Raw genomic sequence first — 453,704 nt, forward strand, 5'->3', positions numbered from 1 at the left:
CCGGTCTTGCGGATTTCCGCGACCGTTGCGCCATGCGCCATCGCCTCGATCGCGAAGCGCTCCGGCGTCGCGTTCTTCATGACGGGCTTGCCGTCCTTCATCTCGACCACGCCCGGGAACATCAGGTGCGGGTTGGTGTATTCGTGATTGACGAAGAGCAGCCCATGCGCGGACGGGTCGGCCGCGCCCGTCATCGGCACATAGCCGACGAAATCGTTGTTGTAGCCGAACTGCTTGCTCTGAGCCTCGGCGCTCTGCTTCGCCGGATCGAAGGCCGGCGCACCGGCGGTCAGCGGGTCGCCCCAGCGCAGCAGCACCTGTGCCTCATAACCCTCCGCGACGTGATGATCGGCATCGACCCCGACCTCGACCTCCTTGAAGGCGAAGGCGGATTTCGCGCCTTGCGCCTGCGCTTCGGCGGCGCTCTCCAGCGCCAGCGTGCCGACCGTCGCCGAGATCGCCGAAACTGCGAGCGCGCCCTTGAGCAGCCCGCGCCGCGAGAAGCGCTGCGAGATCAACTCGCCCATAGTCGGGTTTTCGGTCGGATTCCGTGGCTCGGCATCCTCATGCTCCAGCATGCTGGCGCCGAAGGTGGATTCGTGATCGTCGTCGCGCATGATCGGCCTCGGTCGCTTCGGATTGGAATAATGCGCAGCTAGACCCGGCCATTGACAGCCGCATGACACCACCGTCCACCGACGGGCCATTTTCGTGCAAGCTCCACGCCCCAGGCTGCCCCCGGCCCCGCGCCCGCCACCCTTTCCGTGTCCCGCGTTTTCTGGTTCAACGCTGGCTTGCTTCCGTTCCAGCCGGCTTCCCGCACCATGTCGATCGTCTTCTCTGCCCTGGTCGCGGTCTTCGTCGGCTTCGCCGCTTCCGTCGCCGTCATCCTGCAGGCCGCGCAGGCGCTGGGCGCCACGCATGGCCAGACCATTTCCTGGATCGCCGCGCTCTGCCTCGCCACCGGCGCCTCCAGCCTCTTCCTGTCCTGGCGCTACCGCATGCCGATGATCTGCGCCTGGTCGACGCCGGGCGCGGCGCTGATCGCGGCCGTGACCGGCTTCGACATGGCCTCTGCCGTCGGCGCCTTCCTGGTCGCCGCCGTGCTGATGATGCTGACGGCCGCCTTCCGCCCGCTCGGCAAGCTGATCGAGCGCATCCCGATGCCGGTCGCGGCGGCCATGCTCGCCGGCGTCATCTTCCGCTTCGTCGTCGCGGTCTTCGACGAGATGCGGCTCTCGCCTGGCCTCGTGCTGCCGCTGCTCGCCGTCTTCCTCGTGGCGCGACTGCTCAACCCGTTCCTCGGCGTCATCGCCGCGCTGGTGGCCGGCATCGCGATCAGCTTTCTCGGCGGCCTCGCCCATTGGCCTGCCGGAGCAATGACGCTGAGCGGCCTCGAATTCGTCACGCCGCGCTTCGATATTCCCGCCATGCTCGGCATCGGCGTCCCGCTCTATCTCGTCACCATGGCCGCCCAGAACCTGCCGGGCTTCGCCGTGCTGCGCGCCGCCGGCTACAATCCGCCGACCGCACCCTCGCTATTCGTGACGGGCCTGACCTCGCTCCTGACCGCCCCTTTCGGCGCGCACATGACCAACATGGCCGCGATATCGGCCTCGATCTGCACCGGCGGCGATACCCATCCCGACCCGGCCCAGCGCTGGAAGGCGGGCGTGCTCTATGGATTCGCCTATTTCGTCGTCGCCGCCTGCACCGGCCTGCTGATCGCCCTGCTGCTGGCGCTGCCCAAGGCGCTGATCGTCGCCGTGGCGGGCCTGGGGCTCGTCGGCTCGCTGACAGGCGCGCTCGGGCAGGCCATGGCCTCCGACAAGGAGCGCTTCGCCGCCGTCGTTACCTTCGCCGTCGCCGCCTCCAGCCTTTCGCTTTTCGGCATCGGCTCGGCCTTCTGGAGCCTCGTTGCCGGTCTTGCGGTCTTGACATTGGACTTCGCTGCGGGCCGTTTGCGCAGCCGATCATGACCACACAATCATTCTCCACTCGCCTGATGCTCGTCACCCCTCCCGTCGCGGACGCGGAGGCCATGGCCTTTCGCCTGATGCAGGCCATGGCCGGCGGCGATATCGCCGCCGTGCTGCTGCGCCTCACCCCCGGCGATGACCGCAGCCGAATCGAGCGCGTCAAGCGCCTCGCCGGCCCCGTCCAGGCCAATAGTGTCGCGCTCGTCGTCGAGGACAATGCGCTCGTCGCCGCGCGCGGCGGCGCCGACGGCGTCCATCTCACCGGCGGCCCGGCCGCGGTTGCCGAGGCCCGCTCCAGCCTGAAGAGCGAGCGCATCATCGGCATCGGCGGCTTGCGCGCCCGCCATGACGCCATGGATGCCGGCGAGGCCGGCGTCGACTACGTGATGTTCGGCGAGCCCCGCCCGGATGGATCGCTGCCGCCGCTGGCAGCCGTGGTCGAACGCGCCGGCTGGTGGGCCGAGATCTTCGAGACACCCTGTGTCGCCTATGCGCCCGATCCCGAATCCATCCCCGCACTGGTCGAGACCGGCGCGGAATTCGTTGCGCTCGGCACCTGGGCCTTCGACGAAGGGCAGGATATCCGTGCCCTGGTCGAGCAGGCCAACCAGGCGATCGCCGCCTGCGCGGCGCGGAAGGCGGCGCGATGAAACGGCTGGCCGGGCTCGTCCTGCTCGCCGGCGCCCTGCTCGCGGCTCCGGTTGAGGCGGCGCCTGCGCCGGACATGGCCTATGGCGCCTATCAGACCGGCCATTACCGCCGCGCCTTGTCCGAGGCGCTGAAGCGCATCGAGGCCGACAACAACGATGCCGCGGCGATGACGCTTCTCGGCGAGCTCTATCGCCAGGGCCTCGGCGTCCCGCCGGACCAGAAGGTCGCGACGGAATGGTATGAGCGGGCCGAGGCGCGCGGCGACATCAACGCCGCCTTCGCACTCGCGACCCAGCTTCTCGACGAGAAGAGCGGCAAGCGCGATACGGCACGCGCCGGGGCCTTGCTGGAGAAGGCCGCCGCCGCCGGCCACCCCGCCGCCAACTACAATCTCTCCCTCGCCCTGCTCGCGGCCAACAAGGAGGCCGAGGACAAGCGCGCCGTCGCCAGCCTCGAGATCGCGGCGAAGGCACAGGTCGGCGATGCCATGTATGCGCTCGGCGTCCTCGCCAAGCAGGGGCGCGGCATGCCGGCCAGCGAAGAGGCCGCAGCCCGCTGGATGAAGCAGGCAGCCGCTGCGGGCAATGTCCCCGGCGAGGTCGAATACGCCATCATGCTGTTCAACGGCACCGGCATGGAGAAGAACGAGGCCGCCGCGGCCAGCCTGTTCCGGCGCGCCGCCTGGCAGGGCAACCCGATCGCCCAGAACCGCCTCGCCAAGCTCTACCAGTTCGGGCTCGGCATCGCGCCGGACACGATCGAGGCCGCCGCCTGGCATCTCGCCGCCCGCTCGCAGGGCCTCAAGGACGCCGCGCTCGACGACCTGTTCGAGCGCCTGAAGCCCGAGCAACAGGCCCGCGCCGCCCGCATGGCCGCCAGCCGGATCAGCAGCGCCGTCTTGACGGCGCCCTAAGACCCGCGCAAGTGACGGCTCGCTAAATTTTCGCCGGGCGCAAGGCTTGCGCCGCTGGCTCATCGCGTCGCGTCGGCGCGCAAGAGGTTTCCGATGATCCGTTCCCCCCTGATGACCGTTATGACCGACGCCGTGATGAAGGCGTCCCGCTCGCTGAAGCGCGACTTCGGCGAGGTCGAGAACCTGCAGGTGCTCGCCAAGGGCCCGGGCGATTTCGTCTCCAAGGCCGATCACAAGGCCGAGGAGATCCTGCGCGAGTCCCTCGAGAAGGCACGTCCCGGCTACGGCTTCGTCCTGGAGGAGAGCGGCGTCGTCCACGGCACCGACGAGAGCAACCGCTGGCATATCGACCCGCTCGACGGCACCCACAACTTCCTGCGCGGCATTCCGCACTGGAACATCTCGGTCGCGCTGGAGCGCGACAACCAGTTCATCGCCGGCGTGATCTACGACGCTGCCAAGGACGAGATGTTCATGGCCGAGAAGGGCAAGGGCGCCTTCGTCAACAACCGCCGCCTGCGCGTCTCCGGCCGCAACGAGCCCGCCGACATGCTGATCGGCACCGGTATTCCGCATATCGGCAAAGGGGGCCACGGCCAGTTCCTGCGCGAGCTCGCGGCCGTGATGCCGCGCTTCGCCAATGTCCGCCGCATGGGCTCGGCCGCGCTCGACATCGCCTATGTCGCCGCCGGCCGCATGGACGCCTATTGGGAGCGCGGCCTCAACACCTGGGATTTCGCGGCCGGCGCCGTGCTGATCCGTGAGGCGGGCGGCACCTTCGGCACGCTCGACGGCAAGCCGATAACGAGCGCCAAGGACGTCATCTGCGGCAACGAGGCCGGCGAGCGCGCGCTGAGCGCCGCGCTGAAAACCGCAGCAGCCTGAAACCTAAGCGCCACGAAACTGTTGCTCTTTCGTGCTTGATCCCGGCGGCGTGGGAGGCGACAGTCCTTCCCGCACTCCGAGGCGAACGGAAGACGACGCATGGCGACTGAGGATTTTGCGGCCGAGCCGGCAACGGCCGCACCGACGCGGGCGCAGGTCCGCTTCTCCAGACCGCTTCGTTACGTCGTCCGCGCGGTCCTCTTCCTCGCCCTGATCGGCTTCCTCGGCTACATCCTGCAGCGCGGGCTGGTCGACGCCTTCATGACCAACCCGGGGCTGAACGGCCTCATCCTGGGCGCCCTGCTCGTCGGCTGCCTGATCGCGCTGCGCGAACTCTGGCGCCTCCATAGCGAGGCGCGCGCCGCGACCAATCTCGCCGCCTCTCCCGCATCGGCCGAAGTCCGCCGCGGCCAGGTCATCGCTCCGCTGGGCACCGTGCTGCCGGCGCTGGAACGCGGCACGCTCGCCCCGGCTCAAGCGGCATCGACGCTCGAATCGATCGCGGTCAGGCTCGACGACGGCCGCGAAGTCCTGCGCTATCTCGGCGGCCTGCTCGTCTTCCTCGGCCTGCTCGGTACGTTCTGGGGCCTGCTCGACACGGTCGGCTCGGTCGGCGGCGTCATCAAGTCGCTGCGCACCGGCGCCGAAGCCGGCGTGCTCTTCGACGAATTGAAGGCCGGCCTCTCCGCCCCGCTCGCCGGCATGGGCCTGTCCTTCTCGTCCTCGCTCTTCGGCATCGCCGGCTCGCTGATCCTGGGCTTCCTCGACTTGCAGGTCGGGCAGGCGCAGCGCCGCTTCCGCAACGAGGTCGAGAGCTGGTTGGGCAGCCGCACCGGCACGCCCGAGGCGCCGGCTGCTCTGCTGGGTGCCGGCAACCCGCTGGCCGACCGCTTCGAGCAGCTCAGCGCCGCCATGGCCGACGGCGCCTCCAACAACCGCGCCGCGACCCAGGCCCTCTCCAATCTCGCCGAGGGCATCCAGGGCCTTGTCCAGCACATGCGCTCCGAGCAGCAGATGATCCGCGACTGGGTCGAGGCGCAGGCCGCGCGCGAGAAGGACTTGAAACGCCTGATCGACCGCCTCACTGCCGACCAGGTCACCGAGCCATGATGGCGCCTGACAGAGCAGGAGCCTGATCCATGGCCCTCTCCCGCGCCCATCGCCGCGAGGAAACGAATTTCTGGCCCGGCTTCGTCGATGCGCTCTCGACGATGCTGATCGGCATCGTCTTCCTGCTCACCGTCTTCGTGCTCGGCCAGTTCTTCCTGTCGCAGGAACTGACCGGCAAGGACACGGCACTGGAGCGGCTCAACAAGCAGATCTCGGAGCTGACCGACCTGCTCGCCCTGGAGCGTTCCTCCAACCGGCAGGCGCAGGAAAGCCTCCAGCTCATGCAGTCGACGCTCGCGCAGACGCAGGGCGACCGCACCCGTCTGCAGGGCCTGATCGACACGCAAGCCGGCAGCAATGCCGGTGCCCAGCTCGCCGAATCGCAGAGAGCGCTCGACGCCGAGAAGCAGCTTTCCGCCCGGGCCCAGGCCAGCGTCGATCTCGTCAACCAGCAGATCCAGGCCATGCGCCGCCAGCTTGCCGCGCTGGAAGAGGCGCTCGCCGCCTCCGAGGCCAAGGACAAGGATTCGCAGGCCCGCATTTCCGAGCTCGGCTCGCGCCTCAACGTCGCGCTGGCCCAGCGCGTGCAGGAACTCGCGCGTTATCGCTCGGACTTCTTCGGCCGCTTGCGGCAGGTGCTCGGCACGCGGCCCGACATCCGCGTCGTCGGCGACCGCTTCGTCTTCCAGTCCGAGGTCTTCTTCGATGCCGGCCAGGCCGTGCTGAAGCCCGAGGGCAAGGGCGAGCTCGACAAGCTCGCGACCATCCTGCTCGATCTCGGCAACGAGATGCCGCCGGACCTGCCCTGGATCCTGCGCGTCGATGGCCATACCGACAACCGCCCGATCAAGTCGGCCCAGTTCCCGTCGAACTGGTATCTCTCATCGGCTCGCGCCATCGCGGTCGTCGAGTACCTGATCTCGCGCGGCCTGCCGACCGACCGCGTCGCCGCGACCGGCTTCGGCGAATATCAACCGCTCGACGTCGCCAATAACGACGAAGCCTACCGCCGCAACCGCCGCATCGAGTTCAAGATCACGGAGCGGTGAGGCGGCCAAAGCGATACCAAGATGATCAGCCTGACAAATGGCTTTGAGCTGCCGAGCGTTTTTGACGGCCTGCCACGCATTCAAACTTCAATCGTCTCTGGAAACGTGCTCGCAGCGCTCTACAGCGATGCCTTGGGCCAGTTGCAGAGAGTGGACGGCGAATGGCATGTCGTGCCCGACCCGAGTGGCGATGCGCTAATCGTCCTTTTTGATCGGACCGGCCAAGCGACGCCCCTGCCGAGGTTTCGCATCCAGTCGTCCTGGGTCGCTTTTGCGATGAGGCCGCAAGGGGGCTGGGTGGTTGCGAGAACCAGTCGCGGTATCGGCACCGGAGATGTTCGCGACACGACCATCTACAACGACGAAGGTAAGATCATTCATCAGGTCGATGGCGGCGGCGCAATCGCTTTCCTTCAAATCGGCGAGGACGGGTCGTTCTGGGCCGGCCATGACGACGAGGATCGATCCGACGGCGCCAAGCTCGGCGGCATCTCATTTTTTACCGCTGATGGATCGGAAGCGCTTTATCACGATCTGACGGGCCCCATCCCGCATGAAGATGACGGGATGAGTTTCTGGTGCTGTTATGCGTTGAATGTCGCCGAAAGGGTAGCCTGGGCTCAGCACTACGATTCCATGCGCATTACGCGATTTGAGACCGATCGTAGCGCAAGATCGTGGATGACAGAGAACAACGGAGCGGTCGCTCTTGCCGTTGGTGACGGCTTGCTCGCGCACATCGGAAGATACGACGAGAATCAGTACAAGATCGGTGTGTTCCGGTTAAGGGAAACGCCAAGCTCCGAGCTTGTTGGGCGCATGGAATTCGATGTCGAGGGCAAGCGCCCCGAACATCTGCATTGGGTCGACGGCAAGAGCGATACCTTTCACATCGTCCATGACGACAAATGGTATCGCTTGGCGCTGGGCGATATTCTCACACACCTCTCAGCCTCTCGACAGGCAAGAAAAGCGGGAGAAACCTACGCCGTCTCCAGCCCGAACTGCAGCGCCGCCAGCCGCGCATAGAGCCCGCCGCGCGCCTTGAGCTCGGCATGGCTGCCCTCCTCGACGATGCGCCCATCCTCCATGACGAGGATGCGATCGGCCGAGAGGATGGTCGCCAGCCGATGCGCCACCACCAGCGTGGTCCGGCCCTGCATCAACCGGTCGAGCGCATCCTGCACCGCCCGCTCGCTTTCGGAATCGAGCGCCGAGGTGGCTTCGTCCAGCAGCAGGATCGGCGCATCCTTCAGGATCGCCCGCGCGATGGCGAGACGCTGGCGCTGCCCGCCGGAGAGCGTCACGCCGCGCTCGCCGACGACCGTCTCGTAACCCTCGGGCAAGGCGCGAATGAACTCGTCGGCCGCCGCGAGCTTTGCCGCGGACTCGACCTCCTCCTGCGATGCGCCGGGGCGGCCATAGGCGATGTTGTCGCGCACCGAGACGCCGAACACCGTCGGCTCCTGCGGCACCAGCGCGAAACGCTCGCGCCAGACGTCCGGATCGGCCTCAGGCCCGGCCACACCGTCGACGACGACGCGCCCGTCCTGCGGATCGTAGAAGCGCAGCGCCAGTTGCAGCACCGTGCTCTTGCCGGCGCCGGACGGGCCGACGAGCGCGATCCGCTCGCCCGGGCGAACCGAGAAGTCCAGGCTCGACAATGCCGGCCCGACACGGCCGGGATAGCTGAACGAGACGTTCTCGAAGGCGAGTTCCCCAAGCGAGGGCGCGGGCATGGGCTTGGGATGTGGTGGCGCGGCGATCGCGGGCTTCAGCGCCAGGATCTCGCCAAGCCGGCTGGAAGCGCCTGCGGCGGCGCTGATATCGCCATAGACTTCTGAGAGCTGGCCGAGCGAGCTGGCCGCCAGCACGGCGTAGAGGATGAACTGCGACAGCCGTCCGCCGCTCATCCGCCCATCGAACACCTCTGTCGCCCCGACCCAGAGCACGCAGACGACGCTGGCGCTGACCAGGAAGATCGCGACGCCCGAGAGCAGCGCGCGCGACGCCGTCGCCTCCCGCGAGGCGCCGTAAGCGTCATCGGAGGCCGCCTCGAACCGGGCCGAGGTCTGACGCGCGGCGCCGAAGGACTGCATCGTCCGGATGGCGCCAACCGCCTCGGCCGCGAACGCGGAAGCGTCGGCAAGCCGGTCCTGCGCCGCCCGCGAGCGCCGCCGGACCGAGCGCCCGGACAGGACCAGCGGAATCACGATCAGCGGGATGACGCCGATGACGATCGCCGAGAGTCGCGGGCTCGTCGCCACCATCATCCCGAGCGCCCCCAGCGCCATGATGGCGTTGCGCAGCGCGATCGAGGCGGTCGAGGCGAAGGTCGACTTGATCTGCGTGGTATCGGCGGTGAGCCGCGAGACGAGGTCGCCCGCCCGGCTCGAATCGAAGAAGGCCGGTTCCAGCCGGGTCAGGTGGCGGAAGACGTCGGCGCGCAGCGACGCGACGATGCGCTCGCCCACCGTCATCACCAGATAGAATCGCGCCGAGCTCGCGAGCGCCAGCACGCCGACGACGCCGATCAGCAGGATGAAATAGCTGTTAGCGAGCTGCCGCTCGCCGCCGGCAAAGCCGACATCGATGACGCGCCGGACTGCCAGCGGTAGCGCCAGTGTCGCCAGCGACGCGATGATCAGGGCAACGAGAGCCAGCGCGATCCGGCGCTTCTGCGCCCGCGCATAAGGCCAGAAGGTCGCGAGCGAGCGGAAATCGGGCCGGGCCTTCTTGTCGTTCTTGTCAGCTTCGGCCACGCACCGGAACTCCTGCTTCACGCGCACGCGTCGCGCACGCTCTTTCAACCAATCTCAATCTTGCCTCCGTGAAGCCGATCATGGCCGGATTGGCAAACGACGCAACGCCGCAGGGGAGCCCACGGGGACGTGTTGTGCTTGCGCTGAGGCGCTGGCTGCGATATGTGCACGCGACTTCACGACAGGCTCATCCGAATTCTTTCGACGGGCCGGGCAGGCTCGCCTGCTTGTCGATGCGCCCGTTTTTGTAGCTCCGAGGATTTCGTCATGGCCAAGGCCGGCATCCACCCCGATTATCACACCATCAAGGTCGTCATGACCGATGGCACCGAATATGCCACCCGCTCGACCTACGGCAAGGAAGGCGACACGCTGAACCTTGACATCGACCCCAAGACCCACCCGGCCTGGACCGGCGGCACCCAGCACATGCTGGATCGCGGCGGTCGCGTCTCGCGCTTCAACTCGCGCTTCAGCGGCATCGGCGCCATCGGCAAGAAGTGATGCTGCGGCGCTCCGGCGCCGCCGTCATTGATCTCGAACAAAAAACCCGGCCTCGCGGCCGGGTTTTTTATTTTGACATGGTCGTGTCGCGGCACCCGCAGGCGCCGCGCATCTGAGAGGTTCAGCGCCCGAAGCCGAGCCGCGCCTCGAGACTGGCAAGCTGGTTCAGCACGGGGTTGACGCTGGCGCGGACCCGCATCGTGCCAGACATCTGGCCTTCGAGATGGCGGATGCGCTCCTGCAGGCGGAAGGAATGCGCCATCAGGTCGCGCAGCCGCTCCGGCAGTTGTGCAACGACATGCTCGGCCGGCGGCGCCATCGGGTCGCCGATCTTGACCTTGTTATGCTCGGTGCGGGCCTGCTCGGCGGTGAGTTCGCCTTCAGCCACAGCCCGCTGCACGAGGAGCCAGGAGGCGATCTGCATCAGCCGCGTCGTCAGGCGCATGCTTTCGGTGGCATAGGTCAGCGAGGTCTCGCGCGGCAGCGCGGCGGCGTCCTTGCGCCCGTCCCCATCGAGATAGCTCGCCGTCTGCTCGACCAGCCCCATCCCCTCGCGAAACAGCAGCATGAAGGCATCGGAGCGCACGAAGCCCCGTGCGAAGGAAATCGCGCCCTCTTCCGTCTGCGGATCGAGCAACTGGGCGTCGTTCATTGGTGTCTCCCATCGGCACAAACCCGTGCGCCTCTGGAACGCGTCACGGATATGGTCACCGATGTCGCAAGGATAGCGCCGATCATGGTTTCCGGCGTCGGTAAGGTGCCGTTAACCTTAACGAGGCTAAACCGCTGTGGCGACAACAAGGCAGGCGGCTCCACAGGAGCGCATCAGACCAGCCGGTCCAAGGGAACGTGCGAGACAAAAAAAGAGCCGCCAAAGGCGGCTCGAAGGTCAACAGGGAGGCGTCAAACAGAGTGGGCAGGAGCCACTCGACATCCAGACAAACTGGATGATGCGATTCATACTTTGGAATCATTAACGCCCGGTAAACGGGCGTTTCTTTTTGACGCTTTTTCAGGCGGGCTTGCGGAAGAACGCGTCCGCCGCCGAGCGTGAGGCATCCTTGCGCGCCCGCGTCTCGGTCAGGCGTTCGATCTCGGCCTTGAGCGCGGCGATGCGCTCGTCGATCTCGGCCAGCGACAGCATCGACAGGTCCTGCCCGATCTCATGTACGCTCTTCGGTTTGGGACGGTCGTCCTCCGGGAATATCGACATGGCGGCCTCGCATCTGCTCAAACTGCGCGCGGCACGCTAGCTAAGTTTCGACCGCAGTCACGCTGCGACGCACCAATCGAGGACGAGACGCATGACCACCCTTCCCGAGACGATGACGGCGATCGGCATGACGGCGCCCGGCGGCCCCGAAGTCCTCAGGCCGGAAACGCGCCCGGTGCCGAAGCCCGGCCCCGGCCAGATCCTCGTCGCCATCGGCGCCGCCGGCGTCAACCGCCCCGACGTCCTGCAGCGGCAGGGCGGCTACAATCCCCCGCCCGGCGCCTCCGATATTCCCGGCCTCGAATTCGCCGGCACGGTCGTTGCGCAAGGCGAAGGCGCCAGCCGCTTTCCAGTAGGATCAACCGTCTGCGCCCTCGTCGCCGGCGGCGGCTATGCCGAATATGCGGTGGTCGACGAGACCAACGCCCTGCCCGCCCCCAAGGGACTGACGCTGACCGAGGCCGGCGCGATCCCTGAGACCTTCTTCACCGTCTGGACCAATGTCTTCCAGCGCGGCCGCCTGCAAGCCGGCGAGAACTTCCTCGTCCATGGCGGCTCGTCGGGCATCGGCACCACGGCGATCCAACTGGCCAAGGCCTTCGGCGCGACCGTCATCGCGACGGCCGGCTCCGACGACAAATGCGCCGCCTGCATCGAGCTCGGCGCCGACCACGCCATCAACTACCGCACCGAGGATTTCGTCGCGGCTGGCAAGGCCATGACCGGCGGGCGCGGCCCCGACCTGATCCTCGACATGGTCGGCGGCGACTATATCGACCGCAACTACGAGCTGGCCGCCGATCAGGGCCGCATCGTCCAGATCGCCTTCCTCAACGGGCCCAAGGCCACCGTCAATTTCAGCCGCCTGATGCTGAAGCGCCTGACGCATACCGGCTCGACCCTGCGCCCGCGCACGGTAGCCGAGAAAGCCGCCATCGCCGCCGAATTGCACGCCAAGGTCTGGCCGCTGCTGGAGGCCGGGCGCTGCAAGCCGCTGATCCACGCGACCTTCCCGCTGGCGCAGGCGGCCGAGGCCCATCGCCTGATGGAGTCGAGCACCCATATCGGCAAGATCGTTCTGACGGTGTGACCGTCTGCAATCACACGCTTTTCATGGACACCTGCCCCGCCCTCGCCTATAAGGCGCGCCATCCTGCTCATCGTCGATGATTTGGATGGCCGGCCGGGGAGGCCGGTCGGCGCATGAGAGCTATTGTCCGCGACCCTGCCTTTATGAGCCCCTGCGAGCGGCGGCGCGAAGGCGAAGAGGAGACCGTCCCCGTGTCACAAACCCCGCTGATGCCCAAGGCCACCGCGGTCTGGCTGGTCGAGAACACCTCGCTGACCTTCGAGCAGATCGCCGAGTTCTGCAAGCTTCACCCGCTCGAGGTGCGCGGCATCGCGGACGGCGAAGTCGCCGCCGGCATCAAGGGTCTCGACCCCATCACCTCCGGCCAGCTCACCCGCGAGGAGCTGGAGCGCGCCGCCAAGAACCCGAACCATCACCTCAAGCTCGCCGAGCGCAAGGTGAAGGTGCCGGAGATCAAGCGCACCAAGGGCCCGCGCTACACCCCGGTCTCGAAGCGCCAGGATCGTCCGAACGCCATCCTCTGGCTGCTGCGCAACCATCCCGAGCTCAAGGACGCGCAGGTCATCCGCCTGATCGGCACGACCAAGTCGACCATCGCGCAGATCCGCGACCGGACGCACTGGAACGCTCAGCAGCTCACCCCGATCGACCCGGTCAGCCTCGGCCTGTGCTCGCAGATCGATCTCGATTTCGAAGTCGGCCGTGCCTCCAAGGACCGCCCGGCCGCGCTGGCCGAGGCCGGCTCGACCCTGCTCACGGTGGAAGAAGCGATCGCTCCGGAGCCCGTGCGCAACGAGAGCCAGCCCTTCGCCGACATGAGCCGGCCGAAGCGCGAGGAAGAAGCGGCGATCGACGTCGACTCGGTCTTCGCCAAGCTGAAGCAGCTCAAGCGCCCGGCCGAGGACGAGGACGACGAGGGCTGAGGCTCTCCATAGCCGTCATGCTCGGGCTTGACCCGAGCATCTCGGAAACCAGCGCTCTCCTGTCCTGAGATTCTCGGGTCGAAGCTTCGCTTCGCCCGAGAATGATGGCCCGATCGGGGGCCCTACCCGATCCCCCTGCCCTTCAGCGCCGTGCCGATCTCGCCGAGCACCGCGATATCCTCGATCGTCGCCGGCACCGCGTAGTCCTCGCCATCGGCGATCTTCTTCATCGTCGCCCTGAGTATCTTGCCGGAGCGCGTCTTCGGCAATCGCGCGACCGTCAGCGCCAGCTTGAAGGCAGCGACCGGCCCGATGCGCTCACGCACCAGCGCGACCAGCTCCTTCTCGACCTGCTCGGGCGTCACCGTCGCGCCGGCCTTCAGCACCACGAAGCCGCAGGGCTGCTCGCCCTTGAGCGCGTCGCGGATGCCGACGACCGCGCATTCCGCCACGGCCGGATGCGCCGCCAGCACCTCCTCCATGCCGCCGGTCGAGAGCCGGTGACCGGCGACATTGATGATGTCGTCGGTGCGGCCCATGATGAAGACATAGCCGTCCGCGTCGATGAAGCCGGCATCCGAGGTGTTGTAATAGCCCGGATAGGTTGCGAGATACGCCTCCCTGAAGCGCGCATCATCGTTCCACAGGGTCGGCAGCGCGCCCGGCGGCAAGGGCAGCTTCAGCACGATCGCGCCCATCTTGCCCGCCTCGACCGGCCGGCCGCCCTCGTCGAGGCACTGCACGTCCCAACCCGGCAGCGGCACCGTCGGCGAGCCATGCTTCACCGGCAGCAAGCCCAGCCCCAGGGGATCGCCGACGATCGGCGAACCGCTCTCGGTCTGCCACCAATGGTCGATCACCGGGACCTTGAGCATGGCCTCGGCCCATTTCAGCGTCTCGGGATCAGCCCGCTCGCCAGCCAGGAACAGCGCCCTGAAACGTGAGAGATCATGCCCGGCGAGATATTTGCCTTCGGGGTCTTCCTTGCGGATCGCGCGGAAGGCGGTCGGCGCCGTGAACAGCACCTTGACGCCGTGTTCGGCGATCACGCGCCAGAAAGCGCCGGGATCGGGCGTGCCGACCGGCTTGCCCTCGTAGAGCACGCTGGTCGCGCCCTGGATCAGTGGCGCATAGACGATATAGCCGTGCCCGACGACCCAGCCGACATCGGAGGCGCAGAACATCACCTCGCCCGGCCCGACATCGAAGAGCTGGTCCATCGTCGCCTTGAGCACGACCATGTGCCCGCCATTGTCGCGGACCACGCCCTTGGGCCGGCCGGTCGTGCCGGAGGTGTAGAGGATGTAGAGCGGGTCCGTCGCGGCGACCTCGACGCACTCCGCCTTGCGCCCCGCGGCCTTCGCAGCAGCCACCAGCGTGCGCCAGTTCTTGTCGCGGGTGACATGCATCGAGGCATCGACTTGCGGCCGCTGCAGCACCACGCAGGCCTGCGGCTTGTGCCGGGCCATCTCGATCGCACCGTCGAGCAGCGGCTTGTATTCAACCACGCGCGTCGGCTCGATACCGCAGGTCGCGGTCAGGATGACCTTGGGCTCGGCATCATCGATGCGCGTCGCCAGCTCCTTGGCCGCGAAGCCGCCGAACACCACCGAATGCACCGCGCCGATCCGGGCACAGGCCAGCATCGCGAAGGCCGCCTCCGGCACCATCGGCATATAGATCAGGACGCGGTCGCCCTTGCCGACACCGAGGTCTTCGAGCACGGCAGCGAGCGTCGCGACCTCCTCCAGCATCTCAGCATAGGTGTAGCGCGCCTTCGTGCCGGTGACCGGGCTGTCATGGATCAGCGCGACCTGCTCGCCCCGGCCGTCGCGCACATGCCGGTCGAGCGCGTTGAAGCAGGTGTTGCAGGTCGCGTCCGGAAACCAGCGGCCATAGATGCCCGCAGTCGGGTCGAAAGCCCTCTCGGGCGGCTTGATCCAGTCGATCGCCCTGGCCATGTCGAGCCAATAGGCATCCGGATCGGCCTGCCAGCGGGCATAGGTCTCGCGATAGCCTTCGGCGCGGGCGGGCGCCGCATGGGAGCCATTCATCGGAAGCGTTCCTCTGCGCCGGGTTTCAGCCTAAAGCCCCGTGAGCGAGCCGGCGATGGCGGGGCTGGTTTTGCGCGGAACCCTGCGCTCTTCCCCGCGCCCAGCGCAAGCGCGCCGCCTTAAGACTTTCGCCGATCCCGATCTGCATTTCCCGGCCCTGCGACGCAGTATCACATGCCCTTCGACCTGCTCTTCTTCGCCGCCATGGTGCCGGCCGTCGTCCTGACCGGGCTGGCCAAGGGCGGCTTCTCCGGGATCGGCCTGCTCTCCCTGCCCCTGATGGCGCTGGTCGTCTCGCCAGTGACGGCGGCCGCGATCATGCTGCCGCTCCTGATCGCGCAGGATGTCGTCTCGGTCTGGTCCTACCGCCGCGATTTCGACCGCCGCAATCTCGCGACGCTGGCGCCCGGCGCCCTGCTCGGCATTCTCGTCGGCTATCTGCTGGCGGCGAAGGTTTCGGATGCCGCCGTCGTGCTCGCGGTCGGGCTGATCTCGGTCGGCTTCGCTTTGCGCCGCATGCTCAGCGACGGCAAGAAGCCGGCCGTGGCAACGCAGGCGAACTGGAGTGCCGGCAGCCTCTGGGGCTTCTTCTGCGGCTTCACCAGTATGGTCGCCCATGCCGGCGGCCCGCCCTTCCAGATCTATGTCATGCCGCAGAAGCTGAAGCCTGCCATTTTCGTCGGCACCGGCGCGGTCTTCTTCGCCGCGATGAACCTGGTCAAGCTCGTGCCCTATCTTGCGCTCGGCCAGCTCAACAGCCAGAATCTGCTAGCCTCCGCCGCGCTGCTGCCCTTCGCGGTCGCTGCGACCTTCGCCGGGGTCTGGCTGGTCCGGCGTGTCCCGCCCGAGCGCTTTTACGGCATCATCTACTGGCTCCTGCTACTGGTCGGCGCCAAGCTCGTCCATGACGGCCTGCGCGACTTGCACCTTCTCGGCTGAGCCGCATCCGCGCGATTGCGCCGCATCGGAAAAAGGGATGGATTACCTGGGAGCGCGCCAGCCGCTAAGGCTTTCGGTGCTTGCGAGGAAGACTCCCGATGACCCGTTCGGCCTATGACACCGATCTCGACCGCAACCCGGCGAACTACCAGCCGCTGACGCCGCTGGCCTTCATCGAACGCGCAGCCTCGGTCTTCCCCGACCGCACCGCGATCATTCACGGGCCGCTGCGTCGCTCCTATGCGCAGTTTTACGCCCGCGCGCGCCGCCTCGCCTCGGCCCTGGTGAAGCACGGCGTCAGTAAGAACGACACCGTCGCGGCCATGCTGCCGAACACGCCGGCCATGCTCGAATGCCATTACGGAGTGCCGATGGCCGGCGCCGTCCTCAACACGCTGAACACCCGCCTTGATGCCGCGATCATCGCCTTCTCGCTCGATCATGGCGCAGCGAAGGTGCTGATCACCGACCGCGAATTCTCCGGGACGATCAAGCAGGCGCTGGCACTCTGCAAAGCGAAGCCGATCGTCATCGACTATGACGATCCCGTCTATGACGGCCCCGGCGAGCGGCTGGGCCAGATGGAGTACGAGGAACTCGTCGCCTCCGGCGATCCCGATTTCGACTGGCTGATGCCGGGAGACGAGTGGGACGCCATCGCGCTCAACTATACCTCCGGCACCACCGGCGACCCCAAGGGCGTGGTCTATCACCATCGCGGCGCGAACCTGCTGGCGACCTCCAACGTCATCACCGGCAATATGGGCCGGCACCCGGTCTATCTCTGGACGCTGCCGATGTTCCACTGCAATGGGTGGTGCTTCCCCTGGACGATCTCGATCGTCGCCGGCACCCATGTCTGCCTGCGGCAGGTCCGCGCCAAGGCGATGTACGATGCGCTGGCAGACCATGGCGTCACCCATCTCTGCGGCGCGCCGATCGTGATGTCGACGCTGCTCAACGCCACGCCCGAGGAGCGCCGCGACTTCCCGCAGACGGTGTCCTTCTTCACCGCGGCCGCCCCGCCGCCCGAAGCCGTGCTCGCTGGCATGAAGCAGGCCGGTTTCGAGGTCACCCATCTCTACGGGCTGACCGAGTGCTACGGCCCCTCCGTCGTCAACGACTGGAATGACGACTGGAACGCGCTCTCAGCGGCCGAGCAGGCCGCCAAGAAAGCCCGCCAGGGCGTGCGCTATCCGGCACTCGAAGGGCTCGACGTGCTCGACCCCGAGACGATGCAGCCCGTCCCGCGCGACGGCCAGACCCTCGGCGAGGTCATGATGCGCGGCAATGTGGTGATGAAGGGCTATCTCGGCAACCGGAAATCGACCGAGGCCGCCTTCGCCGGGGGCTGGTTCCATACCGGCGATCTCGGCGTGCGCTATCCGGACGGCTACATCCAGCTCAAGGACCGCTCGAAGGACATCATCATCTCCGGAGGCGAGAACATCTCCTCGATCGAGGTCGAGGATGCGCTCTACAAGCACCCGGCCGTGCAGGCTGCCGCCGTGGTCGCCCGCCCCGACGAGAAATGGGGCGAGACGCCCTGCGCCTTCATCGAATTGAAGCCGGGCAAGACCGCGACGGAGGCCGAGATCATCGCCTGGTGCCGCGAGCATCTCGCCTCGTTCAAATGCCCGCGCACCATCGTCTTCGCCGAAGTGCCGAAGACCTCGACCGGCAAGATCCAGAAATTCCGCTTGCGCGAGATGGCGCGGGCGCTCTGAACCCGCACGTCACGCTCGGGTTTGCCCCGAGCATCTCGGAAACCGGTGCTTTCTCGTCCTCAGATTCTCGGGTCGAAGCGACGCTTCGCCCGAGAATGACGGAGACACCCAGCCGAAGACCGGATCCTCACGCCCCGGCGCGATCGAGCCGCCCATTCGGCGTGACGCGATCAACGGTTTCCGGCAGAACCTGAGACAACCGATCCAGCAACTCGTCACGCGACAGGCCCGTCCGCTGCGCGATCGCGTCGATCACCTGCGGGCCGAGCGCCTGTTCGAGATCGTTGGGTGCGACCTCCTGGTTGGGGCCGTTCTGCACCCAGGAATCGACCTTCTCGCCCTGCCCGGCCTGCCTGAACCGGTCGGCAAGCTCGCCGAGCCCGCCATTCAGCACGCTGCCGATGCCGCCGGCACCCAGCAATCCGCCAAGGCCACCGAGAAGTCCGCCGCCATCGCCCTGCGGCGCGGCCCCGGCCTGGCCGGGTTGCGAGGCCGGAACCTGCCCCGGTTCCGGCTGGCCGCGGCCGCCCAACCACTCCGCGATCTTGTCGCGATTCTGATAACCGGCGACCGCGACGAGCCCGAGAAGGGCGGTCAGGGACGGGAAACCGCTGCTGCTGTTGTCGTCACTCACGGCGCTCACTCCGTTTGGGAAAGGAAGGTCGAACTTAGACCGCGCGGTTGCGGCCGCTGATCGCACCCCAGACGACCAGCACGATGATGGCCCCGACGACCGCGCCGATCAGCCCGGCGCCCTGCCCTGGCGCGTACCAGCCGAGGGATTGGCCGAGATAGGTTGCGACGAAGGCGCCGATGATGCCGAGGATCGTCGTCAGCACGAAGCCCGCGGGCTCGTTCGAGCCGGGCATGATGAACTTGGCGATAACCCCGGCGACGAAACCGATGATGATGGTCCAGACTATGCCCATGGCAGCCCCCCCTCGCGATGCGCGCCCGGCTTCAACGGGTCATCGCGACAGAAGTTCCCGCCGATTTGTGTCATTCCGTTGACGACGCCCCGCCCTGGCCTTCCGCCAACGAAAAACCGGCCCTTTCGGGCCGGTTCATCCGCATCTTCATCGCATTCAACGGGCCACTCGGCCCGCCGGCTCAATGCAAGGTTCGCTCCGGAATGGTCATCCGTACGCGTTCGATCTCATCCTTCAGTTGCAACTTCTTCCGCTTCAGCTCTGCGAGGCTGAGGTCACTGGAAGACGGGCTCGCCACAGCCTGGGCGATAGCGTCCTCGAGTTGACGGTGCTTGCGCTCGAGTTCCGCAAGACGGGTCTGCAACGACATCTGGATCCTCCTGATGAGCAGTTGACGTACCAATCTGGCATAGAGCCGGCTTCACGTCTTCCCCATGCCGTCACACGGCATTCATGAGATTCTGTGATCGTGACCGGTCCGTTTCCGGAAAGCCGTGAATAGATGGCTTCCCTATGCTTGCGCCGCCTCGCCCGCACTTGCGGGACGCCGGGCGACACGCGCATAGTCGCCCCCGATCAAGGCGATGATGAGATGCCCATGGGATTCGAGCTCAGCCCGGAAGAGGTCGAGACCTTCACCTCCGAACTCGCGCGGCTGCGCGAGGAGCATCGCGATCTCGACAGCGCCATCGACGCGCTGGAGCGCGTGGGCTCGATCAATCAGGTCCAGGTCCAGCGCCTGAAGAAGCGCAAGCTCTACCTGAAGGACCGCATCACCCAGATCGAGGATGCGCTCACACCCGACATCATCGCCTGACGCCAGCGTTTTCCGGCACCTTGGCGCCGATTCGCCCTTGCTTACCCGGCGTCTACCGGTCTAGATCGCGCGCTTCCGGAGCCGAGCCCGAGCGCATTCCATGGCAGCCAGCAGCCCCCCCGTCGCCATCATCATGGGCAGCCAGTCCGACTGGGCGACGATGCGTCATGCGGCCGAGGCGCTCGAAGCGCTCGCCATCCCCTATGATGCCCGCATCGTCTCGGCCCATCGCACCCCGGACAGGCTCTTTGACTTCGCCAAGGGCGCCAAGGCCGAAGGCTTCAAGGTGGTCATTGCGGGGGCCGGCGGCGCGGCGCATCTGCCGGGCATGACGGCCTCGCTAACGCCGCTGCCGGTCTTCGGCGTCCCCGTCGAATCCAAGGCCCTGTCGGGGCAGGACAGCCTGCTCTCGATCGTGCAGATGCCGGCCGGCATCCCCGTCGGCACGCTCGCCATCGGCCGCGCCGGCGCCGTCAACGCAGCGCTCCTCGCCGCCGCGGTGCTCGCTCTCTCGGACAGCGCCCTCGCCGAGCGGCTCGACGCCTATCGCGCCCGCCAGAGCGCTGGCATCGCCGAGCGCCCCAACCGGGACGAGGCATGAGCGCGCCCGTTCCCACCGGCCTTGCGCCCGGCGCCATGCTCGGCATCCTCGGCGGCGGCCAGCTTGCCCGGATGATGGCGCTTGCCGCCGCCGATCTCGGCATCCGCTGCCATGTTTTCGCGCCCGAGACCGACAGCCCGGCCTTCGACGTTTCCGCCCGCCACACCGTCGCGGAATACGAGGACGAGGAGGCGCTCGCCCGCTTCGCCGACGCCGTCGACGTCGTCACCTACGAATTCGAGAACGTCCCGGCCGCGACCGCTGCCTTCCTCGCCGCGCGCGTGCCGCTCCATCCCGGTGCCCGCGCCCTGGCGGTGACGCAGGACCGGCTCAGCGAGAAGCGCTTCGTCTCCGGGCTCGGCCTCGCCGTCGCGCCGTTCCGCTCGGTCGACACGCTCGCCGATCTCGAAGCCGCCGCCGCCGAACTCGGCCGCCCCTCGGTGCTGAAGACCCGCCGCTTCGGCTATGACGGCAAGGGGCAGGTCAAGATCGCGCCGGGCAGCGATCTCGCCGAGGCACACGAGGCGATCGGGCGTTTCCCCGCGATCCTCGAGGGCTTCGTCTCCTTCGTGCGCGAGGTCTCGGTCGTCGCCGCGCGCGGGCTCGACGGCTCCTTCGCCGCCTTCGACGTCTGCGAGAACGAGCACCGCGACCATATCCTCGCCTATACCCGCATCCCTGCGAATCTCTCGGAAGGCGCGTCGCTGCAGGCGATCGATGCCGCCCGCCGCATCGGCGAGGCGCTCGGCTATGTCGGTGTCTTCACGGTGGAGCTGTTCGTGCTGGAGGCCGAGGGCGACCTCGCCGAGCGTGTAGTCGTCAATGAGATCGCCCCGCGCGTCCATAATTCCGGGCACTGGACCAGCGAAGGCGCCGAGACCTCGCAGTTCCACCAGCATGTCCGCGCCGTCTGCGGCTTCCCGCTCGGTTCGACCGCCCGGCGCGGCCGCGTCGAGATGGAGAATCTGATCGGCGCGAGCGCGTTGCGCTGGCGCGAATTGCTGGCCGAGCCCGGCGCGCATCTGCATCTCTACGGCAAGCGCGATGCCCGCCCGGGCCGTAAGATGGGCCATGTCACCCGTGTCACGGCCGAGCACGCTTGAACGACCGGATGGCGCCTATTCCTGAACTGCATGCGGCCCCGCATTTTCAAGGGTTCGCGGCGTGGACAGGCGAAATGAATTCTGCTATCGGCACCCATCTTCGCGCGGTGGGCTCTGCCTTACCGCCGGCCCCAATTTCTGGATCAACCCGCTAAGGACGGACGTTTCACGTGCAGGTTCTCGTTCGCGACAACAATGTCGATCAGGCGCTCCGCGCCCTCAAGAAGAAGATGCAGCGTGAGGGCATCTTCCGTGAGATGAAGCTTCGTGGCCATTACGAGAAGCCTTCCGAGAAGAAGGCGCGTGAGTCGGCCGAAGCCGTGCGCCGCGCCCGCAAGCTCCAGCGCAAGAAGCTCCAGCGCGAAGGCCTCCTGCCCGCGCCGGTGAAGCCCAAGCGCCCCTGAAACCCTTCGGGCGGCCCCAACGGGCCGCCAGGATAGGGCCGATAGCGTTTCGCGCCTGGAGCCCGCTCCGGGCGCGTTGTCTTTTCTACGGCGTTAACCAAGTTTTGGCGGGTTTCGGGCGTTTTCTCTGGCAAGGCGCTGTCGGTTGGGAGCGCGATCACGCCGCGACGGCCGCAAGGCCGGCATCCCCGAATTCGGGGCCTCGCGGCAGGCGAAGCACGAAACCGATGAGGCAGAGCATGATCCGAGGCAGTAACTGGTTGGCCGCAGCCGGCATGGCGCTGGCGCTCGCGGGGTGCGACACGGTCTCCAACCTCGGCTCACAGCCCGCCGTCGCCGAGCTCGACACGCGCGACAGCGCCGATGCCAGCGTCAATATCGGCTCGCTCAGCGAGGTCATCTCGCGCAATCCGAATGATCCCAACGCCTACAACACGCGTGGCGCGGCTTATGCCCGCGTCGGCCGCTTCTCGGATGCGATCTCGGATTTCACCAAGGCGATCCAGATCGACCCGAACCTCGCCTCCGCCTACACGAATCGCGGCCTGGCACTGCGCCAGAGTGGCCGGGCCGATTCGGCGCTCGCCGATTTCAACCGTGCCACCACCGCCAACCCGAACTATGCGCCGGCCTATATCGCGCGGGCCAACCTGCTGCGCCAGCAGGGCAACAGCCAGCAGGCGCTGGGCGATCTCAACACCGCGATCCGGCTCAACCCCGAATCGGCGGAAGCCTTCCATGCCCGCGGCCTCGTCTATCAGAAGGAAGGCCAGCACCAGCACGCCGTCACCGATTTCGACTCGGTGATCGACCGCAATCCCTATACCGCCCCGCCCTATATCGCGCGCGGCCAGAGCCTGAACGTCCTCGGCAAATACGATGCCGCGCAGGAGGACTTCACCGCCGCGCTCAATGTCGATAACCGCAATGCCGATGCCTGGGCCGGCCGCGGCTTTGCCTTCGAGAAGCTCGGCAAGAAGGCGGAAGCCTCGGAAGCCTATCAACGCGCGCTGGCGATCGACGGCAACAATGCCCAGGCCCGCGCCGGCTCCTCCCGGCTCGGCGGCGGTGGCGTCGGCGGCTTCTTCCGCAGCTGACGGGATCGGGGGCGCCGTCAGGGACGAGCGCCTGCTCCCTCCCCGATCGCACGGCTCTCCGCTCCCGCGATGCTCCCCGACGCGACCTCGGCCAGGAAACGCCGGATCTCCCCGATCGAGCCGTATCGCGGCAGGTCGGAATGCCGCCCGGCCGGAAAGCGCAGGAAGCGCTTGGGCGCGTTCGCGAGCTCATAGAGCTGCTGCCCCTGGGCGAAGGGAATGACCTGGTCGCGCTCGCCATGCAGCACCAGCAGCGGCGCCTTGACCCGGCCGATGACCGCATCCGAGTGGAACTGGTCCTTCATCAGCAGGCTGAGCGGCAGGTACGGATAGGTCCCTTGCGCCACCGACAGCGTCGAGCGGTAAGGCGCCTCCAGCACCACCGCCTGCAACGGCACTTCGGCGGCGAGCTTCAGCACGACGCCGGTGCCCAGCGACTCGCCGTAGCCGATCAGGTTGCCGGCCCCGAAGCGCGCGGCCGCAACCCCATAGGCCGCCCGCGCATCCTGCAGCAGCCCCTCCTCGCTCGGCGTACCCGAGGAGCCACCATAGCCGCGATAGCTGACGGCGAAGAGCCCGGTGCCATCCTCCGTGAGCCCGCGGAAGCGCTCGATCCGCCCTGGCCGCCCGAGATTGCCGGAATTGCCGTGGAAATAGAGCACGACCGGCTTGCCCGCGCGCGGCGGCACCACCCAGGCGACGAGCCGCTCGCCATCGGCCGTGGCGACGCTGACCTCCTCGGCGGCGGCCAATTCGGCCGAGGCGATGTCGGCTTTCGCCGGATCGCGCGGAAACACGAGCTCGCGCTGGCGCATGTAGAGCGTGCCGAGCACCGCCAGATAGGCCGTAAAGCCCACCAGCAACACCAGTTTCAGCAGACGCATGATCATCGCGCGGCACATGTTCCGAAAACGAAAGGGCCGGCGATAAAGCCGGCCCTTTACAGCAATCCGATGACGGGACGGTGCCCGCTCAGTGAGCCATCGCCTTGACGATCTCGTCGGTGACCTTCTTGGCGTCGCCGAAGAGCATCATGGTGTTGGGGCGGAAGAACAGCTCGTTCTCGACGCCGGCATAGCCCGCCGCCATGCCGCGCTTGATGAAGAGCACGGTCTTGGCCTTCTCGACGTCGAGGATCGGCATGCCGTAGATCGGCGAGGACTTGTCGGTCTTGGCGGCCGGGTTGGTGACGTCGTTAGCGCCGATGACGAAGGCGACGTCGGCCTGGCCGAATTCCGAGTTGATGTCCTCGAGCTCGAAGACCTCGTCATAGGGCACGTTGGCCTCGGCCAGCAGCACGTTCATATGGCCGGGCATGCGGCCCGCGACCGGATGGATGGCGTATTTGACCTCGACGCCTTCCTTCTTGAGCAGGTCGGCCATCTCGCGCAGCGTGTGCTGCGCCTGCGCCACCGCCATGCCGTAGCCCGGCACGATGATGACCTTGCCGGCGTTCTTCATGATGTAGGCGGCGTCGTCCGACGAGCCCTGCTTGACCGGACGGGCCTCGACCGCGCCGCCCGCGCCGGCTGCGGCATCGTCGCCGCCGAAGCCGCCGAGGATTACGGAGATGAAGCTCCGGTTCATCGCCTTGCACATGATGTAGGACAGGATCGCGCCCGACGAGCCGACCAGCGCGCCGGTGATGATCAGCGCCATGTTGCCGAGCGTGAAGCCGATGCCGGCGGCAGCCCAGCCGGAATAGGAGTTCAGCATCGAGACGACGACCGGCATGTCGGCGCCGCCGATCGGGATGATCAGCAGCACGCCGAGCACCAGCGAGACCGCGACGATCAGCCAGAAGACGGTGTGGCTCTCGCTCTTGATGAAGATCGCGAGCAGCACCACGAGCGCGATGCCGAGCCCGATATTGATGCCGTGGCGCTGCGGCAGCATGATCGGCTTGCCGCTCATGCGCCCGTCGAGCTTGAGGAAGGCGATGATCGAGCCGGTGAAGGTGATCGCGCCGATCGCGACGCCGAGCGCCATCTCGAACAGGCTGGCGCCCTTGATCGAGCCGACACGGCCGATGTTGAAAGCCTCAGGCGCATAGAGCGCGGCAGCCGCCACCAGCACGGCGGCGAGGCCGACCAGCGAGTGGAAGAAGGCGACGAGCTGCGGCATCTGCGTCATCTGCACGCGCTTGGCCATCACGGCGCCGATGCCGCCGCCGATCGCGATGCCGAGAAGCACGAGCAGCCAGCCGGAGAAGCCGGACGGCGGGAAGAACACCACGGTCGTGACGATGGCGATCGCCATGCCGATCATGCCGTAGCGGTTGCCCTGTCGCGAGGTCGTCGGGTGCGACAGGCCGCGCAGGGCCATGATGAAGAGGACGCCGGAGACGACGTAGAGCAGGGCTGAGAGGTTCGCGGCCATGGCGATCAGCCCTTCTTCTTGTACATCGCGAGCATGCGCTCGGTGACGAGGAAGCCGCCGAAGATATTCACCGAGGCGAGTATCAGCGCGAGGAAGCCGAAGACCTTGGCCCAGATCGGCCCGTCACCGAGCGCGGGCAGGGCTTCGACGCCGACGGCCAGCAAGGCGCCGACGACGATGACCGAGGAGATCGCGTTAGTGACCGACATCAGCGGCGTGTGCAGGGCCGGCGTCACCGACCAGACGACGTAGTAGCCGACGAAGACGGCGAGCACGAAGATCGCGAGGCGGAAGACCGTCGGGTCGACGCCGCCGGTCGCGATGCTGGCCGCGGCCGCGGCCTGGTCGGCATAGCGCTCCGCGAGTTCGGCTGCCTGTTTGGCGAGGGCCGCCGCGTTGCGCGCCTGTTCGAGAGCCTGTTCGGTGGAGGGAGTTGCCATGGTCGGAATTCCTTACGCTCAGGCCTTCGGCGCGAAATTCGGATGGATGACGGCGCCGTCCTTCGTCAGGGCGGTCGCCTTGACCAGCTCGTCGTCCCAGTTCACCGCTAGCTTCTTCTCGGCCTTGTCGATCAGCGTCTCGACGAAGGCGAAGAGGTTCTTGGCGTAGAGCGCCGACGAGGTCGCAGGCAGGCGGCCCGGCACGTTGAGATGGCCGACGATCTTGACGCCGTTATCCGTCGTCACGACCTCGCCCGCCTTGGCCAGTTCGCAATTGCCGCCGCGCTCGACCGCGAGGTCGACGATCACGGAACCGGGCTTCATGCTCTCGACCATCGCCGCCGTGATCAGCTTCGGCGCCGGACGGCCCGGGATCAGCGCGGTGGTGATGACGATGTCCTGCTTGGCGATGTGGCTGGCGGTGAGTTCCGCCTGCTTTGCCTGGTATTCCTTGGACATCTCCTTGGCGTAGCCGCCGGCGGTCTGCGCCTGCTTGAACTCCTCGTCCTCGACGGCGAGGAATTTTGCGCCGAGCGATTCGACCTGTTCCTTGGTGGCGGGACGCACGTCGGTCGCGGTCACGATGGCGCCCATGCGGCGCGCGGTGGCGATCGCCTGCAGGCCGGCGACGCCGACGCCCATGATGAAGATCTTCGCGGCCGGCACCGTGCCCGCCGCCGTCATCATCATCGGCAGCGCCCGGCCGTACTCGGCGGCGCCGTCGATCACGGCGCGATAGCCGGCGAGATTGGCCTGCGAGGACAGAACGTCCATCACCTGCGCACGGGTGATGCGCGGCATGAACTCCATCGCGAAGGCGGCGACATTGGCCTTGGCCAGGGCCTGGACCTGCGCCTCGTTGCCGTAAGGGTCCATCGTCGCGATGACGAGCGCACCGGCCGGCAGGCCAGCGATCTCACCCTCGGACGGGCGGCGCACCTTCAGCACGATCGCCGCGCCGGCGAGCGCTTCCGCCGCCGTTTTGGCGAGCGTTGCCCCTGCCGCCTCATACTCCGCATCGAGGATGCCGGAGGCTTTGCCTGCCCCGGTCTCGACCACGACCTCGGCACCGAGGCCCTTGAACTTGCGGACGGTCTCCGGCGTCGCTGCGACGCGGGTTTCCGCCCCTTGCGTTTCGGCTGGGACAGCAATGCGCATGGCGGGGGCAGGCCTTTCCGGCGTTATGGGGAGACGGTCAGAGCAGGAGCAGCGCGAGCAGCATCAGGACGAGCGCGACGAGCGGCGCACGCCAACCGACCGACGGGGCGGCGATACCAACGCCGGTCCCGAGGACGGCAAGCAGCGTGCCGATCAGCGCCGTGCCCCAGGCATGCTTCGTGCCACCGACGGCGAGCGCCGCGACGATGGCAAGGCAGGCGACCGTTCCGACCTCGGCGAAATGAATGAACCCGGTATAGGTCCGCTCGTGCTCGGGATAGTCCATCGCGGGAGCGTCGGCGTGATGGGCGTGGTCGGCCATGGTCTCGATCCTGAAAAAGACACAGTCTCTCTAAGCCTGTAGCGCACCCGCGACGCACGGGCAACGCGGCAGCGTGCTGCAACCGTGGAGCGTGGCGCGGCCACACCGCACTCATCCTCTTTAGCGGCGATATCGAAGCGATTCAATCGATTTAGATAGAAGGATATTCTCTCGTTGCCGCTGTTTTTGAAGCGATTAACGCCAGTCCGCATCGACGGCAGCGTCACCTCGCAAATCCGCCTATACTGGATCGTCGAACGGAGACACCGGTGGGCGATCCGACCAAGCAAGCTGCGAAAGATCACCTGACGGACCTCGGCCCTGCCCTGCGCGAGAAGGCGAAGCGCTGGTTCGCCGAGGCGCGTGAGCAGACGAAGCGCGATGACGAGGATATCGCGCGATGGCGCCACACCTCCGGTGGCGGTGACGGCGGAAGCGCGGGCTTCGGCGACGACTGTGGCGGAGGCGATGACGGCGGGGGTGGGGGCGACTGAGCGACGCGAGGCTAGGACTTCAAGCCCGCCGCGACCAAAGCCGCGCCCTGTCGCTCGGCAACGCGCTCAACCGAAAACCCCTCGATTTCCGCCTCGAACAACCGGTGGAAGTTCAATTCGGCGTCGAGATGCAGGAAGACGCCGCCGAGCCCGATCGCGGCGCGGTCCATGAACACGAACTCGCGCGGCACCGTCACCGGCCCGCGCGCCTTCAGGGCCTGATGCACCTGGAAGGCCTGCTTGCGCCCGTATTCGGCCGGACTGACATCCTCGGCGATCCGCCTCACCCGATCCTCCAGCAGCGGCCCGTAGATGAATCGCGCCCAGATGTTCAGGGTATCGACGAGCTCCTTGGTCAGGCCCTTGAAGCCCCAGGTCTGGTAGGCATGGACGACGCGGGCCTCCTCGCCGTCGCGCAGGCCCTTGTAGAGATCGACCACGCCGCCGACGAAGCTCTCCGGGAAGATCCGGATGCAGCCATAGTCGAGCAGGTTGATTCCCTGCGGCTCGCCGCCCTCCGAGAACACGGTGTAGTTCCCGAGATGCGGATCGCCGTGGATGACGCCGTGATGGCTGAACGGACGCCACCACGCCTTGAACATCGCGGTCGAGATCCGGTCGCGCACCGTCTGCCCGTCCTGCTTGTGCGAGAGGATCGGGCTGCCGTCGAGCCAATGCATCGTCAGCAGCCGCCGGGTCGACAATCCCGGCTCCAGCGCCGGCACGCGCACCTCCGGCGTATCCGACAGGATAGCCCGATAGAGCGCGGCATGCTTGGCCTCGCGCTTATAGTCGAGTTCCTCACGGACCCGGGCACCGATCTCCTTGGCGATCTCGGTCGTGTCGATCACCGCGCCCATGCGCCGGTGCAGCGAGAACAGCACCTCGAGCTGCGCGATATCGGCTTCCACCGCCGATTCCATGTCGGGATATTGCAGCTTGCAGGCGAGCGCCGCGCCGTCGAGCGTCGTCGCGCGATGCACTTGCCCCAGCGAGGCCGCTGCCGCCGGCTTCAAATCGAACTCGCCGAAGCGCTCGCGCCAGCTGGCGCCGAGCTCGGCCATCATCCGGCGCTTGACGAAAGCCGCGCCCATCGGTGGCGCCTGCGATTGCAGCTTCTGCAACTCGGCGGCGTATTCCGGCGGCACGACATCGGGAATGGTAGCGACGAGCTGCGCCACCTTCATGATCGGGCCCTTCAGGCCGCCCAGCGCCTTGGCCAGCGCCTCGGCATTGGTGGCGTCGCGCCCCTCGACGCCGAACAGCCGCGCCCCCGCGATCCGGGCCGCGACCCCGCCGACATTGGCGCCGACGCGGGCATAGCGCGCCGCACGGGCTGAGAATCGGTTGGCTTCGGCGTCGCGTTCGGACATGCGGATAGTGCTTTCGCTGTTCCTGCCCACCTCATGTAGGCACCGGCAGGCCCCACGCCAATGCGACAAGCCGCGCTAGGCTTCTTGCCCCGCCAGCAGGCAGATGCGCCGCGCCACCTCGTAGGAGGTCTCGAAAGCCGGCAGCGGCAGGAACTCGAAGCGCGAGTGGAAATTATGCGCGCCGGTGAAGAAATTCGGCGTCGGCAGGCCGCGCGCCGAGAGCGCCGCCCCGTCCGTGCCGCCGCGCATCGGGATCAGCTTCGGCGCGATCTGCAACTCTGCCAGCGCCGCCATCAGCAAGTCGACCGAGCGCCGGTCCTCGCCCAGGCTGTCGGCGATATTGCCGTAGACATCGTTGACCTCCGACGTGACGCGCCCGGTCGGATAGCGCCGGGCGATCTCCGCCGCGACCTCGCCGATCCGGCGCTTGCGTGCCGCAAAGGACGTCTTGTCGAAATCCCGGATATTAGCCCTGAGCACCGCCTCGGCCGGCGTGGCGACGAGTTCGAGAAACCAGGTGTAGCCCTCGCGGCCAGCCGTGTTCTCCGGCGTCTGCGCCCGGTCGAAAGCGGCCATATAGTCCTGCGCCATCAGGATCGGGTTCACCAGAACGCCCTTCGCCGACATCGGATGGGCGGTGACGCCGGTGAAGACGATCTCGGCCATGGCGGCGTTGAAATTCTCCCAGACGACCTCGCCGACTTCGCAGCTGTCGATCGTATAGGCGAAATCGCAGTCGAACCGGGCGAGATCAAGCGCCTTGGCGCCGCGCAGGCCGATCTCCTCGTCCGGCACGAAAGCGACGAGGATGTCGCCATGCTCGTCCTCGGGACGCAGCTCCGCCAGCAGCGTCATCACGATCGCGACCGCCGCCTTGTTGTCGGCGCCGAGCACGCTGGTGCCGTCGCTGAAGACGATCTCGCTGCCCATGTAGGGAGCGATCTCGGGATGCTCGGCGACGCGCAGCCAGATGTCCTTCTCCGCATTGAGGCAGAGATCCTCGCCCTCGAATCGCAGCACCTGCGCCTTGATCACCGGCGACAGTCCGACATCGACCGTATCGACATGGGCGATGAAGCCGATGCGCGGCGCGCCGGGCTTGGTGCCGCGTTTCAGCGCCGTCACCGTGGCATGGTCGTCGATGACGACATTCTCCAGCCCGAGCGCACGCAGCTCCTCCGCGAGCAGTTCGGCCAGAGCCTGCTGGCCCGGCGTGCTCGGCAGGCTCGTCGCCTTCATGTCGCTCTGGCTCTCGATCGCGACATAGCGCAGGAACCGTTCGAGCAGTTTGTCGCGCAGGCTCACAGCGCTTCTCCCTTCGCCTGTCGCGTCAGCCACCCCCGCACCTCGGCCGCGCTGGCAGGCTTCCCGCCGGCGGCCTCGACCAGGCGGACCGTGTCCGCGATCAATTCACGATTCGTCTTGTCGCAGCCGAAAGGCGCATCCTCCAGCCCGCCGCGGACATGGACGCCCCGCGCCACGGCCGGGCCGATGAGATCGCGGAGATCGACGCCGAGCCCGGCGATCATCACCGGTGCCTCCGGCGCATCCTCGGCCAGCAGCCTGAGATGCGCCTCCAGCGCCCATTCGCGCGGCGGAAAACCCCAGGCGAAGGCCTCCGAGAACATCAGCCGGTAGATCGGCATCGGCATGCCCGGATAGGCCTTGGCCAAAGCCGCGCCGAGCCTTGTGAAGCCGGGCTCGTAGGTCGCATAGCTCGGATGGACCTTGTGACGTTCAGCCACCGCCATCCCCTCGCGGATATGCTCGCCCGGATTCTGATAGATGAAGCCGGCCTCGCCTTGCGGGATGCCGGCGAAGGTCGTCCAGTTGCAGGAGCCGGGATCGAGCACGCCCCATTCGGCCAAGCCACGCTTCGCCAGCTCTTCGAGATGGGTGTAGCGGCCCGACCCGACCATGTCGCCGGCATAGCCCGAGCCGAGGATCGGGATCGTCGGATAGACGATGGCGTCGACCCTGGCCCGAATGCCCTCGATCGCCTGCGCATAGAGTTCCCAGTCGTCGCGCTGGCGCCCGGTCGCCATATCGTAGACATGCAGATGCACGATCGCCGCACCCGCCTCCACGGCCGCGATGCCATCCGCGACGATATCGGGAATGCTGATGGGAATGCCGGGCTGGCGCTCTTGGCCCCAGGGACCGTTGATCGCGGCCTCGACCCAGATCGGCTTGGTCATGCCGGCATGTCCTTCGGCCAGTTGTCGCGGATCCAGCGCGTCAGCCCGTCCTCGTCGACCTCGCCTGCCGCAAGTGCGAGGATCGCGGCGGCAGCATCCGCCTGCGACGGCGCGAAGGCGACGCCATTGAGGCGCAGAAACGTCATCATCGCGAGGAAGGCGACGCGCTTGTTGCCGTCGATGAAAGGATGATTGCGCGCGATCGCGAAGGCATAGGAGGCCGCTAGCGCTGCAAGATCGGTCTCGCCATAGGCGAAGCGATTGATCGGGCGCGCGAGCGCCGATTCGAGCAGGCCCGCGTCACGAATGCCGTCAGGCCCGCCGAAGAGGACGAGCTGCTCGGAATGGATGTCGCAGACCGACTCGAACGGAAGCCAGAGCGGCTCCGTCACTTGGCAAGCTCTCGCAACGTCCCGGCATAGTCCTTCATGGCCTTCCGTGCGATCGCCATCGCACGCGCATGAATATTGTCATGCCGCTGCAACTTGAGAGCTCCTTCAGGCTGCCGGACTAACTCGAGCTTGTCGCCCTCGCTGAACCCGAGTTGCGCCAGCAACTCCTTCGGCAGAATCAGTCCCAGAGAATTGCCGATCTTGCGAATCTGCAGGACAGTCGCCTCGGTCTCCTCGACCTTCTTCAGCTCGCTCATCGCCTCAACCCTCCATGTTCTACAAAATGTATAACATGGGACGGGCACCGCGGCGACTCCTCCCCTTCCGCCAGGATGCCCTTCTTCCCACACCGGATGCGTCTGCCCGCCGCTTGCCAGTTCCGGTCATCGCACGCCTAATCGGGCCTCTGCGAACAGGCCGAGGCCAGACATGCTCGAACGCGGCACCACCTATGACGACACGCTGCGACGCTTCGCCTGGCGCATCCCGGAGCGCTTCAATATCGGCACGGCCTGCTCGGATGCCCATGCGGACGGCTCAGGCAGACCGGCGCTGATCTTCGAGGAGGACGGGGGTAAGGTCGCGACGCTCTCCTTCGACGATCTCGCCCGCGCCTCGAACCGCTTCGCCAACCTCCTCGCCCATCACGGCATCGGGCCGGGCGAGCGCGTCGGCATCCTCCTGCCGCAATCGCCGCAGACCGCGATCGCTCATCTCGGTGCCTATAAGCTGGGCGCGATCGCCCTGCCGCTCTTCATCCTGTTCGGTCCCGAGGCGCTGGAGCATCGCCTCGGCCATAGCGGCGCCAGCGTGCTCGTCACCGACGCGGAGAATATCGGCAAGGTCGAGGCAATCCGCGACGCCCTGCCGAACCTGCGGAAGATCTTCGTCGTCGGCGACGCCGTCCATCTCGACTTCGAGGCGGAGATGGCGAAGGCCTCCGACCGCTTCGCCGCCGCCGACACGCGCGCCGATGATCCCGCCGTGATCATCTACACCTCCGGCACGACGGGTAAGCCGAAGGGCGCGCTGCATGCCCACCGCGTCCTGCTCGGCCATCTGCCGGGCGTTCAATTGCCGCAGGAATTCTTCCCGCAGCCGGGCGATGTGTTCTGGACGCCGGCCGACTGGGCCTGGATCGGCGGCCTGCTCGATGTGCTCCTGCCCAGCCTCTATTGCGGCGTGCCGGTACTCGCCTCCCGCGCTCGCAAATTCGATCCCGAAGCCGCCTTCGCGCTGATGGCACGGCACAAGGTCCGCAACGCCTTCCTGCCGCCGACCGCGCTCAAGCTGATGCGGCAGGTCGTCAATCCCAAGCGCTTCGGTTACGAGATGCGCTCGATCGGCACCGGCGGCGAGACGCTCGGCGCCGACATGCTCGACTGGAGCCGCGAGACCTTCGGCTTCCCGGTCAACGAGTTCTACGGCCAGACCGAGGCGAACCTCCTCGTCGCCAATTGCGCGAGCCTCTATCCCGTGAAGCCGGGCTCGATGGGCCGCGCCGTGCCCGGCCATCGCGTCACGGTGATCTCGCCCGAAGGCCAGGAACTGCCTGATGGCGAGCAGGGCCTGATCGCCGTCGCCAGACCCGACCCCGTGATGATGCTGGAATACTGGAACCAGCCCGAGGCCACGGCGGCGAAGTTCATCGGCGACTGGCTCGTCACCGGCGATAGCGGCTCCCGCGACGAGGAGGGCTATTTCTGGTTTCAGGGTCGCGACGACGACATCATCTCCTCGGGCTCCTACCGCATCGGGCCGGGCGATATCGAGGACTGCATCATCCGCCACCCGGCTGTGCTGATGGTCGCGGTGGTCGGCGTGCCCGATCCCGTCCGCACCGAGATCGTCAAGGCCTTCGTCCTGCCGAAGCCGGATGTCACGCCGACGGCCGAGCTGGCGAAGGAAATCCAGGCCTTCGTGCGCGACCGGCTGGCGGCCTACCAGTATCCGCGCGAGGTCGAGTTCGTAACGGAGCTGCCGCTGACCGCAACCGGCAAGATCATGCGCAAGGATCTGCGCAACCGGGAGATCGCGAAGCAGCGGGGCGGTTGACGCTTCGCGGCCTCAGCGCGCCTCCAGCACCAGCTCGAAGGTCATCAGCACCGGGTTGTCGCCGCGCTTCAGGCGCCCGCTCGCCAGCGCGCCGCTATAGTCGACCAGCGCGACATCGATTGCCGCCTCGAATCCGCCCGCACCACACACGATCCGCCCGTCCGTGATCGCAACCTCGGTCGCAAAATTCTCGACCACGCCGCCATCCCTGAACCGCGCGCCGATGGTCGAGCCGACGCCGCCATGGATCACCGCCTCGCGGATGCCGCGCTCTACGCAGAACGCTTCCAGCGTGCCGCAGAAATCGACATTCGGCTTCACGCGCAGCGCGAAGAACCGCCCTGCCCCGGCACCACCTGATCCGGCGGACACCGGCCCGAACAGCTTGAAATGCGTCTCGCTATCCGGCTCGGCCGTGAACACCGCGCCGTCGAGCCCGACCGCCTGCAGCGTGATCGTCTCGGCGACCATGGTCTCGTCCGGCAGGATATGCCCGCCGCTGCGCTTGCGGTCCCCTTCCACCCACAGCGCATGAGCATGGAAGAACGGCGCGCCATCGCGCTGGCCGAAGGTCATCGCGCCGACCTCGATCCGCGCGCCGCCTTCCGGCCGGAACGTCTCGCTGTAGAAGGCCGCATGCTCGGGCGTCTTCGACAGCGCCGGCATCACATAGGCGAAGGGCGAGAGCCGGAGCCCGTCGAGCTTCACCACGCCCGAGGCGAAACCCGCAGCCGCAAAACCGCTCCTGACCGCCTCCAGCAACAGCACACCGGCCGGCAGTGTCAGCGAGAAGGCGCGCCCGCCGCATTCCACCCACTGGATACGCTCGGGCGTGCCGGTGCCGGGCTGCTGGATGCGCCTCACGACGTCTTCCCCTTCAGGACATCGAGCTCGCCGCGCTTTTCCAGCTCGTCCTTGACGAGGCGCTTCGGCACCTTGCCATAGCCCGATTTCGGCAAGGCATCCCAGAACAGGAAGCGCTTCGGCATCTTGTAGCGGGCGATCTTCGGCCCGAGGAAATCCGCGATCTCGGCTTCGGTCGCGTTCTGGCCCGGCCGGTTGACGCAGACGGCAATGCCGATCTCGCCCCAGACCGGATCGGGCACGCCGAGCACGGCGACCTCGGCGATCGCGGGATGGGTCAGGATCTTCTCTTCGATCTCGCGCGGGTAGATGTTCGAGCCGCCGGAGATATACATGTCCGAGGCGCGGCCGGTGATGTAGACGAAGCCCTGTTCGTCCATATGGCCGAGATCGCCAGTGCGGAACCAGCCATTGCGGAAGGATTTCGCATTGGCTTCCGGGTTGTCGTAATAGCCGGCGAAGACGGCAGGCCCGATCACGCAGATCTCGCCCTGCACACCCGGCTCGACCTCTTTTCCCTCATCGTCCTGGATCTGCACCTGCATGCCCGTGCGCTCGAAACCGCAGGTGCCAATACGGGCATTCGGGCCGTCCTCGGCCTCGTGCAGGGCCGGCGGCAGCACGGTGATGTTGCCGGTGACCTCGCCCAGCCCGAAATACTGCACGATCACCTTGCCGAGCTTTTTCAGCGCCGCCTTCTGGTCCTCGCGATACATCGGCGCGCCCGCATAGATGATGTAGCGCAGGCTCGAATGATCATGCTGGTCGACGGCAGGATGCTCGACCAGCATCTTCAGGATCGTCGGCACGGTGAAGATGTTGCTGACGCGGTGCTTCGCGATCAGCCGGTAGGCCTCGTCGATATCGAAGCGCTCGGTCGGCAGCAGGATCGAGGTCGCGCCGCGCGCCGAGATCATTAGCTGGTGCACGCCCGCGCCATGCGAGAGCGGCGCCACGACCAGCGAGGCGTCGGCTTCGGTCGAGCCGGGCACGAGGTCGCAGAGATGGTTGGTGATGACGAAGCCCATCTGGCCATGCGTCAGCACCGCGGCCTTCGAGCGCCCGGTCGTGCCCGACGTGAAGAAGAACCAGCAGGGATCGTCATGCTCCACCGCGGCGTTCTCGACGCGCTCGCCGCGATGGCGCGCTATCACGGCGCCGACCTCGTCCTCGCCGACAGCGGCATCCCCGATCCGCCAGATGAACTCGGGCGCCGGGCTCGCGGCAGCAACCGCCGCCGCATGCTCCGGGAAATCGCCATGGCAGAGGAAGCCCTTCGCGCCGGAAGCCGTGGCGAGATAGGCGACCTCGTCGGGCAGCAGGCGGAAATTCGTCGGCACCCAGACGGCGCCCAGCCGGAAGGTCGCGAACATCGATATGAACATCGCGTCGCAGTTCTTGGAATGGACCAGCAGGCGGTCGCCCTTGCCGATACCGCGCGCCCGCAGGCCTGCCGCGAGAGCCGAGGCTTGCGCATCGATCTCGGCCCAGTCGAGGACCTTCTCGCCCCAGATGAAGGCGGGATGCGTAGGCAGGCGCCGTGCATTCTGCGTCGCGATATGGGCGAGGTTCATCACGCGCCGGGTCATCGGCACGACGCCCCCGGTCGGGGTTGTGGTTGCAGAGCTCATTTTGCGGCTCTCCCTGTCTCGATGGATCGCGGGGCGGCAGGCGCGGTCGGCCGCGCAGCCCCTTTGGATACGAACATCTGCTTGAGCAGCGCTTCCAGCCGCTCGGCCTCGCGGGCCAACGGCACCGCAACCTCCGCTTGCCGGCCGGGCGTCATCCGGCTGTCGATCGCCGCGATGGACAACGCGCCCGCGACGCGCCCGTCGGGATAACGGAAGGCCCGCCCGATGCCCCATGAGCTGGCGACGAGCCGGCCGGGATTGAGCGAAAAGCCGCGGGCGCGCGTCGCCGCGATATCGACCCGCAAAGCCTCGGGTGCGAAGCCTGGATAGCGCGCCAGCAGCGCCGCTTCATTGGCCGCAATCACCCGGTCCACATCGTCGTCAGGCAGCGCCGCCAGCATGGCGAGCGAGCCCGCGCCGACGCCGAGCGGATGCTGGTCGCCGGCCTGCAAGGCATGGGTGCGCACCGGATAGGTCCCCTCCTCCCGGTGCAGGCAGATCGCGTAATTCTCGCGCCGAACCGTGAGGAAGCTCGTATCCTGCGTCTCGGCCGAAAGCCGCCTCAGGCCGTCCATCGCGATCTCAAGCAGGCCGTGGCGACGCGCCGCCAGCACGCCGAGCACGAAGGCCTCTTCGCCCAGGCAATAGCGCCGCGTCAGCGGCTCCTGCTCGACGAGCCCCGCCCGCATCAAGGCCATGAGCAGGCGCCGCGTCGTCGGCTTGTTGAGGCCGCTGCCGGAGACGATCTCGCCGAGCGGCAAGCCTTCGGCCGGCTCCCGCCCGATCAGCGAGAGCAGCCCAAGAGCGCGGTCGACGCTCTGCGAGCCGGACAACCCGGCTTCCGGCACGGAATTCTGCGGCAAGCGCTCCTCCAGATGGTCCATGATATGGACCTTATTCTTATCTCCCAACCGTAGATGGGCGCTTTGCGGATTGCAATGCCGCCCCCCTCGTGTAATCTGCGGCCCGTCCCGCTGCCCGGCTATTCACAGTGTGGACCGCAATCGACGCCGACGACACACAAGATCGGCGCGAAGGGAGGAACGGAACGATGGCCCTAAGGGCTCCACACAGCACGGGTGCAGTGCGCCTGACGACCGGCATCTGAGGCCACCGCATGGTCGATGTCGTCGATACGCTGCATATCCCAGAGAACCTGAGCGAGAACGAGGGCGCGCGCCCCGGCTCCGCCATCATGCGCCCGGTCGAGATCGTCGCAGCGACACTCGTCGCCTTCATCATCGGCGTGCTGCTGCTCGGCGTGATCTCGCGCTACGTCTTCTCGCTGCCCTTCGTCTGGGTCGACGAGGTCGCCTCGATTTGCTTCATCTGGCTCGCCATGCTCGGCGCCGCCATCGCCGTCGATCGCAATGAGCATCTGCGCCTGACGCTTTTCGTCGGCATGATGCCGCCGCGTCTGCGCGAATTCGTCGAGACGCTGGCACTCATCGCCGTTGCCGCCTTCCTGGCGGCGATGGTCTACCCGGCCATCGATTACGCGGTGGAAGAGAGCTACGTCACCTCGGCCGCGCTCAACATTCCCGTCAGCTGGCGGGTCTCGGCGATTGCGGTCGGCATCGCGCTGATGCTGCTCTTGACGATCCGCTATGCCTTCAAGACCGGGCGTCTCGCGGATATCGCGGCCTCGGCTCTGATCATCGGCGGGTTCGGCCTCGCCTTCTGGCTGCTGGGGCCGACGCTGAAGACCCTCGGCTACTACAATATCCTGATCTTCCTGGTCTGCGTCGTCGCCGCCTGCCTCGTTGCCGGCGTTCCGATCGCCTTCTGCTTCGGGCTGGGTACGCTCGCCTTCCTCGCCTTCTCGACCAATGTCCCGATGATCGTGATGATCGGACGGATGGACGAGGGCATGTCGAGCCTCATCCTGCTCTCGGTACCGATCTTCGTGCTGCTCGGCTGCATCCTCGACGCCACCGGCATGGGCAAGGCGATCGTCGATTTCCTGGCCTCCCTGCTCGGCCATGTCCGCGCCGGCATGTCCTATGTCCTGCTCGGCTCGCTCTATCTCGTCTCGGGCATCTCGGGCTCCAAGGTCTCGGACATGGCGACGGTCGCGCCCGCGCTCTTCCCGGAGATGAAGCGCCGCGGCTACAAGCCCAAGGACCTGATCGCGCTGCTCTCCACCGGCGCGGCGATGGCAGACACCGTACCGCCCTCGATCGTGCTGATCGTGCTCGGCTCCGTCGCCGGCGTCTCGATCGCCGGCCTGTTCAATGCCGGCTTCGTCATCGCCGGCGTGCTGCTCGTCGCGCTCGCCGGCCTTGCCCGCTGGAAGGCGGCGGCGGAGGACATGAAGGGCGTGCGCCGCGCGCCACTCGCGGTGATCGGCAAGGTCGCGCTCGTCGCGGCCCCGGCGCTGGTCCTGCCCTTCATCATCCGTGCCGCGGTCGGCGGCGGCGTCGCGACCGCGACCGAGGTCTCGACCATCGCGGTGCTCTATGCGCTGGTCATCGGCATCGTGCTCTATGGCGGCATCAGCCCGCGCAAGTTCTACCAGATGCTGGTCGAGACGGCGGCGCTTTCCGGGGCGATCCTGGTCATTCTCGGCACGGCGCTCGCCATGGCCTGGGCGCTGACCCAGACCGGCTTCGCCCGCGACCTCGCGGTCTTCATGGCGAACCTGCCCGGCGGCTGGCTCTCCTTCATGGCGGTGACCATCGTCGTCTTCATGATCCTCGGCTGCGTGCTGGAAGGCCTGCCGGCGATCGTGCTGATGGCGCCATTGATGTTCCCGATCGCCAAGAATCTCGGCATCAACGACGTGCACTATTCGATGGTCGTGGTCACCGCGATGAATATCGGCCTGATGGCGCCGCCGATCGGCATCGGCTTCTACATCGCCTGCAAGATCGGCAACGTCTCGCCCGACGAGGCGATGGGCGCGATCTGGCCCTATCTCATCGCCCTGATCGTCGGCCTCATCGTCATCGCCCTCGTGCCCGGTCTCTCGACTTGGGTGCTGTGAAGCTCACAACAAGAAACCAGACAATCCCCGAGGAGAAACGCTCATGACCATTTCGCGCCGTACATTGCTCCAGGCTTCGGCCGCCGCCTCCGCGCTCGGTACCTTCCATATCGGCCGCGCCAATGCCCAGGCCGCCGAATTCACCTACAAATACGCCAACAACCTGCCCGTCGCGCACCCGCTGAACGCCCGCGCCAACGAGGCGGTGGCGAAGATCAAGCAAGAGACCAACGGCCGGGTCGACATCCAGATCTTCCCAAACAACCAGCTCGGCTCCGACACCGACATGCTGAGCCAGGTGCGCTCGGGCGGCGTCGAGTTCTTCACGCTCTCGCCGCTGATCCTCTCGACGCTCGTCGCCAACGCCTCTCTCTCCGGCATCGGCTTCGCCTTCCCGAACTACGACGCGGTCTGGAAGGCGATGGATGGCGAGCTCGGGACCTATGTCCGCGGCCAGATCGGCAAGGCCAATCTCGTCGTCATGGACAAGATCTGGGACAACGGCTTCCGCCAGATCACCTCGTCAAAGGGCCCGATCAACACGCCCGAGGATCTCAAGGGCTTCAAGATCCGCGTGCCGGTCTCGCCGCTCTGGACCTCGATGTTCACCGCCTTCCAGTCGGCCCCGGCCTCGATCAACTTCGCCGAGGTCTACACCGCGCTGCAGACCAAGGTCGTCGACGGCCAGGAGAACCCGCTCGCGATCATCGCGACGGCCAAGCTCTTCGAGGTGCAGAAGTACCTCTCGCTGACCAACCACATGTGGGACGGCTTCTGGTTCCTGGCCAACCGTCGCGCCTGGGAGCGCCTGCCGGAAGACCTGCGCGCCATCGTCGCCAAGAACATCAATGCCGCTGCGCTCCTGGAGCGCGAGGACGTCGCCAAGCTCAATGCCGGCCTGCAGGGCGAGCTCGCCTCGAAGGGCATGACCATCAACGAGACCAAGGCCGACGCCTTCCGCGATGCCCTGCGCAAGGCCGGCTTCTACGCCGAATGGAAGAAGAAGTACGGCGATGAGGCCTGGGCGATCCTGGAGAAGGCCGTCGGCAGCTCGCTGAGCTGATCGACAGCCACCCTCATCATCGGGCGCCGGACACGACCATAAGGCGCGGGGAACCCTCTCCTTACAGGAGAGGAAATCCCGCGCCCTTCTCGTCCCTCATCGAAAGAACACCACATGGCCGACCGGCTGAAGGGCAAGATCGCCATCGTCTTCGGCGCCGGCTCCTCCGGCCCCGGCTGGGGCAACGGCAAGGCCGCGGCCGTCGCTTATGCTCGCGAGGGCGCCGGCGTCGCCTGCATCGACCTCAACCGCGATGCCGCTGAAGAGACCGCCGCGATCATCGCCGGCGAGGGCGGCAAGGCTCTCGCCCTCGCCGCCAATGTCACCGACCTCGCCTCGGTCGAGGCCTGCGTCGCCGCGACCGTCCGGCATTTCGGCCGCATCGACATCCTCCACAACAATGTCGGCGTCACCCATATGGGCGGCCCGGTCGAATTGTCGGAGGAGCAGTTCAACGCCTCGCTCCAGCTCAATCTCGGCTCGGTCTATCGCTGTGCCAAGGCCGTCATTCCGGAGATGCTGAAGGCCGGCGGCGGCGCCATCGTCAACATCTCGTCTCTCGCCGCCATCCGCTGGACCGGCTACCCGTACTTCGCCTATTACGCGACGAAGGCGGCTGTGAACCAGGCGACGGTCGCGCTCGCGATGCAATACGCAAGGCAGGGCATCCGCGCGAACTGCATCATGCCCGGCCTGATCGACACCCCGCTGATCTACAAGCAGATCTCTTCGCAATACGCCTCGGTCGAGGAAATGGTCGCCGCCCGCGACGCGCAGGTTCCGATGGGCAAGATGGGCACCGCCTGGGACATCGCCAACGCCGCGATCTTCCTCGCTTCCGACGAGGCGAAGTTCGTCACGGGCGTCTGCCTGCCGGTCGATGGCGGCCAGAGCTGCACCGCCGGCTTGCCGGGGTAGTCCATTGTCGAGCGTTCATTCCTCCTTTGGAACGCTTGCTCCATTTCCGCTTCGCTGCCAGAACTGTCGCAACAGGGACGGCAACGGGAACCCAGGATGAGCGAAACCGCCGTTGCGGAGCTACCGCGCGACTTCGACGAGTTGCGCGCATCGATCCTCGCCCAGCGCGAGAGCCTGCCCAAGCGCATCGCCCAGATCGCGGCCTATGCCCTCGACAATCCCGACGAGATCGCTTTCGGCACCGCTGCTAGCATCGCGATCTCGGCCGGCGTCCAGCCCTCCACCCTGATCCGCTTCGCCCAGCATCTCGGCTTCGACGGCTTCACCAGCCTGCAAAGCGTCTTTCGCGAACGGCTGCGCGAGCGCAATTCGAGCTATGAGGAACGCCTCAACACGCTGCGGGTCGGCGACGGCACGGCGGCCGGCAATCACCGCATCCTCGACGGCTTCCTCACCGCCTCGCGCAAGTCGCTCGACGTGATGAGCCGCACCCTCGACGAGGCGACACTCGACCGCGCGATCGACGTGCTCGCTCGCGCCGAGACGATCTATATCCTCGCCCGGCGCCGCTCCTATCCGGTGGCGAGCTATCTCGCCTATGCGCTCGGCAAGCTCGAAGTCCGCAACCAGCTCGTCGAGTCGGCCGCCGGCCTCGATCCGGAGATCATCGCCTTCGCCACGCCGAAAGATGCCGTCCTCGTCATCAGCTTCTCGCCCTATGCGCCGGCCACGATCGAGGATGCGCGCGGCCTGGCCGAGCGCGGCGTGCCGCTCGTCGCGATCACCGACAGCGCCTTCTCCCCGCTCGCCAGCATCGCCAAGCTTTGGTTCGAAGTCGCCGAGGCGGATTTCGGCGGATTCCGCACGCTGGCCTCGACCATGGCGCTCTCGATGGCGCTGGCGGTTGGCGTCGGCGAGGCGCGCCGGGCCGGGCGTAGCAAGGGTCGACGCGGCGGAGCCGCCTAAAGCTTAGGGAATGTACATTCCGCATTGACGAGAAGCTGGAATTATTATTTCATTCCGGCAACAGGGCCGTTCGGCTCCAATGACCAGCGCAGCCGGGAGAAAGACATGACGGGACCGCTCGGCGGATCGACGCAGGCGCTCGACGTCATCACCATCGGCCGCGCCTCGGTCGATCTCTACGGCCAGCAGATCGGTTCGCGGCTGGAGGACGTCACCTCCTTCGCCAAATCGGTCGGCGGCTGCCCCGCCAATATCGCCATCGGCACAGCCCGGCTCGGCCTGCGCTCGGCCCTGCTCACCCGCGTCGGCAACGAGCAGTTCGGCCGCTTCCTGCGCGAGCAGCTTGCGCGCGAGGGCGTCAATCTCGACGGCCTCAAGACCGACCCGGAACGCCTGACCGCGCTCGCCATCCTCTCGGTCGAGAGCGACAAGTCCTTCCCGCTGCTGTTCTATCGCGAGAACTGCGCCGACATGGCGCTGGAGGAAGGCGATATCGACCCCGCCTTCATCGCGAAGGCCCGCGCCGTCGTCGTCACCGGAACGCATTTCGCCCGCCCCGGCCCGGAGGCTGCCCAGCGCAAGGCAATGAAGCTGATGCACGGCAAAGGCGGCAAGGTCGTGCTGGACATCGACTATCGCCCTAATCTCTGGGGCCTTGCCGGCCATGATGCCGGCGACAACCGCTACATCGCCTCGCAGGCCGTCTCCGAGCGGATGAAGACGGTCCTGCCCGGCTGCGACCTGATCATCGGCACCGAGGAAGAGGTCCTGATCGCCTCGGGCGAGAGCGAACTCCTGCCCGCACTGAAGACGATCCGCTCGCTGACGCCGGCCACCATCGTGCTCAAGCGCGGCCCGATGGGCTGCATCGTCTATGAAGGCCCGATCCCCGATGACCTCGAGGAAGGCATCATCGGCAAGGGCTTCCCGATCGAGGTCTACAATGTGCTCGGCGCCGGCGACGCCTTCATGTCCGGCTTCCTGCGTGGCTGGCTCGGCGGCGAAAGCTTCGCTACCGCCGCGACCTGGGCCAATGCCTGCGGCGCCTTCGCCGTCTCACGCCTGCTCTGCTCGCCGGAAAGCCCGACCTTCGAGGAGCTGCAATATTTCCTGAAAGAGGGCAGCCCGCATCGGGCGCTCCGCAAGGACGCCGACATCAACCACGTCCACTGGGCGACGACGCGCCGCCGCGACGTACCTTCGCTGATGGCGCTGGCCTGCGATCATCGCTCGCAACTCGAAGAACTCGCAGCGAAGCTCGGTGCCGAACCCGCCCGCATCCGCGACTTCAAAGTTCTGGCGGTCAAGGCCGCGGCGCGCGTCGCCGATGGCCGTCCGGGCTACGGCATGTTGCTCGACGAGAAGCATGGCCGCGAGGCGATGTTCGAATTCGCCCGCCATCCCTTCGCCTGGCTCGGCCGCCCGGTCGAGTTGCCGGGCTCGCGCCCGCTGCGCTTCGAGACGAGCCAGGATATAGGCTCGCTGCTGCCGGAATGGCCGGTCGATCACTGCATCAAGGCGCTCTGCTTCTATCACCCGGACGATTCCGAAGAGCTGAAGCGCGAGCAGCAGGAAAAGCTGCGCGGCCTGTTCGAAGCGGCGCGCAAGGTCGGCCGCGAACTGCTGATCGAGATCATCGCCAGCAAGAACGGCCCGCTCGGCGCTGACACGATCTCCCGTGCTCTGGAGGAAATCTACGCGCTCGGCATCAAGCCCGACTGGTGGAAGCTGGAGCCGCAATCCTCCCCCGCCGCCTGGGCCGCGATCGAGAAGTCCATCGCGAAGCATGATCCCTGGTGCCGCGGCGTCCTGCTGCTCGGGCTCGATGCGCCGGCGGAGGAGCTGGAGGCCGGCTTCGCCGCCACGGCTTCCGCCCCGATCGTCAAGGGTTTCGCCGTCGGCCGCACCATCTTCATGAGCGCGGCTGAAGGCTGGCTTTCCGGCAAGCTCGACGACGAGGCGGCGATCGCCGACATGGCCAAGCGCTTTGAGGCGCTGACCGGCCTCTGGCTTGCCACGCGCGGCCGGAAAGCGGCCTAGCGCATCGGCCCGAAAAGTGGGAACCGGTTTTCGGACCAAGCCGATGCTAAGAAGACTCCCGACCGGAGACAGATCATGAGCACCGTCCGCCTCACCATGGCGCAGGCGCTGACGCGCTTCCTCGCCGCGCAGATGACCGAGATCGACGGGCAGCGCCTGCCGATCTTCGGTGGCGTCTGGGCGATCTTCGGCCATGGCAATGTCGCAGGCCTCGGCGAGGCGCTCTGGCATGAGCGCGAGCGCCTGCCGACCTTCCGCGCCCATAACGAGCAGGCCATGGCCCATGCGGCGATCGCCTATGCCAAGGCCAACATGCGCCGCCGCTTCATGGCTGCGACGACCTCGATCGGCCCCGGCGCGACCAATCTCGTCACCGCTGCGGCGCTCGCCCATGTCAACCGCCTCCCGGTGCTGCTGCTGCCGGGCGATGTCTTCGCCAACCGGATCCCCGATCCGGTGCTCCAGCAGGTCGAGGATTTCGGCGACGGCACCGTCTCGGCCAATGACTGCTTCCGGCCGGTCTCACGTTATTTCGACCGCATCACCCGGCCGGAGCAGATCATCCCGGCGCTGACCCGCGCCATGCAGGTGCTGACCGATCCGGCCGAATGCGGCCCGGTCACGCTCGCGCTCTGCCAGGACGTCCAGGCCGAAGCCTATGACTACCCCGAGAGCTTCTTCACGGAGCGTCTCTGGACGCCGCGCCGTCCCCGCTCCGACCGCGACGAACTCAAGGCTGCTGCCGAGGCGCTGAAGGCGGCGAAGAAGCCGCTCATCGTCGCCGGTGGCGGGGTGCTCTATTCCGGTGCCAGCGACGAGCTCGCCCGCTTCTCGGCCGCGACCGGCATTCCCGTCTGCGAGACGCAAGGCGGCAAATCCACCCTGCCGGACGACAACTCGCTCAACATGGCCGCTGTCGGCGTCACCGGCACGGAGGCCGCCAACCGGCTAGCTGCCGAGGCCGACCTCGTTCTGGCGGTCGGCACCCGCCTGCAGGATTTCACCACCGGCTCCTGGGCGCTGTTCGGCGCTGAGCAGAAGGCGATCATCGGTCTCAACATCCAGTCATTCGACGCCGGCAAGCATCGCGCTTTGCCGGTTGTCGCCGATGCCCGCGAGGGCCTCGCCGAACTGGCGCAGGCCATCGGCAGCTGGAAGGCCCCCGAGAGCTGGACGGCCAAGGCCAAAGCCGGCAAGGCCGACTGGCTGAAGGAAGCCGGCAAGGCGACCGCCGCCAGCAATGCCGCCCTGCCCTCGGACGCGCAGGTCATCGGCGCGGTCCAGCGCTCGCTGGGTTCGGACGTCATCCTGCTTCATGCTGCCGGCGGCCTGCCCGGCGAATTGCACAAGCTTTGGCAGGCCGGTGCGCCCGGCTCCTACCATGCCGAATACGGCTTCTCCTGCATGGGCTACGAGATCGCCGGCGGCCTCGGCGCCAAGATGGCCCGGCCCGGCAAGGAGGTCGTCGTCATGGTCGGCGACGGCTCCTACCTGATGCTGAACTCCGAGATCGCGACCTCGGTGATGCTCGGCCTGAAGCTCACCATCGTCCTGCTCGACAATCGCGGCTATGGCTGCATCAATCGCCTGCAGATGGCCACCGGCAGCCAGAGCTTCAACAACCTGCTCAAGGACACCCGGCACGAGACGCTGCCGGAGATCGATTTCGTCCAGCACGCCGCCAGCATGGGCGCGATCGCCGTAAAGGCAGCCTCGATTGCGGAGCTGGAGACGGCGCTGGCGCAGGCCAAGGCCAACACCCGCACGACCGTCGTCGTCATCGACACCGATCCGCTGATCTCGACCGGTGCCGGCGGCGCCTGGTGGGATGTCGCGGTGCCCGAAGTGAGCCAGCGCGAGCAGGTTCGCACGGCGCGGGCGAATTACGACGAACGACGCAAGCGTCAGACCATCGGCAACTGAAGCCGTTCCCATAGGCAAGAAAGACCCGACACATGATCCGCATCGGCGCGAACCCCATCGGCTGGTCGAATGACGACATGCTGGAAATCGGCGGCGACATCCCGCTCGAAACCTGCCTGAACGAGGCCCGCGAGGCCGGCTTCACCGGCATGGAACTCGGCAACAAGTTTCCGCGCGAGGCCGGCAAGCTGAAGCCGATCCTCGACGCCCATGGCCACGCCCTGGTCTCCGGCTGGTACTCGACCGAGTTGCTCGTCCGCGACGTCGCCACCGAGATGGTGGCCGTGAAGGCCCATGCGACGCTGCTGCGCGACATGGGCTGCTCAGTGCTGATCGCCGCTGAGACCTCGAACGCGATCCATTCCGACATCGCCAAGCCGCTTTCGGCCCGGCCCGTGCTGCCGAAGAACCGCTGGGACGATTTCGGCACGCGCTACTCTAATTTCGCCGAGGCGGTGAAGGCCGAATACGGCCTCCAGCTCGTCTATCACCATCACATGGGCACGGTCGTGCAGACCGAAGCCGAGATCGACCGGTTCATGGGCGTCACCAGCCCGGCCGTCGGCCTGCTGCTCGATACCGGCCACGCCACCTGGGGCGGCGGCGACCCGGCCCGCATCATCAGACACTGGAAGGCCCGCATCCACCATGTCCACTGCAAGGACATCCGCGAGGCCGTGATGTGGCGCTCGAACCGCGAGGACTGGTCCTTCCTCGAATCGGTGCTCGCCGGCGTCTACACCGTGCCGGGCGACGGCCTGATCGACTATGTCCGCGTGCTGCGCGAGCTGCAGGGCTATTCCGGCTGGATCGTGGTCGAGGCCGAGCAGGACCCGAAGAAGGCGGAGCCCGCGACCTATGCCAAGCTCGGCCACGCCAATCTCAGCCGCTTCATCAAGGAAGCCGGGCTGGCCTGACAACAACCGTCATTTTCGGGCGCAGCGCAGCGCGGCCTGAGAATCTCCCGACAGAGATGCTCGGGTCGAGCCCGAGCATGACGAGCCATCAGATAGGAAGCAGCCGATGTCCCATCTCAAGGTCAAGCCGCAGGGCACGAGCGGCCGCGTCACCCATGTCACGCCGGAAAATGCCGGCTGGACCTATGTCGGCTTCGACCTGCACCGCCTGAAGCCGGGCGAGACCGTCTCGGCCAAGACCGGCACCCGCGAGACCTGCCTCGTCTTCGTCACCGGCAAGGGGAACGCGACAGCTGACGGCAAGCCCCTGGGCGAGCTCGGCCAGCGGATGAGCCCTTTCGAGGGCAAGCCCTGGTCGGTCTACCTTCCCGAAGGTTCCGACTGGTCCGTCACCGCCACCACCGATCTGGAGCTCGCGGTCTGCACGGCGCCCGGCCTCAAGGGCGGCCTGCCCGTCCGCGTCATCAGCCCGGACGATCTCGGCCAGGAGATCCGCGGCAAGGGCTCCAACACCCGCCACGTCACCAACATCCTGCCGGAGAACGAACCGGCGGATTCGCTGCTGGTGGTCGAGGTCATCACGCCGGCAGGCAATACCTCGAGCTATCCGCCGCACAAGCACGACCAGGACGACCTGCCGCGCGAATCCCATCTGGAAGAGACCTACTATCACCGCCTCAACCCGCCGCAGGGCTTCGGCTTCCAGCGCGTCTATACCGACGACCGCAGCCTGGACGAAGCCATGGCGATCGAGGACGGCGACGTCGTGCTGGTGCCCAAGGGCTATCACCCCTGCGCCACCTGCCACGGCTACGATCTCTATTATCTCAACGTCATGGCCGGCCCGAAGCGGACCTGGAAATTCCACAACGCCGCCGAGCATGAGTGGCTGCTGAAGGGCTGAGCCCCCGCTGTCGAGGCGCGGTTCGGCCGCACCTCAGGGCTTGCACTTGTAGACGGTACCGTTCGTCTCCGGCCCCTTCCACTTGATGTCGGCGACCTTGGTCACGACATGGGTCCCGCCCTGCTCCGCCGCGGCGATCTTCAGGCGCGTGATCACCGAATCGCGCGTCTTGTCGAGCGGCATGATCGACTGGGAGCTGTCCTGTCCGTCGATCTCGCCGAGCTTCGTGCAATTCTCCACAACGCTTTGCGCATCGGTGACGACGACGATGCTGCTGCGCGAAGTATGATAGGCGCAGGCGCCAAGCAGCAGGGCCGGCAAGAGCATGAAAAGGCGGGGCATCGTCAGGTCCGGACTGTGCTGATCGGGTCTGCACCCATGTTCAGCCGCTTCGATGCAAAAGCAAGCCCAGCCGTCGAGAAACCGTTCCGAAGCCACGGCCACCGCCGCAAGCTTCACCGGATTGTCGCGATTGCAGCGGAATTGTCGCGATTTGACGCTGCGAACTTTAACGCAAAGACCGCGTCATTCTTGACCTGCCGTCGCGGCTGCTCTTAAGTCGGATCAGGCCAATGGGAGGCTGAAAAGGATAGAATATGCGTAGCATTCTGATTGTTGGCGCGATGGCCGCTCTCCTCGCCGGTTGCCAGACCGCGCAGGAGTCGATGGCCGACGCCGAAGTGACTTGTGAGTCCCAGGGCTTCCGCCCCGGCACCCGCGCCTATCAGCAGTGCCGTTCGGCGAACTATGTCGAGAACCGTCGCGCCTCGAACGAGGCCGGTTCGGCCGTCGCGGCCGGCGTGGCCGCTGGCGTCATCGGCGGCGCCCTGATCGCTGCCGACAACCGCTCCTACTACCGTGGCGGCTACTACGGCCGTCGTGGCTACTGGTGGTGAGATAACGGGGCGCCTTCCTGAGGAAGATGCCCTTGGAATAGAGAAGCCCTCCGGCGCTTGGCGCCGGAGGGCTTTTTCATGGAATGGGCGGCCCGGTGCCGGGGCCGCGAACCTCGTCAGCGTCGGGCAGCGCGCTTGCGGGCCGGCGCGGCGGGGCGCTCGCTGCCCGAAGCCGAGGTCAGCAGCGAGCCGATGACATAGGCCGCGAGCCCCAGCCCGACCACGACCGCCATCGGTTCGCGCTCCGCCCGCTTCGCCAGCATGCGCCCGCCCCGATCGGCATAGGCGCGCGCCACCGCCGCATAATCGCCGGCACGGTCGGTATAGTCATCCGCGACGTCACGCTGCGAGCGCAGCCAGCTTCCGCCGGATTTCAGGGCGCGGTTACCGGCATCGGCCGCCTCGGAGCCGTAATCCTGGAGCCAGCCGCGCCAGCGCCCGTAATCCGGCTGATAGCGCTCCCAGCCTGATGAAGGCTGACTGCGCAGCGCCGCCCAGGCCACGAGTCCGATACCAGCGAGTCCAAGCCCGAGCGCGGCGAGCGGATGCCGCTCGACGCCCCGCACCACCGCCTGCCCGCTATCGCGGACGGCCTCGAGCGGCTCGGCCTCGTCCCAGGCTTCCTTGGCGCGCTCATAGCCGTCCTTGACCGTTTCGCTGGCCTTGTCGGCGAATTCCGCCGCCTTGCCGCGCAGGCTGCTGACGCTGGCGCCCACGGCCGCGCGCGCCTCGTCATCGGCCTTCGGAACGTCGGGCGGGAAGCTGTTGCTGCTGATCGCCATGGCGGTCTCTCCGTTTCTGAAAGGGGTCATGGCAGAGAACGAAGCGGAGGCGGCCGGGTTCCAGCCCGCGGCAAAACAACTGGGTCACGATTCTTCACCTGTTCGGCCATGACCGCGTCATGATTGGATGCGATTGACCGCGGAACAGGGGCATTCAACGAGAAGGAGAAGCGCATGCATGTTCAGCACCTCCAGATCGCTCACCCGTTCGTTCTCTCCGATCCTGAATGGATCGCGCTTGAGAGCATCGAGGAGGAAACCCGCCACTTCATCTTCGACGAGACGATGCTGCATTCCCTGCAGGATCGCGGCCTCGTCGAGTCGGACGGGACCATCTGGCGGGTCACCCAATGTGGCCAGAAGCGCCTGAGCAACCGCGACTGAGACAGATGAAAGCCCGGTGTGCCGGCAAAAGCGATCGACAATCAGGCCCGCCCTTTCGGCGGGCTTTTTCGTGCGGCGCTGGCAAAGCGCCCGCCACAGGGCCATATACCGGCTTCCTTCCCTTTCCGATGAGCTGACATGGGCAAGCCAGTTTCCATCACCATCTCACATGATCTCGGCCGGGACGCGGCGCTCGCACGCCTGCGCGGCGGCGTCGAGAAGATCCGCGACCGGCTTGGCATGGTCCGGATGCAGCTCGTCGAGGAACGTTGGGAGGGTGACGCCCTGCATTTCGGCGTCGGTGCGCTCGGCCATACCGTCCATGGCCGCGTCGAGGTCGAGGATCAGTTGATCCGCGTCGAGGTGACGCTGCCCTGGATGCTCGCGGTCTTCGCCGAGAAGCTCAAGATCGGCGTCGAGAAGCAGGGCCAGATCCTGCTGGAGAAGCCGAAGGCCTGAATCGCATCGCCTGCCACTCCCGGCGGGCGGAATTTTCGGCAGCGAAAGCCTGAAAAGTCGTACGCCCTTCGGTTGAAATCGCAGCCTCGAAACCCCATGCTCGGATAGTTCAAACAATCTTGATTTCTTGACCTTTCGGATCTGGGAGACCCATGCATCACGGCCCGCTGATCGCCATCATCGTTGCGGGCCTTGGCCTTGCCTTCGTCTTCGGGGCGCTTGCCCAAAAGCTGCGGATTTCCCCCCTCGTCGGCTATCTCATTGCCGGCGTCGCCGTCGGTCCGTTCACACCGGGTTTCGTCGCCGACCAGAACCTCGCCAATGAATTGGCCGAGATCGGCGTCATCCTGCTGATGTTCGGCGTTGGCCTGCATTTCTCCTTGAAGGACCTGCTCTCGGTAAAGGCGATCGCTGTGCCGGGCGCCGTCGTCCAGATCGGCATCGCGACGCTGCTCGGCCTTGGGCTCGGCACACTGCTCGGCTGGAACTGGTTCTCGGGCGCGGTCTTCGGCCTCGCCCTTTCGACCGCCTCGACCGTCGTCCTGCTGCGCTCGCTGCAGGAGCGCCGCCTCGTCCAGACCGAGCGTGGGCGCATCGCGGTCGGCTGGCTCATCGTCGAGGATATCGCGATGGTGCTGGCGCTGGTGCTGCTGCCGGTGCTGGCCGAGATCATCAACGGCACGCCCTCCGGCGGCAGCGCCCCGCTGGCGACCCGCTTCGATCTCGGCGTCTGGGGCGTGCTCGGCCTGACCTTCGCCAAGCTGATCGGCTTCCTCGCCTTCATGCTGCTGATCGGCCGGCGCGTCATCCCCTGGGTGCTGCACTGGGTCGCCCATACCGGCTCGCGCGAGCTGTTCCGGCTGGCGGTGCTCGCGGTCGCGCTCGGCGTCGCCTATTCGGCCGCGACGCTGTTCGGCGTCTCCTTCGCGCTCGGCGCCTTCTTCGCCGGCATGATCCTTTCGGAATCGCCGCTCTCGCAGCGTGCCGCCGAGGAAACCCTGCCGCTGCGCGACGCCTTCGCGGTGCTGTTCTTCGTCTCGGTCGGCATGCTCTTCGACCCCGGCATCATCCTGCGCGCGCCCGGCCCCCTGCTCGCGACGCTCGCCATCATCCTGATCGGCAAATCCGTCGCGGCCTGGCTGATCGTGCGCGCCTTCGGCCGTTCGCAGTCGGTCGCGCTGACCATCTCGGCCTCGCTTGCGCAGATCGGCGAGTTCTCCTTCATCCTCGCCGGCCTCGGGACGGCGCTCGGCATCCTGCCGGCACAGGGGCGCGACCTGATCCTCGCCGGCGCGATCCTGTCGATCCTGCTCAACCCGGTCGTCTTCGCCCTCGCCGAGCGCCTGGCACCGGAAGCCCCGGCCGCGAAGCCGAAGCCGGCCGCGACTCCGGAAGCCAACAAGCCCGAGGCCAAGACCCCGGAGCCTGAAGCCGAAGCCCCGCCGGAGCGCGACATCACCGCGACCAGCCTCGCCGACCATATCGTCATCGTCGGCTATGGTCGCGTCGGCAGCCTGCTCGGCGCCGGCCTGCTCTCGCAGGGCGCCAAGCTCCTCGTCATCGAGGACAATCCCGACGCGGTCGAGACGGCCAAGCGCGACGGCGCCGAACTTCTCGTCGGCAATGCCGCCGATCCCGAGGTCCTCTCCGCCGCCGGTGTCGGCCGGGCCGTGCGCCTCTTCGTCGCCATCCCCGGCAGTTTCGAGGCCGGACAGGTCTGCGAGCAGGCCCGCGCCGAGAACCCGGCCCTGCCGATCGTCGCGCGCGCCCATTCCGATGCCGAGGTGGCGCATCTCACCAAATGCGGGGCGACGCTGACGATCATGGGCGAGGCCGAGATCGCCCGCGCCATGCTCTCGCTCTGTCAGAACCTCAAGGATACCGCCAAACCAGTGCCTGCCGAGCCGGAGGCTGCGCCCGAAGCTGCGAAGCCCGAAACGGTAGCCGAATTGCCGGCTCCCAAGCCACCTACGGCCAAGCCGGCGGAAGACCCGCCGGCCGATCCCCCGGCTGCGGCATAAGAAAAGGGCGAGGCGCCAGGCGCCCCGCCCTTTCTCATATTCAATCGCTGATCGCGCTCAGTCGATGAGGTCGAAGCGCACGTCCTGCACGCCTTCGTAGAGCGTCTTGCGGCCGAGCGTGTAGAGGTTCTCCAGCCCCGAGGTCAGGGTGATGAAGTGGTTGCCCGAGAGCACGCCGGCCTTGCTGGCGAACTGCACGCCGCCATAGGCGAGCAGGATCTCGGTCTCGCTGACGCCGCCCGGATACAGGATGATGTGGCCGGGAGCCGGATAGGCCGTGTTGTTCTCGTAGCCGACGCCGAAATCGAGATCGCCGAGCGGCATCCAGACGCCCTCGCCGCTCCAGCGCACATGCACCATCTTGCTGATGAACGGCATCTGCTTCTTGAAGGCGGCGCAGGTCTTCGGCGCGGCTTCCAGCTCGAACTTGGCATCGAACTTGAACGGCCCGGCGGTGACGATCAGCTTGCTCATGAAATCCCCGTCTTCTTGGAAGCGTTTCGAACCTGCTGAATGACATCACGCCCGAGGCCCGCGCAAGAGCGCTCCCGGAACAAGTGAGACGCCGGAACGTGAAGGATGCGAGCGCGGAGCTGTCAGCTCGCACCGCACTTTCCTGAAAAGCAGGCCGTCATCCCGGACGCAGCGAAGCGGAGATCCGGGATCCATCGTAGAACGCGGCGCCCTTCGATGGATCCCGGGGCAAGCCCGGGATGACGGAGAGGCCCGGTGCAAGACTAGCGGGCCGGGCAGCCGCTCAGCCGATCGCTTCCCGCAAGTCGAGCGTGCCGGTCTTGCCGATCGCCTCGTAATTGCGCTTGAGCCAGCGCCTGCCGGCCGTGCGGCCCATGTCGCGCAGCTTGAGCAGGAAGGACCATTCCGCGTTCATGCGCGAGGATGAGGTCAGCTCCGCCAGCGGCGGCCCGCCGTCGATCCGGTGCATGAGCACGCGCTTGTATTCCTCACGCGGCAGCTTGCCGTCGTCGATCAGCCGGTTGACGAAATCGATCGCGCGAAGTTCGCGCAGCATCGAGGCGTTGAAGGTGATCTCGTTCAATCGGTCCTGGATCTCGCGTGCCTTGGTCGGCAGTTCACGCCGCTGGATCGGATTGATCTGGACGAGCAGGATGTCGTCGCAATGCGCCTGGTAGAACAGCGGGAACAGGGCGGGATTGCCCATGTAGCCGCCGTCCCAATAGGCTTCGCCGTCGATCTCCACCGCCTGGAACACCATCGGCAGGCAGGCCGAGGCCATCACATGATCCGGCGTCAGGTCCTTGCCGTCGAACACCGCGATCTTGCCGGTGCGGACATTGGTCGCGGCGATGAACAGTTTCACCGCGTCGCAGGCCCTGACCTTCGCGAAATCGATGAGGTCGGCGACCACGCCGCGCAGCGGATTGATGTTCAGCGGGTTGACGTCATAGGGGCTCGCTACTTTCGCGAACATCTCGAAGAACAGCATGCCCGGCGGCGTGCCGTTATTGTTGCCCCAGGCGCCGAGCATGGTGTCGAGCAGCGAGCGCTCCGAGCCACCATATTTGCCATCGACGCTGATCGCCCGCCAGAACGCCTCGAGCTTGGCGCGCGCGCCATCGATGCCGCCGTCGATCCAGCCCTCGGCCAGCACGACGGCGTTCATCGCGCCGGCGCTGGTGCCGGTCAGCGCCTCGATGCCGAGGCGCCCGTCTTCCAGGATGGCGTCGAGCACGCCCCAGGTGAAGGCGCCATGCGCGCCTCCGCCCTGCAGCGCCAGCGAAACCGTCTTCTCCGCCTTCGGCCCGACCAGTCCCTTGACCGGTTCGGCCTTGCGGGAAGGGCGCCCGCTCACGCCGCGGTCCAGCCGCCATCCATCGGCAGCGTCGTCCCGGTGATCGACTTGGCACCGTCCGTGCACAGGAAGACGGCGAGCGCCGCGACCTGCTCGACGGTGACGAATTCCTTGGTCGGCTGCGCCGCGAGCAGCACGTCGTTCATGACCTGCTCCTTGGTCATGTTGCGCGCCTTCATCGTGTCCGGGATCTGCTTCTCGACCAGCGGCGTCCAGACATAGCCCGGCGCAATCGCGTTGACGGTGATGCCCTGCGTCGCGACTTCGAGCGCGACCGTCTTGGTCAGTCCAGCGATGCCGTGCTTGGCCGCGACATAGGCCGACTTGAAGGGCGAGGCGACGAAGGCATGCGCCGAGGCCGTGTTGATGATGCGGCCCCAGCCCTTCTCCTTCATCTTCGGCAGCGCGGCGCGGATCGTATGGAAGGCCGAGGACAGGTTGATCGCGATGATCTGGTCCCATTTCTCGATCGGGAACTCCTCGATCGGCGAGACGAACTGGATGCCGGCATTGTTGATCAGGATATCGATCGCGCCGAAGACCTTCTCGCCCTCGGCGATGAAGCCGGCGATCTCGGCCGGCTTGGTCATGTCCGCGCCCGAGAACACCACCTTGATGCCGAATTCCTTTTGCAGATCGGTGCGCAGCTTTTCGGCATCGGCTGGGGGCATGATGCCGTTGATGACGAGGTTGGCACCCTCGGCAGCGAGCGCGCGGGCATAGGCGAGGCCGATGCCGGAAGTCGAGCCGGTGATCGCAGCGGTACGGTCTTTGAGGAACATGAGCGTCAAGGCTCCTGACAATCGGGGAGAAAATGCTTAGGTTCGGGCCGGACAGGGCAATGGAACGGCAGGATATCGCCGCACGTTGCCTGATGACCCTTCGCAACGCAACATGACGAAAATGCAGTCAGACGCGCATATGCATGACGACCATGTGCACCACACACATGACGGGCACGATTGCCGCCACGCCGAGGATCACCGCCGCCACGCGGCGGAGGCTCTCGCCCGGGCCGAACGGATCTGCCGCGAGCGGGGCCTGCGCCTGACGCCGATCCGGCGGCAGGCGCTGGAGGCGCTCCATGCCGACCATCGCCCCGTGGGTGCCTACGACCTGGCGGACCGGATCTCACCGGCCGGCGGGCGCCGGCTTGCGCCGATCTCGATCTATCGCGCGCTCGATTTCCTGGTCGAGCAGGGCTTCGTCCACCGGCTCTCCTCGAAGAACGCCTATATCGCCTGCCTGCACGGTCATGGCGCGAACGAGGTCGTCGCCTTCCTGATCTGCGAATCCTGCGGCGGCGTCGACGAGGATTCCTCGCCCGCGATGAAGAAAGCGGTGGCGGCGATCGCGGAAAACCGGCAATTCTCTCCGTCGCACCAGATGGTCGAGATCGTCGGACGCTGCGAGCATTGCCGCAATGCCGGATCATGATAGAGCAGCCGCATGAATGAGCGCGCCTTTTCCTATCTGACGCCGGAACGTGCGGGCCCGCTGGGCCGTCAGCTCACCGTCCCCGTCAAGGTCGGCCATGTCACGGTTGGCGGCGGCGCGCCCATCGTCGTGCAGTCGATGACCAATACCGACACCGCCGATATCGCGGCAACCGTCGCGCAGGTCGCAGCGCTCGCCCGCCAGGGCTCGGAGCTCGTCCGCATCACCGTCGATCGCGACGAGGCGGCGGCGGCGGTCCCGAAGATCCGCGAGCGGCTCGACCGTATCGGCGTCGACGTCCCGCTGGTCGGCGATTTCCACTATATCGGCCACAAGCTGCTGACCGACCATCCGGCCTGCGCCGAGGCGCTGGCGAAATACCGGATCAACCCCGGCAATGTCGGCTTCAAGGACAAGAAGGACAAGCAGTTCAGCCAGATCATCGAGCTCGCGATCAAGCACAGCAAGCCGGTGCGCATCGGCGCCAACTGGGGCTCGCTCGATCAGGAGCTGCTGACCGCGCTGATGGACGAGAATGCGCGCGCCGTGCGCCCGCTTGATGCCCGCGCCATCATGCGTGAGGCGATGGTCCAATCGGCCCTGCTCTCGGCCGAGCGCGCCGAGGAGCTCGGCCTCGCCCGCGAATTCATCATCCTCTCCGCCAAGGTCTCCGGCGTGCAGGACCTGATCACGGTCTACCGCATGCTCGCGAGCCGGGCGAACTACGCCATCCATCTCGGCCTGACCGAGGCCGGCATGGGCTCGAAGGGCATCGTCGCCTCCTCGGCCGCGCTCGGCATCCTCCTGCAGGAAGGCATCGGCGACACCATCCGCTATTCTCTGACGCCCGAGCCCGGCGGCGATCGCACGGTCGAGGTCAGGACGGCGCAGGAGCTGCTCCAGACCATGGGCTTCCGCGCCTTCGTGCCACTGGTGGCGGCCTGCCCCGGCTGCGGCCGCACCACCTCGACCGTGTTTCAGGAACTCGCCCAGGATATCCAGAGCTGGATCTCCACCTCCATGCCCGAATGGAAGACCCAGTATCCCGGCGTCGAGAACCTCAACGTCGCGGTGATGGGCTGCATCGTCAACGGCCCCGGCGAGTCCAAGCACGCCGATATCGGCATTTCGCTGCCCGGCACCGGCGAGGCGCCGACCGCGCCTGTCTTCGTCGACGGCAAGAAGGTCGCGACGCTCCGCGGCGCCGGTATCGCCGCCGAATTCAAGGCCATGGTCGCCACCTATGTCGAGCGGCGCTACGGCGTCGGTCTCGGCGCCACCGGCTGATCGCGCCTTTGCGCGCCGCCCGCAACGTGCTAGAGGCCCCGGCCTTTCGCTGCACCGCAGCATGCGCGGAGATCCCTGATGGGGCATGAGAACCCGAATCCTGCGACCGTCCGGCCGGAGGATTCACGCTTCGGCATGGATGCCGGCCATGGCGACAGTAGCGGTCATGGCAAGATGGGCTATGGGGCGCTCGCGCTCGGAGCGCTCGGCGTCGTCTACGGCGATATCGGCACCAGCCCGCTTTACGCGCTGCGCGAGACCATCCTCGCCGCGACGGGCGGCGATACCACCGCCGCGGTGCCGGCCTCCGTCGTCATCGGTGTGCTCTCGCTGATCCTCTGGTCGCTCGTCATCGTCGTCACGCTGAAATATGTCGTGCTGCTGATGCGCGCCGACAATAACGGTGAAGGCGGCATCCTCACCCTCGTCGCGCTCGCCCAGCGCAGCCTCGGCCGCGCCCGCAGTCATGTCGCCCTGCTGCTGGGCATGATCGGCGCCGGCCTGTTCTACGGCGATACGGTCATCACCCCAGCGATCTCCGTGCTCTCGGCGATCGAAGGCATCAAGCTCGTCACCCCGGTGCTCAACGATTACATCCTCTGGATCGCCTCGGTGATCCTGATCGGCCTGTTCGTGATGCAGAGCCACGGTACCCACCGCGTCGCGACCTTCTTCGGCCCGATCATGCTGGTCTGGTTCCTGACACTGGCCGGGCTCGGCATCTACCATATCGCCGACGATCTCAGCGTCTTCCGCTCGATCAACCCCTGGTACGCGCTGCTCTTCTTCCGCGACCATGCCGGCGTCTCGCTGGCCGTGCTCGGCTCGGTCTGTCTCGCAGTGACCGGCGCCGAGGCGCTCTATGCCGACATGGGCCATTTCGGCCGCGGCCCGATCCGCGGCGCCTGGCTCTACATCGTCTTCCCCGCCTTGTGGCTCAACTATCTCGGCCAGGGCGCGCTGATCCTCTCCGACCCCAGCGCGATCGACAATCCCTTCTACCGCCTCGCGCCGCAGGGCCTGCTGCTGCCCTTCGTCATCATGGCGACGGTCGCGACCATCATCGCCAGCCAGTCGGTCATCACCGGCGCCTTCTCGCTGACCCGGCAGGCGATCCAGCTCGGCCTGCTGCCGCGCATGGAGATCCGCCACACCTCCGAGCAGACCTCCGGCCAGATCTATGTGCCGCGCGTCAACCTGTTGCTGCTCGTCGTCGTGCTGATCCTGGTCTGGTCGTTCCGGACCTCGTCCAGCCTGTCGCATGCCTATGGCATCTCGGTCTTCGGCACGATGGTGGTCTCGTCGATGTTGGCCGCCATCGTCATCCGCCGCCACTGGGGCTGGAGCCCGCTGGCGACCGCAGCGCTCATCCTGCCCTTCCTCCTCGTCGACATGGCCTTCTTCTCGGCCAACATGCTGAAGCTGCTCCACGGCGGCTACGTGCCGGTTCTGCTCGCCATGGGCCTGACGCTGGTGATGTGGACCTGGATGCGCGGCACCAAGATCCTGTTCGACAAGACCCGCAAGACCGACGTGCCGCTGCTCGAGCTCGTCACCATGCTTTCGAAAAGCCCGCCCGCCCGCGTCAAGGGCATGGCCGTGTTCCTGACCAGCGACCCTGAGACGGCGCCGGCCTCGCTGCTGCACAACCTCAAGCACAACAAGGTCCTGCACGAGCGCAACGTCGTCCTGACCGTGCGCTCGGCGGACACGCCCCGCGTCGTCGAGGAGGAGCGGGTGCGCCTGGCCCGCATCACCGACGATTTCTGGCGGGTCGACATGGTCTACGGCTACATGGAAAGCCCGAACGTGCCGAAGGGCCTGGCCATGCTGCGCAAGCAGGGCTTCAAGTTCGACATCATGTCGACCTCGTTCTTCCTGTCGCGCCGCTCGATCAAGGCCTCGCCGCAATCGGGCATGCCGATGTGGCAGGACAATCTCTTCATCGGCCTGACCAAGAGCGCGACGGACGCGACAGACTTCTTCCAGATCCCGACCGGCCGCGTCGTCGAGGTCGGCACGCAGGTCACGGTCTGACGCGGATCGTGTCGTCATTCTGAGGCGATGCCAAGCAATCACCTCGGAGGAAACGAATAGCGCGCCGCAGAGACTGCTTGGCAAGTCGCTGCGGAGAGTCGAATGGCGGTGCTTTCGAGAACCGGAGCGGAGCGTACTACGGTACGTGAGCACCGGAAGCGCAGAAAGCGCCGTCAGTCGACCGCCGCAGTAGAATTGCCGAGTAGTCTCTCAATCGAGCCGTGCCGAAGCCGCTTCCTTCGGCACATGCTGCACCCGCTCGCGATAGAGCAGGTAGAGCCCGGACGAGATCACGATGCCGGCGCCGACGAAGGTCCAGCGGTCCGGCAGCTGGTCGAAGACGAGCCAGCCGAGCAGCAGCATCCAGATGATCTGCGAATAGATGAAGGGCGCCAGCACCGTCGCCGGCGCCAGCCGATGCGCCAGGATCAGCAGCCAGTGGCCGAAGCCGCCGAGCGCGCCGACCGCGATCATCAGCAGCCAGGGCAGCAGGGTCTGCGGCGTATCCCAGACCCAGGGCAAGAGCGGGATCGTCGCCAGCGTCCCCGCCGCGCCCGAATAGATCATCGTCGTTTCCGATGAATCATGGCCGGAGAGCATCCGGGTCGAGAGCGAGTAGAAGGCGTAGCACAGGCAGCCGAGCACAATCAGCAAGGCCGCCGGATGCATGCCGCCGATCCCCGGCCGCGTCACCACCAACACGCCGATGAAGCCGACGCCGATCGCTGCCAGCCGCCGCGGCCCCGGCCACTCGCCGAGCAGCGGCCCCGAGGCCAGCGCCACCAGCAGGGGCGTCGCGAACATGATCGAGATCGTCTCGGCGAGCTGGAGATAGCGCAGCGCCACGAAGTTCAGCGCGGTCGAGCCGAGCAGCAGCAGCGAGCGGCCCCATTGCAGCCAGGGGCGGCTGGTGCGCAACACACCGGGGCGCGTCCACGGATTGATGACGGCCAGCACCAGGATCATGCTGCCGGCATAGCGCGCGAACACCACCTGCAGCGGGTTCATCGACTGGCCCAGCCATTTCGCGCTGGTATCGAGCAGCGAGAACAGCAGCACGGCCGCGCACATCAGGCCGATCGCGGCCATGCGCGTGCGGCCCGTCTCGGAAGGCGCCACTGGAGGGGAGGACACAGAGTCTCGCCATGCTCTGGAGGAATGACGAGAGCAGATTGAACCGATTTAAGCAGTGCCGCCAGCACATTGGAGCATGCGCTCCATGCGGAAATCAGGCGTCGCTGTCGGCCTCGTCGAGATCGGTATCGGGATCGTCATTCTCGGCGCCGGCCTTGGAGAGGCCCTTGGCCGCCTTGCGCAGGAGCTTGCGCAACTGCTTGCGCTCCTTGCCGTCGAGCTTGTCGAGCAGCTCTTCCTCGACCTCGTTCCAGACCGCATCAAGCTCGGCCGCGGTGCTCTGGCCCGCTTCGGTCAGCGCGACCTGCACGAGCCGCCCGTCTCGATTGCCGCCCTCGCGGGTGACGAGGCCTTGCAGCGAGAGCCGCCCGATCGTCTTCGACACGGTCGGCGGCTTGACGCGCAGCAGCGCCGCGAGCTCACCCATCGTCATCGGGGCCGGCTGCAGCGCCTTCAGTGCCTGCTCCTGCCCCGGAAACAAACCCAGCCCGTTCAGCCTCTCGCCCATCCGCGAGCGATGCAGCCGCGCGGTGACGAGCAGGGCACGGCCGACACTCTTCTCGATTGCCTTGGTCATGGGGTCGATCCTTCGGGCCGATCCTTGGACGGATAAGCAAGACGCTTCGCCGGCTGCGTATTCGCGCGCGAACATGACAGACGGATGACATTGATATGTCAGAGCTACGAGAGCGTGAGTTTCGCCGCGACTTTTTTCAGGAAAGCGGCCCGGCTGGTCGGAGTCGAGAGATTCATCTCGTGATGGGCGAGATAGGTCGTGCGCGTCAACGGATGGCAGACCGCCCGCAACGCCCGGCAGACCGCCTTGCGCGGCGGGTCACCCATCAGGAAGGCGCGCCAGCGCGAACCGCCATAGCTGGTCACCGCAACGAGCCGGCGAATATTGTGCAGAGCCGGCTGTGCCTTGCCATCGACCATCTTGAACGAGACGCCGGGCAGGAAGACCCGGTCGAGGAAACCCTTGAGAATCGCGGGATAGCCGAAATTCCAGACCGGGAAGCACAGCACCAGCGCCTCGGCCCGCTTCACCCGCTCGACATAGGCAGCAACCGGCAATGTGTTGCTGGCGATGTCGTGATAGCCGCGCCGCTCCTCCCGGCTCAGCACCGGGTCGAAGCCATCGGCATAGAGATCGCAATCATCGACCTCGTGCCCCGCCGCCTTCAGGCTGGCGACGACCGTCTCATGGATGGCGGCGCCGAAGCTTTCCGGCACCGGATGGGCATAGAGGACGAGAACGCGCATCCTTAGCCGACCCCGGCCTCGCTGAGGCTGCGGAACAGGAAGGTCTTGCCCGAGCGGTAGTCGTAGGACGGGTCTTCCCAGGCGATCATCTTGCCGGGATTGAGCAGGCCTTGCGGATCGGCCTCGCGCTTGAAGGCGAGCTGCGTCTCGTCGGTCTGCTTCATGCCGCCCTCCTCCAGCGTGTAGCGATGCGGGTTGAAGATCGGCGCGCCCATCTCCTCGTGGATCGCCATGATCTCCTCCAGTCGTTCCTCCGTGGTGAAGCGCACCAGCGGCAGGCCGAAACAGGTGATCTTCCCGTCGAAGCGCACGAATTCGAGATGGCAGGTCACCTCGTCGCCGAAGCGGGCATGGATCTTGTCCACCAGATCGACCTGGTTGGGATAGGGATAGAGAACCTGCAGATAGGTGATCGCCGGATCGACGCGCAAAGCCCTGAGCGTCGTGTGGTTCCAGCCAAGCTCATAGGCCGGCGGCAGGCCCTTGGCGTCCTCGGGCGAGAGCCCGTCGGTGCGCAGCAAGAGCTCGGCGCCCTTGAAGCGCCGGGCATAGGCGCAAAGCGCGTCGACCGCGAAATCGGCGGCCATGACGATGACGAGATGACTGTCGCGCGGCAGGAACTTGCGATGGCGCAGGAAGTAGTCATGCGGGGCCGGAGCAGCGACGACGCAGAGGTTCTTCAGCGCCAGCCCGTCCTGCTCGCCGACCGCATTGGCGAATTCGGTCGCAGCCCGCAGGTCCTCGAAGCCGACGATGACATCGACCCAATTGTAGGCCGGGCCGAGCGGCATCTCGACCTCGGTGATGATGCCGTTGGTGCCATAGGCATGGGCGACCTTGTGCAGGTCCTCGCCCGAGAATTCGAGGATGCGCGGGCTTGCCTCCATCGTCGCGACCTTGAGCCGGATGATGTTGCCCCAGTCGCGCAAGCCGCCCCATTTGATCGAGCCGACGCCGCCCGAACCGCCAGCGATGAAGCCGCCGATCGAGGCCGTCTGGTAGGTCGAGGGATGCAGGCGCAGTTCCTGCCGCGAATGCGCCCGCGTCTCGTCGTCGATCCGGGCCATGATCGCGCCGGGCTCAGCGACATAGCGGCCGGCGGCGATCTCCTTGACCTTGTTGAAGCCGGAGAGATCGAGCAGCACGCCGCCCGAGAGCGGCATCGCCTGGCCGTAATTGCCGGTGCCGGTGCCGCGCGGCGTCACGGGAATGCCGAGTTCGTGGCAGGCGGCGAGCACCTGCACCACCTCCGCCTCGCTCGTCGGCGAGACCACGATATCGGCCACGACATGATCGAGCTGGCGCTTCAGGATCGGCGAATACCAGAAGAAGTCGCGGCTCTTCTGCTTGACCAGCGCCGGGTTCTCCTCGGTGCGGATGCCACCGATGCGGCTTTTCAGCGTGGCGATGTCGTAGCGTGCGGTCATGATGCTCTGCCCATCAGATGGTCGAGTTCGCGGTAATCCGGCAAGGTCCGGTCGATCGCTTGGCCGGAAACCAGCACGGTGCGGTCGGCCTGCGGCCGGGAGAAGAGTTCGGTCCAGTCGCGCGCCCGCGTCAGGATGAGATCGGCCGGTGCGCCCACAGTGATGACGCCGGCTTCGATGCCCATCGTCTCGGCCGGCGTACGCGCCACCGCATTGGCCCAGTCCAGCCCGGAATGGTCGAGCTGGAGAATGCGCGTGCCCTCACGCAGCACCTCGACGAGATCGAGATCGCCATAGGCGTAGAACGGGTCGCGCGTGTTGTCGGAAGCGATCATCACCGGCACGCCGGCCGCCTTCAATTCATGCAGCGCCGTGACCCCGCGCCAACGCGGCGTGCGACCGGGCTGGCGATCCTGCAGGTACATGTTGCACAGCGGCAGCGAGACCACGGCGATGCCGGCCTCGCGGACCTTGGCGATGATGCGCGCCTCGTCCTCCGGCGTCTGAAGCGCCAGGGAACAGCAATGCCCGCACAGGATGCGGCCGGTGAAGCGATGGCGCAGGGCCGCGTCCGCGATGTGCTCCAGCGAGCGTGCCGCCGGATCGTTGGTCTCGTCGACATGGAAATCGAGATCGAAGCCGTTCTCGATCGCCGCCCGGAACAGGATGTCGAGCGCCCGGTCGAGCTCGGGGATCATGTAGGTCACGCAGCCGAGCAGCCCGTCTCCATGCGCCTTCACGGCGGCGACGATCGCCTGCATATGCGCGGGGTCGAGCGCAGCGTCGGCTCCGAAGAGCGGTGAGGCCTGGAGCGCGATGCGCCCGGCCCATTCCGCCCGCAGTTCCGCATAGACCGGCCAGGAGATGCCGATCTGCTTGCCCAGCGAATCGAGATGCGTCCGCATCGCCGCCGTGCCATGCGCGAAGGCGCAGCGCAGCGAGAAATCCATGCGTGCCCGCACATCCTGAGCCGACCAGTTCGCCTCGCGATCGGCGCCGACGGTATTCAATGCTCCCGGAAAGGTGCCGTCCGGATTGGGACTGCGCGGCCAGATATGGCCCTTGTCGAGATGCACATGGCAATCGACGAGCCGCGGCAGCACGATGCCACCATCGAGGCTCAAAACAGCTCCGGCCCCAGCGACTGACGTTCCGGCAGGCTCGATCGCGGCCACGCGGCCATCGGCGATCGCAAGATCGACACGCGCCAGCCCATTGCGGTCAGCCGGGATATCGATGCCCTCGATCAGGCATAAGGGCACGCGCAGGTCTGTCAGGCGAAAGGCAGGCGCATCGGGCAGGCGGGCGAAACCGGTCGTCACGTTGTTTCGCCTCTGCTGCCTCTCAAGCTCCGGTTCGGAGATACCGGGCGGATGGAACAGCTGCAAGCCGCACCGACCCCTCCTCCCCTGCTGATGGCGTCGCAGCCGGGAAAGCCGTGCATTCGGGCTTGTTCCTGCGGGCCGGATCGCGCATGAGGGCGGCGTCATCAGCCAACATGAGGTCGGACCATGACCGGCGACGCCCGCATCATCGACGGCAAGGCCACCGCGGCCGCGCTCAGGGCCGAGATCGGCCGCGAGGTCGCGGCGATCAAGGCGGCGCGAGGTATCGTGCCCGGCCTCCATGTCGTCCTTGTCGGCGAGGACCCGGCCAGCAAGGTCTATGTCGCCTCGAAGGAGAAGCTCGCGGTCGAGATCGGCATGAACTCGGTCGCCCACCGGCTGCCGGCCGAGACGACCGAGGCCGAGCTTCTCGCCAAGCTTGCCGAGCTCAACGCCGATGATGCCGTCGACGGTATCCTCGTGCAGCTTCCGCTGCCGAAGCACATCAATACCGGCCGCATCATCGACGCCATCGACCCCGCCAAGGATGTCGACGGCCTGCACCCGATCAATGCCGGCCTGCTCGCCGGCGGCAAGAACGGCCTCGTGCCCTGCACGCCGCTGGGCTGCATGCTCTTGCTGAAGCAGGCCCTGCCTTCGCTGTCGGGCCTCGACGCCGTGGTGATCGGCCGCTCCGAGCTGGTCGGCCGTCCGGTCGCGCAGCTCCTGCTCCAGGCCGATTGCACCGTCACCATCGCCCATTCGCGCACGCGTGACCTGGCTGCCGCGGTGAAGCGCGCCGATATCGTCATCGCCGCCGTCGGCCGCCCGCGCATGGTCAAGGGCGACTGGATCAAGCCCGGCGCGACCGTGATCGATGTCGGCATCAACCGCCTGCCGGACGGCAAGCTGACCGGCGACGTCGATTTCGCGGAGGCCGTGCAGGTCGCGGGCGCGATCACCCCGGTCCCCGGCGGCGTCGGCCCGATGACCATCGCTTGCCTGCTCAAGAACACGCTGACGGCGTTCCACGCGCGGCGCGGCTGAGCTCAGCAGCCAGCGAGGCCGCTACAAGCGGTCCGATTTTTCCATCAGTTGGTCCTCGAATGAAAAAAGGAGCTGCAGGACTGCAGCTCCTTTTTTCATTCTTGCAGCAGGGCCGCACCAGAGGCACGGCCCGCCAGCCCGATCACATATGGATCTGGCGCTTCTCTACGGCCATCGCGGCTTCCTTCACGGCCTCGGCCAGCGTCGGATGCGCGTGGCAGGTGCGGGCGAGGTCTTCCGAGGAGCCGCCGAACTCCATCAGCACGGTCACTTCGGCGATCAGGTCGCCGGCATGCGGGCCGATGATGTGGCAGCCGAGCACGCGGTCGGTCTCGGCATCGGCCAGCACCTTCACGAAGCCGTCCGTGTGGCGCATGGCGCGGGCGCGGCCATTCGCCGTGAACGGGAACTTGCCGACCTTGTAGGCGACACCGGCCGCCTTGAGCTCTTCCTCGGTCTTGCCGATCGCGGCGACTTCCGGCGCGGTGTAGACGATGCCGGGGATGGCGTCGTAGTTCACATGGCCGTGCTTGCCGGCGATGATCTCGGCGACCGCGACGCCCTCGTCCTCGGCCTTGTGCGCCAGCATCGGCCCTCGCACCACGTCGCCGATCGCATAGATGCCGGCGACATTGGTCTTGAAATGATCGTCGATGACGACGCGGCCGCGCTCAGTCGCGACGCCGGCCTTGTCGAGGCCGAGGCCATCCGTGTTCGGACGGCGGCCGATCGCGACCAGCACGATATCGGCATTGAGCGTCTTGGCCTCGCCGCCGGCGGCGGGCTCGACGGTGACGGTCGCGCCCTTCTTGCCCGTCTCGACCTTGGTGACCTTGGATCCCAGCTGGAAGATGAAGCCCTGCTTCTCCAGGATGCGCTGGAACTGCTTGGCGACCTCGCCGTCCATGCCGGGCAGGATGCGGTCGAGGAACTCGACGACGGTGACCTTGGCGCCGAGGCGGCTCCAGACCGAGCCGATCTCGAGGCCGATCACGCCGGCGCCGACCACGACGAGTTCCTTCGGCACGGAGCCGATCTCGAGCGCGCCGGTCGAGGTCACCACCGTCTTCTCATCGACGGTCACGCCCGGCAGCGGCGCCGATTCCGAGCCCGTCGCGATGACGATGTTCTTGGTCTCGATCTCCTGCGTCTTCCCGTCCTCGGCGGTCACGACGACCTTGCCGGCGGCGGGGATCGAGGCGGTGCCGTGGAAGGCGTCGATCTTGTTCTTCTTCAGCAGGAAGCCGACGCCGGTGACGTTGGCGTCGATCGTCTCCTGCTTGTGGGCCATCATCGCCTTGAGGTCGAGCTTCGGCTTGCCGACGACGATGCCGAGCTTCTCGAAGGTGTGGCCGGCTTCCTCGAACATCTCGGAAGCGTGCAGCAGCGCCTTGGACGGGATGCAGCCGACATTGAGGCAGGTGCCGCCATGAGTCTTGCGCTTCTCGACCACCGCGACCTTGAGGCCGAGCTGGGCGGCGCGGATGGCGCAAACATAGCCGCCGGGGCCGGTTCCGATGACGACGAGATCGTAGGCCGCAGCCATGGTGATTTCCTTTCCTGTGTTCGAATGCGGCGGCGCTTCAGCGCCCGCCGGTCACGTTCAAGACGGTTCCGTTGGTGTAGGAGGCCTCATCCGAGAGCAGCCAGGCGATCGCCTGCGCCACCTCGCGCGCGGTGCCCTCGCGCTTCATCGGAAGCTGGTCGCGCAAGGCAGCGACGCGATCGGGCATGCCGCCGCTAGCATGGATCTCCGTATCGATGATGCCGGGCCGGACGGCATTGACCCGAATGCCCTCGGCGGCAACCTCGCGGGCCAAGCCAAGAGTGAAGATGTCGATGCCGGCTTTTGCTGCGGCGTAGTCGAGATATTGCCCCGCGCCGGCCAGCACCGCCGCGGCGGAGGACAGGTTGACGATGCCGCCGCCCTGCCCGCCATGGTGGGTCGACATCCGCTTCACCGCCTCGCGGGCGCAGAGGAAGCTGCCGGTCAGGTTGATCCGGAACATCCGGTCCAGCCGCGCGAGGTCCATCTCGTCGAGGCGCTGCGGGGCATCGATGACGCCGGCATTATTGACCAGTGCCGTCAGTTGCCCGAACTTGTCCGCTGCCGCGAAGATCGCTGCAACATCGGCCTCATTGCCGACATCGCCCTTGACCGCCACGGCCTGCCTGCCCTGCCGGAGCACGGCCGCGACCGTCTCGGCCGCAGCTTCGGCATTGGACTGGTAGTTGACGACGAGATCGTAGCCGCGCTCCGCGAGCAGGATCGCGGTCGCCCGGCCTATCCCGCGGCTGCCACCCGTGACGATCGCAACGCCCGACACGTCCCCTCCCGCGCAGTCAGAAATCGATCACGGCGGCACGGATGGCGCCGGCATAGACGCCGAGACCGGTTCCGATGTTGCCGAGATCGTGGGACATGGTTTGACTATCCCGGTTTCAGGCGCAGCGGCGCGAACGCGCCAGTGCCGTGGGCACGAGGGCCAGAAGCCCGATGATGTCGGCGATCATGATCTTGCTGATCGCCGGGCCGTAATTGCCGACGATAAGCGCGACAATGATGAAGCTGGCCATGCTTGCGGCTGCGACGAGCGCAGCCACATCGCGCAACTCCGAGAGGAGCGCGGCCGCAAGCAACAGCACACCGACGATGCCGAACAGGACCGCGCGATGCCGCAGCAGGATTTCGAGATCGGGATTGGCGATCTCGAAACCATAGAGCGCTTGCAACCGGCCGACCCCGGCGACACCGATAGTCGGCAACAGGTTTATGATGCCGGCGACGACAAGACCGATGACGACGAGTTTTGCCGGAACCGCCATTGCGGCATTCTCAGAGATCGAGGACGAGGCGCGCCGGGTCCTCCAGGCCTTCCTTGATGCGAACGAGGAAGGTCACGGCTTCCTTGCCGTCGATGATGCGGTGGTCGTAGCTGACCGCGAGATACATCATCGGGCGGATCTCGATCTTGCCGTTCACGACGACCGGACGCTCCTGGATCTTGTGCATGCCCAGGATCGCGGACTGCGGCGCGTTCAGGATCGGGGTCGACATCAGCGAGCCGTAGACGCCGCCATTCGAGATGGTGAAGGTGCCGCCCTGCATCTCCTCGATCGAGAGCTTGCCGTCGCGGGCCTTCTTGCCGAACTCGCCGATCTTCTTCTCGACGCCGGCGATCGAAAGCTCGTCCGCATCGCGCACGACCGGAACCACCAGGCCCTTCTCGGTGCCGACGGCGACGCCGATATGGTAATAGTTCTTGTAGATGATGTCGGTGCCGTCGATCTCGGCATTGACCGCCGGGATCTCCTTCAGCGCCTGCACGCAGGCCTTCACGAAGAAGCCCATGAAGCCGAGCTTCACGCCGTGCTTCTTCTCGAACACGTCCTTGTACTGGTTGCGCAGCGCCATCACGCCGGACATGTCGACCTCGTTGAAGGTCGTCAGCATCGCCGCGTTGGACTGGGCTTCCTTCAGGCGGCGCGCGATGGTCTGGCGCAGCTTGGTCATCTTGACGCGCTCTTCGCGGGCGCCGTCATCCGGCGCCGACGGGGCGCGGATGGCAACTGGCGCAGGCGCGGCGGCCGGGGCGGCAGCGCCACCGGTCGCGATCGCGGCGAGCATGTCGCCCTTGGTCACGCGGCCATCCTTGCCCGAGGCTGCGACCTTGGACGGGTCGACACCGCTCTCGGCGGCGAGGCGCGAGACGGCCGGGCCGGAATCGGCGGCCTTGGTCGCGGCGGCCTTCGGAGCCTCGGCGGCAGGAGCCGGAGTAGCGGCAGGCTTGGCCTCGGCCTTCGGAGCAGGCGCAGCGGCAGCAGCGCCGCCTTCGGCGATCGTACCGAGCAGGGCGCTGACGCCGACCGTGTCGCCTTCTTTGGCAACGATCTCGCCGAGCACGCCGGCGGCCGGCGCGTTGACTTCCAGCGTCACCTTGTCGGTCTCGAGCTCGACCAGGGGCTCGTCGGCCTTCACCGCCTCGCCCGGCTTCTTGAACCACTTGCCGATGGTGGCCTCGGAAACGGATTCGCCGAGGGTGGGTACGCGGATTTCGGTCGCCATGTCAGGCCTCTGTTGTCTCGTTCTCTGGCGGCAGGTTCGGCACCGGCTAGGGCGCCGATGCAGCAATGAAATCCGGCAGCGCGCTTAACGCGCCGCCGGGAAGGTCGTCAGGCCGCGAAGGCCTCGTCGAGGAAGGCGTTGAGCTGGGCGAGATGCTTGGACATCAGGCCGGTCGCGGTCGCGGCCGAAGCCGGGCGGCCGACATAGCGCGGACGCTTCGACTTCGAGCCGGCATGGCCGAGCACCCATTCCAGATAGGGCTCGACGAAGGTCCAGGAGCCCATGTTCTTCGGCTCTTCCTGGCACCACACCACGTCGGCGCCCTTGAAGCGCGCCAGCTCCTGCGCCAGCGTCTTCAGCGGGAACGGATAGAGCTGCTCGACGCGCATCAGGTAGACATCGTCGACGCCGCGCTTCTCGCGCTCCTCCAGCAGGTCGAAATAGACCTTGCCCGAGCAGAGCACGACGCGGCGGATCTTCGAGTCCTTGACCAGCTTGGTGGTCGACTTGCCGCGCTCGGCATCGTCGGCCAGCACGCGGTGGAAGGTCGAGCCCTCGGCGAGGTCGGCGAGGTCGGAGATGCAGCGCTTGTGGCGCAGCAACGACTTCGGCGTCATCAGGATCAGCGGCTTGCGGAAGTCGCGCTTCAGCTGGCGGCGCAGGATGTGGAAATAGCTCGCGGGCGTCGAGCAGTTCGCCACCTGCATGTTGTCCTCGGCGCACATCTGCAAGAAGCGCTCCAGGCGAGCGGAGGAGTGCTCCGGACCCTGGCCCTCATAGCCATGCGGCAGCAGGCAGACGAGGCCGGACATGCGCAGCCACTTGCGCTCGCCCGACGAGATGAACTGGTCGAACACGACCTGCGCGCCGTTGGCGAAGTCCCCGAACTGCGCTTCCCACATCGTGAGCGCATTCGGCTCCGACAGGGTGTAGCCGTATTCGAAGCCGAGCACGGCTTCTTCCGAGAGCATCGAGTTGATGACCTCGTAGCGCGACTGGTCCTCGCGGATATGATTGAGCGAGGTGTGGCGGGCTTCCGTCTCCTGATCGATCAGCACCGAATGGCGCTGCGAGAAGGTGCCGCGCTCGCAATCCTGGCCGGAGAGACGGACCGGATTGCCGTCGAGCAGGAGCGAGCCGAAGGCCAGCGATTCAGCCGTCGCCCAGTCGATGCCCTCGCCGGCCTCGACCGCCTTCTTGCGGTTATCGAGGAAGCGCTGGATCGTCTTGTGGACGTTGAAGCCGGCCGGAACCGCCGTGATCTTCTCGGTGATTTCCTTGAGCGTCTCCGCCGGCACGCCGGTGGCGCCGCGGCGCGGATCGTCCTCGTCGGCGCGGATCGCCTTCATGCCGGCCCAGCGACCGTCGAGCCAGTCCGCCTTGTTCGGCTTGAAGGCCTGGCCGGCGTCGAACTCGACCTCAAGGCGTGCCTTCCAGGCGGCGCGCATCTCGTCGAGCTCGCCGGCCGCGATCACGCCCTCAGCCTCCAGCTTGGCGCCGTAGAGCTCCAGCGTCGACTTGTGGCCGCGGATCTTGCGGTACATCAGCGGCTGGGTGAAGCCCGGCTCGTCGCCTTCGTTATGGCCGAAGCGGCGATAGCAGAACATGTCGATCACGACCGGCTTGTGGAACTTCTGCCGGAACTCGATCGCGACTTTGGCGGCGAAGACCACCGCCTCCGGATCGTCGCCGTTCACATGGAAAACCGGGGCCTCGACCATCTTCGCCACGTCGGACGGATAGGGCGAGGAGCGCGAATAGCGCGGATAGGTGGTGAAGCCGATCTGGTTGTTGATGATGAAATGCAGCGAGCCGCCGGTGCGGTGGCCCTTCAGCCCGGAGAGACCCAGGCATTCCGCCACGACGCCCTGGCCGGCGAAAGCCGCGTCGCCATGGATCAGCAGCGGCAGCACCTTCGAGCGCTCGACGATATCGCCGAACTGGTCCTGCTTGGCGCGCACCTTGCCGAGCACGACGGGATCGACGATCTCCAGATGCGACGGGTTGGCGGTCAGCGAGACGTGGACATTGTTGCCGTCGAACTCGCGATCGGCCGACGCACCGAGATGGTACTTCACGTCGCCCGAGCCCTCGACATCGTCAGGCGCGAAGGAGCCGCCCTTGAACTCGTGGAAGAGCGCGCGATGCGGCTTGCCCAGCACCTGGGTCAGCACGTTGAGGCGGCCGCGATGGGCCATGCCGAAGACGATATCGCGCACGCCGAGCGCGCCGCCACGCTTGATGATCTGCTCCAGCGCCGGAACCAGCGCCTCGCCGCCGTCCAGGCCGAAACGCTTGGTGCCGGTGAACTTGAGGTCGAGGAACTTCTCGAAGCCTTCGGCCTCGACGAGCTTGTTGACGATCGCGCGCTTGCCCTCGCGGGTGAAGGCGATTTCCTTGTCCGGCCCCTCGATGCGCTCCTGCAGCCAAGCCTTCTGCTCGGCGTCGGAGATATGCATGAACTCGATGCCGACCGTACCGCAATAGGTCCGCTGCAGCACCGCGACCATCTCGCGGATGGTTGCGAACTCCATGCCAAGCACGTTGTCGATGAAGATCTTGCGGTCGAGATCGGCGTCGGTGAAGCCGAAGGCGCCCGGCGACAGTTCCTCATGGTCGGTGCGGCTCTCGATGCCGAGCGGGTCGAGCTTGGCATGGAGATGGCCGCGCATCCGGTAGGCGCGGATCAGCATGATCGCGCGCACGGAATCGCGGGTCGCCTGCTGCACGTCGGCGGCGGAGAGCGCCGTGCCGGCGGCCTTGGCCTTGGCGCCGAGCTTGTCGGAGATCACCTTCTCGACGACGGCCCAGTTGCCGTCCAGCGCCGAGACCAGCTCGCCATTGGCGACGACCGGCCAGTTCGGCTTCTTCCAGGACGCGCCCTTGGCGTTCTGCAGGACGGATTCCTTGTCGTCCTTCAGCGCGCCGAAGAAGCTCTGCCACTGCTCGTCGACCGACTTGGGGTCGGCTTCGTAGCGGGCATAGAGATCCTCGATATAGGCGGCGTTGCCGCCATAGAGGAAGCCGGTCTGCGCGAGAGCCTCGTTGATGTCCTGGCGAGCCATGATGCTCCTGCCTTCCTTCGCCGCTTAAGCCATGTCCGAACCCTTGCCCGGACATCCTTTTAACTTGCCGTCATGCCCGGGCTTTACCCGGGCATCTCTTGCCGTTTTGCCGTAGCTTCCTCCGGGGCGAGATGGCCGGGTCAAGCCCGACCATGACGCGCCCTGAAGAGGCGTCTGGGCCTCAGCCCTTCAACACTTCGACCAAGGTCTTTCCAAGGCGCGCCGGCGAGGGCGAGACCCGGATACCGGCCGCTTCCATCGCGGCGATCTTGTCCTCGGCGCCGCCCTTGCCGCCCGAGATGATCGCGCCGGCATGGCCCATGCGGCGGCCGGGAGGGGCCGTGCGGCCGGCGATGAAGCCGACCATCGGCTTCTTGCGGCCGCGCTTGGCCTCGTCCTTGATGAACTGCGCCGCGTCCTCTTCGGCCGAGCCGCCGATCTCGCCGATCATGACGATCGACTCGGTCTTGTCGTCGGCCAGGAACATCTCGAGCATGTCGATGAACTCGGTGCCCTTGACCGGGTCGCCGCCGATGCCGACAGCCGTGGTCTGGCCGAGGCCCTCGTTCGTGGTCTGGAACACCGCCTCATAGGTCAGCGTGCCCGAGCGCGAGACGATGCCGACATTGCCCGGCTTGAAGATGTTCGCCGGCATGATGCCGATCTTCGACTGGCCGGCGGTGACGACACCGGGGCAGTTCGGCCCGATCAGGCGGGTCTTGGAGCCGATCAGCGAACGCTTGACGCGGACCATGTCGAGCACCGGGATGCCTTCGGTGATGCAGATGACGAGCGGGATCTCGGCATCAATCGCCTCGCAGATGGCATCGGCCGCGCCCGGAGGCGGCACGTAGACGACGGACGCCGTGGCGCCGGTCTTGGCCTTGGCCTCGTGCACGCTGTCGAAGACGGGCAGGCCGAGATGGAGCGAGCCGCCCTTACCCGGCGAGGTGCCGCCGACCATCTGCGTGCCATAGGCGATCGCCTGCTCGGAGTGGAAGGTGCCGTTCTTGCCGGTGAAGCCCTGGCAGATGACCTTGGTGTTCTTGTCGATCAGGATGGACATGTCTGCTCCTCAGGCCTTCTTGATCGCGGCGACGATCTTCTGCGCGGCGTCGTCGAGGTCGTCGGCGGGGATGACGTTGAGGCCGGAGTCGCGGATGATCTGCTTGCCTTCCTCGACATTCGTGCCTTCGAGGCGCACCACCAGCGGAACCTGAAGGCCGACCGCCTTCACCGCGGCGATGACACCACGCGCGATGACGTCGCACTTCATGATGCCGCCGAAGATGTTGACGAGGATGCCCTTCACCTTCGGGTCGGCGGTGATGATCTTGAACGCCGCCGTCACCTTCTCTTCGCTGGCGCCGCCGCCGACGTCGAGGAAGTTCGCCGGGCTCTCACCGTAGAGCTGGATGATGTCGAGCGTCGCCATCGCGAGGCCGGCGCCGTTGACCATGCAGCCGATCGTGCCGTCGAGCGCGATATAGGCGAGGTCGTACTTGGAGGCCTCGATCTCCTTCTCGTCCTCTTCCGTGGTGTCGCGGAGCGCAACGACCTCGGGATGACGGTAGAGCGAGTTCGAGTCGAACGAAACCTTCGCGTCCAGGCACTTGAGCTGGCCCTGGGTGGTCACGATCAGCGGGTTGATCTCCAGCATGTCCATGTCCTTGGCCACGAACGCGCTGTAGATCTGGCCGAGCACGGTGCCGGCCTGCTTGGCGAGGTCGCCCTGCAACCCGAGGATGCGCGCCATGGCGCGGCCGTGATGCGGCATGATGCCGGTCGCCGGGTCGACCGAGAAGGTCTCGATCTTCTCGGGCGTGTCATGGGCGACGGCCTCGATGTCCATGCCGCCTTCGGTCGAGATGACGAAGGCGATGCGCGAGGTCTCGCGGTCGACCAGCGCCGAGAGGTAGAACTCCTTCTCGATGTCCGAGCCGTCCTCGATATAGAGGCGGTTGACCTGCTTGCCGGTCTCGCCGGTCTGGATCGTGACCAGCGTGTTGCCGAGCATCTCCTTGGCGTGGGCCTCGACCTCGGCCACCGACTTGGCGAGGCGAACGCCGCCCTTGGCGTCGGCCGGCAGTTCCTTGAACTTGCCCTTGCCACGCCCGCCGGCGTGGATCTGCGACTTCACGACGTAAAGCGGCCCCGGCAGCTTCTTGGCGGCCTCGACCGCCTCCGCCACCGTCAGTGCCGGGAAACCGGCCGAAACGGGCGCGCCGAATTCCTTGAGGATGGCTTTGCCCTGGTATTCGTGGATGTTCATGTGCTCGGTTTCCCTGACAGCGACAACAATTGACGAAAGGGCGGCCGCGCGTCTCCGCGCCGCCGCCCTCGCTCTAGATCACGCGAGTGACGAGTCGATGTTCTTGCAGGCGTCGATCAGGCCCTGCACCGAAGCCACCGACTTCGCCAGCATCTCCTTCTCGGCGCCGTTGAGGCGGATCTTGACGACGCGCTCGACGCCCTTGGCGCCGATCACGACCGGCACGCCGACGAACATGTCCTTGACGCCGTACTGGCCCTTGAGAGCCGCAGCGGCCGGCAGCACGCGCTTCTGGTCCTTGAGATAGCTCTCGGCCATCGCGATCGCGGAAGCCGCCGGAGCGTAGAAGGCCGAGCCGGTCTTGAGCAGGTTGACGATCTCGCCGCCGCCCTTGCGGGTGCGCTCGACGATGGCGTCCAGCTTCTCCTGCGTGGTCCACTTCATCTTGACGAGGTCCGGCAGCGGAATGCCAGCGACGCCCGAATAACGGACCAGCGGCACCATGTCGTCGCCATGGCCGCCGAGCACGAAGGCCGAGACGTCCTTGACCGAGACCTGGAACTCTTCGGCGAGGAAGTGGCGGAAGCGGGCGCTATCGAGCACGCCGGCCATGCCGCAGATCATGTTGGGCTTCAGGCCCGAAAACTTCTGGAGCGCCCAGACCATCGCGTCGAGCGGGTTGGTGATGCAGATCACGAAGGCCTTCGGGGCATACTGCTTGATGCCCTCGCCGACCGACTTCATCACCTTGAGGTTGATGCCGATCAGGTCGTCGCGGCTCATGCCGGGCTTACGCGGCACGCCGGCGGTGACGATGATCACGTCGGCGCCCTTGATGTCCTCGTAGGAGTTCGTGCCCTTGTAGCCGGCGTCGAAGCCGTCGACCGGAGCGGACTCGGCGATGTCCAGGCCCTTGCCCTGCGGAATGCCCTCGGCGATGTCGAACAGGACGATATCGCCCAGTTCCTTGAGGCCGGCGAGGTGAGCGAGCGTGCCGCCGATCTGGCCGGAGCCGATGAGGGCGATCTTCTTACGGGCCATTGCCTAGTCCTTTGTTTCTGGCGCTACCATCGATCCGGCCACTGCCGGCTTCGACATTCAAAATGCCTTGGCGCTGCGACAGGCCGGGGACCCGGCCAAACCGTGCGTTCCTTTGGCCCAAACCGGCCTTTTGCCGCAACCCTCGCCGCAAAAGCGGCTTTTCTCGGGCATCGGGCGCCTCGCGCGACACCGCGCGAGAGCGGCTTATATTTTTCAATAACTTAGAAGAGAGGCACAACCGCACTCGGTTCCAAGCGGAACGAAATCTGGCAATTACAATTTACAGAAATTGTAATTGGTCACCAGATTATTCACACGATCCCGCTGCCGAGCACCCGCAGGATCACCCGGATCAGGGTCGAGAGCCGCGTATCGACCGAAGCCTGCGGCACATCCGCCTCCAGCGCCAGCGAGGCCGGATGGATGAAGCGGTTGGTGGCATCGATCACGAAGGCGATCGCCCGGTCGCGGTCGCGTGGCTCGAACACGCCGGTCGCCATGCCCTCGTCGACCACGCGCTCGAACAGGGCACGCACGCGGGTCCGGTTGCGCCGGCTGATCGCGTGCCGCTTGGCCACCGCCAGCGACAAGGCCGCGAAGAGATGCGGCTCCTCGGTCAAGAGGTCGCGATTGGCCTTGGCCAGCGCCAGGATCAGGCGCTCCAGCTTGTCGTCCGCAGGATCGGGCCCGTCCGCGACATCGGCGAGCCGGCGCTCCGTCGCCTTCAGCCAGACATCGACGACGGCGTCGATCAGCGCGCCCTTGGAGGGGAAGTAGCGGTAGACATTGGCATGGGTCATGCCCGCCTCTTCCGCCACGGCGACGACGGTGAAGCGCTTCAGCCCGAACTTGCGCAGATGCTCGCCGGCGACCGTGAGGATGCGGGTCTCGCTCGGCTCGCGCTGCGGCATCGTCAGGTCTCGACCAGGCCAGTGGTGTCGCCGCTCGCCGCGGAATCCGGCCGACCATGCGGCATCGCGAGATACTCCTCGGAGCGCATCTCGATCAGGCGCGAGACGGTGCGGTCGAACTCGAAGGCCTCGCGCCCCTTGCTCGCGCGATAGAGTTCATGCGGCTCGGCCGCCGCCGAGGCGACGAGCTTCACATGATGCTCATAGAGCGTATCGATCAGGATGATAAAGCGCTTGGCCTCGTTGCGCCGGTCGAAATCGAGGATCGGGATGTCGTCGAGCACCAGCGTGTGGAAGCGCTGCGCCAGTGCGATGTAGTCGGAGGCGCCATAGGCCTGCGCGCAGAGATCGACGAAGCCTGCCCGTGCGACGCTGCCGGCCGCCTCCGGCAGGACGAGGTCGTGGCCCTGGACGGTGAGCACCATGCGCGCACCCTGCGCCTTGCCCGACAACGCCTTGAAGGCGGCATCGAGCGCGGCCCTCGCCTTCTCGTCGGCCGGGACGTGATAGACCGGCGCGCCGCCGAGCTTCTCCAGCCGGAAATCAGTGCGCGCATCGAGCTTGAGCACCTCGACCTTGGTCTGCAGCAGCTCGATGAAAGGCAGGAACAGCGCCCGGTTGAGCCCGCCCTCATAGAGCCGCGATGGTTCGACATTCGAGGTCGCGACCACGACGACGCCGGCAGCGAACAGCGCCGTGAACAGCCGGCCCAGGATCATCGCATCGGCGATATCGGTGACGGTGAATTCGTCGAAGCAGAGCAGATAGGCCTCGTCCGCGAGATCCGCCGCGACCGGCGCGATCGGGTCGGAATCCTTGACCTCGCCGCTTTTGATCTTCTGGCGATAGGTGTTGATGCGGCCATGGACGTCGGCCAGGAACTCGTGGAAATGCACGCGGCGCTTGCGCTTCACCGGCGCCGCCTCGAAGAACATGTCCATCAGCATGGTCTTGCCGCGGCCGACCGAGCCCCAGACATAGAGCCCCTTCGGCGCCGCCGCCGTGTCGGGCTTGCGGCCGAAGAGCCAGCCGAGCGCGCTGCCCTTCCGGGCTAGCCGACGGGCGGCGAGCGTTTCGGTCAGCGCCTGGAGCTTCCTGACCACCGCGACCTGCGCGGGATCGCGCTCGATGGCGCCCGCCTCGACCAGGGCGGCGTAACGGTCGGTGATCGAGGCTGACATGACGGCGGGCGCTGGCGATCCGGATGAGACCTGACCGGGTTACGGCAGCGCAGCCGCCCCGGCAAGCCCGCCGGGATGTTTCCGGGGAGGAACGTCATTCTCGGGCGACGCATCGCGTCGACCCGAGAATCTCATGACCAAAGAGCGCTGGTTTCCGAGATGCTCGGGTCGAGCCCGAGCATGACGTGCAGATGCTCAGGCCGGGCTCACTTGCCCTGGTTGATGGTGACCGGCTTCACCGCGTTGTTGGCGAGGCCGTACTTCTCGATCAGCTTGTCATAGGTGCCGTTGGCCTGGAGCCGGTCGAGCGCGCCCTTGACCGCGTCGCGCAGCTGCGTGCCTTCCGCCGTCTTGGCGAAGGGGATGCCGGCCAGCGAATGGGTGAAGGGCTTGCCGAGCGGGATATAGGTGTTCGGCTCCAGCTTCTGGAAATGGCTCATCGTCTCGCTGCCCTGGACGCCGCCCTGCAGGCGCTGCGTCTTGAGCTGCGTGCGCGCGTCGACCGAGCCCTCGGTGCCGACCACGTTGATCGCCGGCTTGCCCTTGGCGACGCAGTTCGCCTCGCTCCACTCGCCGATCTGTCGCGGCCAGTTGGTCGAGCGGCTGGCGCCGACGCTCTTGCCGCAGAGATCCTCGGGGGTCTTGATCGTGTCCTTGAAGGCGGTGACCGTGTAGAACTGCGCGCCGGAATCCATGTAGTCGATGAAATCGGCGGTCTCGCGCCGGGCCGGCAGGTCGCTCATGCCCGCCATGACGGCATCGACGCGGCCGGTCTGCAGCGAGGGCAGCATCTGGGCGAAGGCGGTCTCCTGCCACTCGACCTTGACGCCGAGCTCCTTGGCGATGGCCTCGCCCAGCTCGATGTCGAAGCCGGCGAGCTGGTTGGTCGCGACATCCTTGAAGGCGATCGGCGGATAGTTCGGCTGGGTCGCGATCACGATCTTGCCGGCGGTCTTGACGCGCTCAGGCAGGGCCTGGGCCTGCGCGGCGAGCGCGGTGCCGGCGAGCAACGCGGCGGCGATGGTCAAACGAAGCATGTGGTCTCTCCCTCTCTTGAAACGAATACCCTCGCCGTCACTTCAGGACGGCGGCGATGAAGTCGCGCGTGCGCGCTTGGCTGGGCGAGACGAGCACGGTCTGCGGCGGGCCCTGCTCGACGATCTCGCCCTTGTCCATGAAGACGACGTCGCCGGCGACCTCGCGGGCGAAGCCGAGCTCGTGGGTGACCACGATCATGGTCATGCCGCTGGCCGCGAGATCGCGCATCACGTTGAGCACCTCGCCGACGAGTTCAGGGTCGAGCGCCGAGGTCGGCTCGTCGAACAGCATCAGCTTGGGCTTCATCGCCAGCGCGCGGGCGATGGCGACGCGCTGCTGCTGCCCGCCCGACAATTCGCTCGGATAGGAATCGCGCTTGTCGGCGAGGCCGACGCGCTCCAGCAGCGCCATCGCCTCGGCGATGATCTGCTTGCGCGGCTGCTTCAGCACCGTGAGCGGCCCCTCGATGATGTTCTGCAGCGCCGTCATGTGGTTGAACAGGTTGAAGCGCTGGAACACCATGCCGGTGGCGAGGCGCTGGCGCGCGATCTCGACATCGGTCAGTTCGTGCAATTCGTCGCCGACGCGGCGATAGCCGATCAGCTCGCCATCGACGCGGATCGCGCCCTGGTCGATCTTCTCGAGCTGGTTGATGCAGCGCAGCAGCGTCGACTTGCCCGAGCCCGACGGCCCGATGATGCACTGGACCGTGCCGGGCTCGATCGAGAGCGAGACGTTGTTCAGCGCCTTCAGGTCGCCGAAGAGCTTGCTGACATTGGCGATCGTGACGATCGCGCTGTCGGCCTTGGCCTGGGTCTCGACCGCGCTCATGCCGCGTCCTCCTGCACCGCCGCGCGTTTGACGCGCCGCCCTCCCCGCCCCTTCGAGAAATGGCGTTCGAGGAAATACTGTCCGACCTGCAAGATCGTGACCACGAGCAGGTACCAGCCGGCCGCGACGATCAGCAACTCGATGACGCGCGCATTGGCGTAGTAGATGGTCTGCGCGTTGCGCAGGATCTCGGCATACTGGATCACGCTGGCGACCGAGGTCAGCTTGACCATGCTGATCACCTCGTTGCCGACCGGCGGGATGATGACGCGCATCGCCTGCGGCAGCACGATTCGGCGCAGCGTCGTCAGCCGCGTCATGCCGATCGACTTGGCGGCCTCGGTCTGCCCGGTATCGACGGAGAGGATGCCGCCGCGCACCACCTCGGCGGTATAGGCGCCCTGGTTCATGCCGAGCCCGAGCAGCGTCGCCATGAACGGCCCGATGATGTCGATCGTGCGCCAGGAGAACAGGCCGGGAATGCCGATGGTCGGGAAGACCAGCGCCAGGTTGAACCAGATCAGGAGCTGAAGCAGCAGCGGCGTGCCGCGGAAGAACCAGATGTAGAACAGCGCGACGCTGCGCAGCACCGGGTTCGGCGACATGTACATGATCGCGAAGACGACCCCGAGCACGATGCCGAGCGTCATCGCGCAGGCCGTCATGATCAGCGTGTTGCCGAGGCCCGCGATAATCGCCGGCGCCGTGAAGAACTGCCGTACCACCGGCCAGGCGATGTCGCCCTCGACGAAGGCCATCACGATCCAGGCGAGGATCGCGAGGATGACGGCGGAAGCGAACCAGCGCCCGTAGAAGCGCCGTGGCACGATCCTGAGCTGCGAGACCGCCGCGAGATCGCGGCTGCTGATCGAAGATGTCGCGTCGCTCATCGCCCGCCCTCCCGGCTCCAGGTTTCGAGATCGGCGAGCTTGCCGCGGAAGCGTGAGATCTGCTCGCGCACCCGCTCCGGCGCCGTGCCGCCACGGCCGCTGCGCGCGGCGACCGCGGCATCGAGCGTCAACTGGTCGAGCACGCCGGCATCGAGCCGGGGATCGACAGCCCGGAGATCGACGGCATCGAGCGATTCAAGCTCGCGGCCCATCTCCTCGCAATAACGCACCAGCGCACCGGTGATCTCATGCGCCTCGGCGAAGGGCACGCCGTTGCGCGCCAGATGATCCGCGACTTCGGTCGCCAGCGCGAAGCCGGAGCCGGCCTGCGCCCGCATGATCGCGGGGTCGGCGCTCATGCTGGCGATCAGCCCGGCAAAGGCCGGCAGCACCTCTTCCAGCACGTCGACGGCGTCGAAACCCGTGCGCTTGTCCTCGGCGAGGTCGCGATTATAGGACAGCGGCAGCCCCTTCAGCGCGCCGAGCATGGTGACGAGGTCACCGGCCAGCCGCGCCGCCCGGCCGCGCGAGATCTCGGCGATATCCGGGTTCTTCTTCTGCGGCATGATCGAGGAGCCCGTCGCGAAGGCGTCGTCCAGCGTCACCCAGGCGAATTGCCGGGAGGTCCACAGCGTCACCTCCTCGGCGAGCCGCGACAGGTTCGTCGCCAGCATCGCCGCGACGAACAGGAACTCCGCGACATGGTCGCGCGCGCCGACCGCATCGACCGAATTCTCGAACGGCCCGTCATAGCCGAGCGCCTTGGCGCTGAGTTCCGGGTTCAACGTGATCGCCGAGCCCGCGAGCGCCGCCGCCCCGAGCGGGGACTGGCCCGAGCGCTTCTCCCAGTCGGTCAGGCGCGAGGCGTCGCGCATCAGCACCTGGCCATGCGCCATCAGCCAATGGCCGAAGGTGACGGGCTGGGCGCTCTGGAGATGGGTGAAGCCGGGGCAGACCGAGGCCGCATGCTCTTCGGCCTGGTCGGCGATCGCGGTGAGCAGCTCCGCCAGCATCCCGGCGAGCGTGCGCGACTTGCCCCGCAGATAGAGCTTGAGATTGTTCGCCGCCTGGTCGTTGCGCGAGCGCCCGGCGCGGAGCTTCGCCCCGGTCGGGCCGATGCGTTCGGTCAGGATGCGCTCGATGAAGGTATGGACGTCCTCGTCGTCCGGCCCGGGAGCGATCCGCCCCTCGACGGTGTCGCGGGCGATCCCGTCGAGCGCGGCCAGGATGGTCTCGAGTTCCTGGGCCGTCAGCAGGCCGGCGCGCCCGAGCTCGGCCGCATGGGCCTTGCCGCCCGCGACATCCTGCGGCACCAGCCGGGCATGCTCGCCAGCCGCACTCGACAGCTTCATCAGGCGCGGGTCCGGCTGCTTGCGGAAGCGGCCGCCCCAGAGACGGGTCGTCTGGTTCATGATGTCGTTCTCCCCTGCGGGAAGAATGGCCTCTTGACCGAGACACCGGCAAACGAAACGATCTCCGCCGCGATAGTCCAAAAAGGAATACCCCATGGCGGCCGGCCGGCCCCCTCCGTCATCGACCGCGCTCAGGGCCTTCGCCACCGTCGCAAGGCTCGGCTCGACCGCGCGTGCCGCCCAGTCGGTCAACCTGACCCAGAGCGCGGTCTCCAAGCAGATCCTCTCGCTGGAGCACCATCTCGGCGCCGTGCTGTTCGACCGCAGCCCTCTCGGGCTCAAGCTCACCGAGGCCGGAGCGATCTACCTGCCCTATGCCGAGGCGGCGCTGGAGCAGATGGAGCGCGGCGCGCGGCGTCTGGTGGAGCGCAACGCCATCGCCCGGCCGATCCGCCTGCATATGGTCGCGATCGCCGGCGAGCGCTGGCTGATGGCCCGCTTCCCTGCGTTTGCCGAGGCCCATCCCGGCGTCGACGTGCAGTTCACCAACTATGTCAGCGAGAGCGAGACCGAGGAGCCGGATATCGAGATCGCCCATGGCGTCGAGCCCTGGCCCGGCAAGGAGGCGCATTATCTCTTCGGCCGCGATGTCGCGCTGGTCGCCGCGCCCAGCCTGATCGAGCGCATGGGCGGTTTCCGCCGCGCCGCCGACATCCAGAAGGCGACCCTGCTCCAGCATTACCAGATGCCGACCTTCTGGGCCGAGTTCACCGAGGCGCATGACCTGCGCGGCGCGGTGCCCGAGCACACCGTGCGCTACGGCTATTATTCGGTGATCACCAGCGCCGCCGTCGCCGGCTTGGGCTTCGCGCTGGCGCCACGCTGCTATGTCGCCGACGAACTGGTTTCGGGTGCGCTGGTCAATCCGCTGGGCCTCGGCTTCACCAGCGCGATCGGCTGCTGGCTGACGCGCCCGCTCGACCAGCCGCCGCGCCCCGGGCTCGACGCCTTCATCGCTTGGCTGAAATCAGAAGCCGCCCAATTCGACGCCGCCACGCGAGCACCTGTCCAACCCGCCTGACCGGCTGGCGAAACCTCCTCTTCCTCCGTGCGTTGTCGTTGGCAAGGAGGAGCCATGCTGACCATTCTGCCCGCGCCGGATCATGTCGCAGCCTATCGTCTGATGCAGACGCTGACCGGGGAGGATGTCGACGCGATCATGGCCGATATCGACACGAAGCTCGCTCGCCACGAGAAGATCGGCGTGCTTGTCGATCTCTCCGACTTTACCGACCTGACGCTCACCGCCGCCTGGAAGGACGCGCGCTACAGCATCGGCAAGCTCTGGGAACTCAAGCGCTTCCCCAAGGAAGCCGTGATCACGAACAAGGGCTGGCTCGCCGGCTTCATCGATCTGCTCGATCCGGCGATCCCCTTCGTCAAGGTCCGCGCCTTCAAGCCCGAGGACTATGACAGGGCGCTGGCATGGGCCGGCGATATCGAGGGCGGCCCCGACGCCTGAGGTTTATGCAGCGCCGCCTCGCGCGAAGGTCTCGTCGAAGGCATAGCCGGCACCGCGCACCGTGCGCAGCGGGTCCTTCGCATCGCCCGGCGTGATCGCCTTGCGCAGCCGCCCGACATGGACGTCGACCGTGCGCTCGTCGATATAGACGTCGCGGCCCCAGACGGCATCGAGCAACTGGGCACGGGAATAGACCCGGCCCGGCGCCTGCATCAGGAACTCCAGCAAACGGAACTCGGTCGGGCCGAGATGGAGTTCGCTGCCCGCGCGGCGGACGCGCCGCGTCGTGCGGTCGAGTTCGAGATCGCCGGCCGCCAGCAGCCCCGCGACATGGCCGGGCTTCGCCCGGCGCAACAGCGCCTGGATGCGCGCGATCAGCTCCGGCAGCGAGAACGGCTTCACGACGTAATCGTCGGCACCGGTCGCAAGGCCACGCACTCGCTCGGTCTCCTCGCCGCGCGCCGTCAGCATGATGATCGGCACGCGCTCGGTGTCGCGCCGCGAGCGCAGGCGCCGGCAAAGCTCGATGCCGGACAGGCCCGGCAGCATCCAGTCGAGCAGGACGAGATCGGGCGTGTGATCGCGCAGATGCAATTCCGCATCGTCCCCGCGCGCGACGCTGTCGACCTCGAAGCCCTCGGCTTCGAGGTTGTAGCGCAGCAGCAGGGTCAGCGGCTCCTCGTCCTCGACGATCAGGATACGTGCGGCCATGTCGGCTTTGACCTTAGTTTCCCGTCACCGCTTCGACCTCGATATTGGTCGTGTCGAGCTTGGGGCGGTTCGCATCGAGCGAGTCGCCGGTGACGAGGTAGTGGATGGTCTCGGCGATATTGGTGGTGTGGTCGCCGATGCGCTCGATGTTCTTGGCGCAGAACAGGAGATGCGTGCAGAAGGTGATGTTGCGCGGATCCTCCATCATATAGGTCAGGAGTTCGCGGAACAGCGAGGTGTAGAGCGCGTCGATCTCGTCGTCGCGCTTCCAGACCTCGAGCGCCTTCTGCTCGTTGGTCGCGGCATAGGCGTCGAGCACGTCCTTGAGCTGGGCCTGCACGAGGCGGCTGATATGCTCGAGGCCGACGACCGCGCGATGCGGCGGCTGGAACTGCCCGGCGATCGCGACGGCGCGCTTGGCGATGTTCTTGGCGAGATCGCCGACCCGCTCGATATCGGAGGCGAGGCGGATCGCCGAGATCAGCTCGCGCAGGTCCTGCGCCAGCGGCTGGCGCCGGGCGATGGTGAGCACGGCCTTCTCCTCGACCTCGCGCTGGAGATTGTCGAGGCGCTGGTCGGCCGAGATGATCTTCTGGGCGAGCGCGGTATCGCGGCGAACGAGCGCCACCGTGGAATCGCCCAGCATGCGCTCGGCCATGCCGCCCATTTCGGCGAGGCTGCGGCGGATGCCTTCAAGGTCGGTGTCGTAGGAGCGGACGATGTGGTCGGTCATAGGGGTGTCCTCCTCGTCGCCGCTTAGCCGAAACGGCCGGTGACGTAGTCCTGGGTCTGCTTCTTGGCGGGGTTCATGAAGATCGTGTTGGTCGGCGCGAACTCTATGACCTCGCCGAGATACATGAAGGCCGTGTACTGCGAGATGCGCGCGGCCTGCTGCATGTTATGCGTGACGATGGCGATGGTGAAATCGCTCTTGAGCTGCTCCAGCAGGTCCTCGATCTTGCCGGTCGAGATCGGGTCGAGCGCCGAGGTCGGCTCGTCGAACAGGATCACTTCCGGCTTCTGCGCGATGGTGCGCGCGATGCACAGGCGCTGCTGCTGGCCGCCGGAGAGGCCCATGCCGGAGCTCTTCAGCTTGTCCTTGACCTCGTCCCAGAGCGCGGCGCGGCGCAGGGCGCCCTCGACGCGATCGTCGAGCTCCGACTTCGGCGGCTTCTCGTAGAGGCGGATGCCGAAGGCGACGTTGTCGTAGATCGACATCGGGAAGGGCGTCGGCTTCTGGAAGACCATGCCGACGCGCGAGCGCAACTCGTTCACGTCGACGTCGTTCGAGATGATGTTGCGGCCGTCGAGCATGATCTGCCCTTCCGCGCGCTGCTCCGGATAGAGCGAGTAGATGCGATTGAAGATGCGCAGCAGGGTCGACTTGCCGCAGCCCGACGGGCCGATCAGCGCCGTGACATGCCGGTCACGGAAATCGAGATTGATGTTCTTCAGCGCCTTGTGCTCGCCGTAGTAGAAATCGAGGTGCTTCACCGCGATCCGGACGGGCGCCTCGGCATCGAGCGACTGGGGGGAGAGTTCAAGGGTCGAAAGCATCGACTTAGGTCCTCAAGGTCGGTCGCGACCGGGTTGGTTTCAGGCTCACTTGCTGCCGGCGACGATACGCCGGGCAACGATCGAGAGCACGAGGATCGAGACGGTGATGATGAGCGAGCCGGCCCAGGCGAGCTGCTGCCAGTTCTCGTAAGGGGCGGAGGCGAACTGGTAGATCGTCACCGGCAGGTTGGAGACGCCGCCGACCAGCGTCGGCGAGAACCAGAAATTGTTGTTGAGCGCGGTGAAGAGCAGCGGCGCGGTCTCGCCGGCGATGCGGGCGAGCGCCAGCAGGATACCGGTGACCATGCCGGCCTTGGCCGCGCGCCAGGTCACCGAGGTGATGACGACGGAGGGCGGCGCGCCGAGCGCGGCGCCAGCCTCACGCAGCGGGCCGGGCACGAGGTTCAGCATGTCCTCGGTGGTGCGCACGATCACCGGGATCGCGATGATGCCGAGCGCGACACCGCCGGCCCAGCCGGAATAGCCGCGGAACGGCTCGACCAGGATGACGTAGACGAACAGGCCGATCAGGATCGACGGCGCCGAGAGCAGGATGTCGTTGATGAAGCGGATGAGGTTGGCGAGCTTCGAGCTGCGACCGTATTCGGCGAGCCAGGTCCCGGCGAGCACGCCGATCGGCGTGGCGATGGCGATGCCGAGGAAGGTCAGCACGAAGGAGCCGACGATGGCGTTGGCGAGGCCGCCCCCTTCGCTGCCGGGGCCGGGCGTGACCGCCGTGAAGGTCGCGACCGAGAGGCCGCCGATGCCCTTCACCACGAGCATGCCGAGGATCCAGAACAGCACGAAGATGGCGGTGAAGGTGAAGCCGGTGGCGATGATTTTCATCATCCGGTCGGCCGTGCGGCGGGTTTGGCGCACGCGGCCCCAGGGCTGATGCGGCAATTCGCGAGGCGTGGTCGTCATGGTCATGGAGATGAGCCTCAGTAGCGCTTGACGCGGGCGACCAGCAGCCGCGCGATGACGAGGACGACGAAGGTGACGAAGAACAGGATGCAGCCGAGCGCGATCAGCGCGTTGAGCTGCAGGCCCATCGCCTCGTTGAACTCGTTGGCGATGCGTGAGGCGATGGTCGAGCCGGGATCGAGGATCGAGGCCGAGAGCCGGTTGGCGTTGCCGACGACGAAGGTCACGGCCATCGTCTCGCCGAGCGCGCGGCCGAGCCCCAGCATGATCGCGCCGATGATCGAGACGCCAGCCTGCGGCACCAGCACATGGCGCACGACCTCCCAGGTCGTCGCGCCGATGCCATAGGCGCTCTCGCGCAGCACCGACGGGATCTGCTCCAGCATGTCGCGGGTGATCGAGGCGATGAAGGGCACGATCATGAAGGCGAGGATGATGCCGGCGGTGAAGATGCCGAGGCCCGAGGGCGAGCGCGAGTAAAGCACCGTGCCGACGATCGGCATGCCCTCGACGATGTTCGAGAGCGGGATCTGCACATAGGCCGCGAAGAGCGGCACGAAGACGAACAGGCCCCACATGCCGTAGATGATCGAGGGCACGGCGGCGAGCAGCTCGATCGCGGTCGAGACAGGCCTTTTGAACCAGGCCGGCGCGAGCTGCGTCAGGTAGACCGCGATGCCGAGCGAGAGCGGCACCCCGATCACCAGCGCGATCAGCGCCGTCGAGAGCGTGCCGACGATCGCCGGCCAGGCGCCGTACTGCTCGTTCTGCGTGTCCCAGACGCTGGAGGTCAGGAAGCCGAGGCCGAATTCGCGGAAGGCCGGCCAGCCGCCGATGATCATCGAGATCATGATGCCGGCGAGCAGCACCAGCACCAGCAGGGCCGCGCCGAAGCTGGCATTGCGGAAGAACAGGTCGAACCCGGCCTTCGGCGTTTTCCGCACGATCGGCGTCGCGCCGGGAATGCTCGTCATGTCGGTTGCTGCGGTCATCCGCGGAGGCTCCGGTGGCGTTGCCGGGATCGTCGGGAGACCCGCCCGATCCCAGCCCTCATCCTGAAGAGCATCCCGAGGGGGCTCCTCAGGATGAGGGCTTGAAGAGTGCGGCGAGGCGGGTCGAAACCCGCCTCGCCTGTTCGATCGCAGCGATCAGAAGATCGGCTTGCCGGCCGGATCGGTCACGCCCTTCCAGGCATTGCGGACCTGATCCTTCACGGTCGCCGGCAGGGCGACGTAGTCGAGCTCGCTGGCGAGCTTGTCGCCGGACTTGTAGGCCCAGTCGAAGAACTTCAGCGCGGCCTGCGTCTCTTCCGGCTTCTCCGGCTTGGCATAGACCAGGATGAAGGTCGCCGAGGTGATCGGCCAGGCATCCGCGCCCTTCTGGTTGTTCAGCGAGATGCCGAAGCCCGGCTGCTCGTTCCAGTTGGCGTTGGCGGCCGCGGCCTGGAAGGCCTTCTCTTCCGGCGCCGGGAAGTTGCCGTCGGCATTCTTCACCAGGGCGTGGGAGAGCTTGTTCTGCTTGGCATAGGCATACTCGACATAGCCGATCGAGTTGGCGACCTGCTTGACCGAGGCCGAAACGCCCTCGTTGCCCTTGCCGCCGATGCCGACCGGCCACTGGACCGACTGGTTGGCGCCGATCTTCGACTTCCAGTCAGCCGAGACCTTGGCGAGATAGTCGGTGAACACGAAGGTCGTGCCCGAGCCGTCCGAACGGTAGACCGGGTTGATGTTCGCGTCCGGCAGGGTGACGCCCGGGTTCAGCGCAACGATCTTGGCATCGTTCCACTTCTTGATGTCGCCCAGATAGATCTGGGCGATGAGTTCGCCCGAGAGCTTGAGCTTGCCCGGCTCGACGCCGGCGATGTTCACGGCCGGCACGACGCCGCCCATCACGGTCGGGAACTGGATCAGGCCGTCCTTGGTCAGGTCCTCGCCCTTGAGCGGGGCGTCGGTGGCGCCGAAGGCGACGGTCTTGGCCTTGATCTGGCGGATGCCGCCACCCGAGCCGATCGACTGGTAGTTCAGGCCGGTGCCGGTCTCCTTCTTGTAGGCCTCGGCCCACTTCGAATAGATCGGGAAGGGGAAGGTCGCGCCGGCGCCGGTGATGTCGGCAGCCTGGGCGGAACCGGCGATCCCGGCGGCAACGGCCGCGAGAACGAGAATCTTGCGCATGTGAGATGTCCTCATCTGGTCGCTATATGCAGCGGCCCTGTCAGAACACCCTCTGTATGACAGCCAAATGACAATCCGTCATGAAAGCTGTCATAGATGCCCGCATGCACCGTCTAGCCGTGGGCTCGCCCGGCCTCGAAACGTGGCAGGATCGCCTTGAAGGTCGCGCCCTCGCCCGGCTTGCTCTCGATCGTCAGGCGCCCGCGATGGCGCAGCACGATATGCTTCACGATGGCGAGACCCAGGCCCGTGCCGCCGGCTTCGCGGCTCGCGGCGGTATCGACCCGATAGAAACGCTCCGTCAGGCGCGGCAGATGCTCCGGCGCGATGCCCGGCCCGTCGTCGCGCACGCTGAAGCTGGCCTCGCCCTCGCCGGTCTCGACGGTGATCGCGACCTCGCCGCCGGGCTTGCCGTATTTGATCGCGTTCTCGACGAGGTTCTCCATCAGGCGCAGCAATTCGTCGCGGTCGCCCGGCACCTGCAAGGCCTCGCGCGGCGTCTTCAGCGCCAATGTGACATCGCGCTCCCTGGCCATCAGCGTCAGCGAGTCCACGATCTCGCGGGCGATGCCGGCAAGGTCGACCGGAGTATCCGGCGCGACATGGGCGCGTTGCTCGATCCGCGACAGCGAGAGCAGGTCGTCGACGAGCCGCGCCATGCGCAGGCCCTGCTCGCGCATGATGCCGAGAAAGCGCTCGCGCGCCCGCTCGTCGTTGCGCGCCGGCCCTTGCAGGGTTTCGACGAAGCCGAGCAGCGAGGCCAGTGGCGTGCGCAGTTCATGGCTGGCATTGGCGACGAAATCGACGCGCATGCGCTCGATCACGCGCTGCTCGCTCAGGTCCTGGAAGGTCAGCAGCGTCGCATGGCGCAGGCCGCTGTCTTTCAGCGCGGCGATATGGATGCGGAAGGTGCGCTCGACCGGCACACGCTCGACGAGCTCGACGGTCTTGCGCCCGCCTTCGACCGCGACCTGCTCGATCGCATCGTTGAGATCGGGGTCGCGCAGCACCAGCGCGAGAAGCTTCCCGACGGCAACGCCCGGGATCAGCGCCTGCATGGCCGGGCTCAGCGCCTGCGCCACGCCCTGCCCGTCGAGCAGAACGGCCGGCGCGCCGGACGCCTCGATCACGTCCCGCACCAGCGCGGCATTGGAAGCGGATAGGTCGACCATGGAAAGCCCGGAGACAGACGGCGGATGCCGACGGGGCCTCTTCCTGAGCGGAAGCGCGGCGGGCGTCAATTCCCTTCCGCGGCCTAGCCGGCTAGGCTGCTGCCGAAGCGGAGATATCATGATGGCCAAGAAGTTCTCAGGCTCGGACGTCAAGGAACCCATCGTCGTGCCGTCGGATGATCACGCCCGGCCGGCCAAGGCCCGCACCAAATCCCGCAAGGTGAAAGGCTTCGACATCGAGGCCGACAGCCTGCCGGAAGCCATCGTCGACGCCGCCTACCACAGTGGTAACTACCCCTACGGCAAGCGGATGAAGCGCAAGCGCTACGACCGCGAGATGGAGCCGCTGCAGATCGAACTGCAGAAGCTGATGCGCTGGGCCGCCAAGCATGGCGAGCGCATCGTCATCGTCTTCGAGGGGCGCGATGGCGCCGGCAAGGGCGGCACCATTGCCCGCTTCACCCAGCATCTCAATCCGCGCCAGGCCCGCATCGTCGCCCTGTCGAAACCCTCCGATACCGAGAGGGGTCAATGGTATTTCCAGCGCTATGCCGCGCAGATGCCGACAGCCGGCGAAATCGTGTTCTTCGACCGCTCCTGGTACAATCGTGCCGGCGTCGAGCGCGTCATGGGCTTCTGCAAGCCGGAGGAAACCGAGCATTTCCTTGACGAGGCGCCCGCCTTCGAGGGCATGCTCGCCCGCGACGGCGTCCGCCTGATCAAGCTCTTCCTGACGATCGGGCGCGAGATGCAGATGACGCGCCTGCACGCCCGCTGGCACGACCCGCTCAAGCGCTGGAAGCTCTCGCCGATCGATTTCGAGTCGATCCCGCGCTTCGACGACTATTCCCGCGCCTTCGACGAGATGCTCTCGCGCACCTCGACCGAGGCCGCGCCCTGGCATGTCGTGCGCAGCAACGACAAGCTTCGCGCCCGGCTCAACGCCATCCGCCACGTCCTGCGCCTGGTGCCCTACAAGGACAAGGACGAGGCGGCGATCGGCACGCTGGACGAGGAGATCGTCATTCCCGTGAGCCGCTACCTCGACAATGGCGGCGAGCCGGAGGGGCGGTAAACGAGGAACGCCCCCGCGCCAACAGTACCCGAGCGAACACTCTCAGCGCCCCATGATCAATTGCGGCAGCCAGGTCGTCAGCGGCGGCCAGAGCGTGATCGCGATCAGCACGGCGACAAGCGGCGCAAGCCAGGGCAGAATCGCTCGCGACATCGCCTCGAAGGAGATGTTCGCGACCTTCGACGTCACGAACAGCACCACCCCGACCGGCGGTGTGATCGTGCCGATCATCAGGTTGAGCACGAAGATCAGCCCGAACTGGATCGGATCGATGCCGAACTGCGCCGCCGCCGGCGTCAGGATCGGGATCAGGATCAGCATCGCCGCCAGCGCCTCCATGAAGCAGCCGACAAAGAGCAGCAGGAGGTTGACGATCAGCAGGTAGACGATCGGGCTGCCGGCGAATTCGACGAGAGCCGGCCCGACCACTTGCGGAATGCGCGAGATCGACAGGCACCAGCCGAGCGCCGCCGCCGCCATCACCAGCGCCAGCACGACGCCGGTGGTCTCGACCGTCTGGACCACGAGCTCCGGCAGGCTCTTCAGCGTGAAGCTGCGATAGACGAAGAGGCCTAGCACCAGCGCATAGGCGGTCGCGACCGCCGCCGCCTCGGTCGGCGTGAAGATGCCGCCCATCATGCCGCCGAACAGGATGACCGGCGTCATCAGCGCCCAATGTGCCTCCTTGTAGGCGACCCAGAGCTGGCGCGCGCCCGGAAACGGATGGCGCGGCAGGTCGCGCTTCCGGGCAATGTAGACGACCATCGCCATCAGCGCGCCGGCCATCAGGAGGCCCGGAATGATGCCGGCGATGAACAGCCCGCCGATCGAGACGTCGGCGGTGACGCCATAGATCACCATCGGCAGCGAAGGCGGGATGATCGGCCCGATCGTCGCGGAGGCAGCCGTGATCGCGGCGGCCGTCTCGGCATCGTAGCCCTCGTCCTGCATCGCCTTGATCTCGAGCGTGCCGACGCCGCCGGCATCGGCGACAGCCGAGCCTGACATGCCCGCGAAGATCACGCTGGCGAGGATATTGGCGTGGCAGAGCCCGCCGCGCATGAAGCCGACGCAGGCCGTGGCGAAACCGAAGATTCGGTCGGTGATCCCCGCCGAGTTCATGATGTTGCCCATCAGGATGAACAGCGGCGCCGCCAGCAGCGGGAAGGAATTGGCGGATTGCGCGATCTTCTGCGGCACGATGCCGAGCGGGAAGCCACCGAGGAAGGCGAAGGCGATGGCCGCCAGCCCCATCGAGACGAAGAGCGGCACGCCGATCATCAGCGCCAGAAACCAGACCGGCAGGATCTGCAGCATCAGCGTGGTCATAGCGCCTGCGCTCCCGGCTCCGCGACCGCGACCTTGCGCCCGGCGAGCACGTCGCCGACCTCCGCCAGCGCCTGCAGGATCAGCGCCAGCGCCGCGAAGGGCATGACGATGTAGAGCGCGGCGGATGAGATCGGCAGCGCGATCGATTCCACGTCCCAGGTCCGCTCGATCAGCGCCCAGGAATAGCGCAGCAGGACCCCGGCGAAGATGATCACCGCAACTTGCGTCGCGATCTCCAAGGCCGCTTGCGCCGGACGGGGCAGCTTCTCGGCGAAGACCATGATGCGGATATGCGAACGCCGCCGCCCCGCGATGATCCAGCCGACGAAGCCGGTCCAGACCAGCAGGTACTGCGCCAGTTCGTCCGACCAGGCGAGCGGCTGGTTGATCTGGCGGAAGAATACGCCAAGCACCACCACAGTAAGCAGCGAGAGCAGCAGCACGACAGCGGCCCAATACACCAGCCGGTCCGCCAATGCGGCGAGGGATTTCACGGAGACCATCGGCTTCCTTGATTCACATGGCCAGGCCGCCGTCATTCCGGCCGCGGCGAAGCTGAGAGCCGGAATGACGCGTTGAGAGCCTAAGCGAGCAACGCCCTAAAGCGCGGCGAGCGCATCCCAGGTGCCCTTGCCCCATTTGCTCTCGAACTGCTTCGGCAGGCTCGCCAGCACGGGCTTGGAGAAGCTCTCCAGATCAGGCTCGGTCACGGTCATGCCGGCCGCCTTCAGCGTCGCGACGAGGCTGCCCTCCTGGCTCGCCAGTTCCGCGTCCTGCCAGGCGACACCATCCGCAATCGCGGCTTCCACCACGCTGCGGTCGGCGTCTTTCAGCCCCTTCCAGAAATCGCTGTTCACGATGACGAGCCGCGGCGTGATGATGTGTCCGGTCAGGATCAGGTGCTTCTGCACCTCCTGCAGCTTGGCGCTGTGGATCGTTGGTAGCGGGTTCTCCTGCCCATCGACCGCCCCCTGGCTCAGCGCGAGGTAGAGTTCGTTGAAATTGACCGGCGTCGCCTTGGCGCCCCAGGCCTCGACCATGGCGCGGAAGGTATCGACCGGCGGCACGCGCAGCTTGAGCCCCGCGACATCCGCCGCGCTCTTCACCGCCTTGGAGCCGGTCGTGAGATGGCGCTTGCCGTAATAAGTCACGGCGGCCATGCGCATGCCGCGCTTCTTCTCGAGCTCGGCATTCATCTGCGTGAAGACCGGCGCCTTGGCCACCTTCGCCATATGGGCAGCGTCGCGCCAGAGATAGGGCGCTTCCACCACCGAAAGCTGCGGCAGGAAGGAGCCGAGCGCCGCGGCGCCGTCCGTCGTCATGGTCAGCGCGCCGGAAGCGACCGATTCCATCATGTCCTTGCCGGAGCCGAGCTGGCCGGCGGGGAAGGACTGGATGTCGACGCGGCCGGAGGTCTTCTCCTTCACCTGCTTGGCGATGCGCTCGACCATCTGCACCTGCGGATGCGTTGCCGGCAGCATCTCGCCCCAGCGCAGCACGATCGCCTGCGCCCTTGCGATCGCCGGCATGAACACGGCCGCGCCGGCCGCGGTGGAACCCTGGAGAAAGCTGCGTTTCGTCAGTTTCGTCATCGTCGTTTCCCTCCCGTGCGGCCGGTTTTCCGGCTCGTCGTCATGATGCGTTGCGTCTTGCGTCGTCGTCCCCGGTCGTCAGTACTGCATCGCCCGCGCACGGGCGTTGCCGATATGGATGCTCATTTCGTCCGCGGCGCGTTCCGGGTCGCGGCTCTCGATCGCGGCGATGATCTTGAGATGGTCCTGCATCACCGGCACCAGGATGTGGTTCTGGATGCGTGTCTCGTATTGACGGATCAGCCGGATCTTCAGCCAGGTCACACGGAAAGCCTGGCTGACGATGTCGTTGTCGAGATGGTCGATGATCGCCTCATGCATCAGGCGATCGACATCCTCGGCATCCTCGATCAGGCGTTCGTCGCCGCCGGCCTCGGCCCGCGCGATGATCACCTCATGCCGGGCGCGCTGCTCGGCGATCTCATCGTCCGCCGCGTTCTGCGTGTAGAGCGCCGTCGCCTCCTTCTCGAGGAAGAGCCGGAACTGGAAGGCATTGCGGATCAGGTTGAGGTCGACATGGGCGACCTGCATGCCGCGCTGCGGCACGGTCTTGATCAGCCCCTCCGCCTCCAGTCGCGGCACGAGCTCGCGGATGGCGCCGAGCGGAAAGCCCGTCATCGCGACGAGCTCGCGCTGGGTCACGAACTGGCCGGGCTTGATCTCGCGCGCCAGCAATCGCTCGGTGAAGGAGGCATAGGCGCGCTCCCTCAGCTTCAGCGGTTCGCCCTCGCGCGGTTCCGGCTCCGACTCGGTCACGATCCCTCCTTTGGCTCCTTCTCAGGCGGCCTTGGCCTGCCTGATCGAATCGAAGGCGGCGAAGAGCCGCTTGCGGGTCGCAGCGTCCAGCGCCTCCAGCGGCGGGCGCATCGCGCCATAGCCGTCGTCGCCATGGATATGGCCGACCAACGCCTTCACCGCCGCCAGCACCGGATGCGAGCAGATCTCGTCGACCAGCGCGTTCACCACCGGGCTGTCCTTGCCCTCGTAGACCATCGGCCGCAGCAGGCCGGGCACCAGATTGGCAAGGCCGCAGATCGTGCCCTGCGCGCCGTTGCGCACCGCCTTGGCAAGCTGGCGCTCGTCGCCGACGAGGATGGCGAGCTCGCCATGCGCCTTCAGCAGCGCTTCGGTATTGGCGTAGCTGCCCGAGGAATCCTTCACGCCGATGACGAGGCCCGGGAACGCGGTCTTGAGCCGCTGCACGAGGCCGACGCTGATATCGACCGCCGTCACCGACGGGATGTGATAGAGCACGACATTGCGGGCGGAGGCGCCGAGTTTCTCGAAGAACTGCGAGAACCAGACATAGAGCCCCTCGTCGCTGACGCCCTTGAAGTAGAAGGGCGGCGCGACCAGCAATCCCTTCGCCCCGGCATCGAGCGCGAGCTGTGCCTGCTCCACCGCTTCATGCATCGAGGCCGCGGCGATGCCGGCATAGATCTGCCTGGCCGGGTCGATCCCCGCTCCGATCAGTGCCCCCATCATCGCGGTCCTCGCCGGAAGCCCCAGCGCCGCGCCCTCGCCCGTCGTGCCGAACAGCGTGACGGAATCGCAGCCCTCGGCCAGCACATGGCGCGCGTGATGGACGAGGCGCGGCAGGTCGATGCTCCCGCCATCCCGCATCGGGGTGGTGATCGCGCAGGAGAGGCCGAAGCGGGTCTTGTCGGAGGCCATGGGGTGAGCTTTCAGGGCTGAACGTTGACTGACATGTTAGTATGAAGGCAGAGCCGCCCGCAAGCGGTTCCGGAAGCATGTGCTAGCCGTCCTTGAGGCCTCCGGCGGAGAGGCCGGCGACGATCTGGCGCTGGGCGATGACGGTGACGAGGAGCACAGGCAGCGTCACCAGCAGCGCCGCGGCGGCCAGCGGTCCCCACGAGATCTGCTCGAAGGTCAGCGAGTTGTAGACGGCCGAGGGCAGCGTCCGGCTGGCCTTGCCGCCAAGCACCACCGAGAAGATGAAATTGTTCCAGGAGAAGATGAAGGCGAGGATGCCGCCGACCACGATGCCGGGCTTGGCCAACGGCAGCGCGACATGGCGGAAAGCCTGCCAGGTAGTGGCGCCGTCGATGCGCGAGGCATCCTCCAGCTCCATCGGCACGTTCTCGAAATACCCGATCATGATCCAGACGATGATCGGGATGGTGATGACGAGATGGGTGATGACCAGCGCCGTAATGGAGCCCACCAATCCTGTGATCTGGAACAACAGGAAGAGCGGGATCAGGTAGGAGAGCGCCGGCGTCATCCGCGCGACCAGGATCAGCACCGCGAATTTATGCGCCTTACCGCGCGCGATGCCGTAGCCGGCGGGCACGCCGACCAGGAGCCCGAGCAGCACCGCCCCGCCCGTGACCAGGATCGAGTTCCAGAGATAAAGCCCGAAATTGTTCTGCGCGAAGACGTCGACATAGTTCTTCAGCGTCGGCGGGTTCGGGATGAAGACCGGCGGGAAGGCGGTATTGTCGAGCTCGTTCTTGAGCGACAGCGAGATCATCCAGAGGAAGACCAGCACGGCCGGCGAGACCAGCACGAAGACCGAGGCCCAGAAGCCGAACTTTTTGAGCGTGCGGTTCATCACGCGTTCCACTTCGACTTCTGCCGCGCATAGAGCAGCAGCAGCGAAAGCATGATGATGATGACGAAGAAGATCACCACCACGGCCGAGGCATAGCCGATCTTGTAGAACTGGAAGGCCTGCAGATAGAGGAAGATGTTCAGCGTCTCGGACGCCGTGCCCGGCCCGCCCTGCGTGATCACAAAGATCGTGTCGAAGGCCTTCAGCGCATCGATGGTGCGGATCACGATCGCCACCATGATGAAGGGCCAGACCAGCGGCAGCGTGATGTGCCGGAACATGTGCCAGTCATTGGCGCCGTCGATCAGCGCGGATTCGTAAGGTTCCCGCGGCAACCCGGCCAATCCGCCGAGCACGATCAGCATGACCAGCGGCGTCCAGTGCCAGACCTCGACCAGAACCAGGGTCGGGATCACCGTGGACGGTTCGTAGACCCAGCCCGAGGGCCCGATGCCGACGAGCGAGAGCAGATAGTTCAGCACGCCGAGCTGCGGGTGGAACATCATCGTCCAGACCAGCGCGACCGCGACCGGCGTCGCCATCATCGGCATGACGAAGATCGTGCGCAGCAGGCCTCGGAACGGGAACTCGCGATGGAAGACCAGCGCCGCCGCCGTGCCGAACACGATCGGCAGCACCACCGCCAGCACCGTGAAATAGGCCGTATGCCCCATCGATTCGATGAAGCGCTGATCCTTCATCAGCTCGGCGAAATTGCCGAGGCCGACGAATTCCACCCCGCCGCCGATCTTCCAGTCCTGCCCGGACATGTAGAGCGTGAACAGCCAGGGGAAGACGATCACCGCCCCGATGACCAGCACCGCCGGCAGCGAGAACAGCCAGTAGCGCGGCGTGAAATCCGCCGAAGCAGCCGCCGCGTTCGCTTGTGTCGTACTCGACATGCTGGCTGGCAGGGACGTGCTGGTCATGTGGTCTGGAACCGTCATGCTCGGGCCTGACCCGAGCATCTCTTCGAGGGTGCTTTGGCTACGTCATGGCCGGGTCAAGCCCGGCCATGACGCTTGTTGTTTTCAGCCCTGCTCGCTCTTGGCGAGCACCGGCGCGAAGGTCTCCGTCGCCTTCTTCAGCTCGGCCGCGACATCCGCCCCGCCGATCGCATTGGTCAGCGCCACCCCGAATACGTCGCGGAACTCGGTCACCGGCACGATCTGCGGCAGGCCGGCCCGCGCGACCTTGGCCGAGGCCAGCAGGCAGTCGAAATACTGCTTGCCGAACTTCGACTGCGCGATCGTCTCGGTGTCGAGATAGGCCGAGGACCGGCCCGGCGCGCCCGCGCCAGCCTTGAGCATGGCGATCTGGTTCTTCTTGTTTGTCATGAACTGCAGGTAGAGCCAGGCCGCCTCCTTCTTGGAGGAGCCGCGCGAGATGCCCATGCCGTCGGCGAACATGCCGGCATGGTGCGCCTTCGGCCCCGGCGGCGTCACGCCATAGCCGACCTTGCCGACGATGCGCGACTTGGTCGGGTCCTCCAGCGGCGTGGCGAAGCCGATGCCGTCGAGCCACATCGCGGCGCGGCCCTGCATGAAGGTGGTCTGGCACTCGTTCCAGTTGAAGCCGACCTGCCCGACCGGCCCGGTCTCCTTGTTGAGCTTGCGATAGAGATCGGCCGCCCAGATCGCCTCCGGCGTATCGGTCTGCAGCTTGCCGTCCGAGGAGGTCGTCTCCATGCCCTGCCCGAGCATCAGCGAGGTCCAGACCGGAACGTTCGCGTTCTTCAGGCCGCGCGAGACGAAGCCCGCGACGCCCTTGGCGGGATCGTGCAGCTTCTGCGCGACGGTGAACATCTCGTCCATCGTCTTGGGATAGGCCACGCCCTTCGCGTCGAAGAGCTCCTTGTTGTAGTAGACCATCCAGTAATCGACGAAGAACGGGATCGTATCGAGCGACCCGTCGGCCTGCCGCGCATAGGCGACCGGGCCGGCGCCGAAATCGGCGAAGTCGAAATCCGGCGCGGTCAGCGACGGGTTCTTGATGAAGGGCTCGAGGTTCTCGAACCACTTGCCCTTGGCCGCCATGCGCTTCTGCACATGCAGCGAGATGCCGCTGACGTCGAAGCTCGGCTTGCCCGAGGCGAACTCGATCACCGCCTTCTGGCGCTGCTGCTGCTCCGGCACCTGCTCGGCCGAGACCTTGATGCCGGTGAGTTCGGTGAACTCCTTCTCCGCCGCCTGCATCAGGTCGGAGCGCGGGTTCTTCACCAGCAGCACGTCGATCGACTGGCCGGAGAATTTCTTCCAGTCGAACGCCCCTTGCGCCTGCGCCTTGCGCAGCACGAAGGGCGAGGCGATCGCGGCAGCGCCACCGGCCAGCAGGACACGGCGGGTCGGCTTGAGAATGCTATCGGTCATCGGCGTCCTCCCCAAGACTTGAACACGGCCCGTTTCGGGCCTTTGATGGCGCGCGGAACATAAGGCGACGACCGCCTCCCGCATCCGTGATCGGGCTGGACGCTAATCTCCTTTCGGGCCGGTTGCAAGCTAACATGTTGGCGTGCACATAGTATCGCCACATCCTTCCTCCCCGCCGCCGAATCCCCTGCGAGAGCCGCCCGTGACGAGCCCGCCCCGCATCGATTCCCACCAGCATTTCTGGCGGCTCGCCCGTGGCGACTATGGCTGGCTGACGCCGGCACTGAAGCCGATCCACCGCGATTTCGAGCCCGCCGATCTCGCCCCGCATCTGGCGCAGCACGACATCGCCTCGACCATCCTCGTCCAGGCCGCCGCGACCGAGGCCGAGACGCATCACCTGCTCGCGCTCGCCGCGACCACCCCCTTCGTCGCGGGCGTCGTCGGCTGGACCGATTTCGAAGCGCCCGACGCCCCCGCCAGCATCGCCGCCCTCGCCGCCGACCCGCTGCTCGTCGGCTTGCGCCCCATGGTGCAAGACATCCCCGATCCCGACTGGCTCGCGAAACCCGCCCTCGCACCGGCCTTCGCGGCACTTAAACAGCACGGCCTCGTCTTCGACGCGCTGGTGAAGCCGCCGCAGATCCCCGCGCTCCTCAAGCTGCTGGAGCGCGAGACGGAACTGCCCGTCGTCATCGACCACGGCGCCAAGCCGGACCTCACCGGCTCCGATCTCTCCGCCTGGCGCGGCGGCATCGCGGCTTTGGCCGCGCGGCCGAACACGACCTGCAAGCTCTCCGGCCTCGTCACCGAAGCCGGACCCGGCTGGCGCGAGGCGACGCTGGCCCCGGCCGTCGCCCAGCTCCTCGCCTGTTTCGGGCCGGAGCGCCTGCTCTGGGGCAGCGACTGGCCGGTCGCGACGCTCGCCGCCGCGTACGACCAGTGGCTCGCCGCCGCCGAGCGCCTCACCGCGACGCTCACCGGGCCTGAGCGCGCCGCGATCTTCGGCGGCAACGCCGCCCGCATCTATCTGACGAAGAGGGGCCGCCGCCCATCATGCTGAAAAACCTCGACCCCGTCCTTTCCGCCGACCTGCTCTGGGTGCTCGCCGCGATGGGCCATGGCGACGACCTCGCGCTGGTCGATGCCAATCACCCGGCGCAAACCATCGCCAGCGCCACCACCAGCGGCCGCCTGATCCGCCTACCCGGCCTGACGATGCAGCGCACTGCGCGCGCCATCCTCTCGGTGCTGCCGATCGACGATTTCGAGCCTGAGCCGCTGCGACGCATGGAAGTCGTCGGCGATGCCGCCGCGATCCCCGAAGTCCAGCGCGCCGTGCAGGCCGAGATCGACAAGGCACTCGGCCGCCCCGCACCGCTGGCCGGCATCGAGCGCTTCGCCTTCTACGATCAGGCGCGGCGCGCCTTTGCCGTGGTGCAGGTCGGCGATCCCCGCCCCTATGGCTGCTTCCTGCTGCGCAAGGGCGTCATCGCCGGCGAGCCGGGCTAATCTCACGAACCCTTGGCGATAGCCTGCTTCAGGCGCGCGACGGCCTCCGTCGCGCCGGCCCGGACCGTGACCTCCAGCGTCGGCGCCTCGCGCTCGATCATCTCGATCAGCGTCTCCGGCGTGATCTCGGCCCGTTGCTGGGTGAGCTTCAGCACGGCATTGGCGATGATGTTCGGCCAGAACGCCGCCCCGCCCTTGGCCAGCCCCTTGGCCTTGCGGCCCTCGAATTCCTGGGCGAGCTGTTCGGGGGTCTTGCGGGCCATGGTCTCGTTACCTGTTTCGGATTGAGCCGCTGCCTATCACGAAATGCCGGCTCTGCCTGCCCTTCTCGAGTCGCACTGCCCTGCCCGCGCATCGGGTCCGCGACAATCGCATTTGCATCCGGCCGCGACGCCGGATCGCCCTGCGTCCTGTCGGACGCGAAGTGGCGATCCAGACTTTTGCTCCGGCATCGGATTCTTCCGAAAAGTGGATTCCCCTTTTCGGTCCGATGCACTAGCAGGAGCGGCGCCCGAGGCAGGCCGGTAATGCGGCTGCCCGTTCAGGACCAGACCATGCCCCGCCTCGCCTTGCTCGCCGCCGTCACCGGCATCCTCCTCGCCACCCCGTCCGCCGCCCGGATCACCGACCCGGAGCAGAGCTGCGCCGACTGGCTGAAATCCGGCGCCCACCGCAAGAGCGAATACGCCGCCAGCGTCGCGGAGAAGATCAGGGCCTTCTGCGCCGCCCACCCGAAGATGAAGGCCATCGACGCCGAAATGACGATGACGGGGGATTGAGGGGGGGCGCTCGGGCTCTCTTTCCCTCTTCTCGACCAAAAGCTCTCTCTTGCGTCATGCTCGGGCTTGACCCGAGCATCTCATGACACGAAGGCTCGGGAGCCTCTTCCTGCCGGAGATTCTCGGGTCTGCGCTTCGCTCCGCCCGAGAATGACGCATGGGTTTGCTCCGCCCGCACCGAGGCGCGGCGGCTTCATTGAGGGGCAGCGGAGCGCCGCGAGGCGCGAGGGTCTAGGGCCGCTTCCATTGAGCCAGGATGCGGCGCGGATGGATTGAGCCACCATCCGCACGCCCCGTGGCGCTCCGCTCGACGGCGTTCTTAAGTCTCCGGGCCGCGCTTATACGGCAGGGCGTTTCGCTGACCTGCGAGCCTCGACACCAGTTCGGCAGAAACGCTTGCGCGATCTCCTTTGTCTCGTGCAGCGGATGATCCCGAAAAGGGCTGAGCCGCCTTTCGGTCCGATGCCGGCCTTGTCGCGTCCTGGCCCCGCAGATGCGGTGCCGCCATGCCTTCCAGCGAGCTCCTCGCACAGGGGCCGTAGTACCCCCAGGGCGGTGCCCCGAAGCCTCCCGGGAGTGGGTCGTAACCCCACCCGCAGGCGCCGTCCCCGCCCCGCCAACGGCATACCTCCGGATGGCTGCCCCTCGGGGACGAGGTGGGGTGAGGATAGGCGCCGCGTGTGAGGGAGGGGATAAGATTTCATGGCGGAAGTGCAGGATCATCCTCTTCAGCAAGAAAGAGGTATCATCGCCCGTAAAATCACAAAGCGGCCTCCTCCTGCCAACGAAGATGCGTCCACCCCAAAGCGTCCACAAGGTAGACTGACATAAGCTTATAAATCAGCTTATTTGAGACAATTACGGTTCTAATCCCATCGGCATATGAGGCGACTTGGTAGGGAGGAAAGTGAAATTCGATTCCCTCACCAGAAAAGCTGAAGTTCCTAAAATGCGACCAATCTTCGGTGCCATTATTGATCCACTCATTATATAGGTCGCGATTTCCGTATTCGTCAGAAATCAAATCTATAGCCAACTGCGATCTAACGGCCCTCTGGATAACGCTGAAGGCGGCTTCTAATTCAACAAATATTTCCTGAATTTCGGATATTCGGGTAATTGGCTCCAATGTAAAATTGAAGCTTTCAATCCATTCCATTCCATGGGCCGCCCCAGCGTTATATGTATGCATAAAATAAGGCACGCATATTACATGATTGACGACAACAGGCTCACGGCAATGGGCGGAAAATACATTTGTTCGTCGATATCGACTTTGACCAAAATTATAATCAACAGAATTCTGTGAAAATTTTGATCTCCTGTTTCCCGAAGCTAATTCCGATATGCGCCCTCGAACCATATCTGTGATATCACCGACCTTTGGAATGTCAGACGAGCTCATCGAAAATATATTATACTCTATCTCATACCCGGGTAATCCATCCCAAGATTCCTTGAAGGTGTTGCTTACCCATCTAATTCGAGAATCCGATTGTACGTGCTGAGCATGTTGACCCAATTGAGAAATCTGCTGAGATATGGACTCTATTATCTTCTCTATAGAGCCACTTTCCCAAGCTTTTACCATATGTAAATGCCGGACAGATTCCGGAAATTCGGAAAGAGAATCAATCAAGACGGGTATTATATAAATATCGCTCGTTAGTTTTTCTTCCGCTTGCTCTAAAGCGATTTTAATTTCCCTTTGTGCATACCCGCGCCTATCAACCGATAATTCAGACATAAAAACTACAACGATAGCCGCCTTCCCTAAAGCGCGGCGAATTTCGAGATTCCAGTTTTGTCCCGCTCTAATACAGCGGTGATCCATCCAAACATTCAAGCCAGAATGCTCTAATCGATCGACAATAGGGTCGACTCTCTCGCGATCAGGACTGGCATAGCTAATGAAAATAAGTGGAGCGCCCTCATCCATATTTTTCAATAGCCCGTTCTCAGCCTCGAAACCTAACTTCAATAAGCATCGTCGACTTCGATGCCAAGCGCCCGGCGTGTGCTTTTGAGCACCTGTGAGTCAGCACTTGAACGAAGTCAGACCCACCATGATGTGCATCACAGCTACCGCTTGACTCCCCCTGCCTCCCATCCTAACCCCATCGACGGGACACGCCCCCCCAACGGGGCGCGCCCATCTGTAAGGATGGAGACATCGATGGCGAATACCGCACCGAACACGCGTCCGCGCGTGCCTAACTTCTCGTCCGGCCCCTGCGCCAAGCGCCCCGGCTGGGCCCTCAAGAACCTCTCCGACGCCCCGCTCGGCCGCTCGCACCGCGCCAAGATCGGCAAGGACAAGCTGAAAGCTGCGATCGACCTGACGCGCGAGGTGCTGCAGGTTCCCGCCGATTACCGCATCGGCATCGTGCCGGCCTCCGATACCGGCGCTGTCGAGATGGCGCTCTGGTCCTTGTTGGGCGCCCGCGGCGTCGACATGGTCAGTTGGGAGAGCTTCGGCGCCGGCTGGGTCACCGATGTCGTCAAGCAGCTCAAGCTTGCGGATGTCCGCACCTTCGACGCCCCCTATGGCGAATTGCCGAACCTGAAGAAGGTCGACACCAAGAACCGCGACGTCGTCTTCACCTGGAACGGTACCACCTCGGGCGTGCGCGTCGTCGACGCCAGCTGGATCGCTGACGATCGCGAGGGGCTGACCATCTGCGACGCCACCTCCGCCGCCTTCGCCCAGCGCCTCGACTGGCCAAAACTCGATGTCGTCACCTTCTCCTGGCAGAAGGTGCTCGGCGGCGAGGCCGCGCATGGCATGATCGTGCTCTCGCCGCGCGCCGTCGCCCGGCTCGAAAGCTACAAGCCGGCCTGGCCGCTGCCGAAAATCTTCCGCATGACCTCGGGCGGCAAGCTGATCGAGGGCATCTTCACCGGCGAGACCATCAACACCCCCTCCATGCTGGCGGTCGAGGACTATATCGACGCGCTGGAATGGGCCCGGAAGGTGGGCGGGCTCGACGGCTTGGTGAAGCGCGCCGACGGCAATGCCCGCGTCATCGCCAAGTTCGTGCGCGAGAACGACTGGATCGACTTCCTGGCCGTGAAGCCGAAGACGCGCTCCAATACGAGCGTGTGCCTGAAGTTCACCGACCCGACTGTTACCGCCCTGCCGGCGGACGCGCAGGCGGCCTTTGCCAAGCAGGTGGTCTCGATCATCGAGAAGGCCGGCGCCGGCTACGATCTCGGCCATTACCGCGACGCCCCTCCCGGCCTGCGCATCTGGTGCGGCGCGACCGTCCAGTCGCGCGACGTGAAAGCGCTGCTGCCCTGGATCGCCTATGCCTTCGCGGAGGCGAAGGCCGGGCTCGGCAAGAAGGCGGCCTGATCAAGCCGTCATGGTCGGGCTAGACCCGACCATCTCTTTCCAGAAGAGGCGCCACCCTGCGCCTCCGCGTCCCGAGATGGCCGGGTCAAGCCCGGCCATGACGCTCTCTCCCCATTCATGCGCCGGACCGCTCCTCGTGTAGCGCCGCGCCAGCCGGAGCCTCCCATGCCCGCCCCGAAAGTCCTGATTTCCGACGCCCTCTCCCCCGCCGCCGTCCAGATCTTCAAGGACCGTGGCATCGACGTGACCTTCGATCCGAACCTCGGCAAGGACAAGGACAAGCTCGCCGCGATCATCGGCGACTATGACGGCCTCGCCATCCGCTCGGCCACCAAGGCGACCGCCAAGCTGCTGGAGCAGGCGACGAACCTCAAGGTCATCGGCCGCGCCGGCATCGGCGTCGACAATGTCGAGATCCCCGCCGCGACCGCGCGCGGCGTGATCGTGATGAACACGCCTTTCGGCAACTCGATCACCACCGCCGAGCACGCCATCGCCATGATGTTCGCGCTCGCCCGCCAGATTCCCTCCGCCGATACCTCGACCCAGGCCGGCAAGTGGGAGAAGAACCGCTTCATGGGCGTCGAGATCACGGCCAAGACGCTCGGCCTGATCGGCGCCGGCAATATCGGCTCGATCGTCGCCGAGCGTGCCATCGGCCTGAAGATGCGCGTCATCGCCTATGACCCCTACCTGTCGCCGGAACGCGCCGTCGCGCTGGGAGTCGAGAAGGTCGAGCTGGAAGACCTGCTGAAGCGCGCCGACTTCATCACGCTGCATGTGCCCATGACCGAGAAGACCAAGAACATCCTCTCGGCCGAGGCGCTGGCTAAGACCAAGAAGGGCGTGCGCATCATCAACTGTGCCCGCGGCGGCCTCGTTGACGAGCAGGCGCTGGCCGATCTGATCAAGTCCGGCCATGTCGCGGGCGCGGCCTTCGACGTGTTCTCGGTCGAGCCGGCCGAGCAGAACCCGCTCTTCGGTTTGGACAACGTGGTCTGCACGCCGCATCTCGGCGCCTCCACCAACGAGGCGCAGGAGAATGTCGCCCTACAGGTCGCCGAGCAGATGAGCGACTACCTGCTCAAGGGCGCGATCACCAACGCGGTGAACTTCCCCTCGATCACGGCGGAAGAAGCCCCGCGCGTGAAGCCCTTCGTCGATCTCGCCGAGAAGCTCGGCTCCTTCCTCGGCCAGCTGACGGAAGCGCCGGTCAAGGGCATCCGCATCGAGTACGAAGGCGCGGTCGCCCATCTCAACCTCAAGGCGATCTCGGCTGCCGCGATCACCGGCGTGCTCAGGCCCTTCCTGCCCGAGATCAACATGGTCAACTCGGCCATGGTGGCGAAGGAGAAGGGCATCGTCGTCGAGGAACTGACCCGCGAGGTCGCCGGCAATCTCGAAAGCGTCATCCGTATCGTCGTCGAGGCCGAGGACATGCCGCGCCACGCCTCCGGCACGGTGTTCCAGGACGGCAAGCCGCGCATCGTCGAGATCCGCGACATCGCTGTCGATGCCGAGTTCGCGCCGCACATGCTCTACGTGCGCAATGCCGACAAGCCGGGCTTCATCGGCCAGTTCGGCTCGCTCCTGGGCCAAGCCGGCGTCAATGTCGCGACCTTCGCGCTCGGCCGCGACAAGCCCGGCGGCGACGCGATCTGCTATGTCTCGGTCGACGAGCCGATCTCGGACGAATTGCTGGCCAAGATCCACGAGATCCCGATGGTCAAGCGCGCGCGGCGGCTGAAGTTCTGATCGTGCTCAACCCGCTGAAGGCTCTCGTCGCCGCGCCTGCCGCGGCGGCGGAGCCTATCCATTTCGAGGTCCGCCGCGACGAGGCGGCGGGCCTCTGGTACGCGATCGATACCGGCGAGCTCGGCATCGTCACCGAGGCCGAGACGCTGGACGGCCTCCGCGAGCGGCTGACGCAGCTCCTGCCGGAATGCTTCGGCATCGAGAATTGCCCGGTCGAGCTGTCGCTCTGCGATGCGGAGAATGGCGAGCCGGCCTGAGTGCCGCCGCAACCTTGCCGCAATATCACGGCCCTGTGATCGCTCCATCGCAGAGGATCGCCCATGCCTGCCCTTGCCCGCCTCGCCGCCGTTGCCCTTGCCTGCCTGACGGCCGCCCCGGCCCTCGCCGACTGGGACCGCGACAAGCTCGACAAGGCGATCGAGGGCATCGAGCAGGCCTCGAAGGGCCGCCTCGGCGTCGCTCTGATGGACCTGCGCGACCGCAAGCTCTGGTCGCATCGCGGATCCGAGACCTTCCCGATGCAGAGCGTCTTCAAGCTGCCATTGGCAGTCGCGGTGCTGCAGCAGGTCGAGGCCGGCAGGTTCAAGCTCGACCAGCCGATCACGGTGACCCGCAAGGATTTCTCGCTGTTCCACAGCCCGCTGGTGAAAAGCTTCAAGGGCGAGCGCAACGACTATCCCCTGCGCGAATTGATCCGGCTCGCGGCGGGTGAGAGCGACAACACCGCCGCCGACCTGCTGATGCGCGAGATCGGCGGGCCGCAGGTCGTGACGAAGATGCTGCGCGATGGCGGCGTCCAGGGCATGTCGGTCGACCGCTACGAGCGCCTGTTCCAGCCGGAGATCTACGGGCTCAAGGGCTTCAGCTGGGATGACACGGTGGACGAGAAGGCCTTCCGCGCCGAGCTCAAGGCGATGCGGCCGCGCCTGCGCATCGCCGCCCTGTCGAATGCGCTCAAGGACAAGCGCGACGCCTCGACCCCGGAAGCGAGCGCGCAATTCCTCGAGGCCTTCGCCAAGGGCAACTGGCTGCGCGATCCCGCCCATACCGCCTTCATCGAGAAGATCGTGGCGGAATCGAAGGTCGGCACCGACCGGCTCAAGGCCGGCCTGCCGGCGGGCACGCGCTTCGCCCATCGCACCGGGCTCGGCCTCACCACGGACGGGATCAATCACGCCACCAACGATATCGGCGTCGCGACGCTGCCGGACGGCCGGCGCTTCGTCATCGTGACCTATCTCGCCGGCTCCCGCGCCGATGCCGACGAGCGCTCGGCGGCTTTGGCGGATGTGGCGCGGCTGGCGGTCTCGGCGCTGCGCTGAAAAGCGTTGCTGGCTTATACTTTATCTCGTCTTGCGCCTCAGGTTGCCCTCTTCCAGTCTAACGTTTGGGGGACAGCACATGGGCAGCTCGGTTTTCAGGGTGGGAGCCTCACAGCCGCCCCCCTTGTTCACGGACGATGGCCTCAACGACAATGCCATCGTCGGCATGTGGTATTGGGACGTGCTGAACGACCGCCTCTACGCCGACGCGCGCATGGCCGTGCTTTTCAACGTCGATCCGCTGGAGGCGATGCGCGGCACGCGATGTGATGCCTATGTCGACGGCATCCACCCGGACGACCGCGATGGCGTAGCGCAGGAGATCGAGCGCTGCGTCAGGGCGGCGATCGATTTCCACTACGAGTATCGGATTGTACCCGCCGCAGGCGAGCGACTGATCTCAGCCTTCGCCCGATGTCATCGGACAGAGGAAGGCTGCACCGGCCATTATGTCGGGATGGCCTTCGACGTCACGCAGCAGCGCAGTGCCGAATCCACCACGGCGACCTCCCGCGTCGCCGGTCACGTCCTGCAGGCCTATAGCATCGCCAAGCAGATCACCGACGAGGAACTCAAGCGGAAACTCAAGGATGTGCTGATGCGGCTCGGCATGAATCTCGCGGCCGAGGTCAAAGAGCGGTCGGTCTGATTACCGCCCCAGCCGCTCGGCGATGAAGATACCGCCGAGCACGAGGGCCAGCGCCAGCGCGTGATAGAGCCCGAAGGGCTCGCCGATGATCAGCACGGCGAGAATCGGCGCGAAGACCGGCACGAGATTGACGAAGACGCCGGCCCGGCCGGGCCCGATCAATTCGATCGCACGCATGAAGGAGAGCTGCGAGACGATCGACGGGAAGATCACCGTGAAGGCAAGGATCAGCCAGCCCTGCGGCGTCGGCATATAGGAGCGCCCGAGCGCGATCTCGGTCGCCAGCAGCGGCAGCGAGGCGAGGCAAGCGAAGCTCGCCATCGCCGTGAAGAAGACGAGCCCCGGCACGGCCGGCCGCTTGCGTACGCCGACGGTGAAGCCCGCATAGAGCACGCAGGCGATGATCATCAGCACATCGCCCGGCACGAAGCGGAAGGCCATGAGGATATGGATGTCGCCCCGGCTCGCCGTGACGGCGACGCCGAGCAGCGTCACCGCGACACCGATCGCCTGCATCGGGGTGATCTTCGTACGGAACACCAGGAAGGCACCCATCAGCACGAAGACCGGGATCGCGCCCTGCAAGATGCCGATATTGATCGCGCTGGTCGAATAGGCCGCGAGATACATCAGCGTGTTGAAGGTGGTGAAGCCGAGCGTGCCGAGCACCGCGATCAATCGCCAATGCGCGCGCAGCACCGGCCAGTGCTCGCGCAATTGATCGCGCAGCAGCAGGGGCATGATCGCGCAGACCGCCACCCAGCGCAGCGAGGTCAGCATCATCGGCGAGATGTTGCCGACGGCGAGCCGGCTTGCCACGGCGTTGCAGCCCCACATCAAGGTGGTCAACACCATCAGCAGGTAGGCATTGCCCCAGGCGCGTTGCAGCCAAGTCTGGGTAGGGTGCACGTTTCCGCCCTGTTGCGAGAAAGGGCTCATGCAATACCCTTGCGTGTACCCGGCTCATATGAGATCGGGCGCACACCTGCCCGTCGCCCTGCGCATCCCTGCGGAATACCCCGATGATCGAAACCAGCGCCCGCCCGCTCCGCCTGCTCTTCGTCGACGGCAATATGCGCGACACCCGCGAGGGGCTGCGCCAGTCCTATGGCATGGCCTATGGCGAGGCCTATGCCGCCGAGATCGCGGCGTTCGAGCCGGGCATCGTCTCCGATATCTGCCTGCCGGCCGACGAGGGTGCGAACCTCCCCGACGGCGAAGGGCTTGAATCCTATGACGGCATCTTCCTGACCGGCTCGGCCCTGCACATCTACGATACCGCCCCGCCCGTGACCCGCCAGATCGACCTGATGCGCGCGATCTATGCCAGCGGCACGCCCTGCTTCGGCTCCTGCTGGGGCATCCAGGTCGGCTCCGTCGCGGCCGGCGGCACCGTCACCGCCAATCCGAAGGGCCGCGAGACCGGCTTCGCCCGCCGGATCACGCCGACCGAGGCCGGCCGCAACCACGCCTTGCTCGCCAGCCGCCCGGCCGCCTTCGATGCGCCCGCGATCCATCTCGACACCATCGCGCTGCCGGCGCACGGCACGACGATCCTCGCCTCCAACGCCTACAGCCAGGTCCAGGCCGCCGAGATCAAGCATAATGGCGGCACCTTCTGGGGCGTGCAGTACCATCCCGAATTCTCGCTGAAGCAGATCGTCGCGATCCTCGATCGCCGGGTGCCGCTGATGATCAAGGAGGGCTTCCGCAAGGACGAGGCTTCCGCGAAAGCCTGGCTCGACGACATGCTGACGCTCGATGCCGAGCCCGACCGGCAGGACCTCGCCTGGGCGCATGGCCTCGACCGCGAGGTGCTCGACACCGAGCGCCGCGTCACCGAGTTGCGCAACTTCATGGAGCATCGCGTCAAGCCGCATGCCAGCACGCGCGGCCGCGCCTGATCCCCGCACAAGTTTCGCCTGCAAACCTTGCCATGACGCCGGGCGATCGCTAGATCAGCGGCCGCGAGGCCACGACCTCCCCCAACCTGGGACATGTGCCGGGACGACCCGGCAAACCATGGGGGACCCGCTATGGCGTGGCTCTATCTGTTTTCCGCCGGCCTTCTCGAGATCGTCTGGGCTTTCACCATGAAGCAGTCGGACGGCTTCACACGTCCGATGCCCACCGCGATCACCATCGTCACGATGATCGGCAGCTTCGCCCTGCTCTCTCTGGCGATGCGCTCGCTGCCGCTCGGCACGGCCTATACGATCTGGACCGGCATCGGCGCGGTCGGCGCCTTCCTCGTCGGCGTCACCGTGCTCGGCGAAGCGCTCACGCCGATGCGCATCGCCGCCGCGGTACTGATCGTCTCCGGCCTCGTCATGATGAAGCTCTCGGCGAGCTGACGGCCGGACTTGCCAAAATCGCCTGCTGCTTCTAGGCAGGCCGGGCCTCGGGACGACCCGCGGCCTTCGCACCTCACAGGGGACGGCCCCACGACGCGGAATGCTCCGCGCCGTCGCGCAACCCCGTGAGCGGAGGCCTTCGCCTTGGCCAATCCCAGTGACCAGTTCATCGTCAAGACTCTCATTCCGTTCCGTGTCGGCGGGGTCGATCTCGGCTTCACCAACGCGGCCCTGATGATGGTACTCGCCACCGCCGCGATCGCCGGCGGGCTGATCCTCGCGACGCGCTCGCGCGCCATCGTCCCCGGCCGCACGCAGGCGCTGGCCGAGATGCTCTACGAGTTCGTGGCGAAGACATTGACCGACGCGACCGGGCGCGAGGGGTTGCGTTTCCTGCCGCTGATCTTCTCGCTCTTCATGTTTGTCCTGGTGCTCAACCTGTTCGGCATGATCCCCGGCGCCTTCACGGTCACGAGCCATATCGTCGTGACCTTCGCGCTCGCCATGCTGGTGATGGCGACGGTCATCGGCTACGGCGTGCTGCGCCATGGCTTCGGCTTCCTGCGGCTTTTCGTGCCGTCGGACGTGCCGAAATGGCTCCTGCCCTTCATCACGCTGATCGAGATCGTCTCCTTCCTGTCGCGGCCGATCTCGCTGAGCCTGCGCCTCTTCGCCAACCTGCTCGGCGGCCATATCGCGCTCAAGGTTTTCGGCAGCTTCGTCGCGGCGCTGCTCGCGGCAGGTATGAGCTATTCCCTGCTCGCACCGCTGCCGCTGCTGATGACGGTCGCGCTCACCGCCTTCGAGTTCATGGTCGCGGTGTTGCAGGCCTATGTCTTCACCGTGCTCACCTGCATCTACCTGAACGACGCACTGCATCCCGGCCATTGATCAGCCGGGCCGCTCCTGCAAACGCAGGACGCATCGGGTGCCCGTCCCGCCTATCCGCATTCCGGCCCAATTCCGCCTTGGACGCGCCGAATTCGGCAGCGTCTATCACGGCGACGTGATTGCGATCTGGAGGGGATGATTTCGATGCGAAGCCATATTGCCGCCGCCCTGATTCTCGCGCCCGGCCTCGCCGCTGCGGCCGAGACCGAACTGACGAGCCGGATCGACCGCGTCACGGTCTTTCCGGACGGCGCTGTGGTGACGCGGCTCGGCAAGGCCGACCTGCTGCAGGGCGTCTCGCAGATCGTGCTGCGCGGCCTGCCGGCGACGATCGATCCCGCCTCGATACGTGTTGAAGGCAAGGGTGACGGTTCGTTCTCGGTCGGCGCGGTCGATGTCCGCGTCACGCCGGGCGATGCCAGGCCCGTTCTCGACACGGTGCTGGAGGAGAAGCTCAAGACGCTCCGCGACGAGAAGGAGAAGCTCTCCGGCCAGATCAGCGCGATCGAAGCGAAGCGCGACACGATCGAGCGCTTCGCGCAGGTCGGCCCCGACAAGCTCGGCCCCGACGGGAAGGCCCTGCCGGTTGCCGACTGGCCGGCGGTGTTCGAGGCGATCGGCACCGCGCTGGTCAAGGTTCAGGACGAGTTGCGCGGCACCCGCAACCGCCTCTCCGATGTCGAGGCCGAGATCGCGGCGCTGGAGCGCGCCCGTCCGCAGGCCGGCCGCCCCGGCGCGCCGAAGCGCGACGTCGCCATCTCCGTCGAGGCGCTGCAGCCGGTCGCGGCGGAGTTCACCGTGACCTATCGCGTCACCGGCGCGAACTGGACGCCGACCTACGAGGCGCGCCTGACCACGACCGGCGAGAAGCCGGAAATCGCCCTGACGCGCCGCGCCGAGATCCGCCAGCGCACCGGCGAGGCCTGGGACGATGTCGCGCTCGCGCTCTCGACCACGCGCTCAGCCGGGGGCACCCGCGCGCCGGACCTTACCCCGATGCAGGTCGCCTTCTTCGAGCCGCCGGTGGTCTATGAGAGCCGCCCGCGCCTCGGTGCCGCGCCCGCTCCCATGGCGGCCCGCGCCAAAGCCGAAGCCGAAGTGGCGGCGGACACGTTGGCCAAGCAGTCGCAGCGCTCCGCCGCGCCGAAGCCCGCCGAAATTCAGGTCGCGACGATTGAGGCCGGCGCCTATCAGGCGAATTTCCAGGTGCCCGGCCGCGCCACGATCCCGCAGGACGGCAGCTCCAAGACGGTGACGCTGACCCAGCGCAAGGCGGAAGCGACGCTCGCTGCCCGCACCGTGCCGGAGCTGGAACAGAAGGCCTATCTGGAGGCCGGCTTCACCCATGAGGAGGAGGCGCCACTGCTGGCCGGGCGCGTCGCGCTGCATCGCGACGGCACCTATGTCGGCATGGGCCAGTTCAACCTCGTCGCACCGGGTGACAAGGTCGAGCTCGGCTTCGGCGCCGACGACCGCATCAAGGTCTCGTTCGCGCCGGTGAAGCGCCGCGAGAACGAGCCGAGCTGGCTCGGCCAGACCCGCACCGATCTGCGCGAGTTCCGCACGGTGGTGAAGAGCTTGCACGCCAAGCCGGTCAGGATCACCGTGCTGGAGCGCATCCCCTTCTCGGAGAGCAGCGCGATCACGGTCGAGACCATCGCCGCCCAGACCACGCCACCGACCGAGAAGCAGGTCGGTGACCGCCGCGGTGTCGCCTCCTGGACCTTCGATCTGGCACCCGGTGCCGAGAAGGAGATCAAGCTCGCCTACCGCATCAAATGGCCGGGCGACCGCGAGCTCTCTTACGAGGAGCAGCCGCTGCCGGGGCGGTAGGCCGGCAGCCCTAGCCTCAGAGCCCCAAACCCATCTCGATCTCGCGCTTGCGGCCGAGATCGTTCATCCAGGTGCGGAACTTGGGTTGCGCCTCGATCTGGTGGGCGTAGTGCCGCCGCAGCGCCTGCGTGAGCCTGCCGCCGCGGCTGAGCTGCTCGTCGGCAAAGCCGATCATCACCGAATTCGGCCAGGCCTGTGGCCTGATCTCGCGCAGACGGGCGAACAGCGCATCCTCGTCCTCGGCCGCATCAGCCTGCGCCATCAGGGTCATCATCGCCGCCGTCGAGCGCGAGATGCCCATGTGGCAATGCACGAGGAGATGGCCCTTCACGCGGCCCGTCGCGGTCTCGCGCAGGCCCTCGCCGAAGTTGATGATCTCGCCGACATGCTCCGGCGTCGGCATGGTCTGGCCGGGCTTCGGATCGATGATGTCATGGAAGCGCAACGTGACGCGGTGGTGCTCGCCATAGGTCCCGAAAGCGTCGATCTCGGCCCGGTCGGGATCGATCACCGAGAGCACATGCGTCACCTCGCGGGCGCTGTTGCCGGGCAATTCCTCGATGCCGCAGATCGTCAGGGTCGAGATGGACAGGGTCTTCATGGCGCGCCTCCGCTACGGAGCCCGCCGCCTAGCGCTCTTGCGCCGGCTATACAACCACCGGAAATGACGGGCTGCCCTGCATGATCGCGGCCGGCCCCGAAGGGCCGGCCGCGATATTCCTGATCAGGCGGCCTTGGCCTGCCCGAGTTCCTGATCGACGACGCCGACCCAGTAGCGCACGCCGTCCGGGATGATCTCGTCGTTGAAGTCGTAGAGCGGCGTATGCAGGCCGACGAAGGAGCCGTCCGGGTTGACGCCGTTGCCGATGCGCATGAAGGCGCCCGGACGCACCAGCATCATCTCGGCGAAATCCTCGCCGCCCGTGCCGGGCCGGAGCTGGCCGTTGACCTTCTCGGCGCCCACCGCCGCCGTGGCTGCAGCAACGCCGACCCGCACCTGCTCGGCCTCGTTCACCAGCGGGCTGGTGCCGCGATGGTAATAGGCCTCCGCCTTGCAGCCCCAGGCCTGCGCGGTGGCTGCCGCAAGTTCGGCGATGCGCCGCTCGACGATGTCGCGCACTTCCATGGAGTAGGTCCGCGCCGTGCCGCCGATGACGAGTTCGGAGGGGATCACGTTCGAAGCGTTGACGTCGCCGCCATGGATGAAGCCGACACTGATCACCGCCGTGTCGAGCGGGGCGACGTTGCGGCCGATGATGCCCTGCAGGCCGAGCACGAAATGCGCCTGCGCGTAGGTGATGTCGGTCGAGCGATGCGGCTGCGAGCCGCCATGGCCGCCGACGCCGTGGAAGGTGACCTTCCAGAAATCCGCCGCCGCCAGGAACGGGCCGACCGTGGTGCCGAAGGTGCCGGGCGCCATGCCGGGCGTGTTGTGCAGGCCGTAGATCGCGTCGCAGGGGAAGCGCTCGAACAGCTTGTCGGCGAGCATCGCGTTGGCGCCGCCGCGGCCTTCCTCGGCCGGCTGGAAGATCAGGTTGACGGTGCCCTCGAAATCCCGGTTCTCGGCAAGGTAGCGCCCGGCCGCGAGCAGCATCGTGGTGTGCCCGTCATGGCCGCAAGCATGCATCCGGCCCGGATTCTTCGAGGAATAGGGCAGGTTCGTCGTCTCATCGAGCGCGAGGCAGTCCATGTCGGCGCGCAGGCCCACGGCACGGCCGGGCTTGTTGCCGCGGATCACGCCGACGACGCCGGTCTTGCCGACATTCTCGGTGACCTCGACGCCCCACTCACGAAGCTTGTCGGCGACGAGCTTGGCCGTACGGACTTCTTCGAGGCCGAGTTCGGGATGCTCATGGATGTCGCGGCGGATCGCGGTGAAGGCGGCGTGATGCTGGTCGAGCCAGGCGTCGAGCTTCGTCATGGTCGGTGAAATCCCCTCTCCTGTGGGCGGCACGCGGCATGGCCCCTCCAGTGCCGCCTGCTGACCCATAGCCCTTACGCCCGATTGTGGCAGCATCACTGCGCAGATGCTGCAGGGCGGCCATGCTCCGGCAGTTTATCCAGCCAAATCGAGGCCCTGGCTGCCGAAAAACTTGACCTGCGGGCCGTGTTGGCTCATGAGGGCTTGCAAGGACCTGCCCCGAAACCCCGGCCTTGCGCCGGGGTTTTGCATTTGCGCGGGCCGCTTGCACAAGGCAACGCGGTAACAGCAGGGACACCTCGCTCATGGCGAATGTTGTGGTGGTCGGCGCCCAGTGGGGCGACGAGGGCAAGGGCAAGATCGTCGACTGGCTCTCCAGCCAGGCCGATGTGGTCGTCAGGTTCCAGGGCGGCCATAACGCCGGCCATACGCTGGTCATCGACGGCGTCGTCTACAAGCTCTCGCTGCTGCCCTCCGGCATCGTCCGCCCCGGCAAGCTTTCGGTCATCGGCAACGGCGTCGTCGTCGATCCCTGGCACCTCGTCGAGGAGATCGGCAAGCTGCGCGCGCAAGGGGTGGCGATCACCCCGGACAACCTGCGCATCGCCGACAACGCGACGCTGATCCTGCCGCTGCACCGCGAGCTCGACCATTTCCGCGAGACCTCGAATGCCGGCATGAAGATCGGCACGACCAAGCGCGGCATCGGCCCGGCCTATGAGGACAAGGTCGGCCGTCGCGCCATCCGCGTCATCGACCTCAAGGACGAGGCGCTGCTCGAGGCCAAGATCGAGCGCCTGCTCGCCCATCACAACGCGCTGCGCCGCGGCCTCGGCATCGGCGAGGTCGATGCCGGCGAGCTGCTCGGCCAGCTCAAGGCGATCGCCGGCGAGGTGCTGCCTTATGCCACATCGGTCTGGGCGCTGCTCGATGCCGAGCGTCGCGCCGGCAAGCGCATCCTGTTCGAAGGTGCTCAAGGGGCCCTGCTCGACGTCGACCACGGCACCTATCCCTTCGTCACCTCCTCGAACATCGTCGCCGGCCAGGCCGCGACCGGGTCGGGCATGGGCCCCTCGGCGGTCGGCTATGTGCTTGGCATCGCCAAGGCCTACACCACCCGCGTCGGCGAAGGCCCCTTCCCGACCGAGCTTTTCGACGAGATCGGCGAATTGATCGGCACCAAGGGCAAGGAATTCGGCGTCGTCACCGGCCGCAAGCGCCGCTGCGGCTGGTTCGATGCCTGTCTCGTGCGCCAGACGGTCAAGACCTCCGGCATCGACGGCATCGCGCTGACCAAGCTCGACATCCTCGACGGCTTCAAGGAGATCAAGGTCTGCGTCGGCTACAAGCTCGACGGCCAGATCCTCGAGCATCTGCCGGCCGGCCAGAACGACCAGGCCCGCGTCGAGCCGATCTACGAGACCATCGAAGGCTGGGAAGGCTCCACCGCCAATGCCCGCTCCTGGGCGGACCTCCCGGCGCAGGCGATCAAGTATGTCCGCCGCATCGAGGAGCTGATCGGCGCCACCGTCGCCGTGCTCTCCACCAGCCCGGAGCGCGACGATACGATCCTCGTCCACAACCCTTTCGAGGGTTGACGGCGGGCTTCATCAGCGACAAGTGAGGCCAATGGCCGACTTCTATCCGATCCTGGCGCGTGCGGTCGCCGGGCTGCCCGAAACCTCCCCGGAGGCCCGGCGCGCCATCTACGACCGGGCGCGGGCTGCGCTCGTCGCGCAGTTGCGCGGGCTCGACCCGCCGCTGAGCGAGGCCGAGATCATGCGCGAGCGCCTGGCGCTCGACGAGGCGGTCGCCCGGATCGAGGCGGATTACGACGAGGCTCCTGCGCCGCCGCCGGCATCGGACGGCCCGGTGATCCGCACCATCGAGAGCCCGACGCTGCCGATCCGCCCGCCGACGCCGAAGAAGGCGCCGGAATTCGCGCCGCTCCCTGCCCCAGCAGGGCAGGATGACGGCGAGCCCTTGCCTGAGCCGGCCGAGTCGCAAGTGGCGCGCCCCCGGGTGCAGCCGCCGCGCGAGCGGCGCGTGAAGCCCGGCCATATCCGCTCCGCCGTCGTCGGCGGCGTCGTCGCGGTCGCGGTCGCGGCCATCGCCGCCACCGCCATCTATGTCCACAAGCTGCGGCCCCAGGACACTCCGCGCCCGAACAGCGATGCCGCTCAGCGGACCCAACCGGCCCAGCCCGACAATGCCGGCAAGATCGCCGAGCGCGCCGGCGAACCCGGCACGCCGCAGCAGAACCGGCCTACCGGCAACCAGCCGAACAACGCGCCCGGCACACCCGTGCCGCAGCCCGGCGGCGAGATCGCGGTCGCCCAGCGCGCCGTCCTCTTCATCGAGGTGCCCGAGACCCCGCAGCAGCCGCAGACCTCGACCGGTCGCGTGTTCTGGCGCCTCGACAGCGAGAGCGCCGGCCAGGGCCGTCCGATCGAAACCATCGTGCGCGCGACCGTCGAGATTCCCGATGTCGGCCTGAGCCTCGACTTCACCATCCGCCGCAACACCGATTCGGCCTTCCCGGCCTCGCACATCATCGGACTGCGCTTCACCAGCACCGGCGACCCGGCTTCCCAGACCGTCAAGGAAGTCGGCGTTCCCCAGTTCAAGAGCGTGGAAGGCGAGCGTGGCGCGCCGCTCTCGGCGATCAATTCGGCGCTGGGCGACAATCTCTTCGTGGCCGCGCTCTCGAATGTTCCGGTCGAGGTCGAGCGCAATATCGACCTCATCCTCAGCCGCAGCTGGATCGACGTGCCCGTGCGCTTCGCCTCCGGCCGGCGCGGCATCATCACCTTCGAGAAGGGCGTCTCCGGCAGCCAGACACTGGCCGACGCCTTCGGCCGCTGGCGGTAGAGGCGCGGCACGTCGGACGCACCCTTTTCCAGAGACGCGCGGATAGCGCGGGGAACCCTCTCCTGTAAGGAGAGGGCAGGGTGAGGTGTAGGCCGTTGGACGCTTAAACCGTGTCCTCACCGCAGCGGCGATCAAGGCGTGCATAATTGGTCGAGCGGCCGACACCTCACCCCTACCCCTCTCCTTACAGGAGAGGGGATCCCGCGCCCCTTTTTGATGTGACTACAGCCTCGTACTGACCAACCGCAACGCGGTGCCCTTACTAGCTCTTCCGCTCGGCCGCGAAGCGCGCCGCAGCCCGCAGCACATCCGCTTCGGCCCCGAAGCCTGACAACGCCGCCACCGCCTCGGCGCTCAGCCGGTCGCGCTCGCGCTTGGCGCCGTCCAGCCCGAGCGCGCCGACCAGCGTGCCCTTGCCCTTGTCCGCGTCCTTGGCCGTCGCCTTGCCCATCTGCTCGGCATCCGATTCGACGTCGAGGATGTCGTCGGCGACCTGGAAGGTCGCGCCCAAGGCCCGGCCATAGCGGCCGAGCGCCGCCAACGCCGCCGCATCGGCACCGCCGAGCCTTGCACCGATCTCGACGCTCGCCGCCAGCAACGCCCCGGTCTTCATCGCCTGGAGCCGGCGGATCTCGGCTTCAGGAAGCGCGCCGCGCACCGCCTCGAAGCGCCCTTCAGCGGCAAGGTCGAACATCTGGCCGCCGACCATGCCCCCACATCCGGAGGCTCGCGCGAGGCAGCTCACCAGGGCCGCGCGCACCGCACCGTCGGAATGCGTCGCCTCATCGGCCAGCACCTCGAAGGCGAGCGTCAGCAGGGCATCACCCGCCAGGATCGCCGTCGCCTCGTCGAAGGCCTTGTGCACCGTCGGCCGGCCGCGCCGCAGGTCGTCATCGTCCATTGCCGGCAGGTCGTCATGCACCAGCGAATAGCAGTGCAGCAGCTCGACCGCGGCGCCGGCGCGCTGTGCCTGCTCGGCGGGAACCCCGAGGAACCGCGCCGTCTCAACCGTCAGGAAAGGCCGCAGCCGTTTGCCGCCGGCCAGAGCGCCATGCCGCATCGCGGCGACGAGGCGGGGCGGGCGCGCGATCTCGCCGGGAGCCGCGACATCGGACAGCAGCGCCTCCAGCAGCGTCTCGATGGCGGCTGCATTCTGCGCCAGCCGGGCGTCGAGATCGCCAGGGCTTGCCGGAGGGAGGACGGAACTCATGCGCAGGTCTCGCGTTCGCTGCCGGAAGGGGGGCCTTGCCGGACGTTTGCCACACCGTCAAGCTGCGCCGCCTTGGGCTCGGGCCGTCATGGCCGGGCCGTCAAACGGGAGCGGGGGTGAAGCAAGGTGCTGGGTAGGGTTCTCGGCCTGTGCTTCCGGATCGCCCTCTGGCTGCTCCTCGCCCTCGCGGCGGCGATCCTGCTCTACCGATTCGTGCCCGTACCCTCGACGCTGATGCTCGGCCGCTGGCTGGTGCTCAAGCCCGTCGAGCGCGACTGGGTGCCGCTCGACCAGATTTCCCCACATCTCATCAGGGCCGTCATCGCCTCTGAGGACCAGCGCTTCTGCAGCCATCGCGGCGTCGACTGGGTCGAGCTGAACAAGGTGCTGGAGAACGAGGACGGGCCGAGCCGCGGCGCCTCGACGCTGACCATGCAGACCGCCAAGAACGTCTTCCTCTGGCCGGGCCGCTCCTACATCCGCAAGGGGCTGGAGATTCCGCTCGCCATGGCGATCGACCTCGCCTGGGGTAAGCCGCGCGTGATGGAGGTCTATCTCAATGTCGCCGAATGGGGCGAGGGCCTGTTCGGGGCGGAGGCCGCAGCGCAGCGCTATTTCAGCAAGCCGGCAGCCCGATTGACGCCGGCTGAAGCCGCGCGCCTTGCCGGCGCCCTGCCCAATCCGCTGCTGCGCAACCCGGCCAAGCCGAATCGCGCCCTGCAATCCGCTGCCGGCCGCAGCCTGCGCCAGCTCGGCCAGCTCGGATCGCTCGGGGATTGCGCCCTGCCCGGCTGATCGACAGGATATCAGCTGCCTGGGCCATGCCGGCGAAGAAATCCGGATTCGGCACTAGCAATCCTCGCCCTGACCGTGTAAGGCCAACGCCTCACGAGATTGATCCGTCGCCGTGGCGGATGCGTGGCCTTGGGCCAGCGTCCGGGCGGTGGCATGATGGAGAAGTACAATGGCCGTTCCGAAGAGAAAGACGTCGCCGTCGAAGCGTGGCATGCGCCGCTCGGCCGACGCCCTGAAGCAGCCCACCTATATCGAGGACAAGAACTCGGGTGAGCTGCGCCGTCCGCACCATGTCGACCTGAAGAGCGGTATGTATCGCGGCCGTCAGGTCCTGAAGGTCAAGACCGACGCCTGAGGCGTCGTCACGGACTTCCAAAAAGGCCGGCGCCTGCGCCGGCCTTTTTTATTTGCGCCGCCATCTGAACCCGCATCGGCCTCGACGCGACAATGACCTAACGTCATAGTCGTACCAGAAGGGGGCCGCGATGACCTGTCACCCAGCGCTCAACGGCCGAATCGTTGCCTGGCTGAGGCAGCGGCGGGTCGGCTCCCAGCACGGCAATGGCGAATGCTGGACGCTGGCTGAGGACGCATTGCTGGCGAACGGCGCCAGAAGCTCCCGCCAGCTCACACCGCATTTCTCGGCAAGCGCCGATTATGTCTGGGGCGACGACGAACCGAACCCGGCGTCCGTCACGGCCGGCGATATCCTTCAGCTTCACAACTACAGCGTCCAGAAGACGGCCCGCGTCATCGACTTCCTCAGCGGCCCGGGAGGAAGGGCGCGCCCGCCGCTCGTGCTGCGACTGGCCCATCACACGGCGATCGTCCTGCGTGTCATCGTCCCTGGAGCGCTGCTGGAGGTCATCGAGCAGAACGTCCCGCTGCCCGGCTCGACGCGGCCGGACAAGGTCGTCCAGATCAACCGCTTCGCGCTGGCTTCGTGTCAGGGGCGCGAGAGCGGCTATTCCGATGCCGGAGATCAGGAAACCGTCCTGACGAACTATGCCGTCCTGGGCGGGCGCATCCGCGCCTTCCATCCCCAGCCCTGACCATCGGGCCCCGGGAGCCCACGACGGCTCTCGGGCAGGAGCCGCGCCGTCGCCCGGTAGAAGCCGGCAGCCGCTTGCGGGCTCGCTCGTCCACGCCGGGCGAACGGCCCGATCTCGGCCCGGGCCGCAGCCGCCTGCAGGAGCACCAGCGCGGATGCGTTGGCATCGGCGGCGTTCCCTTCGCTCCAGCTTCCGGCCTCGGCCATGTCTCACTCCGGCACAGGTCAATCGTGACGGAGTTCTTGTTGCAAGGCGCCGGCCAGCCTTAACGCCGCGTTAATCTGAAATACCGCATCGTTTCGAAGCACTTCCCATCTCATGGACAGGGCGACGAAGCACCAGAACGGGGCTCCGCGGCCGTCCTCTAGAGGCCGACCGATGCCCTCCCCGTCGATCTTCAGCTTCCAGAACGGCAGCCCGGTTGATCCCCGCAGCATCCTCTCCTCGATCGGCGAAGTGGTTTATGGCTGGGATATCCAGAGCGACACGCTGAGTTGGGGCCCGAATGCGGCCGAAGTGCTCGGCGCGATTCCCGAGCAGGCCATGCAGCGCGGCCTCGCCTTCGCCGGCCTGGTCGAGCCCGGCAGCGGCCCGAGCCGCTACGACGCGATCTTCTGCTCCAGCGAGCATGACCGGGGCGAAGGCGTCATCTACCGCACCCGCTACGCGATCGATCTCGCCGGCCGCAAGATGTGGGCCGAGGATACCGGCCGCTGGTTCGCCGGCAGCGACGGCTATCCCGCGAGCGCGCGCGGCGTGCTCAGGCTCGAACGCGCCGCCCGGCCCGACGAGCTCGAGCAGTTCGGCAACGAGCTCTGCGACCGCCCGGCGCTGGTCGAGCGAATCGGCATGGCCCTGCAGGAACACCTCCCGGCGGAACGGCCGGTCGTCGTCCTCGTCGCCGCCATCGACGAACTTGCGCGCCTCAACGACGATTTCGGCCATGAGGCCACCGACGAGATCATCAGCACCGTCCATGAGCGCCTGCGCTCGGTGACGCGCCGGCGCGACCATCTCGTCCGCTATGCCGGCAACAGCTTCGCCATCCTCCTCGTCGGCTGCCCGCCGGAGCAGGTCGAGCAGGCGGCCCGCCGCTTCATCAAGGTGGTCGCGCAATCCGCGATCGAGACCAGCCACGGCATCGCGCTGGTGCGGCTGCGCGTCGGCGCAGCGAGCGCCCCCGAACTCGGCAGCCATGGCGGCACGCTGCTGGCCGCCGCCGAAGGTGCGCTGGCGAGCGCCCGCGCCGGGTCGATCGACACCGCCGTCACCGCCAAACCCCAGCCGCGCCGCAGCCCCGGCACCGAGCAGGCCGGCTTCGACGTACAGGCCATTGCGGCGCTGAACGACCGCCGCGTGCGGCTGGCCTTGCAGCCGATCGTCCGCACGGGCTCGCGCGAGGTCGCTTTCCACGAGGCGCTGCTGCGCGTCGGCCAGGGCGATACCGGGCTCTATTTCGCCTCGGCCGAGCTCATCCCGATGCTGGAGCGGCGCGGCCTCGTCCGGCTGTTCGACCAGCGCGTACTCGAACTCGCCATCGAGATGCTCGGCGCCGATCCCACGCTCAACCTCTCGGTCAACGTCTCGCCGCGCTCGTTGAACGACCCCGAATGGTTCGACGCCTTCATCGCCTGCACGTCGGCCGCGCGCGGCAAGGCCTCGCGCCTGATCGTCGAGATCACGGAAACGGCGACGATCGAAAGCCCCGCCCGCATCGCCAAATTGCTCGGGCGCATCAAGGACCAGGGCGCGCGGGTCGCGATCGACGATTTCGGCGCCGGCCACACCTCGCTCCGGCACCTGCGCGCCTTCCCGATCGACATCCTCAAGATCGACGGCGCCTTCACCCAGAACCTGCGCCGCTCGACCGACGACCGCTTCTATGTCCGCACGCTGGTCGAGCTCGCCGGCCATCTCGGCGTCGAGACGGTGGCGGAATGGGTCGATGACGAGATGCAGGCGAGCATGCTGCGCGACTGGGGCGTCACCTATCTGCAGGGTCATCTCGTGGGGCGCGCGGAGCTGCATGCTCCGGTGCAGCAGGCGAGCTACCGGAAGCGCGCGGCCGGTTGAGGGAGGCGCGCGGCGGTCATTCCGACATCTGGTCCGGGACCGCTTCCAGCCCGCTACTAACGTAACTGTTTTCTGGTTAGGGCGGCACGTAAGCGCTAGGCATCAACAACATGAGCCATGAACTCTATCGAATGACCGCCTCCTAGAGGAAGCAGAAATCCACTTCCGGCTGGATCGTCATCGCTACGACAGCGTCATGGTCGGTGCGACTGTCGTCGGTCAGCGGATTGGGATCGATGTGTTTTAAGATGGATATGTTGGGTACTCGCTGTTTCGAGGCAACGAGGATGCTGAGGATGACCTCCCCGCTTGGGACGCGCTGATCAGGGAACACGCTGATCCCTGAGATCGACATCCACTCCTGACTGATGCGGAAGTTGCCGGCCAAGGCCATCGTCAGCGAATGAATATCGTTTTGGTGCTTCAACATGGCGAGGCTGAGGACGCGAAGCTGATTGGTGTCTATCAGTCGCACCAGCTACCCATGAAACGAGAAACTCGTCGCCGTTCTCGCACCAGAAATTTTACGACGCCTTGAACATATACCGTCAGCTTCTGAAGCAGGCTCCGTCACAACGGCAGGAAGGCCTGAATAAAAATGGCCAAGGGAACGGCATATGGAAGCGGGCACGAGTGGCCGTCCGCGAGGCGCCTGAGGGGCAAATTTCGCCATGCGGCATTCGTGGCGCTCGCAGGCTTGTTGCCTCCGTTGCTTGGGCTGCCAGTCTTGTCATGGCAGGCTCGCCAGGCCATCGAGGCCGAGGCAGCCGACATTCATGAATTCGTCGCCACGCGCATCGCTGCCATTTTCACCCATGCGAATAACGCCGCAGGAGAAGTGACGAGCCTCGTCGGCAGTTCATGTGCGTCCGCCGGTCTCGGCCTGAGATTGGGCGTGACGGCCCATCCCTTCGTGCGTTCGCTGAACCTCGCAGAGAACGGCAGGATCTACTGCTCATCCCTCGAAGGCTCTGTCGACTATGCGGAGGAGGCAGAAGCCTACGCCGATGGGCGATTGCGATTGATGACCGGCAATCAGGTGACCCCGAGCCGGGCCTTGGTCGTCTACCGGCAGGCAACACAATCCGGCTCCGTTCTCGTCGGCATCGACGGACAGCACCTTTTCGATGTGCTGAGCCTGGGCGTCAGGGAATTCACGGTCCAGGTCGGCATCAATGGAAACTGGGTTGGGCCCAAGGGCGTGGTCACTGCGGCGTTCGAGGGTACCGGAGAAGCAGTCGCCAGTTTCATGGAGTCGACCGCCTATCCATTCACCGTCGGGGTCGCTTACGACAAGGGCCGCATCTGGCAGAATCTGGCGACGGAATATTGGCCGTCCTGGCTGCTGCTTGTGTTGCTGGGGGTGTTGTCCGGCTACGCGGTCCATCGCTTCGCGTCGCGGCACAGTTCCCTGACAGCCGAACTGCAGCGCGCGGTCGAGGCCGACGAGTTCGTCCCATTCTATCAACCCATTGTGCTTGCCGAATCCGGCAAGCTAGCCGGGGCCGAAGTGCTTGTTCGATGGATGCACCCAAGCGAGGGGCTCATCCCGCCGAACCAATTCATCCCGCTGGCCGAACGCACTGGTCTGATCGTGCCGATGACCTATCGTCTGATGGAGCAGGTTAAGCGCGATCTGAGCAGCCAGTTGTCGAGGCTTCCGGCTCGATTTCACATCGGCTTCAATATTTGCGCAGCCCACTGCAAGAGCATGGAGCTTCTCGAACGATGCCAGGCTTTCCTTGAGCCATTTCCCCCGGATTCCGTGGTTATGTTCGTCGAACTCACAGAGCGTGAGGCTATTCCGGCTACTCCTTTAACCGATGAATTGTTCATGCAACTCGACCGGATCGGCGTTCAAGTCGCCCTGGACGATTTCGGAACCGGAAACTCCAGCCTAGATTACCTGCAAAGGTTCACCGTCAATGCCCTGAAGATCGATCAAAGCTTCGTAGCGAAGGCTGGGGCGGAGTCGCTATCCAGTCAGATCCTGGACATCGTCGCCGATCTGGCAGGAAGGTTGAAGCTCGCCCTCATCGCGGAGGGCGTGGAAACGGCGGCGCAACGCGAATATCTCGAAAAGCTCGGCGTGGATTATATGCAGGGATATTTGTTTGGCCGGCCGGTTCCCTTCAACAATTTTGCCTCTGTACACTTGGATCAACCGGCCAAGCCAATCATTCCAGAACAAGTCGAATCGGCTTGAAATATACGCTTTCCGCATTGTTTCTCACGCCTATCAGCATAGCGTAAGCTGATCGGGCATCGGGTAAAATGGAACGTAATGGCTGCAAATTCCGCCTTCGCCCCAACTTAGACATTCGCGGCACCGACCACTCGCAGACAAAGAAGCCGCGCCCTCGGTACCCGGGAGCGCGGCCCCAAATCGTCAGGCTCGCCTCAACGCGAGCGCGACAGCTTGTCCAGCCGCTCGCGCATCTCGTTGAGCTCGCGCTTGAGATCGCCGATGTCGCCGCTGGCCGCTTCCGCCGCGGGCTTCGCGCCGGCCGCCGCTTCCTGCTTGGCCTGCGCCGCCGCGGTGAACGGGTTGAACAGCCGGAACGCGTCCTGGAAAATCTGCATGTTCGCCCGCGTCTGCGCCTGGATGGCGTCGAGCGCGTTGCCGCCGAAGGCCGAGCCCCCGAAGGCCTTGGTCATCTGCTCGCGGAACTTGCTCTGCTCCTGCGTGAGGTTCTCCATCGAGAACTCGAGGTAGCGCGGCACCAGAGCCTGCATGCTGTCGCCGTAGAAGCGGATGAGCTGGCGCAGGAACGCGATCGGCAGCAGGTTCTGCCCGTCCTTGGCCTCCTCGTCGAAGATGATCTGCGCCAGCACCGAGCGGGTGATGTCTTCCCCCGACTTCGCGTCATAGACGACGAAATCCTCGCCCGAGCGCACGAGCCCGGCGAGATCCTCCAGGGTGACATAGGAGCTGGTGCCCGTATGATAGAGACGCCGGTTGGCGTATTTCTTGATGACGGTCGGTTCTTTATCGCTGGCCATCGGTCCTGCTTGACGTTGATCCGCGGCCGCCGGTGGTTCCGGCGTGCTCTGCGAAACGGTCTCCCATGGGCAGACGATAGCCTGTCGGTGCTGCACCGCAAGCTCTTTGAGCGGGCGCTGCAAAAATCCGCCGAAGCCCCTGCAACCGCAGGGATACGCCCTCCCTTACGTCACCCGATTGACGACGCCCCGGTCGATTTCGCGTCTTGCCCGTCTTGACGGCGCCGCAGCAGGCTTCGAAGGTGGCGGGGAACGGTTGAGCCGGCGGGAGCGGCGCAACCGCAACAACAAAGCGAGGAACCCTCTCATGGCAGATTCGGATATCGTGATCGTCGGTGCGGCCCGCACGGCGGTCGGCGCCTTCAGCGGCGCTTTTGCCAACACTCCCGCCCATGATCTCGGCGCCGTCGCGATCAAGGAAGCGCTGAAGCGGGCCAAGGTCGAGGCGGCCGAGGTCGACGAGGTCGTGCTGGGCCAGGTGCTCGCCGCCGGCCAGGGCCAGAACCCGGCCCGTCAGGCGGCCATGGCCGCCGGCATCCCGCAGGAGAAGACCGCCTGGGGCCTCAACCAGCTCTGCGGCTCGGGCCTGCGCACGGTCGCCATCGGCCTGCAGCAGATCGCCAATGGCGATGCCAGCATCATCGTCGCCGGCGGCATGGAATCGATGTCGCTCGCCCCGCACGCCTCCTACATGCGTGCCGGCACCAAGATGGGCGACGTCAAGTTCGTCGACACCATGATCAAGGACGGCCTCTGGGACGCCTTCCACGGCTACCACATGGGCACGACCGCCGAGAACGTCGCGACCAAGTACCAGATCAGCCGCGAGGAGCAGGACCGCTTCGCCGTCGCCTCGCAGAACAAGGCCGAGGCCGCGCAGAAGGCCGGCCGGTTCAAGGACGAGATCGCACCGGTCACCATCTCGACCCGCAAGGGCGACATCGTCGTCGACAGCGACGAGTATCCGCGCCATGGCGCCACGATCGAGGCCATGGCCAAGCTGCGCCCCGCCTTCTCGAAGGACGGCACGGTGACCGCCGGCAATGCGTCCGGCCTCAATGACGGCGCCGCCGCGCTCGTCATCATGACCGCCAAGGAAGCGGCCCGCCGCGGCCTCACCCCGCTCGCCCGCATCGCCTCCTGGGCGACGGCCGGCGTCGATCCGCAGATCATGGGCACCGGCCCGATCCCCTCGACCCGCAAGGCGCTCGAGAAGGCCGGCTGGAAGGTCGGCGATCTCGATCTCGTCGAGGCCAACGAGGCCTTCGCGGCGCAGGCTCTGGCGGTCAACAAGGATCTCGGCTGGAACCCCGACATCGTCAACGTCAATGGCGGCGCGATCGCGATCGGCCACCCGATCGGTGCGTCCGGCGCCCGCGTGCTGGTGACGCTGCTGCACGAGATGGCCAAGCGCGACGCCAAGAAGGGCCTCGCCACGCTCTGCATCGGCGGCGGCATGGGCGTCGCCATGGCCGTGGAGCGCTGAGACAAGCGCCCCGCCGATGGCGAAGCGCACGACGCTCTACCGCTATCTCACCGGCCCCGATGACGCCTCCTTCTGTCATCGGGTCTCGGAAGCGCTGAGCCTCGGCTGGTCGCTCTACGGCCAGCCCACCCTGACCTTCGACACGGTCCAGGGCCGTGTCATCTGTGGCCAGGCCATCATCAAGGATGTGGACGCGGATTACGCGCCCACCCTGAAACTGTCTGAACAATAACGGCGGCAAGCCGAAGCATCGGACCGAAAAGCGGAGTGCACTTTTCGGGTCAATCCGATGCTGAAACAAAGAACTGGATCGCCAATTCGCGTCTGTAAGAACGCACAACGATCTGGACCGATCACGAAAAGGGAGACTGGCCTATGGCGAAGGTGGCATTGGTTACGGGGGGCTCGCGCGGTATCGGCGAGGCGATCTCGAAGGGTCTGAAGGCGGCTGGCTACAGCGTCGCCGCGAGCTATGCCGGCAATGACGAGGCGGCGGCCAGGTTCACCGCCGAGACCGGCATCAAGACCTATAAATGGGACGTCTCGGATTATGATTCCTGCGTCGCCGGCATCGCCAAGGTCGAGGCCGATCTCGGCCCGGTCGACATCCTGGTCAACAATGCCGGCATCACCCGCGACGGCATGTTCCACAAGATGACCAAGGAGCAGTGGGACGCGGTGATCAACACCAACCTCAACTCCCTGTTCAACATGACCCGCCCGGTCTGGGAAGGCATGCGCGCCCGCAAGTTCGGCCGCGTCATCTGCATCTCCTCGATCAACGGCCAGAAGGGCCAGATGGGCCAGGTGAACTACTCCGCCGCCAAGGCCGGCGATATCGGCTTCGTCAAGGCGCTGGCCCAGGAAGGCGCGCGCGCCGGCATCACGGTCAACGCGATCTGCCCCGGCTATATCGCGACCGAGATGGTCAAGGCGATCGACCCGGCCGTGATCGAGAAGTCGATCCTGCCGCATATCCCGGTCGGGCGCCTCGGCGAGCCCGAGGAGATCGCGCGCGCCGTGGTGTTCCTGGCCAGCGACGATGCCGGCTTCATCACCGGCTCGACCCTCTCCGCCAATGGCGGTCAGAACATGGCCTGATCGGGTCAGCCATACCCCATCGAGCATTTGGAACCGCCGCCCGGCAACGGGCGGCGGTTCTGCTTTCCGGTCAGGCCATGGCGGGGCGCGGCGTGCCGTCGGTCTCCGTCGCCTCGGGCGTCTGCGTGATCCCCGGATTGAGCGGGTCGATCACCTCGAAGGGCCGCTCGACCTTGTCCGGCGCCTCGCGCATCCGCATGCGCAGGCCGGCGAACCCCGCGAGCGCCAGCGCGATCGCCGCCATGAAATAGAGCAGCCCGTCGATGTCGAAGCGCGCCATGATGCCGGCGCCGACCAGAGGCCCGAGCGCCGAGCCGAAGCCGCTGACCAGGATCAAGCGCCCGCTGACCGCGACCACGCGGTCGGCCGGCATCCGGTCGAGAGCATGGGCGACGCAGACCGGATAGAGCGTCGACATGAAGCCGCCGAGCAGCGCCGCCACCGGCAGCACCGCGAGGAGCGAGCGCGGCATCGCCACCAGCAGGATCACCGCCGCCGCATAGCCGACCGCCAGCCCTGCCAGCACGAGGCGGCGGTCGTTGCGATCAGACAGCCGTCCGACCGGTACCTGGAAGGCAAGCCCGCCCAGCACCGCGACCAGCATGAACAGCGCGATCGTCTGCTGCGGCGCGCCGTTACTGAGCATCCAGGCCGGCACCAGCGCGTAGAAGGCACTGGTCACGATGCCGCTGACCACGCAGCCAACGACCGAGATCGGCGCCTGCCGGGAGAGCTCGCCGTAGCGCAACCCCGCCTCGGGCTTGAGGCCGGGCGCTTCCGCCCGCGTCGTGCTGACCATGACCAGCGCCAGCGCGAAGAGCGCGATGACGACCTGGAACGCCCCGGCCGCCTGGATCGTGAGCCCGGCGACGGCAAGTTGACCGATCGCCAACGCCAGGAAGGTCCCGACCATATAGGTCGAGAAGATGCGGCCACGCTGGTCCGGCATCGCCTTGGCGTTGAGCCAGCTCTCGGTCGTCACGAAAAGCCCGACGCAGCCGATGCCGATCACCACCCGGCAGGCAGCCCAGACCAGTGCGGAGGTCCAGAGCGGCATCAGCGCGGTCGCGACCACCACCAGCCCGGCAAAGGCCGTATAGGCGCGGATATGGCCGACGCGCTGGATCACGCCGCCGCTCGACACGGCGCCGATGGTGAAGCCGACGAAATAGGCGCTGAGCACGATGCCGGTCGCGGCCGGGCCGAAATCCTCGAGCGTCAGCCGCAAGGACAGGAAGGTATTGAAGAAGCCGTTCGCGAGCTGCACCAGGCTGGTCGCGGCGATCAGCGTTCCGATCTGAAGCAGCATCGGCCAATCCCTGCGCGGCGGCCGACCAAGGTCGACCCGATCGGCACAGGGCTAGCCGGCGAATGTGGGCTCAATGCGTCGAGCCTTGTCCGGAGCAGCGGCCCGCAGGCCGCCGCCGGAAGACGTCCGGCTCAGCTCTGCTGCCCGCTCTTCGGCAGCAGGAAGGTCAGGAGACCGAAGGCCGGCAGCCAGGCGCAAATCTTGAACACCTCGATGATGCCGATCTTGTCGGCGAGCAGGCCGATGCCGGCCGCCGCGACGCCGCCGAGCCCGAAGGACAGGCCGTAGAACAGCCCGCCGACAAGGCCGACCCGGTGCGGCACGAGATCGATCGCGTAGATCAGGATCGCCGAGAAGGCGCTCGACATGATGAAGGAGACGACGATGCTGAGCACGCCGGTCCAGAACAGGTCGGCATGGGGCAGCATCAAAGCGAAGGGCAGCGAGCCCAGGATCGACAGCCAGATCACCCGGTCGCGGCCGATCCGGTCACCGATCATGCCGCCGACGATCACGCCGATGGCGCCGACGACGAGATAGAGGAACAGCATGATCTGCGAGAGCTGGATCTCGATGCCGAAGCGCTCGATCAGGTAGAAGGTATAGTAGGAGGTGAAGGCGGCGGTGTAGCCGTTCTTCGAGATCAGCAGCATGACCAGCACGGCCATCGCCAGCAGCACGCGCCCGCGCGGCAGGCCATGGCTCGCCGTCTCGTCGACATGCGTCGACGACGATTTCTGCTCGCGCCGCATCGCCGAATAGCGCGCGCCAAGCCAGCCCATCACCAGCATTGCGACCAGCACGACGCCGGAGAACCAGGACAGGCTCTCCTGCCCGCGCGGCATCACCACCAGCGCCGCCAGCAGCGGGCCGACGGAATAGCCGATATGGCCGCCGACCTGGAACACGCCCTGCGCCAAGCCCTGACGGCCGGCCGCAGCATGGCGTGCCATCCGCGTCGCCTCCGGATGGAACACCGCCGAGCCCAGCCCGATCAGCCCCGCCCCGAACAGGACCATGGGGTAGCTATGGGCGAAGGAGAGCATCAACAGGCCCGCCAGCGTCGCGCACATGCCGGCGACCATCGCATAGGGCCAGGGCTTGCGATCGGTGACGAAGCCGAGCAGCGGCTGCAGCAGCGAGGAGGTTACCTGGAAGGCGAGCGTGATCAGGCCGATCTGCACGAAGTCGAGCTTGTAGTTCTCCTTGAACAGCGGATAGAGCGCCGGGATCATCGACTGGACGAGATCGTTCAGCAGATGCGCGACGCTGAGCGCTGCCAGAACCGGCATCAACGGGCGGCGAGTGACGGATTGCAGCGGGATTGTGGTCATAATGCAGGCAATGAGCCGCCTTTTGCGTGCGGTCAACGGGGCCGGGAGCATGACGCCCATGGCTGCAAGGCTGAGTTGCGGTGCAGCATCACGCTCATCCGCGCCGGCACCCATCGGCAAGCCCCGCGAAACCTGCTATCGCCGCGCGGACTTCATCCCCGGCTCCCACATGACCACCCGCTCCGCGACCCTCATCGGCTTCTGCGCCATCCTGCTCTGGTCGACGCTCGCGCTGTTCACGGCGATGTCGGGCCGCGTCCCGCCTTTCCAGCTCGTCGCCATGACCTTCGTCATCGGCGGCCTGCTGATCCTCGCGATCACGGCGCTGCGCGGGCAGCTCTCCCGCATCCGTCCGACACCGGCCTCCTTCGCGCTCGGGCTCTACGGCCCGTTCGGCGACACCGCGCTCTACTATGCCGCCGTGAAGACCGCCCCGGCGGCCGAGGCGAACCTGATCCATTACCTCTGGCCGCTGCTGATCGTGCTCTTCGCCGCGTTGCTGCCCGGCGGCGGCCTCAAGCCCCGCCATCTTGTTGGCGCGCTGATCGGGCTGGTGGCCACAGGCCTTCTCGTCTCGGGAGGCCTTGGAAGCGGCAGCGGGCTTGCGCTCGGCCATGTGCTGGCGGCGCTCGGCGCCTTCGTCTGGGCGAGCTATTCGGTGGCCTCGCGCCGCTTCGCCAATGTGCCCTCCGAAAGCCTCTGCGTGACCATGCTGGGCTGCGCCATCCCCGCGCTCGCCTGCCATTTCGCCTTCGAGACCACGCTCTGGTCGCTGACACCCGTGGAATGGGGCGGCGTGCTTGGCCTCGGCCTCGGCTCGATCGGGCTCGCCTTCGTCGTCTGGGATATCGGCATGAAGCAGGGCGACGTCGCCCTGCTCGGCGTCGCCTCCTATGCCGCGCCGGTGCTCTCGACGCTGATCCTCGTGCTGTTTGGCTATGCTCCGGCCAGCTGGCTGCTGGCGGCGTCCTGCGCGCTGATCGTGGTCGGGGCGCTGGTGGCGAGCGGCGGCGGGCGCAAAGCCTAGAGACGGAGCGTCATTCTCGGGCTTGACCCGAGAATCTCATGACGAGAGGGCTTTCGTTTCCGAGATGCTCGGGTCAGGCCCGAGCGTGACGGCCTCGATCCCACTCAATTCCGCCGCAGCAGCCGTTCCAGATAATCCAGCTCTTCCGCCGGCCTCAAGGGATCGCCAAGCCGCTTGCGCAGCTCCTCCAGGATGCGCCGCGCCCGCTGGGTCGCGCTCTCGTCAGCGCCGGGCACCTTGACCCGGCCATCGGCCCAATCGCGCTGGCGCTGCGGCCGGCCGAGCGGGTCCTCACTGCCGCGCTGCTGCGCCGAGGGACGGCCCGCAGGACGGCCATCCGGCTCGCCATAGGCCTGCCCTTCGCCTTCGCCCTCGCCGGGCTGGCCCTGCATCTGCTGGGCGAGGTTCTGCCCGCCCTTGCGCAGCGCTTCGAGCGCACGGCCCTGCGCATCGAGCGCGCCTTCGCCCTGTCCCTCGCCGAGCTGGCCTTCGGCCTCGCGCATCGCGTCCTCGGCCTCGTCGAGCTCGCCATTCTGCGGCGCGCCCATGCCGCGCATCCGGCGCTGCAGATCCTGCAACCGCTCGCGCAGGGCCTGCTGGCGCTGCGACAGGCCCTGACCCTGGCCCTGGCCGTTCTGGCCCTGCAGCCCCTCGCCGCCTTCGCCGTCCTCGCCCTGCTCGCCGGGCTGCTGCCCCGGCTGCTGGCCGCGCTGGCCCTGTTGGCCGCGTTGCCCTTGCTGCCCTTGTTGACCCTGCTGGCGCTGGCCCGGCCGCGCCTGTTGCTGGCCGGGGCGCTGCCCGCGCTGGGTCTGGCCCTGCCCCTGCTGGCGGCGCTGCTCGTCCTGGTAGGTCTCGTCACGCAGGTTCTGCTGGTCGCGCGTCATCCGGTCGAGATCGCCGAGCGCCTGGTTCATCTCGCGCTGGCGCGGGTCCTGCTGGCCGGGGCGCGCCATCTGGAGATTGTTGAGCATCCGATTGAGCTCTTCCATCAGGCGCTGCGCCTCGGCCATGTCGCCGCGCTTCGACAGTTCCTCGATGCGGTCGAGCATGTTCTGCAGGTCGCGCGGCGTCACCGTGCGGAAATTCTCCGGCAGGCGGGCCTGGTCGCGGTCGCCGTTCTGCTGTTGCTGGCGCATCATCTGCTCGGCGAGCTGGCGCATGAAATTATCCATGGCCCGGCGCATCTCGTCGGTGAGCTTCTTGATTTCCTCCTCGGAAGCGCCGCGCTCCAAGGCCTGCTGCAGGTTTTCCTGCGCCTGCCGGAGCGCGCGCTCGGCATCGGACATGTCGCCGTCCTCGAGCTGGAGCGCCATCGCCCACATCAGCTCGGAGACCTCGCGCAGGGCATCGTCGCCGGCGGCCCGGCGCAGGCGCTCGCTCAGCATGCGCATGCCCAGATAAACGCCCGGCTCCTTCATGAAGAGCGACGGCTCGATCATCAGCGCATCCATGGCGAGCTGCACCTTGGAGCGGTCCTCGACATCCATCACGAGCTTGCGGCGCTGCTCGACCAAGGCCTTCGCCAGAGGCTTGGTGAAGGTGCGCTGCGGCAGCACGACTTCGAGCGGCTCGCTGCGGCCCTCCTGACCGGCCTCGTCCTTGGCGATCAGCACCATCCTGACCTTGGCGCCGGCCCAGGGATGGGCGGAGAAATCGACCGTGCTCTTGTTCTCATCCTCGCCCGAAGCGGAAGACGGCACGGCGAGATTCTGCTTCGGCGGCTCGACCAGCGAGCGCCCGCCCTTGGCCACGTCCGGCCGCGAGACATTCACCTCGATCGAGGCGATGCCGTAATCGTCCTTGGCCTTGTAGGTGATGCCGAGCCCGCCCGACTGCGCGCCGGTGACCGGCTTCGGCGGATCGGTGAAGGCGATTGTCGGCGGCTGGTCGGCGATCGAGGTGATGGTGAGCGTGGTGCCCGGCGCGCCGCTGCCGGTGAGCTTCAGCGTGCCATTGCCGGCGAGCGTAAAGCGCTTCTCCAGCACGGCCTGCTGCGGCCCAACTGGCTGGGCCGGCTTCGCGGGCGCAGCCTTGGCCTCGGCATCCTTGCCTTCGCCTTCTTTGGCGTCGGGCTTGATCAGGTCGAGCCGCCCGGTCGTGGCGACATCCATGGTCGTCTTGCCGGCGATGCGCACGACAATCACCGATTTCTCGGGCGCGCTGAGATTCGGGCTCGTGAGCTTGGCGAAATCGATCAGGATCGGCGGCAGGCGCGTATAGGCGGGCGGATCGATCCAGGCGTCGATCCGGGTCGAGGCGGCGATGGCGGACGGCCCCTTCCAGTCGAAGGCGGCGGAGAGCCGCTGCGTGACCTCGGGACCGGCGACGAAGAAGCCGGTTATGGCGGCGAGCAGCGGCACGGCGCGCAGCGCCCGCCTGTCGTGGCCGGCCATGCGCGGCTGCGGCGGCTGAACCCGCAGGGAGGCGACCTGCCGGCTCTGGCGCTCGACATGCAGCTTCCACAGGGCCTGCGAGACCGGATCGGCCGAGCCAATCGCGAGGCTATCCTCCAGCGAGGAAGCCGGACGGTGGCCGTCGGCGAAAGAGCGGTCGAGCCGCGTCAGCGCGTCGCGATGCGTCGGCAGGACGAGGCGGGCGACATGCCAGAGGCTGGCGGCGAAGGCTCCAACAAAGGCGAGCACACCGACGATCCGCCCGTACCAGGGCAGATGCGTCCACAATCCGAACCAGGATACGGCGAGGAAGGCGAGGACGACGCCGAGCGGCAGCCAGAGCCGCGGCCACAGCCGCTCCCAGCCGAGCGACAGGCGCGAGGCCAGCGCGAGACGGCCGAGCCGCTGGCGGATGCCGTCGATCGTGTCGGGCGCCTTGCGGCGCTCTGCCTCGCTCATGCCATCGCTCCGGGCAGCCCCCATTTCCGTCTGAACTTGCCTGACTCAAGCAGGCTAGCACGGGAATGTGGCATTGCCAGCGCGAAGAGGCGCCAACGCACAGCGCTCCGCCTTTCGTGAACGGACGCACAGGCCGTCATGCTCGGGCTCGACCCGAGCACCTCGGAAACCAGTCCCCGCTGGTCATGAGATTCTCGGGTCAAGCCCGAGAATGACGCGCGAATTTACGCAAACCAGCCGGGCAGCTTGTCCGTGCCGATGAGCTCCTCATAGCTCTGGCGCGGCCGCGTCACGGCATATTGGTCGCCCTTGACCATGACTTCGGCGACCAGCAGGCGCTGGTTATAGGTCGAGGACATCGAGGCGCCGTAGGCGCCGGCCGTCATGAAGGCGATGAGGTCGTTCTGGCGCAATTGCGGCAGCTTGCGCCCGGTGGTGAAGGTGTCACCCGATTCGCAGATCGGCCCGACCACGTCATAGGCCAGCTCCGGCCCGCCGATCACGGGCTCCGTCACCGGCCAGATCTCGTGATAGGCCTCGTACATCGCCGGGCGGACGAGGTCGTTCATCGCCGCGTCGACGACGAGGAACTGCTTGGTGGGGCGCGGATTGAGATGCAGCACCCGTGTCAGCAGGATGCCGGCATTGCCGACGATCAGGCGGCCGGGCTCGAAGCCGAGCTCGACATCGAGCCCCTTCGTCACCTTGGCGACCATCTCGGCATAGGCCTCGATCAGGCCCGGCCCGTAATCGAAGGTCCGGGGGATGTCGTAGGGGATGCCGAGCCCGCCGCCGAGATCGAGCCGGTCGACGCGGTGCCCCTCGCCCTTCAGGTCCCCGACCAGCGCGACCATCTTGGTGTAGGCTGCCTCGAAGGCATCGATCTCGCCGATCTGGCTGCCGATATGGACGGCAAGGCCCATAATCCGCACGCCCGGCATGTTGGCCGCACGCGAGTAGAGCCGGCCGACCTCCTCGAAGGAGACGCCGAACTTGTTCTCGGACGACCCGGTCGTGATCTTGGCATGGCCGCCAGCGCCGATATCGGGATTGACCCGGAACACCGCCTCCTGCCGCTTGCCGAGCGAAGCGGCGACCTTGGAGAGCAGGTCGAGCTCGCTCTCGCTCTCGATATTGACCTGGTAGATGCCGGCCTCGACCGCGAAGCGCAATTCCTGCTCGCTCTTGCCGACGCCGGAGAACACGATCTTCTCAGGGGGAATGCCGGCGGCCAGCGCCTTGCGCACCTCGCCTTCGGAGACCGTGTCGATGCCGGCGCCGAGCGCGCCCAGCGTCTTGAGCACGCCGAGATTGCCGTTCGCCTTCATGGCGTAGAAGACATGGGTCTTACCGGCCGGCGCGATCGTCTTCATCGCCGCCTCGAACAGCTTGTAGTGCCGCTCGATCGTTGCGCTCGAATAGACATAGACCGGCGTGCCAACCTCGGCCGCGATCCGCTGGAGATCGACGCTCTCGGCATGAAGCGAGCCGTCGCGATAGGCGAAATGATGCATGGGATAAGCTCGCAGTCAGGCTAGGCAGGCGTCATCCTCGGGCGAAGCGAAGCAGCGACCCGAGCCTGACGCGGAATAGGGACGTGGCGACGGCGCAGGCCGTCACATCAGCGGGTCAAGGACGAAGGACCGGTTCGGCACGGTGATCGCCCGGTTGGCCTTGGCCGGCTTGGCCAGCACGGAGGCCGAGCCCAGGGAGGCCGGATCGTTCTCCTTGGCGCCGATCTGGTCGTCCGGCAGGTCGATGGCGCCCGTCGCATTGGGCGGCGCCTCCAGCGGCCCCTTGCGCCCGCAGGCGCCGAGCGCAACGGCCAGCAGACCGACGACCAGCAAGGTGCGGCCGAGTTTCAGGCGGGAATCAAGCACGAAAACGAACCCTCGGGGCGAAACGTGGCGGGACCTTAGCGGAGGATGCGGCGGAGCGCGAGAGTCTCCGCATGAGTCATTCTCGGGCAAGCGCAGCGCCGACCCGAGAATCCCTTGCAGGAGATGCTCGGGTCAAGCCCGAGCATGACGCCCTATTTGGAGAGCTGCTTCAGCCAGCGCCTGGCCTGCTTGCGGACATTGGCCGGAGCCGTGCCGCCATAGCTGACGCGGCTCTTCACCGACTGGTCGACGCCGAGCACGGCGAAGACGGCCTCGGTGATCTGCGGCTCCACCGCCTGCATCTCGGCAAGCGAGAGCTTTTCCAGCCCGACCTTCTTCTCCGAGGCAATGCCGACGAGGCGGCCGGTGACGTGATGTGCATCGCGGAACGGCATCTTCAGCACCCGCACCAGCCAGTCGGCGAGATCGGTCGCCGTGGCATAGCCGAGGCCGGCGGCCTTCTTCATCACCTTGAGATCGGGCTGCATGTCGCGGACCATGCCGGCGGTCGCGGCGAGGCAGAGCGACAGCGTCTGGAGCGCGTCGAACGTGCCTTCCTTGTCCTCCTGCATGTCCTTCGAATAGGTCAGCGGCAGACCCTTCATCATGGTCAGCAGGCCCTGCAGCGCGCCGAAGACACGGCCCGCCTTGCCGCGCACCAGCTCGGCCGCATCGGGGTTGCGCTTCTGCGGCATGATCGAGGAGCCCGTCGAGAAGGCGTCGGACAGGCGCACGAAGCCGAATTGCGGCGTCGACCACAGTACGATCTCCTCGGCGAAGCGCGAGAGATGCATCGCGCAGATCGAGGCCGCCGAGAGCGTCTCCAGCACGAAATCGCGGTCCGAGACCGAATCGAGCGAGTTCGCCGTCGGCCGGTCGAAGCCGAGCGCCTTCGCCGTCATGTGCCGGTCGATCGGGAAAGAGGTACCGGCGAGCGCGGCCGCACCGAGCGGACACTCGTTGAGGCGGGCGCGGGCATCGCGGATGCGGCTGCGGTCTCGGCCGAGCATCTCGACATAGGCGAGCAGGTGATGGCCGAAGGTGACCGGCTGCGCCGATTGCAGATGGGTGAAGCCCGGCATCACCGCGCCGGCGTAAGCTTCGGCCTTTTCGGCCATGGCGAGCTGGAGATCGGCCATCTGGCCGTCGATCTCGTCGAGCGTGTCGCGCACCCACAGCCGCATGTCGGTCGCGACCTGGTCGTTGCGCGAGCGGGCGGTGTGCAGGCGGCCGGCGGCGAGGCCGATCTTGTCCTTGAGGTTGGACTCGACGTTCATGTGGACGTCTTCGAGCGCCCGCGAGAACGTGAAGGCCCCGCTCTCGATCTCGCCCTCGACCTTTTTCAGGCCGGCGATGATCGTCGCGACATCTTCCTTCGTCAGGATGCCGGTCTCGGCCAGCATGGCCGCATGCGCCAGCGAGCCGCGGATATCCTGGCGCCAGAGCTTCTGGTCGAAATCGATGGAGGCATTGATCTCCTCCATGATGGCGTCGGGACCTGTGGCGAAACGCCCACCCCACATGCGATTGCTCACGACGGTCTTTCCTGCTTTTGAGGACGCATAATGACGTCTGGAAAAAAGATCGGACTGGCCCTCGGGGTCGTGGCGGCGCTCGGCCTCGCTGGCATAGCTGCGTTCTACTCCGTCGGGGGCGATGCCGGCAACGGATCATGCAGCGCGGCGCGCACGGCGGTCGCGCGCATGAAGCCGCTGGTCAAGGGCGAGGTCGCGGCGGTCGAACTGCGCGCCAATCCGCAACCGGCCCCCGCGCTCGCCTTCACCGGCCCCGACGGCCAGCCGACGACGCTGGCCGCGCTCAAGGGCAAGACGCTGCTGGTCAATCTCTGGGCGACCTGGTGCGCGCCCTGCCTGAAGGAAATGCCCTCGCTCGACGCGCTGCAGAAGGAGATGGGCGGGCCGGATTTCGCGGTCGTCGCGATCAATATCGACACGCGCAATCTCGACAAGCCGAAGGCCTGGCTCGCCGATAACCGGATCACCGCCCTGCCCTACTACGGCGATCCGCAGGCCGCGACCTTCCAGGTCCTGCGCGCCGCCCACAAGGTCGAGGGCATGCCGGTCAGCCTGATCGTCGACAAGGCCGGCTGCGAGCTCGGCATCATCCAGGGACCCGCCGACTGGGCAAGCGCCGATTCGAAGGCGCTGATGAAGGCCGCCATCGGCCGCTGATTGACGGCTTTGAACCTCGCGGGCTTATTGCGCGACGGTGGGAGGTAGCATCCGTCTTAAGCGAGGTCTTGAATCGTGAACATATCCACCTTCCGCGCGGCGCTTCTGCGCTGCCTCCTCGCCGTGTCTCTTCTGGGCGCCGGCCTCGGGCTTGCCCAGGCCCAGGACCGCAAGACCGTCACCGGCACCACCGTTTCGCTCGTCCCGCTCGCCGGCTTCACCCTCTCGACGACCTTCGCCGGGCTCGAAAGCGTGAGCACCAAGGCCTCGCTCCTCGTCGTCGAACTGCCGCCGCAGGCGCATGACCAGCTCGCCCCGCTCTTCAAGGACGTCGACAAGGCTAAGGCGAATTTCGCCCGCCAGAACATCACCGTCGACGACATCGAATCGATCGAGACCAGCGCCGGCCCCGCCCCGCTGATCACCGGCAGCCAGGAGGCGAACGGCACGAGCTACGACAAGTGGATCGTGCTGCTGAAGGGCGAGAAGACGGTGATGATCACCGTCCAGTCGCCGGATGGCGCCGATCTCGACCCCGACGACATCGTCGCGATGCTGAAGACGGTCTCGCTCGGCGCCCCGCCCAGCATCGCCGACAAGCTCAAGGCCCTGCCCTTCACGGTCGCAGCCGCCGAGCCGTTCCGGATTCTCGATACGCTCGGCGGCTCCGGCGTATTGATGACGGCGGGCCCGCTCGATACCGACCCCTCCGGCACGCAGCCGATCATCGTCGTCGCCTATCAGCTTTCCGCGCCGATCCCGGCCGACAAGCTGGAAGCGAGCGCCGAGGCCCTGCTCAAGCAGACCAAGAATCTCGAAGCTGCCACGATCGCGAAGCGCGAGCGCGTGACCTTCGCCGGATCGCCCGGCATGCTGCTGACCGGCACGGCCACGGATCGCGGCACCGAGAAGCGCTTCGCGCAGTACATGGCGGTCGGAGCAGACGGGCGCTTCGTCCGCCTCGTCGCGATCGCCCCGGCCAGCGCCTATGACGCCGTGAAGGCCGGCATCGAGAAGGTCGCGGCCAGCATCGCCTTCGCTGCGAAATAGGCCCGCCCTGTCGCGCGCCCAGCCCAATTGGATTGGCTGATGGCGCCGACAAGGGTAAGGCAGGGCATGACCTATACGATCGGCCTTGCCACCACCTTCCACGATCCCGCCATCGCGATCATCGGGCCCGATGGCGAGGTGCTCTTCGCCGAAGCGACCGAGCGCTACCTGCAATACAAGCGCGCTCCGAACTGCGAGCCGGATTCGGCGCCGCGCATGGAAGGGCTGCTCAAGCGCTACATCCCGAAAGACGCCGAGGTCCGCATCGCCACGAGCTGGGGCGAGGATTTCACCGGCTTCCTCGACCAGATGGCCCGCGCCGGCTCCTTCACGCTGGATGCGCTGCTCAAGCTCTCGCCCGAGCTCAACCGTTCGCTGGTGCCGGAACGGACCGAGCGCGCCCTGATCGCCTCGCTGCATCTTAGCCAGCAGCGCGCCGGCATGGGCGTACTGCTCGGGCTCGACCGCGCCTATGGCAAGGCCAACGTCACCGGCCTCAAGCGGTACGGGCATCATCTCAGCCACGCGGCCTATGCCTGCTGGTCCTCGCCCTTCGACAATGCCGCCTGCCTCGTCGTCGACGGCATGGGCGAGACCGGCGCCTCCGCGATCTTCGCGCTGGAGAGCGGCAAGCTGCGCGAAGTGAAGCGCCATCGTGGCCGGGAATCGATCGGCTTCTATTTCGGGCTCGTCACCGACCTTGCCGGCTTCGACCAGGCCAAGGGCGAGGAATGGAAGATCATGGGGCTCGCGCCCTATGGCAAGACCGACCCCGAACTGATGGCGCTGCTGCGCAAGCTCTATCAGATAGAGGGCCACAAGCTCTCCTTCGCCAAGGCCGATGTGGTGCAGGGCGTCGCCGCTGAGATTCTGGCCAAGCGCCCGGCGGATGCTCTCGACCAGGGCTGGGCCGATCTCGCCCGCTGCGGGCAGGACGTCTTCGCCGAGATGATGGAAGCGCTGCTGGCTGAGGCAGCTGCGCTCGTGCCAGCTGAAAACCTCGTCATGGCCGGCGGCTGCGCGCTGAACTCCTCCTTCAACGGCAGGATCGCCGGCCGCCACGGCTTCAAGACGGTCTTCGTGCCCTCCGCGCCGGCCGATGACGGCAACGCGATCGGCGCGGCCTGGCTCGCCCACGCGGAAGCCAATCCGGACTGGCGTGCGCCGAAGGGACCGCTGACACCCTATCTCGGCTCGACCGTCTCGACCGAGCCCTTCGAACGCATGCAGCTCTGGGAAAAGCGCCTGCGCAAGCTCGCTCCCGACGAGATCGCGCCGGTCACCGCCAAGCTTCTCACCGAAGGCAAGCTGATCGGCTGGGTGCAGGGCCGCGCCGAGTTCGGGCCGCGCGCGCTTGGCAACCGCTCGATCATCGCCGACCCGCGCCCGGCCGATGCCAAGGACATCCTCAACGCCAAGGTGAAGTACCGCGAGGCCTTCCGGCCCTTCGCGCCCTCGATCCTGGCCGAGCATGCCGCCGACTGGTTCGAGAACTACCAGGACGCGCCCTATATGGAGCGCACGCTCACCTGGAAGGAAGCGGTGCGCGACCGTGTCCCGGCCGTGGTCCATGAAGACGCGACCGGCCGTCTCCAGAGCATCACGGCGGAACGCAACCCGCGCTATCACGCGCTGATCTCGGCCTTCCATGATCTGACGGACGTGCCGGTGATCCTCAACACCTCCTTCAACATCATGGGCAAGCCGATCCTGCACACGGCGGAGGATGCGATCCTGATGTTCTATACGAGCGGGCTCGACGCGCTGGTGATCGAGGACTGGCTGCTGGTGAAGTAACCGACAGCCGACCGATCCGCCCCGTTGATCGGTGGGATCACGCGAAATCGCTGGTTTCAGGATTGGTTACGGTCATTCTTCCGGCCCATCGGAAGGAGACGACGCCATGCTGCAATTGCGCCCGAACTGCGAATGCTGCGACCGCGACCTGCCGCCGCAATCGCGCGACGCCCTGATCTGCACCTTCGAATGCACGTTCTGCAGCGACTGCGTCGAGACGCGCTTCGCCGGCACCTGCCCGAATTGCGGCGGCGACCTCGTACGCCGGCCGATCAGGCCGGAGCGGATGCTGGAGAAATACCCGGCCTCGACCGAACGCGTCCGCAAGCCGCACCCGCAATGCGCGGCGGCTTGAGGAAAGCCGTCAGTTCAGGAGCCTGATCGGGAAACCGGCGAGCCTCAGCTCGCCTGCTTCACCGCGATGCCCTTCTCTTCGAAGAGTTGCTGCAACTCGCCGGCCTGGAACATCTCGCGGGTGATGTCGCAGCCGCCGACGAACTCGCCCTTGACGTAGAGCTGCGGGATCGTCGGCCAGTTCGAATAGGCCTTGATGCCCTCGCGGATTTCCTGGTCCTCGAGCACGTTCACGCCCTTATAGGGCACGCCGATATAGCCAAGGATCTGCGCGACCTGGCCGGAGAAGCCGCACATCGGGAACTGCGGCGTGCCCTTCATGAAGAGCACCACGTCGTTGTTCTTCACTTCCGCTTCGATGCGGGCATTGACGTCGGACATCGTCTCGTCTCCTGAAGCGGGTTCAAGGCCCGCCGGATGGTCTCGTTCTAATCTTGGGGAACGCTGGTCGTCAGCGCAAGGGCGTGCAGCACGCCGCCCATATTCCCCTGGAGCGCGGCATAGACCATCTGGTGCTGCTGCACCCGGGTCTTGCCCTTGAAGGCGGCCGAGACGACGGTCGCGGCATAGTGGTCGCCGTCGCCGGCCAGATCCTTGATCTCGATCGCCGCATCCGGCAGCGCCGCCTTGATCATGCGCTCGATCTCGTGGGCATCCATCGCCATGGGTCGAACTCCTCAGGCCGCCTTGCCGGCCATGTAGGACGGCAACCAGTCTTCGTGGATCTTGCGGAGATCGGCGATCGCCAGAGCCGGCTCGCCCGGCAGGGCAAGAGCCGTGCCGCCCGTCTTGCCAATGGCGAGCGCCGGCACGCCGGCAGCCTTGGCAGCCGCGATCACAGCATCGGCCTCGGCAGCCTGAACCGTCAGGACATAGCGCGCCTGATCCTCGCCGAAGAGCGCGGCATGGGCGGGGCCAGCCGGCAGCGTCTCGATGGTGGCACCGATGCCCTTGGCCATCGCCATCTCGGCGAGCGCCACGGCAAGGCCGCCATCCGACAGGTCATGGCAGGTCGAAACCTTGCCGCCCGCGATCAGCCCGCGGACGAAATCGCCGTTGCGGCGCTCGATCGCGAGATCGACCGGCGGCGGGGCGCCCTCCTCGCGGCCGCAGATTGTCGCGAGATAGGCACTCTGGCCGAGCCAGCCCGCAGTCTCGCCGATCAGGATGATCGCCTCGCCCTCGGCCTTGAAGGCGACGGTCGCATGCTTCGTCACATCGGCCATGACGCCGACACCGCCGATGGTCGGGGTCGGCAGGATCGAGATGCCGTTGGTCTCGTTGTAGAGCGAGACGTTGCCGGAGACGACCGGGAAGTCGAGCCCCTTGCAGGCCTCGCCGATGCCGCGGATGCAGCCGACGAGCTGGCCCATGACCTCGGGCTTCTCGGGATTGCCGAAATTCAGGTTGTCGGTGATCGCGAGCGGCGTCGCACCCGTCGCGGTCAGGTTGCGCCAGGCTTCGGCAACCGCCTGCTTGCCGCCCTCGAACGGATCGGCCTCGCAATAGCGCGGGGTGACGTCGGCGGTCATGGCGAGGCCCCGCGGCCCGTCCTCGATGCGGATCACGCCGGCATCGCCGCCCGGCGTCACCGCGGAATTGCCGAGGATCAGCGTGTCGTACTGCTCCCAGATCCAGCGCTTGGAGGAGAGGTCCGGCGAGCCGATCAGCTTCTTCAAGGCTTCCGCGTTGCCGCAAGGCGGCGTCACGGTCTCGGCCGCGATGCGCTGCTGCGGCACGGTCTCGATCCAGGGCCGGTCATATTCCGGAGCCTCGTCGCCGAGTTCCTTGATCGGCAGGTCGGCCATGACCTCGCCCTGGTGCTTGATGACGAAGCGCAGCGTGTCGGTGGTGTGGCCGATGACCGCGAAGTCCAGGCCCCACTTCTTGAAGATCGCCTCGGCGGCGTCCTCATGGCCGGGCTTGATCACCATGAGCATGCGCTCCTGGCTCTCCGACAGCATCATCTCATAGGCGCTCATGCCCTCCTCGCGGCAGGGCACCTTGTCGAGGTCGAGCTCGACGCCGAGGTCGCCCTTTGCGCCCATCTCGACGGCCGAGCAGGTCAGGCCGGCGGCGCCCATGTCCTGGATCGCGTCGACATGGCCGGCGGCCATGATCTCGAGGCAGGCTTCGAGCAGGAGCTTCTCGGCGAAGGGGTCTCCGACCTGCACGGTCGGGCGCTTCTCCTCCGACTTGTCGTCGAATTCGGCCGAGGCCATGGTCGCGCCGTGGATGCCGTCGCGGCCGGTCTTCGATCCCAGATAGACGATCGCCTTACCGACGCCCGAAGCCTTGGCGTAGAAGATCTCGTCGGCCTTGGCGATGCCGACCGCCATGGCGTTGACGAGGATGTTGCCGTCATAGCGCGTATGGAAACCGGTGGCGCCGCCGACATTCGGCACGCCGAAGGAATTGCCGTAGCCGCCGATGCCGGCGACGACGCCCGAGACGAGATGGCGGGTCTTCGGATGATCAGGCGAGCCGAAGCGCAGCGCGTCGAGCACCGCGATCGGACGGGCGCCCATGGTGAAGACGTCGCGCAGGATGCCGCCGACGCCCGTCGTCGCGCCCTGATAGGGCTCGATGAAGGACGGATGGTTATGGCTCTCCATCTTGAAGACGATGGCCGTGCCCTCGCCGATATCGATGACGCCGGCATTCTCGCCCGGCCCCTGGATCACCCAGGGCGCCTTGGTCGGCAGCGTCTTCAGATGGATCTTGGACGACTTGTAGGAGCAGTGCTCGTTCCACATCGCCGAGACGATGCCGAGCTCGGTGATCGTCGGCTCGCGGCCGATCAGATGCAGGAAGCGCTGGTACTCGTCCGGCTTCAGGCCGTGCTCGGCGACGAGCTGCGGGGTGATCTTGATGTCGTTCGGAATCACGGGCTCAGGGTTCCTGACGGTCCGGCGATAGGGGTTGGCAGGGGCATAGCCTGCCTTAACGTGCGAGACAACATTCCCGGTGCGAACGGCGCTTTCAGCTCTGGATGGCGGCGAGTGCCGCCCTGAGCGGCGCCGGTATCGGCACGGGCTTCTGGCTCGCGCGCTCGACATAGACATGGGTGAATCGCCCTTGCGCTGCCGCTTGGTCGCCACCTTGCCGGAAGATGCCGATGCGATAGGTCACGGAGCTATTGCCGAGCCGCTCGACCGCGATCCCGGCCTCCACCGTCTCGGGAAAGGCGATGCTCTCGAAATAGGTGCAGCCGGTCTCGACCACGAGCCCGACGATCTCGCTGCCGGCAAGGTCGAGGAAGCCGCCCTCGATCAGCCAGGCATTCACCGCCGTGTCGAACCAGCCGTAATAGACGACATTATTGACGTGACCGTAGGCGTCATTGTCGTGCCAGCGCGTCGGGATGGCACGGAAGACACGGAAATCAGTGCGTGTCAGGCGCGGCTGGCGTTCGCTCACCCCTCGCCTCCCGGCTTATCGCCCGCCTTGATCTCCGGCACGCCGAGCGCATCGGCCAATCGCGCCTTGGCCGAGCCCGGCTTCAACGGCTTCTGCTGGCTCTCATGCGGCGCCCAGCCGGAAACCCAGACGAATTCGAAGGTCGCCGGCAAACGACCGTCCGGATCGGCGAAGTGCTCGGCATAGAGCGCAGCCGCGCGCAGCAAGGTTTCGCGCCGCGATGGCGTCTTGCGCCGGGCGACGAGCGCATTGGCCCAGCCCATGGCGCGCAGGTCGCGGAACAGCCCGAAGGCGTCGCGGTAGCGCACCGTGACGATCTCGCTGTCGATGACGGGCAAGGCGAAGCCGGCCCGCTGCAGGAGCCCTCCGAGATCGCGCAGGTCGGCGAAGGGCGCGACGCGCGGGCTGACCCCGCCCGTCGTCTCGCTCTCGGCTTCGAGCAACGCCTGCCGGAGTTCCTGCAGGGTTCGCCCGCCAAGCAGGCAGCCCATGAACAGACCGTCGGGCTTCAGCGCCCGCTTGATCTGGATGAGCGCGCCGGGCAGGTCGTTGACCCCGTGCAGCGCGAGCAGCGAGACGGCGAGATCGAGCGAGCCGGCGGCGAAGGGCAGGCTTTCGAGATCGCCGACGAGATCGGCCGGCGTGCCTTCCGCCTCAGCCATGCGCAGCAACCGCCCGGCCCGCCCGGCAAGCACGGGCGTGATAACGGGCAGCGCCGTACCGAGATCGGCAGCAACCGCGAACTCCCGCAGCACCGCGCCGAGTCGCTCCTCCAGATCGCCAGCCGCACGTTGCAGCAGGAAATCCGGGTAGTCACCGGCGAGCGCGCGCTTCAGCCGCGAACGGCCGAGCGCCCGGTCGAAGACGAGGCTCTGGTCACTCAACTTTGCACCGCCAACAAGACATGAGCCCTCATCCTTCGAGACGCCATTCCTAGTCGGAATGACATCTCACGACGAGGGCTGAGTTGAGCGGATCAGAGGCTGCTCAGCGGTCGAGCAGCTTCTCGATTTCCGCGCGCAGTTGCGGGCCGAGATCGCTGCGGTCGAGCGCATAGGCGACGTTCGCCGCGAGGAAGCCGATCTTCGAGCCGGCATCGTAGATCTCGCCATCGAAGCGCACCGCGAAGAACGGCTCCAGATGCGACAACGCGATCATCGAATCGGTCAGCTGGATCTCGCCGCCGGCGCCCTTTTCCTGGTTGGCGAGCAGGTTGAAGATCGTCGGCTGCAGGATGTAGCGGCCGGAAATATGCAGGTTGGACGGGGCCGTGCCCTTCGGCGGCTTCTCGACCATGCCGGTGATCTTGGAGACCTTGGCCTTGGCGTCCTGGACGCCGACGATGCCGTATTGATGGGTCTGGTCATCAGGCACGGGCGCGACGGCGATGTGGTTGCCGCCATGCTGGTCATAGGCGTCGATCATCTCGGCGAGACAGCCCTTGCCATGGCTGTAATGCAGCATGTCCGGCAGCAGCAGCGCGAAGGGCTCGTCGCCGACGAGTTCGCGCGCGCACCAGACGGCATGGCCAAGGCCGAGCGGCGCCTGCTGACGGGTGAAGCTGGTCGCGCCGGCAGCCGGCAGGTCATGCTTCAGCGCCTCCAGCTCTTTCGTCTTGTTGCGCTTGGCCAGCGTGTCGTCGAGCTCGTAGGCCATGTCGAAATGGTCCTCGATCACCGCCTTGTTGCGGCCGGTGACGAAGATGAAATGCTCGATGCCGGCGGCGCGCGCCTCGTCCACGACATGCTGCACGACCGGTCGGTCGACGATGGTGAGCATCTCCTTCGGGATCGCCTTGGTGGCGGGCAGGAAGCGGGTGCCGAGACCAGCGACGGGGAGGACGGCCTTGCGGATGCGTTTCGTCATGCAAAATCCATTGGGCGCGATAGCCTGCCGAAGCCAGGCGATGATGGGAACGGCCGTACAACTGTCATGGTTGCCGGCCATCAGGCGGTATTAGCTGACAGGCCTTGAGAAGCCGTCAACGGTTTTTCGATAGGTCCGGTTCCTGACGAAGATGAGGCAAGAGAGACGATGGCGGTATTGGTTTCCGGCGGCGCCGGCTACATCGGCAGCCACATGGTCCTGGAATTGCTGGATCGCGGCGAGAAGGTCGTGGTGCTCGACAACCTCTCGACCGGCTTCTGGTGGGCGGTGCCGCCCGAGGCGATCTTCGTCCAGGGCGATATCGGCAACCAGGAACTGGTCGAGGGCCTGATCGGCGAATATGACATCACGGAGATCGCGCATTTCGCCGCCAGGATCGTAGTTCCGGAATCGGTCACCGACCCTCTGGGCTATTATTTCAACAATACCGTGAAGACCCGCGCGCTGATCGAGAGCGCCGCGCGCAAGGGCGTGAAGCACGTCATCTTCTCCTCCACCGCCGCCGTCTATGGCGAGCCGCCAGTCTCGCCGGTGCCGGAAGAGATCGCGCTCAACCCGATCAACCCCTATGGCCGCTCCAAGCTGATGAGCGAGTGGATGCTGCAGGACGCGGCGAAGGCGCATGGCTTCTCTTATGTCGCGCTGCGCTATTTCAACGTCGCGGGCGCCGATCCGAAGGGCCGTTCCGGCCAGTCCTCGCCGAACGCGACCCATCTGATCAAGGTGGCAAGCCAGGCGGCACTCGGTCAGCGCGACGGCCTCACGGTTTTCGGCACCGATTATGCGACGCCGGACGGCACCTGCGTACGCGACTATATCCACGTCACTGATCTCGCCCGCGCCCATCTCGCCGCGCTCGACCATCTGCGCGGCGGCGGCGAGAGCCTGACGCTGAACTGCGGCTATGGCCGCGGCTATTCGGTGAAGGAGGTCGTCGAGGTCGTGAAGAAGGTCTCTGGGATCGATTTCCCGGTGGCGCTGGCCGAGCGCCGGGCCGGTGACCCGGCCTCGCTGATCGCCCGGGCCGACCGCATCCGCGCCGAGCTCGGCTGGCAGCCGGAGCATGACGATCTCGAGGAGATCGTCGGCCAGGCCCTCGCCTGGGAAGAGAAGCTCAGGACGAAGAACGCCTCGGCCTAAAAAACCACTCCCGAGCCCTCATCCTGAGGAGCCATTCCCTTGAGAATGGCGTCTCGAAGGATGCTTCAAGAGGCTCGGGAGATATCTGGACCATCCTTCGAGACGCCGCTTGCGCGGCTCCTCAGGATGAGGGCTGCAGGTTCGCAGACAGCCGGGCTGCTCAGGGCGCAGCCGGCTCCTCGGCCGGCTCGCGCACTTCGAGCACCGTCAGGCGCTTCACGTCGCCGGAGCGTGTCGTCCAGTCGATCGAGCGCTCGGCGGCCATGCCGATCAGCGCGACGCCGATCGGCGTCATCACCGAGATGCGGTTCTTCTCGATATCGGCATGTTCAGGCCAGACCAGCGTGATGGTGCTCTCGCGCTTGGTGGTTTCGTCGCGATAGACGATCTGGCTGCCGATGCGGGCGTGATCCGCCGAGACCCGGCTTCCCGGCAAGATGCGGGCGCGGTCGAGCTCATGGGTCAGCTCGGCGGCGAGATCGGGCATGGTGTTGGCCGCACCGGCCGCGATGCGGCTCAGCATGGCATGGTCCGCGGCCGTGACGGTGATGGCGGGACGCTTGGCAGTCATGGGAACAGTCTTTCATGGAAAAGGCGAGCGCCCGCCGGCGGATGAAAACCGCGCGGCACGAAAGGTCGAACTCGCAGGGAAATTGAGGAGATGAAGCGCCCCCGAACCGGCGGCGCGACGCGCGACAGGCCCGGGGCTAGAAGCCCGCGATGAGGTTGCCCGAGCGGTGCAGACCGCGGCGGAAAGGGGACGCGCTATTCATCCGCCGAGAATCTGACAATCGCCGGAGCTTGTCAAATCACGAACACGTCTCGCCGCCGCATGTTGCGATCGCGCCGTCTGCCGCGCCATAGCGTCGCTGATAGGCCCGAACGCCGCCCCGCTGGCGCTCCCTTAACCCTTGATTAATCTTGTTCGGGCGCTGTGAAGATGTTTCCATCCAGCATTCGCCGGGAGTGTCCATGCGCCTGTCCGTCATCGCAGCTTCGGCCCTGATCAGCCTGGCACCGGCGCTGGCCCAGACCACCGGCTCGATCAACGCATCCGGCGCCCATGCCCGCAGCAATGCGCAGGCGACCCCGGCCAGCGCCTCCTTCGACGTCTTCGTGCAGCGGCTCTGGCCGCAGGCACAGGCGCGCGGCATCTCGCGCACGACCTTCGACCTCGCCTTCCGCGGCGTGACGCCGGATTCGTCCATCGTCGCCCTGACCAAGAAGCAGGCCGAGTTCAGCGCTCCGATCTGGAATTACCTGGAGCACGCCGTCGGCGGCTCCCGCATCCAGCGCGGGCGCGAGGCCGCGGCCGAGAACGCCTCCGTCCTCGCCCAGGTCGAGGCGCGCTACGGCGTGCCCAAGGAGGTCGTCCTCGGCGTCTGGGGCATGGAAACCAACTACGGCTCATTCAAGGGCAGCAAGGACGTCATCCGCTCGCTGGCGACGCTGGCCTCGATCCGCTATCGCGGCGACTTCTTCCGGGACGAATTGCTGACCGCGCTCGAACTGATCGAGAAGGGCCATGTCGAGCGCAGCGAGCTGAAGGGTTCCTGGGCCGGCGCCATGGGCCACACCCAGTTCATGCCGTCGAGCTACATGAAATACGCGGTCGACTGGACCGGCGACGGCCATGCCGACATCTGGACCTCGTCGAGCGACGCCATCGCCTCCACCGCCAACTATCTCAAGGGCTATGGCTGGGTGCCGGGCCTGCCCTGGGGCATGGAAGTGACGCTGCCTGATGGCTTCGACCACCGCCTGGACAAGGCGAGCTTCTCCAGCTTCGCGTCTGCCGGCATCCGCCGTGCCGATGGCGGCCGCCTGCCCTCCTCCGGCGAAGGCCGCCTGTTCTATCCGGCCGGCCATACCGGCCCGGTGATGCTGCTGACCGCCAATTTCGACGTCATCAAGAAGTACAACTCGTCCGACGCCTATGCGATGGCCGTCGGCCATCTCGGCGACCGGATCGCCGGCCGCGCCGCCATTCAGGGCAACTGGCCGACCAAGGCGCCACGCCTCGACATGGCCGCGACCCGGGACCTCCAGAACCGCCTGAAGGCGCTCGGCCTGTACAATCACGACGCCGATGGCCGCATCGGCACCGGCACCCGCGAGGCCGTCCGCCGCTACCAGATCAGCGCGGGCGAGATCGCCGACGGCTACCCGACCCCGGCCCTCCTGACCAAGCTGCGCGGCAAGCGCTGACTCGTGGCCGCTCCCGGCCTATAATGCCGGGCGAAGGGGACCACTGGATCGGTCGATGCGCCTGCGTTCGCTTGCCATGGTTCTGGGTGCCGCCTGCCTGCTCCTCCTGACGGGCGGGCCGGTCTCCCTCGCCCAGCAGCAACCGCAACAGCAGCGCAGCCTGTTCCAGATGTTCTGGCAAATCCCGGCGCAGCCACGGACCGCGCCGCAGCCGCGCCAGCGCGTCGCGCCCGTTGCCCGCCGCCGCGATGCGCCCGTCGTCGTCCGCGACGATCCGGTCATTCCCAAGGTCGATGTCGCCCATCATGTCCTCGTGATGGGCGACTCGCTCGCGAACCTCCTCGCGAACGGGCTCGACGACGCCCTCAACAACCGCCCGGATGTCGAGGTGATCCACCGGGCCAAGCCCGATTCCGGGCTGGTCCGCAGCGATTTCTACGACTGGCCGAAAACCGCTTCCGAGCTTCTCGCCAGTGACCAGAAGATCAGCATCGGCGTCATCCTGCTCGGCCTCAACGACCGCCAGCCGCTGCGCGAGGGCGAGACCGTCCATGAGCCCCTGAGCCCGCGCTGGCTCGAACTCTACCGCGACCGGATCGACGCCATCGCCAATGCCTTCGCCGGCAAGCGCGTGCCCTTGATCTGGGTCGGCGCGCCGCCGATGCAGAACGGGCGGCTCTCAGCCGACATGATCACCTTCAACGATCTCTACCGCCAGCGCGTCGAGAAGGCGGGCGGGCAATATGTCGATCTCTGGGGCGGTTTCGTCGACGCCGAGAACCGCTATGCCGCGACCGGTCCCGACGTCTCCGGCCAGCCAATGCGCCTGCGGCTTAGCGACGGCATCCATTTCACCGCGGCCGGCGCCCGCAAGGCCGCCCATTTCGTCGATCTCGTCATCCGCCGGATGATCGAGGCCGCGCCTCAGAACAGCGTCATCGCCCTGCCCGTCTCGCCCGAGACCGGCGCCCCCAGCGCCCTCGAACTTCAGCCCGGCGGCGTCGAGCGCCTGATCGACCAGATGGTCGCCGGCGTGCCGACGATCGGTCTGCCCGCCGCCCTGCAGGCCCGCCCGCTCGCCGGGCCCATCCAGCCCCTCACCGGGCAGGCGGCGACCACCGAGCAGCCGCTTCTCGCCTCGATCACCGAGGCGCGCGGACGCGGCGATGCAGCCCTCCAGCTCGAACGCGTCTTCGGCCAGGGCATCGCGCCGGACCCGGTCTCCGGCCGGCTCGACGATTACCGCTGGCCGCGCTGATCACCCCGCCATCAGCTGGTCGAAGACCGGATCGGGATCGTCGACCTCGACCAGTTTCTTAGCTGTGATCACCCAGATTCGCGTCGCCACCGCCCGGACGAAGGCGCGGTCATGGCTGACCAGCAGGCAGGCCGTTTCCTGCTTGATCAATTCGCTCTCCAGCATGTCCTGCCCCTCGATATCGAGATGGTTGGTCGGCTCGTCGAGCAGGTAAAAATTCGGCTCGGCCAGACGCAGCAGCAGCATCGCGAGCCGCGCCCGCTGCCCGCCAGAGAGCCGCGCCGTCGGCGCGGTCTGCGCCTCGCTCGCGATTCCGGCGCCGGCGAGCACGGTGCGCGCCGTCTGGTCGCCGAGATCGCTGGAACGCTTCACCGCGTCCCAGGGCGTCCGCCAGGCGTCGAGCTGCGACAATGCCTGATCCGAGTAGCCGGCCTTCAGGGTCGCGGCGCCGCGGATTTCCGGATCGGAGCCATCGAGCGCCGCCCGCAATCGCGTGACGAAGCGCGTCTTGCCGCTGCCATTGGCCCCGAGCAGCGCGATCCGGTCGCCCTTCTCGATCCAGAGCGGGCCGGTGCGGAACAGCTGCCGCCCATCCGGCGTGGCGACCGCAGTTTCCTTGATGGAGACCAGCGCCTTGGCATGGGTGCCGCTGCTGGCGAGCCGGATCGTGCCGGCCGAGCGCTCCTTGTGCCCGGGCTTGGCCCGCTCTTCGAGCTTGTCGGCACGCTCCGACAATTGCTTGGTCTTGACCACCAGCAGGTCCGAGCCCGAATTGATGCCGATATTCTTCAGCTTGGCCGCCTGCTGGCGAAGCGCCCGAACCTTGCGCATCTCGTTCTCGAATTGCCGGTCCCGCGCCGCGTCGCGCTCCTCCAGCGCCTGCAGCGCTCGCGAATAGGGCAAGGCGAAATCGGCGCTCTCCGCCGGGCGCAGGAACAGGGTGCGCGTACTGACATCGTCGAGAAAGGCGCGGTCATGGCTCGCCGCGACCACGGCGCAGTCGCGCGGCAGGTTGGCAAGGAAGCGCTCCAGCAGGCCGATGCGTTCGAGGTCGAGATGGTTGGTCGGCTCGTCCAGCAACAGCAGATCGGGTTCGATGACCGCAGCCCGCGCCAGCAGCATCGTGCGCTGCCAGCCGCCGGAGAGCGTGCCCACAGCGCGGCTGCGCAGGCTTTCCTCGACCATGAGATCGTCGAGCAGCACGTCGACGCGCCAGCTCTCGGTCTCCGCCGCCTCGGGATCGAGCGCATCGCGCACGGCATCGTAGAGACTCAGTGGCAGCAGGCGCTCCGGCGGGTCCTGCGGCGCGAAGGCGGTGACGAGGCCGCGCGAGCGGGTCAGCGTTCCACCGCTCGCCTCCTCGCTGCCAGCCAGGATGCGCAGGAGCGAGGACTTGCCGCGCCCATTGGCGGCGACGAGACCGAGGCGGTCGCCCTTGGCGATAGCGAGGTCGAGGCCAACGAAGAGCGGCGCGCTGCGCGCGAGCGAGAGGTCTTTCAAGGTGATCAGGGACATCGGAATCTCATGAAGTCAGGCATGCGCGCACGAGCGCGCCAACAAAGGCTGACGATGAGACGGCGATGCGCTCCCGGTCAGCCCCGCGAGGTGAAGCGCGGGGCGCAGACAGGTCCGCGGGTGCGGCAATGGAAGCGGCGGCGCGGCGCCTGCTTCCCCTTCTGGTTCGATGTCATGGCGGCAATCATAGCCGAGTCGGCGCGGTTGAACAGGGCGCTTGCCGTGGTCGTCGCGGTTATGCGCCGTGAACGGTTCTAATCCCGCGCGATCTGACGGAGGAGGTCATGCAGATTGGGCGCCTCGGAAGCCCGCGCCTTCGCGAGCGCAGCCTCGACGGGCGCGGCGGATAGCCGGCTATACATCACATCGCGGGGAGCGAGCCCGAACTCCCGCCGGAAGGACCGGCTGAAGCTGGATGGCTCGGAAAAACCGAGTTCCTCGGCGATCGTCGCCACGGAGCGCCCTCCCGCATTCCGTGACAATTCGTTGAAACACCTCCTCAGGCGCCGCCGCTGGATGTAATGCGCCACGCCTCCTTCGCTCTCGAACAGGCGATAAAGCTGCGAGCGCGACATGCCGGCCTCCCGGCACAGGAAATCCGGCCCCAGGACGGGGTTGTTCAGGTGGAGGTCGACCAGCCGTCGCACGACCTCCTTGCGCGTCGCGGCAAGCGGAGCCTCGGCGATGACGCTGTGATCGGCCGATGGCGCCACGCAGGCGAGCAGCATCCCGCGAACCGCGGTTTGCAGCTCCTCCGGATCCGTGTTCGACAGGGCCGAGGCGGTGCGCGCCATCAGGGCAATGAACTCGCTCAGGAGCTGGCCCATCTGGCCGCCGAGAGGACGCCCCTCTGCCGCTTCGAAAACAGCCGACAATTCGGGAAAGCCGTCGCGTGGCAAATAGAGCTGCAAACGCTCGTCCGCGTCGCGCTGGCTGACGAGCGGACGCCCGAAGGAGGCGACATAGGGCGTGTTGGCCGGCACGTCGAGGACGCCTTGCCTGCCGGATTCGCCCAGAGTCCGCTGGTAACCGAAGGCGACACCCCAATGATCGATGGGGTTGCGCCGGACGAGGCTCGCGGTGCGCATCGCCCGCAGCTTCGGAGCACGCAGGCGGGTCAGCCCGAAGCCGCCGAGATCCCAGGTTTCGCTCGTCGCGGAGAAGCCCTGCCGGGGGTCATCGACCTCGATCTCGAAGACCGTGTCGAACCAGCTGCGCCAGGCGTCGAGCTGTTGCGCTTTCGGTAGGCCCTCGGTGGTGAAGATAACCGGTGTCATGGAACCGAGCCGGACCAGGGAGTGCAATCTGTCTTGCACTCCCATTCCACATTCCGGTCAAGTTAATTATTCGCACCTGCGAAGGATGCCGAACATTCAGGCAGATCCTGTCGCATGCCGAGCATGTCCCTCGATGCGAAGGCGCTCAGACCGGCAGGATCGTCGCGCCCATCAATTCCTTGTCGATGGCATGGGCCGCCTGGCGGCCTTCGCGGATCGCCCAGACCACCAGCGACTGGCCTCGGCGCATGTCGCCGGCGACGAAGACCTTGCCGACATTGGTCTTGTAGTCGCGGTCATTGGCAACGACGTTGGCGCGCTTGTCGGTCGCAGCGCCCGACTGCGCGATCATGCCTTCGATCACCGAGCCGGCGAAGCCGATGGCGAGGAAACAGAGATCGGCCTGGAGCACGAATTCACTGCCGGGGATGGGCTTCCGCTTCTCGTCGACGCGGGCGCATTTCACGCCGGTGAGCCGGCCGTTGCGGCCCTCAAGCCCGAGCGTCGCCGCCTGGAACTCGCGCTCGGCGCCCTCGGCTTGCGAGGACGAGGTGCGGAACTTGGTCGGCCAGTACGGCCAGACGGTGAGCTTGTCCTCGATCTCCGGCGCCATCGGCCGGATGTCGAGCTGCGTTACCGAGAGCGCGCCCTGCCGGAAGGCGGTGCCGACGCAATCCGAGGCCGTATCGCCGCCGCCGACCACGACGACATGCTTGCCGGCCGCGCTGATCGGCGCCTCGCTCGAGACATCCTCGCCGCCGACGCGCTTGTTCTGCTGGGTGAGGTACGGCATCGCGTAATGCACGCCGGCGAGATTGGTGTCCGGCAGGCCGGGATCGCGCGGCGCTTCCGCCCCGCCGGTCATCAGCACCGCGTCATGCTCGGCCATCAGCGTGGCGAAGGGCAGATTGACGCCGATATTGGCGTTGTAGTGGAAGGTCACGCCTTCCGCCTCCATCTGCTTCACCCGGCGGTCGATATGCTTCTTCTCCATCTTGAAGTCGGGGATGCCGTAGCGCAGCAGGCCGCCGGCCTTGGCCTCGCGCTCATAGAGATGGACATCGTGCCCGACGCGGGCGAGCTGTTGCGCCGCAGCCATGCCGGCGGGGCCGGAGCCGACGATGGCGATGCGCTTGCCGGTGCGCTTGGCCGGGATTTCCGGTGCGATCCAGCCCTCTTCCCAGCCCTTGTCGGCAATCGCCTGCTCGATCGTCTTGATCGTCACCGGCATGTTCTCGAGGTTGAGCGTGCAGGCTTCCTCGCAGGGCGCCGGGCAGATGCGGCCGGTGAATTCCGGGAAGTTGTTGGTGGAGTGGAGGTTGCGCAAGGCATCCTCCCAGCCGCCGGAATAGACCAGCTCGTTCCAGTCCGGGATCTGGTTATGGACCGGGCAACCCGTCGGCCCGTGGCAGAACGGAATGCCGCAATCCATGCAGCGCGCCGCCTGCTTCTTGATATCGCGCTCCTCCAAGGGGAGCGTGAACTCGCGGAAGTGGCGAATGCGATCGCCGGCGAGCTGATACTTCTGCTCCTGCCGGTCGAATTCGAGAAAGCCCGTGACCTTGCCCATGCCGTTTCTCTCGCCGTGTGCGCGGGGTGTCCCCGTGCGCGTGCCTTAACCTGATCGAGATGCCGGGGCCCTGAGGGCTCCGGCGGGGTGGCGTCTCGCTTATTCCGCAGCCTGCAAGGTGCGGGCCTGTTCCATCTCGCGCAGCGCGCGGCGGTACTCGACCGGCATCACCTTGACGAACCTGGTGCGGTAATCCGCCCAGTTGTCGAGGATGGTGCGGGCGCGCTCCGAGCCGGTGTAGTCGACATGGTTCGTCAGCATCTGCATCAGGCGCTCTTCATCGTGGCCCGACATGTTGGTCATGTCGATGCGGCCCTTGTGCTCGAGATCGCCGCCGTGATGGTGCAACCGCTCCATCAGGTCCTCTTCCTCCTCGACCGGTTCGAGATCGACCATCGAGAGGTTGCAGCGCGACTTGAAGGTGCCGTCCTCGTCCAGAACATAGGCGATGCCGCCCGACATGCCGGCCGCGAAATTGCGCCCGGTCTGGCCGATGACCGCGACGACGCCGCCGGTCATATACTCGCAGCCATGGTCGCCCGTGCCTTCCACCACCGCGATGGCGCCGGAATTGCGCACCGCGAAGCGCTCGCCCGCGACGCCCCGGAAATAGGCCTCGCCCGCGATCGCGCCGTAAAGCACGGTGTTGCCGACGATGATCGAGCGCTCGGCCACGGCCCTGGTCGCCGGATCGGGCTTCACGATGACCTTGCCGCCGGACAGGCCCTTGGCGACATAGTCGTTGGCCTGGCCAGTGAGTTCGACCGTGACACCCGCAGCCAGGAAGGCCGCGAAGCTCTGGCCTGAAGTGCCCTTGAGCTTCACCGTGATCGTGTCCTCCGGCAGGCCGGCATGGCCATACTTCTTCGCGACGGCGCCCGAGAGCATCGCGCCCGTACTGCGGTCGACATTGCCGACCGGCTTCTCGATCACGACCGGCGTGCCGGTCTCGATCGCATCCGCCGCCTCGGCCAGGAGTTGGCGGTCGAGCACGGTATCGATCGGGTGCTTCTGCAGCTCGACATGGCGGATCGCCACGCCCGGCAGATCGACCTTGTGGAAGAGCTTGGTGAAGTCGAGCCCGTTCGCCTTCCAGTGTTCGATCGCGTCGCGCTTATCGAGCAGGTCCGAACGCCCGACGATCTCCTCGATCTTGGTGAAGCCCATCTCCGCCATGATCTTGCGGACATCCTCGGCCACGAAGAAGAAGTAGTTCACGACATGCTCGGGCAGGCCCTTGAAGCGCTTGCGCAGCACCGGGTCCTGCGTCGCGACGCCGACCGGGCAGGTGTTGAGATGGCACTTGCGCATCATGATGCAGCCGGCCGCGATCAGCGGCGCGGTCGAGAAGCCGAACTCATCGGCGCCAAGCAGCGCGCCGATGATGACGTCGCGACCCGTGCGCAACCCGCCATCGACCTGAAGGGCCACGCGGCCGCGCAGATGGTTCAGCACCAGCGTCTGCTGGGTTTCGGCCAGCCCGATCTCCCAGGGCGAACCGGCATGCTTCAGCGAGGTCAGCGGGCTCGCGCCCGTGCCGCCCTCGAAGCCGGAAATGGTGATGTGGTCGGCGCGCGACTTGGCGACGCCGGCCGCAACCGTGCCGACACCGATCTCGGAGACGAGCTTCACCGAGACATCGGCTGAGGGATTGACGTTCTTCAGGTCGAAGATCAGCTGCGCCAGATCCTCGATCGAATAGATGTCGTGATGCGGCGGCGGCGAGATCAGGCCGACGCCCGGCGTCGAATGCCGGGTCCGGGCGATCTTGGCATCGACCTTGTGGCCGGGGAGCTGGCCGCCCTCGCCGGGCTTGGCACCCTGCGCCACCTTGATCTGCATCACGTCGGAGTTGACGAGATATTCGGTGGTGACGCCGAAGCGGCCGGACGCGATCTGCTTGATCGCCGAGCGCTTGGAGCGGCCATCCGGCATCGGCTTGAAGCGGATCGATTCCTCGCCGCCCTCGCCGGTGTTCGACTTGCCGCCGATCTGGTTCATCGCGATGGCGAGCGTCTCATGCGCCTCGCGCGAGATCGAGCCGAAGGACATCGCCCCGGTGGCGAAGCGCTTCACGATATCGGCGGCGGATTCGACGCTCTCCAGCGGCACCGGTGCGCGGCCGTTATCCACGGCCATCTTGACCTTGAACAGGCCGCGAATGGTGCTGAGACGCTCGGCGTCGTCGTTCACCTGGGCGGCGAACTCCTCGTAGCGATCCTGCGCATTGAGGCGCACCGCATGCTGCAGCGAGGCGACGACATCCGGCTTCCAGACATGGTCCTCGCCGCGGACGCGATACATGTACTCGCCACCGATATCGAGGCTGTTGCGGTAGAGCGGCGAGTCGCCGAAGGCATCGCGATGCCGGCGCAGGCTCTCCTCGGCGATCTCGTCGAGGCCGACGCCCTCGATAGCGGTGCCGGTGCCGAAGAAGAACTTGTCGACGAAGGCGCTCTTCAGGCCGACGGCGTCGAAGATCTGCGCGCCGCAATAGGACTGGTAGGTCGAGATGCCCATCTTGGACATCACCTTCAGCACGCCCTTGCCGACCGACTTGATGTAGCGCTTCACCACTTCGTCGGCATCGACCTCCTCGGGGAAGGCGCCCTGCGCATGCTGGTCGAGCAGGGTGTCGAAGGCGAGATAGGGGTTGATCGCTTCGGCGCCGTAGCCGGCGAGGCAGCAGAAATGATGAATCTCGCGCGGCTCGCCGGATTCGACGACGAGGCCGACCGAGGTGCGCAGGCCCTTGCGGATCAGGTGATGATGCACCGCCGCCGTCGCGAGCAGCGCCGGGATCGGGATGCGGTCCGGCCCGACCTGCCGGTCGGACAGGATGATGATGTTGTAGCCGCCATGGACCGCAGCCTCTGCACGCTCGCAGAGCCGCGCCACCGCGCCATCCATGCCCGCCGCGCCCTCGCGCGCCGGGTAGGTGAAGTCGATCGTCTTGGTGTCGAAGCGATCCTCGTAATGGCCGATGCAGCGGATCTTCTCGAGATCGTCATTGGTCAGGATCGGAGTGCGGACCTCCAGGCGCTTGCGCCGCGAGGTGCCTTCCAGATCGAGGATGTTGGGACGCGGCCCGATGAAGGAGAGGAGGCTCATCACCAGCTCCTCACGGATCGGGTCGATCGGCGGGTTCGTCACCTGCGCGAAGTTCTGCTTGAAATAGGTGTAGAGCAGCTTCGACTTGAGCGAGAGCGCCGAGATCGGCGTGTCCGTGCCCATCGAGCCCACGGCTTCCTGCCCGGTCACCGCCATCGGCGCCATCAGCAGGCGGACGTCTTCCGTGGTGTAGCCGAAGGATTGCTGGCGATCGAGCAGCGGCACGTCGGTGCGCGAGGCCCGCGCCTCGACCGGCGGCAGGTCCTCCAGCACGATCTGGGTGCGCTTCAGCCAGTCCTTGTAGGGATTGGCGAGGCAGAGCGAGGTCTTGATCTCGTCATCGCCGATGATGCGGCCTTGTTCGAGGTCGATCAGCAGCATCTTGCCGGGCTGGAGGCGCCACTTCTCGACGATCTTCTCCTCCGGGATCGGCAGCACGCCAAATTCGGAAGCCAGCACGACGAGGCCATCGTCGGTGACGAGATAGCGCGCGGGGCGCAGGCCGTTGCGATCGAGCGTCGCGCCGATCTGGCGTCCGTCGGTGAAGGCGATTGCGGCCGGCCCGTCCCAGGGCTCCATCAGCGCGGCATGGTACTCGTAGAAGGCACGCCGCGTGTCATCCATCAGCGGGTTGCCGGCCCAGGCCTCGGGCACCAGCATCATCATGGCGTGGGCCAGCGAATAGCCGCCCTGCACCAGGAATTCGAGCGCGTTGTCGAAGCAGGCGGTGTCCGACTGCCCCTCGTAGGAGATCGGCCAGAGCTTCGAGATATCCGAGCCGAACAGGTCGGAATCGACGCTCGCCTGCCGCGCCGCCATCCAGTTGACGTTGCCGCGCAGCGTGTTGATCTCGCCGTTATGGGCGACCATCCGGTAGGGATGGGCGAGGCGCCAGGACGGGAAGGTGTTGGTCGCGAAGCGCTGGTGGACCAGCGCCAGCGCGCTGATGAAGCGCTCGTCCTGCAGGTCCTTGAAGTAGGAGCCGAGCTGGTTCACCAGCACCATGCCCTTGTAGACGATGGTGCGGCAGGACATCGAGACGGGGTAATACTCCGCCGTCTTGCGCTCCTGATGCTTGTAGACCTTGTTCGAGACCGACTTGCGGAGGACATAGACCTGCCGCTCGAACTCGTCCTCGTCGGTGATGTCGTCGGGGCGGCCGACGAAGAGCTGGCGATGCACCGGCTCGGTCGCGAGCACGGCTTGGCCGAGATCGCTGTTGTCGACCGGCACGTCGCGCCAGCCGAGGAAGACGAGCCCCTCCTCCGCCACGGTCTGCGAGATGATCTCCTCGCACATCGCCCGGGCAGCCGGATCGCGCGGCATGAAGAACTGTCCGATCGCGTAATAGCCCAGCGCCGGCAGGGTGATGCCGAGCCGCGCGGTTTCCTCGCGGAAGAACTGGTCGGGGATCTGCACGAGGATGCCGCAGCCGTCGCCGAGCTTCGGATCGGCACCGACCGCACCGCGATGGTCGATATTGTGCAGGATCTGCAGGCCCTGCTGCACGATCGCATGGCTCTTGCGGTTCTTCATGTCGGCGATGAAGCCGACGCCGCAGGAGTCTTTCTCGTTATTGGGATCGTACAGGCCCTGACGCACCGGCATCGCCGGATCGCGCACGGCCGGAAAACGCTCGAAGCCCACTGCGCCGCTCGACTTGCTGGTCACGCTCATCGTCAAACCCCGCTTCCCAGAACCCCGCGAGCTTGCGCCGGCAGGGAGACCCGTCAGTCCTTGATCCCGACCGCAGCGCCCCTCGGAGCCGACAGAAGTCGGCAGCAAGGATGGGGCCAAGGCGGTCCGGCCGTCGTCTTCTTGGAGGCTTTGCTTGCGCTTTGTTTCCACCGCGCCCGCGTCCTCCGCAGGCGCCTCGGGCGTGCCTCGCCCGTTCGCGCCTGTCTTCAGGCCGTCGTTTTACGGACGGCGCGCGTACGATTGGCTTTGGCGTTGGTAGCCCGGCCCTTCGTCATGCTCCGCTCCATTGCGACGGCGCGACCTTGAGCTAGAGCAGCTTTTGGTCGGCGCGGTGAAAAATGGGACAGCAACACTGTCCTATTGCGATGAACTTGCCAGAATTCCAATCTAGGCACAAGCGCCGATTTCGCGCTGCAGCGAAATTTTATTGCAAAATCGAATCCTGACCAGACATTTCCGGAACGAAAGCCTGACTCAGGCAGTCCGGTTCTTGTTTTTGGGCATGACCCAAGGTCTTGCCCCGGCGCGGCGCGCAAGCCCCCTCTCCACCGACACCGCTTGGCAGGAAAGCGCCCTCCGCATAACCCTCAAGCCATGGATTTCTTCAGCGACAACACCGCCGCCGCCAGCCCCCGCGTCATGGCCGCGCTCGCTGCCGCCAATGCCGGCGCCGCCTCCCCCTATGGCAAGGACGACTGGACCCGGCGCGTCGAGGAGCGCTTCGCTGCGATCTTCGAGCGCGAGGTCGCGGTCTTCCTCGTGCTCACCGGCACGGCGGCGAACGCGCTGGCACTTGCCAGCATCGTCAAGCCTTGGGGCGCGATCCTCACCCATGAGGAGGCGCATGTCGTCGAGGACGAATGCGGTGCGCCGGAATTCTTCACCAACGGCGCCAAGCTGGTCGACCTGCCGGGCACCGGCGCCAAGCTGAAGCCGGAGACGGTGACGAAGGCGCTCTCGCATCTGCGCGCCGGCGATTTCCATCAGGTCCAGGCACAGGCGCTGACGATCACGCAGGCGACCGAATGCGGCACGATCTATACGCCGGCCGAGGTGCGCGCCCTGAAGGAGGCCGTCACGCCGCGCGGCCTCAAGCTCCACATGGACGGCGCCCGCTTCGCCAATGCGCTGGTCACGCTCGGCTGCACGCCGGCCGAGATCACCTGGAAGGCCGGCGTCGACGTGCTCTCTTTCGGCGGCACCAAGAACGGCGCGCTCGCGGCGGAAGCCGTGATCTTCTTCGACCCGGCAGAGGCCGAGGAGATGAAATGGCGGCGCAAGCGCGCCGGCCAGACCCTCTCCAAGGGCCGCGTCCTCGGCGCCCAGTTCGAAGGCCTGCTCGCCGACGACCATTGGCTCGATCTCGCCCGCCACGCCAATGCGCGCGCCAAGCGCCTGGCGGATTCGGTCGCGCAGGGCAGCCAGGCCCGCCTCGCCTGGCCGTGTCAGGCGAACGAGGTCTTCCTCGTCCTGCCGCCGGCCGTGCAGGAGCGCCTGAAGGCCGCCGGCATCGGCTATTACGACTGGTCGGCGCGGTCGCTCCCGCCGGAAACGCCGCTCAAGGAGGGTGAAATCGTCGGCCGTTTCGTTATGTCCTTCGCGACGGCGCCTGAAGACGTGGAACGCCTGATCGCTGCGATCACAGGGTGAGCGGGCGCATTTGCGCCCCGTTTCCAGCCGCATACCTGCCGCAATCCCTAACAAGACTAAGTGCTGAACAGTCAGTCGTTAAGGGAATTTGGCATGGCAGATCGTTCGACCGCACCGGGGCGCATCGCGCTGATGGGCCTGGTCGTGGCCGGCGCAATGGCCGGCATGGCGGGCGCCGCCAGCGCCCAGTACTATTATTATGACGGGTACGACCCCTACCCCGCCTATGGCTACGGCTATGGCTATCGTTACGACTATGGCTATGCCCCGCGCCCGCCGGCCGTCGTGCCGCGCGCGCCGGCTGCCGTCTCGCCCTATTCGGTCAACGGCATCGCCGCCCGCCGCTACGGGCTTGCCCGAATCGAGCGTTCGATCCGGCGCGACGACACCTATATCGTCGATGGGGTCGCGCCCAATGGCCAACGCCAGCGCCTGATCCTTGACGCCTATGCCGGCGAATTGATCCGCCGCATTCCCTTGCGTGGACAAGCCGCTCCCAGCGTCGCCCGCGCCGACCCGCGCGAGGAGCACGCCCCGCCGCGCCAGCGCCTCGTGCCCCAACCGCCTGAGCGCCCGGCCGAGTTCAAAGGCCCGGCCGAGGCCAGCGCCCCCGCGACCACCGTTCCGCCCTCGCCGGCCGCACCACCTGCGCCTGAGCCCGTCCAGCCGTCGGAAAAGCCCCCGGCCGAAGCGAGCGCGCCCGCAACGACATCGCCGCCCTCACCGGCCGCGCCGCCAGCGCCCGAACCGGTGAAGCCAGCGGAGACGGCACCTGCTCAGGCCAGCGCGCCGGCAATGGCCGCTCCGCCGCAACCCGCCAAGCCGGCGGAGCCCTCGCCGGGCGCGACCAATCCGGAGACCGGCGCCGACAAGCCGAAGCTCGTCAATCCCAGCGATGTCCGCAATACCGAGGGCATCGAGCGCAAGCCGCCGCTCTCGACCGCCGCCCCGGCGCCCGAGGCCTCGTCGATCCCGCCGGTCCAGAACATCGACTCCACGCCATCGACGCCGAAGCCCGAGACGCCGATCGCGCCGGTCGCTCCGATGAACTGATCGCCAACGAAAAAGGCCCCCGTTTCCGGGGGCCTTCCGCTTTCATCGAAAGCTTGACGCTGGTTACGCGGCCTGGGCGACCTTGGCCTCGAGGACCTTGGCCGAACCGCCATTGCCGATCGGAATCTGGCGCGGCTTCTTGGCCTCGGGGATCTCGCGCACGAGGTCAATATGAAGCAGGCCGTTCTCGAGGCTGGCGCCGGTCACCTGCACGTAATCGGCAAGCTGGAAACGGCGCTCGAAGGCGCGCGCGGCGATGCCCTGGTGCAGGACCTCGCGCTTCTCGGCGCCCTCGGCAGGCTGCTTCTCGCCCTTGACGGTCAGCGCGTTTTCCTTGGACTCGATGGAGAGGTCACCCTCACCGAAACCCGCGACCGCGATGGTGATGCGGTAGGCGTTCTCGGCGGTCCGCTCGATATTGTAAGGCGGGTAGCTCGGGGCCGTTTCGTTGCTCGAGGCCTGATCGAGGAGATTGAACAGGCGGTCGAAACCGACGGTCGAGCGATAGAGCGGGGAGAGGTCGAAATGACGCATGATATGTCCTCCGAAGAAGCGACAATGATGTCGGTCCGCCTCGCCTGAGCGCGGACCTCGGTTGCTTTCGCGCAGCCAGTTCCGGCCTGCGCAGACCTGATCTGGGGAGGCGTTTGGGCTTTTCAAGAGCCCATTTTTCCGACGCGAAATCAGCCCTCGAATTTCTTTTTCGGCGCACCGACATGTTTTCGCAGGATATCCGGTTCAGGATATCGAGCTTGTTGCAGCCGCGGTCCGAGGCCGCGGTGGCGATGCGGAGCACCTGATGGCCGAGGCCGCCTTTTTCGTCGATCCAGATTATCCCGTCCCCGGGCACGGCAAGACCTGGCTCGCGACGACGCGCGACGGTGCTGCCTTGCGCTTCGCCAGCTGGCGCCCGACCGTGAAGCCGGTGCGCGGCACCATCGTCGTCGTGCAGGGCCGGGCCGAGTTCATCGAGCGCTACAGCGAGACCGTCGCGGAGCTGCGCCGCCGAGGCTTCCATGTGCTGGCCTTCGACTGGCGTGGCCAGGGCGGCTCACAGCGTTTCGTCCGGCGCACGCGCAAGGGCCATGTCGGGCGCCTACGCCACTACGAGGCCGATCTCGCACTGGCGATGGCCGAGATGCAGGCGAAGCTGCCCCCGCCCTATTTCGTCCTCGCCCATTCGATGGGTGCCGCGCTGTGCCTCGACGCCGCCCGATCGAATGCCCTGCCGGTCGCCCGCATGGTCGCGCTCGCGCCGATGCTGGGCATCGCGATGATCGCGCATCCCGGCCGGGCAAAAATCCTGGCGAGCATGCTCTACTGGCTCGGCCTCGGCCGCGCCTTCGTGCCGGGCGGCGGCGATACCGCGATCGCGACGAAACCCTTCGAGGGCAATCGCCTGACCAGCGACCCCGCGCGCTATGCCCGCAACAGCGCGCTCTCGGCTGCGGCGCGCGAACTCAGCATCGGCGATCCCACCATCGCCTGGATCAGGACAGCCTTCCGCCTGATGGCGCGCCTCGGCACGCCCTCGGCCGCGCTCGAAGTGAAGGTGCCGACCCTGATCATCGCGGCGGGCCGCGACCCGGTCGTCTCGACGCCCGCGATCGAGCGCTTCGCGGCGCGGCTCAAGACCGGCTCGGCGCTGGTCCTGCCGACAGCGCGCCACGAGATCCTGATGGAGAACGACGCGATCCGCGCCCAGTTCTGGGCAGCCTTCGACGCCTTCATCCCCGGCGAGGACCAGTCCCTCGCCGACTCACCCGGCGAGCAGGGCCATGGCAGCCTCATGCAGCGCCTTGTTGCCGGCCGCGAGGATGCGCCCGCCCCCGGCAGCGCTGCCACCGTCCCATGAGGTGACGATGCCGCCGGCGCCCTCGATGATCGGGATCAGCGCGACGATGTCGTAAGGCTTGAGGCCGCTCTCGATCACGAGATCGACATGGCCGGCCGCGAGCATGCAATAGGCGTAGCAGTCGCAGCCATAGCGCGAGAGCCGGACCTCCTTCTCGACGCGGGCGAAGGCCTTCGCTTCCGCGCCCTTGAACAGGGCGGGCGTCGTCGTCATCAGCGTCGCGGTGGCGAGATCGGTGGTCGGGCGCGTCCGCAGCTTCTTCGGCCCGCCCGGTCCCTCATAGCGCGCCTCGCGCCCGTCGCCGGAATAGCGCTCGCCCGAGAAGGGCTGGTGCATCATCCCGTAGACCGGCACGCCGTTGCGCGTCAGCCCGATCAGTGTCCCCCAGACCGGGATGCCCGAGATGAAGGCGCGCGTACCGTCGATCGGATCGAGCACCCAGACATATTCCGCATCGGTGTTCTCGCTGCCGAATTCCTCGCCGAGCACCCCATGGACCGGGAACTGCCGCTTGATCATGTGGCGCATCACCGATTCGCCGGCGCGGTCACCCTCGGTCACGGGGTCGAACACCCCGCCCCGCGACTTGTCCTCCGTCGCATGCAGCGCGCGGAAGAAGGGCAGGATCGCCCGGCCCGACTGCGTCGCCAGATCCGCGACGAAGGCGCCGAAATCGACTGCGCTCATGAATAGGCACTCCATTTTGCTGCTTCGCAGCATCGACTCCGCGGATGGACCACTGAAGCTGAGGCTCGGACGCGGAAATATCCGAAAAACCCCGGCTTTTCGTTACGGCATCATGCGCCTATCGCATAACGCCATTGATTTCGCTGATTTTAGTTGCGTTTTGCAGCGCACTCTCATATTGTGCACTGCGAAGGGGAGATCACCTCAAACCTTCATTGCCCTCCTTGGGCGTTTCCTCCCTAGACTTGGGCCGCCACGCAAGTGTGCGGCCCTTTTTTCTTGGAAGTAGCCCCTGCCGCTACTCGGCTGCCTCGCGCCATTCGTCGAGCCAGCCGCTCCAGCGCGCGAAGCAATCCGCCATCACCGCCGCCATCGCCTGCTCGACTTCGCCGAAGCCCGCATGGGGCTCCAGCGTCGCCTCGTTCATGTAGAGCGCGCGGTTCACCTCGATCTGCAGCGCATGCACGCCGGCAGCCGGTGCGCCGTAATGCTCGGTGATGAAACCGCCGGCATAGGGCCGGTTGCGGGTGACGCTGAAGCCCAGCCGCGTGAAGGCCTGCTCGGCGATGTCGATGATGTAGCCGGAAGCGCTGGTGCCGAAGCGGTCGCCGAGGATGATGTCGGATTTCGCCAGCCCGTCGCGGTCGAGCCCCGCCGAGGGCATCGAATGCGCGTCGACGAGGATGCAGGTGCCGAACACGCCTTGCGTGCGCTGAACAAGGCTGCGCAGGCCGGCATGGTAGGGCCGGTACAGCCCGTCGATGCGGGCGAGCCCTTCCTGGACCGGAATCCGGCCGAAATAGATCTCCTGCCCGTCGCCGACGATCCGGGGGATGGTGCCGAGCCCGCCGGCCACACGCATCGAGCGGGTATTGGCGAAGGGTGGCACGCGGCCCTCGAACATGCGCGGATCGAGTTCGTAGGGCTCGCGGTTGACGTCGAGATAGGCGCGCGGAAACTCGGCAACCAGCAGCGGCGCGCCGAGCGCGACGCTCTGCGCGAAGAGCCGGTCGACATAGGCGTCCTCCGAGCGCCGGAGGCTGCGCAAGGGCAGGCGCGCCGCCTCGACGAAGCCGCGCGGATAGCAGCGCCCGGCATGCGGCACGTCGACCACCACCGGCACGACCTGGAGCGCCGGCTGGTACAGGCTGAACGGCCGCTCGATCTCGGCGACGACGTCGTCCGGCGCGGGCGGAAATGGGGTTGAGGACAGGCTCATCTCGCGATGACTGAAGCACACAAACCGGGGCGGTTGAAGCGATGTCGCAAACCTGCGGAAATTCGGCGTCGGATTCACGCCTTGTTTACCATGATGTTGCCTTATGGAGAGACATGGTTCCAACTGTGCGGCCGGGTGAGTACCCAACCGTTCCAGGCCCGGCCGCGAGTCGGGGCGCCAGACGTTTAGAAACACAGGCCTCAGGGACGACAGATCAGGCCCATGACGAAGATACTGCTCGCCGAAGACGACAACGATATGCGTCGCTTCCTGGTCAAGGCCCTGCAGAATGCGGGCTACGACGTCGCCTCCTTCGATAACGGCCTGTCGGCCTATAACCGCCTGCGCGAGGAGCCTTTCGAGCTCCTGCTGACGGATATCGTCATGCCTGAGATGGACGGCATCGAGCTGGCGCGCCGCGCCACCGAGCTCGACCCGGACATCAAGGTGATGTTCATCACCGGCTTCGCCGCCGTGGCGCTGAACCCCGATTCGCAGACGCCCAAGGATGCGAAGGTGCTCTCCAAACCCTTCCACCTGCGCGAGCTCGTCAACGAGGTCGAGAAGCTGCTGGCGGCCTGAGCGGCCTTTCGGCATCGCGCGAATGCGGATGCCAACAGCCTCGTGAGAATTTATGCGGCAAACGCCTTGCCACCCGCAAAGCGAGCCGCTATAGCCCCCTCACCTCGCAGCGTGATCGCGGCCCACACGGCCCGGACACGCTTCCGGAAGCCACCTCACGGCGGCGACGGGCGCGTAGCTCAGCGGGAGAGCACTACGTTGACATCGTAGGGGTCACAGGTTCGATCCCTGTCGCGCCCACCATATTCTTCCTTGTTTTGCAAGGACTTACGGCCACCCTCCGGGGTGGCCGTTTTGCTTTGGGAACGAAACTGGCAACGAAACGAACGCCGAAAGCCGGGCGATACGCGCGCGCCCTTCCGTCTCTCCAGACCGCATCGAGGTCGCACGGCGCGACCTCAGAACGGAGAGACACAATGATCGACATAGGCACCCTCACCCCGAACCGCGACGGCTTCATCGGCATCCTGAAAACGCTCGCGATCAACGCCGAGCTCGAACTGGTCCCCTTGGAGAGCGACCATGAACGAGGCCCGGATTTCCGCGTGATGCACCTCGGCCGCGAGGTCGGCGGCGCCTGGCGTCGGCAGTCCAAGATCGGCACGGCCTTCATCACGATGACGATTGCAGACCCCTCGTTGCCCTGCACGATCCGGGCCTGCATCTTCCAACCCCGCAAAGCCAAATCCACCGAGCGGCCACTCTGCTGGGATCGCTCCGAAAGCTCCGGCGACTGACCTCCGAACGGCACGCCGCCTCCCCCGGCGGGCGCGCGGGTTGCCGAAGCTGCCTGGCGAGGCCATCGTCACATACTGCTCACTTTGATGCGAAAGTGATCAACGCTGCTCGCCAGCACCTCGAGCCCGCCGCGCTTGAACATGGCTGCGGTCAGCGCAGGTTCTCAGTTTAGCCACCGCGTCGATCGGCGGACGGGAGCGCCTCCGCCGGTCAACAGATGCGGTGGATCAAGAAACAGTCGGCGTGGGGGCCTCGTTAGACCTCGGTCGCATGGTTCCGGAGGCGACCAACGGGTAAGCAGTAAGCGGACTGATCAAGCAGTGGGAAGAGTAAATTGGCATTATCTGCAGACGTCATGGAGCTTGTAGGCATTTTGAACGCGGAAGGGTTCGCGGTCTTGGCCGGCGAGCTTATGAGCGAGATTGGATCCGGCAGGGAACAACCTGGTCATGGCGCTGCCGTCTTTGCTCAAGATTTCCATGCGAGAGAGGTCGGCGATCAGCCACCAAGCCGATACCCGATCGAAGAGTCGCACCAGTTGGGATATGCGATCGACCTTTTGCAGCTTCGTCTGGTGGAGCCCGTCCTGCGTTTGGCAGAGGCCGAAAAGATAGCTGGCCAGATACAGGCCGCCCCCCCCCCGGATAGCACGGCGCACGTTCCTGCGATCCAGATCGAATTCGTACCTGTTCTAGAAGTGGATCCGCCTCGAATGGGACGTCTAGTTGATCCAGGCGAGCGAACTGACGCAATTAAGCTACAGAGAATTCTGACCCGGATCGCGGACGAGGCACGCTGAAGATGGCGCTCGATCCCGCGCTGGTGACGGAACTGCGCCAAATTCTTGCTCGCTTCCGAGCTTCCCACGGTATCTCGGCCGTTCCAACCGGCGCGGGCAAGGCGCTTGAAGCGTGGCTTCTGATGCGTCTGGCAATCAAGGCCCGCATGTCAGGCCGTTGGAACGTCACATTGCGACGCGCAGACGAGACTGCCTTGCCTAACGGGGCGCCGTTCGTCCTCCCAACGAGCCAATCAGGCATCCTAGCATCGAGCCCATCAGGGCCGTGCCATGTTCGTTTGGAGCGGGTGCGGGACAGTCTTCAATTGGAACTGCATGGCAGCCTTCAATGGAAAGGGCGAAGCGGCACGACGCATGAATGCGACGTGTCCGTGCTGCCGCAGTCGATCGCCGGCGCCTTACGAAGACACGGTGGCGGCCCGCCTAGAGGCCTGCCTGTCGCGGCTTATGAATGCAAAGATCGAACTAGCGCCGGTCAAACTGATGAGATGAGGCAAACGCTTGCGCGGTTGTTTGATTTGGCGCTCGTGACCCGTCCCCAGTCAGGGGTCAGCTGCCGGGTATTCGAGAATGCTTCGGGTGGATCGTCGTGGGGAGCTTGGAGCTCCACATACCGGTCATTCTTCGAAAAGGGCGCATTCGGCGTAGTGAGAGTCGGCGGGTTTTCCAGCGGCGCCGAGAGCCTTGGCGGGCATTATCACATCGAGAGGAACGGCGATGTGTACGGTCGGCCAGCCACGATCATTGAGATCGAAACGCGCTGGATGGGGCTTCTCAACGACATAGACCGGCTGTTGTAAGCAGTCCCCCCATCTCCGATCGCTGACCAGCGATCGAGTTTCCATTCTGGCGAGCTGGAGATCCCAGCCTCGCGTTGAGCCGCTCTTCTTGGATTTTACCTGCGCTCGTTGCGTTCAAGGGGAACAAGACATGGAACCCGAAGCGAGGCTTGCAGCGCCCGTCGGCCTAACTCGTAAAGAGCTTTACGAGCGAGTTTGGACTACGCCGATCAACCACTTGGCCGAAGATTTCGGCATGAACCACTACCAGCTCGCTCGCACAGCGAGGCGCGGATGGCCGTCTTCCACTTCATCGAAGGCTTCTACAACCCGTCACGCCGCCATTCGGCGCTGGGCTACCTCTCGCCCATCGAATACGAAAGGAAGCATCATGAGCTGACTTGACCCGCCCAAGCCGTGCACAGTCCACGGAAACGGGTCAACTCCACCGTTACTAACGCCAAAGAGGGTAGGGCACTCTGAAGTCCGACGATGTTTCTGACATGCTCATTCCGAGCGCTCGAGCATCTTTGCGGAAGCGCTTATGGTGTGGGGTGCTGCCGCTCATTCGCAACGGGTCCCGACGCCGTTGAATGTTGCGACGGTGTCGATGAGATGCTGTTCCGCAATCCCACTACTGGCAGGTTGCAGCTTTGCATGCCGCGAAACTGACGATTTGGACGTTATGGGCTGCTAGAGATTTGCGGAGGTTGACTTATAGTCATCTTGGCAAACTCGAGGGGAAAGAAGCTTATGACTCTGTGGCCGCTTTGGGTATCATTAGCTTTGGTGTTCATTTTGGGCCTGTTGCCCGTTTTCATACCAACGTGGAGAGTTGATCCATGGGGAGGAATTTCGGCCGCCGCCACTTTGATTACGGCTGGAGCGGCGATTTCCATCCCGCTGATCATTGACTCTAACGCTCGCGCTACTCGTACACTTGATCAATTGAATGATCTCGATCGAAAATTAGTCGAGGCATTGACCATTAAACAGAAGATTGATGCACAAAATAGTAAAATCAAACCTGAAACATTCGATCCGATATACATAAAAAGTGACCCTACGATCCAAGGCGCAGTTTATCGTATACTAAATGATTACGAATATGTGTGCCTCGGATCGAACAAGGGCTTATTCATTAGTGATGTAGTGAAGGCTTTACGGTGGGATGCACTGGCGTCTACATGGTTGGATTACCGGAAATTCATTGATCAGCATCGACAACAAGACGTTGATCGGCAGGGGCAGGCGTGGACGGAGTGCGATAAATGGCTAAAAGCGAATCCCCACCCCACCATTAAGTAGCTCCGGAAATCACTTAGCCATGGACTAGAGGGAGTTTTGACCAGCTCGCCGTTCACCGCGGCGACCGCCGCTCGACATGATCTGCCAGTCCCGCTTCGCGCCTGCGGCGGCCGGATAGAGCGTGCCTTGGCCGTAGCGCTGATTGGGGACATCCGGCGCGCCTATCAGCGCCGCCCGCTTTTCCCGGTCGACCCCGACCAACAGGCTCCGCATGGGTCATTGCAACAGATCGGTGAGGAGAACCGGCGTTTTCACGCTCGCCTCGCGAGATTGCCGCGCTAGCGGATCGGCTGGCTCGCCATCGTGCGATCGGAATCCGGCGTCGACCTTGCTGACCGCGTCCCCAGGATGTTGAGCAGATGGCGCGTCGATTGTGCGAGACAGTCGAGCCGAGTCACCAGCAAGGTGTCGCCAGCGGTCGGTTTTCGCGCCGCTGGCGGCTTCATGGAACACCGTCTCCGCGCCGCCGACCGACGCCCGCATCTACAGAGGTGGCAAACTCTCCATTATTGCATCTGTCCTCGCTGCGGACTCAACGCGTTCCAACGTGTTAATGGATACGTGAGGCCATCTCGCCCTGCCCGGATGCCCGTCCGGACGATTAATGAAATCCAAGATAACATTCTGAACGTATTGCAAAAAATATCGCAAGGCTCCGGTTTTAGAATCCTCTATCTCATAGATAAAAAACGTAGAATTCATTGCAGTAGTATCGGCTTGCCGAGTAATAAACGGCGTGTTTCCAATACTAGGATTAATCACTCTATTGATGCCGGAATGATCAGTAGTTGAATCCACCTCCAGTGTTGTTATTCGTTTGATCGTGCCTATGTTTTTTAGAACATCCTCTAGAGTTTGTCTCAATAATCGTGTTGTATTAACTGGCTCAAAACCGATAAATCCATTAATTGCAGGATTGCCCTTGAATGGGTTTTCATGGAAAAATCTATATGGAGCAAAATAGTCTATTAAAATTAGGCCTGTATTTGGATTTTTTATTGGATCCAGAGCGCGCTCACCGGGGTCAGATCCACCGCCGACCACTACACCGTTTGTTCGTGGAATAAACGATCCTCTTTTTTGCGAATCGGTGAGCGTATCCCACTCTGTTGTACTGGCCGATCCAACAGCAATGAAACTATTGCCATGAGGAATGCTTCCCATACGCGCTACAGACAATTCGGCGCCGGACTCATGAGAAATATTTTGATCTGTCATAAAAATCCATAGGCCTGGTTCATGGTGTATCCCATGGCCGTTAAATTTCTCCGATATGTCGGTCTTGCCTAAGGTCGATTCAGGCAAACCTCTGGCGCTCACAAGATAGGAGTCTTCATGCGACACTTGAGTAATAATTTGGCTGTAGCTTAAAGCAACGGCGGTCTGATCGGTCTGCTTTGTTGTACCGTCTGGCAGCCGTTCTCCGGTTCCTCTGTTTGGCACGCCAACATCGGCGACAATAAAATTCAATACCTCGTCATATTGATTCATCAGAAGTCGGTATCCATTTTCGGATTTCCCAAAAGGGAGGGAAATCATATTGAACCCATGCCCCTTAAGTTCTTGCGTATTTTTCCATGTTCCCGGTAGCCAACGCAGTGGCCCAAGGCGTGGATCGTCCTTATCAGCAAGATATATTTGCCGACCAGCAACCTTCATTTCTTCAATCAGATTTTGGTCTAACGCCATTGAAACCCCCCATTGAAACGTTTATCTGATGCAATGATAGATGAGCATTCCCTTGAGGTATCCGCAAGTAGACAATTCCGGAGATTGCGTTCGCTACTGATAAGCGCCGGTTCGACGCTGGCGCTGTTTGCCTGAGCCTCGTCGAACCGCTGCAGCAAGGGTCTGCTGGGTAGTAGGCTCCTCGCGTCGGCCGGCCCTCTGCCTCGCGGCTCTCGTCTCGTGCGGGCTGCGCTGAGTCTCGCCTCTAAGACACACTCAAGTCAGCACCCGCTCGACCTCGTCCAGAGTGATGTCGTCGGCGCGGCGATCATAGAGCTGGGTCGTGCGGGTTTCCTAGCGATCGCCGAGATGCCCATCCCTGCCGCAAGATCGGCACGTGCATCCTGCTTCTGCTCATCGCTAAGAGCCGAGGCTCTGCCGAGGGTCTTTCCTTCGGACTTGGCGCGCTTGAGGCCGGATTGTGTCCGCCCGATCAGCAGATCCCGCTCGAACTGCGAAAATCCGAAAATTTGATGGCAGCCGTCAGATCTAGTTGCATTTGTCGCAGCACGGGCTCAACCTAGCCGCTATTACAAGAGATTTGTTTAAGGGGGAGCCAATGACGAAAACAGGCCTTCTAGCGCTTGTCATTACCGCTGCTTCCGCAACGCTCATTCAGGCGCAGCCCCTACCTGATTGGAAATCAACTCCATGGGTTGAGCCTCAAGACTCAACTCACGGGATGTTTTTTCCGGATGAATATGCGTGGCGCCTATTCGTAGCGCTTAATTGGCCAGCAGCCACAAACAAATGTGAGCCTGATACTCAGAAGAAAATTGGCGATAAGGGGCTAACTGTATGGGAGTCTTGGCCTCTTAAAACGGATGTATTTCTTGCTAACGCAATCCAACCACAAACATTTGACAGTATTTGCCAGTCGACAAAATCTAAAGTTCTCCAAGTTTCTGCGCAAAATACAGCCATAAAAAACGAAGTCCTTAATGCAACGGTTATGGCGGCGGCTAAAGCAAAAAATCCAGAATTTAAGCCAATGTTCCTGCCTCCCGTTGGGGAAGTCTCAAGCAATGCTGATGAAGAAGTTCGAATGAATAAGTCAACATTTGAATTCATCAGAGATAAAAAACTCTATGATTTAAACGTTCAGCAGAAGATGGCCTCTGATGGCGCCATAATTGAGTTTCCTAGATCATCTAAAGAGGTAAAAGCTCATTGGATCGAGTTAAAAGACATTGCCGACCATAATAGATACTATACTGGTGTAGTTGATGGGAGGACGTATGGATTGGTTGCGCTCCACATAACTACGAAGGATATTCCGAGATGGTTCTGGGCGACGTTCGAGCATGTTGATAACGAGAAAAGATGGCCGGCTGCAAAACCATTGGAATTTGCTGGGTGGCAGGTTCGGCCCGTGGACAAATTCGCATGTGCGCAGAAAGCCGACGATTGTAACCTTTTGCCTCAGGGTATTGGGTTGGAGGGTACAAAATTTGCGAACTATCGGCTGAAGGCAACTCAAGTAGATTGGGTGAATGCGCTAGGTGATCCGACAGTAGTCGTAAATTCAAAAATTGAGAGCGCCTTCATGCAGCAGAAAAGTTCTTGCATGTCTTGCCACGCACTTGCGCTTATAGGCGATAAAGGGCAACCAATGCCCTTCGATATATTCACGACGGAATCGGATAGTGACGGACGGGTGGCAAACTTTATTGGTGTTGTCAGTAAGAAGGATTACGTAGTACGCAAGGATAGCGGTGCGGAGGCAGCTGCAAAATTCATGCAGTTAGATTTTGTGTGGTCGTTGCGTAATGCAAGGCGGGGGCCATAGGTATGGTAAAGAATCGCACGGCTTCTTTGGAGAACCTAGTATCCTTTGAGAGGGACATAAGGGTTCTATTTAGGAATAGAGATATATTAGCAATGAAAAATTTTGGAGGGTTCGACCTTTCAAAATACGCGGACGTTGTGGCGCACGCGGAAGGTATACGTGACAAGCTGAAGTCCGGAGAGATGCCGTGCGATGGAGCATGGAGCGCGGACAAGGTCGCGCTTTTTGAAAAATGGATTGAGCAAAAAATGAACCCTTGAAGGCATGGCCTGCCCCGATTGAGTGGTCCGGTTTCAATCTAATGCATGGTCGGCTTTGCGGCCATGTTTGACGACGACACGATAGCAGCCGGGGCTGGCGGCTTGTAGCCGAGCGAGGAGTGCGGGCGCCTGGTGTTGTAGTGCTGGCGCCAGCTCTCGATGACGGTCTTCGCCTCGGCGAGGCTGTAGAAGATCTCACCGTCCAGAAGCTCGTCACGGAGCTTCGCGTTGAAGCTCTCGCAATAGCCATTTTCCCACGGCGAGCCCGGCTCGATGAAGGCCGTCCTCGCTCCGACGGCTGCGATCCAGTCCCTAACCGCTTTGGCGACGAACTCCGGGCCATTGTCTGAACGCACATGACCCGGCACGCCACGCAGGATGAAGAGATCCGAGAGGACGTCGATGACATCGGTCGACCTGAGCCGCCGATCGATGCGGATCGCCAAGCATTCCCGGGTGAACTCGTCGATCACGTTCAGCATGCGGAACTTCCGGCCGTTGTGGGTGCGGTCCTCGACAAAGTCATAGGACCAGACGTGGTTGGGATGTTCTGGCCGCAGCCGCACGCAAGAACCGTCGCTCAGCCAGAGGCGCCCTTTCTTCGGCTGCCACCGAGGCACTTTGAGCCCTTCTCGCCGCCAAATCCGCTCGACGCGCTTGACGTTCACTGCCCAGCCGGCGGCATGCAGCAACGCTGTGATCCGCCGATAGCCGTAGCGCCCATACTGGGTGGCGAGCTCAACAATGTCGGCCGTTAAGACCGCCTCGTCGGCTCGACCCAGCGGCTGCTTGCGCTGCGTCGAACGATGCTGCCCCAGGACCCGGCACGCCAGTCGCTCCGAAACCCGGAGCTTCACCACGACATGCTCCACACAGCGGCGACGCCGGGCGGGGCTCAGAAGTTTCCCCGAGCAGCCTCGGCCAGGATCAGCTTCTCAAGCGTCAGGTCAGAAACGGCCTTTCGCAGACGCTCGTTCTCCTTCTCCAGGTCCTTCAAGCGCTTCACCTGATCGCTCTTCAGGCCGCCGAACTCCTTGCGCCAACGATAATAGGTGAAGGCCGTCACCCCGATCATACGGATCGCCTCGGCAACCGGCCGGCCCTGCGACAACAACACGTCGACTTGCCTCAGCTTCGCGACGATCTCTTCAGGCTTATGCTTCTTCTGCGCCATAGCGGCATCCTCCAAGGCTCGAAAGCCTACTTCACAGAGGACCACTTTTCAGGGGGCAGGCCACTCGGCGACCTCGATCGGTTCGAAGCCGCCCGGCGGGATAGCCTCTGGCTGCGAGATCTGCGCGACTGGCAGAACAAGGGGAGCGGGGCGACCCGCCGCGCATCCGTATCCATCCAGTCGTGGTTAGCGGCGCTTATGATGACTACAATTGGCAGGTGCTGAAAGCGCGCTGGCTGGAACTACAGGCCCAGCTTCACGGCGATGTGCTACCGCATCTGGCGGGTCGCCCCGCTGCCACGCCCGAAAAACAGGAACTGGTCGAACGCATCCTGCGCGCCACGCCTAACTTTGCTCCGCCCGGCATCGGCGGAGCATACGAAGCTTGTTCGACGGCCATGCCCAGTGGTGTAACTCAGAGCGGATGACCAAGTGATCCCGTGGATGTTGCATCGCGAACGTGCGCCTTTTTCGCTGGAACGCGATCTTCCCCCCTTATCGGTCCGCAGTGCCCTGCGAGCCCTTTGTTCGCTCTAAAGTTTTGTTACCATCCAAAAGCAGAGCATCGCAGATCATTTTAACGGTGGCCTGCTCAAGCCGAAGAACGAGCCGGCTCTGGCGCAGTTGTGCGCCAAGGCGAGCGTGAAGGGCTGATACTTTCTCGTCAGCCAGATTTGGTCCTACTTGGCGCGCGAACTGCTTTTTAGTCTCTGAGCGATCTCTAAAGCAATAACAGTCGAGACGGACCTATCGGTGATCGTCGAATACGGACGAGCTTCCTGGCTCTGCTGCGAAGCAGGGGCTGGCTGGGTCGCTGGAACGCGGCACCGATCTCGCCATTCCCTCAGATGGCGACGCGTCACCAAGATACGATGGCCATGGCGCTCAGGTCGCAACTCGTTCCGCCGAATGGCGCCACGCAGTTCTAGCACGCTGAATGTCGGACCCAGGGCTCCAAGAAGTTCTGGAGCCCAAACGGCGAAATCAAGCGGCATGAGGGCATCCTCAGTGGCATCTCGCGCAACATCGGCGCGTCCCTCGGATAAATCAATCACATCTACGATCAGCTGGAATGTACGATTTGGAGTCGGCATGCGAACATGCTCCGCCAGACATTTCACGCTGTCCAGTGATGTAGCAGGATGTTCCGTGGATCATGATCTTCTCCCGTGGGAAGCATGAGCTCAACGTCATGCCGACGCTGTCCGAAGCCGGAGAGCTTCCCCGCGGCTACATCGCCGAGACCTACTTCGGCATCCAGCATGAAACCGTGGTGCGCCAGGACGCAGAGCGTCACGCTTGCAGGCTTGAGCTCGGCTTCGTCACCCCGGGCGAGCGGTGGCAGCCGACCACTACCACCGCGGCCCGAAGCGCCCAGACCGTCGCCGCCGAGGGATCGAGGGAACGCGACCTGGTCGATGCGGCCGTCACCGGCGTGTCGGCGATCGACGACTGGCCGGTGGACGGGCCGGAATTCTAAGCCTTCTTCTTCGGGATCTTTATGCCCGTCGATTTCGCTGTCGGCATCGGCTTGGCTTTGCCGGCTGCGGTTGCAGCGTTGCCTGAGGAAGCCTTTGCAACGGACGAAGCTGCTACCGGGGATCGCCGCCACGGAGGCGACTTCTTCGGGGCGTCGTGCTTCTCGAATTGGATCGTGTACTTATCGATCTTCATCTGATGCACGTTGATGTAGAGCGCGTGCATTCGCTGAATGACCTCGCCGACTTGAGGCTGCTTCATTCGCGAGCCGATGTAGACGTTCGTGACGACCCGACCTGACTTGTAGGGGATCGGACCGCTTTCCGTTGCGAGAAGGCGCCACTCGCGCTCGACCGACCATCGTAGCGTTTTCGCTGAAAGGGCCATTCGCGCCTTGTCGACAATGTCCTCGTCCTGCGTCGAACTAAGCATCGGCGGGGATTCGCTGTACTGCATCCTCACAATCGCATGCTTTTCATCGAGATTATTAGAAAGCCTGCCGAGAGAATACTCGATGCAAATCCCCTCAAATTTGCCGCCGTAGTGAGCCCACATCGGCTCGGATAGATTAGACTCAGATAGAGACGCGATCCCGATAGAGTCTATCTTATTTTTGATCTGCACGATGTCGCGTCGATACCGAGAAAGAGCCTGATAGATCTTGCTCTCGCTGTGCGAACCTTCCATCGGATCGTTCATGTCTTTGATCAAGGGACAGTAGATGTAGTTCTGCTCGATCGCCTTGAGCTCGTCGTCGAGCGAGACCGTCTCCAGGCTGCGATATCGGTATAGGCTCAGCGGCGTCGCGTAGGTAGCAATCCCGGCCAAATCGTCCCCCCGCGCATCTTCCTCGGCTTTGCTCTTCGATAGAGCAAATAATCTTGAGCACGTCGACTGGATCGGGGCGACGGGCGGCCTGGGACGATGCGATTCATGACGCATCGCACCCCACCCACGACGCCAGCGACCGAGGTCGGCATCATTGGTGTCCCCAGCGCATTAACCTTCGATCGGATCCAGATTGACTGCAGCGCTACGGTCATGGGATTCTCTAACCCATGGATTCCAAATTCGTTTTCGACCTGGGAACGGTTGACCTGTCCGACGGGCACGCGGCCATTGCAACGCTCGCCGGTGACGACGCCCCGATGCCGCTGGAGACCGCTGCATGGGCCCCGGAGCTCGCACTCGCCGGGCCGCTGGGTTATCCGGCCGTCAGCGTGCTCGACCTTCGCGGCGCGATCCGCCGCGGCGACCTGAGGCCCGAGCGGCACGGGCACGGAATCCTGGTCAGCCGTCGACAGTTGAAAGAGTGGAGAGAACGTTGCCGCGTCCCCGTAAACCCGCCCGCCTCTGGTTCGAGGAAGGCCGAGGCGTCTGGTGCATCCTCGACGCCGGCAAGAAGCACCGACTCGACGGCGTTGGCCTTGCAGATCGCGCAGAGGCTGAAAAGCGCCTCGCGCGCTACGTAATCGAGCGGGATCGCCGCGAAGCCGAGACGCAGCGCATCGTCCCGGACGCCGAGGACGACAGCAACAGCGATCCCCGGCTCGTCGACGTGGCGACCGCCCTCGCGTTCTACATGCAAGCGAAGGAGGGCACGACGAACGCGGGCTTGATCGCGATCCACGTGATGCACCTGCTGCGCTTCTGGAGCGGCAAGCGGCTGTCGCATATCAAGGGTCAGACGTGCCGCGACTACGTTACCCGCCGCACGGCCGAGGGACACCGCGCGCCCGGCGCGAAGAAGGCCAAGCCGGTGTCGCCGGCGACCGCCAGGCGCGAGCTCGAAACCCTCAGCGCCGCGATCGGCGTATGGCACGGGGAATTCACGCTCACGGCGCGCCCTAAGGTCACGCTGCCGGAGAAGAGCCAGCCGCACCCCGATTGGCTGACCGAAAGCGAATACGCCCGCCTGCTACGGACAATCCGCGGCGAGCGCTGGATCGCGTCCGATCTCGGCACGAGGGAGCCCATCTGGGTCCGCGTCGACGACGGGCAGTGGCACCTAGAGCGCTTCGCCGAAATCGGCTTCTCGACGGGCACGCGCAGCGCGGCGATCCTCGCGCTCGGCTGGGAGAAAGCGTTGATGAACGGCTTCGTCGACTTCGGCGCCACGACACTCCACCGCGCTGGGCCGCTGGAGCCGAAGACCCGCAAGAGGCAGCCGCCGTGCCGCATCCCGGATTCGCTCCTTCCGAAGCTCGCCGCGTGGCGCGAGGCCGACCGTGCCGAAAAGGCGAAGGCCGAGGCCGCCGGCGAAAACTGGACCGACCGGATCATTCGGTATCGCGGCACGGAGATCGACCGGATCGACCAAGCGTTCGGCGAGGCCGCCCGGGCGGCATGCCTTGATCGCCGCGAGATCGATAGCGCGCTACGCGTCGGCAATCCGGACCCCGCCGACGACCTCGGTTGGCCGACGCCGCACGTGCTCCGGCACACCCGCGCGACGCTCTTGCCTCGCGCGGGCGTCTCTCCCCACGACGCCGGCGAGTTCCTCGGCATGAGCGTCAAAATGGTCTTGGAGACCTACGGCCATCACCACGTCGAGTATCAGCGGCACGCGGCGTCCATAGCGTGAACGTGGGAATGGAATGGGTAGGAAATGGGAATGAAACGCCGTGAACGACCATGAACGGCGAACAATCGCTGGAAAGCTAGGTATTTGACGGATCGAAAGAACGCCTTACAGGCAAAAGGTCGCGGGTTCGATCCAGTTACGTTGACATCGTAGGGGTCACAGGTTCGATCCCTGTCGCGCCCACCATTTGATGCCCTTGCAATACAGGGACAAAAGGCCGCCTCACCGGGCGGCCTTTTTTGCTTTTCGGACCGTTCAATCCGCCTCGCTCGGCGCGAGCTGGCGCACGAAGCGGCGCAGCAACCCCTCGAAGGCCGAGAGCGCCGGCGAGGCCGAGCGGCCGCCGGGGCGAATCATCACGATGTCCCGCGCGATCGACGGCTCGGTCAGCGGCCGCACCAGCACCGATTCCGGCGCCACCGCCCGCGCATAGGTCGGCAGCACGGCAATGCCGAGCCCGGCTTCGACCAGCGCCAGCGCGGTCGTGATCTGCGTCACCTCATAGGCCGGCTTCAGCGTGATCTCGGCGGTCTCGTAGCCGACCTCGGCGAGCAGGCGGATGCCGCTGTCGCGGGTCAGTGTGACCAGTGGCTCGTCGGCGAGGTCGCGCCAGGCCACGGAATCCTGGGCGGCGAAGCGGCTGCCGCGCCCGCAGAACAGCATCAGGCTGTCGCGGGCGAGCGTCGTGCGCTCGATCGTGTCGTCGAGCGCCGGGAAGGTGCCGACGCCGCAATCGGCCTTGCCGAAGCGCACGGCTTCGACGACGAGGTCGTTGCGCGCATCGATGATCGCGACCTGCAGGCCGGGGTATTTCTGCTGCAGCGCCACGATCGTCGGCGGCATGATCACGGCCGCGAGCAGCGGCGGCACGGCAACCACGATCCGCCCGCGCCGGCGCTCTGCCAGGCCATTGGCGTTCAGCACGGCGGTGTCGAGGTCCTGCACGATCTTCAGCGCAGCCCCATGGAACTCGCGTCCGCCCTCGGTCAGCTCGACCCGGCGCGTCGTGCGGTCGAGCACGCGGATACCGAGTTCCCGCTCCAGATCGCGCACCAGCTGGGACAGAGCCGGCTGCGCCATGTTCAGGCGCTCGGCCGCCTTGGTGAAGGTGCCCTGCTCGGTCACGGCCAGGAAGGCCTGGATCTGGCGCAGCGTGATCGCCATCGATGCCTCGATTTATAAGGATAGCTTCCAAATTCATACGAATGTTACGAGTTGCCGTATACCCCGGCTCTCATGCCATCATCCCTCATCGCCCGACGTATAGGTCGGGCTGCCTGGGAGAGGTTGTCGGGCAAGGGCATTTCGGGTGAGAGCGCGGACCAGTCGCGCTTCACGAATGCCGCTTACGCCCGAGCCGCTCCGGAATGCGGGAGCAGGCCTGATGAAATACGCCAAGAAGGACGCCAAGGCCTATGCCCGCGCCCATATGAAGGGCATCTGGGCGGCCGCGCTCACGCCCTTCACCGATACCCTCGCGATCGACGAGGATGGTTTCAGGCAGAACATCCGCCACTGGCTTGGCGATCTCGGGATCGACGGCCTGTTCATCGCCGGCAAGCAGGGCGAGTTCTTCTCGATGTCGATCGAGGAGCGCAAACGTAATTTCGAGCTGGCTGTCGAGGCCTCGGCCGGCCGCGGCCAGACCATCATGTCCTGCTCCGACCAGAACATGGACGTCGTCATCGATCTGGCGAAGCACGCCCAGAAGGTCGGCGCCGACTACATCGTCGTGCACGCGCCGATCCTGCATTTCTTCAAGGCGCAGGACGAGACGCTCTACGAGTACTACCGCACCATCGCCGAGAAGGTCGATATCGGCATCGCGCTCTGGAGCCACCCCGATTCCGGCTACCTGATGAGCCCGCAGTTCTGCAACCGGCTCGCCGATATCGAGAACGTCGTCGCGATCAAGTACAGCGTGCCGCGCCCGATGTATGCCGAACTCACGCGGCTGGCCTCCGACCGCATCCTGGTCAGCACGGCCTCCGAGGAGGAATGGCTCGACAACATCCTCGAGCTCGGCTGGCAGCTCTATCTCTGCTCCTCGCCGCCCTACCTGATCCAGACGGCGAACGACCGGCGCATGCGCGAATACACCGACCTCGCCTTCCGCGGCGAGGCCGAGAAGGCCCGCGCCATCCGCGACAGCCTGGACCCGGTGCGCGAGGCGCTGCGCGGCACGCGCCCGGCCGAGAAGCCGCATGCGCACCAGAAATACTGGCAGGAATTGCTCGGGCAGGTCGGCGGACGCGTCCGGCCGCCGATGCTGGAGCTAACCGAGGCCGAGAAGGCCGCGACGCGCGCCGCCTTCGAAGCCTGCGGCCTGGGCAAGGCGCCGCTGGCGAAGGCTGGCTGATCGATTTCACGAACGAGGACGGGAGTGGGAACCATGGCGACCGAAGGACGGCTCAAGGCCTTCAACTTCAAGAAATGGATCGCGGAGCACGAGCACCTGCTCAAGCCGCCAGTCGGCAACAAGAAGGTGTTCGACGACGGCCAGATGACCGTGATGGTCGTCGGCGGCCCGAACCAGCGCGCCGACTATCATGACGACCCGGTGGAGGAGTTCTTCTACCAGCTTAAGGGCGACATGATGCTGAAGCTGGTCGACAACGGGAAGCATTACGACGTCACGATCCGCGAGGGCGACGTCTTCCTGCTGCCGCCGCATGTGCGCCATTCCCCGCAGCGCCCGCAGGAAGGCTCGATCGGGCTCGTCGTCGAGCCGGCGCGCCATGCCGGCCAGGTCGACGGCTTCGAATGGTACTGCTTCGAATGCCAGGGCCTCGTGCACCGCATCGAGGTCACGGTCGGTGATCTCGTGAAGGACCTGCCGCCGCTCTATGAGGCCTTTTTCTCCGACGAGAAGGCCCGCACCTGCAAGCATTGCGGCGCGCTCCATCCCGGCCGCAAGCCGCCGGCCGGCTGGGTCGCACTCTGACGCTGCCGCACCGAAAGGCGGGCTCCCCGTTCAGGGCGAGTCCGTGCTTGGATAACGGGCAGCGGCGCCTTGCGTCCCGGCCGGGGCGCGGTGATGTTGCACGGGAACAGGCCTAAGCGCGGCGGCGCAGAAACGCCGCGTCGAACCATCTCAGAGGCAAAACGGAACGACTGGAGTCCATGATGAAACTGCGCGGATTGCTCTTCGGCATCGCGACCACGCTGGCGGCCTCCACGGCGCTGGCCCAGCAGCCGGTCAAGATCGGCATGATCACCACGCTCTCGGGCCCTGGCGGCTATCTCGGCCAGGACATCCGCGACGCGTTCAAGCTCGCCATCGACCTGGAAGGCGGCAAGCTCGGCGGCGTGCCGGTCGAGCTCGTCGTCGAGGACGATGCGCTGAAGCCCGGCCAGGGCAAGCAGATCGCCGAGAAGATGCTGAAGACCGACGGCATCAAAATCCTGACCGGCATCGTCTTCTCGAACGTCGCCGGCGCGACCGTGCCGGATATCGTCGATTCCGGCGCGCTCTATGTCAGCCCCAATGCCGCGCCTTCGAACTTCGCCGGCAAGGAGTGCAACGCGAACTATTTCGTCGTCTCCTGGCAGAACGACAGCCTGCACGAGAGCGCCGGCCAATACGCCACCAATCTCGGCTACAAGAAGGCCTTCATCCTCGCCCCGAACTACCAGGCCGGCAAGGACGCGCTGACCGGCTTCAAGCGCATGTTCAAGGGCGAGATCGCCGGCGAGGTCTATACCCGCCTCGACCAGACCGACTTCGCCCCCGAGATGGCGCAGATCCGCGCCGCCAATCCCGACGTCGTCTTCCAGTTCCACCCCGGCGGCCTCGGCATCGCCTTCCTGCGCCAGTACCAGCAGGCCGGCCTGCTCGGTAAGACCCCGATGGTGCTGGCCGAGCCCTCGCTCGACGCCACCACGCTGAAGGCGGTCGGCGAATCCGCGCTCGGCCTCAGCGTCACCGCGCACTGGAACTCGGATTTCGACAACGCCTCCAACAAGAAGTTCATGGAGGCCTGGACCAAGGCCTATAATCGCGCCCCGACCTATTATGCCAGCCAGGGCTACGACGCCGCGCTCGCTATCGCGTCTGCCCTGAAGGCGACCGGCGGCAAGACCGACGTGCCCGCGCTGCGCACGGCGATGGCCAAGGCCGATTTCCAGTCGGTCCGCGGCGCCTTCAAGTTCGGCCCGAACCAGCACCCGGTGCAGGATTGGTACGCGCTCAAGGTCGAGAAGGGCGCCGACGGCGCACCCGTGCTCAAGACCACCGGCACCAAGGTGCTGAGCAACCATGGCGACGTCTACGCCAAGGACTGCAAGCTCTGAGAGAGCTGCTCTACGTCGCGCCGATCAAGACCAATAGAGCGCGGGGAACCCCTCTCCTGTAAGGAGAGGGGCAGGGGTGAGGTGTTCGGGAGGGAAATCATGAGCCTGAACCCAACCGCCCCGCTCGCGTCACTGGTCCAACGGCCTACACCTCACCCTGCCCTCTCCTTACAGGAGAGGGTTCCCCGCGCCTTTGTCGGGGTTGTCCGGCTTCCTCACCAATGACGCTCGTTCTCGAACAATTGCTCAACGGCCTGCAGTTCGGCGTGATGCTGTTCCTGCTCGCGGCCGGGCTGACGCTGATCTTCGGCATCATGGGCGTGATCAACCTCGCCCATGGCTCGCTCTACATGGTCGGCGCCTATGCCGCCGCCTTCGCCGCGGCGCAGACCGGCTCCTTCGTCATCGCCGTACTCGCCGGCCTCGCCGCGGCCGCCTTCATCGGCATGGTGATGGAGCTCGTCGTGCTGCGAAGGCTCTATGCGCGGGACCATCTCGACCAGGTGCTGGCGACCTTCGCGCTGATCCTGATCTTCAACCAGAGCGTGACGCTGCTCTTCGGCCGTCAACCCCTCTTCGTCTCGGTGCCGCCGGCACTGAACGGTTCGGTCCAGCTCCTGCCCGGCCTGACCTACCCGGTCTATCGCCTCGCCATCATCGCGGTCGGCCTTCTCGTCGCGCTCGGGCTCTACCTGCTGATCAACCGCACCCGCGTCGGCATGCTGGTCCGCGCCGGCGCTACCCATCGCGAGATGGTGCGTGCGCTCGGCGTCGATATCCGCCTGCTCTACACCGCCGTCTTCGCGCTCGGCGCCCTGCTCGCCGGTCTTGCCGGGCTGATGGCCGGGCCGATCCTCGCCGTGCAAGTCGGCATGGGCGAGCAGATCCTGATCATGACCTTCGTCGTGGTGGTGATCGGCGGCGTCGGCTCGATCCGCGGCGCCTTCTTCGGCGCGCTGCTCGTCGGCCTCGTCGACACCTCGCTGCGCGCCTTTGCGCCGGGCCTGCTCCGGCAGGTCATGACCGGTTCGGAGGCCGATGCGCTCGGCGCCGGCCTCGCCTCAATGGGCATCTATCTCCTGATGGCGATCGTGCTGCTGGTGCGGCCCAAGGGACTGTTCCCCGCCCATGTCTGAGAACGCCATTACCCGCACGGATACTGCCGCGCCGGCGCTGGGCCGCATCCTCGCGCTGCTGGCCCTCGCCGTCGCGCTGATCGCCCTGCCCTTCATCGTCAAGGCGGTCGGCCAGCCGGCGCTGGTGCCCTTGGCGACGCGCGTCCTGATCTACGCCATCGCCGCCGCCAGCCTGAACCTCGCGCTCGGCTTCGGCGGGATGGTCTCGTTCGGCCACGCCGCCTTCTTCGGCATTGGCGGCTATGCGGTCGGCATCCTCTACCGGACCTTCGCCGACGACGCGCTCTTCCTCGGCTTCATCCCCGGCACGGACCAGCTTTTGATCACGCTGCCGGCCGCGATCCTCGTCGCCGGCCTCTTCGCCTGCATCATCGGCGCGCTGTCCCTGCGCACCAGCGGCGTGCAGTTCATCATGATCACGCTCGCCTTCGCGCAGATGCTGTTCTTCCTCTTCGTCTCGCTCAAAACCTATGGCGGCGATGACGGCATGACGATCCGCCGCCGCAATGCGCTGTTCGACCTCAACACCCGCGACGACGTGACCTTCTATTTCATCTGCTTGGCCATCGCGGCGCTGGTCTTCCTCGCGCTCTGGCGCATCGTCGGCTCGCGCTTCGGCCTGGTGCTGGCGGGCATCCGCCAGAACGAGCGGCGCATGGCGGCGATCGGCATCGCGCCCTATCGCTACAAGCTCGCCGCCTTCGTCATCTCCGGCATGGGCGCCGGCCTCGCCGGCGCGCTGATGGCGAACTACCTGCGCTTCGTCAGCCCGGACATGTTGCACTGGACCAAATCCGGCGAGCTGATGATCATGGTCATCCTCGGCGGCGTCGGCACCCTGCTCGGCCCGCTGCTCGGCGCCGCCGCCCTCGTCATCCTCGAGACCGTGCTGACGAGCTGGACCGAGCATTGGCAGCTCGTGCTCGGGCCGATCCTGCTGCTCGTCGTGCTCTTCACGCAAGGCGGGCTGAACGGCCTGCTCGCTCGCCTCGGCCTCGGCAGGAGCGCGCCATGACCGCGACGCTCCTCTCGGTGCGCGGCCTGCGCAAGCGCTTCGGCGGCCTCGTTGCCACCGACGGCGTCGACCTCGACGTGCGTGACGGCGAGATCCATGCGCTGATCGGCCCCAACGGCGCCGGCAAGACCACGCTGCTGACCCAGCTCTTCGGCGAACTCTCTCACGATGAAGGCGCGATCACGCTGTCGGGCGAGGATATCGGCGCCCTGCCGACCGCCCAGCGTGTTCGGCGCGGCCTCGCCCGCACTTTCCAGATCACCCAGCTCCTGCCGGATTTCACGATGCTCGACAATGTCGCGCTCGCCGTACAGGCCCATGAGGGCCACAGCTTCCGCTTCCTCGGCAATGCGCGCCGCGACGAGGGCTTGCGCGCCCGCGCCCGCCAACATCTTGCGACGGCGGGTCTGAGCCACCGCGCCGACATCAAGGTCGCCGATCTCTCCCATGGCGAGCAGAAGCAGCTCGAATTCGCGATCGCGCTCGCCTGCGAGCCGCGCCTCCTCCTACTCGACGAGCCGATGGCGGGCCTGGGCCGTGCCGAAAGCGAACAGATGGTCGCGATGCTCTCCGCGCTCAAGGGCCGCGTCACCATGCTGCTGGTCGAGCACGACATGGAGGCCGTCTTCGCCTTGGCAGACCGCATCTCCGTGCTGGTCTATGGTCGCGTCATCGCCACCGGAACGGCCGAGCAGATCCGCGACAACCCGGAGGTACGAACCGCCTATCTCGGCGAGGGAGACGCCTGATGCTGAGCGTGCGCAACCTGCAATCCGCCTATGGCCGAAGTCAGGTTCTGTTCGACGTGGCGCTCGACATCGCGGAGGGCGAGGTCGTGACCCTGCTCGGCCGCAACGGCATGGGCAAGACCACCACCGTGCGCTCGATCATGGGGCTGCTCGCGCCGAAGGGCGGCGACATCCGCTTCGAGAGCCAGGACGTCCGCGGCATCGCGCCCGAGAAGATCGCCCGCTGCGGCATCGGCCTCGTGCCGGAGGGCCGGCAGGTCTTCCCGACGCTCTCCGTGCGCGAAAACCTCGTCGCCACCGCCTCGAACCGGCTGAAGCGCTCCTCGCCCTGGACGCTAAGTCAAGTCTACGCCCTGTTTCCGCGCCTTCAGGAACGCGCCGGCCAGTCCGCCCGCACGCTCTCGGGCGGCGAACAGCAGATGCTCGCGGTCGGCCGCGCCCTGATGACCAATCCCAAGCTCCTCATCCTCGACGAAGCAACCGAGGGGCTGGCGCCGGTGATCCGCGCGGAGATCTGGAGCTGCATCGAGGCGCTGAAGGCGCAGGGCCAGTCGATCCTGCTGATCGACAAGAACATCAATGTGCTCAAGCGCATCGCCGACCGGCACTACATCATCGAGAAGGGCCGCACGGTCTGGTCGGGCTCCAGCACTGACCTCGCGGCCAATGCGGAACTGGTGCATCGCTATGTCGGCGTCTGAGACGGACCTCTACGAGATCGTCGCGCAGAGCGCCGAGAACGATCCGGTCGAGGCCCTGCGCGATGCACTGGGTGACATCCTCGCCGGTCTCATCGCCGCCGGCTGCGGCCCGCATCACCTGCGCGAGATGGTTTGGGAAACCGATCGACCCGAGGCCTTCCACCTCTCCCGCCATACGGTCGAGCTTGCCTATCGCGAGACCTTCGCCGGCTTCCGCCCATCGATCCGTCTCGCCCCGCGGAGCGAAGCCGGCCTGACCATCCGCGCCCGCCATGCTGTGGCGCAGCCGCTGCCCGACACGCTAGTCGACGGCTACGGTTTGCGCGAACTCGGCCGGCAGTACAGCCCGCGCCTGCAGGCCGACATGAAGGCGCTGTTCCGGCAATGGAGCCGCGACGGCGAGGCATTCCGCCTCCGCCATGGCGCTGCCGATCTCGCCTATGGCCCCGGCCGCTTCGAGACGCTCGACCTCTATCGTCCGGCCGCTGCGACCCGCGCGCCGATCTTCGTCTTCATCCATGGCGGCTACTGGCAAGCCTCGGACAAGGTCCAGCATGCCCAGTTCGCGCAGGGGTTGCTCGATGCCGGCTATGCCGTCGCAATGCCGAACTATGGGCTGGCGCCGGATACGCCGCTGGAGACAAGCCTCGCCCAGAGCGTCGCCGCCCTGAATTTCCTTGTCCGCGAAGCCGACGCGCTCGGACTCGACGCCGACAGCCTGCATGTCTCCGGCCATTCCGCCGGCGGGCACCTCGCCGCCATGGCGCTCTGCGCACCGGATGCGCCGCCGATCGCCTCGGCGCTGCTGCTCTCCGGTCTTTACGACCTGAAACCCGTCAGCCATCTGCCGCTCGGCCGGCTGCTCGGGCTCGACGATGCAGCGCGGGCCACAAGGCTCAGCCCCATCGCCCAGCCGCGTCCAACGGCCACGCGGGTCGCCTTCGCGGTCGGCGAGGGCGAGAGCGACGCCTTCAAGGCTCAGTCCGCTGCGCTCGCCTCGACATGGCAGGCGCCGGCGCCACTGATCTGCCCCGGCCATCATTTCAGCATGCTGGAGGGCTTGAACGGCGGCGCCCTGCTCGATCTCGCCTTGCGAACGGCGGAGGGCCGATGACGAAGCCATCGCGCAAGCTGCTGCGCCTCGCCCTGATCGGCTGGGGCGCCATCAACCACCGCGTCGCGGAGCTGCTGGTGGAGAGGAGCAAAGGCGACATAGCAATCGCCGCTGTCGCCGTCCGCAACGCCGCCGCAGCCGGCGACATCCCGACCGGCGCGAAACTGATCACAGCACCGGAGGAACTCACCGGGCTTAACCTCGATCTCGTCGTCGAGGCGGCCGGGCGCGAGGCTGTCGGCATCTGGGGCGAGGCAGCGCTTGGAGCGGCACCCGCCTTCGCCGTCGCCTCCACCAGCGCCTTCTGCGACGACGCCCTACTCGATCGCTTGATCGCCGCCGCCGAACGCCGGGGCAATCAGATCCTGATCCCGTCCGGCGCGCTCGCCGGCATCGACGGCATCGCCGCAGCCTCCCTGCTGCCGCTCGACGAGGTCGTCCATCGCATCGTCAAGCCGCCCGCCGCCTGGCGCGGGACTTCGGCCGAGAGCCTGATCGTGCTGGATGAGATCACCGAGGCCACAGCGTTCTTCTCGGGCACCGCCCGCGAGGCCGCCTCCCACTTCCCGCAAAACGCCAATGTAGCGGTGATCTCGGCACTGGCCGGCATCGGGCTCGATCGCACCCGCGTCGAGCTCGTCGCCGACCCCGCCGCTGGCGGCAACGGCCATCAGCTCAGCGCCCGCGGCGCCTTCGGCAAGCTCGACATCGCCATCGAGAACCGCCCGCTCGCCACGAACCCGAAATCCTCGGAGATGACGGCGCTGGGGCTGGTCAGGCTGATCGAGAACCGCGTGCGCACGCTGGTGAGGTAGGCCGTGTCTCCCGTCATGCCCGGGCCTGACCCGGGCATCTCGGAAACCAGTGCCTTCTCGTCATGAGATTCTCCGGTCTGCGCTTCGCTGCGCCCGAGAATGACGCATGCCAAGAGCGCAGCGCCATTCATAACCATAACAATCTGAATTTATCTGATTTAGCCGACTGGATCACAGAATGACCCGCCACCTATGGTCCTTCTGAAGACGGCAGACACGCCGCGCAAAGACTGCTGAACGCATCGCCAGCCGAGGCTTCCATGACGACCTATCCCGATCTCAAGCTCTATATCGGCGGCGCCTGGCGGAAGACGGCGGAGGAGCAGCCGGTCATCAATCCGGCCGATGAAAGCGTCATCGGCGCGGTGCCGCTCGCGTCCCAATCCGATCTCGACGACGCGCTGACGGCCGCCGCCGAGGGATTCAAGGTCTGGAGCCGCATGGCCCCGCGCATCCGCGGCGAGATCATGCTCAAGGCCGCCGCGCTGATGCGCGAGCGCGTCGAGGAGATCGCTCACTCCATCACCCTGGAGCACGGCAAGCCGCTGGCGCAGGCCCGGCTCGAAGTGGTCCGGGGCTGCGAGTTCTTCGAATGGGATGCGGCCGAGGGCCAGCGCGCCTATGGCCGCGTCATCCCGAGCGAGCCCGGCATCCGCTACATCGTTACCCACCAGCCGGTCGGCACGGTCGCGGCCTTCTCGCCCTGGAATTTCCCGATGAGCCAGCCCTGCCGCAAGATCGCGGGCGCGCTCGCGGCCGGCTGCTCGATCATCATCAAGGCGGCTGAGGAGACCCCGGCGGGCGCGCTCCACATCGCCCGCGCTTTGCACGATGCCGGCGTGCCGCCCGGCGTCTTCAACCTCGTCTTCGGCGTGCCGGCCATGATCTCGGGCTATCTCATCCCGCAGGCCCAGACCCGCCTCGTCGCCTTCACCGGCTCGACCGCCGTCGGCAAGCATCTCTCGGAGCTCGCCGCCCGCCATATGACGCCGGTGCTGATGGAGCTCGGCGGCCATGCCCCGGTCATCGTCTGCGACGATGTCGACCCCATCGCGGCGGCCCATCTCTCGGCCACCCGCAAGGTCCGCAATGCCGGCCAGGTCTGCACCTCGCCGACCCGCTTCTTCGTGCAGCAGGACATCTACGAGCGCTTCACCAAGGCCTTCGTCGAGAAGGCGCAGGCTACGACCGTCGGCAACGGCCTCGATGCCCGGACCGAGATGGGACCCGTCGCCAACCATCGCCGGATCGAGGCGCTGGAAGCGCTTACTGCCGATGCGCGGGCCCGCGGAGGGCGCGTGCTGACCGGCGGCGAGCGTCTGGGCAATCGCGGGTATTTCTTCCCGCCCACCGTCCTCACCGAATTGCCCGACGATGCCCGCGCGCTGCGCGAGGAGCCCTTCGGACCGATGGCGATCATCAACCCCGTCCGCTCGGTCGAGGAAGCGATCGAGAAGGCCAATTCCCTGCCCTTCGGCCTCGCGGCCTATGGCTTCACCCATTCGGCCGCCCGTGCCGACCAGCTCGCGGATGGCATCGAGGCCGGCAATGTCTCGATCAACACGCTGGAGGCCTCCGTCGCCGAGGTGCCCTTCGGCGGCGTCAAGGACAGCGGCTATGGGCGCGAGGGTGGCGCCGAGGGTCTGGCGCACTATATGACCGTGAAGACGCTATCTCACAGGATGGTCATCTAGCCGCAATGCGCCGGACAGGCTGACCGGTTATCCTGCTGGCAGGAATGCCATAGGGACGAAATATTGCGCATGGACGGGGTGGAAAGCTGGCGGCTCCGGGTTTTCCCGGCATTCTGGCCGCGATGATTCGCATCCCCCTCCTGTCCCTGCTGGTGCTGGGTCTCGGCGCCTGTGCCGTGGGGCCGGACTACGCGCCGCCTGCGCTCGACCTTCCGCAGCGCTGGAGCGGGGCCGCCGGCGGCAAGACATCGCCCCGGCCGAGCGAGTGGTGGCGCGGCTTTCGCGATCCCACGCTGAACGCGCTGATCGATCAGGCCATCGCCGGCAATCTCGATGTCGCGCAGGCCAAGGCCCGCATCCGCGAGGCGCGTGCCGCCCGCGAGCAGGCGGTCGGTGCCGTCTTCCCGCAGATCGATGGCGGCGCATCCGCCACGCGCTCGCGCTCGTCGACGGTCACCCGCAACAGTTTCCGCGCCGGCTTCGACGCTTCCTGGGAGATCGACCTGTTCGGCGCGCGCGACCGCGCCGTCGAGGCCGCGACCTATGGCACCGATGCCGCCTTCGACGATCTCGACACGGTCATGCTGACGCTGATCGGCGATGTCGCCTCGACCTATGTCGAGGCGCGCGGCCTGCAGGCGCGGATCGTGCTCGCCCGCAGCACCGCCAAGACCCAGCGCGAGACCGAGGCGCTGACCCGCACCCGCTTCCAGGCCGGCGACATCTCCGCGATCGACACCGCCCGCGCCACCGCCCAGGCCGCCAGCACCGAAGCGCAGATCCCTTCGCTGGAAGCCTCGCTCGCCCAGAGTCAGCACCGGCTCGCCGTGCTGACCGGCCGCCCGCCGGCCGCGATGGCCGGCTATTTCGGCCGCACGGCAGCGGTTCCCGGTACACCCGCCCCACCGCGCTCCGGCATCCCGGCCGACGTGCTGCGCCGCCGCCCGGATGTCCGCTCGGCCGAGCGCCAGCTCGCCCAGGCGACCGCCCGGATCGGCCAGGCCGAGGCCAATCGCTATCCGTCGGTCTCGCTGACCGGCAACATCTCGACCTCGGCTCTCAAGCTCGGCGACCTTGCCAAGAACAGCGCCATCGGCTGGTCGATCGGCCCGAGCCTCAGCGTCCCGATCTTCAATGGCGGCGAGCTCGCGGCAGCCGTCGACGCGGCCCGCGCCCGGCGCGACCAGCAGGATGCGGCGCTGAAGCTCGCAGTGCTCACCGCATTGCAGGATATCGAGGACAATCTCGTCGGCTTGCGGCAGCAGCGACTGAGGCTCGGCAGCCTCACCGAAGCGGCCCGTGCGTCCGGCGAAGCGGCACGGCTCTCCCGCGCGCTTTACACGGCGGGCACGGCGAGCTTCCTCGACGTGCTCGAAGCCCAGCGCACGCTCTACGCATCGGAGGAATCGCTGATCCAGAGCCGGGTCGCGCTCGCGACGAGCTTCATCGCACTCAACAAGGCGCTGGGCGGCGGCTGGCTGAGACCCGTCGAGGTCTCGGCCCCGGCCGTCGTCGATGCCGAGACCGGTCCGCGCCTGCGCATTCTTCCCATCGAGGAGCCGCAACCATGAGGCTGCGCCGCCTCCTTTTCCCCGCCCTCATCCTCGCGGCCGCCGGCGGCTACTATGTCTGGCAGGCCCGCCAGCCCTCGCCGGCCGAGACCGTCAGCCTGCCCAGCGCCGAGGCGGTGATGGGCAATGTCGAGGAAGCCGTGCTCGCCTCCGGCGCGCTGGAGCCGGTCCGGCAGGTCAGCGTCGGCGCGCAGGCGACCGGCCGCATCGTCTCGCTCAAGGTCAGGCTCGGCGACAATGTCGCGACCGGCGACCTGATCGCCGAGATCGACGGCATCACCCAGCAGAACGCGCTCCGTTCGGCCGAGGCCGATCTTGCCGCCCTCAAGGCCCAGCGCGCCGAGCGCAGCGCCAGCCTCGCCTATGCCCAGGCCGTGCTTGCCCGCCAGAAGCAGATGGTCGGCCAGAACGCCGTCTCGCGCGATGCCTTCGAGAATGCCGAGATGACGGTGAGCGTGACCCGCGCCCAGATCGAGTCGCTCGATGCGCAGATCCAGTCGAGCCAGGTCAAGGTCGAGGATGCCCGCGCCAAGCTCGGCTATACCCGCATCACCGCGCCGAGCCCCGGCACGGTGCTCGCCATCGTCGCGCAGGAAGGCCAGACGGTGAATGCGGTCCAGTCGGCGCCGACGGTCGTCGTGCTCGGCGACGTCTCGACCATGACCGTCAAGGCCAAGATCTCGGAAGCCGACGTGCTCCGCGTGAAAGCCGGCCAGGAGGTCTATTTCAGCGTGCTCGGCGCGCCGGAGCGGCGCTTCCCCGGCAAGATTTCCTATGTCGAGCCGGCACCCGACACATTGAAGACGCAGAACACGACGTCCTCGTCGAGCGCGAGCAGCTCGTCTTCCGCCTCCAGCACCAGCGCCGTCTATTACAACGCGCTGTTCGAGGTGCCGAACCCGGAAGGGCGACTGCTGACCTCGATGACGGCGCAGGTCACCGTCATCGTCGGGCGCGCGCAGAATGTCCTGACCGTGCCCTCGACCGCCGTGCGGCGCCGCGGCCCCAACGCCTTCGTCGATGTCATCGGCGCGGGCGGCAAGCCGGAGCAACGCAAAGTCACGACCGGGCTCGACAACAAGATCGTCGTCGAGATCACCTCTGGCCTGAAGGCGGGTGAGCGCGTCGTCACCACCCGCAGCAGCGGCGGCCCGGATGCGACGCGCCCGACGCGCGCCCGGCGCTCGCCCTTTGGCTTCTGAGGCGCCCGCGATGGGCAAGCCGCTCATCCGCCTCGCCGGCGTCCGGCGCGATTTCGGCGAGGGCGAGGCCGCGGTCGCGGCGCTCGACGGCGCCGATCTCGTCATCGAGGCCGGCGAGATGGTCGCGATCGTCGGCCAGTCCGGCTCCGGCAAGTCGACGCTGATGAACATCATCGGCTGTCTCGACCGCCCGACCGGGGGCAGCTACGAGATCGACGGCCGGCCGACGCGAGACCTCGACCCGGACGAGCTGGCGCGGCTCCGGCGCGAATATTTCGGCTTCGTCTTCCAGCGCTATCACCTGCTTTCCGAGCTGACCGCGCTCGCCAATGTCGAGGTTCCCGCGATCTATGCCGGCGTGCCGCCCGGCCCGCGCCAGAGCCGCGCCGCCATGCTGCTGGAACGGCTGGGCTTAGCCTCGCGCGCGACGCATCGCCCCTCGGAACTGTCAGGCGGCCAGCAGCAGCGCGTCTCGGTGGCGCGCGCGCTGATGAACGGCGCCCGCGTCCTCCTCGCCGACGAGCCGACCGGCGCGCTCGACCGCAAGAGCGGCGAGGAGATGCTGGCCCTGATCGAGGAGCTCAATCGCGAAGGCCACACCGTCATCCTCGTCACCCATGACATGAATGTCGCGGCGCGGGCCCATCGCATCATCGAGCTCAGCGACGGCCGGATCATCGACGATCGGCGCACTGCCCCGCGTTCGGAAGCCGTGCCGCCGCCCTCCCCCGTGCCGGCCCCGGCCGGGCTGCTGCGCGCCGGCTTCGGTCGACTCAAGGAAGCCTTCGGCATGGCGGTGCGCGCCATGGCCGCCCATAAGCTGCGCACCACCCTGACCATGCTCGGCATCGTCATCGGCATCGCCGCCGTGGTCAGCGTCGTGGCGCTCGGCGAAGGCGCCAAGCAGAACGTGCTCCAGAACATCTCCGGCCTCGGCACCAACACGCTGGAGATCTTCCCCGGCGCCGGCTTCGGCGACACGCGCTCCGGCCGGGTCAAGACGCTGACCGTGCCCGATGCGCAGGTCCTGGCCGCCCAACCCTATGCCGCGAGCGTGACACCGACGGTCTCGACCAGCGCCACGATCCGGCTCGGCAATGTCGAGGCGACGGCGCTCGTGAACGGCGTCAGCGAGCGCTATTTCGACGTGCGCGGCAGCGTGCTGACGCGCGGCTCCTTCTTCACCGCCGAGGATGTCCGCACGCTGGCGCAGGACGTCGTCATCGACGAGAACACGCTCAGTGCACTCTTCCCGAATGGCACGGCCGACCCGATCGGCACGGTCTTCCTGATCGGTTCGGTGCCCAGCCGCATCGTCGGCGTGATGCGCCAGCAGCAGGGCGGGTTCGGCGGCAGCCAGAACCCGCAGATCTTCATGCCCTATACCTCGGTGCAGGGCCGGTTCCTTGGCGATCTCTCGCTGCGCTCGATCACCTTGCGCGTCGACGACGACACGCCGATGGCGGCGGCGCAGGAGGCGGTGACGGAGCTCCTGACCCATCGCCACCGCGCCAAGGACTTCTTCATCTTCAACCAGGACGAGATCCGCAACACCATCACCGCCACGACCCAGACGCTGACGTTGATGATCTCCTCGATCGCCGTCATCTCGCTCCTGGTCGGCGGCATCGGCGTGATGAACATCATGCTGGTCTCGGTGATCGAGCGCACCGGCGAAATCGGCCTGCGCATGGCGGTCGGCGCACGCCGCAGCGATATCATGCAGCAATTCCTGATCGAGGCCTCGCTGGTCTGTTTCATCGGCGGCGCGCTGGGCATCGGGCTGGCGCTCGCCATCGGCTATGGCTTCGAGGCGTCGGGCTCGCAGATGAGGTTCATCTATTCGAGCGAGGCCTTCGCCGTCGCGATCGCCTGCTCGACCCTGATCGGCCTGACCTTCGGCTTCCTGCCGGCCCGCAACGCAGCGAAGCTCGACCCGGTCGCGGCGCTGGCGCGGGACTAGCCGCGCCCGCTGCGGCGCGGCGCTTCCGGCATCAGCCGTCCGGCGCTGGCGAGAATGCTGTCGGCGAGCGCCCGCGCCGCAGCCTGATGCGACTGGCCGCCGATGACGACGAACTCGATCGTGCCCAGCGGCGGCAGCGCCTCGCGCGGCTCGACCTCGGCGAGCCCTTGTGGAATGAGCCGCGCCGAATGCGCGGTGATGCCGAGCCCTGCTACCGTCGCGGCGCGCAGGCCCGCAAGGCTGCCGCTGGTGCAGGCGACGCGCCAGGCCCGGCCCGCCCGTTCCAGCGTCTCGATCGCATGGACCCGCGTGATGCTCGGCGGCGGGTAGAGCACAAGCGGTATGACCGGCTGCTCCGCCAGCCTCGCGCCGGGCCTGCCGGCCCAGACCAGGCGCTCCTGCCAGGCGACCTCGCCGCGCGCGTCGCCCTTGCGCCGCTTGGCGAAGATCAGGTCGAGCTCGCCCGCGTCATATTGCTCGTAGAGCAGGCCGCTCAAGCCGACCGTCAGCTCCAGATCGACCGCATGATGCTGCATGGCGAAAGCGGCCAGGATTTCCGGCAGCGCCGTATAGGCGAAATCCTCGGAGACCCCGAGCCGCAGCCGTCCGCGCAGCGTCGAGCCGGCGAGATAGCGCTCGATCCGCTGGCCGGCTTCCAGCGCCTGTCGCGCGAAGGGCAGGATCGCGTCCGCATCCGGCGTTGGACGCACGCCATGGGTGTCGCGCTCCAGCAGGCGCCGGCCCAGTCGCTTCTCCAGGCGCGCGACATGCTGGCTGACCGAGGACTGGCGCAGGCCGAGCTGCCGCGCCGCCTCCGTGAAGCTCAGCGTCTCGCAGACCTTGAGGAAGCTCTGCAGCAGGACGGGATCAAGCGGCTTCGGATCGAAATCGAACATCATCACAACTCATGATAGCCGATATCTTAGCTAGCATGGATCACAATGAAGCGGAGGAAGATTACAACGCGGCATTCCAGCTGAAGGACAGCAGATGCTCCGCCGCACCCTCGCCCGCTTCGGCATCGACCCCTATCTGATCGCCCTGATGGCGACGGTCGCGGTCGCAGCCGTTTTCCCCGCCCATGGCAACGGCGCGGTGATCGCCAATGACGCCGTCTCGGTCGCGGTGGCCCTGCTGTTCTTCCTCTACGGCGCGAGGCTGTCGCCGGCCGCGGTGTGGGAAGGCCTGCTGCACTGGCGCCTGCAATCGCTCGTCTTCGCCAGCACCTATGTGTTGTTTCCGCTGCTCGGCCTCGTGCTCACCCGCGTCTTCGCCGGTGTCCTGCCATCGGAACTGATCGCCGGCTTGATCTTCGTCTGCATCCTGCCCTCGACCGTGCAGTCCTCGATCGCCTTCACCTCGATCGCGCGCGGCAATGTCGCGGCAGCCCTGTGCAGCGCCTCGGTCTCCAACCTCTTCGGCATGGTGCTGACGCCGCTGCTTGTCGTTCTGCTGCTCGATTCGAAGGGCGGCGGCTTCAGCACGCGCGCCGTCGAGAGCATCGCCCTGCAATTGCTGATGCCCTTCGTGGCCGGGCAATTGCTGCGTCGCTGGATCGGGCCCTTCCTGCAACGCCACAAGGCGCCGATCTCGCTGGTCGATCGCGGCTCGATCCTGCTCGTCGTCTATTCCGCCTTCAGCGAGGGCATGGTCGCCGGCATCTGGTCGCAGGTCACGCTCGCCGATCTCGGCCTGATCATGGCGCTCGACGTCGCCCTGCTGGCCGCCGTGCTGGCGATCACGACCGTCCTCAGCCGCCGCCTCGGCTTCTCGAAGGAGGACGAGATCGCCATCGTCTTCTGCGGCTCGAAGAAGAGCATGGCGAGCGGGATCCCGATGGCGAACATCCTATTCCCCGGCCAGGCGCTCGGCCTGATCGTGCTGCCGCTGATGCTGTTCCATCAGGCGCAGCTTTTCGCCTGCGCCGTCCTCGCCCAGCGCTATGCGCGCCGCTCGGCAGAATCGGGGGCGGAAGCGCCCGGCTTACCCGCTTCGGCCAAGGCCTGAACGGCGCAGCACCTTCCTCGTGAACATCCACCTTTGACGGGAACAGCCCTGGGCTTTCCGAGGTTGTTGTCCTGCACGGCTCAGCCGTCACCCTCTCCGAAACCAGGATTCCCCGGCGCGCGCCGGGGAGCGATCATGGAGGCGAGACATGAAGCAGGACGACAAGACCCAGCACGAGATCCGGAAGATCGCCTATGATCTCTGGATCAAGGACGGGCAGCCCGAGGGCCGCGACCGCGAGCATTGGGAAGCCGCCAAGGAAATCTGGGCCTTCCGCAGCCACAACCACGTGCTCGAGGAATCCGGCGGTTCCGACGCCGGCACGGCGAAGAAACCCCGGTCGGCTTCGAAGGCGGCGTGACGGCTACTGTGCCGTCGCACCTAAGCCGTCATGGGCAGGCGTAGCCGTTCGCGATGGGCTGGCAGCGTGCGCCGGTGGGCAGCACCAGCGCGCCGCGCTCGCGCTTGACATAGTCGCCGTTCGGCAGCGTGAAGCCGCCGGTATAATCCGGCGAGACCCGCGTACCGTCCGGCAGGACGAGCTGCGCGCCGTCGCGGACGATATGCTTGGCGGGCGCGGCCTCGGGCTGCGGAACAGGCCGGGGGCGGGATGAAACACAGCCGGCGGCCAGAACGGCAACCAGGCTGGCGGCAATCGATATCCTGATCATGCCCTATCTTTGCCGCGCCTGACGGCAGGGTGCAACCCTGCCCGCGTCCTATCGGATATCCCCCTCGGTCAGTCGCGGCCAGTTGCCGTCCGCGCGGGCAATGTAAGTCTTCGTCCGGCCGAGCCAGGTCTTCCGCACGTCGAGATCGTAGTTGAGATAGAGCCTGCCATCGACGATCGACCAGGCTTCCGGCTCGATCTTCACGAGATAGCCGCGCGACGTGCCATAGGCGCAGAAGCCGCCATAGGCCGGCAGGTAGCGCTCCGGATCGGCCTCGAACAGTGCCTTGTGCGCGGCGCTGGCGAAGCGCCAGACGGCACCGCCATGCCAGACCGAGAATTCCAGTTTGCCGAGCCGCGGCCCTCCATCGCGGAAATAGGCGACGGGATCGTAGCCGCGGATCGCGAGCCCATCCGGCGAACCCAGCGTGTTGACCGGACGGGGCGAGTCAGCCCGGGCGTGGCCGGTGCCGGCCATCGCGATGGCCCAGCCGAGGAAAGCGCGTCTGTCGAGCATGGCCAACCTCCCTCAGACCCGCCGCGCTTCCAGCGCCTCGAAGACATAGGCTGCGAGGTAGCCGTAGATCGCGTGGCCGATGAGGCTCATGAAGGACAGGCGCGGCACGTCGTTCAGCAGGAACTGCTGCCCAGCCAGCGGCGCGAAGAAGGCGAGCGCGATGAAGTAGGTGATCACGCCCCAGATCCAGCCATCGGCCGGCATGCCGAAGCTCTTCACCCAGCGCGTCAGGACCCAGTAGCCGAGGGGGTAGAACAGGAAGCCGGTGACGAAATGCAGCAGCTTGGCGACTGGCGTCGAGATCATCAGGCCGAGCTGATGGAAGAAGAGCGATTTCACCAGCTCCGGCGGCTCCAGCGGATACTCGGCGAACCAGGCGGTCGGCACGGCCGAGAACAATTCCCAGAAGCCGAGGCCCGCGAAACCACCAAGGGCAAGGTTGATCACGGTGCGGGTGGAGGGCAGCGCGAAGCCGCCGGTCATGGTCGCGGTGGTCATGGCGTGTTCGGTCCTTCCAGCGGTCAGTGAGCAATGGCGAGTGGGGTTGAAGCGATAGCGAGCGCGGCGAGGCGCCCGGCGCCGCGATGGCGCAATTGCGCCAGCCGACGAGCGGCGAAGAGGTTTGCGCCGCCGCGGCGTGTCAGCCGTTCGCCGAGGATCCGAGCGGCCCGGTCATGCTGGCCCGAACGGATCAGGCTTTCGGCATAGGCCTGCTCGAACAGGTCGCGCTGGGCATGGCTGCCGCCGATCGCGAGCAGGCCGCTGCGAGCCGCGCCGAGCAGGCGGGCCGCTTCGTCATGATCGCCTTCGTGGAAAGCGATCAGCCCGAAGGCCGCAAGCGCCCCGTTGCGGGCAGCGTCCCGCCTTTCGCTGCTGGAATGCAGCTCGGCATCCTCGATCAGGCTGCGCGCGATGGCCTCTGCCCCATCGGTCTGACCGGCGCCGAGCAGCGACAGGGCATAATGCAGGTCGGCGAAGACGAGGCGCCCGTCGTGGATGCGGCCCTCGGCCTTGGCGGCGAGCTCTTCCCAGCGATCGCCGACATCGACGCCGGCATAGCCGAGCCGGGCGAGCAGCGAGGCGCCATTGGCGATGTCGCGGTAATCGTCTGTCGCATCGGCCCGGATTTCCTCGTCATAGAGCCGCAGCACCTCGCCGGTCTCGCCGCGCTCCAGCCGGAACAGCGCGAGATGCCAGAAGATGTGGAAGCGCAGGTTGTTGGCATGGGCGATCTCACGCCCGTCGCCGAGCCAGGCGATGCCCTCGTCGACCCGTCCGGTCATCTCCAGCACATGGGCGACGGCATGGCGACCCCAGGCGTCGCGCGGGCTGAGGGCCACGGCCCGGCGGCCAGCATGCTCGGCCTGCGCATAGAACCCGCGCTCCTCCAGGGCGAAGGCATGGCAGCCATGGACGAAACCGGCGAGCGGGTGGCTCTCGCCGAAGCCCGGCGCGAAGCGGTTCAGGGTCGCAAGCATCTGCGCTTGGTCGCCGAGCATGAACCGCAGGCCATGCGAGAGCTTGAGCGCCAGCACGTCGAAGGGATGGGCGAGCAGGATCGCCTCCAGCCGCTCGGCCGCCCGGCGCGGGGCGTCATCGAGCCACAGCGCCAGCGCCTCGATCACCATCGCCTCGCGCCGCGTCACCGGCCGCCGGGCAGCGGCGGCCCGCGCCTTACTGAGGCAATCGCGCGCCGGGGCGACGAGCTCGGCCCGCGCCAGTGAGAGCAACATCAACCCCTTGGCGGCATGAGCGAGCGCGAAATCCGGGTCGGCAGCGAGCGCCCGGGCGAGATACTCGGGCGTCGCGGCGGCATGGGCCATCAGCGCCTCCAGCGTATCGTTCCAGGCAAGCCGGGTCGCATCGTTCGCGACGGTGATGCGATCGCCGGAGAGATCGTGATGCGTGGCACAAGACATGGGCTGCTCCATTGCCGCGCCGCGAAAGGGCGCTTGTGAGGGAGTTCGCAACGGCGCGATCAACCGGCGTTCAACTCGCTTCACGGACCCGTGTAGGCCGCGCCGGGCCAGCGGATGTGCCCTGACGCTCCGGAGCGGGCTTCTGCGCGTTGCCGGCCCAGGGCGCGCTCTTGAACCAGCCGGCCACGAGCGCGGTGGCGAGGATCAGCGCGAAACCAACGAGATTGAGCAGGCCGACCAGAAGCTCGTCACGCCCGGCCATGTCGGCGATCGTGCCGAGCAAACGCGCGAGCACGACGCTCGCCAGGAAACAGGCGAGCGACTGCCGTCCGATCAGGATGAGGAGATGGCCCGCGCCGCGGTCGAGCCGGTCCCGCCATGGCTCGATCAGGCTGAGCACGAGATAGGCGAGCGCGAGGAAATGCAGCACGCGCAGGATGTGCAGGTCGGTCTTCTCGCTGGCCGGGATCAGCAGGTCGCGCACCGTCTGCGCGAAAGGCCACGACTCAAGGATGCCCCAGAAGGACAGCGGCACCGACAGCAGCAGGAAGACCCCGGTAACGAGCATCAGCCGGGGATCGCCGAGCCGGGGCACCGTCAGCCATCCCATGCCGATGAAGAAGCCGATGAAGAAGATCAATTGCCAGGCAAACGGGTTGAGGAACCAGCCGGCCCCGTTCCAGGGATTGCCGGAGAGATTGAAGCCGGTGGCCCAGACCATCGCGTAAAGCGCCACCGCGATCAGGAAAGGCAAGGCGGCATGGACGCGCCGCGCCAGCATCATCACGGGCACCAGCGCCAGGATGACGAGATATATCGGCAGGATGTCGAGATAGTCCGGCTGCCAGGTCAGCGTGACCAGGCCGAGCAGCGCCTGCTCCGGATCGGACAGCAGGGGCGCGAACTGACGCGCGATCTCTGCCAGGCCGAAGATGCGATCGAGCGCAGCCGCAAGCGCGATCAGGCCGAGGACGAGGCCGACCTGCGCCCAATAGACCTGCCAGATCCGGTAGGCGATGCGCGCCGTGCCCATGGCGAGCCCGCGCCGGACGAAGACACCGCCGAAGGCGAGCGCGCTGGCGATGCCGGAGCAGAAGACGAAGAGTTCGGCACCGGACGAGAAGCCGAAACGCGCGGGAATCCAAGCATTCCAGCTGTTCTCCGGCAAATGCGCGACGAAGATGATCAGCATGGTCAGACCTCGGAAGAGGTCGAGCCGCTCGTCGCGCGGGCGCCTTGCCGGAGCGGAGGCAAGCGCGGCCATCAGAACGCCCCCTCGTAGCTTGCGGCATCGATGCGGCAGGCCAGCAAGGTGAAGCCGTCGCGCCGAAAGGCGGCCTCGGCTTCGCGCGCAAGCGTCTCGCGATCCTGAACCGTCACGCCATGGCCGCCCATGGCGCGCGCGACCGCCGCGAAATCGGTGCCGCCGAAATCGACGCCGGCCCGCGCCAGCCCCATCTGCCGCTGCTTCAGCGCGATCAGCCCAAGGCTCTCGTCGACGAGGGTGACGATGATGACGGGCAGCCGGAGATCGCGCAGAGGCGCCAGTTCGCCCAGCACCATCTCCAGCCCGGCATCGCCAACGAAGCAGAGCACCGGCCGGCCCGAGCCGAGCGCAGCGCCGGTCGCCAGCGGCAGCGCGCAGCCCATGGTGCAGAGCCCGGTCGATTGCAGAAGCCGCCGCGGCCCGTCGCAATTCCACATCTGGCTGAGCAGGATGCGATGCGCGCCGGAATCCGCTGTCGCGACCGTGCTGGCCGGCGCCACCGCGCGCAGGGTCTCGAACACGGCATGCGGCCCCCAGGCGGCCGGCGCGGCGAAAGCCTCGCGGAGGCCCGCCCGGATCACCGCGGGCTCGCCACCCGGCCAGACGGAGGACCGATCCGGCAGGGCGTCGGCGAGCCGCGTCAGGATTTCACCGACATCGCCTTCAAGCAGAAGCGTCGCGGCATGCATGCCATGGGGCATCGCCTCGGCGACGATGTCGATGACCGGCTTGTCCTGCGGCCAGGGATGGCGCCAGCCCTGGCGCATCTCGATCGGGTCGTAACCGGCGAGCACGATCAGGTCGGCCGCTTCGATCAAGGGCTTCACGATCGCATCGGCCTTCGGCGAGAGGCCGATGCCGCCGATGACGCGCGGATCGGCTTCCGGCAACAGCCCCTTGGCTTTGTAGGTGGTCAGGAGCGGCGCGCCAGTGCGAAGGATGAAGCGCTCCAGGGCGGCGCTACCTTCCTGATTCACGAGGTCGAGCCCGGCGATGACGAGCGGCCGGCGCGCTGCTGCAAGTAGTTCGGCAGCGGGGTCCAGATCAGCCGGCACGGCCGACGCGGAAAGCAGAGGCTGGCTGGATGCCTGCCATTCTGCCTGCGCCTCGGCCACCGAGATCGACAGGTCGATATGGACCGGCCCGGGCCGGCCGCGCCGGGCGAGCGCGACCGCCTTGGCGATGACGAGCGCTTCCGTACCGGGCGACGCCCGGAAGCTCGCCTTCACCAATGGCCGCAGCACGGCCTGGTGATCGAAGACCTGATGGGTGTAGCTCTCGGCCAGGGCCTGATCGACACAGCCGGTGATGAACAGCAGCGGCACGCGGTCCTGGCTGGCATGGGCGACGGCAGTGACCGCATTGGCGACGCCGGGGCCAAGCGTCGCCACCAGCACGGGCTGGGCGCCGGTCATGTGCCACAGCCCTTCGGCCATGAAGCCAGCGGCGTTCTCGTGCTTGGCGAGCAGGAAGCGGATGCCCGCCCGCTCCAGCGCATCGACCAGTGCGAGCACCTCGCCGCCGGGAATGCCGAAGGCATGGGTCGCGCCCGCCGCCATCAGGCCCTCGGCGATGATGTCCGCGCCGGTGAGACGCTGCGCTGGCGCCGCGTTCAAGGGAACGGAATCGGATATCGTCTCGTGGCGCATCAGATCTCTCCGGCAATCCGCGCGGGCGGGTTTGCCGGAGAGATCGCAGCGGAGATGCCGTCGGTTACAGGCTCACGGAGACGTGAGCGCGATGCCGGCCGGAAGCCCCTTCACGCGGCCCCGCGCTTGTGAGGCGAAAGCCGCTATGCGAGGGGATAAGGCGACCCAGACCGATCCGGGATGCGCTCAGGCCTTGTCGCTCGAAGACCTCGAAACACAGCTCAGGCCCGTTTTCCTCGCCGCGCTCGACGGCGATTCCGCAGCCTATCGGCGCTTCCTCGACGCAATCGGCGGGCGGCTGCGCGGCTATCTCCGGCAGATGCTGGCCCGCTCCGGGCGCCACGAGCCGAGCGAGGCCGAGGACGTGCTGCAGGAGGTGCTGCTTGCCCTGCATCTCTCCCGGCACACCTATGATCCCGCAAGCCCGGTCACCGCCTGGGCTCATGCGATCGCGCGCTACAAGCTGGTCGACCATCTGCGCCGCACCGGGCGCCATGCCGGCGGCCTGCCGCTCGACGACGAGGCTTTCGACCTCGCGGAGCCTCCGGCCGCGGCGGCGACCGAGGCCCGGCTCGATCTCGGTCGGGCGATGGCGAGCCTGCCCGAGCGCACGCGCGGCCTGATCGACCGGGTCAGCCTGCAAGGCGCCAGCATCGCCGAAGCCGCGAACGATGCCGGCATGACCGAGACCGCCGCCAAGGTCGCGATCCATCGCGGCCTGCAGGCCATGGCGAAATTCCTCTCCCGGCGCGGGGGAAGGCCGCCATGATCCCGTCTCGCTTCAGTTGACCCGTAACCTTTCGCGGCCACGCCACGAATTCCCGTTCAGACACGGCCAGCAAAGATTTCCAATGCAGACCGACGACCTGATCTCCCTGATGACCGCGAGCCACCAGCCGGTGGATACCGGCCGGCTGCGCCGCGCCACCTGGCTCTGCGCCCTCTGCGCGCTCGCGGCGACGGCCGGGCTCGTACTGCTCACGCTCGGGCCCCGGCACGATATCGGCAGCGCCTGGCTGACCATACCGGTCCTTGCCAAGGTCCTGCTCGGCGCCGGTGTCGCCGGCATCGCGCTGCCGCTGTTCCAGCAGAGCCTGCGGCCGGGCCGGAAACCCGCCCGGCGCTTGCCCTGGGTGCTGGTGCCGCTTGTGCTGGTCGCGGGCTGGGCCGCGCTGGCGCTGATCCAGGCTCCTTCCGGGGAATGGCACACGCTGATCTTCGGCCGCTACTGGCAGGCCTGCGTCATCGCCGTGCCGCTTTATGCGCTATGCCCGCTCATCGGGCTGCTGCTGCTCGCGCGCCGGGGAGCTGCGGTCGATGGGCCATTGACCGGCGCCTGCGCCGGCCTCGCTTCGGCGGGGCTGGCGACGGTCGCCTATGCGCTGCACTGCCCCGACGATGCCGCGCCCTTCCTGGCGACCTGGTACACGCTCGCGATCGCCACGGTCACCGCCTTCGGCGCCCTGGTCTTTCCGCGATTCCTGCGCTGGTGATTCAGCCCACGTCCATACCGGTCCCGCGCTTCGGCAAGGCCAGCCTGTTCTCTATCAGTTGATGAGCTGCTTCGATGCGGGGGCTTCCTCCGCAAGGCTGGCTGTGAAGAGCGCGTAGCCCAGAGCCGCGAAGGCAAACAATCCGACCACTGACAGAAACATGAGAACCGCCTCCTCTGATGACGAGGCAATTTTCCGCGAATCTGTGAATCTTGGGTCCGCAGATTGGTTCAAATTGTTCGGATCGCTGCCGTCGAGCAGACGGCGAGTGCAGCGTACGGAACGATCGCAGCCCGAGATCGACGACAGCTACCTTACAGCGGAGGCTCTCCAGGCCCTTGAGGCCGCCTTTCGCCATTCAGCGCTCTGACAGCGGGAGCCGGTCGAACCGGTCTTCGAATCCTTCGAGGGATGACCTGTCTGGGAGAATCGATCTCGTGGCGTCAGGAAGTGGCGGACAGGGAGGGATTTAATATGGACCATTTACCTATATTTTTCAGATAATTAGAACTAGTCCGATAACCGAACTGTTGCACGACATGTAGCACAACCGCGGAGGGCCCTCCGCAAACGAGCAAGCGGCGCCCGTCACGGCTGCCCTGCGCCATTAGCAGCCCTTGGACTGCTGCCCGGAAGCAGACGCGCGCGCTGGTCAGATGCCCCTTTGCGAGCAGGACGTCGGCCGCCGTCGCCATGTGATCGCCGGCCACGACCCAGGCAGTATGGAACACATCGTCCCCGCCCTCGGCAAGAGCTTCGGCCACCGCGCGGATCTCGCCGAATCCGCTCCACCATAAGAGATGTAGCCATGAGTCCAAACGAAATCGTGGTGCATCTCGTTGCGAAACAAGGCAGCCATCGTGTCTCCCCGAGGCTTCGGCCTGCCGCTCATACATGACCCAACGCAGCCTCTCAAACCAATGTGCGGCTGCGAACAGGAGGAACCTGCCGTGCGGGGGCAGCGGCGCTACTGACGACGATTTCTCAGTGCTTCGCTTGACATGAAATACGCGTGGTATACCGTTGGAATAACAATAGCGTTTGGGGCGCGGCCGGATTGCCACGTCGATGAACGGTGAGGAAGCAAAGCGAGGGGTTCATGCGATGAGTTCACCCGTGCGGCCTGCCCATGCGGCGACTGAGAAGCTCATCACTTTTTTGTATTATCGTGATCTGCCAGCCGCGATGCGCTTCTACGAGGACGTGATCGGGTTGACGCTGGAGATCGACCAGGGCTGGTCGAAGATCTATCGCGTCACATCGAACGGTTATGTGGGGCTCGTCGACGAGAGTCGCGGCAGCCACCGCGCCAACGACATTAAGCCGGTGCAGATCTGCATGCGCGTCGCCGATGTCGATGCCTGGTACGCCTATATCCGCGAGGTCGAACCAACTGGATTGCGCGAGCCACGAAGCAGCGCCGAGCTCAAGATTCGCGCTTTCGTCTTCAACGATCCCGAAGGCTACCAGATCGAGATCCAGTCCGCGCTCGCCTGAGCGCGCGATGTTTCAATCACGACCAGACCAGGCGCAGGGAGCGATCGGATGATCAGAAATGGCCTCACGGATTTGTCGCGCCGAGGAGCAATTGGTCTGGCGCTGCTTGGTGGAGTGGCGCTTTCGGGCGTTGCTCGGGCTCAGGAGAAAGCGCTCACCATCGCCTTGACAGCGGATGCGGTGATCCTCGACCCGCATGCCGCCAACGAACTCACCGGCAACATCATGTTCTACCACTTCTATGACCCGCTGGTGGCACGCACACCAGAGCTGGGTTTCGAACCGGGTCTGGCCGAAAGCTGGCAGGTGGTGGACGACACGACCTGGGTGTTCAAGCTCCGCAAGGGCGTGAAGTTTCACAATGGCGACGAGCTCAAGGCCTCCGACGTCGTCTTCACTTTCGAGCGCCTGAAGAAGGCCCTGATGTCGAACCTTGTCGCCAACATCGCCTCCTCCCGCGCGATCGACGACCACACGGTCGAGATCAAGACGCCGAAGCCGTACGCCGTACTGCATATGGCCCTGGCCGAGGTGCTGATCGTCAGCGAGAAATACACTAAGGCCACCGGCGACGAGCAGATGGGCCTCAAGCCCATGGGCACAGGTCCCTACAAGCTCGCCGAATGGATCAAGGAAGATCGCATCGTCCTGACGGCGCATGGCGACTACTGGCGCGGCAAGCCGAAGATCGACAAGGTCATCTTTAAGCCGATCACCAACCCGGCAACGCGTACTGCTGCCTTGCTGACCGGGGGCGTCGACGTGATCCAGGACCTGGCCGTGCGCGATGTGGCCAGCGTAAAGGCGAATGCCGCTTTCGAGGTGATCACGCGGCCAAGCCTGCTCAACATGGTCATCGCGATCGACACGCGCGAAAAGTCGCCGACCATCGACCTGCCAAGCAATCCAATGCGCGACCGCCGCGTGCGCGAGGCCCTTGTGCGTGCCATCAATATCGAAGCCATCAGAACCGTCGTGATGAACGGCTTCGCCACGCCGAGCGAGCAATATGTCCCGTCCTCGCATCTGGGGTACGTGCCGGGGCTCGACTTCCGGAAGATCTACCCGTTCGACCTGGAGAAGGCTCGGGCTCTGATGAAAGAGGCCGGGTTCGAGAAGGGGTTCTCGATGACCCTCGACACGACCAATAACCGCTACGTCAACGACGGTGCGATCGCCCAGGCGCTCGCCGGCATGCTTGCGCGCATCAACGTCAAACTGAACCTCAACCTGATGCCGCGCTCGAATTTCTTCGGCTACATCAGGGTGCCATCTGACAAGTCGAGCTTCATCATGAGCGGCTGGGACACGCCCTCGGGCGATGCCGGAAACATGTATTCGACGCTGCTGTACAGCCGCGGCAAGAAGCCGGGCTTCGGCCAGGCCAATCGCGGTGCGTTCAGCGACGAGGAGTTTGACGGCTGGATCGACAAGGCGGACGCGACCGCCGACATCAAGCAGCGTAACGCTTTCCTGCAGGAAGCAACCAAGGTCGCGGCGCGCGAGATTCCGATGATCCCGCTGCATTACGAGCAGGACATCTACGCGGCCAAGAAGGGCATCAAGGTTGTGCCGCGCATGGACAAGTTCATCTGGGCTTACGAGATGGACGTCAACTGACATCAGCCGCCGCCCGCTCCCGACAACATGCCGGCGGCCTGTCGCGGCCGCCCCCCGTATGGCGGCCGCGCCCGTGGCTCGTCACGCCTGAAGGTTCGCCCTTGTGCTAGGCTATTTGCTCAAGCGACTGATCCAGATGATCGTGGTCCTCTGGGCCGTGTCCGTGCTCGTGTTCGTGATGATGAGCTTCACGGGCGACCCGACCTATATGATGGTCCCGCTCGACGCGACCGAGGAGCAGATCGAGCAGGCGCGGAGGCTACTCGGGCTCGACGACAGCCATCTCGTCCAGTACTGGCGCTTCCTGTCGAGCCTGACGCAAGGCGATTTCGGTCGCTCGTTCGTGTTCCGGCAGCCGGCTATGCAGCTCATCCTCGAGCGCCTGCCGGCGACCCTTGAGATCGTTGCGCTCGCCATGGTGATCGCACTCGTGCTGGCAATTCCGCTCGGCGTCTACGCGGGCGCCAACCCGCAGCGTGCGGGCAGTCGCGCTGTGATGGCGGGCTCGCTCGTCGGCATCTCGCTGCCGGGCTTCTGGCTCGGCATGGTTTTGATCTTCGTCTTCGCTGTGAAGCTCCAGTGGTTTCCCTCCTCGGGGCGCGGTCCGACCCAGGAATGGCTTGGCATGCGGGTCAGTTTCCTGAGCTGGGAGGGCCTGCGCCACCTCATCCTGCCGGCGCTGACGCTCTCGGTCGGTACGCTCGCCATCCTCATGCGCATCATCCGAGCAGAGATGATGGAGGTGATGAAGCAGGACTACATCAAGTTCGCCCGCGCCAAGGGCACCGATCGGCGGGGCGTATTGTTCAAGCACGGGCTCAAGAACGCGCTGATCCCGCTCGTTACCGTGTTCGGGCTGATGCTGGGCGATCTCATCGCCTTCGCGACGCTGACCGAGACGATCTTCGCCTGGCCCGGGATCGGCAAGCTCCTGGTCGACTCGATCTATCGCGGCGACCGACCGGTGATCGTCGTATACCTGATGTTCGTAGCCTTCATGTTCGTCGTCGTGAACTTCGTCGTGGACATGCTTTATGCGCTCATCGATCCGCGCATCAAGATCAAGTGAAGCGCCGCCGATGAATGCCTTCTCGTCGTCCATCTCCCGCTTTGCAGCCTCGGAGTTCTTCCACAACTTCCGCCATAACAGTTCCGCCATCCTCGGCAGCGCGATCGTTGTGATGTTCGCGGTTATGATCGCGCTGGGCCCGTGGCTCGTCGCGCAGGACCCTTATGACGTGGCCCAGCTCGAACTGATGGATTCCTTCAAGCCGCCGGTCTGGCTGGAGGGCGGGACGTCGCAATATCTGCTGGGCACCGACGGACAGGGCCGCGACGTGCTCGCCAGCATCGTCTACGGCAGCCGCATATCGCTGTTCATCGGGGTCGCGGCGATGCTCGGTTCGTGCCTGCTCGGCACCACGCTCGGTCTTCTCGCCGGCTTCTATGGCGGCAGGCTCGACAGCCTGATCATGCGCATCGCCGATATCCAGCTGTCCTTTCCATCCGTGCTGACCGCGCTGTTCCTGATGTCGGCGTTCGGGACCGGCGTCGACAAGGTGCTGATCGCGCTCATCTCGGTGGGCTGGGTCGTCTATGCGCGCATCGTGCGCGGCTCGACGCTCCGGGAAACGCAGAAGGAATATGTCCAGGCCGCGCGGGTGTCAGGCCTTCCGAACCGCAAGATCATCCTGCGCCATGTCCTGCCCAACGTGCTGACCCCGTTGATCGTGGTAGCGACCATCCAGGTCGGCACCTTCATCCTGATCGAGGCATCGCTGTCCTTCCTCGGCGTCGGCGTGCCGATCACTGAGCCATCGCTGGGCCTGCTCATCAAAAACGGCTTCGATGTCCTCTTTTCCGGCCTGTGGTGGATCTCGGTGTTCCCGGGGCTGTTCATCATGCTGATCGTCTTCGGCATCAACCTGCTCGGCGACTTCCTTCGCGACGAGCTGAACCCGCGGCTCAAATGATCCCGTCCCCGCTCCAAACCGGCGCGATCCAAACCGCCGAGACTGTGCCGCTGCTCTCCGTCCGCGGCTTGAAGACGTATTTCCACACCTTCGGCGGAGTGGTGAAAGCGGTCGACGGCGTCGATTTCGACCTGGCAACAGGCGAGATACTCGGTCTCGTCGGAGAATCCGGCGGTGGCAAATCCATGATCGGTTTCTCAATCATGGGGCTCATCGACCCGCCGGGCCGCATCGAGGCCGGCGAGATCCGTTTCGAAGGGCAGGATCTGGTTCGGCTCGACGAAGGCGGCATGCGCAATATTCGGGGCAAGCGCATCGGCATGATCTTCCAGGATCCGATGACGGCGCTCAATCCGCTCTACACGGTCGGCAACCAGCTGGAGGAAATGCTACGCCTGCATACCGATCTACCGGCGGCGGCGCGACGAGCCCGCTGCATCGAGATGCTGCGGGAAGTCGGCATTTCCCAGCCGGAGGAACGGCTGAACAACTACCCGCACCAGTTCTCGGGCGGAATGCGCCAGCGCGTCGTCATCGCGATCGCGATGATCGCCGGCCCCCGCCTGCTGATCGCCGACGAGCCGACGACGGCGCTCGACGTGACCATCCAGGCGCAATTGCTGCGGTTGATGAAGCGGCAGGTCGAGCAGACCTCTGCCTCGCTGATCCTGATCACCCACGATCTGGCGGCCGTTTCGCAGATGGCCGATAAAATGGTTGTCCTTTATTGCGGACGCATCGTCGAACGGGGCTCGACAGCGCGGTTGATCCGCAGCCCTGCCCATCATTACACGCGCGGACTGCTTGACTCGATCCCGCATGACGACCGCTCGCGGCGCCGTTTGCACCAGATTCCCGGCTCGGTGCCGAACATTCGAAAGCTGCCGCCCGGCTGCGCCTTTGCCCCGCGCTGCCCGGCGGCTCAACCTCTATGCCGCGAGGTCGAGCCGGTGCTGACCGAGTTCGCGCCGGGCCAAGCCGCCGCCTGTCATTTCCCGCTGGAAGCGAAACTCTGATGGCGCCGCTGCTGCAGGTCAGTAATCTCGAACAGCGCTTCGACGCGAGCGGCGGCTTCTTCGAGCGCCTGCGCCTGCGCAACGGCCGTATCACGGCGCCTCGGCGCATTGTACACGCCGTCAACGGGGTGAGCCTGTCGATCGAGCGCGGTGAGGTGCTCGGCATCGTCGGCGAGAGCGGCTGCGGGAAGTCGACGCTCGCCAAGACCGTTATCAAGCTGCACGAGCCGACGGCCGGCTCCATCCTGCTCGACGGCGAAGACATCACCCGCCACGGGTTTGCTCTCATGCAGCCAATCCGCAGCAAGATGCAGATGATCTTCCAGGACCCCTACGCTTCGCTGAACCCGCGCCAGCGCGTCCGCGACATCGTGATGGAGCCCTATCTCGAGAACGCGCCGGGCAAGGTGCACGATGTGCAAGAGAAAGCGCTTGCGCTGCTGGCTAAGGTGGGCCTCGGCCCCGAACATGCCGATCGCTATCCGCACCAGTTCTCCGGTGGTCAGCGCCAACGTATAGGGATCGCGCGTGCGCTGTCGGTTGAACCCAAGCTCATCATCGCGGATGAGCCGGTCTCGGCGCTCGATGTTTCGATCCAGGCTCAGATCCTCAATCTCATGATGGATCTCAAGGACGAGTTCGGCTTCTCCTATCTCTTTATCACGCACGATCTTTCAGTGGTCCGTCACATCAGCGACCGGATCGGGGTGATGTATCTCGGCTTCATGGTGGAGACCGGTCCGACCGAGGCGATCTTCGAGAGCCCGAAACATCCCTATACGCGCGCGTTGCTCGCAGCCGCCCCCGTACTCGGAGAGCCGCTCGCAGCGGCCGCCGATGAGATCAAGGGTGAGGTGCCGAGCGCGCTCGACCTGCCCTCGGGCTGCTGCTTTCGCACCCGCTGCCCGCTGGCCTTCGATCGCTGTGGGCGAGAGCGCCCTGTCCTGCGGTCGCAACCAGGCGGGCAGTCCGTCGCCTGCCATCTCCATGACGCCACGGCGCTCGCCACCTCGACGGATACCCATCCATGACAACGGTTACGATCAGCCAGCCCCGGATCACCCTCGACGATCCCCATGCCTGCACGGACTCCAATGACGTCCTCACCGTTTTCGGTGCGTTGTTCGACACGCTGGTACGGCGCGTGCCCGGCGGTGGTTACGGTCCCTCACTCGCGACGCAGTGGTCGGTGTCGGAGGATGCGCGGCACTTCACCTTCCGCCTGCGCGAGGGCGTCGTCTTCCATGATGGCGAGCCTTGCGACGCGAACGCGGTGCGTTACGCGTTGTTGAGGATGGCGCGACCGGACATGGGCGCGACGCTCGGCGCGCCGGGCGTCTACGCGCAGTATCTTGCGGGGATGACGGTCGAGGTCATCGCAAGCCACGAGATCGCGCTGACGCTGGCTCAGCCGCTCGCGGACCTGTTCGACATCCTGTCCTATGGACACATCGTCTCGCCGGCCGCCGTCGAGGCGGCGGGGGACGATCTCGCGAAGCGGGCGGTCGGAACCGGTCCTTACAGGCTTGAGCGCTACGTCCCTGGCGAGCGGATCGAAGCCGTTGCCAACCCGAACCATTTCGACGGAGCCCCTCGCTTCGAGCGGCTCGCGTGGATCAAGGGCGAGACAGCGCCGGCGCGCGCCGAGGCGCTGCGGACAGGCTCCGCCGATGTCGCCAACGGCCTGCCGCGCTCGGCGCTGTCGGAGCTCGCCGCGCCCGGCTTCACCACGCATGACTTTCTGGCGCCGACGGCGCTCATCATGATGTTCAACGCCGCCGAAGGACCCGCGCGTGACCCTCGCGTCCGGCTTGCGCTCAACCTCGCTATCGACCGGGAGGCGCTGGTCCGGGAGGTGCTCGGCGGCGCGGGCCAGCCCCTGCATGGCTTCGTCAGCCCCGTGCATTATGGCGTCGATACGAAGGCGCAGCCCTTCGCCCGCGATATGGCCGAGGCGCGAAGGCTCCTTGCCGAGGCTGGCCACGACAACGGCCTCACGCTTCAGCTCTATTGCCCGACACGTTTGCCCGACGAGGCGCAGGCGCTAGCCGATGCGGTGGAGGCGCAGTTGATGGAGCTGAACGTGGGCTTCGAACGCCATGTCGAGCCCGACCGGGTGCATTACGCCAATCAGGTCCGGCTCAAGGCGATCCACGACCTCTGCGTCTTCGATTCGAGCCCCATGAGCGTCTTCCGCGTTCTGCACGAGAAGATCGATTCGCGCGTCCGCGGCGCGTGGTGGGAAGGTTACGCCAACCCCGCCGTCGAGCGGCTGATCGACGAGGCGCGCGCGACGGTCTCACCCGAGGCGCGCGAAGCACTTTATCGCCAGTGCTACCGCCTGCTGCAGCAGGACCCGCCTTGGCTCTATCTCTACAACCATCGCCGGGTCATCGGCCTGCGCGGCGCCCATCCCGGCTGGCGGATGCGCAGCGACGGCGTCCTCGACGTCCGCGGGCTACCGCCGCTCTGAGTCTTGCGCCCAGAGCGGCGAGCGCAGCTCCTCGATCTACGCCAGAGCCGCCAGGCGGCGCTCCTGACGCTTGATCAAGCGCTCGATGTCGCCGATATCACCCGTCGAGAGCCGGCCGGCCGGCGCCCGCAGCGCCGCCGAGGCGATGACCCCGCGCTTTGCCAGGATGTGCTTCCTGATCTGCAGGCCGAGCCCAGGCTGGAGTTCGTAGCGGGCCAACGGCAGATAGGCATCGAACAGATCGTGTGCCCGCTCGACAGCGCCCGCCGCATGGGCTTTGCAGACATCGACCATCATCTCGGGATAGGCGAAGCCGGTCATCGCGCCATCGGCGCCGCGGCTCAGCTCCTCGGGCAGGAACACGCCGCCATTGCCGCACAGAATGGAAATGCGGCGGGTCTCGCCGCGATCGCTCGCCGCGCGCAGCGCGCCGATCTTGTTGAGGCCCGGCCAGTCTTCGTGCTTGAGCATGACGCAGCTTGGGAGATTGCGAACGACGCGCAGGATCACCGAGGCCGAGATCTGCACGCCCGTCGCCAGCGGGTAGTCCTGCAGGACGAACGGGATATCGCCGAGCATCGCGGCGGCCGTCTCGAAATAGGCGTAGATCTGGTCGTCCGTTCTCAGTGAGGAGGGAGGAGCGATCATGACGCCCGAAGCGCCAGCATCCATGACCTGGTCGCTCAATTCCTTCAAAGGCGCGAAGCCCGGAGCGGAAACGCCGACTACGACAGGGACCCGGCCCGAGACCCGAGCCAGCACCTGCTTCACGATGGCCAGAGATTCGGCCGCGGTGAGCTTGGGTGCTTCGCCCATCATACCGAGCAGCGTCAAACCCGTCGCGTCCTTGTCGAGATAGAAATCGACCATCGAATCCAGGCTGGCGGAATCAATTGCGCCCTGGTCGGTGAACGGGGTGACCGCGATGACATACACGCCGGACGCAGTTTCGCTGATGTGTGGCATGGACCGTGTTCTTTCGAGCAGAGAGTAAAATCAGAGATCGGCGAGGAGCACGCGGCCGAGCGCCATCGCTGTCGCGGCCTGCGTCGGCTCGACGACCGGGATGCCGAGTTCGGCCTCGAGGCGGGCGCGATAGCGCGCCATGCCCGCGCAGCCCATGACGATGACGTCCGCGCCATGGCTGTCCCGCAGGGACCGGCCGGTCGCCGCCATGCGCTCATAGGTGCGCAACTCGTCGGCGAGCTCGGTCACGCCCAGGCCGATCGACAGGTCGCCCGCGAAGCGCGCCATCACGCCCATCGCACCGAAATAGCGCAGGTGGCGGGGAATCGAGGTCGGCAGGATCGCAATGACGCCGAAGCGTTGGCCGAGAGTGAGCGCGGTCAGGACGCCAGCTTCCGCGATGCCGAAGACCGGGTGCCGGCTCTGCTCGCGCAGCGCGTGCAAGCCAGGATCGCTGAAGCAAGCGATGACGAACGCCGCAGCCTCGTCTTCGAGGTCTCTCGCTCGCTTCAGGAGGGGGCTGATGACCCCATCCACGTCACGCTGGCTCTGGATGCCGGCGGGGCCCTCCGGCAATGTCAGGCAGGCGATCTGCGGACCCTCTGGAGTGCGTAGCGGCGCCACAGCCCTATTGATGGCATCGGTCACCGACTCCGAGGAGTTCGGGTTGATGACGAAGATCGTGCGGCTCATGCGGAGCTTTCCTCAGCCTCAGTAGAGATCGGCGCCGAAATTGCGCGCGGGATCAAATTCGGGAGAGAGCCGGCTGGTCGGCTTGGTCGCTTCGCCAGCCTGGCGCAGGAGGAGCCGGCCAGAGCCCGGCCGGGCGTTGAGAGCGCCTTCGGCAACGATGATTTCGCCGCGCCTGAGGACGGTGCCGGGCCAGCCGGTGACGGTGCGGCCGGCGAACGGGTTGTAGCCGGCGTTGTCGTGCAGCTCGTCGGCGAGCTCGACGCGGCGCTCGGGGTCCCAGATGGCGATGTCGGCATCCGCCCCGATCGCCAGCGAGCCCTTGCCGGGCAGGTCGTAGATGCGGGCGGGAGCAGTCGCGGTGAGTTCGACGAATTTCGACAATCCCATCCGGCCTCGGGAGACCATGGCGTCGAACAGCAAGGGCAGGCGCATCTCAAGGCCCGGCATGCCGTTGGCGATCTGCTTGAAGCTGGGATTGTCGCCGGCACTGAGCTTGCCGCTGGCGTCGAAGCGGTAGGGTGCATGATCGGAGGACAGGACCTGCAGATCGCCGAGTGCCAGCGCCCGCCAGAGGGCCTCCTGATCGGCCTGCGTGCGCTGCGGCGGCGAGCAAATCCATTTCGCGCCCTCGAGCCCGGGGCGATCGAGGTCTTGAGCCGTCATCAGCAGATAGTGAGGGCAGGTCTCGGCGAAGATTTTGACGCCGCGACCGCGCGCCTCGCGGATCACAGCCGCGCCCTCCGCCGTCGAGACGTGGAAGATCATGATCGGCTGATCAAGCAGTTCGGAAAAGGCGATCAGGCGGTGGAAGGCCTCGACCTCCGCGGCACGCGGGTGGCTGACCGCGTGGAACTTTGGCGCGACGTAGCCTCGGGCGACGAGCCTGTCGCCCATCCATTTCAGCAGGCCGTGATTCTCCGCGTGGACGCAGATCAGGGCGCCTTCGGCTCGCGCGGCCGCCATCACGTCGAGCAGTTGCTGGTCGTTCACCTGCACCGCGTCGTAGGTCATGAAGACCTTGATCGAGCGATGGCCGGCCCTGATCAGGGCCGGCAGATCGAGCGTGATGGTCTGCTCGTCCGGGTTGGCGACCATCAGGTGGAAGGCGTAGTCGATGATCGCCCCTCTTCGCGCCAGCGCCGCATAGTCCTCGACGACCGTCACAAGGTTGGCGCCGCGGTGTTGCGCCGCGAATGAGACGACCGTGGTCGTACCGCCGAAGGCGGCCGAGCGCGTTGCAGTCTCGAAAGTGTCGGCGTTCATCAGGCCGCCGCCCGACAACTGCTCGATATGGCAGTGGGCGTCGACACCTCCGGGCAGCACGAGCAGGCCCGCAGCATCGATCTCGCGCCGCCCGGCAGGCAGGTTGGAACCGATGGCCGCGATCTTCTCGCCGGATATCGCCAGATCGGCCTTGAAGACGTCGGTCGCGGTGGCGATCGTGCCGTTGCGAATGACGATGTGGTATGGGATGTCTGTCATCGCTGTCTCCGGTACTGGGCGGTCAGTGGACGCCGCTCGCGCGAGTATGACCGAAGAAGTCTTCCGGCATCGCGAGCAGGTGGCTCAGGCCGGTGCGCTCGAGCATCAGCTCGCATTCGCGCTGCGCTGCCTCGATCACAGCCTCCTCCGAGACGCTCAACACACGGCGGGCCTCCATGAGGACGCGGCCGTCGACGATCACGGTGTCGATGTCGTTGCCGTTGGCGAAGCAGGTGACGCGGAAAGCAGGCATGTTCATCGGCGCCAGATGCGGCCGGGCGAGATCGACCAGGATGATATCCGCCTTCTTGCCAGGCTCGAGCGACCCGATCTCTGCTTCGAGCCCAAGCGCGCGGGCCCCGTCGATCGTCGTCATCTCGAGCACGCGTCCGGGCGGAAGCACGGCGGGGTCGCGGAAATGCGTGCGGTGATAGTGCATACATTGCTGCATGTGGCGGAACATGTCGGCCGAGCGGTCGGGCGCCGTTGCATCCGAGCCTAGGCAGACCGTGACGCCTGCGTCGAGCAGCTCCGTCGCCGGGCAGCGGCCAAGGATAGAGGCCACTGCGCTCGGATTATGCGCGATCCGGGTGTCCGTTTCGGCGCAGATCGCGATGTCGCGCTCGGTCAGATTCGTGGCGTGCGAGAGCAGCGCGTCGGGTCCCAGCAGACCCATCGCGTGAGCGTAGGCGACGCTGTTTCGCGTGTGGCCGTCCTGTGTGAACAGCGTCCCGGTCTCGCGGGACAAGGCACGGGCGGCGAGCGTCTGGCGCCTCGCTTCCTCAAGTGTCGCGGAATCGAGGCTATCGACATGCTCGTCGCGCAGCGTCGGCGTCAGCATGGCGATGCGGATGCGGTTGCCGAGCGCCCCGTGCCAGCGCGTAATCACATCCCGGCAGGTCCGCATCTGGCGATCGAAGTCGACTTGAAAGTCGTTGCGCTGATCGCCATCCCAACGTGCATATGTCCGCGGATGCGGCGGCCGCGTTGGACCGATCGCGACGATCGAGCGGGTCCCGACCTGGGCGACGCCTTCGCAATGAGCTGCCGCATAAATGGTGTCGTCGGTGCGCATGATACTGTCGCCGCCACCGAGGAGGGAGACGCCGGTCGTCACTCCGAAGCGAAGACGCTCGATCGCGGCCAGCTGTGCCTCGGCATGCCAGAAGGCTTCGGACGAACCAAGCGTGTAGGCTTGCTCACAGGCGTCGTACCAAAGGTCGCTGCGGCCGCCGCCCATCGTCTTGATCAATCCGTGGCCGGCATGGGCATGGCCATCGATCAGGCCAGGCATGATGGCCTTTCGCCGGGCGTCGATCACGCGCGGGGCCGTGTGCCGGCGGGCGATCTCCTCGCTCGGACCGACATCGACGATGCGGTCGCCCGCTACCGCGACGGCTCCGTCTTCGAGGATGCGTCGCGACGCATCCATACTGATGACGACGCCGCCCGTAACAATCAGATCAGCCAAGCTCATCTCCCTCGACCCGCAGCACCGCGCGCTTCGTGACTAAGACATACCGATGGTATACACATGGGATGGTGTGACGTGAACCCTTCGAATCCGGGTTCCGATGGGAGATTGCCTGCTACGTTGGGCGGAGCACCCGTTGCGTCCGGTGAGGAAATGCGGCAGCTCAAATGGAAGAATGAAGGATCCTCGCATTGACCGCTGACCAAGCTTCGATCTCGACACTCGGCCATTCCACCTATGAGCGGCTGCGCGACATGATCCTCAATGGTGAATTGCCTGCGGGAGCCTCACTGCAGGAGAAGAAGCTCGCCGAGCGTCTTGGAGTTTCCCGCACGCCAGTGCGGGAAGCTACGATGCGACTTATGATGGAAGGGCTGGTCCTGCGTACAGCTGGGCTGACCCCGGTCGTGCGCCGTCTCTCCACAGACGACTTCATCGAAATCCTGCATGTCAGGCGACTACTCGAAGTCGAGGCTGCCGGACGAGCCGCCGAAACAGGCGGATCTTCAGAACTTCGTGCGATTGCCGCCCGCATCGCTGAATTTCGGGATGGTTACGAGCCTACGCCCGAAGAGCATGTGGCCGTTGATGATCGACTTCACCAAATCATCGCAGGTCTTGCGGGGTCCCGCCTCCTGGCGGAGATGATCGACGATCTTCGCAAGAAGACCAAAATCTTCGACATGGGACGGTTGCCCGAGCGCTTTGAGCCAGGGGTGCATGAGCACCTGGAGATCATCGATGCTGTATTCGCGCGGGACGTGACACGTGCGCAAGATGCGATGCGAGCTCACATCGACAATGTTCGATCTAGCGTCATGAATCACTTGCGCAGGTTGTTCTGAGGGGCGCCATGAGCGGACATGGGGTGACTGCAAGGAAGCGGACCTTCATCTTGCGCTGGACGGACAGCTACCTCGCTAGTCTGCGCTTAGTCGGGACCTGAGATTGATCGGCCGAACGCAATGCTTCGCAGCGGTCACGTCTCCATGGCACAGCCCAGGCGCGCGAGCGTGGCATCGATCCAGCTGCGATCGTCCTTGCCTTGCTCAATCGCCTGCATCTTCCGCTCCTCCATCGCATGCTTCTTGTGCGCGGCGGCATAGATCGTCTCGGCCTGGTCGAAGGGCACACAGAGAATGCCGTCGTCGTCGCCGATGACGAGGTCGCCGGGCTCGATCACCATGCCCTCGATCGCGATCGGGACGTTGATCTCGCCGGGGCCGTCCTTGTAGGGGCCGCGATGGCTGATCCCGGCGGCATAGATCGGCAGGTCGTTCTCGCGGATCCAGGCGGAATCGCGGACCGCACCGTGAAGCACGATGCCGGCGACGCCGCGCGTGCGGGCGTGGGCGATCATCAATTCGCCGATCAGCGCATTGGTAAGGTCGCCACCGCCATCGACGACGACGATGTCGCCGGGCGCGGCGAGGTCGAGCGCCTTGTGGATCATCAGGTTATCGCCCGGCCGCGTCTTCACGGTGAGCGACGGGCCTGCCATCACGCCGCCGCGATGCAGCGGGCGTAGCGAGGCGCCGCCGGCGGTCATGCGCGACATGGAATCGCTGACATTGGCGACCGGTACCGTGCGGAAGCGCTCGACGAGGCCGGCATCGACCTGGCGGCGGCGCTTGAGGATGCGAAATCCGATCATGGGACGTCCTTGGTTGTCACGGCTGGCCGGCGCGGCGAACCGGGCGGTGCAGCGGCTGGGAGGATGATGGTCTGTGAAGGGGCGGAGCGTGCCGGCGCGCTCAGGTCGCGCCGGCCTCCTCCTCCTGATCGACACGGGCCTTGCCGCGGCGGATGGCGGGCAGGGCCATGCTGACCAGGAGCAGCAGCGAGAGCGAGAGGAAGGTCAGGCTGATCGGGCTCTTCACGAAGATCGAGAGATCGCCTTCCGACAGGAGCAGCGCCCGGCGGATGTTCTCTTCCATCATCGGGCCGAGAACATAGCCGAGCACCAGCGGGGCCGGCGGGCATTTCAGCTTGGCCAAGACATAGCCGAGCACGCCGATCGCCGCGCAGAGATAGACGTCGATCGCGCTGTTGTTGAGGCTGTAATTGCCGAGCGCGCAGAACATCACGATCGCCGGGAACAGCCAGCGATAGGGGATGCTGAGCAGGCGCACCCAGAGGCCGACAAGCGGCAGGTTCAGCGCGACCAGCAAGGCGTTGCCGATGAACATGCTGGCGATGACGCCCCAGAACAGTTCGGGATTGCGGGCCATTACGGTCGGGCCAGGCTGGACGCCGTTCATGATCAGCGCGCCGAGGATCAGCGCCATGGTCGCGCTGCCGGGGATGCCCAGCGTCAGCGTAGGGATGAAGGCGGTCTGCGCGGCTGCGTTGTTGGCGGCTTCCGGCGCTGCGACGCCCTCGATCGCGCCCTGGCCGAAGCGGGACGGGTCCTTCGCCAGCTTCTTTTCCAGCATGTAGGAGGAGAAGGAGGAGATCGACGGGCCGGTGCCCGGCAGGATGCCGAAGAAGGCGCCGATGGCGGTGCCGCGCAAGGTCGGCAGGAAGGAGGCTTTCAGGTCGCTCCAGCTCGGCATCAGGCCGCCGACGTTTTTCGTGAAGACCTCGCGCGCCTCCTTCTGCTCCAGGTTGATGACAACCTCGGAGATCGCGAACATGCCGACGGCGAGCACGGTGAAGCCGATGCCGTCGGCGAGTTCGGGCAGGCCGAAGGTGTAGCGCTCGACGCCCGAGTTCACGTCGGTGCCGACAAGCCCGATCAGCAGGCCGACCACGACCATGGCGAGGGCCTTGACCATGTCGCCATGGCTCAGCACGGACGCCGCGACGAGGCCGAGCACCATCAGGGCGAAGTAATCCTCGGCGCCGAAGCGCAGCGCCCAGGAGGCGAGCGGCACGCCGAGCGCGACGATCAGGAGCGTGCCGATGCAGCCGGCGACGAAGGAGGAGAGGGCGGCGATGGCGAGAGCGGCGCCGGCCCGGCCGCGGCGGGCCATCTGGTAGCCGTCGAGGCAGGTGACGGCCGACGAGGTCTCGCCGGGCAGGTTGACCAGGATCGCCGTGGTCGAGCCGCCATATTGCGCGCCGTAATAGATGCCCGAGAGCATGATGACGGCCGAGACCGGCGGCAGCCCGAAGGTGATCGGCAGCAGCATCGAGATCGTCACCAGCGGGCCGACGCCCGGCAGCACGCCGATCAGGGTGCCGAGCAGCACGCCGAGGAAGCAATAGGCCAGGTTCTGCAGCGACAGGGCGACGCCGAAACCGAGCACGAAGTGATCGATGATCTCCATGGCTCAGAAGTTCCAGGCGAAGAGGGCGTAGGGCAGCTTCAGGCCCCAGACGAAGACGGCGGCGGCGAAGACCGACATCACTGCGGTCAGGACGAGCACCTCCAGCGCCTTGAACTCGTGGCCGGCACGGGCCGAGACGAAGAACAGGGCGAAGAGCGCCGGCACGAGGCCCAGGCGTTCGAGGAGGAAGCCGAAAAGCAGGAGCGCGGCGCTCAGCAGGAATAGCGGCAGCCAGGCCCAGCCGCCCTCGACCGGCATGCAATGGCGCAGCCCTTTGAGGAAGGTGACGATGCCGAAGCCGATCAGGACGACGCTGAGAATGCGCGGGAAATAGCCCGGACCCATGTCGATCGTGGTGCCGAACTTGTAGCCGAGCGCGATCGCGAAGCCGAGTGCGCCGAGCCCCATGAACAGCAGGCCGGCGAGGGCGTCCTGGTTCTTGAAGATGCTGGTTTTCATAGCCGATATCCGACGTGATGCCGGGCGGCGCAGCTTGGGCACCGCCGGGACACAGGCTTTCAGGATGGACACGCGCTGGGCCGAGAGGCCGCCGCCTTCAGGCGCGGTCTCCCGGCCCAGCGTCATCGGCTCAGTCGGAGACCTTCACGTCGGCCGCCTTGATGACCGCGGTCCATTTCGGCACATCGGACTTGATCAGCCCGCCGAATTCCTCGCTGCTGCCGCCGAGCGCCTCGGCGCCGGCCGAGCGCAGCTTGGCCTGGGTGTCGGGCTGCTTCAGCACCTTGTCGAGCTCGGTATTGATGCGGGCGACGATCGGCGCGGGCACGCCCGCGGGCGCCGCGAGGCCCCACCAGGTCACGGCCTCGGAGTTCTTCAGGCCCTTCTCCTCGAAGGTTGGGACATCCGGCAGGTCGGCGTCGCGCTTGTTGGCGAAGACCGCGATCGGGCGCAGCACGCCTTCCTTGATCTGCACCATCGCGGAGGGCACAGAGGAGATGTAGATCTCGACGCGCCCGCCGAGCAGATCCGGCAGCGCCTGGGCCGCGCCCTTGTAGGGAACGTGGCGGAACTTGACGCCCGCGATCTGCTGGATGAGCTCGCCGGCCAGATGCGAGCTGGTCCCGACGCCCGGCGAGGCGAAGGTGAGCTTGCCGTCCTTGGCCTTCGCCGCGGCGAGCAGGTCTTCGACGGTCTTGATCGGCGAATCCTTGGCGACGACGAGGACCTGCGGTGCGGAGGCGACTAGGCCGATCGGCGCGAAATCCTTGATCGGGTCGTAATTGGCCTTGCCGAGGATCGGGTTGATGACGAGGTTGGCGTTCTGCGCGAGGACGATGGTGTAGCCGTCCGGGGCCGCCTTGCCGGCGAGGCTCAGGCCGACGCTGCCGCCGCTGCCCGGCTTGTTGTCGGCCACCAGCGTCCAGCCCGTGCTCTCGCCGAGCTTCTGCGCGATGACGCGCGCGACGACGTCGGTGCCGCCGCCCGGGGGAAACGGAATGACGAGACGGATCGGCTTCTCCGGATATTGCTGGGCCGAGGCCGTCGTCGCGAGCGCGGACAGGGCCAGCGCGGCGAGCGCCTTGTAGACAATCCTCATGGTGTTCCTCCCGTTTGCTTGTTTGTCGTCCGGTATCTGGTCCGGATCTTAGGCTGCGAGTTCGGTCAACCTCGCGAGGCTGGCCGCATCCGGCTCTTCGCCGTCGAGCACGGCGATCACGTGCCGGGCGGCGATCTCGGCCATGGTCTTGGCCGATCCCGCGGTCACACCGGCGATATGCGGGGTGGCGATCAGGTTGGGCAGGGCCCAGAGCGGGCTGTCCGGAGCCGGTGGCTCGACCGCGAAGCTGTCGAGGGCCGCGCCGGCGATCCGGCCTTCCAGCAGCGCGGAGGCCAGCGCCGCCTCGTTGATCAGGGCGCCGCGCGCCGTGTTCACGACAAGCGAGGTCGGCTTCATCAGGCCGAAGCGGCGCGCATCCAGCAGATCGCGCGTGGCATTGGTCAGCGGGCAATGCAGGCTGACGATGTCGACTTCCGCAATGAGGCTGTCGAGATCGCGTTCGCAATCCGCACCGAACTGCGCGATCGCCGCGCGGGCATGGGGATCGTGTAGGAGGACGGTCATGCCGAGCCCCTGCGCCATCCGGGCAACATGCTGGCCGATCGAGCCGAAGCCGACGAGGCCGATTACCGTGCCGATGATGTCGCGCCCGATGAAGCTCGGCTTCGGCCAGGTGCCGGCTTTCACGGCTGCATCGAGGCGCGGGATGTCTTTCAGCAGGGTCAGGGCCAGCGCAATGGTGTGCTCGGCGACGGCGCGCGAATTCGAACCCATGGCGCGGATGACGGGGATATCGCGCGAAGCGGCCGCCTGCAGGTCGATATTGTCGACGCCGACGCCGTGCTTGGCGATGACCTTCAGGCGCGGCGAGGCGGCGATGATCGCCTCGTCGACGCGGCCCTGGCGGACGATCAGCGCATCGACCTGCAATTCGGTCGCGCGCTGAGCGACCTGCTCGCTCGGTGCATAGGCGGGCGAGAAGAAGACGTCGACATCATGCGCGTTGAGAAGCTCGATGGCGTTTTCGGCCAAACGGTCATGCGTGACGAGCACGCGCCTGCCGCGGGTGCGGGCACTGGTATCGGTCATCTCTGCGTTTCCTCACGGCTGCCTCGCGTCCCGCTTCACAGCAGTTGGGCGCCTTTCGGGAATACTATTGACCAAGGCGGCTAGGCCCGTATGCTGAAATAATGACATATATCAATGATCTTTTGTCATGAAACATCCGATCGACGGCATTGAGGCCTTCATCCAGATCGCGGAGCTCGGCAGCTTCAACAAGGCGGCCGAGCAGCTGCATGTCACGCAGACCGGCCTGACGCGGCGCATCCAGCGGCTGGAGGCGCATGTCGGTCTCAAGCTGATCGACCGGACGACCCGGACGGTCGCGCTGACGAGCATCGGTCGCGAGTTCCTGCCGGAAGCCCAGCGCATGGTCGATGCCGTCGACCGCTCGTTCGAGCGGCTGAAGACGATGTCGCGCTTCTCGACCGGCGACATCACGATCGCCTCCGTCCCCTCGCTGATGTATGGGCGTCTGCCGCGCATCCTGCGCAGCTATGCCACGCGCCATCCGAACAACCGCGTCGAGATCCTCGACCGGACCAGCACGCTGGTGATCGAGGCGGTGCGGCGGCGCCAGGCCGAGTTCGGTCTGCATGTCCAACCACCGAACCAGCAGGACCTGCACAACGAGATCCTGGTCCGCGATCCCTTCGTCGTCTATTGCCGCAACGACCATCCCTTGGCAGGGCGCGAGACCATCGCTTGGGCGGATCTCGCCGGCCATGACCTGATCACGCTCGGCGGCAGCAGCGGCAACCGCCTGCTGATGGAAGCGCAGCTCTCGCGCTCCGGGATCGAGGTGAAGACCAAGTTCGTGGTCGAGTATTTCTCCAGCGCCATCGGGCTGGCCTCGGAAGGGCTGGGCATCGCCATCCTGGTGGAATCGCTCGTCGAGAACCTGCGCCCCGATCTCGCGCAGATCCCGCTGGTGGAGCCGATCGTCGATCGGCCGGTCTCGCTGGTCCGGCGGCGCGGCGAGACGCTGACTCCGGCCGCCCAGGCACTCTACAACCTGATCGTGCGCGATCTCGGTCCCCTTTAGCGGGGAATGCGCCACAAGCCGACATTCAGCGACCGCCAGGAAGCGGACATTCCGCGACCAATTTCTTAACCCGGAGCTCTGAGCGAACCGATCTCAGCTTGCGCGGCTGAAATTATGTCGATAAGTCTCGACATATGGAAAATGAGCAGGTCATCCTCGCGCTAGCTGCCTTGGCGCAGAGCACGCGGCTCGACGTCTTCCGCATTCTTGTGAGCGCCGAGCCGGAGGGATTGGCGGCAGGCGAGATCGCGCGGCGCCTCGACGTCCCCCACAACACAATGTCATCGCATCTCGGCATCCTCAGCCGGGCTGGCCTCATACGCTCAGAGAGGTTCAGCCGCTCAATCGTCTATCGAGCCGATCTCGATGCCCTGAGGTCAGTTGTCGCCTTCCTGCTCAAGGATTGCTGCGGCGGGCGACCAGAGATCTGCGCACCGCTGATGGCCGAACTGAGCCCGTGCTGCCAACCGAAGGCAACCTCCGATGTCTGAGCCGATCGAAGTAATCATCTATCACAACCCAGCCTGCGGAACCTCGCGGAACACGATCGGACTGATCCGCAATGCCGGGGTCGAGCCGCACATCATCGAATATCTCAAGGCGCCGCCCAGTCGCGCCTTGCTGAAGCAGCTTCTTGAACGCGCCGGGCTAAGCGTCCGGGAAGTCCTCCGCGAGAAGGGCACGCCCTTCGCCGAACTCGGCCTCGGCGATCCGAGCCTGAGCGACGAAACTCTCTTCGATGCCATCGAGGCGCACCCGATCCTGATGAACCGACCGCTGGTCGTCTCCCCGAAGGGCGTGAAGCTCTGCCGTCCATCCGAAGCCGTTCTGCCGCTCCTGCCGCCGCAACGCGGCGAGTTCCGCAAGGAGGACGGCGAACTCGTCGTCGACGCGGCCGTTCGGCCCACAGCTCCTGCCTGAGGTCTGCATGTCCAGTTTCGAACGCAATCTGACCATCTGGGTCGGCCTGTGCATCGTCGTCGGCATCGCACTGGGTCATCTCATGCCCGGCTTCTTCCAGGCTGTTGGCGCAGCCGAGATCGCCAAGGTCAACCTGCCCGTCGCGGTGCTGATTTGGCTGATGGTCATCCCGATGCTGCTGAAGATCGACTTCGCGGCGCTGGGTCAGGTCGGCAGGCACTGGCGCGGAATCGGCGTCACGCTGTTCATCAACTGGGCGGTGAAGCCGTTCTCGATGGCGGCGCTGGGCTGGATCTTCATCGCCTGGTTGTTCCGGCCGTGGCTGCCCGCCGAGCAGATCGATAGCTACATCGCGGGCCTGATCATCCTCGCGGCGGCGCCCTGCACCGCGATGGTCTTCGTCTGGTCGAACCTGACTAAGGGTGAGCCGCATTTCACGTTGAGCCAGGTCGCGCTGAACGACGCGATCATGATCATCGCCTTCGCCCCGATCGTCGGGCTGCTGCTGGGCCTGTCGGCGATCACCGTGCCCTGGGGCACGCTGGTTCTCTCGGTCGCGCTCTACATCGTCATCCCGGTGATCGTCGCCCAGGTCATCCGCAGCCGCGTGCTGGCGCGCGGCGGCCAGGCTGCGCTCGACCGCCTGCTCGCGAGGCTGGGGCCTGCCTCGCTCGTCGCGTTGCTGGCGACGCTCGTTCTCCTGTTCGGCTTTCAGGGGGAGCAGATCCTCGCGCAGCCGATGATCATAGCGCTGCTGGCGGTTCCGATCCTGATTCAGGTCTACCTCAATGCCGGGCTGGCCTACGTCCTGAACCGTATCGCGGGCGAGCAGCACTGCGTGGCGGGACCATCCGCCCTGATCGGTGCCTCGAACTTCTTCGAGCTCGCTGTCGCCGCGGCGATCAGCCTGTTCGGCTTCCATTCAGGGGCGGCGCTCGCGACCGTTGTCGGCGTGCTGATCGAGGTCCCGGTCATGCTGACCGTCGTCTGGATCGTGAACCGGTCGAAGGGCTGGTACGAGCGTGGTGACGGCGTTCGGAAGGTTCAAGCCGCAGAATAATTCGATAATCATGGAAATAGCGCTTGACCGTCCACTGACGGTATGGAATTTCTATTTCCATGGATATCGAAACAGCAGCGGCGCAGCTTGAGGCGCTCGGCAACCAGACGCGTCTCGAGGTCTATCGGGTTCTGGTCCGTGCCGGGCATGACGGCCTTCCGGTCGCGCAGGTGCAGGAGCGTCTCGGCATTCCGGCCTCGACGTTGTCCCACCACCTTCAGCGCCTGATCCGCAACGGCCTCGTCTCGCAAGAGCGGCAGGCGACGACGCTGATCTGTCGTGCTGTCTACCCGGCGATGGATGCGCTGCTCGGCTTTCTTTCCGACGAATGCTGCATCGAAGAAGTCTGTTCCGCATCATCCGGGAAGGCCGCCTGAGCGGTTTTTGATTTGCCTCATAATTCCATGATTCCAGCAGGAGCGGAGGATGCCGCGATGAATGAGCTTCCTGTCGTCGTGATCGGCGCTGGTCCCGTCGGCCTTGCCGCCGCGGCCAATCTCATCGCGCGCCGAATGGCCGTGAAGGTCTACGAAGCCGGGGAATCCGTCGGCGCCAACATCTGCGAGTGGGGCCATGTTCGCCTGTTCTCGCCGTGGGAGTTCAACGTGGACCCGGCGAGCAGAAAGCTGCTCGAGGCCGCGGGTTGGGCCGGGCCGGACAAGCAGGGCTATCCGACGGGACACGAACTGGTCGATCGCTACCTCGCTCCCTTGGCGGGGACGGCCGAGCTCGCCCCGGTTATCGAATACGGCGCCCACGTCATGGCGATCGGACGCCGCGGCATCGACAAGGTGGTGAGCCGGGATCGCGAACTTCACCCGTTCCAGCTCGTCATTCGCGACCGGGACGGGGGCACGCGCCGCGTGCTGGCCCGCGCAGTCATCGACGCTTCTGGAACCTGGACCACTCCAAACCCGGCTGGGGCGGGCGGCATGCCCGTCGATGGGGAGGAGGCGTCTGCGGAGCGGATCGCCTACGGTATCCCGGACGTGCTCGATGCCGACCGCGAGACGTATGCGGGACGCACGACGCTCGTGCTCGGCGCCGGGCATTCCGCCGCGAACGTCCTGCTCGACCTTACCGAGTTGGCCGAGCAGGACGGCGCAACGAAAGCGATCTGGGTGACGCGCGGCCGCGACCTGTCCCGGGTCTATGGCGGTGGCGCGAATGATCAGCTCGCCGGGCGCGGCGACCTCGGGACACGGCTGCGTCAGGTTGTCGATAGCGGCCTGATCGAACTCGTCCGCGGCTTCGCCCTTGCAGGCTTCCGGCAGAAAGGTGGAAGCCTGCTGGTCAACGGCGAGACACCGGAAGGAGGTCGCACGATCGGCCCGGTCGACCGGATCGTCGCCTGCACGGGACAGCGCCCGGATCTCAGCCTGACCCGAGAGCTTCGCGTCGAGCTGGATCCCTGGCTCGAGAGCACCCGCATGCTCGGGCCGATGATCGATCCCAACCTGCATTCCTGCGGATCGGTGCCGCCGCATGGACATCGCGAACTGTCGCATCACGAGCCGGACTTCTACACGGTCGGGATCAAGAGCTACGGGCGTGCGCCGACCTTCCTGATGCTCACGGGCTTCGAACAGGTCAGATCGGTCGTCGCCGCCATCGCCGGTGACATGGTGGCGGCAGACGACATCAAACTGGTTCTCCCGGAGACGGGCGTGTGCACGACAGCCCCGGTAGGCGCGTCGTCATGCTGTGGTGGCCCCGCGCCGGACCCCGTCGCGGCATGTTGCGCCGATGACGCCCGTGCGAAGGCCGATGGTCAGGCCGGCTGCGGTTGCGGCCCCGCCAAGCTCCCGGAACCCGCGACGACCTCCTCCTGCTGCGGCAAGGTCGCGTGACTGATCGAAACCGGCTGACGGTGATCTCGGCTCTGGGCGTCGTTCAAATCCTCGCCTGGGGTTCCTCCTACTATCTCCCGGCGGTTCTCGCGGCCCCCATCGCTGCCGATACGGGATGGCCGTTGTCCTGGATCGTAGGCGCGCTTTCGGTCGGCCTGCTCACGGCGGGCGCCGTTGCGCCGTATGTCGGACGCCTCATCGGGCAGACTGGCGGAAGGCCGGTCCTGGCTGCTGCGGCCATTCTCATCGCTTGCGGGCAGCTCATCCTCGGTCTGTCGCCGAACCTTCCCATATTCGTCCTCGGCTGGGTCGTCTTGGGGGCCGGCATGGCGGCCGGTCTCTATGACGCGGCCTTCTCGACCCTCGGGCGCCTGTATGGCGGAAGCGCGCGATCGGCGATCACCGTGCTGACGCTTTGGGGCGGCTTCGCCAGCACGGTCTGCTGGCCGCTGTCAGCCTATCTCGTCGAGCAATTCGGTTGGCGTGGCACATGCTTCGTCTACGCAGCCATCCAGCTTCTGATCTCATTGCCACTCGTGCTGACGATCCTGCCGCGCGTTCCACCGGACCTGCCGAACGCGACGACGGGGATTTCCGGGGCAGCATCCGGCCTGCTCCCGGCGGAGCGTCGCGCATTCCTCCTTCTCTCCGGCATCGTCGTCATCGGTGGCGCGATCGGCGCGATCGTCGGGGTTCATCTGCTGACGCTCCTCCAGGCGCAGGGAAGCGGTCTTGCGGCCGCCGTGGCTCTCGGCGCGCTCGTCGGTCCAGCGCAGGTCGGCGGTCGAGTGATCGAGATGGCGGGCGGAGGGCGGCATCATCCGCTCTGGACCATGAGTGCCGCACTCGGGCTGATCACGATCGGACTTGGATTGATGGCGCTCGATGTCGGCCAGATCGGGCTTGCGATCATCCTCTACGGGGCAGGCAACGGCGTTTTCTCGATTGCTAAGGGTACGCTTCCGCTGGCCCAGTTCGGCCCTCAGCGCTACGCGGCGCTGATCGGAAGGCTGGCGCGGCCAAGCCTCATCGCGCAAGCGATCGCACCGACCGCAGGTGCCTTGCTGCTCGATCGCATGGGCTCGCTGCCGACATTCGGCGCGCTACTGTGCCTCGCGCTCCTCAATGTCGTGCTCGTTGCCGGGCTCTGGCTCGACCGACGCAACTGGCCTCTCGCGACCAGCCAATGACAACCTCCGTAAGCGCTCGGGCTGGTGGCGATGGCGAGCCGCAGTCGCAGGAAAGAGGCTGGCCTTCAATTTAGAAAGATTCTAAATAGAGGACATCAACGTCCGGTGACAGCACGATGCCATCTCTCTTTCCGATCTTCCGCTCCAGCCGCCGCCGGTTCGACGATCTGGGCCCACAGGAAATCCTGTCGCTCGCCATTCTGTCGGAAGAGGAAGACGGGCGGATCTACGCAGCCTATGCGGCCAACCTGCGCGAGACCTATCCCGCCTCGGCCGCGATGTTCGACGCGATGGCTGCCGAGGAAGACGAGCATCGACGCGCCCTGCTCGATCTCTATGTGAGCAAGTTCGGGCCGACGCTTGTCCCGATCAGGCGCGAGCACGTCGAAGGCTTCTATGCGCGGCGGCCTCTCTGGCTGGCGAAGACCCTGCCGCTGGAGCGGGCACGCGCCGAGGCGGCGGACATGGAGCGGCAGGCCGAAGCGTTTTATCGGCTGGCCGCCTCGCGCAGCACGGACGCAGCGACCCGCAAGCTTCTCGGGGACCTCGCGGTTGCCGAAGCTGCGCATGAGCGCCGTGCGGTCGCGCTTGAAGATGGATTATCGACAGGAGATGAGGGCCGGCAGGAAGAAGAGACCGCGAAGCGCCAATTCGTCCTGACCTGGGTTCAGCCGGGGCTGGCAGGCTTGATGGACGGCTCGGTATCGACACTGGCGCCCATTTTTGCGACGGCTTTCGCGACGCAGAACCCTTGGACGACGTTTCTGATCGGGCTTTCGGCGTCGATCGGCGCAGGCATATCGATGGGCTTCACCGAAGCGGCCCATGACGACGGCAAGTTGTCGGGACGTGGCGCGCCGTGGAAGCGAGGCCTGGCCTCAGGCGTTATGACGGCGCTCGGCGGGCTCGGGCACGCGCTGCCCTATCTCATTCCGCATTTCTGGACAGCGACGATCATCGCTCTGTGCGTCGTGTTCGTCGAACTCTGGGCGATCGTCTGGATCCAGAACCGCTACATGGAGACGCCCATCGGACGCGCCATGTTCCAGATCATTCTCGGCGGCCTCCTCGTCCTGGCCACGGGCATTCTGATCGGCGGCGCATGACATTCAAAGGATAATGCGATGGCTTCCGTCCAAACCTCGATCCGCTACGACAATACCAGCATCCGCTTTCACTGGCTGACCGCGGTGCTGATAGCCCTACTCTGGCTGGTGGCTCAGAGTGAAGCGATCCTACCCAGGGAGTGGCGGCACGGCATGTGGTCGGCCCACATCATGCTCGGAGGCCTGCTTATCGTCGTCTATGCAGGTCGGCTATTTTGGCGGCTGACGAGAGGGTCCAAACCCGCATCAGTGAATTCCGGCATCTTCCGAGCTATCGAAAAGGCCGTTCACGTCCTTCTTTATGTGCTTATCGCGGCGACTCTCGTCGTGGGCCTCGCCAATGTCTGTGCGCGTGGCTGGGACCTGTTTGGCCTTGTCCAGATCCCCGCATTCGCCGCAGACGACCGCGCTCTGCGTCGCTCGATCAATGGCTGGCACGAGCTTGCGGCCAACTGTCTTGTGGGCTTAGCCCTTGCTCATGCCGTTGCGGCGCTGTTCCACCAATTCGTACTCAAGGAAGCGGTTCTGTCTCGTATATCCACTTGGAGGTGAGGACGGGTCGACCCGGCATTATTCGTATCGCGACAGGCTCTTGTGACGGATGCGCCAGGAGCCGACATTCAACTGCCGCCGGCAAGCGGACATTCAGGACAGCTCATTCACATAGGTCGCTCATGGCGCGTAGAAAATTCTCTGCTAGCCACTATCTGCGCTGAGAGCGCACCTCTTGCGGCTCGCTCCATTGCGCAGCAGTTATCTTCAGGTCGCTGCCCGCTTCGGCCGGCTGCCGTCCGAGAATATCGAGGCTCGAACATGCTCAACCCGGCGTTCGCTGCAGGCCGATGAGATGCTGACGTCCTTGCGCTCCTTATTGATCGGGCTTTGGCTTCTCATCGTCCTTTCGGCAGGCACAACCGGCTTTCTCTTTGTATCGTTCTATCGAGAGACGGCGAGCGTCCAGGCCGGGCGGGCGCAGGATCGACTGGCCTCGTCCTGCCGCAGCATCGCTGATCGCTACGCGTTCTTCGCGTCCGGCTGGCGCGGGCCGTGGCCCGAGCGGACTGACGAAGAGCTGCGCCGGCAATTGACGAACCTCGTCCAGCTCGCGCTGGCCCGCTCCCAGGAGATCGAGGGCGGCATCTGGCGCGAAGTCGAGGGCTCGCTCGCCTATGCCTTCCCGACCTATGAGGGAACGGGCCCGAAGACCGACCTGCCGGCGGCGGAGCAGCCGACGATCGGCGAGGTCAATGCCGCCGCCGCGGCCGTCGGCAAGCCGACGACGCTGGAGCGGCGGGGACGCTCGCAAATTCTGCTGCTGCACGCGTGCCAGCTCGGAGGATCAGGCGATACAGGCCTGACCGGCTGGACGATGACGCGGATCGCCGTCGCCGTGGGCCCCGCCTACGACCGGCTCATGACCGGGTTCGCGGTGCTCGCAGTAACCGTATTGGGCTCCGCGTTCTGGCTGGGCTGGCTCCTGGTCGCGTGGTCGCGTCGGATCGCGCGGCTGGAGGCCGATCTCGCGGCCGGCGATGACGCCGATCTGCCCCGCCTCGCGCCGACGGGTCTGCCCGAGCTCGACCGCCTCGTGCATGCGCTCAACGCCAGCGGGGAGAGGCTATCCGACGCCCGGCGGCGCGCCGCTGGCGCCGAGCGGCTGGCTGCTGTCGGCCGCCTCGTCGCCGGCGTCGCCCATGAAGTCAGGAACCCGGTGACCGCCATGCGGCTCAAGGCGGAGAACGCGCTCGCCGCGGGAGACGAGCAGCGCCGCATCTCCGCGCTCGGCTTCATCCTCGACCAGATCGCCAGGCTCGACCGCCTGCTTCGCGATCTCCTGACGATGAGCCAGCCGCGCGAACCCAAGGCGGAGACCGTAGACCTTGCCCGCTTCCTCGCCGGGATCATCGCCGCCTTCAGCGATCGTGCAGCCGCAGCCCAGGTGAGCTTGATCGATCGTCTGGATCCGGCTGCCGGCGCGGAATCGCCGCCCATCTTCGATGCCGGCGAAATCGGACGCATCGTCGAAAATCTCGTCGGCAATGCGCTGCAGCATACGCCAGCCGGCGGCAGCGTGGAGCTCGCTGTCACGAGACGCGGCGAGAATCTCGTGATCTGCGTGCGCGACGACGGCCCCGGTGTGCCCGCGAAAATCCGCGAACGCCTGTTCGAGCCCTTCGTGACCGGGCGCCCGGAAGGCACCGGCCTGGGCCTCGCCATCGCGCGGGAGATCGCCGGCGTCCATCGCGCCACCTTGCGCCTGCTACCCTCGGATCGGGGAGCCCATTTCGAGATCGAGCTGCCATGGCGCCATCGACCATCCTGATCATCGACGACGAGGCGGGCCTGCGGGAAAGCCTGGAGGAAACGGTGCGCGATCTCGGCTACGACGCCGCGACCGCCGCATCCGGGCGAACCGGCCTCGATCGCCTGCGCAGCGAGACGATCGAGGCGGTCCTGCTCGATCTGCGCCTGGGTGGCGACATGGACGGCCTTGCGGTCCTCAAAGCGATCCGCGCGCTCCCCGTGCCGCCCCCGGTCACGATCCTGACCGCCTATGCGACGGCGGAAAACACCATCGAAGCGATCAGGCTCGGCGCCTTCGACCATCTCACCAAGCCGATCGGTCGTACCGAGCTCGCCGACAACCTGAAGCGGATGCTCGCATTGCGGGCGATGGAGCAGACGGCTCCGGCGGCAGCGGATGACGGGCAGATTGCCTCGCGCTGCACCCTGGTCGGGTTGAGCGAGCCGATGCGGATGGTGCAGAAGGCGATCGGGCTCGCCGCCGACAGCGACACCACCGTCCTCGTCACCGGCGAGACCGGCACCGGCAAGGAACTTGTCGCTCGCGCCCTGCACGAACACAGCAGGCGCAAGCCCAGGCCCTTCATCGCCGTCAACTGCGCCGCCATCCCGTCCGACCTGCTCGAATCCGAGCTCTTTGGGCATGTGAAGGGCGCCTTCACCGGCGCGGCCACCGATCGCAACGGCGCGTTTCGCGATGCGGACGGCGGCACGCTCTTCCTCGACGAGATCGGCGACATGCCGCCGGCCATGCAGGCCAAGATCCTGCGCGTGCTCCAGGACAAGATCGTCACGCCGGTCGGGGCGCGCCCGGTCCAGGTCGATGTCCGCATCGTCGCAGCCACGCATCGCAAGCTGCCCGAGCGCGTCGCGCAGGGCCTCTTCCGCGAGGACCTTTATTACCGGCTGAACGTGCTGACGATCCCGCTTGCTCTGCTGCGCGAGCGGCTCGCCGATATCGTGCCGCTGGCCGAGCATTTCCTGCGCCTGGCGGCGCGTCCCGGCGAACGCCCGAAACGGATGACGGGCGCGCTTGCGGCTTATCTGCTCTCGCGCTCCTGGCCGGGCAATATCCGGGAACTCAAGAACGCCATCGACCGCGCTGTCGTGCTGGCGCGGGGCGATACGCTCGACGTTGCGGATATGGGCGATGCCGGCGTCGACACGGGCGCAGGCGCCCCGCCGGCCGGCTGGCTCGACGGAGACCTGCCCACAGCCGTGGCTAGGCTCGAGAGCGAGATGATCCGCCGCGCGCTTCTGACCTGCGCCGGGAACCGGACCGAGGCCGCCCGGCGCCTCGGCATCAACCGGCAGCTCCTCTACACCAAGATCGAGCGCTACGGTCTCGATGTCGGCGGGGCGTCCGGATCCATGACGGGCGCCGTCAGGAATACGGACGGTCGAGAGCTCGACTGACCGCGTAAGCCTTTGAAGTTCAACAGCCTGCCTGTTGGCACGTCCGTTGCGGATGAATTGTCATCCCGCCGGGCATCCGGCACGACAGCAGGTGAAATCATGACGAACAACGTTCGATCCACTGCCGCCGCCCTCCTGTTATTGGGTGGCACGGCGCTTGGCGCCGCGACCGTCTTCGCCCAGGCCCGTGGCGGCCTGGCCTATGACGCTTCCCAGCTTCCCCAGACCAAGGGAGTCGTTAAGCAGTACACGCTGAACCCGCGCGGAGACATCGACGGCCTTCTGCTCGCCGATGGGACCGAGATCAAGCTGCCGCCGCATCTCTCCACACAGACGGCGTTCGCGCTGCGGCCGGGCGATGCGATCACCGTCCGCGGCCTCAAGGCGCGGGCCTTGCCGCTGATCGACGCCGTCTCCGTCACCAACGATGCGACCGGCGCCGTGGTGCTCGACCAGGGCCGCCCCGAGGAACGCTCCGCCGCGTCCGAGGTCATCACGAGCAAGATCGTCGCCGTGCTGCACGGCAAGCGCGGCGAGATCAACGGAGCGGTCCTCGAAAACGGAACTCAACTCCGGCTTCCGCCGCACGAGGCAGAACGTTTCGCCGACCTGTTCAAGCAGGACCAGGCGATCTCGGTTCGTGGTGAAAGCACGAAGACAGCGCTCGGCACGGTGATCGAGGGGACCGCGCTCGGCGCTACGCCGGATCGCCTGGCGCAACTGGACGCTCGCCGTCCGAAGCCGCCGCGTCCGGATGATCGCGCTCCGCCCCCGCCGCCTCCCGGCCCGCGCGGCTGACCTTCCGAAACGCGCCGGCGGCCATCGTCAGACGCGGCCGGCATCCTCAAGACAGGATCTTCCAATGCCCCGTCAGGATATGCACGTCCGTGGCACGGTGCGCGATCTCTTCGCCCACCGCTTCACCCTCGAAACCGACCAGAGTCTGCTCTTGGCCGACCTGACGCCTGAGGGTCTCGCTTTGATCAGCCTCTCCTCCGGCGACAGCATCGAGATCGCGGGCGAGCGCAAGCCGTCGGAAATCAAGGTTCGGCGCCTCAAGCGCGGCGAAACCACGATCGACATCGCGCCGAAGCCCAAGCCCGGCAAGCATCATGGCCCAGAGGCGGAAGCCGATCCGGACAAGGCGATCGATGCCGTGCGCCAGGCCGGGTTCGAGCCGAGCGGGAAGCCGCGCCGCAAGCCGAAGCACTTTGAAGTCTATGCCGCGAAGGACGGTAGGCTCTTCGAAATGCACGTCACCTTCGCCGGTGAAGTGCGGCATGCGAAGCCGCGCCTCGGCACCGAGTGACGCAAGGACAGGATTTCGCGGCTCGGGCGGGAACTGCCGCACGCTCCGCGGGTTTGAAGCCGCGGCCGTATCGGGACTTCTTGACCGAAGCTCCCGACACGATCCCCGGTCCCTCGCGGCTGGTCCCGTTCTCATGTCGATCGTCGACACGTTGCGGCGCGCCCGCCGAACAAGGCCTTCGCACCACGTCCTCGCCATTACCCTGTCCGGCGCATACCGGACGGTCTTTTCGCCTCCGTCCCTCTCCTTGCCGCGAGACGCTCCCATGCCCATGCTAAGCCAGTCAGGCGCCCCGGCGAAATCGGGCGAACGTTCGCCGTCCCGCCGGGCGCTTCTCGGCCTCGATGCGCTCAACTTCTTCCTCGCCGACGTGCGCGACGGGTTGGGTCCCTATCTCGCGATCTATCTGATCGCGGTGCGTGGCCCCGAACAGGGCTGGAACGAGGCGACGGTCGGCCTCGTCATGACCATCGCGGGCATCGTCGGGTTGATCGCGCAGACGCCGGCCGGCGCGCTGATCGATCGCGGCAGCCACAAGCCGGCGATCGTCATCGCTTCCGCCATCGCGGTCACGTTGTCGTGCCTGGCGCTGCCCTTCATCGGCAATTTCTATCTCGTCGTCGGCACGCAATCGGTCGCCGCGATCGCGGGCGCGATCTTCCCGCCGGCGCTGGCCGCGATCACGCTCGGCCTCGTCGGGCCGAAGCTGTTCTCCAAGCGCATCGGCCGCAACGAGGCCTTCAATCATCTCGGCAATGCGGCCTCGGCCGCGATCGCAGGCGCGACCGCCTATTTCTTCGGGCCGATCGTGGTGTTCTGGCTCATGGCCGTGCTCGCGGTCCTCAGCATCGGCGCCATGCTGATGGTGCCGGAGAAGGAGATCGACGACGACCTCGCGCGCGGTCTCGACGAGGCCGTCGACGACGAGAAGCCGTCTGGTCTCAAGACCCTGCTCCAGAACCGCTATCTCACGCTGTTCGCGCTGCTCTGCGCCATCTTCCACCTCTCCAATGCCGCGATGCTTACCTCCGTCGGCCAATTGCTCACCCGCGTCGCCGGCAAGGAGCAGGCGACCTCGCTGATCGCGATCTGCATCGTCGCGGCGCAATGCGTCATGGTGCCGATGGCGATCATGGTCGGCGCCAAGGTCGATGCCTGGGGCCGCAAGCCGATCTTCCTTGTCGCCTTCGGCGTGCTGGCGCTGCGCGGCGCGCTCTATGTCGTCTCGGACAACCCGTTCTGGCTGGTCGCCGTGCAGGCGCTGGACGGTGTCGGCGCCGGCATCTTCGGCGCGCTGTTTCCCATCGTGGTGGCGGACCTGACGCGCGGCAGCGGCCGCTTCAACGTCTCGCAAGGTGCTGTCGCGACGGTCCAAGGCGTCGGGGCCTCGATCTCCGCCTCGCTGGCGGGGGTGATCATCGTCACCGCCGGCTATTCCGCCGCCTTCGTCACGCTCGCGGCCATCGCGGCCTGCGGCCTCGTCCTCTATCTCGTTGCCATGCCGGAGACGCGCGGCTATGAGCCGCCGATCGACCACGGCGCTCGTCCGGTGCCGGCGGCGAGCGAGAAAGTGGCCTGATCGCACATGACCGGCTGGGGCCTCAACGCGACGCAGATCCTCGCGATCGCGATCTTCCTCGCGACCTATGTCGCCATTGCGATCGGCCGGATGCCCGGCTTGCGCGTCGACCGTGCTGGGGCGGCGCTGATCGGTGCGGCACTCATGGTCGGCTGCGGCGTGCTCTCGCTCGAGGATGCCTATCGGGCGATCGACCTCGATACCATCACGCTGCTGCTCGGCATGATGATCGTGGTCGCCAATCTGCGGCTCTCGGGCTTCTTCCGCATGGTGACCGACTGGGCCGCCGGCCGCGCGCGGCATCCTGTGCTGCTGCTTTCCGTCGTGGTGATGACGACCGGCGTGCTCTCCGCCTTCCTCGTCAACGACGCGATCTGCCTGGTCATGGCGCCGATAGTCATCACGCTGACGCGCGCGTTAGACCGCAACCCGGTGCCCTATCTCATAGCGGTAGCGCTCGCCTCGAATGTCGGCTCGACGGCGACGATCACCGGCAACCCCCAGAACATGATCATCGGCAATCTCTCGGGCATCTCCTACGGCGCCTTCACCGGCGCGCTGCTGCCGATCGCGGCGCTGGGGCTGCTGGTGACGATCCTGTTCGTGCTCCTGCTCAATCCCCGCGAGTACATGACGCGGCAGGCGCTGCGCAGCGTCACCGTTCCCGCTCACTATCATGGCTGGCTCGCGGCGAAGGCGGCGCTCGTCTCCGTCGCGATGATCGCCCTGTTCTTCCTCGGCCAGCCGGTGGCGAAGGTGGCGATCTGCGCTGCGGCGCTCTTGCTGCTCACCCGCAGGATCGAACCGCGCAAGGTCTATGCCGAGATCGACGGGCCGCTTCTGCTGATGTTCGCCGGGCTCTTCGTCGTGGTTCGGGGGCTCGAGCACGCCGTTTTGACGCCTGACCTGCTGGCGCAGGCCGCCCACCTCGACCTCGGCAACACCGCGATTCTGACCGGCGTGACGGCGATCCTGTCCAACCTCGTCAGCAACGTCCCGGCGGTTCTCGTACTGAAGCCCCTCGTCGAGAATCTGCACGATCCAAAGCGCGCCTGGCTCGTCGTGGCGATGGCTTCGACGCTCGCCGGCAATTTCACGCTGCTGGGTTCCGTTGCCAACCTCATCGTCGCCGAGCGCGCAGCCAAGGACGGCATCGCCATCGATTTCTGGACATATTTCAAGGTCGGCGCGCCACTGACGATCGCCACGTTGGCAATCGGTGTTTTCCTACGGCCTTAGCGCGCAACATCCGCGTCCGACCTCATGCGTTTAGCGGCGAGTTTCTGCTCCAGTGAGGTTGCTGTTTCGCCGGGCTTGATTGGTAGAGAGCGCATCCCAAATCATGATCGCCGCGAACAGCGACGGCGCGCTCGACGCGGCGATCAACCAAACCGGATCCATGTTGCTTCCAGGAGGATATGGCTATGGCAACGTTGGCAATCGCTCCCCGCCGCGGGAGGACTGCATGATGACATCAGACGACTTTGAGAGGCCGGTCGTGATCCTGACCGGGGTCGGGCATCCGGCGGCGATCGCGTCCGCGATGGAGGCCTATATGTTCCTGGCCGACTGGCCGGTTAACAGGCGCGATCCGGTCCACGGCTTTGCGCTGAAAGCCTGCCTGGCGGCGATCCGCGGAGAAATAGAACCAGACACGGCGCGCGGCTTGTTCGCGTCCTGGGCGGAAAAGCATGATCTCCTTGCGCCCGACGTTGCTGCGTTCGCCAGCAGCCGCAAGGAGGGCTCGCGCGGCCACGCCTGAGCTAGAGCCCGGCGCCGCACTAGCGGGGCCGGGCGACTGTTGAGGCGAAGGTGTCATTGAAAGGATATGAATGTTTCGGAGCGAGAAAGTGCCGTTGTTTCGCTTGCCTCGCATCCGCCTGGACGTCAGCAAATGCGAGAAGAGATTCGTGGAGGCGCTCGAACAGAACGCTCCTAGCGGGACCGGTCGAGCCGCCAAGGCCCTCGGATGGGCCTGTGATGCGCGAACGTTATTGAGCGCGGGAGCGATCTGGTGGCTGGTCTCGCCCCCGGGGAAGCAACAAACCTCTCTGCGCTATCTCGCCGTTTTCGCCACGACGACGATTCTCCACCATGCAATCAAAAGGTTTGTCGATCAGCAGCGTCCCGATCGCGTCATTCGGCCCCCTGTAAGGCATCAACTGATCGGTAGGGCGAGCGATGCGTTTCCCTCCGGGCACGCGATGCATGCCGGCGCATTGGTATCGTTTCTGGCCGGTCCCGGGACCGGTTCGCCGCCATGGCTGCGGAGTGCCTTTGGCGCGTTGGCGCTGTCGCGTGTCCCTGCCTTGGCTCATTGGCCTTCAGGAGTCGCGGCCGGGTTTGCGGCTGGAGCCATCGTCGAAAGATCGTGGCGGCGCATTCGTCCTCTGCAATGAGCCTTCGGCCCGAGCCGGCCCCCGCAGGGAGTGGCCAATGAGAAAGAAAAATTGCAAATATTTCCTGCCTTGCGATTGCTGGAAAAGAATTTATTTGCGTCTTTGAAAGTTATCATCTAGATATAAGCGCATCGAGATTGCTTGGTTGGTTTTTGTTTTACCGCGCTCCGAGCGCGGGTTCGATGATCCCCCCCTTTCAAAATCGTTCTGAACTCGCCCGACATCCTGTCGGGGAGCGACAGAGTTTGCCAGAAGGAGGGTTATTCATGACCACCGGCACAGTGAAATGGTTCAACTCCACCAAGGGCTTCGGCTTCATCCAGCCCGACGATGGCGGTCAGGACGTGTTCGTTCATGTCTCCGCTGTCGAGCGGGCTGGCATGCGGGATCTCCGCGAAGGCCAGAAGATCGGGTTTGAGGTCGCTCGCGACAACAAGTCCGGGAAGATGGCGGCGGAGCAGCTCCAGACCGCGTAATCAGGCGATGGGTCAACGGCGACCACGGATGTACTGGCGCCTTGACCATAGCCATCGGAAAGGCCGGGCTGGTGCTCGGCCTTTTTTGCTTTCAGCCTACTTGCGCTGAACATCCAGTGCTCGACGAGAACGCAAGGAGAAGCGGCATGCTTCAACAATCCAAGCAGCGCATGACGGCGGACAATCAATTCCTCAAGCTTCAGACCAAGTCCCTGGCGAGAGGTCGGATGACATCGGAGATGGACAGCATCATCCAACAGCGCGCCGAGAACACAGCCCGTCTGCGGGGCCTCCGGCTTGCGAAGGAGGCACAATACCAGGCCATGGCTCTCGCGTTGCCGCCGGTCAAAGCCAAGCGCGCGAAGGTGTCTAAAATCTCCGCATAACCGCCCGGAACTCGGCTCGGCGGCCGTGTGTTGCGGTCTCACCGGTTCAGGTGAGAGGACATCCATGGACATTCGCGTCGGCTACCGGATCGAGATCGGTACGATCCAGGCTATTCCGGGCATCTTGCTGCTCGACCCGCATCCGAGCCGACAGCCGGATTTCGTGACTGGACCCAACGCGCGGGCCGCCTCCGTCGTCGACGGAAGCGATGTGCCCGTGGAGGAGTACACGGACGGCTTCGGCAATCTCTGTCGCAGGCTCGTCATTCCCGCAGGCGGGGCGATCCTCACCAACGATATGGTCGTCCGCGATTCCGGCATGCCCGATCAGTTCGATCCGGCGGCGGTGGAGATATGGCCCGCCGATCTGCCTTCCGACGTGATCGAATACATGCTGCCGAGCCGCTATTGCGAGGTCGACGAGCTGTCGGCCGCGGCCTGGAATCTGTTCGGGAATTTCGCGCCGGGCTGGAACAGAGTTCAGCAGATCTGCAACTACGTGAACGCGCAGATTCGCTTCGACTATCAGTGCGCGCGCAACACGAGAACAGCCGCCCAGGCTATGAGCGAGCGCGTCGGCGTCTGCCGCGACTTCACGCATCTGGCGATTGCATTGTGCCGGGCAATGAACATTCCGGCGCGCTACTGCAACGGCTTCCTCGGCGATATCGGGGTTCCCCTCGATCCGGCGCCCATGGATTACAACGCCTGGTTCGAGGCTTATCTCGGCGGGACGTGGTGGACTTTCGATGCACGCCACAACATGCCGCGCATCGGTCGCATCCTCGTGGCGCGAGGGCGCGACGCAGCCGACATCCCGATGGTCCACACCTTCGGCCCGCATGTGCTGAACCGCTTCGAGGTGATCACTGAAGAGGTGGCTGTGGACTGATCGGATCGCGCGACCCAGACGGCCGTTCCAGTCACGCGGATGCCGAATGAGAAACTGTTGACACGAGCAAACTAGCAGCCGATGCCAGCCCCATGATGACCGGTCAAATTCGCGACGTTTCCCTCACGCCCGAGCTCAACGATTTCATATCCGAGCAAGTGGCCTCTGGCGACTATGCCGATACAAGCGCGGTCGTTCGCGCAGCCTTGAAAGCCCTCGGGGATAAGCCTCGCCCTTGGACGCCGAAGGAACGCTCGACGTGGCCAGTGGCCGGCGGGGAATGCGGTGCGTTGATCCGCGATCGGGACTGGGCCGCGACCAGCCTCGGTGCCGTCGATAGCTGGCCGGTCGAAATGCGCGCGACGATCGCCAATATCGTGAACTCCCCGGTGGCCAAGGTGCTGATGTGGGGGCCCGATCACATCATGCTCTACAACGATGCCTACAGGACGATTGCCGGGGAGCGTCATCCTTCGGCTCTCGGCAGCCCGGTCGCGACGGCCTTTCCGGAAGTCTGGGATTGGAATCGCCCCATCCTGGAAGCCGGCCTGCGCGGCGAAACCGTCTCCTATAGCGACCAGCCCATCGAATTCGACAGGCCAGACGGCAGGAAAACGCTTCATCTCGACCTGTTCTATACGCCGGTCTACGAAGCCGATGGCGGCGTCGGCGGCGTCATGTGTACGATCGTCGACAACAGCGCACGTGTCGAGGCAGAACGGCGCGTCGCCGTCAGCGAAACCGAACTGCTTAGAGTCACCGACGCGCTGCCGATGCTGGTCTCCTATGTCGACCGGGAGCATGTCTATCGCTTCGCGAACATCGCCTATGAAACCTGGTTTGGGGTGTCGCCGGCGGGCATGATCGGGCGGCACGTCAGGGACGTCATCGGCGATGCCCCTTATCAGGATCGCCGAGCTGATCTCGACCGTGGGCTTGCGGGTGAGCGCTTCACCGCCGAAACGACGATGCCGCACCGCGACGGCGTAACCCGGAGGCTCGAGGTTCGATATGTGCCGCGCGTCGAGCCGGACGGTTCGATCCCTGGCGTATACGTCCTAGGAATCGATGTGCAGGAGCGCGCCCTGCGCGAAGCTGCGCTGGCCCGGAGCAACAGCCGGTTTCGGACGGCGATGGATGCCGTGCACGGGGTATTGTGGACCAACAGTCCCGATGGCCGGATGGAGGGCGAGCAGCCGGGCTGGGCCGCGCTCACCGGTCAGGCCTATGAGGAGTACCAGGGCTTCGGTTGGGCGGAGGCGGTGCACCCAGATGACCGGTCCGGATCCGTCGAAAGCTGGAACGCGGCGGTCGCGGCGAAGAGCATGTACGTTCACGAGCACCGCGTGCGCCACAGAAATGGCAGCTGGCGCAACTTCGCAATCCGGGCCTTGCCCATGCTCGATACGACCGGCGAGATCGTCGAATGGGTCGGCGTCCATACCGACATCACGCACCAGCGGGCCGCCGAAGCAGCCCTTCGCGCGCAGGCCGAGGATCTCTCCCGGCAGGTCCGGCATCGCGAGCGGGCCGAGGCGCAGCTGCGACAGCTCAACGATACTCTGGAGGCGCGCGTCATCGCAGAGATCGACGAGCGGCGCCAGGCTGAGGCCAAGCTCGCGCAAGCTCAGAAGATGGAGACGGTCGGCAAACTGACAGGGGGCGTCGCGCACGACTTCAACAACTTGCTTCAGGTCGTGGCTGGCAACCTGCAACTTCTCGCCAAGGACATCGCCGGCAACGAGCGCGCCGAGCGACGCGTCACCAACGCGATGGCCGGCGTCTCCCGCGGGTCCAAGCTCGCCTCTCAGCTTCTCGCCTTCGGCCGCCGCCAGGCGCTCGAACCCAAGGTCGTCAATGTCAGCCGCTTCGTGCGCGGTATGGACGATATGCTGCGCCGCGCGCTCGGCGAGGCGATCGAGATCGAGACCGTGGTCGGCGGCGGCTTGTGGAACACGTTCATCGACCCCGCCCAGATCGAGAACGCCTTGCTCAATCTCGCAATCAATGCCCGTGACGCGATGGAGGGCCAGGGCAAGCTCACCATCGAACTCGCCAACACCATGCTGGACGATGCCTATGTCCGCGCCCATGACGAAGTCACGGCGGGGCAGTATGTCATGCTCGCCGTCACCGACACGGGCAGCGGCATGGCGCCCGAGATCATCGACAAGGTGTTCGAGCCATTCTTCTCGACGAAGGGCGAGGGTAAAGGTTCGGGCCTGGGCCTCTCCATGGTCTATGGCTTCGTCAAACAGTCGGGCGGCCATGTGAAGATCTATTCCGAGGTTGGGCATGGCACGACGATCAAACTCTATCTACCCCGCGCGTTGGAGAGCGAGGATGTAGAGGTCGCGGTCGATACCGGACCCGTGGCGGGCGGAACCGAGACGGTGCTGGTGGTCGAGGACGACGAGGAGGTCCGCGCGACTGTCGTCGAGCTACTCGCCGATCTGGGCTACCGCGTCCTCAAGGCCGTCGATGCCGCGAGCGCGCTGAATGTGATCGAGAGCGGCATTCCCATCGACATACTCTTCACGGATGTGGTGATGCCCGGCTCGTTGAAGAGCCCCGAGCTGGCGCGAAAAGCGCGCGAGCGCCTTCCGAACATCGCTGTGCTGTTCACCTCCGGCTACACCGAGAACTCGATCGTCCATGGGGGAAAGCTCGATACGGGCGTCGAGCTGCTTTCGAAGCCGTACACGCGCGAAGCGCTGGCGCGGAAGTTCAGGCATGTGCTTGCAAAACCAGCAGCAACGTAACGCCGCCGCGGCGCACCAACGCCCTCAGGAGAGCGCTGCGGTGCCGGCGCCGACCGTTGCCGATGCACGACGTACCGTGCTGCTCGTCGAGGACGACGCGCTGATCCGGATGAACACCGCTGAAATCCTGGAGGATGGTGGGTTTATCGTCGTCGATGCAGGGAGCGCGGAAGAAGCGATGGCGGCGCTCCAGACTGCTCCGGTCGACATCCTCGTCACCGACATCAACCTCCCGGGAGCGTCGGGAACGGAGCTCGCGGCGAGAGCGCGAGAGCTGCGGCCGCAGGTCGTCGTTGTCTTCGCGACGGGTGACGCCTCGACGGTTGGCAAGGATGATCAGGCGTCAATTCTCGTGAAGCCTTATGCCGAGCACACGTTGCTGTCGCTGCTGGGCACAGCTTCGTCCTCAGCACCTGCCCCGCTGGTCAACAAGACGGACGCCGATCAAGCGTAGCGGCCATCGGCCGCCCGTCTTGCGCAGTGGCGACACAAAAAAGCGAGCTACCTTTCGGTAGCTCGCTTTGCGTACAATCGGTGGTGATCAAGCCTTATCGACGACCTTCTTCACCGCTTCCTTACCTTTGCCGAGCGCCTGCTGTGCCTCGCCCTTGCGCTCCTGAGCAATGCCCTCGGCCTGAAGGCCTGGCTTGTCCAGCGCCTTGCCGGCGGCCTGCTTGACGTTGCCGGCGGCCTCGTTGGCCATACCCTTGATCTTGTCCATGGTACTGCCCATTGGAATGTTCCCTGTCGACTGAGCTGGCCGCTCGATGGCGGCGTCGACGGGCATAACGGTTACGCTTGTTACAGGTTCCTATGCGACCTGGAGCATCACGCCTTCGTCATCGCTGGTTCTTCGCTCGCGGTCGGAATTTTTTCCATGATCCGTATTCGCTTAACCAACGATCCCTGAGGGGCGGAGCCGATGCCGAGATTCAGGATCTCGACGGATTGGGCAGCAGCGGGAAGCGCATGACCTACCTCTTGAGTTCCTGATGTTTAAGCCACGCGGTAATTTCGTCGATGCGAGAGAGGAGAGAAATCCACCGCACGGCAGCCAACGAATCTCTCATAGCAAAAAGAACGGAATGGTCTCGGAACTTGGTGACCTCTCCTGCCGTTCGGCATCCGGGGGGCGGAGATTGCTGCGATGCCGACCTACAATGTACGCTTGGATGTCGGCGAAGGGTTGGACCGGGAAGAGCCGATGGAATTCCGCGACGCACAGGCGGCCCGCCGTGATGCACAGATCGCAATGACGGAGATGGCCCGTGATCATATCCCTGGAAAGCGCAAGGCTCATTTGGCTGTCGAGCTAGACGACGACAAAGGCGCTGCCATCTATCGCGCGAAACTCGAATTCAGCGGTTACGACGGCGAAGAGCCGGAGACGGACCCAGAGCAGCAGCTTCCGAACGGATCATGTGAGTGAGCAAACCAATCGCGTTGATCGTAGAAGACGAGCCTTTGCTGATGATCCACGCGGTGGATATCGTCGAAAGCGCGGGGTTCGAGGTTCTGGAGGCAGCCAACGCGGACGAGGCGGTAGCCGTCTTGGAAAGCCGCGGCGATATCCGTGTCGTCATCACCGACGTGCAGATGCCCGGCAGCATGGATGGGGTCAAGCTGGCCAATGCCGTGCGCGATCGATGGCCGCCGATCCTGATCATTGTCGTGTCCGGTCACCACAAGCTGCAGGCGGGCGAATTGCCGGACGACGTAACTTTCCTGACCAAGCCCTATTCCGAGCGCCAGATGCACCAGGCGCTGTCGCTGATCGGTTAGTCTAAGGATGAGCTGATATTGCGCCGGAAGAGCTCCTCGTCGTCCGGCGTGCCGCTGATCTTGTCCTGATCAGGGAGCGGCGCTTCGAGCGTGAAGACGACGCCTGAAGGCAGGTAGCTTAGCGAGCCCTTGCCATTCAGTTCGGCCGTCAGCACCTTCTCGATGAGCCGGGTGCCGAAGCCGCGGCGTGTGGGCTTGCCAGTGACCACAGGCCCGCCGACCTCTTGCCAGCGGAACTCGATCACCTTCGAGCCGGCGTGATCAGCGACGTGCCAATCGATGACGACATGCCCGTCTGGCACCGACAACGCGCCGTACTTCGCCGCGTTGGTCGACAGTTCGTGCAAGGCCAGCACCATCGCCATGGCGGCGCGCGGCGGCAGGCTGATAGCTGGACCGCCGACGCGAAAGGGCTTGGCGCCAGGGACGTCGAAGGATTCGATGGCACTCGCGACAACCTCTGCGATGGTCGCGCTCTGCCATTCCTCACGGGTGAGCAGATCGTGAGCCGATGCCAGCGACTGCATGCGGGCTGTGAGGACCTCCGTCGCCTCTTTGAGCGAGCCCGCGTTACGCAGGGTCTGCGTCGCGATGGACTGAATGGTCGCCATCGAGTTCTTGACGCGATGCTTCAACTCAGCGGTGAGCAGCAGCCGCTGTTCCTCGTTGCGGCGACTTTCGGTGATATCGAGGGTGACACCGGCCATGCTGAGCGGCTTGCCCTCCGCGGAATAATAGGGCCGTGCGCGTGCCATGATCCAGCGGGTCTCGCCGGAGGGCGTCTCGATCCTGTACTCGTGCTCGTAGTCGTGATGGTTCTCGATTGCGTCCTTGACCGATTGCTGCATGCGCGGACGCTCTGCCGGCAGGATCGTCGCAATGAGGTCCTGATAGGTGAGAGGCTCGTTAGGCTCGCGCCCGAAATTGCGCTTGCAGATGTCCGAGCAGGTCAGCCGCATATCGGTGAGGTCGAGCGTCCATGAGCCGAGGCGGGCGGCCTGGATCGTAAACTTCAGGCGTTCCTCGGAAAGCCTGAGCTCGCGGGTGCGGCGTTCGACCTCCTTCTCCAGCTTGTCATACTCGCGCTGAAGCCGCACCAAGCGGTCGCGCTCCAGCGTGACGTCGAACTGCGACGCGAAGAAATAGGTCAGATGACCGTCACCGTCGAAGACTGGCGAGATCAGCACGCGATTGTAGAAGCGCGAGCCATCCTTCCGGTGATTGATAATGTCCATCTCAATCTGCGAACGGCGTGCGATGGCGTCCCGCAGCTTCGCGACGTCCTTTGGATCAGTCTCTGGTCCTTGGAGGAACCGACAGTTTCGACCTAAAACTTCCTCGCGCGTGTAGCCGGTCAGACGCGTGAAGGAATCGTTGGCGAATACGATCGGATTGTCGGGCTGGTTAGGATCGGTGATCAACATCGGCATCCGCGTCGCGCGAACGGCAGATGCGAAGGGGTCCGACGACTTGCCGACCTTCTCGATCTCACTCTCGATCCGGTCGTGCTCGGTCTCGGCGGTCATAGTGTCGTTGATCTCCTGACGTGCCTCATAGCCCAAGGCAAGTGCGGTGGTCATGTCATTTGCTGCGTGACGCAGCCGCATATTGCTGTAGCGAGATGGCAACTCTCTCGGCCTCGCCGAGTTCAATCGCTGATTCGTCAAACAGGCCGTACATCCTTATGGATGCGACGCTAACTCAGATTACAGATCAGAATGAACTCCGCCGAACGCGAAGCCCGTTTCATGCGCAGTCTCCTTGCTGCGTCCGACGATTGCATCAAGGTCCTCGATCTTGACGGCAAGCTGACCTTCATGAGCGAGGGCGGCCAGCGCGTGATGGAGGTCAGCGACTTCAACGCGCTTTCGGGTTGCCCGTGGCCGGACTTCTGGGCCGATGCCGGGAACGCCGAAGCCAGGCACGCGATCGCTGAGGCTCAGGCCGGTCGAAGCTATCGCTTCCAGGGTGCAGCGAACACCGCGGCCGGCAATCCCCGATATTGGGATGTGAAGGTCTCTCCGATCATCGGCCCCGATGGCAATCCTGAGCGGATCCTCTCCGTGTCCCGCGACATCACCGAGTTGAAGGCCGCCGAAGATCGCTTGCTGCTGCTCGCGCAGGAACTCAAACACCGGATGAAGAACACGATCGCCATGATCCAGGCGATCGCGGGCCGACACTGCGCGGTGATAACATCCCTTTAGCTGCCCGCGAGGCCTTCAACGACCGGATCCGCGTTCTCGCCGACGCCCAGGATTTGCTGATGCCGTCAGCTTGGGCGCGCGGTCCGATTCGCGGCGTTGTCGAACGTGCTGTCGCGCCACACGGTCTGGACAGGTTTGATATCGTCGGGCCGCAACGAGATATCGCTTCGAAATGCGCCGTCGCCTTGGCCCTGGCCCTGCATGAGATGGCGACGAATTCGGTCAAGTACGGCGCGCTCCGTGCAGACGGACGCGTCCACGTAGAATGGTCGGTCGACGACGAATTTCGCTTTACTTGGGCGGAAGCCGGAGGCCCGAAGGTCCAAGAGCCGACCCGTAAGGCTTCGGCTCACGCATGATCGAGCGAGTGCTGGCGAGCTATTTCCGTGGCACGGGCGGCGTTGAGTATAGGCCGGAAGGCCTGGTGTTCACACTCGTTGCTCCACTCGACGCGCTCGACGACGAGAGCTGATTACGAGAACGCCCTAGCAACGAGGAAATACGCGCTTATAGCGATACCGCGAGGCCGGGGAGGCTTGGAACACGATGGACGACGCGGCGCTTACCCGTCTGCGCGGCTCATCTCCAAACTGAAGTGCTTTAAACCAAAAGCTCCGGACGTCCGTTCTTGGCCGGCCTTTTTCTTTGCGGCGCGGCGCACATTGAATTGCCAGTAAGCAGAAGTTCTAGACGTCGGCTATGGGCCAATAGCGGTAGTTCCAGGCGTCTCTGCTGAAGGCTCTTGACCGTACCCAAACGGCATGCACCTTTTTGGTCACGGATGAGCTTGGTCAGTGTGATCGTCGCTAGTGCGGCTCGTATCTCGCAAGCCCGTGTCGCCATAATCAGCGGCCTAATGCGAAGCTATGCGCGTCGTCGGCCCCATTGATAAGAGGCAACCTTGCCTGGGGCGCTCTCCATCATCGGATTGACGCGGCCGGACGAATCGCGGTGACTAGGTGCACGGTTGAGCTTGGTCAGTGTGATCGCCGCTCCGGCGGAGTTGTATCTCGCAAGCCCGTGGCGCTGCGCAGCGACCTAGTGCGAAGCTTTGTCTAAATCGGAAGCCATCCAGGGCGAACGCTACTTACGCGCTGACTGCCCCGCTCGCGAAGGCTTCACTCGCGCTGCGGTTTTCCCAATGTGTGATCGTTGCTTCAGCAGCTTGTATCTCGTGGGCCCGCGTTGCCGCCGGTGGCAACCAAATGCGAAGCTTTGACCCTATTCCGCCGATATCCACAGTTTGGCATGCCGCCAGGTTGACGGCTGGCGCCAGAGCTGCCGAAATACGAGTGCGGTTTTCCTGGTAGTTTGATCGTTGCCTCGGCAGCTTGTATCTCACGGGCCCCGCGTCGCGCTATTTCGTGACGAAGTGCGAAGCTTTGCCCAGACCGAGACGCTTCCACAGCCATGTCGTCTGATCGGTTGACACCGATTGGCGTGACCGAGTCAGATGAGACACGGTTATTTCGGTAGCTTGATCGTCGCTTCGGCGAAGTTGTATCTCACGGAACCCGCGTCGTCTCGCCAGCGACCAAGTGCGAAGCTATGCCCTCATCCGGATACCGCTGGGGGGTGTCAAAAGTGCCCGCATGTTCGAGGCGCCGCACCGGATGCCTTCTCATGCGGAGTTTTTTTCTTCGCGATGAGTTTTTCGCGCCGACGAAAGAAAACAAATCAACTTCGGCGCTGCTTTCTGACTGCCAGCGCCGACCAGTCGGTCGAGACCCGTCTAGAGACTCTGCCAGCTGAACCTAGCGTCTGATCCGAGTTGGTGTTCGCCCGCTGCCTTCGGCCAGCGGGTTTTTTGCGTGGCGTATGATCCGGGCATTGTGCGCCCGGCCGCTTAACGGCCTGGCGGCCGCAGCTCTGCGTCGCCCGTCTTTCCGAACCTGACCGATCTCGCACGGCATCGGCCGATTGCGAGCGCGGCCATCCAGCCTCTGACCGATTCTCCGGGCGGAGCGCTTGCCTGCATCCATTTTTACGAGGAACAAAGCCCATGCCAGGGCCTATCTCTGCTGTGCCTCGGTCGTTCGCGTCCGGGTCGCAGAACTATGCCTGCGCGCGGAGCGAGCGATGAGCGTGCATCTCATCGCTCGCATCCTCGATGCGGACATCCCGTCACAGACGACCAAGCTGGTACTGCTGAAGCTCGCCAGACATGCTTCGCACAATGGGCGCAGGATCTTCCCGTCTGTCCGAGCTATCGCACAGGCCGCCCAATGCTCAACTCGACAAGCGCAGCGGGTTCTGGGCGCGCTTCGAGATCTTGGGATCCTGGCGTGCCTCAAGGAAGGCGGGCACGGCCCTCGGGACACCTCCCAATATGCCTTTGCGCTGCCGGCTCTCGAAGTCCTGATCGACTGCGGATGGGATGAGTTTGCGGCCAGGTCTGCGTGCGGTGCAGGACAACCCGCTAGCGAAGGTCTCCTGGTGTCCGCAGATAAGGGTGACGCCATGATGTCACCCTTGGCCGAGCTAAGGGTGACATTGGGAGGCGCTAAGGGTGACATCTGGTGTCGCCCGAATAGCCAAGAAGAAGGGTCAAACTCTGAGAAAGAGCGCGCCCAAGCTGAGAGCAGCATTCCAGAGGCCAACTCGCACTCGGGTTGCCATGCGCGGCATGCATGCGATCAGCAGTTCGAGACGTTTCTCGCCGCTTGGCCCGATCGCGGCGCTTCAAACCGCTCACGCTCGCTGAGTGCCTGGCGAGCGCTCTCTCCGGAGGAGCAACAGGCAGCGTTCGACGGCATCGAGCTCTTCCAGGCGGCCTGGAAGGCAGCCGGGCGCACCTACGCGGTGTCGGCGCAGAGCTACCTTGTCGAACGGCGCTGGGAGCTCACGGCGCCCACCCAAACCGGAACTGAAGCGGCCCACATCGTGGCGCCGTGGTCGCAGCCCTGGTGGCAAGTCGTGTTGCACCGGCTGCTGTCGGGCACGAAGGCTACGTTCGTGTTTGCGGAGGCTCGGGCCGGCCGCGGACTGACCGTCCGCGGCGACGAGCTGGCTGCCGCTGCAGCGGCGCTGCCCGGGCTGTTTGCGGTCGGGCTCGATAGCGCCGAAGCCGAGGCCTGGCGTGCCTGGCTGGTCAGCCGCGGCATCCGCCTGCCAGATCCGGGCGAGCCGTTCGACCTGTTCGTGCCATCGCATACGCCGTCCGGCTCAGGGGCGCGCCGATGACCGCCCCCAAGAACGAGCTGACACTGGCACGCCTCGAGCCGGTGATCCTGCACCTGGCACAGTGCGTGGTCGCCCATGGCCCCCGCTTTGCGCCCTTCCTCGAAAAGCTACTGGCCGAGCGTGATCGCCTCGAAGGGCTGCAGGACCCGATCGCAAAGGCCCAGGCCATCATCGCCAGCGCGGGCAGCAAGAGCGCTCTGAGGCCGGCTATGCGCCGGCGCTCCTGAACGCGATCCTCTCCAGCCACTCCCGCTTCTGCTGCAGGCTTGGGCCGGCGCCGTATTTTGGGCGGCTGTACTTGTGGCCCATCAGCGCAGCAATGACCTTCTCCGGCGCCTCGACCGCTGTCAGCCGATCCTCGAAAGTGTGCCGCAGCGAGTAGAGCGAGTGCTGCGGGCTCGGTCGCAGGTTGCGTTCGCTCATCCCCCGGTTGACCAGCGCAGAGAGTCCAGCGTTACGATCGCGATATCGCGGAAACCCGTCTGGATGCCGGCGCATCGCCGCAAGTGCGACGCCGACCAGTGGAACCGTCCGGCGCGACTGGTCCGTCTTCATGCGCCGTCCATCCGGCTCGACCGAGACATGCGGAACAGCATGATCAAGCTTGATCGTCGTAGCCGCCAGGTTGACCGCCTCCGATATCCGCAGGCCTGTATCGGCGATCAGCGCGACGATGGCTTGCGCTTCCGAGTTGAGGTCTCCGAAGGCGCCCGGTCGCAGCAAGGTGTCCTGCACGAAGCTCGCCTCGAAGGCGGCACGCGAGGCTGTGACCTCGCCCTCGATGCGCAGTTCGGCGAAGACGGGGCTGAGCCCAAGGCGGCTCTTGGTGTTCAGCACCCGCCACATCTTGTTAAGATGGCCGATCGACTTGTTCGCGGTGCCGATCTCGACCTTGCCGGCCAGGACCCGTTCCTGCCAGTGATCGCGAAAATCCAGCGCGTCGTTGCGCGTGACCTCCTCGAGCGGCTTGTCGCCGATCAACTCGATTAGCAGGTCGATCGCGTGCTTCTTGGCATTGCGCCAGCGGCGCTTCTGCTCGGCCGACAGGTCGGCGAGCGAAGCCCGCTGCAGATGCTCGTACTCATCGAACACGCCCGACAGCCGCAGGGCTGGCGGCGCGACCAGCCCCAGTACCGCATCGGTCGCGGGCGTCTCCGGAGACAGGCCCCTGGCCATGATCGCCTCGACCCGCGCGACGATCTCAGCCGGCTCGCTCTCGACCAGCTTCTCTGCCGGCACATAGTCGAAGCCGAGCGCACGGGTGAATTGCCGAGCCGCTTCGAAGCGCCGCCGGGCGTCTTCGCCCTGCCCCAAGAACAGGTCGCGCCAATAGGCCTCATGCTCGGCGTTGATCTTCGCCGCCGCCTTGCGGGCGCTGTAGCCGCGCGGATCGTCCGCCACACGGATGCGCGTCGATTGCTTGACGATGCCGCGCGAGTCGAACGCCGTGAAAGCCGCCGGCACCCGCCGGACATAGTGCCACCACCCGTCACGCTTCCCAAGGAAATCCGACACTAGCGCACACCGTTACACGAAATGTTGTACGCAATGTTGCGCGGAAAGACGGCAAAACGTCAAGCAGAGACGGCACTAACGCAAAACATCAATGAGTTGGAGCGGGGGCGGTGGCGGACAGGGAGGGATTTGAACCCCCGATACCCTTGCAGGTATGCCGCATTTCGAGTGCGGTGCATTCAACCACTCTGCCACCTGTCCGCGGTCGCCTTCGGTCGAAGCGAGGCGGTTACTACACAAGCAGCGCCCGGGGGGCAAGCCTCTCCGGCATGAGAATTCCACTCTTCACAGCCGCTTTCGCTTGACCTCTCCCGGCCTTGCGACTATCGAGCACCGTCCGGCGTGGGGAAACCCGCGCCTGATCTCTTTTGGCATGTGCGCTGCGTCGCATGCCTGTAGGAGCAAGCCAGACCACGCAATCGACTGCCAAAAAGCCGTCCCACGGGCTTCCATCCGGAAGCCACGACAGGACGGGGCCGAACATGGAGGACAAAATGTTCGCAGTCATCAAGACCGGCGGGAAGCAGTTCCGCGTCACTGCCAACGACAAGATCACCGCTGCCAAGATCGAGGGCAACGCCGGCGACACCGTCGCGTTCGACTCGGTGCTGATGCTCACCGAAGGCGAGAAGACCACGCTCGACGCCAAGGCCCTTTCCGAGATCACCGTCGTCGGTGAGATCGTCGAGCAGGCCCGTGGCGAGAAGGTCATCGCCTTCAAGAAGCGCCGCCGCCAGAACTCCAAGCGCAAGCGCGGCTTCCGCGCCGAGCTGACCGTCATCCGGATCACCGACATCCTCACCGGCGGCAAGAAGCCGGAGATGAAGAAGGCCGATGCCGCCGCTGCCCCGGTCGCCGCCAAGGCGAAGGCTGCGCCGAAGGCCGCCAAGGCCGAGGCCGGCGAGGAGGCTGAGAAGCCGAAGAAGGCCGCGGCCAAGAAGGCCCCTGCCAAGAAGGCCAAGGACGAGGCGTCCGAGGCCTGAGACCGGGTTTCCCGGCGCAGATAATCCGCGCCGGATCACCATTGCCGAGGCTTTTGTCCCGGGCTGTCGCTCCTGACAGAATGGTGTTCCGGCATTTCGTATCCGAGACGGGTGGCTTTCGCCGCCGATTCGGGTTAGAGAGACACGACAGTTTTTGAGGTAGGGCGTTATGGCTCACAAAAAGGCAGGCGGCTCGTCGCGTAACGGCCGTGATTCTGAAAGCAAGCGCCTCGGCGTGAAGAAGTTCGGCGACCAGGCGGTCGTTTCCGGCAACATCATTATTCGTCAGCGCGGCACCAAGTGGCATGCCGGCGCCAATGTCGGCATGGGCAAAGACCATACCCTCTTTGCGACGACGAATGGCCGAGTCCGATTCACGACGAAACTCGGCCGAGCTTTCGTGAACGTAGTCCCGGCCCAAGAGGCCGCAGAGTAAAAGGCGGATAGGGAAATCTCTCGATCCGCCGGTTCCATCGAACCGAACGGATCAAGGGTTAAAAGGCCCGAATAGGGTCTCCCGAAGGTCAGCGAAGGGGAGATGGGACCAAAGTCCCAGCTCCCTTTTTTCGTTTGCGCCGACGGAGAGACAAGATGTTCCCCGAACTGACCCGCGACGATGTCTTCCGGCTCGAGACCCGCCGTCTCTGGCTGCGTTGGCCCCGTATGGCCGATGCCAATGCCATCCTGCGCCTTGCCGGTGAAAAGGCGGTGGCGGAGATGACGGCATCGATTCCCCATCCCTACCCGTCCCAGGCGGTCGAGCCCTTCGTCTTCAGCGCCCGAAAGGGCAATGCCCTGGGCGAGCATCTCGTGCTGGCGATCACGCCCCGTTCGAAGCCGAACGAGCTGATCGGCATGATCGGCGCGCACAAGCAGGCCTCGGGCGTGCCCTTCATCGGCTACTGGCTCGGCACCCCGCATTGGGGCAAGGGCTACGCGACCGAAGCGGTGCAGGGCCTGATCGACAGCCTGTTCTCGCTGATCGACCTGGCCGCGATCGAGGCGGATACCCGCGTCATCAACCCGGCTTCGCGGCGGGTTCTGGAGAAGTCCGGCTTCCGGGCCGAGGGCTCCTTCCTGAAGTCGCTGCCGGCGCGCGGCGGGCTGTTCCCCTGCGAGCAGTTCCGGCTCGACCGCTCGACCTGGTCTGCGCTCAAGAGCTGGAGCGCCAGCGGCTGGGCCCATGCGCCGGAGCTGGAACCGGAGGAGGAACCCGCGCGCGGCCAGCCGGCGCTGGGCATGCCCTCGCGCCGCCAGCAGGAACAGGCCGAGCCCTGCCCGGCCTGAGCATTCCCGCACCGGAAACCAAGCGATCTTGAGGGGTGGCGGTCATTGACCGCCACCCCTTTTCACTGTGGGAAGGTCCGGGCTCGTTAAAATGCAAGCCAAACCGGTCATCTTTGCTGAAAACCCCGGCTGCTAGCCGTGGCGCACTCTGGAGGAAACGGAGTGTGCCTTGTGAAAGCCAAGACGACGCAGATTCGAGAATTTATCGGTTCTTCCTTGCTGGCCCAGGCCTTTGCCGGCTGCTTTGTGGCTACCCACGTCCCGATCATCTCCATCGCGGCCTATGTCGCGTCCGGTGCGGCGATCAGCGCCCAGGCTATCCTGGTCATCATCCTGCTGGCGACGATCGTCGGAACCGCCTTTGCCTTCATCGTGATGCGGCATCTGCTGCTGCCGGTCAGCGAGCTCGCACGCGGGCTCAAGAGCTACCGGATCGAAGGCCGCATCCCGCGCCTCGTCAAGCAGCGCAACGACGACGTCGGGCGCATGACCGACGAGGTTCGTGCCCTCATCAACACGTTGGAGGAGAAACTGAACCACCTGAAGCGGCAGGCCTTCTCGGACACGCTGACCGGGCTCGGCAACCGCCGCTGGCTGGCCGAAGTGGTCGGCTCCGAGATCGCGCGCTCGCGCCGCGAGCAAAAGCCGCTCTCGGTCATCGTGCTCGATATCGACCACTTCAAGAGCATCAACGACGCGTTCGGTCATGATGCCGGCGATGAGGTCCTCGTCGCCATCGCCGAGACCATGAAGCGCGTGCTGCGTCCCTATGATCTGGTGGCGCGCCTCGGCGGCGAGGAATTCTGCGCCTTCCTGCCGGGGACGGGCTTGAAGGAAGCCGTGCAGATCGCCGAGCGCTTGCGCGCTGCGATCGCGGAGCTGCGGATCGAGACGCTCAGGGGCCGGCACGTCACCGCGAGCTTCGGCGTGCATGAGGCCCATCTCGTGCGCGAGCAGTTCAAGGACATGCTGCGCATCGCCGACGAATATCTCTATCAGGCCAAGGGCGACGGCCGGAACCGGGTGCAGACCATCGAGGCCCGCCCGGCGGTGATCCAGACCGCGCCGGCCACCGCCAGCCCGCCCGACGCCTGACGGGTGGAAAGCGTCCCAAACGAAAAGGGCGGCCTCACCGGCCGCCCTTTTTATTGAATCACTTCACGAAGGTGCCGTGCAATTCGTCCTCGATATGCACGCGGATGATCTCCTCGAAATTCGCCTCCGACTTGAAGCCGAGCGCGAGCGCCCGCTGCGGATTGAAGTTCCGCGGCCAACCGGCGACGATCTTGTCGATCACAGGATCGGTCTCGCGGCGAATGCGCTTCACCACATTCTCGCCCGCAACCTTGCGCAGGGTCTCGATCTGCTCGGCGACGGTGCAGGAATAGCCCGGCATGGTCAGCACCCGGCGCGGGCCGATCGCGGCGGTATCCATCGTCGCCGCATGGACGAGGAAGCCGACGGCCGAGCGCGGGCTCGCATGCCAGTGGCGCACCTGGTCGGAAACCGGCAGCACCGCTTCCTCGCCGTTCAGCGGCTCGCGGATGATGTTGGAGAAGAAGCCCGAGGCCGCCTTGTTCGGCTTGCCCGGCCGCACGCAGATCGTCGGCAGGCGGATGCCGACACCGTCGAAGAAGCCGCGCCGCGAATAGTCGCTGAGCAGCAACTCGCCGATCGCCTTCTGCGTGCCATAGCTGGTCAAGGGCGTGGTGAAGAACTCGTCCTCGATCTTGTCGTGGAACGGCGCGCCGAACACCGCGACCGACGAGGTGAAGACCAGGCGCGGCGTGTAGCCTTCCGCATGGCGGATCGCCTCGAAGAGATAGCGCGTGCCGTCGAGATTGATCCGGTAGCCCTTGTCGAAATCGGCCTCGGCCTCGCCCGAGACCACCGCCGCGAGATGGATGATCACCTCCGGCCGGGTCGCGATCAGCTTCTCGGATTCGCCGTGGATCGAGAGATCGGAGACCACCGCCTCGAAATCGAAGGGCGCGGCCAGCGGCGGCGCAGCGACGACGACGTCCTGCGCGGTCACGCGGGTCACCGGCTTGCCGCCAAGCTGGCCGTCGCGCGCCAGCCGCTCGATGAACTTGCGCCCGACCATGCCGGCGCCGCCGAGAACGAGAATATGCATCGGTTCTGTCCTGAAGGTTTGCTCTGAGGTTTCGTCAGTTCGGAAGATGGCCGCCGAGATCGTCTTCGATATGGACGCGAATGATCTCGTCGAAATCGCGTTCCGCCGCGAAGCCGAGGGCCAGCGCGCGCTTGGCGTCGAAACGGGTCGGCCAGCCCGCGACGATCGCGGCGGAAGCCGGGTCGGGCGCTCGCCGGATCAGCTTCACCGCCCTGTCTCCGGCGATGCGCCGGAGCGCCTCGATCTGCTCGCCGACGGTGACGCAGACACCCGGCATGGTCAGATTGACGCGCGGGCCGAGCTGTTCGCGCGAGAGGCCGGCGGCATGGATTAGGAAACCGACGGCCGAGCGCGGGCTGGCATGGGTGAAGAGCACCTCGTCGCTGACCGGCAAGAGCGCTTCCACCCCCTGCAGCGGCTCGCGGATGATGCCGGAGAAGAAGCCGCCGGCCGAGGCATTGGGCTTGCCCGGCCTGACCACGATCGAGGGAAAGCGGATGCCGACGCCCTCGACGAAACCGCGCCGCGAATAGTCGGCCAGCAGCAATTCGCCGATCGCCTTCTGCGTGCCATAGCTGGTCAGGGGCGTGACGTGGAACTCGTCCGAGATCGACGGCGGGAACGGCGCGCCGAAAATGCCGCTGGAGCTGGTGAAGACAAGCTTTGGAACGTAGCCCGCACCGCCCTCGTGCCGGATCGCCTCCAGCAGGTTCAGCATGCCGTCGAGATTGACGCGATAGCCCTTGTCGAAATCGCGCTCGGCCTCGCCGGAAATGATCGCGGCGAGATGGAAGATCAGGTCCGGCCGGAGTGCCGCCAGTTCCTTGGCGACGGCGGCATCGCCGGCATCCTCGACGCGGATCGTCGCGCGCCCGGCAAGCTCAGCTGGCAGCGAGGCGGAAACCACATCGGTTAGCGTCAGCCTGTCGATCGCCCGGCCGGCGCATTGGCCTTCGCGGGCCAGACGCTCCGCCAGCCTGCGGCCGACCATGCCGGCCGCACCCGTGATCAGGACATGCATGACCTCTCCCTGTCCGGTTCGCGTCTCGGGTCGCTCTTGATGGCAACCGCATCAGCAGAATGGAGGGCGCAAGCGCCCTCCATTCCGAAGTCAGGCTTCAGAGCGCGAAGCCGCCATCGGCCAGATGAATCTGGCCGGTGGTGTAGCTCGACTCGTCCGCCGCGAGATAAACCGCGAGCCAGGCGATCTCCTCGGCCGTGCCGAGCCGCGCCATGGGCTGGCGATCAATGAAGGCCTGCCGGGCGGCGGCTTCGGTCGTCTTCGTCGCCTGGGCGAGGTCCTTGATGCGCTGGTCGAGCGAGGGCGACTGGATCGTGCCCGGGCAGATCGCGTTCGCGCGCACGCCCTTCTTGATGTAGTCGGCCGCGACCGCCTTGGTCAGGCCGATCACCGCCGCCTTGGTCGCGCCATAGGCGTAGCGGTTCGGGATGCCGCGCACCGAGCCGGCGCCCGACGCGATATTGACGATCGAGCCCGAGCCCTTCGCCAGCATGGCGGGCAGAAAGGCCTGGATCGTGCGATGCATCGACTTGACGTTGAGGTCGAAGGAGAAATCCCAGGCCTTGTCGTCGGTATCGAGCACCGTGCCGTGATGGACGAAGCCGGCGGCATTCACGAGGATGTCGACGGGGCCGACCTTCTCGGCGAAGGCATTGACCGCCTTGCTGGAAAGCACGTCGAGCTTACGCTTCTTCGCCTTCGGAATGCCTTCCAGCAGGGCGACATCCTTGTCGGTCGCCCAGACGGTGGCGCCCTCGGCGACGAAGGCCTCGGCGATGGCCCGGCCGATCCCCTGCCCTGCGGCGGTGACAACCGCGACCTTGCCCTTCAAACGTCCTGCCATGCCCGTTTCCTCTTTCAGCCGGCTTTTGCGAAGGTCTTGCGCATATGGGTCAGCCGCCGGTCGGCCATGTCCTCATGATGCGTGATGGAAAAGCCCAGCCGCTCGTACCAGCCGATGCGCTGGGTCAGCTTGGCATGGGTGTAGAGATGCACCGAAGCATAGCCGAGCGCTTGCGCCCGCTCCTCGGCGAAGGCCATCAGCGCCGCTCCGAGCCTGCGCCCGCCGGCCTCCGGCGCCACGGCGACGCTCCAGACGGTGAAGTCTTCCGGCTCGATATCGAGCACCAGCGCGGCTTCCAGCTGGCCATCCTCGCCTTCCGCGAGCCAGACCTCGTGCTCGGCGACGACCTGCGTGTAATCGGCTATGCGCGGCAGCGAGGGCACGCCGATGATGCTCTCGTTCGGCGTATAGGCGGCGTTCTTAAGGGCGAGGATCGCCGGGATATCGGCAAGCCCGGCCCGGCGCAGCGCGACCGCCCCGACATGGCCCCCGGTCTGGTTGAAGGCGCCGAGCGAGAGCTTCTGCTGGCCCTGCGCGTCGAAATTGGACGGCGCCAGCCAACGCCGGAAGGCCTGGGCCCGCACCGGCCATTCACCATCGAGGATCGAGAACCAGGCGGTGTCGCGATTGGCGCCCTTCACCACCATGTGCTGGCGGAACAGGCCCTCATACAGGAAGCCGAAGCGCAGGGCGGCGCGCTTGGAAGGCTCGTTCCGGTTGTTGCACTTCCACTCGTAGCGGCGATAGCCGAGCGAGAAGCCGTAATCGCCGACGAGATAGATCGCCTCGGTCGCCGCCCGCGTGCGCTGCAGCGCCGGCGAATAGGTGATCCAGCCGACCTCGAACACGCCGTGTTCGGGCCGGATCTCCATGATCCAGAGATGGCCCTTGGCCTTGCCGTCGGCCTTGTCGATCACGGCAAGCGGCACGATCCCGGCCTTGGCGACCATCGAATCGAGCAGCGTGCGATATTCGTCCTTGCTCTTCGGCGGCGCGGCCGGGAGCCAGGCCCAGACATCGTCACGCGCAACATCGCAGGCCCAGATATCGTCGATATGCCCGCTGACATCGAGCGGCTCCAGCCGGCAATACTGGCCTTCCAGAACCTTGGCCGGCGGGAAGGGCGGCGCCTTCCAGCCTCCCGAAAGCGTCGACTGAGCGGGCGGTGCGATCATCGGCATCATGGCTTCGTCATCTCCTGCCAGCCCTTGAGATCGGCGGTGACGGTCCAGCTGGCGCCCAGCTCTCCGCGGATCGCCTCGACGATGGCCGCACCCTCCGCTTCCCAGGCCAGTTGCTCGACGGCGTCGGGAAAGCGCGAGCGCGCCTCGTCATCCTCTTCATAGATCGCGTCGAACGCATCCATCCAGGCTTCCAGCCGATCCGCGAGATCGTCCGAAAGTCCGGCATCATCGGCATCGATCGCCTTGCGCCGGCCTTTCGCGTCGATCGTCCAAAGACCGCTATTCCCAAGCCAGGCCGGGGCGATCAGGAGCGTACCGCTCATGAGCGCTCCGCGAGGTCTTTGGTGAAGAACGGGTTCAGCGGCGCGGAGGGGCCGTTGCCGGCGAAGCCCTTGAAGCTGCCCTCCTCCGCAATCAGGCGCGTCGCCTCGATGAAGGCTGCCCAAGCCGCCCGCGCCAGCGCGCCGCCGATCGAGATGCGCCGCGTGCCGGTCGCCGCGATATCCGCAACCGACAGTCCGAAATCGCCATAGATCAGCGTGTTGACCGGCTTGCCGCCGGCGGCCTTAACGATCGTCGCGATATCGGCAGTGGTCTTGGGACCGGGCGCATAGAGAACGTCGGCACCCGCCGCCGCATAGGCCTCGATCCGCCGCACCGATTCCTTCAGCGCCTCGGGATGACCGGTCAGGAAGCATTCGGCACGCGCCGTCAGCACGACGCCGGAGCCGGTCTCGTCGATCGCCTTGCGCGCCGCCTTGATCCGCTCGACCGCAAGCTCGAACGCATAGAGCGGCTCGTCTGTGCGCCCCGTCGCATCCTCGATCGAGAGGCCTGCGACGCCGGTCGCGACGCAGAGCTTGACGTTGGCGGCGACGCCGTCCGGCGTATCGGCATAGCCGTTCTCGAAATCGGCATTGACCGGAAGATCCGGCACCGCCTTCACGATATCGGAGAGATGGGCAAGCATCATGTCGCGCGGCACGTCCTGGTCGGCGCGCCCTTGCGTGAAGGCATAGCCCGCACTCGTCGTCGCCAGCGCCTTGAAACCCTGCCCGCGCAGCCAGCGGGCCGAGCCGAAATCCCAAGGGTTGGGCATCACGAAGCAGCCAGCCTCGTGGAGCTTGCGGAAGGCTTCGACCTGAGGGCTCTGTGCCATGATTTAAATCGTTTCAAATGGAAGCGGATCGAACAGCTGCCATAGTGTCGAGGGTCGTATCGTTTGTCAGCCCCGAAGGCCGCGCGTCGCGCAGCGAACGCCGATGCGCGGGCGGAATGGCGTGGGGAGCGGCGCGAGCGGCGAGCGGGGTGAAAGAGCGCCAGTGCCGCGTGTCATCCCGCACGCGCCGCGGCGCGAAGTGCCGCTGCGCAGATGCGGGATCGTCTTTCGGAAGAGGCGCCTTCTCGTCGCACGGTCCCGTGTCTGCGCCGCGGCATTACATGCCGCAGCGCGCACGGGATGACACCCCGCTTATACCCAGAGCACCCGCTCAGTGGTTATCGCGCGGAATGCCGAACTTCTTGTGGATCTTTTGGTACTTGACCGCCGGCTTGAGGACCATGCCTTCGGAGAGCTCGTCGACGATCTTGCGCTGGATCTCCTGCCAGGGTGTCTGGCTCTTCGGATACTTGTAGCCACCGGCCGCCTTGAATGCCGCCTTGCGCGCGGCAAGCTCCTCATCCGAGATCAGGATGTTCGCGGTGCGCTTCTTCAGGTCGATGCGGACCTTGTCACCCATCTTGAGCATGGCGAGCCCGCCGCCCGTCGCCGCTTCCGGCGAGGCGTTGAGGATCGAGGGCGAGCCCGAGGTGCCGGACTGGCGCCCGTCGCCGACGCAGGCCAGCGCCGTGATGCCCTTCTTGATCAGGTAATCCGGCGGCCGCATGTTCACGACCTCGGCCGCGCCGGGATACCCGATCGGCCCGACGCCGCGGATGAACAGGATGCAGTGCTCGTCGATGGCGAGCGCGGGATCGTCGATGCGGTGGTGATAGTCCTCCGGCCCGTCGAAGACGATGGCGCGGCCCTCGAAGGCCATCGGGTCCTTCGGGTTTTCCAGATAGCGCTTGCGGAATTCCGGCGTGATCACGCTGGTCTTCATGATCGCGGAATCGAACAGGTTGCCGGAGAGGTTGAGGAAGCCCGACTGGGCCTTCATCGGCTGGTCGTAGCTCTTGATCACCTCACGCGCGATCGAGAAGGCGCCCTTGCAGTTCTCTTCGAGCGTCCGGCCGTTGGCTGTGATCGCGGGCTTGAGCTTGCCCTTCTCGATCAGCTCCGCGATCACGGCGGGCAGGCCGCCGGCGCGATAGTAGTCCTCGCCGAGATACTCGCCGGCCGGCTGCAGGTTGACCAGCAGCGGGATGTCGTAGCCGATCTTGGTCCAGTCCTCGTTGTCGAGCTTGACGCCGATATGCTTGGCGATGGCGTTGACATGGACGGGCGCATTGGTCGAACCACCGATCGCCGAGTTGATGACGATGGTGTTCTCGAACGCCTCGCGCGTCAGGATCTTCGAGGGGATCAGGTTCTCCCAGACCATCTCGACGATGCGCTTGCCGGTGAGATAGGCCATCTCGTAGCGGTCGCGGTAGGGCGCGGGGATCGCGGCGGCGCCAGGCAGCGTCATGCCCATGGCCTCCGCCAGCGAGTTCATCGTCGAGGCGGTGCCCATCGTGTTGCAGTGGCCTGCAGACGGCGCCGACGAAGCGACGAGGTCGACGAAGCCCTTATAGTCGATCTCGCCGGCCGCCATCATCTGGCGCGCCTTCCAGACGATCGTGCCGGAGCCGGTACGCTCGCCACGGAAGGAGCCGTTCAACATCGGTCCGCCCGGCAGCGCGATCGCGGGGATGTCGACCGTCGCGGCCGCCATGATCTGGGCCGGCGTGGTCTTGTCGCAGCCCGTCGTCAGCACGACGCCGTCGAGCGGATAGCCGTAGAGGATCTCGACCAGCGAGAGATATTGCAGGTTGCGGTCGAGCGCCGCTGTCGGCCGCTTGCAGGTTTCCTGGATCGGATGGATCGGGAACTCGAAGGGCACGCCGCCCATCTCGCGGATGCCGTCGCGGACGCGCGAGGCCAGCTCGATATGGTGGCGGTTGCACGGCGCGATGTCGGAGCCCGTCTGGGCGATGCCGATGATCGGACGGCCGGACTGGAGCTCTTCGCGCGACAGGCCGAAATTCATCGTGCGCTCGATATAGAGCGCGGTCATATCGGCGTTGTCGGGATTGTCGAACCACGCCTTCGAGCGCAATTGCTCGGGCTTGATGCGCCGAACGGACTTCTTGCCGGGTGCCTTGGCCATCCTCGTTTCCTCTCGTTCGGCGCGGCGCTGGCGGCCGCTTGCCGATCTCACATTCAAACGATTTGAGACTAGCCATCATGCCCATCGCCTGCGGCTCGGCAAGGCCCATTCTGACTGATAGTCATACTATTTAATCATGCTGTATGCAGCATGCAACAACCCGGCGATGCGCCCTCCGTGCTTGCCAGCCGCGCCGGTTTGGCGCCAAGAACGCAGGAAGGCTGGTCGGGCCCGGCCCTCGCCAGCGAAGCCTGAGGAAACGCGCCATGACCCTTCACGTCGTCCCCTCCTTCTCCCGCATCGGCGAGGAGAACGCCTTCGCCGTGCTGGCCCGCGCCACCGAATTGCAGCGCCAGGGCAAGGACATCATCAATCTCGGCATCGGCCAGCCGGATTTCTCGACGCCTGACCATATCGTCGAGGCCGCGGTGAAGGCGCTGCGCGACGGCCACCACGGCTACACGCCCGCCAACGGCATCCTGCCGCTGCGCGAGGCGGTCGCGGCCGACCTGCACAAGCGCTTCCAAGTCGAGGTCTCGCCCGAGAGCGTGATGATCGTGCCCGGCGGCAAGGTCACCATGTTCATGGCGATCCTGATGTTCGGCGAGCCCGGCGCCGAGATCCTCTATCCGGACCCAGGCTTTCCGATCTATCGCTCGATGATCGAGTACACCGGCGCGACGCCGATCCCGGTGCCGATCCGCGAGGAGAACGGCTTCGCCTTCTCGGCCGAGGAGACGCTGGCGCTGATCACGCCGAAGACCCGCCTCCTCATCATCAACTCGCCGGCGAACCCGACCGGCGGCGTCACCCCCAAACCCGAGATCGACAAGCTCGTCGCGGGCCTCGCCAAGTTCCCGGACGTCGCGGTGATGTCGGACGAGATCTACGACCAGATGGTCTATGACGGCGAGAAGCATGTCTGCCTTCTAAGCTATCCGGAGATCCGCGACCGGCTGATCCTGCTCAACGGCTGGTCCAAGACCTATGCCATGACCGGCTGGCGGCTGGGCTATTCGATCTGGCCGAAGCCCTTGCTCGACAATGCCCGCAAGCTCGCGGTGAATTCGCATTCCTGCGTCAACGCCCCCGCGCAATGGGCGGGACTGGCGGCTCTCACCGGCCCGCAGGATGCGGTCCATATGATGCTGGCCGAATTCGACCGGCGCCGGAAGGCGGTGATCAAGGGCCTGAACGGCCTGCCGGGCGTCTCCTGCATCGAGCCCCGGGGCGCATTCTACGCCTTCCCGAACGTCTCCCAGACTGGCTGGAAGGCGAAGAAACTGGCCTCGGCCCTGCTGGAGGAAACCGGCGTCGCCACGATCGGCGGCCCCGATTTCGGCGTCCACGGCGAGGGCTATATCCGCCTCTCCTATGCCAACTCGCTGGAGAACATCGAGAAGGCGCTGGAGCGGATGAAATCCTTCCTCAGCAACGCAAAGGCTGCCTGACCATGGTCACCTGCTACCTGCGCTACATCATCGATCCCCATAAGCTCGAAGCCTTTGAGGCCTATGGCAAGCTCTGGATCCGGCTTGTCGAGAAACTCGGCGGCAAGCATCACGGCTATTTCATGCCGTCGGAAGGCGTGTCGAACGTCGCGCTCGCGATGTTCAGCTTTCCCTCGCTCGCGGACTATGAGGATTACCGCAAGCGATCCTTCGACGATCCCGAATGCCAGGCCGCCTTCGCGATGAACGAGAAGGAGCGCTTCATCATCAGCTATGAACGCTCGTTCTTCCGGCCGGTCTTCGAGGACGATCAGGGCTACAAGCGCGCGCCCTGAGGCGCTCTTCAGTTCCGCGCGCTGGCGGTCACGCCGGGATCGACCTTGAAGCTCGAGGCCTCGATCACGGCGGTGCCGATCATCGTCTTCACGGAGATGCGCACCGGCACCATCACGTCGGTGCCGGCGATCGGCGCGAGCCAGGTCGTGATGTCGCGATTCTCCGCCATGAACTTGGTGCTCGGCCGAAGCGCCCGGTGGCCGGCGATCGGCACGAAGCGCGCCTGGCAGATCGAGACCGGGCCGCTATAGCCTTCGAGCTTGACGTTGCGCGTGCCGGCGCTCGACAGCTTGATGTCGTAGCGCGCCGCGCCGTCGAAGATCGGCAGCGTGCGGTTGCAGGCGCCGTCCTTGCCCTTGCCGTTGACCGGCATCAGGAAGGCGCTGAGCGGATCGACGATATTGCGCTTGTGGCTATCGTTGAGCGGCACGCGGTCGGGCTTCTCGTCGATCGGCGGCTCGATATCGATGCCAGCGACCGCGCCTTCGGCCAGCGCCATCCTGACCGTCCGGCTCTCGCTCGAATTGGCTGAGCTCACCGCGAAGGTCTTCGGCGCGAGCCTGCCGCCGACGAGCGTGCCCGTCGCCGCGCCCGAGCCGCGCCCGCCCGTGACACCCCCGGCTATCCCTGTGAGCTTCGCGGACATGTCGAGCTTGTAGCCGGAATTGTCGATTCCGCCGCTCAGGCTCGCCGTGCCCAGGGTGATTCCCAGGAGCGAGACGTCATAGCGCGCGTCGAGCGAAGCCGCGCTTGCTCCTGCGGCCAGACCGGCGGCGAGGACGAAGCCTGCGAGGGACGATGCGACGGCGGGCTTCATCCATTGTCTCCGGAACGGCGCGATCCTGCGCTGAATGCACTCTGAATCGGCCCGAATCGTGACCGTCTTCCCCGTACGGCGAAGCGACGGCGGGTTGAAGCATCGGACCCCGATCTTTACACCCCGTTAACGCTGAAGGCCATGTGAACGGCGAACCGAGTTTTCCTTGACGCAGGCCGCGCCCTTGGCTATGGAACCCCCGACTTCAAATTGACTTCCGGTGCTCGCCGGCACGTCGCGTGTCGGTTTTTTTGTTTGAGCGCCCCCGGGAACGTAAGGAACGATATCATGGCCCGCCGTTGCGAACTGACCGGGAAAGCCACCCTCACCGGCCACCTCGTCAGCCACTCGAACCGCAAGACGAAGACCGTCTTCCGTCCGAACCTCGTGAACGTCACGCTGCAGTCGGACGCGCTCGGCCGTTCGGTGCGCCTGCGCGTTTCGGCCAACGCTCTGCGTTCGGTCGAACATCGCGGCGGCCTCGACGCCTTCCTGCTCAAGGCTTCGGCCGGCGACCTCTCGACGGGCGCTGCTACGCTGAAGCGTGACCTCGAGAAGAAGCTCGCCGCCAACTGAGCGGTTAGCCCTCTCGGGTTTGAAGGAAGCGGCCGAAAGGCCGCTTTTTTCGTTTGGGCCGTACCAGCCGTCATTCTCGGGCGAAGCGAAGCGCAGACCCGAGAATCTCCGGCAGGAAAAGGCTCCGGCGCCCGCTGGCCATGAGATGCTCGGGTCAAGCCCGAGCATGACGCGTTCTCTATGGGAGCAGCTCGAACTCCAGCAGCAGCGTCCGCTGCAGGAACGAGAAGTTGTCGTCCGAGATCAGGGTCAGCACCGTGCGCCCTTCCTCCAGATGGACCGACAGCCCCTCCATATTATCGATCTCGAAGCCGAGATCGGCCTCGATCAGGCGCGGTCCATCCACCAGGGCTCCCGGCCGGATGTCGCGCCCGGCGATTCGCCTGATCCGCATGCCGACGCCGCGCAGCGGCTGATACCAGCGCTCCAGCACCAGCATGTCACCGGAGGGCAGGAAAGCGAGATCGGTGATGTCGTAGCCGTCATGCCGGGCGAGCCTGAACAGGCCGGGCTGCAGGCCGCCTAGGATCGCGCCGAGCGTCGGCTCGTCCTCCTTGCCCGAGCGCTCCGCGATCGCGACCAGCGCCCCCTTCAGCGGCCCCGTGGGGATGACGCCGAGCGCCTCCAGCCCGCGATTGCGCGGCAGGCGCTTCAGCTCGGGCGGCAGCGAGACAGGCCGCGCGCGGGCCTCGACGCCATCGCGCGCCCAGTCGAAGCGGGCGATCTCATGCTTGCGCTCGATCCCGACATAAGCCACGCCGTCATGGATGCAGAGGCTTTCGGTGTCGTAGAGCCCCGAGCGCGCGAGCGGCCGGCCGGAGCCGCCGAGAATCGCCGCCATCTCGGCCTCTTCGAGACCGATGAGCTTGCCGTTGCCGGAAGCGACCTTCGCCGTCAGCCAGTAGCCGCGATCGGCCACCGCGACGAGATCGCGTCCGCCATTCAGGCGCGCGAGACCGGACAACCCGCCGAAACGCGGATGGCCGGAGGAAAGCACCAAGCCGCTGCGGAATTGCAGCCCGCCGAAGCGGCGCTGGTCCGGCCGGCGCGGCTCGAAAGCTGCGATGGGCCGGGCCGAGATCCCGACGGAAAAACGGGTCTGCTCGATCGCCTGCGCAGCGCCCGGCAGCGCGAGCGCGCCAATCCCTGCCAGCGCAACGCGGCGCGTGAGACGCATCAATGCCCGCGGCGCTTGGAGCCGGAACCCGCAGGTCCGTCCTCTTCGAACAGCTCGGCGAGCTTCTCGGTCATCACGCCGCCCAGCTCCTCGGCATCGACGATGGTCACGGCGCGGCGATAATAGCGCGTCACGTCATGGCCGATGCCGATGGCGATGAGCTCGACCGGCGAGCGCGTCTCGATCTCGGCGATGACATGGCGCAGATGCCGCTCGAGATAGTTGCCGGCATTGACCGAGAGGGTGGAATCGTCGACCGGCGCGCCGTCCGAGATCACCATCAGGATCTTGCGCTGCTCGGACCGGCCGAGAATGCGCTTATGCGCCCAGTCCAGCGCCTCGCCGTCGATATTCTCCTTGAGCAGCCCCTCGCGCATCATCAGCCCGAGATTCTTGCGCGCGCGCCGCCAGGGCGCGTCCGCCGCCTTGTAGATGATGTGGCGGAGATCGTTCAGGCGGCCGGGGTTGGCCGGCTTGCCCGATTGCAGCCAGGCCTCGCGCGACAGCCCGCCCTTCCAGGCGCGCGTCGTGAAGCCGAGCAATTCGACCTTGACGCCGCAGCGCTCCAGCGTCCGGGCGAGGATATCGGCGCAGGTCGCCGCGACCGTGATCGGCCGGCCGCGCATCGAGCCGGAATTGTCGATCAGCAGCGTGACGACCGTGTCGCGGAAATTCGTGTCCGATTCCTGCCGGAAGGAGAGCGGCTGGAACGGGTCGAGGATGATGCGCGGCAGGCGGGCCGGATCGAGCGCCCCCTCCTCCAGGTCGAATTCCCAGGTCCGGTTCTGCTGCGCCATCAGGCGCCGTTGCAGGCGGTTGGCGAGCCGCGCGACCACGCCCTGGAGATGGGCGAGCTGCTTGTCGAGATAGGCGCGCAGGCGCGTCAGCTCTTCGGCGTCGCAGAGTTCCTCGGCCGTGACGACCTCGTCGAATTTCTGGGTATAGGCCTTGTAGTCGGTCTGCGGCCGCTCGTTGCCGCGGCTCTCGCGCGGACGCGGCGCCTCGCCGGCCTCCTCGGATTCGGAGTTCTCGTCCTCCTCCTCCCAGTCGCCGGCCGGCGCGTCGGTCGCCTCGGAGGCGCCTTCCTGCAGTTCCTCGGTCGCGTCCTCGCTGACCTCGACCTCGGAACGGTCGGCGCCGCTCTCCTGCTCGGATTCGCCGTCCTGCTGCTGCTGGTCCTCGGAGGACTGGTCCTGATTGTCCTCGTCCTCGTCCTGCTCGTCGCCCTGCGCGGTCTGCTCGGCCATGTCGAGCGCCGCCAGCATGTCGCGCACCGTTCGGGCGAAGCCGCGCTGGTCCTCGATAGTCTTGGTGAGCCGGTCGAGATCGCCGCCGGCCTTGGCCTCGATCTGCTCGCGCCAGAGCTCGACGACCTTCTCGGCCGCCTTCGGCGGCTTCAAGCCGGTCAGGCGCTCGCGCACCATCAGGGCGAGGGCATCTTCCAGCGGCGCATCGGCCCGGTCGGTGATTTCCTCGTAACGGCCGCCACGGTGATAGCGGTCCTCCAGCATCGCGGAGATGTTGCCGGCCATGCCGGACATCCGCCGTGCGCCGATCGATTCGACGCGCGCCTGCTCGACGGCGTCGAACACGGCCCGCGCGGCATCGCCCTCGGGCGCGGCGCGGCGATGGATTGCGGCATCATGGCAGGCGAGGCGCAGCGCCATCGAATCGGCGTGGCCGCGCAAGATCGCGACATCGCCGGGGCTGAGCTTGCGCGGCGGCTCGGGCAGGCGCGCCCGCTCGCCGACGAGCGACGGCTTGTCCGCCGCGAAGACGATTTCCATCTCCGGCTTGCGCGCGATCGCCTTCATGGCGCCGGAGATCGCCCGCTTCAGCGGCTCGGCCGGAGCCTCTTTCGGCGTTCCTGGCTTGCGGTTCGAGATGGACAAGACTGAGGCCGTCCTCTGGGTTCCGTGACTGTTACCGCGACCGGCCGTCGTACTGGATCGACTGGAGCTCGGTCGGCTCCACACCGGCAAGGCAGCGCACATTGATCGCGACCGTCGGCGTCCCGTCCGGCATCGCGCCGCGCGCGAAGGACTCGACGCCGCAGGTCTCGCAGAAGAGATGCTGGATCTTCTGCGTGTGGAAGCGGTACTCGGTCAGCGCATCCTCACCCTTGGTCAGGGTGAAGGCGCTGGCGGGCGAGAACGCGAGGATCGAGCCGCGGCGCTGGCAGTAGGAGCAGTTGCAGGTGATCGTCTGCCCGAGATCGGCTTCGACCTCGTAAGCGATCCGCCCGCAGTGGCAGCTTCCCTGGTACTGCGCCATGGCTCGTGTCCTCTCGTTAGCTGAGCACCACGTTCGCGGCGCTTTCCGGCAGTTCCTTGCCGAAGGAGCGCTGGAAGAACTCGGCGACCAGCGTGCGCTCCATCTCGTCGCACTTGTTCAGGAAGGTGACGCGGAAGGCGAAGCCGATATCACCGAAGATCGCCGCGTTCTCGGCCCAGGTGATGACCGTACGCGGGCTCATCACGGTCGAGAGATCGCCGTTCATGAAGGCGTTGCGGGTGAGATCGGCGACGCGGACCATCTTGTTGATGACGTCCTTGCCGTCCGGCGTGCTCTGGTAGTGCTTCGACTTCGCCAGGACGATGGCGACCTCGTTGTCATGCGGCAGGTAGTTCAGCGTGGTGACGATCGACCAGCGGTCCATCTGTCCCTGGTTGATCTGCTGCGTGCCGTGATAGAGGCCGGACGTATCGCCGAGGCCGACCGTGTTGGCGGTGGCGAACAGGCGGAAGGCGCCGTGCGGGCGGATGACGCGCTTCTGGTCGAGCAGCGTCAGCTTGCCGGACTGCTCCAGCACGCGCTGGATCACGAACATCACGTCCGGGCGGCCGGCATCGTATTCGTCGAAGACGAGCGCGATGTTGTTCTGCAGTGCCCAGGGCAGGATGCCGTCCTGGAACTCGGTGATCTGCTTGCCTTCCTTCAGCACGATCGCGTCCTTGCCGACGAGGTCGAGGCGCGAGACGTGGCTGTCGAGGTTGACGCGGACGCAGGGCCAGTTGAGGCGGGCGGCGACCTGCTCGATATGGGTCGACTTGCCGGTGCCGTGATAGCCCGAGATCATGACGCGGCGGTTATGCGCGAAGCCGGCGAGGATCGCGATCGTGGTGTCGCGGTCGAAGCGGTAATCCGGGTCGAAGTCCGGCACATGCGGATCGGCTGCGGAATAGGCCGGCACCTCGAGATCGGAATCGATCCCGAAAGTCTGGCGCACCGACAGCTTGATGTCGGGCAGGCCGGGCGCAGTCGTCGTCGTCATCATCTTGTCTCCAGGCAAAGGGCCATGACCGGAATTCGCCGGGTAACCCAGAGCCGACCGAGGAGGGAGGCGGATCGTCCCTCATTAGAGCGAAAGACCGGAAGCGGCAATTCGCAAAGCTGCACCCCGGCCCTCGCAAAGGGCATGCCGGCTCAGTGTCGGGCGCGGCCGGCGGCCGCGGCGAGAAGCTCGGTCACGGTTGCGGCCGAGCGGGCGGCGCCATCGCGATTGATCGGCAAGGTGGGCGGTTTGGAACCGATCGCCTCACCGACAGCATCCGCCAATGCCACTGCATCCCCGACGAAATCCCCCGACAAGCGGAAGCAGCGCGCCAGCCCCGCCTGCTCCATTGCCTCGGCCCGGACCGTCTGCTCGGTCTCGTTGCCGGCATCGAAGGGCACGACGATCGCCGGCCGCCCGGCCGCGACGAGATCGAGCACGGTGTTGTAGCCGGCCTGGCTGATCGAGACCGCGCAGCCGGCGAGCAACGCCGGAAAGTCCGAGCGCGCCCGCTCGATCACGACCCTTCCGGGCGCCTCGAACGCAAGCCGCGCGATATCGTCCTCCGCGATGCCGCGCCCGGCGAGAAGCCGCCAGCGCCGCCCGGAGCGGTCGAGCCGTGCCGCCGCGACGGCACAGGCGAAGAGCGGCAAGGCAGCAGCCGAGCCGCCGCCGGAGACGATGACCTCGTCATTCTCCTGCGCAATTTTGACCGGGCGATCATCGGCGAGATAGCCGGTATAGCGCAGCTTCGTCGCGAGCCCCTCGCCCACCGGCCATGACCGGTCGAGCGGCAGGAAACCGGCATCGCCATGGACGAGGACCGCGTCGAACATCCCAGTGATCCGCTCCTCGGCTTCCGCGATCCGGTCGGCTCGCGGCGTCACCAGCACGTCGCGCACCGAGGAGAGCACCAGCGCCTCGGGCCGCACCGTCTTCACGGCCGCGATCAGCGCGAGGAACTCCTCGGCCAGTTGCCGTCGCCCGAAAGGGAAATGCTCGACGATCACGACATCGGGGCGCAACCGCGCCGCCAGCTCTTCCAGCATGGCGATGCGGGCGCTCCTGCGCTCCGGATCGATCGGCTCGCCGGTCTCATCGAGCAGCGTACGGAAATCGGTGCCTTCGGTCCTGATGACAGGCAATTGCACGAAGGCGAAGGGCTCGCTCTCCATCGCCCGCAACGGCATGCCGCCGCTGGCGAGCGTCACCGAAAACCCGCCCTGCGCCAGGGCCCGCGCCAGATTGGCGGCCCGCACCAGGTGGCCGCTGCCGAGTAGATGCGTCACGGCGATCAGGATGGAAGCGCTCATGCGCCGTCACCGGCAGAGCTGCGCAGCATCCCGGCGACACGGTCGAGCCCGGCCTGCGCCGAGAAGGCATCCGTCAGGCGCGCGTAAGCCCCCTCGCCCAATGCGGCGCGTTTCTCGGGCGCCCCGGCGAGTTCACCCAGCGCAGCGGCCAGAGCGGCAACATCGCCCGGTGGCACCAGCAGGCCCTCGATGCCATCGCGCACGAATTCCGGTATCCCCGCGAAATCGGTCGCGACGATCGGCAAGCCCTGGCTCGCCGCTTCCATCACCACATTGGGCAAGCCGTCGCGGTCGCCGTCCCCGGCTTCCTTCGAGGGCAGCACGAAGAGGTCGGCAGCCCGCAGCGTGGCGACGACCTCGTCCTGTGCCTTCGGACCAGCCCATGTGATCCGATCATCGAGGCCGAGCGCCTGCGCTTGCGCTTGCAGGGCCTTCAGCTTCTCGCCGCCTCCGATATGCGTCAGGCGCCAGTTCAGCGTGCAGGGCAGCTTGGCCAGCGCTTCCAGCAGGTCGTCGAAGCCCTTCTTCGCGACCGCGCGCCCGATGGTGACGAAGCGCACCGGATCGGCCGAGTCCGCACCATCCCGCACCGAGCGCGACCCCGGTGCCGGAAAGCGCGCGAGATCGAGCCCGTGATAGAGCAGCGCGACCTTGTCGGGCCGGTCGGAAAGTCGCTCCAGCTCGCGATGCCCGTCGCGCGTGCAGGTGACGCCCCAGGCGGCCGAGGCGATCTTCTCGCGCTTTTCCCAGTCCTCGGTCGTCCAGATGTCCTTGGCATGGGCCGAGAACGACCATGTCAGGCCGCCGAGCAAGGCGGCGTAGCGGATCACCGAAGCCGGCGTGTGCAGGTAATGCACATGCAGATGCCGGATATCCCGGGGCAGTTCATGCGCCATCACGCAGGCCTGGCCGAAGCGGCGCCAGCGGTTGCGCGTCCGGTCGCGGAAGAGATCACGCAGGAAAACCGGCAGCAACCGCAGCAGGCCCGGTCGCAGCAGGGCCGCGAGCAAGCCGCGCGCCACGCGTCCCGGCTCGTCATGCAGATATTCCGGCAGGTAGCGCACCGGCGCGGTGATCTGATGGTGCATCAGATGCTTCGCGGCGTCGGTCGGATGGCGCAGCGACCAGATTTCGAAAGCCAGGCCGCGCTGCTGCAATCCCAGCAATTCCTGCGCGATGAAGGTCTCCGACAGGCGCGGATAACCCTTCATCGCGACCGCGATGCGCGGCGCCGAGCCAGCCGTCATCGCCGCCCGATCAGCATGAAACGCGTATAGTTCTTCGTCGGCCGGGCGCCTTCAAACCAGACCTCGGACAGCTCCGCCTGCTCGCGGAAGGCGTCGAGCGAAGGCACGCAGCTGCGATGGTCCGGCTCGCGGACATAGTCGTTGGATTGCAGCACCAATGGCAGGCCCTTCGGCAAGGTCGCGATCCAGCCCGGCACATCGTCAAGATGCTCGCAGCTCGTATTGATGACGAGCCCCGGTGCCGGCGATTGCGCCGCGAAATCGACGGCCATCATGTCCGCCGTCACGGCCCGGAACCGCCCCGCCACGACATGGCGATGGTTCAGGATCTCCGCGATGGACGCGCAGGTCGGATCGATGTCGAGGCTGACGATCCCGGGGATCGCGAGCCTGTCATCGTCGAGCAGCAGCGCGCCGAGCACGCCATACCAGGCGCCGAGCACCCAGACCGGCCCCTCGGGCCTGGGGAAGCTCTCGGCCAGCGCCGCGACCAGCCATTGCTTCGAGGCAATCTGCTTGTGGTTGCAGGCGATCGACAGATCGGGCGGCGCGCCCTTGCCGTAAAGCCGCGCGATATCGGCGACGATGCGGTTGCCCGAGAGCGCCGCCATGCCGCGCAGCAGGTCGTGAAAGGCCTCTTGGGGCGGTTCAGGCGTCATGGGTCGATCATCATCCGGAAAAAGCCGGCGGACCATAGACATGCGCGCCCGCAAAAAACCAGCCGAGCGCGCAAGGGTCAGTGCTTTTCAGGCACCTCACCCGGCTCTGGAGCCGCCTCGGCCGCAGCCTCCGCCTCAGCTCCGGAGACGACCGGAGCAGGCATCGCCACATCCTCGCGCTTGCGGCGGGCGATTTCCGGCGCACTGGCGAAGCCATAGGCGGTCAACGGCTTCTCGCGCCCCTTGATCGCGATCTTCAGCGCCGTCGTGCCGGCATAGCTGCGCCCGCTTGCCCGGATCGTGTCCTCGGAGACGACGACATCAGCCAGCACGCGCCGCGTCGCCGATTCGAGCTGGCTCGCAACCATCACGGTCTCGCCGACCGTGATCTCGCGCCGGCCGAGATTGTCGTTCTCGACCGCGCCGGTGATCGCATCGCCGGTATGGATGCCGATGCCGATCCGGAGCGGCAAAGGCAGCGCCGCGCCATATTCGCGGTTGAGCGCATCGACCGCGCGCACGATGTCGCCGGCAGCCGCGATCGCCGCCTGCGCACCTTTCGACGGCGGACCTTCGAGGCCGAACACAGCCATGAAGCCATCGCCATAGAAGGCGTCGATCCGCCCTTCATGCGCGGTGATCGCCTGCCCCATCTCGTCGAAGAAGCGGTTGAGCAGGCCGATCAATTCGCGCGGCAATTGCCGTTCGGAGAGGGCCGAGAACGCCCTGAGATCGGCGACCACGACGGTGAGGCCGCGTTTGCCGGCGGCATCGTCGAGCTCAAGCGCACGGCCCGCGCCGGCATTCAATCGCGAGGCCAGTAGGATCTGCACCTGCAGATCGTCGCGCGGCCGGATCTGGCAGGCGAGCCGGACGCCCTCCGGCGCCGAGATGCGCCTGAGCAGCTTGGCCTCGTTCATGCCCGGCTTCGGCAGCTTGTCGTTGCCGTCCATCACCAGCACGCGGCAGGTGGCGCAGCGCGCCCGCCCGCCGCAGAGCGCGGCATGGGGAATGCCGAAGCGCCGGAACATCTCGAGCACGGTCGGCCCCGGTGCCAGCCGGCGCGTGCCGTGCCCGACGAAGCGCACCGTGATCTGGCGCGTCGTGCGGACCCTGATCTCGCGGATGCCGATGAAAAGCAGGAAGCAGGCAACGAGCCCGTAGAACCCGCCCTTGCCCCACATCACGTCGCGGGCGAACATCGCGGACTGCGCATCGCTGACCAGTTCGGCCGGCATCGCCAGCCGCTCCGCCTCGCGCGCGCCGACCGAGAAGCCGATCAGCGCGAGCATCGGGATCAGGATCGCCGCCAGCAGGAACGGATCGCGCCAGTGGCGATAGCTGTCGCGGCCGCGCAGCATGAAATGGATGCCGATGATGCCATGCGTCCACACCAGCAGCAGCAGCAGCGACTGCGTCAGCGCGAGCCCAGGCCAGAGCCGTCGCAGCACGGAGCGATAGCTCTCGTCGACGCCGAAATAGATGCCCATGATCCGCGTGCTGATGATGTGGTCGATCAGCAGCAGCGGGATGGCGAGGCCGAGCGCGATCTGCAGCATCTCGCGCAGCGGCATCTTGAAGGTGCGCCGTTGCACCACGCGCAAAAGCGCGAAGACCGGGTGGACGATCAGCGAGCCATAGAGCGCGACGGTCCCGGCCCAGGAATGCCAGAGGCCGTAGCGCCAGTCCTGCACCTTCTCCATGGCATCGACGCCGAGGATGCCGACGGCGTGGTTGAGGAAATGGGTCGTCGCGAAGATCAGCAGGATCACTCCGGAGACGAACCGGACGTCCCGGCTCCAGGACGAGACCTGGTCCATGCTCGCACTCATACCGGTGCGGTTCGTGCCTGCGGCTTGCGGCCGGTTCATGCGCTGATCGACCTCGTCAAACGGTTTCGTGCTCCCGCAGCAGGACGGAGGCGAGCCGGTGCACCCGGTCGGCCAGATCGCGGCAGACCGCGAGGCTGAACTCCGGCACGGTCTGCAACAGCTCGAAGAACAGGTCCTTCGGAATCCGGAGCGCCAGCACATGCGACTTCGCGCTGACCGTGGCGATGAAAGGCTTGCCACTGAGCAGGGCCACGTCGCCGGTGATGCTGCCGGTATCCTTGACGAAGCGCCGCTCCTCGCCGCCCTCGCGGGGCTGCGATATCTCGACCTCGCCTTCCATGATGACGTAGACGCCCGCGAGCTTCTCCTGCGGGCTGATCAGAACGGCGCCCGGCTCGAACTGCAGCCGCTCGCCCATCAGCGCGACGAGCTTCAGCCGCGATGCCGGCATGTCCTGAAACAGCGGCATCGAGCGCAGGCAGCCGATATCGGTTTCCAGACTCATGACCGCGCCTCCATTCGTCCAGTGTTCTCGCGCCCGGTGCTTTCGAAGCGCGACGCCCGATCATTGGCCGCGTCAGGCGTACCAAGCGCCTCGACCGTCCCCGTCGCTCCGTGGAACACCACCCGCAGCGGGACCTCTCCCACCAGATTAGCATCTCCGACCAGAAGAAACAGCGTCATGCCCTCGCAATAGCTGCGCAGGCGAGCGACGATCGCCTCCGGCTCGTCCGAAATCGCGAGCAGGGCCGAGATGTCGAGCACCGCGATCTGCGGCGCCTTGATCAGGGCCTCGACCAGCGGGACCGCCTGACGCAGCCGCGCCGGCAGGTAGCGCCCGCGAATGCCGCTCTCGGTATCGAGGCCCAGCCGATAGAGCGCATCGCCCAGTCCCGAGCGGGAAAGCGCCTGCAGCACGATCTCGCCGACCTTGCGCGCGGCATCGGGCACGCCATAGCCGATCCGGCCGAACATCAGGTTGTCGCGCACGCTGGCGCCGACCATCACCTTGTCGGGATCGTAGAAATCGACATCCTCGGCCGCATCGGCCGGCAGATGCTTGCGGAAGCTCTCCCGCGCCCGGAGGATGCGCCGCTCCAGGCGGGCGTCGATCAGGTTCAGCCTGTGCTTGGGCTCGATATAGCCGAGCGCCAGCGCGACGAGGTCCCGCTCCGTCTCCTGGTCGAGCGGGTTGCGCATGTCGTGCTTGGCCAAGAGCGCGGCCAGTTCGTTCAGGCGCTCGAACTCGAAATTCGCCCCGAAGGAATAGCGCTCGAACAGCGCGTGGCCCTGCGGCAGGCCGGCGAAGATTTCGACGACGGTCGCGACGATCCGCCCGCCCATCTCGGCCAGGGGCTCGACCAGTGTCTCCGCCTTCAGGATCGACTGGGCATAGGGCTCGAACAGCAGGGTCGCACTGTCGAAGCGCGTCGTGGTGCGGGTGCCGAAGATCAGGTTCTCGATGATCGGCGCGTTACGGTTGTAGCGGTCGAGCACGAAGGGCTCGATCAGGTCGCTCTGCTTGATCCGCGCGAGCTCGGCCGCGACCACGCGGCGCGCCGTGATGATGCGCTCGATCGCCTGCTCGCTGACCGGGCGCATCACCTTGCCGCCGAGCCCGAGCTCGTAGACCTCCTGCGTACAGCCGAAGACGTCGAGCAACTCATGGACCCGCGCCGCCAGCTCGGCCGCATCGGCCACCCCGACACCCTCGTAGTCGGTCCAGTCCGCCTCGAACGGGAAGGGCGAGTTGCCCGAACGGATCGCCTCGACGAAGCGGCGATGCTCGGGCTGCGAAACGCCTCCCTCGGTCTTGAGATCGGGCCGGCGGCGCCGGAGCGGCAGCAGGATGTTGTCGCGCATCGAGCCGGCGATGATCTCGGGATCGTCGCCGGAATAGCCGATGAGATGGCTCGCCCGCTCGACCGACATGCCGGCCAGCGGCTCGCCGTCGATCAGGACACGGCCGGTATAGCTCGTCGCTTGCCGGCCGAGGATCCGGCCGAGCACGTCCTTGCCGCCGCCTGGCGGGCCGACCACCGCGACCATGCCCGGCCGCTGAACGCTGAACGACAATGGTGTCAGCAGCGGCTGGCCGCGATTGTCCAGCATCTGCACCGATTCGAGCCGGATCTCGCCCATCGCCGGCAGGGGAGCGACGCCGTTCTCCTCCTCGAGGACGAGCGTCTCGTCGCTGTTGAACTGGGAGATGACCTGCTCGTACTTGATCGTCACGTCGTTGCGCTGCTGGTCCCAGTCGATCAGTTCCTTGATCGGCGAAGGCAGGTCGCGATAGGCGGCGATCACCGCGACGAGCTGGCCGATGTCGAGCCGCCCCTGCAGCGCGAAGAAGCCGCCGATGGCGTAGAAGAAGAAGGGCGTGATCTGGGCGAGCAGATTGTTCAGGAACTTGACCGCGAATTTCCGCTTGAAGAGCGCGTAGCGGATGTCGAAGAGCCGCCCGAGCCGCCCGGCGATGTCGGACTGGACATAGGCCGTCGCGCCATGGCCCTGGATCATCGGCCCGGCATCGACGATCTCGCCGATGCGGCCCGCAAGCTGGCGCGAGGCGATCTGGCGCTCGCGACCGAGCCGGAGTTGCTCGCGCCGCAGGATCGGGATGATGATCGCCTGCGCCAGCACGATCAGGAGCGCGATCGAGCCCAGCCAGAAGCTCTGTGCCATGATGAAGACGAGCGCCGTCAACGCCTGGCTGAGCAGGAAGACCGGCTGGATGAAGGCATCGCCGACGAAGCCGCCGACCGGCTCGACCTCGTCCTTGATCATGCTGGCGATCTCGGCCGGCTTGACCGCGCGGATTTCCTCCGGCCGGAAGCGCATGAGCTGGCTGAACAGGTCGTAGCGCATGCGCCGGAGCATCCGCTCGCCGAGAATGCCCTTGCGGACATTGATGACGTATTTGAAGGCGCCGTTGATCAGCACCAGCAGCAGGAAATAGGTGCTCAAGCCGATCAGCAGGCCGTACTGGCCGACCTGGATGCCATCCGAGATCTTGTAGCTCGCCCCGCCAAGCCAGAACGGCAGGTGCAGGGTGAAGTCCAGCAGCGTCGCCGTGGTCTTGCCATCCCTGAAGGCCCCGCCCTGGATTGCATCGTTGACGATGCGCTTGGGCACGTCGAAGGAGGCCCAGTTGAAGGGGATCGAGACAAGGATGATCAGCAGGACGACGATCTGCTCGGCCCGGCTCTTCTGCCAGATGTAACGGAAGAGATTGGACTCCAAGAGGCAACCCTGTACCGAAGCGCTCGCGGCGCAAGCTCGAACGGGTCCGGCGGGCCCGAAGCGACCATATGTGGTGAGGTTGCGGCCGAGTGCAATGCACGCCACGCTGCGGCCATGCCGGCGTTGCAAAGTGGAAGCGCTGTTCGTCTGTGGGGGAAGCTTGAAAAAGGTCGTCGCGTCGGGGTTGCTGGGCTGCGCGGTTGCCTTCGGACTTGTCGCCCCCGGGACGGCGCCGGTCCGTGCCGAGACCGGCACGGAAACCACGCAACGCATCCTGCGCGACGGTTTCGAGCAGGGCGGTTTCGCGCCCGAAGGCGGGCTTTTCTACAAGGACAATCCCGAACAGCACGCCGGGCGCGTGATTTTCGATCGTGCCGCCCCCTATAGCGGTGTCGGCGCCCTGACCCTGATCGCGCCCCCGTCCTGCCTGCCGCATGCTGTGGGATGCAGCGAACGGGCCGAGGTCTGGGAGCGCCCGGATGTGCTCGTCCCGTTCCGCAGCGCGGTCTGGTACGGTTTCGCGCTGCGCCTCAACGATCCGCTTGCCCAGGATGATCGCAGATATGTGATCGCGCAGTGGAAGCGCGAGATCCTGCCCGAGGCCGTCGGCGACTATTCGCCGTTCCTCGCGCTGCGTCTCTATCGCGGCCGCCTCGGCATCACCGTCGAGACCGACCTGATCCCCTCCTATCCGATCGGCGGCAGCGAGCGCCCCGAGGGCTGCCTGCCCGGCGAGGCGCTGGTGCTCAGCCGCACCGACGCCCAGCAGACCCGTGCGCTGGTCGCCATGGAGACCGGCACGACCGTCGCGAATTATCCCAGCTATTTCAATGCCTGCGCACCCGGCATCCGAGTCACGCACCATGCCGACCTGCCCTCGGCGCAACAGGGCTGGATCGACTTCGTCATCCGCTCGCAGCCCGGCCCCGATGGCGATGGCCATATCGAGGTCATCGCCGACGGCGTCCAAATCGTCACCGTCCAGGGCCATATAGGGCATGGCGGCCCGGGGCTCGACGACAACCAGTATTTCAAGATGGGGCCTTACCGCGCCCCGGCTCCCCTGCCCTGGAGCATCAGCTACGACGATTTCCGGCGCGGCCCTCGTTGCAGCGATGTCATCCGCATCGGGCAATGCCCGCCGGAACCGCCGCAAGCGTCGAAAGCGATTGGCAAGCCGCCGCTTTCGACGTCTAGTGACGTGAGGAAAACCAAGGGGCCGTAGACGCCTCGGGAACGTGCCGCTTCAGACCATGGACATCCTGCGCATCAGCGACCTGCGTATCGGCTTCACGATCCACGGCCTCGCCCGTGACGTCGTGAAGGGCGTCAGCCTGCGCGTGCCCGCCGGCAAGACCGTCGCGCTGGTCGGCGAATCCGGCTCCGGCAAATCGGTGATCTCGCAGGCGATCATGGGGCTCCTGCCTCGCGCCGGCGGCGTCACCGGCGGCGAAATCCTGTTCCGCGATCCGCTCGCGCCCGAGACCGTCGTCGACATTGCGACGCTGCCGGCCGAGGGCGAAGGCATCCGGGCGCTGCGCGGCGGGCGCATCGGCATGATCTTTCAGGAGCCGATGTCCTCGCTCTCGCCGGTCCATACGATCGGCAACCAGATCGAGGAAGCCTTGCTCCTGCACCGGCCGATGCCGAAGGCCGAGGCGCGCGAGCTGATCGAAGCGATGCTCAAGCGCGTCGGCTTCAAGAACCCAAAGCGCGCCTTCGATCTCTATTCCTTCGAGCTCTCCGGCGGCCTGCGCCAGCGCGCCATGCTCGCCATGGCGCTGATCTGCCAGCCGGCCCTGCTGATCGCCGACGAGCCGACGACGGCGCTCGACGTCACCATCCAGGCCCAGGTGCTCGACCTGATGCGCGATCTCCAGGCCGAGATGGGCATGGCGATCCTGCTCATCACTCATGACCTCGGCGTCGTCGCCAACATGGCCGACGAGGTCGTGGTGATCTTCCATGGCGAGATCATGGAGCGCGGCCCGGTCGAGGACATCTTCCGCCGGCCGCGCCACCCCTACCTCAAGGCCCTGCTCGAAGCCTCCCCGCATTTCGACATGCAGGACGGCGAGCGCCTGGTCGCACTGCGCGAAGCGCGCCCGCGGCCGGCCGTCACCGCGCCCCCGCCGAAACCATCGGCCGACGCCGCCCCCTTGCTCAGCGTCCGCAGCCTGCACAAGACCTATGTCACGGGTTCGCGCAGCTTCTTCGGCAAGGGCAGCCAGACCAGCGTCAAGGCCGTCGACAATGTCAGCTTCGACATCCGACGCGGCGAATGCCTCGGCCTCGTTGGCGAGAGCGGCTGCGGCAAGACCACCGTCAGCAAGATCGTCATGCGCGCGGTCACGCCCGATTCCGGCGAGATCGTCTTCGATGACGGGCGCGAGCGGATCGACGTGCTCGGCCTCGACGGCGAGGACCTCCGCAAGTTCCGCCCGCGCGTCCAGATGATCTTCCAGGACCCGGTCTCGTCGCTGTCGCCGCGCATGACGGTGATGAACATCCTGCGCGAGCCATTGGTCATTCATGGCCGCGGCGACCCGGCCGAGCAGGACGAGCGGGTGCGCAACCTGATGCAGGATGTCGGGCTCGATACCCGCTTCCTCAACCGCTATCCGCATTCCTTCTCGGGCGGCCAGCGCCAGCGCATCGGCATTGCCCGCGCGCTCGCGCTCGATCCCGAGCTGATCATCTGCGACGAGCCGGTCTCGGCGCTCGACGTCTCCGTACAGGCGCAGATCCTCAACCTGCTCAAGGATTTGCAGGCCGAGCGCGGCCTGACCTTCCTGTTCATCTCGCATAATCTCGCCGTGGTGAACTACATGGCGGACCGCATCGCCGTGATGGCCAATGGCCGGATCGTCGAGCTGGCGCCGCGCCACGCGCTCTTCACGCGCCCGGCCCATCCCTACACCCGCGCGCTGCTGCGCTCCGTGCCCTTCGCCGATCTCGATCGCCCGCTCGACTTCAAGCTGGCGGCGCCCGGCGGCGCCTCCGACGACAGCCACTGGGACATAGCCTTCAAGACCGGGCCGGACGAGGCCGCGCTGGCGCCGCTCCCGCTTGGCGACGGCCATTACGTGCTGGCGCGGCCCAATGCCGATATCCGGGAGCTGGTGCCATGACGCAGCGCCGCCACGACCCGACCCGCCGCACCGCGCTACTGCTCGGCACCGCCGCGCTCGCCGGAGCGAGCCTGCCCCGCGTCGCGCAGGCCGCGCCTGCGCCCTTCTCGGGCACCGCGATCGACAGCCCGTTCTTCAAGGATCGGGTCGCTTCCGGCGCCCTGCCACCGGTCGCCGCGCGCCTGCCGGCCAACCCGCGCGTCATCGACCTGGAGGCGCTCGGCCGGCAGCAGGGCCGCCATGGCGGCAATATCCGCATGCTGATGGGCGACCAGCGCGACATCCGCATGATGACGCTCTACGGCTACACCCGCCTGATGGTCTATGACGAGAATCTCGACCTCGTGCCGGACGTGCTCGAGAGTTGCGATGTCGAGGACGGCCGCATCTTCACGCTGAGATTGCGCCAGGGCCATCGCTGGTCGGACGGGTCGCCGCTCACCACCGAGGATTTCCGCTACTGGTGGGAAGATATCGCCAACAACAAGCGGCTCTCGCCGGGCGGCCCGCCGCAGGCCCTGTTCTCGGCAGGCGAACCGCCCCGCTTCGAGATCCTGAGCGAGACCGAGGTCCGCTATAGCTGGAAGACGCCGAACCCGGTCTTCCTGCCGGCGCTGGCGGGCGCGCAGCCGACCTATATCTTCATGCCCTCCGGCTACCTGAAGCAGTTCCACGAGCGCCATGCGCCCAAGCACGAGCTGGCCCAGCGCGTGAAGGAGCACCGCGTGCGCGACTGGGGCGCGCTGCATGAGCGCCTGTCGCGCATGTACCGGCCGGAGAACCCGAAGCTGCCGACACTGGAGCCCTGGCGCAACACGACGCCGCTTCCGGCAGAACAGTTCGTCTTCGAGCGCAACCCCTATTTCCACCGCGTCGACAAAAACGGCCGGCAGCTCCCCTATTCCGACCAGGTCACGCTGACCATCGGCACGAGCGCGCTCGTCCCCGCCAAGACGGCGGCCGGCGAGGCCGATCTCCAGGCCCGCTATCTCCGCTTCGACAACTATACCTTCCTGAAGGAAGCCTCGAAGCGGATGAATTTCGACGTCCGGCTGTGGAAGCGGGCGGAGGGCGCCTATTTCGCCCTGCTTCCGAACCTCAACGCCATCGACCCGGTCTGGCGCGACCTCAACCGCGACATCCGCTACCGCCGCGCGATCTCGGTCGCGATCAACCGCCAGGACGTCAACAAGGTCATCTTCTTCGGGCTCGCCAAGGAAAGCGGCAACACCGCCCTGCCGGAAAGCCCGCTCTACGATCCCCGCTTCACCTCGCTCTGGACCCAGCACGATCCGGCGCTGGCGAACCGCCTGCTCGACGAGATCGGCCTGACCAAGCGCGACGATGATGGCATCCGCCTGCTCCAGGATGGGCGCCGTCTGGAATTCACCATCGAAACCGCCGGCGAGAACACCGAGGAGACCGATATCCTCGACCTGCTCAAGCAGGATTTCTTCGATGTCGGCATCAAGATCTACCCGCGCTCGACCCAGCGCGACGTCTTCCGCCGCCGCATCCTCGCCGGCCAGACCGTGATGTCGGCCTGGGCCGGCATGGACAATGCGCTGGTCACCTCGGACATGGAGCCCGACGCGCTGGCGCCGACCTCCTCGGCCCAGTTCCAGTGGCCGCGCTGGGGTCAGTTCGTCGAGAGCAACGGCAAGGAGGGCGAGCGTCCGGCCCTGCCCGCCGCCAACAAGCTCGTCCGCCTCTATGAGGAATGGCGCATGAGTTCGACCCGCGACCAGCGCCGGGCGATCTGGCGCGAAATGCTGGCGCTCAACGCCGAGGAGCTCTTCACCATCGGCGTGATCAACAGCACGCTCCAGCCGATCGTCGTCTCGCGCGACCTGCGCAACGTGCCCGAGAAGGGCCTCTACAGCTTCGAGCCCGGCGCCTTCATCGGCCGCTACATGCCCGACACCTTCTGGTTCGACCGAGCCGAGACCAAAGGCTGATCCGTGCTGCTCCGCTACATCCTCAAGCGCATCCTGATCATGATCCCGACGCTGATCGTCACCAGCGCGCTGATCTTCACCGTGATCAACCTGCCCGAAGGCGATTATTTCGAGACGCTCGCGGCCGAGATGCAGGCCCAGGGCGAGAAGGCGGACATGAGCCGCATCGAGTTCCTGAAGCAGGAATATGGCTTCGACCGGCCGCCGGTGGAGCGCTATGTACGCTGGGTCGCGGGCCTGCTCCAGGGCGACATGGGCTATTCCTTCGAGTACCAGCGCCCGGTGCGCGAGATCGTCGGCGACCGTCTGCTGCTGACGATGATGGTCTCCTTCGCCACCATCATCTTCACCTGGGTCGTCGCCTTCCCGATCGGCATCTACTCGGCCACGCACCAGTACAGCTGGGGCGATTACGGCCTGACCTTCCTCGGCCTCGTCGGGCTTGCCGTGCCGCATTTCCTGCTGGCGCTGGTCTTCATGTATTTCGCCAATGTCTGGTTCGGGACCTCGATCGGCGGCCTCGTCGATCCCGCCTATCTCAACCAGCCGATGAGCTGGGCCAAGCTCAAGTCGGTGCTGGAGCACCTCTGGATTCCCGTCATCATCATCGGCGCCGGCGGCACCGCCGGCATGATCCGGGCGCTGCGCGCCAACCTCCTCGACGAATTGCAGAAGCAGTACTACGTCACCGCCCGCGCCAAGGGTCTGCCGCCCGGCAAGGCCCTGCGGAAATACCCGCTGCGGATGTCGCTCAACTTCTTCATCTCGGATATCGGCGACATCCTGCCCTCGATCGTCTCGGGCGCCGAGGTCGTCGCCATCGTGCTCTCGCTGCAGACCACCGGGCCGCTCTTGATCCGCGCGCTGCAGAGCCAGGACATGTATCTCGCCGGTTCCTTCCTGATGTTCCTGTCCTTCCTGACCGTGATCGGCGTGCTGATCTCGGACATCGCGCTCGCCATCCTCGATCCGCGCATCCGCCTGCAGGGAGCCGCGACCAAGTGAAGGCGACCTCGCTCTCCCATCTGCCGCCGGACGGCGCCCCCCTGGCGCACGAGGTCTCGACGGCCCCGTTCGAGCCCTATGCCACGGAGGCGATGACTCCGGAGCAGGAGCGGGTCTATCTCGCCTCGCAATGGCAATTGATGTGGTGGAAGTTCCGCAAGCACCGGCTCGCGGTCATCTCCGCCGTGGTGATCCTCGTGATCTATGCGATGGCGGCCTTCGCCGAGTTCCTCGCGCCCTATCACTACACGACGCGCAACACCGACTTCATCCGGGCCCCCGCGCAGAGCGTCCATCTCTTCCACGAAGGCAGCTTCATCGGCCCCTTCGTCTACCCCTACACGATGCGCCTCAACATGGAGAACCTGAAGCGCGAGTACGAGGTGGACACCACGCGCCCGCAGAAGCTGCGCTTCTTCTGCGAGGGCGACAGCTACATGTTCTGGGGCTTGATCCCGGGCAACCGCCGCCTCGTCTGCCCGCCCAAGGACGGCACCTTCTTCTGGCTCGGCTCCGACCGGCTCGGCCGCGATATGCTCTCCCGCATCCTCTATGGCGGGCGCATCTCGCTCTCGATCGGCCTGCTCGGCGTCTCCGTCTCCTTCGTGCTCGGCGTCATCATCGGCGGCATCGCCGGCTATTATGGCGGCCGCATCGACCTCTTCGTCCAGCGCATCATCGAGATCGTGCAGTCGCTGCCGCATATCCCGCTCTGGCTGGCGCTGGCCTCGATCCTGCCGCCGACCTGGAGCCCGCTCCTGGTCTATTTCGGCATCACGGTGATCCTCGGCCTGATGGACTGGACCGGGCTCGCCCGCTCTGTGCGCTCGAAGCTGCTCTCGCTGCGCGAGGAGGATTATGTCGTCGCGGCCCAGCTCATGGGCGCCAAGCCGAAGCGCATCATCGCGCTGCATCTCGTGCCCGGCTTCATGAGCCACCTCATCGCCTCGGCCACGATCACCATCCCCAAGACGATCCTCGGCGAGACCGCGCTCTCCTTCCTGGGGCTCGGCCTGAGACCGCCGATCACCAGCTGGGGCGTGATGCTCAACGAGGCCCAGAACATCAATGTGGTGGCGCTCTATCCCTGGCTGCTCTATCCGGTCGTGCCGGTGATCGTGATCATCCTCGCCTTCAACTTCCTCGGCGACGGCCTGCGCGACGCGGCCGATCCCTATCGCTGACGTCAGACAAGCACCGCCACGAAGACCGCCTTGCGCATCGCGTTCCACACACCGCTCAACCCGCTCGGGGACGATGGCGTCTCCGGCGACCGCCGCATGGCGCGCCAGCTCGTGGCGGGGCTCGAAAGCCTCGGCCATGTCGTCGAGCCAATCGGAGCGCCCAGGACTTATTTTCGCGAAGCCGATCCCGCCAGCTTCGCCAGCGCTTCAGCCGATGCCGCCCGACTGCGCGACGCCCTGCTCGCCGGTTATAGGGCGGGCAAGCCGCGGCCCGATCTCTGGTTCACCTATCACAACTACTACCGCTCGCCGGATTTCCTCGGCCCTGGGATCGCGACGGCGCTCGGCATCCCCTATGTCACCGCCGAATCCAGCGATTCGACCCGGCGTGCCAATGGCGAATGGGCCGCGCACTCGGCCGTCACCCGGCAGGCGCTCGCCACTGGCGATGTCCATTTCTACTTCACCGATCGCGACCGGCAGGGGCTCGAACCCTGGCGAAGCGAAGGAACCACCCTGCTCCCCCTCCCTCCCTTCGTCGCGATCGATCCCGAACCTCTCAGGCCAGCCGTTCCATCGCGCACGCCGCGCCTGATTACGGTCGCCATGATGCGCGACGGCGCCAAGCTGAAGAGCTATCTCACCCTTGCCCGCATCCTCGACCGCTGCCGCGGCGAGGACTGGACGCTGAGCATCATCGGCGACGGCCCTTGCCATGCCGAGATCGGCGCCGCCTTCGCGAACCTGCCCGCGGACCGCATCAGCTGGCGCGGCCAGCTCGACCGCGAGGCCACGCAGGCTGCGCTTGCCCGGCACGACATCTTCATCTGGCCGGGCATCGGCGAGGCCTATGGGCTGGTTTATCTCGAAGCCCAGGCTGCCGGCCTGCCGGTCGTCGCCTTCGACAGCGGCGGTGTTTCCGAGACGGTGCGGGCAGGCGAAACCGCCCTGCTCGTCCCGGAGCATGACGAAGCGGCCCTGGCCGCAGCGCTGACGACCCTCCTGCGCGACAAGGCATTGCGCGACAGCATGGGCGCGGCCGCCCGCCGCTTCATCCTCACAGAACGGACACCGGCACGCGCCGCCGAAAGACTGGCGGAAGGCCTCGCTTTGGCCATCCGGAACCGTCGCGCCAAGCTGAAATCGTCTCCCGGGAAAGCCACGCCATGACTGCCCCGCATTGGCAGGCGCTCACCCTCGAACTCGACCGCTGGAGCGCATCCAGCCGAACGGTCGGCCTCTGGCTGCGCGATGACGACGCTGTGGCGCCGAGCCCGGCGCTCGACCGTCTCTCGGATCTGGCCGAGCGCTTCGCGGCACCGGTCCTGCTCGCGGTCATTCCGTTGCTGGCCGAGCCCACACTGGCGACCGCGCTGCACGGCATGCCGCTGCTGCGGCCCTGCCAGCATGGCGCGGTCCACCACAATCACGCCCCTGCCGGCAGCAAGAAATCGGAATTCGGCGTGGAGCGCGCCGCGGCCGATGTCGACGCCGACATCGCGCGCGGCCGTCAGCGCCTGCACGATCTCCTCGGCGACGCCACCCTGCCGATCTTCGTGCCGCCCTGGAACCGCATCGCCCAGAGCCATGCAGCGCGTCTGGAAGCGCTCGGCTTCGCCGGCCTGTCCTGCTTCCGCGGCTATCGCCTTGGGGCCGACGGCGGGCCGCGTCTGCTCAATACCCATGTCGACATCATGGACTGGCATGGCGGCCGCATCGGCCGCTCGACGCCCGACATCCTCGGCGAGATCGTCGCCCTCCTGGCGGAAAGGCGACAAGGCGAGGCCGGCGACATCGAGCTCGGCCTGCTCCTGCACCATCGCGACCATGACGAAACGGCTTGGTCCGCCCTCTCCGATATCCTGGGCGCCGCTGTCGCCCACCCGGCGGTGCGCATGACCGATCCCTGCCGACTTATCGCACCGTCCGAACGCTCCCCGGACGGTGTTGCCGGCTTGCGATGACGTGATCGGCAGCCTGCGGATTATCGCGTCCGACGGTGCTCCGACGGGCTTGGATCGTCCCCGGCGACCAGTTATAATCGCTCCAGAGTTTTCAACTGCGTTCGTCCTCGCCAAGAGGTCGTCTGGCCTTTCCGGGGGGCGACGTTCCAATGCCTTCAAACGTCGTCGACCTCGCCGGCGCCGAGCGCGCGCCGCGTAGCCCGCATGCTCCGCGCGTCCTGATCTACAGCCACGACACGTTCGGGCTCGGCCATATCCGCCGCTGCCGCGCGATCGCCAACGCGCTGATCGCGAGCTTCCCGCATATCTCGGTGATCATCGTCTCCGGCTCGTCGGTGATCTCGAGCTTCCAGTTCGGCGATGGCGTCGACTATGTCCGCATTCCCGGCGTCGAGAAGCAGAGCGACGGCAGCTACGAGCCGCATCATCTCAATCTCGACCTCGACGACACCATTCGCCTGCGGGCCGACATCATCAAGCAGACCGTGCTCTCCTTCGATCCCGACGTCGTCATCGTCGACAAGGAGCCGGTCGGCCTGCGCGGTGAACTCAAGCCCTCGCTCGACATCCTGCGCCGGCGCGGCGCCCGCATCGTGCTTGGCCTGCGCGACGTGCTCGACGAACCCGCCGCGGTTCTGGAGGAATGGAGCCGCAACGGCGCGCTGGAAGCACTCGACACGGTCTATGACGACATCTTCGTCTACGGGCTCGACAACGTCTATCAGCCTCTGACCGGCCTGCCGGACCAGCACCGCTTCGCCGACAAGCTGCGCTACATGGGCTATCTCAAGCGCGCGGTGCCGAGCCCGATGCCGCCGAACCGCTATCCGCGCATCACCAAGCAGCCCTTCATCCTGGTCACGCCGGGCGGCGGCGGCGACGGCGCCGGTGTCATCGACTGGGTGATCTCCGCCTATGAGGCCGACCCGACGATCGAATTGCCCGCACTCATCGTCTTCGGCCCCTTCATGTCGCGCGAGAAGCGCAAGGAATTCGCCGAGCGCATCGCCCGCAATCCCAAGCTCGAAGGCCTCGGCTTCGAGCCGCGCCTCGAATTGCTGATGAACCGGGCCCACTGCGTCGTCGCCATGGGCGGCTACAACACGTTCTGCGAGATCCTCTCCTTCGACAAACCGGCGCTGATCGTGCCGCGCGTCCGGCCGCGCCTCGAACAGGCGATCCGCGCCGGCCGCGCCGACGAGCTCAAGCTGGTCGATGTCCTCTACGATCCCTCGCAGACCGGCGAGGGCGAGCGCGATCCCCGCGTGATGGCGGCAGCGCTCCATGCCCTGCCGCGCCGCCCGCCCCCGTCGCAGGCCTTCGTGCCAGACCTGCTCGACGGCCTGCCCTCGATCAGCCGCGCGCTCGCCGGCGATCTCTCGATGCCCGTCCGCGGCCGCGCGCTGGCGCAGACGGCTGCGACGAGCTGACCCACGGTTCAGGCCACGCCGGCCGCATCACGGCGCTGGCCAAGTCCCTCGCACCAGCCTAAGCGTTTCGCCATGACGTTTTCGAACACCCTCGTGTCCGTCGCGGTCGGCGCCGTCGCCGTCGTCCTGCTGCTCGGGCTGATCAACATGCTGCGCGGCGGCAGCGCCAATACCTCGCAGCGCCTAATGCGCCTGCGCGTCATCCTGCAGTTCGTCGCCATCGTGCTGATCGTCATCGTCTTGTGGTGGCGCAACGGCTGAGCGCCTGCGACACTGCGCGCAAGCCTTTGAAATCAAAGCAACACGCGACTTGCGCGGCTGTGGACGGAAGCCCCGATTGCCGGGCTTTGCCACATTCCGGACACGAGTATGTGTGCTTCACTAACGCCTCTTCACCCGCTCACCCTCGAAGGCCCATGGTTCGCGTCGCGTTGCCGCTTCTTGCCGTTTGCCTGGCCGCCTCTGCCGCTACCGCGCAGACCCGGTCCCTCTCCGGCAGTGTCTCCAGCTACGCTCCCGCCACCGAACCGCCCGCCCCTGCCTGGGAAGCCCGCGTCGGTGCCGGCCTCGCCAATCCCGGCGGCCGGGAGAGCGGCCTGCCGAACCTGAGCGCCGACCTGCTGTCGCCGCGCCTCATTCCCCTGAGCGACCGCATCGCCGCAGCCTTCATCCCGCGTTTCAACATGGGCGCGAGCGTCAATCTCAACGGCACGCGCTATGCCTATGCCGGCGCAACCTGGACCTTCGACGTGACGCGCGACGTCTTCGTCGAGGCGAGCTTCGGCGCCGCGCTGAACGACGGCAAGACCGGCCTGGTCATCCCGGAGAATCGCCTCGCGGTCGGCTGCAACACCGGCACGCGCGAGGCCGCCGCGCTCGGCTTCCGGCTCTCGGACCGCTGGAGCCTCGTCACCACGCTCGAGCATTTCAGCACTGTCGGTTGCTCCGACAAGCCCGGCACGGGCAATCGCGGCCCCGCCAATATCGGCGCGCGGCTCGGCTATACTTTCTGACGCCCAGCCTCGCCGGAAACGCGCTTCCGTCCGGCCCGGGCCGCGCTATAAGCGTGGCATGGTCAAGCTCAACCGCATCTACACGCGCACCGGCGACAACGGCACGACCGGGCTGACGAGCGGCCCGCGCCGTCCGAAATTCGACCTCCGCGTCGCCGCCTATGGCACCGTCGACGAGACCAATGCCTGCGTCGGCCTTTCTCGCCTCCATGCGGCAACGGAAGATGCTCTGATCGATGCCATGCTCGGCCGCATCAGCAACGACCTCTTCGATCTTGGCGCCGATCTCTCGACGCCCGAGACCGACAAGCCTCTCGCCTTCGAGCCCTTGCGCATCGTCCAGGCCCAGGTCGACCGGATCGAGGCCGAGATCGATGAGCTGAATGCCGATCTCGCCCCCTTGCGCTCCTTCGTGCTGCCCGGCGGCACGCCGGCCGCGACCCATCTCCATCTCGCCCGCACCGTCAGCCGCCGCGCCGAGCGCCTGATTACCGAGCTCGCGGCGACAGAGGGCGAAACGGTCGCCCCGCCAGCCCTCAAATACATCAACCGCCTCTCGGACTTCCTGTTCGTCGCCTCCCGCTACCTCAATGCCAAGGCAGCCGGCGACGTGCTCTGGGTGCCCGGCGGGAATCGCTGAGTTCAGCCATGTTCGTCCCCCTGCATGACGGCGTGCCGCTGCGCTTCATGCGAACGCCCTACATCACCTATGGGCTGATCGGCGCCAGCCTCGCCTTGCAGCTCGTGTTGCAGCTCTGGCCCGGCCAGGACGCGGAGCTGGCGATCATGGCCGGCTTCGGCATGATTCCCTCCGTGCTGTTCGGGACGGCGCAATTGCCGGAGGGCCTCGCCCATGTCCCGGCCTGGGCGACGCTGTTCAGCAATATCCTGCTGCACGCCAATGTCGCGCATCTCGTCGGGAACATGCTGTTCCTCTGGGTCTTCGGCGACAATGTCGAGGATGCGATGGGCCATGCTCGCTTCCTCGCCTTCTTCTTCCTCTGCGGGCTAGGCGGCTCGCTCTTCCATGCCGGCCTGTATCCGGATTCGCAGCAGCCGCTGATCGGCGCGTCGGGCGCCATCTCCGGCGTTATCGCCTCCTATCTGATGATCTATCCGCAGGTCCGGATCTGGGGCCTCGCCTTCAACTGGATTCCGATCCACATCCCGGCGCTCTATGCGCTCGGCGGCTGGATCGTGCTGCAGGCGGCTTCCGCGCTGCTCGGCGCCGACGGCAATGTCGGCTGGTGGGCCCATCTCGGCGGGCTGGCGACGGGCGCCGCGCTGACCCCGCTCTTCGTGCACCGCAGCATCGCCCTGTTCGGGCGCAAGCCCGCCCGTGGCTGAAGCCGCGCTGTTTTGCCCCCGAGTCGGGCCCGGACGGACGTTGACAAGCGCAAACGGGCGTCGCTACGGTCCCAGCGCATTCCAGCCGAGGGCCGCGATGCCGCTGTCCTGCCGTCAGGCACGGTGCGGCGCGAGGCTCATCTCTTCTGAACGGTGATCTGGCGATGAAGATCTTGGTGCCCGTCAAGCGGGTGGTTGATTACAACGTGAAGATCCGCGTGAAGGCGGACGGTTCCGGCGTCGAGCTCGCCAATGTGAAGATGTCGATGAATCCGTTCGACGAGATCGCGGTCGAAGAGGCGCTGCGCCTCAAGGAAGCCGGCAAGGCGACCGAGGTGGTCGTGGTCTCGATCGGCCCGGCTCAGGCAGCCGAGACGATCCGCACCGGCCTCGCCATGGGCGCCGATCGCGGCATCCTCGTGAAGGTCGACGGTATCGTCGAGCCGCTCGCCGTCGCCAAGCTCCTCAAGAAGGTCGTCGAGCAGGAAGGCCCCGGCCTCGTCATCCTCGGCAAGCAGGCGATCGACGACGACTGCAACCAGACCGGCCAGATGCTCGCCGCCCTCCTGGGCTGGCCGCAGGGCACGTTTGCTTCGAAGGTGGAGCTTGGCGCGGACAGCGTCGACGTCACCCGCGAGGTCGATGGCGGCCTGCAGACGGTTTCGCTCAAGCTCCCGGCGATCGTCACCACCGATCTGCGTCTCAACGAGCCGCGCTATGCCTCGCTGCCGAACATCATGAAGGCGAAGAAGAAGCCGCTTGACGAGACCTCCGCCGAGACCCTCGGTGTCGATGTCGCCCCGCGCCTCAAGGTGCTGAAGACGGTCGAGCCCGCCGGCCGCTCCGCCGGCGTCAAGGTGGCCAACGCCGCCGAACTCGTCTCCAAGCTCAAGACCGCCGGGGTGATCTGATGACCACGCTGCTGATCGCCGAACACGACAACGCCTCCGTCAAGGACGCCACCGCCAAGGCGCTGACCGCCGCCGCCAAGCTCGGCGGCCCCGTCCACATCCTCGTTGCCGGGCAGGGGGCGAAGGCCGCGGCCGATGCCGCCGCCAAGCTCGCCGGCGTCGAGAAGGTGCTGCTCGCCGATGACGCGGCTTACGGCCATGCCCTGGCCGAGCCGCTGGCCGCGCTGATCGTCAAGCTCGCGGACAACTACGACGCCATCGTCGCGCCCTCGACCACGACCGGCAAGAACGTGCTGCCGCGCGTCGCCGCCCTGCTCGACGTGATGCAGGTCTCGGATGTCAGCGCGATCGTCTCGCCCGACACCTTCGAGCGCCCGGTCTATGCCGGCAACGCCATCCAGACCGTGCAGTCGACCGACGCCAAGAAGCTCCTGACCATCCGCACCGCCTCCTTCGCGGCGGCGGGCGAAGGCGGCTCGGCCGCGGTCGAGAGCGTCTCGGCGGCCGAGAACCCCGGCAACTCGTCCTTCAAGGGCGAGGAGGTCGCAAAGTCGGACCGTCCGGAGCTGGCCTCGGCCAAGATCATCATCTCGGGCGGCCGCGCGCTCGCCTCCGCCGAGAATTTCGGCAAGGTGATCGAGCCCGTCGCCGACAAGCTCGGCGCCGCCATGGGCGCCTCGCGCGCCGCGGTCGATGCCGGCTATGCCCCCAACGACTGGCAGGTCGGCCAGACCGGCAAGGTCGTCGCCCCCGAGCTCTATATCGCCGTCGGCATCTCCGGCGCGATCCAGCATCTCGCCGGCATGAAGGACTCCAAGGTCATCGTCGCCATCAACAAGGACGAGGAAGCCCCGATCTTCCAGATCGCCGATTACGGCCTCGTCGGCGACCTCTTCACCATCCTGCCCGAGCTCGACGCCGAACTCGCCAAAGCCGGCAAGTAAGGCCGGCGCTACCGCTTCCGGGCCGCCTCAGGGCGGCCCGTTCCGCTCCTGCGGGAGCCTGAAAAGTTCATCCGGGATCAAACCATGTCGGACCACGCGATCAAGACGATCGGCATCATCGGGGCAGGCCAGATGGGCAACGGCATCGCCCATGTCGCGGCCGCCGCCGGCTTCGACATCCGGCTGCACGACATCGCCGAGGAGCGCATCAACGCCGCGCTCGCCACGATCGACGGCAACATGGCCCGCCAGGTCTCGAAGGGCGCGCTCGCGGACGAGGAACGCCGCGCCGCGATCGCCCGCATCCAGCCTGCCGTCGGCCTTGCTGATCTCGGTGCTTGCGATCTCGTCATCGAGGCCGCCACCGAGAACGAGGAGGTCAAGCGCAAGATCTTCACGGCAGTCTGTCCGCATCTGCGTCCGGACGCGATCCTCGCCTCCAACACCTCCTCGATCTCGATCACGCGCCTTGCGGCCGCGACCGATCGTCCCGAGCATTTCATCGGCATCCATTTCATGAACCCGGTCCCGCTGATGCAGCTCGTCGAGCTGATCCGCGGCATCGCCACCGATGACGGCACCTTCGAGCGCGCCAAGAACCTCGTCGGCAGCCTGCACAAGACCGTCTCGGTCTCCGAGGATTTCCCGGCCTTCATCGTCAACCGCATCCTGCTGCCGATGATCAACGAGGCCGTCTACACGCTCTATGAAGGCGTCGGCTCGGTCGAGGCGATCGACACCGCCATGCGGCTCGGCGCCAACCATCCGATGGGCCCGCTCCAGCTCGCCGACTTCATCGGCCTCGATACCTGCCTCTCGGTGATGCAGGTGCTCCATGACGGCCTGGCCGATTCGAAGTACCGCCCCTGCCCGCTGCTGGTGAAATATGTCGAGGCCGGCTGGCTCGGCCGCAAGACCAAGCGTGGCTTCTACGACTATCGCGGCGAGAAGCCCGTCCCGACCCGCTGACGCAACCGGCTGGTCGCTCGCAAGCTGGGAAAACCCGGCCGGGTTTCACCACAACCCACCGTTTCACCGCCGCGGACGAGGATGATCCTCGTCCGCGCGCAGATGCTTGCCGCAGTCGCAATAAGTTCCTTCACATTCCTGTCGTCTCGCGCTTACATTGATCCTTGAGCGGGATTCGTCCCGCTCGACGAAGCGGAGGTGCGACGGGTTTGACGGCGCATGTGATGCATCCGATGGCATCGCCGGACGGTTGTCCGGCTTTGGTGCTGAACGCCGATTTCCGGCCGCTCAGCTACTATCCCCTATCGCTGTGGAGCTGGCAGGACGCGATCAAGGCGGTCTTCATGGACCGCGTCAACATCGTCTCCGAATACGACACCGTCGTCCGCAGCCCGAGCTTCGACATGCGGCTGCCCTCGGTGGTCTCGCTCAAGAGCTATATCAAGCCCTCGCGCACACCGGCCTTCACCCGCTTCAACGTCTTCCTGCGCGACCGCTTCGCCTGCCAGTACTGCAATACGCGCGAGGAACTGACCTTCGACCACGTCATCCCGCGCTCCAAGGGCGGCCTGACCACCTGGGAGAACGTCGTCGCCGCCTGCTCGCCCTGCAACCTGCGCAAGGGCGACAAGATGCCCGCCGCGGTCGAGATGTTCCCGGCCCAGAAGCCCTATGCGCCGACGGTCAACGACCTTCACCGCAACGGCAAGCTCTTCCCGCCGAACTATCTCCACGAGAGCTGGCTGGACTATCTCTACTGGGATTCCGAGCTGGAGCCGTAAGGCTTACGCTGTCGCTTTTGTTGCGCACCCCATAAGAGCGCCATTTTCCCTATAAGAGCGTTCTATTCCACCCCAAAAGTTCGTAACCCGCTGGGCTTGAAACAGTCCCAGAGCTCCGTTTCTTACCGATAGGGTTGGGTTTATCCATGCGGAACCGACGCCGTCCGAAACGGCGCGTATGTCACTGGTTCGGCCGCCTCTGAGCACGGCGGGCATCGTCATAGACAGATCAACTCTGGAGAGAAGCATGTTCACCCACGTCATGATCGGCAGCAACAACCTGGAGCGGGCTCGTTCGTTCTACGACGCCACGTTCGTTGCATTGGGCGGCAAACCCGGCGAGATGGATGCCCGAGGCCGGCTGATCTAATCCCACGAGGGCGGCCGCCTCTTGATCACGACGCCAATCGACGGCAATCCCGCGACCGCAGCGAATGGTGGGACTATCGGTATCGGCGCCGCGAACCCTGACCACGTGCTGGCCTGGCATAAGGCCGGCATCCTACATGGTGGGAAGGCGATCGAGAGCCCGCCTAGCGAGCGCCCCAATGGAGCCTTCGTGGCCTACCTTCGCGACCCCGACGGTTACATGCTTACCTCACGCTCTCAGCCGACGAAGTGAAGGCTCCTTCTATCGCGAAGTTGCTCGACGGCCGCTTAATGAGCAGACAGCGCCGGCATGAAGACGCGCTCTGCTCAGATCGATCTCGAAGCCGAGCGCGTTCGTGCGATCGATCTCGTTTAGAATGTCGAGCTTGATCACCTCCATCGCGATGTTCTCTGCTTTTGCCGCGTTCCTCAATTCCCAGACCTGTGGCCAGATCTCGCAGCCGGCGACCACCTCATGGCCGCCGCGCGCAAGGCCAAACGCGACACCGCGGCCGAAGCTTGTGGCCGCCCCCGTCACGAGCACCCGTTTGCCCATGCCGACCTCCTCTTCTGATCTCAGGCGACGATGTCGCCACGCCTGATCGCGACCCGTATCGCCTGTGGCGTTGTGGCGACGCCGAGGCGCCTGCGGATTCGACGCAGATGGTTCTCGACCGTACGCTCAGACAGTCCGAGCGTCACCGCGATCTCACCCTGGCGCCGACCGGCGGCGACCCAGGCCAGGATTTCGCGCTCCCGGTCAGTGAGATCAGTGCCGGCCGTCTCGATGGGCGCGTCCAGAAGCCGGCGCGCCGCTGCAAAAGCGGCCCTGCCGACCAAAGTGAGCGCGATCCTCGCCAGCGGAGAAGCGTCGATCCGCTCGCCGCCGAGGCTGATCGCACCTTCGAGACCGAGCGGGCCGAAGACGGGGATCTGCAACCCGTGAACGCCCCCTCCTCGTGGCACGCGCACGACACGGTACAGTTCCTCGCTCCCCTTCGTCGTCTTCGTCCAGAAGAATGCTTCCTGGACATCAACGATATGCCGGTTCACCGGGCAGCGATGGATATAGGTCTCGGCATCGACGGCTCCCCCGTCACTGAACCAGTCCCCTTCGACCCAGTAGATCCGCTCGATCACCTCGTCGCTGGCAGCCGAGGCTGAGAACAGGACGAAACGATCATAGCCCAACGGTTCGGCGAATGAGCGTAGCGCCGTCTTGACGACGGATACGTCGTCCGCCGCTTCGAGTGTCGCCACGATGCCGATCGCCATCTCGTTCGGCATGGCCGTCACCGCGGGGCGAGCTCTTTCAGCATCGTCGCGGCAGCGAGCTTGCCGAGCGCGTTGCCGGCGAGCGGGCTGTCGCCCGTTAGCAACTTGCGATCCTGATGCACAGCGCCGGAAATGTCCTTGTTGATGATCTCGAAGCCGAGCTGCTGGAGTTTTTCGCCGAACTTCCAGGTCAGATGGCCCGGCATGTAGCCGATGTCGGGCGTCTTGGCGTCGAGCGCATCCGGGAAGGCGCAGATCTTGTAGCCGCGATAGATGTCGCTGTCGCCGACAGCCAGAAAGGCTGCGGGTCCGTGGCACAGCGAGATTACGAACCGATCCGCCGCAGCCGCCCATTCGAGCACGGCCTTCACATCGTCACTCTCCGGCAGGCCGATCAGGGCGCCATGGCCGCCTGGAATGAAGATGGCGGCGTATTCGTCCAGCCCCCCGGCGACGAGATCTGCGAGTTTCAGCGGCTGCTTGAACTGCGCGCGGTATTTGCCGAAGAAGCCCTTCACCTCCTCGTCCTCGGACGGCATCGCCCAGAACTCGAACTTGACGGGATTGCCAGAAACGGTCGCCACGTCGAAGGCGAAGCCGGCCTTGTCGAGATGGAACATTGGCAGCAGCGTCTCGACGGGGTGGTTTCCGGTCGAGAAGAACGTGCCGTTGTCGGTGAGAAGATAGCGCTCGTCGGCGCCGATCATCAGGATCTTCTGCTTGCCCATGTAGGGTGTGGGATAATCAGCGCCGCTCAGATCCGAGCGCGGCCTCGTGAACTGGCTCAGCGAATAGGCGGAGGGAAAGAAGGCGTTGTCCTCCGCCGGATCGGTTTGCGGACGTTTGTCTTCGGATTGCGCATCGGCCATGGCCGCCTCCATTGAACGTTTCGAAGCCAGAAGGTTAAGCTCGACCCGATGATCCACAATGAGGGATTTCCCTCAACAAGGCGTACATCGGGTCTAGCCCCGGCGAAGCTCACGGATTCAAAGATGGGCTTTCTCGGTTGCGCCAATCAAAGCCCAGTCGCATGGGGAAGAGCGCCAACTGCTGACGTTAAGCACCCGCCCACAACCGGACCTTCATCGTGATGCGATCTGGCTGCAGCGTCACCTGCGATCGGCATTCAAAGCCGAGGTGAACTCGCGTGCGAGGTTGATAAATTCCTTGAACGCCGCGGATGGGTTCTTCCGGCCTGGGTAGTACAAGCACAGCGGCGCCACAGGCTTAATCCAGTCTTCAAGAACGCGGACCAGGCGGTCAGCCGCGAGGTCTTCACGCACGTCCGATTCCATGAATAGGCCCAGGCCGAACCCGCGCAGGACGGCGGTCCGCGAAAGGCTGGCCTCGTCGAGAGTGATGGGTCCCTTGACGTCCACCTGGACCGGCTGGCCGTCTTTCTCGAAATGCCATTTGTAGATGCCGCCATTGGGCAGCCGGATGCGGATGCAGGTGTGGTTAAGCAGATCGAGAGGCACGCGCGGCTGGCCGTGCTTCTCAAGATATGCCGGCGAGGCCACGACGACGTAGGATCGTGCCTGACCGATCGGAACAGCGATCATGTCGCTTGGCACGAAATCCGCGCTTCTGACGCCGAGATCAAAGCCGTCGGCCACCACATCGAGCAAGCGCCCCTCGGTCACGAGGTCGATGTGAACCTGCGGATATCGGCGCAGATATTCAAAGACCAGCGGCTCCAGGATTTCGCGGGCAGCAGTCGGGAACGCGTTGATCCTGATCGTCCCGGACGGCACCTCCTGTTGCGACATGGCGCTGTCCATGGCGCTGTGGATATCGACCAACGCGGGACCAATCTGCTCGACGAAGTTTCGTCCGGCATCCGTCAGCGAGACACTCCGGGTCGTCCGATTGAACAAACGGACGCCGAGCTGCTTTTCGAACTTCGCGATGAGATTGCTTAGCGCCGTCGTAGAGATCTGCAGCTCCACAGCCGCTGCCCGGAACGACTTCCGGCGCGCGACCGCCATGACGGCGTCCAGCTCGATGAGGTTATGGCCGATCATTGTCCCGGATTTCGCAACGTTTCATCCCAATTTATCCCGATTATCAACCCCGTTGTCCATCGCTAAGTTGATGTCCGCGGAAGCAACCGCGCAGGCAAGATCTGAATAGATCAGCCAGCGGTCAAATCGACCGACTTCAACACACGAGGATGGTAACAATGTCCCTTGAACTTCCCGCACCAATCGCTCGGTACTTCACTGCCGATCTCGACCCCAATCCCCAGGTAATGGCCGATTGCTTTTCTGTCACCGCTACTGTTCGTGATGAGAACCACGTCCACACAGGTCGGGACGAGATCCGTCAGTGGAAAGTGGACTACTCGAAGAAGTTCACCGCGACGTCGACACCGATTGCGATCGAACGTGAGCGCGGCCGCACCGTCGTGACGTGCCATGTCGGGGGCAACTTCCCGGGCAGCCCGATCGACCTGCGCTATTTCTTCCGCCTGGAAGGCGACGAGATCGGCGAACTGGAGATCACCCTGTGAACCCGTTCATCAGCTTCGAAGGCAAGCGGGCGCTTGTGACGTCCGGCACGCGTGGCGCGGGCGCCGCGACCGTCAAGCTCTTCCGCGAACTGGGCGCCAAGGTTCTGACCAACGCCAGGACGAAACCGAAAGACATGCCCGCCGAGATGTTCGTGGGCGCCGATCTCACAACGCCGGAGGGCTGTGCGCAGCTGGCCGATGCGGTTCGGGAGCGTTTGGGCGGCGTCGACATCATCGTGCACATGCTGGGCGGCTCTTCGGCGCCGGCGGGTGGGTATGAGGCGCTCACCGACGAGGAGTGGCGCAAGGAGCTCGACCTGAACCTGATGCCAGCCACGCGTCTCGATCGCGCGCTGGTGCCGGCGATGACGGCGCAGGGCAGCGGCGTCGTTATCCACGTCACGTCGATCCAGCGCGTCATGTCACTGCCGGAATCGACGATCGGGTATGCCGCGGCGAAGGCCGCGCTCGCTTCTTATAGCAAGAGCCTTTCGAAGCTGGTTTCGCCCAAAGGGGTTCGGGTCGTGAGTGTCTCGCCAGGGTGGATCGCCACGGAGGGCTCCATCGCTTTTGCGGAGCGCCTTTCCGGGGACCATGGCGTCGATATCGATACTGCCAAGAAGATGATCATGACTGCGCTCGGAGGCATTCCAATCGGCCGGCCGGCCGATCCCGAGGAAGTCGCAAGCTTGATCGCCTTCGTCGCCTCGGACCGAGCGGGGAGCATCACCGGAGCCGAATACGTCATCGATGGCGGGACCGTGCCGACGGTCTAGGCCGCCTCGGCTCTCGCCGTTAGCCTTTGGGGTCGGGGTCCATTCTCGACTCTCCTACGCCTAGGGCACCCGTATGGGCGTAGATCGCGTCGCGAAGTTGCCGGATCAACTGGTTGAGCTTCCCGAGCTGCCCAACCGTCTGTCCGGATGCTTCGAGCAGATTTGCGTTCAGGCAGCCGGCACGAAAGCGAAGAGCGTCGCCTTCCGGGGTGAGCGCGATGATGACCTGGCGCTCGTTCTCGGGATTGCGGGTGCGACGCAGTAGGCCCGCGGCTTCCATTCTCTTGAGCAGCGGCGTCAGCGTGCTGGACTCCAAGGCAAGCTGCTGAGCGATGCCGCCGACCGTCTGGGCGTCGTCGCGCCAGAGGACGTTGAGAACGAGATACTGCGGATAGGTTAGCCCCAGGCCATCGAGCAACGGCTTATAGGCCCGCTGGATCGCGATCTCGGCGGAGTAGATCGAGAAGCAAAGTTGGTCCTCCAGCGGCACTGGTGGAGCGGTGGTGGCGTCGGTCATCGGCAGGCCTTTCACTGCGGCTCACGGAACCGTGATCTCGAAAATATATATCGCAACAAATGTCTGATTGACAAGGATGGCAGTAACCGGCATGTCTGTTATCGCAATAACAGTTAGCGCGATACTCAATCGAAGGAGCACTGTCATGAACAAGTCCATCCGCAACACCCTTCTCGCCGCAGCCGCCATCGGCACCATGTCGCAGGCCGCTCTCGCCCAGCCTGCGAACACGGCGCAGCCTGCCAGGAATGTCGTTCTGGTTCACGGCGCTTTCGCCGACGGATCGGGATGGCGGGGCGTCTATGACCTGCTGACGGCTCGCGGCTATCGCGTGACGATCGTCCAGAACCCGCTGACCTCGCTCGAAGACGACGTCGCGGCCACTAAGCGGGCGCTCGACCGGCAGGACGGCCCGACGATCCTCGTCGGTCATTCCTGGGGCGGCACCGTCATCACCGAAGCTGGCGTTGATCCGAAGGTCACCGGGCTCGTCTATGTGTCGGCATTGTCTCCGGATGCTGGCGAGACTACGGCCCAGCAGTACGAGGGCTTCGCCCCGGCGACCGAGTTCGTCCTCGACAAGGCGCAGGACGGCTTCGCCTTCGTCGACCACGCCAAGTTCAAGGCCGGCTTCGCCCACGATGTCTCCGACGCGGACGTCGCCTTCATGCGGGACTCGCAGGTGCCGATCAACCTGTCGGCCTTCGGCACCAGGCTGAAGAACGCCGCCTGGCGCACCAAGCCGAGCTGGGCCGTGATCGCCAGCGAGGACAAGGCCTTCGATCAGGCGATGCTCGATCACATGGCCAAGCGCATCGGCGCCAAGGTCACGAAGGTCTCGGCCAGTCATGCCCTCTTCATGACCCAGCCCAAGGTCGTGGCCGATGTGATCGACCAGGCCGCTCGCCAGGCAGCGTCCGCCGCGAAGTGAGAGGCCAGCCACGTATCGCGGTCCTCGCAACGGCCAAGCGACCAACTAGAAAGATCGAACCATGACTGACACCTCAGCCCCCGGCGATGCCGGGGGCTTCGAAAGACGCGCGCGCGAAAACCAGGCGGCGCGCAAAGCCAACCTCAAGACCACCTACGACTTCATCGTCTGCGGCGCCGGTTCGTCGGGATCGGTGGTTGCGCGCCGGTTGGCCGAGAACCCGGCTTGTTCCGTCCTTCTGATCGAGGCCGGGCCCGACGACGAAGCGGAATCCGTGCTGGACCCCGCTCTGTGGCCCACCAATCTCGGCACGGATCGCGACTGGGGTTTCCAGGCCGAGCCGAATCCGCACCTCGACGGTCGGGCCCTCTCGATGTCGATGGGCAAGGGCCTCGGCGGCGGCTCCAGCGTGAACGTCATGGTCTGGGCACGCGGCCACCGCAGCGACTGGGATCATTTTGCAGCGGAGAGTGGTGACGCCGGCTGGAATTACGCCTCGGTTGTCGACATCTATCGTCGCATCGAGAACTGGCAGGGTCGGCCGGATCCGAAATACCGCGGCACGACCGGGCCGCTCTGGGTGCAGCCCGCCAAGGATCCGAGCCCGATCGCCGGCGCGCTGCTGGATGCCGCCGAAGGTCTCGGCATTCCCCGCTTCGATCATCCCAACGGTGAGATGATGGAAGGCGTTGGCGGGGTTGCCTACGCCGACATGCTGGTCCGAGAGGGGCGGCGACATTCCTTGTATCGGGCCTTTGTCCGGCCGATCGCCGATCGACCCAACTTAACGATCCTCACCGAGACGGTCGTCCGGCGGGTACTGTTCGACGGACGCCGCGCGACAGGTGTCGAGATCGAACGGGGCGGCTCAATCTTGGCGATCAAGGCAGGGACCGAGGTCGTGATCTCAACGGGTGCGATCAATACGCCAAAGCTTCTCATGCTGTCCGGGGTCGGCGATCGCGACGAGCTTGCACGCCTTGGCATTCCCGTGATCCAGCACCTTCCCGGGGTTGGCCGTAATCTGCAAGATCACGTCTCATTCGGCTGTACGTGGGAATACCGCGAGCCGATTCCGCCGCGCAACAGCGGCAGCGAGGCAACCCTCTATTGGAAAAGCCGATCGGACCTGACGGAGCCAGATCTGCTCTTCTGTCAGGTGGAGTTCCCGGTTCCGAGCGAGAGGACGGGACTTCTAGGGGTGCCTAACCACGGCTGGACGATGTTCGCAGGGCTTGCCCAGCCCCATAGTCGTGGTCGGATACGCCTCAAGTCTGCCGATCCGAGCGAGAGGCCTGTCGTCGACGCCAACATGCTGTCGGATCCGCGCGACCTGGAAGCGGCTCGGGCATGTGTAAAGCTTTGCCGCGAGATCGGCAGCAGCGACGCATTTAAGCCGTTCGTCAGCGCCGAACGTATCCCTGGAACCGGTCGTCAGGTCGACGATGCCTTCATCCGAGATGCTGCGGTGACCTACTGGCATCAGAGCGGCACCGCGAAAATGGGCTCGGATGACATGTCGGTGGTCGATGCCAAGCTCGCGGTGCATGGGATCGCCGGCCTGCGGGTCGCCGATGGCTCGGTGCTGCCGCGTGTCACGACCGGCAACACCCAGGCTCCTTGCGCCATCGTTGGCGAGCGAGCTGCCGATCTCATGCGACGGCAGTACCGGCTGTAAGCGAGGCCTTCTGTCCCAAACATGCTGAAGCGTGTTGTCCGCGCTTCAGCAATCAATGGATGGCGGTGAGGTGCATATCCATACTCAACACATGAAATACGGAGACAATTATGTCCGACCAAACCAGTTTTGCTGTTGTGAAGCACTTTTACGACAGCTTCGTGCGCGGCGACATCGACGCTGTGCTTGCGACCCTGAGTAATGACCTAGACTGGCGTGAATCAGAGAATTTCCTGCTTGGGGATCGCAATCCCTACCGGACGCGCGCGGCGGTCGTGGACGGCGTGTTCAACCGGATCGCCAAGGAGTTTCAGGATTATCAGGCCGGGCCGACCGAGCTGATCGACGGCGGCGACGTCATCGTGGCCGTTGGCCGATCGAAAGGCGTCATGGCCGCAACCGGAAAGCCGTTCGACGCGCAATACATGCACATCCTCCGGGTCGCTGACGGCAAGATCGTAAGCTTCCATCAACTGATCGACACGCTCGAAGTATGGCGGTCGCAACAGATCGACTAAGCGCACCCGAGAGGCGGCAGCGCAGGTCTGCGACGATCGTCGATCTCGCTCTCGCCTCCCATCATTCAGGCACGCCGCACTTGCGCCATGGCCGACCGGGCCGCCGCAGCGAACGCCTCCCAACAAGACCCGCCCGATACTGCGCCCCGCGGCGTCCAGCGGTCTGCTGGGCTCTATCCAGGCCACCGGCGAAGGCAGAGCCAGGCCTCCCGGCATCCCGAACGACAAACAGATCGACTCCCTGTCGAAAACAAAAGGAAATTCCGATGACGCTCACAGGCAAGAAGGCGCTCGTCACCGGCGGTAGCCGGGGCATCGGCGCTGCGATCGCAAAGACGCTGGCGGCCGAAGGCGCTTCCGTTGCGATCACGTACGAAAAGTCCAAGGACCAGGCTGACGCCGTGGTGTCCGAAATCAAGGCTCTCGGGGGCTTCGCCGTGGCCATCCAGGCCGACAGCGCCAACGTCGAGGCGATTCAGACCTCGGTCGACAAGGCGGCCGAAGAACTCGGAGGGCTCGACATCCTTGTCAACAATGCCGGGATCATCCGGATGAACGATCTCGCCGACATCTCCATCGAGGATGTCCAAGCTCTTCTCGACGTCAACGTGCGCTGGCCAATCCTGACGAGCAAGGTTGCGCTGGCCCACCTGAACGAGGGTGGAAGCATCATCACGATCGGCAGCTTCTTCGCCGATCGCGTGCCGTATGGCGGGCTGAGCGTCTACGCGGCCACGAAGTCGGCGCTGACCGCGTTCAACCAGGGGCTAGCCCGCGAACTCGGCCCCAGGGGCATAACCGCGAACATCATCCAGCCAGGTTCGATCGACACCGATATGAACCCGGCTCACGGTCCCTTTGGCGATCCGATGCGCCAGCTTACCGCTACCGGCCGCTTCGGCGAGGGCGTCGAGATTGGGCATGCCGTCGCCTTTCTGGCCAGCGACAAGGCTCGATATGTCACCGGCACGACACTGACGATAGACGGCGGCGCCAACGCCTGATCGGGATCGAGCGCTCGCTGCCGACTGTCGACTAAACCTCGGCGAGACCCGAGGTCTGCGTCATCGCTGCGACCGAGAGAGCCGCATTCCGCGCAACCGAGACGAGACGTTCCGTCGACCAGCCCTGGCGAGCGTGTGCGGACAATCCCTGCATGATGGACGCGACCAAGTCGCTGAGCGGCTCCGCCAGATCCGGTCGCGACCTGGCGACGAGATCGCGCACGCGCAGGCGGCCGCCCTCGGCGATCTCCGCTGCGGCGGCCGCGGCTCCGGCGTCGCTGCAGTTCCGGGTCGCGTTGAGAACCAGGCAGCCCTTCGTCGCGGCGTCCCGGCTGTAGGCCTCGGCGCGCGCGACGAGATACTTTTCGATCGGCGTCGCGACAGCGTCGTTCTCGACCATGAACGCGTCGATTGACGGCGTAGCGTCGCTGTAGCGGCTCAGGATCATCTCGAAGAATTGCGCCTTGTTCCCGAACGCGGCGTAGAAACTCGGCGCAGCGATGCCGATCGCAGAGGTTAGGTCCGACAGGGACACGCCGTCGTAGCCCCGCTCGTGAAACAGCTTCTGCCCCACGTCGAGCGCGTTTTCCAAGTCGAACAACCGGGGCCGCCCTGGCCGACTCGATTCTTTATCTCTCACTACAAAATATCCCTTGCCGTGCGCTGCGCTACATATATATAGCGCGTGCTAAATTATTCAAATCGGGAACTCGATCCATAGTCGCAGGACGGTGCGCCGCGCCAACTAAGGCGAAGCTTCGGTGTCCTGACCAGTCTGGGAACCACCATGGAAATTCAATCTCTGACGCGGCGTTCCGCGGCCGTTCTTGTGGCCGTCTGTCTCGCCTCCGCGTCGATGCCGCTCGCCTTCACGGGACCGACCATCGCCCTGCCGGCCATAGGCGCGGCGCTCGGCGGATCACCGGTCTCGATCAGCTGGGCGACAAACGCCTATCTGTTGACCTTCGGCAGCCTCCTTCTGGCGGCCGGGGCGTTCGCGGACCGATATGGTCGCAAGCGGGTGTTCGCCATCGCGACGGGCGCATTCGCTCTTCTGTCGCTGATGCTAGCGTTCGCCCCCGACATGACCAACTTCAACCTGATCCGTGCGGCTCAGGGCGTCATGGCCGCCGCCGCCATGTCGGCCGGGATGGCCGTTCTGGCCCAGGAATTTCAAGGCCCTAGACAGCTGCGGGCGTTCAGTTTCGTCGGAATGAGCTTCGGGGTCGGCCTCTCGGTCGCGCCGATCGCATCGGGTTATGTGTTCGAGCTATTCGGGTGGCGAAGCATCTTCGCACTGGTGGTCGCCTTCGATGTCGCCGCCTTCCTCATCGGCATCGTCTTCATGGCGGAGTCGCGGGATCCCGAGGCAACGACGATCGACTGGCCGGGAAGCGTGAGCTTCACGGTCGCGCTCGCAACCCTGACGACGGCGATCCTTGAGGGTCCGGGCCGCGGATGGTCCGACCCGCTGGTCGTCGCCCTCTTCGGAGCGGCGGCTGCCCTCCTGGGCGCGTTCGTCGTGATCGAACGTCGCGTCTCTCGCCCGATGCTGGACCTCGATCTGTTCCGATACCGGCAGTTCGTGGGTGTCCAGCTTCTTGCGGCCGCCCCCGCCTACGGCTTCGTCGTGCTTCTGATCCTGCTTCCGATCCGGCTTGTAGGGATCGACGGCATGTCCGCTCCGGAAGCCGGCCAGACCATGCTCACCATGTCGGCGCCCTTGCTTGTGCTACCGCTGCTGGCGGGTTCGCTGACCCGCTGGCTGTCGCCGGCGACGCTTTGCGGCCTCGGCCTTATTGTGACCAGCGTCGGCGTATTCTGGCTTGGCCTGGTCCCGATCGGCGCTGGCGCCGCCGAGCTCGTCCCCCCCCTTCTCGTCATCGGCCTTGGCATAAGCTTTCCGTGGGGCCTGATGGACGGGCTCGCGGTCAGTGTCGTGCCCAAGGAGCGCGCCGGCATGGCCGCAGGCATCTTCGGAACCGTCCGCGTCGCCGGCGAAGGCGTCGCCTTGGCGCTCACCACGGCGCTGCTGAGCGGCCTGGCGCAGGCCCGGGTCTCACCGCTGATCGCCCAGCCCGAGGCCTCATCGTTGATCGCTGAGCGGCTCGCGACCGGGGACTTCAGAGGCGCCGCGGCGCTCGCCCCCGAGGTCTCGCGGCCTGCGCTGCTTGCAAGTTACGGTCACGCGTTCAGCGCGCTCACGCTGTGCCTCGCCGCCGTCACCCTCATCACGGCGCTGGTTGTGTTCCTCTCGCTGCGGCCACCGGCGGCCCACAAGGCCTGAGCGCCTCACGGTCAATCGGCTCCCATCTGCATTGCGGGGACGAGCGCGCCTTTCGTGAAGCGGATTATCAGAGCGAGTTCGGCTGGCACGGCGTGACGACCGACAGGATTGAGCGCAGCTCAACCTGATTGTCGTTGCCCGCCACCACATGTCCTTCGGAGAGAATCGGCAGAAGGTCCGGCCGAACATCCGGGAGTGTGGTGTCGCCGGCCAGACATCAGTTTTGGCGGCGTGGGTGTATCCACTGCGCGGACATCGAATTGAATGCCGCAAGGCCAACGCCTGCGAGCAGTGAACCGCCTTGTCCGGCGACGGGTTTCGTGCCGACCTATATGCTACCTTCTTTGAAAAGGTGAGAAGCGCCACTTCCGGACATCGAGTGTCGGCCCGCAAGCAGACATTCGGGTGGGCTTCGGCGAATTACTCCCACTGATGCCGGTCTCAAAGACGTTCTACTTCTTCTTCAGATCCATCGCCGCGGACATCCGGGAGGACGCGCTCTCGCAGGCCGACATTGAGATGACACGGGCTCACGGTAGGTGCCAAACTAACTCCAGCCGCAAGCATGTCAGGAATCGCTGTGAACGTTCCCGCCGTAGGACGCTTCGTCTTCAGGCGCGCCGAGCTCTGGGCTGACGGCGTGATCCATGTCCTTGGCGTCGCCCTTGGGTTGGCTGCCGTCGCGACGTTGATCGTCCAGGTCGCGAACAGCGCCCCGCTATTCGACCTGCTGACCGTTTCGATCTATGGCGCAGCGCTGCTCGCCGTTCTGATCGTCTCGGCCACCTACAACATGTGGCCGATATCACCGCGAAAATGGTTCATCAGGCGGTTCGACCATTCGGCGATCTACGTGCTGATCGCCGGCACCTACACCCCGTTCCTGATAAAGCTGAGCGCCAGCATTTTTGCCCAGGTTCTGCTCGTCATCGTGTGGCTCGCGGCCGCTGCCGGCGTTGCGATCAAAGTGGCTTTGCCCGGCCGGTTCGACCGGCTGTCGATTGCGCTCTATCTCCTGATCGGCTGGAGCGGGCTCCTGATCTGGGAAAGTGTCAGCCTCCTGCCCGCGATGACCCTCTGGCTGATCGTCGCAGGCGGCATCCTCTATTCGATCGGCGTCATCTTCCATATCTGGGAAAGCCTGCCGTTCCAGAATGCGATCTGGCACGGCTTCGTTCTGGTGGCTTCCGGCTGCTTCTATGGGGCCGTGTTTCGGGCGTATGCGATAGCGCCGGCTGCGTGAGCTGTGGTCGTCACGGACAGCCGGCGGCCCTCATCCCGATATCTCTCCGACGATCTGGTGAAGCTCTTCGCGCGCGCCGGCAAGGCTCGTGCCTCCAATGGGCAGGCTCCACGAAAGGCCGCATCGCCTTCAGGCAACGGCAGATTGTCGGTATCGCTCGATGGCCCGCCGCGCCAGGTCATCTTCATCTTCCGCGATCGCCACCAGCGCAGCCACGATATAGGCCAGCCTGGTTCGCTCTCGCTCATCGAACGCATCAGGAATGGTCGATCTGACTTCGTTCCACGCGGCCTCCAGGGCTGCCTGCGCCCGGGCGAGGTCAACCGGATCACTCAACGACGAGAATGGCATGCTCCTTCCTCCGAGGGGGTTCTTTCGCCGGGGATTTTATGAAGGCGGAGCTCGCCGGCAATAAGGCGGCCCGCGCGGGAAACCGAGGTATCAGGTGAGATGCGTTCGATCAGGGGATCGATCTATCGTTCGTTGAACGCGGTTGTGATCGTCAGAATGGAAATAATTGCTCCTTGCCTTGCAAGATTATCCTGCGCGCACCATTTTAAGGCAGTCTCGAAACGCATCGGGATATTACTTCAGAGCATTTGCGCGAAGCGCCCCGATCTGGGCCAAACGGAGCCCAGCCATGACAAATATTTCCGGGCACTGGTTCATTTATCGCGTTTGGGCCGCAGACCGCTATCTGGTTTGGATCGCACATGGTGGCCTCATCGCCGCGTTCGCACTGGTCTTTGCACTCGTGTTGAAATGATGCCTCCCATGGAACCGCACCTGGAAAAGGCTCGGCTTGCAGCCACTTGCTATGCTCCGGCGCCGGAGGCGTCGGCACTGACCTATGGAATGACCGGCATGGCGCTCTTCAGCGTCGGCATGTGGGGAGCGGGCAAGTTTTATGACGTGCCTCCGGTCCCCCACTTATCGTTGATTGTTGTTGGCTCGCTGATCGCGTTTCCCGTTGGCATCTGGCTACGAAAGAAGCGGAAGCGACGCCATGTCGATGCCTATCAGGCTGAGCTGATGCGTGTTGGCGCAGGGCACAGGTCATGAGCCTCGACTTTCCCAACTCGATCCGGCGTTACGAACCCGGCCGCGGCTGCGTGAGCTTCTGGGGTTCTGAAGCATCGCTGGAAGTCATGTTCCAGATCGAGCTCGATGTTCTGCGGACTTTAAGCCCCGCCGTCATCGACGGAAGCGAGGGGTCGTTCCTGGTCGCATTCGACCTCAATCGCTCAGCCATATTGCGGGCCGCTCGCTCCGCCTATCTGAAGAAGCGCGGGGGCTATCATCGGCTCTCGGCCGACGACTTCCGCTAGCAAGGGCCGGAGCTTTCGGCCGCGTGTAAAGGACTGGCGAGGACAGTGGATAGGCTTCGGCCGGTCTCACGTGGCGGCCTCGCGTTTGTCCAGCCATCGTCAATCGCAGGAGCGCGACATCATGAGCGAACGGCGAGAGCTATATCGCAATCCCGCCGGCGACTGCTGGTTTCTGGGGCGGGAGCCGACGAGCGGTGCAGCCTTCGTGATCCATCAACCGAACGGTCCGGGGGGCGGCCAGCTGTCGCATATCGAGTTGGGAGCCTTCCTCGTCTCCGGAAAGTCGGACCGTCCCGAGCAACAGGCCTTGCTCCGCCTCATCGGGACGCTCGTGGATGTGCCTCCTTACGCAAATAGGGCCTGACGGCGTACCGGCTCCCGCCGTCAACCAAGCTTCGGCTATTATGCTGTCGCCTTCATCGAGATCAGCTTCTGCAGCTTTTCCTCGTACCCGAAACGTGACTTGCGATGTCCGGCGAAAGGGCGCTCGATTCAGCTACAGTTGTCTCCATAACGCTTCTGGAAATGACCGTCGCGGCGCCTGTCGCATCGCCAAGCGGAGACACAAACCATGCTCAACGGAACCGGGTCGGTCACTTTACGCAGTGGCCGGAGGCTGCACGCCAAATATCAGTTTGGCACGCATCAGGAGCATCATTGGGTCGGATATCTGATCTGCGACACGGAAACTGCCGATCCGAGCGAGTTCTCCTACAAGATCCTCCTTCAATGCGAAGGTGGCATAGCGATCGAACTTGCCGTTACCAACTGGACGGATCGCTACATGGCAGTCGTGGGGCGCCCGTTGCCGGAGTTTAATCAAGTCGCTTGAACGAAACGCGCAGCGCGCTCCCGCTGGATGTGGCCTCGCAGGGACCTCAAACGGCCACAATGATCGACCAATAATAAATGATCGACGGAGTCGCTTAGCTGGCATCGCGAAATCGCGGTTTGCCCGACTTCTTTTTCTTTCGACATCGCTCGCCGCTTTGCGGCATCCGCTGCCGGCATAGTGCCGGCCGTTTGACGCGTCGCGTGGCCGAGCCGCGCGCTATGGGATTCACATGAACAAAACCATCGACAAGAACAAAAAAGAACACGGTATCAGCAAGGCAGCGCCGGCACCTTTGTCTCCGCGCCCTGCACCGATCTGCAAACCCGTTTCCGGCGGTCTCTCGCGCGCTGAATTGCGTGAGATCGTCGCTGAGATCCTGGGTTGAGGGGAGAAGAACAATGAATCTGAATCATCGCGAACGACGCCCTCAGAATCGGGGTGGCCGGGTTGAGGCACCGCGAACGCCCGACCTTCAGGCAAGATACGAGCGAACGCTCACCCTCGCACGCGGGTCGGAAATGATCGGCGACACAGTTGAAGCCGAGCGCTTCTATCAGCAGGCCGATCACTATCGCCGCCTGTTGAACAACCAAGCCGCTTAGCGGGAGTCAGGCCTGCTCCGGCTGACGATCGACGATCGCGATGCCGCCATGCCGCGCAGCGAGCCCAGCAGTTTCACGATAGATTTCTCGGCGGGACTGTAGCGCCGCCTGCGCGCTCATCAGCCTCCTTGCGCAACCGCTGTTCCTTCAGCCGGGCCGTCTTCGCGTCGCGCTCCTGGTTAAGGCTTTCAGTCTCCGACAGAAGGCGATGCCGCGACAGCGATTGAGTTTGCGTCTTCAGGAACGCAGCCTCCGCCTGGGTCCGGGATTTTGAGTGCTCGGTCATTCTGCTTTCCTCCTGATGGGCGGCTACAGCCGCCGCTCCGCCCGGTCGTCGCTCCGGATCATCCCCGAGAGCCGGATACCGGCGATTTAGCCTTTGCTTTTGAAACGATGATCTGGTCGTGCCCGATCGCCCTTTCGCGGGCGTCGATGCCTCGAACCCGATAATGACGCTCACCGCTCTCCCGCGCCGGCATCACGCGGATAATCTCGTAATCGCCTTCTCCAGAGCGATCGGCGAAGCCAAACGACAGGCTCACGGTGTCGCCGACCTTGATGGAACGTTCGGTCATGGCTTTTCGCTTTCGAGAGTGGGCTGTCCGGCGAGAAGCCGCTTGTCTTTGCCGGGCGCATTTGCGATTGCGCAGCCCGGTTCCATCGCTTCCAGCAGCGGAGCGATCTTTACCGTGGTGAAATGGCAGAAGGTGTCCGAGACCGCATAAGGCAGGACGATCATGTCGCCGTGGCGTATTGCGCCGCAAGTGTAGACGACGTTCGGCACGTAGCCTTCCCGTTCCGAAGGCTCGGGCTGGACGAAAGGCTGGCGCAGGCGCCCCAGCACTTTCGAAGGGTCCGCCTTGTCGAGCAGAACCGCACCGATCGTGTATTTTCGCACGGCCCCGACGCCATGAATCAGGAGCAGCCAGCCTTCGTCGAGCTCGATCGGCGAGCCACAGGTGCCGATCTGCACGAACTCCCACGGGTATTGCGGCTTCAGGATCGCGACCCCGCCGTTCCAGGTGAGGAGGTCATCCGAATAGATCAGATGGAGGTTCTCATTGTCCTGCCGGGAGATCATCGCATAGCGTCCGCCGAGCTTGCGCGGAAACAGCGCCATGCCCTTGTTCACGGCGGCGGAGCCGCGCAGCGGCGACAGCCGGAACGACAGGAAGTCGCGGGTCTCGATCAGCTCCGAGCGGATCGACCTGCCGTCATAGGCCGTATAGGTGGCGCGATAGACGATGCCGTCATCCTCCTCGAACGCGACGAAACGCGCATCCTCGATGCCGTTCGACTGGGCTGCGGTCACGGGAAAGATCACCCGCTCGCTGATGTCGCTGTCAGCCGCGAAGGCGACCTCGACATCCTCGCCATCGAGCCGCGCCATCCGGTTGTGCAAGGTGGCGATCGTCGCCAGGCGCGAGGTCGGGTCGACGCTGACCTCGCCGCCGGCCGCGATCGACCCGGAGCGGAACGTCAGGGACGAGATGTGCCCCTCTCCGACGGCGCGAACGCTGAGGATGAAGCGAAGCCCGCCAGCTGGAGCATCGGACTGGTCGGGATGCGCGATGATGCTCGGGTTGAAAAGCGCCGCCGCCTCGAACGAATACTCGTGCAGGAAATAGGCCCCGACCAGCTGGCGCTGGACCTTGGTGAAGGCGCCGTGAGCGGCGAAGGCATCCTCCATCTCATCGGCACGTGTCTCGAACCTCGCCAGCAGGTTGCGGTGCCGGCCGTTGAAATTTTCCAGCACCTCGGCAAGCAGGTTCGTCGCCTCCTCCGGGGCGAGCGACAAAACCCGGTCGACGATGTGGTTCGCCTTCGCCTTCTCGGCAGGATTGAAATCCCGTGGCTCGCCCGCGGGGCCGAACCGACGCACGACGACCCGGGAGGGGTCGGGATGCAGGTACAGGGTCTGCCGGTTCAGGAAACTGGGCTGGGACAAGACGTCCGCCGATCTGTTTTGAGCAAGGTCGCCGAAAGCTCAGGCGTGCAAGATACGAAGCGGCGCCAGTTTCGGGCGATCCCCGCTGACGCGGGCAAGCTGGCGAATCTCGGCGAGGCTGAGCAGGTACGATACGACGGATTCACCGCCGCGGTTCTCATTTGGCCGATCGCGATGGAGGCCGTCACGGCAGGCGCCGCTGTCCAGGTCGACCAGGGGCGTGGAGAGGTCGTTGTCGCCCAGGAACCAGGCGAAAGCGCGCGCGGCTTCGTTGCGCCATTGCGGATCGCCGTCGGCGCGCCAAGCTGCGAGGCAGGCCGAAATCATCGCCGTCGCTTCCAGCGGCTGCTGATCAAAGGCCTTCGGTGGGCTACGCCTGTCGCCGAAACTCTCCGAGCCGACAGGCCTGAACAGGCCTGCCCGCGTCGTCTGGAGATGCGTGAGCCAACGCAGCGAGCGCAGGCCAGCCTCGACATAGGCCGGCGCCTTCATCGCCAATCCCGTCGCGATCAGGGCTTGGGGCAGGCGCGCATTGTCGTAGGAAAGCCCATCCTCGAACCAGATCCAGTCCGGCATCTCGACCGTCGCGAGCAGGCCGAGCAGGCGGTCGGCGAGACGCGCACGTAGCGAGATAGCCACCGCGGTAGTGCAATGAGCGTCGAGGCCCAGCAAGGCAAAGGCCCAGGCACGCGGGGAGCTGAAGCTCTCGATGATGGGCAGGGCCTCGGTGAACAGGGTCGCCGCCCATCGCCGCCGCGAAGCGCTCGTATCGTCGCGCGCGCAGACACCCAGCGCCCAGAGCGTGCGTCCGTGGCTGTCCTCCGATCCGGCTTCCTCGAGCCAGCGCCGGTCGAAGCTCATGAAGTTGCGGAAGCGCCGTCGATCGGGGTTCCAGGCGTGCTGAATGAAGGAGGCGAAGCGTGCCGCAAGTGCGTCCGGCAAACGCGTCTCGCTTGTGCCGTTCAGAACACTGGCTAGGAGCAGAGCGCGGGCATTGTCATCGACGCAATAGCCATGCGAGCGATCCGGCACGGAATGAACGGCGTGCTGGAACAGCCCTGTGTCGTCGCACATGGACAGGAGGTGGCTGGTCTGCATCGCCGGCGGCGGCACCATTGCCGGCAGCGCCCTCGGCTGGCTTGAGCCCGCAACAGTACTCAGCACACGACCGCGACGGGCCGTCTCGAAGGCGGCGAGATAGCGCTTCGCGGTTCGTTCCCAGGTCATCGGCCGGCTGCTCGCATAGGCGCGCAGCCTCATGGCCTGGCGCCGGGGCGCATCGGTCAGCAAGCCGGCGATCTCGTTGCCGATGGCGACGACATCGCCGAAAGGCACGAGGATGCCGCGCCCGTCGGCGAGCAACTCCCTGGCGTGCCAATAGGGCGTCGAAACCACGGCCTTGCCCAGCCCGAAACTGTAGGACAGCGTGCCCGACGTCATCTGCGCCTCGTTGAGATAGGGCGTGACATAGACATCGCACATCGAGATGAAGCCAAGCAGTGTCGCCTGATCGACGAACCGGTCGAGGAAGACGACATGGTCTTCGACCCCGAGCTCGCGCACACGCGCCATCAGGCTTTCGCGATAGGCCTCGCCATGCTCGCGGACGAGATGAGGATGCGTCGCGCCCAGAACGACATACATTGCATCGGGGCGGCGCCTCAGGATCGAGGGCATCGCGTCGATCATCACCTCGATGCCCTTGTTGGGCGACAGCAGGCCAAAGGTCAGGATGACGGAGTGACCGCCGAAGCCCAGCCTTTCCTTGGCTTCATCGGGCTCGACGAAGGCAAATTCAGGAATGCCGTGCGCGATCACCTCGATCTTGTCCGCCGGCAATCGATAGACGGTCCGCAACAGGTCGCGCCCCTTCTCCGCCATGACGACCACGCGAGCCGAGGCATCGACGATCCGCTCCATCACGTCGCGCTGCGCGGCATTCGGTTCGGCCAGGACGGTGTGCAGCGTCGTGACGACGGGCATGGTCAAGCGCGACAGCAGCGCCATGATGTGGCTCCCGGCCTCGCCACCGAAGATGCCGAATTCGTGCTGGAGGGAGACGACGTCGAAGCGGCCCTCGTTCAGGAAGTCGGCGGCACGTGCATAGTCTTCGAGCCGCTGGTCGGAGATCTGACAGTGCACGGAAAACGGATAGTCGTAAGCCTCGGCATGGTCGTTCATGGCGACGATGGAGGTGTCGATATCGGAGGATGCGATCGCCTGCTGCAGATCGGTGGTGAAGGTCGCGATCCCGCAGCGGCGGGGCAGCGAGTTGCCGATGAAGGCGATGCGCTTGGTCGGGCTCATGATCGTGCCTCCGTGGACGGAACTGGCGAATTCAAAACGGCCTGCGGCGGCCCTGTCGGCGGTGAAACCGTCTCGCGGAACCGGGGGAAGCCGTCGCCGTCGACACGGCGCAGGAGATCGCGACTGGGTGCAGCAGCGTCATAGGCGACGAGGCAGGACAGGCCGGCCTCGCGTGGCACGATGCGAACGCCCTGCGCCTCGACGAAGCAGCCCTGACCGACGCCGATTTGGAGCGCGCCGATCGTGGCATCGCCGGCGATGGCGAGCACCCAAGTCTCGCATCGGGCATCGAGCTCCCAGACCGATCCGGCAGGCAGATCAACCCGTTCGAAAACGAAATGAGGGTTTGCGACGAGCACGGTCCGGACGTCATTCAGGCGCCGCGGCGGTATGGTTCGTTTGGTGGGGCCTGCATCAGCGACCGCAACGCCTTGCTCGATGTGCAGTTCGCGGGCCCGGCCGTGGTCGAAAAGCCGGAACGTCGTGTCGCTGCGCTGCTGGATCTCGGCGAGCACGAGACCTGCGCCAATCGCGTGGATCGTCCCGGCCGGGACGGCGATGACCTCCCCCGCATGCGGCTTATGCCAGGCGACAAGCTGGGCGATCGAGCCATCGGCAATGGCCGCCCGCAATTGCTCCGGGGGAACGACTGCCTTGAGTCCCACTCCGACCGTGGCGTCAGAGGCCGCGGACAGGATGTACCAGGCTTCGGTCTTGCCGCGCGGCAGACCCATCCCATGGGCCGCGGCATCGTCCGGATGCACCTGGATCGACAAAGCTTCCTGCGTGAACAGGAGCTTGAGCAGCAAGGCTGGCTCCGGCCCATGCTTGTCGCAGCGCTGAAACCAGAGTTCGCCAATTGGAACGCTGGAATGCCCTGTTCCGCTCCAGGGAAGCAGGTCAGTCGATCCCCAGGGCTTGGGAATCATCTCGATGCAGGCTTGTTCGAGCGCCATTATAGGGCTCCTGGTTCGTACGGCCGAAAATCGACCGACGGATCGTCGCGCGCCGGCCTTGGGCAGCGGCGGTTCGTGGGGGCGCCGGCGCACGCAATCGCGTATCGCGAGCTGCATCGGCTGGTTGGCACGCGTCAAAAGGGCGTCAGCCGCACTCCCGGTTTTGAAGCAATTTTCCGAACGATCGGGCCGCTCGACGCAGCATCGAAACGCGCCAAAGCTGAGATGAGGCGTCAAATGCGCCGCCGCGACAGCATGCTGGATTAGCGAAGGCCGGCGCGTGGGCCCCTCGCCGGCATCGTTTAAGCGCTGATATCAGCCTCCAGCGCGCTCGCCAGTTCGCCGGAGCTCACCGTGAACACCTGGGAGCTACCAGGCGAAGACAACGACGGCGTGTGCAGCATGGTGGCGATCTGGCGGTAAGCCAGGAACGAGGTGGCTGGAATCTCCTCCTCGTCGACCACCACGCGATAGGTGCCGGCAGGCTGCATATGGTCTATCGCGCTCAGTCTGAACGGCTTCCTGAACGTGATCGTGGTTTCCCGGCTACGAATGTTCACGTCAGCTCTTCTTCTTCGGCTTTCCCGCAAGTTCGAGCGTTGCCGGCAGCCCCTTCGCCGATACGGGCACTGCCGCCGCTTCCTTTTTCTTCTTGGGCTTCTTGGCTTCTCGGTTGCCGCGCGTCTGTCCCTTGGCCATATGAAACTCCTCTTGCCGAGCAGGAAGGCGACATGAACGCCGCCATTTCCGCGCTGCTCACGCGGAACGGTTCATGATCGTCGGGCGATGTCCCGGCACACGGCTGTCGCTGTTGCGATCGCCTCAGGTCTTGGGCATGCCGAGCGTTTCGGCGCAGGCCTTGGCGACTGCCGAGTCCGGCGACGTGCTGCCGATCATCGTGGCCCAGCCTCCCTTGGCGATGAAATCGCCCTGGCTCCACGAACTGATTTTCTTCAGTTCTGCGAGAGCGGCATCGACATTGGGTTGCTTCTGAAAGTTGCTCACGCAGATCGGAGACAAGACCGCGACAACAGCATTCTCGGCTCTGAGCTTCGCCACGCGTTCGCTCGACGAAGCGGTGGACCACCCACCCCAGGTGAAGCCGAGAACGGCAAGGGCAACAGCACCGCCAACGGCACCCCAGATGGCAGGTTTGGTTTGAGAGGGGATTTTCATGGAAAATCCTTCCGATTTGCGGAAGAAAAACCTCCCGTGAAATAATGTATCATAGAATTAGAAAATAATCCTGTTTATTTATCTCACGAAGGCGAGATCGAATATTATTTCCGTTCCGCGATTTACGTAATTTCCTGATACTGGAAATTCCGTTTCAGCTGCGAGGAAATGAGATCATACAGTTCCCAAACCTTGCTTATTCGAGATGATGCGCTCGACCGCCTGCCGCCCCCGTTGTCTCCGCGAACTGAAGGCACAACCGGCAGATACCTCGAAGTGACGTTTCCACGTCGTCGGCGAGCGAGGGCCCCTTGATATCCGCCAACGGACTGGAAACTTGCGACAGTTCGCCGAGGACGAGGATCGCCGTTGGCAGACGGCGCCGAAGGCGCCGAAGCGCATACTTCACGTGAGCGGCATTGTGAGGCCCGATATAGCAAAGGCAGATCAGAGCCGGAGCACGCGCGACAAGTCGCTCCATACCGGGAGCCAGCAGTGCGGTGGGAGGCAATGCCTCCGCCGCCAATCCATGCTTCTCCAGGATCTGGCCCAGCATCAGTGCGGCTGCCTCATCCAGTTGCGATCGCGCGCCGATGCAGACCACCCCACCTCCGTCTCGAAACGTGTCCTTCAGCTCAGCCGCCGTAAGTACGGGCAGATCGGACGCACCTTCCTGTTCGTTGGTCTGTTCAACGGTCGCCTCGGTCTCGGGGTCTGCCGTGCCAGCGTCGCGCGAGGGGCGGCGGTCATCGTGATCCGACAAGTCCTCGACGACCTCGCGAATTGTCGCGAGAATCTGATTTCGCCTGGGAGTATCGAGAACCCCGCGCGCCTCGTCTGTAGCAGCGAGCCGCAAGCCTTCGAGCGCAACCTCGTCGTAATAAGCGGATAGCGAGCGCTCTTTCAGTACCTCCTCAGCCTTGTCGGCTGCTTCCGCGGGATCGCCCGCGAGAATCCGCTGATAGAAGATCTCCGGCGCCGATAGGGCGGGTCGATCTCCCAGCATGACGTCCAGAAATTCCAGTCTTTCGACATGCCGGCCGAGCACAACGAGACATACGGTCAAGGGTGTGGCCAAGACCAGTCCGATGGGCCCCCATAGCCAGGTCCAGAATGTCGCGGCGACCACGATGGCGATCGGCGAGAGCCCAGTGGAGCGGCCATAGGCCAACGGCTCGATCACATGCCCGGCCAGCGGTTCGGCGATCACGAACAAGGCCGCCGTCAGTGCGAGCATCATCCAGCCGGGATCGACGGATGCGGCGATCACCATCGGAAAAACGGCCGAGAGAACAGCGCCAAGATAGGGAATGAAGCGCAGGATCGCCGCCAGAATTCCCCAAAGCAAGGCGCTGGGAACGCCGATGGCGGCAAGCCCGCAACCAATCACCACACCGAAGCCGGCGTTGACGATGAGCTGCGTCAGAAACAGCCGGCTGAGGCGCTTGCCGGCGTCATCAAACGCGGCCGTGGTCTTCTGCAGATCGTAGGTCCCGGTCAATCGGATGAACCGATTTCGAAGGTCCTCGCGCTTCAATAGGATGAAGACGACGAAGATCAGCACGATTCCGGTTGTGGTCAGAGGGTGGATCAGCGGAGCCAGAAAGGCCTGCAGCGTTTCGATAGCGCCGGGTTCCGGTTGATGCACCTCGACGGGGATCGGGCGTCCGTCCCGTGCAAGGCCTGGCGTTTCGCTTGGGACTGGAGATTCCGCCTTGGGACGGTCGAGTTCCTTGCCCAGGTCTTGCAGCACATCCGCGGCGCGGCTCAAAACCCCGCTACCTGCTCCCGAGCCTTTCAAGGCGGCAATCTTGGCGCGGATGGTGCTCTGATAGGTTGGCAGCTCGCTCGCCAATTGAGTTGCCTGGCCAACCATCGCCATCGTCAAGGCCGCCAAGGTCGCGAACGCAATCAAGACGACGACAAAAACCGCCAACGCCCGCGGGGCACGCAGCTTCTGCAATCCTTTGACCAGTGGCGCCAGGACAAAGCTGAACAGGATCGCGAGCGCCACCGGGACGAAAACCTCACGCCCGAAATAGAGCGCGGCGATGATGAAGACGCCGATGGCTACATTCGAGACGACGTCAGCGGGCGACCTTGTCGATGGAGCTGCGACAGTGGAGGGAACCTCAATCGCCGGCATCGATCAGTTTCCTTGAAGCTGGACGCCGGAGTGAAAGCGGTCGACGGAAGGGTCGCCGTCATCGTGACGAACTCAAGGCACTCGGACGGTGCGGACAAAACTTCCCCCGACCCAACGCGCCGCAGCCGACATGGTTTCGGGTGGGCAAATTTAGAACGCTGGCAGTTTGTTGGAGTTCCCGGGCATACAGGGGGCGACGCCCTCAGCCGGGTGATCTATCGCCGCCGAGGAATACGATCGAAGCTGGGGGGCCACCTGCTGGACTTGCTGCGTCGAATGAAAACCGTGGTCTGCGCCACACGCGGATCCCCCTCCTGAAACCTGATGTTTCCCGGAAGCATAGCGCCCGCCTCGTCGCGCAGGCCAAAGTTGGCCATCGTAACCAAGTGCTAAGGACAAAAAGCGCAATTCTTTACAATGAGAGGCAACAAGAGCTCGCGTCGGCAGTTGGCTGAGGGTCACTCTCGAAAGTACATGATGTCGAAGCTGGTTGTCCTGATCGTCGAAGACGAGCCGCTCCTTCGGATGGACGCCGTCGACTTCATCGAGGAGGCTGGTTTCGAGGTGGTCGAGGCTGCCCATGCCGAGGAAGCAATCGCGATCCTCAAAGCCCGCCACGACATCGCCGTCGTGTTCACCGACATCGAGATGCCAGGCTCCATGGATGGCATGAAGCTGGCGCATGTCGTGCGACTGGGGTGGCCGCCCATCCTCATCGTCGTCGCAAGCGGGCGCGTCATGCCGCGCGAGGGCGAGCTGCCTGAGAACGTTCAGTATATCAGAAAGCCATACCGGGCAGCCGAAGTCATCGCAGCCTTCCGGCCGACGGCCTGATCAGTCGGCAATGAGCGCGTCGATGGGGCCGCGAAGCGAGAAGACCACTCCGGCCGGCTGATAGTCCATGGCGGCTGCACCGCTGAAATATCCCGCCAAAGCGCGCTCGATCATGCGCGATCCGAAGCCCCGGCGGGTTGGCGGCTCGACCAGCGGGCCGCCGCTCTCACGCCACTCGAATGCGAACTGACCGTCTTCAACCGACCAGGTTATGTCGATTCGTCCACCATCCTGCCTGAGAGCGCCGTATTTCGCGGCATTGGTCGCCAGCTCATGGAGCGCGAGCGCCATCGCCAGGGCAGTCTTGGACGAGAGTTCAACCGGCGGGCCGTCGATGCGGAAGCGCGACAGGTCGCTTTGCCCCTTCAGAGACTCTTCGACGAGATATGCTAGGCTCGCTCTGGCCCAGACGGTCTGGGTCAGGATGTCCTGTGCCGAGGCCATCGTGTTCAGCCTTGCGATGAAGGCCTCCTTGAGCGCATCCACCTCGGGACCACCACGGATCGTCTGATTGGCGATCGCCTGAATCATGGCGACGGTGTTCTTCATCCGATGCTTGAGTTCAAGCGCGAGCAGACGCTGGCGTTGCTCGGCCTCCTTGATGGCCGTGATATCTCGCGACACGGACAGGATCGCCTCGGGTTTGCCATCCGGGCCCAGGATCGGACCAACTTGGACGTCCCAGAACCGTGGATTGCCGGCGGCCGTGTCGGCTGCACCCTGGAAGCGATAGCTGCGACCAGCACGCGCCTCCTCGATCGCGAACTTGGCTTCGGCGTTGCCCTGATCAGCCCAGAAATCCGGCCAGGGGCAGCCCTTGATGGCGTTGAAATCGCTGACTTCCATGACGCGCTGGCCGCCTTCGCTCATGAAGGAGAGCTTGCCGTCGAGGTCGATGACCTTGATGCAATCGTCCGACGCCGCCAGCAGGCTGCGCATGAAACGGGCGTCCCGAAGTTCCGGCGTCGGCAAAATGTCCCCGATCTCGTTCCCGTCCAGGGAGCGTTCCCATGTATGCCACGTGCTGCCACGCGGCCAAATGCCTGTCTCTGTCTTTTAACGTTTTGAATTGGTCGCCGGGCGCGGGCCCTCTTGATATCCATCTTTTTGCATCCATATACCATCCGTATGGATGGTATATGGATTGACGATGAAAACTCCTGAGAGCGAGAAACTAACGCTGAACCTCGGTTTCGTGGATCTCGGCCGCATCGACCTGCTGGTCCGGGACGGCTTTTACTCCAACCGCTCGGACTTCATCCGCACGGCGATCCGCAACCAGCTTTCGACCCATTCCGACATCGCCGCGAAGGCGACGACGCGCCTGGCACTCGAATTGGGCCTTCGGACCTTCACACGCGGGGACCTGGAAGCCGTGGTCGCAGCCGGCGAGCAGCTTGAGATCCGGGTTCTCGGCCTCGCCGTGATCGATAGCGACGTCCCCCCGGAGCTGGCCCGGCAGGCCATCGCCTCCCTCACCATCCTCGGGGCCCTGCACGCATCCCCCGAGATCAAGGCCGCTCTGGCCGATCGATTGACATGACCCGAAGGACCTTCGCCATGAACCCGCGTTTTCACGCCGCCATCGGCGAAGCCATGAACCGCCTGCGAACATCCGACGTGACAGGCGCAACGGCCGCGATACAGCACGCTCTCGCCGGACGCGGGTCTATGCCCTCAGCTGCCGCGGATAGCGGCACACAAAGCGGTGACAGCCCCGAAGCACCGCCGGCGCGTGGTCTCCGGGCGATCCTGCAAAAGCTACGACAGGAGCAGGCGAGCTTCGTCCACGCGCCGAGCCATGACGACACGGTTACGGAAGATACGCGGGACAGTGAAAACTTCCGGGCGCGCAGATTCCAATCGGCGGTCGGCTCGCTGGCCTACAAGCTGTACGTGCCGTCCGATCACGCTGATCGTAACCTTGCGCTGGTAGTCATGCTTCACGGCTGCACACAAAACCCGGATGATTTCGCGCGTGGGACCCGGATGAATGTCTTAGCCGACGAGTTCGGGCTGATCGTCGCCTACCCCCTGCAACCGAAATCGGCCAATGCGCAGGGTTGCTGGAACTGGTTCGATCCTCGTCATCAGCGGCGTGGCGCCGGCGAGCCGGCCATTCTGGCAGGACTTGCCCAGGAACTGGCTTGGGAATTCAAGATCGACCGCAAGCAGGTTTTCGTGGCCGGCCTGTCAGCGGGCGGAGCCATGGCCGACGTCCTGGCGTCGACCCATCCCGATGTCTTTTCCGCAGCCGGCATTCATTCCGGCCTGCCTCATGGCGCCGCTTGCGACGTCGTGTCCGCATTCGCTGCAATGAAAGGAAATGCGAAAGCGACGGCACAAGGCCGTCCGCCCATCAGGAAGATCATTTTCCACGGAACCGCCGATGCCACGGTTCACCCATCGAACGGCAAGGCTGTTTTCGATCTCGCGGGGTCCGCGCAGGGGAAGCCAACAGAGTTTCAGACCGACGCGGTGATCAATGGCAAACGCGTAACCCGGTCGCTGATCGGGCATGGCGATGCTCCTGCATTCGCCGAGCACTGGCTGATCCATGGGGGCACCCATGCCTGGTCGGGAGGTGATCGCAGCGGAAGCTATACCGATGCGACGGGCCCCGACGCCTCGCGTGAGATGGTCCGCTTTTTCCTCGAAGCCTGAGGCGTCTTGCGCGGTGCGAAGTTGGTTTCGTTGAGGCGATCAGGAAATGTTTCGGGAAGCCATTGTGTCGCGACGCACAAACATGAACGCAGTGAAGCCCTCTCTCCAGCGAGGAGAGAGGGCCCCAGGAAGCCAACGGCTCACGCGGCCTTGGCTTGCTCGACAGCCGCCGAGTTTGCCGGTCCGCCGAGCTGCGTGAGCAGCTTGTCGGTCTTAGTCTCCTCGGCAAGTGTGGCATCGAGCAGCGTCACCGCTTCATTGTGCCCCAGTTGCTTCGCCCATGACTTCAACGTGCCATAGCGCGTCATCTCGTAATGCTCGACCGCCTGGGCGGAAGCCACCAGACCGGCATCAAGGGCGGGGCTGTCAGCGTAATCTTCCATGACGGCCTTGCCTTCCTCGAGGATGCCGAGGATGGCGTCGCAGGTCTTTCCGCGCGGCGCCTTGCCGATCACCTCGAAAACCTCGCCGAGGCGCTCGACATGCGCCTCCGTTTCCTCGCGATGGGTCTCGAAGGCCTTCTTGAGCTCTGGCGACTTGGCCGCCTTCGCCATCTTGGGCAGTGCCTTCAGGATCTGCTTCTCGGCATAGTAGACGTCCTTGAGCATATCATGGAACATGTCGTCGAGAGCCTTTGGTGCATTCGTAGCCATTGGAATTCTCCGGTTGTCGGGATTGCAGGCGTGGATCAGGCGTCGACCTTGTCGCGGGCGTAACCACCAAGGGTGGCGCCATAGCTGGCCGCCAGCGCGCCGATGAGCATCGCGATGAAGGTCGCCAGGGCGAATGAGGCGGCAGCCTTGCGGGCTATGTCAGCCGTCTCGCGAGCGGTCTGCTCGGTCTTGGCGGCGGTTTCCTGGGTCTTCGCGATTGCGTCTGTGATGCGCTTTTCGGCGTCAGGCTGGCTGATGCCGGTCTGGGCGGCGATGACGCTGGCGACGTAGGACTTGTCGGCAGGAGACATGTCGCCGTTGCGAATGCTCATTGCGATGATACGGCCGACTTCGGCACGAGCCGGAGCCGCGTCTGCCGACGAGGGAGCCGGTCGCTCGGCGCGAAACAGCATGTCGGTGACATATGCTGACGGGTCGAGACTCGACAGGTCAAGGCGACCGGCAGCCTGGTTCGCTGCGCCGGTGACGGCAGAGCCAACACTGGACGCCGCGCTGGCACCAAGGCGAGCGCTGCCGCCGATGACTGCCGATGCGGCTGAGGCCAGCAGGATCGAGCTGATGATCGCGCCGACGGCCCAGGTCATGAAGCCGTGAGCGGTGTCGCGGAAGGCAACCTCCTCGGAATGAAGACCCACACGCTTGGTGCGGAGACGACCGGCGATATAGCCGCCGGCGCCCGCAGAGACAAAATGCACGACAGCAAGCCAGATCATGGCAGCGATGCCGAAGGTGGCGGTAGTGACCCCCGCATTCGTCCAAGGCGAGACCGAGACGAAGCCGAACCCGGAGCCCGCTGCGAGGAGCATCAGGGAGATCGACGCGCTGACAACGGCACCTCCGAGGACGGCGCCCCAGGAGACTGCGGAACACGCGCGATCGGTCGTGGCGTCGGGGACGCCTCGTAGGGTGGTATCGGTCATGAACGATGAACTTTAAGGGCGCGGACAAGGTGCCGGCGCGTTGCGGACGGTGCGGTCCGCTCGATGTCAACGAAACAAGGGAAGAGGCGATATGTTCCGCCGATCCAAAGCGTTTCAATCTTGTCCGGCGATTACCCATGCGCCTTGAGGGAAGGTACTGCGCCGCCAGTTACTCTGGCTCGCCTCCAGTCAAATTGGGTAGCGGAAAGCAGACATACTGAATGTCTGCAAAGGGCCATTACCGGAAGTTGGCAGCTTGCCAGGAAGCTGACATTGAGCCGGATGAATTGGCTGGCAGCCCACAATTCTCAACAGGATAGCATCGCTTGGATCCCGGCCAATACGGAAAGCGGCGTTAACGCTGCGCTCACAGCCACTTCATCGCGACGGCTCAACCCACCGAATGTCAGCCAGTGTTTGGGCGCCCAGCATCCCCATCGTCGTCCGCAATTCCGCTGACAGCAAATCGAGCACGCGGGCGGCTCCCCCGGCTAAAGCCTCCTTCCTTTCCGGCGACAGGCGCAGCATCAGCGACTGCACTTCTATCATCACGCGATCCCAGAACTCGTTTGTGGCGCCGGCGTCGGACCTCGTCGCGATTTGCATCCCATTTTCGTCGAGTTCCAGCGCTCGATCCGAGCCGATTTGGAATTTACACCTTATCGGGTGCAAACCTCTGCAAGCTTCGCTTTTTTGGGGTGCAACGCGACAGTGTTATGAGGGTAAGTGGCGACCAAATATCAATGACTTAGACGCTCAGCGCTGCTCACTTATGGGGTGCGGAACAGCTTTTCCGCGCAGCAGACCGAGCACGGCAAGCAGGAACAGCCCAGCCGAGGCCAGCGCATTCCAGCCGGCCAGCGACAGCCCGAGGAAACGCCACGCAGCATCCGAACAGGCGACGATCCGCGTCGTCTGCAACTGCTTCATGAAGTCCTGCATGCCCGCTGCGGCCGAAGCCGCGCCACCGCAATCGTTCGGCCCCATGAACCAGCCCCATTCGACCCCGGCATGGTAGACGCCGAGCCCGGTGCTCCAGGCCATCAGCCCGGCCAAGCCCAGCAGGACGAACCACTGCAGCCGGGCTGAGCGCGCCAGCACCAGCCCAACGAATGCGAGCCCGATCGCGGCATAATGCGGCGCGCGCTGCTCGAGGCAGAGCTTGCAGGGGCGCAGGTGCAGGACGAGTTCGAAGAACCACGCCCCGGCGATCAGCGCCAGGCTGACCACACCGATGAGAGCGATCAGTTGCCGCGAATTCGGCAGGCGGCGCGAAGCGGGGGCAGCGGCAAGGGAGGCGGTCATGGCGGGCTCAGCAGGAGAAAAGCTGGCCAGACCCTGCGACGAGCTTGAGGCCGAAATAAAGCAGGATCAGCAAGGCAGCGCCGACCACCGCGATCACTTTCAGGCGACGTTCGATGAAATGGCGGATCGTGTCGCCATAGCGCCGTAGCAGGAAAGCGAGCGCGAAGAAGCGCGCCCCGCGCGCCAGCACGCAGGAGATGACGAAGAAGGTCAGCCCGATATGGACGGCGCCGGCCAGGATCGTCACCACCTTGATCGGCGGCAGATGGGCAAGGCCGGAGGTCGTCAGCAGGATCAGCGTGGTATCCGGCCCGGCGCAGGCCTTGAGCGTCTCGAAGGCGCCGAGCTTGCCGTAGAAGGCCAGGACCGGCTTCGCCAGCGCCTCGAAGGCGTAGTAGCCGATCGCATAACCGGCGATGCCGCCGAGCACCGAGAACAGCGTCGCCACGAAGGCCAATCGGTAGGCTCGCTGCGGCCGGGCCAGCGCCATCGGCACGAACAGCACATCGGCCGGAATCAGGAAGAAGGAACTCTCGACGAAGGCGACCACCGCCAGCCAGAGCTCCGCCCGCGGCCGGGCGGCAAGGGACATCGTCCATTCGTAGAGGCGCTTGAGCATGGCGCGCTCTAGAGCATGGGCCAACCGGTGACGCAACGGCTTCCATGCATCGGGAAGGCGTGTTTTCGAGCCATCTCGCCCGCTCTTCGTTTTCGGCGGCGAAAGCCCTTGCAGTCTCCTTGTGAAAACCCGCTGGATTGGCGGAAGCAACGATTGACCGGCATGGGCCGATCGCTATAGTCCGCCCGCCTGCAAAGGGCCCCTGTGGCGGAATTGGTAGACGCGCTCGACTCAAAATCGAGTTCCGCAAGGAGTGCTGGTTCGATCCCGGCCAGGGGCACCATAAGCCTTTTCCACGGCATCTCAAGCGCTCTCCGACCGGCTCGAAGCCGCGTCCTTTCAAGCGCTCAGCTACCCGCCACCATCTCAAGCCATCGCACTCGGCTCACTACAGCTCATCAATCCGACGGTATGGTGTCGAGCGAGCGCCGCAGATACATTGAGGCGACCGGCCGAGCGGAAAGCGCCCGCCGTGTCCGTGCCACCATCAGCGGCGTATCAACCTGGCCGTTATGAAGCTTAGGGCCTAGGCCGATCCTGCGGCGCCGCTGGCGGTGTTTCCGTCGATCCGCAACGCTGAGCGGGAACGCGATGAACGCGGCGCTAGGTGGATGGGCCAGCGCCTCATTTTCTCAGCGTGATGACCTCTGTGCCTTTCACGGTGAGCAGCGGCGTTCCGGGTGCGATTCGCATTTGGCCGCTCTCATCTGAGGCGCCTTGTCGTCAGGGAAAGACGCCCGGGGGCAGAGGCGGCTCCGCGTTGAGCAGCGTGATCGTCACCCGCCGGTTCGGCGGGATATAGGGATTGTCGAGAAAGAGCGGCTCGGTGTCGGAGCGCCCCACCACGGAGGTGAAGCGGTCGTTGGGCAGCCCGGCACCCGACAGGATCTCGCGCACGGCGAGCGCGCGCCCGGCGGTGAGGCCCCAGGACTCGACGGTCTGCACCGAGCCGGGGCGCGCGGCGGCCGTGTGCCCGCTGACAGACATTTGGTTGGGCATCCGGCGCAGAGTGGGCGCAATCGCCTCCAGCACGAGGCGGGTGCGCTCGTAGGGCTGGACCGAGCCTTCGGGGAACATGGAGCGGCCGTTATCGTCCACGAGGGAGACGTTCAATCCATCCTTGGTCTGCTCGATCACGATGTTGCGCGACAGGTCGGCAATTTCGGGCATGTTCTGGAGTGCCTGCCGGATGCTGGCTATGGCGCTGTAGTTGGCCTGCACGCTGGCGGCCCGGCGGCTGACCTCGCGGTCGCTGGCGCCGCCCGCGCTGGTCGGCCGCACCTTGTCCTCCTGCCCGGTCGTGCCCTTCGCCATGTCTCGGGGCACTGACGATCTGTTGCCTGACTTGTCCAGGGCGCTGCCCATCAGGATGCCGCCAGCACCGCTGTTTGTCGGACTCAGGGCCGCCGGCGCGAAGTATTCCGCCAAGCCTTCCTTCTGCTCCTGCGTTGTCATGCTGATCAGCCACATCAGCAGAAAGAACGCCATCATGGCGGTCACGAAATCCGCATAGGCGATCTTCCAGGCCCCGCCGTGGTGCGCGTGAGCGGCCTTCTTGACCTTCTTGATGATAATCGGCTGGGTCGACTTGGCCATCGCGTTCCTGCTGGAGATCGGGTCAGACGCTGGCGGGCAGAGCGGCGGTTGCCGCTTCCACTTCGGCGAAGGTCGGGCGGACGTCGCTCATCAGAGCCTTGCGGGCAAATTCGACCGACATCACCGGCGGCTGGCCGCTGATATGGGCGAGGAGACCCGCCTTGAGTGACAGGAAGTATTTGGCTTCCGCCTCGAAGGTGCTCTTGAGCGAGGCCGCCATCGGCGCGAAGAAGCCGTAGGCGACGAAGACGCCGAAGAAGGTGCCGACGAGCGCGCCACCGATCAGGTGTCCCAGCACCTCCGGCGGCTCTTTGATCGCCCCCATCGTCTTGATCACGCCGAGCACGGCGGCGACGATGCCGAGCGCCGGTGTTCCGTCGGCGATCGACTGCATGGCCGAAACGATACGCTCCTGCTCCTGGTGGTGCGTTTCCAGTTCCTCGTCCATGAGAGCGTCGATCTCGTGGACGTTGTTGGCGCCCAGCGTCAACATGCGCATGTAGTCGCAGACGAACTCGACCGCATGGTGGTTCGCCGCAAAAGTCGGGAAGGCGTTGAACAGCGTCGACTCGCTGGGATTTTCGATGTGCTGCTCGACCGCGAGCATGCCCTTCTGCTTCACGAGCTTGTACAACGAATACTGCATCCCCAGCAGTTCGACATAGCATTCCTGCTTGTACTTGGGGCCCTTCACGATCGTGCCGAGCATGCCGGGAACGGCCTTGAGCACCGGCGCGGGGTTGCCGATGATGAAGGCACCGATCGCTGCGCCGAGGATGATGACGAACTCGAACGGCTGCCAAAGGACCTCGAGATGGCCGCCCATAGCCGCGTAGCTGCCGAAGACGCAGACGAAAACGATGATTGCGCCGACGATCAGCCGCATGGTTTTGCCACCCTCGCACCGCAGCAGCTACAGCCCGCGCGAAGCCACTACTCTCCGAGGAAATGAACGATCGAGGTTAAGGCCGAGTTTATGGCCCTTGCCCCGCGGGTTCGTAAGCGTCGTCCTTCGGCCACGGCTAGAGGCTTGGGACGGCAACCGAGCCGGTGTCGTTCGATCCCGCGGCTCTCGCCAGGCACGTTGTGCTGCAGCCTCAGTCGCGAGCCGCCTGAGGCTGACCAAGATGTCGGGGCATCGCCTCGGGCGACGCCACGTTCTTGCGCAAACGGAGAAGCAGCACGACGCCAGCCAGAAGGACGACTGCCCGCGCGACGGGATTCAACACGGTTGCCGTCCAGTCTCCGCTCTCGCGTGAGCGCCAGGCGCAGATTGTCCTCCAGAAGACGCCTTAGCAATCAAGCCTCGCCGAACCCACAGCCGTCCGATGCGTTTGATCCGGAGCTAAGCCTATGCCGGAGCCTTGCAGTGCAAACACCACACCTACTCGCGTTCGTAACCTTGGGAATGGGGTTGGCTGCATGGATCGGATGGAGGGTTGGTCAGCTGATGACACCTCGGCCTGACGAGCTCAGACGAGCAGCGCTTGGCCGCCGACCGACACTGATCGAAACCTGGAAACCCTGCCGAGATTGAAGGCCTTTTCGGTCGATTGATCCGCGAGAGAAACCAAGATGCCTTTTCGGTCGATTGTTGCGGAACCACATGAACTCGCAAAGCTCGCGAGCGCGTTCGACGCAGCGTGGATCGCGGTGAACAGTGTGCACACGATCGGTAGCCAATCGCAGAAATTGGCGAGAGGCCGCCTGGCAGCAATCATTCTAGATCTTTGGAAAGAGGACCCCGAGCAGCCACTGAGCGCAAGCGCGGTGGAACGCTTTCTTGCAACGGGCACCGGTGCCGACGCCCCTTAGATGAGGCGGAACAAGGACGAGCTTCAGGCCGTCCCTGCATCGAGTGCAAGCAGGAAGCAAGACCAAAGCCGTCAGGCTTTCGGCAATCAATTTTCCGCGACGGCGCTGAGCGTAACTTGGACCGCGTGCCGGGCGACACCGTACCGATTTTCATCTCTGTTTCGCTTCCGATGTCGGCCATATGCCCAATCGGGACGTGAGAACCCCGCATTGACAGCGCGGTGACGGCAAAATCGACATCGCGGAAAGAGCATGAACACGACGCCGGCTTTCCGGCTGACGCAGTGGAAGACAAATTTCGGAGGATTAACCGTACGTTAATCGAAGCCTTTACTGCGGTTCTAAACTGAGCGAGGATTGGAGCATGCAGGATAGTAGGGGCTCCCGCATCTCCATCGCGATCGTCGATGACCATCCGCTTCTGGCGGAAGGCATAGCGGCCGTTCTGGCGCGGCGCGAAAACTATATCGTTATCGAGACCGGCGTCAGTGCCGCGGATGTCGTCGGCATTCCCGGCAGGCGGGTGTGCGACGTCGTGATCGTCGACTTGAACATGCCCGGCGATGTCTTCGCCGCGATCGCCGACCTGCGCGACATCGCACCAGCCTGCCGCGTGGTGGTCTTCACCGCCTCGACCGAGACCGAGCATGCCGTCAAGGCGCTCGGGGCCGGGGCAGCCGGCTACGTGCTGAAGGGAAGCAGTGCCGGCGAGCTGATCGATGCGGTCGATGCCGCGCTGCGCGGCGAAGTCTACATCACGCCATCCTTCGCGGCGAAGGTGATCGGCGCCCTGAACAATAAGGCTGCGGAGAAGCAGGCGGTCATCAGCACGAAGCTGAGTGTCCGCGAGGAGCAGATCGTTCGCCTGCTGCTCTGCGGCAAGCAGAACCGCGAGATCGCACGCAGCCTCGATCTCAGCGAGAAGACGGTCAAAAGCTACATGACCAACCTGATGACCAAGCTCCACGCACGCAACCGGCTTGAGGTCGTCATCGCGGCACAGAAACTGAAGCCGACCGACTTCTCCTCCGCCGGCCGCTGAAACAGGCGCCGCCGCAGGTGCGGCTCACTCCACCTTCGTCCGCAGGGAGCGCCGGCGCACGGGCAGCAACACCGTGAGCAGCAAACCGCCCTGCGGCTGCTGCGTGATCGTCAGGCTGCCGCGCAAGGCCTTCACGCGGGTCTCAAGCCCCCGCAGGCCGAGGCGCGGCCGCTGCTGCGGCACGTCCGGCGGTGCTGCCTCGCCTCCCGGCCCGTCGTCCGAAACCATGATCTCCAGCGTCTCGGCGGCAAAGCGGGTCGCGACATGCTGGCCACGGCCCCGCGCATGCTTGTAGGCGTTCATCAGCGCCTCCTGGACGACGCGAAACGCGCAGAAGCGGATCGCTTCGGGCATCTGGTCCGGCAAGTCGCCGAGGCTGCGTGCAACGCCCGTTCCGGTCTGCTGCTCGTGCCGCTTGATCGCGGCCTCGATCGTATCGGATGGCGAGAGGTCGCGGATCTCGGGCAGAACCAGCCCGGCCGAGAGATTGCGCAGCTCGGCCAATGTCTGCTGGATCAGCCGCTCCAGCTGGCCTCGGAGTTCCGCCGGTTCGTCGGGAAGCCGCAGCATCAGCAGGCTCAGCATCTGGATGGGGCCGTCATGCAGGTCCGCGCCGATGCGGGCGAGGTAGATCTCGTTCGAGACGGCGGCATCGAGCCGGGCCCGATCGGCCGCGCGGCGCAGCATGTTGTTGCGTCTCGCCAGAGCCGACGCGCGCGCGAGATTGGCCTCCAGCTGCGTCTGCTGCGAACTGATGATGCGGCTGGCACGGCGGATCGTCAGGTAAAGCAGGAAGCCGATGATGATCGCGACATTGAGGATCAGGAACCAGGTCGCATAGCGCAGCTGCTGGATTTCGCGGTCGAGCGACAGGCTGACTTCGTAGAATTCGCCGAAGCCGAGGATCCTGCTCGTGCCCGGCTTGTAGATGGGAGCATAGGTTTCCAGCGAGCGCTGGCCGGGCTCCCCGTCGCCATGGCTGTCGCCATGCGGGGAGACGACGACCTGCCCCCTCGACAGCTGTTCGAGCCGCGACGGCTGAAGCTGCGCGCCCTCTTTGGCCTTGCCGGTGCTGTAGATCAGCTTTCCCGTCCGGCTCCAGATCTTGATCATCGTGACGCGCTGGCCGAGGCGGCTGTCGGTGACCTGCGCCTTGATCCTGTCCTTGCTGTCTTCCGACAATGTGTCGGCATGCTCGAGTTCGAGGACATGCGGGGCGAGGAAAGCCTGGAGATAATGGGCGCCGATCTCGGCCATGCCCTGTTCCCAGCCCATGCGGATGCGGCGCTCGACCCAGTATCCCAGGGTGAGCATCGACAACCCGACGACGAGCGAGGCGGCGATGGTGAAGCGGCGCTCCAGGCTTTGCGCAGCCCAGCGCGTCCGCAAGCCGTCCAGAAAGAGTACCGACCTTGGTCCGTATCCGAACCAGCCCAAGGTCGACGCAGCAGCCCTGTCTTTTGCCGCTGATTCTTCCTCGACCTTTCCATCTACCGCGCTTGGCATGGCTCAGGCACTCTGATGATTAACGAGTGGTTAAATCGGGGAACCGCCGCCGTCATTACACGCTGATTACGCAAGGCTCGATGCCTCTTGAAAGGCATCAATACAGTATCTTTCGTCGATTGTCTTCACGACATCGCTGCGGGAAATGATTTCCGCGGCCGGGTTTTTGCGCGTCGCTTTTGAGGATCACGGCTATGGTCAATATCGTCAGGCACGATCTCGAATTCATCCTGCGCCAGATCAAGATCGCCGAGGCGCATTCCGGCGGAACGGCGCTCGACCAGATCTATGTCAACGCGGCCGGCGATGTCGTCGCGCAGGGTACGCCGGGTGCAGTGCTGGCGATTAGCCACCCCCTCGCACCCTATGGCCTACGGACGGTCGATGGCAGCTACAACAACATGGTCGCGGGCCGCGACCAATGGGGCGCGGCCGACAATCCCTTCGCCCACCTGACCGACCCATCCTATCGCAACGACCTCGACGGTGACAGCATTCCTCTCGGCCAGAATGGCCCGCTCCTCACCAACACGAACTATGGTTCCTCCGGATCGGTCGTCGACGCCGACCCGCGGCTGATCTCGAACCTGATCGTTGACCAGACCCTGGACAACCCGGCGGCGATCTATGCCGCGCTGGTCTATGCCGGAGCTCCGCCTGCGTCGTACAAGACCGCGACCGAAGCCATCCACGCTGCGTTCGAGGCCGCCAAGACGAGCTACCTTGCCGCGCATCCCGGCTCGACGCCGGTACAGGTGATCGAGGGCGCCAGCCAGGCCGCCGCCGTGACGGCTCTGCTCGCGGCCCATGGCCTTGAGATGGAAGGCAGCACCATCGTGCTGCCGAACGTCGCGCCCGACGAGGGCCTCTCGGCCCCCTTCAATTCCTGGTTCACGCTGTTCGGCCAGTTCTTCGACCACGGTCTCGATCTCGTCGCCAAGCAGGGCGGTACGATCTACATCCCCCTGAGCCCGGACGACCCGCTCTACAACCCGGCCTCGCCCCAGACCAACTTCATGGTGCTGACGCGCACCACACCCGGCGCCGACAACCTGACGACGCCCTTCGTCGACCAGAACCAGACCTACAGCTCGACGGCGTCGAAGCAGCTGTTCATGCGCGAGTATGATTTCTCGACGGGCGTGCCGCTCGCGACCGGCAAGCTGCTCTCCGGCGAGAGCGGGCTCGCGACCTGGAAGGACGTCAAGGATCAGGCGAAACTGCTCGGCTTCGAGCTGACCGATGCCGATATCGGCAATATCCCGCTCTTTGCTGTGGACGAGTATGGCGAATTCGTGCGCGGCCCCAACAAGTTCCCGCAGATCGTGATGGGTCTGGGCGGGGACGGCGCCTTCGGCGGCGGGGATGATATCCTCGTCGAGGGCAATCCCCTCTTGCTCGTTCCCACGACCGGAGCGCTGCGCACCGGCCACGCCTTCATCGACGACATCGCCCACAACGCCGTCTTCAAGGGCCTCGTCGATCCCGACCGGAATCCCGGCACGCCCAATTCCGTGATGCAGCTACCCGACGAAGACGATGTCGCCGGCAACGCCATCATACCCAACGCCGCTGGCGTGGCTCTCACCTATGACGACGAACTGCTTGATGCGCATTACGTCACCGGTGACGGACGCGGCAACGAGAATATCGGCCTCTCTGCGGTCCACCACGTGTTCCATTCGGAACACAACCACATGGTCGAGCAGATCAAGCAGAAGGCACTCGAGGCGAACGACCTGGCCTTTCTGAATGAGTGGCTGCGCGTCGACGCGACCCAGCTTCCGACGAACCAGGGCGCGATCGCCGCCCTGCAATGGGACGGCGAGCGCCTGTTCCAGGCCGCCCGCTTCACGACCGAGATGCAGTACCAGCACCTCGTCTTCGAGGAGTTCGCCCGCAAGGTCCAGCCGGATATCGACGCCTTCGTCTTCAATCCCTCGACCGACATCAACCCGGCCATCTTCGCCGAGTTCGCGCATGTCATCTATCGCTTCGGCCATTCGATGCTGCGCGAGGATGTCGCCCAGACCTATGCCGACGGCACGACGGGCGACCTCGCCCTGTTCGACGCATTCCTGAACCCGCTCGCCTTCGGCGGCGTGCAGCGCGACGCGAACGGAACCCCGATCCTCGGCGCGAACGGTCAGCAGATCGTGCTCGACCACGACCAGGCCGCCGGCGCGATCGTGCGCGGCATGACCAGCCAGGTCGGCAACGAGATCGATGAATTCGTCACGCATGTCCTGCGCAACCAGCTCGTCGGCATCCCGCTCGACCTTGCCGCGATCAACATCGCCCGCGGCCGCGATACCGGCATCCCCTCGCTGAACGAGGCACGCGCGCAGTTCAAGACGATAGCCAATGGCGACAGCCAGCTCGACCCCTATACGAGCTGGACCGACTTCGCCCTCAACCTGAAGAACCCGGCCTCGATCGTGAACTTCGTCGCGGCCTATGGCACGCACCAGACGATCACGAGCGCGACGACATCCGACGCAAAGCGCGACGCGGCGATGAAGCTCGTCTTCGGCGACGCGTCGCTGAACGAGGCTGACCGGCAGGACTTCCTGAACGGCCGCGGGCAGTACGCCGCGAAGCTCGGTGGCCTGAACGACGTCGATCTCTGGGTCGGTGGCCTGGCCGAGAAGAAGATGCCCTTCGGCGGCATGCTCGGCTCGACCTTCTCCTTCGTGTTCGAGCTGCAGCTCGAGAACCTGCAGAACGGCGACCGCTTCTACTACCTGTCGCGCGTCCAGGGCCTGAACTTCCTCAACGAACTCGAGAACAACTCCTTCGCCAAGATGGTGCTGAACAACACCGATCTCGGCGCGACGGGCTACGCCCTGCCCGGTGACATCTTCTCGGTTCCCGACCACGTCATCTATATGGATGCGCGCGACCAGGTGAAGTTCGCGGTGCCCGAGGCCGTCCACGAGGACCCGTTCCTCCAGGCGCTCTCGGCCTTCGTCGAGCGCCGCGACGCCAACGGCAACCTGATCGAATACCAGCGCAACCCGGACGGCACCTTCGCCAAGGACGCCGCCGGCAACGCTGTGCTCGCAGTCGGCAGCCTCGGCATCGGACAGGTCGCGCGCTCCGTGCGCGTCAACACCGCCGACCATCTCCTGATCCAGGGCACGACGGGCGATGACATCATCGTCGCCGGCGGCGGCGACGACTCCGTCTGGGGCCGCGAAGGCAATGACCGGATCGAGGCCGGCTACGGCGTCGACAAGATCCATGGCGGCGCCGGCGACGATATCATCACCAATAGCGGCACCGATATCGGCGAAGTCGACATGCTGCATGGCGAGGCGGGTGACGATGTCATCCACGCCGGCAGCGGCCTGGCGCTGGTCTTCGGCAACGAGGGCAAGGACGTCCTGATCACCGGACCGGACGGCAAGGAAGCCTTCGGCGGGCTCGGCGATGACTTCATCCTCGGCGGCGAGGGCGGCGACTTCCTGCTCGGCAACGAGGGCAGCGACTGGATCGAGGGCGGCGGCGGCTTCGACACGACAGCCGGCGACAACTCCGAGCTGTTTTTCAACTCGACCATCATCGGTCACGACGTGATGTTCGCCGGCACCGACGAGAATGATTTCGACGCCGAATCCGGCGACGACATCATGGTCCAGGGCGAAAGCGTGATGCGCAGCGAGGGCATGCTCGGCTTCGACTGGGCGATCCACAAGGGCAACACGCAGGCCGCGGATTCCGACCTCCTCGTCCCGATCTTCACCACCGACCAGCAGGACATCCTGCGCGATCGCTTCGACGCGGTCGAAGCGCTCTCGGGCTGGAACAAGGACGACCGTCTCTGGGGCGACAACCGCGGCGACGCGGATGCCGAAGCGGCTCCAGACGGCCCACCGCTCGCGGGAGCCGAGAACACGATGGTCGGCCACGAGCTCGACCAGGCCGGCATCGCGCGCATCACGGACCTCGACAAGATCGTCACAACCGATCTTCTCCGGCAGGTCAACTACATGGCTGATGGTTCCGGCGACCAGAAGCTCGCCTTCGTCGGCGGCAATATCCTGCTCGGCGGCAAGGGCAGCGACACCATCGAGGGCCGCGGCGGTGACGATGTCATCGACGGCGACGCCTGGCTCAACGTCCGCATCAGCATCAAGGATACGGCCGGAAACCAGCTCGCCACCGTCGACAGCCTGACACAGACCCTCGACCTGCCGACAACGCACCCGTTCTACGGCCAGTGGAACGGCAAGGCGCTGAGCGAGCTGATGGTGAGCGGCGCCATCAAGCCGGTCCAGCTCAACATCGTGCGGGAGATCCTCGATTATGAGGATTCCGCTACCGCTGGCGTGGATGTCGACACCGCGGTCTTCGGCAGCAACATCGCCGAGTACGATATCGTGCGGGGAGCCGATGGAACGGTCACCGTCATCCATAGCCGCTTCGACGCGGGCACCAGCCTCACCCTCGTTTCCGACGGCAGCGACACGCTCAGGAACATCGAGAAGCTGCGCTTCGCGGACGGGACGGTCGATGTCGCGCTGGTCCTCGACCAGCCCTTCGACCGCCTGAACATCGTGGCCACCAACGGCGACATCGGCAGGTTCGACGCCGTGTTCACTGGCCTCGTCGCCGGGCGCCCGGTCACGGTGCAGTGGCAGGTCCTCGACGCCAACGGCACGTGGCGGAACGTGGTCGGGGCGGACGGGACCGTGGCCAACGCACCCGGTGGCCCGGCGGGCGACCGCTTTACCCCGTCGAACCCCAATGTCGAGATCCGAGCCGTCGCGACCTGGACCAGTACGCTCCCGAACATCCCGCCGACCCAGCGCACGCTGTCCGTCGAGACGGCCTTCATCGGCACGGCCGGGGACGACGACATGCCCGGATCGACGGCATCGAACGTGATCCTCGGCCTGGACGGCGACGACGACATCGAGGGCGATGCCGGCGTCGACACCATTGACGGCGGCGACGGAAACGACCGTATCGACGGTGGCGATGGCGACGACATCCTGATCGGCAACGACGGCGATGACATCCTGATCGGCAGGACGGGCGACAACAGGCTCCAGGGCGGGGCCGGCGACGACGAGCTCTCCGGCAGCCACGGCAACGACACCCTTGATGGTGATGGCGGCACCGACACGGCCGTCGTCTCCGGACCGGTCGAGGCCTACACCTTCGAGCGCACCGGCGCCGTCATCACGGTCACCGACAACCTGGGCGTGGAGGGCGACGGACGCGACACTCTCACGGAGGTCGAGCTGCTCCAGGTCGGCGAGACCGACGTCTACGCCATTGGTGCGGCCGGCACGGCCGCCGTGGACATCGTGGTCGGCACCGCGGCGGGCGAGACGCTCGCGGGTGGGGCGGGGAACGACCTCGTCTTCGCGGCGGGCGGGAACGACACCGTCACCTGGCGTCCCGGCGACGGGCGCGATTTCGTCGACGGCGGCGCCGGCAACGACATCTTCCGGGTGCTCGACGGCTCGCTTCCCGTCCAGCAGCTGGGGCTCGCCGCGGCGCGCGCCCAGTTCCCGGCCCTGAGCTTCCGCGACGACACGCAGACCGTGGTGGTCCGCGGAGGCATCGTCATCGCCGAGCTGAAGAACGTGGAGGCTGTACAGGTCAACATCCAGGCGACCGGGACCCCGATCGTCGTCGATCCGACCCCGACCAACGGGCTCGTGTCGCCGACCGAGGGCCTGTCCCTCAGCATCTCCACGGCCGGCATCGCGGACGCGAACGGCCTTGGGGCCTTCTCGTTCGGCTGGCAGGTCCTGGCAGCTGACGGCGTGACCTGGAACACCATCGCCGGCGCCACGGGGCAGAGCTTCACCCCGGGCCAGGCCCAGGTCGGCGCGGTCCTCAGGGCCCGCGTCAGCTTCACCGACGGCCAGGGCAACCCGGAGGAGGTGTTCTCCGCTCCCACCGGCGTGGTCGGAGACAATTTCACCGGCACGCCCCTGATCGGACTGAACTTCAACGGCACAGCCGGCGACGATATCGCCAACGGCGCCAACGCCGCGCTTCTCTCCAACGACACCATGAACGGGAACGGCGGCAACGACATCATCAACGGCCGCGCGGGCAATGACCAGATCACCCAGCTCAGCATCGACGGGCGTGACCGCGTCGACGGCGGCGCGGGCACCGACACCTACATCCTGAACGGCGTCGCCGCGGCGGAGACCTTCAGCATTTACGCGCTGACCGCCGGGCAGAACGCCAACCTTGCCACCACGCTCGGGACGACCTTCGCCGCGACGACGGAGATCGTGATCACCCGCACCGTCGGCGCGACGACCACGGTGGTGGCCGAGCTCGACAACATCGAGGAGATCACCGTCAACACGTTGAATGTCTCCGCCAACGACGGCGGCGGCCCGAACCAGGGGCCGGCCGGGAACGACACCGTCGCGGTGTTCGGCAACTTCACCAGCACCAGCCTGAACTTCAGTACCATCACCATTAACGGCGCCGTGGGCGACGACACCGTCAACATCTCGGCGCTGACCTCGGCCCACCGCATCGTCTTCCGTTCCAACGGCGGCAACGACACGATCGTCGGCACCCTGCGGCCACAGGACGTGATCGAGGTCCCAGCCGGCACCGGCCTTGCCAACTACGTCTCGACGGTGAACCCGAACGGCACCACGACGCTGTCCAACGGTACGCACTCGATCACCTACCTATCGAGCGGGACGCCGGTGATCCGCGAGGAAGCGGACCCGCCGCGCGGCGCCTTCGAGATCACCCCGCGCGATCTCGAGGGCCTCGAGAGGCTGGTCAATGGCCAATTGCCCTTCCCCGACGACGACGATGCCCAGGGTGCGCTTGGACCGCGCGAGGTCTCCGGACACGGCAACAACGAGGACAACCCGTCCTCCGGACAGGCCGACACGCCCTTCATCCGGCTCACCGATGCGCGCTACGGCGCGGCCGACGCGGCGATCGGCAATCGTGGCCTCAACCCGATCTATGACGGGCTCGATCCCCGGGCCATCTCGAACATCCTGGGGGCGCAAGAGGCAGGCCTGCCGCATGCCGGCAACGACGCCAACATCTTCTTCATGGCGTTCGGCCAATATGTCGATCACGGCCTCGACTTCCTGCCGAAGAGCGCCGCCAACGGCACGATTCAGATCGGCGCGCCCGGCACCGGCCACCCCGGCCAGGGCAATCCGGCCGACCTGACCCGTGGCGAGGTCTACGCCACCGAGGGCGGCGTGCCGCAACACCTCAACAAGACCTCGGCCTATGTCGACCAGAACCAGGCCTATGGCTCGCACAACCTCGTCACGCAGTTCCTGCGCGAAGGCGATGGCAATGGCGGCCTGACCTCGCATCTGCTGAAGGGAGCGCCCGACCCGTCGAACCCGACCTTCAGCCTGCTGCCGACGCTGCGCGAGGCGATCCAGCATCACTGGGTCAACAACACGGTCTTCCACGACCCGTCCCTGCCCGGCGGCCAGATCGCTTTCCGCGACTATTTCGTCGGACTTGTCGATGGCGGCGGCGCCATCAACCCGGCCATGATCCAGTCGGTGTCGTCCAACTTCATGGGTTCGGGTCAGGCCCTGCTGCTCGACAGCAATCCCTTCATCAGCCTGCTCGACCACTATGTCGCCGGCGATGGTCGTACCAATGAGAACTTCGCGCTGACCTCGATGCACACGATCTGGGCGCGGAACCACAATTTCCACGCCCAACAGCTCGAGGCCGCCGGGTTCGAGGGCACGGAGCAGGAGCTCTTCGACGCGGCCAAGATCATCAACGAAGCCGAATACCAGCGTGTCGTGTTCAACGAATACGCCGACACCCTGCTCGGCGGATTGCGGTCCCGCGACGGCGGCGGCGGCGACCACGGCCATGACGGCTACAATGCCGATGCCGATGCCGGCGTCAGCCACGAGTTCGCCGCGGCGGCCTTCCGCTTCGGCCACTCGCTGATCGGCCAGACCCTGACGGTGATGGACGCCAACGGGCAGCCCAAGCAGGTCAGCCTCGTCGACGCCTTCCTGAACCCGACCAACGCCGCCTCTGCCTTCCCGAACCCGCTGCCTCCCGGCTACGTGCCGCAGCCCGGCTACGCGCAATATGGCGTCGGCGCGATCCTGCAGGGGGTTGCGGGGCAGCCGGCCGAGGATGTCGACTTCAACATCGTCGACGCGGTCCGCAACGACCTCGTCCGCATCCAGGCGGATCTGTTCTCCTTCAACCTGGCCCGCGGCCGCGATGTCGGCCTGGGAACGCTGAACCAGATCCGCAACGACCTCGCGACCTCGACGAACTCCTATGTTCGGGAAGCGGTCGGGTTCGCAGGCAACATGTCGGCCTACCAGTCCTGGGAAGACTTCCAGCAGCGCAACGGCCTGAGCAACGCGGTCATCGCGCAGTTCAAGCAGGCCTATCCCGACCTCGTGCTCGACACGCCGGCGAAGCTCGCAGCCTTCGTCGCCGCCAACCCGGACATCCAGCTCGTCAACGGCAACACCGTGAAGGGCATCGACCGGGTCGACTTCTGGCTGGGCGGCCTCGCCGAGCAGCACGTCAATGGCGGCATCGTCGGCCAGACCTTCTGGGTCGTCCTGCACGAGCAGTTCGACCGCCTGCAGGAAGCCGATCGCTTCTACTACAAGGATCGTCTCGAGGCCTTCGACTTCTACGACGCCTTCATCGACGGCCAGGAGTTCTCCGACATCGTCGCCCGCAATACCGGCCTGACCGATCTGGCCGAGCATATCTTCGAGGTGGATGACGAGGATGACGCCGGCAATGGCGGCGAGGATGACGACGAGGACGATGAGGACGACGACGACACGCCGACCAATCCCGGCGATGACGACGAAGACGAGGATGACGACGACGAAGACGATGAGGATAACGACGAAGACGATGAGGATGACGATGAGGACGATGATGATCCGTCCTGCGGCTGCGACGATGATGACGAGGACGATGACGGCCCCGGCACGCCGGCGCCCAATCCGAACCCATCGACCGGCGGCGCTCTGCGCACCGGCACGGCCGCAGCGGACGTCCTGATCGGCACGGCCAATGCCGACAACCTCATCGGCCTGGCCGGCGACGACACCCTGATCGGTGATGCCGGTGCCGACGCGATCTCGGCTGGCGAGGGAGCGGACTTCATCGATGCCGGCGACGGGCGTGACGTCGTCTTCGCCGGAGCTGGCGACGATCAGGTCTTCGGCGGCGGCGGGGTCGACATGCTCTACGGCGAGGCCGGCAACGACCGGATCTTCGGCGGAGCGGGCAACGACCTGATCGATGCCGGCGCCGGCAACGACACGGTGGTTGCAGGCGGCGGCGACGACCGCATCATCGCGGCGACTGGCGACGGTGACGACACCTACTTTGGCGACGAGATCGACGGCGGAAACGGCACCGACACGCTCGATTTCGCGGCGATCACGGCAAACCTCACCGTCGATCTCGGCAACGGCCTCGGCGGGCGCGGCAGCGCGGCGAGCAGCCAGAGCGGCACCGACACGTTGTGGAGCATCGAGAATGTCGCGACCGGCTCCGGCAGCGACGTGATCACGTCAAGCGACGCGGTGAACGTGATGGAGGGCGGCACCGGCAACGACACCTTCCGCTTCCTCAGCACGGTGGGCGCGGATGGCGACACGATCCTCGACTTCCAGCCGGGCGATCGCCTCGACCTCAGCGCCATCGACGCGGATGCAAGCCAGGCCGGCAACCAGAGCTTCACTCTGGCCAATGGCGGAAGCTTCACCACCACGGCGCAGCTCACGGTCACCTACGAGACCCGGGCCGATGGCGAGTACACGATCGTCAAGGGCAACGTCGATGCGGCGACGGATGCCGAGTTCCAGATCAACCTGAAGGGCAGTCACAACCTGACGCCCAACAGCTTCATCGTCTGATCGAACCGGCAGCGGGTGGGCGGACCGAGGGGGCCGCCCACCCGATCCCTCTCCATCACCAGCATTTTACGGGGGCCAGAATGGCACCGTCCAAGACGCTTCTCTCCGCCCGCAAGCGTGATGCCGCCCGGCTGACGCGCGGCTTGCGCGGCATCGCCATCTTCCTGTTCGTCGTCTCCGGCCTCATCAACCTGCTGGCCCTGACCGGCTCGTTCTACATGATGCAGGTCTATGACCGCGCCCTGACGAGCGGCAGCATCCAGACCCTGGCGGCGCTCTCGGCGCTCGCCATCGGGCTCTATCTCTTCCAGGGATGCTTCGACGTCATCCGCTCGCAGGTGCTGGTTCGCGTCGGCGCGCGCTTCGACGACCAGATCGCGCCGATTGCGCATCGCGTCACCATTGACATGCCGCGCCTGGGCTTCTCGACGGCGGAGGCGATGGAGCGCGGCCGCGACGTCGATACCGTCCGCAGCTTCCTCGGCGGCCAGGGCCCCGGCGCTCTGTTCGACCTCCCCTGGATCCCGCTCTATCTCGCCTTCGTCTATTTCCTGCACCCGTGGCTCGGCGGGCTGACGCTCGCCGGCGCAGTCGTGCTCACCGTGCTGACGCTGCTCAGCGAGATCCTGACCCGCCGCATCAACCGCGAGACGCGGCAGGCGGCCGTCGCGCGCGGCGCCATCGCCGACAGCAACGCCCGCAACGCCGAGGTGCTGAAGGCGATGGGCTTCGCGCCGCGCGCCGTCGCGCGCTTCGACGAGGTCAATCGCGAGCATCTCGCCCTTCAGACCCGTTCCAGCGATCTCGGCGGCACCTTCGGCGCGATCTCGCGCGTGCTGCGCATGATCCTGCAATCGGCGACGCTGGGGCTCGGCGCCTATCTCACCATCAAGGGCGAGCTTTCGGCCGGCGCGATCATCGCCGCGTCCGTCGCATCCTCCCGCGCGCTGGCGCCGGTCGACCAGGCGATCGCCAACTGGAAGCCCTTCGTCGCGGCGCGCATGGCGTTCCAGCGCCTGCGCGAGACGATGACCGCGCTGAGCAAGGCGGTCGAGCCGATGGAGCTGCCGGCGCCATGCCGATCGCTGAAGATCGACAAGATCACCGTCGCCGCGCCGGGCAGCGGCCAGGTGCTGCTGAGCGACGCGAGCTTCGACGTTCAGGCAGGCAAGGCGGTCGGCATCATCGGGCCGAGCGGCGGCGGCAAGACCACGCTCGTGCGGGCGATCACCGGCATCTGGCCGATCCTGCGCGGCGCCGTCCGGCTCGATGGCGCGGAGCTGGAGCAATGGCCGGAAGAGACCATCGGCCACCATCTCGGCTATCTGCCGCAGGAGGTCGCGCTGCTCGACGCCACGGTCGAGGAGAACATCTCGCGCCTGGCCGAGACGTCCGATCCCGCCAAGGTCGTCGAGGCGGCGGCCGCCGCCGGCATCCACGAGATGATCCTGCGGCTGCCGCTGGGCTACAAGACCCAGCTCGGGCCGCAGGGCACGGCCCTCTCCGCCGGCCAGCGCCAGCGGATCGGCCTGGCACGGGCGCTCTACGGCAATCCCTTTCTCGTCGTCATGGACGAGCCGAACTCCAATCTCGACGGCGAGGGAGAAGCCGCGCTCACGACCGCGATCGAGCAGGTCAAGGCGCGCGGCGGCATCGTCCTCATCGTCGCGCATCGCCCCAGCGCGCTGCAGGCGGTCGATGATGTCGGTCTGATCCAGGGCGGCAAGCTCGTCGCCTTCGGCCCGCGCGACAAGATCCTCGCGCCCGCCCAGCAGCGAGCCGCCCCGGTTCCCAGCGCGCCGGCCGCGGCTTCGCCCGCTCCCGAAAGCGAACGAACTGTTTCCATGCCACGGGCCGTCGGTCTCGGCGAACATCCGGCTGTCCTTCACGCACGGGTGCCGGCATGATCACGATCAAGGCAGCCAAGCCTGCAGAGCCCCAGCTTCCCGACGCCGCCCAGATCTATCGCAAGGCGGACGAACCCGCGTCGGCGCCACGCTGGCCGGGCGTGTTCGCCCTCGCCTTCACGGCGGTCGTGCTCTACCTCAAAAGCCTGTTCCCCGGCCAGGCGAAGACCGATGCGTCGGCGCCCCCCGCCGCAGAGGATACCGCCCAGGCCGGGGAAGCCTCCCGCAAGCCAAATGTCGCCGAAGGCGAGGATCAACGGACGGACGCGGAGAAGGATGTCGACGAAACCGGTTCGGTGAACAAGGAGCCGGCCGCGGCCAAGGCCATCGGCACGGGAGGCCCCGGCCCTGGCGTTCAGGGGCTGCCGGATTTCCTCAATATCGACTCGCGGCTGATCGACTACGAACAGCTGCCCTTGCCCCGCTACACCTCGCCGATCTTCGAGGCCGGGCTGGGCTTCTCGGCCAATAACGACAATGGCGGCCGCGGCTTTTCCTTCACCGCGGTCTCGGGCGGCGCCTCCGACGGCGGCGGCTCGTCGACGGGTTCCGGCCCAGGCGGCGGGACTGGGCCCGGTGGCCCGGGCGACGACGATGACGACGAAACGCCGGAAGAGCCGCGCAACCGCGCCCCGCGCGTTTCCGGTCCCGTCCAGCTCGTCGATATCGGTGGCTGCCAGACGCTGATGATCGCCAGCCTCGCCTTGCTGGCTGGCGCGACCGATGCCGATGCCGACCCGCTCTCCATCGTCGGGGTCCAGGTATCCCATGGTCAATTGACCGCGACCGAGGGCGGCTGGGTCTTCAAGCCGCAGAGCGGCTGGTACGGCACGGTGACGCTGACCTACTGGATCAGCGACGGCGAGGCTCTCGTGCGCCAGACGGCGACGCTGCGCGTGCTGGAATTCCTCGACGTCACCGGCACGACCGGCGACGACATGCTGCTCGGCAGCGAATGTAACGACCGGATCGCGGGCCTCGGCGGCGACGACGTGGTCGATGCGCGCGGCGGCAACGACATCGTCGTGACCGGCGCCGGCGACGACCACATCGTCGGCGGGGCCGGCAACGACCAGATCGACGCTGGCGCGGGCAACGACATCGTCTTCGGCGGCGCCGGTAACGACGTCATCCGTGGCGGTGCCGGCAATGACCGCCTGTATGGCGGCGACGGCAACGATACGATCTACGGCGAGGCCGGCGACGACGTCATCGACGCTGGCCCGGGCAACGATATCGTCGACGCCGGCCCGGGGAATGATGTCATCGATGCCGGGCCTGGCGACAACATCATCGATGCGGGTGACGGCGACGATATCGTCAAGGCCGGCGACGACGACAACACCGTGCTCGCAGGCAAGGGCGATGACCATGTGACACTGGGCGCGGGCAATGATGTCGTCGAGGCCGGCGCTGGCAATGACCATCTCAAGGCCGGTGCCGGCGCTGACCGTGTCTTCGGCGAGGAGGGCTGTGACGAGCTGTACGGCGAGGCCGGCAATGACGTGCTCGACGGCGGCGCCGACAGCGATCGCGTCTTTGGCGGCGAGGGCAACGACTGGATCATGGCGACGAGCGATGCCGCGGCCGACTGCTACGATGGCGGCGAGGGGCAGGACACGCTCGACCTCTCGGCGACCGAGCATGGCGTCACCGTCGACCTGAAGCGCGGCAAGGCCGTCGGCATCGAGATCGGTGAGGACACCGTGATCGATTTCGAGGCCATTCTCGGCGGTAGCGGCGATGATTGCATCATCGTCGGAGAGAAGGCCACGGCGCTCACCGGCGGCGGCGGCGATGACCGTTTCGTCTTCGCCGTGAGCGACGACGCACCCCGGACCGATGACCTCGTTCACCAGATCCTCGACCTCGAGGCCGGTGACCGCATCGTGATCAAGCAGTACCAGCTCCGCTCCGGCGACGACGAAGGCAATGGCGACCAACAAGCCGGCGACGGCTTCGAGCAGGCCTATGGCGATGGCGGCAACGACCGCCCCTTCCGCTTTCGCATCGAGAAGATCGGCGAGAACGAGCGCACCTATGTCGACGTCTATGTCGAGGAGGCTGACGCGACGGATTTCTCGATCGAAATCTACGGCAACCACAAGCTCTATTACGCCTGAGGCAAGGACCGACCGCCTGAACGGCCGGCAAGGGGACAATGCCGATGAACGCCCATAACCACGATTTCGCCGCCGCTTCGGCGAAAGCAGCCAAAAAGGCCCGGGCCCGCCAGGCGAACTTCAGCCTGCGTGGCCATGTCGTCACTGGCGCCGCCATCGCCCTGCTGCTGGTCCTCGGCTTCGGCGGCTGGGCAGCAAATGCCGCGCTGAATGGCGCCGTCGTCACGCAGGGCGCCGTCAAGATCGACCAGAACCTCAAGGAGGTGCAGCACCGCGACGGCGGCATCGTCCAGTCGATCGCCGTCCGCCAGGGCGACCGCGTCGAGGAAGGTCAGGTGCTCTTCCGGCTCGACGATGTCCAGACGAGGGCCGAACTGTCGATCATCCGCTCCCAGCTCGCCGAGAATCTCGGCCGCAAGGCCAGACTCATCGCCGAACGCGACAATCTGGCGAGCATCACCTTTCCGTCCGAGATCGCGACGCTTTCCGACGAGGTCGACCATATCCGCGAGGGCGAGGCCCGCCTCTTCACCGGCAACAAGGCCAATCGCGACAGCCGCAAGGAGCAGCTGGAGATTTCGATCGTCCAGTCGGGCGAGGAGATCCGCGGGCTGGAATCGCGGCAGGTCGCGAAGGTCGAGGAACTCAGGCTCGTCGATCTCGAGCGCGCCAAATATCTCAGCCTCTTCCAGAAGGGCTTCATCGACGGCGTCAAAGTCTTCAACATCAACCGCGAATGGGCGCGGCTGCTGGGCGAGCGCGGCGAGATCGATGCGACGCTTGCGCGTGCGAAGCTGCGCATCAGCGACGCCCGCCTCCAGATCATCGCGATCGACGAGACGGCCCGCACCGAGGCGCAGCGCGAATTGCGCCAGGTCGAGGCCAAGGTCTCCGAGCTGAGCGACCGCCGTATCGCCAACGAGGACCGGCTTGCGCGCATGGAAATCCGCGCGCCGATCGCAGGCACGGTCAACGAGCTGATGATCTTCACCGTCGGCGGTGTCATCACCCCCGCGGCACGGCTGGCCACGATCGTGCCGCAGAGCGCGAAACTGGTCGTCGAAGTCCGCATCGCGCCCAACGACATCGATCAGATCCAAGTCGGGCAGACCGCGCGGATGCGCTTCTCCGCCTTCAACCGCAACACGACGCCCGAGGTCTCCGGCAAGCTGGCCCATATCTCGCCGGCGACCTCGAAGGACCCCGTCAGCGGCCAGAATTTCTATGTCGGCGAGGTCCAGATCGAGGACGCCGCCATCGCGCTCGGCGAGCGTCGCCTGCTGCCGGGCATGCCCGTCGAAGTCTTCATCTCGACCGACGAGCGCACCGCGCTGTCCTATCTCGTCAAGCCGCTGATGGACCACGCGGAGCGCGTCTTCCGCGAACGCTAGGACGTTTCGGACAAGCCCCAGACCAAGCCGCCCGGTCGCTGCGCCCAGCGACCGGGCGAATTCCTATAAAATTCCTATTTTGCGACGCCGCCCGCCGTCTCGAACGGCTATGCCGCCAGCACGATAATCCCAGCCATGGTCGATCTGCTCGCGTCCTCGCCTTCCGCAGGAAGGTGGGACCGCGCGCGTCGGCCCATCGGTAACGCCCGGTCGAAAGGACCTCGGCAATGGATATCGCCATGCTCGCGCTCGGTCTCGGCTTCTTCGCGGCAGCCCTCGCCTATGTCTCGGCCTGCAACGCGCTCTGAAGGAGCCCCCCATGTTCGTCGATTATCTCCTCGGCGGCGCGGTGACCGCGGTCCTGCTCGTCTATCTCACCTATGCGCTGCTGCGCCCCGAGCGCTTCTGAGCGCCGGCGCAAGCTGAGAAAGCCTTCCCATGACACTCTACGGCTGGATCCAGATCCTCCTCTTCTGCGCGATCGTGCTCGCCTTGGTGAAGCCGCTCGGCAGCTACATGACGCGCGTCTTCAAGGGCGAGCACACCTTCCTCTCTCCCGTGCTCGCGCCGGTCGAGCGCGGGCTCTATGCGCTCGCCGGCACGCATGAGCGCGAGGAGCAGCACTGGAGCGGCTATGCGGCCGCGCTGCTGCTGTTCAACCTCGCCGGCCTGCTGCTGCTCTACGGGCTGCAGCGCTTCCAGGGCCTGCTGCCGCTGAACCCGGACGGCATGGGCGCGGTTACGCCCGACCTCGCCTTCAACACGGCGGTCAGCTTCGTCACCAACACGAACTGGCAAAGCTATGGCGGCGAGAGCACGATGTCCTACCTGACGCAGATGCTCGGCCTGACCGTGCAGAACTTCGTCTCGGGCGCGACCGGCATCGCCATCGCCGTCGCGCTGATCCGTGGTTTCGCGCGCGCATCGGCCAAGTCGGTCGGCAGCTTCTGGGTCGACCTGACCCGTGCGACGCTCTACGTCCTGCTGCCGCTCTGCATCCTGCTGACGCTGGCCTATGTCGCGCTCGGCGTCCCGCAGACGCTCGATCCCTCGGTGACGGCGACGACGCTCGAAGGCGCGCAGCAGACCATCGCTCGCGGCCCGGTCGCCTCCCAGCTCGCGATCAAGATGCTCGGCACCAATGGCGGCGGCTTCTTCAACGCCAACTCGGCCCATCCCTTCGAGAACCCCGACGCCATCTCGAACCTGATCCAGATGGTCTCGATCTTCGCGATCGGCGCCGCGCTGACCAACGTCTTCGGCCGGATGGTCGGCAACGAGCGGCAGGGCTGGGCGATCCTCTCGGCCATGGGCGTGATGTTCATCGCCGGCATTGCCGTCTGCTACTGGGCGGAGGCCGCCGGCAATCCGCTGGTCCAGGGGCTCGGCCTTCAGGGCGGCAATCTCGAGGGCAAGGAGATGCGCTTCGGCATCCCGCTTTCCGCCCTCTTCGCCGTCGTCACCACGGCGGCCTCCTGCGGCGCGGTCAACGCCATGCATGGCAGCTTCACCGCGCTCGGCGGGCTGATCCCGCTGATCAACATGGAGCTCGGTGAGGTCATCGTCGGCGGCGTCGGCGCCGGCTTCTACGGCATCGTGCTCTTCGTCGTGCTGGCGATCTTCGTCGCCGGCCTGATGGTCGGCCGCACGCCGGAATATCTCGGCAAGAAGATCGAGGCGCGCGAGGTCAAGATGGCGATGCTCGCCATCCTCTGCCTGCCGGTCGGCATGCTGGTCTTCACCGCGATCGCGGTCGTGCTGCCCGGGGCGGTGGCCTCCGCCGGCAATAGCGGTCCGCACGGCTTCTCCGAGATCCTCTATGCCTATACCTCGGCGGCGGCGAACAATGGCTCGGCCTTCGCCAGCCTCTCGGCCAACACGCTCTGGTACAACACCACGCTCGGCATCACGATGCTGGTCGGCCGCTTCCTGGTCATCATCCCGGCGCTCGCCATCGCGGGATCGCTTGCCGCGAAGAAGTCCGTGCCCGCCTCGGCCGGCACCTTCCCCACAGACGGCCCGCTCTTCGTCGGCCTGCTCGTCGGCGTCATCCTGATCGTCGGCGGCCTGACCTTCTTCCCCGCGCTTGCCGTCGGCCCGATCGTCGAGCATCTCGCGATGCTCGCCGGCCAAAGCTTCTGAGGAGATCGTCATGGCAAGCTGCCTGCGCCAATTGCGCCGCGAGGCCGTCCATCGCGACGCCGCCTCGCGGGAAACGGACGGGGCGCCACCGCGCCCTGCCACAATCATCCTCGGCCTGACGGTCGCTTTGTTCCTCGTCCTGCTGCTCGTCCGGGCGCTCGCCGGCCTCGTCGCCGCTGCCTGAGCCGGACCCGACACCCTTCCGCTGGAGCCTCTTAATGAGCCCGTCCAAATCCGCGAGCCTGATTGACGCCCGGATCCTGCTGCCGGCCCTCGCCGACGCCTTCCGCAAGCTCGACCCGCGCAGCCTCGCCCGCAACCCGGTGATGTTCGTCGTCGCCGTGGTCTCGGCGCTGACCACTGTTCTCTTCCTGAAGGACCTCGCCACCGGAGGCGCCAATCTCGGCTTCTCCTTCCAGATCGTGCTCTGGCTCTGGTTCACCGTGCTCTTCGCCAATTTCGCGGAAGCGGTGGCCGAGGGGCGCGGCAAGGCCCAGGCCGACTCGCTGCGCAAGACCCGCTCCGAAACCGAAGCCAAGCTGCTCTCGGGCGATGATCGTAGCCAGTTCCGGCTCGTTCCCGGCACCTCGCTCAAGGTCGGCGATTTCGTGCTGGTCGAGGCCGGCGACATCATCCCCTCCGACGGCGAGGTCATCGAGGGCGTCGCCTCGGTCAACGAGGCCGCGATCACCGGCGAATCCGCGCCCGTGATCCGCGAATCCGGCGGCGACCGCTCGGCCGTGACCGGCGGCACGCAGGTGCTCTCCGACTGGATCCGCGTGCGCATCACCGCCGCGGCCGGCTCGACCTTCATCGACCGCATGATCGCGCTGGTCGAGGGCGCAGAGCGCCAGAAGACGCCGAACGAGATCGCGCTCAACATCCTGCTCGCCGGCATGACGCTGATCTTCGTGCTCGCGACCGTGACGATCCCGAGCTTCGCTACCTATGCCGGCGGCTATATCCCGGTCGTGGTGCTGGTCGCGCTGTTCGTCACGCTGATCCCGACCACGATCGGCGCCCTGCTCTCGGCCATCGGCATCGCCGGCATGGACCGTCTCGTGCGCTTCAACGTGCTCGCCATGTCCGGCCGCGCCGTCGAGGCTGCCGGCGATGTCGACACGCTGCTGCTCGACAAGACCGGCACGATCACGCTCGGCAACCGCCAGGCGACCGAGTTCCGCCCCGTGCGCGGCGTCGGCGAGCAGGAGCTGGCCGATGCCGCCCAGATCGCTTCGCTCGCCGACGAGACGCCGGAAGGCCGCTCGATCGTCGTGCTCGCCAAGGAGAAATACGCCATCCGCGCCCGCGATATGGGCAGCCTGCACGCGACCTTCGTGCCCTTCACCGCGCAGAGCCGGATGAGCGGCGTCGACCTCGAGGGCTCGCAAATCCGCAAGGGCGCGGTCGATGCCGTCCTGAAATATGTCGAGGGCGCCAGCACCAAATCCACGCCGGAAACAGTGCGCGAGGTCCAGGCCATCGCCGCCGAGATCGCCAAGGCCGGCGGCACGCCGCTTGCGGTCGCCCGCGACGGCCGCCTGCTCGGCATCGTCCATCTCAAGGACATCGTGAAGGGCGGCATCCGCGAGCGCTTCACGGAACTGCGCCGCATGGGCATCCGCACGGTGATGATCACCGGCGACAACCCGATGACCGCCGCCGCCATCGCGGCCGAGGCCGGCGTCGACGATTTCCTCGCCCAGGCGACGCCCGAGAACAAGCTCGCGCTGATCCGCGAGGAACAGGCGAAGGGCAAGCTCGTCGCCATGTGCGGCGATGGCACCAACGATGCGCCTGCCCTCGCCCAGGCCGATGTCGGCGTCGCCATGAACACCGGCACGGTCGCCGCGCGCGAGGCCGGCAACATGGTCGATCTCGATAGCGACCCGACCAAGCTCATCGAGATCGTCGAGATCGGCAAGCAGCTGCTGATGACGCGCGGCGCGCTGACGACCTTCTCGATCGCCAACGACGTCGCCAAGTATTTCGCCATCATTCCGGCGATGTTCCTGGCCTTCTATCCGCAGCTCGGCGCGCTCAACATCATGGGGCTGCAGACGCCGCAGAGCGCCATCCTCTCCGCGATCATCTTCAACGCGCTGATCATCGTCGCGCTGATCCCGCTCGCGCTGAAGGGCGTGAAGTATCGCGCCGTCGGCGCCGGTGCGCTGCTCAGCCGCAACCTTCTCGTCTACGGGCTCGGCGGCCTCGTCGTCCCCTTCATCGGCATCAAGGCCATCGACATGGCCATCACCGCCCTCGGCCTCGTCTAAGGAGCCGCAGACATGCTCAAGCAGATCCGCCCCGCCCTCGTGATGATCGTCGCGCTGACCGCCATCACCGGCCTCGCCTACCCGCTCGCGATGACCGGCATCGCCCAGGCCGTCTTCCCGCGCCAGGCCAATGGCAGCCTGATCGAGAAGGACGGCAAGATCATCGGCTCCAGCCTGATCGGCCAGAACTTCACCAGCGAGCGCTATTTCCACGGCCGCCCCTCGGCGACGGTCGGCGCCGATCCCAACGACAGCACGAAGACCATGGACGCGCCCTATAACGCCGCCAATTCCAGCGGCTCCAATCTCGGCCCGACCAACCAGAAGCTGGTCGACCGCATCAAGGCCGAGACCGAGAAGCTCAAGGCGGAGAACCCGGATGCGCCCGTGCCGATGGAGCTGGTGACCACGTCGGGCAGCGGGCTCGACCCGCATATCTCGCCTGAGGCCGCCTATTTCCAGATCGCGCGCGTCGCCAAGGCCCGCAATGCCGACCCGGCGACGCTGAAAGCGCTCGTCGATACCCATGTCGAGCGGCGCAAGCTCGGCTTCATCGGCGAGCCGGTCGTCAACGTGCTCGCGCTGAACCTTGCTCTCGACGGCGCCGCCCAGCGCTGACACAAAGGCCCCGGCGGCGCATGAGGCGCCGCCGCTTTCCCCTGCGGACCGCATGACCATCGCCGACAGCCATCGCGAGACGAGAGGCAGGCCCTCGCCGGAGGCGCTGCTGGCCAGCGCCCAGCGCGAAGGTCGCGGCCGTCTGAAGATCTTCCTCGGCGCGGCGCCCGGCGTCGGCAAGACCTACGAGATGCTGACCTCCGGCCGCGCCCGCCGGGCCGAAGGGGTCGATGTCGTGATCGGCGTCGTCGAGACACACGGTCGCAGCGAGACGCAAGCGCTGGTCGATGGCTTCGAGATCGTCCCGCGCCGGCTCGTCGACTACAAGGGCCGCGCGCTCGACGAGATGGACCTCGACGCGATCCTGGCGCGCCGCCCGGCCCTCGTCCTCGTCGACGAGCTCGCCCATACCAACGCGCCCGGCAGCCGCCATCCCAAGCGCTATCTCGATGTCGAGGAACTGCTGTCGCGCGGCATCGACGTCTACACCACGCTCAACATCCAGCATGTCGAGAGCCTGAACGACGTCGTCGCCCAGATCACCCGCATCCGCGTGCGCGAGACCGTGCCGGATTCGATCGTCGACCGCGCCGACGACATCGAGATCATCGACCTGACGCCGGCAGACCTGATCAAGCGCCTCGAAGAGGGCAAGGTCTATCTCGGCAAGACCGCCAAGCGCGCCGTCGCCAACTATTTCTCCCCGGGCAACCTGACGGCGCTGCGCGAACTGGCATTGCGCCGCACCGCCCAACGGGTCGACGACCAGCTCCTCAGCCATATGCAGGAGCACGCGATCTCCGGCCCCTGGGCGGCGGGTGAGCGCATCCTGGTCTGCATCGACGACAGCGCCGGGGCCCCTGCCCTCATCCGCCATGCCAAGCGGCAGGCCGACCGTCTGCGCGCGCCCTGGAGCGCGCTTTATGTCGAGACGCCGCAGGCCGCGGCCCTGTCGGAAGCGGCGAAGACGCGGATCGCCAATGCGCTGAGACTCGCGGCCCAGCTCGGTGGCGAGGCGATAACCCTGCCCGGACAGGATGTGGCTGGCGAGATCCTGCGCCATGCCGCCGCCGGCAACGTCACCCAGATCATCGTCGGCAAGCCGGCCAAGCCGCGCTGGCGTGAATGGCTGAAGCCTTCCGTCTCGCATGAATTGATCAGCCGGGCCGGCGATATCGGCGTGCATGTCGTCGCCTTGCGGGAACAGCCGCCGGAGGCGGATGCCGGCGTCTCGGCCATCGGCAAGCCCGGCTTCGCGCCAAGGCCTTATCTCGCTGCAGCCGCTTATGTCGCCGCTGCGCTGGGTGCGGCCGAACTGCTCAGCCAGATCATGGACCTGCGCAATATCGCGCTTGTCTTCCTCACTGCGGTGCTCGCCTCGGCCGTGACCACGGGGCTGGGGCCGGCCCTCTTCGCCTCATTTCTTAGTGCCCTCGCGCTGAACTTCTTCTTCATCCCGCCGCTTTACACGCTGACGATCGCCGATCCGGAGAACGTCGTCGCGCTCGGCTTCTTCCTGCTCGTCGCGCTGATCGCCTCGAACCTCACCGCCCGCGTCCAGCGCCAGGCCAACGCCGCCCGCCAGCGCGTCCGCACCACTGAGGACCTCTATCTCTTCTCGAAGAAGCTCGCCGGCACCGGCACGCTCGACGACGTGCTCTGGGCCAGTGCCTTCCAGATCGCCTCGATGCTGCGCCTGCGCGTCGTCATCCTGATGCCCGAGGATGGAACGATCGCCGTTCGCGCCGGCTATCCGCCCGACGACACGCTGGTCGATGCCGATATCGCCGCCGCGCGCTGGGCCTGGGAGCATGACCGCCCGGCAGGGCGCGGCGCCGACACACTGCCGGGCGCCAAGCGGCTCTATCTGCCCCTGCGCACCGGCCGCACCGCGATCGGCGTGATCGGCCTCGACGACGACAAGGAAGGCCCGCTGCTGACGCCGGAGCAGCAGCGCCTGCTCGATGCGCTGGCCGACCAGGCCGCCGTCGCGATCGAGCGCATCCAGCTCGTCGCCGATGTCGACCGTGCCAAGCTCGCGGCCGAGGCCGACCGCCTGCGCTCGGCGTTGCTGACCTCGATCTCGCATGACCTGAAGACGCCGCTGGCCTCGATCATGGGCGCGGCCGGAACCTTGCGCGACTATCGCAACGCCCTGCCTGAGGACGACCGCACGGCCCTGCTCGCGACCGTGATCGACGAATCCGAGCGCCTCAACCGCTTCATCGCCAATCTCCTCGACATGACCCGGATCGAATCCGGCGCGATGGAACCGAATGCGGCCCTGGTCGATGTCGCCGATGTCGTCGGCAGCGCTTTGCGCCGCGCCAGCAAGATCACCGCCGGCCACCCCATCGAGACCGCCCTGCCCGGCGACCTGCCGATGCTCCGGCTCGATCCCGTCCTGTTCGAGCAGGTGCTGTTCAACTTGCTCGACAATGCCGCGAAATATGCGCCGACAGATAGCGCCATCGCCATCCGTGCCCGGCAGGACAGCCGCGACGTGCTGGTGACGGTGACCGACGAGGGGCCGGGCCTGCCGCCCACCGATCTGGAGCGCGTCTTCGACAGCTTCTACCGCGTCCGCAAGGGCGATCAGGTCCGCGCCGGAACCGGGCTCGGCCTCGCCATATGCCGCGGCTTCGTCGAGGCGATGGGCGGTACGATCACGGCGGCGAACCGTGCGGATCGCAGCGGCGCGGTCTTCACCATCCGCATGCCGGCCGAAAGCCAGCTGAAGCCATTGGAACCACAATCATGACGGCAACGGACATCAAGGTGCTGGTCGTGGACGACGAGCCGGCGATCCGCCGCCTGCTGCGCGTCGGCCTCTCGACCGAGGGCTATGCCATCCGCGAGGCCGCGACGGCAGGCGAGGCGATCGAACGCATCGCCGAGGAGCTGCCCGACCTCGTCATCCTCGATCTCGGCCTGCCCGACATGTCCGGACAGGAACTCCTGCAGAAATGGCGCGCGGAGGCGTTGGCCCTGCCCATCGTCATCCTGTCGAGCCGCACCGACGAGGCCGGCATCGTCGCGGCGCTGGAGAACGGCGCCGACGACTATGTCACCAAGCCTTTCGGCATGAAGGAGCTGGCAGCCCGCCTGCGCGTCGCACTGCGCCACAAGCTCCAGCAGCAGGGTGAGAAGCCGATCTTCCAGACCGGCGAGCTCTCGGTCGACCTCGTCAAGCGCATCGTCAGGCTGGGCGATCAGGAGGTGAAGCTCTCGCCCAAGGAATACGACATCCTGCGCATCCTCGTGCAGCATGCCGGCAAAGTGCTGACCCATCAGTTCCTGATGAAGCAGGTCTGGGGCGCCTCGGCCGATGTCCAGTACCTGCGCGTCTACGTCCGGCAATTGCGCCAGAAGATCGAGCGCATCCCCGACCAGCCGCAATACATCACCACCGAGACCGGCGTCGGCTACCGCCTGCGCGAAGCCGAGTGAGCCCTGCCGCAAGGCGCAAGACCGACCCATGATCCCATCCGACATCATCCGCCCGCGCTCGATCGTCAGGCTCGCCGCCGCGAACAAGCCGGCCCTGTTCCGGGCGCTTGCGAAGAAGGCCGCCGAGCAGCTCGCCTTGCCCGAAGCCGCGATCCTCGAGGCGCTAAACCGGCGCGAGGCGCTGGGCTCCACCGGCGTCGGCGGCGGCCTGGCGATGCCGCATGCGCCGGTCGAAGGCCTGTTTGAGCCCTTCGGCCTGCTGGCGCGATTGGAGAAGCCCGTCGCCTATGAGGCGATCGATGGTGCGCCGGTCGATCTCGTCTGCCTCGTGCTGACGCCGGTGAATGGCGGCAAGGGCCGCATCGATGCGCTGGCCTGCATCGCCAAGCGCCTGCGCCCGGTCGAGATCCGCGAGCGCATCCGCAAGGCCGCGGGCGGCGAGGACATCTACGCGCTGCTGCTCGACGAGAGCTGATCGGCCTTGGCCGGCACCGGCACGGAAGGCAGGATCGTCGGCTTGCAACTGCCACCGCGCGACAGCACGAACTCGTCTCGCGCGAACAGTTCCGCCAGCCAGTCGACGAAGACGCGCACCTTGTTGCTGAGGTGGCGGTTCGGCGGATAGACGATGTGCAGCGGCTTCGGCGCCGTGCACCAGTCCAGCAGCAGCGGCACGAGCCGCCCGTCCGCGATGGGCACGCGGGCCATGAAGGTCGGCAATTGCATGATACCGTGGCTTGCGAGCCCGGCGGCGAGATAGCCCATGCCGTCATTGAGCGCGATCGCGTAGCGTCCGCTGACCTCGATCGTCTCGCTGAGGCTCTGGTAGACCAGCGGCAGCACCCGGCCGCCGAGGGCCGGCCGATAGGCGACGATCTGGTGCCCATCCTCGATATCGCGCGGGTGCAGCGGCGTGCCGTAGCGGGCGAGATAGTCCGGTGTCGCGCAGGTGATGAGCTGCATCTCGCCGATCCGCCTCGCGATCAGGCTCTGGTCGACGATCTCGCCGGCTCGCACGGCGCAATCAAGGTTCTCGCCGATCAGGTCGGCCGGCCGGTCGCTCAGGCCGAGATCGAGCTGGATATCGGGATAGCGCGCCTGGAACTCGTGCAACGCCGGGATGATCACCGAGACCGCCAGCGACGAGCTGCAATCGACCCGGAGCCGCCCGCTCGGCCGTGCCTGCGCCAACGTGAGACTCGCATCGAGCTCCGAGAGTTCGTCGAGCAGGCGCAGCGCGCGTTCGTAATAGGCCGCGCCATCCATGGTCACGGTTACGCGCCGCGTCGTCCGGTTCAGCAGCTTGGCGCGCAGATGCGCTTCGAGCTGCTGGATCAGCTTGGTGACGGTCGGCTTCGGCATGTCCAGGAGATCGGCGGCGCGCGTGAAAGTCCCGGTCTCGACGACCCGCACGAAGGCCCGCATCGCGGCAAGCTGGTCCATAAGCCCTCAGATTGTTTCCGTACGTGAACAATGAATAAGCAGATAGCGTATTTATTCCGAAATCTCGATTCACTATCTCGTGGTGCAACGCAACAGCGAGGGTGCGTCCATGCCCGCGATCGCCGCGCAGAAACTGCAACCGGTCCTCTCCGTCTTCTGGCGGGAGGAGACCTTGAGCGCCCGTGGAGAGAGCTTCACCGGCCGCCTCTACGTTCCCGCCGAGGTTCCGGAGAATGCCGGGCTCGTGCTGCATCTGCATGGCGGCCACTTCAACAGCGGCTCGCCGGCCGAAGGGCAGGCTGTCGCCACGGCCTTGACCGAGGCCGGCGCCGTCGTGTTCTCGCTCTCCTATCCGCTCGCGCCGATCAAGCGCTTCCCCGAGACGCTGGAGCGCATCTATGCAGCGCTCGAGGCTCTCGCCAGGGGGCGCAATCGCTGGGCGACGCGCGGCGCGCCGCTCTACATCGCCGGCGAGGAAGCCGGCGGCAATCTCGCCGCGGCGCTGGCCATGATGGCGCGCGATCGTGGCGGCCCGGCGCTCGCCGGCCAGATCCTGTTCTCGCCAATGCTCGATGCCTGCCTCGGCACCGCCTCCTTACGCGATGTCCAAGCCGGCCCGGTCGGCTGTCGCTGGGCCGATGGCTGGGCCGATTATCTCGGCACGCCGGAGCGCGCCGCCCACCCTTACGCCGCCCCGCTCCAGGCGACCCGCCTCGCCGGCCTGCCGCCGGCCCTGCTGATCAGCGGGCAGGACGATCCGATGCGCGACGAAGCCGCGCAATACGCAGATCGTCTCGGCCAGGCCGGCATCGCCGTCCGCCATGTCGAGTTCACCGCGCCGACGCGCTGGCCGCAGGCCTATGCGGATGCGGCGGAGGAAGGCTCCTGTCTCTGCAAGAGCTGCGGCGAGATCGCCGCCTTCTATGAACGGACCGCGCCCTCCTAGCGGCCCGCCCCTTTTCAAACACCCCAACGCATTTCCAAGGAAGGACCGACCCATGATTCCGGGAACGAACCGTCGCGGCCTTTTGGCCGGCCTCACCGCCTCCGTCGCACTGACCGCCATCACGGTCTTCGCATTGTCCGGCACCCGCGCGCAGGGCGATACCACCCCTGCAACCCCGCCGGCCGTCCCCGTCTCCGTTGCGATCGTCGAGGCGCGCGAGGTCGTGCCCTGGGCCGAGTTCTCCGGCCGGCTGGAGGCGATCGAGCGCGTCGAACTGCGCTCGCGTGTCGCCGGCGTCGTCGAAGCCGTGCATTTCCGCGAGGGCAATCTCGTGAAGCAGGGCGAGCTGCTCGTCAGCATCGACCAGGCGCCCTATCTCGCCGATCTCCAGCGGGCCGAGGCGCAGGTGCAGGGCGCGAAGGCGCGGGTCGCCCTTGCCGAGAGCGAGAACGAGCGCGGTCAGCAATTGCTGGCGACCCGCAACCTCTCCCAGCGCGACATCGATACCCGCGTGAACAACCTGCGGGAGGCGCAGGCGAACGTTCAGGCCGCCGAGGCCGCCCGCCGCACGGCGCAGCTCAACCTCGACTACACGCAGATCCGCGCGCCGATCAGCGGCCGCATCGGCCGGCTCGACGTCACCGTCGGCAACCTGATCGCGGCCGGCGGGCAGGTCCTGACCTCGCTGCTCTCGGTCGATCCGATCTATGCCGCCTTCAATGCTGACGAGCGCAGCGTGCTCGATGCGCTGGCCTCACTGCCGGAGGGTTCGCGGGCGCTGGAGCAGATTCCGGTCCGGCTGACCACCGCGACGGCGCAGGCCGCGCAGTTCAGCGGCAAACTGCATTTCGTCGACAACGGCATCGACGGCGCCAGCGGCACGGTCAGGGTGCGCGCAAGGCTCGACAATCCCGATGGCAAGCTGATGCCCGGTCAGTTCGTCCGGGTCCAACTCGGGCAGGCCAAGGCCGAGCAGCAGCTCGTCATCAACGAGCGCGCCGTCGGCACCGACCAGAACAAGAAGTTCGTCTTCGTCGTCGGTGACGACACCAAGGCGGCCTGGCGCGAGGTCTCGCTCGGCGCCGCCCATGACGGCCTGCGCGTCGTCAATGCCGGCCTGAAGCCGGGCGAGCGCATCATCGTCAACGGCCTCCAGCGCGTGCGGCCCGGCGCGACCGTCGCGCCCGAGCCGGTGCCGATGGCGCAGAAGAGCGAACTGAAGAAGCCCGCGACCGAACTCGCGCAACGCTGACGTCAATGACCCGCCACGGACGCCGCAAAGGCGGGTCCGTGGCCGCAGGTCCAATAAGCCGCTCGAAAGGGGGCGCCCCATGAACCTCTCGAAATTCTTCATCGACCGGCCGATCTTCGCGGCGGTCCTCTCCGTCCTGATCTTCCTGGCAGGGTTGCTCTCGATCAGGGCCCTGCCGATCTCGGAATACCCGGAGGTCGTCCCGCCGACCGTCGTCGTGCGGGCGCAATATCCGGGCGCCAGCCCGCGCGTGATCGCCGAGACGGTGGCGACGCCGATCGAGGAGCAGATCAACGGCGTCGAAGGCATGCTCTACATGTCGAGCCAGGCGACGACCGACGGTGTCATGACGCTGAACGTCACTTTCCGGCTCGGCACCGATCCGGACAAGGCCCAGCAGCTGGTGCAGAACCGCGTCAGCCAGGCCGAGCCGCGCCTGCCCGAGGAGGTGCGCCGGCTCGGCGTCACCACGGTCAAGAGCTCGCCCGACCTGACGATGGTGGTGCACATCACCTCGCCGAACGGCCGCTACGACATGACCTACCTGCGCAATTACGCCGTGCTGAACGTCAAGGACCGGCTCGCCCGCATTGACGGCGTCGGACAGGTCCAGCTCTTCGGCTCGGGCGACTATTCGATGCGCGTCTGGCTCGATCCGCAGAAGGTCGCCGAGCATGGGCTGTCGCCCGGGGATGTCGTGCGCGAGATCCGCGCCCAGAACGTCCAGGCAGCAGCCGGTGTCATCGGCGCCTCGCCGAATGCGCCGGGCCTCGACCTCCAGCTTTCGGTGAACGCGCAGGGCCGCCTCCAGAACGAGGAGCAGTTCGGCGAAATCATCGTCAAGACCGCGGCCGATGGCGCGGTCGTCCGGCTGAAGGACGTCTCCCGCATCGAATTGGGCGCTGCCGACTATGCGCTGCGCTCGCTGCTCAACGGCAAGTCTGCCGTCGCCGTCCCGGTCTTCCAGGCGCCCGGCTCGAACGCCATCGCGATAGCCGACCGCGTTCAGGAGACCATGCGCGAAATCAAGCAGAACATGCCCGAAGGCGTGGACTACTCGATCGTCTACGACACCACCCAGTTCGTGCGAGCCTCGATCAAGGCTGTGATCACCACGCTGCTGGAAGCCGTCGCGCTCGTCGTGCTCGTCGTCATCGTCTTCCTGCAGACCTGGCGCGCCTCGATCATCCCGCTCGTCGCCGTGCCCGTCTCGGTCGTCGGCACCTTCGCGGTGATGTATCTCCTGGGCTTCTCGATCAATGCGCTGAGCCTGTTCGGGCTGGTGCTCGCCATCGGCATCGTCGTCGACGACGCGATCGTCGTGGTCGAAAATGTCGAGCGCAATATCGAGAACGGTCTCTCGCCGCGCGAAGCGACCTACAAGGCAATGCGCGAGGTCTCCGGCCCGATCATCGCGATCGCGCTGGTGCTGGTCGCGGTCTTCGTGCCGCTCGCCTTCATCTCGGGCCTGACCGGCCAGTTCTACCGCCAGTTCGCGCTGACCATTGCGATCTCGACGGTGATCTCGGCGATCAACTCGCTGACGCTGTCGCCGGCGCTCGCCGCGCTCCTGCTCAGGGGCCATCACGCTCCCAAGGACGCGCTGACCCGCTTCATGGACAAGCTGTTCGGCTGGTTCTTCCGCGCCTTCAACCGCTTCTTCAATCGCTCGTCGGAGGCCTATGGCGGCGGCGTGCGCCGGGTGATCTCGCATCGCGCGATCATGCTCGCGGTCTATGTCATCATGCTCGGCGCGACCGGCGTGCTCTTCAAGGCGGTGCCCTCGGGCTTCGTGCCGGGCCAGGACAAGCAGTACCTCGTCGGCTTTGCCCAGCTGCCGGACGCCGCGACGCTCGACCGGACAGAGGATGTCATCCGCCGCATGGACGAGATCGCGCTGAAGCATCCGGGCGTCGAGAACGCCATCTCCTTCCCCGGCCTCTCGATCAACGGTTTCACCAACTCGTCGAATTCCGGCATCGTCTTCGTCGGTCTGAAGCCTTTCGACCAGCGCAAGGACCCGTCCTTGAGCGGCAACGCCATCGCGATGCAGCTCAACAAGGAATTCTCAGGCATCAAGGAGGCCTTCATCGCGATGTTCCCGCCGCCGCCCGTGCAGGGTCTCGGCACGATCGGCGGCTTCAAGCTACAGATCGAGGATCGCGCCGGGCTGGGCTATGCGGCGCTCGACGAGGCGACCAAGGCCTTCATGGGCAAGGCCGCGCAAGCGCCTGAGATCGCCGGCATGTTCTCGAGCTTCCAGGTCAACGTCCCGCAGCTCTACGCCGATATCGACCGCACCAAGGCTCGCCAGCTCGGCGTGCCCGTGACGGAGGTCTTCGACACGCTGCAGACCTATCTCGGCTCGACCTATGTCAACGACTTCAACCGCTTCGGCCGCACCTACACCGTGCGCGTCCAGGCCGATGCGCCCTTCCGCGCCCAGCCGGAGCATATCGGCCAGCTCAAGGTGCGCTCGACGTCGGGCGAGATGATCCCGCTCAGCGCGGTGCTCAACGTGCGCACCGATTCCGGGCCGGAACGCGCCATGCGCTATAACGGCTTCCTCTCGGCCGACATCAACGCCGGCGCGGCGCCGGGCTTCTCCTCGGGACAGGCGCAGGAGGCGGTGGAGCGCATCGCGAAGGAGACCCTGCCCAAGGGCTTCGCCTTCGAATGGACCGAGCTGACCTATCAGGAGATCCTGGCCGGCAACTCGGCGGTGATCGTGTTCCCGGTGGCGATCCTGCTGGTCTTCCTGGTGCTCGCTGCCCAGTACGAGAGCATGACCCTGCCGATCGCGATCCTGCTGATCATCCCGATGGGCCTGTTGGCGGCGCTGACCGGCGTCTGGCTTTCGGGCGGCGACAACAACGTCTTCACCCAGATCGGCCTCGTGGTGCTCGTCGGGCTATCAGCCAAGAACGCCATCCTGATCGTCGAATTCGCGCGAGAGCTCGAATTCGAAGGCAGGACGCCGGTCGAGGCCGCGATCGAGGCCAGCCGCCTGCGCCTGCGTCCGATCCTGATGACCTCGCTCGCCTTCGTCATGGGCGTGGTGCCGCTGGTGATCTCGACCGGGGCCGGGGCCGAGATGCGGCAGGCGATGGGCATCGCGGTCTTTTCCGGCATGATCGGCGTCACCGCCTTCGGCATCTTCCTGACGCCGGTCTTCTACGTGCTCATGCGGAAGCTGGCGGGCAACCGCCCGCTCGCCCGGCACGATATCGAGCCGCCGGTCCTGCAGGCCGCCGAATAAAGCAAGTTAGAAACCGCCTCCGGCCACTGGCCGGAGGCGGTTTCGCTTTGGCCGTATCAGCGATAGCGCCGCTGCACGGTGAGGTGGGCGATCATGGTGAGCAGGATCGTCGCGGTCATCAGGATGAACGAGATCGCGCCGCCGAAGGGCCAGTTGTTCTGCTGCGCGAACTGGCCATAGACCAGCGGCCCCATCATCTGGAATTTCGGCCCACCCAGCAGCACCGGCGTGGCATAGGCGTTCATCGCCAGGATGAAGGTCAGGATCGTGCCGGCGAGGATGCCGGGCAGCGCCAGCGGCCAGAGCACGCGACGGAACATCGCCGCAGGGCCGGCGCCAAGACTGAAGGCGGCCTCCTCGACATTGCGCGGGATGCCTTCGATCACGCTCTGCAGCGTCAGCACCATGAAGGGCAGGTTGACCGCGATGATGCCGATCAGCACGGCATTCTCGGTGTACATGATCTCCAGCGGCTGATCGATCAGGCCAAGCCCCATCAGCGAGGCGTTGAACGCGCCCTTGCTGCCGAAGAGAGTCATCCAGCCGGCGGCGCGCACCGCATTGCCGACGAAGAGCGGCAGCACCACCGCGATGACCATCAGGTTCTTGAAGCGGCTTTGCGTGCGCGCCAGCACATAGGCGAGCGGGAAGCCCATGATCAGGCAGGCCAGCGTGCAGATCACCGCGACGCGGACCGTGCGGGCGAGCACGTTGAGATAATACGCGTCAGTGAAGAACTTGACGTAGTTCTCGATCACCAGCGCATCGACCATGAACTGGCCGGGCACGAACTTGTTGAGCGAGTAGCGGAACAGGATCGCCAGCGGCCCGATCAGCATCAGGGCGACGAAGAGCGTCGCCGGCACGACGAGCAGGCCGGCGAGCTTGGTGCGGGCGCCAGCGACGGCTTCGGGAGCGGCGCTCATGCCGTGAGCCCGTCATGCTCGGGCTTGACCCGAGCATCTCTGGACGATTTGGCGCTGTTCACGAGGACACTCCCCTCATCGTCACGAGATTCTCGGGTCTGCGCTACGCTTCGCCCGAGAATGACGGCCTGCATGGTCTTCAGCCCTTGAAGACCTTGTCCCACCATTCCTTCATCGCCGCGTCGTTCTTGGCGAGGAAGGCGTAGTCGAGGTCTTTCAGGGTCTTCTCTTCCTCGGGCGTGAAGCCGATGCGCTTGTGCAGCGCCGGATCGACATTGAGGCCGGTGACCGTGCCGTTATAGCCCATGTCGACGGCGAAGGCCTCCTGCGGCGCCTTGGCCAGCATCGCGTCCATATAGGCGTAGGCGTTGTCCTTGTTCGGCGCGTTCTTCTGGATCACGAAACCCGAGACATAGGTCGGGATGCCCTCGATCGGCGAGACCGCCTCGCAGGGGATGCCGGCATTCTGCCACTGCACGACACGGGCCTTCCAGATCGCGCTGATGCCCACTTCCTCGTTCTTCATCGCCTGGGCGAAGGCCTCGTTGGTCGGGTAGACGCGCGCGCCGGCCTTCTTGACCGCGAGCAGGACCTCCTTGGCCTTCTCGATGTCGTTCATGTCCTTGCCGTCGGTCGCGGCCATCGACGCCGCGATAAAGATCGACTGGTACTGGATGTCGATGAAGCCGATCTTCGAGCCCCATTTCGGGTCGAGCCAATCCTTGAAGCCCTTCGGCGCCGGCGAGATGATCTTGGGATTGTAGATCACGACGTTGCCCGAATAGATGTGCCCCATGCCATAGGGATACTTCATCGTCGGCAGCAGGTTCTTGGCGTTCGGCAACTTGGAATAGTCGATCTGTTCGAGCACGCCGGCTTCGTTCATCTCGTACATGTTGGCGGCCGACAGGCCCTGGATATCGACCGTGCCGCGCGGCAGGCGCCGCTCGGCGACCATCTTGGCGCGGCGCGGCGCGTCGCCGGCCTGATCCTGCACCACTTCGAGCCCCTTGGGCTTGAGGATCGGGTCCTCGATATTCTTGGTCAGAAGCCGCGCGTAGTCGCCACCCCAGGTGCCGACGACGACGCGTCCGCCGGATTGGGCGAAGGCCGGCATGCCGGTCGCGGTAGCGAGCGCCGCCGCGCCGACGCCTTTCAGAAGATCCCGCCTGTCGAATGAAGCCATGGTATTCCCCTCGTTTTTGGACGCCGATTGGGAGCTTTCAGGCCCCTTGCGGATAGACGAGCCCGGCGCTTTCGGCCCAGCCTATCGTGATGGTTTCGCCCGGCTGCGGCTCGGCGAGCCCCACCCGGTTCGGAATCTGCAGGATCATGCGATCCTGCTCGTTGAGCGCGACCTGCACGTCGAGCAGCGCGCCGAGATAGGAGGCATGCTCGATCCGGGCCGGAAAGCGGTTGGCTAGCCCCTCGGCTTCGCCGCCGACGGCGATCCGCTCGGGCCGGAGTGCCAGCGTTGCCGGTCCACTCGCAGCAGCGGCGGTGCAGGCGATATCGAGCCCGCCGCCCGTGCGGAAGCGGCCCTGCCCCGTGACCTGCCCCTCGATGAAGGCGCTGCGCCCGATGAAGCCGGCGACGAAGCGATCGGCCGGCTTCTCGTAGAGCTCGCGCTGGGTGCCGATCTGGCGCACCTGCCCCTTTTCCATGACGACGAGGCGGTCCGCCATGGTCAGCGCCTCCTCCTGGTCATGGGTCACCATGATCGTGGTCAGGCCGAGCTTCTGCTGCAATTCGCGGATCTCGATCCGGACTTCGAGACGCAGCTTGGCGTCGAGGTTGGAGAGCGGCTCGTCGAGCAGCAGCACCTTCGGCTCCATCGCCAGCGCGCGGGCAAGTGCGACGCGCTGCTGCTGGCCGCCGGAGAGCTGGCGCGGATAGCGCTCGTCGAAGCCACCGAGCCGGACCAGCCTGAGCGCCTCGGCGACGCGCGGGCCGCGCTCGGCCTGCGGCACCTTGTGCATCTCCAGCCCGAAGGCGACGTTCTGCGCGACGGTCATATGCGGGAACAGCGCATAGCTCTGGAAGACCAGTCCGCAATGGCGCTTCCACGGCGGCAGGTTGGTGACGTCCTGCTCGCCGATGGTGATCGCGCCGGAGCTCGGCGCGATGAAGCCCGCGACCATACGCAAGGTCGTGGTCTTGCCGCAGCCGGAGGGACCGAGCAGCACGAGGAACTCGCCATCGGCGACCGCGATGTCGACATCGTCGACGACCGTCAGCGCGCCATAGGTCTTCTTCAGATGCGAAATCGAGAGACGTGCCATCGTTAGGAACTTGCCATCCGTTCACACCACCCGGCTCAGTTTGACATAGCGATCGGTCACGATCATCGCGACGCAGATCAGGACGATCTGGATGAGCGAGGCCGCCGCGACCGTCGGATCGATCTTCCATTCGAGATACTGGAGGATTGCGATCGGCAGCGTCGTGCGCCCCGGCCCGACCAGGAACAGGCTCATTTCGAGATTGCCGAACGAGGTCACGAAGCCGAACAGCGAAGCCGCGACGATGCCCGGCCGGATGCTCGGCAGCGTCACCCGCCAGAAGGTCGTGACCGGGCCGGCACCCAGATTCTGCGCGGCCTCCTCGATCGAGCGGTCGAAACCGGCGAGGCTCGCCGTCACCAGCCGCACCACCCAGGGGATCACAACGAGCGTATGCGCCGCGATGAGGCCGGCGAGCGAGCCCATCACCGGCAATTGCGTGGCGATCTCGACCTCGATCTGGAAGACATAGGTCGCGGTGCCCAGCACGATGCCCGGCATCACCAGCGGCAACAGCAAGAGCGTGCTGACGCCGCCTCCCAGCGGAATGCGATGGCGCACCAGCGCGAGGCTCGCCGGCACGCCGAGGAGAAGCCCGATCAGCGTCGACGCAACCGCGACCTGGAGGCTCAGCATGAAGCCGTCGATGAAGGGCTTGTTGTTCGCCGCGGCGGCGAACCATTTCAGCGAGTAGCCTTCCGGCGGAAAGGAGGGAATCTCCTGCCGGAAGAAGGCGAGCCAGGTCACGAAGATCAGCGGCAGCAGGATGAAGCCGAGCGAGAGCGCGGCCGCACCGTTCAGCGCATAGCGCCCAAAGCGCTGCGAACCGGCGCTCACCCGGCGTTTTCCCGATGGCAGGCCGCTCCGGCTGCCTGCCGCTTGCTGTCCACTGTGAAAGTCAAAACCGTCCCCTCTTTTGTCAGACAGTTTGCGACGCCAGTTACAAACAGTGAAGCCCGCTTTTCCGTCATCGGCTGGCCGGCGCTTGGGCAGGCCTCAGTGCAGCGTGTTCTTGTGGAAGGCGCCGCCCTTCATGATCGCCGCCAAATGCTTGCCCTGCTCCTGGAAGAGCGCGAGATCCTTCAGCGGGTCGCCGTCGACGAGGATGAGGTCGGCGAAGGCGCCGGTCTGAACCGTGCCGACCTTGCCTTCCATGCGCAGGATCTGGGCGCCGACCGTGGTTGCCGAGCGGATGATCTCCAGCGGCGAGAGCACCTCGCGGCGCAGCAGGAACTCGCGCGACTGCTCGCTCTGCAGCTGGCCGAGCAGGTCCGAGCCATAGGCGACCGGCACGCCGGCGCGCTTGCAGATTTCGAGGGAGCGCAGGCCGCCATCGATGACGAGGTCGTTCTTGGCCAGCATGTCGCCGGTCATGCCGAACTCGGCCGCCCGCTCCTTCATCGCGTAATAGGCAACGAGATTGGCGGTGAGGAACATGTTGTTCTCCGCCATCAGCTTGGCCGAAGCCTCGTCGATCAGGTTGCCGTGCTCGATCGCGCGCACGCCGCATTGCGCCGCCCGCGTGATCGCCTCCGGCGTATAGGCATGGGCGCAGACATAGCGGCCGAAGGCCTTCGCCTCCTCGACGGCGGCCTTCACCTCGTCGACGCTGAACTGCATCGAATCCAGGGGGTCATAGGGGCTGGCGACACCGCCGGACATCATGATCTTGATATGATCGGCGCCGAGTCGCATCTGCTCGCGCACCGACTTGCGCACCGAGGAGACGCCGTCGGAAACGTTCATCGTATAGGCCATGGCGTTGCAGCAATGGCAGCGTGCGCCGAAATCGGTGCGCCGGCGCGGGTCGCTATGGCCGCCGGTCGGGCCGATCGCGGCACCCGCGATGAACAGGCGCGGCCCCGCGACATCGCCCTTCTCGACCGCTTCCTTGATGCCCCAGTCGGCGCCGCCGGTATCGCGCACGCTGGTGAAGCCGCGGTCGAGCATGCCCTTCATCAGCCGGACGGCGCGTGCCGTCATCAGCGTCAGCGGCATGCTCTCCATCGTCCGAATATAGACCTCGGACAGGAAGACATGGACATGGCTGTCGATCAGGCCGGGCATCAGCGTCCGGCCGCCGCAATCGATCACGTCGGCCTTGGCGAGCTTGAGCGGCTTGTCGGAGAGCTCGCGGATTTTGTCGCCCTCGACAACAAGCTCGTAGCCCTGGCGCAGCTCACCGAAACCGGGTTCGAGCAAAGCGAAGTTCTTGAAATGCAGCATCGTCATTCCCGCCTCCGAACATGCCTGTCAGCGAGCACCCGGCCCCGACAGCGATATAATATGCACGCAACATCCAAATTGTCGACAGTGTAGGATCGTTTGAATCCGCTTTCGGAGAAGATCCTTCGTCCGCCATCGATCTCGGGGGTGCGTAACCGTTAGAGGCGTTGCGCCACCGGTCTATGACGGCTTCACTGCGGCTCGAACGGAGATTCGCACGCGCCATGCCAGGACCACTGGACGGGATCAAGATCGTCGACCTCACCACGATTATCGCCGGTCCCTATGCGACGCAGACGCTCGGCGACATGGGTGCGGATGTCCTCAAGGTCGAGCCGCCGGGCGGCGACATCATGCGGGCGCCCGGTCCTGCTCGTTCGCCCGGCATGGGCGCAGCCTTCCTCAATTGCAACCGCAACAAGCGCAGCATCGCGCTCGACATGAAATCGGCAGAGGATCTCGCCCGCCTCCGCGAATTCATCGCGGAGGCGGACATCTTCATCCACAACATGCGGATGGAGGCCGCCCGTCGCTACGGGCTCGATCCGGAGACGCTGCTCGCCGGCCATCCGCGCCTGATCTACTGCGCCATCGTCGGCTTCGGACAGGACGGGCCTTATCGCGACCGTCCGGCCTATGACGACGTCATTCAGGCCGCCTCGGGCTGGGCCGCACTGTCCCAGCGCAGCGGCGATGCACCGGCCTATGCGCCCACCATCGTCGCCGACAAGACGACTGCTCTCTTCGCCGTCGGCGCGATCAATGCGGCGCTCTATCACCGGGCGGTCTCGGGCGAAGGCCAGGCGATCGAGGTCCCCATGTTCGAGGCCATGGTCTCTTTCCTCGCGGTCGAGCATCTCGGCGGCCGCAGCTTCGAGCCCGCACTTGGTCCAAGCGGCTATTCGCGCGTCCTGTCGCGGCATCGCCGGCCCTATCGCACGGCAGACGGCTTCATCGCAGTGATGCCCTATACGGCGGCGCATTGGCACGCCCTGTTCGAGGCCGCCGGTCGCGATGACTGGGCCACGGAACCGGCGCTCAGTGACGGCGCAGCCCGCGCCGCGATGATCGACACGCTCTACGAGCGGCTGGCGGAGTGCCTGCTGCATCGCCCGTCGGCCGAATGGCTGGCGGTCCTCGACCGGATCGACGTGCCCTGCTCCGCGATCAACACGCTCGACGATCTGCTGGACGACCCGCATCTGAAGGCGACCGGCTTCTTCGAGACGGTCGAGCATCCAGAGGAAGGACAGCTGGTCACGACGAAGCCGCCGATCCGCTTCAGCCGGACGCCCTGTGCAATCACGAAGCAGGCACCGAGCCGGCCACGCTGATCGCAGCTTTGTGCCAGCAAAGTCATCCGGTGCTTGCTGTCGACGCAGCGGAATGCGAGAACGCCGGGTAGTGCGAACAAGGGCCGGCCGTGCCGGAATGGAAGCACTGTTTCTCCATTCCTCCGCTTGCGAGCCGAACGGCATATCTGCTGTTGATTTCGAACCGATGAGACACCGTTCGCTCCTGACAGCCGCTGCATGGCCATCGCCCGATCGGGCGGTCGACGGTGCCGCGCGGCTGGATCACGGATTGTGAGGCCTCGCTTGCGCATTCTCCTGCTCAACCCCAACACGATGCCGGAAATGACGGCGCTGGTGACCCGTGTGGTCCAGCCCTATCTGCCTGTTCAGGCCGAGATCGTGCCGGTGACGGGCCGCTTCGGAGCCGAATATATCGCCAGCCGCAGCGCCAGCGTCATCGCCGCCCACGCGGCGCTCGAAGCCTTCGCCGAACATGGCCAGGATTGCGACGGCGTCTATCTCGCCTGCTTCGGCGACCCCGGCCTGCTCGCGCTCAAGGAGATGGCGCGCATCCCGGTGATCGGCATGGCCGAGGCTAGTAGCCGCTACGCCGCCGAAAAGGCAGAGCGCTTTGCCATCGTCACCGGCGGCGAGCGCTGGGGCCCGATGCTGCATGAATTCGTCGGCTCGATCGGGCTGGGCAATCGCCTCGCCGCGGTCGAGACCGTCGCGCCGACCGGCGCCGATATCGCCCGCGACCCCGACGGCTCGATCGCCATGCTCGCGGAAGCCTGCCGCCGCGTCGCCAAACGCGACGGTGCGGGCGCGGTCATCCTCGGCGGCGCCGGACTCGCAGGCCTCGCGCCCCGCGTCCAACCCCATGTCGACGTGCCCGTGATCTGCTCGGCCGAAGCCGGCATCCGCATGCTGCTGGCCGAACTCGACCAGCCCCAACCGAAGCCGCAGGAGGGCGATCTCGCCCTGCCCGCGCCGGTCGCCAGTGCCGGACTCTCGGACGGCCTCTCCCGGTTGCTGGCGCAGCCCTGAACGGCGCGGATTAGCCCTTACCGGCGAGCGAAGTGCCGTTCAGGCCCGCGATCCAGTCCGACAGCATCGGCACGTAATCCTCGCCCTTGCCGCTGGCGACGGCGGCGGCATAGCTGTTCTTCACGGCATTGCCGATCGGGTTGGCGACGCCCGCGTCGTTGGCGACGCTCTCCAGATAGCGCACGTCCTTCAGCGCATTGCTCAGCGTGAACTTGTGGGCGTCGCGGTCGCGCTCCAGCACGTATGTCATGAAGGTCTGGTAGAAGCCGCAATCCATGCGGCTGCCGCGTATGACGCTGTCGAAAGTCTGGGGCGTGATGCCGATCTTCTGGCCGAGCGTCAGCGCCTCCGCATAGATCGCGGCATAGCCCAGCGACAGGAAATTGTTGATCAGCTTCATCTTGTGGCCGTCGCCGACCGGCCCGAGATGCACGATCTTCTGCGCCCAGGCCTCGCAGGCCGGCTTGATCCGCGCGAAGACCTCGGGAGACGCCCCGATCATCGCCGAGAGCTGGCCGAGCGCGGCCTGTGCCGGCGTGCCGCCGAGCGGCGCGTCGGCAAGATGCAGGCCCTTCGCCTCCAGTTCGGCGGCGAGCTTCACCGTCACCGTCGGGTCGGAGGTCGAGCAATCGACGATCACCGTGCCCGGCTTCGCCCCGGCGATGATGCCGTTCTCGCCTCTCAGCACGGCTTCGACCTGGGGCGAGCCGGTCACGCACAGGAAGATGATCTCGGAACGCGAAGCGAGTTCCTTCGCCGTCTTCGCCTCAGTCGCACCAGCCGCAACGAGTTCCTCGACCGGCTTGCGGTTGCGGTGTCCCATCACGGTCAGCGGGAAGCCCTTGTCGACGAGATTGCGGGCCATGCCCTGCCCCATCAGGCCGACGCCGATGAAGCCGATGGACTCTTTGGTTGCAGTCATCTTCAAATTCTCCCGCTGATATGGTTGAGATGGAACCGGAAGTCGGCGAAATGGCCCGACCGGAAGCCGGCCGTAAGGCCCGCGCTCAGTGTGGACGAGTCATGACCGCCAGCGACCCGCCCGGGCCCCGCCAGCCCAACAGCCCGCCGCCAGCCGGCCGCGCCCGCGTGACGCTTCAGGTCATCGCCGAGCGTCTCTCGGTCTCGACCGCGACGGTGTCGCTGGCTTTGCGTGGCTCTCAGCTCGTCGCGGAGGCGACGCGCAACCGCGTCCGCGAGATCGCCCGCGAGATGGGCTACAGCTACAACCGCAGCGCCGCCTCGCTCCGCACCGACCGCACCAACATCATCGGCGTCGGCTTCCACGACATCACCAATCCCTATTTCGCCGAACTGCTCGCGGCGATCGAGGAGACCGCCGGCCGCTACGACCGCTCGATCCTGCTCGGCACCTATGCCGAGAACCTCGACCGGCAGCAGCGCGTGCTCGGCACGCTCGCCGAATACCGGCCGGACGGCATGGTCCTGTGCTCGGCCGGCGGCAGCACGGCGGAAAGCCTCAGCCCCCTGATCGATGCCGGCATCCCGATCGTCCAGCTCTCGCGCGAAATCCCCGAGCTCGACCTCGATTTCGTCGGCTCCGACGATCGCCACGGCACCAATCTCGCGATGGAGCATCTGATCGAGCTCGGCCATCGCCGCATCGCCTTCCTCTGTGCCAATGAGAGCATCTCGACCGGCCGCAACCGCTATGCCGGCTATCGCGACGCGCTCGCCCGCCATGGCCTGCCCTTCGACCCGGCGCTGGTCCATTTCGATTACGGCACCCGCGAGAACGGGTTGAAGGGCATCCAGAAAGTGCTCGACGCCCATGATCCGCCGACCGCCGCCGCCTGCATGAACGATCTCGCCGCCTTCGGCGCCATGCTCGGCCTGCGTCATCGCGGACTGGAGGCCGGCAGCGATTTCTCGATCGTCGGCTGCGACGACGTGAAGGAGGCAGCGCAGTGGTTCCCGGCGCTCACCACCATCTTCAACTTCCAGAACGACATGGGCGCCAAATCGGCCGAGTTCCTGCTGAACCGCATCGCCGACCCCACCGCCCCAAGGCAGCGCCTGCTGCTGACACCGGCGCTCCACGTCCGCGGAACGACCTGCCCGCCGCGGCGCTGAGCCCTGCTCAGGCATCGTTCGCGGGCTTGGCGTTGAGCGCCCGATAGGCCCGCACCACCTGCGAATCGTCGCGCCCGCCATGGCCGAGGCCCGACGCCGACAGGAACATCTGGTGCGCCGCCGCCGCCAGCGGCAGGGCCGTCTTCGCGGCGCGCCCGGCATCGAGCACGATGCCGAGGTCCTTGACGAAGATGTCGACGGCGCTCGCCACCACCGGATCGGGCTCGTGCATGCGCGGCCCGCGATCCCTCAGCATCCAGGACGAGGCAGCCGAGCCGCCCATGATCTCGAAGAGCAGGCGCCCGTCGATGCCGGCCTTCTCGGCCAAGGACAGGGCCTCGGCCGCCACCGCGATATGCACGCCGCAAAGCAGCTGGTTGACGGTCTTCACCGTCGCGCCTTGCCCGGCCTTCTCGCCGACATGGAAGACCTTGTCGCCGAGCGCATCGAGCACCGGCTTCGCCCGCGCGAAGCTGTCGTTGGGCGCCCCGACCATGATGGTCAGCGTCGCGTTGCGCGCACCGTTCACCCCGCCCGAGACCGGCGCGTCGATGAAATGCCGGCCGGTCTTCGTGACCTCAGCCGCGATCGCCTCGGCCTCGCCGGGCGGGCAGGTCGCCATCAGGATGACCGACGCCCCCGGCGCCAACGCCTCCAGCGCACCGGCCTCGAACAGCACCGCACGCGCCTGCGCCGCATTGACGACCATCAGCACCAACGCCTCGGCGCCGGTAGCCGCCTCCTTCGCGCTCGCCGCCGCATGCCCGCCGGCTGCGACGAGCGCGTCACGCGCCGCCTCCCGCATGTCGAAGCCGGTTACGCGGAACTGCTTCCGGACGAGGTTCTCGGCCATCGGCGCGCCCATGGCGCCGAGCCCGACGAAGGCGATGCTGGAGATCGGTTGAGCGGACATGAGGCAGACACTCTCGGAACGAAAGCGGGCACAGCTCGCGCCATGCCCGCAAGGCGGCCGGCATCAGCGCCGGTTACTCCTTCACCGCACCCGTCATGGACGCGACGTAGTAGTCGACGAAGAAGGAATAGAGGATCGCGACGGGGATCGAGCCGAGCAGCGCGCCGGCCATCAGCGAGCCCCAGTGATAGACGTCACCCTCGACGAGCTGGGTCAGCACCGCGACCGGAACCGTCTTCTTCTCCGCCGACTGGATGAAGGCAAGCGCATAGATGAACTCGTTCCAGGACAGGGTGAAGGCGAAGATTCCGGCCGAGATCAGGCCGGGCATGGCAAGCGGCAAAGTGATCCGCCACAAGGTCTGCAAGCGCGTCGCCCCGTCGATCATCGCGCATTCCTCGAGCTCGTAGGGGATCGACTTGAAATAGCCGATCAGAAGCCAGGTGCAGAACGGGATCAGGAAGGTCGGATAGGTCAGGATCAGCGCGAGCGGCGAGTCGAACAGGCCGAACTGGAAGATCAGCGTCGCCAGCGGGATGAACAGGATCGAGGGCGGCACGAGATAGGCGAGATAGATCGCGAGACCCACATATTGGGAGCCTTTGAATCGCAGGCGCTGGATCGCATAGGCCGCGAGCACGCTGGAGAACAGCGAGAGCGCCGTCGCCACCGCCGCGACCATCATCGTGGTCCACAGCCATTGCGGATAGTCGGTCTGGAAGAGCAGCTTGTTGATGTTCTCCAGCGTCGGCGACTTCACCCAGAACGGGTTGTTGTTCTTGTAGTCGAGCAGCTCGCCGTTCGGTTTGATCGCCGTGATCGCCATCCAATAGAACGGGAACAGCAGTACGAGCACGAAGACCGAGAGCGGCAGATAGAGCGTGATGAAGCGCCGCGGGCCGGACGACCAGTCGATGACGCCTTCGCGTTCCTTGTCCGTGAGCTGCGGGCGTGTGGCCAGGGTCTGGTCAGTCATTGTCTTCCCCCTGCTGCCACTTCCGCCGGGACAGGCCGTAATAGCTGAACAGCGTCGCCATCACGAGGAACGGGATCATCGCCACCGCGATCGCCGCGCCCTCGCCGAGCTGACCGCCCGGAATGCCGCGCTGGAAGGCGAGCGTCGCCATCAGATGCGTGGCGTTGACCGGCCCGCCGCGGGTGATGGCGTAGACCAGCTGGAAATCGGTGAAGGTGAACAGGACCGAGAAGGTCAGCACCACCGCCAGGATCGGCATCAGCATCGGCAGCGTGACATGCCGGAAGCGCTGCCAGGAATTGGCGCCGTCGAGCATCGCCGCCTCGTAGAGCGAGGGTGAGATCGTCTGCAGGCCGGCGAGCAGGCTGATCGCGACGAAGGGGATGCCGCGCCAGATATTGGCCGCGATCAAGGAGAACCGCGCCGGCCAGGGCTGGCCGAGGAAGTCGATATAGGTGTCGCGCCAGCCGAGCACGTCGACGAGCACATAGGAGATGATCGAGAACTGCGGATCGTAGATCCACCAGAAGGCGATCGCCGAGAGCACGGTCGGCACGATCCAGGGGATCAGGATGATCGCCCGGAGCAGCGACTTGAACGGCAGATGGTTGTTGAGCAGCAGGGCCAGCCACAGCCCGAGCGCGAACTTCCCGAAAGTCGCCACGCCCGTATAGAGCAGCGTGTTCCAGACCGAGGTGATGAAGACACGGTCGTGCCAGAGCGATTCGAAATTCTCGAAGCCGATGAACTGCCCGACACGGCCGATGCGCGTATCGGTGAAGGCGAGCCAGATGCCGAGGCCCAGCGGATAGCTGAGGAAGACCAGCAGGAAGCCCGCCGCCGGCAGCAGGCACAGGAAGATCAGGAACGGCTTGTAGTCGAACAGACGCACAAGCCAGCTCTGCTGCAGGCTGTGGACGGTTCGCGATTCGGCGGCAGCTACGGCCATGGCGCCCTCGCGTTCGAGTCGGCAGTAGCATCGGAGCGAAAGGCTGAAACCGCCTTTCGGGGACATCCGATGCGATCTTGCGTCGGCCGCCGGACGAGCCGGCGGCCGTGTGTGTCCGCGTCAGCGCGGTTAGCGCATCACGACCGGTAGTAGCGCCGGGCGCGACGCTCGGCCTCCTTGGCCGCCTCTTCCGGCGTCGCCTGGCCGGCGCAGACGGAAGCGACCATCTGGACGACGACATATTCGGCGTTGACCGTGCCGGCCGCCTCGTTGATCGCGCCCTTGTAACCGCTCCACAGCGCCCGATCCCAGGTGTCGCGATAGACCACGATCTTCGGATCGGCCGACCAGACCTTGCTCTCGGCAAAGGCCTTCAGCGGCTGGGCCCAGTAGCCGTAGCAACCGGTCAGCCACTTGTCGTACTGCTCCTTCTCCATCATGAAGCGGAGATATTCCTTCGCGGCGTTCGGGAACTTCGTGTGCTTGAACGCCATGGCGTTGATGATCAGCGCCGGCTCCGAGGGACGGCCGAGCGGACCGACCGGCATCGTCGCATGGTTCAGGTCCTTGCCGATCGCCGCGGTCTTCTCGTCCTTCGAGTTCTTGATCGAGAAATAGAGCGAGACGCCGTTCTGGGTCAGGCCGATTTCACCGGCCGACAACGCCTTGTTGTTGCTGATGTCGAGCCAGGAGAGCGTGCCCGGAATGAAGGTCTCGTAGAGCGCCTTGGCATATTTCAGCGCCTCGATCGTCTCCTTCGAGTTGATCGCGACCTTGTTGTTCTCGTCGACCATGTAGCCGCCATGGGTCCAGACGAGCCAGTTGCAGAAGGCGTTGCCGTCGCCGACCGCGTTGCCGAGCGCGAAGCCGGCCGGATGGCCGTTGGCCTTGAGCTTGCGGCAGAGGTTGAGGAAACCGTCGAGATCCTTCGGGAAGGTATCGAAGCCCGCTTCCTTGACCCAGGATTCACGATAGACCGCCGGCGCGCCGGAGGCGCCCATCGGGATCGAGATCCACTGGTTGGTCTTGTCCTTCTTGCCGTATTTCTCGGCGATCGGGTACCAGCCGCCGTATTTCTTGCCGAGTTCGTCGGCGATCTCGGTGAGGTCGATCAGCTTGTCCGAGAAGATATGCGGATCATCGGCCCAGCCGACGACGATATCGGGGCCGGCGCCGGTATTGGCGGTGACCGCCGTCTGCGGGCGCAGGTCTTCCCAGCCGGCATAGTCGACACGGACCGGAACGCCCGTCGCCTTGGTGAAGGCCTCGGTGTTCTCGTTGAAGATCGTCTGGTCGGGATCGACGAACTTGGTCGGGCGCAGCACGCGAAGCGTCGCGCCCTGCTCGATCTTGGCTTGCGCGATGGACGGCGCGAGCGGCAGCGTGGCTCCTGCGGCAAGTCCGGCGCCGCCGATCAGAACGTCTCTTCTGGAAATGCTCATGGAAACCGTCTCCTCCGTTGGCGCGGCGGCGGCCTGCATGGGACCACCGTCCTGCATGATTATGGGCGTTGACAGCGATCATCCGTCGCTCCGCCTGGCGGGAGCGGCGAATTCCTTGATGCCGAGCCCGATCGGGCGTGAAAGAGGCCGATCGGGAAAGCCGGTTCAGAACTCCGCGCCGCGAACGCGCGGTTCGGCCGAGTCGCAGCGCAACCCGGCCGATGCCTGCTCTAGATTCGCTTGCCGGTCGCGGCGTCGAACAGATGCGTCACGCTGGTATCGGGCGTGATGCCGATCGTCTCGCCGGGCCTGGCCGAGATGCGCTCGCGGAAGATGCAGGTCAGGTCCTGCCCGCCGCAGCGGACGACGACCTGCGTCTCCGAGCCCATCGGCTCGACGACCGCGACCTCGGCCTTCAGCCCGTTGGGATCCAGCCGGAAATGCTCGGGGCGGATGCCCAGCACCGCAGAGAGCCCATCGGAGCCGACCGGATGTTTGCCGATCGGCCAGACCGTGCCACCTTCGGTCTCGAAGCCGTGACCGACGATCTTGCCCTTAAGGAGGTTCATCGAGGGCGAGCCGATGAAGGCGGCGACGAAGAGATTGGCCGGGTTGTCGTAGAGATCGAGCGGGGCGCCCATCTGCTCGACGATGCCGTCATGCATCACGACGATCTTGTCGGCCATGGTCATGGCTTCGATCTGGTCGTGCGTGACATAGACCGTGGTGGTCTTGAGGCGCTGGTGCAGCTCCTTGATCTCGGTGCGCATCTGCACGCGCAGCTTGGCGTCGAGGTTGGAGAGCGGTTCGTCGAACAGGAAGACCTGCGGATCACGCACGATGGCGCGGCCCATCGCGACGCGCTGGCGCTGGCCGCCGGAGAGCTGGCGCGGATAGCGGTCGAGCAGCTTGGTCAGGCCGAGAATCTGGGCGGCCTTGTTGACGCGCTCGTCGATCTCGCTCTTCGGCGCCTTCCGCAGCTTCATCGAGAAGGCCATGTTGTCGGCGACCGTCATATGCGGATAGAGCGCATAGTTCTGGAACACCATGGCGATGTCGCGCTCCTTCGGGGGCACGTCATTCACCACGCGCGGACCGATCCTGATCTCGCCGCCCGAGATGTTCTCGAGCCCCGCGATCATGCGCAGCAGCGTCGACTTCCCGCAGCCCGAGGGGCCGACCAGGATGACGAATTCGCCGTCGTTGATGTCGATATCGACGCCGTGGATGACCTGCGTCGACCCGTAGGCCTTGCGCACATCGGCGATCTGGACTGAGGCCATGCCGTCCTTCCCTGCTTTCCGTTCCCTGGTCGCTCCGCCTGTCATGCAGGCGGCTCACGACCACAATCGGTTTCTTGTGACCGAATGATGAAACCGGATATCGCCTGCTGCCGGCGATTGTGTCCGTTCCAATCTGCGATAAAGTCATACGATAGAAGCGGCCCTGTCAAGCGCCGCCACAGCCTTCGCAATGCCGCAAATTCAGGCTGGCCGGAGGCGCCCAAGGGAGGGGCACCAGCGATGCGGGTACGCGATTTCTCGCGGCCGACGACGCTCAATCCGGACCGGCTTTTCGGCCAGGTCGCCCAGAAGCTCGCCGTTGCGATCATCACCGGCCGCGTCCGGGCCGGCGAGGTGCTGCCGAACGAGGACGACCTGCGCTCGGAGATCTCGGTTTCGCGCACCGCCTATCGCGAGGCGGTCAAGATTCTGACGGCGAAGGGGTTGGTCGAAGCCCGCCCGAAGAGCGGCACCAGGGCGGCGGCGCGCGAGCGCTGGAACCTGCTCGACCCCGACGTCCTGTCCTGGCATTTCGAGTCCGATCCCAACGAGAAATTCATCCGCGATCTCTTCGAGTTGCGCCGCTTCGTCGAGCCCAGCGCGGCGCGCCTCGCGGCGCAGCGCCGGACCTCGGCCGATATCGCCCGCATCGAGGCCGCCTATCGCGGCATGGCCGATGGCGCGCCCTATGCGGAAGCGACGATCCGGGCCGATCTCACCTTCCACGAGGCGATCTTCTCCGCCGCCCAGAACGCCGCCCTGCAATGCCTCTCCAGCGCCGTCATCGCCACGCTGCAATGGTCCTTGCTGCTGAAGACCGGGGATGAGGCCGCCTATATCGAGTCCCTGCCCGACCACGAGCACGTCCTGCTCGCCATTATCGACCGCGACGGCGACCTCGCCTCGGCGCGCATGGCCGGTCTCGTCATCGACAGCCTGAACACGACCCTGGCTTCGCTCGGCACGCATGTCGCCACGGAAGCTGGGAAAATCGCCCGAATAAAGCATACTAAATGAACGCTTCGCATCGCCAGCGAAGCGTGTTCGGATAGCGCTCATGCGGCGGCGGGGCTATGCCTGTCCGGCAGGCCGCGTCATTTCATTTTAATCGATTCAGATCAACCTAATCAACGACCTTCCTCACCACACCGACGGACAGCCCGACAATGACAATCTCCAACAAGCCCGAAATCGTCATGACCGGCCCGCTGATGGCCTATGCGGCCGACCAGCTCAAGGCACGCTTCACCGTCCATGAATTGTGGAAGGCGGCCGATCGCGCCGCATTGCTGCGCGAGGTCGCCGACCGCGTGCGCGGCGTCGCCGCCGGCGGCGGCCACAACCGGGTCGACGGCGCGCTGTTCGACGCCCTGCCGAAGGTTGAGGTCATCTCCAGCTTCGGCGTCGGCTACGACCATGTCGATGCGGCCGAGGCCGGCCGCCGCGGGCTCATCGTCACCAACACGCCCGACGTCCTGACCGACGAGGTCGCCGATCTCGCGCTTGGCCTGCTGATCGCCGCCGTCCGCCAGCTCCCGCAGGTCGATCGCTATCTGCGCGAGGGCAAGTGGCTTCAGGGCAATTACCCGCTCACCACCTCGCTGCGCGGGCGCAAGGTCGGCATCGTCGGCCTCGGCCGCATCGGCAAGGCCGTGGCACAGCGCGTCGAGGCCTTCGGCCTGCCCGTCTTCTACCATGGCCGCTCGCGCCAGCCCGACGTGTCCTATCCCTATTACCCCTCGCTGGTCGACATGGCTGCCGATGTCGACACGCTGATCTCGGTCGCGCCTGGCGGCGCCTCGACCCATCACATCATCAATGCCGAAGTGCTGAAGGCGCTCGGCCCCAACGGCATCCTGGTCAATGTCGGCCGTGGCACGGTCGTGGACGAGCAGGCGCTGATCAAGGCGCTCAACGACAGGACCATCCTCTCCGCCGGCCTCGACGTCTTCGAGGACGAGCCGCGCGTGCCGGCCGAGCTGATCGCGATCGAGCATGCCGTGCTGCTGCCCCATGTCGGCTCGGCCTCGGTCCATACCCGCGAGGCGATGGGCCAGCTTCTGGTCGACAACCTGGTTTCATGGTTCGATGGCAAGGGCCCGCTGACGCCCGTGTCGGAGACTCCATGGAACAAGGCCTGATCCGCCGGCTGCTGCCGCTTATCCTTCTCGGCGCCGGCTCCCTGCCGGCCGCCGCCCAGACGGCGCCGCTGCCGCGCGGCGCCGACAAGGCGCCGGACGCGATCCGCCGCTGGCTCGGCGCCTGGGAGCTCGCGCTCGCCGATGCGTCGAGAAGCTGCACCGTCACGCTCGGCGTAGAGCCGGCCGGCAACCGGCGCCAGTTGCGCTTCCCGGCGACCTGCCGCCGCGCCCTGCCGATCCTCGACACGGCGGCGTCATGGACATTGAGCGGCGGCGGACAGCCGCAATTCATGGATGCCAGCGGCAAGGAGGTCGTCGGCTTCCAGAGCGGCACGCCCGAAACCGGTCTCAACGGCAAGGGCAGCGACGGCAAGGCCTATAAGCTGGCGTCCCGGGATCATCCTCGCGTCTCGCCGCAAAGCACGCAAAACCCCGCTGCTGCGGCAGCACAGCGCATTACGGTCGTCGATCCTGCGACCGCACCCGCTGCCAATACCCTGCCCGGGCGCTACGTCCTGATGCGTCAGCAGAACCGTGAGGCCTGCCGCCTCGTCCTTTCACCGGCCTCGGCCGACGGCCGCCAGCCCGCTGCCTTCGAGGGACTGTGCCCGGATACCGGGCTGACGATCTTCGATCCCGTCAGCTGGCGCTATGCCGGCGGACGCCTGACACTCGTCGCGCGTCGTGGCCACGGCACTGATCTCGTCTTCGAGAACGGCCAGTGGCGCAAGGACCCCGCGGTCGGCGCGCCCCTGCTCATGCGCAAGCTCACGCCGTAGCACGCATGGCCGGCCGAGCCGGCCATGCGGAGCCGCGTGCTATTCGGCGGCGGTGGCCGGGCTCAGCACGCCCCTGCGGATCTGGTCTTCCTCGATCGATTCGAAGAGCGCGCGGAAATTGCCCTCGCCGAAGCCGTCATCGCCCTTGCGCTGAATGAACTCGAAGAAGATCGGCCCGAGCACGGTGCCCGAGAAGATCTGCAGCAAGACCTTGCTCATCCGGCCCTGCTTCTCGCCGAGCGCGACCGCGCCCTCGCCGTCGATCAGGATGCCCGTGGCCTTGAGGCGCTCGACCGGCTCGCCATGGTTCGGCACGCGGGCATCGACCTTCTCGTAATAGGTCGCCGGCGGCGACGGCATGAAGGGCAGGCCGTTGCCGCGCAGCGCCTCGACGCTGGCATAGATGTCGCGCGAGCCCATCGCGACATGCTGGATGCCCTCGCCCTTGTACTGGCGCAGGTATTCCTCGATCTGGCTCTTGTCGTCGAGCGACTCGTTGATCGGGATGCGGATCTTGCCGCAGGGCGAGGTCAGCGCCCGCGAGATCAGGCCGGTCAGCTTGCCCTCGATGTTGAAGAAACGAATCTCGCGGAAATTGAACAGGTTGCCGTACCAGCCGGCCCAATGGTCCATGCGCCCGCGGATGACGTTATGGGTGAGGTGGTCGAGGTAATAGAGCCCGGCCTGCTCCGGATGCGGGTCGCGCTCGCCGATCCACTCGAAATCGACATCCCAGATCGAACCCTTCTCGCCATAGCGGTCGACGAAATAGAGCAGCGAACCGCCGATGCCGCGTACAGCAGGGATCGCGAGCTCGCCCGGCCCGATCGCGCTCTCATAGGGCTCGGCGCCGAGCGACACGGCCCTATCGAAAGCGTACTTCGCATCGACGACTCGGAAGGCCATGGCGCAGGCGCAGGGGCCGTGCTCGGCGGCGAAGGCCTGGGCGAAGGAATCCGGTTCGGCATTGACGACGAAATTGACGTCGCCCTGCCGGTAGAGCGTCACCTGCTTCGAGCGGTGGCGGGCGACCTTGGTGAAGCCCATCGTCTCGAAGAGGGCACCGAGCTTCTCCGGCTCGGGATGGGCATACTCGACGAACTCGAACCCATCGGTTCCCATCGGATTGGCGGCCGAGATCGCGGGCGGGGCGGCATCATGCGGAAACGGACCCATTGGCATTCCTCCTGTCTGCTCTTGTCGGGATGATCAATCATCGCGCAGTCGGCAGGCGAATGGCGTGCAAACTTGCCTTCATTAGAGATTCTGGCGCATGTTTCGTGCATACTAAGCTCTGAGGGCGCACCATATGGCCACGCTTGACGCAATCGACTGGCGCCTTCTGGATGCACTCCAGAACGACGCCTCCCTGACCAACGCAGCCCTGGCCGAAACGGTTGGCCTCTCGGCCAGCCAGGTTTCACGTCGGCGACAGCGATTGGAGCAGGAGGGCGTGATCCGCGGCTATCGCGCCGCGCTGGAGCCCTCCGCCGTCGGCCTCGGGGTCATCGTCTTCATCCATGTCGCGCTCGACACGCATACGCGGGATAATGCGCGCCGCTTCCGCGACCTCGTGCGCCTGACGCCGGCGATTCTCGAGGCCCACGCCCTGACCGGCGAGGCGGATTACCTGCTGAAGGTGGCGGTCGGCGACCTCAAGGCCCTCGCCCGCCTCGTCAACGAAATCCTGATGCCGCATGAAAGCGTCGCCCGCGTGCGCTCGGAGATCGCGTTGGAGACCCTTCAGGAGCCTGGGCTGCTGCCATTGCCGATGACGTGAGCGCGCAGCTGTGCAAACTCGCGCCTTGGTCACGCCGTTTTCATACGGCTGATCAAACTCGACTGCGCGGCATGACGGCCGCCAACAGGAGAAACGATATGTTCAACGCCAAATCCCTGCTCGACGCCCTGATCAGCGCCGGCAGCCAGGCAGGTGCGCAGGCGGGGCAGCAAGGCGGTCTCGGCGGCATGCTCGGCGGATTGGCCGGTCAGGTCCAGCGCTCGGGCGGCATCGGCGGGCTCGCCGGGCAGATCCTGACCCAGGCGACTCAGGGTCTCGGCGACGCCGCGCGCCAGACAGGTGTGCAGCAGGGCGCTGGCGATGCGCTCGGCCGGGTCACTGGCGGCCGGACGCCGGACCAGCTCATCGAACAGGCCAAGGGCGTGTTCACCAGCAATCCCGCGCTGGCGACGGCGGTGCTCGGCGGCCTCGGCGCCCTCGTCTTCGGCACCAGCACCGGCCGCTCCGTTGCCGGCTCGGCGGCCAAGCTCGGCGGCCTCGCCCTGATCGGCGGCCTCGCCTACAAGGCCTATCAGAACTACCAGGCCGGCAAGCCGCTGCTCAACGCCGCCCAGCAGGAGGTGCTGCCGGCACCGGCCGGCACCGGCTTCGAGCCGCAGGCCGCGACCGAAGCGACCGCCCTCGTCTTCATTCGCGCCATGATCGCGGCGGCTGCCGCCGACGGCCATATCGATGCGGAAGAGCAGAGTGCGATCCTCGGCGGCCTGAAGGAGGCCGGCCTCGAACAGGAGGCGCATGAGTGGCTGGCGAAGGAGATGGCGAAGCCGGCTTCGATCGACACGCTGGTCGAGGCAGCCGAGAGCCCGGAGCTCGCCGCCCAGATCTACACGGCGGCGCGCATCGCCATCAATCCGGACAACGCGGCCGAGAAGGATTTCCTGGCCGGGCTCGCCGGCTCGCTCGGCCTCGATGCCGAGCTGGTCGCCAATATCGACGCCGCCGCCAGCGCCGCCAAGGTCTGAGGCGCACCGGCCATTGCCATGACGGTGCCCGGCCCGGGCATCGTCCACCCCGGCTTTCGCGGAATGCGGAAGCCGGGCGTTAAGCATGGCGTTGAAATCACTGCCCGTTTCGACGCCATATGCACCCCCGCTTAGGATTTTTCGTCCGATAACGCCCGCGCCGGTTCAACCGGCAGCCGGGCTCCGCGTCGCGGAGGCCGGCCCATGTCTTGGGGGAGACGGGTCGAACTATGTCTGTGACCGCGATGATCAGGGCGATGCGGCCGCACCACTGGCTCAAGAATGGCCTCGTCTTCGTCCCGATCCTGCTCAATCACGACGCGTTCGATCCGCACGCGCTCTGGCTCGGCCTGATCGCCTTCGTCGCCTTCAGCCTGATCGCCTCGGCGATCTACCTCCTCAACGACATCATCGATGTCGAGGCGGACCGGCGCCACCCGACCAAGTGCAAGCGCCCGCTCGCGGCCGGCGAGATCACGGCGGCGCAGGCCTATGCCGCCGTGCCGGTGCTTCTGATCGCTGCCTTTTCGACAGTCATGCTGGTTCCGCAGCCCCAGCCCTTCCTGCTCGCACTGCTGGCCTATCTCTTCCTGGCGCTGGCCTACCTGCTCTTCCTCAAGCGCAAGCTTCTGGTCGACGTGCTCGGCCTCGCCGCGATGCACACGCTGCGCATCCTTGCCGGCAACGCTGCCGCCGCGATTCCCGTCTCCTCCTGGCTGCTCGCCTTCGCGATGTTCCTCTTCCTCAGCCTCGCGCTGGTGAAGCGCTATGCCGAACTGCGCCTGACCCAGGACCAGTCCGGCCTGAAGAAGGCCGGGCGCGGTTATCAGGCCGAGGATATCGAGGCCCTCTCCCAGCTCGGCATGGCTTCGGGCTGCACCTGCGCGCTGATCATGGCGCTCTATGTCGACAGCGCCAATGTGAAGCAGCTCTATAGCCAGCCGAAGCTGATCTGGCTGATCTGCCCGATCATCCTCTACCAGATGGCCCGGATCTGGTTCCTGGCCCGCCGCGGCCATATGCCGGATGATCCGCTGGTCTTCATGATCCGCGACTGGCGCAGCCAGTTCATGGGGCTGCTCGTGATCCTGATCATGGTCGCGGCGACATTCCTGCCGTGACCGCGCCGCTTTCGGACTTCCGGTCCTGGGGTGGGCTCGCAGCCCGCGGCAGCACGATCCTCGATGCCCGCGACTGGCTCGATGCGCCCCACCGTCCGCGCCGCCCTCTTCTCGCCTATGGCAACGGCCGTTCCTATGGCGATTCCTGCCTGAACAACGGCGGCACGCTGATCGATGCGCGCGGCCTCGACGACATCCTCGCCTTCGACCGCGAGACGGGCCTCATTACGTGCGGCGCCGGCCTCATGCTCGACCGCCTGCTCGAGATCGCCGTGCCGGCCGGCTGGTTTCCGCCGGTCACGCCCGGCACCGCCTTCGTCACCGTCGGCGGCGCGCTCGCCAACGACGTCCACGGCAAGAACCACCACAGCGCCGGCACCTTCGGCAGCCATGTCCGCGCCTTCGAGCTCGTCCGCTCGGACGGGCAACACCTGATCTGCGCGCCGGACCTCAACGGCGAGCTCTTCGCCGCGACCATCGGCGGCTTCGGCCTGACCGGGCTGGTGACGCAGGTGACGCTGCAACTGATGCCGATCGTCTCGGCCGAAATGGCGCAGGAGGTCCTGCCCTTCGACAATCTCGATGGCTTCTTCGACATCGCCGCCGCCTCCGACGCCACGCATGACTATACGGTCGCCTGGATCGACTCGCTCGCCAGCGGGCGGAATTTCGGCCGTGGCGTCTTCTTCCGGGCCAACCATGCCCCCGCGTCCGACGAACCGCCGCCGCGCCAGGCGCGCTCCCTGCCCTTTCCGCTGAAGCCGCCCGTCCCGCTGATCAACCGCGTGACACTCAGCGCTTTCAACTGGCTCTACCGCAACAGCCAGCCGCGCGACCGCCTCGAACGCCGCGTGCCCTATCGCCCGTTCTTCTACCCGCTCGACCGCATCCATGACTGGAACCGCGCCTATGGTCCGAAGGGCCTGCGGCAGTTCCAATGCGCCATCCCGCCCGAGAATGCCGCCGCGAACGTCGCGGAGATGCTGCGCCAGACGCTCGCTGCCGGCGAGGCCTCCTTCCTGACGGTGCTGAAGCTTTTCGGCGACAAGCCCTCACCCGGCCTGATGTCCTTCCCCATGCCCGGCGCGACGCTGACGCTGGACTTCCCCAATCGCGGCGAGCGGACCGAACGGCTTCTGACGCGGCTCGACGGCCTCGCGATCGCCGCCGGCGGGCGGGTCAATCCCTACAAGGATGCCCGCATGTCACCTAAGACCTTCGCAGCCTCCTTCCCGCGCTGGCGCGACTTCGCCGCTCATGTCGACCCGGGCTTCTCCTCCGATTTCTGGCGGCGGGTCACCGCCCAATAGACACGGGGCTGCGACATCACAGCCCGGCGTGATGCGCGCGGCAGCGGTTTCCTGTGGCGGTAGCCTGCTGCTAGCTGCGCTTCATGACTCCGCCTGTGAACGATCGGCCGGCACCCGGCCGGAACACCGCCCTGTCGCCGACGCGCCGCCAGACCCTCGCCGCCGCTCTGCTTTCTCCCTTCGCGGCGACACCGGCCGCAGGCCGGCAGCCGCCGCGCTTCGCCGGGCCGAGCTCGCAATTCGTCCAGATCGATCCGCCGGAGGAGGCGGGCTCGCTCATTCTCACCGATCTCGCCGGCAAGAGCCGGCCGCTCTCCGCCTATCGCGGCAAGGCGGTGCTCCTGAATTTCTGGGCGAGCTGGTGCCCGCCTTGCCGGCGCGAATTGCCGATCCTGCGGCGGCTGCAAGCCAAAGCGGCCCGCGAGCCCTTCGTCGTCGTGCCAGTCTCGCTCGACAAATCCGCGGCGACCGTCAGGACCTATCTCGACCGGCTCGGCCTCGCCGACCTCATGACCTTTATTGATGCCGAGGGGATAGTGGCCTCGGGCCCGAAATCGGCGAAGCCCACACCGTCCCGCTCTACGGCATGCCAATGACCTACCTGCTCGATCGCGAAGCGCGCAGCGTCGGCTATCTCGTTGGCGAGGCGGACTGGACGAGCCCGGAGGGACTGGAATTGCTGCGCTTCTATGGTCGGGCGGCGGGCTGATCACGCCCGCGTTTCGGAGCAGCCTGAGCCACCTCGAAAAAATCTCGCGTCGCCTTTGAACCTGTCTGCCGCAGCCTGCGACCAATGAGCATGAAGAGCGAAACCTTCGCTCTCGCAGAGATCGGGAGACGAGCATGACGACGTTCCGCAAGACCGTGACCGCGACCCTCGCGGCCCTCACCCTGGCCACCACCTTCGCAGCGTCCGGCGCCGAGGCGCGCCCGCGCTGGGGTTACGGCTACGGCCACCGGGGCTGGGGTGTCGGAGCCGGCGTGGTCGGCGCGATCGCCGCGGGCGCCATCATCGCCGGCGCCACCCGCCCCGCCTATGGCTACGGCTACTACGCCGCCCCCGTCCGCTCCTGCGATCTCGTCGAGCGCTTCGACCGCTGGGGCAACGTCATCGGCTACCGCCGGGTGTGCGGCTACTACTGAGCTTCCTGGAAGACCCCTGTTTCGAGACCCTGACTCAAAAGGCCGGCTTACGCCGGCCTCTTTTTTTGTTGCTGGTGAGCGAACCGGTCAGCCCTTGCCGACCGCGACCTTGCGCAGGTAGCCGGTGACGATGCCGGTAACGCCGCCCGACAGCACAGCCTCGAAGGCCGCGAGGAACTGGTCGCACTGCTCGCGCGTGACGATCAATGGCGGCTCCAGCCGGATGACGTTGCGGTTGTACTCGGTGAAGGCGACGAGCACGTCGTGCTCCTTCAGAAGCAGCGCACCGACGAAGCCGCAGAGCGAGCCCTTCAGCTTGTCGTCGAGCAGCGCGACCATGTGCTTCAGCCCGAAGGGCATGGTCTCGCTGATGTCCTGGAACTCGACGCCGATCATCAGGCCGCGCCCGCGGATCTCCTTGAGCAGGGTCGGGTACTTGGCGCGCAGGCCGTTCAGCTTCTCGATCAGGTAGTCGCCCTGGCGCTGGGCATTGCCCATCAGGTCCTCGTCATAGAGGACGTTGAGGGCCTCGATCGACGAGACGCAGGCCTCGCCCATGCCACCGAAAGTCGCCTGCGCGTGGATCAGCGCGCTCTTCGGCTTGCCATAGGCCTTCATGTAGATCTCGCGCCGCGCGATCATCGCGCCCATCGCCGCCTTCGAGCCGCCGAGCGCCTTGGCGAGCGCGGTGACATCAGGCACCACGCCGTCGCGCTCGAAGGCGAAGAACTGGCCGGTGCGGCCGAGCCCGCACTGCACCTCGTCGGCGACCCAGAGCACGCCATGCTTGTCGCAGAGCGCGCGCAACTCCCGCCAGAAACCCTCGGGCGCCTCGACGATGCCGCCGCCGCCCTGGATCGTCTCCATCACGACGATGCCGATCGAGGGATCGCTCTCCAGCGCCTGCCGGACGGCGTTGATGTCGCCGAAGGGCACCTTGACCCGGTTCTCGACCAGCTTGAACTGCGACTGGTAGAGCGTCGAATCCGTGACCGAGAGCACGCCCTTGGTCTTGCCGTGGAACGAGTTCGCGGCGTGCAGAATCTTAGACTTCTCCGGGCCCTGCGCCTGTTCGGCGACCTTCAGCGCCGCCTCCATCGCCTCCGAGCCGGTCGAGCCGAGGAAGACCATGTCGAGATCGCCCGGCGCGATGGTCGCGAGGTTCTTCGCCAGCGCCGAGGCATATTGCGACATGAAAGCCATGCAGATCTCATGGCGGTTCTCGTCCTGGAACTTCTGCCGGGCCGCGACGATGCGCGGATGGTTGTGGCCGAAGGCGACCGAGCAGAAGCCGCCGAAGAAATCGAGGATCTTGCGGCCGTCCTTGGTGATGTAATGCATCCCCTCGGCGCGATCGACGAGGATCTTGTCGAAGCCGAGCAGCTTCAGGAAGTGAAGCTGGCCGGGGTTGATGTGGTTGGCGAAGAGCTCCTTCACCTGTGCGGCGTCGAGCTGCTTGGCGGCTTCCACGCTGATGAGCTGGGGCCGGGCATTCGTCACGGCTACGTCCTCGTTCTTGAAGGCGGGCATGCTCATGCTGCGAGGCTCCTCTCAGCCTGTTTCGGGCCGTCCTTGGCCTTGCGATATTCGGTGTAGGCGGCGAGCAGCATGTCCTCGTCGCGGTATTGCGGCGCCCAGCCGAGCTCGCGCTTGGCCTTGGAGGTGTCGAGGATGCAGATTTCGTCGGCGATCTTGTACTGCTCGGGGTCCATGATCGGCAGGTTGATCGCGTCCAGCGTATCGAGCGTCAGCTTCACCAGCGAGGCCGGCGTCGGCAGCAGGATCGACTTGGAACCTGCATGCTTGATCAGGTCGCCGAGCAGCTTGCGCACCGGCGGCGGATCGTCGGAGCCGAGGTTGTAGGCCTCGTTCGGGAAGCCCGCCTTCCAGGCCGCAACGCAGGCGCTGGCACAGTCGAAGACCGAGATGAACTGGTAGGGGTTCTTGCCCGAGCCGATCATCGGCACCGGCAGGTTCATGTCGATCAGCTTGAACAGCTTGACGAGAATGCCGAGCCGCCCCGGCCCGATGATCAGGCGCGGCCGGAAGATCGGGATGCGGAAGCCCTTGGCGCGGTACTCGTCGGCGAGGCGCTCGGTCGCGAGCTTGCTCTCGCCGTATTCGCCGAGCGGATGGGCCGGATGCGTCTCGTCCTGCGGCACCGTCACCGAATGGCCATAGATCATGTCGGTGGTGAAATGGACGAGCCGGTTGGCGCCGTTCTTCTCCATCCACGACAGGATGTTCTGCGTGCCGTGATAGTTCACCGGCCAGAAGAACTCGTGCCGCTCGGCCCGGGTCACGATCGGCGAGAGCATCTTGGCCGAGAGATTGTAGACGAGGTCTTCAGGCGAAAGCGGGATTGAGTCCACGCTCTCAGGCCGCGTCACGTCGACCGTCAGGAACGGCACCTTGGCATAATGCGCGTGGCCGCTCTGGTGGATATCGGCGACCAGAACCTCCTCACCCATGGCGGAGAGATCAGCCGCCAGATGCGAGCCGACGAAGCCGTCGCCGCCGATGATGATGTGCTTCATCGCGTCACCTCCGGTCGACGGGCAGGCGGGGATGACGGCTGCGCACCGGCACGGGCACCGGCTGCGGCGCCACCGGCGGCTCGAACAGGGCGCCGAGGCGCAGGAACAGGCGTACGATCAGGTCCATGATCTCCCTCAGCTTTGTGCAATGAAGATGGTGCCCAGCACGATGAAGCCGATGCCCGCGATGCGCATCGCGCTCAGATCCTCGTGGAAGACGAAATAGGCGTAAGCCGCGACCACGACATAGGCGAGGCTCAGGAACGGGTAGGCGTAGCTGATCTGCACCTTGGAGAGCACGATCAGGTGCGAGGCCATGCTGATCACGAAGGTGCACAGGCCCGCGAAGACGAAGGGGTTGAAGACGACGCGGAAGACCGTGGCGATCAGCCCGTCGCCGGCGACATCGAGCGAACCGACGCCGGTCATGCCACGCTTCAGCATCAATTGCGCGGCGGCGTTGGTCAGCACCGTGAACAGGATCAGGGGAAGATAGGTGTTCATCGTGGCGCTTGCCGGCTCCGCATGGCTTCGTCGCCACTGGGATGCAGCCGAAAATACTTCAAATGCCTTAGGGGCCGGCGCCGACTTGCTTCTAGCGTTAAGGCTCTGCTGACGGGATCGCAGAAAATCGCCCGCGCTTCTTCAGGCGTTGATCAGCTCTCGTGATGCCCGCGCCGGATACGCCTGACCGCCAGCCAGACGCCGGCCAGCGCCACCGGGACGAACAGGGCCATGGCGACGCCGGTATCCGGCATCGGCCAGCCGGCTTCCTTCGCGCCCTTGGCGAGATAGCCGAACAGGCTGACGACATAATAGGCGATGGCCGCGACCGACAGCCCCTCGACCGTATGCTGCAGCCGCAATTGCAATCGCGTCCGCTCGTTCATCGCGGCCAGAAGGTCACGGTTCTGCTGCTCCAGCGCGACATCCACGCGAGTGCGCAGCAGGTTCGAGGCGCGGCCCAGATTGCGCGAGAGATCGGCCAGGCGCCCGACCAGCATCTGGCAGGTCCGCATCGCCGGCGCCATCCTTCGCGACAGGAAGGCGGAGATCGTCGGCCAGACCTCATGCGGCTGCTCACCGATCGCGGCGAGCCTTTGCTGCACGATATCGCTATAGGCGCGGCTCGCGCCGAAGCGGTAGCCGGCGACGGTCGCCTCCGCCTGGAGCCTCGCCGCGAGCGCCGTCATCTCGTCGAGCAGCGCATTGTCGGCGGCGAGCCCGTCGGTCCGCGTCATCGTGTTGGCGATACGCACCAGCGCTTCCTCGGTCGACTTGACGAAGGGCGCGATGCGATAGGCCTCCGGCAGGCCGAGCAGGGCCAGCGTCCGGTAGGTCTCGATCTCCAGCAGGCGCTGCGCGAGCGCGCCCGTCTGCGCCGGCGTCAGCGAGCGATCCCGCACCAGGATGCGCACGAAGCCATCGGCACAGGCCCGGAAATCCGTCGCCGCCATGGCCGCGCCGCCATCGACCGAGACCACGGCGAGGCTGGAGGCATCGAACAGCCTGTCGAAAGCCTCGGTCGGCCGCTCGACGACGAGATGCAGGTCGACCGAGACCAGATGCGGCCCTGGCTGCGGCAATTCGAGCATCGGCTGCGGCAGCATCGTTGGCGGCGGCTCGAAGGGCTGGCCGCCATTCGCCGGCAACTCCCAGCTATAAGTGGTGAACTCGCTATGCTGCTCCCAGCGCAAACCGGTGTCGTTGAGCCGGACGCGGTGATGCTTCGCATCCTCCGATGGGCCGGCAACGCCGCGCTCGGCGCAGAAGCGCGCCAGCGCCGTGCGATCCGCCGCGGCCTGCTCGGCATCGGTCAGGAAGGCGAAATGCAGGACGCGGCTCGGCGTCGCCATCGGCGCGAAGGGACGCGCATGCACCTCGCCCAGAATCAGGCCGCGATCGGGATGCGCGACCAGCCGCGACGGCGCCGGCTGTGGCACCTGAATCGCATTCGCATGACGCGCATCTTCCATCGCCGCCCCCCGCCCTGGACGAAGCCAGCTTGCCTTAGGTCATCCCATGCGCCAACACGCTCCAGCGTCGCAGGGTCTAGCGCTGCTGCCATGGCCTGTCGTGCCGGCCCCGGATGCTGACGGCGATAAAGCTCGGCGAGCCCTCTCATGCCCCTTCCCAACCGCGTCAGACCCGATGGCACGCTCTTCGCCGATCCGGCGCGCGGCACCTTCTACGGCAATCGCGGCGGCCGCTTTCACGATCCCACGGCACATGAGGTGCCCAGCCGGATTCAGGCGACGCATCACTGGCTCTGCTGCGTTCTCTCGTTCAAGGGACGCAAGCGCAAGGTCTGGGGCCGCGGCTATACCGAGCTGTTCTTCTGCGACGAGGTGACGGCGCTCGCGGCAGGCCATCGCCCGTGCATGGAGTGCCGGCGGCCAGACGCGCTCGCCTATCGCGATGCGCTGGTGCGGGGCCTTGGCCTGCCCGAGACGCCGCTCTTTCCCGATCTCGACCGCATCCTGGATGCCGACCGCCGGGACGGCCGGATGAAGCGTACGCACCGGCTGGCCGCTGAACAATTGCCGGATGGAGCGATGCTGCGATCGGAGGACGGTGCAGCGTTCCTGGCGCTGCGCGGCGCGTCCGCCCTGCTCTGGTCGCCGGGTGGCTATGTCGCGCAGCAAAAGCGCCCGACCGGAACGGTGACCGTGCTCACGCCGCCCGCCACGCTGGCCGCACTGGAACAAGGCTACCGCCCGCAATGGCATCCGAGTGCAGAGGCGTTCGGCGCAGCCTGACGGCCCGCTGGCAGGAACTTTCTCCCTCCGAAAAACGTTGCCGCAGCATCATCGATCCAACGAGGGGCTGACACATGCGCTCGATCATTCTGTGGCTTGTAGGCGTTCCGATCCCGATCATCATCCTGTTGTGGTTCTTCATGAAGTAGCGTGCGGTTGCGTCGCGTGGAGAAGGCCGGGCCCTGCGCCCGGCCTTTTCGTTTCGCGGCGCTTCCCGCCATGAACTGACAGGCGATCATGCTTTCCCCGCATGACCCCGCCATCGCAACCACGCAACGGCTGCCCTATATGCCGCCCATGTCAGACACGTCCTCGCCGATCATCTCGGTCTCCGGCCTCTCGAAGACCTACGCCAGCGGCTTCAGCGCGCTGAAAGCGGTCGACCTCGCGATCAGGCGGGGCGAGATTTTCGCCCTGCTCGGCCCCAACGGCGCCGGCAAGACCACGCTGATCAGCATTATCTGCGGCCTCGTCCGGCCGAGCACCGGCACGGTCACGGCCGATGGCCACGACATCCTCACGGACTATCGCGCCGCCCGCGCGGCCATCGGCCTCGTCCCGCAGGAATTGACCACCGACGCCTTCGAGACGGTGTGGTCGACCGTGAATTTCAGCCGCGGGCTCTTCGGCAAGCCGCGCGACCCCGCCCTGATCGAGCGCATCCTGAAAGACCTCTCGCTGTGGGAGAAGAAGGACAGCCAGATCCGCATGCTCTCGGGCGGCATGAAGCGGCGCGTCATGATCGCCAAGGCACTCTCGCACGAGCCGCGCATCCTCTTCCTCGACGAGCCCACCGCCGGCGTCGATGTCGAGCTCCGGCAGGACATGTGGCGGATGGTGCGGCGGCTGCGTGACGAGGGCGTCACCATCATCCTGACGACGCATTACATAGAGGAAGCCGAGGAGATGGCCGACCGCGTCGGCGTCATCTCCAAGGGCGAGATCATCCTGGTCGAGGAGAAGGCCGAGCTGATGCGCAAGCTCGGCAAGAAGCAGCTTTCGCTCCAGCTCCAGCAGCCGATCGCGGCCGTGCCGGAAACACTCGCGAGCTTCGACCTCAGGCTCTCCGCCGCAGGCGACGAGATCGTCTACACCTACGATACCCAGGCCGAGCGCACCGGCATCACCACCTTGCTGCAAGGCCTCGCCGAGGCCGGCATCCGCTTCCGCGACCTCAGCACCAGCCAGAGCTCGCTCGAGGACATCTTCGTCAGCCTGGTCAAGGAGCGCCGCTGATGACCGGCTTGAACTTCCACGCCATCGCCGCGATCTATCGCTTCGAGATGGCCCGCACCTGGCGCACCCCGCTCCAGAGCATCGTCTCGCCCGTGCTCTCGACCTCGCTCTATTTCATCGTCTTCGGCGGCGCGATCGGCTCGCGCATGCAGTCGGTCGAGGGCGTGCCCTATGGCGCGTTCATCGTGCCCGGCCTGATCATGCTCTCGCTCCTGACGCAGAGCATCGCCAACGCCTCCTTCGCGATCTATTTCCCGAAATTCACCGGCACGATCTACGAACTGCTCTCCGCCCCCGTCGCCTGGTGGGAGGCGGTGATCGCCTATGTCGGCGCGGCCGCGACCAAATCGATCCTGCTCGGCCTGATCATCCTGCTGACCGCCGCCTTCTTCGTGCCGCTCAGGATCGAGCATCCCGTGATGATGCTATTCTTCCTCGTGCTGACGGCGACGACTTTCAGCCTGTTCGGCTTCATCATCGGCATCTGGGCCGACGGCTTCGAGAAATTGCAGGTCATCCCGCTCTTGATCGTGACGCCGCTGGCCTTCCTCGGCGGCTCCTTCTACTCGATCTCGATGCTGCCGCCGTTCTGGCAGACGGTGACGCTGTTCAACCCCGTCGTCTACCTGATCAGCGGCTTCCGCTGGAGCTTCTACGGGCTCGCCGATGTCAGCCTGGGTGTCAGCCTCGGCATGACCCTGTTCTTCCTCGTGGCCTGCATCGCGACCGTCGGCTGGATCTTCAAGACGGGCTACCGACTCAAGAACTGAGCCGGCAGTTCCGCCACGCGCTCCGTCAGCTGCTGGAGCGGGTCGCCTGCCAGTCCAGCTTGGCGCCGGCCGCCTCGCTGCTGCCGGTCATGCGGTCGTTGTCGACGCGCCCGGTATAGCTGCGCCCGCCGGCCATGAAGCTGATCTCGCCGCCCTTCATGCGCGCGTCCGAGATCGGCTGCGCCTTGCCGGCAACCGTCAGCGTCCCCGAGAGCTTCTGAAAACTCTGCGCCAGCTTCAGCTCGCCATCGCCGAGCCGCCACGTGCCCGCGACCTTGGCCGGGACGACCCAATGATAGGCCCGGCAATAGCTCGAGCAGTTATCGGCGACGACCGCGGTCTCGTCCGGCTCCCAGTCATCCATCATGAAGGTGTTGGAGACGACGCGAGTACCCGGCTTCATGTTGAGGATCGTCGGCCGCAGCTTGAGATTGAGCTCCGGCAGCAGGAACAGCGTCAGCACCGTCGCGTCGGAGAAATTCGTCTCGAAGATGTCGCCCTCGACGAAGCGCGCCTTGTCGGTCACGCCCTCGGCCTCCGCCGTGCGCTTCGACAGCGTCACGAGGTCCGGATTGTACTCGATGCCGAGCGCACGCACGCCGCGCTTAGCGGCCGAGATGACGGTGCGCCCGTCGCCCGAGCCGAGATCGATCAGGTAATCGTCCTTCGTCAGCTTGGCCATCTGGAACATACGATCGATCAGGACCTGCTGGGTCGGCACCCAGACGACATCCTTGCCGGGCTGGCCGGAGCGCGGCACATAGTCGGGGACCGCGCTCGGGTCCTTCGTCGCCTGGACGGGCTGGGCCTGGACGGCGAGCGGCGCCAGCAGGCCGATGGCGCAAGCGGCAGTGAGGATGCGAACGATCTTCATCATGTCTCTCCTGTCGAACGGTCGTTACTTGAGCGGGGCAGGTGCGGCATCTGCGGGCAAGGCGGTCTCGGGCTCCCGGCGGCGGAACAGCAGCAGCGGCAGGCCCGCCAGCACCACGGCGAGGCCGACGAGCGCGCCCTTGCCGGTATAGGCGAGGCTCGCATGCAGCATGTAGGCGCAAGCCAGGCAGAACAGGATCGGCGTCAGCGGATAGAGCGGCACCTTGAAGGGCAGCGTCCGCCCGGGCTCGCGCCAGCGCAGGATCGGGAGCGCGAGCCCCACCAGCAGCAGGAAGGCCCAGAACACCGGCGCGCTGTAATCGACCATCGCCTGGAAGCCGTCGCGGCTCGCTGCGCCAAGCCCGACCAGCAGCAGGGCGACCGCGCCTTGCAGCAGGAGGCCGTTGGCCGGCGCCCGCCCGCGCTCGTCCCATTCGCCGACGCGCGGCAGCAGCGTGAGGTCCCGCGCCATCGCGAAATAGACGCGCGCGCCGGTGAAGATCGTGGCGTTCAGGGTCGAGAGCGCGGCAACGACGATCGCGAGGCTGACGATCAGCGCGCCCGGCTCGCCCGCGACCCGCCGCATCATGTCGGCGGCAACGGCCTCCGAACGGCGCAACCCGTCGAGACCGAGGATCGCGAGCAGCGCCAGATTGGCGAGAACATAGATGGCGATCAGGATCAGCGTGCCGATCGTCAGCACCTTCACCATGTTGCGGGCGGGGTCCTTCAATTCGCCCGAGAGATAGGCAGCTTCCGACCAACCGCCATAGGTCAGCAGCACGAAGACCATGGCGAGCCCGATCGCGGCCGACGCCGGCGCGGGCGCAGCCGCCTGCGGCGGCGCCTCCCCGCCTCCGAACAGCCCGAGCAGGATGATCGCCCCGAGCGCGCCGACCTCGACGAAGGTCATGACGATCTGCATCCTCTTGCTCTGCGTCGTGCCGATGACGTTGAGCGCGGTCAGCGCGACGATGGAGAGCGCCGCATAGATCGCCGGTCCCATCGGCCCGATCGGCGCGATCTGCGCCGCGTAATCGCCAAGCACGAAGGCGACGGCCGCGATCGCGCCGGTCTGGATCACCGTCCCGCGCGCCCAGCCGAACAGCATCGCGACCGGCCGGCCATAGGCCCGGGTCAGGAAATGATACTCGCCGCCGGCATGGGGATGGGCGGCGGCGAGCTCGGCATAGCAGAGCGCACCGATCAGCGTGATGATGCCGCCCGCGACCCAGACGCCGATGAAGGCGGCTTCACTGCCGACATTGGCCGCGACGATCGCCGGTGTCTTGAAGATGCCGATACCGACGACGATGCCGACCATGATCGTCACGGCATCGAAAACGGACAGGGTCGGCTGCGGCTCGGCCTTCGCAGCTGCGGGCATTCAGTCCCCCTCGGCTGGCATGGAGTCGTACGACGGAAGTCGGATCGGAGAATGCGGCGGGAATGGCGGTTGTTCCGCTCACAAACCGGTCGGCAATGCTCACGGAACCGTGAGCAGGGCGTGATTGCGCGTGTTGCCCGGCGCGCAAGCCGAGAATGATTGACTTCCCCCGCCTCATCCTGTCTTCACACCGGCCATGACCGATCTTTCGACCCTTCAGGCCCCGGTGGCCGAGGCGCCGCATGCGCGCCGGCGCACCTTCGCCATCATCTCGCACCCGGACGCGGGCAAGACGACGCTGACCGAGAAGCTGCTCTATTTCGGCGGCGCCATTCAGCTCGCCGGTGAAGTCCGCGCCAAGCAGGGCCGCCGCCAGACCTCGTCGGACTGGATGAAGATCGAGCGCCAGCGCGGCATCTCGGTCGTCACCTCGGTGATGACCTTCGAATATGGCGGGCACGTCTTCAACCTGCTGGATACGCCCGGCCACGAAGACTTCTCGGAAGACACCTATCGCACGCTGACCGCCGTCGACGCCGCCGTCATGGTGATCGACGCCGCGAAGGGCATCGAGGACCGCACCAAGAAGCTGTTCGAGGTCTGCCGGCTCCGCGACATCCCGATCGTCACCTTCATCAACAAGGTCGACCGCGAGACGCGCGATCCCTTCGACCTGATCAACGAGATCGAGACGACGCTGGCGCTCGACGTCGCGCCGATGACCTGGCCGGTCGGCCGCGGCCGCGAATTCGTCGGCACCTACGACCTCAAGGCCAATACCTTCCGCCGCAACCAGAAGGGCGACGAGCGCGCCGAGGACCGCCAGGTCTCCGGCTGGGACGACCCGCTCTTCGACGAATTGCTGCCGCATGGCGCCGCCGAGACCTGGCGCGAGGAGGTCTTCCTCGCTGCCGAAGGCCTGAAGCCCTTCGACCTCCAGGCTTTCCGCGAGGGCCATCTCACGCCGCTCTATTTCGGCGCGGCCTTGCGCGACTACGGCGTGCGCGACCTGATCGATGCGCTGGGCGCCTATGCCCCGAGCCCGCGCGCCCAACTCGCCGACAAGCGCCCGATCGAGGCGGACGAGCCGAAGATGACCGGCTTCGTCTTCAAGATCCAGGCGAACATGGACCCGAACCATCGCGACCGCATCGCCTTCATGCGCATCTGCTCGGGCAAGCTGACCCGCGGCATGAAGGCCAAGCTCGTCCGCACCGGCAAGCCGATGCCGCTCAACGCGCCGCAATTCTTCTTCGCCCGCGACCGCTCGATCGCCGAGGAAGCCTTCGCCGGCGACATCGTCGGCCTGCCGAACCACGGCACCCTGCGCATCGGCGACACGCTGACCGAGGGCGAGGACATCGTCTTCAAGGGCGTGCCGAGCTTCGCCCCGGAAATCCTGCGCCGCGTCAAGCTCAAGGACGCGATGAAGGCCAAGAAGCTGCGCGAGGCCCTCCAACAGATGGCCGAGGAAGGCGTCGTCCAGCTCTTCCTGCCGCATGACGGCGCCCCCGCCATCGTCGGCGTCGTCGGCGCCCTCCAGCTCGACGTGCTCAAGGAGCGCATGGACGCGGAATATTCGCTCCCCGTCGATTTCGAGCCCTGCCAGTTCTCGATCGCCCGCTGGGTCTCCGCGGACGACAAGGTCGCGCTGGCAAAATTCGTCGGGCTCAAGCCCTCGGCCATGGCGGACGATCTCGACGGCGACCCGGTCTTCATGGCGTCCAGCCAGTTCACGCTGAAATACGATGCCGAGCGCGCGCCCGACATCACCTTCTCGGATGTGAAGGACTACCAGAAGGTCACGAAGGCCTGAGCGAAGGCTCCACCGTCATTCTCGGGCGAAGCATCGCGTCGACCCGGGAATCTCAGGCAGGAGAAGGCACCGGAGCCGTCGTGTCATGAGATGCTCGGATCAAGCCCGAGCATGACCCGCCTTATCCCTCCCCCGCGAAACCCAGCGGGATCGCCGAGGTCGATTTCAGCTCCTCCATCGCGAACATCGAGGTCACATCGCTGAGATCGATGCGCGAGATCAGCTTCTTGTAGAGCGCGTCATAGGCGGCGATATCGGAGACGCAGGCCTTGAGCAGGTAGTCGATCTCCCCGCTCATCCGGTAGAAATCGACGATCTCCGGCAGGTCCTGCACCGCCTGATGAAAGCGCTCCAGCCACTCCATCGAATGGCGCGCCGTCTTGACCGCGATGAAGACGGTGACGCCGGCCTTGAGCTTGGTGCGATCGAGCAGGGCGACGCGGCGCTTGATATAGCCGCCCTCCTCCAGCTTCTGCACCCGCCGCCAGCAGGGCGAGGACGATAGCCCCACCGCCTCGGCGAGTTCGGCAAGCGGCAGGCTCGCATCCTCCTGCAGGCGCGCCAGGATACGCAGGTCGAAAGCATCGAGCTTGGCCATGGCCTCTCGCTGAAAACAGAATCAACTTCCTTCCAGAGGAATGAAGCGAAGAAGAATCTCCACATATCATCGCATAAGGGGTATCACTTTCCAATTGGGGATGAAAATTCTCCAACTCCGCAAACCGCTGCCCCCATTCGCGCCCTATCATTTCCCAAGTGATCCAGAGGGGAACGGCATGCAGGGTTTTCTCAGCGAAGAGCGGCGTGGGGCCGTGCTGCGCAATCTGCGGACCGATGCCGGCACGATGACGCGCGATTACCTGAGCGCTGCCCGCGCGGTGCTACAGGAACTCGTCGCCATGCCCGACCTGATCCAGCACCTGCCGCTGGAGCGCAAGGCCGGCTGCTACAGCCGCAACCTGCTCGCCGGTGACGAGAACGTCAGCGTCTGGGCGATCGTCTGGGGCGAAGGCTCGATGACCTCGATCCACGACCATCATTGTTCCTGCTGCTTCAGCGTCGTCTCCGGCACCGTCACCGAGACCTGGTATCGCGCCATCGACGCCAATCGCGCCGTGCAGACCGAGGAACAGGAGCGCAAGCCGGGCTACGTCGCCTGCATGCTGCCCTCGGGCCCTAACATCCATCGCATGCGCAATTTCGGGCCGGGCGAGGCGATCTCGATCCATATCTATGGCTTCGATCACGAGGTGCACGCTTCCTCGATCGAGACCGAATACACCGCCGTCAGCGGCTGATCTCTTCGCGCCAGGCATTTTATCCCCGGCACCGCGGCAGCGGCGATGATGCCCTCCTTCTCGGGAGGGCATTTTCATGTCGATGCGCGCCATCGGAACCTGGATCGGTATCGACCACGCCCCCGAGCCGGGCCTGGCGGTCACCCGCGAGCGCCTGCTGCGCCTCGCACCCTCCGCCAATACCACGATCATCGCCGGCATCGCCGAACGCTTCGATGAGCTGGCCGATGACCACGCCATCGCGACACCGCGGCGCATCTGCCATTTCCTGGCGCAGGCCGCCCATGAAACCGACGGGTTCCGCACGCTCGAGGAATATGGCGGCCCCGCCTATTTCATCCGCTACGAAGGCCGCCGCGATCTCGGCAACCTCCAGGCCGGCGACGGCATTCGCTATCACGGCCGCGGCATCTTCCAGCTGACCGGCCGCTCGAATTACGGCCGCTTCGGACAACTTATCGGCATCGACCTGGAGGCGCAGCCGGAGCGGGCAAAGGAGCCTGAAACCTCGCTGCGCGTCGCTTTCGCTTATTGGACCGAACGCGCCATCAATGCTGCGGCCGATGCCGACGACATCGAGCGCGTGACCAAGCTGATCAACGGCGGTCGCAACGGGCTGGCCGAACGCAGGCGCTATCTGGAGAAGGCCAAGGGAATCTGGTTCTGAGAAACGTCCGTTCCCGCAGAATGAGCGAAACGGCGCCTCGTCAGAACGCTCTCCCGGAAAAGTTCCATGAGAAGCGGGAATGCTTGCTGCATGCGGCAAGCAAGCGCTTCACCTTGCGAGACGGGCCGCACCGCCCCATCATCGAATCATGACGACGCCTGCCGATATCCGGACCGACCATCGCCCGCCGCTCTGGGCGGCACTCGCCATAGCGATCCTACCGGTCGTGGCCGCCTCGATCGCCGGCAGCACTGTTACCGTCCCGCAGATTCCAACCTGGTATGCCGGGCTCGCCAAGCCGCCCTTCAACCCGCCGAACTGGATCTTCGCGCCGGTCTGGACCACGCTCTTCGCGTTGATGGCGTTGGGCGTTTTTCGCATCCTGCGCCTGCCAGTGGGCATCCCCGGCCGCCGGCGCGCGCTGCTGGTCTATCACCTGCAGCTTCTCTTCAATATCGGCTGGTCCTTCGCCTTCTTCGGCGCCAACAGCCCGGTCGCAGGCCTTGCGGTCATCCTGCCGCTGCTGGTCCTGATCGCAGCGACGATCGCAGCCTTCCGGCCGCTCGACCGGCTAGCCTCCAACCTGTTCTGGCCCTATCTCGCCTGGGTCGGCTTCGCGACGCTGCTCAACGCCTCGATCTGGTGGCTGAACCGCTAGCCGATCGAACGCTCGATCACCTTCAGCACGGTCGTCCGCAATTCCGCAATGGTGAAAGGCTTGGCCATCACCTCGGCGACGATCGACTCAAGGCTCTTGGCACGCTCGCGCTGCTCGGCATAGCCGGTCATCAGCATGATCGTCAGCTCCGGGAACTGCTGCTTGGCCGCGAGCGCCAGCGCGATCCCGTCCATCAGCGGCATGCGGATATCGGTCAGCAGCAGGTCGAAGCGGCCCTGCTCGGCTTCGAGGATATCGAGCGCCTCGGCGCCGTCGGATGCGGTCAGGCAGCTATGTCCGTCGAGGCCAAGGCCGCGCGCGACCAGCGTGCGCAGCGGCTCCTCGTCATCGACGACCAGAATACGCGACATGGATACTCCTCAGATGCCGGGCAGGCCGGCCTGATCATCGGTCTCGACCACGCCGACGAAGGGCAGCTGCCGATAGGAATGGGCCACGTCCATGCCGTAGCCGACCACGAAATAATCCGGGCATTCGAAGCCGACATAATCCGCCTGGATATTGACCGCCCGCTTATGCGGCTTCTCCAGCAGAACGGCGGTCGAGACCTTCCCGGCGCCGCGCGCCGCCAGCAGGTCCTTGGCGAAGGCCAGCGTCCGGCCGGATTCGAGGATGTCGTCGACCAAGAGCACGTCGCGGCCGCGCACCTCGCTCTGGACGTCGCGCAGGATCTCGACCTGGCCCGAGGAGGTCGTGCCGGCACGGTAGCTCGACAGGTGGACGAATTCGACCTGCGGTGAAAGCCCGGTGCGGTGCATCGCGCGGATCAGATCGGCGGCGAACATGAAGGAGCCCTTCAGGACGGCGACGACGAGCAGGTCCTTCGGGTTGCTGGCCGCGATGGCCTGCGCCATCTCCTCGTTGCGCCGCGCGATCGCCGCTTCGTCGTAGAGAACCCTGATGCGCCGTTCCGGCATGATGACTCCGTTTCGATATCCGGCCGTACCCCGCCCCGCGCGACGCTGATGCGCCAGCGAGCCGGTACGGCCCATGTTTGTGAACGCCGCCCGGTTCGGAGCCGGGCTGAGCGACAGACCCTCGTCCTAGCAGCCTCAGTGCTTGCTGGCGAGATTGGCCGCAGTCTCGGCGGAGGTGAAGCGCACCCTGACCGACTGCCCCTGCTCCGGTGGCGAAGCCAGACGCGCCCGGAAGCGGACGAGTTCGGCGGGTTCGAGGCTCGCGCGCGGCGGCTCGGTCGTCCAGGTGTAGAGCGTTGCGCCGCCGGCATCCTTGACCGCGACCTCGATCAGCGGCACCGCCGTCTTGCTCTTGGTGATGTTGGTGACATCGCCCTCGACGACGAGGAAACGATTCTGACCGTCGGCGACAACGCCGCTCTCGATCGAGCTGAGGCTGAGGCCCCGGACATTCACGGGCATGCCGATCTTCTCGAACAGGCCGGCCAATTGCGGCGCAGCGCGGACGACCACCTGGCGTTGCCAGACGACGATGCCGAGCAGGGCAAGGCCCGCGAGCGCCGCCGCCATCGGCAGCCCCACTCCGCCCCGGCGCAGGAACGCGCCCGCCGCCTTGCCCGGCTTGACCGGGCGCTTGCCCCGGCGCTTCGGCACGGCAGCCACCGGCGCCTCGACGACCGGAGGCTCCTCGGAAACATCCTGCACGCCGGCCTCGGCGGTCAGCGCGCTGATTTCGGCGTCTATCGCGGCGGCGCGCTCCAGCTCCTCGGCGAGCAGCGCCTGGGTCTCGGCCTCGCTGGGCGGCTCGGGGAAGGCGCTCGGTTCGACATGCCAGGACGTCTTGCAGCTGGCGCATCGCACCTTGCGCCCCTCCGGCCCCAGTTTGGCCGCGTCGAGTTCATATTGGCTCGCGCAGGATGGGCAGACGATCAGCATGGGTGCGAGCCAACTCCTTCTAGACTGTTGCCGCAAGCGCTTCGGCACGGCAGCGAAGCGCTACGCCACAGCAGCAATTGCGCGCGTCTCCATTGGCGCGATTTATGGTTAACGCCTCGTGAAGAATCTTCGGCGCAGATTGCCCGCGTCACGGTCTTTCCGCGCGCGTCGGCTTGCGGTGTAGGATCGTCCGCGGATTCGCAAGAGATCGGTTCAACGAGGAAGACCGCTTGGTTCGGTTCGAGAATGTCGGCCTGCGATACGGCATGGGCCCGGAGGTGCTGAAGGACATCAACTTCAGCATCGAGCCGCGCTCGTTCCAGTATCTCACCGGTCCCTCCGGGGCCGGCAAGACGACGCTGATGCGCCTCATCCTGATGGCGCTGAAGCCGACGCGCGGGCTGGTCAACCTGTTCGGGCAGGACGTCTCGCGCCTTGAGCCCGATACGCTCACCGCCTTCCGCCGCCGGATGGGCGTGGTCTTCCAGGATTTCCGCCTGCTCGACCATCTCACGGTCTACGAGAACGTCGCGCTGCCGCTGCGCGTTCTCGGCAAGGAGGAGGCCAGCTACCGCGCCGAGGTCGTAGAACTGCTGCGCTGGGTCGGGCTTGGCGAGCGCATGCATGCCGTGCCGCCGGTGCTGTCCGGCGGTGAGAAGCAGCGCGCGGCGATCGCCCGCGCCCTGATCAGCCGGCCCGAGCTGCTCCTCGCCGATGAGCCGACGGGCAATGTCGATCCGGGGCTTGGCCGGCGCCTGCTGCGCCTGTTCATGGAGCTACAATCGCTCGGCACCGCCGTCATCATCGCGACGCACGACCTCAACCTGATGGATATCTACGACGCACCGCGCCTCGTGCTGGCCGACGGACATCTCCATGTCGATGCCTGAGGCCAGCGACCGGGAGCCCGGACGGACCGAGCGCGGCCTGCCGCCCAATCTCCGGCGCGACCAGCCGCTCGTCCCCGTGGACAACGTCGCCGGCCGTGCCCTGATGGCCGTGATCGCGATCCTGACCTTCCTCGCCTCGCTCAGCGCGGGCGCAGCCGTCCTTGCGGCGCGCGCCTCCGATCAATGGCGCGGCGCCATCTCCAACGAGATGACCATCCAGGTCCGCCCCGATTCGCATCGCAAGATCGATGACGACGTGGCCCGTGCCGTCATGCTCGCGAGCGGCCTGAAGGAGGTCGAGAGCGTGCGCGCCGTGCCGAAGGCCGAGTCCGACAAGCTGCTCGAACCTTGGCTCGGCACGGGGCTCGATCTCGTCGAATTGCCGGTGCCGCGCCTGATCGTGCTCAAGCTCAGGTCCGAGGCTGGCTCCGATCTCGCCGGATTCGGCGCGACGCTGCGCCGCGAAATACCGACCGCGTCGCTCGACGACCACCGGCTCTGGGTCCGGCGCCTCTCCGCCATGGCGGGCACCATCATCGCCTCCGGCTTCGCGATCGTGCTGCTGGTCCTGACGGCGGCGGCGCTCGCCGTCGCCTTCGCCACCCGCGGGGCCATGGCCGGCAGCCGCGACAGCGTCGAAGTCCTGCATTTCGTCGGGGCCAATGACGATTTCATCGCGCGCGAATTCCAGAGCCGCTTCATCCGGCTCGGCCTTCGCGGCGGCCTGTTCGGAGGCCTCGCAGCCATCGCCACGATCGCCGTGCTCGGCTTCCTCGCCTCGCGCTGGAGCGCGACGCCCGAGGCCGAGCAGTTGCAGGCCCTGTTCGGCGCTTTCGAGATCGGCTGGACGGGCTATGGCGCGGTCATCCTCGTCGCGCTCGTCGTCGCCGTGATCGCCGGCCTCGTTTCCCGCTTCACCGTGCGCCGCTACCTGAGGATGCTGGCATGAGCATCGCAGGGGTCGCACGACGTCAACCAAGCCTTAACCCTTGCGGCACGGCCGGACGTAGGTCCGCCGCCGTTATGCCCGATTGGCGCGCTAGGACGGCGGCGTCATGGCCATGATCGGCAGCACAGACGACCATCTCACGATGGCACGGTCTAATTCCGCGCCCCGGAGCGGCAAGCCTGCCCGGTCGATCTCGCTGCGCCGCATCCTGGGGCTCACGACGGCCGCCCTCGCTGGTGCCGGCCTTCTGCTCCTGGGCATCGGCTATGCCCGTTTCGCCGGCATGATCGACGCGCGCGAGCCGGCCAGCACGCCACGCACCGATGCGATCGTCGTCGTCACCGGCGGCGCCCAGCGCGTCGGCGACGCCATGGGCCTGCTCGGGGCCGAGCGTGGGCGGCGGCTCCTGATCAGCGGCGTCAACGAGAAGACCGGCCGCGAGGAACTCGCCAAGCTGAACCCCGCCTCGCGCGACCTGCTCGCTTGCTGCGTCGACCTCGACTATCGCGCCCGCAACACCATCGGCAACGCGATCGAGGCCCGCCGCTGGCTCCGCCGCCACGGCTTCCGGTCGCTGCTGGTCGTGACCTCGAACTACCACATGCCGCGCACGCTCGCCGAATTCGCGCATGCGATGCCGGGCATCGAGCTCGTCGCCCATCCGGTCGTGACCGAGCATATCGACACGGCCGGCTGGTGGAGCCGTTGGTCCACCATCAAGGTCCTCGTGCCGGAATACGCGAAGTACCTCGTCGCGCGCCTGCGCAGCCTCGTCGAGAGCGACCCGGAAACCTCGCGCCTCTCGGTGATCATCGGCGGCCGCAAGCCGGTTTCGCCGAAACCGGCCGATGCGCTCGGGCCGGCCGCCGAAAAGCGGACGCGCCTTCCGGGCGAGCATCGTCACGAAGGTTGATGGCGAAAAACCAAGGCAATGCTTGACCGGGACAGCATCTCGGGCTCATTGCGCAGCATGCTCGTCCTGCGCTCTCTCCTCTTCAACATCCTGTTCTATGCCAATCTCATCCTCTGGCTGATCTTCGCAGTCCTGCCCGCGCTCCTCCTGCCCAAGCAGGCGCTGCTGGCGGTCGCGATCGGCTGGTCGCACTCGTCGCTCTGGCTGATGCGGGTCATCGCCGGCACGCGCTACGAGGTCACAGGCACCGAGAACATTCCGCAGGGCGGCCTGATGGTCGGTGCCAAGCACCAGTCCTTCCTCGAGACCTTCGCGCTGGTCACGATCTTCCGGAACCCGGTCTTCATCCTGAAGCGCGAGCTGACCTGGATCCCGGTCTTCGGCTGGGCCCTGACCAAGATGCGGATGATTCCGGTCAATCGCGGTGCCCGTGCCCGCGCGCTGTCCGATGTCACGCGCCGCGCCAAGATCGAGCTCGGCCAGAACGGCCGCCAGCTCCTGATCTTCCCGGAAGGCACCCGCCGCGCGCCCGGCGCCCCGCCCGCCTACAAGTTCGGCGCCGCTCATCTCTATGCCGAGCTCGGCGTGCCCTGCGTCCCGGTTGCGCTGAACACCGGCCTCTACTGGCCTCGCCGCAAGTTCCTGCGCCGCCCCGGCACCGTCCGGATCGAGATCCTGCCGGCGATCGAGCCGGGGCTCGACAAGGTCGCGTTCCAGGCCATCCTGCAGGAACAAATCGAGACGGCGAGCGACCGGCTCCTGGCCCAGGGCCGCGCCGAACTCGCCGCGCGCGGCATGGACCCGCTCGCCAACTCCTGACACACCCTGACAGCAGCAGAGCCGGAAAGCGCCGACCCCATCGCCGGCAGCGCTTGACTTATCCCCATATCGTTCCCATTTTGTTCCTATCACAGGAGGAACGGATATGGCCGCTCTCGCCTATCGCTACACCCCCGATCTCTTCGACGAGGCCCCAGTCGCCCGCGAAATGCCGTTGCGCAGCACCGCCGCTCTCAGCGAGCGCCGCTTCACGGCCTGGCGCGGCCGCTCCGGCCGGCGCTATGTCGCCTCGGTCTTCTCGATCGACGACACGCATGCCCTGAGCTTCACCGACGCGGTGCTCCTCGCGATCTCCGCCGATCGGCGCGTCATTGCCGCCCGCGATTCCGGCCCCTTCGGCATCGAGGCTGCGCTCGGCCGCTGGCAGCGCGCGATCATGGCCGCAGGCGCCTGCGAGATTCATGTCCATCTGCTCGCCGAGGACGGGATGAGCCGCCGCGCCGCCTTGCTCGACCTGATGCCGGAAGCAAGTCCAGAGGGCTGATCAGCCCGCCAATGGCGGATGGGGCGCACCGAGCCCCGGCGCCAGTTGCTGCGCGAGTTCCGCCAGCACGGGATCGAAGATGCCCATCTTGCGCAGATGCTCATGTGTCTGCAGCACATAGTCCGGGTTCTCGCCGGACTGGCCCCTGCCTTCCCGAACCAGCTTGAGCAACTGTTCCGGCGGCAGCTTGCCGGCATATTGTAGGTGCTTGCGGTCGGCGACATAGACGATGCCGCGCACCTGCCGGCCATCCTCCAGCTTCAGCGGCACATGACGCTCGAGATAGACCGCCGTCGCCTGCTCCCGTGACCGCAGATAATCCACCGTCTCCTGCGCCTGCCCGGCCACGACGCGGAAGGCGAGGCCGCGGCAGACGCCGCCGCGATCCAGCCCCAGCACCAGCCCCGGCCGCTCCGGCGTGCCGCGATGGACATGCGAGAACACGCAAAGGGAGCGGTGATAGCCGTGAAGGCGCGCCTGCACGCTTTCCTCGAAGGCGAAGCCCGGCCGCCAGATCAGCGAGCCATAGCCGAAGACCCAGAGATCGGTTGCGCCGAATTCGGTCGTCATCCTCGTCCCATAATTTGGCCGCGCCGGCCTGCTTGCTTGAGCATCAGGCCGAAAAGCGGTACCCGCCTTTCGAGCAAATCCGGTGCCACGACAACGCGATAGACCGTCCGCGACAGCAATCCGGGCGATCTAGCGATCCGCCCGCCCCTGCGCAAGGAATGCCTGCCGCATGACCGATACTCTTCCGACGCGCCGCCGCAGCCGTTTCTGGCTCTACGGCCCTTTCATGCTGCTGGTCGTCCTCGCTGCCGCCTGGTCTGCCTTCTGGTTCTATGCGCGCGGCCGCGTAGCGGCCGAGATCGACCTCGCGCTGGCCCGTGAGGTCGAGCGCGGTCGCACCTGGACCTGTACCGACCGCTCCGTCGGCGGCTTCCCCTTCCGCATCGAATTGCGCTGCAATGCGCTATCCCTGACCTCGACCCGCTGGGGTGATGCGGTCCGCATCGAGACCGGCCCCTCCGTCGCTGTCGCTCAGGTCTATTCGCCCGGCCTTGTCATCTTCGAGGTATCCGGCCCGGCCAAGGCGACCTTGCCCGAAGGCCGCGTGCTCGACCTCAACTGGAAGAATCTCGATGCCAGCCTCGCCTGGCGCAGCCCGGAGCGCTTCGCGCTCGTCGCCAGCGAGCCGCGCGGCGTGCTGACCACGCCCGGCCTCGCCACCGAGACCTGGGGTGCGGCCACCCTTGAAGCGCATCTGCGCCGCAACCCGACGCGCCCCGCCACCGATCAGGCCGTCGACATCGCCATCTCCGCCAAGGGCACGATCCTGCCGCCGATCGATGGCCTGCTCGGCAACACGGAAGCCGGCGAGATCGACCTGCAGGCGACGCTTACCCAGGCCGAGAGCTTCCGCAAGGGCTTCAATCCCGACACTCTCGAAAGCTGGCGCACTGCCAACGGCACCTTCGAATTGACCCGCCTCGTCTCGACCAAGGGCAAGGCCCGCGTCGATGGCAGCGGTCAATTGGTCCTCGATCCGCTGCATCGCGTCGCCGGCGATCTCCAGCTGGCGGCAGCCGGCATCGAGCAGATCGGCGGCCTGCGCATCGGCAATCTCCTGGGTGGCCTCGGCGGCTTCCTCGGCGGGCGCGGCGGCAACAATGCCGGCGCGACGCCCGGCCTCACCACCTTGCCGCCGGTCTCGCTGCGCGAGGGCCGGGTCTTCATCGGCCCGTTCCGCCTGCCGCTCCAGCCGCTGCCGCCACTGTATTGAAAGCAAAAGAAAAGGGGCGCCTCGCGGCGCCCCTTCAAACTCTCGGTAGTGAAAATCCGTCACGCCGCCGGCAGCGCGGCGCGCGGCGCCTCGATGCGGGTGATCGCCTTCTTCACGGCCTCCTGCACCTTCTCGAAGGCACGGACCTCGATCTGGCGCACGCGCTCGCGCGACACGCCGAACTCCTCGGAGAGCTGCTCCAGGGTGATCGGATCCTCGGCCAGGCGACGCGCCTCGAAGATGCGCCGCTCGCGCGGATTGAGCACCTCCAGCGCCTCGCGCAGCGCCGAGTGGCGGTTATCCGCCTCCTCGGAATCGGCGAGACGGCGCTCCTGGCTTTCCGAATCGTCGACCAGCCAATCCTGCCACTCGCCCTCGCCGTCCTCGCGCAGCGGCGTGTTCAGCGACGCGTCGCCGCCGAGGCGGCGGTTCATGTCGACCACGTCCTGCTCGTTGACGCCGAGCTTGGTCGCGATCTGCTGGACCTGGTCGGGGCGCAGATCGCCCTCGCCCAGCGCCGAGATCTTGCTCTTGGCCTTGCGCAGGTTGAAGAACAGCTTCTTCTGGTTCGCGGTGGTGCCCATCTTCACCAGCGACCACGAGCGCAGGATGTATTCCTGGATCGAGGCCTTGATCCACCACATCGCATAGGTGGCGAGGCGGAAGCCCTTCTCGGGCTCGAAGCGCTTGACCGCCTGCATCAGGCCGACATTGCCTTCCGAGACGACTTCGCCGATCGGCAGGCCATAGCCGCGATAGCCCATGGCGATCTTGGCGACGAGGCGCAGATGCGAGGTCACGAGCTTGTGCGCCGCGTCGCGGTCGCCATGCTCGCGCCAGCGCTTGGCCAGCATGTACTCCTGGCTCGGTTCCAGCATCGGGAACTTGCGGATTTCATCGAGATAACGTGACAGCCCGCCTTCGGCGGACAGGACGGGCAGCGAAGCACTCGCCATGCTCGTTCTCCTCATCGAGGCCCCCGCTTGGCGGCAGGCCCTCCGCGCGATCAACCTTCGCGCAGGCTCCGGATTCGGCAAAACGATCCAACGCTGGAACCTGTCATCGGTTCGGTCGGAACGCTCGCTTGCGGCGCCCCCTTGGCCATCCGCATCCGAACAGCCCCAGTATATGCGAACTCACTCTGGCGGAAAGGTGGCAAAACCGCCCGGTTCGCTCACAGCCGCGCGAGCGCTGCTTGCAGATTCGCAAAATCCTCGGGCGGCTCGGACTCGAACAGCATCTCCTCGCCGCTCGCCGGATGCTCGAATCCGAGGATCGCCGCATGCAGCGCCTGCCGGCCGAGCGTGGCCAGCGCGGCTTGCGCATCCACGGGCAGACGGACCGCCTTGGTGGCGAAGCCCGAGCCATAGAGCTGGTCGCCGAGCAAGGGGTGGCCGATATGGCTCATATGCACGCGGATCTGGTGCGTCCGCCCCGTCTCCAGCCGGCATTCGATCAGGCTCGCCAGCGGTTCGGTCTCATCGAGACCCTTCAGCAGCGGCGGATAGCGTTCGAGCAGTTCGATATGGGTGATCGCCTCGCGCCCGCGCCCTTCCTTGACCACGGTCATCTTCTCGCGGTTGCGGGTCGAGCGCTCGATCGGCGCGTCGATCGTGCCCTCGCGCAGGCGCGGCACGCCCCAGGCGATGGCGAGATAGGCGCGCTGGAGCGGCCCGGTGCGGCCATGATCGGCGAACTGCTTGGCGAGCTTCTGATGCGCCCGGTCGTTCTTGGCGACGACGAGCAGCCCGCTGGTATCCTTGTCGAGTCGATGCACGATGCCCGGCCGCCTGACGCCGCCGATGCCGGAGAGGCTCTCGCCGCAATGGGCGATCAGCGCATTAACCAGCGTGCCGTCCTCATGGCCCCCGGCCGGATGGACGACGAGCCCCGCCGGCTTGTCGATCACGATCAGATGCTCGTCCTCGTAGACGACATCGAGCGGGATATCTTGCCCAACGGGATCGGCCGGCTTCGCCGCTGGCATCACGAGCGCAATGGTGTCGCCTTCGACCACCTTGCGGCTGCCATCGCTGAAGACGGCGCCGTTGAGGCTGACCCCGCCTTCCTTGATGACCTGCTGCAGGCGTGCGCGCGAAATCTCGCCGGCCAGAAGGGCGAGCGCCTTGTCCAGGCGTTGGCCGGCCTGCTCGGGGCCGACCGTCAGGGTAACAGTGGCGTTCGGATCGAGAATGGATGTCATCGCGCCGCTATAAGGCGCAAGCGGCTCGGCCGCACGCCTTTTCGCTCAACCGAACAGCCTGAAGCCGCTCTTCTTCGGCTCCGGCGGCGGTTCCTCCTCCGGCCCCGGGTCGTCGGGCGCATGCGAGACCGGGAAGATCACCGGCTTGGGCGACGCCGTCTCGCGCGGAGCGGGCTTGCTTTCGACCGGCTTGGCCTCGACAGGCTTCGGTTCAGCGGGCTTCGCGGGCTCGACGACCGCTTCCACCGGCTTCGGCTCGACAGCCGGTTTCGGCTCCTCCTTCGGAACCGGCGGCGCAGCGGCCACGGCAGGCTCCAGCTTGGGCTCTTCCTTCGGCACAGGTGGAGGCGGCGGAGGAGGAGGTGGCGGCGCAACGGCCGCAGGCTCGATCGTCGTAACGTTCTCCGCCTTCACTTCGATCAGCTTAGTCGAATCGTCGAGATCGGCCAGTACGTCGTCGACGGCCTGGGCCCGGTTTCCGAGCGTCGCCGGCGGCACGCTCCAGACGAAGGCATCAAGCCGGCCGGTGATCGGCGAGACCGGCATCCAATGGTCGGACACCAGCCCGTCGGCCACCCAGGCGGCGTCGCGCGGCGCCCGCGTCGCCCGCGCCAGCCATTCGCGCACGCGCCCGGCGGCGCCATGTTCGGCATCCTCCAGCTCGGCCATCAGCAGGCAGGCCCGCACCGAGGCGCCGCCCGCCAGCAGCGGCTTCAACGTCTCGCGCGCCTTCTGGAACTCGCGCGCCTGGATCGCGGCGCCGGCCAGTGCCAGAACGCTTTCCGGATCGGAGGGGCGCAGCTTCGTCAAGGTCGTCGCCCGGTTGAGACGGTCGAGCGCGCTGTCGCCCGGCCGCGCATCGAGATAGGCGGCGGCGATATCGGGATGCGGCGCATCCTTCCAGGCGGCTTCCAGCAGCTTCGACGCCTTGCGGACATCGCCGCGCTCGGCGAGCATCCGCCCGGCCAAGGCAGCAGCCGGCGTCAGGGCCGGCGCGAGCTTCACCGCTTCGAGGGCGGCGGCGAGCGCCTTCTCCGGTTCGTTATCCCGCGCCTGCAGGGCCTCGGCGGCCAGCAGCACAGCGCGCTGACGGCGCGCCTCGGCCTTGTCGGCGAGTCTCAGCGCCGCGCGGCGCTCGACGGCCGTGCGGGCCGCCGACCAGTCGCCGGCCTGCGTGTGGAAATCGAGCAGCGCATCATTGGCCCAGGCCAGCGAGGGCGAGCGGCGCACGGCATCGTCGGCGAAGGCGCGCGCAGCGGTGACGTCGCCGCGCCGCTTGGCCTCGACGAAGAGCCCGCGCAGACCCAGCACCCGCGTCTCGGATTTATCCAGCATCGCCTTGAAGGCAGCCTCGGCCTGCGCCCGGTCGCCGCTCAACTGCGCGGTCTGCGCCTCCAGGAGCAGGGTCAGCGGCTCCCCCGGCACGAAGCGGCGGGCCTCGCCGGTATAGCGCCCCGCCGCGACGGGATCGCCGGCGCCGATCGCGACCATGCCGCGCGACACAGCCTCGAAGCCGCGCGCCCGGCGCCGCGCCCGCGAGGACAGACTGAAAGCCGAAGGCAAGCCGAAGACGAAGCGCAGCACTGCCCAGGCCAGCAGGACGAGGAAGGCGAGCGCGACGACGCCGATCGCCGCCAGCGCGACGCTGGTCTCGATCCGGTAGCCCTGCCAAAGCACGGAGACCTCGCCTGGCCGGTCGGCAAGCCAGACGGCGCCGAAGGCAAGGCAGGCGAAAACGGCGAGGTAGACGAGAACGCGAACCATGGACCTCTCAACCCTCCGTCAGCCGGCCACGCCGAGCGCCGCGACCGCATCCTGCGCGATTTTGGCGATCGCCGCATCCGCCGCGGCACGCTTCTGCAGATCGGCGCCGAATTCCGCACTGGCACGGCGCGCCGGCTCCGGCAACTGACCCCACAGGCTTGCTGCCTTGACGATGTCGCCGGCAGCGATGGCGCTTTCCAGCCGGATGGGCAGCGTCGCCGGATCGGTCGAGCCGCTGTCGCCGACCGGACGAACCGTCACGATGCGGCTTGTCAGGGCCAGCAACTTGTCCGTCCAGCTGTCGGAAACCGGCATCACCTCGCGCTGGAACGTCGCGCCATGCTTGCGGAAACCCGCCTGGAGCGCCTCGCGGGTCGGCGCCCCCGAAGTCGCAACCGCCGTCAGCGCGGCGAGATCGGCTTGCGCCACGCCGCTCTTTGCCAGCGCTGCGATATCACCGGCAAAGGGCCGTCCGCCGGCAAGCGCGCGCTGCACCCGCTCCGCGAGAACGATCCGCGCCGCTGCCATCGCTTCCGGACTTGCGTTCGATGCCGCCTTAGCCTGTGTCTCGACGCTGCCGAGCCGCCCCGCCATCTGGTCGAGGCGCTGACCCAAAGCGGCGGCGGCGGCCTCAGCCCGCTGAGCCTGCGCGCTGAAGGCGCTCGTATCCGGCGCCTGCGCATTGCCGAGCGAGGCGAGCTTCGCCGTGACGGCCTGAAGCTCGGAGCCGGCCTTCGTGGCCGCGTCCGACGCCGCAGCCGCCTTGCGGTCAGCCGCAGCCGCGCTCGCCTGCAAGGTTTCGACCCGGCTGCGCAATTCTGCGATCGCCTCGGCGCTTCCTGATGGAGCCGGCTTGGGCAGGACATAGGACGCCAGCGCACCGCCGATCACGCCACCGACGAGAGCGGCAGCAGCCACGGCGAGCCAGGGCGTGCGAGCAGAAGCTTCCCGGTCAGTGACCGGCCGCGTCGGCTCGACAGGCGGCGGCGAGAACTCCTGCGGCAGCGCCTCAGTCGGCGCGACCGCTTCAGGCGAAGGCTTCGCCTCATCCGCATTCTCGGCCGTTTCCGACGACACCACCTTCAGGTCAACGGTCGGTGGCGTACGCTGCAGGCTGCCACGCGGCTCCGGCCGGGCCGGATCGCCAAGGCGCTCGCGCGCCGAGACCTGCTGTAACGCCGCCAGCATCCCCGCTTCTTCAGGATGCTCCGCGACCAGAACCGTGCTGGCGCCAGCCGAGATCAGAGGCGAGGCGACATCGGCAGACAATGCGACATGGGTCAATTCGAGCGCCTCATCGCCTACGTTGGCGGCCTGTGCCAGCGCGATGAAGGTCCGCGCCCCGCGCGCCGAATAATGCAGCGCCGCGCCGCCACCGCCATGCCGCAACGCGGCCTGCATGTCCTCGGGCAGGACCGAGACCGGCTCGGCCGCGTAAGCAGTCCAGAGCGTCACCTCGTAGCCGGCCTCGCGCAGGCGGTCCGGCACATCCTCCTTGCGGTCGCGCCCGACGATCATCAGGAGCTTGGCGGGCGCCGGCAGCGTGCGCTTGATCAATTCGATCAGGTCGTTGCGATCGCCATCGGCGCTGCGGGTATCGTCCAGCCCGGCCTCGCGCACCTTCGCAGCGGTGCGACTTCCGACGGTGAAGACCGGCAGGTCGCGCCAGGTCGCGGGTCCATCGGCCAGCGCCGGCACGCCGTTGCCGCTGGTCAGCACGATCGCGTCGAACGCACCTTCGGGCGCCGCCTCCGACAGGCGGATCACCTCGAAAAGCGGTGCGACCACGGGCTCGAAACCGTGCTCGGCGATGGCACGCGCCGTCCGTTCGGCATCGGGGCGTGGTCGAAACACGAAAACGCGCATTCAAAGCTCCTGACGAGACAGGCAACGGGCACCGGACGATCCGCAAACGATGCAGCATTCCGCGTTCGGGCTGCATTGAGGCGGAACAATGATGCCGTGCATGCCGTCTCCCATTTTGTATCCGGGGCGAAGGCAGCACCCCGCCCCTTGGCCTTGCATCCTGCCCCGCACTATACGAAGGAATTGCCGGCGAGGAACTGCCGGACAAAGCCCTTCATCCCGTTCTTCCGTTGCACGAGGTTAATCGAGCGATCATGCGTGTCCTTGGGATCGAGACGACCTGCGACGAAACGGCGGCTGCGATCGTCTCCGTCGAGCGTTCCGGCGAAAGCAAGATCCTGTCGAACGAGGTGCTGAGTCAGATCGCCGCACATGCCGCCTATGGCGGTGTCGTGCCGGAGATCGCGGCCCGCGCCCATGTCGAGGCGATCGACCGCATCATCGCCCGCGCCTTCGCCAATGCCGACATGAAGCCCGGCGATATCGACGCCGTCGCGGCGGCAGCCGGCCCCGGCCTCGTCGGCGGCGTCATGGTCGGCCTCACCGCCGGCAAGGCGATCGCGCTCGCGACCGGCAAGCCCTTCATCGCCATCAACCATCTCGAAGCGCATGCGCTGACCGCGCGCCTCACCGACGATCTCGCCTTCCCTTACCTGCTGCTGCTCGTCTCCGGCGGTCACACCCAGCTCCTCGCCGTGCGCGGCGTCGGCGACTACCTCAAGCTCGGCGGCACCATCGACGACGCGGTCGGCGAGGCCTTCGACAAGATCGCCAAGATGCTGGCCCTGCCCTATCCCGGCGGCCCCTCGGTCGAGCGAGAGGCGCTGAAGGGCGATCCCGAGCGCTTCGATTTTCCGCGCCCGATGCAGGGACGATCGAGCCCGGATTTCTCACTCTCCGGCCTCAAGACCGCCGTGCGCCTCGTCGCCGAGCGGATCGCGCCGCTCTCCGACAACGATGTCGCCGATCTCTGCGCCTCCTTCCAGGCCGCCGTGGTCGACGTGATGGTCGACCGTACTCGTGCGGGCCTGCGCGCTTGCCGCGAGGCTGGCATCACGCCCTCGACGCTGGTCGTCGCCGGTGGCGTCGCTGCCAACCAGGCGATCCGCAGCGGGCTCAACCGGCTCGCGACCGAAGCCGGCCTGCCGATGGTCGCCCCGCCCCTGGCGCTCTGCGGCGACAACGGTGCGATGATCGCCTGGGCAGGTCTGGAGCGTCTCAGGCTCGGCCTCGTCGACGACATGAGCGCCGTCGCCCGCCCGCGCTGGCCGCTGGACGAGCTTTCGGTCGCGCCGTCGACCGCCGCATGAGCCGGCATGCCGCCTATCGCAGCATCGGCGTCATCGGCGCCGGCGCCTACGGGACCGCGCTGGCGCTCGCCGCCGCCCGCGCGGGGCGCGACGTGCAGCTCTGGGCGCGCGATGCCGCGACCATCGGGGCCATCGCGCAGACGCGACAGGCACCGAAACTTCCCGGCATCGACCTGCCTGAGAGCATTCGTGCGACCAGCTCCCTCGCCGCTCTCGCCGATTGCGATGCACTGATCATCGCCGTGCCGACGCAAGCCTTGCGCTCGGCCTGCGAAGGGCTGGCGAAAGCCCTGTCGCCGCGCGTGCCGGTGATCTCGGCCGCCAAGGGCATCGAGCAAGCGAGCGGCCGCTTCGCGACCGAGATCATCGGTGAGGCCTGGCCCGGCGCGACCGCCGCGATCCTCTCCGGCCCGAGCTTCGCTGCCGATATCGGGCGCGGCCTGCCGACGGCGGTGACGCTCGCCGCCGCTGATCCCGATCTGGCGCAAGCGCTCGCAGCAACGCTGAGCTCGCCGGCCTTCCGCATCTACCATTCCGCCGATACGCGCGGCGTCGAGATCGGCGGCGCGGCCAAGAACGTGCTCGCCATCGCGGCGGGCATCGCGATCGGCCTCGGCTATGGCGAGAGCGCCCGCGCGGCGCTGGTCGCGCGCGGCTTCGCCGAACTGCGCCGTTTCGGCGAAGCCTATGGCGGCGATCCCGAGACGCTGATGGGCCTCTCCGGTCTCGGCGACGTCGTGCTGAGCTGCGCGTCGCCGCAATCGCGCAATTTCTCCTATGGGTTGGCGCTGGGCCAGGGCAAAAGCCCGACCGAGGCAGCCGGCGGCAAGCTTGCGGAAGGCGCCTTCACCGCCCCGATCCTGGTCGAGATGGCCCGCGCGAAGCAGGTCGAGACCCCGATTGCCGAGGCTGTCGCCGCGATCATTGCCGGTGATGTCGGCGTGCGCGATGCGGTCGCAGCGCTGCTGGCGCGGCCGATCCGGGCGGAGTGAGGGAGGAGAGCATGGCGGGAGACTGGTCCGACCTGACGAAGCGCGTCGCGCGCGGCATCGCCGAGGTCAAGAAGTCGACAGGCTCCGAGCTTGTCGCCGAGAGCGGCCCCGTGCCGCTGGCCGGCCGCATTGCCGGCCCGGTGATCCAGCATCGCAAGCGCCGGGCCGAGGGCACGCATCGCTTCGTGCTGATCCTGCCCTTCGGCGAGGGCGAGGTTCGCGTCGAACTCGACCCCAAGGATTACGCCGCGCTGACCCGCGAGATGGTGCGGTTCTGGAATGAACAGGGCGAGGCGGCCTCGCAGCCGCCGGTGCCGCTCAAGGAGGACGAGGCCTGATGGCTCACTGGCTGATCAAATCCGAACCATCCGTCTGGTCCTGGGAGGACCAGGTCAAGGCCGGCGCCAAGGGCACGCATTGGGACGGGGTGAAGAACCACACCGCCAAGCTCAACCTGATGGCGATGAAGCAGGGCGATCAGGTCTTCTTCTATCACTCAAATGAGGGCCTCGAGGTCGTCGGCATCGTCGAGGTCATCCAGGAAGCCTATAACTGGATACCGGGCGAACCCTGGGTCCTCGTCGATTTCAAGGCGGTGAAGCCCTTGCCGAAGCCGGTCACGCTCGCCGCCGTCAAGGCCGAGCCGACGCTCGCCAAGATGGCGCTGGTCACCTCCTTCCGCCTCTCGGTCCAGCCGGTGACGGACGCGGAATGGGACATCGTCTGCAAGATGGGCGGTCTCTAGGGCGTTCAGCACCTCACCACCGCCGTCATGCTCGGGCTTGACCCGAGCATCTCGGAAACCAGCGCCTCCTTGTCATGAGATTCTCGGGTCAAGCCGGAGAATGACGCCTTGTCCCGGAATGACCGGCTCAGCGGCCATAATACGCCGCGAAAGGCGAGTAGCCCGCCAGCGCACGCGGCCGGTAGGGCAACATCTCGTCGAGGATCGGCACCGCCGCGGCCTGCAGCCGCTTCTCTACAGCAGGCGCCATCCGGGCCGGCTGCGGCTGGAAGCCGTGCAGCACGAAACCCTCTCGCGTGCCCTCGCTCCAGGGCAGCCAGGAGGTCTTGCGCTCGTCATGCTGGCGGCCGAGCGCATCCGGCCACAGCTCCGCGATCAGTCCCGGCTCGACGATGAGCGGATGCGCGATGGCCCGTGCCTCCACGATCATCCAGCCGAGCGAGAGGTCGGACAGACCCATCTTCAGGCCGTAGCCGCCGCCGATATCGGTATGCACGCCGGCAAACCAGGCCTGCCTGATCTGGCCGGGCGGTGCTGCGCTCTCGTCCCAGAGCTCGGGCGCGAAGACCTGCCGGTTCTCGTCGATCGCCAGCGCGTGGCGGCCATGGGCGACCTGCCGGTTGAGGATCGCATCATGGAACTTGTGGCGGCCGGGCAGGCTGCCGATTCCCGGCAATCCGAGCGCCCTGACCGTATCCCAGACGCCGACGAAGAAGGGCGGCGCCGGCTGCGTGCCGTGGCGCTTGCGAAATGCCGTAGCGGCCTCGGCCCGGGCGGTGGCGTCCTTGATCATGTAGACGTCCTTGACCGCGCTCGCGGCCAGCGCCCTCACCTCCTCCACCTTGATCGCGTCGCTGAACCTGTCCCAGCGCGTCACCTCCGCGAAGCCGCCCGGCACGCCGCACAGCGCCAGCACCCCGCCGAGGCTGCGGACGGTGTACGCGCCACGGCTGAACCCGAACAGGAAGACCCGGTCGCCCGGCTTGTAGGCGCAGAGCAGCGCCGCGTAGCAGTCGATGATGTTGTCGGTGATGCCGTAGCCGGTCGCCTGCGCCAGCAAGTCCTTGAAGCGCCGGAACGGCCCGCGAATCTCGCCCTCGTCCGGATTCGAGCCGAGGCCGGGATCGTAGAAGCAGATTTGCCCGACGCCATCCGCCTCGCGCGTCGCCATAAACAGGCGATAGACATTCGTCCAGTTGATCGGGTTGGCGCCGCCGGCCTGTCCCGTCCCATCCGAGAAGATGCCGATATTGCGCGCCATGTGGCCTCCCAGAGGCCTATCCTACCATTGGATGAGGCGATCCGGGGATGTTTTGGCGCTGCGCCATGCCCAAAACGCCGGTCCCTGCCACGAAAGTGCGATGCACAATGGGTTGCCGCGCCGCGCGCGCAACCTATGATGCGTCGAAATCGAAGAAGCGACGTCCGCCGCGCCTACCCCTAAGGCGGACCAGCGCAACACAGACGATCCAAGTCTGGGGAGACGCCCGAATGTCCGAGATCATCTACGACGTCCCGACCTCCTGGTCGAAGAAGGCCTGGGCGACCGACGCCAAGTACAAGAAGATGTACGCGGCCTCGATCAAGGACCCCGACAAGTTCTGGGGCGAGCACGGACAGCGGATCGACTGGTTCAAGCCCTATACCAAGGTCAGGAACGCCAGCTACAAGCCGGGCAAGGTCTCGATCAAATGGTTCGAGGACGGCACGACCAACGTCGCGCATAACTGCATCGACCGGCATCTCGCGACCCGCGCCAAGCAGACGGCGATCATCTGGGAAGGCGACGATCCGTCGGAATCGAAGAAGATCACCTACGGCCAGCTCTATACCGAGGTCTGCAAGTTCGCGAACGTCCTCAAGGCCAATGGCGTCAAGAAGGGCGACCGCGTCACCATCTACCTGCCGATGATCCCGGAGGCGGCCTATGCGATGCTGGCCTGCGCCCGTATCGGCGCGGTTCATTCGGTGGTGTTCGGCGGCTTCTCGCCGGACTCGCTGGCGAGCCGCATCGAGGATTCCGATTCGAAGATCGTCATCACTGCTGATGAAGGCCTGCGCGGCGGCCGCGCCGTGCCGCTTAAGAAGAATGTCGACACCGCCGACGACAAGGTGAAGGGCGGCATCGGCACCGTCATCGTCGTCAAGCGCACCGGCGGCAACGTCACCATGAAGGACGGCCGCGACGTCTGGTACGATGACGAGGCCGCCAAGGTCTCCGGCCATTGCCCTCCGGCCGAGATGAAGGCGGAGGATCCGCTCTTCCTGCTCTACACCTCGGGCTCGACCGGCAAGCCGAAGGGCGTGCTGCACACCTCGGCCGGCTATCTCGTCTATGCCGCGATCACCCACCAGTATGTCTTCGACTACCATGACGGCGACATCTACTGGTGCACGGCTGATGTCGGCTGGGTGACCGGCCACAGCTACATCCTCTACGGGCCGCTCGCCAACGGCGCGACCACGCTGATGTTCGAGGGCATCCCGACCTATCCCACGATCTCGCGCTTCTGGGAGGTCATCGACAAGCACAAGGTCAACACCTTCTACACCGCCCCGACCGCGATCCGCTCGCTGATGGGCGCCGGCGAGGAGCCGGTGAAGAAGACCAAGCGCAAGTCGCTGCGCCTGCTCGGCTCGGTCGGCGAGCCGATCAATCCGGAAGCCTGGGAATGGTATCACCGCGTCGTCGGCGAGCGCCGCTGCCCGATCGTCGACACCTGGTGGCAGACCGAGACCGGCGGCATCCTGATCACGCCGCTGCCGGGCGCGACCCAGCTCAAGCCGGGCTCGGCGACGCGGCCCTTCTTCGGCGTCAAGCCCGAGATCGTCGATGCCGAGGGCAAGGTTCTGGAAGGCGCCTGCGAGGGCAACCTCGTCATCGCCGAGAGCTGGCCCGGCCAGATGCGCACGGTCTATGGCGACCACAAGCGCTTCGAGGAAACTTATTTCGCGACCTATCCGAACAAGTACTTCACCGGCGACGGCTGCCGGCGTGATGCCGACGGCTATTACTGGATCACTGGCCGCGTCGACGACGTCATCAACGTCTCCGGCCACCGCATGGGCACGGCCGAAGTCGAATCGGCTCTCGTCGCGCATCCGTCGGTCTCTGAAGCGGCCGTCGTCGGCTACCCGCACGACATCAAGGGCCAGGGCATCTATGCCTATGTCACGCTGATGAGTGGCGAGGAGCCGAGCGACACGCTGCGCAAGGACCTCGTCGCCTATGTCCGCAAGGAAATCGGCCCGATCGCCTCGCCGGACCTGATCCAGTTCGCGCCGGGCCTGCCCAAGACCCGCTCCGGCAAGATCATGCGCCGCATCCTGCGCAAGATCGCCGAGGACGAATTCGGCGCGCTCGGCGACACCTCGACGCTCGCCGATCCCGCGGTCGTCGACGACCTCGTCGCCAACCGGCAGAACAAGCGCAAGGCGGGCTGAGACGCTCCCCTTCGGAATGAGATCGAAAATGGCCTGCCGCACCCGCGCGCAGGCCATTTTCATGGGATTGAGCCCGGCGGCCGGGAACCGGAGCCGATATCGAGGGTTCGCAATGCCGCTGGCCTGCGCTAGATCATGCTCATGCCGCGTTCATCGCGTTTCCTGATAGTGACGCAACGTTCGGCTGACCGAGATCGGAAACCGCGCCTGATGACGACGACGATCAAGACCGCATCGACCGCCGCCCTCGCCCGCGCGGCCGCCCTGCTGCCTCTGCTGGCACTGACCGCCTGCGCCGGTTCGCAGCGCTTCAGCGGGCCGGTGATGAACCAGCCCTCCTACAGTCAACCCCTGCCCTCCGCGCCGCCGATCAGTTCAGCTCCGATCACCTCGGAACCCTTGCCGCCGCCCGGCGGCTATCCGGCTGCGCCCCCGCAAGCTGGCGGCTATCCCGCCGCGGGAGGCCCGCAGGGCGGTGGCGCCCTGCCCCCGCCCCAGGACCCGTTCTTCGATCCCAATGCCGGCGGCGCGCCGCAGGGCCAGCCTCTGCCGCCGACCGGCCAGCCGGTGCAGGATCCCGGCCTGCGCGGCAGCAGCAACCAGGTCGCCGGCCTCGGCTCAGCCCCGGCAGCGGCGCCGCGCCCCTCGGCCAGCCGCGACAGCATGGTCGGTGGCTGGACGGCGCGCGAGGCGACCGGCGGCTCCTGCCGTGTCCAGCTGTCGAGCAGCCCGACGCTCGATCTCTATCGCGCGTCGTCCTCCGGCTGCACGAACAAGGACCTGCAGAAGATTTCGGCCTGGGATTTCCGGGATGGCGAGGTCTACCTCTACCAGCAGGGCGGCACGGTCGCGGCCCGGCTGCGCAGCTCCGGCTCAGGCGGGCTGGACGGCGCCGTCACGAAGTCCGGCGCCTCGCTGTCCCTCAGCCGCTAGGCCCGGCTCAGGCGCCGGGAGCACGCGGGAGAAAGGCCGTCGGCCAGAAGCTCTTCTGGATCGACAGGGCCATGGTCGCGAAGCCCTTCGCATTGTCGAGGGCCTCGTCGAGGATCGTGAAGGGCGTCGGACCACCGGTCGCGATCACGCCCTCGACATCGGCATAGCCGCCGACGAGATCGGCCTCGAACTTCGCCGCGAGCCGGCGCATGGCCGCGTTCTCCGGCAGGCAGGTCAGATAGAGCGTGCGAACGCTGCGATTGCGCGCAGCCGTGATGAGGCGCCCGAACAATTGCGAGCCGACGCCGCGCCGCCGCCAGGGCGTCTCAACGCTGAAGGCGGCCTCACCGGTCAGCGCGATGATGTCGTCGAGGCCGCGCAATTCCGCTGCGCCGCGCACCACGCCATCGACCACATAGGCATAGACCAGGCCGCCGACGCCGAACGTCGTCCTGGCATAGTTCTCAAGAAAGGCGTCATTGACCGCCGTGCCGAAACGCTGGTGGCGCGTGACGGCATCCAGCCTGAGCAGATGCTCCTTGAAAAGATCGCGCTCCGTCGGCCAGAGCCTGCGGATCACGCCATCGCCGGCCTTCTTGCCGGATTGTCGCGAACGAACCAAATTTCATCTCCTGAACAGCGCATGTGTCGCGCTTACCGACCAGGAGGCGTTGTCTTCCCTAACTCACTCATCACATCGTATGAGGTGCGCATGATTGCAAGGGCGCGACCTGCGGCATTTTCGCCGGGTCTGCGGAAATATCAAGCCTTCAACCGGTCATCACATGCATCGGGCGCATGCATCCGGCCCAGCATGACGTTGGGGACGGGGGCGAAAAAACCACTATAACGCCGTAAAATGTCGTGCAATAATTTCGCATTGACCCCGATGACGGCGCGCCCGGCATGAGCTAAGTTGCGTGCTCCCGGTCACTCATATTTGAAGATCCATGTTCGATCGTCGCAAGCCTCCCGCTGCCCAACCCTTCGTCACGCACGAAAACATCGAAGCCAAGGTCAAGTGGTTCGACCCCGAGAAGGGGTTCGGTTTCGCATCGCCCTCCGACGGTTCGGGCGATGTCTTCCTGCATGTCTCGGCCATCGGCCCGCTCGATCAGCAGGACCTGCTGCCCGGCGCGACGATCGTCGCCGATCTCGGCGAAGGCCGCCGCGGCCTTCAGGTCGTCGCGGTCCATGAGATCGACGCCTCCACCGCCACGCAGACCGCGCCGGCTCCCCGCGCCTTCTCGCCCCGTCCTCCGCGCGATGATTTCGGCGGCGGTGGCGGCTATGGCGACCGGGATCGTGGCGGCTTCGGCGGCGATCGCGGTGGTTATAACGACCGCGGCGATCGCGGCGGCTACGGCGGTGGCGATCGCGGCGGCTTCGGCGGCGGCGATCGCGGCCCGCGTGGCGGCGGCGGCTTCCAGGATCGCAATAGCGGCCCGGTGGAAGGCCCCTATGATGGCGCCGTGAAGTTCTTCAACTCGGATCGCGGCTTCGGCTTCATCGCTCCGGACAAGGGCGGCCCGGACGTGTTCCTGCACGTCTCGTCACTCGGCCGCAGCGGCCTGCAGCCGCCGATGGACGGGCAGCGCGTACGCTTCTCGATCCGCACCGGCCGCAAGGGCCCGGAAGCCGCCGACGTCAGCTTCATCTGACGCCACGCAGCTTCGCTGAAAATAACAAAGGCCCGCCAATGGCGGGCCTTTTCTTTTGACGCGGCAAGCCTTGCGGAACGCGCGCCGCCGAAGCGGCGCGCATCAACCCGGGGCTCAGTGACCGTGGTCGTCGCCTTCCAGGCCGCCGATATGCTTCTGGGTGTAGAGCTCGATGCCGATGCGGCCGATAAGGTCGAGCTGGGTCTCCAGGAAGTCGATATGGCCTTCCTCATCCTTCATCAGGGCCTTGAACAGGTCCTCGGACGGGAAGTCGCCGACCTCGCGGCAGTATTTCGCCGCTTCCTGATAAAGCGAGCGAGCCTCGATCTCGGCCTTGAGATCGCATTCGATCACTTCCTTGACGGTCTCGCCGATGCGCAGCTGATCGAGCGTCTGCAGGTTCGGGAAGCCTTCGAGGAAGAGGATGCGGTCGACGAAGCGGTCGGCATGGACCATCTCCTCGATCGATTCCTTCTTCCAGGTCTTGGCCATGTCCTTCAGGCCCCAGTTATCCAGCATGCGGTAATGCAGCCAGTACTGGTTGATGGCGGTGAGCTCCGAGCGCAGCCCCTTGTTGAGATATTCGATGACCTTCTTGTCGCCCTTCATCGGGTGCACTCCGCAATCCACATTAGAATAATCCTAATGTAGACCCGGCCTGCCCGGAAGTGAAGAGGTAAAAAGGGGTCTCGCCATTTTTGATCGCTCAGGCGATCGGGGCAGCGCTCAGGCCGCGATGCTCTCGTCGTTCAGCTCGATCCCGTCGAGCATGATGCCGACCGAAACATGCACCGCGCACTCGACCTCGCGGCTGGCGCAGCTGCCGCATTGCGTCGCGCAGACGGCGCGGGCTTCGGCCAGAAGAGCCCGGACCTCACGCGCGCAACGCCCGCAATCCGGGCTACAGCCCAGGCAATCGTAGACCTCGCCGGCCGTCCGGGGGCCGCTGCCGTCAGCAGCGATTGTCCCCTTGATCTGACCGCAGGACAGAACGTTGCAGGAGCAGACGATCACGCGTGGTGGCCCACCACCCGCTTGGTCTCGATTTCCTCGCCATCGGCGCTGCGCAGGCGGACGATGACCTCGACCGAAGAGATCACCATGCCTTCCGGCGCTTCCGGCAGGCCCGCGACCTGGATCATCGAGCCCGGGATGTCGGTGACGGTCTCGTCGTCCTCGTTGTAGAAATGGTGGTGCTCCGACACGTTGGTGTCGAAGAAGGTCTTCGGACCGGAAACGGAGACCTGACGCAGCAGGCCGGCTTCCGAGAACTGGCGCAGCGTGTTGTAGACGGTCGCGAGCGAAAGCGGCTCGCGCGCCCGCAGCGCTTCCTCATAGAGCATCTCCGCGCTGACATGGCGGTCGCCCTTGGCGAAGAGCAGCCAACCCAGAGCCATGCGCTGGCGCGTGGGCCTGAGGCCCGCCGTCCGCAACCGCGCCTTCACGGCGCTGATCGGGCAGCTCGTCGGATTTTTCTGCGGCCACGGGATATGATCGGCCGCCACCGGCCTGTGATCGTGATCCTTGCTCGCCAGAACGCTCATTGTAACGCCTTCCACACGCCGAACCTCGGCAGCGTAGTTTAGAAAACCTCTAAACTACTGATATTATTGTCATTTTTGCCAAAACACCGCTCAAATGTCAATCTTCGCAGCTGCGGCATCGCGTAGCGTCCACAGCACAACCGCGTGACCGCGGTGCCGGCGCCCTGCTTGGAACGCATGACTACGGCTTTCAAGGCCGCGATTCCCGAGCGCTCCGCAGCCGCAAGCCCCGCGTGGAAAAGGGCTAGTGGCCGCCGCCTCCGCCACCCGCGGCGGGCTTCGGCGGCTTGCGCAGGAACAGCGCCATCACGACCAGGCTCGCGAAGATCATGGTCAGGCCAAGGAAGACGTCGCCGAACGCCATGACCAGCGCCTGCTTGTGGACCCGCTGGTTAATCAGGGCGAGCGCCATGGTCTGGGCCGCATCGCCATAGTCGATGAAGCGCTGCGCCGTATTGGCGATCGCCTCCTCCGCCACGCCGCGCCCGGCCGCCACCATCTCGTGTAGCCGGGTGATATGCAGGTCGGTGCGGGTGTTCAGCATCGTGTTGATCACCGCGAGCCCGACGGCGCCGCCGAGATTGCGGGTGAGGTTGTAGAGGCCGGACGCGTTCTTGAGCTGCTGCGGCGGCAGCGAGCCGAGCGCGATGTTGTTGATCGGCACCATGCACAGCATCAGCGAGCAACCGCGCAGGATCTGCGGGACGAGGAGCTCGTAGAAATCCCAGTCCGAGGTGATGAAGGAGGCCCACCAGGTGCCGACCGCGAAGCCGCCGAAGCCGATCATCATCATCACGCGCGGGTCGAGCTTGGTCGAAAGGCGCCCGGCGATCGGCGCCGTCAGGAACATGCACAGGCCGGTGACGAACATCGTCTCGCCGATCATCAGCGCGTCATAGCCACGGATGCGCCCGAGATAGACCGGGTAGAGATAGGTCAGCCCGTAGAGGCCGATGCCCATGGTGAAGGAGAACAGCGAGCCGAAGGCGAAGTTGCGGTTCCTGAAGGCGTAGAGATCGACCAAAGGATCGTCCCGCGTCAGCGCCCGCCAGAAGAACAGCACCGCGCCCAGAACCATCACGACCGAGAAGAACACGATCTCATGGCTCTGGAACCAGTCGAGCCGCGTCCCCTCCTCCAGCACATATTCGAGGCTGCCGAGGAAGGCCGCCATGGCGGCGAGCCCAAGCCAGTCGAAGCGCTTGATCAGGCTGTGGTCGGGCTTGTCGAAATCGATCAGCGTCCAGGCCGCGATGGTCACGCCGATGCCGGGCACGACATTGACGAGGAAGAGCCAATGCCAGGAGAAGGCATGGCTGAGATAGCCGCCGACGGTGGGGCCGATCGTCGGCGCCAGCGTCGCGACAAGGCCGATCAATGGCGAGATCACCGGCCGCTTCGACGGCGGGAAGATGGTGAAGGCCGCGGCGAAAACGCCGGGGATCATGCCACCGCCGATGAAGCCCTGCACCGCCCGCCACAGGATCATCTCGTTGATCGAGGTCGCCTGCGCGCAGAGCACGCTGGCGATGGTAAAACCCGCGGCCGCGATCGAGAAGAACACCCGCGTCGACAGCGCCCGGCTGAGATAGCCGGAAAGCGGGATCATGATCACTTCGGCGATCAGATAGGCGGTCTGCACCCAGGCGACCTCGTCGGACGAGGCGGACAGGCCGGCCTGGATCTCCGCCAGCGAGGCCGAGACGATCTGGATGTCGAGGATCGCCATGAACATGCCGAAGACCATCGCCATGAAGGCGAAGATCCGGCGCAAGGGGACGGCGTCCGAAGCCGGGGGCGCTCCCGCCGGCGCATTCAGGGTCGCGGTGGCCATGCTGGCCTACCTTTCCTCGGGGTGTCATCCCGTGCGCGCTGCGGCGTGAAACGCTGCTGCGCAGACCCGGGACCGTCATCAGAACAAGGCGCCCTCACAGCGCCGGGAATCGGTAACTTCTCGTCTCGCGGTCCCGCATCTGCGCAGCAGCACTTCGTGCCGCAGCGCGTGCGGGATGACCCGCTTCATCAGTGCCGCTTCACCAGTACCGCTTGATCAGCGCTGGCCTGCCGGCCGCGGGTCGATCGAGACCACGACCGACATGCCCGGCCGCAACACGTGCTTCGCCGTCGCCTCCTTGTCGAGCGTGATCCGCACGGGCACGCGCTGGACGATCTTGGTGAAGTTGCCGGTCGCGTTGTCGGGCGGCAGCAGCGTGAAGACCGAGCCGGTGCCGCCGGCGATGCCGCTGACCGTGCCGTGGAAGACCTGTCCCGGCAGAGCATCGACGGTGATGCTCGCCTTGTCGCCGGTCTTCAGCGGCCCGACCTGCGTCTCCTTGAAATTGGCGTCGACATAGACCTGGTCGAGCGGAACGATCGACATCAGGCGCTTGCCGGCGCCAACGAGGTCGCCGATCTGGACGTTGGTATTCGCAATGACACCGTCGATCGGCGCCGCGATCTTCATGAAGGAGAGATCGCGCTCGGCCTTCTGCTCGGCGACCTTCAGCTCGTCGATCTGACGGGCGGCCTCGATGCGCTGCGCTTCCAGAACCTTGATATTGGCCTGCGCCTGCACGACACCGGCCTTGGCGCTCGCCACCGCGGCAACGGCCTGATCGCGCCCGGCCGTCGCGGCATCGAGCGTCGCCTGCGAGCCGTAGGACTTGGCGGCGAGGCTGTTGGCACGCTCGAAATCGGCAGCCGTGCGCGTCACTGCGGCTTCAGCCGAATTCTGCTGCGCCTGCGCCTGCAACTGGGCCGCGCGCGCGGCCTCGACCTGGCTGTCGATGCGAGCGAGCGTCGCCTGCGCCGTCGCGGTCTTGGCGCGGGCGCTGTCCAGCGCGATGCGCCAGTCGCCATCATCAAGCGCGACGAGCGGCTGCCCGGCCTTGACCTCCTGGTTCTGCCGCGCCGAGACGGATGCGATATTGGCCGAGAGCTTGGCCGAGACGGTCGCCATCTCAGCGCCGACATAGGCATCGTCGGTCGAGACGATGAAGCGGCCATTGCGCCACCAGTCGATACCGTACCAGAGCCCGGCGCCGATAACGGCAGCGCCCACTACCAGCAGCGCGCCGCGCTTCAGCGGGCTCTTTCCGGATTTGCCCTTGGCCTCGGCGGCTTCGGACGGCGTGCTCTTAGCCTGCGCGTCGCGGGCGGTGGCTGGCTCGGCCGCTGGCTGGGCGGTCTCGGCCTTGGCATCGACCAGCTTCAGCCGGTCACGGCGGTGTTCGGTGGCGGTTTCAGCAGACATTGGGCGTCCTGCATGTCAATTCGAACCAACCGGTTCGATTGCGCTTGAAATAGCGCGGGGCATGATGCATATCAAGTCAAATCGAACCGGTTGGTTCGATTCTTTTTCGCAGCTGCCATGCAGGGCCCGCAGACCGGGCCGGAATGAAATGTCGGAAAGCCCTGAAAGCCCGGTAAAGACGGGTGCCCGCAATCGTCGGATCGCCGGCACCGATCCCGACAAGCGCCGCCAGATCCTGGACGGCGCCTTGCAGGTCTTCACCTCGCGCGGCTTCGACGCCGCCAGCATGAGCGACATCGCCGCCGCCGCAAACGTCTCGAAGGGCACGCTCTATGTCTATTTCGAGGACAAGGAGCATCTCTTCGTCGCACTGATCCAGCGCGAGCGCGAGGCCCAGAAGCGCGGCGCGATCGAGGCCCTCAACGAGGATTCCGATCCCGTTCGCGCGCTGACCACCTTCGGCCGCTGCATCGTCAGGATGATCAATGGCGACCTCGCCGTCAGCGCCCATCGCGTGGTGATCGGCGTGGCCGAGCGCATGCCGGACCTCGGCCGCGGCTTCTACGAGAACGGCCCGATGCTGGGCTCCAAGCTGATCGCGGGCTATCTCGACCGCATGGTCGCCGAGGGCAAGCTCGCGATCGACGACACCTATCTCGCCGCCGTCCAGTTCCTCGACCTTTGCCAGTCGACCCTGACCCGCCCGCGCCTGTTCAATGCCGTCCGTACAGCGCCGAGCGACGAGGAGATCGAACGCGTCGTCGGCTCGGCCATGGCGATGTTCATGGCCCGCTACGGCGTGAAGCCGCAGGGCTGAGCCTCAGCCAGCAACCTGCCTGGCGCGGATGCGCTCGCGATGGGCGGTATAGAGCCCGGAAGCGGCGATGACGATCGCTCCGACCCAGGTCCAGATATCCGGCAGGGTCGCGAACAGCAGGAAGCCGAAGAGCGAGGCCCAGAACAGCTGGACATAGGAGAACGGCGCCAGAAGCGAGGCCCCGGCATAGCGGAAGGCCGCGATCACCAGCCAGTGCCCCGCCGTCGAGACCGCGCCGATGAAGAGCCCGACCCAGACGATTTCCCAGGTCGGGGTCACCCAGTGCAATGGCAACAGCGCCGCCATGACCAAGGCCCCGAAGACCGTGGAATAGGTGACGGTCGCGAGCGGGCTCTCCGTCCCGCTCATCATGCGCGTCACGATCAGCGAGAAGGCCCAGCACATGGCCGAGATCGCCGGCAGCAGCGAGGCGAGCTGGAATTCCGCGCCACCCGGCCTGACCACGATCAGCACGCCGGCCAGGCCGACCAGCGTCGCGGCCCAACGCCGCCAGCCGACACGCTCGCCCAGCATCGGAATGGACAGGGCCGTCACGAAGAGCGGCGCGACGAAGCTGGTCGCCGTCGCATCCGCGATCGGCAAGAGCTTCAGCGCCGAGACGAACAGCATCGAGGAGCCGATCACGCCGCAGCCGCGCAGCAGGTGCATGCCAGGCCGCCGGGTCCGAAGCGCGCCCCACTCGCCCTTGATGCCGACGATCGCCAGCAGCATCAGCCCCGAGGTAAAGTAACGCAGCCAGACGATATGAAGCGGCGGCACGCTGGTCGCGAGATACTTCGCTGCCGCATCGCCCGCCGACAGGAACACTGTCGCGAGCAGCATGATGCCGATACCGAGCAGGCCGTTGTCGCGCCGGAGCGAGCCTGCGGGCTTGTCCGTCGTCGGTTCGGATGGGGGAACGACAGGTTGCGGCAAGGGCTTCGGCGCGAATGAGGGCGGTGATGCGGGAAGTCTGCCGGTCACTCTAGTCGTTTCGACCACGCTCCGCTGCGCAAAGAACATGGGTTCTCCATGCGTTGAGGCGGCGAGATGAAACGCGGGGCTGAACGTCGCGCAGCTCAGCCGGCGACCTGCCTGGCGCGGATGCGCTCGCGATGGGCGGTGTAAAGTCCCGAAGCCGCGATGATCGCCGCGCCGACATAGGTCCAGACATCGGGGATCGCCGCGAAGACCAGATAGCCGAAGATCGAGGACCAGAGCAGCTGGGAATAGGCGAAGGGCGCCAGCAGCGAGGCATCCGCATAGCGGAAGGCCTGGATCAGGAAGATATGCCCGATCGTCGAGATCCCGCCGATGAAGAGGCCGATCAGCACCGTCTTGAGATCGAGCGCCTGCCAGCTGAACGGCACGGCCAGCGACAGCAGGAGGAAGCCGATCGTGGCGGAATAGGCCAATGTCACCACCGGAATCTCGGTGCGGCTCATCATCCGGGTCACGATCAGCGAAAACGCCCAGAAGAACGACGACCCGAGAACGAAGAGCGACGCGCCATGAAAGCCGTCGCCGCCGGGGCGCACCACGACCAGCACGCCGACCAGACCGACGATCGTGGCAAGCCAGCGCCGCCAGCCGACGATTTCGCCGAGGATGGGAATGGACAGCGCCGTCACGAAGAGCGGCGAGACGAAGGAGGTCGCGGTCGCGTCCGCCATCGGCAGGTCGTGCAGCCCGGCCACGAACAGGATCGAGGAGACCGTCACGCCGAGGGCCCGCAGCACCTGCAGGCCGGGCCGGCTTGTCTTCATCCTGCTGAAACCGCCGGTGAAGCTGATGGTGACGAGCATGATCGCGGCAAAGGTGCCGTAGCGCATCCAGGTGATCTGAAGCGCCGGCAAGGTCGTCGCGAGATATTTGGAGGCGATGTCGCCGCTGCACATGAAAATCGATGAGAGCAGCAGCAGCGCGATGCCGCGCGCGGAATTGTCTATGCGCAGCGATCTGCCGTCCTGCGGAGCGGCGACCGGCGGTTGATCAAGGGGAGCGTTGGGCAAGGGCTAAGGTTCACGCGCAAGGACTGCGCAAGCCTTAGCCTGTTTGCCCTGCATAGCCACACGCAAAGACGGTCGCCCGCCCATGCGCGTGGACATTACGGTGACCCGCCCGGCTTTCGGACAGGGTCGAGCAGCGCAATCTGCTTCAGGCGGCCTGCTTGCGCGGCTGGATCAGCTTGCGGTTGACCAGAACCTCGGCGATCTGCACCGCGTTCAGCGCCGCGCCCTTGCGCAGGTTGTCCGAGACGCACCAGAAGGCGAGGCCGTTCTCGACGGTGGCGTCCTCGCGGATGCGCGAGATATAGGTCGCGTCCTCGCCCGCCGCCTCATGCGGGGTGATGTAGCCACCGGGCTCGTGCTTGTCGATCACCAGGATACCCGGCGCCGCGCGCAGTACCTCGCGCGCCTCGTCGGCGGTGACCGGCTTCTCGCACTCGATGTTCACGCTCTCGGAATGGCCGATGAAGACCGGCACGCGCACGCAGGTCGCGGTCAGCTTGATCTTCTTGTCGAGGATCTTCTTGGTCTCGACCACCATCTTCCACTCTTCCTTGGTGAAGCCGTCCTCCATGAAGACGTCGATATGCGGAATGAGGTTGAAAGAGATGCGCTTGGGGAACTTCTTGGTGGTGACCTCGCCGGCCGAGAACACGGCGCGGGTCTGGTTGAACAATTCGTCCATGCCTTCCTTGCCGGCGCCGGAGACCGACTGATAGGTCGAGACGACGACGCGCTTGACGCCGAACTTGTCGTGCAGCGGCTTCAGCGCGACCACGAGCTGCGCGGTCGAGCAGTTCGGGTTGGCGATGATGTTCATCTTGGTGAAGCCGGCGGCAGCGGCGGCATTCACCTCCGGCACGATCAGCGGCACGTCGGGATGCATGCGGAAGGCCGAGGAATTATCGATCACGACGCAGCCCTGCGCGCCGATCTTCGGCGACCAGACCTTCGAGACCTCGCCGCCCGCCGACATCAGACAGATATCGGTGTCGGAGAAATCGTAATGCTCCAACGCCTTGCACTTCAGCGTCTTGTCGCCGAACGAAACCTCGGTGCCGACCGAGCGCGAGGAGGCGAGCGCCACGACCTCACCGACGGGGAAGGCGCGCTCGGCGAGAATGTCCAGCATCTCGCGGCCTACATTGCCGGTTGCTCCGACGACTGCGACCTTGAAGCTCATGATGTGATCCTTTGCGGATAAGGCGGTTCGGGTCTCCCTTTGGGGGCCGCCCCGCACCGGTTTCGGGCGGGTTCGGCGATCTCTCCCCGCCGGGGGGAGATGGACCCGGAACCGAGGCGAAGCGTCAGCGCGACAGGCCGGTTTTCCCGGTCGTCGTTTTGGTCGTGAGTTTCGTCGTCGTCAGACGGACAGTCACAGAGCCAATCCCGAAGGGCTGAAAACTTCGCTAGGCGGCGCAACCTTGCACCACGCCTTGTCAGAACACCGGGAACGGCGAAAAGTCAATCTCCTCCTCATAGCCGTGCCGGCTCCGCCCGTTAACCCTGCTCGTTGACCTCCTGTTCACGCTGCTGGCCGATCGGCCGGCGCCGGTAACCCGGCGGCGACTCTCGGCGTCCAGCCTGCCAGCCTGACGATGGATGGCGCGGCCGGCCCTGCGCCGCGCGGGAGTGACGGATTGCGTTTGCGTTCGGACGAGATGAAGGAGCGATTCCGGTCGCTGTCGCAGCAATTGCGGCGGGGCTTGGCTGTTGCCGGCGCTCGGTGCCGCATCATCTCGACAAGGGTCGCAGCCATCGATCTCGTGCCGGCTCTCATCACCTGCGTCGACCGGATCGAGAGCGGCTTCCGCATCGCCTCCCGTGCCCTTCGCCGCCTCATGCCGCGTAGCGGCCTGGGCCTGCCGGGCGCCCTCGCCTGGCGCATCGCGGCCGCGCTTTGCGGCATCAGCCTGACGGCGGCACTCGTCACAGCACTGTCCGGGAATGGCGAAGGCCGGTCCCAGCTGGCCAGCCTGGCATCGCCCGTGGCAGCCGCCACCACCCAGACCGCCGCCAACCGCAAGCCGCTCCTCGCCGCCACCGAAGCCGACTGGGTCGCGATCGCCCGCCCGATCGCGATCTTCAATCTGGAAGCCCCCGAATTCGGCCGCGAAGCTCCCGCGATCGAAGCCCGCCGCAGCCGCGACGGCAGCCAGCGCGAGGACCTGCTGAGCTTCGGCGCCTTCACAGGCTCCGCTCCCCATCTTTCGCTGCGCCTGCAGACGGGCGACGGCATTGCCGCCCATTCCGGCTCCTTCACCGTCGCGCTGGTTCATGCCGCGGCGCTCCGCAGCCTTGCCGTCGAACGCGGCAGCACTCCCGCCGTGATCGAGACCCGCTTCGGCCCGCTCGAAACCTCGGATATCGTCCTCGGCAACGGTACGGAAACCCGCGCCTGCCTCGCTTTTCGCACAGTCGGGCCCGACGCGCCCTTCGCGATGAGCGGCTGGTGGTGTGCCGGCGCCAAGCCCAGCGACCGCAAACAACTGACCTGCCTGATCGACCGGCTCGACCTCGCCAATGCCGGCGCCGAGCCCGAATTGCGCGCCGCTTTCGCCCGCAGCGAACTCCAGCGCCAGCCGGGCTGCGCCACGCCGCGCCTCGCGGCGACCGGCCGCAAGGTCTCCTGGTTGGACGCGGATGGCACGATGCCGGCCCTGCGCATGAAGACCGCGACCGCCGAGCCAACACCCGAGCCGCGCCCGCGTCGCATGAAAAAGCCCCGCCGCGAGCGCTAACAAAGTTGTTAACGACGCGGTGCTAGTCTTTGCACCGGTTTTTGGATGCTTACATCGAGCGGATCGATCCGCTCCCGGAGATTGCCGTCATGATGTCGTTCAAGCGCGCTGCCGCCATCCTCGCAGTCACTGCTGCGGCCTCGACGGTGATGGTCAGCATCGCCGAAGCACAGAACCGCCGCGGCCCGCTGCGCGTCACCGTCCAGAAGCGCAGCTATCTCGATCCCGGCAATGTCGTGCCGGTCGGCTCGCTGAACCGCTACGCCAGCCAGCACATGTCGGCCTCGCCGGTCTATGCCAGCACGGGCGAGCTTTATGGCGAGGGTACCCTGCCCGGCCGCATCGGCGCGGGCGTGAACCCGTTCGCGAATACGTTCTCGACGCCGCGGTTCTGAAGGGCACTTTCTCACAGGCGCCTATCGTGAAGGGCGCTTGTCATCCCGTGCGCGCCGCAGCGTGAAACGCTGCTGCGCAGACACGGGACCGCGCCCCGGAAAGGGCGCCTTCTCCTCATGCGGTCCCGTGTCTGCGCAGCGGCACTGCGTGCCGCAGCGCGCACGGGATGACACCCTTCATTGAAGCGCCCTACTCCGGCAGCGCCCTGAGATAACGCACCGGCCGCCCCGGCGCTGCCGCATTCGCCGCATGCACGATCGCGTTCGCGTCGATGCCGAAATGGCGGTAGAGATCGGCGACCGTGCCGGTCTGGCCGAAATGCTCGACGCCGAGCGCCTTCTGCTTGTGGCCATGGACGCTGCCGAGCCAGGCCAGCGTCGCCGGATGCCCGTCCAGCACCGAGACGATCCCGCAATCGCGCGAGAGTTCGCCGAGCAGCCGCTCGACATGGCTCGTCGCCTCGTGATTGCCGCGCTGGCGCGCCCGCTCCGCCGCCTGCCAGCCGGCATTGAGCCGGTCCGCCGAGGTGATCGCAAGCAGGCCGACATCGCGCCGGTCCTCGGACAAGAGCCCGACCGCCTCGATCGCCTCCGGCGCCACCGCGCCGGTATAGGCGATGACCACGGAAGCATTCGGGCCGGGTTTCCTGAGCCAATAGGCACCGTCGATGATGGCGCGCTCCAGCTCCGGCGTCATCGCCCGGCTCGGCTGCTCGACCTGCCGGGTCGAGAGGCGCAAGTAAACCGAGCCGCCGGTCTCGTCGCGCAGCCAGGTACGCTCGTCGGGATCGCCCTCGCCGTCGCGCTGCATGTAGTCGAAGGACCAGCGCATCATCACCGCAAGCTCGTCGACGAAGGCCGGCTCGAAGGAGCAGAGCCCGTCCTGGCTCATGCCGATCAGCGGCGTCGCGATCGACTGGTGCGCGCCGCCCTCCGGCGCCAGCGTCACGCCCGACGGCGTCGCCACCACCATGAAGCGCGCATCCTGGTAGCAGGCATAGTTCAGCGCATCGAGCCCGCGCGAGATGAAGGGGTCGTAAAGCGTGCCGATCGGGATCAGCCGCTCGCCGAAGATCGAATGCGACAAGCCGAGCGCCGAGAGATTGATGAACAGGTTCATCTCGGCGATGCCCAGCTCGACATGCTGGCCCTTCGGCGAGAATTCCCATTTCTGCATCGAGGGAATGCGTTCGTCCTTGAAGGTGTCGGCCATCGACGCCTTGGCGAAGAGCCCGCGCCGGTTCACCCAGGGTCCGAGATTGGTCGAGACGGTGACGTCCGGGGCCGTCGTCACGATCCGGTCGGCGAGCGGCCCGCCCGTCTTGGCGAGATCGTCCAGCACCTTGCCGAAGCCCATCTGGGTCGACATCGAGGGCTGGATGCCGGCCTCCAGCTTGTCCGGAACCGGCAGCTTCGGAGCCGAGAAGCGTCGCCGCCCCTGCGAGAAGAACGGCACCGTGTCGAGGAAGGCGCGGACCTCGCCCTCGGGCTGGTCTAGTCCTTCGAACAGGTCCCATTCATGGCCCGGCCGGACGTTGTTGGCTTTGCGGAAGCCGTCGAGCTGCTCCTTGGTCATCAGCCCGGCATGGTTGTCCTTATGTCCGGCGATCGGCAGCCCGAATCCCTTGACAGTATAGGCGAGGAAGCAGACCGGCCGGTCGTGATCGATCGCCTCGAAGGCTTCAAGGATAGACGGCAGGTCATGGCCGCCGAGATTGCACATCAGCTTGGAGAGCTCGGCATCGGAGCGCTTCTCGATCAGCGTGGTGACCGGTCCCTGATCGCCGAGATCGTCCATCAGGCGCTTGCGCCAGGCCGCGCCGCCCTGGAAGGTCAGCGCCGAATAGAGCTGGTTCGGGCAGGAATCGATCCAGGCCTTCAGTCGCTCGCCACCCTTCTCCTTGAAGGCGGCCTGCTGGAGCGAGCCGTATTTCAGCGTGACCACATCCCAGCCGAAATTGCGGAACATCGTCTCGAAACGGTCGTAAAGCCCCTCGCGGATCACCGCGTCGAGCGACTGGCGGTTATAGTCGATGATCCACCAGGTGTTGCGCAGCCCGTGCTTCCAGCCCTCCATCAGGGCCTCGAAGATATTGCCCTCGTCGAGCTCGGCATCGCCGATCAGCGAGACCATGCGGCCTTCCGGCCGGTCCTTCGCCCAGCCATGCGCCTTCACGTAATCCTGCGTCAGCGAGGAGAACAAAGTCTGCGCGACGCCCAGGCCGACCGAGCCGGTCGAGAAATCGACGTCGTCGATATCCTTGGTGCGCGAGGGATAGCTCTGCGCGCCCTTGTAGCCGCGGAAATTCTCGAGCTTCTCGCGTGTCTGCAGGCCCATCAGGTAGTTGATGGCGTGGAAGATCGGCGAGGCATGCGGCTTCACCGCGACCCGGTCCTGCGGCTTCAGCGCGGCCATGTAGAGCGCCGTCATGATCGTGGCGAGCGAGGCCGAGGAGGCCTGGTGCCCGCCGACCTTCATCCCGTCATCGCTCTGGCGGATGTGGTTGGCGTTGTGGATCGTCCACGAAGCCAGCCAGAGGATCTTCTTCTCCAGCTCGGCGAGAAACGGCAGGCGCGGATCTGTTGTCATGAAATTGGCCCGAACTCCCAGTGCCGCCGATCATGCACGGAAGCACTGGCAGAACGAGCCAAATTTCTAGGTGACGCCGGCCGGCTTTGGTGGTTTCCGCTACGGCTGCGCGGCCGAACGAGGAAAACCACCAATCAGACAGCCGGTCCGATTGCCGGCTACTTGTCGATCTGCGCGATGCGGTCGAGCGCCGCGCCGAAACCGCCCAGCGAGACGTTGAACGAGACCGGCTCGTTGTTCGACAGGTTCAGCGCGGCGACCGTCAGCGCCTTGCCGGCCTTCATCGCATCGGTCGCGACCGTCGGGAACGAGATCGGCAGCAGGCAGCCCTGCGCCAGGCAGGTCGAGAAGCGCAGGCCCTGGCCGAGATCCTTGTCATCGAGCCTGAGCACCGCGCCGTTCTCCAGCTTCATCCCGTGCGGAAACAGGATCGTGCCCTCGGCGCGCCCATCCCTCGGCGCGCGCAACTCGATGGCGAAGACGCGCTGGCCGGTCTGGCTGTTGCCCTGCGACTGCAGGAGCACGCAGAGCCGCTGCCGCTCGACGATCCGGCAATCGACGGTCCAGTCGCCATAGGTCTCGTTGATCGCGGTAGCGCCGTTCGGCAGCGTCGCAGCCTGGGCGGCAGGCTGGCTGACACTCGGCGCAGCCGGAGAGGCCGGCGCCTGCGCGACGGGCTGAGCAGGCTTGGGCGCAGGCTTCGGCGCCGGACGGGGCGCGGGGCGCTGCGGCGCGGCAGGCCCCGGCTGCGCCGCCGGCTCTTCCTGGGCCCACAGCGTGGGCGACGCAAAGGAGCCGAGCGCGAGAACGGCGGCGAGAGAGGCGATCCGGAAGGAATGATGTTTCATGTCAGCGCTGTCTTATGAAGATGTGGCTCGCCCTATCGCAGAAACCACACTCGAGAGAAAGTGCGAAAACGTAACCTGGCCGAAATAGATGAGTTTGACGAACAATGATCGGCGGAATCGACAATTGAATGATTTCAAACTGAAAGTATTCGACCCCGTGGGTTGATACTTCGAGCCCGGAACGCGAAGGCCGTTCTTGCAACGACAAATCCCTAGGAGAAGACCCGCCTCTGCCGCCAGCGCAGGCGAACCCTGCTGCCAGCCCGCTTGTGAGCCGCCCGCGCAACATGCCAGAAACCGGCACGGAATCGGGCCGAACGACCCGAGCAGGAGGAACCTACCCATGAGCAACAGCAAGGATGTCTGGCGTCGGATCGACGACAAGGCCCCGGCCTATTTCGGGCTCTCCGACCGCATCTGGCATACGCCCGAGCTGAACTATCAGGAGGTCCGCTCGGCCGCCGAGCACGGTGCCATGCTGGAGAGCGAAGGTTTTCGCGTCACCACCGGCATCGCCGGCATCCCGACCGCGGTCATCGGCGAAGCCGGCGAAGGCGGCCCGGTCATCGCGATCATGGGTGAATTCGACGCCCTGCCGGGCCTGAGCCAGGAGGCCGGCAACGCGACCGAAACCCCGGTCGAGAAGGACGGCAACGGCCATGGCTGCGGCCATAACATGCTGGGCTCGGCCTCGCTGCTCGCTGCCGCCGCGGTGAAGGACTATCTCGCCGCCAACGGGCTCAAGGGTCGCGTGCGCTATTACGGCTGCCCGGCGGAGGAAGGCGGCTCGGCCAAGGGCTTCATGGTGCGAGCCGGCGCCTTCGACGATGTCGATATCGCCCTGTGCTGGCACCCCGCCTCGTTCAACGGCGTCAACCGCGCCTTCTCGCTCGCCTGCGTCGAGATCGAGTTCACCTTCTCGGGGCGCGCCTCGCATGCCGCCGCCGCGCCGCATCTCGGCCGCTCGGCGCTCGATGCGGTCGAGCTGATGCATATCGGCGTCAACTACATGCGCGAGCACATGCCTTCGACGGCGCGCGTGCATTACGCGATCATCAATGCCGGCGGCATCGCCCCCAATGTCGTGCAGGCCACGGCGACGACGCGCCAGCTCATCCGGGCCGCGACGCTCTCCGAGATGTGGGAACTCGTCGCCCGGGTGAAGAAGATCGCCGAGGGCGCTGCCCTGATGAGCGAGACCACCGTCGCGATCAAGCAGCTCTCGGGCGACGCCAATCTCGTCGGCAACCGCCCGCTGGAAGAAACGATGCAGGCCAATCTGCTGGCACTGGGCGGCCCCGGCTTCGACGCGGCCGACCATGCCTTCGCCGCCAAGTTCCAGAAGACGCTGAGCCCGCAGGACATCGCCGCCGCCTATGGCCGCTTCGACCTGAAGCCGAAGGAGGGCGAGGCGCTGAGCGACGAGATCTATCCGCTCGGCGCCGGCAACGACACCTCGGTCGGCTCGACCGATGTCGGCACGGTGAGCTGGGTCGTCCCGACCGTGCAGTGCCGCACCGCCTGCTACGCGATCGGCACGCCCGGCCATTCCTGGCAGCTCGTCGCGCAGGGTCTCGCGCCGGCGGCCCATAAGGGCCTCGCGCTCGCGGCAAAGGCCATGGCCGGCGTCGCCACGGACGTGCTGAACGACCCTGCCCTGCTCAAGGCAGCCAAGGACGAGTTCGCGGCCTTCCGCGCCAAGAACCCCTTCGCCAATCCGATCACGGACGATGTCGAGCCCCCGCTCGACATGGCCGCGCATTGAGTGGGCTAAGCTAAGTCACACGACACGCGTCATCCCGGACGCAGCGAAGCGGAGATCCGGGATCCATCGTAGAGCACAGCGCCCCTCGATGGATCCCGGGGCAAGCCCGGGATGACGAGATGTTTCCGTGGAAAATCGGTCGGCGCTAGCCGCCCTTCGGCCCGGAAATCTCGACGCGGATCGTCGGCCGGGTCGCCTTGAACTCGGCGACGGCAGCCGACGTGAGATCCGACACCGAGTCGGACGCGTTCGACATAAGGCGCAGGATGATCCGTCCCAGCCGGTCGCGGGCCTCGGACTCCAGCTCGGCATCGAGCCTGTCGTCATGCCCGATCGCGGCCCAGGCCCTGGCCTGAACGGCTTCTGCGACGAGCAGTTCCTGGGAGTTCAGGACACCGGGAAAGCGGAAATTCGAGGTAGGCATCGGCGATTCAAACATGGCTGGCCAACGGATATAGGGTGGCATCGGTTCCCGGCAAGGCGGAGAGAAAATCCGCAGCCAGATAGGTCACCCTTCACTTTCGAAATTCCGTGTGACGAGCGCGCTACGAAACAGGGCGCAGACGCAGAATAAACACAAAATCTAAATTGGACTTGTTGTCCAAATTTGCCTTGACCCGTTCCTTCCCCGCCTGCACAGATGGCCGGCACAGCCTTGCCGCCCCGGCGGCAGGCGACAGACCGCAAGGCGGGAGGCTCGCGTGAAGTTCGACATTTTCCAGATGGAGCGGAACCAGACGCTCTTCGAGAACGACGTCGAGATCAACCTGACCGAGAGCGGCGTCCATCCCTGGTCGATCGAAGATATTCTGGGCGGCGAGGCCGCGCGCGACCTGCTGAAGCAGCCGCTCGGCTATGGCTGGACCGATGGCCGGCCGGACCTGCGCAACAACATCGCCTCCTGGTATCCCGGCGCCACCGCAGCCAACGTGCTCGTCACCAACGGCTCCTCCGAGGCGACGATGATCGCCCTGATGGCGCTGTTCGAGCCCGGCGACGCGCTGGTCTTCGCCCTGCCGAACTTCATGCAGATCGACGGGCTCGGCCGCGCGCTCGGCTTCGACATCCGCCGGCTCGAATTGTCGGGCGACACCGACTGGCAGATCGATCCCACCGGCCTCGCCAAGGTCGCGGCCGGCGCCAAGGCGATCGCCGTCACCAACCCCGCCAACCCCACCGGCAGCGTGCTCTCGGCCGCAAGCCGCGCCGCCCTCGTCGAAACAGCGAAGCGCAACGACGCCTGGCTGATGGTCGACGAGATCTATCGCGGCGGCGAGATCGACGGCGCCGAAACCGAGACACTCTGGGGCAGCTATCCCAAGGTCGTGGTCACCTCAAGCCTGTCGAAATCCTTCGCCTGCCCCGGCCTGCGCCTCGGCTGGATCGTCGCGCCGGCCGAAGTCGTGACGTCGGCGGCCGAGCGGCAGGACTACACCACGATCGGCAGCGGCATCCTCAGCCAGATCCTTGCGGAGGAAGTGATGCAGCCGGAGACGCGTGGCCGTCTGCTTGCTCGCGGCCGCGATTTGCTGCGCAGCAATGCCGATCTCGTGGCGCAATGGATGGCGCAGCACAATGACTGGTCCTGGCGCCGCCCGCAGGCCGGCGGCATGGCCTTCCTGCGCTATCCGCTCGACATGCCCTCGGAGGTCTTCTCGCAAAAACTGCGCGAGGAGGAGAGCGTCTTCGTCGTCGCCGGCAGCTGGTTCGGCATCGAGAACCACATCCGCATCGGCATCGGCGTGCCGACCGAAGTGCTGCGTGACGGGCTGGCGCGGATGGACCGGTTCCTGGCGCGGCACAAGGGCTGAGCGGAGAGTCCGCACGGCATCCGATGACGCCCTCGAACCACTGCATCATCCCGGGCTTGCCCCGGGATCCATCGGAGAGCTCCGGAGGTCCACGATGGATCCCGGATCGGCGCTGCTGCGCAGCTTGTCCGGGATGACGGCGAGGTTCCAGCAGGAAATCCGAAGACAGCTGACGCTATCTATCCCCGATCCCGTCCAGCACCACCCGCGCGATCGCGATGTCCTGCACCGCGATCCCCGTGAGGTCGGCGATGGTGATGTCGTCGTCCGAAAGCCGCGCCGGCACGTCGCCGGCCAGCACGGCCCCCAGCTCGACGCAATCGCCCGCATCGATCAGCCCGACGGCAGCGGCAGCAGCGAACTCGCCATGGTCGAGGCTCTGCTCCAGCGAATCCGCGATCCGCGTATCAGCCAGCGCGACCAATGCGGAATCCAGTTCCTGCTTGCCCGGTGCATCGGCACCCAGCGCGGTGATATGCGTGCCCGGCCTGATCCAGTCGTCACGGATGATCGGCGCGGCGGCCGGCGTCACCGTGATCAGCGCATCTGATTGTGCGCAGAGCGCCTCCAGTTCCGCGACCGGTTCGATCGTGATGCCCTCCCCTTCGAGATCACGCCGCAAGGCCTCCAGCTTCTCGGGCGAGCGAGCCCAGACCGCAAAGCGCGGCTCGCGATCGCGCAGCAGATGCGCGGCGGCGCGGATCTGGAACCGCGCCTGCGTACCGGCGCCGACGATCCCGATCCGGCGCGCGTCAGCCCGCATTCCCGCCCGCGTCGCGATGGCACCAGCCAGCGCCGTCCGGAGATCGGTGAGCCAGCCCTCGTCGCGCAGCATCGCGACGACAGCGCCGGTCTCGGCCGAAAGCGCGATCATCATGCCGCTCGTCGTCGGCAGGCCTTTGGCGGGGTTGTCGTAGAACCCCGTCGCGATCTTCACGACGAAGATCGGATCCCCCGCGATATGGCCGAACTTGATATGGCAGTCGCCATTATGCGCGGGAAAGCCGAGATAGCCGACCGGCGGCATCTGCACCTGCCCCGCTGCGGCCGCCTTGAACCCCTCCTCCAGCGCGATGAAGGCCCGGTCGAGATCGACGGCGGCCTGGATCTCCGCACGCGACAGGTCAAGCATCCGGGGTCTCGTTGGCCTGGTTGAGGTAGTTGTAGACGGTCGCGCGGGCGAGTCCGAGGATGCGCGAGATATAGGCGGCGGCATTGCGTCCGCCGAAGGCGCCGTTGGCGGCAAGGTCCGCCACCAGTTCGCGCTTCTCGGCCCGGCTGAGGCTAGTCACGCCAAGGCCGCGGCTTTGCGTCCATTGCTGCACGAACTCGTTGATGCGCTCGTGCCAGTCTTCCTTGAACAAAGCCTGCGGCTTCTCGACGCCGGCCGGCACGGTCGCCAGGGCGGAGAGCGTCTGCATCAGCGCATGGAACTGCGAGACGTCGACATTGATGCAGAGCACGCCGATCGCCTTGCTTCCAGTCGAGAGCACGATGCTGATCGATTTCAGCCGCCGCCCGTCCCAGTTCACCTTTTCATAGGGGCCGATGATCGTCTCGTCGGGATCGAAGCCGATCTCATCGAGCAAAGACGGCTCACCGAGCACGCGCTGCGAGAAATTCCCGGCGATATGCACGACGCTCTGCGTGCCGAGATCATGCAGCACGACCTCGGCATGCGGCCGGAACAGCAGCGCCACCGCATCGCAGACCGGCAGATAGGGAGCGAGTTCCGGCGTCATGCGCGAAGGCTCTAGCGCGGCTGCGACTTGAGATAGTCGCTCAAGCGCTCCAGACCCGCCGAGAGATGGTCACCCGGCGCGCCGATGCCGATGCGGATATAGCCGTCCATCCCATAGACGTCGCCCGGCAGCAGCATGATCCCGCGCTCCTCGCGCAAGCGGTGCACGAGCTCGGTCGAGTTCATCGAGTGGCTGTACTTGATGAAGGCCATGCCGCCGGCCTTGGGCGGCACGAAGGAGAAGAACTCCTCATTCGCCTTCACCCAGTTCGCCAACAGCGCGAGGTTCTCCCGCAGGATGGTCTTGCTGCGCTGCAGGATCTCGGCGCGCTTCACCGGCTGAATGACGATGCGGGCGATATGCTCGCTCAGCGCGCTCGTGGTGATCGAGGTGTAGTCCTTGTTCTGCCAGGCGGTGTAAATGTCCTTGGCCGGGCCGACCAGCCAGCCGATGCGCAGGCCGGGCAGCGCCATCGCCTTGGAAAGCCCGCTGGTGATGATCGCCTTTTCGTAGAGGTCGGCGAAGCTGGGCGGTTCGTCGGTTTCGAGCTCCGCGCCCTTGTAGACCTCGTCGGCATGCAGGTAGCAGCCCTGCGCCCGGGCGATCTCGACCAGCGCGTCCATCGTCTCACGCGACAGCAAGCTGCCGGTCGGATTGTTCGGATTGCAGATCGTCATCAGCTTGGTGCGCGGCGTGATCGCCCGGCGGACCTCGTCGAGATCGGGCGTCCAGCCCAGCTCCTCGCGCAGCTTCACTTCCTTGACGGTGGCGCCGATCGCCCGCGCCCAACCCCAGATCTGCAGGTAGTTCGGCACGAAGACGACGATCTCGTCGCCCGGCTCGATCAGCGACATCACCATCAGGAAATTGGCCTCGGCCGACCCGTTGGTGACGATCACCTCGTCCGAGGTCCGGTTGCGATGGAGCTTGGCGATATCCTCGCGCAACTCGACCGCGCCATTGGTCCAGCCATAGCCGAGCTCGACCTCCATCAGCTTGGCGCGCTCATCGGCGCTGAGCAGTTCGTTCAGCGAATAGGGATGGACGCCGCTGTCGGAGAGATTGAACTCGACGGTGTTCTCGTAGAGCGACTGGATCCGCTCCAGTGTGAATTCTTCGATCTTCATGCTGCCCATCCCGCGGCGGCCGATCCACCGCATCTCCTCGCGAGTATGATGGGCATCATTTAGACGTCAAGGTCGATTTTGGAATTTACAGTCCAAATCGCGATTGCTATCCCTTGGCGACCACGTCGCAGCCGCTCCCGAAGAGCCCATCATGTCCGACCAGAACCCCGGTGCCAACAAGATGTGGGGCGGCCGCTTCACCACCGCACCGGCCGATGTGATGCGCAGGATCAACCCCTCGATCGGCTTCGACTACCGCCTCTATCGGCAGGACATCGCGGCGTCGAAGACCCATGCCGCGATGCTGGCCCGCCAGGGCATCATCGCCAGCGCCGACAACGAGCGCATCCAGGCCGGTCTGGACCAGATCCGGGGCGAGATCGATCGAGGCGAACTCCAGTTCAGCATCGACCTCGAGGACATCCACATGAACGTGGAAGCGCGCCTCAAGGAGATCATCGGCGAGCCGGCCGGGCGCCTCCACACCGCCCGCAGCCGCAACGACCAGGCCGTCACCGATGTCCGCCTCTGGATGCGCGACGCGATCGACGAGCTCGACGGCGTGATCCAGGAGCTGCAGCGCGCCCTGATCGAGCGCGCCAGCGAGCATGCCGGGACGATCATGCCGGGCTTCACTCATATGCAGGTCGCCCAGCCCGTGACCTTCGGCCACCATCTGATGGCCTATGTCGAGATGTTCGGCCGCGACCGCGAGCGGCTGGCCGGCGCGCGCCTGCGCACCAATGTCTCGCCGCTCGGCGCGGCCGCGCTCGCCGGCACAGCCTTCCCGATCGACCGGCAGTTCACGGCCGCCGAGCTCGGCTTTGCCCGGCCGACCGAAAACTCGATGGATTCGGTCGGCGCGCGCGACCATATCTGCGAGCTCCTGTTCTGCTGCGCGATGCTGGCCGTGCATCTCTCGCGCCTCAACGAGGAGATCACGCTCTGGTGCAGCGACGGTTTCCGCTTCATCGCGCTGTCGGACGCCTTCACCACCGGCTCCTCGATCATGCCGCAGAAGCGCAACCCGGACGCCGCCGAGCTGGTGCGCGGCAAGACCGGCCGCGTCGTCGGCTCGCTCACAGCCATGCTGGTGGTGGTCAAGGGCCTGCCCATGACCTTCATGAAGGACATGCAGGAGGACAAGGAGCCGATGTTCGACGCGCTGGAGACAGTCGGGCTCTGCGTCGCCGCCACCACCGGCATGATCCGCGACCTCACCGTACGCCCCGAGGGCATGCGCGCCTTCCTGGACCGCGGCTTCCCGACTGCGACCGATCTCGCCGACTGGCTGGTGCGCGAGGCCGGCATTCCCTTCCGCGACGCCCATCACATCACCGCCCGCGTCGTCGCACTGGCCGAGGCCAAGGGCTGCACCTTGCAGGCGCTCGACCTCGACGCCATGCGCTCAGTCGACCCCCGCATCAGCGCAGCGGTGTTCGAGGTGCTGGCGCCGGAGCATTCCGTCCGCAGCCGGCGCAGCTATGGCGGCACGGCGCCCGATACCGTCCGCGAGGCGATCGAGCGGGCGAAGCAGCGCTGGCTGTCCAACAAGCCGATCCAGAGCTGAATTGTCATCCCGGGGCTTCGCGCAGCGAAGAACCCGGAACCCACGACGGGGCGAGCGGCCAGCAGCCGCGCACAGGATGTCTCACCCGGTCGTGGGTTGCGGGTTCGCGCCTTCGGCACGCCCCGGAATGACAATCGCCCTCGCCCAACGCAACCCGGCGGCCGTCGTCCCGCAAACTTTGCGGGATCAAACCGGCCGCCTTTCTGGCTATGGATGACGGCGCCTGTCGATTCGACCGGGCCTGAGGAAACGAGCGCGGAGCCACAGCAGCTCCGCGGCGGGGGAGAGATGATGGAACACCTCTGGTTGCGTGGGGTCGCCGAGCAGTTCGGCATCGATGGCGGGCTGCGGCAGCTCGGCGGCGAATACGACCTCAATTTCCGCGGCCGGACCAGCGAGGGCGACGTCATCGTCAAGGCGATGCGCCCGCAGGGCGAGCCCGCTCTCGTCGACCAGCAATGCGCCGCGATCAGTCACGCGCTTGCCGCCGATCCGACGTTGCCGCTGCCGCGCCTCCTCCCCGCCGAAGGCAAGTGCTTCTGGCAGAATGTAGCCGATTCCAAGGGCCAGCAGCGCATGGTCTGGGTCCAGCGCGCCTTTACCGGCATTCCGATGGGCGAAGCCGGGCCGCAGCCGCCCGCCGTCCTCTCCGAACTCGGCGCGCTGACCGCACGGCTCGACCTTGCGCTCCGCGATTTCAAGGTCACGGCCGCACCTGACGCCGCGAAATGGGACCTGACCGAGGCCGGCTGGATCAAGCCTCATCTCGACGTGCTCGAAGGCTCGCGGCGTAAGCTCGTGGCCGGCATCGTCGCTGGCTTCGAGGCCCTCAAGCCTGCGCTCGACAGGCTGCCGCGCCAGACCATCCATAACGACCTCAACGACTTCAACATCCTCGTCGAGCCACGCCTCGGTGAGCCCGCCCGGATCAGCGGCCTGATCGATTTCGGCGACATGACCAACGGCCCGCGCGTCTGCGAGATCGCCATCGCCGCGGCCTATGCCATCCTCGACCACGAGACACCGGAAGCCGCGCTCGCGGCCTTCGTCGCCGGCTATCACGACGTCTCATCGCTGAGTGCCGAAGAGATCGGCCTGATCTGGCCGCTCGTGCGCATGCGGCTTGCCGTCAGCGTCGTGAACTCGACGATCGAGGCCAAGGGCCGCCCGAACGACCCCTATGTCACCATTTCGCAGGCTCCGGCCTGGCGCTTCCTCGAAAACCCCGCCATCGACGGCGAGTTGATGGGCGCGCGCCTGCGCAATGCCTGCGGCCTGCCCGTCACCGATGCTGCCGGCCGTATCGCGAGCTGGATTGCCGCACAGCGCGGCAGCTTCGCGCCCGTGCTCGGCCGTGCGCTCGACGGCCTGCCGGTCGGCTCGCTCGGCATCGCAGAGGCGACGATCCCCGCGAACCCGTTCGAACTCCGCGCCGACGAGGCCCGCAATCTCGGCGCCGGGCTCGGCATCCCCCAGGAATGGTGGCTCGGCCAATATGGCGAGCCCCGACTGGTCTATACCGACAAGGCCTTCCGCAAAGGGCGCTGGCTGGCCTCGAACCGCCGCACCATCCATATGGCGGTCGACGTCTTCGCGCCGGCCGGCGAGCCGGTCCGCGCGCCTCTCCCCGGCAAGGTCGCGTTGGCGGAGAACCGCAAGGGCCATCTCGACTATGGCGGCGTCGTCATCCTCGAACACCGCACGCCTGCCGGCGACGTCTTCCATACGCTCTACGGCCATCTCGCAGCCGACGGCGCGGCCAAGCTGAAGCCAGGTCAGGAGATCGCGGCAGGCGAGGCCTTCGCCAAGCTCGGCCCGGCCGAGGAGAATGGCGGCTGGGAGCCGCATCTGCATTTCCAGCTCGCTCTGACGCTGGACGGCATGGGCCATGACTGGCCGGGCGTCGCCGATCCCGACGACTGGGCGCTTTGGCAGGCAATCTGCCCGAACCCCGCCGCCCTGCTCAACCTGCCCGACGAGGCCGTCGCCTATCAGGCGATCGACGAGGTCGCGCTGCTGGCCGAGCGCAAGGCCCGCTTCGGTGCCAATCTGAAGCTCAGCTACAAGCGGCCGATCACCTTCCTGCGCGGCTGGCGCCACCATCTCTTCGACGCGATGGGCCGGCCCTATCTCGACGCCTATAACAATGTGCCGCATGTCGGCCACGCCCATCCGCGCATCCGCAAGGTGGCGATGGACCAGCTCGCGCGGATGAACTCCAACACGCGCTATCTCCACCCGGCGCCGATGGCGCTGGCCGAGCGGCTGACCGCGAAGCTGCCTGCGGAGTTGGAGGTCTGCTTCTTCGTCAATTCCGGCTCGGAAGCGAACGAGCTGGCTTTGCGCCTCGCCCGCGCAGCGAGCGGCGGCTACGACATCGTCACGCCCGATCACGGCTATCACGGCAACACCACCGGCGCGATCGACATCTCCGCCTACAAGTTCAACAAGCCGAACATGGGCGGCCGCAAGCCCTGGGTGCAGCTCATCGACGTCGCCGATGATTATCGCGGCCGTTTCCGCCGCGACGATCCCGACCGGGCGCTGCATTACGCCGAGCAGGTCGACGGCGCGCTTGCAGCCATCGCGGAACGTGGCGGCAAGGTCGCTGGCTTCATCGCCGAGACCTTCCCGAGCGTCGGCGGCCAGATCATCCCGCCGCCCGGCTATCTCGCGGCCGTCTACGAGCGCATCCGCGCCGCCGGCGGCATCTGCATCGCCGACGAGGTCCAGACCGGGCTCGGGCGCCTCGGCGACTATTATTTCGGCTTCGAGCAGCAGGCGGTGCAGCCTGATATCGTCGTGCTCGGCAAGCCGCTCGGCAACGGCCATCCGATCGGCGCGGTCATCACCACCCGCGCCATCGCCGAGCGCTTCGCAGAAGGTCCCGAGTACTTTTCGACCTTCGGCGGCTCGAACCTGTCCTGCCGCATCGCCTCGGAAGTTCTGGATATCGTCGAGGAGGAAGGGCTCTCGGCCAATGCCAAGGCGATGGGCGAGAAGCTGCTCGCCGGCATGCGCGCGCTGATGGCGGACTATCCTTGTGTCGGCGACGTCCGCGGCATCGGCCTCTTCCTCGGACTGGAGCTGGTCGCGGATCGCGAGACGCTGGAGCCCGCAACCGATGCCGCGGCCCATGTCATGAACCGCCTGCGCGACATGCGCATCCTTGTCGGCCGCGAGGGACCGGCCGACAACATCCTCAAGATCCGCCCGCCGCTGACGGTCGGTGCCGACGATGTCGAGATGATCCTCGAC

426 protein-coding genes, 3 tRNA genes and 4 pseudogenes (2 of these 433 only partly in view) are annotated in these 453,704 nt (G+C 65.9%); 230 read left to right on the forward strand and 203 right to left on the reverse strand.

The features are described from left to right. Positions 1-617: the beginning of a PhoX family protein gene (locus AC3WMA_RS08825; protein WP_492285020.1), read on the reverse strand. It extends 1,384 nt beyond the left edge of the window; 617 of the gene's 2,001 nt are visible here — the first part of the coding sequence; the start codon lies at positions 615-617; its stop codon lies off the left edge, out of view. Between the two features lie 207 nt (positions 618-824). On the opposite strand from AC3WMA_RS08825, the gene AC3WMA_RS08830 reads away from it, so the two are divergent. The 7 genes from AC3WMA_RS08830 (at position 825) to AC3WMA_RS08860 (ending at position 7,616) form a co-directional block, all read left to right on the forward strand. After that, positions 825-1,979 carry a benzoate/H(+) symporter BenE family transporter gene (locus tag AC3WMA_RS08830; RefSeq protein WP_492285021.1) on the forward strand — a complete coding sequence of 385 codons (1,155 nt, stop codon included), beginning with the start codon at positions 825-827 and terminating at the stop codon, positions 1,977-1,979. Then, complete coding sequence (locus AC3WMA_RS08835) at positions 1,976-2,629, forward strand: thiamine phosphate synthase (RefSeq protein ID WP_492285022.1); 654 nt, start codon at positions 1,976-1,978, stop codon at positions 2,627-2,629. The genes AC3WMA_RS08830 and AC3WMA_RS08835 overlap by 4 nt, the downstream gene beginning before the upstream one ends. Further along, complete coding sequence (locus AC3WMA_RS08840; RefSeq protein WP_492285023.1) at positions 2,626-3,543, forward strand: tetratricopeptide repeat protein; 918 nt, start codon at positions 2,626-2,628, stop codon at positions 3,541-3,543. The genes AC3WMA_RS08835 and AC3WMA_RS08840 overlap by 4 nt, the downstream gene beginning before the upstream one ends. A gap of 93 nt (positions 3,544-3,636) precedes the next feature. Continuing rightward, positions 3,637-4,428, forward strand: coding sequence for an inositol monophosphatase family protein (locus AC3WMA_RS08845; protein ID WP_492285024.1), 792 nt, complete (start codon positions 3,637-3,639; stop codon positions 4,426-4,428). A 99-nt stretch (positions 4,429-4,527) separates the two neighbouring features. Then, positions 4,528-5,538 carry a flagellar motor protein MotA gene (locus AC3WMA_RS08850; RefSeq protein WP_492285025.1) on the forward strand — a complete coding sequence of 337 codons (1,011 nt, stop codon included), beginning with the start codon at positions 4,528-4,530 and terminating at the stop codon, positions 5,536-5,538. A gap of 29 nt (positions 5,539-5,567) precedes the next feature. Continuing rightward, positions 5,568-6,587 carry a peptidoglycan -binding protein gene (locus AC3WMA_RS08855; protein ID WP_492285026.1) on the forward strand — a complete coding sequence of 340 codons (1,020 nt, stop codon included), beginning with the start codon at positions 5,568-5,570 and terminating at the stop codon, positions 6,585-6,587. Between the two features lie 21 nt (positions 6,588-6,608). Further along, a complete protein-coding gene (locus tag AC3WMA_RS08860; RefSeq protein WP_492285027.1) occupies positions 6,609-7,616 on the forward strand; it encodes a hypothetical protein in 1,008 nt (335 codons plus the stop codon). Here the strand turns inward: AC3WMA_RS08860 and AC3WMA_RS08865 are convergent. Next, a complete protein-coding gene (locus tag AC3WMA_RS08865; protein ID WP_492285028.1) occupies positions 7,571-9,349 on the reverse strand; it encodes an ABC transporter transmembrane domain-containing protein in 1,779 nt (592 codons plus the stop codon). The genes AC3WMA_RS08860 and AC3WMA_RS08865 overlap by 46 nt on opposite strands. Positions 9,350-9,616: 267 nt before the next feature. Here AC3WMA_RS08865 and rpmE point away from each other — a divergent pair, with 267 nt between their 5' ends. Beyond that, entirely contained in the window at positions 9,617-9,853 is a 237-nt protein-coding gene (gene rpmE / locus AC3WMA_RS08870) for a 50S ribosomal protein L31 (protein WP_199091846.1), read from the forward strand. Between the two features lie 121 nt (positions 9,854-9,974). Here the strand turns inward: rpmE and rcdA are convergent, their stop codons facing one another. Together rcdA and AC3WMA_RS08880 are read right to left on the reverse strand one after the other, a co-directional pair. Then, entirely contained in the window at positions 9,975-10,505 is a 531-nt protein-coding gene (gene rcdA / locus AC3WMA_RS08875; protein WP_492285029.1) for a protease adaptor protein RcdA, read from the reverse strand. 360 nt (positions 10,506-10,865) lie between these two features. After that, positions 10,866-11,066 carry a DUF1192 domain-containing protein gene (locus tag AC3WMA_RS08880; protein ID WP_492285030.1) on the reverse strand — a complete coding sequence of 67 codons (201 nt, stop codon included), beginning with the start codon at positions 11,064-11,066 and terminating at the stop codon, positions 10,866-10,868. 91 nt (positions 11,067-11,157) lie between these two features. On the opposite strand from AC3WMA_RS08880, the gene AC3WMA_RS08885 reads away from it, so the two are divergent. Then, positions 11,158-12,156 (forward strand): NAD(P)H-quinone oxidoreductase, encoded by a 999-nt coding sequence (locus tag AC3WMA_RS08885; protein WP_492285031.1) that lies wholly within the window; start codon positions 11,158-11,160, stop codon positions 12,154-12,156. Between the two features lie 191 nt (positions 12,157-12,347). Then, a complete protein-coding gene (locus tag AC3WMA_RS08890; RefSeq protein WP_492285032.1) occupies positions 12,348-13,079 on the forward strand; it encodes a DUF1013 domain-containing protein in 732 nt (243 codons plus the stop codon). A gap of 122 nt (positions 13,080-13,201) precedes the next feature. On the opposite strand, the gene AC3WMA_RS08895 is transcribed toward AC3WMA_RS08890, so the two are convergent. After that, entirely contained in the window at positions 13,202-15,133 is a 1,932-nt protein-coding gene (locus AC3WMA_RS08895) for a propionyl-CoA synthetase (RefSeq protein ID WP_492285033.1), read from the reverse strand. Positions 15,134-15,307: 174 nt separating this feature from the next. Between AC3WMA_RS08895 and AC3WMA_RS08900 the strand changes: the two genes are divergently transcribed. Together AC3WMA_RS08900 and AC3WMA_RS08905 are read left to right on the forward strand one after the other, a co-directional pair. Beyond that, the gene (locus tag AC3WMA_RS08900; RefSeq protein WP_492285034.1) at positions 15,308-16,072 is read left to right on the forward strand and encodes a sulfite exporter TauE/SafE family protein; all 765 of its coding nucleotides are present in this window, start codon (positions 15,308-15,310) and stop codon (positions 16,070-16,072) included. A 98-nt stretch (positions 16,073-16,170) separates the two neighbouring features. Continuing rightward, complete coding sequence (locus tag AC3WMA_RS08905) at positions 16,171-17,799, forward strand: acyl-CoA synthetase (RefSeq protein ID WP_492285035.1); 1,629 nt, start codon at positions 16,171-16,173, stop codon at positions 17,797-17,799. Between the two features lie 127 nt (positions 17,800-17,926). Here the strand turns inward: AC3WMA_RS08905 and AC3WMA_RS08910 are convergent, their stop codons facing one another. The 3 genes from AC3WMA_RS08910 to AC3WMA_RS08920 all read right to left on the reverse strand — a co-directional run bounded on the left by AC3WMA_RS08910 (position 17,927) and on the right by AC3WMA_RS08920 (position 19,098). After that, positions 17,927-18,433, reverse strand: a complete 507-nt coding sequence (locus AC3WMA_RS08910) for a YidB family protein (RefSeq protein WP_492285036.1) — start codon at positions 18,431-18,433, stop codon at positions 17,927-17,929. Between the two features lie 34 nt (positions 18,434-18,467). Next, the gene (locus tag AC3WMA_RS08915; RefSeq protein WP_257731138.1) at positions 18,468-18,728 is read right to left on the reverse strand and encodes a GlsB/YeaQ/YmgE family stress response membrane protein; all 261 of its coding nucleotides are present in this window, start codon (positions 18,726-18,728) and stop codon (positions 18,468-18,470) included. 181 nt (positions 18,729-18,909) lie between these two features. Further along, positions 18,910-19,098: a YdcH family protein gene (locus tag AC3WMA_RS08920; protein WP_199091974.1), complete on the reverse strand. Its 189-nt coding sequence runs from the start codon at positions 19,096-19,098 to the stop codon at positions 18,910-18,912. Positions 19,099-19,326: 228 nt separating this feature from the next. Between AC3WMA_RS08920 and AC3WMA_RS08925 the strand changes: the two genes are divergently transcribed. The 5 genes from AC3WMA_RS08925 to AC3WMA_RS08945 all read left to right on the forward strand — a co-directional run bounded on the left by AC3WMA_RS08925 (position 19,327) and on the right by AC3WMA_RS08945 (position 22,750). Further along, positions 19,327-19,545, forward strand: a complete 219-nt coding sequence (locus tag AC3WMA_RS08925) for a YdcH family protein (RefSeq protein ID WP_492285037.1) — start codon at positions 19,327-19,329, stop codon at positions 19,543-19,545. Positions 19,546-19,645: 100 nt separating this feature from the next. Continuing rightward, on the forward strand, positions 19,646-20,146 hold the full coding sequence (purE, locus tag AC3WMA_RS08930; RefSeq protein WP_336811110.1) for a 5-(carboxyamino)imidazole ribonucleotide mutase: 501 nt from the start codon (positions 19,646-19,648) through the stop codon (positions 20,144-20,146). Further along, entirely contained in the window at positions 20,143-21,249 is a 1,107-nt protein-coding gene (locus AC3WMA_RS08935) for a 5-(carboxyamino)imidazole ribonucleotide synthase (protein WP_492285038.1), read from the forward strand. The genes purE and AC3WMA_RS08935 overlap by 4 nt, the downstream gene beginning before the upstream one ends. 170 nt (positions 21,250-21,419) lie before the next feature. Further along, the gene (rpsU, locus tag AC3WMA_RS08940) at positions 21,420-21,653 is read left to right on the forward strand and encodes a 30S ribosomal protein S21 (protein ID WP_076438761.1); all 234 of its coding nucleotides are present in this window, start codon (positions 21,420-21,422) and stop codon (positions 21,651-21,653) included. A 239-nt stretch (positions 21,654-21,892) separates the two neighbouring features. After that, the gene (locus AC3WMA_RS08945; RefSeq protein WP_492285039.1) at positions 21,893-22,750 is read left to right on the forward strand and encodes a tetratricopeptide repeat protein; all 858 of its coding nucleotides are present in this window, start codon (positions 21,893-21,895) and stop codon (positions 22,748-22,750) included. 17 nt (positions 22,751-22,767) lie between these two features. Here AC3WMA_RS08945 and AC3WMA_RS08950 read toward each other — a convergent pair whose 3' ends face one another. The 5 genes from AC3WMA_RS08950 to AC3WMA_RS08970 form a co-directional block, all read right to left on the reverse strand. Then, positions 22,768-23,634, reverse strand: coding sequence for an alpha/beta hydrolase (locus AC3WMA_RS08950; RefSeq protein WP_492285040.1), 867 nt, complete (start codon positions 23,632-23,634; stop codon positions 22,768-22,770). An 88-nt stretch (positions 23,635-23,722) separates the two neighbouring features. Beyond that, complete coding sequence (locus tag AC3WMA_RS08955) at positions 23,723-25,129, reverse strand: NAD(P)(+) transhydrogenase (Re/Si-specific) subunit beta (protein ID WP_257731133.1); 1,407 nt, start codon at positions 25,127-25,129, stop codon at positions 23,723-23,725. A 5-nt stretch (positions 25,130-25,134) separates the two neighbouring features. After that, positions 25,135-25,569, reverse strand: a complete 435-nt coding sequence (locus AC3WMA_RS08960; protein WP_257731132.1) for an NAD(P) transhydrogenase subunit alpha part 2 — start codon at positions 25,567-25,569, stop codon at positions 25,135-25,137. An 18-nt stretch (positions 25,570-25,587) separates the two neighbouring features. After that, positions 25,588-26,727 carry a Re/Si-specific NAD(P)(+) transhydrogenase subunit alpha gene (locus AC3WMA_RS08965; RefSeq protein WP_492285041.1) on the reverse strand — a complete coding sequence of 380 codons (1,140 nt, stop codon included), beginning with the start codon at positions 26,725-26,727 and terminating at the stop codon, positions 25,588-25,590. 37 nt (positions 26,728-26,764) lie between these two features. After that, positions 26,765-27,049, reverse strand: coding sequence for an aa3-type cytochrome c oxidase subunit IV (locus tag AC3WMA_RS08970; protein WP_492285042.1), 285 nt, complete (start codon positions 27,047-27,049; stop codon positions 26,765-26,767). A gap of 269 nt (positions 27,050-27,318) precedes the next feature. Between AC3WMA_RS08970 and AC3WMA_RS08975 the strand changes: the two genes are divergently transcribed. After that, the gene (locus AC3WMA_RS08975; RefSeq protein WP_492285043.1) at positions 27,319-27,543 is read left to right on the forward strand and encodes a hypothetical protein; all 225 of its coding nucleotides are present in this window, start codon (positions 27,319-27,321) and stop codon (positions 27,541-27,543) included. Between the two features lie 11 nt (positions 27,544-27,554). Here AC3WMA_RS08975 and AC3WMA_RS08980 read toward each other — a convergent pair whose 3' ends face one another. From AC3WMA_RS08980 to AC3WMA_RS09000, 5 genes are all read right to left on the reverse strand, one after another. Beyond that, on the reverse strand, positions 27,555-28,916 hold the full coding sequence (locus tag AC3WMA_RS08980; RefSeq protein ID WP_492285044.1) for an ABC1 kinase family protein: 1,362 nt from the start codon (positions 28,914-28,916) through the stop codon (positions 27,555-27,557). A gap of 75 nt (positions 28,917-28,991) precedes the next feature. Further along, complete coding sequence (gene pepT, locus AC3WMA_RS08985; RefSeq protein WP_492285045.1) at positions 28,992-30,221, reverse strand: peptidase T; 1,230 nt, start codon at positions 30,219-30,221, stop codon at positions 28,992-28,994. Then, on the reverse strand, positions 30,218-31,114 hold the full coding sequence (locus AC3WMA_RS08990; RefSeq protein ID WP_492285046.1) for a beta-keto acid cleavage family enzyme: 897 nt from the start codon (positions 31,112-31,114) through the stop codon (positions 30,218-30,220). Before AC3WMA_RS08990 ends, pepT begins: the two co-directional genes overlap by 4 nt. Further along, positions 31,111-31,506: a type II toxin-antitoxin system death-on-curing family toxin gene (locus tag AC3WMA_RS08995; RefSeq protein WP_492285047.1), complete on the reverse strand. Its 396-nt coding sequence runs from the start codon at positions 31,504-31,506 to the stop codon at positions 31,111-31,113. The genes AC3WMA_RS08990 and AC3WMA_RS08995 overlap by 4 nt, the downstream gene beginning before the upstream one ends. Then, entirely contained in the window at positions 31,503-31,763 is a 261-nt protein-coding gene (locus tag AC3WMA_RS09000; protein WP_492285048.1) for an AbrB/MazE/SpoVT family DNA-binding domain-containing protein, read from the reverse strand. Before AC3WMA_RS09000 ends, AC3WMA_RS08995 begins: the two co-directional genes overlap by 4 nt. Positions 31,764-31,935: 172 nt before the next feature. On the opposite strand from AC3WMA_RS09000, the gene AC3WMA_RS09005 reads away from it, so the two are divergent. Then, positions 31,936-33,561: an acyl-CoA synthetase gene (locus AC3WMA_RS09005; protein WP_492285049.1), complete on the forward strand. Its 1,626-nt coding sequence runs from the start codon at positions 31,936-31,938 to the stop codon at positions 33,559-33,561. A gap of 12 nt (positions 33,562-33,573) precedes the next feature. Here the strand turns inward: AC3WMA_RS09005 and AC3WMA_RS09010 are convergent, their stop codons facing one another. The 3 genes from AC3WMA_RS09010 to AC3WMA_RS09020 are packed head-to-tail and all read right to left on the reverse strand — an operon-like array spanning position 33,574 to position 36,940. Next, positions 33,574-34,425: a PCC domain-containing protein gene (locus AC3WMA_RS09010; RefSeq protein ID WP_492285050.1), complete on the reverse strand. Its 852-nt coding sequence runs from the start codon at positions 34,423-34,425 to the stop codon at positions 33,574-33,576. Beyond that, the gene (locus tag AC3WMA_RS09015; RefSeq protein WP_492285051.1) at positions 34,422-36,056 is read right to left on the reverse strand and encodes an acyl-CoA synthetase; all 1,635 of its coding nucleotides are present in this window, start codon (positions 36,054-36,056) and stop codon (positions 34,422-34,424) included. The genes AC3WMA_RS09010 and AC3WMA_RS09015 overlap by 4 nt, the downstream gene beginning before the upstream one ends. After that, positions 36,053-36,940: an IclR family transcriptional regulator gene (locus tag AC3WMA_RS09020; RefSeq protein WP_492285052.1), complete on the reverse strand. Its 888-nt coding sequence runs from the start codon at positions 36,938-36,940 to the stop codon at positions 36,053-36,055. Before AC3WMA_RS09020 ends, AC3WMA_RS09015 begins: the two co-directional genes overlap by 4 nt. A 233-nt stretch (positions 36,941-37,173) precedes the next feature. Between AC3WMA_RS09020 and AC3WMA_RS09025 the strand changes: the two genes are divergently transcribed. The 8 genes from AC3WMA_RS09025 (at position 37,174) to iolB (ending at position 47,773) form a co-directional block, all read left to right on the forward strand. Continuing rightward, positions 37,174-39,042, forward strand: coding sequence for a TRAP transporter large permease (locus AC3WMA_RS09025; RefSeq protein ID WP_492285053.1), 1,869 nt, complete (start codon positions 37,174-37,176; stop codon positions 39,040-39,042). Between the two features lie 43 nt (positions 39,043-39,085). Further along, positions 39,086-40,105 carry a TRAP transporter substrate-binding protein gene (locus AC3WMA_RS09030; protein ID WP_492285054.1) on the forward strand — a complete coding sequence of 340 codons (1,020 nt, stop codon included), beginning with the start codon at positions 39,086-39,088 and terminating at the stop codon, positions 40,103-40,105. Between the two features lie 114 nt (positions 40,106-40,219). Further along, positions 40,220-41,023 (forward strand): SDR family NAD(P)-dependent oxidoreductase, encoded by an 804-nt coding sequence (locus AC3WMA_RS09035; RefSeq protein ID WP_492285055.1) that lies wholly within the window; start codon positions 40,220-40,222, stop codon positions 41,021-41,023. 96 nt (positions 41,024-41,119) lie between these two features. Further along, positions 41,120-41,989: a MurR/RpiR family transcriptional regulator gene (locus tag AC3WMA_RS09040; RefSeq protein WP_492285056.1), complete on the forward strand. Its 870-nt coding sequence runs from the start codon at positions 41,120-41,122 to the stop codon at positions 41,987-41,989. A 105-nt stretch (positions 41,990-42,094) separates the two neighbouring features. Further along, the gene (locus AC3WMA_RS09045) at positions 42,095-44,029 is read left to right on the forward strand and encodes a bifunctional 5-dehydro-2-deoxygluconokinase/5-dehydro-2-deoxyphosphogluconate aldolase (protein ID WP_492285057.1); all 1,935 of its coding nucleotides are present in this window, start codon (positions 42,095-42,097) and stop codon (positions 44,027-44,029) included. 72 nt (positions 44,030-44,101) lie between these two features. Continuing rightward, entirely contained in the window at positions 44,102-45,952 is a 1,851-nt protein-coding gene (gene iolD, locus AC3WMA_RS09050; RefSeq protein WP_492286077.1) for a 3D-(3,5/4)-trihydroxycyclohexane-1,2-dione acylhydrolase (decyclizing), read from the forward strand. A gap of 32 nt (positions 45,953-45,984) precedes the next feature. Further along, positions 45,985-46,869, forward strand: a complete 885-nt coding sequence (iolE, locus tag AC3WMA_RS09055) for a myo-inosose-2 dehydratase (RefSeq protein WP_492285058.1) — start codon at positions 45,985-45,987, stop codon at positions 46,867-46,869. 106 nt (positions 46,870-46,975) lie between these two features. After that, positions 46,976-47,773, forward strand: a complete 798-nt coding sequence (iolB, locus tag AC3WMA_RS09060) for a 5-deoxy-glucuronate isomerase (RefSeq protein WP_492285059.1) — start codon at positions 46,976-46,978, stop codon at positions 47,771-47,773. 33 nt (positions 47,774-47,806) lie between these two features. On the opposite strand, the gene AC3WMA_RS09065 is transcribed toward iolB, so the two are convergent. Further along, positions 47,807-48,115, reverse strand: a complete 309-nt coding sequence (locus AC3WMA_RS09065) for a hypothetical protein (RefSeq protein WP_492285060.1) — start codon at positions 48,113-48,115, stop codon at positions 47,807-47,809. Between the two features lie 254 nt (positions 48,116-48,369). On the opposite strand from AC3WMA_RS09065, the gene AC3WMA_RS09070 reads away from it, so the two are divergent. Continuing rightward, on the forward strand, positions 48,370-48,669 hold the full coding sequence (locus tag AC3WMA_RS09070) for a hypothetical protein (protein ID WP_336811088.1): 300 nt from the start codon (positions 48,370-48,372) through the stop codon (positions 48,667-48,669). A gap of 116 nt (positions 48,670-48,785) precedes the next feature. Here AC3WMA_RS09070 and AC3WMA_RS09075 read toward each other — a convergent pair whose 3' ends face one another. Together AC3WMA_RS09075 and AC3WMA_RS09080 are read right to left on the reverse strand one after the other, a co-directional pair. Next, positions 48,786-49,451, reverse strand: coding sequence for a hypothetical protein (locus tag AC3WMA_RS09075; RefSeq protein ID WP_492285061.1), 666 nt, complete (start codon positions 49,449-49,451; stop codon positions 48,786-48,788). Between the two features lie 117 nt (positions 49,452-49,568). Next, complete coding sequence (locus AC3WMA_RS09080; RefSeq protein WP_492285062.1) at positions 49,569-49,940, reverse strand: hypothetical protein; 372 nt, start codon at positions 49,938-49,940, stop codon at positions 49,569-49,571. 33 nt (positions 49,941-49,973) lie between these two features. On the opposite strand from AC3WMA_RS09080, the gene AC3WMA_RS09085 reads away from it, so the two are divergent. Further along, a complete protein-coding gene (locus AC3WMA_RS09085; protein WP_492285063.1) occupies positions 49,974-50,294 on the forward strand; it encodes a polyhydroxyalkanoic acid system family protein in 321 nt (106 codons plus the stop codon). 152 nt (positions 50,295-50,446) lie between these two features. Beyond that, entirely contained in the window at positions 50,447-52,315 is a 1,869-nt protein-coding gene (gene ybaL / locus AC3WMA_RS09090) for a YbaL family putative K(+) efflux transporter (protein ID WP_492285064.1), read from the forward strand. Positions 52,316-52,372: 57 nt separating this feature from the next. On the opposite strand, the gene AC3WMA_RS09095 is transcribed toward ybaL, so the two are convergent. From AC3WMA_RS09095 to AC3WMA_RS09105, 3 genes are all read right to left on the reverse strand, one after another. After that, complete coding sequence (locus AC3WMA_RS09095) at positions 52,373-52,789, reverse strand: DUF3830 family protein (RefSeq protein ID WP_492285065.1); 417 nt, start codon at positions 52,787-52,789, stop codon at positions 52,373-52,375. Positions 52,790-53,072: 283 nt separating this feature from the next. Then, positions 53,073-54,146 carry a patatin-like phospholipase family protein gene (locus AC3WMA_RS09100; protein WP_492285066.1) on the reverse strand — a complete coding sequence of 358 codons (1,074 nt, stop codon included), beginning with the start codon at positions 54,144-54,146 and terminating at the stop codon, positions 53,073-53,075. After that, complete coding sequence (locus tag AC3WMA_RS09105; protein WP_492285067.1) at positions 54,143-54,928, reverse strand: 3-hydroxybutyrate dehydrogenase; 786 nt, start codon at positions 54,926-54,928, stop codon at positions 54,143-54,145. Before AC3WMA_RS09105 ends, AC3WMA_RS09100 begins: the two co-directional genes overlap by 4 nt. Before the next feature lie 112 nt (positions 54,929-55,040). On the opposite strand from AC3WMA_RS09105, the gene AC3WMA_RS09110 reads away from it, so the two are divergent. The 3 genes from AC3WMA_RS09110 to AC3WMA_RS09120 all read left to right on the forward strand — a co-directional run bounded on the left by AC3WMA_RS09110 (position 55,041) and on the right by AC3WMA_RS09120 (position 58,907). After that, the gene (locus AC3WMA_RS09110; RefSeq protein ID WP_257731105.1) at positions 55,041-55,583 is read left to right on the forward strand and encodes a Fur family transcriptional regulator; all 543 of its coding nucleotides are present in this window, start codon (positions 55,041-55,043) and stop codon (positions 55,581-55,583) included. A 12-nt stretch (positions 55,584-55,595) separates the two neighbouring features. Beyond that, entirely contained in the window at positions 55,596-56,870 is a 1,275-nt protein-coding gene (gene ispG / locus AC3WMA_RS09115; protein ID WP_492285068.1) for a flavodoxin-dependent (E)-4-hydroxy-3-methylbut-2-enyl-diphosphate synthase, read from the forward strand. 78 nt (positions 56,871-56,948) lie between these two features. Continuing rightward, positions 56,949-58,907 carry a potassium transporter Kup gene (locus AC3WMA_RS09120; protein WP_492285069.1) on the forward strand — a complete coding sequence of 653 codons (1,959 nt, stop codon included), beginning with the start codon at positions 56,949-56,951 and terminating at the stop codon, positions 58,905-58,907. Between the two features lie 210 nt (positions 58,908-59,117). Here the strand turns inward: AC3WMA_RS09120 and AC3WMA_RS09125 are convergent, their stop codons facing one another. The 5 genes from AC3WMA_RS09125 to AC3WMA_RS09145 all read right to left on the reverse strand — a co-directional run bounded on the left by AC3WMA_RS09125 (position 59,118) and on the right by AC3WMA_RS09145 (position 64,053). Beyond that, positions 59,118-60,041: a DMT family transporter gene (locus tag AC3WMA_RS09125; protein WP_492285070.1), complete on the reverse strand. Its 924-nt coding sequence runs from the start codon at positions 60,039-60,041 to the stop codon at positions 59,118-59,120. A gap of 94 nt (positions 60,042-60,135) precedes the next feature. Continuing rightward, the gene (locus tag AC3WMA_RS09130; protein ID WP_492285071.1) at positions 60,136-60,618 is read right to left on the reverse strand and encodes a MarR family winged helix-turn-helix transcriptional regulator; all 483 of its coding nucleotides are present in this window, start codon (positions 60,616-60,618) and stop codon (positions 60,136-60,138) included. A 104-nt stretch (positions 60,619-60,722) separates the two neighbouring features. After that, positions 60,723-61,304, reverse strand: a complete 582-nt coding sequence (locus AC3WMA_RS09135) for an NAD(P)H-dependent oxidoreductase (protein ID WP_492285072.1) — start codon at positions 61,302-61,304, stop codon at positions 60,723-60,725. A gap of 2 nt (positions 61,305-61,306) precedes the next feature. Then, entirely contained in the window at positions 61,307-62,731 is a 1,425-nt protein-coding gene (locus AC3WMA_RS09140) for an FAD-binding oxidoreductase (RefSeq protein WP_492285073.1), read from the reverse strand. Beyond that, entirely contained in the window at positions 62,728-64,053 is a 1,326-nt protein-coding gene (locus AC3WMA_RS09145) for a cytosine deaminase (protein WP_492285074.1), read from the reverse strand. The genes AC3WMA_RS09140 and AC3WMA_RS09145 overlap by 4 nt, the downstream gene beginning before the upstream one ends. 189 nt (positions 64,054-64,242) lie before the next feature. Here AC3WMA_RS09145 and folD point away from each other — a divergent pair, with 189 nt between their 5' ends. After that, positions 64,243-65,103 (forward strand): bifunctional methylenetetrahydrofolate dehydrogenase/methenyltetrahydrofolate cyclohydrolase FolD, encoded by an 861-nt coding sequence (folD, locus tag AC3WMA_RS09150; RefSeq protein ID WP_492285075.1) that lies wholly within the window; start codon positions 64,243-64,245, stop codon positions 65,101-65,103. A gap of 142 nt (positions 65,104-65,245) precedes the next feature. Here the strand turns inward: folD and lpdA are convergent, their stop codons facing one another. From lpdA to argH (AC3WMA_RS09220), 14 genes are all read right to left on the reverse strand, one after another. Next, positions 65,246-66,649: a dihydrolipoyl dehydrogenase gene (gene lpdA / locus AC3WMA_RS09155; protein ID WP_492285076.1), complete on the reverse strand. Its 1,404-nt coding sequence runs from the start codon at positions 66,647-66,649 to the stop codon at positions 65,246-65,248. Between the two features lie 37 nt (positions 66,650-66,686). Continuing rightward, a complete protein-coding gene (locus AC3WMA_RS09160) occupies positions 66,687-67,430 on the reverse strand; it encodes an SDR family oxidoreductase (protein ID WP_492285077.1) in 744 nt (247 codons plus the stop codon). Positions 67,431-67,545: 115 nt separating this feature from the next. Then, positions 67,546-67,929, reverse strand: coding sequence for a hypothetical protein (locus tag AC3WMA_RS09165; RefSeq protein WP_492285078.1), 384 nt, complete (start codon positions 67,927-67,929; stop codon positions 67,546-67,548). A gap of 10 nt (positions 67,930-67,939) precedes the next feature. After that, the gene (odhB, locus tag AC3WMA_RS09170) at positions 67,940-69,169 is read right to left on the reverse strand and encodes a 2-oxoglutarate dehydrogenase complex dihydrolipoyllysine-residue succinyltransferase (RefSeq protein WP_492285079.1); all 1,230 of its coding nucleotides are present in this window, start codon (positions 69,167-69,169) and stop codon (positions 67,940-67,942) included. A gap of 107 nt (positions 69,170-69,276) precedes the next feature. Then, entirely contained in the window at positions 69,277-72,234 is a 2,958-nt protein-coding gene (locus AC3WMA_RS09175) for a 2-oxoglutarate dehydrogenase E1 component (RefSeq protein WP_492285080.1), read from the reverse strand. 181 nt (positions 72,235-72,415) lie between these two features. Continuing rightward, positions 72,416-73,300 (reverse strand): succinate--CoA ligase subunit alpha, encoded by an 885-nt coding sequence (gene sucD / locus AC3WMA_RS09180; RefSeq protein ID WP_492285081.1) that lies wholly within the window; start codon positions 73,298-73,300, stop codon positions 72,416-72,418. Between the two features lie 9 nt (positions 73,301-73,309). Continuing rightward, the gene (gene sucC / locus AC3WMA_RS09185; protein ID WP_492285082.1) at positions 73,310-74,506 is read right to left on the reverse strand and encodes an ADP-forming succinate--CoA ligase subunit beta; all 1,197 of its coding nucleotides are present in this window, start codon (positions 74,504-74,506) and stop codon (positions 73,310-73,312) included. A gap of 78 nt (positions 74,507-74,584) precedes the next feature. Next, the gene (gene mdh / locus AC3WMA_RS09190) at positions 74,585-75,547 is read right to left on the reverse strand and encodes a malate dehydrogenase (protein ID WP_492285083.1); all 963 of its coding nucleotides are present in this window, start codon (positions 75,545-75,547) and stop codon (positions 74,585-74,587) included. Between the two features lie 311 nt (positions 75,548-75,858). After that, positions 75,859-76,458 (reverse strand): TetR/AcrR family transcriptional regulator, encoded by a 600-nt coding sequence (locus AC3WMA_RS09195; RefSeq protein WP_061969969.1) that lies wholly within the window; start codon positions 76,456-76,458, stop codon positions 75,859-75,861. Positions 76,459-76,460: 2 nt separating this feature from the next. After that, positions 76,461-77,639: a cell division protein ZapE gene (zapE, locus tag AC3WMA_RS09200; RefSeq protein ID WP_492285084.1), complete on the reverse strand. Its 1,179-nt coding sequence runs from the start codon at positions 77,637-77,639 to the stop codon at positions 76,461-76,463. A gap of 206 nt (positions 77,640-77,845) precedes the next feature. Continuing rightward, entirely contained in the window at positions 77,846-78,676 is an 831-nt protein-coding gene (locus AC3WMA_RS09205; protein WP_492285085.1) for an ABC transporter substrate-binding protein, read from the reverse strand. Between the two features lie 37 nt (positions 78,677-78,713). After that, the gene (locus AC3WMA_RS09210; protein ID WP_492285086.1) at positions 78,714-79,508 is read right to left on the reverse strand and encodes an amino acid ABC transporter ATP-binding protein; all 795 of its coding nucleotides are present in this window, start codon (positions 79,506-79,508) and stop codon (positions 78,714-78,716) included. Further along, positions 79,505-80,398, reverse strand: coding sequence for an amino acid ABC transporter permease (locus AC3WMA_RS09215; protein WP_492285087.1), 894 nt, complete (start codon positions 80,396-80,398; stop codon positions 79,505-79,507). Before AC3WMA_RS09215 ends, AC3WMA_RS09210 begins: the two co-directional genes overlap by 4 nt. Further along, positions 80,395-81,810: an argininosuccinate lyase gene (argH, locus tag AC3WMA_RS09220; RefSeq protein ID WP_492285088.1), complete on the reverse strand. Its 1,416-nt coding sequence runs from the start codon at positions 81,808-81,810 to the stop codon at positions 80,395-80,397. The genes AC3WMA_RS09215 and argH (AC3WMA_RS09220) overlap by 4 nt, the downstream gene beginning before the upstream one ends. A gap of 94 nt (positions 81,811-81,904) precedes the next feature. On the opposite strand from argH (AC3WMA_RS09220), the gene AC3WMA_RS09225 reads away from it, so the two are divergent. Together AC3WMA_RS09225 and AC3WMA_RS09230 are read left to right on the forward strand one after the other, a co-directional pair. Beyond that, positions 81,905-82,831 (forward strand): LysR family transcriptional regulator, encoded by a 927-nt coding sequence (locus tag AC3WMA_RS09225; protein WP_492285089.1) that lies wholly within the window; start codon positions 81,905-81,907, stop codon positions 82,829-82,831. Between the two features lie 54 nt (positions 82,832-82,885). Beyond that, entirely contained in the window at positions 82,886-83,272 is a 387-nt protein-coding gene (locus AC3WMA_RS09230) for a SpoIIAA family protein (protein ID WP_492285090.1), read from the forward strand. Positions 83,273-83,275: 3 nt separating this feature from the next. Here AC3WMA_RS09230 and phoB read toward each other — a convergent pair whose 3' ends face one another. From phoB to AC3WMA_RS09265, 7 genes are all read right to left on the reverse strand, one after another. Beyond that, a complete protein-coding gene (gene phoB / locus AC3WMA_RS09235; protein WP_047576054.1) occupies positions 83,276-83,983 on the reverse strand; it encodes a phosphate regulon transcriptional regulator PhoB in 708 nt (235 codons plus the stop codon). A gap of 13 nt (positions 83,984-83,996) precedes the next feature. After that, a complete protein-coding gene (gene phoU, locus AC3WMA_RS09240; RefSeq protein ID WP_492285091.1) occupies positions 83,997-84,716 on the reverse strand; it encodes a phosphate signaling complex protein PhoU in 720 nt (239 codons plus the stop codon). Between the two features lie 23 nt (positions 84,717-84,739). Beyond that, positions 84,740-85,540: a phosphate ABC transporter ATP-binding protein PstB gene (gene pstB, locus AC3WMA_RS09245; protein WP_492285092.1), complete on the reverse strand. Its 801-nt coding sequence runs from the start codon at positions 85,538-85,540 to the stop codon at positions 84,740-84,742. Positions 85,541-85,585: 45 nt separating this feature from the next. Further along, entirely contained in the window at positions 85,586-86,470 is an 885-nt protein-coding gene (gene pstA / locus AC3WMA_RS09250; RefSeq protein ID WP_492285093.1) for a phosphate ABC transporter permease PstA, read from the reverse strand. Between the two features lie 11 nt (positions 86,471-86,481). After that, on the reverse strand, positions 86,482-87,456 hold the full coding sequence (gene pstC, locus AC3WMA_RS09255; RefSeq protein WP_492285094.1) for a phosphate ABC transporter permease subunit PstC: 975 nt from the start codon (positions 87,454-87,456) through the stop codon (positions 86,482-86,484). A 156-nt stretch (positions 87,457-87,612) separates the two neighbouring features. Next, positions 87,613-88,638, reverse strand: a complete 1,026-nt coding sequence (pstS, locus tag AC3WMA_RS09260) for a phosphate ABC transporter substrate-binding protein PstS (RefSeq protein WP_492285095.1) — start codon at positions 88,636-88,638, stop codon at positions 87,613-87,615. Between the two features lie 113 nt (positions 88,639-88,751). After that, positions 88,752-89,810 (reverse strand): ATP-binding protein, encoded by a 1,059-nt coding sequence (locus AC3WMA_RS09265; protein WP_492285096.1) that lies wholly within the window; start codon positions 89,808-89,810, stop codon positions 88,752-88,754. Between the two features lie 166 nt (positions 89,811-89,976). On the opposite strand from AC3WMA_RS09265, the gene ppk2 reads away from it, so the two are divergent. Next, a complete protein-coding gene (gene ppk2 / locus AC3WMA_RS09270) occupies positions 89,977-90,885 on the forward strand; it encodes a polyphosphate kinase 2 (protein ID WP_492286078.1) in 909 nt (302 codons plus the stop codon). A gap of 42 nt (positions 90,886-90,927) precedes the next feature. Here ppk2 and AC3WMA_RS09275 read toward each other — a convergent pair whose 3' ends face one another. The 8 genes from AC3WMA_RS09275 to AC3WMA_RS09310 form a co-directional block, all read right to left on the reverse strand. Next, the gene (locus AC3WMA_RS09275) at positions 90,928-92,214 is read right to left on the reverse strand and encodes a TRAP transporter large permease (RefSeq protein WP_492285097.1); all 1,287 of its coding nucleotides are present in this window, start codon (positions 92,212-92,214) and stop codon (positions 90,928-90,930) included. Beyond that, positions 92,211-92,708, reverse strand: coding sequence for a TRAP transporter small permease (locus tag AC3WMA_RS09280; RefSeq protein ID WP_492285098.1), 498 nt, complete (start codon positions 92,706-92,708; stop codon positions 92,211-92,213). Before AC3WMA_RS09280 ends, AC3WMA_RS09275 begins: the two co-directional genes overlap by 4 nt. 105 nt (positions 92,709-92,813) lie before the next feature. Beyond that, the gene (locus tag AC3WMA_RS09285) at positions 92,814-93,806 is read right to left on the reverse strand and encodes a sialic acid TRAP transporter substrate-binding protein SiaP (RefSeq protein WP_492285099.1); all 993 of its coding nucleotides are present in this window, start codon (positions 93,804-93,806) and stop codon (positions 92,814-92,816) included. 78 nt (positions 93,807-93,884) lie between these two features. Then, positions 93,885-94,562 (reverse strand): GntR family transcriptional regulator, encoded by a 678-nt coding sequence (locus tag AC3WMA_RS09290; protein ID WP_492285100.1) that lies wholly within the window; start codon positions 94,560-94,562, stop codon positions 93,885-93,887. Positions 94,563-94,583: 21 nt separating this feature from the next. Continuing rightward, a complete protein-coding gene (locus tag AC3WMA_RS09295) occupies positions 94,584-95,480 on the reverse strand; it encodes a dihydrodipicolinate synthase family protein (protein ID WP_492285101.1) in 897 nt (298 codons plus the stop codon). Between the two features lie 82 nt (positions 95,481-95,562). After that, the gene (locus AC3WMA_RS09300; protein WP_492285102.1) at positions 95,563-96,381 is read right to left on the reverse strand and encodes a carbohydrate ABC transporter permease; all 819 of its coding nucleotides are present in this window, start codon (positions 96,379-96,381) and stop codon (positions 95,563-95,565) included. After that, positions 96,381-97,310: a carbohydrate ABC transporter permease gene (locus AC3WMA_RS09305; protein WP_492285103.1), complete on the reverse strand. Its 930-nt coding sequence runs from the start codon at positions 97,308-97,310 to the stop codon at positions 96,381-96,383. The genes AC3WMA_RS09300 and AC3WMA_RS09305 overlap by 1 nt, the downstream gene beginning before the upstream one ends. 102 nt (positions 97,311-97,412) lie before the next feature. Beyond that, on the reverse strand, positions 97,413-98,750 hold the full coding sequence (locus AC3WMA_RS09310) for an ABC transporter substrate-binding protein (RefSeq protein WP_492285104.1): 1,338 nt from the start codon (positions 98,748-98,750) through the stop codon (positions 97,413-97,415). Positions 98,751-98,952: 202 nt separating this feature from the next. Here AC3WMA_RS09310 and AC3WMA_RS09315 point away from each other — a divergent pair, with 202 nt between their 5' ends. Next, entirely contained in the window at positions 98,953-99,813 is an 861-nt protein-coding gene (locus AC3WMA_RS09315) for an amidohydrolase family protein (protein WP_492285105.1), read from the forward strand. Next, positions 99,807-100,262: an RbsD/FucU family protein gene (locus AC3WMA_RS09320; RefSeq protein ID WP_492285106.1), complete on the forward strand. Its 456-nt coding sequence runs from the start codon at positions 99,807-99,809 to the stop codon at positions 100,260-100,262. The genes AC3WMA_RS09315 and AC3WMA_RS09320 overlap by 7 nt, the downstream gene beginning before the upstream one ends. A 2-nt stretch (positions 100,263-100,264) precedes the next feature. On the opposite strand, the gene AC3WMA_RS09325 is transcribed toward AC3WMA_RS09320, so the two are convergent. Then, positions 100,265-100,525, reverse strand: a complete 261-nt coding sequence (locus AC3WMA_RS09325; protein WP_492285107.1) for a hypothetical protein — start codon at positions 100,523-100,525, stop codon at positions 100,265-100,267. A 291-nt stretch (positions 100,526-100,816) separates the two neighbouring features. Here AC3WMA_RS09325 and AC3WMA_RS09330 point away from each other — a divergent pair, with 291 nt between their 5' ends. Further along, entirely contained in the window at positions 100,817-101,041 is a 225-nt protein-coding gene (locus AC3WMA_RS09330; RefSeq protein ID WP_492285108.1) for a hypothetical protein, read from the forward strand. Between the two features lie 760 nt (positions 101,042-101,801). Here AC3WMA_RS09330 and AC3WMA_RS09335 read toward each other — a convergent pair. Further along, complete coding sequence (locus AC3WMA_RS09335; RefSeq protein WP_492285109.1) at positions 101,802-103,022, reverse strand: TIR domain-containing protein; 1,221 nt, start codon at positions 103,020-103,022, stop codon at positions 101,802-101,804. Positions 103,023-103,217: 195 nt separating this feature from the next. On the opposite strand from AC3WMA_RS09335, the gene AC3WMA_RS09340 reads away from it, so the two are divergent. The 5 genes from AC3WMA_RS09340 (at position 103,218) to AC3WMA_RS09360 (ending at position 108,122) form a co-directional block, all read left to right on the forward strand. Then, a complete protein-coding gene (locus AC3WMA_RS09340; protein WP_492285110.1) occupies positions 103,218-104,396 on the forward strand; it encodes a phosphoserine transaminase in 1,179 nt (392 codons plus the stop codon). Between the two features lie 165 nt (positions 104,397-104,561). Further along, on the forward strand, positions 104,562-106,151 hold the full coding sequence (serA, locus tag AC3WMA_RS09345) for a phosphoglycerate dehydrogenase (protein ID WP_492285111.1): 1,590 nt from the start codon (positions 104,562-104,564) through the stop codon (positions 106,149-106,151). A 2-nt stretch (positions 106,152-106,153) separates the two neighbouring features. Then, positions 106,154-106,408: a DUF1902 domain-containing protein gene (locus AC3WMA_RS09350; protein WP_492285112.1), complete on the forward strand. Its 255-nt coding sequence runs from the start codon at positions 106,154-106,156 to the stop codon at positions 106,406-106,408. A 63-nt stretch (positions 106,409-106,471) separates the two neighbouring features. After that, a complete protein-coding gene (gene bla / locus AC3WMA_RS09355) occupies positions 106,472-107,473 on the forward strand; it encodes a class A beta-lactamase (RefSeq protein WP_492285113.1) in 1,002 nt (333 codons plus the stop codon). Positions 107,474-107,597: 124 nt separating this feature from the next. Continuing rightward, positions 107,598-108,122 carry a PAS domain-containing protein gene (locus tag AC3WMA_RS09360; RefSeq protein WP_492285114.1) on the forward strand — a complete coding sequence of 175 codons (525 nt, stop codon included), beginning with the start codon at positions 107,598-107,600 and terminating at the stop codon, positions 108,120-108,122. Here AC3WMA_RS09360 and AC3WMA_RS09365 read toward each other — a convergent pair whose 3' ends face one another. Beyond that, positions 108,123-109,031, reverse strand: coding sequence for a DMT family transporter (locus AC3WMA_RS09365; protein ID WP_492285115.1), 909 nt, complete (start codon positions 109,029-109,031; stop codon positions 108,123-108,125). 113 nt (positions 109,032-109,144) lie between these two features. Here AC3WMA_RS09365 and AC3WMA_RS09370 point away from each other — a divergent pair, with 113 nt between their 5' ends. The 4 genes from AC3WMA_RS09370 (at position 109,145) to AC3WMA_RS09385 (ending at position 113,200) form a co-directional block, all read left to right on the forward strand. Further along, entirely contained in the window at positions 109,145-110,026 is an 882-nt protein-coding gene (locus tag AC3WMA_RS09370; protein ID WP_492285116.1) for a type 1 glutamine amidotransferase, read from the forward strand. Positions 110,027-110,158: 132 nt separating this feature from the next. Then, positions 110,159-110,476 (forward strand): DMT family transporter, encoded by a 318-nt coding sequence (locus AC3WMA_RS09375; RefSeq protein WP_492285117.1) that lies wholly within the window; start codon positions 110,159-110,161, stop codon positions 110,474-110,476. 144 nt (positions 110,477-110,620) lie between these two features. Next, positions 110,621-111,367 carry a F0F1 ATP synthase subunit A gene (locus AC3WMA_RS09380; RefSeq protein WP_492285118.1) on the forward strand — a complete coding sequence of 249 codons (747 nt, stop codon included), beginning with the start codon at positions 110,621-110,623 and terminating at the stop codon, positions 111,365-111,367. Between the two features lie 144 nt (positions 111,368-111,511). Continuing rightward, the gene (locus AC3WMA_RS09385; RefSeq protein WP_492285119.1) at positions 111,512-113,200 is read left to right on the forward strand and encodes a mucoidy inhibitor MuiA family protein; all 1,689 of its coding nucleotides are present in this window, start codon (positions 111,512-111,514) and stop codon (positions 113,198-113,200) included. Positions 113,201-113,216: 16 nt separating this feature from the next. Here AC3WMA_RS09385 and AC3WMA_RS09390 read toward each other — a convergent pair whose 3' ends face one another. Both AC3WMA_RS09390 and AC3WMA_RS09395 read right to left on the reverse strand, forming a co-directional pair. Continuing rightward, on the reverse strand, positions 113,217-113,801 hold the full coding sequence (locus tag AC3WMA_RS09390; RefSeq protein ID WP_492285120.1) for a tyrosine phosphatase family protein: 585 nt from the start codon (positions 113,799-113,801) through the stop codon (positions 113,217-113,219). A gap of 123 nt (positions 113,802-113,924) precedes the next feature. Further along, positions 113,925-115,121: a M20 aminoacylase family protein gene (locus AC3WMA_RS09395; protein ID WP_492285121.1), complete on the reverse strand. Its 1,197-nt coding sequence runs from the start codon at positions 115,119-115,121 to the stop codon at positions 113,925-113,927. Between the two features lie 305 nt (positions 115,122-115,426). Here AC3WMA_RS09395 and AC3WMA_RS09400 point away from each other — a divergent pair, with 305 nt between their 5' ends. Both AC3WMA_RS09400 and AC3WMA_RS09405 read left to right on the forward strand, forming a co-directional pair. After that, a complete protein-coding gene (locus AC3WMA_RS09400; protein WP_492285122.1) occupies positions 115,427-116,719 on the forward strand; it encodes an adenylosuccinate synthase in 1,293 nt (430 codons plus the stop codon). Positions 116,720-116,750: 31 nt separating this feature from the next. Then, positions 116,751-117,992 (forward strand): histidine kinase, encoded by a 1,242-nt coding sequence (locus AC3WMA_RS09405; RefSeq protein WP_492285123.1) that lies wholly within the window; start codon positions 116,751-116,753, stop codon positions 117,990-117,992. Positions 117,993-118,254: 262 nt separating this feature from the next. Here the strand turns inward: AC3WMA_RS09405 and AC3WMA_RS09410 are convergent, their stop codons facing one another. Then, entirely contained in the window at positions 118,255-119,202 is a 948-nt protein-coding gene (locus tag AC3WMA_RS09410; protein ID WP_492285124.1) for a polyprenyl synthetase family protein, read from the reverse strand. Between the two features lie 147 nt (positions 119,203-119,349). Between AC3WMA_RS09410 and mtgA the strand changes: the two genes are divergently transcribed. From mtgA to AC3WMA_RS09430, 4 genes are all read left to right on the forward strand, one after another. Beyond that, complete coding sequence (mtgA, locus tag AC3WMA_RS09415) at positions 119,350-119,997, forward strand: monofunctional biosynthetic peptidoglycan transglycosylase (RefSeq protein ID WP_492286079.1); 648 nt, start codon at positions 119,350-119,352, stop codon at positions 119,995-119,997. 169 nt (positions 119,998-120,166) lie between these two features. Beyond that, complete coding sequence (rpmF, locus tag AC3WMA_RS09420; RefSeq protein WP_047582212.1) at positions 120,167-120,352, forward strand: 50S ribosomal protein L32; 186 nt, start codon at positions 120,167-120,169, stop codon at positions 120,350-120,352. 130 nt (positions 120,353-120,482) lie between these two features. Continuing rightward, positions 120,483-121,049, forward strand: coding sequence for a hypothetical protein (locus AC3WMA_RS09425; protein ID WP_492285125.1), 567 nt, complete (start codon positions 120,483-120,485; stop codon positions 121,047-121,049). A 378-nt stretch (positions 121,050-121,427) separates the two neighbouring features. Then, positions 121,428-123,122, forward strand: a complete 1,695-nt coding sequence (locus AC3WMA_RS09430) for an EAL domain-containing protein (protein ID WP_492285126.1) — start codon at positions 121,428-121,430, stop codon at positions 123,120-123,122. A gap of 142 nt (positions 123,123-123,264) precedes the next feature. Here AC3WMA_RS09430 and AC3WMA_RS09435 read toward each other — a convergent pair whose 3' ends face one another. Continuing rightward, the gene (locus AC3WMA_RS09435; protein ID WP_492285127.1) at positions 123,265-123,597 is read right to left on the reverse strand and encodes a hypothetical protein; all 333 of its coding nucleotides are present in this window, start codon (positions 123,595-123,597) and stop codon (positions 123,265-123,267) included. A 123-nt stretch (positions 123,598-123,720) separates the two neighbouring features. Between AC3WMA_RS09435 and AC3WMA_RS09440 the strand changes: the two genes are divergently transcribed. After that, positions 123,721-125,328 (forward strand): EAL domain-containing protein, encoded by a 1,608-nt coding sequence (locus AC3WMA_RS09440; RefSeq protein ID WP_492285128.1) that lies wholly within the window; start codon positions 123,721-123,723, stop codon positions 125,326-125,328. A 194-nt stretch (positions 125,329-125,522) separates the two neighbouring features. On the opposite strand, the gene phaR is transcribed toward AC3WMA_RS09440, so the two are convergent. Beyond that, positions 125,523-126,125 carry a polyhydroxyalkanoate synthesis repressor PhaR gene (gene phaR / locus AC3WMA_RS09445; protein WP_257731039.1) on the reverse strand — a complete coding sequence of 201 codons (603 nt, stop codon included), beginning with the start codon at positions 126,123-126,125 and terminating at the stop codon, positions 125,523-125,525. 307 nt (positions 126,126-126,432) lie between these two features. Between phaR and AC3WMA_RS09450 the strand changes: the two genes are divergently transcribed. From AC3WMA_RS09450 to phbB, 3 genes are all read left to right on the forward strand, one after another. Continuing rightward, entirely contained in the window at positions 126,433-127,611 is a 1,179-nt protein-coding gene (locus AC3WMA_RS09450) for an acetyl-CoA C-acetyltransferase (protein WP_492285129.1), read from the forward strand. 16 nt (positions 127,612-127,627) lie between these two features. Beyond that, positions 127,628-127,843, forward strand: coding sequence for a DUF1737 domain-containing protein (locus tag AC3WMA_RS09455; RefSeq protein WP_291658038.1), 216 nt, complete (start codon positions 127,628-127,630; stop codon positions 127,841-127,843). A gap of 143 nt (positions 127,844-127,986) precedes the next feature. Further along, positions 127,987-128,712 (forward strand): acetoacetyl-CoA reductase, encoded by a 726-nt coding sequence (gene phbB, locus AC3WMA_RS09460; RefSeq protein ID WP_492285130.1) that lies wholly within the window; start codon positions 127,987-127,989, stop codon positions 128,710-128,712. 70 nt (positions 128,713-128,782) lie between these two features. Here phbB and AC3WMA_RS09465 read toward each other — a convergent pair whose 3' ends face one another. Both AC3WMA_RS09465 and AC3WMA_RS09470 read right to left on the reverse strand, forming a co-directional pair. After that, complete coding sequence (locus AC3WMA_RS09465) at positions 128,783-130,021, reverse strand: MFS transporter (RefSeq protein WP_492285131.1); 1,239 nt, start codon at positions 130,019-130,021, stop codon at positions 128,783-128,785. A gap of 131 nt (positions 130,022-130,152) precedes the next feature. Next, positions 130,153-131,355, reverse strand: a complete 1,203-nt coding sequence (locus AC3WMA_RS09470; protein WP_492285132.1) for an MFS transporter — start codon at positions 131,353-131,355, stop codon at positions 130,153-130,155. Positions 131,356-131,524: 169 nt separating this feature from the next. On the opposite strand from AC3WMA_RS09470, the gene yddG reads away from it, so the two are divergent. Further along, positions 131,525-132,382, forward strand: a complete 858-nt coding sequence (gene yddG / locus AC3WMA_RS09475; protein WP_492285133.1) for an aromatic amino acid exporter YddG — start codon at positions 131,525-131,527, stop codon at positions 132,380-132,382. A gap of 104 nt (positions 132,383-132,486) precedes the next feature. On the opposite strand, the gene AC3WMA_RS09480 is transcribed toward yddG, so the two are convergent. The 4 genes from AC3WMA_RS09480 to argH (AC3WMA_RS09495) all read right to left on the reverse strand — a co-directional run bounded on the left by AC3WMA_RS09480 (position 132,487) and on the right by argH (AC3WMA_RS09495) (position 138,649). Beyond that, complete coding sequence (locus AC3WMA_RS09480; protein ID WP_492285134.1) at positions 132,487-135,234, reverse strand: TIGR02302 family protein; 2,748 nt, start codon at positions 135,232-135,234, stop codon at positions 132,487-132,489. A 224-nt stretch (positions 135,235-135,458) separates the two neighbouring features. Beyond that, positions 135,459-136,748, reverse strand: coding sequence for a diaminopimelate decarboxylase (gene lysA, locus AC3WMA_RS09485; protein WP_492285135.1), 1,290 nt, complete (start codon positions 136,746-136,748; stop codon positions 135,459-135,461). A 102-nt stretch (positions 136,749-136,850) separates the two neighbouring features. Continuing rightward, positions 136,851-137,114 (reverse strand): LPS translocon maturation chaperone LptM, encoded by a 264-nt coding sequence (gene lptM / locus AC3WMA_RS09490; RefSeq protein ID WP_492285136.1) that lies wholly within the window; start codon positions 137,112-137,114, stop codon positions 136,851-136,853. A gap of 152 nt (positions 137,115-137,266) precedes the next feature. Beyond that, positions 137,267-138,649 carry an argininosuccinate lyase gene (gene argH / locus AC3WMA_RS09495; protein WP_492285137.1) on the reverse strand — a complete coding sequence of 461 codons (1,383 nt, stop codon included), beginning with the start codon at positions 138,647-138,649 and terminating at the stop codon, positions 137,267-137,269. 30 nt (positions 138,650-138,679) lie between these two features. Here argH (AC3WMA_RS09495) and tlpA point away from each other — a divergent pair, with 30 nt between their 5' ends. The 4 genes from tlpA (at position 138,680) to AC3WMA_RS09515 (ending at position 142,508) form a co-directional block, all read left to right on the forward strand. Beyond that, positions 138,680-139,306: a thiol:disulfide interchange protein TlpA gene (gene tlpA / locus AC3WMA_RS09500; RefSeq protein WP_492285138.1), complete on the forward strand. Its 627-nt coding sequence runs from the start codon at positions 138,680-138,682 to the stop codon at positions 139,304-139,306. Positions 139,307-139,381: 75 nt separating this feature from the next. Then, positions 139,382-140,356: a hypothetical protein gene (locus AC3WMA_RS09505; protein WP_492285139.1), complete on the forward strand. Its 975-nt coding sequence runs from the start codon at positions 139,382-139,384 to the stop codon at positions 140,354-140,356. A gap of 66 nt (positions 140,357-140,422) precedes the next feature. Beyond that, a complete protein-coding gene (locus AC3WMA_RS09510; RefSeq protein ID WP_492286080.1) occupies positions 140,423-142,153 on the forward strand; it encodes a carbamoyltransferase family protein in 1,731 nt (576 codons plus the stop codon). A gap of 106 nt (positions 142,154-142,259) precedes the next feature. Beyond that, a complete protein-coding gene (locus tag AC3WMA_RS09515; RefSeq protein WP_265056109.1) occupies positions 142,260-142,508 on the forward strand; it encodes a DUF1272 domain-containing protein in 249 nt (82 codons plus the stop codon). 44 nt (positions 142,509-142,552) lie between these two features. Here the strand turns inward: AC3WMA_RS09515 and grxD are convergent, their stop codons facing one another. The 6 genes from grxD to galU all read right to left on the reverse strand — a co-directional run bounded on the left by grxD (position 142,553) and on the right by galU (position 147,793). Continuing rightward, on the reverse strand, positions 142,553-142,888 hold the full coding sequence (grxD, locus tag AC3WMA_RS09520; protein ID WP_113585809.1) for a Grx4 family monothiol glutaredoxin: 336 nt from the start codon (positions 142,886-142,888) through the stop codon (positions 142,553-142,555). Positions 142,889-142,935: 47 nt separating this feature from the next. Then, positions 142,936-143,172, reverse strand: a complete 237-nt coding sequence (locus AC3WMA_RS09525) for a BolA family protein (protein ID WP_061970071.1) — start codon at positions 143,170-143,172, stop codon at positions 142,936-142,938. 12 nt (positions 143,173-143,184) lie between these two features. After that, positions 143,185-145,395, reverse strand: a complete 2,211-nt coding sequence (gene purL / locus AC3WMA_RS09530; RefSeq protein ID WP_492285140.1) for a phosphoribosylformylglycinamidine synthase subunit PurL — start codon at positions 145,393-145,395, stop codon at positions 143,185-143,187. Between the two features lie 94 nt (positions 145,396-145,489). After that, positions 145,490-145,927: an acyl-CoA thioesterase gene (locus AC3WMA_RS09535; RefSeq protein WP_492285141.1), complete on the reverse strand. Its 438-nt coding sequence runs from the start codon at positions 145,925-145,927 to the stop codon at positions 145,490-145,492. Then, positions 145,924-146,811 carry a methyltransferase domain-containing protein gene (locus AC3WMA_RS09540; protein ID WP_492285142.1) on the reverse strand — a complete coding sequence of 296 codons (888 nt, stop codon included), beginning with the start codon at positions 146,809-146,811 and terminating at the stop codon, positions 145,924-145,926. The genes AC3WMA_RS09535 and AC3WMA_RS09540 overlap by 4 nt, the downstream gene beginning before the upstream one ends. Before the next feature lie 103 nt (positions 146,812-146,914). After that, positions 146,915-147,793 carry a UTP--glucose-1-phosphate uridylyltransferase GalU gene (galU, locus tag AC3WMA_RS09545; RefSeq protein WP_492285143.1) on the reverse strand — a complete coding sequence of 293 codons (879 nt, stop codon included), beginning with the start codon at positions 147,791-147,793 and terminating at the stop codon, positions 146,915-146,917. Positions 147,794-147,961: 168 nt separating this feature from the next. Here galU and galE point away from each other — a divergent pair, with 168 nt between their 5' ends. Beyond that, positions 147,962-148,954: a UDP-glucose 4-epimerase GalE gene (gene galE / locus AC3WMA_RS09550; RefSeq protein ID WP_492285144.1), complete on the forward strand. Its 993-nt coding sequence runs from the start codon at positions 147,962-147,964 to the stop codon at positions 148,952-148,954. Positions 148,955-149,114: 160 nt separating this feature from the next. On the opposite strand, the gene rnk is transcribed toward galE, so the two are convergent. Beyond that, positions 149,115-149,525, reverse strand: coding sequence for a nucleoside diphosphate kinase regulator (gene rnk, locus AC3WMA_RS09555; protein ID WP_492285145.1), 411 nt, complete (start codon positions 149,523-149,525; stop codon positions 149,115-149,117). 401 nt (positions 149,526-149,926) lie between these two features. Here rnk and AC3WMA_RS09560 point away from each other — a divergent pair, with 401 nt between their 5' ends. Both AC3WMA_RS09560 and AC3WMA_RS09565 read left to right on the forward strand, forming a co-directional pair. After that, positions 149,927-151,162, forward strand: a complete 1,236-nt coding sequence (locus tag AC3WMA_RS09560) for a lytic murein transglycosylase (protein WP_492285146.1) — start codon at positions 149,927-149,929, stop codon at positions 151,160-151,162. A 55-nt stretch (positions 151,163-151,217) separates the two neighbouring features. Next, positions 151,218-152,420 carry an SGNH/GDSL hydrolase family protein gene (locus AC3WMA_RS09565; protein ID WP_492285147.1) on the forward strand — a complete coding sequence of 401 codons (1,203 nt, stop codon included), beginning with the start codon at positions 151,218-151,220 and terminating at the stop codon, positions 152,418-152,420. On the opposite strand, the gene AC3WMA_RS09570 is transcribed toward AC3WMA_RS09565, so the two are convergent. From AC3WMA_RS09570 to gltB, 4 genes are all read right to left on the reverse strand, one after another. Continuing rightward, a complete protein-coding gene (locus AC3WMA_RS09570; RefSeq protein ID WP_492285148.1) occupies positions 152,421-153,935 on the reverse strand; it encodes an ABC-F family ATP-binding cassette domain-containing protein in 1,515 nt (504 codons plus the stop codon). Between the two features lie 254 nt (positions 153,936-154,189). Further along, positions 154,190-155,212 carry a helix-turn-helix domain-containing protein gene (locus AC3WMA_RS09575; RefSeq protein ID WP_492285149.1) on the reverse strand — a complete coding sequence of 341 codons (1,023 nt, stop codon included), beginning with the start codon at positions 155,210-155,212 and terminating at the stop codon, positions 154,190-154,192. 145 nt (positions 155,213-155,357) lie between these two features. Next, positions 155,358-156,782 (reverse strand): glutamate synthase subunit beta, encoded by a 1,425-nt coding sequence (locus AC3WMA_RS09580; protein ID WP_492285150.1) that lies wholly within the window; start codon positions 156,780-156,782, stop codon positions 155,358-155,360. Positions 156,783-156,881: 99 nt separating this feature from the next. After that, the gene (gene gltB / locus AC3WMA_RS09585) at positions 156,882-161,570 is read right to left on the reverse strand and encodes a glutamate synthase large subunit (protein ID WP_492285151.1); all 4,689 of its coding nucleotides are present in this window, start codon (positions 161,568-161,570) and stop codon (positions 156,882-156,884) included. Positions 161,571-162,185: 615 nt separating this feature from the next. Between gltB and AC3WMA_RS09590 the strand changes: the two genes are divergently transcribed. Continuing rightward, positions 162,186-163,241: a threonine aldolase family protein gene (locus tag AC3WMA_RS09590; RefSeq protein ID WP_492285152.1), complete on the forward strand. Its 1,056-nt coding sequence runs from the start codon at positions 162,186-162,188 to the stop codon at positions 163,239-163,241. Between the two features lie 93 nt (positions 163,242-163,334). Beyond that, the gene (locus AC3WMA_RS09595) at positions 163,335-164,294 is read left to right on the forward strand and encodes a hypothetical protein (RefSeq protein ID WP_492285153.1); all 960 of its coding nucleotides are present in this window, start codon (positions 163,335-163,337) and stop codon (positions 164,292-164,294) included. A 63-nt stretch (positions 164,295-164,357) separates the two neighbouring features. Here the strand turns inward: AC3WMA_RS09595 and AC3WMA_RS09600 are convergent, their stop codons facing one another. After that, on the reverse strand, positions 164,358-164,828 hold the full coding sequence (locus tag AC3WMA_RS09600; protein WP_492285154.1) for an Hsp20 family protein: 471 nt from the start codon (positions 164,826-164,828) through the stop codon (positions 164,358-164,360). 265 nt (positions 164,829-165,093) lie between these two features. Here AC3WMA_RS09600 and AC3WMA_RS09605 point away from each other — a divergent pair, with 265 nt between their 5' ends. Next, the gene (locus AC3WMA_RS09605) at positions 165,094-166,149 is read left to right on the forward strand and encodes an alpha/beta fold hydrolase (protein ID WP_492285155.1); all 1,056 of its coding nucleotides are present in this window, start codon (positions 165,094-165,096) and stop codon (positions 166,147-166,149) included. Here AC3WMA_RS09605 and hisN read toward each other — a convergent pair. Then, a complete protein-coding gene (hisN, locus tag AC3WMA_RS09610) occupies positions 166,054-166,836 on the reverse strand; it encodes a histidinol-phosphatase (protein ID WP_492285156.1) in 783 nt (260 codons plus the stop codon). The two genes, AC3WMA_RS09605 and hisN, sit on opposite strands and share 96 nt — an antisense overlap. Before the next feature lie 298 nt (positions 166,837-167,134). Continuing rightward, on the reverse strand, positions 167,135-168,055 hold the full coding sequence (locus AC3WMA_RS09615) for an N-formylglutamate amidohydrolase (protein ID WP_492285157.1): 921 nt from the start codon (positions 168,053-168,055) through the stop codon (positions 167,135-167,137). 222 nt (positions 168,056-168,277) lie between these two features. Here AC3WMA_RS09615 and cpdR point away from each other — a divergent pair, with 222 nt between their 5' ends. The 7 genes and pseudogenes from cpdR (at position 168,278) to AC3WMA_RS09650 (ending at position 172,261) form a co-directional block, all read left to right on the forward strand. After that, complete coding sequence (cpdR, locus tag AC3WMA_RS09620) at positions 168,278-168,637, forward strand: cell cycle two-component system response regulator CpdR (RefSeq protein ID WP_038363805.1); 360 nt, start codon at positions 168,278-168,280, stop codon at positions 168,635-168,637. 168 nt (positions 168,638-168,805) lie between these two features. Further along, positions 168,806-168,880, forward strand: a tRNA-Val gene (locus tag AC3WMA_RS09625). A 173-nt stretch (positions 168,881-169,053) separates the two neighbouring features. Continuing rightward, on the forward strand, positions 169,054-169,374 hold the full coding sequence (locus AC3WMA_RS09630) for a DUF736 domain-containing protein (RefSeq protein WP_492285158.1): 321 nt from the start codon (positions 169,054-169,056) through the stop codon (positions 169,372-169,374). A 335-nt stretch (positions 169,375-169,709) separates the two neighbouring features. Further along, complete coding sequence (locus tag AC3WMA_RS09635; RefSeq protein ID WP_492285159.1) at positions 169,710-170,174, forward strand: hypothetical protein; 465 nt, start codon at positions 169,710-169,712, stop codon at positions 170,172-170,174. A gap of 2 nt (positions 170,175-170,176) precedes the next feature. Beyond that, positions 170,177-170,974 (forward strand): hypothetical protein, encoded by a 798-nt coding sequence (locus AC3WMA_RS09640; protein WP_492285160.1) that lies wholly within the window; start codon positions 170,177-170,179, stop codon positions 170,972-170,974. A gap of 255 nt (positions 170,975-171,229) precedes the next feature. After that, positions 171,230-171,358: pseudogene (locus AC3WMA_RS09645) on the forward strand (IS3-like element IS1953 family transposase); the annotation flags it as partial. A 348-nt stretch (positions 171,359-171,706) separates the two neighbouring features. After that, positions 171,707-172,261 carry a DUF4760 domain-containing protein gene (locus AC3WMA_RS09650; RefSeq protein WP_492285161.1) on the forward strand — a complete coding sequence of 185 codons (555 nt, stop codon included), beginning with the start codon at positions 171,707-171,709 and terminating at the stop codon, positions 172,259-172,261. Positions 172,262-172,285: 24 nt separating this feature from the next. Here AC3WMA_RS09650 and AC3WMA_RS09655 read toward each other — a convergent pair whose 3' ends face one another. From AC3WMA_RS09655 to AC3WMA_RS09665, 3 genes and pseudogenes are all read right to left on the reverse strand, one after another. Then, positions 172,286-172,474 (reverse strand): DUF4113 domain-containing protein, encoded by a 189-nt coding sequence (locus tag AC3WMA_RS09655; protein WP_492285162.1) that lies wholly within the window; start codon positions 172,472-172,474, stop codon positions 172,286-172,288. A gap of 270 nt (positions 172,475-172,744) precedes the next feature. Further along, positions 172,745-173,950, reverse strand: coding sequence for a heme-binding protein (locus AC3WMA_RS09660; protein WP_492285163.1), 1,206 nt, complete (start codon positions 173,948-173,950; stop codon positions 172,745-172,747). Between the two features lie 260 nt (positions 173,951-174,210). Then, positions 174,211-174,447 (reverse strand): annotated as a pseudogene (locus AC3WMA_RS09665) (hypothetical protein); the annotation flags it as partial. Positions 174,448-174,548: 101 nt separating this feature from the next. Here AC3WMA_RS09665 and AC3WMA_RS09670 point away from each other — a divergent pair. Continuing rightward, positions 174,549-175,778, forward strand: coding sequence for a hypothetical protein (locus AC3WMA_RS09670; protein ID WP_492285164.1), 1,230 nt, complete (start codon positions 174,549-174,551; stop codon positions 175,776-175,778). A gap of 298 nt (positions 175,779-176,076) precedes the next feature. On the opposite strand, the gene AC3WMA_RS09675 is transcribed toward AC3WMA_RS09670, so the two are convergent. Continuing rightward, a protein-coding gene (locus tag AC3WMA_RS09675) for an IS3 family transposase (RefSeq protein ID WP_492285165.1) occupies positions 176,077-177,212 on the reverse strand; the annotation gives its coding sequence in 2 pieces (ribosomal slippage) (positions 176,077-176,951 and positions 176,951-177,212; 1,137 coding nt in all). 1,156 nt (positions 177,213-178,368) lie between these two features. Between AC3WMA_RS09675 and AC3WMA_RS09680 the strand changes: the two genes are divergently transcribed. Then, positions 178,369-178,692: a hypothetical protein gene (locus tag AC3WMA_RS09680; RefSeq protein WP_492285166.1), complete on the forward strand. Its 324-nt coding sequence runs from the start codon at positions 178,369-178,371 to the stop codon at positions 178,690-178,692. Here the strand turns inward: AC3WMA_RS09680 and AC3WMA_RS09685 are convergent. Further along, a complete protein-coding gene (locus tag AC3WMA_RS09685; RefSeq protein WP_492285167.1) occupies positions 178,689-179,633 on the reverse strand; it encodes a DUF2971 domain-containing protein in 945 nt (314 codons plus the stop codon). The two genes, AC3WMA_RS09680 and AC3WMA_RS09685, sit on opposite strands and share 4 nt — an antisense overlap. A gap of 382 nt (positions 179,634-180,015) precedes the next feature. Between AC3WMA_RS09685 and AC3WMA_RS09690 the strand changes: the two genes are divergently transcribed. Further along, the gene (locus AC3WMA_RS09690) at positions 180,016-181,275 is read left to right on the forward strand and encodes a site-specific integrase (protein ID WP_492285168.1); all 1,260 of its coding nucleotides are present in this window, start codon (positions 180,016-180,018) and stop codon (positions 181,273-181,275) included. 255 nt (positions 181,276-181,530) lie between these two features. Here AC3WMA_RS09690 and AC3WMA_RS09695 read toward each other — a convergent pair whose 3' ends face one another. After that, the gene (locus AC3WMA_RS09695; protein ID WP_492285169.1) at positions 181,531-182,439 is read right to left on the reverse strand and encodes a LysR family transcriptional regulator; all 909 of its coding nucleotides are present in this window, start codon (positions 182,437-182,439) and stop codon (positions 181,531-181,533) included. Positions 182,440-182,659: 220 nt separating this feature from the next. Between AC3WMA_RS09695 and AC3WMA_RS09700 the strand changes: the two genes are divergently transcribed. The 13 genes from AC3WMA_RS09700 (at position 182,660) to AC3WMA_RS09760 (ending at position 197,528) form a co-directional block, all read left to right on the forward strand. Further along, a complete protein-coding gene (locus AC3WMA_RS09700; RefSeq protein ID WP_492285170.1) occupies positions 182,660-183,634 on the forward strand; it encodes a dihydrodipicolinate synthase family protein in 975 nt (324 codons plus the stop codon). Between the two features lie 33 nt (positions 183,635-183,667). Continuing rightward, positions 183,668-184,219: a 3-hydroxyanthranilate 3,4-dioxygenase gene (locus AC3WMA_RS09705; RefSeq protein ID WP_492285171.1), complete on the forward strand. Its 552-nt coding sequence runs from the start codon at positions 183,668-183,670 to the stop codon at positions 184,217-184,219. 182 nt (positions 184,220-184,401) lie between these two features. After that, complete coding sequence (locus AC3WMA_RS09710; RefSeq protein ID WP_492286081.1) at positions 184,402-185,568, forward strand: ABC transporter substrate-binding protein; 1,167 nt, start codon at positions 184,402-184,404, stop codon at positions 185,566-185,568. Between the two features lie 221 nt (positions 185,569-185,789). Then, a complete protein-coding gene (locus tag AC3WMA_RS09715) occupies positions 185,790-186,704 on the forward strand; it encodes a branched-chain amino acid ABC transporter permease (RefSeq protein ID WP_492285172.1) in 915 nt (304 codons plus the stop codon). Continuing rightward, entirely contained in the window at positions 186,697-187,719 is a 1,023-nt protein-coding gene (locus tag AC3WMA_RS09720; RefSeq protein WP_492285173.1) for a branched-chain amino acid ABC transporter permease, read from the forward strand. The genes AC3WMA_RS09715 and AC3WMA_RS09720 overlap by 8 nt, the downstream gene beginning before the upstream one ends. After that, a complete protein-coding gene (locus tag AC3WMA_RS09725) occupies positions 187,716-188,468 on the forward strand; it encodes an ABC transporter ATP-binding protein (protein WP_492285174.1) in 753 nt (250 codons plus the stop codon). Before AC3WMA_RS09720 ends, AC3WMA_RS09725 begins: the two co-directional genes overlap by 4 nt. After that, a complete protein-coding gene (locus AC3WMA_RS09730) occupies positions 188,468-189,169 on the forward strand; it encodes an ABC transporter ATP-binding protein (protein WP_492285175.1) in 702 nt (233 codons plus the stop codon). Before AC3WMA_RS09725 ends, AC3WMA_RS09730 begins: the two co-directional genes overlap by 1 nt. Beyond that, positions 189,156-190,283, forward strand: a complete 1,128-nt coding sequence (locus tag AC3WMA_RS09735; RefSeq protein ID WP_492285176.1) for an alpha/beta hydrolase — start codon at positions 189,156-189,158, stop codon at positions 190,281-190,283. Before AC3WMA_RS09730 ends, AC3WMA_RS09735 begins: the two co-directional genes overlap by 14 nt. Next, the gene (locus tag AC3WMA_RS09740; RefSeq protein WP_492285177.1) at positions 190,280-191,098 is read left to right on the forward strand and encodes an aspartate dehydrogenase; all 819 of its coding nucleotides are present in this window, start codon (positions 190,280-190,282) and stop codon (positions 191,096-191,098) included. The genes AC3WMA_RS09735 and AC3WMA_RS09740 overlap by 4 nt, the downstream gene beginning before the upstream one ends. 260 nt (positions 191,099-191,358) lie before the next feature. Then, a complete protein-coding gene (locus AC3WMA_RS09745; protein WP_492285178.1) occupies positions 191,359-192,792 on the forward strand; it encodes an NAD-dependent succinate-semialdehyde dehydrogenase in 1,434 nt (477 codons plus the stop codon). A gap of 122 nt (positions 192,793-192,914) precedes the next feature. Next, on the forward strand, positions 192,915-194,363 hold the full coding sequence (locus tag AC3WMA_RS09750; RefSeq protein WP_492285179.1) for an efflux transporter outer membrane subunit: 1,449 nt from the start codon (positions 192,915-192,917) through the stop codon (positions 194,361-194,363). Next, positions 194,360-195,565 (forward strand): efflux RND transporter periplasmic adaptor subunit, encoded by a 1,206-nt coding sequence (locus AC3WMA_RS09755; RefSeq protein WP_492285180.1) that lies wholly within the window; start codon positions 194,360-194,362, stop codon positions 195,563-195,565. The genes AC3WMA_RS09750 and AC3WMA_RS09755 overlap by 4 nt, the downstream gene beginning before the upstream one ends. Positions 195,566-195,575: 10 nt before the next feature. Continuing rightward, positions 195,576-197,528 (forward strand): MacB family efflux pump subunit, encoded by a 1,953-nt coding sequence (locus AC3WMA_RS09760; RefSeq protein WP_492285181.1) that lies wholly within the window; start codon positions 195,576-195,578, stop codon positions 197,526-197,528. Here the strand turns inward: AC3WMA_RS09760 and AC3WMA_RS09765 are convergent. Next, complete coding sequence (locus AC3WMA_RS09765) at positions 197,525-198,427, reverse strand: LysR family transcriptional regulator (protein ID WP_492285182.1); 903 nt, start codon at positions 198,425-198,427, stop codon at positions 197,525-197,527. The genes AC3WMA_RS09760 and AC3WMA_RS09765 overlap by 4 nt on opposite strands. 91 nt (positions 198,428-198,518) lie before the next feature. Here AC3WMA_RS09765 and AC3WMA_RS09770 point away from each other — a divergent pair, with 91 nt between their 5' ends. Then, the gene (locus tag AC3WMA_RS09770; protein WP_492285183.1) at positions 198,519-199,535 is read left to right on the forward strand and encodes a bile acid:sodium symporter family protein; all 1,017 of its coding nucleotides are present in this window, start codon (positions 198,519-198,521) and stop codon (positions 199,533-199,535) included. A 148-nt stretch (positions 199,536-199,683) separates the two neighbouring features. Continuing rightward, positions 199,684-199,896, forward strand: a complete 213-nt coding sequence (locus tag AC3WMA_RS09775) for a DUF2934 domain-containing protein (protein WP_492285184.1) — start codon at positions 199,684-199,686, stop codon at positions 199,894-199,896. A 28-nt stretch (positions 199,897-199,924) separates the two neighbouring features. Here the strand turns inward: AC3WMA_RS09775 and AC3WMA_RS09780 are convergent, their stop codons facing one another. From AC3WMA_RS09780 to AC3WMA_RS09805, 6 genes are all read right to left on the reverse strand, one after another. Continuing rightward, positions 199,925-200,206 carry a hypothetical protein gene (locus AC3WMA_RS09780; protein ID WP_492285185.1) on the reverse strand — a complete coding sequence of 94 codons (282 nt, stop codon included), beginning with the start codon at positions 200,204-200,206 and terminating at the stop codon, positions 199,925-199,927. A gap of 48 nt (positions 200,207-200,254) precedes the next feature. Then, entirely contained in the window at positions 200,255-200,722 is a 468-nt protein-coding gene (locus tag AC3WMA_RS09785; RefSeq protein WP_492285186.1) for a YHS domain-containing (seleno)protein, read from the reverse strand. A 12-nt stretch (positions 200,723-200,734) separates the two neighbouring features. Next, positions 200,735-201,220, reverse strand: a complete 486-nt coding sequence (locus tag AC3WMA_RS09790; protein ID WP_492285187.1) for a hypothetical protein — start codon at positions 201,218-201,220, stop codon at positions 200,735-200,737. 23 nt (positions 201,221-201,243) lie between these two features. Then, complete coding sequence (locus tag AC3WMA_RS09795; RefSeq protein ID WP_492285188.1) at positions 201,244-202,641, reverse strand: tetratricopeptide repeat protein; 1,398 nt, start codon at positions 202,639-202,641, stop codon at positions 201,244-201,246. A gap of 70 nt (positions 202,642-202,711) precedes the next feature. Further along, positions 202,712-203,905: an OpgC family protein gene (locus AC3WMA_RS09800; protein WP_492285189.1), complete on the reverse strand. Its 1,194-nt coding sequence runs from the start codon at positions 203,903-203,905 to the stop codon at positions 202,712-202,714. After that, positions 203,905-205,557 (reverse strand): thiamine pyrophosphate-binding protein, encoded by a 1,653-nt coding sequence (locus AC3WMA_RS09805; protein ID WP_492285190.1) that lies wholly within the window; start codon positions 205,555-205,557, stop codon positions 203,905-203,907. Before AC3WMA_RS09805 ends, AC3WMA_RS09800 begins: the two co-directional genes overlap by 1 nt. Positions 205,558-205,750: 193 nt before the next feature. Here AC3WMA_RS09805 and AC3WMA_RS09810 point away from each other — a divergent pair, with 193 nt between their 5' ends. From AC3WMA_RS09810 to AC3WMA_RS09850, 9 genes are all read left to right on the forward strand, one after another. Next, positions 205,751-206,326 (forward strand): sigma-70 family RNA polymerase sigma factor, encoded by a 576-nt coding sequence (locus tag AC3WMA_RS09810; RefSeq protein WP_492285191.1) that lies wholly within the window; start codon positions 205,751-205,753, stop codon positions 206,324-206,326. An 82-nt stretch (positions 206,327-206,408) separates the two neighbouring features. Next, a complete protein-coding gene (locus AC3WMA_RS09815; RefSeq protein ID WP_492285192.1) occupies positions 206,409-207,050 on the forward strand; it encodes an NrsF family protein in 642 nt (213 codons plus the stop codon). A 1,104-nt stretch (positions 207,051-208,154) separates the two neighbouring features. Further along, complete coding sequence (locus tag AC3WMA_RS09820; RefSeq protein ID WP_492285193.1) at positions 208,155-208,547, forward strand: VOC family protein; 393 nt, start codon at positions 208,155-208,157, stop codon at positions 208,545-208,547. A gap of 165 nt (positions 208,548-208,712) precedes the next feature. Continuing rightward, positions 208,713-210,167 (forward strand): ABC transporter substrate-binding protein, encoded by a 1,455-nt coding sequence (locus AC3WMA_RS09825; protein WP_492285194.1) that lies wholly within the window; start codon positions 208,713-208,715, stop codon positions 210,165-210,167. 103 nt (positions 210,168-210,270) lie between these two features. Next, positions 210,271-211,236: an ABC transporter permease gene (locus AC3WMA_RS09830; protein WP_492285195.1), complete on the forward strand. Its 966-nt coding sequence runs from the start codon at positions 210,271-210,273 to the stop codon at positions 211,234-211,236. Between the two features lie 10 nt (positions 211,237-211,246). Beyond that, positions 211,247-212,140 (forward strand): ABC transporter permease, encoded by an 894-nt coding sequence (locus AC3WMA_RS09835; RefSeq protein WP_492285196.1) that lies wholly within the window; start codon positions 211,247-211,249, stop codon positions 212,138-212,140. Next, a complete protein-coding gene (locus tag AC3WMA_RS09840; protein WP_492285197.1) occupies positions 212,038-213,156 on the forward strand; it encodes an ABC transporter ATP-binding protein in 1,119 nt (372 codons plus the stop codon). Before AC3WMA_RS09835 ends, AC3WMA_RS09840 begins: the two co-directional genes overlap by 103 nt. Beyond that, on the forward strand, positions 213,153-214,187 hold the full coding sequence (locus AC3WMA_RS09845) for an ABC transporter ATP-binding protein (RefSeq protein ID WP_492286082.1): 1,035 nt from the start codon (positions 213,153-213,155) through the stop codon (positions 214,185-214,187). Before AC3WMA_RS09840 ends, AC3WMA_RS09845 begins: the two co-directional genes overlap by 4 nt. Further along, entirely contained in the window at positions 214,184-215,629 is a 1,446-nt protein-coding gene (locus AC3WMA_RS09850) for an ABC transporter substrate-binding protein (RefSeq protein ID WP_492285198.1), read from the forward strand. The genes AC3WMA_RS09845 and AC3WMA_RS09850 overlap by 4 nt, the downstream gene beginning before the upstream one ends. A gap of 36 nt (positions 215,630-215,665) precedes the next feature. Here the strand turns inward: AC3WMA_RS09850 and AC3WMA_RS09855 are convergent, their stop codons facing one another. From AC3WMA_RS09855 to AC3WMA_RS09870, 4 genes are read right to left on the reverse strand one after another with little or no spacing between them, the layout of a single operon-like run. Continuing rightward, a complete protein-coding gene (locus AC3WMA_RS09855; RefSeq protein WP_492285199.1) occupies positions 215,666-216,595 on the reverse strand; it encodes a dihydrodipicolinate synthase family protein in 930 nt (309 codons plus the stop codon). A gap of 30 nt (positions 216,596-216,625) precedes the next feature. Beyond that, on the reverse strand, positions 216,626-217,288 hold the full coding sequence (locus AC3WMA_RS09860) for an aspartate/glutamate racemase family protein (protein ID WP_492285200.1): 663 nt from the start codon (positions 217,286-217,288) through the stop codon (positions 216,626-216,628). A gap of 18 nt (positions 217,289-217,306) precedes the next feature. Continuing rightward, the gene (gene hydA / locus AC3WMA_RS09865; protein WP_492285201.1) at positions 217,307-218,770 is read right to left on the reverse strand and encodes a dihydropyrimidinase; all 1,464 of its coding nucleotides are present in this window, start codon (positions 218,768-218,770) and stop codon (positions 217,307-217,309) included. Positions 218,771-218,792: 22 nt separating this feature from the next. Continuing rightward, entirely contained in the window at positions 218,793-220,247 is a 1,455-nt protein-coding gene (locus tag AC3WMA_RS09870; protein ID WP_492285202.1) for an amidohydrolase family protein, read from the reverse strand. 188 nt (positions 220,248-220,435) lie between these two features. Between AC3WMA_RS09870 and AC3WMA_RS09875 the strand changes: the two genes are divergently transcribed. Further along, the gene (locus tag AC3WMA_RS09875; RefSeq protein WP_492285203.1) at positions 220,436-221,089 is read left to right on the forward strand and encodes a GntR family transcriptional regulator; all 654 of its coding nucleotides are present in this window, start codon (positions 220,436-220,438) and stop codon (positions 221,087-221,089) included. A gap of 134 nt (positions 221,090-221,223) precedes the next feature. Here AC3WMA_RS09875 and AC3WMA_RS09880 read toward each other — a convergent pair whose 3' ends face one another. The 5 genes from AC3WMA_RS09880 to AC3WMA_RS09900 form a co-directional block, all read right to left on the reverse strand. Then, positions 221,224-221,898 (reverse strand): RraA family protein, encoded by a 675-nt coding sequence (locus AC3WMA_RS09880; RefSeq protein WP_492285204.1) that lies wholly within the window; start codon positions 221,896-221,898, stop codon positions 221,224-221,226. 100 nt (positions 221,899-221,998) lie between these two features. Further along, a complete protein-coding gene (locus AC3WMA_RS09885; RefSeq protein WP_492285205.1) occupies positions 221,999-223,516 on the reverse strand; it encodes a tripartite tricarboxylate transporter permease in 1,518 nt (505 codons plus the stop codon). A 3-nt stretch (positions 223,517-223,519) separates the two neighbouring features. Next, complete coding sequence (locus AC3WMA_RS09890) at positions 223,520-223,975, reverse strand: tripartite tricarboxylate transporter TctB family protein (protein WP_492285206.1); 456 nt, start codon at positions 223,973-223,975, stop codon at positions 223,520-223,522. Between the two features lie 130 nt (positions 223,976-224,105). Continuing rightward, positions 224,106-225,074, reverse strand: coding sequence for a Bug family tripartite tricarboxylate transporter substrate binding protein (locus AC3WMA_RS09895; RefSeq protein WP_492285207.1), 969 nt, complete (start codon positions 225,072-225,074; stop codon positions 224,106-224,108). Between the two features lie 48 nt (positions 225,075-225,122). Then, positions 225,123-226,124 (reverse strand): hydroxyacid dehydrogenase, encoded by a 1,002-nt coding sequence (locus tag AC3WMA_RS09900; protein ID WP_492285208.1) that lies wholly within the window; start codon positions 226,122-226,124, stop codon positions 225,123-225,125. Positions 226,125-226,251: 127 nt separating this feature from the next. Between AC3WMA_RS09900 and AC3WMA_RS09905 the strand changes: the two genes are divergently transcribed. The 21 genes and pseudogenes from AC3WMA_RS09905 to AC3WMA_RS10005 all read left to right on the forward strand — a co-directional run bounded on the left by AC3WMA_RS09905 (position 226,252) and on the right by AC3WMA_RS10005 (position 247,246). Next, on the forward strand, positions 226,252-227,142 hold the full coding sequence (locus AC3WMA_RS09905; RefSeq protein WP_492285209.1) for a LysR family transcriptional regulator: 891 nt from the start codon (positions 226,252-226,254) through the stop codon (positions 227,140-227,142). A gap of 134 nt (positions 227,143-227,276) precedes the next feature. After that, complete coding sequence (locus tag AC3WMA_RS09910) at positions 227,277-227,633, forward strand: ArsR/SmtB family transcription factor (RefSeq protein ID WP_492285210.1); 357 nt, start codon at positions 227,277-227,279, stop codon at positions 227,631-227,633. Between the two features lie 4 nt (positions 227,634-227,637). Continuing rightward, positions 227,638-228,063 carry an arsenate reductase (glutaredoxin) gene (arsC, locus tag AC3WMA_RS09915; protein WP_492286083.1) on the forward strand — a complete coding sequence of 142 codons (426 nt, stop codon included), beginning with the start codon at positions 227,638-227,640 and terminating at the stop codon, positions 228,061-228,063. A 7-nt stretch (positions 228,064-228,070) separates the two neighbouring features. Then, complete coding sequence (gene arsB / locus AC3WMA_RS09920; protein WP_492285211.1) at positions 228,071-229,123, forward strand: ACR3 family arsenite efflux transporter; 1,053 nt, start codon at positions 228,071-228,073, stop codon at positions 229,121-229,123. A 59-nt stretch (positions 229,124-229,182) separates the two neighbouring features. Continuing rightward, entirely contained in the window at positions 229,183-229,500 is a 318-nt protein-coding gene (locus AC3WMA_RS09925; RefSeq protein WP_492285212.1) for an ArsR/SmtB family transcription factor, read from the forward strand. Between the two features lie 57 nt (positions 229,501-229,557). Next, a complete protein-coding gene (locus tag AC3WMA_RS09930; RefSeq protein WP_492285213.1) occupies positions 229,558-230,973 on the forward strand; it encodes an NAD(P)-binding protein in 1,416 nt (471 codons plus the stop codon). After that, entirely contained in the window at positions 230,970-232,163 is a 1,194-nt protein-coding gene (locus tag AC3WMA_RS09935; protein ID WP_492285214.1) for an MFS transporter, read from the forward strand. Before AC3WMA_RS09930 ends, AC3WMA_RS09935 begins: the two co-directional genes overlap by 4 nt. A gap of 116 nt (positions 232,164-232,279) precedes the next feature. Continuing rightward, the gene (gene mbfA / locus AC3WMA_RS09940; RefSeq protein WP_492285215.1) at positions 232,280-233,269 is read left to right on the forward strand and encodes an iron exporter MbfA; all 990 of its coding nucleotides are present in this window, start codon (positions 232,280-232,282) and stop codon (positions 233,267-233,269) included. An 18-nt stretch (positions 233,270-233,287) separates the two neighbouring features. Beyond that, on the forward strand, positions 233,288-233,821 hold the full coding sequence (locus AC3WMA_RS09945) for a cytochrome b (RefSeq protein ID WP_492285216.1): 534 nt from the start codon (positions 233,288-233,290) through the stop codon (positions 233,819-233,821). A 532-nt stretch (positions 233,822-234,353) separates the two neighbouring features. Further along, positions 234,354-235,592, forward strand: coding sequence for a sensor histidine kinase (locus AC3WMA_RS09950; protein WP_492285217.1), 1,239 nt, complete (start codon positions 234,354-234,356; stop codon positions 235,590-235,592). Beyond that, complete coding sequence (locus AC3WMA_RS09955; protein WP_492285218.1) at positions 235,571-236,989, forward strand: sigma-54-dependent transcriptional regulator; 1,419 nt, start codon at positions 235,571-235,573, stop codon at positions 236,987-236,989. The genes AC3WMA_RS09950 and AC3WMA_RS09955 overlap by 22 nt, the downstream gene beginning before the upstream one ends. Positions 236,990-237,088: 99 nt before the next feature. Beyond that, entirely contained in the window at positions 237,089-237,787 is a 699-nt protein-coding gene (locus tag AC3WMA_RS09960) for a hypothetical protein (RefSeq protein WP_492285219.1), read from the forward strand. Positions 237,788-237,851: 64 nt separating this feature from the next. Beyond that, positions 237,852-238,298, forward strand: a complete 447-nt coding sequence (locus tag AC3WMA_RS09965; protein WP_492285220.1) for a hypothetical protein — start codon at positions 237,852-237,854, stop codon at positions 238,296-238,298. A gap of 271 nt (positions 238,299-238,569) precedes the next feature. Continuing rightward, complete coding sequence (locus AC3WMA_RS09970) at positions 238,570-239,877, forward strand: MFS transporter (protein WP_492286084.1); 1,308 nt, start codon at positions 238,570-238,572, stop codon at positions 239,875-239,877. A 6-nt stretch (positions 239,878-239,883) separates the two neighbouring features. Next, positions 239,884-241,116 carry an anion transporter gene (locus AC3WMA_RS09975; protein ID WP_492285221.1) on the forward strand — a complete coding sequence of 411 codons (1,233 nt, stop codon included), beginning with the start codon at positions 239,884-239,886 and terminating at the stop codon, positions 241,114-241,116. 103 nt (positions 241,117-241,219) lie between these two features. Next, positions 241,220-241,639 (forward strand): DUF982 domain-containing protein, encoded by a 420-nt coding sequence (locus AC3WMA_RS09980; RefSeq protein ID WP_492285222.1) that lies wholly within the window; start codon positions 241,220-241,222, stop codon positions 241,637-241,639. A gap of 70 nt (positions 241,640-241,709) precedes the next feature. Then, positions 241,710-242,276, forward strand: a complete 567-nt coding sequence (locus tag AC3WMA_RS09985; RefSeq protein WP_492285223.1) for a phosphatase PAP2 family protein — start codon at positions 241,710-241,712, stop codon at positions 242,274-242,276. Between the two features lie 266 nt (positions 242,277-242,542). Next, positions 242,543-242,752: a cold-shock protein gene (locus tag AC3WMA_RS09990; protein ID WP_297255744.1), complete on the forward strand. Its 210-nt coding sequence runs from the start codon at positions 242,543-242,545 to the stop codon at positions 242,750-242,752. A gap of 41 nt (positions 242,753-242,793) precedes the next feature. Next, positions 242,794-243,138 (forward strand): hypothetical protein, encoded by a 345-nt coding sequence (locus AC3WMA_RS09995; protein WP_492285224.1) that lies wholly within the window; start codon positions 242,794-242,796, stop codon positions 243,136-243,138. 64 nt (positions 243,139-243,202) lie between these two features. Further along, positions 243,203-244,030, forward strand: coding sequence for a transglutaminase-like domain-containing protein (locus tag AC3WMA_RS10000; protein ID WP_492285225.1), 828 nt, complete (start codon positions 243,203-243,205; stop codon positions 244,028-244,030). Between the two features lie 92 nt (positions 244,031-244,122). After that, positions 244,123-247,246 (forward strand): annotated as a pseudogene (locus AC3WMA_RS10005) (PAS domain-containing protein). Positions 247,247-247,333: 87 nt separating this feature from the next. Here AC3WMA_RS10005 and AC3WMA_RS10010 read toward each other — a convergent pair. Further along, positions 247,334-247,525 carry a CsbD family protein gene (locus tag AC3WMA_RS10010; RefSeq protein ID WP_047576566.1) on the reverse strand — a complete coding sequence of 64 codons (192 nt, stop codon included), beginning with the start codon at positions 247,523-247,525 and terminating at the stop codon, positions 247,334-247,336. A gap of 414 nt (positions 247,526-247,939) precedes the next feature. On the opposite strand from AC3WMA_RS10010, the gene AC3WMA_RS10015 reads away from it, so the two are divergent. Then, complete coding sequence (locus tag AC3WMA_RS10015; RefSeq protein ID WP_492285226.1) at positions 247,940-248,221, forward strand: DUF6894 family protein; 282 nt, start codon at positions 247,940-247,942, stop codon at positions 248,219-248,221. Further along, positions 248,218-248,574 carry a response regulator gene (locus AC3WMA_RS10020; protein ID WP_492285227.1) on the forward strand — a complete coding sequence of 119 codons (357 nt, stop codon included), beginning with the start codon at positions 248,218-248,220 and terminating at the stop codon, positions 248,572-248,574. Before AC3WMA_RS10015 ends, AC3WMA_RS10020 begins: the two co-directional genes overlap by 4 nt. On the opposite strand, the gene AC3WMA_RS10025 is transcribed toward AC3WMA_RS10020, so the two are convergent. Continuing rightward, the gene (locus AC3WMA_RS10025; RefSeq protein ID WP_492286085.1) at positions 248,571-250,100 is read right to left on the reverse strand and encodes a PAS domain-containing protein; all 1,530 of its coding nucleotides are present in this window, start codon (positions 250,098-250,100) and stop codon (positions 248,571-248,573) included. The two genes, AC3WMA_RS10020 and AC3WMA_RS10025, sit on opposite strands and share 4 nt — an antisense overlap. A gap of 192 nt (positions 250,101-250,292) precedes the next feature. Between AC3WMA_RS10025 and AC3WMA_RS10030 the strand changes: the two genes are divergently transcribed. The 4 genes from AC3WMA_RS10030 to AC3WMA_RS10045 all read left to right on the forward strand — a co-directional run bounded on the left by AC3WMA_RS10030 (position 250,293) and on the right by AC3WMA_RS10045 (position 254,191). Beyond that, entirely contained in the window at positions 250,293-250,781 is a 489-nt protein-coding gene (locus AC3WMA_RS10030) for a PAS domain-containing protein (RefSeq protein WP_492285228.1), read from the forward strand. Positions 250,782-250,807: 26 nt separating this feature from the next. Continuing rightward, positions 250,808-251,140: a hypothetical protein gene (locus AC3WMA_RS10035; RefSeq protein ID WP_492286086.1), complete on the forward strand. Its 333-nt coding sequence runs from the start codon at positions 250,808-250,810 to the stop codon at positions 251,138-251,140. A 1,720-nt stretch (positions 251,141-252,860) separates the two neighbouring features. Continuing rightward, positions 252,861-253,964 (forward strand): helix-turn-helix domain-containing protein, encoded by a 1,104-nt coding sequence (locus AC3WMA_RS10040; RefSeq protein WP_492285229.1) that lies wholly within the window; start codon positions 252,861-252,863, stop codon positions 253,962-253,964. After that, positions 253,961-254,191, forward strand: a complete 231-nt coding sequence (locus tag AC3WMA_RS10045; RefSeq protein ID WP_492285230.1) for a GAT domain-containing protein — start codon at positions 253,961-253,963, stop codon at positions 254,189-254,191. The genes AC3WMA_RS10040 and AC3WMA_RS10045 overlap by 4 nt, the downstream gene beginning before the upstream one ends. Here AC3WMA_RS10045 and AC3WMA_RS10050 read toward each other — a convergent pair. Then, positions 254,172-255,479, reverse strand: a complete 1,308-nt coding sequence (locus AC3WMA_RS10050; protein ID WP_492285231.1) for an integrase — start codon at positions 255,477-255,479, stop codon at positions 254,172-254,174. The genes AC3WMA_RS10045 and AC3WMA_RS10050 overlap by 20 nt on opposite strands. Before the next feature lie 111 nt (positions 255,480-255,590). Further along, positions 255,591-255,680 (reverse strand) — tRNA-Ser (locus tag AC3WMA_RS10055). Positions 255,681-255,973: 293 nt separating this feature from the next. On the opposite strand from AC3WMA_RS10055, the gene rplU reads away from it, so the two are divergent. The 4 genes from rplU (at position 255,974) to AC3WMA_RS10075 (ending at position 258,844) form a co-directional block, all read left to right on the forward strand. Next, positions 255,974-256,462, forward strand: coding sequence for a 50S ribosomal protein L21 (gene rplU, locus AC3WMA_RS10060; RefSeq protein ID WP_336810888.1), 489 nt, complete (start codon positions 255,974-255,976; stop codon positions 256,460-256,462). Positions 256,463-256,631: 169 nt separating this feature from the next. Next, positions 256,632-256,898 (forward strand): 50S ribosomal protein L27, encoded by a 267-nt coding sequence (rpmA, locus tag AC3WMA_RS10065; protein ID WP_199085184.1) that lies wholly within the window; start codon positions 256,632-256,634, stop codon positions 256,896-256,898. 155 nt (positions 256,899-257,053) lie between these two features. Further along, positions 257,054-257,749 (forward strand): GNAT family N-acetyltransferase, encoded by a 696-nt coding sequence (locus tag AC3WMA_RS10070; RefSeq protein ID WP_492285232.1) that lies wholly within the window; start codon positions 257,054-257,056, stop codon positions 257,747-257,749. Between the two features lie 246 nt (positions 257,750-257,995). Next, positions 257,996-258,844: a GGDEF domain-containing protein gene (locus AC3WMA_RS10075; RefSeq protein ID WP_492285233.1), complete on the forward strand. Its 849-nt coding sequence runs from the start codon at positions 257,996-257,998 to the stop codon at positions 258,842-258,844. A 58-nt stretch (positions 258,845-258,902) separates the two neighbouring features. Here the strand turns inward: AC3WMA_RS10075 and denD (AC3WMA_RS10080) are convergent, their stop codons facing one another. From denD (AC3WMA_RS10080) to AC3WMA_RS10110, 7 genes are all read right to left on the reverse strand, one after another. Then, on the reverse strand, positions 258,903-259,883 hold the full coding sequence (denD, locus tag AC3WMA_RS10080; protein ID WP_492285234.1) for a D-erythronate dehydrogenase: 981 nt from the start codon (positions 259,881-259,883) through the stop codon (positions 258,903-258,905). A 34-nt stretch (positions 259,884-259,917) separates the two neighbouring features. After that, entirely contained in the window at positions 259,918-260,904 is a 987-nt protein-coding gene (denD, locus tag AC3WMA_RS10085; RefSeq protein WP_492285235.1) for a D-erythronate dehydrogenase, read from the reverse strand. Positions 260,905-261,001: 97 nt separating this feature from the next. Continuing rightward, positions 261,002-261,748 (reverse strand): SDR family oxidoreductase, encoded by a 747-nt coding sequence (locus tag AC3WMA_RS10090; protein ID WP_492285236.1) that lies wholly within the window; start codon positions 261,746-261,748, stop codon positions 261,002-261,004. A 14-nt stretch (positions 261,749-261,762) separates the two neighbouring features. Then, the gene (locus tag AC3WMA_RS10095; RefSeq protein WP_492285237.1) at positions 261,763-262,932 is read right to left on the reverse strand and encodes a GNAT family N-acetyltransferase; all 1,170 of its coding nucleotides are present in this window, start codon (positions 262,930-262,932) and stop codon (positions 261,763-261,765) included. Next, the gene (locus tag AC3WMA_RS10100; RefSeq protein WP_492285238.1) at positions 262,929-263,255 is read right to left on the reverse strand and encodes an immunity protein CdiI family protein; all 327 of its coding nucleotides are present in this window, start codon (positions 263,253-263,255) and stop codon (positions 262,929-262,931) included. The genes AC3WMA_RS10095 and AC3WMA_RS10100 overlap by 4 nt, the downstream gene beginning before the upstream one ends. Then, on the reverse strand, positions 263,252-264,091 hold the full coding sequence (locus AC3WMA_RS10105) for an isocitrate lyase/PEP mutase family protein (RefSeq protein ID WP_492285239.1): 840 nt from the start codon (positions 264,089-264,091) through the stop codon (positions 263,252-263,254). The genes AC3WMA_RS10100 and AC3WMA_RS10105 overlap by 4 nt, the downstream gene beginning before the upstream one ends. Before the next feature lie 331 nt (positions 264,092-264,422). Next, positions 264,423-266,243, reverse strand: coding sequence for an IlvD/Edd family dehydratase (locus AC3WMA_RS10110; RefSeq protein WP_492285240.1), 1,821 nt, complete (start codon positions 266,241-266,243; stop codon positions 264,423-264,425). A gap of 266 nt (positions 266,244-266,509) precedes the next feature. On the opposite strand from AC3WMA_RS10110, the gene AC3WMA_RS10115 reads away from it, so the two are divergent. Together AC3WMA_RS10115 and AC3WMA_RS10120 are read left to right on the forward strand one after the other, a co-directional pair. Continuing rightward, positions 266,510-267,694: a pyridoxal phosphate-dependent aminotransferase gene (locus tag AC3WMA_RS10115; protein ID WP_492285241.1), complete on the forward strand. Its 1,185-nt coding sequence runs from the start codon at positions 266,510-266,512 to the stop codon at positions 267,692-267,694. 2 nt (positions 267,695-267,696) lie between these two features. Continuing rightward, entirely contained in the window at positions 267,697-268,029 is a 333-nt protein-coding gene (locus AC3WMA_RS10120) for an NIPSNAP family protein (protein WP_492285242.1), read from the forward strand. 8 nt (positions 268,030-268,037) lie between these two features. Here AC3WMA_RS10120 and AC3WMA_RS10125 read toward each other — a convergent pair whose 3' ends face one another. Continuing rightward, positions 268,038-268,847, reverse strand: coding sequence for a DUF3108 domain-containing protein (locus tag AC3WMA_RS10125; protein ID WP_492285243.1), 810 nt, complete (start codon positions 268,845-268,847; stop codon positions 268,038-268,040). Between the two features lie 288 nt (positions 268,848-269,135). Here AC3WMA_RS10125 and rpmB point away from each other — a divergent pair, with 288 nt between their 5' ends. Next, on the forward strand, positions 269,136-269,423 hold the full coding sequence (rpmB, locus tag AC3WMA_RS10130; RefSeq protein WP_492285244.1) for a 50S ribosomal protein L28: 288 nt from the start codon (positions 269,136-269,138) through the stop codon (positions 269,421-269,423). Between the two features lie 178 nt (positions 269,424-269,601). Here the strand turns inward: rpmB and AC3WMA_RS10135 are convergent, their stop codons facing one another. From AC3WMA_RS10135 to AC3WMA_RS10180, 10 genes are all read right to left on the reverse strand, one after another. Then, positions 269,602-270,600, reverse strand: a complete 999-nt coding sequence (locus AC3WMA_RS10135; RefSeq protein ID WP_492285245.1) for an esterase-like activity of phytase family protein — start codon at positions 270,598-270,600, stop codon at positions 269,602-269,604. Then, the gene (cobT, locus tag AC3WMA_RS10140) at positions 270,600-272,492 is read right to left on the reverse strand and encodes a cobaltochelatase subunit CobT (RefSeq protein ID WP_492285246.1); all 1,893 of its coding nucleotides are present in this window, start codon (positions 272,490-272,492) and stop codon (positions 270,600-270,602) included. Before cobT ends, AC3WMA_RS10135 begins: the two co-directional genes overlap by 1 nt. Positions 272,493-272,523: 31 nt before the next feature. Next, positions 272,524-272,874: a GFA family protein gene (locus tag AC3WMA_RS10145; RefSeq protein WP_492285247.1), complete on the reverse strand. Its 351-nt coding sequence runs from the start codon at positions 272,872-272,874 to the stop codon at positions 272,524-272,526. A gap of 16 nt (positions 272,875-272,890) precedes the next feature. After that, positions 272,891-273,874, reverse strand: coding sequence for a cobaltochelatase subunit CobS (gene cobS / locus AC3WMA_RS10150; protein ID WP_492285248.1), 984 nt, complete (start codon positions 273,872-273,874; stop codon positions 272,891-272,893). A gap of 152 nt (positions 273,875-274,026) precedes the next feature. Beyond that, on the reverse strand, positions 274,027-275,187 hold the full coding sequence (locus AC3WMA_RS10155) for a glycosyltransferase family protein (RefSeq protein WP_492285249.1): 1,161 nt from the start codon (positions 275,185-275,187) through the stop codon (positions 274,027-274,029). Next, a complete protein-coding gene (locus AC3WMA_RS10160; protein ID WP_492285250.1) occupies positions 275,184-276,434 on the reverse strand; it encodes a glycosyltransferase in 1,251 nt (416 codons plus the stop codon). Before AC3WMA_RS10160 ends, AC3WMA_RS10155 begins: the two co-directional genes overlap by 4 nt. Then, the gene (locus tag AC3WMA_RS10165) at positions 276,431-277,093 is read right to left on the reverse strand and encodes a class I SAM-dependent methyltransferase (protein WP_492285251.1); all 663 of its coding nucleotides are present in this window, start codon (positions 277,091-277,093) and stop codon (positions 276,431-276,433) included. The genes AC3WMA_RS10160 and AC3WMA_RS10165 overlap by 4 nt, the downstream gene beginning before the upstream one ends. A 77-nt stretch (positions 277,094-277,170) precedes the next feature. After that, positions 277,171-278,913, reverse strand: a complete 1,743-nt coding sequence (locus AC3WMA_RS10170) for an adenylate/guanylate cyclase domain-containing protein (RefSeq protein ID WP_492285252.1) — start codon at positions 278,911-278,913, stop codon at positions 277,171-277,173. Between the two features lie 67 nt (positions 278,914-278,980). Beyond that, positions 278,981-279,430, reverse strand: coding sequence for a Crp/Fnr family transcriptional regulator (locus tag AC3WMA_RS10175; protein ID WP_492285253.1), 450 nt, complete (start codon positions 279,428-279,430; stop codon positions 278,981-278,983). Continuing rightward, positions 279,427-282,168, reverse strand: coding sequence for an ABC transporter transmembrane domain-containing protein (locus AC3WMA_RS10180; protein WP_492285254.1), 2,742 nt, complete (start codon positions 282,166-282,168; stop codon positions 279,427-279,429). Before AC3WMA_RS10180 ends, AC3WMA_RS10175 begins: the two co-directional genes overlap by 4 nt. A 160-nt stretch (positions 282,169-282,328) precedes the next feature. On the opposite strand from AC3WMA_RS10180, the gene AC3WMA_RS10185 reads away from it, so the two are divergent. From AC3WMA_RS10185 to AC3WMA_RS10265, 17 genes and pseudogenes are all read left to right on the forward strand, one after another. Next, positions 282,329-283,393 (forward strand): polysaccharide lyase family 20 protein, encoded by a 1,065-nt coding sequence (locus AC3WMA_RS10185; RefSeq protein WP_492285255.1) that lies wholly within the window; start codon positions 282,329-282,331, stop codon positions 283,391-283,393. A gap of 28 nt (positions 283,394-283,421) precedes the next feature. Continuing rightward, complete coding sequence (locus AC3WMA_RS10190; RefSeq protein WP_492286087.1) at positions 283,422-285,299, forward strand: ABC transporter ATP-binding protein; 1,878 nt, start codon at positions 283,422-283,424, stop codon at positions 285,297-285,299. Further along, positions 285,296-287,257 carry an ABC transporter substrate-binding protein gene (locus AC3WMA_RS10195; RefSeq protein ID WP_492285256.1) on the forward strand — a complete coding sequence of 654 codons (1,962 nt, stop codon included), beginning with the start codon at positions 285,296-285,298 and terminating at the stop codon, positions 287,255-287,257. Before AC3WMA_RS10190 ends, AC3WMA_RS10195 begins: the two co-directional genes overlap by 4 nt. A 6-nt stretch (positions 287,258-287,263) precedes the next feature. After that, the gene (locus AC3WMA_RS10200; RefSeq protein ID WP_257735331.1) at positions 287,264-288,262 is read left to right on the forward strand and encodes an ABC transporter permease; all 999 of its coding nucleotides are present in this window, start codon (positions 287,264-287,266) and stop codon (positions 288,260-288,262) included. Then, entirely contained in the window at positions 288,259-289,446 is a 1,188-nt protein-coding gene (locus AC3WMA_RS10205; RefSeq protein ID WP_492285257.1) for an ABC transporter permease, read from the forward strand. The genes AC3WMA_RS10200 and AC3WMA_RS10205 overlap by 4 nt, the downstream gene beginning before the upstream one ends. A 30-nt stretch (positions 289,447-289,476) precedes the next feature. After that, positions 289,477-290,616: a glycosyltransferase family 4 protein gene (locus tag AC3WMA_RS10210; RefSeq protein ID WP_492285258.1), complete on the forward strand. Its 1,140-nt coding sequence runs from the start codon at positions 289,477-289,479 to the stop codon at positions 290,614-290,616. After that, positions 290,613-291,410, forward strand: a complete 798-nt coding sequence (locus AC3WMA_RS10215) for a polysaccharide deacetylase family protein (protein ID WP_492285259.1) — start codon at positions 290,613-290,615, stop codon at positions 291,408-291,410. Before AC3WMA_RS10210 ends, AC3WMA_RS10215 begins: the two co-directional genes overlap by 4 nt. A 149-nt stretch (positions 291,411-291,559) precedes the next feature. Beyond that, a complete protein-coding gene (locus tag AC3WMA_RS10220; RefSeq protein ID WP_492285260.1) occupies positions 291,560-292,840 on the forward strand; it encodes a glycosyltransferase family protein in 1,281 nt (426 codons plus the stop codon). Between the two features lie 72 nt (positions 292,841-292,912). After that, positions 292,913-293,101 carry a twin transmembrane helix small protein gene (locus AC3WMA_RS10225; protein WP_047578113.1) on the forward strand — a complete coding sequence of 63 codons (189 nt, stop codon included), beginning with the start codon at positions 292,913-292,915 and terminating at the stop codon, positions 293,099-293,101. A 155-nt stretch (positions 293,102-293,256) separates the two neighbouring features. Next, positions 293,257-293,853: an acyloxyacyl hydrolase gene (locus AC3WMA_RS10230; protein WP_492285261.1), complete on the forward strand. Its 597-nt coding sequence runs from the start codon at positions 293,257-293,259 to the stop codon at positions 293,851-293,853. 58 nt (positions 293,854-293,911) lie between these two features. After that, a complete protein-coding gene (locus tag AC3WMA_RS10235; protein ID WP_492285262.1) occupies positions 293,912-294,493 on the forward strand; it encodes a cob(I)yrinic acid a,c-diamide adenosyltransferase in 582 nt (193 codons plus the stop codon). An 8-nt stretch (positions 294,494-294,501) separates the two neighbouring features. Then, positions 294,502-295,200 (forward strand): rhomboid family intramembrane serine protease, encoded by a 699-nt coding sequence (locus AC3WMA_RS10240; protein ID WP_492285263.1) that lies wholly within the window; start codon positions 294,502-294,504, stop codon positions 295,198-295,200. A 164-nt stretch (positions 295,201-295,364) separates the two neighbouring features. Further along, positions 295,365-296,111 (forward strand): electron transfer flavoprotein subunit beta/FixA family protein, encoded by a 747-nt coding sequence (locus AC3WMA_RS10245; RefSeq protein WP_492285264.1) that lies wholly within the window; start codon positions 295,365-295,367, stop codon positions 296,109-296,111. Continuing rightward, entirely contained in the window at positions 296,111-297,055 is a 945-nt protein-coding gene (locus AC3WMA_RS10250) for an electron transfer flavoprotein subunit alpha/FixB family protein (protein WP_492285265.1), read from the forward strand. Before AC3WMA_RS10245 ends, AC3WMA_RS10250 begins: the two co-directional genes overlap by 1 nt. An 84-nt stretch (positions 297,056-297,139) precedes the next feature. Continuing rightward, on the forward strand, positions 297,140-298,024 hold the full coding sequence (locus AC3WMA_RS10255) for a 3-hydroxybutyryl-CoA dehydrogenase (protein ID WP_492285266.1): 885 nt from the start codon (positions 297,140-297,142) through the stop codon (positions 298,022-298,024). Between the two features lie 224 nt (positions 298,025-298,248). After that, positions 298,249-298,806, forward strand: coding sequence for an HNH endonuclease (locus tag AC3WMA_RS10260; protein WP_173044100.1), 558 nt, complete (start codon positions 298,249-298,251; stop codon positions 298,804-298,806). Between the two features lie 247 nt (positions 298,807-299,053). Next, a pseudogene (locus tag AC3WMA_RS10265) lies at positions 299,054-299,428 on the forward strand (VOC family protein). 9 nt (positions 299,429-299,437) lie between these two features. On the opposite strand, the gene AC3WMA_RS10270 reads toward AC3WMA_RS10265, so the two are convergent. From AC3WMA_RS10270 to AC3WMA_RS10285, 4 genes are all read right to left on the reverse strand, one after another. After that, positions 299,438-299,731 carry a hypothetical protein gene (locus AC3WMA_RS10270; RefSeq protein ID WP_492285267.1) on the reverse strand — a complete coding sequence of 98 codons (294 nt, stop codon included), beginning with the start codon at positions 299,729-299,731 and terminating at the stop codon, positions 299,438-299,440. A gap of 20 nt (positions 299,732-299,751) precedes the next feature. Beyond that, a complete protein-coding gene (locus AC3WMA_RS10275) occupies positions 299,752-300,450 on the reverse strand; it encodes a PA1136 family autoinducer-binding transcriptional regulator (RefSeq protein WP_492285268.1) in 699 nt (232 codons plus the stop codon). 17 nt (positions 300,451-300,467) lie between these two features. Continuing rightward, the gene (hchA, locus tag AC3WMA_RS10280; protein ID WP_492285269.1) at positions 300,468-301,319 is read right to left on the reverse strand and encodes a glyoxalase III HchA; all 852 of its coding nucleotides are present in this window, start codon (positions 301,317-301,319) and stop codon (positions 300,468-300,470) included. A gap of 240 nt (positions 301,320-301,559) precedes the next feature. After that, on the reverse strand, positions 301,560-302,474 hold the full coding sequence (locus AC3WMA_RS10285; protein WP_492285270.1) for a LysR family transcriptional regulator: 915 nt from the start codon (positions 302,472-302,474) through the stop codon (positions 301,560-301,562). A gap of 158 nt (positions 302,475-302,632) precedes the next feature. On the opposite strand from AC3WMA_RS10285, the gene AC3WMA_RS10290 reads away from it, so the two are divergent. Continuing rightward, positions 302,633-302,962, forward strand: a complete 330-nt coding sequence (locus tag AC3WMA_RS10290) for a nuclear transport factor 2 family protein (protein ID WP_492285271.1) — start codon at positions 302,633-302,635, stop codon at positions 302,960-302,962. Next, positions 302,959-303,738 (forward strand): SDR family oxidoreductase, encoded by a 780-nt coding sequence (locus AC3WMA_RS10295; protein ID WP_492285272.1) that lies wholly within the window; start codon positions 302,959-302,961, stop codon positions 303,736-303,738. The genes AC3WMA_RS10290 and AC3WMA_RS10295 overlap by 4 nt, the downstream gene beginning before the upstream one ends. Positions 303,739-303,757: 19 nt before the next feature. Here the strand turns inward: AC3WMA_RS10295 and AC3WMA_RS10300 are convergent, their stop codons facing one another. Continuing rightward, positions 303,758-304,255, reverse strand: coding sequence for a MarR family winged helix-turn-helix transcriptional regulator (locus tag AC3WMA_RS10300; RefSeq protein ID WP_492285273.1), 498 nt, complete (start codon positions 304,253-304,255; stop codon positions 303,758-303,760). 145 nt (positions 304,256-304,400) lie between these two features. Here AC3WMA_RS10300 and AC3WMA_RS10305 point away from each other — a divergent pair, with 145 nt between their 5' ends. The 4 genes from AC3WMA_RS10305 to AC3WMA_RS10320 all read left to right on the forward strand — a co-directional run bounded on the left by AC3WMA_RS10305 (position 304,401) and on the right by AC3WMA_RS10320 (position 308,386). Beyond that, positions 304,401-305,186 carry an alpha/beta fold hydrolase gene (locus AC3WMA_RS10305; RefSeq protein WP_492285274.1) on the forward strand — a complete coding sequence of 262 codons (786 nt, stop codon included), beginning with the start codon at positions 304,401-304,403 and terminating at the stop codon, positions 305,184-305,186. Between the two features lie 61 nt (positions 305,187-305,247). After that, positions 305,248-306,864 (forward strand): GMC family oxidoreductase, encoded by a 1,617-nt coding sequence (locus tag AC3WMA_RS10310; RefSeq protein ID WP_492285275.1) that lies wholly within the window; start codon positions 305,248-305,250, stop codon positions 306,862-306,864. 110 nt (positions 306,865-306,974) lie between these two features. After that, a complete protein-coding gene (locus AC3WMA_RS10315) occupies positions 306,975-307,382 on the forward strand; it encodes a nuclear transport factor 2 family protein (protein WP_492285276.1) in 408 nt (135 codons plus the stop codon). 266 nt (positions 307,383-307,648) lie between these two features. After that, positions 307,649-308,386 carry an SDR family NAD(P)-dependent oxidoreductase gene (locus AC3WMA_RS10320; RefSeq protein WP_492285277.1) on the forward strand — a complete coding sequence of 246 codons (738 nt, stop codon included), beginning with the start codon at positions 307,649-307,651 and terminating at the stop codon, positions 308,384-308,386. A 31-nt stretch (positions 308,387-308,417) separates the two neighbouring features. On the opposite strand, the gene AC3WMA_RS10325 is transcribed toward AC3WMA_RS10320, so the two are convergent. After that, a complete protein-coding gene (locus AC3WMA_RS10325; protein WP_492285278.1) occupies positions 308,418-308,987 on the reverse strand; it encodes a TetR/AcrR family transcriptional regulator in 570 nt (189 codons plus the stop codon). A gap of 186 nt (positions 308,988-309,173) precedes the next feature. Between AC3WMA_RS10325 and AC3WMA_RS10330 the strand changes: the two genes are divergently transcribed. Then, complete coding sequence (locus tag AC3WMA_RS10330) at positions 309,174-310,673, forward strand: MFS transporter (protein WP_492285279.1); 1,500 nt, start codon at positions 309,174-309,176, stop codon at positions 310,671-310,673. Positions 310,674-311,247: 574 nt separating this feature from the next. After that, positions 311,248-311,916 (forward strand): PAQR family membrane homeostasis protein TrhA, encoded by a 669-nt coding sequence (gene trhA / locus AC3WMA_RS10335; protein ID WP_492286088.1) that lies wholly within the window; start codon positions 311,248-311,250, stop codon positions 311,914-311,916. 129 nt (positions 311,917-312,045) lie between these two features. Here trhA and AC3WMA_RS10340 read toward each other — a convergent pair whose 3' ends face one another. Then, positions 312,046-312,267 (reverse strand): hypothetical protein, encoded by a 222-nt coding sequence (locus AC3WMA_RS10340; protein ID WP_297255746.1) that lies wholly within the window; start codon positions 312,265-312,267, stop codon positions 312,046-312,048. Positions 312,268-312,556: 289 nt separating this feature from the next. Here AC3WMA_RS10340 and AC3WMA_RS10345 point away from each other — a divergent pair, with 289 nt between their 5' ends. The 7 genes from AC3WMA_RS10345 to AC3WMA_RS10375 all read left to right on the forward strand — a co-directional run bounded on the left by AC3WMA_RS10345 (position 312,557) and on the right by AC3WMA_RS10375 (position 314,681). Continuing rightward, the gene (locus tag AC3WMA_RS10345; RefSeq protein ID WP_282568778.1) at positions 312,557-312,682 is read left to right on the forward strand and encodes a hypothetical protein; all 126 of its coding nucleotides are present in this window, start codon (positions 312,557-312,559) and stop codon (positions 312,680-312,682) included. Positions 312,683-312,690: 8 nt separating this feature from the next. Beyond that, positions 312,691-312,978, forward strand: coding sequence for a hypothetical protein (locus AC3WMA_RS10350; RefSeq protein ID WP_492285280.1), 288 nt, complete (start codon positions 312,691-312,693; stop codon positions 312,976-312,978). Further along, positions 312,975-313,244, forward strand: a complete 270-nt coding sequence (locus AC3WMA_RS10355) for a DUF1488 family protein (protein ID WP_492285281.1) — start codon at positions 312,975-312,977, stop codon at positions 313,242-313,244. The genes AC3WMA_RS10350 and AC3WMA_RS10355 overlap by 4 nt, the downstream gene beginning before the upstream one ends. A 121-nt stretch (positions 313,245-313,365) precedes the next feature. Further along, complete coding sequence (locus AC3WMA_RS10360; RefSeq protein WP_492285282.1) at positions 313,366-313,608, forward strand: hypothetical protein; 243 nt, start codon at positions 313,366-313,368, stop codon at positions 313,606-313,608. A gap of 207 nt (positions 313,609-313,815) precedes the next feature. Then, positions 313,816-314,076, forward strand: a complete 261-nt coding sequence (locus AC3WMA_RS10365; RefSeq protein WP_055730730.1) for a hypothetical protein — start codon at positions 313,816-313,818, stop codon at positions 314,074-314,076. 232 nt (positions 314,077-314,308) lie between these two features. Then, positions 314,309-314,464, forward strand: coding sequence for a hypothetical protein (locus tag AC3WMA_RS10370; protein ID WP_492285283.1), 156 nt, complete (start codon positions 314,309-314,311; stop codon positions 314,462-314,464). Between the two features lie 13 nt (positions 314,465-314,477). Then, positions 314,478-314,681, forward strand: a complete 204-nt coding sequence (locus AC3WMA_RS10375; RefSeq protein WP_492285284.1) for a DUF4167 domain-containing protein — start codon at positions 314,478-314,480, stop codon at positions 314,679-314,681. Positions 314,682-314,754: 73 nt separating this feature from the next. Here AC3WMA_RS10375 and AC3WMA_RS10380 read toward each other — a convergent pair whose 3' ends face one another. The 9 genes from AC3WMA_RS10380 to AC3WMA_RS10420 all read right to left on the reverse strand — a co-directional run bounded on the left by AC3WMA_RS10380 (position 314,755) and on the right by AC3WMA_RS10420 (position 323,214). After that, entirely contained in the window at positions 314,755-314,967 is a 213-nt protein-coding gene (locus AC3WMA_RS10380; protein WP_492285285.1) for a hypothetical protein, read from the reverse strand. 58 nt (positions 314,968-315,025) lie between these two features. Next, on the reverse strand, positions 315,026-315,256 hold the full coding sequence (locus AC3WMA_RS10385) for a hypothetical protein (protein WP_492285286.1): 231 nt from the start codon (positions 315,254-315,256) through the stop codon (positions 315,026-315,028). After that, entirely contained in the window at positions 315,253-316,629 is a 1,377-nt protein-coding gene (locus tag AC3WMA_RS10390) for a glycoside hydrolase family 130 protein (RefSeq protein WP_492285287.1), read from the reverse strand. The genes AC3WMA_RS10385 and AC3WMA_RS10390 overlap by 4 nt, the downstream gene beginning before the upstream one ends. 39 nt (positions 316,630-316,668) lie before the next feature. Continuing rightward, complete coding sequence (locus AC3WMA_RS10395) at positions 316,669-318,936, reverse strand: glycosyltransferase family 4 protein (RefSeq protein WP_492285288.1); 2,268 nt, start codon at positions 318,934-318,936, stop codon at positions 316,669-316,671. Continuing rightward, entirely contained in the window at positions 318,933-319,892 is a 960-nt protein-coding gene (locus tag AC3WMA_RS10400; protein WP_492285289.1) for a class I mannose-6-phosphate isomerase, read from the reverse strand. Before AC3WMA_RS10400 ends, AC3WMA_RS10395 begins: the two co-directional genes overlap by 4 nt. A 302-nt stretch (positions 319,893-320,194) precedes the next feature. Further along, the gene (locus AC3WMA_RS10405) at positions 320,195-320,452 is read right to left on the reverse strand and encodes a hypothetical protein (RefSeq protein WP_492285290.1); all 258 of its coding nucleotides are present in this window, start codon (positions 320,450-320,452) and stop codon (positions 320,195-320,197) included. Position 320,453: 1 nt separating this feature from the next. Then, positions 320,454-320,591 carry a hypothetical protein gene (locus AC3WMA_RS10410; protein ID WP_492285291.1) on the reverse strand — a complete coding sequence of 46 codons (138 nt, stop codon included), beginning with the start codon at positions 320,589-320,591 and terminating at the stop codon, positions 320,454-320,456. Between the two features lie 123 nt (positions 320,592-320,714). Then, the gene (locus tag AC3WMA_RS10415) at positions 320,715-321,068 is read right to left on the reverse strand and encodes a hypothetical protein (protein WP_492285292.1); all 354 of its coding nucleotides are present in this window, start codon (positions 321,066-321,068) and stop codon (positions 320,715-320,717) included. Between the two features lie 196 nt (positions 321,069-321,264). After that, positions 321,265-323,214: an AI-2E family transporter gene (locus AC3WMA_RS10420; protein ID WP_492285293.1), complete on the reverse strand. Its 1,950-nt coding sequence runs from the start codon at positions 323,212-323,214 to the stop codon at positions 321,265-321,267. A gap of 525 nt (positions 323,215-323,739) precedes the next feature. Between AC3WMA_RS10420 and AC3WMA_RS10425 the strand changes: the two genes are divergently transcribed. After that, positions 323,740-324,048, forward strand: a complete 309-nt coding sequence (locus tag AC3WMA_RS10425) for a response regulator (RefSeq protein WP_492285294.1) — start codon at positions 323,740-323,742, stop codon at positions 324,046-324,048. Here AC3WMA_RS10425 and AC3WMA_RS10430 read toward each other — a convergent pair whose 3' ends face one another. Next, on the reverse strand, positions 324,049-324,987 hold the full coding sequence (locus tag AC3WMA_RS10430) for a sensor histidine kinase (RefSeq protein ID WP_346504019.1): 939 nt from the start codon (positions 324,985-324,987) through the stop codon (positions 324,049-324,051). It lies immediately after the preceding gene. A 211-nt stretch (positions 324,988-325,198) separates the two neighbouring features. Between AC3WMA_RS10430 and AC3WMA_RS10435 the strand changes: the two genes are divergently transcribed. Beyond that, positions 325,199-325,591 carry a CopG family transcriptional regulator gene (locus tag AC3WMA_RS10435; protein ID WP_297255782.1) on the forward strand — a complete coding sequence of 131 codons (393 nt, stop codon included), beginning with the start codon at positions 325,199-325,201 and terminating at the stop codon, positions 325,589-325,591. A gap of 17 nt (positions 325,592-325,608) precedes the next feature. Next, complete coding sequence (locus tag AC3WMA_RS10440) at positions 325,609-326,712, forward strand: extracellular catalytic domain type 1 short-chain-length polyhydroxyalkanoate depolymerase (RefSeq protein ID WP_492285295.1); 1,104 nt, start codon at positions 325,609-325,611, stop codon at positions 326,710-326,712. 140 nt (positions 326,713-326,852) lie between these two features. Here AC3WMA_RS10440 and AC3WMA_RS10445 read toward each other — a convergent pair whose 3' ends face one another. The 5 genes from AC3WMA_RS10445 to AC3WMA_RS10465 form a co-directional block, all read right to left on the reverse strand. Continuing rightward, positions 326,853-327,365, reverse strand: a complete 513-nt coding sequence (locus tag AC3WMA_RS10445; RefSeq protein ID WP_492285296.1) for a YciE/YciF ferroxidase family protein — start codon at positions 327,363-327,365, stop codon at positions 326,853-326,855. A 35-nt stretch (positions 327,366-327,400) separates the two neighbouring features. After that, a complete protein-coding gene (locus tag AC3WMA_RS10450; RefSeq protein ID WP_492285297.1) occupies positions 327,401-328,306 on the reverse strand; it encodes a hypothetical protein in 906 nt (301 codons plus the stop codon). A 378-nt stretch (positions 328,307-328,684) separates the two neighbouring features. Then, positions 328,685-328,912, reverse strand: a complete 228-nt coding sequence (locus AC3WMA_RS10455; protein WP_492285298.1) for a hypothetical protein — start codon at positions 328,910-328,912, stop codon at positions 328,685-328,687. A 150-nt stretch (positions 328,913-329,062) separates the two neighbouring features. Then, positions 329,063-329,611: a disulfide bond formation protein B gene (locus AC3WMA_RS10460; RefSeq protein WP_492285299.1), complete on the reverse strand. Its 549-nt coding sequence runs from the start codon at positions 329,609-329,611 to the stop codon at positions 329,063-329,065. Between the two features lie 7 nt (positions 329,612-329,618). Further along, on the reverse strand, positions 329,619-330,230 hold the full coding sequence (locus AC3WMA_RS10465) for a YqaA family protein (RefSeq protein WP_492285300.1): 612 nt from the start codon (positions 330,228-330,230) through the stop codon (positions 329,619-329,621). Positions 330,231-330,428: 198 nt separating this feature from the next. Here AC3WMA_RS10465 and AC3WMA_RS10470 point away from each other — a divergent pair. Beyond that, positions 330,429-330,513, forward strand: a tRNA-Leu gene (locus AC3WMA_RS10470). Positions 330,514-330,953: 440 nt separating this feature from the next. Here AC3WMA_RS10470 and AC3WMA_RS10475 read toward each other — a convergent pair. Both AC3WMA_RS10475 and motA read right to left on the reverse strand, forming a co-directional pair. Continuing rightward, a complete protein-coding gene (locus tag AC3WMA_RS10475) occupies positions 330,954-331,826 on the reverse strand; it encodes a flagellar motor protein MotB (protein WP_492285301.1) in 873 nt (290 codons plus the stop codon). A 22-nt stretch (positions 331,827-331,848) separates the two neighbouring features. Continuing rightward, entirely contained in the window at positions 331,849-332,712 is an 864-nt protein-coding gene (gene motA, locus AC3WMA_RS10480; RefSeq protein WP_492285302.1) for a flagellar motor stator protein MotA, read from the reverse strand. A gap of 1,293 nt (positions 332,713-334,005) precedes the next feature. On the opposite strand from motA, the gene AC3WMA_RS10485 reads away from it, so the two are divergent. Continuing rightward, positions 334,006-334,683 carry a response regulator gene (locus AC3WMA_RS10485; RefSeq protein ID WP_492285303.1) on the forward strand — a complete coding sequence of 226 codons (678 nt, stop codon included), beginning with the start codon at positions 334,006-334,008 and terminating at the stop codon, positions 334,681-334,683. A 24-nt stretch (positions 334,684-334,707) separates the two neighbouring features. Here AC3WMA_RS10485 and AC3WMA_RS10490 read toward each other — a convergent pair whose 3' ends face one another. Then, a complete protein-coding gene (locus tag AC3WMA_RS10490) occupies positions 334,708-336,072 on the reverse strand; it encodes a sensor histidine kinase (RefSeq protein WP_492285304.1) in 1,365 nt (454 codons plus the stop codon). Between the two features lie 311 nt (positions 336,073-336,383). Here AC3WMA_RS10490 and AC3WMA_RS10495 point away from each other — a divergent pair, with 311 nt between their 5' ends. The 12 genes from AC3WMA_RS10495 (at position 336,384) to AC3WMA_RS10550 (ending at position 360,467) form a co-directional block, all read left to right on the forward strand. Next, on the forward strand, positions 336,384-346,085 hold the full coding sequence (locus AC3WMA_RS10495; RefSeq protein ID WP_492285305.1) for a peroxidase family protein: 9,702 nt from the start codon (positions 336,384-336,386) through the stop codon (positions 346,083-346,085). Positions 346,086-346,165: 80 nt separating this feature from the next. After that, the gene (locus tag AC3WMA_RS10500) at positions 346,166-347,992 is read left to right on the forward strand and encodes a type I secretion system permease/ATPase (RefSeq protein WP_492285306.1); all 1,827 of its coding nucleotides are present in this window, start codon (positions 346,166-346,168) and stop codon (positions 347,990-347,992) included. After that, on the forward strand, positions 347,989-350,115 hold the full coding sequence (locus AC3WMA_RS10505) for a calcium-binding protein (RefSeq protein WP_492285307.1): 2,127 nt from the start codon (positions 347,989-347,991) through the stop codon (positions 350,113-350,115). The genes AC3WMA_RS10500 and AC3WMA_RS10505 overlap by 4 nt, the downstream gene beginning before the upstream one ends. Positions 350,116-350,159: 44 nt before the next feature. Further along, on the forward strand, positions 350,160-351,506 hold the full coding sequence (locus AC3WMA_RS10510) for an HlyD family type I secretion periplasmic adaptor subunit (RefSeq protein ID WP_492285308.1): 1,347 nt from the start codon (positions 350,160-350,162) through the stop codon (positions 351,504-351,506). Positions 351,507-351,825: 319 nt separating this feature from the next. Continuing rightward, positions 351,826-351,915 (forward strand): K(+)-transporting ATPase subunit F, encoded by a 90-nt coding sequence (locus AC3WMA_RS10515; protein WP_173044066.1) that lies wholly within the window; start codon positions 351,826-351,828, stop codon positions 351,913-351,915. A gap of 29 nt (positions 351,916-351,944) precedes the next feature. Then, positions 351,945-353,648, forward strand: coding sequence for a potassium-transporting ATPase subunit KdpA (gene kdpA / locus AC3WMA_RS10520; protein ID WP_492285309.1), 1,704 nt, complete (start codon positions 351,945-351,947; stop codon positions 353,646-353,648). Positions 353,649-353,658: 10 nt separating this feature from the next. Then, entirely contained in the window at positions 353,659-353,832 is a 174-nt protein-coding gene (locus tag AC3WMA_RS10525; RefSeq protein ID WP_492285310.1) for a hypothetical protein, read from the forward strand. A gap of 34 nt (positions 353,833-353,866) precedes the next feature. After that, entirely contained in the window at positions 353,867-355,924 is a 2,058-nt protein-coding gene (gene kdpB / locus AC3WMA_RS10530; protein WP_492285311.1) for a potassium-transporting ATPase subunit KdpB, read from the forward strand. A gap of 12 nt (positions 355,925-355,936) precedes the next feature. Continuing rightward, positions 355,937-356,542, forward strand: a complete 606-nt coding sequence (locus AC3WMA_RS10535) for a K(+)-transporting ATPase subunit C (RefSeq protein WP_492285312.1) — start codon at positions 355,937-355,939, stop codon at positions 356,540-356,542. Positions 356,543-356,594: 52 nt separating this feature from the next. Beyond that, positions 356,595-359,303, forward strand: a complete 2,709-nt coding sequence (locus AC3WMA_RS10540; RefSeq protein ID WP_492285313.1) for a DUF4118 domain-containing protein — start codon at positions 356,595-356,597, stop codon at positions 359,301-359,303. Continuing rightward, positions 359,300-359,992, forward strand: coding sequence for a response regulator transcription factor (locus AC3WMA_RS10545; RefSeq protein ID WP_492285314.1), 693 nt, complete (start codon positions 359,300-359,302; stop codon positions 359,990-359,992). Before AC3WMA_RS10540 ends, AC3WMA_RS10545 begins: the two co-directional genes overlap by 4 nt. 28 nt (positions 359,993-360,020) lie before the next feature. Then, a complete protein-coding gene (locus AC3WMA_RS10550; RefSeq protein WP_492285315.1) occupies positions 360,021-360,467 on the forward strand; it encodes a PTS sugar transporter subunit IIA in 447 nt (148 codons plus the stop codon). On the opposite strand, the gene AC3WMA_RS10555 is transcribed toward AC3WMA_RS10550, so the two are convergent. Beyond that, the gene (locus AC3WMA_RS10555) at positions 360,440-361,435 is read right to left on the reverse strand and encodes a LysR family transcriptional regulator (RefSeq protein ID WP_492285316.1); all 996 of its coding nucleotides are present in this window, start codon (positions 361,433-361,435) and stop codon (positions 360,440-360,442) included. The two genes, AC3WMA_RS10550 and AC3WMA_RS10555, sit on opposite strands and share 28 nt — an antisense overlap. A gap of 109 nt (positions 361,436-361,544) precedes the next feature. On the opposite strand from AC3WMA_RS10555, the gene AC3WMA_RS10560 reads away from it, so the two are divergent. From AC3WMA_RS10560 to AC3WMA_RS10570, 3 genes are all read left to right on the forward strand, one after another. Further along, complete coding sequence (locus AC3WMA_RS10560; protein ID WP_492285317.1) at positions 361,545-362,381, forward strand: alpha/beta hydrolase fold domain-containing protein; 837 nt, start codon at positions 361,545-361,547, stop codon at positions 362,379-362,381. Between the two features lie 52 nt (positions 362,382-362,433). Next, positions 362,434-363,633, forward strand: coding sequence for an efflux RND transporter periplasmic adaptor subunit (locus AC3WMA_RS10565; protein WP_492285318.1), 1,200 nt, complete (start codon positions 362,434-362,436; stop codon positions 363,631-363,633). Between the two features lie 79 nt (positions 363,634-363,712). Next, positions 363,713-366,892: an efflux RND transporter permease subunit gene (locus AC3WMA_RS10570; RefSeq protein WP_492285319.1), complete on the forward strand. Its 3,180-nt coding sequence runs from the start codon at positions 363,713-363,715 to the stop codon at positions 366,890-366,892. Between the two features lie 56 nt (positions 366,893-366,948). Here AC3WMA_RS10570 and AC3WMA_RS10575 read toward each other — a convergent pair whose 3' ends face one another. From AC3WMA_RS10575 to AC3WMA_RS10595, 5 genes are all read right to left on the reverse strand, one after another. Further along, entirely contained in the window at positions 366,949-367,818 is an 870-nt protein-coding gene (locus AC3WMA_RS10575; protein WP_492285320.1) for an ABC transporter permease, read from the reverse strand. A 139-nt stretch (positions 367,819-367,957) separates the two neighbouring features. Next, complete coding sequence (locus AC3WMA_RS10580; protein ID WP_492285321.1) at positions 367,958-369,004, reverse strand: ABC transporter substrate-binding protein; 1,047 nt, start codon at positions 369,002-369,004, stop codon at positions 367,958-367,960. Positions 369,005-369,041: 37 nt separating this feature from the next. After that, positions 369,042-370,100: an ABC transporter ATP-binding protein gene (locus tag AC3WMA_RS10585; RefSeq protein WP_492285322.1), complete on the reverse strand. Its 1,059-nt coding sequence runs from the start codon at positions 370,098-370,100 to the stop codon at positions 369,042-369,044. 21 nt (positions 370,101-370,121) lie between these two features. Then, a complete protein-coding gene (locus AC3WMA_RS10590; RefSeq protein ID WP_492285323.1) occupies positions 370,122-370,937 on the reverse strand; it encodes an ABC transporter permease in 816 nt (271 codons plus the stop codon). Positions 370,938-371,096: 159 nt separating this feature from the next. After that, positions 371,097-372,332: a metal-dependent hydrolase family protein gene (locus tag AC3WMA_RS10595; RefSeq protein WP_492285324.1), complete on the reverse strand. Its 1,236-nt coding sequence runs from the start codon at positions 372,330-372,332 to the stop codon at positions 371,097-371,099. A 218-nt stretch (positions 372,333-372,550) separates the two neighbouring features. Here AC3WMA_RS10595 and AC3WMA_RS10600 point away from each other — a divergent pair, with 218 nt between their 5' ends. Next, complete coding sequence (locus AC3WMA_RS10600; RefSeq protein WP_492285325.1) at positions 372,551-373,660, forward strand: CaiB/BaiF CoA transferase family protein; 1,110 nt, start codon at positions 372,551-372,553, stop codon at positions 373,658-373,660. Between the two features lie 264 nt (positions 373,661-373,924). Then, positions 373,925-374,668 carry an aspartate/glutamate racemase family protein gene (locus AC3WMA_RS10605; protein WP_492285326.1) on the forward strand — a complete coding sequence of 248 codons (744 nt, stop codon included), beginning with the start codon at positions 373,925-373,927 and terminating at the stop codon, positions 374,666-374,668. A gap of 10 nt (positions 374,669-374,678) precedes the next feature. Here the strand turns inward: AC3WMA_RS10605 and AC3WMA_RS10610 are convergent, their stop codons facing one another. After that, positions 374,679-375,590, reverse strand: a complete 912-nt coding sequence (locus tag AC3WMA_RS10610) for an NAD(P)-dependent oxidoreductase (RefSeq protein WP_492285327.1) — start codon at positions 375,588-375,590, stop codon at positions 374,679-374,681. 101 nt (positions 375,591-375,691) lie between these two features. On the opposite strand from AC3WMA_RS10610, the gene AC3WMA_RS10615 reads away from it, so the two are divergent. After that, the gene (locus AC3WMA_RS10615; RefSeq protein WP_492285328.1) at positions 375,692-376,762 is read left to right on the forward strand and encodes a LacI family DNA-binding transcriptional regulator; all 1,071 of its coding nucleotides are present in this window, start codon (positions 375,692-375,694) and stop codon (positions 376,760-376,762) included. 7 nt (positions 376,763-376,769) lie between these two features. Here AC3WMA_RS10615 and AC3WMA_RS10620 read toward each other — a convergent pair whose 3' ends face one another. From AC3WMA_RS10620 to AC3WMA_RS10640, 5 genes are all read right to left on the reverse strand, one after another. Then, positions 376,770-377,675 (reverse strand): NAD(P)-dependent oxidoreductase, encoded by a 906-nt coding sequence (locus AC3WMA_RS10620; protein WP_492285329.1) that lies wholly within the window; start codon positions 377,673-377,675, stop codon positions 376,770-376,772. A 73-nt stretch (positions 377,676-377,748) separates the two neighbouring features. Continuing rightward, positions 377,749-378,651, reverse strand: a complete 903-nt coding sequence (locus AC3WMA_RS10625; protein ID WP_257732623.1) for a carbohydrate ABC transporter permease — start codon at positions 378,649-378,651, stop codon at positions 377,749-377,751. Continuing rightward, positions 378,644-379,600 carry a carbohydrate ABC transporter permease gene (locus tag AC3WMA_RS10630; protein ID WP_257732624.1) on the reverse strand — a complete coding sequence of 319 codons (957 nt, stop codon included), beginning with the start codon at positions 379,598-379,600 and terminating at the stop codon, positions 378,644-378,646. The genes AC3WMA_RS10625 and AC3WMA_RS10630 overlap by 8 nt, the downstream gene beginning before the upstream one ends. A gap of 137 nt (positions 379,601-379,737) precedes the next feature. Next, the gene (locus AC3WMA_RS10635; RefSeq protein WP_492285330.1) at positions 379,738-381,042 is read right to left on the reverse strand and encodes an ABC transporter substrate-binding protein; all 1,305 of its coding nucleotides are present in this window, start codon (positions 381,040-381,042) and stop codon (positions 379,738-379,740) included. Positions 381,043-381,272: 230 nt separating this feature from the next. Then, entirely contained in the window at positions 381,273-382,325 is a 1,053-nt protein-coding gene (locus tag AC3WMA_RS10640; RefSeq protein WP_492285331.1) for an ABC transporter ATP-binding protein, read from the reverse strand. A 240-nt stretch (positions 382,326-382,565) separates the two neighbouring features. Between AC3WMA_RS10640 and AC3WMA_RS10645 the strand changes: the two genes are divergently transcribed. The 3 genes from AC3WMA_RS10645 (at position 382,566) to AC3WMA_RS10655 (ending at position 385,245) form a co-directional block, all read left to right on the forward strand. Then, entirely contained in the window at positions 382,566-383,342 is a 777-nt protein-coding gene (locus AC3WMA_RS10645; protein ID WP_492285332.1) for a FadR/GntR family transcriptional regulator, read from the forward strand. Between the two features lie 149 nt (positions 383,343-383,491). Continuing rightward, entirely contained in the window at positions 383,492-384,466 is a 975-nt protein-coding gene (locus AC3WMA_RS10650; RefSeq protein ID WP_492285333.1) for a 2-hydroxyacid dehydrogenase, read from the forward strand. Beyond that, on the forward strand, positions 384,451-385,245 hold the full coding sequence (locus tag AC3WMA_RS10655) for an AprI/Inh family metalloprotease inhibitor (RefSeq protein WP_492285334.1): 795 nt from the start codon (positions 384,451-384,453) through the stop codon (positions 385,243-385,245). Before AC3WMA_RS10650 ends, AC3WMA_RS10655 begins: the two co-directional genes overlap by 16 nt. Before the next feature lie 39 nt (positions 385,246-385,284). Here AC3WMA_RS10655 and hppD read toward each other — a convergent pair whose 3' ends face one another. Further along, positions 385,285-386,421, reverse strand: a complete 1,137-nt coding sequence (gene hppD, locus AC3WMA_RS10660) for a 4-hydroxyphenylpyruvate dioxygenase (protein ID WP_492285335.1) — start codon at positions 386,419-386,421, stop codon at positions 385,285-385,287. A 133-nt stretch (positions 386,422-386,554) separates the two neighbouring features. Between hppD and AC3WMA_RS10665 the strand changes: the two genes are divergently transcribed. The 6 genes from AC3WMA_RS10665 to AC3WMA_RS10690 all read left to right on the forward strand — a co-directional run bounded on the left by AC3WMA_RS10665 (position 386,555) and on the right by AC3WMA_RS10690 (position 391,582). Further along, a complete protein-coding gene (locus AC3WMA_RS10665) occupies positions 386,555-387,025 on the forward strand; it encodes an Lrp/AsnC family transcriptional regulator (RefSeq protein ID WP_492285336.1) in 471 nt (156 codons plus the stop codon). 98 nt (positions 387,026-387,123) lie between these two features. Continuing rightward, on the forward strand, positions 387,124-388,008 hold the full coding sequence (locus AC3WMA_RS10670) for a tellurite resistance TerB family protein (RefSeq protein WP_492285337.1): 885 nt from the start codon (positions 387,124-387,126) through the stop codon (positions 388,006-388,008). Positions 388,009-388,238: 230 nt separating this feature from the next. After that, positions 388,239-389,129: a UbiA family prenyltransferase gene (locus AC3WMA_RS10675; protein ID WP_492285338.1), complete on the forward strand. Its 891-nt coding sequence runs from the start codon at positions 388,239-388,241 to the stop codon at positions 389,127-389,129. Beyond that, positions 389,126-390,439 carry an FAD-binding oxidoreductase gene (locus AC3WMA_RS10680; protein WP_492285339.1) on the forward strand — a complete coding sequence of 438 codons (1,314 nt, stop codon included), beginning with the start codon at positions 389,126-389,128 and terminating at the stop codon, positions 390,437-390,439. The genes AC3WMA_RS10675 and AC3WMA_RS10680 overlap by 4 nt, the downstream gene beginning before the upstream one ends. 83 nt (positions 390,440-390,522) lie before the next feature. Continuing rightward, the gene (locus AC3WMA_RS10685; RefSeq protein ID WP_492285340.1) at positions 390,523-391,035 is read left to right on the forward strand and encodes a TlpA family protein disulfide reductase; all 513 of its coding nucleotides are present in this window, start codon (positions 390,523-390,525) and stop codon (positions 391,033-391,035) included. 247 nt (positions 391,036-391,282) lie between these two features. Further along, positions 391,283-391,582: a hypothetical protein gene (locus tag AC3WMA_RS10690; protein WP_492285341.1), complete on the forward strand. Its 300-nt coding sequence runs from the start codon at positions 391,283-391,285 to the stop codon at positions 391,580-391,582. 87 nt (positions 391,583-391,669) lie between these two features. On the opposite strand, the gene AC3WMA_RS10695 is transcribed toward AC3WMA_RS10690, so the two are convergent. The 5 genes from AC3WMA_RS10695 to AC3WMA_RS10715 form a co-directional block, all read right to left on the reverse strand. Then, positions 391,670-393,118, reverse strand: a complete 1,449-nt coding sequence (locus AC3WMA_RS10695; RefSeq protein ID WP_492285342.1) for an aspartate aminotransferase family protein — start codon at positions 393,116-393,118, stop codon at positions 391,670-391,672. After that, positions 393,115-394,119 (reverse strand): NAD-dependent epimerase/dehydratase family protein, encoded by a 1,005-nt coding sequence (locus AC3WMA_RS10700; RefSeq protein ID WP_492285343.1) that lies wholly within the window; start codon positions 394,117-394,119, stop codon positions 393,115-393,117. Before AC3WMA_RS10700 ends, AC3WMA_RS10695 begins: the two co-directional genes overlap by 4 nt. A 4-nt stretch (positions 394,120-394,123) precedes the next feature. Beyond that, positions 394,124-394,246, reverse strand: a complete 123-nt coding sequence (locus AC3WMA_RS10705; RefSeq protein ID WP_492285344.1) for a hypothetical protein — start codon at positions 394,244-394,246, stop codon at positions 394,124-394,126. An 8-nt stretch (positions 394,247-394,254) separates the two neighbouring features. Next, the gene (locus AC3WMA_RS10710; RefSeq protein ID WP_377841245.1) at positions 394,255-394,623 is read right to left on the reverse strand and encodes a DMT family transporter; all 369 of its coding nucleotides are present in this window, start codon (positions 394,621-394,623) and stop codon (positions 394,255-394,257) included. A gap of 152 nt (positions 394,624-394,775) precedes the next feature. Continuing rightward, a complete protein-coding gene (locus AC3WMA_RS10715) occupies positions 394,776-396,095 on the reverse strand; it encodes a DUF3422 family protein (RefSeq protein ID WP_492285345.1) in 1,320 nt (439 codons plus the stop codon). Between the two features lie 147 nt (positions 396,096-396,242). Here AC3WMA_RS10715 and AC3WMA_RS10720 point away from each other — a divergent pair, with 147 nt between their 5' ends. From AC3WMA_RS10720 to AC3WMA_RS10730, 3 genes are all read left to right on the forward strand, one after another. Beyond that, positions 396,243-396,878, forward strand: a complete 636-nt coding sequence (locus AC3WMA_RS10720; protein WP_492285346.1) for a hypothetical protein — start codon at positions 396,243-396,245, stop codon at positions 396,876-396,878. 288 nt (positions 396,879-397,166) lie between these two features. Then, positions 397,167-398,114 carry an ABC transporter ATP-binding protein gene (locus tag AC3WMA_RS10725; RefSeq protein WP_492286089.1) on the forward strand — a complete coding sequence of 316 codons (948 nt, stop codon included), beginning with the start codon at positions 397,167-397,169 and terminating at the stop codon, positions 398,112-398,114. Positions 398,115-398,122: 8 nt separating this feature from the next. Further along, a complete protein-coding gene (locus tag AC3WMA_RS10730) occupies positions 398,123-398,884 on the forward strand; it encodes an ABC transporter permease (RefSeq protein ID WP_492286090.1) in 762 nt (253 codons plus the stop codon). 25 nt (positions 398,885-398,909) lie between these two features. Here the strand turns inward: AC3WMA_RS10730 and AC3WMA_RS10735 are convergent, their stop codons facing one another. Continuing rightward, positions 398,910-399,761 carry a class I SAM-dependent methyltransferase gene (locus AC3WMA_RS10735; RefSeq protein ID WP_492285347.1) on the reverse strand — a complete coding sequence of 284 codons (852 nt, stop codon included), beginning with the start codon at positions 399,759-399,761 and terminating at the stop codon, positions 398,910-398,912. Between the two features lie 21 nt (positions 399,762-399,782). Then, positions 399,783-401,144, reverse strand: coding sequence for an APC family permease (locus AC3WMA_RS10740; protein WP_492285348.1), 1,362 nt, complete (start codon positions 401,142-401,144; stop codon positions 399,783-399,785). 196 nt (positions 401,145-401,340) lie between these two features. On the opposite strand from AC3WMA_RS10740, the gene AC3WMA_RS10745 reads away from it, so the two are divergent. Beyond that, positions 401,341-402,960, forward strand: coding sequence for a peptide chain release factor 3 (locus tag AC3WMA_RS10745; RefSeq protein WP_492285349.1), 1,620 nt, complete (start codon positions 401,341-401,343; stop codon positions 402,958-402,960). Positions 402,961-403,081: 121 nt separating this feature from the next. On the opposite strand, the gene AC3WMA_RS10750 is transcribed toward AC3WMA_RS10745, so the two are convergent. Continuing rightward, positions 403,082-403,558 carry an Lrp/AsnC family transcriptional regulator gene (locus tag AC3WMA_RS10750; RefSeq protein WP_492285350.1) on the reverse strand — a complete coding sequence of 159 codons (477 nt, stop codon included), beginning with the start codon at positions 403,556-403,558 and terminating at the stop codon, positions 403,082-403,084. Positions 403,559-403,736: 178 nt separating this feature from the next. On the opposite strand from AC3WMA_RS10750, the gene AC3WMA_RS10755 reads away from it, so the two are divergent. From AC3WMA_RS10755 to AC3WMA_RS10765, 3 genes are all read left to right on the forward strand, one after another. Continuing rightward, entirely contained in the window at positions 403,737-404,258 is a 522-nt protein-coding gene (locus AC3WMA_RS10755; RefSeq protein ID WP_492285351.1) for a cysteine dioxygenase, read from the forward strand. 76 nt (positions 404,259-404,334) lie between these two features. Beyond that, positions 404,335-404,925: a glycoside hydrolase family 19 protein gene (locus tag AC3WMA_RS10760; RefSeq protein WP_492285352.1), complete on the forward strand. Its 591-nt coding sequence runs from the start codon at positions 404,335-404,337 to the stop codon at positions 404,923-404,925. Positions 404,926-405,073: 148 nt separating this feature from the next. Next, positions 405,074-405,583: a TspO/MBR family protein gene (locus tag AC3WMA_RS10765; protein WP_492285353.1), complete on the forward strand. Its 510-nt coding sequence runs from the start codon at positions 405,074-405,076 to the stop codon at positions 405,581-405,583. On the opposite strand, the gene AC3WMA_RS10770 is transcribed toward AC3WMA_RS10765, so the two are convergent. From AC3WMA_RS10770 to AC3WMA_RS10780, 3 genes are all read right to left on the reverse strand, one after another. Next, the gene (locus AC3WMA_RS10770) at positions 405,580-405,954 is read right to left on the reverse strand and encodes a response regulator (RefSeq protein WP_492285354.1); all 375 of its coding nucleotides are present in this window, start codon (positions 405,952-405,954) and stop codon (positions 405,580-405,582) included. The two genes, AC3WMA_RS10765 and AC3WMA_RS10770, sit on opposite strands and share 4 nt — an antisense overlap. A gap of 9 nt (positions 405,955-405,963) precedes the next feature. Further along, entirely contained in the window at positions 405,964-406,521 is a 558-nt protein-coding gene (gene hpt / locus AC3WMA_RS10775) for a hypoxanthine phosphoribosyltransferase (RefSeq protein WP_257732653.1), read from the reverse strand. Between the two features lie 135 nt (positions 406,522-406,656). Then, positions 406,657-407,457 (reverse strand): zinc-ribbon domain-containing protein, encoded by an 801-nt coding sequence (locus AC3WMA_RS10780; RefSeq protein ID WP_492285355.1) that lies wholly within the window; start codon positions 407,455-407,457, stop codon positions 406,657-406,659. 266 nt (positions 407,458-407,723) lie between these two features. Between AC3WMA_RS10780 and ftsE the strand changes: the two genes are divergently transcribed. From ftsE to AC3WMA_RS10805, 5 genes are all read left to right on the forward strand, one after another. Further along, positions 407,724-408,347: a cell division ATP-binding protein FtsE gene (gene ftsE / locus AC3WMA_RS10785; RefSeq protein WP_492286091.1), complete on the forward strand. Its 624-nt coding sequence runs from the start codon at positions 407,724-407,726 to the stop codon at positions 408,345-408,347. Further along, positions 408,334-409,296 carry a cell division protein FtsX gene (locus AC3WMA_RS10790; protein WP_492285356.1) on the forward strand — a complete coding sequence of 321 codons (963 nt, stop codon included), beginning with the start codon at positions 408,334-408,336 and terminating at the stop codon, positions 409,294-409,296. The genes ftsE and AC3WMA_RS10790 overlap by 14 nt, the downstream gene beginning before the upstream one ends. 106 nt (positions 409,297-409,402) lie before the next feature. Next, positions 409,403-410,209, forward strand: a complete 807-nt coding sequence (locus AC3WMA_RS10795) for a YdcF family protein (RefSeq protein ID WP_492285357.1) — start codon at positions 409,403-409,405, stop codon at positions 410,207-410,209. A gap of 18 nt (positions 410,210-410,227) precedes the next feature. Next, positions 410,228-411,028, forward strand: coding sequence for a lysophospholipid acyltransferase family protein (locus AC3WMA_RS10800; RefSeq protein WP_492285358.1), 801 nt, complete (start codon positions 410,228-410,230; stop codon positions 411,026-411,028). 106 nt (positions 411,029-411,134) lie between these two features. Next, complete coding sequence (locus AC3WMA_RS10805; protein ID WP_492285359.1) at positions 411,135-411,533, forward strand: hypothetical protein; 399 nt, start codon at positions 411,135-411,137, stop codon at positions 411,531-411,533. Here AC3WMA_RS10805 and AC3WMA_RS10810 read toward each other — a convergent pair whose 3' ends face one another. After that, complete coding sequence (locus tag AC3WMA_RS10810; RefSeq protein ID WP_492285360.1) at positions 411,534-412,103, reverse strand: gamma-glutamylcyclotransferase; 570 nt, start codon at positions 412,101-412,103, stop codon at positions 411,534-411,536. Positions 412,104-412,272: 169 nt separating this feature from the next. On the opposite strand from AC3WMA_RS10810, the gene AC3WMA_RS10815 reads away from it, so the two are divergent. Beyond that, a complete protein-coding gene (locus tag AC3WMA_RS10815; protein WP_492285361.1) occupies positions 412,273-413,316 on the forward strand; it encodes a DUF2125 domain-containing protein in 1,044 nt (347 codons plus the stop codon). A 59-nt stretch (positions 413,317-413,375) separates the two neighbouring features. On the opposite strand, the gene rpoH is transcribed toward AC3WMA_RS10815, so the two are convergent. The 4 genes from rpoH to AC3WMA_RS10835 all read right to left on the reverse strand — a co-directional run bounded on the left by rpoH (position 413,376) and on the right by AC3WMA_RS10835 (position 419,149). Further along, positions 413,376-414,272, reverse strand: coding sequence for an RNA polymerase sigma factor RpoH (gene rpoH, locus AC3WMA_RS10820; RefSeq protein WP_199088205.1), 897 nt, complete (start codon positions 414,270-414,272; stop codon positions 413,376-413,378). 218 nt (positions 414,273-414,490) lie between these two features. Continuing rightward, positions 414,491-415,519, reverse strand: coding sequence for an RluA family pseudouridine synthase (locus AC3WMA_RS10825; RefSeq protein WP_492285362.1), 1,029 nt, complete (start codon positions 415,517-415,519; stop codon positions 414,491-414,493). Between the two features lie 45 nt (positions 415,520-415,564). Continuing rightward, positions 415,565-417,283, reverse strand: a complete 1,719-nt coding sequence (locus AC3WMA_RS10830; RefSeq protein WP_492285363.1) for a heme biosynthesis protein HemY — start codon at positions 417,281-417,283, stop codon at positions 415,565-415,567. Positions 417,284-417,301: 18 nt separating this feature from the next. After that, on the reverse strand, positions 417,302-419,149 hold the full coding sequence (locus tag AC3WMA_RS10835; protein ID WP_492285364.1) for a uroporphyrinogen-III synthase: 1,848 nt from the start codon (positions 419,147-419,149) through the stop codon (positions 417,302-417,304). A 254-nt stretch (positions 419,150-419,403) separates the two neighbouring features. On the opposite strand from AC3WMA_RS10835, the gene tsaD reads away from it, so the two are divergent. From tsaD to AC3WMA_RS10855, 4 genes are read left to right on the forward strand one after another with little or no spacing between them, the layout of a single operon-like run. Beyond that, on the forward strand, positions 419,404-420,459 hold the full coding sequence (gene tsaD, locus AC3WMA_RS10840; RefSeq protein ID WP_492285365.1) for a tRNA (adenosine(37)-N6)-threonylcarbamoyltransferase complex transferase subunit TsaD: 1,056 nt from the start codon (positions 419,404-419,406) through the stop codon (positions 420,457-420,459). After that, positions 420,456-421,451 (forward strand): NAD(P)H-dependent glycerol-3-phosphate dehydrogenase, encoded by a 996-nt coding sequence (locus tag AC3WMA_RS10845; protein WP_492285366.1) that lies wholly within the window; start codon positions 420,456-420,458, stop codon positions 421,449-421,451. The genes tsaD and AC3WMA_RS10845 overlap by 4 nt, the downstream gene beginning before the upstream one ends. An 11-nt stretch (positions 421,452-421,462) precedes the next feature. After that, the gene (locus tag AC3WMA_RS10850; RefSeq protein WP_492285367.1) at positions 421,463-421,789 is read left to right on the forward strand and encodes a hypothetical protein; all 327 of its coding nucleotides are present in this window, start codon (positions 421,463-421,465) and stop codon (positions 421,787-421,789) included. Beyond that, positions 421,789-422,196 (forward strand): EVE domain-containing protein, encoded by a 408-nt coding sequence (locus AC3WMA_RS10855; protein ID WP_492285368.1) that lies wholly within the window; start codon positions 421,789-421,791, stop codon positions 422,194-422,196. The genes AC3WMA_RS10850 and AC3WMA_RS10855 overlap by 1 nt, the downstream gene beginning before the upstream one ends. 127 nt (positions 422,197-422,323) lie before the next feature. Here the strand turns inward: AC3WMA_RS10855 and AC3WMA_RS10860 are convergent, their stop codons facing one another. After that, positions 422,324-423,457: a T6SS phospholipase effector Tle1-like catalytic domain-containing protein gene (locus AC3WMA_RS10860; RefSeq protein ID WP_492285369.1), complete on the reverse strand. Its 1,134-nt coding sequence runs from the start codon at positions 423,455-423,457 to the stop codon at positions 422,324-422,326. 230 nt (positions 423,458-423,687) lie between these two features. Between AC3WMA_RS10860 and acs the strand changes: the two genes are divergently transcribed. Together acs and AC3WMA_RS10870 are read left to right on the forward strand one after the other, a co-directional pair. Then, complete coding sequence (gene acs / locus AC3WMA_RS10865; RefSeq protein ID WP_492285370.1) at positions 423,688-425,640, forward strand: acetate--CoA ligase; 1,953 nt, start codon at positions 423,688-423,690, stop codon at positions 425,638-425,640. Between the two features lie 210 nt (positions 425,641-425,850). After that, positions 425,851-426,573 carry an AprI/Inh family metalloprotease inhibitor gene (locus AC3WMA_RS10870; RefSeq protein WP_492285371.1) on the forward strand — a complete coding sequence of 241 codons (723 nt, stop codon included), beginning with the start codon at positions 425,851-425,853 and terminating at the stop codon, positions 426,571-426,573. A gap of 7 nt (positions 426,574-426,580) precedes the next feature. Here AC3WMA_RS10870 and AC3WMA_RS10875 read toward each other — a convergent pair whose 3' ends face one another. Beyond that, on the reverse strand, positions 426,581-427,195 hold the full coding sequence (locus AC3WMA_RS10875; RefSeq protein ID WP_492285372.1) for a GNAT family N-acetyltransferase: 615 nt from the start codon (positions 427,193-427,195) through the stop codon (positions 426,581-426,583). Between the two features lie 328 nt (positions 427,196-427,523). Here AC3WMA_RS10875 and AC3WMA_RS10880 point away from each other — a divergent pair, with 328 nt between their 5' ends. Next, on the forward strand, positions 427,524-428,234 hold the full coding sequence (locus AC3WMA_RS10880; protein WP_492285373.1) for a cold-shock protein: 711 nt from the start codon (positions 427,524-427,526) through the stop codon (positions 428,232-428,234). A 114-nt stretch (positions 428,235-428,348) separates the two neighbouring features. On the opposite strand, the gene bfr is transcribed toward AC3WMA_RS10880, so the two are convergent. The 5 genes from bfr to AC3WMA_RS10905 form a co-directional block, all read right to left on the reverse strand. After that, a complete protein-coding gene (bfr, locus tag AC3WMA_RS10885) occupies positions 428,349-428,843 on the reverse strand; it encodes a bacterioferritin (protein ID WP_492285374.1) in 495 nt (164 codons plus the stop codon). Between the two features lie 117 nt (positions 428,844-428,960). Beyond that, complete coding sequence (locus AC3WMA_RS10890) at positions 428,961-429,248, reverse strand: (2Fe-2S)-binding protein (RefSeq protein WP_492285375.1); 288 nt, start codon at positions 429,246-429,248, stop codon at positions 428,961-428,963. Next, positions 429,245-429,778 carry an iron response transcriptional regulator IrrA gene (irrA, locus tag AC3WMA_RS10895; RefSeq protein ID WP_492285376.1) on the reverse strand — a complete coding sequence of 178 codons (534 nt, stop codon included), beginning with the start codon at positions 429,776-429,778 and terminating at the stop codon, positions 429,245-429,247. The genes AC3WMA_RS10890 and irrA overlap by 4 nt, the downstream gene beginning before the upstream one ends. Positions 429,779-430,022: 244 nt before the next feature. Further along, a complete protein-coding gene (locus tag AC3WMA_RS10900) occupies positions 430,023-431,612 on the reverse strand; it encodes a DHA2 family efflux MFS transporter permease subunit (RefSeq protein ID WP_492285377.1) in 1,590 nt (529 codons plus the stop codon). 216 nt (positions 431,613-431,828) lie between these two features. Beyond that, on the reverse strand, positions 431,829-433,031 hold the full coding sequence (locus AC3WMA_RS10905; RefSeq protein ID WP_492285378.1) for an HlyD family secretion protein: 1,203 nt from the start codon (positions 433,029-433,031) through the stop codon (positions 431,829-431,831). A gap of 148 nt (positions 433,032-433,179) precedes the next feature. Here AC3WMA_RS10905 and AC3WMA_RS10910 point away from each other — a divergent pair, with 148 nt between their 5' ends. Next, positions 433,180-433,848 (forward strand): TetR/AcrR family transcriptional regulator, encoded by a 669-nt coding sequence (locus tag AC3WMA_RS10910; protein WP_492285379.1) that lies wholly within the window; start codon positions 433,180-433,182, stop codon positions 433,846-433,848. A 3-nt stretch (positions 433,849-433,851) separates the two neighbouring features. Here AC3WMA_RS10910 and AC3WMA_RS10915 read toward each other — a convergent pair whose 3' ends face one another. The 3 genes from AC3WMA_RS10915 to AC3WMA_RS10925 all read right to left on the reverse strand — a co-directional run bounded on the left by AC3WMA_RS10915 (position 433,852) and on the right by AC3WMA_RS10925 (position 437,040). Continuing rightward, complete coding sequence (locus AC3WMA_RS10915) at positions 433,852-434,784, reverse strand: DMT family transporter (protein ID WP_492285380.1); 933 nt, start codon at positions 434,782-434,784, stop codon at positions 433,852-433,854. 143 nt (positions 434,785-434,927) lie between these two features. After that, the gene (locus tag AC3WMA_RS10920; RefSeq protein WP_492285381.1) at positions 434,928-435,860 is read right to left on the reverse strand and encodes a DMT family transporter; all 933 of its coding nucleotides are present in this window, start codon (positions 435,858-435,860) and stop codon (positions 434,928-434,930) included. Positions 435,861-436,005: 145 nt separating this feature from the next. Continuing rightward, the gene (locus AC3WMA_RS10925; protein ID WP_492285382.1) at positions 436,006-437,040 is read right to left on the reverse strand and encodes an aspartate-semialdehyde dehydrogenase; all 1,035 of its coding nucleotides are present in this window, start codon (positions 437,038-437,040) and stop codon (positions 436,006-436,008) included. Positions 437,041-437,497: 457 nt separating this feature from the next. On the opposite strand from AC3WMA_RS10925, the gene AC3WMA_RS10930 reads away from it, so the two are divergent. Next, on the forward strand, positions 437,498-438,598 hold the full coding sequence (locus AC3WMA_RS10930; RefSeq protein WP_492285383.1) for a hypothetical protein: 1,101 nt from the start codon (positions 437,498-437,500) through the stop codon (positions 438,596-438,598). 89 nt (positions 438,599-438,687) lie between these two features. Continuing rightward, positions 438,688-438,993 carry a hypothetical protein gene (locus tag AC3WMA_RS10935; RefSeq protein ID WP_492285384.1) on the forward strand — a complete coding sequence of 102 codons (306 nt, stop codon included), beginning with the start codon at positions 438,688-438,690 and terminating at the stop codon, positions 438,991-438,993. 190 nt (positions 438,994-439,183) lie between these two features. Here AC3WMA_RS10935 and AC3WMA_RS10940 read toward each other — a convergent pair whose 3' ends face one another. Both AC3WMA_RS10940 and AC3WMA_RS10945 read right to left on the reverse strand, forming a co-directional pair. Further along, positions 439,184-441,583 (reverse strand): thiamine pyrophosphate-binding protein, encoded by a 2,400-nt coding sequence (locus AC3WMA_RS10940; protein ID WP_492285385.1) that lies wholly within the window; start codon positions 441,581-441,583, stop codon positions 439,184-439,186. Between the two features lie 158 nt (positions 441,584-441,741). Beyond that, entirely contained in the window at positions 441,742-442,431 is a 690-nt protein-coding gene (locus tag AC3WMA_RS10945; RefSeq protein ID WP_492285386.1) for an invasion associated locus B family protein, read from the reverse strand. A 343-nt stretch (positions 442,432-442,774) separates the two neighbouring features. Between AC3WMA_RS10945 and AC3WMA_RS10950 the strand changes: the two genes are divergently transcribed. Continuing rightward, positions 442,775-444,196: a M20 family metallopeptidase gene (locus tag AC3WMA_RS10950; protein WP_492285387.1), complete on the forward strand. Its 1,422-nt coding sequence runs from the start codon at positions 442,775-442,777 to the stop codon at positions 444,194-444,196. 145 nt (positions 444,197-444,341) lie between these two features. On the opposite strand, the gene AC3WMA_RS10955 is transcribed toward AC3WMA_RS10950, so the two are convergent. Next, positions 444,342-444,620: a hypothetical protein gene (locus tag AC3WMA_RS10955; protein ID WP_492285388.1), complete on the reverse strand. Its 279-nt coding sequence runs from the start codon at positions 444,618-444,620 to the stop codon at positions 444,342-444,344. A gap of 277 nt (positions 444,621-444,897) precedes the next feature. On the opposite strand from AC3WMA_RS10955, the gene AC3WMA_RS10960 reads away from it, so the two are divergent. Continuing rightward, a complete protein-coding gene (locus AC3WMA_RS10960; RefSeq protein ID WP_492285389.1) occupies positions 444,898-446,007 on the forward strand; it encodes an aminotransferase class I/II-fold pyridoxal phosphate-dependent enzyme in 1,110 nt (369 codons plus the stop codon). A 175-nt stretch (positions 446,008-446,182) separates the two neighbouring features. Here the strand turns inward: AC3WMA_RS10960 and AC3WMA_RS10965 are convergent, their stop codons facing one another. The 3 genes from AC3WMA_RS10965 to AC3WMA_RS10975 are packed head-to-tail and all read right to left on the reverse strand — an operon-like array spanning position 446,183 to position 448,876. Next, complete coding sequence (locus AC3WMA_RS10965; protein ID WP_492285390.1) at positions 446,183-447,139, reverse strand: Rossmann-fold NAD(P)-binding domain-containing protein; 957 nt, start codon at positions 447,137-447,139, stop codon at positions 446,183-446,185. Next, positions 447,132-447,749 carry a helix-turn-helix transcriptional regulator gene (locus tag AC3WMA_RS10970; RefSeq protein WP_492285391.1) on the reverse strand — a complete coding sequence of 206 codons (618 nt, stop codon included), beginning with the start codon at positions 447,747-447,749 and terminating at the stop codon, positions 447,132-447,134. The genes AC3WMA_RS10965 and AC3WMA_RS10970 overlap by 8 nt, the downstream gene beginning before the upstream one ends. 11 nt (positions 447,750-447,760) lie before the next feature. Next, positions 447,761-448,876 (reverse strand): aminotransferase class I/II-fold pyridoxal phosphate-dependent enzyme, encoded by a 1,116-nt coding sequence (locus AC3WMA_RS10975; protein ID WP_492285392.1) that lies wholly within the window; start codon positions 448,874-448,876, stop codon positions 447,761-447,763. Between the two features lie 151 nt (positions 448,877-449,027). Between AC3WMA_RS10975 and argH (AC3WMA_RS10980) the strand changes: the two genes are divergently transcribed. Both argH (AC3WMA_RS10980) and AC3WMA_RS10985 read left to right on the forward strand, forming a co-directional pair. Beyond that, the gene (argH, locus tag AC3WMA_RS10980; protein WP_492285393.1) at positions 449,028-450,446 is read left to right on the forward strand and encodes an argininosuccinate lyase; all 1,419 of its coding nucleotides are present in this window, start codon (positions 449,028-449,030) and stop codon (positions 450,444-450,446) included. 291 nt (positions 450,447-450,737) lie between these two features. Then, positions 450,738-453,704, forward strand: partial view of an aminotransferase class III-fold pyridoxal phosphate-dependent enzyme gene (locus AC3WMA_RS10985; RefSeq protein ID WP_492285394.1) — the 5' portion only. It continues 42 nt past the right edge of the window; the window shows 2,967 of its 3,009 coding nt (coding positions 1-2,967); the start codon lies at positions 450,738-450,740; its stop codon lies off the right edge, out of view.

It is taken from the genome of Allobosea sp. FW305-C-101 (assembly GCF_058783685.1).

Coding starts and splice junctions, on each gene's coding strand:
- AC3WMA_RS08855 (WP_492285026.1), top strand. CDS start 5,568: ATGGCCCTCTCCCGCGCCCATCGCCGCGAGGAAACGAATTTCTGGCCC.
- AC3WMA_RS09755 (WP_492285180.1), top strand. CDS start 194,360: ATGAGGCTGCGCCGCCTCCTTTTCCCCGCCCTCATCCTCGCGGCCGCC.
- AC3WMA_RS09945 (WP_492285216.1), top strand. CDS start 233,288: ATGGCTTCCGTCCAAACCTCGATCCGCTACGACAATACCAGCATCCGC.
- AC3WMA_RS10310 (WP_492285275.1), top strand. CDS start 305,248: ATGACTGACACCTCAGCCCCCGGCGATGCCGGGGGCTTCGAAAGACGC.
- AC3WMA_RS10340 (WP_297255746.1), bottom strand. CDS start 312,267: ATGCCATTCTCGTCGTTGAGTGATCCGGTTGACCTCGCCCGGGCGCAG.
- denD (WP_492285234.1), bottom strand. CDS start 259,883: ATGCATATTCTCGTTCTCGGCGGCGCCGGCATGGTCGGGCGCAAGTTC.
- AC3WMA_RS09065 (WP_492285060.1), bottom strand. CDS start 48,115: ATGCCCCGCCTTTTCATGCTCTTGCCGGCCCTGCTGCTTGGCGCCTGC.
- AC3WMA_RS10155 (WP_492285249.1), bottom strand. CDS start 275,187: ATGAGCGCTTCCATCCTGATCGCCGTGACGCATCTACTCGGCAGCGGC.
- AC3WMA_RS08885 (WP_492285031.1), top strand. CDS start 11,158: ATGACCACCCTTCCCGAGACGATGACGGCGATCGGCATGACGGCGCCC.
- AC3WMA_RS09015 (WP_492285051.1), bottom strand. CDS start 36,056: ATGAGCTCTGCAACCACAACCCCGACCGGGGGCGTCGTGCCGATGACC.
- AC3WMA_RS10235 (WP_492285262.1), top strand. CDS start 293,912: ATGGTCAAGCTCAACCGCATCTACACGCGCACCGGCGACAACGGCACG.
- AC3WMA_RS10455 (WP_492285298.1), bottom strand. CDS start 328,912: ATGCAAATCGCGACGAGGTCCGACGCCGGCGCCACAAACGAGTTCTGG.
- AC3WMA_RS10740 (WP_492285348.1), bottom strand. CDS start 401,144: ATGCCCGCAGCTGCGAAGGCCGAGCCGCAGCCGACCCTGTCCGTTTTC.
- AC3WMA_RS10385 (WP_492285286.1), bottom strand. CDS start 315,256: ATGACCGAACGTTCCATCAAGGTCGGCGACACCGTGAGCCTGTCGTTT.
- AC3WMA_RS10370 (WP_492285283.1), top strand. CDS start 314,309: ATGAACAAAACCATCGACAAGAACAAAAAAGAACACGGTATCAGCAAG.
- AC3WMA_RS10465 (WP_492285300.1), bottom strand. CDS start 330,230: ATGCTCAAGCGCCTCTACGAATGGACGATGTCCCTTGCCGCCCGGCCG.
- AC3WMA_RS10115 (WP_492285241.1), top strand. CDS start 266,510: ATGACCCTTCACGTCGTCCCCTCCTTCTCCCGCATCGGCGAGGAGAAC.
- AC3WMA_RS09105 (WP_492285067.1), bottom strand. CDS start 54,928: ATGTTCCTCAAAGACCGTACCGCTGCGATCACCGGCTCGACTTCCGGC.
- AC3WMA_RS09215 (WP_492285087.1), bottom strand. CDS start 80,398: ATGAGCGACGCGACATCTTCGATCAGCAGCCGCGATCTCGCGGCGGTC.
- AC3WMA_RS10230 (WP_492285261.1), top strand. CDS start 293,257: ATGGTTCGCGTCGCGTTGCCGCTTCTTGCCGTTTGCCTGGCCGCCTCT.
- AC3WMA_RS09860 (WP_492285200.1), bottom strand. CDS start 217,288: ATGAGCCGCACGATCTTCGTCATCAACCCGAACTCCTCGGAGTCGGTG.
- AC3WMA_RS09070 (WP_336811088.1), top strand. CDS start 48,370: ATGCGTAGCATTCTGATTGTTGGCGCGATGGCCGCTCTCCTCGCCGGT.
- arsB (WP_492285211.1), top strand. CDS start 228,071: ATGTCCAGTTTCGAACGCAATCTGACCATCTGGGTCGGCCTGTGCATC.
- AC3WMA_RS09175 (WP_492285080.1), bottom strand. CDS start 72,234: ATGGCTCGCCAGGACATCAACGAGGCTCTCGCGCAGACCGGCTTCCTC.
- AC3WMA_RS09400 (WP_492285122.1), top strand. CDS start 115,427: ATGGCGAATGTTGTGGTGGTCGGCGCCCAGTGGGGCGACGAGGGCAAG.
- AC3WMA_RS10780 (WP_492285355.1), bottom strand. CDS start 407,457: ATGCTGATCGTCTGCCCATCCTGCGCGAGCCAATATGAACTCGACGCG.
- AC3WMA_RS10500 (WP_492285306.1), top strand. CDS start 346,166: ATGGCACCGTCCAAGACGCTTCTCTCCGCCCGCAAGCGTGATGCCGCC.
- phoU (WP_492285091.1), bottom strand. CDS start 84,716: ATGACCGACCACATCGTCCGCTCCTACGACACCGACCTTGAAGGCATC.
- AC3WMA_RS10485 (WP_492285303.1), top strand. CDS start 334,006: ATGCAGGATAGTAGGGGCTCCCGCATCTCCATCGCGATCGTCGATGAC.
- AC3WMA_RS10400 (WP_492285289.1), bottom strand. CDS start 319,892: ATGGCGCTCGAACAAGCCTGCATCGAGATGATTCCCAAGCCCTGGGGA.
- phbB (WP_492285130.1), top strand. CDS start 127,987: ATGGCGAAGGTGGCATTGGTTACGGGGGGCTCGCGCGGTATCGGCGAG.
- AC3WMA_RS10495 (WP_492285305.1), top strand. CDS start 336,384: ATGGTCAATATCGTCAGGCACGATCTCGAATTCATCCTGCGCCAGATC.
- AC3WMA_RS09955 (WP_492285218.1), top strand. CDS start 235,571: ATGGCGCCATCGACCATCCTGATCATCGACGACGAGGCGGGCCTGCGG.
- AC3WMA_RS10925 (WP_492285382.1), bottom strand. CDS start 437,040: ATGAGCTTCAAGGTCGCAGTCGTCGGAGCAACCGGCAATGTAGGCCGC.
- AC3WMA_RS09265 (WP_492285096.1), bottom strand. CDS start 89,810: ATGGTCGACCTATCCGCTTCCAATGCCGCGCTGGTGCGGGACGTGATC.
- AC3WMA_RS09980 (WP_492285222.1), top strand. CDS start 241,220: ATGATCGCCGCGAACAGCGACGGCGCGCTCGACGCGGCGATCAACCAA.
- AC3WMA_RS10355 (WP_492285281.1), top strand. CDS start 312,975: ATGAGCCTCGACTTTCCCAACTCGATCCGGCGTTACGAACCCGGCCGC.
- AC3WMA_RS09960 (WP_492285219.1), top strand. CDS start 237,089: ATGACGAACAACGTTCGATCCACTGCCGCCGCCCTCCTGTTATTGGGT.
- AC3WMA_RS09330 (WP_492285108.1), top strand. CDS start 100,817: ATGCCCCGCCTCGCCTTGCTCGCCGCCGTCACCGGCATCCTCCTCGCC.
- AC3WMA_RS08860 (WP_492285027.1), top strand. CDS start 6,609: ATGATCAGCCTGACAAATGGCTTTGAGCTGCCGAGCGTTTTTGACGGC.
- AC3WMA_RS09600 (WP_492285154.1), bottom strand. CDS start 164,828: ATGCGTCATTTCGACCTCTCCCCGCTCTATCGCTCGACCGTCGGTTTC.
- AC3WMA_RS10750 (WP_492285350.1), bottom strand. CDS start 403,558: ATGGCCAAGCTCGATGCTTTCGACCTGCGTATCCTGGCGCGCCTGCAG.
- AC3WMA_RS08840 (WP_492285023.1), top strand. CDS start 2,626: ATGAAACGGCTGGCCGGGCTCGTCCTGCTCGCCGGCGCCCTGCTCGCG.
- acs (WP_492285370.1), top strand. CDS start 423,688: ATGTCCGAGATCATCTACGACGTCCCGACCTCCTGGTCGAAGAAGGCC.
- bla (WP_492285113.1), top strand. CDS start 106,472: ATGCCTGCCCTTGCCCGCCTCGCCGCCGTTGCCCTTGCCTGCCTGACG.
- AC3WMA_RS10440 (WP_492285295.1), top strand. CDS start 325,609: ATGAACCCGCGTTTTCACGCCGCCATCGGCGAAGCCATGAACCGCCTG.
- AC3WMA_RS10165 (WP_492285251.1), bottom strand. CDS start 277,093: ATGACGCCTGAACCGCCCCAAGAGGCCTTTCACGACCTGCTGCGCGGC.
- AC3WMA_RS10745 (WP_492285349.1), top strand. CDS start 401,341: ATGACCGATCTTTCGACCCTTCAGGCCCCGGTGGCCGAGGCGCCGCAT.
- AC3WMA_RS08945 (WP_492285039.1), top strand. CDS start 21,893: ATGATCCGAGGCAGTAACTGGTTGGCCGCAGCCGGCATGGCGCTGGCG.
- AC3WMA_RS10160 (WP_492285250.1), bottom strand. CDS start 276,434: ATGACGGCTGGCTCGGCGCCGCGCATCGCGGTCGCGATGAAGGGTTAT.
- AC3WMA_RS10430 (WP_346504019.1), bottom strand. CDS start 324,987: ATGCGCAGCCTGCTGGCGGCGTCGGACGATTGCATCAAGGTCATCGAC.
- AC3WMA_RS09895 (WP_492285207.1), bottom strand. CDS start 225,074: ATGAGGATTGTCTACAAGGCGCTCGCCGCGCTGGCCCTGTCCGCGCTC.
- AC3WMA_RS10365 (WP_055730730.1), top strand. CDS start 313,816: ATGCTCAACGGAACCGGGTCGGTCACTTTACGCAGTGGCCGGAGGCTG.
- AC3WMA_RS10640 (WP_492285331.1), bottom strand. CDS start 382,325: ATGGCCTCAGTCCAGATCGCCGATGTGCGCAAGGCCTACGGGTCGACG.
- AC3WMA_RS10935 (WP_492285384.1), top strand. CDS start 438,688: ATGATGTCGTTCAAGCGCGCTGCCGCCATCCTCGCAGTCACTGCTGCG.
- AC3WMA_RS09135 (WP_492285072.1), bottom strand. CDS start 61,304: ATGCGCGTTCTCGTCCTCTATGCCCATCCGGTGCCGGAAAGCTTCGGC.
- AC3WMA_RS10240 (WP_492285263.1), top strand. CDS start 294,502: ATGTTCGTCCCCCTGCATGACGGCGTGCCGCTGCGCTTCATGCGAACG.
- AC3WMA_RS10855 (WP_492285368.1), top strand. CDS start 421,789: ATGGCTCACTGGCTGATCAAATCCGAACCATCCGTCTGGTCCTGGGAG.
- sucD (WP_492285081.1), bottom strand. CDS start 73,300: ATGTCCATCCTGATCGACAAGAACACCAAGGTCATCTGCCAGGGCTTC.
- AC3WMA_RS10560 (WP_492285317.1), top strand. CDS start 361,545: ATGCCCGCGATCGCCGCGCAGAAACTGCAACCGGTCCTCTCCGTCTTC.
- AC3WMA_RS09515 (WP_265056109.1), top strand. CDS start 142,260: ATGCTGCAATTGCGCCCGAACTGCGAATGCTGCGACCGCGACCTGCCG.
- AC3WMA_RS08980 (WP_492285044.1), bottom strand. CDS start 28,916: ATGTCCGAACGCGACGCCGAAGCCAACCGATTCTCAGCCCGTGCGGCG.
- AC3WMA_RS10380 (WP_492285285.1), bottom strand. CDS start 314,967: ATGACCGAGCACTCAAAATCCCGGACCCAGGCGGAGGCTGCGTTCCTG.
- AC3WMA_RS10965 (WP_492285390.1), bottom strand. CDS start 447,139: ATGCTTGACCTGTCGCGTGCGGAGATCCAGGCCGCCGTCGATCTCGAC.
- AC3WMA_RS10800 (WP_492285358.1), top strand. CDS start 410,228: ATGCTTGACCGGGACAGCATCTCGGGCTCATTGCGCAGCATGCTCGTC.
- AC3WMA_RS10600 (WP_492285325.1), top strand. CDS start 372,551: ATGCCAGGACCACTGGACGGGATCAAGATCGTCGACCTCACCACGATT.
- kdpA (WP_492285309.1), top strand. CDS start 351,945: ATGACACTCTACGGCTGGATCCAGATCCTCCTCTTCTGCGCGATCGTG.
- AC3WMA_RS10445 (WP_492285296.1), bottom strand. CDS start 327,365: ATGGCTACGAATGCACCAAAGGCTCTCGACGACATGTTCCATGATATG.
- AC3WMA_RS10110 (WP_492285240.1), bottom strand. CDS start 266,243: ATGGCCAAGGCACCCGGCAAGAAGTCCGTTCGGCGCATCAAGCCCGAG.
- AC3WMA_RS10880 (WP_492285373.1), top strand. CDS start 427,524: ATGTTCGATCGTCGCAAGCCTCCCGCTGCCCAACCCTTCGTCACGCAC.
- pstB (WP_492285092.1), bottom strand. CDS start 85,540: ATGCTTTCGACCCTTGAACTCTCCCCCCAGTCGCTCGATGCCGAGGCG.
- AC3WMA_RS10720 (WP_492285346.1), top strand. CDS start 396,243: ATGCCCCTTCCCAACCGCGTCAGACCCGATGGCACGCTCTTCGCCGAT.
- AC3WMA_RS09120 (WP_492285069.1), top strand. CDS start 56,949: ATGGGGCATGAGAACCCGAATCCTGCGACCGTCCGGCCGGAGGATTCA.
- AC3WMA_RS09630 (WP_492285158.1), top strand. CDS start 169,054: ATGATCGACATAGGCACCCTCACCCCGAACCGCGACGGCTTCATCGGC.
- hisN (WP_492285156.1), bottom strand. CDS start 166,836: ATGAGCGCAGTCGATTTCGGCGCCTTCGTCGCGGATCTGGCGACGCAG.
- AC3WMA_RS10860 (WP_492285369.1), bottom strand. CDS start 423,457: ATGGCGCGCAATATCGGCATCTTCTCGGATGGGACGGGACAGGCCGGC.
- argH (WP_492285088.1), bottom strand. CDS start 81,810: ATGAACCAGACGACCCGTCTCTGGGGCGGCCGCTTCCGCAAGCAGCCG.
- AC3WMA_RS10350 (WP_492285280.1), top strand. CDS start 312,691: ATGGAACCGCACCTGGAAAAGGCTCGGCTTGCAGCCACTTGCTATGCT.
- rpmE (WP_199091846.1), top strand. CDS start 9,617: ATGGCCAAGGCCGGCATCCACCCCGATTATCACACCATCAAGGTCGTC.
- AC3WMA_RS09820 (WP_492285193.1), top strand. CDS start 208,155: ATGAGTTCACCCGTGCGGCCTGCCCATGCGGCGACTGAGAAGCTCATC.
- AC3WMA_RS10705 (WP_492285344.1), bottom strand. CDS start 394,246: ATGGACCTGATCGTACGCCTGTTCCTGCGCCTCGGCGCCCTGTTCGAG.
- AC3WMA_RS10425 (WP_492285294.1), top strand. CDS start 323,740: ATGGACGCCGTCGACTTCATCGAGGAGGCTGGTTTCGAGGTGGTCGAG.
- AC3WMA_RS10735 (WP_492285347.1), bottom strand. CDS start 399,761: ATGATGAAGATCGTTCGCATCCTCACTGCCGCTTGCGCCATCGGCCTG.
- AC3WMA_RS10675 (WP_492285338.1), top strand. CDS start 388,239: ATGTCTGTGACCGCGATGATCAGGGCGATGCGGCCGCACCACTGGCTC.
- AC3WMA_RS08850 (WP_492285025.1), top strand. CDS start 4,528: ATGGCGACTGAGGATTTTGCGGCCGAGCCGGCAACGGCCGCACCGACG.
- AC3WMA_RS09455 (WP_291658038.1), top strand. CDS start 127,628: ATGGCGAAGCGCACGACGCTCTACCGCTATCTCACCGGCCCCGATGAC.
- AC3WMA_RS10070 (WP_492285232.1), top strand. CDS start 257,054: ATGTTCCCCGAACTGACCCGCGACGATGTCTTCCGGCTCGAGACCCGC.
- AC3WMA_RS10420 (WP_492285293.1), bottom strand. CDS start 323,214: ATGCCGGCGATTGAGGTTCCCTCCACTGTCGCAGCTCCATCGACAAGG.
- AC3WMA_RS10695 (WP_492285342.1), bottom strand. CDS start 393,118: ATGAGCATGCCCGCCTTCAAGAACGAGGACGTAGCCGTGACGAATGCC.
- AC3WMA_RS10845 (WP_492285366.1), top strand. CDS start 420,456: ATGAGCCGGCATGCCGCCTATCGCAGCATCGGCGTCATCGGCGCCGGC.
- denD (WP_492285235.1), bottom strand. CDS start 260,904: ATGCATGTCCTGATCACGGGTGCGGCCGGCATGGTCGGCCGCAGGCTG.
- AC3WMA_RS09775 (WP_492285184.1), top strand. CDS start 199,684: ATGAAGCAGGACGACAAGACCCAGCACGAGATCCGGAAGATCGCCTAT.
- AC3WMA_RS09570 (WP_492285148.1), bottom strand. CDS start 153,935: ATGTCCCTGATCACCTTGAAAGACCTCTCGCTCGCGCGCAGCGCGCCG.
- AC3WMA_RS10450 (WP_492285297.1), bottom strand. CDS start 328,306: ATGACCGATACCACCCTACGAGGCGTCCCCGACGCCACGACCGATCGC.
- AC3WMA_RS10595 (WP_492285324.1), bottom strand. CDS start 372,332: ATGACGATGCTGCATTTCAAGAACTTCGCTTTGCTCGAACCCGGTTTC.
- AC3WMA_RS10555 (WP_492285316.1), bottom strand. CDS start 361,435: ATGGACCAGCTTGCCGCGATGCGGGCCTTCGTGCGGGTCGTCGAGACC.
- AC3WMA_RS09685 (WP_492285167.1), bottom strand. CDS start 179,633: ATGCGTCATGAATCGCATCGTCCCAGGCCGCCCGTCGCCCCGATCCAG.
- AC3WMA_RS09650 (WP_492285161.1), top strand. CDS start 171,707: ATGACTCTGTGGCCGCTTTGGGTATCATTAGCTTTGGTGTTCATTTTG.
- AC3WMA_RS10260 (WP_173044100.1), top strand. CDS start 298,249: ATGCATCCGATGGCATCGCCGGACGGTTGTCCGGCTTTGGTGCTGAAC.
- AC3WMA_RS10535 (WP_492285312.1), top strand. CDS start 355,937: ATGCTCAAGCAGATCCGCCCCGCCCTCGTGATGATCGTCGCGCTGACC.
- AC3WMA_RS10870 (WP_492285371.1), top strand. CDS start 425,851: ATGACGACGACGATCAAGACCGCATCGACCGCCGCCCTCGCCCGCGCG.
- AC3WMA_RS09710 (WP_492286081.1), top strand. CDS start 184,402: ATGAAACTGCGCGGATTGCTCTTCGGCATCGCGACCACGCTGGCGGCC.
- AC3WMA_RS10100 (WP_492285238.1), bottom strand. CDS start 263,255: ATGAGCGGTACGCTCCTGATCGCCCCGGCCTGGCTTGGGAATAGCGGT.
- AC3WMA_RS09450 (WP_492285129.1), top strand. CDS start 126,433: ATGGCAGATTCGGATATCGTGATCGTCGGTGCGGCCCGCACGGCGGTC.
- AC3WMA_RS09205 (WP_492285085.1), bottom strand. CDS start 78,676: ATGCTTCGTTTGACCATCGCCGCCGCGTTGCTCGCCGGCACCGCGCTC.
- iolE (WP_492285058.1), top strand. CDS start 45,985: ATGATCCGCATCGGCGCGAACCCCATCGGCTGGTCGAATGACGACATG.
- AC3WMA_RS08845 (WP_492285024.1), top strand. CDS start 3,637: ATGATCCGTTCCCCCCTGATGACCGTTATGACCGACGCCGTGATGAAG.
- AC3WMA_RS09030 (WP_492285054.1), top strand. CDS start 39,086: ATGACCATTTCGCGCCGTACATTGCTCCAGGCTTCGGCCGCCGCCTCC.
- hppD (WP_492285335.1), bottom strand. CDS start 386,421: ATGGGTCCGTTTCCGCATGATGCCGCCCCGCCCGCGATCTCGGCCGCC.
- AC3WMA_RS08900 (WP_492285034.1), top strand. CDS start 15,308: ATGCCCTTCGACCTGCTCTTCTTCGCCGCCATGGTGCCGGCCGTCGTC.
- AC3WMA_RS10090 (WP_492285236.1), bottom strand. CDS start 261,748: ATGGCAGGACGTTTGAAGGGCAAGGTCGCGGTTGTCACCGCCGCAGGG.
- AC3WMA_RS09165 (WP_492285078.1), bottom strand. CDS start 67,929: ATGGCGGTTCCGGCAAAACTCGTCGTCATCGGTCTTGTCGTCGCCGGC.
- AC3WMA_RS09080 (WP_492285062.1), bottom strand. CDS start 49,940: ATGGCCCTGTGGCGGGCGCTTTGCCAGCGCCGCACGAAAAAGCCCGCC.
- bfr (WP_492285374.1), bottom strand. CDS start 428,843: ATGAAGGGCGACAAGAAGGTCATCGAATATCTCAACAAGGGGCTGCGC.
- AC3WMA_RS09370 (WP_492285116.1), top strand. CDS start 109,145: ATGATCGAAACCAGCGCCCGCCCGCTCCGCCTGCTCTTCGTCGACGGC.
- AC3WMA_RS09130 (WP_492285071.1), bottom strand. CDS start 60,618: ATGACCAAGGCAATCGAGAAGAGTGTCGGCCGTGCCCTGCTCGTCACC.
- AC3WMA_RS09850 (WP_492285198.1), top strand. CDS start 214,184: ATGACAACGGTTACGATCAGCCAGCCCCGGATCACCCTCGACGATCCC.
- AC3WMA_RS10765 (WP_492285353.1), top strand. CDS start 405,074: ATGACGACGCCTGCCGATATCCGGACCGACCATCGCCCGCCGCTCTGG.
- zapE (WP_492285084.1), bottom strand. CDS start 77,639: ATGTCAGCCTCGATCACCGACCGTTACGCCGCCCTGGTCGAGGCGGGC.
- AC3WMA_RS10900 (WP_492285377.1), bottom strand. CDS start 431,612: ATGGCCACCGCGACCCTGAATGCGCCGGCGGGAGCGCCCCCGGCTTCG.
- purE (WP_336811110.1), top strand. CDS start 19,646: ATGGCAGCCAGCAGCCCCCCCGTCGCCATCATCATGGGCAGCCAGTCC.
- AC3WMA_RS10905 (WP_492285378.1), bottom strand. CDS start 433,031: ATGTCTGCTGAAACCGCCACCGAACACCGCCGTGACCGGCTGAAGCTG.
- AC3WMA_RS09275 (WP_492285097.1), bottom strand. CDS start 92,214: ATGACCACGCTGATGCTGCAGATCCTGCCGGTCTGGTTTCTGGCGCTG.
- AC3WMA_RS08960 (WP_257731132.1), bottom strand. CDS start 25,569: ATGGCAACTCCCTCCACCGAACAGGCTCTCGAACAGGCGCGCAACGCG.
- AC3WMA_RS08925 (WP_492285037.1), top strand. CDS start 19,327: ATGGGATTCGAGCTCAGCCCGGAAGAGGTCGAGACCTTCACCTCCGAA.
- AC3WMA_RS09440 (WP_492285128.1), top strand. CDS start 123,721: ATGGCCAAGGGAACGGCATATGGAAGCGGGCACGAGTGGCCGTCCGCG.
- AC3WMA_RS09640 (WP_492285160.1), top strand. CDS start 170,177: ATGGCGCTCGATCCCGCGCTGGTGACGGAACTGCGCCAAATTCTTGCT.
- AC3WMA_RS10655 (WP_492285334.1), top strand. CDS start 384,451: ATGGAACAAGGCCTGATCCGCCGGCTGCTGCCGCTTATCCTTCTCGGC.
- galE (WP_492285144.1), top strand. CDS start 147,962: ATGGCGGTATTGGTTTCCGGCGGCGCCGGCTACATCGGCAGCCACATG.
- tsaD (WP_492285365.1), top strand. CDS start 419,404: ATGCGTGTCCTTGGGATCGAGACGACCTGCGACGAAACGGCGGCTGCG.
- motA (WP_492285302.1), bottom strand. CDS start 332,712: ATGCGGCTGATCGTCGGCGCAATCATCGTTTTCGTCTGCGTCTTCGGC.
- AC3WMA_RS10950 (WP_492285387.1), top strand. CDS start 442,775: ATGAGCAACAGCAAGGATGTCTGGCGTCGGATCGACGACAAGGCCCCG.
- AC3WMA_RS10120 (WP_492285242.1), top strand. CDS start 267,697: ATGGTCACCTGCTACCTGCGCTACATCATCGATCCCCATAAGCTCGAA.
- AC3WMA_RS10145 (WP_492285247.1), bottom strand. CDS start 272,874: ATGGCGCAGTACCAGGGAAGCTGCCACTGCGGGCGGATCGCTTACGAG.
- argH (WP_492285393.1), top strand. CDS start 449,028: ATGTCCGACCAGAACCCCGGTGCCAACAAGATGTGGGGCGGCCGCTTC.
- AC3WMA_RS10175 (WP_492285253.1), bottom strand. CDS start 279,430: ATGAGTCTGGAAACCGATATCGGCTGCCTGCGCTCGATGCCGCTGTTT.
- AC3WMA_RS09910 (WP_492285210.1), top strand. CDS start 227,277: ATGGAAAATGAGCAGGTCATCCTCGCGCTAGCTGCCTTGGCGCAGAGC.
- AC3WMA_RS09735 (WP_492285176.1), top strand. CDS start 189,156: ATGTCGGCGTCTGAGACGGACCTCTACGAGATCGTCGCGCAGAGCGCC.
- AC3WMA_RS09295 (WP_492285101.1), bottom strand. CDS start 95,480: ATGGCCTCCGACAAGACCCGCTTCGGCCTCTCCTGCGCGATCACCACC.
- AC3WMA_RS09565 (WP_492285147.1), top strand. CDS start 151,218: ATGCGCCTGCGTTCGCTTGCCATGGTTCTGGGTGCCGCCTGCCTGCTC.
- AC3WMA_RS09655 (WP_492285162.1), bottom strand. CDS start 172,474: ATGCGGAGCCTGTTGGTCGGGGTCGACCGGGAAAAGCGGGCGGCGCTG.
- AC3WMA_RS09575 (WP_492285149.1), bottom strand. CDS start 155,212: ATGACACCGGTTATCTTCACCACCGAGGGCCTACCGAAAGCGCAACAG.
- AC3WMA_RS10250 (WP_492285265.1), top strand. CDS start 296,111: ATGACCACGCTGCTGATCGCCGAACACGACAACGCCTCCGTCAAGGAC.
- AC3WMA_RS09225 (WP_492285089.1), top strand. CDS start 81,905: ATGGCGGCCGGCCGGCCCCCTCCGTCATCGACCGCGCTCAGGGCCTTC.
- AC3WMA_RS10850 (WP_492285367.1), top strand. CDS start 421,463: ATGGCGGGAGACTGGTCCGACCTGACGAAGCGCGTCGCGCGCGGCATC.
- AC3WMA_RS09580 (WP_492285150.1), bottom strand. CDS start 156,782: ATGGGCAAGGTCACGGGCTTTCTCGAATTCGACCGGCAGGAGCAGAAG.
- iolB (WP_492285059.1), top strand. CDS start 46,976: ATGTCCCATCTCAAGGTCAAGCCGCAGGGCACGAGCGGCCGCGTCACC.
- AC3WMA_RS10670 (WP_492285337.1), top strand. CDS start 387,124: ATGTTCAACGCCAAATCCCTGCTCGACGCCCTGATCAGCGCCGGCAGC.
- AC3WMA_RS09715 (WP_492285172.1), top strand. CDS start 185,790: ATGACGCTCGTTCTCGAACAATTGCTCAACGGCCTGCAGTTCGGCGTG.
- AC3WMA_RS10345 (WP_282568778.1), top strand. CDS start 312,557: ATGACAAATATTTCCGGGCACTGGTTCATTTATCGCGTTTGGGCCGCA.
- cpdR (WP_038363805.1), top strand. CDS start 168,278: ATGACGAAGATACTGCTCGCCGAAGACGACAACGATATGCGTCGCTTC.
- AC3WMA_RS09385 (WP_492285119.1), top strand. CDS start 111,512: ATGCGAAGCCATATTGCCGCCGCCCTGATTCTCGCGCCCGGCCTCGCC.
- AC3WMA_RS10000 (WP_492285225.1), top strand. CDS start 243,203: ATGGACATTCGCGTCGGCTACCGGATCGAGATCGGTACGATCCAGGCT.
- AC3WMA_RS10315 (WP_492285276.1), top strand. CDS start 306,975: ATGTCCGACCAAACCAGTTTTGCTGTTGTGAAGCACTTTTACGACAGC.
- AC3WMA_RS09375 (WP_492285117.1), top strand. CDS start 110,159: ATGGCGTGGCTCTATCTGTTTTCCGCCGGCCTTCTCGAGATCGTCTGG.
- AC3WMA_RS09305 (WP_492285103.1), bottom strand. CDS start 97,310: ATGACCAGCACGTCCCTGCCAGCCAGCATGTCGAGTACGACACAAGCG.
- yddG (WP_492285133.1), top strand. CDS start 131,525: ATGACCACCCGCTCCGCGACCCTCATCGGCTTCTGCGCCATCCTGCTC.
- AC3WMA_RS10195 (WP_492285256.1), top strand. CDS start 285,296: ATGACGCAGCGCCGCCACGACCCGACCCGCCGCACCGCGCTACTGCTC.
- AC3WMA_RS09695 (WP_492285169.1), bottom strand. CDS start 182,439: ATGGCGATCACGCTGCGCCAGATCCAGGCCTTCCTGGCCGTGACCGAG.
- AC3WMA_RS10910 (WP_492285379.1), top strand. CDS start 433,180: ATGTCGGAAAGCCCTGAAAGCCCGGTAAAGACGGGTGCCCGCAATCGT.
- AC3WMA_RS09720 (WP_492285173.1), top strand. CDS start 186,697: ATGTCTGAGAACGCCATTACCCGCACGGATACTGCCGCGCCGGCGCTG.
- AC3WMA_RS09085 (WP_492285063.1), top strand. CDS start 49,974: ATGGGCAAGCCAGTTTCCATCACCATCTCACATGATCTCGGCCGGGAC.
- AC3WMA_RS09045 (WP_492285057.1), top strand. CDS start 42,095: ATGACGGGACCGCTCGGCGGATCGACGCAGGCGCTCGACGTCATCACC.
- AC3WMA_RS09795 (WP_492285188.1), bottom strand. CDS start 202,641: ATGTCTTGTGCCACGCATCACGATCTCTCCGGCGATCGCATCACCGTC.
- pstA (WP_492285093.1), bottom strand. CDS start 86,470: ATGACCATGACGACCACGCCTCGCGAATTGCCGCATCAGCCCTGGGGC.
- AC3WMA_RS09025 (WP_492285053.1), top strand. CDS start 37,174: ATGGTCGATGTCGTCGATACGCTGCATATCCCAGAGAACCTGAGCGAG.
- AC3WMA_RS10830 (WP_492285363.1), bottom strand. CDS start 417,283: ATGGTTCGCGTTCTCGTCTACCTCGCCGTTTTCGCCTGCCTTGCCTTC.
- AC3WMA_RS08970 (WP_492285042.1), bottom strand. CDS start 27,049: ATGGCCGACCACGCCCATCACGCCGACGCTCCCGCGATGGACTATCCC.
- AC3WMA_RS10410 (WP_492285291.1), bottom strand. CDS start 320,591: ATGGCCAAGGGACAGACGCGCGGCAACCGAGAAGCCAAGAAGCCCAAG.
- AC3WMA_RS09430 (WP_492285126.1), top strand. CDS start 121,428: ATGCCCTCCCCGTCGATCTTCAGCTTCCAGAACGGCAGCCCGGTTGAT.
- AC3WMA_RS09885 (WP_492285205.1), bottom strand. CDS start 223,516: ATGGAGATCATCGATCACTTCGTGCTCGGTTTCGGCGTCGCCCTGTCG.
- AC3WMA_RS09210 (WP_492285086.1), bottom strand. CDS start 79,508: ATGAGCGCGGTCGAGACCCAGGCCAAGGCCGACAGCGCGATCGTCACG.
- AC3WMA_RS10715 (WP_492285345.1), bottom strand. CDS start 396,095: ATGGAAGATGCGCGTCATGCGAATGCGATTCAGGTGCCACAGCCGGCG.
- AC3WMA_RS10435 (WP_297255782.1), top strand. CDS start 325,199: ATGAAAACTCCTGAGAGCGAGAAACTAACGCTGAACCTCGGTTTCGTG.
- hpt (WP_257732653.1), bottom strand. CDS start 406,521: ATGCCGGAACGGCGCATCAGGGTTCTCTACGACGAAGCGGCGATCGCG.
- AC3WMA_RS10795 (WP_492285357.1), top strand. CDS start 409,403: ATGGCCATGATCGGCAGCACAGACGACCATCTCACGATGGCACGGTCT.
- AC3WMA_RS09040 (WP_492285056.1), top strand. CDS start 41,120: ATGAGCGAAACCGCCGTTGCGGAGCTACCGCGCGACTTCGACGAGTTG.
- AC3WMA_RS09140 (WP_492285073.1), bottom strand. CDS start 62,731: ATGACCGCACGCTACGACATCGCCACGCTGAAAAGCCGCATCGGTGGC.
- AC3WMA_RS09760 (WP_492285181.1), top strand. CDS start 195,576: ATGGGCAAGCCGCTCATCCGCCTCGCCGGCGTCCGGCGCGATTTCGGC.
- AC3WMA_RS10460 (WP_492285299.1), bottom strand. CDS start 329,611: ATGACCGCCTCCCTTGCCGCTGCCCCCGCTTCGCGCCGCCTGCCGAAT.
- AC3WMA_RS09310 (WP_492285104.1), bottom strand. CDS start 98,750: ATGACCGATAGCATTCTCAAGCCGACCCGCCGTGTCCTGCTGGCCGGT.
- rpmB (WP_492285244.1), top strand. CDS start 269,136: ATGGCCCGCCGTTGCGAACTGACCGGGAAAGCCACCCTCACCGGCCAC.
- AC3WMA_RS09480 (WP_492285134.1), bottom strand. CDS start 135,234: ATGAGCGAGGCAGAGCGCCGCAAGGCGCCCGACACGATCGACGGCATC.
- AC3WMA_RS10525 (WP_492285310.1), top strand. CDS start 353,659: ATGGCAAGCTGCCTGCGCCAATTGCGCCGCGAGGCCGTCCATCGCGAC.
- hydA (WP_492285201.1), bottom strand. CDS start 218,770: ATGACAGACATCCCATACCACATCGTCATTCGCAACGGCACGATCGCC.
- AC3WMA_RS08955 (WP_257731133.1), bottom strand. CDS start 25,129: ATGGCCGCGAACCTCTCAGCCCTGCTCTACGTCGTCTCCGGCGTCCTC.
- AC3WMA_RS10270 (WP_492285267.1), bottom strand. CDS start 299,731: ATGGGCAAACGGGTGCTCGTGACGGGGGCGGCCACAAGCTTCGGCCGC.
- serA (WP_492285111.1), top strand. CDS start 104,562: ATGCCCGCCCCGAAAGTCCTGATTTCCGACGCCCTCTCCCCCGCCGCC.
- AC3WMA_RS10970 (WP_492285391.1), bottom strand. CDS start 447,749: ATGACGCCGGAACTCGCTCCCTATCTGCCGGTCTGCGATGCGGTGGCG.
- AC3WMA_RS10635 (WP_492285330.1), bottom strand. CDS start 381,042: ATGAGCATTTCCAGAAGAGACGTTCTGATCGGCGGCGCCGGACTTGCC.
- folD (WP_492285075.1), top strand. CDS start 64,243: ATGACCGGCGACGCCCGCATCATCGACGGCAAGGCCACCGCGGCCGCG.
- AC3WMA_RS09035 (WP_492285055.1), top strand. CDS start 40,220: ATGGCCGACCGGCTGAAGGGCAAGATCGCCATCGTCTTCGGCGCCGGC.
- AC3WMA_RS09880 (WP_492285204.1), bottom strand. CDS start 221,898: ATGATCGGATTTCGCATCCTCAAGCGCCGCCGCCAGGTCGATGCCGGC.
- irrA (WP_492285376.1), bottom strand. CDS start 429,778: ATGAGCGTTCTGGCGAGCAAGGATCACGATCACAGGCCGGTGGCGGCC.
- AC3WMA_RS10770 (WP_492285354.1), bottom strand. CDS start 405,954: ATGTCGCGTATTCTGGTCGTCGATGACGAGGAGCCGCTGCGCACGCTG.
- AC3WMA_RS10300 (WP_492285273.1), bottom strand. CDS start 304,255: ATGACCGACGCCACCACCGCTCCACCAGTGCCGCTGGAGGACCAACTT.
- AC3WMA_RS09110 (WP_257731105.1), top strand. CDS start 55,041: ATGACGAAAATGCAGTCAGACGCGCATATGCATGACGACCATGTGCAC.
- AC3WMA_RS10815 (WP_492285361.1), top strand. CDS start 412,273: ATGACCGATACTCTTCCGACGCGCCGCCGCAGCCGTTTCTGGCTCTAC.
- kdpB (WP_492285311.1), top strand. CDS start 353,867: ATGAGCCCGTCCAAATCCGCGAGCCTGATTGACGCCCGGATCCTGCTG.
- AC3WMA_RS10285 (WP_492285270.1), bottom strand. CDS start 302,474: ATGATCGGCCATAACCTCATCGAGCTGGACGCCGTCATGGCGGTCGCG.
- AC3WMA_RS10095 (WP_492285237.1), bottom strand. CDS start 262,932: ATGATGCCGATGATCGCACCGCCCGCTCAGTCGACGCTTTCGGGAGGC.
- hchA (WP_492285269.1), bottom strand. CDS start 301,319: ATGGCCGATGCGCAATCCGAAGACAAACGTCCGCAAACCGATCCGGCG.
- AC3WMA_RS10645 (WP_492285332.1), top strand. CDS start 382,566: ATGCGGGTACGCGATTTCTCGCGGCCGACGACGCTCAATCCGGACCGG.
- AC3WMA_RS09320 (WP_492285106.1), top strand. CDS start 99,807: ATGCTGAAAAACCTCGACCCCGTCCTTTCCGCCGACCTGCTCTGGGTG.
- AC3WMA_RS10305 (WP_492285274.1), top strand. CDS start 304,401: ATGAACAAGTCCATCCGCAACACCCTTCTCGCCGCAGCCGCCATCGGC.
- AC3WMA_RS09990 (WP_297255744.1), top strand. CDS start 242,543: ATGACCACCGGCACAGTGAAATGGTTCAACTCCACCAAGGGCTTCGGC.
- AC3WMA_RS10045 (WP_492285230.1), top strand. CDS start 253,961: ATGACCGCCCCCAAGAACGAGCTGACACTGGCACGCCTCGAGCCGGTG.
- AC3WMA_RS09075 (WP_492285061.1), bottom strand. CDS start 49,451: ATGGCGATCAGCAGCAACAGCTTCCCGCCCGACGTTCCGAAGGCCGAT.
- AC3WMA_RS10955 (WP_492285388.1), bottom strand. CDS start 444,620: ATGCCTACCTCGAATTTCCGCTTTCCCGGTGTCCTGAACTCCCAGGAA.
- phoB (WP_047576054.1), bottom strand. CDS start 83,983: ATGGCCGCACGTATCCTGATCGTCGAGGACGAGGAGCCGCTGACCCTG.
- AC3WMA_RS10475 (WP_492285301.1), bottom strand. CDS start 331,826: ATGGCCAAGTCGACCCAGCCGATTATCATCAAGAAGGTCAAGAAGGCC.
- AC3WMA_RS10755 (WP_492285351.1), top strand. CDS start 403,737: ATGCAGGGTTTTCTCAGCGAAGAGCGGCGTGGGGCCGTGCTGCGCAAT.
- AC3WMA_RS09780 (WP_492285185.1), bottom strand. CDS start 200,206: ATGATCAGGATATCGATTGCCGCCAGCCTGGTTGCCGTTCTGGCCGCC.
- AC3WMA_RS10225 (WP_047578113.1), top strand. CDS start 292,913: ATGACGTTTTCGAACACCCTCGTGTCCGTCGCGGTCGGCGCCGTCGCC.
- rpmA (WP_199085184.1), top strand. CDS start 256,632: ATGGCTCACAAAAAGGCAGGCGGCTCGTCGCGTAACGGCCGTGATTCT.
- AC3WMA_RS10585 (WP_492285322.1), bottom strand. CDS start 370,100: ATGGCACGTCTCTCGATTTCGCATCTGAAGAAGACCTATGGCGCGCTG.
- gltB (WP_492285151.1), bottom strand. CDS start 161,570: ATGAGCGTGACCAGCAAGTCGAGCGGCGCAGTGGGCTTCGAGCGTTTT.
- AC3WMA_RS09730 (WP_492285175.1), top strand. CDS start 188,468: ATGCTGAGCGTGCGCAACCTGCAATCCGCCTATGGCCGAAGTCAGGTT.
- AC3WMA_RS10010 (WP_047576566.1), bottom strand. CDS start 247,525: ATGGGCAGTACCATGGACAAGATCAAGGGTATGGCCAACGAGGCCGCC.
- AC3WMA_RS10030 (WP_492285228.1), top strand. CDS start 250,293: ATGAACTCCGCCGAACGCGAAGCCCGTTTCATGCGCAGTCTCCTTGCT.
- AC3WMA_RS10545 (WP_492285314.1), top strand. CDS start 359,300: ATGACGGCAACGGACATCAAGGTGCTGGTCGTGGACGACGAGCCGGCG.
- AC3WMA_RS09660 (WP_492285163.1), bottom strand. CDS start 173,950: ATGGCGTTAGACCAAAATCTGATTGAAGAAATGAAGGTTGCTGGTCGG.
- AC3WMA_RS08920 (WP_199091974.1), bottom strand. CDS start 19,098: ATGTCGTTGCAGACCCGTCTTGCGGAACTCGAGCGCAAGCACCGTCAA.
- lpdA (WP_492285076.1), bottom strand. CDS start 66,649: ATGGCTGCGGCCTACGATCTCGTCGTCATCGGAACCGGCCCCGGCGGC.
- AC3WMA_RS09410 (WP_492285124.1), bottom strand. CDS start 119,202: ATGAGTTCCGTCCTCCCTCCGGCAAGCCCTGGCGATCTCGACGCCCGG.
- AC3WMA_RS09525 (WP_061970071.1), bottom strand. CDS start 143,172: ATGGCGATGGATGCCCACGAGATCGAGCGCATGATCAAGGCGGCGCTG.
- AC3WMA_RS09285 (WP_492285099.1), bottom strand. CDS start 93,806: ATGACGAAACTGACGAAACGCAGCTTTCTCCAGGGTTCCACCGCGGCC.
- AC3WMA_RS09975 (WP_492285221.1), top strand. CDS start 239,884: ATGACCGGCTGGGGCCTCAACGCGACGCAGATCCTCGCGATCGCGATC.
- AC3WMA_RS09770 (WP_492285183.1), top strand. CDS start 198,519: ATGCTCCGCCGCACCCTCGCCCGCTTCGGCATCGACCCCTATCTGATC.
- rplU (WP_336810888.1), top strand. CDS start 255,974: ATGTTCGCAGTCATCAAGACCGGCGGGAAGCAGTTCCGCGTCACTGCC.
- AC3WMA_RS09705 (WP_492285171.1), top strand. CDS start 183,668: ATGGCGACCGAAGGACGGCTCAAGGCCTTCAACTTCAAGAAATGGATC.
- AC3WMA_RS09965 (WP_492285220.1), top strand. CDS start 237,852: ATGCCCCGTCAGGATATGCACGTCCGTGGCACGGTGCGCGATCTCTTC.
- AC3WMA_RS10790 (WP_492285356.1), top strand. CDS start 408,334: ATGTCGATGCCTGAGGCCAGCGACCGGGAGCCCGGACGGACCGAGCGC.
- AC3WMA_RS09805 (WP_492285190.1), bottom strand. CDS start 205,557: ATGCGCCACGAGACGATATCCGATTCCGTTCCCTTGAACGCGGCGCCA.
- ispG (WP_492285068.1), top strand. CDS start 55,596: ATGAATGAGCGCGCCTTTTCCTATCTGACGCCGGAACGTGCGGGCCCG.
- AC3WMA_RS10220 (WP_492285260.1), top strand. CDS start 291,560: ATGCCTTCAAACGTCGTCGACCTCGCCGGCGCCGAGCGCGCGCCGCGT.
- AC3WMA_RS09680 (WP_492285166.1), top strand. CDS start 178,369: ATGATCTTCTCCCGTGGGAAGCATGAGCTCAACGTCATGCCGACGCTG.
- AC3WMA_RS10105 (WP_492285239.1), bottom strand. CDS start 264,091: ATGGCACAGAGCCCTCAGGTCGAAGCCTTCCGCAAGCTCCACGAGGCT.
- AC3WMA_RS10320 (WP_492285277.1), top strand. CDS start 307,649: ATGACGCTCACAGGCAAGAAGGCGCTCGTCACCGGCGGTAGCCGGGGC.
- AC3WMA_RS10940 (WP_492285385.1), bottom strand. CDS start 441,583: ATGACAACAGATCCGCGCCTGCCGTTTCTCGCCGAGCTGGAGAAGAAG.
- AC3WMA_RS10665 (WP_492285336.1), top strand. CDS start 386,555: ATGGCCACGCTTGACGCAATCGACTGGCGCCTTCTGGATGCACTCCAG.
- AC3WMA_RS09970 (WP_492286084.1), top strand. CDS start 238,570: ATGCTAAGCCAGTCAGGCGCCCCGGCGAAATCGGGCGAACGTTCGCCG.
- AC3WMA_RS09470 (WP_492285132.1), bottom strand. CDS start 131,355: ATGACCACAATCCCGCTGCAATCCGTCACTCGCCGCCCGTTGATGCCG.
- grxD (WP_113585809.1), bottom strand. CDS start 142,888: ATGTCCGACGTCAATGCCCGCATCGAAGCGGAAGTGAAGAACAACGAC.
- AC3WMA_RS10575 (WP_492285320.1), bottom strand. CDS start 367,818: ATGAGCGCCGCTCCCGAAGCCGTCGCTGGCGCCCGCACCAAGCTCGCC.
- odhB (WP_492285079.1), bottom strand. CDS start 69,169: ATGGCGACCGAAATCCGCGTACCCACCCTCGGCGAATCCGTTTCCGAG.
- AC3WMA_RS10625 (WP_257732623.1), bottom strand. CDS start 378,651: ATGACTGACCAGACCCTGGCCACACGCCCGCAGCTCACGGACAAGGAA.
- AC3WMA_RS08830 (WP_492285021.1), top strand. CDS start 825: ATGTCGATCGTCTTCTCTGCCCTGGTCGCGGTCTTCGTCGGCTTCGCC.
- AC3WMA_RS10395 (WP_492285288.1), bottom strand. CDS start 318,936: ATGAGCCCGACCAAGCGCATCGCCTTCATCGGCAACTCGCTGCCCCGC.
- rcdA (WP_492285029.1), bottom strand. CDS start 10,505: ATGAACGACGCCCAGTTGCTCGATCCGCAGACGGAAGAGGGCGCGATT.
- AC3WMA_RS09855 (WP_492285199.1), bottom strand. CDS start 216,595: ATGCCACACATCAGCGAAACTGCGTCCGGCGTGTATGTCATCGCGGTC.
- galU (WP_492285143.1), bottom strand. CDS start 147,793: ATGACGAAACGCATCCGCAAGGCCGTCCTCCCCGTCGCTGGTCTCGGC.
- AC3WMA_RS10580 (WP_492285321.1), bottom strand. CDS start 369,004: ATGGCTTCATTCGACAGGCGGGATCTTCTGAAAGGCGTCGGCGCGGCG.
- AC3WMA_RS10550 (WP_492285315.1), top strand. CDS start 360,021: ATGATCCCATCCGACATCATCCGCCCGCGCTCGATCGTCAGGCTCGCC.
- AC3WMA_RS09670 (WP_492285164.1), top strand. CDS start 174,549: ATGACGAAAACAGGCCTTCTAGCGCTTGTCATTACCGCTGCTTCCGCA.
- phaR (WP_257731039.1), bottom strand. CDS start 126,125: ATGGCCAGCGATAAAGAACCGACCGTCATCAAGAAATACGCCAACCGG.
- AC3WMA_RS10125 (WP_492285243.1), bottom strand. CDS start 268,847: ATGAAGCCCGCCGTCGCATCGTCCCTCGCAGGCTTCGTCCTCGCCGCC.
- AC3WMA_RS10725 (WP_492286089.1), top strand. CDS start 397,167: ATGCCGCCCATGTCAGACACGTCCTCGCCGATCATCTCGGTCTCCGGC.
- AC3WMA_RS09510 (WP_492286080.1), top strand. CDS start 140,423: ATGACCTATACGATCGGCCTTGCCACCACCTTCCACGATCCCGCCATC.
- AC3WMA_RS09815 (WP_492285192.1), top strand. CDS start 206,409: ATGCAGACCGACGACCTGATCTCCCTGATGACCGCGAGCCACCAGCCG.
- AC3WMA_RS10375 (WP_492285284.1), top strand. CDS start 314,478: ATGAATCTGAATCATCGCGAACGACGCCCTCAGAATCGGGGTGGCCGG.
- AC3WMA_RS09000 (WP_492285048.1), bottom strand. CDS start 31,763: ATGAGCGAGCTGAAGAAGGTCGAGGAGACCGAGGCGACTGTCCTGCAG.
- AC3WMA_RS10215 (WP_492285259.1), top strand. CDS start 290,613: ATGACTGCCCCGCATTGGCAGGCGCTCACCCTCGAACTCGACCGCTGG.
- AC3WMA_RS10610 (WP_492285327.1), bottom strand. CDS start 375,590: ATGACTGCAACCAAAGAGTCCATCGGCTTCATCGGCGTCGGCCTGATG.
- AC3WMA_RS09700 (WP_492285170.1), top strand. CDS start 182,660: ATGAAATACGCCAAGAAGGACGCCAAGGCCTATGCCCGCGCCCATATG.
- lysA (WP_492285135.1), bottom strand. CDS start 136,748: ATGCATCATTTCGCCTATCGCGACGGCTCGCTTCATGCCGAGAGCGTC.
- AC3WMA_RS10025 (WP_492286085.1), bottom strand. CDS start 250,100: ATGACCGCCGAGACCGAGCACGACCGGATCGAGAGTGAGATCGAGAAG.
- AC3WMA_RS09985 (WP_492285223.1), top strand. CDS start 241,710: ATGTTTCGGAGCGAGAAAGTGCCGTTGTTTCGCTTGCCTCGCATCCGC.
- AC3WMA_RS10810 (WP_492285360.1), bottom strand. CDS start 412,103: ATGACGACCGAATTCGGCGCAACCGATCTCTGGGTCTTCGGCTATGGC.
- AC3WMA_RS10570 (WP_492285319.1), top strand. CDS start 363,713: ATGAACCTCTCGAAATTCTTCATCGACCGGCCGATCTTCGCGGCGGTC.
- AC3WMA_RS10685 (WP_492285340.1), top strand. CDS start 390,523: ATGACTCCGCCTGTGAACGATCGGCCGGCACCCGGCCGGAACACCGCC.
- AC3WMA_RS08905 (WP_492285035.1), top strand. CDS start 16,171: ATGACCCGTTCGGCCTATGACACCGATCTCGACCGCAACCCGGCGAAC.
- AC3WMA_RS09890 (WP_492285206.1), bottom strand. CDS start 223,975: ATGAAAACCAGCATCTTCAAGAACCAGGACGCCCTCGCCGGCCTGCTG.
- AC3WMA_RS08965 (WP_492285041.1), bottom strand. CDS start 26,727: ATGCGCATTGCTGTCCCAGCCGAAACGCAAGGGGCGGAAACCCGCGTC.
- AC3WMA_RS09340 (WP_492285110.1), top strand. CDS start 103,218: ATGGCGAATACCGCACCGAACACGCGTCCGCGCGTGCCTAACTTCTCG.
- AC3WMA_RS09390 (WP_492285120.1), bottom strand. CDS start 113,801: ATGAAGACCCTGTCCATCTCGACCCTGACGATCTGCGGCATCGAGGAA.
- AC3WMA_RS09395 (WP_492285121.1), bottom strand. CDS start 115,121: ATGACGAAGCTCGACGCCTGGCTCGACCAGCATCACGCCGCCTTCACC.
- AC3WMA_RS10040 (WP_492285229.1), top strand. CDS start 252,861: ATGAGCGTGCATCTCATCGCTCGCATCCTCGATGCGGACATCCCGTCA.
- AC3WMA_RS10170 (WP_492285252.1), bottom strand. CDS start 278,913: ATGGACCAGGTCTCGTCCTGGAGCCGGGACGTCCGGTTCGTCTCCGGA.
- AC3WMA_RS10415 (WP_492285292.1), bottom strand. CDS start 321,068: ATGAAAATCCCCTCTCAAACCAAACCTGCCATCTGGGGTGCCGTTGGC.
- AC3WMA_RS10710 (WP_377841245.1), bottom strand. CDS start 394,623: ATGAACACCTATCTTCCCCTGATCCTGTTCACGGTGCTGACCAACGCC.
- rpoH (WP_199088205.1), bottom strand. CDS start 414,272: ATGGCGAGTGCTTCGCTGCCCGTCCTGTCCGCCGAAGGCGGGCTGTCA.
- AC3WMA_RS10540 (WP_492285313.1), top strand. CDS start 356,595: ATGACCATCGCCGACAGCCATCGCGAGACGAGAGGCAGGCCCTCGCCG.
- AC3WMA_RS09905 (WP_492285209.1), top strand. CDS start 226,252: ATGAAACATCCGATCGACGGCATTGAGGCCTTCATCCAGATCGCGGAG.
- AC3WMA_RS09230 (WP_492285090.1), top strand. CDS start 82,886: ATGCTGACCATTCTGCCCGCGCCGGATCATGTCGCAGCCTATCGTCTG.
- AC3WMA_RS10945 (WP_492285386.1), bottom strand. CDS start 442,431: ATGAAACATCATTCCTTCCGGATCGCCTCTCTCGCCGCCGTTCTCGCG.
- AC3WMA_RS09930 (WP_492285213.1), top strand. CDS start 229,558: ATGAATGAGCTTCCTGTCGTCGTGATCGGCGCTGGTCCCGTCGGCCTT.
- AC3WMA_RS09465 (WP_492285131.1), bottom strand. CDS start 130,021: ATGCTGCTTCAGATCGGAACGCTGATCGCCGCGACCAGCCTGGTGCAG.
- pstC (WP_492285094.1), bottom strand. CDS start 87,456: ATGACCGCAGCAACCGACATGACGAGCATTCCCGGCGCGACGCCGATC.
- AC3WMA_RS10825 (WP_492285362.1), bottom strand. CDS start 415,519: ATGACATCCATTCTCGATCCGAACGCCACTGTTACCCTGACGGTCGGC.
- AC3WMA_RS10330 (WP_492285279.1), top strand. CDS start 309,174: ATGGAAATTCAATCTCTGACGCGGCGTTCCGCGGCCGTTCTTGTGGCC.
- AC3WMA_RS09405 (WP_492285123.1), top strand. CDS start 116,751: ATGGCCGACTTCTATCCGATCCTGGCGCGTGCGGTCGCCGGGCTGCCC.
- AC3WMA_RS09790 (WP_492285187.1), bottom strand. CDS start 201,220: ATGACCACCGCGACCATGACCGGCGGCTTCGCGCTGCCCTCCACCCGC.
- AC3WMA_RS09590 (WP_492285152.1), top strand. CDS start 162,186: ATGGATTTCTTCAGCGACAACACCGCCGCCGCCAGCCCCCGCGTCATG.
- AC3WMA_RS08835 (WP_492285022.1), top strand. CDS start 1,976: ATGACCACACAATCATTCTCCACTCGCCTGATGCTCGTCACCCCTCCC.
- AC3WMA_RS09020 (WP_492285052.1), bottom strand. CDS start 36,940: ATGGACCATCTGGAGGAGCGCTTGCCGCAGAATTCCGTGCCGGAAGCC.
- AC3WMA_RS10615 (WP_492285328.1), top strand. CDS start 375,692: ATGACCGCCAGCGACCCGCCCGGGCCCCGCCAGCCCAACAGCCCGCCG.
- AC3WMA_RS09095 (WP_492285065.1), bottom strand. CDS start 52,789: ATGAGCAAGCTGATCGTCACCGCCGGGCCGTTCAAGTTCGATGCCAAG.
- AC3WMA_RS08895 (WP_492285033.1), bottom strand. CDS start 15,133: ATGAATGGCTCCCATGCGGCGCCCGCCCGCGCCGAAGGCTATCGCGAG.
- AC3WMA_RS10360 (WP_492285282.1), top strand. CDS start 313,366: ATGAGCGAACGGCGAGAGCTATATCGCAATCCCGCCGGCGACTGCTGG.
- AC3WMA_RS09725 (WP_492285174.1), top strand. CDS start 187,716: ATGACCGCGACGCTCCTCTCGGTGCGCGGCCTGCGCAAGCGCTTCGGC.
- pstS (WP_492285095.1), bottom strand. CDS start 88,638: ATGCGCAAGATTCTCGTTCTCGCGGCCGTTGCCGCCGGGATCGCCGGT.
- AC3WMA_RS10135 (WP_492285245.1), bottom strand. CDS start 270,600: ATGCGTCTCACGCGCCGCGTTGCGCTGGCAGGGATTGGCGCGCTCGCG.
- sucC (WP_492285082.1), bottom strand. CDS start 74,506: ATGAACATCCACGAATACCAGGGCAAAGCCATCCTCAAGGAATTCGGC.
- tlpA (WP_492285138.1), top strand. CDS start 138,680: ATGACGTCTGGAAAAAAGATCGGACTGGCCCTCGGGGTCGTGGCGGCG.
- mbfA (WP_492285215.1), top strand. CDS start 232,280: ATGCCATCTCTCTTTCCGATCTTCCGCTCCAGCCGCCGCCGGTTCGAC.
- AC3WMA_RS10505 (WP_492285307.1), top strand. CDS start 347,989: ATGATCACGATCAAGGCAGCCAAGCCTGCAGAGCCCCAGCTTCCCGAC.
- AC3WMA_RS09800 (WP_492285189.1), bottom strand. CDS start 203,905: ATGGCCGCGCTTGCCTCCGCTCCGGCAAGGCGCCCGCGCGACGAGCGG.
- AC3WMA_RS10275 (WP_492285268.1), bottom strand. CDS start 300,450: ATGGCGATCGGCATCGTGGCGACACTCGAAGCGGCGGACGACGTATCC.
- AC3WMA_RS10630 (WP_257732624.1), bottom strand. CDS start 379,600: ATGGCCGTAGCTGCCGCCGAATCGCGAACCGTCCACAGCCTGCAGCAG.
- AC3WMA_RS09740 (WP_492285177.1), top strand. CDS start 190,280: ATGACGAAGCCATCGCGCAAGCTGCTGCGCCTCGCCCTGATCGGCTGG.
- AC3WMA_RS10015 (WP_492285226.1), top strand. CDS start 247,940: ATGCCGACCTACAATGTACGCTTGGATGTCGGCGAAGGGTTGGACCGG.
- AC3WMA_RS08880 (WP_492285030.1), bottom strand. CDS start 11,066: ATGTCGATATTCCCGGAGGACGACCGTCCCAAACCGAAGAGCGTACAT.
- AC3WMA_RS09615 (WP_492285157.1), bottom strand. CDS start 168,055: ATGAGCCTGTCCTCAACCCCATTTCCGCCCGCGCCGGACGACGTCGTC.
- AC3WMA_RS08935 (WP_492285038.1), top strand. CDS start 20,143: ATGAGCGCGCCCGTTCCCACCGGCCTTGCGCCCGGCGCCATGCTCGGC.
- AC3WMA_RS10650 (WP_492285333.1), top strand. CDS start 383,492: ATGACAATCTCCAACAAGCCCGAAATCGTCATGACCGGCCCGCTGATG.
- AC3WMA_RS10190 (WP_492286087.1), top strand. CDS start 283,422: ATGGACATCCTGCGCATCAGCGACCTGCGTATCGGCTTCACGATCCAC.
- AC3WMA_RS10620 (WP_492285329.1), bottom strand. CDS start 377,675: ATGTCCGCTCAACCGATCTCCAGCATCGCCTTCGTCGGGCTCGGCGCC.
- rnk (WP_492285145.1), bottom strand. CDS start 149,525: ATGACTGCCAAGCGTCCCGCCATCACCGTCACGGCCGCGGACCATGCC.
- AC3WMA_RS09925 (WP_492285212.1), top strand. CDS start 229,183: ATGGATATCGAAACAGCAGCGGCGCAGCTTGAGGCGCTCGGCAACCAG.
- AC3WMA_RS09765 (WP_492285182.1), bottom strand. CDS start 198,427: ATGATGTTCGATTTCGATCCGAAGCCGCTTGATCCCGTCCTGCTGCAG.
- cobS (WP_492285248.1), bottom strand. CDS start 273,874: ATGACGACGACGACTGCGCCCGGCCTGCCCGACATCAAGCTGTCGGTG.
- AC3WMA_RS10245 (WP_492285264.1), top strand. CDS start 295,365: ATGAAGATCTTGGTGCCCGTCAAGCGGGTGGTTGATTACAACGTGAAG.
- AC3WMA_RS09785 (WP_492285186.1), bottom strand. CDS start 200,722: ATGCTCGACAGACGCGCTTTCCTCGGCTGGGCCATCGCGATGGCCGGC.
- AC3WMA_RS09750 (WP_492285179.1), top strand. CDS start 192,915: ATGATTCGCATCCCCCTCCTGTCCCTGCTGGTGCTGGGTCTCGGCGCC.
- AC3WMA_RS09300 (WP_492285102.1), bottom strand. CDS start 96,381: ATGAACCGCACGCTCAAAAAGTTCGGCTTCTGGGCCTCGGTCTTCGTG.
- AC3WMA_RS08990 (WP_492285046.1), bottom strand. CDS start 31,114: ATGACCAAGCCGATCTGGGTCGAGGCCGCGATCAACGGTCCCTGGGGC.
- AC3WMA_RS10565 (WP_492285318.1), top strand. CDS start 362,434: ATGATTCCGGGAACGAACCGTCGCGGCCTTTTGGCCGGCCTCACCGCC.
- AC3WMA_RS09005 (WP_492285049.1), top strand. CDS start 31,936: ATGCTCGAACGCGGCACCACCTATGACGACACGCTGCGACGCTTCGCC.
- AC3WMA_RS10690 (WP_492285341.1), top strand. CDS start 391,283: ATGACGACGTTCCGCAAGACCGTGACCGCGACCCTCGCGGCCCTCACC.
- rpmF (WP_047582212.1), top strand. CDS start 120,167: ATGGCCGTTCCGAAGAGAAAGACGTCGCCGTCGAAGCGTGGCATGCGC.
- AC3WMA_RS09870 (WP_492285202.1), bottom strand. CDS start 220,247: ATGAGCTTGGCTGATCTGATTGTTACGGGCGGCGTCGTCATCAGTATG.
- AC3WMA_RS09595 (WP_492285153.1), top strand. CDS start 163,335: ATGGCAGATCGTTCGACCGCACCGGGGCGCATCGCGCTGATGGGCCTG.
- AC3WMA_RS09325 (WP_492285107.1), bottom strand. CDS start 100,525: ATGGCCCGCAAGACCCCCGAACAGCTCGCCCAGGAATTCGAGGGCCGC.
- AC3WMA_RS10510 (WP_492285308.1), top strand. CDS start 350,160: ATGAACGCCCATAACCACGATTTCGCCGCCGCTTCGGCGAAAGCAGCC.
- AC3WMA_RS10290 (WP_492285271.1), top strand. CDS start 302,633: ATGTCCCTTGAACTTCCCGCACCAATCGCTCGGTACTTCACTGCCGAT.
- AC3WMA_RS09835 (WP_492285196.1), top strand. CDS start 211,247: ATGAATGCCTTCTCGTCGTCCATCTCCCGCTTTGCAGCCTCGGAGTTC.
- AC3WMA_RS09560 (WP_492285146.1), top strand. CDS start 149,927: ATGCGCCTGTCCGTCATCGCAGCTTCGGCCCTGATCAGCCTGGCACCG.
- AC3WMA_RS08915 (WP_257731138.1), bottom strand. CDS start 18,728: ATGGGCATAGTCTGGACCATCATCATCGGTTTCGTCGCCGGGGTTATC.
- AC3WMA_RS10975 (WP_492285392.1), bottom strand. CDS start 448,876: ATGAAGATCGAAGAATTCACACTGGAGCGGATCCAGTCGCTCTACGAG.
- mdh (WP_492285083.1), bottom strand. CDS start 75,547: ATGGCCCGTAAGAAGATCGCCCTCATCGGCTCCGGCCAGATCGGCGGC.
- AC3WMA_RS10515 (WP_173044066.1), top strand. CDS start 351,826: ATGTTCGTCGATTATCTCCTCGGCGGCGCGGTGACCGCGGTCCTGCTC.
- AC3WMA_RS10805 (WP_492285359.1), top strand. CDS start 411,135: ATGGCCGCTCTCGCCTATCGCTACACCCCCGATCTCTTCGACGAGGCC.
- AC3WMA_RS10835 (WP_492285364.1), bottom strand. CDS start 419,149: ATGCGCGTTTTCGTGTTTCGACCACGCCCCGATGCCGAACGGACGGCG.
- AC3WMA_RS10760 (WP_492285352.1), top strand. CDS start 404,335: ATGTCGATGCGCGCCATCGGAACCTGGATCGGTATCGACCACGCCCCC.
- AC3WMA_RS09195 (WP_061969969.1), bottom strand. CDS start 76,458: ATGCCGCAGCGCGAGCCGAGCGAGACCCGCATCCTCACGGTCGCCGGC.
- AC3WMA_RS09900 (WP_492285208.1), bottom strand. CDS start 226,124: ATGACCGATACCAGTGCCCGCACCCGCGGCAGGCGCGTGCTCGTCACG.
- AC3WMA_RS09745 (WP_492285178.1), top strand. CDS start 191,359: ATGACGACCTATCCCGATCTCAAGCTCTATATCGGCGGCGCCTGGCGG.
- ftsE (WP_492286091.1), top strand. CDS start 407,724: ATGGGCCCGGAGGTGCTGAAGGACATCAACTTCAGCATCGAGCCGCGC.
- ybaL (WP_492285064.1), top strand. CDS start 50,447: ATGCATCACGGCCCGCTGATCGCCATCATCGTTGCGGGCCTTGGCCTT.
- AC3WMA_RS09425 (WP_492285125.1), top strand. CDS start 120,483: ATGACCTGTCACCCAGCGCTCAACGGCCGAATCGTTGCCTGGCTGAGG.
- AC3WMA_RS09605 (WP_492285155.1), top strand. CDS start 165,094: ATGGCCGAGGCCGCCTTTTTCGTCGATCCAGATTATCCCGTCCCCGGG.
- AC3WMA_RS10255 (WP_492285266.1), top strand. CDS start 297,140: ATGTCGGACCACGCGATCAAGACGATCGGCATCATCGGGGCAGGCCAG.
- AC3WMA_RS10700 (WP_492285343.1), bottom strand. CDS start 394,119: ATGAAGCACATCATCATCGGCGGCGACGGCTTCGTCGGCTCGCATCTG.
- AC3WMA_RS08950 (WP_492285040.1), bottom strand. CDS start 23,634: ATGCGTCTGCTGAAACTGGTGTTGCTGGTGGGCTTTACGGCCTATCTG.